This is a genomic window from Lacinutrix sp. WUR7 (assembly GCF_016864015.1).
GTDB lineage: Bacteria > Bacteroidota > Bacteroidia > Flavobacteriales > Flavobacteriaceae > Oceanihabitans.
This window is the reverse complement of record NZ_CP045067.1, coordinates 1,419,114-1,880,486: the sequence shown is the minus strand read 5'-3', so window position 1 is coordinate 1,880,486 and position 461,373 is coordinate 1,419,114. Positions and strand designations below refer to the sequence as shown.

The 461,373-nt window shown below is 32.7% G+C and carries 397 protein-coding genes and 6 tRNA genes (2 of these 403 running past the window's edge); 234 read left to right on the top strand and 169 right to left on the bottom strand.

The genetic code is table 11. The features are described 5' to 3' along the window. The 16 genes from argH to FG167_RS08180 all read right to left on the bottom strand — a co-directional run. Positions 1-889: the 5' portion of an argininosuccinate lyase gene (argH, locus tag FG167_RS08255; RefSeq protein ID WP_203460933.1), read on the bottom strand. It extends 386 nt beyond the left edge of the window; only the first 889 of its 1,275 coding nucleotides appear in the window; its start codon is at positions 887-889; its stop codon lies off the left edge, out of view. 115 nt (positions 890-1,004) lie between these two features. Continuing rightward, the gene (locus tag FG167_RS08250) at positions 1,005-2,066 is read right to left on the bottom strand and encodes a M20 family metallo-hydrolase (protein ID WP_203460932.1); all 1,062 of its coding nucleotides are present in this window, start codon (positions 2,064-2,066) and stop codon (positions 1,005-1,007) included. Beyond that, positions 2,063-2,839 carry an acetylglutamate kinase gene (gene argB / locus FG167_RS08245; protein WP_203460931.1) on the bottom strand — a complete coding sequence of 259 codons (777 nt, stop codon included), beginning with the start codon at positions 2,837-2,839 and terminating at the stop codon, positions 2,063-2,065. The genes FG167_RS08250 and argB overlap by 4 nt, the downstream gene beginning before the upstream one ends. Positions 2,840-2,912: 73 nt before the next feature. Then, positions 2,913-3,848, bottom strand: a complete 936-nt coding sequence (locus FG167_RS08240; RefSeq protein WP_203460930.1) for an N-acetylornithine carbamoyltransferase — start codon at positions 3,846-3,848, stop codon at positions 2,913-2,915. A gap of 66 nt (positions 3,849-3,914) precedes the next feature. Continuing rightward, a complete protein-coding gene (locus FG167_RS08235) occupies positions 3,915-5,054 on the bottom strand; it encodes an aspartate aminotransferase family protein (RefSeq protein WP_203460929.1) in 1,140 nt (379 codons plus the stop codon). Positions 5,055-5,152: 98 nt separating this feature from the next. After that, complete coding sequence (gene proC / locus FG167_RS08230) at positions 5,153-5,953, bottom strand: pyrroline-5-carboxylate reductase (RefSeq protein ID WP_203460928.1); 801 nt, start codon at positions 5,951-5,953, stop codon at positions 5,153-5,155. 251 nt (positions 5,954-6,204) lie between these two features. After that, a complete protein-coding gene (gene argC, locus FG167_RS08225; RefSeq protein ID WP_203460927.1) occupies positions 6,205-7,188 on the bottom strand; it encodes an N-acetyl-gamma-glutamyl-phosphate reductase in 984 nt (327 codons plus the stop codon). A gap of 82 nt (positions 7,189-7,270) precedes the next feature. Beyond that, positions 7,271-8,452: an argininosuccinate synthase gene (locus FG167_RS08220; protein WP_203460926.1), complete on the bottom strand. Its 1,182-nt coding sequence runs from the start codon at positions 8,450-8,452 to the stop codon at positions 7,271-7,273. Continuing rightward, positions 8,445-9,074, bottom strand: coding sequence for a GNAT family N-acetyltransferase (locus tag FG167_RS08215; protein ID WP_203460925.1), 630 nt, complete (start codon positions 9,072-9,074; stop codon positions 8,445-8,447). Before FG167_RS08215 ends, FG167_RS08220 begins: the two co-directional genes overlap by 8 nt. Before the next feature lie 431 nt (positions 9,075-9,505). Continuing rightward, positions 9,506-11,083 (bottom strand): NADP-dependent glyceraldehyde-3-phosphate dehydrogenase, encoded by a 1,578-nt coding sequence (locus FG167_RS08210; RefSeq protein ID WP_203460924.1) that lies wholly within the window; start codon positions 11,081-11,083, stop codon positions 9,506-9,508. Positions 11,084-11,096: 13 nt separating this feature from the next. Further along, a complete protein-coding gene (ilvA, locus tag FG167_RS08205) occupies positions 11,097-12,365 on the bottom strand; it encodes a threonine ammonia-lyase (protein ID WP_203460923.1) in 1,269 nt (422 codons plus the stop codon). A gap of 81 nt (positions 12,366-12,446) precedes the next feature. Continuing rightward, positions 12,447-13,949 carry a ketol-acid reductoisomerase gene (ilvC, locus tag FG167_RS08200; protein WP_203460922.1) on the bottom strand — a complete coding sequence of 501 codons (1,503 nt, stop codon included), beginning with the start codon at positions 13,947-13,949 and terminating at the stop codon, positions 12,447-12,449. A gap of 111 nt (positions 13,950-14,060) precedes the next feature. Next, complete coding sequence (ilvN, locus tag FG167_RS08195) at positions 14,061-14,591, bottom strand: acetolactate synthase small subunit (protein ID WP_055443650.1); 531 nt, start codon at positions 14,589-14,591, stop codon at positions 14,061-14,063. A gap of 1 nt (position 14,592) precedes the next feature. Further along, positions 14,593-16,326 (bottom strand): biosynthetic-type acetolactate synthase large subunit, encoded by a 1,734-nt coding sequence (gene ilvB / locus FG167_RS08190; protein ID WP_203460921.1) that lies wholly within the window; start codon positions 16,324-16,326, stop codon positions 14,593-14,595. Positions 16,327-16,401: 75 nt separating this feature from the next. Next, complete coding sequence (gene ilvD, locus FG167_RS08185; RefSeq protein ID WP_203460920.1) at positions 16,402-18,081, bottom strand: dihydroxy-acid dehydratase; 1,680 nt, start codon at positions 18,079-18,081, stop codon at positions 16,402-16,404. A gap of 495 nt (positions 18,082-18,576) precedes the next feature. Further along, positions 18,577-19,752 (bottom strand): alanine--glyoxylate aminotransferase family protein, encoded by a 1,176-nt coding sequence (locus FG167_RS08180; RefSeq protein ID WP_203460919.1) that lies wholly within the window; start codon positions 19,750-19,752, stop codon positions 18,577-18,579. 496 nt (positions 19,753-20,248) lie between these two features. On the opposite strand from FG167_RS08180, the gene metK reads away from it, so the two are divergent. The 10 genes from metK to FG167_RS08130 all read left to right on the top strand — a co-directional run bounded on the left by metK (position 20,249) and on the right by FG167_RS08130 (position 30,731). Next, a complete protein-coding gene (metK, locus tag FG167_RS08175) occupies positions 20,249-21,505 on the top strand; it encodes a methionine adenosyltransferase (RefSeq protein WP_203460918.1) in 1,257 nt (418 codons plus the stop codon). Between the two features lie 211 nt (positions 21,506-21,716). Next, a tRNA-Tyr gene (locus tag FG167_RS08170) sits at positions 21,717-21,798 on the top strand. A 376-nt stretch (positions 21,799-22,174) separates the two neighbouring features. Further along, positions 22,175-23,707, top strand: a complete 1,533-nt coding sequence (locus FG167_RS08165; RefSeq protein WP_203460917.1) for a M20/M25/M40 family metallo-hydrolase — start codon at positions 22,175-22,177, stop codon at positions 23,705-23,707. A 66-nt stretch (positions 23,708-23,773) separates the two neighbouring features. Then, entirely contained in the window at positions 23,774-24,181 is a 408-nt protein-coding gene (locus tag FG167_RS08160; RefSeq protein ID WP_203460916.1) for a nuclear transport factor 2 family protein, read from the top strand. A gap of 138 nt (positions 24,182-24,319) precedes the next feature. Continuing rightward, complete coding sequence (locus FG167_RS08155; RefSeq protein ID WP_203460915.1) at positions 24,320-24,754, top strand: universal stress protein; 435 nt, start codon at positions 24,320-24,322, stop codon at positions 24,752-24,754. A 177-nt stretch (positions 24,755-24,931) separates the two neighbouring features. Then, the gene (locus FG167_RS08150) at positions 24,932-25,555 is read left to right on the top strand and encodes an outer membrane beta-barrel protein (protein ID WP_203460914.1); all 624 of its coding nucleotides are present in this window, start codon (positions 24,932-24,934) and stop codon (positions 25,553-25,555) included. 269 nt (positions 25,556-25,824) lie between these two features. Next, on the top strand, positions 25,825-26,379 hold the full coding sequence (locus FG167_RS08145) for a GNAT family N-acetyltransferase (RefSeq protein WP_203460913.1): 555 nt from the start codon (positions 25,825-25,827) through the stop codon (positions 26,377-26,379). 1,310 nt (positions 26,380-27,689) lie between these two features. Further along, complete coding sequence (locus FG167_RS08140; RefSeq protein WP_203460912.1) at positions 27,690-28,463, top strand: hypothetical protein; 774 nt, start codon at positions 27,690-27,692, stop codon at positions 28,461-28,463. Beyond that, positions 28,463-28,723: a hypothetical protein gene (locus tag FG167_RS08135; RefSeq protein ID WP_203460911.1), complete on the top strand. Its 261-nt coding sequence runs from the start codon at positions 28,463-28,465 to the stop codon at positions 28,721-28,723. The genes FG167_RS08140 and FG167_RS08135 overlap by 1 nt, the downstream gene beginning before the upstream one ends. A 256-nt stretch (positions 28,724-28,979) precedes the next feature. Continuing rightward, a complete protein-coding gene (locus tag FG167_RS08130) occupies positions 28,980-30,731 on the top strand; it encodes a DUF262 domain-containing protein (protein ID WP_203460910.1) in 1,752 nt (583 codons plus the stop codon). 318 nt (positions 30,732-31,049) lie between these two features. Here FG167_RS08130 and FG167_RS08125 read toward each other — a convergent pair whose 3' ends face one another. The 3 genes from FG167_RS08125 to FG167_RS08115 form a co-directional block, all read right to left on the bottom strand. Further along, the gene (locus FG167_RS08125) at positions 31,050-33,746 is read right to left on the bottom strand and encodes a TonB-dependent receptor (RefSeq protein WP_203460909.1); all 2,697 of its coding nucleotides are present in this window, start codon (positions 33,744-33,746) and stop codon (positions 31,050-31,052) included. Between the two features lie 42 nt (positions 33,747-33,788). Next, entirely contained in the window at positions 33,789-34,679 is an 891-nt protein-coding gene (locus FG167_RS08120; protein WP_203460908.1) for a GLPGLI family protein, read from the bottom strand. Between the two features lie 109 nt (positions 34,680-34,788). After that, a complete protein-coding gene (locus tag FG167_RS08115; RefSeq protein ID WP_203460907.1) occupies positions 34,789-35,595 on the bottom strand; it encodes a GLPGLI family protein in 807 nt (268 codons plus the stop codon). 122 nt (positions 35,596-35,717) lie between these two features. On the opposite strand from FG167_RS08115, the gene FG167_RS08110 reads away from it, so the two are divergent. The 6 genes from FG167_RS08110 (at position 35,718) to FG167_RS08085 (ending at position 40,543) form a co-directional block, all read left to right on the top strand. Further along, the gene (locus FG167_RS08110) at positions 35,718-37,187 is read left to right on the top strand and encodes a sensor histidine kinase KdpD (protein WP_203460906.1); all 1,470 of its coding nucleotides are present in this window, start codon (positions 35,718-35,720) and stop codon (positions 37,185-37,187) included. After that, a complete protein-coding gene (locus tag FG167_RS08105) occupies positions 37,180-37,863 on the top strand; it encodes a response regulator transcription factor (protein WP_203460905.1) in 684 nt (227 codons plus the stop codon). The genes FG167_RS08110 and FG167_RS08105 overlap by 8 nt, the downstream gene beginning before the upstream one ends. A gap of 33 nt (positions 37,864-37,896) precedes the next feature. Next, complete coding sequence (locus tag FG167_RS08100) at positions 37,897-38,676, top strand: hypothetical protein (protein WP_203460904.1); 780 nt, start codon at positions 37,897-37,899, stop codon at positions 38,674-38,676. 3 nt (positions 38,677-38,679) lie between these two features. After that, positions 38,680-39,294: a deoxynucleoside kinase gene (locus FG167_RS08095; protein WP_203460903.1), complete on the top strand. Its 615-nt coding sequence runs from the start codon at positions 38,680-38,682 to the stop codon at positions 39,292-39,294. A 601-nt stretch (positions 39,295-39,895) separates the two neighbouring features. Next, entirely contained in the window at positions 39,896-40,093 is a 198-nt protein-coding gene (locus tag FG167_RS08090; protein WP_203460902.1) for a hypothetical protein, read from the top strand. 24 nt (positions 40,094-40,117) lie between these two features. Beyond that, positions 40,118-40,543 carry a hypothetical protein gene (locus FG167_RS08085; protein WP_203460901.1) on the top strand — a complete coding sequence of 142 codons (426 nt, stop codon included), beginning with the start codon at positions 40,118-40,120 and terminating at the stop codon, positions 40,541-40,543. A gap of 33 nt (positions 40,544-40,576) precedes the next feature. Here FG167_RS08085 and FG167_RS08080 read toward each other — a convergent pair whose 3' ends face one another. The 3 genes from FG167_RS08080 to FG167_RS08070 all read right to left on the bottom strand — a co-directional run bounded on the left by FG167_RS08080 (position 40,577) and on the right by FG167_RS08070 (position 44,864). Further along, on the bottom strand, positions 40,577-41,581 hold the full coding sequence (locus FG167_RS08080) for an App1 family protein (protein WP_203460900.1): 1,005 nt from the start codon (positions 41,579-41,581) through the stop codon (positions 40,577-40,579). 76 nt (positions 41,582-41,657) lie between these two features. Continuing rightward, positions 41,658-44,075: a sodium-translocating pyrophosphatase gene (locus FG167_RS08075; protein WP_203460899.1), complete on the bottom strand. Its 2,418-nt coding sequence runs from the start codon at positions 44,073-44,075 to the stop codon at positions 41,658-41,660. A 261-nt stretch (positions 44,076-44,336) separates the two neighbouring features. Then, on the bottom strand, positions 44,337-44,864 hold the full coding sequence (locus FG167_RS08070) for an inorganic diphosphatase (protein WP_203460898.1): 528 nt from the start codon (positions 44,862-44,864) through the stop codon (positions 44,337-44,339). A 171-nt stretch (positions 44,865-45,035) separates the two neighbouring features. Here FG167_RS08070 and FG167_RS08065 point away from each other — a divergent pair, with 171 nt between their 5' ends. After that, complete coding sequence (locus FG167_RS08065) at positions 45,036-45,449, top strand: hypothetical protein (protein WP_203460897.1); 414 nt, start codon at positions 45,036-45,038, stop codon at positions 45,447-45,449. A 10-nt stretch (positions 45,450-45,459) separates the two neighbouring features. Here FG167_RS08065 and FG167_RS08060 read toward each other — a convergent pair whose 3' ends face one another. The 12 genes from FG167_RS08060 to FG167_RS08005 all read right to left on the bottom strand — a co-directional run bounded on the left by FG167_RS08060 (position 45,460) and on the right by FG167_RS08005 (position 59,143). Continuing rightward, the gene (locus FG167_RS08060; protein ID WP_203460896.1) at positions 45,460-46,461 is read right to left on the bottom strand and encodes an NAD(P)H-dependent glycerol-3-phosphate dehydrogenase; all 1,002 of its coding nucleotides are present in this window, start codon (positions 46,459-46,461) and stop codon (positions 45,460-45,462) included. A gap of 9 nt (positions 46,462-46,470) precedes the next feature. Then, the gene (locus FG167_RS08055) at positions 46,471-49,701 is read right to left on the bottom strand and encodes an HAD-IB family hydrolase (protein WP_203460895.1); all 3,231 of its coding nucleotides are present in this window, start codon (positions 49,699-49,701) and stop codon (positions 46,471-46,473) included. A 6-nt stretch (positions 49,702-49,707) separates the two neighbouring features. Further along, a complete protein-coding gene (locus FG167_RS08050; RefSeq protein ID WP_203460894.1) occupies positions 49,708-50,889 on the bottom strand; it encodes an alpha/beta fold hydrolase in 1,182 nt (393 codons plus the stop codon). A gap of 10 nt (positions 50,890-50,899) precedes the next feature. Beyond that, entirely contained in the window at positions 50,900-51,829 is a 930-nt protein-coding gene (locus FG167_RS08045; protein WP_203460893.1) for an alpha/beta fold hydrolase, read from the bottom strand. A gap of 3 nt (positions 51,830-51,832) precedes the next feature. Next, positions 51,833-53,677: a wax ester/triacylglycerol synthase family O-acyltransferase gene (locus FG167_RS08040; RefSeq protein ID WP_203460892.1), complete on the bottom strand. Its 1,845-nt coding sequence runs from the start codon at positions 53,675-53,677 to the stop codon at positions 51,833-51,835. Positions 53,678-53,871: 194 nt separating this feature from the next. Further along, on the bottom strand, positions 53,872-55,182 hold the full coding sequence (locus tag FG167_RS08035; protein ID WP_203460891.1) for an AarF/ABC1/UbiB kinase family protein: 1,311 nt from the start codon (positions 55,180-55,182) through the stop codon (positions 53,872-53,874). Positions 55,183-55,255: 73 nt separating this feature from the next. Next, complete coding sequence (locus tag FG167_RS08030; protein ID WP_203460890.1) at positions 55,256-55,906, bottom strand: TetR family transcriptional regulator C-terminal domain-containing protein; 651 nt, start codon at positions 55,904-55,906, stop codon at positions 55,256-55,258. Between the two features lie 129 nt (positions 55,907-56,035). Further along, entirely contained in the window at positions 56,036-56,323 is a 288-nt protein-coding gene (locus tag FG167_RS08025; protein WP_203460889.1) for a hypothetical protein, read from the bottom strand. 28 nt (positions 56,324-56,351) lie between these two features. Continuing rightward, positions 56,352-57,224: a hypothetical protein gene (locus FG167_RS08020; RefSeq protein ID WP_203460888.1), complete on the bottom strand. Its 873-nt coding sequence runs from the start codon at positions 57,222-57,224 to the stop codon at positions 56,352-56,354. Between the two features lie 106 nt (positions 57,225-57,330). Beyond that, on the bottom strand, positions 57,331-57,594 hold the full coding sequence (locus tag FG167_RS08015; protein WP_203460887.1) for a hypothetical protein: 264 nt from the start codon (positions 57,592-57,594) through the stop codon (positions 57,331-57,333). A gap of 172 nt (positions 57,595-57,766) precedes the next feature. Further along, a complete protein-coding gene (locus FG167_RS08010; protein WP_203460886.1) occupies positions 57,767-58,567 on the bottom strand; it encodes a bacterial transcriptional activator domain-containing protein in 801 nt (266 codons plus the stop codon). Positions 58,568-58,576: 9 nt separating this feature from the next. Then, complete coding sequence (locus FG167_RS08005) at positions 58,577-59,143, bottom strand: hypothetical protein (RefSeq protein ID WP_203460885.1); 567 nt, start codon at positions 59,141-59,143, stop codon at positions 58,577-58,579. A gap of 161 nt (positions 59,144-59,304) precedes the next feature. Here FG167_RS08005 and glpK point away from each other — a divergent pair, with 161 nt between their 5' ends. Together glpK and FG167_RS07995 are read left to right on the top strand one after the other, a co-directional pair. After that, positions 59,305-60,798, top strand: a complete 1,494-nt coding sequence (gene glpK, locus FG167_RS08000; RefSeq protein WP_203460884.1) for a glycerol kinase GlpK — start codon at positions 59,305-59,307, stop codon at positions 60,796-60,798. Between the two features lie 188 nt (positions 60,799-60,986). Beyond that, positions 60,987-62,660: a glycerol-3-phosphate dehydrogenase/oxidase gene (locus FG167_RS07995; RefSeq protein WP_203460883.1), complete on the top strand. Its 1,674-nt coding sequence runs from the start codon at positions 60,987-60,989 to the stop codon at positions 62,658-62,660. 5 nt (positions 62,661-62,665) lie between these two features. Here the strand turns inward: FG167_RS07995 and FG167_RS07990 are convergent, their stop codons facing one another. Both FG167_RS07990 and FG167_RS07985 read right to left on the bottom strand, forming a co-directional pair. Further along, on the bottom strand, positions 62,666-65,173 hold the full coding sequence (locus tag FG167_RS07990; RefSeq protein ID WP_203460882.1) for a DUF5686 family protein: 2,508 nt from the start codon (positions 65,171-65,173) through the stop codon (positions 62,666-62,668). A gap of 82 nt (positions 65,174-65,255) precedes the next feature. After that, a complete protein-coding gene (locus tag FG167_RS07985) occupies positions 65,256-66,233 on the bottom strand; it encodes a pyruvate dehydrogenase complex E1 component subunit beta (protein ID WP_203460881.1) in 978 nt (325 codons plus the stop codon). Positions 66,234-66,456: 223 nt separating this feature from the next. Between FG167_RS07985 and FG167_RS07980 the strand changes: the two genes are divergently transcribed. The 8 genes from FG167_RS07980 (at position 66,457) to FG167_RS07945 (ending at position 73,617) form a co-directional block, all read left to right on the top strand. Continuing rightward, a complete protein-coding gene (locus FG167_RS07980; RefSeq protein ID WP_203460880.1) occupies positions 66,457-67,203 on the top strand; it encodes an electron transfer flavoprotein subunit beta/FixA family protein in 747 nt (248 codons plus the stop codon). A 103-nt stretch (positions 67,204-67,306) separates the two neighbouring features. Beyond that, a complete protein-coding gene (locus FG167_RS07975; RefSeq protein ID WP_203460879.1) occupies positions 67,307-68,266 on the top strand; it encodes an electron transfer flavoprotein subunit alpha/FixB family protein in 960 nt (319 codons plus the stop codon). An 85-nt stretch (positions 68,267-68,351) separates the two neighbouring features. Then, entirely contained in the window at positions 68,352-68,966 is a 615-nt protein-coding gene (locus FG167_RS07970) for a bifunctional nuclease family protein (RefSeq protein WP_203460878.1), read from the top strand. A gap of 103 nt (positions 68,967-69,069) precedes the next feature. Further along, positions 69,070-70,776, top strand: coding sequence for a NupC/NupG family nucleoside CNT transporter (locus FG167_RS07965; RefSeq protein ID WP_203460877.1), 1,707 nt, complete (start codon positions 69,070-69,072; stop codon positions 70,774-70,776). 194 nt (positions 70,777-70,970) lie between these two features. Beyond that, on the top strand, positions 70,971-71,795 hold the full coding sequence (locus FG167_RS07960) for a thymidylate synthase (protein WP_203460876.1): 825 nt from the start codon (positions 70,971-70,973) through the stop codon (positions 71,793-71,795). 15 nt (positions 71,796-71,810) lie between these two features. Then, positions 71,811-72,329 carry an energy transducer TonB gene (locus FG167_RS07955; RefSeq protein WP_203460875.1) on the top strand — a complete coding sequence of 173 codons (519 nt, stop codon included), beginning with the start codon at positions 71,811-71,813 and terminating at the stop codon, positions 72,327-72,329. A gap of 542 nt (positions 72,330-72,871) precedes the next feature. Further along, on the top strand, positions 72,872-73,192 hold the full coding sequence (locus FG167_RS07950; RefSeq protein ID WP_203460874.1) for an energy transducer TonB: 321 nt from the start codon (positions 72,872-72,874) through the stop codon (positions 73,190-73,192). Positions 73,193-73,200: 8 nt separating this feature from the next. Beyond that, positions 73,201-73,617 (top strand): hypothetical protein, encoded by a 417-nt coding sequence (locus tag FG167_RS07945; RefSeq protein ID WP_203460873.1) that lies wholly within the window; start codon positions 73,201-73,203, stop codon positions 73,615-73,617. A gap of 88 nt (positions 73,618-73,705) precedes the next feature. On the opposite strand, the gene FG167_RS07940 is transcribed toward FG167_RS07945, so the two are convergent. Continuing rightward, positions 73,706-74,002, bottom strand: coding sequence for an isoamylase early set domain-containing protein (locus tag FG167_RS07940; protein ID WP_203460872.1), 297 nt, complete (start codon positions 74,000-74,002; stop codon positions 73,706-73,708). 252 nt (positions 74,003-74,254) lie between these two features. Between FG167_RS07940 and FG167_RS07935 the strand changes: the two genes are divergently transcribed. The 8 genes from FG167_RS07935 to lspA all read left to right on the top strand — a co-directional run bounded on the left by FG167_RS07935 (position 74,255) and on the right by lspA (position 81,120). After that, entirely contained in the window at positions 74,255-75,163 is a 909-nt protein-coding gene (locus FG167_RS07935) for a dihydrofolate reductase (RefSeq protein WP_203460871.1), read from the top strand. Beyond that, complete coding sequence (locus FG167_RS07930) at positions 75,163-75,651, top strand: DUF5763 domain-containing protein (protein WP_203460870.1); 489 nt, start codon at positions 75,163-75,165, stop codon at positions 75,649-75,651. The genes FG167_RS07935 and FG167_RS07930 overlap by 1 nt, the downstream gene beginning before the upstream one ends. A 58-nt stretch (positions 75,652-75,709) precedes the next feature. Further along, entirely contained in the window at positions 75,710-76,312 is a 603-nt protein-coding gene (locus FG167_RS07925; protein ID WP_203460869.1) for a TetR/AcrR family transcriptional regulator, read from the top strand. A gap of 51 nt (positions 76,313-76,363) precedes the next feature. Beyond that, entirely contained in the window at positions 76,364-77,164 is an 801-nt protein-coding gene (locus tag FG167_RS07920) for a haloacid dehalogenase type II (protein WP_203460868.1), read from the top strand. A 22-nt stretch (positions 77,165-77,186) separates the two neighbouring features. Next, positions 77,187-77,921 (top strand): SDR family oxidoreductase, encoded by a 735-nt coding sequence (locus FG167_RS07915; protein WP_203460867.1) that lies wholly within the window; start codon positions 77,187-77,189, stop codon positions 77,919-77,921. Positions 77,922-77,976: 55 nt separating this feature from the next. Next, a complete protein-coding gene (locus FG167_RS07910; protein ID WP_203460866.1) occupies positions 77,977-79,533 on the top strand; it encodes an NAD(P)/FAD-dependent oxidoreductase in 1,557 nt (518 codons plus the stop codon). A gap of 214 nt (positions 79,534-79,747) precedes the next feature. After that, a complete protein-coding gene (fabD, locus tag FG167_RS07905; protein WP_203460865.1) occupies positions 79,748-80,641 on the top strand; it encodes an ACP S-malonyltransferase in 894 nt (297 codons plus the stop codon). Beyond that, entirely contained in the window at positions 80,641-81,120 is a 480-nt protein-coding gene (gene lspA, locus FG167_RS07900) for a signal peptidase II (protein ID WP_203460864.1), read from the top strand. The genes fabD and lspA overlap by 1 nt, the downstream gene beginning before the upstream one ends. Before the next feature lie 38 nt (positions 81,121-81,158). Here the strand turns inward: lspA and FG167_RS07895 are convergent, their stop codons facing one another. The 3 genes from FG167_RS07895 to FG167_RS07885 all read right to left on the bottom strand — a co-directional run bounded on the left by FG167_RS07895 (position 81,159) and on the right by FG167_RS07885 (position 83,776). After that, positions 81,159-81,350 carry a hypothetical protein gene (locus FG167_RS07895; RefSeq protein ID WP_203460863.1) on the bottom strand — a complete coding sequence of 64 codons (192 nt, stop codon included), beginning with the start codon at positions 81,348-81,350 and terminating at the stop codon, positions 81,159-81,161. Positions 81,351-81,512: 162 nt separating this feature from the next. Next, entirely contained in the window at positions 81,513-82,532 is a 1,020-nt protein-coding gene (gene galE / locus FG167_RS07890; protein ID WP_203460862.1) for a UDP-glucose 4-epimerase GalE, read from the bottom strand. 101 nt (positions 82,533-82,633) lie between these two features. Beyond that, on the bottom strand, positions 82,634-83,776 hold the full coding sequence (locus FG167_RS07885; protein ID WP_203461079.1) for a DegT/DnrJ/EryC1/StrS aminotransferase family protein: 1,143 nt from the start codon (positions 83,774-83,776) through the stop codon (positions 82,634-82,636). Between the two features lie 184 nt (positions 83,777-83,960). On the opposite strand from FG167_RS07885, the gene FG167_RS07880 reads away from it, so the two are divergent. Both FG167_RS07880 and FG167_RS17415 read left to right on the top strand, forming a co-directional pair. Next, positions 83,961-85,196, top strand: coding sequence for a 3-deoxy-D-manno-octulosonic acid transferase (locus tag FG167_RS07880; protein WP_203460861.1), 1,236 nt, complete (start codon positions 83,961-83,963; stop codon positions 85,194-85,196). A 115-nt stretch (positions 85,197-85,311) separates the two neighbouring features. Next, complete coding sequence (locus FG167_RS17415) at positions 85,312-85,731, top strand: hypothetical protein (RefSeq protein WP_239004463.1); 420 nt, start codon at positions 85,312-85,314, stop codon at positions 85,729-85,731. A gap of 599 nt (positions 85,732-86,330) precedes the next feature. On the opposite strand, the gene FG167_RS07870 is transcribed toward FG167_RS17415, so the two are convergent. From FG167_RS07870 to mutS, 3 genes are all read right to left on the bottom strand, one after another. After that, positions 86,331-86,414: transfer RNA gene (locus FG167_RS07870), tRNA-Leu, on the bottom strand. A 50-nt stretch (positions 86,415-86,464) separates the two neighbouring features. After that, positions 86,465-86,536 (bottom strand) — tRNA-Gly (locus tag FG167_RS07865). Between the two features lie 99 nt (positions 86,537-86,635). Then, positions 86,636-89,248: a DNA mismatch repair protein MutS gene (mutS, locus tag FG167_RS07860; RefSeq protein WP_203460860.1), complete on the bottom strand. Its 2,613-nt coding sequence runs from the start codon at positions 89,246-89,248 to the stop codon at positions 86,636-86,638. Between the two features lie 155 nt (positions 89,249-89,403). On the opposite strand from mutS, the gene FG167_RS07855 reads away from it, so the two are divergent. After that, complete coding sequence (locus tag FG167_RS07855) at positions 89,404-89,847, top strand: DUF1573 domain-containing protein (protein WP_203460859.1); 444 nt, start codon at positions 89,404-89,406, stop codon at positions 89,845-89,847. Between the two features lie 68 nt (positions 89,848-89,915). After that, positions 89,916-90,449, top strand: a complete 534-nt coding sequence (locus FG167_RS07850) for an RNA methyltransferase (RefSeq protein WP_203460858.1) — start codon at positions 89,916-89,918, stop codon at positions 90,447-90,449. Positions 90,450-90,552: 103 nt separating this feature from the next. Here FG167_RS07850 and FG167_RS07845 read toward each other — a convergent pair whose 3' ends face one another. Together FG167_RS07845 and folK are read right to left on the bottom strand one after the other, a co-directional pair. Next, positions 90,553-92,886 carry a hypothetical protein gene (locus FG167_RS07845; protein ID WP_203460857.1) on the bottom strand — a complete coding sequence of 778 codons (2,334 nt, stop codon included), beginning with the start codon at positions 92,884-92,886 and terminating at the stop codon, positions 90,553-90,555. Positions 92,887-92,917: 31 nt separating this feature from the next. Then, the gene (gene folK / locus FG167_RS07840) at positions 92,918-94,045 is read right to left on the bottom strand and encodes a 2-amino-4-hydroxy-6-hydroxymethyldihydropteridine diphosphokinase (protein WP_203460856.1); all 1,128 of its coding nucleotides are present in this window, start codon (positions 94,043-94,045) and stop codon (positions 92,918-92,920) included. A 250-nt stretch (positions 94,046-94,295) separates the two neighbouring features. Between folK and FG167_RS07835 the strand changes: the two genes are divergently transcribed. From FG167_RS07835 to rpsU, 3 genes are all read left to right on the top strand, one after another. Beyond that, positions 94,296-95,000 (top strand): queuosine precursor transporter, encoded by a 705-nt coding sequence (locus tag FG167_RS07835; RefSeq protein WP_203460855.1) that lies wholly within the window; start codon positions 94,296-94,298, stop codon positions 94,998-95,000. Between the two features lie 89 nt (positions 95,001-95,089). Beyond that, positions 95,090-97,807, top strand: a complete 2,718-nt coding sequence (locus FG167_RS07830) for an AsmA-like C-terminal region-containing protein (protein ID WP_203460854.1) — start codon at positions 95,090-95,092, stop codon at positions 97,805-97,807. Between the two features lie 81 nt (positions 97,808-97,888). Further along, the gene (gene rpsU, locus FG167_RS07825) at positions 97,889-98,083 is read left to right on the top strand and encodes a 30S ribosomal protein S21 (protein WP_055443717.1); all 195 of its coding nucleotides are present in this window, start codon (positions 97,889-97,891) and stop codon (positions 98,081-98,083) included. Positions 98,084-98,150: 67 nt separating this feature from the next. Here rpsU and FG167_RS07820 read toward each other — a convergent pair whose 3' ends face one another. Beyond that, entirely contained in the window at positions 98,151-98,945 is a 795-nt protein-coding gene (locus FG167_RS07820; protein WP_203460853.1) for a DUF2797 domain-containing protein, read from the bottom strand. Positions 98,946-98,988: 43 nt separating this feature from the next. Here FG167_RS07820 and FG167_RS07815 point away from each other — a divergent pair, with 43 nt between their 5' ends. Next, positions 98,989-100,503, top strand: coding sequence for a GH3 auxin-responsive promoter family protein (locus tag FG167_RS07815; RefSeq protein ID WP_203460852.1), 1,515 nt, complete (start codon positions 98,989-98,991; stop codon positions 100,501-100,503). A gap of 177 nt (positions 100,504-100,680) precedes the next feature. Here the strand turns inward: FG167_RS07815 and FG167_RS07810 are convergent, their stop codons facing one another. Further along, positions 100,681-101,559, bottom strand: coding sequence for a MerR family transcriptional regulator (locus FG167_RS07810; protein WP_203460851.1), 879 nt, complete (start codon positions 101,557-101,559; stop codon positions 100,681-100,683). A 152-nt stretch (positions 101,560-101,711) separates the two neighbouring features. Here FG167_RS07810 and FG167_RS07805 point away from each other — a divergent pair, with 152 nt between their 5' ends. From FG167_RS07805 to FG167_RS07785, 5 genes are all read left to right on the top strand, one after another. Beyond that, positions 101,712-103,127, top strand: a complete 1,416-nt coding sequence (locus FG167_RS07805) for a fasciclin domain-containing protein (RefSeq protein ID WP_203460850.1) — start codon at positions 101,712-101,714, stop codon at positions 103,125-103,127. A gap of 84 nt (positions 103,128-103,211) precedes the next feature. Then, the gene (locus tag FG167_RS07800; RefSeq protein WP_203460849.1) at positions 103,212-104,678 is read left to right on the top strand and encodes an NAD(P)/FAD-dependent oxidoreductase; all 1,467 of its coding nucleotides are present in this window, start codon (positions 103,212-103,214) and stop codon (positions 104,676-104,678) included. Positions 104,679-104,680: 2 nt separating this feature from the next. After that, positions 104,681-105,517 (top strand): squalene/phytoene synthase family protein, encoded by an 837-nt coding sequence (locus FG167_RS07795; RefSeq protein WP_203460848.1) that lies wholly within the window; start codon positions 104,681-104,683, stop codon positions 105,515-105,517. 33 nt (positions 105,518-105,550) lie between these two features. Then, positions 105,551-106,009 (top strand): sterol desaturase family protein, encoded by a 459-nt coding sequence (locus FG167_RS07790; protein ID WP_203460847.1) that lies wholly within the window; start codon positions 105,551-105,553, stop codon positions 106,007-106,009. A gap of 1 nt (position 106,010) precedes the next feature. Further along, on the top strand, positions 106,011-106,709 hold the full coding sequence (locus FG167_RS07785) for a lycopene cyclase domain-containing protein (protein WP_203460846.1): 699 nt from the start codon (positions 106,011-106,013) through the stop codon (positions 106,707-106,709). Positions 106,710-106,830: 121 nt separating this feature from the next. Here the strand turns inward: FG167_RS07785 and FG167_RS07780 are convergent, their stop codons facing one another. The 7 genes from FG167_RS07780 to FG167_RS07750 all read right to left on the bottom strand — a co-directional run bounded on the left by FG167_RS07780 (position 106,831) and on the right by FG167_RS07750 (position 112,879). After that, positions 106,831-107,211 carry a GNAT family N-acetyltransferase gene (locus FG167_RS07780; protein WP_239004462.1) on the bottom strand — a complete coding sequence of 127 codons (381 nt, stop codon included), beginning with the start codon at positions 107,209-107,211 and terminating at the stop codon, positions 106,831-106,833. 73 nt (positions 107,212-107,284) lie between these two features. Then, positions 107,285-108,517 (bottom strand): ATP-dependent Clp protease ATP-binding subunit ClpX, encoded by a 1,233-nt coding sequence (gene clpX / locus FG167_RS07775; RefSeq protein WP_203460845.1) that lies wholly within the window; start codon positions 108,515-108,517, stop codon positions 107,285-107,287. 133 nt (positions 108,518-108,650) lie between these two features. Continuing rightward, on the bottom strand, positions 108,651-109,325 hold the full coding sequence (clpP, locus tag FG167_RS07770; protein WP_055443725.1) for an ATP-dependent Clp endopeptidase proteolytic subunit ClpP: 675 nt from the start codon (positions 109,323-109,325) through the stop codon (positions 108,651-108,653). 129 nt (positions 109,326-109,454) lie between these two features. Beyond that, positions 109,455-110,783 (bottom strand): trigger factor, encoded by a 1,329-nt coding sequence (gene tig / locus FG167_RS07765; RefSeq protein WP_203460844.1) that lies wholly within the window; start codon positions 110,781-110,783, stop codon positions 109,455-109,457. Between the two features lie 168 nt (positions 110,784-110,951). Further along, the gene (locus tag FG167_RS07760; protein WP_203460843.1) at positions 110,952-111,293 is read right to left on the bottom strand and encodes a phage holin family protein; all 342 of its coding nucleotides are present in this window, start codon (positions 111,291-111,293) and stop codon (positions 110,952-110,954) included. 47 nt (positions 111,294-111,340) lie between these two features. Continuing rightward, positions 111,341-112,117 (bottom strand): alpha/beta fold hydrolase, encoded by a 777-nt coding sequence (locus FG167_RS07755; protein ID WP_203460842.1) that lies wholly within the window; start codon positions 112,115-112,117, stop codon positions 111,341-111,343. Positions 112,118-112,165: 48 nt separating this feature from the next. Continuing rightward, positions 112,166-112,879: a pyridoxine 5'-phosphate synthase gene (locus tag FG167_RS07750; protein WP_203460841.1), complete on the bottom strand. Its 714-nt coding sequence runs from the start codon at positions 112,877-112,879 to the stop codon at positions 112,166-112,168. 91 nt (positions 112,880-112,970) lie between these two features. Here FG167_RS07750 and FG167_RS07745 point away from each other — a divergent pair, with 91 nt between their 5' ends. The 8 genes from FG167_RS07745 to murI all read left to right on the top strand — a co-directional run bounded on the left by FG167_RS07745 (position 112,971) and on the right by murI (position 121,344). Beyond that, a complete protein-coding gene (locus FG167_RS07745) occupies positions 112,971-113,630 on the top strand; it encodes an acetoin utilization protein acuB (RefSeq protein ID WP_203460840.1) in 660 nt (219 codons plus the stop codon). 1 nt (position 113,631) lies between these two features. Then, the gene (locus FG167_RS07740; RefSeq protein WP_203460839.1) at positions 113,632-114,504 is read left to right on the top strand and encodes an NAD kinase; all 873 of its coding nucleotides are present in this window, start codon (positions 113,632-113,634) and stop codon (positions 114,502-114,504) included. A gap of 98 nt (positions 114,505-114,602) precedes the next feature. Next, the gene (locus FG167_RS07735) at positions 114,603-115,295 is read left to right on the top strand and encodes a DUF6089 family protein (RefSeq protein ID WP_203460838.1); all 693 of its coding nucleotides are present in this window, start codon (positions 114,603-114,605) and stop codon (positions 115,293-115,295) included. Beyond that, a complete protein-coding gene (locus FG167_RS07730; RefSeq protein ID WP_203460837.1) occupies positions 115,296-116,036 on the top strand; it encodes an isoprenyl transferase in 741 nt (246 codons plus the stop codon). Beyond that, positions 116,008-118,626, top strand: coding sequence for an outer membrane protein assembly factor BamA (gene bamA, locus FG167_RS07725; protein ID WP_203460836.1), 2,619 nt, complete (start codon positions 116,008-116,010; stop codon positions 118,624-118,626). The genes FG167_RS07730 and bamA overlap by 29 nt, the downstream gene beginning before the upstream one ends. Before the next feature lie 252 nt (positions 118,627-118,878). Continuing rightward, on the top strand, positions 118,879-119,907 hold the full coding sequence (locus FG167_RS07720; RefSeq protein ID WP_203460835.1) for an OmpH family outer membrane protein: 1,029 nt from the start codon (positions 118,879-118,881) through the stop codon (positions 119,905-119,907). 30 nt (positions 119,908-119,937) lie between these two features. Next, on the top strand, positions 119,938-120,447 hold the full coding sequence (locus FG167_RS07715) for an OmpH family outer membrane protein (protein WP_203460834.1): 510 nt from the start codon (positions 119,938-119,940) through the stop codon (positions 120,445-120,447). 117 nt (positions 120,448-120,564) lie between these two features. Beyond that, positions 120,565-121,344 carry a glutamate racemase gene (murI, locus tag FG167_RS07710; protein WP_203460833.1) on the top strand — a complete coding sequence of 260 codons (780 nt, stop codon included), beginning with the start codon at positions 120,565-120,567 and terminating at the stop codon, positions 121,342-121,344. Between the two features lie 163 nt (positions 121,345-121,507). On the opposite strand, the gene FG167_RS07705 is transcribed toward murI, so the two are convergent. From FG167_RS07705 to FG167_RS07695, 3 genes are all read right to left on the bottom strand, one after another. Next, positions 121,508-122,023, bottom strand: coding sequence for a gamma carbonic anhydrase family protein (locus FG167_RS07705; protein WP_203460832.1), 516 nt, complete (start codon positions 122,021-122,023; stop codon positions 121,508-121,510). A 170-nt stretch (positions 122,024-122,193) separates the two neighbouring features. Then, positions 122,194-122,928, bottom strand: a complete 735-nt coding sequence (locus FG167_RS07700) for a LytTR family DNA-binding domain-containing protein (RefSeq protein ID WP_203460831.1) — start codon at positions 122,926-122,928, stop codon at positions 122,194-122,196. A 117-nt stretch (positions 122,929-123,045) separates the two neighbouring features. After that, a complete protein-coding gene (locus FG167_RS07695) occupies positions 123,046-125,217 on the bottom strand; it encodes a histidine kinase (RefSeq protein ID WP_203460830.1) in 2,172 nt (723 codons plus the stop codon). Between the two features lie 208 nt (positions 125,218-125,425). On the opposite strand from FG167_RS07695, the gene FG167_RS07690 reads away from it, so the two are divergent. Further along, on the top strand, positions 125,426-126,583 hold the full coding sequence (locus tag FG167_RS07690; RefSeq protein ID WP_203460829.1) for a VWA domain-containing protein: 1,158 nt from the start codon (positions 125,426-125,428) through the stop codon (positions 126,581-126,583). Positions 126,584-126,692: 109 nt separating this feature from the next. Here FG167_RS07690 and FG167_RS07685 read toward each other — a convergent pair whose 3' ends face one another. Next, the gene (locus FG167_RS07685; RefSeq protein ID WP_203460828.1) at positions 126,693-127,694 is read right to left on the bottom strand and encodes a type IX secretion system membrane protein PorP/SprF; all 1,002 of its coding nucleotides are present in this window, start codon (positions 127,692-127,694) and stop codon (positions 126,693-126,695) included. A 244-nt stretch (positions 127,695-127,938) separates the two neighbouring features. Between FG167_RS07685 and FG167_RS07680 the strand changes: the two genes are divergently transcribed. The 4 genes from FG167_RS07680 (at position 127,939) to FG167_RS07665 (ending at position 130,566) form a co-directional block, all read left to right on the top strand. Then, positions 127,939-128,841, top strand: coding sequence for a NifU family protein (locus tag FG167_RS07680; RefSeq protein WP_055443741.1), 903 nt, complete (start codon positions 127,939-127,941; stop codon positions 128,839-128,841). Between the two features lie 128 nt (positions 128,842-128,969). Beyond that, positions 128,970-129,170, top strand: a complete 201-nt coding sequence (locus tag FG167_RS07675) for a dodecin family protein (RefSeq protein ID WP_055443742.1) — start codon at positions 128,970-128,972, stop codon at positions 129,168-129,170. Positions 129,171-129,275: 105 nt separating this feature from the next. Further along, positions 129,276-129,635 (top strand): DUF1304 domain-containing protein, encoded by a 360-nt coding sequence (locus FG167_RS07670; RefSeq protein ID WP_203460827.1) that lies wholly within the window; start codon positions 129,276-129,278, stop codon positions 129,633-129,635. A 121-nt stretch (positions 129,636-129,756) separates the two neighbouring features. Then, complete coding sequence (locus tag FG167_RS07665; protein WP_203460826.1) at positions 129,757-130,566, top strand: mechanosensitive ion channel family protein; 810 nt, start codon at positions 129,757-129,759, stop codon at positions 130,564-130,566. A gap of 82 nt (positions 130,567-130,648) precedes the next feature. Here FG167_RS07665 and tsaB read toward each other — a convergent pair whose 3' ends face one another. The 38 genes from tsaB to FG167_RS07475 form a co-directional block, all read right to left on the bottom strand. Then, positions 130,649-131,326 carry a tRNA (adenosine(37)-N6)-threonylcarbamoyltransferase complex dimerization subunit type 1 TsaB gene (gene tsaB / locus FG167_RS07660; protein WP_203460825.1) on the bottom strand — a complete coding sequence of 226 codons (678 nt, stop codon included), beginning with the start codon at positions 131,324-131,326 and terminating at the stop codon, positions 130,649-130,651. Positions 131,327-131,334: 8 nt separating this feature from the next. Then, on the bottom strand, positions 131,335-132,627 hold the full coding sequence (locus FG167_RS07655) for an efflux RND transporter periplasmic adaptor subunit (RefSeq protein WP_203460824.1): 1,293 nt from the start codon (positions 132,625-132,627) through the stop codon (positions 131,335-131,337). A 5-nt stretch (positions 132,628-132,632) separates the two neighbouring features. Continuing rightward, positions 132,633-134,075 carry a TolC family protein gene (locus FG167_RS07650; RefSeq protein ID WP_203460823.1) on the bottom strand — a complete coding sequence of 481 codons (1,443 nt, stop codon included), beginning with the start codon at positions 134,073-134,075 and terminating at the stop codon, positions 132,633-132,635. A 90-nt stretch (positions 134,076-134,165) separates the two neighbouring features. After that, the gene (locus FG167_RS07645) at positions 134,166-135,329 is read right to left on the bottom strand and encodes an efflux RND transporter periplasmic adaptor subunit (protein WP_203460822.1); all 1,164 of its coding nucleotides are present in this window, start codon (positions 135,327-135,329) and stop codon (positions 134,166-134,168) included. A gap of 107 nt (positions 135,330-135,436) precedes the next feature. Further along, positions 135,437-136,693, bottom strand: coding sequence for an ABC transporter permease (locus tag FG167_RS07640; RefSeq protein WP_203460821.1), 1,257 nt, complete (start codon positions 136,691-136,693; stop codon positions 135,437-135,439). A 1-nt stretch (position 136,694) separates the two neighbouring features. Next, positions 136,695-137,939 (bottom strand): ABC transporter permease, encoded by a 1,245-nt coding sequence (locus FG167_RS07635; RefSeq protein ID WP_203460820.1) that lies wholly within the window; start codon positions 137,937-137,939, stop codon positions 136,695-136,697. Further along, the gene (locus FG167_RS07630) at positions 137,932-138,633 is read right to left on the bottom strand and encodes an ABC transporter ATP-binding protein (RefSeq protein ID WP_203460819.1); all 702 of its coding nucleotides are present in this window, start codon (positions 138,631-138,633) and stop codon (positions 137,932-137,934) included. Before FG167_RS07630 ends, FG167_RS07635 begins: the two co-directional genes overlap by 8 nt. Before the next feature lie 136 nt (positions 138,634-138,769). Next, the gene (locus FG167_RS07625; RefSeq protein ID WP_370568417.1) at positions 138,770-138,922 is read right to left on the bottom strand and encodes a hypothetical protein; all 153 of its coding nucleotides are present in this window, start codon (positions 138,920-138,922) and stop codon (positions 138,770-138,772) included. A gap of 117 nt (positions 138,923-139,039) precedes the next feature. Then, a complete protein-coding gene (locus FG167_RS07620; protein ID WP_203460817.1) occupies positions 139,040-139,576 on the bottom strand; it encodes a DUF420 domain-containing protein in 537 nt (178 codons plus the stop codon). An 83-nt stretch (positions 139,577-139,659) separates the two neighbouring features. Then, a complete protein-coding gene (locus tag FG167_RS07615) occupies positions 139,660-140,409 on the bottom strand; it encodes an SCO family protein (protein ID WP_203460816.1) in 750 nt (249 codons plus the stop codon). A gap of 59 nt (positions 140,410-140,468) precedes the next feature. Continuing rightward, a complete protein-coding gene (locus FG167_RS07610) occupies positions 140,469-141,185 on the bottom strand; it encodes a hypothetical protein (RefSeq protein ID WP_203460815.1) in 717 nt (238 codons plus the stop codon). A 68-nt stretch (positions 141,186-141,253) separates the two neighbouring features. Beyond that, positions 141,254-141,634, bottom strand: a complete 381-nt coding sequence (locus FG167_RS07605; RefSeq protein ID WP_055443755.1) for a cytochrome C oxidase subunit IV family protein — start codon at positions 141,632-141,634, stop codon at positions 141,254-141,256. Between the two features lie 57 nt (positions 141,635-141,691). After that, a complete protein-coding gene (locus FG167_RS07600) occupies positions 141,692-142,669 on the bottom strand; it encodes a cytochrome c oxidase subunit 3 (RefSeq protein WP_203460814.1) in 978 nt (325 codons plus the stop codon). A gap of 138 nt (positions 142,670-142,807) precedes the next feature. Further along, positions 142,808-143,389 carry a heme-copper oxidase subunit III gene (locus FG167_RS07595; RefSeq protein WP_203460813.1) on the bottom strand — a complete coding sequence of 194 codons (582 nt, stop codon included), beginning with the start codon at positions 143,387-143,389 and terminating at the stop codon, positions 142,808-142,810. 2 nt (positions 143,390-143,391) lie between these two features. Beyond that, positions 143,392-144,285 (bottom strand): heme o synthase, encoded by an 894-nt coding sequence (gene cyoE, locus FG167_RS07590; RefSeq protein ID WP_203460812.1) that lies wholly within the window; start codon positions 144,283-144,285, stop codon positions 143,392-143,394. Positions 144,286-144,449: 164 nt separating this feature from the next. Next, on the bottom strand, positions 144,450-146,552 hold the full coding sequence (locus tag FG167_RS07585; protein WP_203460811.1) for a gliding motility protein RemB: 2,103 nt from the start codon (positions 146,550-146,552) through the stop codon (positions 144,450-144,452). Between the two features lie 125 nt (positions 146,553-146,677). Continuing rightward, positions 146,678-147,472, bottom strand: a complete 795-nt coding sequence (locus tag FG167_RS07580; RefSeq protein WP_203460810.1) for an energy transducer TonB — start codon at positions 147,470-147,472, stop codon at positions 146,678-146,680. A gap of 116 nt (positions 147,473-147,588) precedes the next feature. Next, on the bottom strand, positions 147,589-148,317 hold the full coding sequence (locus FG167_RS07575) for an energy transducer TonB (protein ID WP_203460809.1): 729 nt from the start codon (positions 148,315-148,317) through the stop codon (positions 147,589-147,591). Positions 148,318-148,378: 61 nt separating this feature from the next. Next, positions 148,379-148,753: a VanZ family protein gene (locus FG167_RS07570; RefSeq protein WP_203460808.1), complete on the bottom strand. Its 375-nt coding sequence runs from the start codon at positions 148,751-148,753 to the stop codon at positions 148,379-148,381. Then, complete coding sequence (gcvH, locus tag FG167_RS07565; RefSeq protein WP_203460807.1) at positions 148,746-149,126, bottom strand: glycine cleavage system protein GcvH; 381 nt, start codon at positions 149,124-149,126, stop codon at positions 148,746-148,748. Before gcvH ends, FG167_RS07570 begins: the two co-directional genes overlap by 8 nt. Before the next feature lie 60 nt (positions 149,127-149,186). Next, positions 149,187-156,449, bottom strand: a complete 7,263-nt coding sequence (gene sprA, locus FG167_RS07560) for a cell surface protein SprA (RefSeq protein ID WP_239004461.1) — start codon at positions 156,447-156,449, stop codon at positions 149,187-149,189. Between the two features lie 6 nt (positions 156,450-156,455). Then, on the bottom strand, positions 156,456-157,037 hold the full coding sequence (gene ruvA, locus FG167_RS07555) for a Holliday junction branch migration protein RuvA (protein WP_055443763.1): 582 nt from the start codon (positions 157,035-157,037) through the stop codon (positions 156,456-156,458). Between the two features lie 101 nt (positions 157,038-157,138). After that, positions 157,139-159,445 (bottom strand): NADP-dependent malic enzyme, encoded by a 2,307-nt coding sequence (locus tag FG167_RS07550; protein WP_203460806.1) that lies wholly within the window; start codon positions 159,443-159,445, stop codon positions 157,139-157,141. A gap of 197 nt (positions 159,446-159,642) precedes the next feature. Further along, positions 159,643-160,548, bottom strand: a complete 906-nt coding sequence (locus FG167_RS07545) for a hypothetical protein (protein WP_203460805.1) — start codon at positions 160,546-160,548, stop codon at positions 159,643-159,645. A 173-nt stretch (positions 160,549-160,721) separates the two neighbouring features. Then, entirely contained in the window at positions 160,722-161,885 is a 1,164-nt protein-coding gene (locus FG167_RS07540) for a hypothetical protein (protein WP_203460804.1), read from the bottom strand. A 1-nt stretch (position 161,886) separates the two neighbouring features. After that, positions 161,887-162,327 (bottom strand): hypothetical protein, encoded by a 441-nt coding sequence (locus FG167_RS07535; protein ID WP_203460803.1) that lies wholly within the window; start codon positions 162,325-162,327, stop codon positions 161,887-161,889. A gap of 246 nt (positions 162,328-162,573) precedes the next feature. Then, entirely contained in the window at positions 162,574-163,293 is a 720-nt protein-coding gene (locus tag FG167_RS07530) for a hypothetical protein (RefSeq protein ID WP_203460802.1), read from the bottom strand. Between the two features lie 329 nt (positions 163,294-163,622). Continuing rightward, positions 163,623-164,549, bottom strand: a complete 927-nt coding sequence (queG, locus tag FG167_RS07525; protein WP_203460801.1) for a tRNA epoxyqueuosine(34) reductase QueG — start codon at positions 164,547-164,549, stop codon at positions 163,623-163,625. Continuing rightward, on the bottom strand, positions 164,549-165,877 hold the full coding sequence (locus tag FG167_RS07520) for a cytochrome P450 (RefSeq protein ID WP_203460800.1): 1,329 nt from the start codon (positions 165,875-165,877) through the stop codon (positions 164,549-164,551). Before FG167_RS07520 ends, queG begins: the two co-directional genes overlap by 1 nt. A 103-nt stretch (positions 165,878-165,980) precedes the next feature. Beyond that, positions 165,981-167,003, bottom strand: a complete 1,023-nt coding sequence (gene ruvB, locus FG167_RS07515) for a Holliday junction branch migration DNA helicase RuvB (protein WP_203460799.1) — start codon at positions 167,001-167,003, stop codon at positions 165,981-165,983. A gap of 162 nt (positions 167,004-167,165) precedes the next feature. After that, positions 167,166-168,959 (bottom strand): cbb3-type cytochrome c oxidase subunit I, encoded by a 1,794-nt coding sequence (locus FG167_RS07510; RefSeq protein ID WP_203460798.1) that lies wholly within the window; start codon positions 168,957-168,959, stop codon positions 167,166-167,168. Between the two features lie 28 nt (positions 168,960-168,987). After that, the gene (locus FG167_RS07505; protein ID WP_203460797.1) at positions 168,988-170,055 is read right to left on the bottom strand and encodes a cytochrome c oxidase subunit II; all 1,068 of its coding nucleotides are present in this window, start codon (positions 170,053-170,055) and stop codon (positions 168,988-168,990) included. 29 nt (positions 170,056-170,084) lie between these two features. Then, a complete protein-coding gene (locus tag FG167_RS07500; RefSeq protein ID WP_203460796.1) occupies positions 170,085-171,464 on the bottom strand; it encodes a quinol:cytochrome C oxidoreductase in 1,380 nt (459 codons plus the stop codon). Positions 171,465-171,489: 25 nt separating this feature from the next. After that, positions 171,490-172,047 (bottom strand): cytochrome c, encoded by a 558-nt coding sequence (locus FG167_RS07495; RefSeq protein WP_203460795.1) that lies wholly within the window; start codon positions 172,045-172,047, stop codon positions 171,490-171,492. Position 172,048: 1 nt separating this feature from the next. Beyond that, the gene (locus FG167_RS07490) at positions 172,049-172,585 is read right to left on the bottom strand and encodes a DUF3341 domain-containing protein (protein WP_203460794.1); all 537 of its coding nucleotides are present in this window, start codon (positions 172,583-172,585) and stop codon (positions 172,049-172,051) included. 9 nt (positions 172,586-172,594) lie between these two features. Then, the gene (gene nrfD, locus FG167_RS07485) at positions 172,595-174,340 is read right to left on the bottom strand and encodes an NrfD/PsrC family molybdoenzyme membrane anchor subunit (protein ID WP_203460793.1); all 1,746 of its coding nucleotides are present in this window, start codon (positions 174,338-174,340) and stop codon (positions 172,595-172,597) included. Between the two features lie 30 nt (positions 174,341-174,370). Continuing rightward, positions 174,371-177,634 (bottom strand): TAT-variant-translocated molybdopterin oxidoreductase, encoded by a 3,264-nt coding sequence (locus FG167_RS07480; protein ID WP_203460792.1) that lies wholly within the window; start codon positions 177,632-177,634, stop codon positions 174,371-174,373. A 93-nt stretch (positions 177,635-177,727) separates the two neighbouring features. Beyond that, the gene (locus FG167_RS07475) at positions 177,728-179,020 is read right to left on the bottom strand and encodes a c-type cytochrome (protein ID WP_203461077.1); all 1,293 of its coding nucleotides are present in this window, start codon (positions 179,018-179,020) and stop codon (positions 177,728-177,730) included. 213 nt (positions 179,021-179,233) lie between these two features. Here FG167_RS07475 and FG167_RS07470 point away from each other — a divergent pair, with 213 nt between their 5' ends. Beyond that, the gene (locus FG167_RS07470) at positions 179,234-179,632 is read left to right on the top strand and encodes an SPOR domain-containing protein (protein ID WP_203460791.1); all 399 of its coding nucleotides are present in this window, start codon (positions 179,234-179,236) and stop codon (positions 179,630-179,632) included. Between the two features lie 34 nt (positions 179,633-179,666). Here the strand turns inward: FG167_RS07470 and FG167_RS17505 are convergent, their stop codons facing one another. The 4 genes from FG167_RS17505 to rimP form a co-directional block, all read right to left on the bottom strand. Beyond that, on the bottom strand, positions 179,667-179,930 hold the full coding sequence (locus FG167_RS17505) for a T9SS type A sorting domain-containing protein (protein WP_203461076.1): 264 nt from the start codon (positions 179,928-179,930) through the stop codon (positions 179,667-179,669). Positions 179,931-180,613: 683 nt separating this feature from the next. After that, complete coding sequence (gene infB, locus FG167_RS07460) at positions 180,614-183,469, bottom strand: translation initiation factor IF-2 (RefSeq protein WP_203460790.1); 2,856 nt, start codon at positions 183,467-183,469, stop codon at positions 180,614-180,616. Between the two features lie 31 nt (positions 183,470-183,500). Beyond that, on the bottom strand, positions 183,501-184,733 hold the full coding sequence (nusA, locus tag FG167_RS07455) for a transcription termination factor NusA (protein WP_055443783.1): 1,233 nt from the start codon (positions 184,731-184,733) through the stop codon (positions 183,501-183,503). Positions 184,734-184,745: 12 nt separating this feature from the next. Next, the gene (rimP, locus tag FG167_RS07450) at positions 184,746-185,207 is read right to left on the bottom strand and encodes a ribosome assembly cofactor RimP (protein WP_203460789.1); all 462 of its coding nucleotides are present in this window, start codon (positions 185,205-185,207) and stop codon (positions 184,746-184,748) included. A 503-nt stretch (positions 185,208-185,710) separates the two neighbouring features. Here rimP and FG167_RS07445 point away from each other — a divergent pair. Next, positions 185,711-186,541 (top strand): universal stress protein, encoded by an 831-nt coding sequence (locus tag FG167_RS07445; RefSeq protein ID WP_203460788.1) that lies wholly within the window; start codon positions 185,711-185,713, stop codon positions 186,539-186,541. Positions 186,542-187,248: 707 nt separating this feature from the next. Here FG167_RS07445 and FG167_RS07440 read toward each other — a convergent pair. Further along, positions 187,249-187,321, bottom strand: a tRNA-Gln gene (locus tag FG167_RS07440). 223 nt (positions 187,322-187,544) lie between these two features. On the opposite strand from FG167_RS07440, the gene FG167_RS07435 reads away from it, so the two are divergent. Together FG167_RS07435 and FG167_RS07430 are read left to right on the top strand one after the other, a co-directional pair. Further along, positions 187,545-190,973 carry a DUF2723 domain-containing protein gene (locus FG167_RS07435; protein ID WP_203460787.1) on the top strand — a complete coding sequence of 1,143 codons (3,429 nt, stop codon included), beginning with the start codon at positions 187,545-187,547 and terminating at the stop codon, positions 190,971-190,973. A 12-nt stretch (positions 190,974-190,985) separates the two neighbouring features. Beyond that, positions 190,986-191,624, top strand: coding sequence for a polysaccharide deacetylase family protein (locus FG167_RS07430; RefSeq protein ID WP_203460786.1), 639 nt, complete (start codon positions 190,986-190,988; stop codon positions 191,622-191,624). On the opposite strand, the gene FG167_RS07425 is transcribed toward FG167_RS07430, so the two are convergent. Together FG167_RS07425 and FG167_RS07420 are read right to left on the bottom strand one after the other, a co-directional pair. Continuing rightward, complete coding sequence (locus FG167_RS07425; protein WP_055443788.1) at positions 191,625-191,918, bottom strand: co-chaperone YbbN; 294 nt, start codon at positions 191,916-191,918, stop codon at positions 191,625-191,627. A gap of 117 nt (positions 191,919-192,035) precedes the next feature. Continuing rightward, the gene (locus FG167_RS07420) at positions 192,036-193,268 is read right to left on the bottom strand and encodes a metallophosphoesterase (RefSeq protein WP_203460785.1); all 1,233 of its coding nucleotides are present in this window, start codon (positions 193,266-193,268) and stop codon (positions 192,036-192,038) included. 117 nt (positions 193,269-193,385) lie between these two features. On the opposite strand from FG167_RS07420, the gene FG167_RS07415 reads away from it, so the two are divergent. Together FG167_RS07415 and FG167_RS07410 are read left to right on the top strand one after the other, a co-directional pair. Continuing rightward, positions 193,386-195,050 carry an MFS transporter gene (locus tag FG167_RS07415; RefSeq protein WP_203460784.1) on the top strand — a complete coding sequence of 555 codons (1,665 nt, stop codon included), beginning with the start codon at positions 193,386-193,388 and terminating at the stop codon, positions 195,048-195,050. 131 nt (positions 195,051-195,181) lie between these two features. Then, entirely contained in the window at positions 195,182-197,356 is a 2,175-nt protein-coding gene (locus tag FG167_RS07410; protein ID WP_203460783.1) for a T9SS type A sorting domain-containing protein, read from the top strand. Positions 197,357-197,420: 64 nt separating this feature from the next. Here FG167_RS07410 and FG167_RS07405 read toward each other — a convergent pair whose 3' ends face one another. Both FG167_RS07405 and cphA read right to left on the bottom strand, forming a co-directional pair. Beyond that, complete coding sequence (locus tag FG167_RS07405; protein WP_203460782.1) at positions 197,421-198,830, bottom strand: aldehyde dehydrogenase family protein; 1,410 nt, start codon at positions 198,828-198,830, stop codon at positions 197,421-197,423. 165 nt (positions 198,831-198,995) lie between these two features. Continuing rightward, positions 198,996-201,638, bottom strand: a complete 2,643-nt coding sequence (gene cphA / locus FG167_RS07400; protein WP_203460781.1) for a cyanophycin synthetase — start codon at positions 201,636-201,638, stop codon at positions 198,996-198,998. A gap of 104 nt (positions 201,639-201,742) precedes the next feature. On the opposite strand from cphA, the gene FG167_RS07395 reads away from it, so the two are divergent. Both FG167_RS07395 and FG167_RS07390 read left to right on the top strand, forming a co-directional pair. After that, the gene (locus tag FG167_RS07395) at positions 201,743-202,603 is read left to right on the top strand and encodes a cyanophycinase (protein WP_203460780.1); all 861 of its coding nucleotides are present in this window, start codon (positions 201,743-201,745) and stop codon (positions 202,601-202,603) included. A 1,017-nt stretch (positions 202,604-203,620) separates the two neighbouring features. After that, positions 203,621-203,917, top strand: coding sequence for a GIY-YIG nuclease family protein (locus tag FG167_RS07390; protein WP_203460779.1), 297 nt, complete (start codon positions 203,621-203,623; stop codon positions 203,915-203,917). Between the two features lie 356 nt (positions 203,918-204,273). On the opposite strand, the gene FG167_RS07385 is transcribed toward FG167_RS07390, so the two are convergent. Beyond that, positions 204,274-205,203: an isoaspartyl peptidase/L-asparaginase family protein gene (locus FG167_RS07385; protein ID WP_203460778.1), complete on the bottom strand. Its 930-nt coding sequence runs from the start codon at positions 205,201-205,203 to the stop codon at positions 204,274-204,276. A 219-nt stretch (positions 205,204-205,422) separates the two neighbouring features. Between FG167_RS07385 and polA the strand changes: the two genes are divergently transcribed. From polA to FG167_RS07360, 5 genes are all read left to right on the top strand, one after another. Next, the gene (gene polA, locus FG167_RS07380; protein ID WP_203460777.1) at positions 205,423-208,269 is read left to right on the top strand and encodes a DNA polymerase I; all 2,847 of its coding nucleotides are present in this window, start codon (positions 205,423-205,425) and stop codon (positions 208,267-208,269) included. Between the two features lie 143 nt (positions 208,270-208,412). Further along, positions 208,413-209,384 (top strand): thymidylate synthase, encoded by a 972-nt coding sequence (locus FG167_RS07375; RefSeq protein ID WP_203460776.1) that lies wholly within the window; start codon positions 208,413-208,415, stop codon positions 209,382-209,384. Then, positions 209,385-210,179, top strand: a complete 795-nt coding sequence (locus tag FG167_RS07370; RefSeq protein ID WP_203460775.1) for a hypothetical protein — start codon at positions 209,385-209,387, stop codon at positions 210,177-210,179. Next, positions 210,176-211,087: a hypothetical protein gene (locus FG167_RS07365; protein WP_203460774.1), complete on the top strand. Its 912-nt coding sequence runs from the start codon at positions 210,176-210,178 to the stop codon at positions 211,085-211,087. The genes FG167_RS07370 and FG167_RS07365 overlap by 4 nt, the downstream gene beginning before the upstream one ends. A gap of 2 nt (positions 211,088-211,089) precedes the next feature. Further along, positions 211,090-211,836, top strand: a complete 747-nt coding sequence (locus FG167_RS07360) for a restriction endonuclease (protein WP_203460773.1) — start codon at positions 211,090-211,092, stop codon at positions 211,834-211,836. Positions 211,837-211,844: 8 nt separating this feature from the next. Here FG167_RS07360 and FG167_RS07355 read toward each other — a convergent pair whose 3' ends face one another. The 3 genes from FG167_RS07355 to FG167_RS07345 all read right to left on the bottom strand — a co-directional run bounded on the left by FG167_RS07355 (position 211,845) and on the right by FG167_RS07345 (position 214,360). Further along, positions 211,845-212,930 carry an ImmA/IrrE family metallo-endopeptidase gene (locus FG167_RS07355; protein ID WP_203460772.1) on the bottom strand — a complete coding sequence of 362 codons (1,086 nt, stop codon included), beginning with the start codon at positions 212,928-212,930 and terminating at the stop codon, positions 211,845-211,847. Next, on the bottom strand, positions 212,930-213,259 hold the full coding sequence (locus FG167_RS07350; protein WP_203460771.1) for a hypothetical protein: 330 nt from the start codon (positions 213,257-213,259) through the stop codon (positions 212,930-212,932). Before FG167_RS07350 ends, FG167_RS07355 begins: the two co-directional genes overlap by 1 nt. A gap of 300 nt (positions 213,260-213,559) precedes the next feature. Next, positions 213,560-214,360 carry a tryptophan-rich sensory protein gene (locus FG167_RS07345; protein ID WP_203460770.1) on the bottom strand — a complete coding sequence of 267 codons (801 nt, stop codon included), beginning with the start codon at positions 214,358-214,360 and terminating at the stop codon, positions 213,560-213,562. A gap of 416 nt (positions 214,361-214,776) precedes the next feature. On the opposite strand from FG167_RS07345, the gene FG167_RS07340 reads away from it, so the two are divergent. From FG167_RS07340 to FG167_RS07325, 4 genes are all read left to right on the top strand, one after another. Next, positions 214,777-215,667, top strand: a complete 891-nt coding sequence (locus FG167_RS07340) for a YitT family protein (RefSeq protein WP_203460769.1) — start codon at positions 214,777-214,779, stop codon at positions 215,665-215,667. Beyond that, a complete protein-coding gene (locus FG167_RS07335; RefSeq protein WP_203460768.1) occupies positions 215,667-216,248 on the top strand; it encodes an HD domain-containing protein in 582 nt (193 codons plus the stop codon). The genes FG167_RS07340 and FG167_RS07335 overlap by 1 nt, the downstream gene beginning before the upstream one ends. A 213-nt stretch (positions 216,249-216,461) precedes the next feature. After that, positions 216,462-216,956 carry a hypothetical protein gene (locus FG167_RS07330; RefSeq protein ID WP_203460767.1) on the top strand — a complete coding sequence of 165 codons (495 nt, stop codon included), beginning with the start codon at positions 216,462-216,464 and terminating at the stop codon, positions 216,954-216,956. Between the two features lie 81 nt (positions 216,957-217,037). Beyond that, on the top strand, positions 217,038-218,900 hold the full coding sequence (locus FG167_RS07325; RefSeq protein ID WP_203460766.1) for an adenylate/guanylate cyclase domain-containing protein: 1,863 nt from the start codon (positions 217,038-217,040) through the stop codon (positions 218,898-218,900). Positions 218,901-219,226: 326 nt separating this feature from the next. Here the strand turns inward: FG167_RS07325 and FG167_RS07320 are convergent, their stop codons facing one another. Beyond that, complete coding sequence (locus FG167_RS07320) at positions 219,227-220,294, bottom strand: methyltransferase (RefSeq protein WP_203460765.1); 1,068 nt, start codon at positions 220,292-220,294, stop codon at positions 219,227-219,229. Between the two features lie 349 nt (positions 220,295-220,643). Here FG167_RS07320 and FG167_RS07315 point away from each other — a divergent pair, with 349 nt between their 5' ends. The 6 genes from FG167_RS07315 to FG167_RS07290 are packed head-to-tail and all read left to right on the top strand — an operon-like array spanning position 220,644 to position 227,015. After that, positions 220,644-221,549 (top strand): nucleotidyltransferase domain-containing protein, encoded by a 906-nt coding sequence (locus FG167_RS07315; RefSeq protein WP_203460764.1) that lies wholly within the window; start codon positions 220,644-220,646, stop codon positions 221,547-221,549. Further along, the gene (locus tag FG167_RS07310; protein WP_203460763.1) at positions 221,542-222,984 is read left to right on the top strand and encodes a radical SAM protein; all 1,443 of its coding nucleotides are present in this window, start codon (positions 221,542-221,544) and stop codon (positions 222,982-222,984) included. Before FG167_RS07315 ends, FG167_RS07310 begins: the two co-directional genes overlap by 8 nt. Beyond that, positions 222,977-223,759, top strand: coding sequence for a bifunctional 2-polyprenyl-6-hydroxyphenol methylase/3-demethylubiquinol 3-O-methyltransferase UbiG (locus FG167_RS07305; protein ID WP_203460762.1), 783 nt, complete (start codon positions 222,977-222,979; stop codon positions 223,757-223,759). Before FG167_RS07310 ends, FG167_RS07305 begins: the two co-directional genes overlap by 8 nt. Positions 223,760-223,775: 16 nt before the next feature. Beyond that, on the top strand, positions 223,776-225,158 hold the full coding sequence (locus tag FG167_RS07300; RefSeq protein WP_203460761.1) for a B12-binding domain-containing radical SAM protein: 1,383 nt from the start codon (positions 223,776-223,778) through the stop codon (positions 225,156-225,158). Further along, entirely contained in the window at positions 225,155-226,279 is a 1,125-nt protein-coding gene (locus tag FG167_RS07295) for a hypothetical protein (protein ID WP_203460760.1), read from the top strand. The genes FG167_RS07300 and FG167_RS07295 overlap by 4 nt, the downstream gene beginning before the upstream one ends. After that, positions 226,269-227,015, top strand: coding sequence for a glycosyltransferase family 2 protein (locus FG167_RS07290; protein ID WP_203460759.1), 747 nt, complete (start codon positions 226,269-226,271; stop codon positions 227,013-227,015). The genes FG167_RS07295 and FG167_RS07290 overlap by 11 nt, the downstream gene beginning before the upstream one ends. Positions 227,016-227,038: 23 nt before the next feature. Here the strand turns inward: FG167_RS07290 and FG167_RS07285 are convergent, their stop codons facing one another. Next, entirely contained in the window at positions 227,039-227,812 is a 774-nt protein-coding gene (locus FG167_RS07285) for a putative capsular polysaccharide synthesis family protein (protein WP_203460758.1), read from the bottom strand. Positions 227,813-227,865: 53 nt separating this feature from the next. Further along, on the bottom strand, positions 227,866-229,464 hold the full coding sequence (locus FG167_RS07280; RefSeq protein ID WP_203460757.1) for a glycosyltransferase family 87 protein: 1,599 nt from the start codon (positions 229,462-229,464) through the stop codon (positions 227,866-227,868). A 335-nt stretch (positions 229,465-229,799) separates the two neighbouring features. Here FG167_RS07280 and FG167_RS07275 point away from each other — a divergent pair, with 335 nt between their 5' ends. The 4 genes from FG167_RS07275 (at position 229,800) to FG167_RS07260 (ending at position 234,238) form a co-directional block, all read left to right on the top strand. Further along, positions 229,800-230,732: a hypothetical protein gene (locus FG167_RS07275; RefSeq protein ID WP_203460756.1), complete on the top strand. Its 933-nt coding sequence runs from the start codon at positions 229,800-229,802 to the stop codon at positions 230,730-230,732. Positions 230,733-230,920: 188 nt separating this feature from the next. After that, on the top strand, positions 230,921-232,441 hold the full coding sequence (locus FG167_RS07270; protein ID WP_203460755.1) for a radical SAM protein: 1,521 nt from the start codon (positions 230,921-230,923) through the stop codon (positions 232,439-232,441). Next, positions 232,438-233,103 carry a methyltransferase gene (locus FG167_RS07265; RefSeq protein ID WP_203460754.1) on the top strand — a complete coding sequence of 222 codons (666 nt, stop codon included), beginning with the start codon at positions 232,438-232,440 and terminating at the stop codon, positions 233,101-233,103. The genes FG167_RS07270 and FG167_RS07265 overlap by 4 nt, the downstream gene beginning before the upstream one ends. Then, positions 233,093-234,238, top strand: coding sequence for an SGNH/GDSL hydrolase family protein (locus FG167_RS07260; RefSeq protein ID WP_203460753.1), 1,146 nt, complete (start codon positions 233,093-233,095; stop codon positions 234,236-234,238). Before FG167_RS07265 ends, FG167_RS07260 begins: the two co-directional genes overlap by 11 nt. Here the strand turns inward: FG167_RS07260 and FG167_RS07255 are convergent. The 6 genes from FG167_RS07255 to FG167_RS07230 form a co-directional block, all read right to left on the bottom strand. Further along, positions 234,230-234,391, bottom strand: a complete 162-nt coding sequence (locus FG167_RS07255; RefSeq protein ID WP_203460752.1) for a DUF5989 family protein — start codon at positions 234,389-234,391, stop codon at positions 234,230-234,232. The genes FG167_RS07260 and FG167_RS07255 overlap by 9 nt on opposite strands. Further along, entirely contained in the window at positions 234,392-234,799 is a 408-nt protein-coding gene (locus FG167_RS07250) for an SxtJ family membrane protein (protein WP_203460751.1), read from the bottom strand. After that, entirely contained in the window at positions 234,786-236,543 is a 1,758-nt protein-coding gene (locus FG167_RS07245) for a carbamoyltransferase (RefSeq protein WP_203460750.1), read from the bottom strand. Before FG167_RS07245 ends, FG167_RS07250 begins: the two co-directional genes overlap by 14 nt. Positions 236,544-236,627: 84 nt before the next feature. After that, positions 236,628-238,592 carry a YgiQ family radical SAM protein gene (locus FG167_RS07240; RefSeq protein ID WP_203460749.1) on the bottom strand — a complete coding sequence of 655 codons (1,965 nt, stop codon included), beginning with the start codon at positions 238,590-238,592 and terminating at the stop codon, positions 236,628-236,630. A 112-nt stretch (positions 238,593-238,704) separates the two neighbouring features. Next, positions 238,705-239,874, bottom strand: coding sequence for a hypothetical protein (locus FG167_RS07235; protein WP_203460748.1), 1,170 nt, complete (start codon positions 239,872-239,874; stop codon positions 238,705-238,707). 101 nt (positions 239,875-239,975) lie between these two features. Continuing rightward, positions 239,976-241,607 (bottom strand): ABC-F family ATP-binding cassette domain-containing protein, encoded by a 1,632-nt coding sequence (locus FG167_RS07230; RefSeq protein ID WP_203460747.1) that lies wholly within the window; start codon positions 241,605-241,607, stop codon positions 239,976-239,978. A gap of 245 nt (positions 241,608-241,852) precedes the next feature. Here FG167_RS07230 and rplM point away from each other — a divergent pair, with 245 nt between their 5' ends. The 12 genes from rplM (at position 241,853) to FG167_RS07170 (ending at position 254,889) form a co-directional block, all read left to right on the top strand. Next, on the top strand, positions 241,853-242,308 hold the full coding sequence (gene rplM, locus FG167_RS07225; RefSeq protein WP_203460746.1) for a 50S ribosomal protein L13: 456 nt from the start codon (positions 241,853-241,855) through the stop codon (positions 242,306-242,308). Position 242,309: 1 nt separating this feature from the next. Beyond that, positions 242,310-242,696, top strand: a complete 387-nt coding sequence (rpsI, locus tag FG167_RS07220) for a 30S ribosomal protein S9 (protein ID WP_055443832.1) — start codon at positions 242,310-242,312, stop codon at positions 242,694-242,696. A gap of 198 nt (positions 242,697-242,894) precedes the next feature. After that, positions 242,895-243,668 carry a 30S ribosomal protein S2 gene (gene rpsB, locus FG167_RS07215; protein WP_203460745.1) on the top strand — a complete coding sequence of 258 codons (774 nt, stop codon included), beginning with the start codon at positions 242,895-242,897 and terminating at the stop codon, positions 243,666-243,668. Between the two features lie 95 nt (positions 243,669-243,763). Next, positions 243,764-244,726 (top strand): translation elongation factor Ts, encoded by a 963-nt coding sequence (gene tsf / locus FG167_RS07210; protein WP_370568416.1) that lies wholly within the window; start codon positions 243,764-243,766, stop codon positions 244,724-244,726. Between the two features lie 180 nt (positions 244,727-244,906). Further along, positions 244,907-245,614, top strand: a complete 708-nt coding sequence (pyrH, locus tag FG167_RS07205) for a UMP kinase (RefSeq protein WP_055444350.1) — start codon at positions 244,907-244,909, stop codon at positions 245,612-245,614. A 114-nt stretch (positions 245,615-245,728) separates the two neighbouring features. After that, positions 245,729-246,286, top strand: a complete 558-nt coding sequence (gene frr / locus FG167_RS07200) for a ribosome recycling factor (protein WP_203460743.1) — start codon at positions 245,729-245,731, stop codon at positions 246,284-246,286. A 60-nt stretch (positions 246,287-246,346) separates the two neighbouring features. Beyond that, positions 246,347-247,090: a peroxiredoxin gene (locus FG167_RS07195; protein ID WP_203460742.1), complete on the top strand. Its 744-nt coding sequence runs from the start codon at positions 246,347-246,349 to the stop codon at positions 247,088-247,090. 6 nt (positions 247,091-247,096) lie between these two features. Next, positions 247,097-248,374 (top strand): hypothetical protein, encoded by a 1,278-nt coding sequence (locus FG167_RS07190; protein WP_203460741.1) that lies wholly within the window; start codon positions 247,097-247,099, stop codon positions 248,372-248,374. A gap of 118 nt (positions 248,375-248,492) precedes the next feature. After that, a complete protein-coding gene (locus tag FG167_RS07185) occupies positions 248,493-250,904 on the top strand; it encodes an RND family transporter (RefSeq protein ID WP_203460740.1) in 2,412 nt (803 codons plus the stop codon). A 71-nt stretch (positions 250,905-250,975) separates the two neighbouring features. After that, on the top strand, positions 250,976-252,409 hold the full coding sequence (gene asnS / locus FG167_RS07180; RefSeq protein WP_203460739.1) for an asparagine--tRNA ligase: 1,434 nt from the start codon (positions 250,976-250,978) through the stop codon (positions 252,407-252,409). A 411-nt stretch (positions 252,410-252,820) separates the two neighbouring features. Next, entirely contained in the window at positions 252,821-254,281 is a 1,461-nt protein-coding gene (gene rpoN, locus FG167_RS07175) for an RNA polymerase factor sigma-54 (protein WP_203460738.1), read from the top strand. Further along, complete coding sequence (locus FG167_RS07170; protein ID WP_203460737.1) at positions 254,281-254,889, top strand: hypothetical protein; 609 nt, start codon at positions 254,281-254,283, stop codon at positions 254,887-254,889. The genes rpoN and FG167_RS07170 overlap by 1 nt, the downstream gene beginning before the upstream one ends. On the opposite strand, the gene FG167_RS07165 is transcribed toward FG167_RS07170, so the two are convergent. From FG167_RS07165 to FG167_RS07130, 8 genes are all read right to left on the bottom strand, one after another. Continuing rightward, complete coding sequence (locus tag FG167_RS07165) at positions 254,886-255,584, bottom strand: porin family protein (RefSeq protein ID WP_203460736.1); 699 nt, start codon at positions 255,582-255,584, stop codon at positions 254,886-254,888. The two genes, FG167_RS07170 and FG167_RS07165, sit on opposite strands and share 4 nt — an antisense overlap. Positions 255,585-255,648: 64 nt before the next feature. Further along, positions 255,649-256,134, bottom strand: coding sequence for a biopolymer transporter ExbD (locus tag FG167_RS07160; RefSeq protein WP_203460735.1), 486 nt, complete (start codon positions 256,132-256,134; stop codon positions 255,649-255,651). Between the two features lie 14 nt (positions 256,135-256,148). Further along, positions 256,149-256,784, bottom strand: coding sequence for a biopolymer transporter ExbD (locus tag FG167_RS07155; RefSeq protein WP_203460734.1), 636 nt, complete (start codon positions 256,782-256,784; stop codon positions 256,149-256,151). Positions 256,785-256,790: 6 nt separating this feature from the next. Continuing rightward, positions 256,791-257,228 carry a hypothetical protein gene (locus tag FG167_RS07150; RefSeq protein WP_239004459.1) on the bottom strand — a complete coding sequence of 146 codons (438 nt, stop codon included), beginning with the start codon at positions 257,226-257,228 and terminating at the stop codon, positions 256,791-256,793. A 29-nt stretch (positions 257,229-257,257) separates the two neighbouring features. Then, the gene (locus FG167_RS07145; RefSeq protein WP_203460733.1) at positions 257,258-258,028 is read right to left on the bottom strand and encodes a MotA/TolQ/ExbB proton channel family protein; all 771 of its coding nucleotides are present in this window, start codon (positions 258,026-258,028) and stop codon (positions 257,258-257,260) included. 161 nt (positions 258,029-258,189) lie between these two features. Continuing rightward, positions 258,190-258,277 (bottom strand) — tRNA-Ser (locus FG167_RS07140). A 75-nt stretch (positions 258,278-258,352) separates the two neighbouring features. Beyond that, entirely contained in the window at positions 258,353-259,384 is a 1,032-nt protein-coding gene (locus FG167_RS07135) for an asparaginase (RefSeq protein ID WP_203460732.1), read from the bottom strand. A 4-nt stretch (positions 259,385-259,388) separates the two neighbouring features. Continuing rightward, positions 259,389-260,156, bottom strand: coding sequence for a TatD family hydrolase (locus FG167_RS07130; RefSeq protein WP_203460731.1), 768 nt, complete (start codon positions 260,154-260,156; stop codon positions 259,389-259,391). A 71-nt stretch (positions 260,157-260,227) separates the two neighbouring features. Between FG167_RS07130 and FG167_RS07125 the strand changes: the two genes are divergently transcribed. Both FG167_RS07125 and FG167_RS07120 read left to right on the top strand, forming a co-directional pair. Beyond that, entirely contained in the window at positions 260,228-260,671 is a 444-nt protein-coding gene (locus tag FG167_RS07125; RefSeq protein WP_203460730.1) for a retropepsin-like aspartic protease, read from the top strand. Positions 260,672-260,731: 60 nt separating this feature from the next. Beyond that, the gene (locus FG167_RS07120) at positions 260,732-261,364 is read left to right on the top strand and encodes a response regulator transcription factor (protein ID WP_203460729.1); all 633 of its coding nucleotides are present in this window, start codon (positions 260,732-260,734) and stop codon (positions 261,362-261,364) included. A gap of 1,234 nt (positions 261,365-262,598) precedes the next feature. Here the strand turns inward: FG167_RS07120 and odhB are convergent. Both odhB and FG167_RS07110 read right to left on the bottom strand, forming a co-directional pair. After that, on the bottom strand, positions 262,599-263,810 hold the full coding sequence (gene odhB, locus FG167_RS07115; RefSeq protein ID WP_203460728.1) for a 2-oxoglutarate dehydrogenase complex dihydrolipoyllysine-residue succinyltransferase: 1,212 nt from the start codon (positions 263,808-263,810) through the stop codon (positions 262,599-262,601). A 21-nt stretch (positions 263,811-263,831) separates the two neighbouring features. Next, positions 263,832-266,588: a 2-oxoglutarate dehydrogenase E1 component gene (locus FG167_RS07110; RefSeq protein ID WP_203460727.1), complete on the bottom strand. Its 2,757-nt coding sequence runs from the start codon at positions 266,586-266,588 to the stop codon at positions 263,832-263,834. 209 nt (positions 266,589-266,797) lie between these two features. Between FG167_RS07110 and FG167_RS07105 the strand changes: the two genes are divergently transcribed. After that, the gene (locus FG167_RS07105) at positions 266,798-267,244 is read left to right on the top strand and encodes an alpha-ketoglutarate decarboxylase (protein ID WP_203460726.1); all 447 of its coding nucleotides are present in this window, start codon (positions 266,798-266,800) and stop codon (positions 267,242-267,244) included. Positions 267,245-267,268: 24 nt separating this feature from the next. Here FG167_RS07105 and FG167_RS07100 read toward each other — a convergent pair whose 3' ends face one another. Continuing rightward, positions 267,269-267,619 carry a hypothetical protein gene (locus FG167_RS07100; RefSeq protein WP_203460725.1) on the bottom strand — a complete coding sequence of 117 codons (351 nt, stop codon included), beginning with the start codon at positions 267,617-267,619 and terminating at the stop codon, positions 267,269-267,271. A 39-nt stretch (positions 267,620-267,658) separates the two neighbouring features. Beyond that, positions 267,659-268,633 (bottom strand): polyprenyl synthetase family protein, encoded by a 975-nt coding sequence (locus FG167_RS07095; protein WP_203460724.1) that lies wholly within the window; start codon positions 268,631-268,633, stop codon positions 267,659-267,661. Positions 268,634-268,757: 124 nt separating this feature from the next. Between FG167_RS07095 and FG167_RS07090 the strand changes: the two genes are divergently transcribed. The 4 genes from FG167_RS07090 to FG167_RS07075 are packed head-to-tail and all read left to right on the top strand — an operon-like array spanning position 268,758 to position 275,408. After that, a complete protein-coding gene (locus tag FG167_RS07090) occupies positions 268,758-269,363 on the top strand; it encodes a TetR/AcrR family transcriptional regulator (protein WP_203460723.1) in 606 nt (201 codons plus the stop codon). Positions 269,364-269,370: 7 nt separating this feature from the next. Then, positions 269,371-270,714 (top strand): TolC family protein, encoded by a 1,344-nt coding sequence (locus FG167_RS07085; protein WP_203460722.1) that lies wholly within the window; start codon positions 269,371-269,373, stop codon positions 270,712-270,714. Positions 270,715-270,736: 22 nt separating this feature from the next. Next, positions 270,737-271,909 (top strand): efflux RND transporter periplasmic adaptor subunit, encoded by a 1,173-nt coding sequence (locus FG167_RS07080; protein WP_203460721.1) that lies wholly within the window; start codon positions 270,737-270,739, stop codon positions 271,907-271,909. A 10-nt stretch (positions 271,910-271,919) separates the two neighbouring features. Beyond that, the gene (locus FG167_RS07075; RefSeq protein WP_203460720.1) at positions 271,920-275,408 is read left to right on the top strand and encodes an efflux RND transporter permease subunit; all 3,489 of its coding nucleotides are present in this window, start codon (positions 271,920-271,922) and stop codon (positions 275,406-275,408) included. Between the two features lie 74 nt (positions 275,409-275,482). Here FG167_RS07075 and FG167_RS07070 read toward each other — a convergent pair whose 3' ends face one another. The 3 genes from FG167_RS07070 to FG167_RS07060 all read right to left on the bottom strand — a co-directional run bounded on the left by FG167_RS07070 (position 275,483) and on the right by FG167_RS07060 (position 282,006). Beyond that, a complete protein-coding gene (locus FG167_RS07070) occupies positions 275,483-276,304 on the bottom strand; it encodes a hypothetical protein (RefSeq protein ID WP_203460719.1) in 822 nt (273 codons plus the stop codon). Positions 276,305-276,310: 6 nt separating this feature from the next. Then, complete coding sequence (locus tag FG167_RS07065) at positions 276,311-279,187, bottom strand: TonB-dependent receptor domain-containing protein (RefSeq protein ID WP_203460718.1); 2,877 nt, start codon at positions 279,185-279,187, stop codon at positions 276,311-276,313. A gap of 212 nt (positions 279,188-279,399) precedes the next feature. Continuing rightward, positions 279,400-282,006: a TonB-dependent receptor gene (locus FG167_RS07060; protein ID WP_239004458.1), complete on the bottom strand. Its 2,607-nt coding sequence runs from the start codon at positions 282,004-282,006 to the stop codon at positions 279,400-279,402. A 208-nt stretch (positions 282,007-282,214) separates the two neighbouring features. On the opposite strand from FG167_RS07060, the gene aspS reads away from it, so the two are divergent. From aspS to FG167_RS07040, 4 genes are all read left to right on the top strand, one after another. Beyond that, positions 282,215-283,969, top strand: a complete 1,755-nt coding sequence (gene aspS, locus FG167_RS07055; protein WP_203460716.1) for an aspartate--tRNA ligase — start codon at positions 282,215-282,217, stop codon at positions 283,967-283,969. Between the two features lie 42 nt (positions 283,970-284,011). Then, positions 284,012-285,805, top strand: coding sequence for a chloride channel protein (locus tag FG167_RS07050; RefSeq protein ID WP_203460715.1), 1,794 nt, complete (start codon positions 284,012-284,014; stop codon positions 285,803-285,805). 227 nt (positions 285,806-286,032) lie between these two features. Continuing rightward, a complete protein-coding gene (locus FG167_RS07045; protein ID WP_203460714.1) occupies positions 286,033-287,817 on the top strand; it encodes a chloride channel protein in 1,785 nt (594 codons plus the stop codon). A gap of 82 nt (positions 287,818-287,899) precedes the next feature. Then, the gene (locus tag FG167_RS07040) at positions 287,900-288,139 is read left to right on the top strand and encodes a hypothetical protein (RefSeq protein ID WP_203460713.1); all 240 of its coding nucleotides are present in this window, start codon (positions 287,900-287,902) and stop codon (positions 288,137-288,139) included. 219 nt (positions 288,140-288,358) lie between these two features. Here the strand turns inward: FG167_RS07040 and FG167_RS07035 are convergent, their stop codons facing one another. Beyond that, positions 288,359-288,808 (bottom strand): nucleoside deaminase, encoded by a 450-nt coding sequence (locus FG167_RS07035; RefSeq protein WP_203461074.1) that lies wholly within the window; start codon positions 288,806-288,808, stop codon positions 288,359-288,361. Between the two features lie 93 nt (positions 288,809-288,901). Here FG167_RS07035 and dxs point away from each other — a divergent pair, with 93 nt between their 5' ends. Next, positions 288,902-290,668, top strand: a complete 1,767-nt coding sequence (gene dxs / locus FG167_RS07030; RefSeq protein ID WP_203460712.1) for a 1-deoxy-D-xylulose-5-phosphate synthase — start codon at positions 288,902-288,904, stop codon at positions 290,666-290,668. Between the two features lie 357 nt (positions 290,669-291,025). On the opposite strand, the gene FG167_RS07025 is transcribed toward dxs, so the two are convergent. The 4 genes from FG167_RS07025 to FG167_RS07010 form a co-directional block, all read right to left on the bottom strand. Then, positions 291,026-291,253, bottom strand: a complete 228-nt coding sequence (locus FG167_RS07025) for a T9SS type A sorting domain-containing protein (RefSeq protein ID WP_255564255.1) — start codon at positions 291,251-291,253, stop codon at positions 291,026-291,028. Between the two features lie 21 nt (positions 291,254-291,274). Further along, positions 291,275-291,706, bottom strand: a complete 432-nt coding sequence (locus tag FG167_RS07020) for a hypothetical protein (RefSeq protein ID WP_203460710.1) — start codon at positions 291,704-291,706, stop codon at positions 291,275-291,277. 47 nt (positions 291,707-291,753) lie between these two features. Beyond that, the gene (locus FG167_RS07015; protein ID WP_203460709.1) at positions 291,754-294,483 is read right to left on the bottom strand and encodes a T9SS-dependent M36 family metallopeptidase; all 2,730 of its coding nucleotides are present in this window, start codon (positions 294,481-294,483) and stop codon (positions 291,754-291,756) included. A 79-nt stretch (positions 294,484-294,562) separates the two neighbouring features. Beyond that, the gene (locus FG167_RS07010; protein WP_203461073.1) at positions 294,563-295,909 is read right to left on the bottom strand and encodes a deoxyguanosinetriphosphate triphosphohydrolase; all 1,347 of its coding nucleotides are present in this window, start codon (positions 295,907-295,909) and stop codon (positions 294,563-294,565) included. A gap of 202 nt (positions 295,910-296,111) precedes the next feature. Here FG167_RS07010 and FG167_RS07005 point away from each other — a divergent pair, with 202 nt between their 5' ends. Continuing rightward, positions 296,112-297,392: a hypothetical protein gene (locus FG167_RS07005; protein ID WP_203460708.1), complete on the top strand. Its 1,281-nt coding sequence runs from the start codon at positions 296,112-296,114 to the stop codon at positions 297,390-297,392. A 132-nt stretch (positions 297,393-297,524) separates the two neighbouring features. After that, complete coding sequence (locus tag FG167_RS07000) at positions 297,525-300,371, top strand: TonB-dependent receptor (protein ID WP_203460707.1); 2,847 nt, start codon at positions 297,525-297,527, stop codon at positions 300,369-300,371. Positions 300,372-300,441: 70 nt separating this feature from the next. Here the strand turns inward: FG167_RS07000 and FG167_RS06995 are convergent, their stop codons facing one another. Further along, positions 300,442-300,798 carry a toxin-antitoxin system YwqK family antitoxin gene (locus FG167_RS06995; RefSeq protein WP_203460706.1) on the bottom strand — a complete coding sequence of 119 codons (357 nt, stop codon included), beginning with the start codon at positions 300,796-300,798 and terminating at the stop codon, positions 300,442-300,444. Between the two features lie 391 nt (positions 300,799-301,189). On the opposite strand from FG167_RS06995, the gene FG167_RS06990 reads away from it, so the two are divergent. Both FG167_RS06990 and FG167_RS06985 read left to right on the top strand, forming a co-directional pair. Further along, a complete protein-coding gene (locus FG167_RS06990; RefSeq protein WP_203460705.1) occupies positions 301,190-302,374 on the top strand; it encodes a porin in 1,185 nt (394 codons plus the stop codon). 69 nt (positions 302,375-302,443) lie between these two features. After that, positions 302,444-304,753 (top strand): inorganic phosphate transporter, encoded by a 2,310-nt coding sequence (locus FG167_RS06985; RefSeq protein ID WP_203460704.1) that lies wholly within the window; start codon positions 302,444-302,446, stop codon positions 304,751-304,753. Positions 304,754-304,829: 76 nt separating this feature from the next. Here FG167_RS06985 and FG167_RS06980 read toward each other — a convergent pair whose 3' ends face one another. The 3 genes from FG167_RS06980 to FG167_RS06970 form a co-directional block, all read right to left on the bottom strand. Continuing rightward, positions 304,830-305,783 carry a hypothetical protein gene (locus tag FG167_RS06980; protein WP_203460703.1) on the bottom strand — a complete coding sequence of 318 codons (954 nt, stop codon included), beginning with the start codon at positions 305,781-305,783 and terminating at the stop codon, positions 304,830-304,832. Between the two features lie 457 nt (positions 305,784-306,240). Next, complete coding sequence (locus tag FG167_RS06975; RefSeq protein WP_203460702.1) at positions 306,241-308,034, bottom strand: ribonucleoside-diphosphate reductase subunit alpha; 1,794 nt, start codon at positions 308,032-308,034, stop codon at positions 306,241-306,243. A gap of 1 nt (position 308,035) precedes the next feature. Next, positions 308,036-309,310 carry a ribonucleotide-diphosphate reductase subunit beta gene (locus tag FG167_RS06970; RefSeq protein ID WP_203460701.1) on the bottom strand — a complete coding sequence of 425 codons (1,275 nt, stop codon included), beginning with the start codon at positions 309,308-309,310 and terminating at the stop codon, positions 308,036-308,038. 742 nt (positions 309,311-310,052) lie between these two features. Between FG167_RS06970 and FG167_RS06965 the strand changes: the two genes are divergently transcribed. Both FG167_RS06965 and FG167_RS06960 read left to right on the top strand, forming a co-directional pair. Next, complete coding sequence (locus FG167_RS06965) at positions 310,053-310,793, top strand: LytTR family DNA-binding domain-containing protein (RefSeq protein WP_203460700.1); 741 nt, start codon at positions 310,053-310,055, stop codon at positions 310,791-310,793. A 3-nt stretch (positions 310,794-310,796) separates the two neighbouring features. Further along, complete coding sequence (locus FG167_RS06960) at positions 310,797-312,764, top strand: tetratricopeptide repeat protein (RefSeq protein ID WP_203460699.1); 1,968 nt, start codon at positions 310,797-310,799, stop codon at positions 312,762-312,764. Here FG167_RS06960 and FG167_RS06955 read toward each other — a convergent pair whose 3' ends face one another. Beyond that, positions 312,765-313,334 carry a DUF3109 family protein gene (locus FG167_RS06955; RefSeq protein WP_203460698.1) on the bottom strand — a complete coding sequence of 190 codons (570 nt, stop codon included), beginning with the start codon at positions 313,332-313,334 and terminating at the stop codon, positions 312,765-312,767. 127 nt (positions 313,335-313,461) lie between these two features. Between FG167_RS06955 and FG167_RS06950 the strand changes: the two genes are divergently transcribed. The 3 genes from FG167_RS06950 to FG167_RS06940 are packed head-to-tail and all read left to right on the top strand — an operon-like array spanning position 313,462 to position 314,861. Further along, positions 313,462-314,046 (top strand): MarC family protein, encoded by a 585-nt coding sequence (locus FG167_RS06950; RefSeq protein WP_055443881.1) that lies wholly within the window; start codon positions 313,462-313,464, stop codon positions 314,044-314,046. A 9-nt stretch (positions 314,047-314,055) separates the two neighbouring features. Further along, positions 314,056-314,259 carry a hypothetical protein gene (locus FG167_RS06945; RefSeq protein WP_203460697.1) on the top strand — a complete coding sequence of 68 codons (204 nt, stop codon included), beginning with the start codon at positions 314,056-314,058 and terminating at the stop codon, positions 314,257-314,259. Next, on the top strand, positions 314,259-314,861 hold the full coding sequence (locus FG167_RS06940; RefSeq protein ID WP_203460696.1) for an FAD-dependent oxidoreductase: 603 nt from the start codon (positions 314,259-314,261) through the stop codon (positions 314,859-314,861). Before FG167_RS06945 ends, FG167_RS06940 begins: the two co-directional genes overlap by 1 nt. Positions 314,862-315,062: 201 nt before the next feature. Here FG167_RS06940 and FG167_RS06935 read toward each other — a convergent pair whose 3' ends face one another. From FG167_RS06935 to FG167_RS06920, 4 genes are all read right to left on the bottom strand, one after another. Then, a complete protein-coding gene (locus FG167_RS06935) occupies positions 315,063-316,652 on the bottom strand; it encodes a S41 family peptidase (protein WP_203460695.1) in 1,590 nt (529 codons plus the stop codon). Then, positions 316,652-317,083, bottom strand: a complete 432-nt coding sequence (locus FG167_RS06930) for a dCMP deaminase family protein (protein WP_203460694.1) — start codon at positions 317,081-317,083, stop codon at positions 316,652-316,654. Before FG167_RS06930 ends, FG167_RS06935 begins: the two co-directional genes overlap by 1 nt. Before the next feature lie 125 nt (positions 317,084-317,208). After that, positions 317,209-317,799 carry a HupE/UreJ family protein gene (locus FG167_RS06925; protein ID WP_203460693.1) on the bottom strand — a complete coding sequence of 197 codons (591 nt, stop codon included), beginning with the start codon at positions 317,797-317,799 and terminating at the stop codon, positions 317,209-317,211. A 73-nt stretch (positions 317,800-317,872) separates the two neighbouring features. Then, positions 317,873-317,952 (bottom strand) — tRNA-Leu (locus FG167_RS06920). Between the two features lie 144 nt (positions 317,953-318,096). On the opposite strand from FG167_RS06920, the gene FG167_RS06915 reads away from it, so the two are divergent. From FG167_RS06915 to pth, 3 genes are all read left to right on the top strand, one after another. Then, positions 318,097-319,038: a ribose-phosphate pyrophosphokinase gene (locus FG167_RS06915; protein ID WP_203460692.1), complete on the top strand. Its 942-nt coding sequence runs from the start codon at positions 318,097-318,099 to the stop codon at positions 319,036-319,038. 26 nt (positions 319,039-319,064) lie between these two features. After that, the gene (locus FG167_RS06910) at positions 319,065-319,685 is read left to right on the top strand and encodes a 50S ribosomal protein L25/general stress protein Ctc (RefSeq protein ID WP_203460691.1); all 621 of its coding nucleotides are present in this window, start codon (positions 319,065-319,067) and stop codon (positions 319,683-319,685) included. A gap of 85 nt (positions 319,686-319,770) precedes the next feature. Next, positions 319,771-320,406, top strand: a complete 636-nt coding sequence (pth, locus tag FG167_RS06905) for an aminoacyl-tRNA hydrolase (protein ID WP_203460690.1) — start codon at positions 319,771-319,773, stop codon at positions 320,404-320,406. A gap of 49 nt (positions 320,407-320,455) precedes the next feature. Here the strand turns inward: pth and FG167_RS06900 are convergent, their stop codons facing one another. Next, a complete protein-coding gene (locus FG167_RS06900; RefSeq protein WP_203460689.1) occupies positions 320,456-323,200 on the bottom strand; it encodes a T9SS type A sorting domain-containing protein in 2,745 nt (914 codons plus the stop codon). A 252-nt stretch (positions 323,201-323,452) separates the two neighbouring features. On the opposite strand from FG167_RS06900, the gene FG167_RS06895 reads away from it, so the two are divergent. The 16 genes from FG167_RS06895 (at position 323,453) to FG167_RS06820 (ending at position 339,637) form a co-directional block, all read left to right on the top strand. After that, on the top strand, positions 323,453-326,332 hold the full coding sequence (locus tag FG167_RS06895) for a T9SS type A sorting domain-containing protein (protein WP_203460688.1): 2,880 nt from the start codon (positions 323,453-323,455) through the stop codon (positions 326,330-326,332). 82 nt (positions 326,333-326,414) lie between these two features. Next, positions 326,415-327,353, top strand: coding sequence for a bifunctional riboflavin kinase/FAD synthetase (locus FG167_RS06890; protein WP_203460687.1), 939 nt, complete (start codon positions 326,415-326,417; stop codon positions 327,351-327,353). Further along, on the top strand, positions 327,343-328,659 hold the full coding sequence (locus tag FG167_RS06885; RefSeq protein WP_203461072.1) for an HTTM domain-containing protein: 1,317 nt from the start codon (positions 327,343-327,345) through the stop codon (positions 328,657-328,659). Before FG167_RS06890 ends, FG167_RS06885 begins: the two co-directional genes overlap by 11 nt. An 88-nt stretch (positions 328,660-328,747) precedes the next feature. Continuing rightward, positions 328,748-330,019: a serine--tRNA ligase gene (serS, locus tag FG167_RS06880; RefSeq protein WP_203460686.1), complete on the top strand. Its 1,272-nt coding sequence runs from the start codon at positions 328,748-328,750 to the stop codon at positions 330,017-330,019. Positions 330,020-330,426: 407 nt separating this feature from the next. Further along, complete coding sequence (locus FG167_RS06875; RefSeq protein ID WP_203460685.1) at positions 330,427-332,196, top strand: tetratricopeptide repeat protein; 1,770 nt, start codon at positions 330,427-330,429, stop codon at positions 332,194-332,196. Positions 332,197-332,297: 101 nt separating this feature from the next. Continuing rightward, positions 332,298-332,810, top strand: coding sequence for a GNAT family N-acetyltransferase (locus tag FG167_RS06870; RefSeq protein WP_203460684.1), 513 nt, complete (start codon positions 332,298-332,300; stop codon positions 332,808-332,810). A 3-nt stretch (positions 332,811-332,813) separates the two neighbouring features. After that, positions 332,814-333,149, top strand: a complete 336-nt coding sequence (locus FG167_RS06865; RefSeq protein WP_203460683.1) for a DUF4286 family protein — start codon at positions 332,814-332,816, stop codon at positions 333,147-333,149. Between the two features lie 55 nt (positions 333,150-333,204). After that, on the top strand, positions 333,205-333,999 hold the full coding sequence (gene rsmA, locus FG167_RS06860; RefSeq protein ID WP_203460682.1) for a 16S rRNA (adenine(1518)-N(6)/adenine(1519)-N(6))-dimethyltransferase RsmA: 795 nt from the start codon (positions 333,205-333,207) through the stop codon (positions 333,997-333,999). 11 nt (positions 334,000-334,010) lie between these two features. Beyond that, positions 334,011-335,384, top strand: a complete 1,374-nt coding sequence (gene mgtE / locus FG167_RS06855) for a magnesium transporter (protein ID WP_203460681.1) — start codon at positions 334,011-334,013, stop codon at positions 335,382-335,384. 218 nt (positions 335,385-335,602) lie between these two features. Next, the gene (locus FG167_RS06850) at positions 335,603-336,544 is read left to right on the top strand and encodes a 2-hydroxyacid dehydrogenase (protein ID WP_203460680.1); all 942 of its coding nucleotides are present in this window, start codon (positions 335,603-335,605) and stop codon (positions 336,542-336,544) included. Positions 336,545-336,602: 58 nt separating this feature from the next. Then, on the top strand, positions 336,603-337,028 hold the full coding sequence (locus FG167_RS06845) for a hypothetical protein (protein WP_203460679.1): 426 nt from the start codon (positions 336,603-336,605) through the stop codon (positions 337,026-337,028). After that, the gene (locus FG167_RS06840; protein ID WP_203460678.1) at positions 337,018-337,473 is read left to right on the top strand and encodes a DUF1801 domain-containing protein; all 456 of its coding nucleotides are present in this window, start codon (positions 337,018-337,020) and stop codon (positions 337,471-337,473) included. The genes FG167_RS06845 and FG167_RS06840 overlap by 11 nt, the downstream gene beginning before the upstream one ends. A gap of 130 nt (positions 337,474-337,603) precedes the next feature. After that, positions 337,604-337,990, top strand: a complete 387-nt coding sequence (locus FG167_RS06835; RefSeq protein ID WP_203460677.1) for a VOC family protein — start codon at positions 337,604-337,606, stop codon at positions 337,988-337,990. Between the two features lie 54 nt (positions 337,991-338,044). Beyond that, entirely contained in the window at positions 338,045-338,620 is a 576-nt protein-coding gene (locus FG167_RS06830) for a hypothetical protein (protein ID WP_203460676.1), read from the top strand. A gap of 92 nt (positions 338,621-338,712) precedes the next feature. Then, on the top strand, positions 338,713-339,204 hold the full coding sequence (locus FG167_RS06825) for a DUF4870 domain-containing protein (RefSeq protein WP_203460675.1): 492 nt from the start codon (positions 338,713-338,715) through the stop codon (positions 339,202-339,204). Between the two features lie 103 nt (positions 339,205-339,307). Then, complete coding sequence (locus tag FG167_RS06820; protein WP_055443905.1) at positions 339,308-339,637, top strand: helix-turn-helix transcriptional regulator; 330 nt, start codon at positions 339,308-339,310, stop codon at positions 339,635-339,637. A gap of 78 nt (positions 339,638-339,715) precedes the next feature. Here the strand turns inward: FG167_RS06820 and FG167_RS06815 are convergent, their stop codons facing one another. The 3 genes from FG167_RS06815 to FG167_RS06805 all read right to left on the bottom strand — a co-directional run bounded on the left by FG167_RS06815 (position 339,716) and on the right by FG167_RS06805 (position 343,342). Beyond that, complete coding sequence (locus tag FG167_RS06815; RefSeq protein WP_203460674.1) at positions 339,716-341,539, bottom strand: lysophospholipid acyltransferase family protein; 1,824 nt, start codon at positions 341,537-341,539, stop codon at positions 339,716-339,718. Positions 341,540-341,615: 76 nt separating this feature from the next. Next, positions 341,616-342,866: an aspartate kinase gene (locus FG167_RS06810; RefSeq protein WP_203460673.1), complete on the bottom strand. Its 1,251-nt coding sequence runs from the start codon at positions 342,864-342,866 to the stop codon at positions 341,616-341,618. After that, on the bottom strand, positions 342,863-343,342 hold the full coding sequence (locus FG167_RS06805; RefSeq protein ID WP_203460672.1) for a GNAT family N-acetyltransferase: 480 nt from the start codon (positions 343,340-343,342) through the stop codon (positions 342,863-342,865). The genes FG167_RS06810 and FG167_RS06805 overlap by 4 nt, the downstream gene beginning before the upstream one ends. A 119-nt stretch (positions 343,343-343,461) precedes the next feature. Here FG167_RS06805 and fbp point away from each other — a divergent pair, with 119 nt between their 5' ends. The 5 genes from fbp to FG167_RS06780 all read left to right on the top strand — a co-directional run bounded on the left by fbp (position 343,462) and on the right by FG167_RS06780 (position 347,742). Next, the gene (gene fbp, locus FG167_RS06800) at positions 343,462-344,466 is read left to right on the top strand and encodes a class 1 fructose-bisphosphatase (protein WP_203460671.1); all 1,005 of its coding nucleotides are present in this window, start codon (positions 343,462-343,464) and stop codon (positions 344,464-344,466) included. Between the two features lie 72 nt (positions 344,467-344,538). After that, positions 344,539-344,901 carry a fructose 1,6-bisphosphatase gene (locus FG167_RS06795; protein ID WP_203460670.1) on the top strand — a complete coding sequence of 121 codons (363 nt, stop codon included), beginning with the start codon at positions 344,539-344,541 and terminating at the stop codon, positions 344,899-344,901. A gap of 18 nt (positions 344,902-344,919) precedes the next feature. Further along, positions 344,920-345,738 carry a cell envelope biogenesis protein OmpA gene (locus tag FG167_RS06790; protein WP_203460669.1) on the top strand — a complete coding sequence of 273 codons (819 nt, stop codon included), beginning with the start codon at positions 344,920-344,922 and terminating at the stop codon, positions 345,736-345,738. Next, positions 345,725-346,216 carry a Rab family GTPase gene (locus FG167_RS06785; RefSeq protein ID WP_203460668.1) on the top strand — a complete coding sequence of 164 codons (492 nt, stop codon included), beginning with the start codon at positions 345,725-345,727 and terminating at the stop codon, positions 346,214-346,216. Before FG167_RS06790 ends, FG167_RS06785 begins: the two co-directional genes overlap by 14 nt. 11 nt (positions 346,217-346,227) lie before the next feature. Beyond that, positions 346,228-347,742 (top strand): ATP-binding protein, encoded by a 1,515-nt coding sequence (locus tag FG167_RS06780; RefSeq protein ID WP_203460667.1) that lies wholly within the window; start codon positions 346,228-346,230, stop codon positions 347,740-347,742. Between the two features lie 55 nt (positions 347,743-347,797). On the opposite strand, the gene FG167_RS06775 is transcribed toward FG167_RS06780, so the two are convergent. After that, the gene (locus FG167_RS06775) at positions 347,798-348,229 is read right to left on the bottom strand and encodes a TerB family tellurite resistance protein (RefSeq protein ID WP_203460666.1); all 432 of its coding nucleotides are present in this window, start codon (positions 348,227-348,229) and stop codon (positions 347,798-347,800) included. 516 nt (positions 348,230-348,745) lie between these two features. Between FG167_RS06775 and mfd the strand changes: the two genes are divergently transcribed. From mfd to FG167_RS06755, 4 genes are all read left to right on the top strand, one after another. Next, positions 348,746-352,084, top strand: a complete 3,339-nt coding sequence (mfd, locus tag FG167_RS06770) for a transcription-repair coupling factor (RefSeq protein ID WP_203460665.1) — start codon at positions 348,746-348,748, stop codon at positions 352,082-352,084. A gap of 31 nt (positions 352,085-352,115) precedes the next feature. Then, complete coding sequence (locus FG167_RS06765; RefSeq protein WP_203460664.1) at positions 352,116-353,483, top strand: TlpA disulfide reductase family protein; 1,368 nt, start codon at positions 352,116-352,118, stop codon at positions 353,481-353,483. A gap of 82 nt (positions 353,484-353,565) precedes the next feature. Next, entirely contained in the window at positions 353,566-354,159 is a 594-nt protein-coding gene (locus FG167_RS06760) for a hypothetical protein (RefSeq protein ID WP_203460663.1), read from the top strand. A gap of 134 nt (positions 354,160-354,293) precedes the next feature. Next, complete coding sequence (locus FG167_RS06755; protein ID WP_203460662.1) at positions 354,294-354,563, top strand: hypothetical protein; 270 nt, start codon at positions 354,294-354,296, stop codon at positions 354,561-354,563. A gap of 186 nt (positions 354,564-354,749) precedes the next feature. On the opposite strand, the gene FG167_RS06750 is transcribed toward FG167_RS06755, so the two are convergent. Next, positions 354,750-355,094 carry a DUF983 domain-containing protein gene (locus FG167_RS06750; RefSeq protein WP_203460661.1) on the bottom strand — a complete coding sequence of 115 codons (345 nt, stop codon included), beginning with the start codon at positions 355,092-355,094 and terminating at the stop codon, positions 354,750-354,752. Between the two features lie 95 nt (positions 355,095-355,189). Here FG167_RS06750 and FG167_RS06745 point away from each other — a divergent pair, with 95 nt between their 5' ends. Then, positions 355,190-356,065 carry an AraC family transcriptional regulator gene (locus FG167_RS06745; protein WP_203460660.1) on the top strand — a complete coding sequence of 292 codons (876 nt, stop codon included), beginning with the start codon at positions 355,190-355,192 and terminating at the stop codon, positions 356,063-356,065. A gap of 41 nt (positions 356,066-356,106) precedes the next feature. Here the strand turns inward: FG167_RS06745 and FG167_RS06740 are convergent, their stop codons facing one another. After that, a complete protein-coding gene (locus FG167_RS06740) occupies positions 356,107-356,781 on the bottom strand; it encodes a class I SAM-dependent methyltransferase (protein ID WP_203460659.1) in 675 nt (224 codons plus the stop codon). A gap of 175 nt (positions 356,782-356,956) precedes the next feature. Between FG167_RS06740 and FG167_RS06735 the strand changes: the two genes are divergently transcribed. The 7 genes from FG167_RS06735 to FG167_RS06705 all read left to right on the top strand — a co-directional run bounded on the left by FG167_RS06735 (position 356,957) and on the right by FG167_RS06705 (position 361,739). Then, the gene (locus tag FG167_RS06735) at positions 356,957-357,520 is read left to right on the top strand and encodes a TetR/AcrR family transcriptional regulator (RefSeq protein WP_203460658.1); all 564 of its coding nucleotides are present in this window, start codon (positions 356,957-356,959) and stop codon (positions 357,518-357,520) included. 75 nt (positions 357,521-357,595) lie between these two features. Continuing rightward, the gene (locus FG167_RS06730) at positions 357,596-358,144 is read left to right on the top strand and encodes a carboxymuconolactone decarboxylase family protein (RefSeq protein ID WP_203460657.1); all 549 of its coding nucleotides are present in this window, start codon (positions 357,596-357,598) and stop codon (positions 358,142-358,144) included. A gap of 87 nt (positions 358,145-358,231) precedes the next feature. Then, a complete protein-coding gene (locus FG167_RS06725) occupies positions 358,232-358,546 on the top strand; it encodes an EthD family reductase (RefSeq protein ID WP_203460656.1) in 315 nt (104 codons plus the stop codon). Between the two features lie 2 nt (positions 358,547-358,548). Next, positions 358,549-359,205 (top strand): DsbA family oxidoreductase, encoded by a 657-nt coding sequence (locus tag FG167_RS06720; RefSeq protein ID WP_203460655.1) that lies wholly within the window; start codon positions 358,549-358,551, stop codon positions 359,203-359,205. A gap of 27 nt (positions 359,206-359,232) precedes the next feature. Continuing rightward, complete coding sequence (locus FG167_RS06715; RefSeq protein ID WP_203460654.1) at positions 359,233-359,898, top strand: peroxiredoxin-like family protein; 666 nt, start codon at positions 359,233-359,235, stop codon at positions 359,896-359,898. Between the two features lie 27 nt (positions 359,899-359,925). Next, the gene (locus tag FG167_RS06710; protein WP_203460653.1) at positions 359,926-361,002 is read left to right on the top strand and encodes an L-dopachrome tautomerase-related protein; all 1,077 of its coding nucleotides are present in this window, start codon (positions 359,926-359,928) and stop codon (positions 361,000-361,002) included. 53 nt (positions 361,003-361,055) lie between these two features. Further along, the gene (locus FG167_RS06705) at positions 361,056-361,739 is read left to right on the top strand and encodes a haloacid dehalogenase type II (protein ID WP_203460652.1); all 684 of its coding nucleotides are present in this window, start codon (positions 361,056-361,058) and stop codon (positions 361,737-361,739) included. A 46-nt stretch (positions 361,740-361,785) separates the two neighbouring features. On the opposite strand, the gene FG167_RS06700 is transcribed toward FG167_RS06705, so the two are convergent. Both FG167_RS06700 and FG167_RS06695 read right to left on the bottom strand, forming a co-directional pair. Next, positions 361,786-362,145 carry a YraN family protein gene (locus tag FG167_RS06700; protein ID WP_203460651.1) on the bottom strand — a complete coding sequence of 120 codons (360 nt, stop codon included), beginning with the start codon at positions 362,143-362,145 and terminating at the stop codon, positions 361,786-361,788. A gap of 236 nt (positions 362,146-362,381) precedes the next feature. Continuing rightward, on the bottom strand, positions 362,382-363,413 hold the full coding sequence (locus FG167_RS06695; protein WP_370568415.1) for an LD-carboxypeptidase: 1,032 nt from the start codon (positions 363,411-363,413) through the stop codon (positions 362,382-362,384). Positions 363,414-363,471: 58 nt separating this feature from the next. On the opposite strand from FG167_RS06695, the gene metG reads away from it, so the two are divergent. The 6 genes from metG to FG167_RS06665 all read left to right on the top strand — a co-directional run bounded on the left by metG (position 363,472) and on the right by FG167_RS06665 (position 370,513). Continuing rightward, a complete protein-coding gene (gene metG / locus FG167_RS06690) occupies positions 363,472-365,532 on the top strand; it encodes a methionine--tRNA ligase (protein ID WP_203460650.1) in 2,061 nt (686 codons plus the stop codon). 1 nt (position 365,533) lies between these two features. Continuing rightward, positions 365,534-366,001: a hypothetical protein gene (locus tag FG167_RS06685; protein ID WP_203460649.1), complete on the top strand. Its 468-nt coding sequence runs from the start codon at positions 365,534-365,536 to the stop codon at positions 365,999-366,001. A gap of 399 nt (positions 366,002-366,400) precedes the next feature. Continuing rightward, positions 366,401-366,871: a lipocalin family protein gene (locus FG167_RS06680; protein ID WP_203460648.1), complete on the top strand. Its 471-nt coding sequence runs from the start codon at positions 366,401-366,403 to the stop codon at positions 366,869-366,871. Positions 366,872-366,877: 6 nt separating this feature from the next. Next, the gene (locus FG167_RS06675; protein ID WP_203460647.1) at positions 366,878-367,582 is read left to right on the top strand and encodes an OmpA family protein; all 705 of its coding nucleotides are present in this window, start codon (positions 366,878-366,880) and stop codon (positions 367,580-367,582) included. Positions 367,583-367,669: 87 nt separating this feature from the next. Next, on the top strand, positions 367,670-369,796 hold the full coding sequence (locus FG167_RS06670) for a Tex family protein (RefSeq protein WP_203460646.1): 2,127 nt from the start codon (positions 367,670-367,672) through the stop codon (positions 369,794-369,796). Between the two features lie 249 nt (positions 369,797-370,045). Beyond that, the gene (locus FG167_RS06665; RefSeq protein ID WP_055443924.1) at positions 370,046-370,513 is read left to right on the top strand and encodes a hypothetical protein; all 468 of its coding nucleotides are present in this window, start codon (positions 370,046-370,048) and stop codon (positions 370,511-370,513) included. A 197-nt stretch (positions 370,514-370,710) separates the two neighbouring features. On the opposite strand, the gene FG167_RS06660 is transcribed toward FG167_RS06665, so the two are convergent. After that, entirely contained in the window at positions 370,711-371,379 is a 669-nt protein-coding gene (locus FG167_RS06660; protein WP_203460645.1) for a TIGR02594 family protein, read from the bottom strand. A gap of 195 nt (positions 371,380-371,574) precedes the next feature. On the opposite strand from FG167_RS06660, the gene FG167_RS06655 reads away from it, so the two are divergent. The 21 genes from FG167_RS06655 (at position 371,575) to FG167_RS06555 (ending at position 396,921) form a co-directional block, all read left to right on the top strand. Then, the gene (locus FG167_RS06655) at positions 371,575-372,504 is read left to right on the top strand and encodes a polysaccharide lyase family 7 protein (RefSeq protein ID WP_203460644.1); all 930 of its coding nucleotides are present in this window, start codon (positions 371,575-371,577) and stop codon (positions 372,502-372,504) included. A gap of 76 nt (positions 372,505-372,580) precedes the next feature. After that, on the top strand, positions 372,581-374,890 hold the full coding sequence (locus FG167_RS06650) for a chondroitinase-B domain-containing protein (RefSeq protein ID WP_203460643.1): 2,310 nt from the start codon (positions 372,581-372,583) through the stop codon (positions 374,888-374,890). 51 nt (positions 374,891-374,941) lie between these two features. Beyond that, positions 374,942-375,961, top strand: coding sequence for a polysaccharide lyase family 7 protein (locus tag FG167_RS06645; RefSeq protein ID WP_203460642.1), 1,020 nt, complete (start codon positions 374,942-374,944; stop codon positions 375,959-375,961). Positions 375,962-375,973: 12 nt separating this feature from the next. Continuing rightward, complete coding sequence (locus FG167_RS06640; protein ID WP_370568414.1) at positions 375,974-376,465, top strand: gluconokinase; 492 nt, start codon at positions 375,974-375,976, stop codon at positions 376,463-376,465. After that, entirely contained in the window at positions 376,458-377,858 is a 1,401-nt protein-coding gene (gene gndA / locus FG167_RS06635) for an NADP-dependent phosphogluconate dehydrogenase (RefSeq protein WP_203460641.1), read from the top strand. Before FG167_RS06640 ends, gndA begins: the two co-directional genes overlap by 8 nt. 27 nt (positions 377,859-377,885) lie before the next feature. Then, a complete protein-coding gene (locus FG167_RS06630; protein ID WP_203460640.1) occupies positions 377,886-379,160 on the top strand; it encodes an Nramp family divalent metal transporter in 1,275 nt (424 codons plus the stop codon). Positions 379,161-379,203: 43 nt separating this feature from the next. Further along, positions 379,204-380,307, top strand: coding sequence for a polysaccharide lyase family 7 protein (locus FG167_RS06625; RefSeq protein WP_203460639.1), 1,104 nt, complete (start codon positions 379,204-379,206; stop codon positions 380,305-380,307). Between the two features lie 12 nt (positions 380,308-380,319). Continuing rightward, a complete protein-coding gene (locus FG167_RS06620) occupies positions 380,320-381,087 on the top strand; it encodes an SDR family NAD(P)-dependent oxidoreductase (RefSeq protein WP_055443929.1) in 768 nt (255 codons plus the stop codon). 37 nt (positions 381,088-381,124) lie between these two features. Then, positions 381,125-383,398 (top strand): alginate lyase family protein, encoded by a 2,274-nt coding sequence (locus FG167_RS06615; protein WP_203460638.1) that lies wholly within the window; start codon positions 381,125-381,127, stop codon positions 383,396-383,398. A gap of 107 nt (positions 383,399-383,505) precedes the next feature. Continuing rightward, positions 383,506-383,880, top strand: coding sequence for a cupin domain-containing protein (locus tag FG167_RS06610; RefSeq protein ID WP_203460637.1), 375 nt, complete (start codon positions 383,506-383,508; stop codon positions 383,878-383,880). Positions 383,881-384,366: 486 nt separating this feature from the next. Continuing rightward, complete coding sequence (locus tag FG167_RS06605; protein ID WP_203460636.1) at positions 384,367-387,453, top strand: TonB-dependent receptor; 3,087 nt, start codon at positions 384,367-384,369, stop codon at positions 387,451-387,453. Positions 387,454-387,464: 11 nt separating this feature from the next. Continuing rightward, positions 387,465-388,907 (top strand): RagB/SusD family nutrient uptake outer membrane protein, encoded by a 1,443-nt coding sequence (locus tag FG167_RS06600; RefSeq protein ID WP_203460635.1) that lies wholly within the window; start codon positions 387,465-387,467, stop codon positions 388,905-388,907. 14 nt (positions 388,908-388,921) lie between these two features. Then, a complete protein-coding gene (locus FG167_RS06595) occupies positions 388,922-389,818 on the top strand; it encodes a PKD domain-containing protein (RefSeq protein ID WP_203460634.1) in 897 nt (298 codons plus the stop codon). A 27-nt stretch (positions 389,819-389,845) separates the two neighbouring features. Further along, positions 389,846-390,751, top strand: a complete 906-nt coding sequence (locus tag FG167_RS06590) for a polysaccharide lyase family 7 protein (protein ID WP_203460633.1) — start codon at positions 389,846-389,848, stop codon at positions 390,749-390,751. A gap of 144 nt (positions 390,752-390,895) precedes the next feature. Beyond that, positions 390,896-391,597 (top strand): FadR/GntR family transcriptional regulator, encoded by a 702-nt coding sequence (locus FG167_RS06585; protein ID WP_203460632.1) that lies wholly within the window; start codon positions 390,896-390,898, stop codon positions 391,595-391,597. Positions 391,598-391,625: 28 nt separating this feature from the next. Then, positions 391,626-392,927 (top strand): MFS transporter, encoded by a 1,302-nt coding sequence (locus FG167_RS06580; protein WP_203460631.1) that lies wholly within the window; start codon positions 391,626-391,628, stop codon positions 392,925-392,927. 49 nt (positions 392,928-392,976) lie between these two features. Further along, complete coding sequence (locus FG167_RS06575; RefSeq protein WP_203460630.1) at positions 392,977-393,741, top strand: SDR family NAD(P)-dependent oxidoreductase; 765 nt, start codon at positions 392,977-392,979, stop codon at positions 393,739-393,741. A gap of 86 nt (positions 393,742-393,827) precedes the next feature. After that, the gene (locus FG167_RS06570; RefSeq protein ID WP_203460629.1) at positions 393,828-394,850 is read left to right on the top strand and encodes a sugar kinase; all 1,023 of its coding nucleotides are present in this window, start codon (positions 393,828-393,830) and stop codon (positions 394,848-394,850) included. A 10-nt stretch (positions 394,851-394,860) separates the two neighbouring features. Beyond that, entirely contained in the window at positions 394,861-395,529 is a 669-nt protein-coding gene (locus tag FG167_RS06565) for a bifunctional 4-hydroxy-2-oxoglutarate aldolase/2-dehydro-3-deoxy-phosphogluconate aldolase (protein ID WP_203460628.1), read from the top strand. Between the two features lie 6 nt (positions 395,530-395,535). Then, positions 395,536-396,063, top strand: coding sequence for a LacI family DNA-binding transcriptional regulator (locus tag FG167_RS06560; protein ID WP_239004457.1), 528 nt, complete (start codon positions 395,536-395,538; stop codon positions 396,061-396,063). Between the two features lie 18 nt (positions 396,064-396,081). Beyond that, on the top strand, positions 396,082-396,921 hold the full coding sequence (locus tag FG167_RS06555) for a DMT family transporter (RefSeq protein WP_239004456.1): 840 nt from the start codon (positions 396,082-396,084) through the stop codon (positions 396,919-396,921). Positions 396,922-396,984: 63 nt separating this feature from the next. Here the strand turns inward: FG167_RS06555 and FG167_RS06550 are convergent, their stop codons facing one another. Next, complete coding sequence (locus tag FG167_RS06550) at positions 396,985-397,317, bottom strand: single-stranded DNA-binding protein (protein WP_055443941.1); 333 nt, start codon at positions 397,315-397,317, stop codon at positions 396,985-396,987. A 169-nt stretch (positions 397,318-397,486) separates the two neighbouring features. On the opposite strand from FG167_RS06550, the gene FG167_RS06545 reads away from it, so the two are divergent. Genes FG167_RS06545 through FG167_RS06535 form a run of 3 tightly spaced genes read left to right on the top strand, consistent with a single transcriptional unit; the run spans position 397,487 to position 398,871 of the window. Then, on the top strand, positions 397,487-397,987 hold the full coding sequence (locus FG167_RS06545; protein ID WP_203460627.1) for a DUF6265 family protein: 501 nt from the start codon (positions 397,487-397,489) through the stop codon (positions 397,985-397,987). Further along, positions 397,988-398,518 carry a GNAT family N-acetyltransferase gene (locus tag FG167_RS06540; RefSeq protein WP_203460626.1) on the top strand — a complete coding sequence of 177 codons (531 nt, stop codon included), beginning with the start codon at positions 397,988-397,990 and terminating at the stop codon, positions 398,516-398,518. It abuts the gene before it with no gap. A 2-nt stretch (positions 398,519-398,520) separates the two neighbouring features. Further along, complete coding sequence (locus FG167_RS06535; protein WP_055444356.1) at positions 398,521-398,871, top strand: hypothetical protein; 351 nt, start codon at positions 398,521-398,523, stop codon at positions 398,869-398,871. Positions 398,872-398,875: 4 nt separating this feature from the next. Here FG167_RS06535 and FG167_RS06530 read toward each other — a convergent pair whose 3' ends face one another. Then, positions 398,876-399,340 carry a CBS domain-containing protein gene (locus FG167_RS06530; RefSeq protein ID WP_055443944.1) on the bottom strand — a complete coding sequence of 155 codons (465 nt, stop codon included), beginning with the start codon at positions 399,338-399,340 and terminating at the stop codon, positions 398,876-398,878. A gap of 111 nt (positions 399,341-399,451) precedes the next feature. On the opposite strand from FG167_RS06530, the gene FG167_RS06525 reads away from it, so the two are divergent. After that, on the top strand, positions 399,452-401,755 hold the full coding sequence (locus FG167_RS06525; protein WP_203460625.1) for a M28 family peptidase: 2,304 nt from the start codon (positions 399,452-399,454) through the stop codon (positions 401,753-401,755). A 62-nt stretch (positions 401,756-401,817) separates the two neighbouring features. After that, a complete protein-coding gene (locus tag FG167_RS06520) occupies positions 401,818-402,516 on the top strand; it encodes a hypothetical protein (RefSeq protein ID WP_203460624.1) in 699 nt (232 codons plus the stop codon). Positions 402,517-402,664: 148 nt separating this feature from the next. On the opposite strand, the gene FG167_RS06515 is transcribed toward FG167_RS06520, so the two are convergent. The 3 genes from FG167_RS06515 to FG167_RS06505 form a co-directional block, all read right to left on the bottom strand. Next, positions 402,665-404,755 carry a M13 family metallopeptidase gene (locus tag FG167_RS06515; RefSeq protein WP_203460623.1) on the bottom strand — a complete coding sequence of 697 codons (2,091 nt, stop codon included), beginning with the start codon at positions 404,753-404,755 and terminating at the stop codon, positions 402,665-402,667. Positions 404,756-404,900: 145 nt separating this feature from the next. Then, entirely contained in the window at positions 404,901-405,431 is a 531-nt protein-coding gene (locus FG167_RS06510; RefSeq protein WP_203460622.1) for a nuclear transport factor 2 family protein, read from the bottom strand. A gap of 1 nt (position 405,432) precedes the next feature. Then, positions 405,433-405,948 carry a hypothetical protein gene (locus FG167_RS06505; protein ID WP_203460621.1) on the bottom strand — a complete coding sequence of 172 codons (516 nt, stop codon included), beginning with the start codon at positions 405,946-405,948 and terminating at the stop codon, positions 405,433-405,435. A 144-nt stretch (positions 405,949-406,092) separates the two neighbouring features. On the opposite strand from FG167_RS06505, the gene FG167_RS06500 reads away from it, so the two are divergent. From FG167_RS06500 to FG167_RS06485, 4 genes are all read left to right on the top strand, one after another. Further along, complete coding sequence (locus tag FG167_RS06500) at positions 406,093-407,037, top strand: NAD-dependent epimerase/dehydratase family protein (RefSeq protein WP_203460620.1); 945 nt, start codon at positions 406,093-406,095, stop codon at positions 407,035-407,037. Positions 407,038-407,098: 61 nt separating this feature from the next. Continuing rightward, positions 407,099-408,073 (top strand): hypothetical protein, encoded by a 975-nt coding sequence (locus FG167_RS06495; RefSeq protein WP_203460619.1) that lies wholly within the window; start codon positions 407,099-407,101, stop codon positions 408,071-408,073. A 36-nt stretch (positions 408,074-408,109) separates the two neighbouring features. After that, positions 408,110-408,712 carry a hypothetical protein gene (locus tag FG167_RS06490; protein ID WP_203460617.1) on the top strand — a complete coding sequence of 201 codons (603 nt, stop codon included), beginning with the start codon at positions 408,110-408,112 and terminating at the stop codon, positions 408,710-408,712. A 109-nt stretch (positions 408,713-408,821) separates the two neighbouring features. Beyond that, positions 408,822-410,438, top strand: a complete 1,617-nt coding sequence (locus FG167_RS06485) for a hypothetical protein (protein ID WP_203460616.1) — start codon at positions 408,822-408,824, stop codon at positions 410,436-410,438. A gap of 31 nt (positions 410,439-410,469) precedes the next feature. On the opposite strand, the gene FG167_RS06480 is transcribed toward FG167_RS06485, so the two are convergent. Further along, positions 410,470-411,726, bottom strand: a complete 1,257-nt coding sequence (locus FG167_RS06480) for an NAD(P)/FAD-dependent oxidoreductase (RefSeq protein WP_203460614.1) — start codon at positions 411,724-411,726, stop codon at positions 410,470-410,472. 111 nt (positions 411,727-411,837) lie between these two features. Here FG167_RS06480 and hutH point away from each other — a divergent pair, with 111 nt between their 5' ends. The 37 genes from hutH to FG167_RS06295 all read left to right on the top strand — a co-directional run bounded on the left by hutH (position 411,838) and on the right by FG167_RS06295 (position 448,497). Continuing rightward, positions 411,838-413,367, top strand: a complete 1,530-nt coding sequence (gene hutH / locus FG167_RS06475; RefSeq protein ID WP_203460613.1) for a histidine ammonia-lyase — start codon at positions 411,838-411,840, stop codon at positions 413,365-413,367. 66 nt (positions 413,368-413,433) lie between these two features. Beyond that, positions 413,434-414,594: a WG repeat-containing protein gene (locus FG167_RS06470; protein WP_239004455.1), complete on the top strand. Its 1,161-nt coding sequence runs from the start codon at positions 413,434-413,436 to the stop codon at positions 414,592-414,594. A 28-nt stretch (positions 414,595-414,622) separates the two neighbouring features. After that, the gene (fabG, locus tag FG167_RS06465; protein ID WP_203460611.1) at positions 414,623-415,354 is read left to right on the top strand and encodes a 3-oxoacyl-ACP reductase FabG; all 732 of its coding nucleotides are present in this window, start codon (positions 414,623-414,625) and stop codon (positions 415,352-415,354) included. 18 nt (positions 415,355-415,372) lie between these two features. Next, a complete protein-coding gene (locus FG167_RS06460; RefSeq protein WP_203460610.1) occupies positions 415,373-416,590 on the top strand; it encodes a beta-ketoacyl synthase in 1,218 nt (405 codons plus the stop codon). Between the two features lie 6 nt (positions 416,591-416,596). Next, positions 416,597-416,839, top strand: coding sequence for a phosphopantetheine-binding protein (locus tag FG167_RS06455; protein ID WP_203460608.1), 243 nt, complete (start codon positions 416,597-416,599; stop codon positions 416,837-416,839). Between the two features lie 20 nt (positions 416,840-416,859). Continuing rightward, complete coding sequence (locus tag FG167_RS06450; RefSeq protein ID WP_203460607.1) at positions 416,860-417,750, top strand: lipid A biosynthesis acyltransferase; 891 nt, start codon at positions 416,860-416,862, stop codon at positions 417,748-417,750. A 113-nt stretch (positions 417,751-417,863) separates the two neighbouring features. Then, the gene (locus tag FG167_RS06445) at positions 417,864-418,787 is read left to right on the top strand and encodes a dialkylrecorsinol condensing enzyme DarA (protein ID WP_203460605.1); all 924 of its coding nucleotides are present in this window, start codon (positions 417,864-417,866) and stop codon (positions 418,785-418,787) included. A gap of 9 nt (positions 418,788-418,796) precedes the next feature. Further along, entirely contained in the window at positions 418,797-419,930 is a 1,134-nt protein-coding gene (locus tag FG167_RS06440; protein ID WP_203460604.1) for a beta-ketoacyl-ACP synthase III, read from the top strand. After that, complete coding sequence (locus tag FG167_RS06435; RefSeq protein WP_203460602.1) at positions 419,931-420,353, top strand: hypothetical protein; 423 nt, start codon at positions 419,931-419,933, stop codon at positions 420,351-420,353. Beyond that, positions 420,353-420,817, top strand: coding sequence for an ABC transporter permease (locus FG167_RS06430; RefSeq protein WP_203460600.1), 465 nt, complete (start codon positions 420,353-420,355; stop codon positions 420,815-420,817). Before FG167_RS06435 ends, FG167_RS06430 begins: the two co-directional genes overlap by 1 nt. 5 nt (positions 420,818-420,822) lie before the next feature. Continuing rightward, on the top strand, positions 420,823-421,230 hold the full coding sequence (locus FG167_RS06425) for a hypothetical protein (RefSeq protein ID WP_203460599.1): 408 nt from the start codon (positions 420,823-420,825) through the stop codon (positions 421,228-421,230). Next, entirely contained in the window at positions 421,220-422,215 is a 996-nt protein-coding gene (locus FG167_RS06420; RefSeq protein WP_203460598.1) for a BtrH N-terminal domain-containing protein, read from the top strand. Before FG167_RS06425 ends, FG167_RS06420 begins: the two co-directional genes overlap by 11 nt. A 1-nt stretch (position 422,216) precedes the next feature. Further along, positions 422,217-422,960, top strand: coding sequence for an ABC transporter ATP-binding protein (locus tag FG167_RS06415; protein WP_203460596.1), 744 nt, complete (start codon positions 422,217-422,219; stop codon positions 422,958-422,960). Further along, the gene (locus tag FG167_RS06410; protein ID WP_203460595.1) at positions 422,953-424,218 is read left to right on the top strand and encodes an ABC transporter permease; all 1,266 of its coding nucleotides are present in this window, start codon (positions 422,953-422,955) and stop codon (positions 424,216-424,218) included. The genes FG167_RS06415 and FG167_RS06410 overlap by 8 nt, the downstream gene beginning before the upstream one ends. Next, entirely contained in the window at positions 424,196-424,648 is a 453-nt protein-coding gene (locus FG167_RS06405; protein WP_203460594.1) for a thioesterase family protein, read from the top strand. The genes FG167_RS06410 and FG167_RS06405 overlap by 23 nt, the downstream gene beginning before the upstream one ends. Beyond that, positions 424,641-425,786: a beta-ketoacyl synthase gene (locus FG167_RS06400; protein ID WP_203460593.1), complete on the top strand. Its 1,146-nt coding sequence runs from the start codon at positions 424,641-424,643 to the stop codon at positions 425,784-425,786. Before FG167_RS06405 ends, FG167_RS06400 begins: the two co-directional genes overlap by 8 nt. Positions 425,787-425,788: 2 nt before the next feature. Continuing rightward, complete coding sequence (locus FG167_RS06395) at positions 425,789-426,850, top strand: methyltransferase (protein WP_203460592.1); 1,062 nt, start codon at positions 425,789-425,791, stop codon at positions 426,848-426,850. 3 nt (positions 426,851-426,853) lie between these two features. Beyond that, positions 426,854-427,474 carry a 3-oxoacyl-ACP synthase gene (locus FG167_RS06390; protein WP_203460591.1) on the top strand — a complete coding sequence of 207 codons (621 nt, stop codon included), beginning with the start codon at positions 426,854-426,856 and terminating at the stop codon, positions 427,472-427,474. A 1-nt stretch (position 427,475) separates the two neighbouring features. Beyond that, complete coding sequence (locus FG167_RS06385; RefSeq protein WP_203460590.1) at positions 427,476-427,733, top strand: phosphopantetheine-binding protein; 258 nt, start codon at positions 427,476-427,478, stop codon at positions 427,731-427,733. 191 nt (positions 427,734-427,924) lie between these two features. Then, positions 427,925-429,127: a beta-ketoacyl synthase gene (locus FG167_RS06380; RefSeq protein WP_203460589.1), complete on the top strand. Its 1,203-nt coding sequence runs from the start codon at positions 427,925-427,927 to the stop codon at positions 429,125-429,127. 2 nt (positions 429,128-429,129) lie between these two features. Then, the gene (locus FG167_RS06375) at positions 429,130-430,191 is read left to right on the top strand and encodes a beta-ketoacyl synthase N-terminal-like domain-containing protein (protein ID WP_203460588.1); all 1,062 of its coding nucleotides are present in this window, start codon (positions 429,130-429,132) and stop codon (positions 430,189-430,191) included. Continuing rightward, positions 430,185-430,961, top strand: coding sequence for a polysaccharide deacetylase family protein (locus FG167_RS06370; protein WP_203460587.1), 777 nt, complete (start codon positions 430,185-430,187; stop codon positions 430,959-430,961). The genes FG167_RS06375 and FG167_RS06370 overlap by 7 nt, the downstream gene beginning before the upstream one ends. Next, positions 430,954-431,571: an outer membrane lipoprotein carrier protein LolA gene (locus FG167_RS06365; RefSeq protein WP_203460586.1), complete on the top strand. Its 618-nt coding sequence runs from the start codon at positions 430,954-430,956 to the stop codon at positions 431,569-431,571. Before FG167_RS06370 ends, FG167_RS06365 begins: the two co-directional genes overlap by 8 nt. Continuing rightward, positions 431,552-432,157 (top strand): hypothetical protein, encoded by a 606-nt coding sequence (locus FG167_RS06360; RefSeq protein WP_203460585.1) that lies wholly within the window; start codon positions 431,552-431,554, stop codon positions 432,155-432,157. Before FG167_RS06365 ends, FG167_RS06360 begins: the two co-directional genes overlap by 20 nt. Continuing rightward, positions 432,154-434,055: a transglutaminase family protein gene (locus FG167_RS06355; RefSeq protein WP_203460584.1), complete on the top strand. Its 1,902-nt coding sequence runs from the start codon at positions 432,154-432,156 to the stop codon at positions 434,053-434,055. Before FG167_RS06360 ends, FG167_RS06355 begins: the two co-directional genes overlap by 4 nt. Next, positions 434,055-436,229, top strand: a complete 2,175-nt coding sequence (locus FG167_RS06350) for a hypothetical protein (RefSeq protein WP_203460583.1) — start codon at positions 434,055-434,057, stop codon at positions 436,227-436,229. Before FG167_RS06355 ends, FG167_RS06350 begins: the two co-directional genes overlap by 1 nt. 47 nt (positions 436,230-436,276) lie before the next feature. Continuing rightward, complete coding sequence (locus FG167_RS06345; protein ID WP_203460582.1) at positions 436,277-436,903, top strand: porin family protein; 627 nt, start codon at positions 436,277-436,279, stop codon at positions 436,901-436,903. Between the two features lie 5 nt (positions 436,904-436,908). Next, a complete protein-coding gene (locus FG167_RS06340) occupies positions 436,909-437,274 on the top strand; it encodes a 3-hydroxyacyl-ACP dehydratase (protein ID WP_203460581.1) in 366 nt (121 codons plus the stop codon). Between the two features lie 43 nt (positions 437,275-437,317). Then, positions 437,318-437,806, top strand: coding sequence for a hypothetical protein (locus FG167_RS06335; RefSeq protein WP_203460580.1), 489 nt, complete (start codon positions 437,318-437,320; stop codon positions 437,804-437,806). Further along, positions 437,784-438,455: a hypothetical protein gene (locus tag FG167_RS06330; RefSeq protein ID WP_203460578.1), complete on the top strand. Its 672-nt coding sequence runs from the start codon at positions 437,784-437,786 to the stop codon at positions 438,453-438,455. Before FG167_RS06335 ends, FG167_RS06330 begins: the two co-directional genes overlap by 23 nt. 92 nt (positions 438,456-438,547) lie before the next feature. Continuing rightward, positions 438,548-439,744, top strand: coding sequence for a DUF2062 domain-containing protein (locus FG167_RS06325; RefSeq protein ID WP_203460576.1), 1,197 nt, complete (start codon positions 438,548-438,550; stop codon positions 439,742-439,744). Continuing rightward, positions 439,737-443,414, top strand: a complete 3,678-nt coding sequence (locus FG167_RS06320) for an MMPL family transporter (RefSeq protein WP_203460575.1) — start codon at positions 439,737-439,739, stop codon at positions 443,412-443,414. The genes FG167_RS06325 and FG167_RS06320 overlap by 8 nt, the downstream gene beginning before the upstream one ends. Positions 443,415-443,418: 4 nt before the next feature. Further along, complete coding sequence (locus FG167_RS06315) at positions 443,419-444,957, top strand: NAD(P)/FAD-dependent oxidoreductase (RefSeq protein WP_203460573.1); 1,539 nt, start codon at positions 443,419-443,421, stop codon at positions 444,955-444,957. Then, positions 444,947-446,623, top strand: a complete 1,677-nt coding sequence (locus FG167_RS06310; RefSeq protein WP_203460571.1) for a C45 family peptidase — start codon at positions 444,947-444,949, stop codon at positions 446,621-446,623. The genes FG167_RS06315 and FG167_RS06310 overlap by 11 nt, the downstream gene beginning before the upstream one ends. A 62-nt stretch (positions 446,624-446,685) precedes the next feature. Continuing rightward, on the top strand, positions 446,686-446,904 hold the full coding sequence (locus FG167_RS06305) for a hypothetical protein (protein WP_203460570.1): 219 nt from the start codon (positions 446,686-446,688) through the stop codon (positions 446,902-446,904). 1 nt (position 446,905) lies between these two features. Continuing rightward, positions 446,906-447,211: a type II toxin-antitoxin system RelE/ParE family toxin gene (locus tag FG167_RS06300; protein ID WP_203460568.1), complete on the top strand. Its 306-nt coding sequence runs from the start codon at positions 446,906-446,908 to the stop codon at positions 447,209-447,211. Beyond that, entirely contained in the window at positions 447,208-448,497 is a 1,290-nt protein-coding gene (locus FG167_RS06295; RefSeq protein WP_203460566.1) for a phenylacetate--CoA ligase family protein, read from the top strand. The genes FG167_RS06300 and FG167_RS06295 overlap by 4 nt, the downstream gene beginning before the upstream one ends. Positions 448,498-448,509: 12 nt before the next feature. Here FG167_RS06295 and FG167_RS06290 read toward each other — a convergent pair whose 3' ends face one another. The 3 genes from FG167_RS06290 to FG167_RS06280 are packed head-to-tail and all read right to left on the bottom strand — an operon-like array spanning position 448,510 to position 451,221. Beyond that, entirely contained in the window at positions 448,510-449,511 is a 1,002-nt protein-coding gene (locus tag FG167_RS06290) for a type I phosphomannose isomerase catalytic subunit (RefSeq protein ID WP_203460565.1), read from the bottom strand. A 12-nt stretch (positions 449,512-449,523) separates the two neighbouring features. Further along, entirely contained in the window at positions 449,524-450,009 is a 486-nt protein-coding gene (locus FG167_RS06285; RefSeq protein WP_203460564.1) for a family 2 glycosyl transferase, read from the bottom strand. 27 nt (positions 450,010-450,036) lie between these two features. Then, positions 450,037-451,221 carry a response regulator gene (locus tag FG167_RS06280; protein WP_203460562.1) on the bottom strand — a complete coding sequence of 395 codons (1,185 nt, stop codon included), beginning with the start codon at positions 451,219-451,221 and terminating at the stop codon, positions 450,037-450,039. A gap of 270 nt (positions 451,222-451,491) precedes the next feature. On the opposite strand from FG167_RS06280, the gene FG167_RS06275 reads away from it, so the two are divergent. From FG167_RS06275 to FG167_RS06265, 3 genes are read left to right on the top strand one after another with little or no spacing between them, the layout of a single operon-like run. Further along, positions 451,492-454,581: a hypothetical protein gene (locus FG167_RS06275; RefSeq protein WP_203460561.1), complete on the top strand. Its 3,090-nt coding sequence runs from the start codon at positions 451,492-451,494 to the stop codon at positions 454,579-454,581. Beyond that, the gene (locus tag FG167_RS06270) at positions 454,581-455,798 is read left to right on the top strand and encodes a hypothetical protein (protein ID WP_203460559.1); all 1,218 of its coding nucleotides are present in this window, start codon (positions 454,581-454,583) and stop codon (positions 455,796-455,798) included. The genes FG167_RS06275 and FG167_RS06270 overlap by 1 nt, the downstream gene beginning before the upstream one ends. After that, complete coding sequence (locus tag FG167_RS06265) at positions 455,792-457,306, top strand: cellulase family glycosylhydrolase (protein ID WP_203460558.1); 1,515 nt, start codon at positions 455,792-455,794, stop codon at positions 457,304-457,306. The genes FG167_RS06270 and FG167_RS06265 overlap by 7 nt, the downstream gene beginning before the upstream one ends. Positions 457,307-457,462: 156 nt before the next feature. Here the strand turns inward: FG167_RS06265 and FG167_RS06260 are convergent, their stop codons facing one another. The 3 genes from FG167_RS06260 to FG167_RS06250 all read right to left on the bottom strand — a co-directional run bounded on the left by FG167_RS06260 (position 457,463) and on the right by FG167_RS06250 (position 460,727). Beyond that, positions 457,463-458,683 carry a glycosyltransferase gene (locus FG167_RS06260; protein ID WP_203460556.1) on the bottom strand — a complete coding sequence of 407 codons (1,221 nt, stop codon included), beginning with the start codon at positions 458,681-458,683 and terminating at the stop codon, positions 457,463-457,465. 492 nt (positions 458,684-459,175) lie between these two features. Next, positions 459,176-460,420 (bottom strand): oligosaccharide flippase family protein, encoded by a 1,245-nt coding sequence (locus FG167_RS06255; RefSeq protein WP_203460554.1) that lies wholly within the window; start codon positions 460,418-460,420, stop codon positions 459,176-459,178. A 28-nt stretch (positions 460,421-460,448) separates the two neighbouring features. Continuing rightward, positions 460,449-460,727: a lipid asymmetry maintenance protein MlaB gene (locus FG167_RS06250; RefSeq protein WP_203460553.1), complete on the bottom strand. Its 279-nt coding sequence runs from the start codon at positions 460,725-460,727 to the stop codon at positions 460,449-460,451. A gap of 152 nt (positions 460,728-460,879) precedes the next feature. Here FG167_RS06250 and FG167_RS06245 point away from each other — a divergent pair, with 152 nt between their 5' ends. Further along, positions 460,880-461,373 carry the beginning of a tetratricopeptide repeat protein gene (locus FG167_RS06245; protein ID WP_203460551.1) on the top strand. It continues 1,567 nt past the right edge of the window, so only the first 494 of its 2,061 coding nucleotides appear in the window; the start codon lies at positions 460,880-460,882; the stop codon falls past the right edge of the window.

The following is a 461,373-nucleotide window of genomic DNA, read 5'->3' as shown; positions in this document are numbered from 1 at the left end:
TTGCTTTTCCACGGATTAATTCAAACACATCTGGATTCTTTTTATGTGGCATAATACTACTTCCTGTAGTTAATTCATCTGGAAAAGCGATGAAGCCAAAATTCTGACTATTATACACACAAATATCCATTGCAAAACGCGCCAAGGTATTACACAAACTACCTAAAGCTAAAGCAATGGTACGCTCGCTTTTTCCTCTACTCATTTGTGCTGCAACCACATTATATTTTAAAGTCGAAAAACCCAATTCCCGTGTAGTTAAATCTCTATCAATAGGAAAAGAACTTCCGTAACCAGCCGCAGAACCTAACGGATTTTGATCTACAGTTTTTAAGGCCGCATTTAGCAAATACACATCATCAATCAAAACCTCAGCATAAGCAGAAAACCATAACCCGAAGGAGGATGGCATAGCCACTTGTAAATGCGTGTAACCAGGAAGCAAAGCTTCTTTATGCGTTTCTGCTAAACCTAAAAGTGTTTCAAAAAACGTTTTTGTTTTCGCGTTAATTTCTTTTAAATTCTCTTTATAGTACAATTGAAGCGCTACTAAAACCTGATCGTTTCTAGAACGTGCGGTGTGGATTTTCTTTCCAACGTCACCTAAGGTTTTAGTCAGTTCATATTCAATTTTAGAATGCACATCTTCAAACGATTCTTCAATAACGAAGGTTCCGTTTTCTATGGTTTCCGCAATAGCGTGTAAACCATTTTTAAGTTGTTGTAATTCTTCCGAAGAAATGATTCCAATGGACTCCAACATTATTGCATGCGCTAAGGATGCCTGAACATCGTACTTCGCAATATGCATGTCAATTTCTCTATCGTTTCCAACGGTAAATTGTTCTATTTTCTTATCGATACTTATTCCTTTGTCCCAGAGTTTCATTTTATTCCTGCGAAAGCAGGAATCTCTGCTTTCTTTTTTAGTTAAACATTCTCATTCCTGCCAATACAGAAACCTATTTTTTGGACTCCGCATCCAGTGCGGAATGACAGTACAATTAAAGTACTTTTTCTAATAATTCAATATAAATCTTAATACCTTCTTCAATTTCATGCACGTAAATAAACTCATCGGCAGAATGCGATCTTGTACTATCTCCTGGTCCTAATTTTAAAGACGGACAAGTTAAAACTGCTTGATCGGACAAGGTTGGCGAACCATAGGTACTTCTTCCAATTTCTATTCCTGCAATTACCAATGGATGATCGATTGGAATAGAGGACGAATTTAATTTTATACTTCTCGGAATAATACTATCACAAGGCGCTTCCTTTTGTAAAATATCGACAATCTCTTGATTGGAATATTTATCGTTTACACGAACATCCACTACTAACTTCACATCTGCTGGAACTGCATTATGCTGTTTTCCTGCGCTAATTTGAGTAACCGTTAATTTCACTTCCCCTAAAGCTTCCGAGGTTTTATCGAAGGTGTAATTTTTAAACCATTCTAATACCGAAATTGTATTATAAATGGCATTATCGGCATTTGGATGTGCAGCATGACTTGGGGTTCCTTTTACGATTGCATCAAAAACCACCAAACCTTTTTCGGCAACAGCCAAATTCATCAAGGTAGGCTCTCCAACAATAGCGACATCTACTTTTGGAATCACAGACAGCATACTATTTAATCCGTCAGGACCACTACTCTCTTCTTCCGCAGAAGCGACAATCACCAAATTAAAATTCAGGTTTTCTCTGTTATAAAAATACGCAAAGGTTGCCAGCAAACTTACCAAACAACCTCCAGCATCATTACTACCTAAACCATATAATTTACCATCCTCAACAATCGCTTTAAAAGGATCTTTGGTATAGCCATTATTTGGTTTTACCGTATCGTGATGCGAGTTTAACAATAGCGTTGGTTTGCTATCGTCAAAATGTTTATTCGTTGCCCAAACGTTATGTTTCGTTCTTTTAAAAGGAATATCCTGTTGTACAAACCATTGCTCAATATGTGCTGCAGTTTGATCTTCTTCCGAAGAAAAGGACTGCGTTTCTATGAGTGTTTTTAACAGCTGAATTGCTCTTGTTGTTAGTTTTTCTATCATTTGGTAATGGTTGTGTGTTTATTATTTTTGTGGAAAAGCATTTCGGATTTACCAATACAAACTTTTTGTACCTGATGGTTTATCGCATGAAAACAGTTGTTTAATTTTGGAAGCATGCCTTCATAAATAATTCCGTTTTCGATTAGTGACGGATAGCTTTTTGTGTTGATATTTTCGATAACAGAATCGTCATTATCGACATCTTCTAAAACACCATTTTTCTCGAAACAATAATATAATTCGGTGTTATAAATGGAAGCGAATCCTATTGCTAATTCGGAAGCAATCGTATCTGCATTGGTATTTAATAATTGTCCGTTTTCATCATGCGTTATCGCACAAAACACAGGAGTCACATTATTATTTAAAAGGATTTCTAAAGTTTCGGTATTTACTTTTACAACATCTCCAGCAAAACCATAATCGATAGGTTTTGATGGTCTTAAATCTGAAACAATCGTGTTTCCATCTGCTCCAGAAAAACCAATCGCATTGCAATTATTAGCTTGCAATTGCGCAACCACATTTTTATTAATTTTTCCAGCATACATCATGGTGATAATATCTAAAGTTTCTTGATCTGTGATACGTCTTCCATCCACCATTTTAACTTCCACTTGCATTTGTTGTGCTAGTTTTGTTGCTAATTTTCCACCTCCATGCACTAAGATTTTAGGAGCATCTATAGTTGCAAATTCTTTTAGAAACTGTTGTAAAGCAGCATCGTTATCGATAATGTTCCCTCCTATTTTTATGACTTTTAGTGTTTTCATACTTAAATTTTCTGTCTCCTCGAGCGCAGTCGAGAGGTTATTTAGGTCTCGACTGCGCTCGACCAGACAAATTTTACAATGCTTCCAAAATCTGCTTCAGCACCATTTGCGCTGCAAAAGTTCTATTATTAGCCTGCTGCATCACCACGGAATTTTCACCATCTAAAACAGCATCTTCCACCACTACATTTCTTCTAACTGGCAAACAATGCATGAATTTTGCGTTTCCTAGTTTTTCTTTGGTCATCATCCAATTTTCATCTTGACTTAACACTTTTCCATAGTCGTTATAACTACTCCAGTTCTTCACATACACAAAATCGGCATCTTTTAAAGCTTCTTCTTGATTGTAATTTATGGTTGTGTTCTTGGTAATTTCTTCACTTAACGCATAGCCTTCCGGATGTGTAATAATTAAATCGACATCCATATTTTGCATCATTTCTACAAACGAATTCGCAACTGCTTGCGGCAATGCTTTTGGATGTGGCGCCCAAGACAAGACTACTTTTGGTTTTGGTTTCTCAGATAATTCGGTAATAGTAATTGCATCTGCCAAGGCTTGTAAAGGATGCGCTGTTGCGCTTTCCATATTTACTATTGGTACTGTTGCGTATTTCACAAAGCTATTCATCACAAATTCACTTTCGTCTTTTTGCTTATCCGTTAAACTTGGGAATGCTCTAACAGCAATAATATCGGCATATTGCGATATTACTTGTGCAGCTTCCTTGATATGCTCTGAGGTATTCGCATTCATGATGGTGCCATCCTCGAATTCTAGATTCCAGGCATCATTCACATTTAGAATCATGACTTCCATTCCTAAGTTTTTTGCCGCTTTTTCGGTACTTAATCGCGTTCGTAAACTGGCATTAAAAAACAACATCACCAAGGTTTTGTTTTTCCCTAAATCTTGGAATTCAAAAGGATTCATTTTTAATAAAATAGCTTCCCTAATGGTATCTTGAAGATTGGATATGTCTTTTATGTTGGTGTACTTTTTCATGTATAATAGGTCTCGACTGCGCTCGACCAGACAGTATGAATGTCTCCTCGAGCGCAGTCGAGAGGTTTAAGTTGTTATCTTTTGTAATTCACTTTGTAAAGCCTCAAAAAACAAATCCACATGTTCTTTTTGGATAGTTAAAGGCGGAAGAATTCGCAATAAATTAGGATTCTTTGCGCTTCCTGTAAATATTTTATGATCAAAAATGAGCTTTTTCCGAAGTGCTGCAATTGGAAAATCGAATTCCAATCCCAGCATCAAACCACGTCCTTTAATATTTTTTATTTCAGAAATAGCTTTCGCTTTCTCTATAAAATAAGCAGAAACCTCTTTTGTATTCTGCATCAATTTTTCTTCTTCAATAACTTCTAAAACGGTTAAAGAAGCGATACATGCCAAGTGATTTCCTCCAAAAGTGGTTCCTAATAAACCAAAGGACGCTTTAATATCTGGATGAATTAAAATCCCGCCAATCGGGAAACCATTCCCCATGCCTTTGGCAATAGAAATAATATCTGGAGTCACGTTATATTGTTGAAATGCAAAAAAATCACCAGTTCTTCCAAAACCAGATTGTACCTCATCTGCAATAAAACAAGTATTGTATTTTTTGCACAATGCATCTACACCTTCGTAGAACACCGCGGTACTTTCGTCCAATCCGCCAACACCTTGAATACATTCAATAATTACAGCACAAACATCGTTTTTAGCTAATGCTTTTTCCACTCCTTCTAAATCGCCTAATGCTAAAATCTCGACCTCTTGTTGCGCATTAATTGGTGCAATAATCTTCGCATTATCGGTTGCTGCAACTGCTGCTGATGTACGACCATGAAATCCGTTTTTAAAAGCAACCATCTTTTTCTTTCCGTTATGAAAAGATGCTAACTTTAATGCGTTTTCGTTCGCTTCCGCTCCAGAATTACACAAAAACAATTCATAGTTTTTACAACCGGATAATTGCTCTAATTTATTTGCCAATTGCACTTGTAACGGATTCTGAATCGAATTACTATAAAAACCCAATTTAGCAACTTGCTCTGAAATTGCAGCCACATATTTTGGATGCGAATGTCCGATAGAAATCACAGCATGTCCGCCATATAAATCTAAATATTTGGTGTTGTTTTCATCATAAACAAAAACATCTTCAGCCTTTACAGGTGTGATATCGAATAGTGGATATACATTAAATAAACTCATACTATTATTGTTTTTCCTGCAAGGTCTTCAAAAACCTTGTAGGTATCATTTTATTTTTAAGCTCAAACCTACAAGGCATTAAAGACCTTGCAGGAGTTTTACATCTGCTCTTTTTTAATGTTGCTAATTTTGTTAAACGAAGCAATCATTCCTTGTATTAAAGAAGAACTCAATCCTTTATGTTCCATTTCATTTAAACCTTCAATCGTACAACCTTTTGGCGTAGTTACTCTGTCGATTTCTTCCTCCGGATGATTCCCATTGGTAATCAATAAACTTGCAGCTCCTTCACTAGTATACATGGCTAATTCTTGTGCTTCTTTGGCATCAAAACCTAACTGAATAGCTGCTTGCGTGGTTGCTCTAATTAAACGCATCCAAAAGGCAACACCACTTGCACATACTACGGTTGCTGCTTGCATCTGACTTTCAGGAATACTCAACGAATGTCCTAATCGGTTAAAAATAGCTTCGGCAATTTTAAGACGTTTTGCACCTTGCTCATTACTACATAAACAGGTCATCGATTTACCTACCGCAATTGCTGTATTTGGCATAGCTCGAATGATAAATTTATCTGCACCAACTATCTCTTCCATCTTAGGAATTAAGAAACCAGTAATGGTTGAAATTAAAACATGCTTTTCTGTTAAATCATCTTTTATATCCTTTAAAATTCCTTCAAAATGTGCTGGTTGCACAGCAAAAATTAAGATATCCGATTTTGCAACAGCTTCCGCATTATCTGTAGTTAAATACACATTTTTATACCCATCAAATTCTTGAATGTCTTCTAGATTTCTTTTCGTTAGATACAAAGTAGTAATCGCATTGTTGGTTATCAATCCTTTTGCGATGGATTTCCCTAAGTTTCCTGTTCCTATAATTGCTATTTTCATGCTTGATCTTTTTGTTTTCATTTCCGCGAAGACGGAAATCTTTTTAATTAAACTTTCTCTTTACTAAGACCTTTCGACTGTACTCAAGGTGACATATTTATTTGTTTTTTTGGCGTTACCATAAGGGTCGCGCTTTCCACTATATCTTTTTTGTCTTGTTCTCGATACAAATTTGCTCATGCTTCACAAATTCACTCGAACTGACACCAAAAAAGGATGTCGTTCCAATCGCTAACGCAGCAGCAGTACTTTTAAAAGTAATTCGCCTTCAATTTTAAACCTTCTGTTTCTTCAAAACCAAACATTAAGTTCATATTTTGAATGGCTTGTCCCGAAGCTCCTTTTAATAAATTATCAATGATACTTGTCACCAATAATTTATCGTCATGTTTATGTAAATGAAGGATGCACTTATTGGTATTAACTACTTGTTTTAAATGAATCTCATCATCGGAAACCACAGTAAATGCAGCATCTTTATAAAATGCGTTATACAATGCTTTTGCGTCTTCCAAGCTTCCATTGTACTTTGTGTACATGGTTGCGAAAATTCCTCTAGAAAAATCACCGCGATTTGGCATAAAGTTGATCTCCGAACTAAAATCAGATTGCAATATTTTTACCGACTGATTAATCTCTCCTAAATGCTGATGCGTAAATGCTTTATAATGTGAGAAATTATTATCTCGCCACGTAAAATGCGTGGTAGCGGATAAGGACGTCCCTGCTCCTGTTGCTCCTGTAACCGCATTCACATGTACATCGCTTTGTAAAACTTCGACTTTCGCTAAAGGCAATAATGCTAACTGAATCGCGGTTGCAAAACAACCTGGATTCGCAATGTAATTCGCTTTTTTAATCGCTTCCTTATTCAATTCCGGCAATCCATAAACAAAAGTCTTACCTTCAAAAACGGCATCGTTTGTTAATCTAAAATCATTACTTAAATCAATGATTTTAGTTTCCGCAGAAAAGGTGTTTTCCTCTAAAAACGCTTTAGAATTACCATGACCCAAACACAAAAACAACACATCTATTTTTGGATTAATTGCATTGGTAAATACCAAATCTGTACTACCAATTAAATCTTGGTGTACTTTAGCTATTTTGTTGCCAGCATTAGAAGTACTGTAAATAAAATTGATATTTACTTTGGAATGATTTAACAACAATCTAATCAATTCTCCTGCTGTGTAACCTGCTCCTCCAATGATTCCTATTTCTAATTTTTTCATATCTATTTCCCACGAAAGTGGGAATCTTTTTAATTCAACTTACTTCAGACCAGCAAGGTTTTAAAAACCTTCAAGATCCTATTTAGCTATTTACTTGTTGATATATTTTGTTTTGGTTACCAACTATTTTGATAAAACCTTTAGCTTCTTCCGCAGTCCAACCTTTATTTTCTTCGCCATAACTTCCAAACTTTGCATGCATTAAATCGTGCTTAGAAGAAATTCCGTCTACAGTAAAGTGATAAGGTTTTAGCGTTACAAAAACATCTCCCGAAACTTTATCTTGACTACTTTGTAAAAAAGCTTCCATGTCACGCATTACAGGATCTAAATATTGTCCTTCATGCAAATGCATGCCGTAGAAATTAGACATATAATCCTTGTGTTGTAATTGCCATTTGGTCAAGGTGTGCTTTTCTAATAAATGGTGAGCTTTTATAATCACCAAAGCAGCTGCAGCTTCAAAACCAACACGTCCTTTTATACCTACAATAGTATCTCCTACATGAATATCTCTACCAATAGCGTAGGCAGAAGCCAGATTATTTAGGACTTCAATATTGATTTCCGGATTGTTTTTAATTCCGTTTACAGCAACCAATTCCCCTTTTAAAAAAGTTAATGTCACCTTTTCTTCTTCCGCATGTTTTAATTGCGAAGGATAAGCGGTTTCAGGTAATGGCTTGTCTGATGTTAATGTTTCTTCACCACCAACACTGGTTCCCCAAAGCCCTTTATTAACAGAATACTTTGCCTTTTCCCAAGATGCTTCAATACCGTTTTCCTTAAGATAATCAATCTCTTGTTGCCTAGTTAAACTTCCATCTCTAATTGGCGTGATAATTTCAATATGTGGTGCTAAGGTTTGAAAAATCATATCAAAACGTACTTGATCATTTCCTGCTCCTGTGCTTCCGTGTGCGATATATTCGGCATCAATACTTTTTGCATATTCAATAATTTCGATGGCTTGAATAATTCGTTCTGCGCTTACAGACAAAGGATAAGTATTGTTTTTAAGTACATTTCCGAAGATTAAATACTTAATCACTTTATCATAATACGATGCAATAGCGTCGATGTTTTTATAGGTAGAAACGCCCATTTTGTAGGCATTGGCTTCAATGGTTTTTATTTCTTCTTCCGAAAAACCACCAGTATTTACACTAACCGCATGTACATCATATCCTGCTTTACTTAAACTTACTGCGCAATAGGATGTATCTAATCCACCACTATATGCTATGACTAATTTTTTACTCATCTTTCTTTTCTTTTTTAAGGAACATGGATTGCTTAATATTTTTCAATCTGGTCCATACTTTTTTATCGTGATTATTAGCTGCCGATTTTGTTGCTTGCTTTTTTGAAGGATCATACAACATACCTGTACACAAGCACATTTTCTGTTCGGTTCTTGTTAACACATCAAAATTTTTGCAGGTCTGACAACCATTCCAAAAGGATTGATCATCTGTTAATTCGGAAAACGTAACCGGTTTATACCCTAAATCACTATTCATTTTCATCACCGCTAAACCTGTAGTAATACTAAACACTTTTGCGTCTGGAAACTTGGTTCTAGAATGTTCGAATATTTTCTGTTTAATCTTTTTAGCTAATCCTATATTTCTAAAATCTGGGTGTACAATTAACCCAGAATTGGCTACAAACTTGCCATGTCCCCATTGTTCGATATAGCAAAAACCTGCAAAATTTTCGTCCTCTAAAGCGATTACAGCATTACCATTCTCCATTTTGGTAATGATGTATTCTGGTTTTCGTTTTGCAATACCAGTCCCTCTAACTTGGGCCGCATCTGCAATAGTGTTACAAATAATATCTGCATAGATACTATGTGATTTATTCGCAATAACAATTTCCATTGTAATTGATTTTAAATTATAAATAGGTTGATTTTGTTTTTCTCTGAAAGTAGAACCGGACTCACCTTAGTTCTATAAATAGAAGTACACCCTAAGGGCGACGACGAAAAATTGGACGTATGTCTAATCTGTTATTATTTCTAATAACTGGATTTAAAAAAGTAAATATTTGTGATGGATTGTTCAAAGTAAAAAAAATAAAAAACGGTTAACTAAATAACTTGAAGTATACGTATTAGCGACGTCGTCTGCGCATTGGCAAACTTGTGGGTCTTTCGTTTTTATTTATTGTATTAAACATAATGTAAAGCTATAAATTAATTTGATACGAACTAACAAAATATTCATTTTATCTGAATTATTATGAAATCATTATTTTGAAGCCTAATAATTATACAAATCTCATTATTAGGCTTTACCGCTTTAAAAAATTATAAAATATAATCTGTACTCACAAAATTAGAAGCTCTAGAATCTAACAATTCTTTTAAAATAGCATTGTTATACTCGTTGTCTTTAGAAGCTACAAAAGTTCGTATAGAAAAAGATCGTAATGCATCATGCACACTTAACGTTGCAACTGCAGAATCTTTACGTCCTGTAAACGGATATACGTCTGGTCCACGCTGACAAGAACTGTTTAAATTAACACGACACACTAAGTTTACTAAGGTATCTATTAAAGGCGCCAAAGTTTTTACATCCTGACCAAACAAACTTACTTGTTGTCCGTAATTGGAAGCAGCCATATCATCCAAAGGCTCTTCAATATCACTAAAAGGAACCACTGGAATTACTGGTCCGAATTGCTCTTCTTGAAAAACACGCATGTCTTTTGACACTGGATATAAAACTGCTGGAAAAATATAATTATCGGTAGTTTCTCCTCCTTTTGCATTAATGATTTTTGCTCCTTTTGCAGTAGCATCATCAATCAATTCTTGAATATACGCTGGTTTACCTGGTTCTGGTAATGGTGTTAATTTAGCGCCATCTTCCCAAGGATTACCAAATTTAAGCGCATCAACTTTTGCTGAGAATCGCTTATTGAATTCTTCCACAATATCTTCATGCACATATAAAACTTTTAATGCCGTACAACGTTGTCCGTTAAAGGAAGTTGCACCTGCAATACATTCGTCTATTGCTAAATCTAAATCGGCATCTTTTAAAACGATTGCTGGGTTTTTAGCTTCTAAACCTAAAACCAAACGAAGTCTATTACTTTTTGGATGCTGATTTTGTAATGCATTTGCCGATTTACTATTTCCTATCAAAGCCAGAACATCAACTTTACCAGATTGCATGATTGGCGTTGCAACGGTTCTTCCTCTTCCATAAATAATATTAACAACCCCTTTTGGAAAGCTAGTTTGAAAAGCCTCCAATAATGGTGAAATTAATAAAACCCCGTGTTTTGCTGGTTTAAAAATGGCTGTATTCCCCATAATTAAAGCAGGAATTAACAAGGCAAACGTTTCATTTAAAGGATAATTATATGGTCCTAAACACAAAACTACACCTAAAGGTCCACGACGAATATGCGCGTTGACACCTGCATTTTTTTCAAACTTCGCGCTATCGCGATCCATTTGTTTATAATCTTCAATAGTATCGTAAATGTATTCTACGGTTCTATCAAATTCCTTTTGAGAATCTGGTAAGTTTTTACCAATCTCCCACATTAGTAACTTCACGATTTCTTCTCGCTTGGTTTTCATTTGAGCGACAAACTTTTCCATGCAAGCAATACGATCTACCACTTTCATGGTTGGCCATAAACCTTGTCCTTTATTATACGCAACGCAAGCTGCATCTAGAGCTTCCAAGGCTTCTTTTTCGCCTAAAGTAGGAATACTTCCTAGCAAAGTAGGTTTGTAATCTTCTGTGGAAGAAATGGTAGAAAACACCTGTGATGTTTCTCCTTTCCATGGTTTCAATTCTCCTGCTACTAAATAGGTTTTTTGGTTTAAAACTTCTTGTATTTGATACGCTTTTGGAATGCTCATTATGTGTTTTTATTTAAACTAAGAATTGAAATAAATCTGGTTTATCATTTAGGTAATCTCCATAGAAATTATGAAGTTTCATTTTGGTAATTAAAGGTTCCAAATCGGAATGTGATTTTAGCTCCAATCCTACCACAGCGACGTCATTTTCACGGTTTGCTTTTTTAGTGTATTCAAAATGGGTAATATCATCGTTTGGACCAAGAATGTCTACTACAAAATCTCTTAAAGCTCCCGAACGTTGTGGAAACTTCACAATAAAATAATGTTTTAGATTAGCATATAATAATGCACGTTCCTTAATTTCGGCAGTACGTGTGATATCGTTATTACTTCCGCTAATTACGCAGACTACATTTTTTCCTTTTATTTCTTCGGAAAACTGCTCTAAAGCAGAAAGGCTTAAAGCCCCTGCAGGTTCTACAATAATAGCATCTTTATTATATAAATCTAAAATAGTTTGACACACTTTACCTTCATCTACGGTAACCACGCGATGCAAGGTTTCTTTACATATTGCGAAATTTAAATCACCAACACGTTTCACCGCTGCACCATCGACAAAACTATCTATAGTCTTTAATTCGGTATTTCTATTATTTCTAATAGAAGTCAACATTGCTGGCGCGCCTTTTGGTTCTACACTAATAATTTTTGTTTGTGGAGATAGAATTTTAAAAACAGAAGATAAACCTGCTGCTAATCCGCCACCACCAACCGGTACAAAAACATAATGAATTGGATGCTCTTTGGCTTGATCGATAATTTCTAAACCAACTGTTGCCTGCCCTTCAATCACTTTTTCATCATTAAAAGGATGAATAAACGTTTTATTTAGCGCTTCGCATTGTTTCATTGCAGCATGATAAGCATCGTCAAAAGTATCGCCAACTAAAACAACATCTACATAGTCTTCTCCAAACATTTTAACCTGTTCCACCTTTTGATTTGGTGTAGGAGAAGGCATAAATATGGTTCCTTTAATCTTTAGAAGTTTACACGAAATAGCCACACCTTGTGCATGATTTCCGGCACTTGCACATACAATTTCATTCTCTATTTGCGTAGCACTCAAAGAAGAGATTTTATTATAAGACCCACGAATTTTGTACGAGCGTACTTCTTGTAAATCCTCTCTTTTAAAAAAAATATTAGCTCCGAAATGCTTAGAATAACGTGCGTTTTTAATTAAAGGTGTCACTGTTGCGATGCCTTTTAATTTTATAGCAGCAGCTTCTATAGCTTCTAGAGTTGGCCTGTATGTTGTTTTGGTTTCTTCCATGTTTACTTCCCACGAGCGTGGGAATCTTATTTTTTAATACCTACAAGGTTTTTGAAACCTTGCAGGATATTTATCTCTTTCTTATGCTAAAACAGAATCTTCCGTTTTTACATCTGATTTTATTATTTTCATTGCAGTCATTGCCGCTCTTAAACGTTTTCCAACTGCTTCGATTGGATGATTTCTAATCGCATCATTCACTGCAATTAATTCAATATTATCCACTCCTGTTGTTGCAGAAAAGCTTTTCCCGATAATATCGGTATCTACCGTTTTCATGAAATCTGTTAATAACGGTTTACAGGCATGGTCAAATAAATAACAACCATATTCTGCAGTATCTGAAATCACTCGGTTCATTTCAAATAATTTCTTTCTAGCGATGGTATTTGCTATTAATGGTAATTCGTGTAACGATTCGTAGTATGCAGAATCTGCAATAATCCCTGCACTCACCATAGTTTCGTAAGCTAATTCCACACCTGATTTTACAAATGCTACTAATAACGTACCATGATCAAAATATTCTTGCTCCGAAATATGATCTGGTGTTAATACTGTTTTTTCAAAAGCAGTTTCACCTGTTGCAGCTCTCCATTTTAAAAGGTTTACATCATCATTTGCCCAATCTTCCATCATGGTTTTTGAGAAATGACCCGAAATAATATCGTCCATATGCTTTTCAAATAGCGGACGCATGATATCTTTTAATTCTTCCGATAATTGGTATGCTTTTATTTTTGCTGGATTCGATAAACGATCCATCATATTGGTAATTCCACCATGCTTTAAAGCTTCGGTAATGGTTTCCCAACCAAACTGAATTAATTTCCCAGCATAACCAGGCTCTACACCTTCTGCCACCATTTTATCAAAAGATAAAATCGCACCTGTTTGTAACAAACCACATAAAATAGTTTGCTCTCCCATTAAATCACTTTTCACTTCCGCAATAAAAGACGATTGTAATACTCCTGCACGATGACCACCAGTTGCAGCAGCATACGCTTTTGCTTGTGCCCAACCTTTATTTTCCGGATCATTTTCTGGGTGCACAGCAATTAATGTTGGCACACCAAATCCACGTTTATATTCTTCTCTCACCTCTGTACCTGGACACTTTGGAGCGACCATAATAACTGTGATATCTTCTCTTACCTGTGTACCTTCTTCTACAATATTAAATCCGTGAGAATAGCTTAATGTTGCTCCTTTTTTCATTAAAGGCATTATCGCTTTTACCACGTTGGTATGTTGCTTATCTGGTGTTAAGTTTAAAACTAAATCGGCAGTCGGAATTAACTCTTGGTACGTACCTACTGTAAATCCGTTACCTGATGCATTTTTAAAAGAATCTCTTTGCTCATCAATTGCAACTTGTCTTAAGGCGTAGGAAATATCCAAACCAGAATCTCTCATGTTTAATCCTTGGTTTAAACCTTGTGCTCCGCAACCAACAATTACAATTTTCTTTCCTTTCAATGCATTTACACCATCTTCAAACTCTGAAGCATCCATGAATCTACATTTACCTAATTGATCTAATTGATTTCTAAATGATAATGTGTTAAAGTAATTTGACATTGTTTTTGTTTTTTGAGAAAATAGAAGAAAGAAAAAAGATAAAAGACACCATCAAAATGCATCCTTACGTTTTCTATTTTCTTTAGTCTACTCTCTAATTTCTTTTTAGTTTTAATGTTGGAATGCTTGTAGCATTGTTGATATTTTCATTTCGTCTTTAGTAACTGCAATACGTCCTGAACGCGTAAATTGCATGATCCCAAAAACACTTAATTCTCTATGTAATAATTCGATTTCTTCTTTACGACCTGATTTTTCAATCACAAAGAAGTCGCGATTTACGGTTACAATTCTAGCGTTGCTTTCTTTAATGATATTCTGAATTTGGCGTTCATCAAACAATAAACCCGATCTCATTTTAAAGATGCAAGACTCTTGATAAATAATGTCGTCTTCGGTATGGTAATATGCTTTAATAACCTCGACTTGTTTTTCTATCTGACCAATAATTTTTTTGATATTATCTTCAGACATATTTACTACAATAGTAAATCTAGAAACGCCATCAATTTCTGAAGGAGACGTATTTAAACTCTCTATATTTATATGTCTTCTTTGGAATATTGCTGAAATTCTATTCAACAATCCTATATTGTTTTCCGTATAAATGGAAACTGTAAATAATTGTTTTTCTGTGCTCATATTACTCTAATCTTACTTCGGAAACGGACGCTCCTGTTGGTATCATAGGAAATACATTTCCTTCTTTTTCTACACAAACCTCTAAAAAATAAGGTCCGTCTGTGTTTATCATTTTTGCTACTGCATCCTTAAGCTCTTCACGTTTTGTTACTTTTTGAGCTTCTATAGAATAACCTTTTGCAATAGCAACAAAATCTGGGTTTGTCATTTCGGTAGACGCATATCGCTTTTCAAAAAACAATTGCTGCCACTGTCTAACCATACCTAAAAACTCATTATTTAATACTACAATTTTAACGGGTACTTTTTGCTGAAAAATGGTTCCTAATTCTTGAATAGTCATTTGGTAACCACCATCCCCAGAAATTGAAATCACTTCTCGTTCTGGAGCTGCCATTTTTGCTCCAATTGCAGCAGGAAGACCAAAGCCCATAGTACCTAATCCACCAGACGTAATATTACTTCTCGTTTTGTTGAAATTAGCATAACGACAAGCGATCATTTGATGCTGACCAACATCACTAACAATAGCAGCATCCCCTTTGGTTTGGATATTAATTTCTTTTAACACCTCCGCCATGGTTAATCCTTCCTTGGTAGGATGTAAATCGTCTTTTATTACTTTTTCATATTCAATAGCATATAAATCCTTAAATTTTTGATGCCATTCTGGATGTGTTTTTTCTTCTAAAAGCGGTAATAAGGCAGCTAAACTTTCTTTTGCATCCCCTAAAACTGCTACTTCCGTTTTTACGTTTTTATCTATTTCGGCTGGATCAATTTCAAAATGAATCACTTTTGCCTGTTTTGCATATGTCGATAAACTTCCTGTTACACGATCGTCAAAACGCATACCGATGGCAATTAACACATCACAATCATTGGTTAAAACATTTGGCGCATAATTACCATGCATACCGACCATACCAATATTTAAAGGATGCGATGTTGGAATAGCTCCGGCACCTAAAATAGTCCAAGCGGAAGGAATTCCTGCTTTTTCAACTACTGCTTTAAATTGCGCTTCTGCCTGACCTAAAGAAACACCTTGTCCCCAAACTATCATTGGTTTTTTAGCTGCATTAATAAGTTTTGCAGCAGCTGCAACCGAAGTTGGATCTAATTTAGGAATCGGATTATAACTTCTTACGCCTTTACATTTTTCATATTTAAAATCGAATTCTTCAAACTGCGCATCTTTAGTAATATCTACTAAAACGGGACCTGGACGACCACTTTTTGCAATATAAAAAGCTTTAGCCATCGCTTCCGGAATTTGTGAAGCTTTGGTTATTTGACAATTCCATTTGGTAACTGGTGTAGAAATACCAACAATATCTGTTTCCTGAAAAGCATCACTTCCCAATAAATGCGAAGACACTTGCCCAGTAATACAAACCATTGGTGTACTGTCTATTTGGGCATCTGCAATACCAGTAATTAAATTGGTAGCTCCTGGTCCTGAGGTTGCAATGGCAACTCCCACTTTTCCAGATATACGTGCATACCCTTGTGCAGCGTGTGTTGCTCCTTGTTCATGACGTGTTAATACGTGATGAATTTGATCTTGGTATTTATAAAGCTCGTCGTAAACCGGCATTATAGCTCCTCCTGGATAACCATAAAGGATATCTACACCTTCTGCTAACAAACATTTTATGATGGCTTCACTACCAGAAATACGTTCTGTAGTTTGCGTGTTGCTAACTTCTTTTTTTATTGTTTTTGTATCCATATTAATCTTGTTAGGATTATTATATTTCTTGTGAGACCTCTCGGCTATGCTTGAGGTGACATTTGTTTTAACTTTTTAGAACTCATCTGTCACACATCCTTTGGATGCAGACGATACTGTTTTAGCATATTTATAAAGAACACCACGTTCAAATTTTAAATCTGGTGCTTTCCATGTTTTTCTTCTTTCTTGTAATTCTACTTCAGAGACTTCTAAAACAATACTATTTGTTTCTGCATCAATAGTAATTACATCGCCATCTTTTACAAGCGCTAGGTTTCCACCTTCTTGTGCTTCTGGAGTAATGTGACCAACTACAAAACCGTGTGTCCCTCCAGAGAAACGACCATCTGTAATTAATGCAACATCTTTACCTAAACCTGCTCCCATAATTGCAGCAGTTGGTTTTAGCATTTCTGGCATTCCCGGTCCTCCTTTTGGTCCTTCGTATCTAATAACGACTACATCTCCTTTACCTACTTTACCATCTCTTATTCCATCATTAGCGGCATACTCTCCTTCAAATACTTTTGCTTTTCCTTGAAATTTCAAACCTTCTTTCCCTGTTATTTTTGCTACAGAACCTTCGGTTGCTAAGTTTCCATACAACATTCTTAAGTGTCCAGAAATCTTAATAGGATTTTCAATAGGTTTGATAACGTCTTGTCCTTCGGTTAAATCGGCAACATCTAATAAATTCTCCGCTATTGTTTTTCCGGTAACGGTTAAACAATCCCCATGAATTAATCCTTTTTTCAAAAGATATTTTAGTACTGCAGGAATTCCGCCAACAGCGTGAACGTCTTCCATTAAATATTTCCCACTAGGTTTTAAATCCGCTAAAAACGGCGTAGTATCACTTATTTTCTGAAAATCTTTTAGTGTAAAATCTATTTGAGCAGCTCTTGCAATCGCTAAAAAGTGTAATACTGCGTTTGTAGAACCTCCTAAGATAGTCACTAATCGCACAGCATTTTCTAGTGATTTTCTAGTAATTATATCGGAAGGCTTTATATCTTTCTCTAATAACAATCTTAAGGCTTCACCAGCTTTTACCGATTCTTCTTGTTTCGCATCACTTAATGCAGGATTGGAAGAATTAAAAGGCAAGGTCATCCCTAAAGCTTCAATAGCAGAAGCCATGGTATTTGCGGTATACATTCCACCACAAGCTCCAGCTCCTGGACATGCTTTTTCAACAATGCTTTGGTATTCTGTTTCATCCATAGTACCAGCAACTTTACTTCCCCATGCTTCGAATGCAGAAACGACATCTAGTTTTTTTCCGTTATGGCAACCAGAATCGATAGTTCCTCCATACACCAAAATAGATGGTCTATCTAAACGAATCATTGCGATTAATGCACCAGGCATATTTTTATCACAACCTACAACGGTAACTAAACCATCATAACTCATTGCTTGCACAACGGTTTCCATAGAATCTGCAATAATATCACGAGAAGGCAAAGAATAACGCATCCCTGGAGTTCCCATAGAAATACCATCACTAACACCAATGGTGTTAAAAATTAGTCCGATGACATCTTCATTTTTGGTTCCTTGTTTCACCAGTTTTGCAAGATCATTTAAGTGCATATTACAAGGATTACCTTCGTAACCTGTACTTGCTATTCCTACAATAGGTTTAAAAAAATCTTCTTTTGTTAACCCAATTGCGTGCAACATTGCTTGTGCAGCCGGTTGTGTTGGGTCTTGTGTAACTGTTTTACTGTATTTGTTTAATTGACTCATATTTTAAGGCAAATTGTATTTGCTAGAACTAAATTAGTGGTTTAGCGGGCTTTTTTTAATATCATTCGTTTTATCCGGCTAAACCCAATGTTAAAAATTAATAGTTAATTTATTGATTATCAATTACTTATATTCGTATAAATATGACACTCAAATGTTTATTTTTTTTATTATTTCTCGCTGTATTCGGTGCTACTTTCTTGTTTGAAAAGAAATTAAAATTACCCAAGCTTTACACTTGAAGATTACAGCATATCCTAATTTACTTTATAGGCATAAAAAAAGCCTTCCGATTACGGAAGGCTTAAAATATATTTTTATGTATAATTATTTATAGCATTCCGTGGCTTCGTGAAATAATCACGATGCGAATAATGGAAATACTATTTACTAATTGTTTTTTCATAGGATGGTATAAATGTATAAAACTCTTTTTAATATCCTACCCTTTATTTTTAAAAAGCACTATTTATTTTTGAATTAGGCATTCCGTTTTTATTCTATCTCTTTATTAAGAATCTTTTGAAAAGTACTTAATCCAATTCCGGATTCGAATGTAAAACCACACTTTACTAATGCAAATTCTATAGCACTCAAGGTACTAATAATATCAATAGAAGTAACTGCTCCCATGTGGCCGACTCTAAAATATTTCGTTTTTAATTCCGGTAATAATCCACCAGCAACAATAACATCTAATTTGGAAAGTTGCTTTAAAAACTCCCCAGCCTCTACTCCAGATGGATAATAAATTGCCGTTAAGGTATTTGCTGCATCTTCCTTTTTTGAAGGTAAAATATTTAAACCTAAAGCGGTTATAGCTTCCCGAAAAGCATTTGCTAATTGTTGGTGTTTTTGGACTCTTATTGCAATGCCTTCTTCATGAATTATTTTTAAACTAGTTTCTAAAGCCATGATTAAATTCACAGGCGGTGTTCCAAAATAAGAAGGTTTTCTCCCTTGGTATGCTTTCATAATTGGCAACCAGTTTTTCCAATCGGCATAATAATTAGGCACTAGTGTTTTTCTATGCTCCCAAGTTTGCATCGCTTTTGATGAAGCCACTAACAATGCTAATCCTGGAGGCACGCCAACGGCTTTTTGAGAAGCCGTTAACACCACATCGATTCCCCATTCCTCTTGTTTTATTTCTTCACCTGCAACCGAACAAACACCATCTAAAATACTTAAAGCGTTATACTTTTTTGCTAGTGCAGCAATTTCTTTCGGACGGACCAAAACTCCAGTAGATGTATCTACATGTGTCATGGTTACTAATTTATATGCTTTGCTTTTTAATGCATTTTCTATACTTTCCAAACTAGGAATCTCTCCAACAGGAGCATCCAAAAAAGTCACATTCGTTTGATAACGTTCTAGAATATCTTGATACCGTTTCCCAAAATAACCTGTAGAAACCACCAACACATTATCGCCAGTTTCCACCAAATTGGCAACCGCCATATCCATAGCTAAAGTACCACTTCCTGCTACTACAAAAGGTTGCCCGTTTGGAGCTAACCAAACCTTTTGCATAAGATCTAATGCATTACCAAAACTATTAATAAAACTTGGCGCTACGTGACTTGTAGTCACTGCACTCATTGCCCTTAAAACTTCTGGTTCGAATTCTATTGGTCCTGGAATCATTAAAAGCTTTCTACCTTTCATATCTCGAATTTTACTTTAACACCTTATTATTTAGGCTCTAAGTTAGTTTAATTTCTCTTTATATTTTTTCCGATACAGGATACAAAATTAAACTCATTTCAAAACATACCTGTTCAACGTGTTGATTATCAATATTTTAATAGAGTTATTTTTTCGATGTTCAAATCTTCAAAAACAGAAAAACTATTTCTATTGTAACATCATGGTTATTCCTTTGAACAGCACAGAACATAGGAGTTAATAAGACTTATAAAGTAATAGTTCCTTAAAAAAAGTTAAATTGATACCCATTCCGTTTTATTTTTCTACTTTTGCAGTAATAAAATTAAGAGGAAAAATTTGTCTGATTGCAACCTCTTCAAATTAATTCAGGTATCTATAACAAGATCTCAAATTAAATTTGGAATAAAATGCTAAAGCAGTAAGTTATCCACTTCTCTAGCGACCAAGCAATCCAACAAATTTATAATTAAACTATAATTAAAAATTAGGATTTATGCCATATTTATTTACTTCAGAAAGTGTTTCAGAAGGACATCCAGATAAAGTAGCAGACCAAATAAGCGATGCTTTAATTGATCATTTTTTAGCCTTTGATTCCGAATCAAAAGTTGCATGTGAAACCTTAGTAACTACCGGACAAGTTGTACTTGCTGGTGAAGTAAAATCGAACACCTATTTGGACGTACAAAAAATTGCTCGTGATACCATTAACAAGATTGGTTACACGAAAAGCGAATATATGTTTGACGGAAATTCTTGCGGTGTTTTCTCTGCCATTCACGAACAGTCGGAAGACATCAATCGTGGTGTAGACAGAGCTAGCAAAGAAGAGCAAGGAGCAGGAGATCAAGGAATGATGTTTGGTTACGCAACCAATGAGACCGAAAACTATATGCCTTTAGCTTTAGATCTTTCGCATAAAATATTAATTGAGCTTGCTGCCTTACGAAGAGAAAACAAAGACATTACCTATTTAAGACCAGATTCTAAAAGTCAGGTTACTATTGAATATAGTGATGATAATGTACCACAACGTATTGACGCTATTGTAGTTTCTACACAGCATGATGATTTTGATGTCGATGACGATACGATGTTAGCGAAAATCAGAAAAGATATTGTAGATATATTAATCCCGAGAGTAGTTGCAAAATTACCTGAGAATTTACAAGGGCTTTTTAATGACGATATCAAATACCATATTAACCCAACAGGGAAGTTTGTAATTGGAGGACCTCATGGAGATACCGGACTTACAGGAAGAAAAATTATTGTAGATACGTACGGAGGAAAAGGTGCACATGGTGGTGGTGCTTTTTCAGGAAAAGATCCAAGTAAAGTAGACAGAAGTGCTGCCTATGCGACAAGACATATTGCTAAAAACCTAGTTGCTGCAGGAATTTGTGACGAAGTTTTAGTACAAGTAAGTTATGCTATTGGTGTTGTAGAGCCAATGGGAATTTTTGTAGATACGTACGGAACTTGTCCGTTTAACATGACCGACGGTGAAATTGCTAAAAAGATTTCTGAAATTTTTGACATGCGACCATCTGCTATTGAAACTCGTTTAAAATTAAGAAACCCAATCTATAGCGAAACAGCTGCTTACGGACATATGGGAAGAATTAGTGAAACGGTAACTAAAACTTTTTCGCAACCAAATGGAGATGATTTAACGGTAGACGTGGAATTATTTACTTGGGAAAAATTAGATTACGTAGATAAAGTGAAAGCTGCCTTTGGGTTGTAATAACTACTAACATACCATTTTTAAAACCGTTACTATTTTTAGTAGCGGTTTTTTTATTGCCAAATCTCAGACACTTTTCTTTGTAAACAATTAAATAACAAAGACATAGCAATCGTTACTTTTTGGCGAAAAAAATTATTCATAAATTTTAAAAAAAGTGCAAAAAATATAGTTGTAAAACAGTAAAACTTAAATATATTTGCACTCGCTCGGGGAGATACTCAAGCGGCCAACGAGGACAGACTGTAACTCTGTTGTTTTTAACTTCGTAGGTTCGAATCCTACTCTCCCCACATTTATACGAAAAGCCTTCTTACATTTAAGAAGGCTTTTTTGTTTCTAAAAAACAGCTACATTCCTTCCTACTCTTATCCTTTAATCACGAACAAAAAATACTTTTACAGATTAAAAATCAGGTATTTACACGCTAAAACACTTTTTGAAGTTATTGTATTTTTAAACATTGAAATGTTCCATTTTATAAAGCCATGTATTATAAAAAACATAACATATTCCATATATGGAGCAGGAGTTTCTGGTCTTTATACCACTTAAAGATTGCTAAAAAGATAAAAACGAACTAGCGAACCAATGAAAAAAACCTCTATTTTAGAGAAGGTTTTTTTTAAACACTGGATATAAAATCAAGTAATTCAATAACTTATAATTATGAAACTAAAAACGAGTATTGTCTTATTCCTTTTTATAGGACTTTCTATAAACAGTTATTCGCAAGTAACAAGTGCCAAAAATATCTTATCTGAAATTCGTAATGCAGGATTTAAAAATTCGGAAGCTATGTATAGGATAAGTACGTTTACCGACATTTACGGACAAAGACTTACCGGAAGTAGAGAATATTATAAAGCAGCGAACTGGATTTCTGATGAAATGAAAAAAGTAGGATTGGAAAACGTTCATTTTGAAAATTACTGTTCCAATTGTCGCGGGTGGAGTATCCAATCTTTTAATGTAGAAATGATTGCTCCAAACTACATGCATATTTCTGCCTACCCTTTGGCAATGTCTAAAAGCACAAATGGTATTGTTTCCGGTGAAATAATAAGCATAGAGCGTTTTTCGGATATGACTAAAGTGCAAAAAGAATGGTCCGGAAAACTAAAGGGAAAAATAATCCTTTTAGGAAAAGAACCAAAAAAGAAATCCCTATTAGACACCATTGAATTCCGATATTCCGATAAGAAATTAAAACAATTAGAGCAGCAAGTAACTGCTAAAGTAAAAACAGCCCTGTTACCAGAACTATTTGATAAATGGGAAATTGAAGATAAAATAAACGAACCCTTCCTTAGATTTTTAGAAACAGAAGGAGCTTTAGCGATATTAAATACAGAATCTACATATTTAGGTATTTTACACCCTAAAGAAATTTATTATTATAAGGATAGTGACCTAAAACCTTTACCTTATTTTACTATTATGCCGGAACATTTTGGTAGGTTATACCGAATGGCAAAATTAAACACACCAGCAACCGTACGTATTAATTTACAAACTGAATTTTACAATGAACCCGAAAACAATGTAAACATCATTGGTGAAATCACTGGTAATGACGCGAAATTAAAGTCGGAAAGCATCCTACTAGGAGCACATTTTGATTCTTGGCATGCAGCAACAGGAGCAACAGATAATGGCGCAAACTGTATTGTTTTAATCGAAGCATTACGCATTCTAAAGCAAATAGGATACACACCCAAAAGAACGATTAAGATTGGTCTTTGGGGAGGAGAAGAGCAAGCATTTTTAGGATCGGCTGCGTATGCTAAAAAACATTTTGGTGCTTTAGGTGAAAAACCAAACACAGCATCTACAAAAGTATCTGCTTATTTAAATTTAGATAATGGCGCAGGATTAATAAGAGGGATTCATCTGCAAAACAATGAATTGGCAAGACCTGTATTTGAAGAAATATTTGCACCAATTTCTAATATAAGCGAAGGTGCCATACATATAGACAACACACTTTCTACAGATCACGAAACCTTTGATCATTACAATATCCCTTCTTTTCAATTTATACAAGACGCTTTGGCCTACAATACTGCTACGCATCATACCAATTTGGACTTTTTAGAATACGTACATGAAGATGATGTTATGAAAAATGCGGCGATTTTAGCTTGGACCATTTACGTCTTAGATAACAGGAAAGAAAAAATTCCTAGAAAGCAAAAGTAATACGTAGCTATAAAATCATGTCCTACTAGGTATTAAAAAAACAGACATCTAATTAAAATAAAAATCATGAAGACAAAACAAAACATGCAAGTCATTGACACGTTGTATAACGCTTTTGCAACGGGTGATATGCCCACCGTTCTAGGATTGATGCATCCTAAAATGGCATGGAACGAAGCCGAAAGCAATTCCCTTGCAGATGGCAACCCTTATGTTGGTCCAGATGCTATTCTAGAAGGCGTTTTTGCACGTCTTGGCACCAACCACGATCACTTTGAATTACAAGATGTAAAAGTGTACGGCATGCAAAACAACATGGTATTAGCTACACTCCGCTATGATGCTAAAGTAAAAGCAACCGGAAAGAGTTATAATGCACAAGCCGCACATCTATGGACGCTTAATGACGAAGGAGACATTATTCATTTTCAACAGTATGTGGATACGAAGAAGTTGGCGGATGCTGAAGAATAGTTTAGGAATGCATTGCTTCATGTGTAAATAAAGAATAAATTCAATAACTTTAGCTATCCATTTCTTACCAAATTCAAGTCCAACAAATACATTAGTACTAGATGTATTTAAAAGAGGTGTGTAATAAAAATTAGAGATATGAAAAACATTTTAGTTACCGTAGACTTTCATGACAATGAACAATTACTAATAGATAAAGCATTGCAACTGGCTGAAAAATTTGACTCCAAAATATGGTTCATACATATTGCTGCTCCGGATCCCGATTTTGTAGGTTACGATGTTGGCCCACAATACATACGAGATAACCGTGCCACAGAATTGAGAACAGAACACAAACAACTTGAAGCATACGCAGAAATGTTTAAGAAAAAAGGAGTGGATGCCGATGGTTTACTGGTACAAGGAGCAACCATAGAAATGATCATGGAGGAAGCTAAGAAATTACATATAGATTTAATTATAACTGGCCACCAGGAACATAGTTTTCTTTATAAAGCATTTTTTGGAAGCGTCTCTAGACAAATTGTAAAAAAATCTAAAACACCAGTACTTATTGTTCCTTTAGCATAAAGGAAAAACGAATACGGCATAATACATCGTGTATCCTAAATGACACAAAGCTTTCTCTTTTAGAGGTGCTTTTTTTGTGTATAAAAAATACGTAGAAGTACGTATTTTATTTAGCTTTTGGAAGTTGTAGATTTGTTTACAACGACTTGTGCAACATGAACAAAAAAACGAAAATTAATGAAAAAAGCGAATTACATTTTACTACTTACTTTCATTTTGACCTTTAATTTGACACAGGCTCAAGATGAAAAAAAATCAAAGTTTGATCTTATTGGTTATGGAGGAATTGGGTACGGAATTGTGGAAAACGATAACGAACCAAATTATAATCTGAGTAGCAACAGCGGAGAATTACTTTTGAATTATAACCTAAATCAAAAATTCGGAATCGCTACTGGAATTGGAATGAATGAATTGTCAGGTAATGGATTTAATTCTGTTGGCAACTTCTACCACGAAAGAACATTACTAAAAGTTCCGTTATTATTTACTGTTGGTTCTAAATTATCGGAAAAATTTAGAGTATTTGGGAATTTAGGATTTTACGGACAAACCATCCTTAAAGATGAATATCGTTTTCTAAATGACACTCAAAAAGACATTTATGACGGTTGGAATTTTGGTGCACAAATTGGAATTGGTTTTGTATTTGATATGTTCGACAATTTTAGCGCAGGAATTAATTATAATGGACAATCAGATTTTAGTCAATTTGAGTCAAATAATAATTCTGGAATAAATGACAATCAGAAAATGAAAAACCTAAACTCCATCGGAATTATATTAATGATTGCATTATAAAAACGTTGCACATATAAAAAAATCACACTAAAGCTTAGCCTGTAGGGGAAACCGTAAGGTTCTTGATAAGAATAAAATTACATTTGAATTGATAAACAAACCAAAAATACGCAGAAGTACGTATTTTATTTAGTTTAGGGAATTTGTAGGCTTGTTTACAACGATGATACAGGATATATAATAGTACATCTACTATAACCAGATTTACTTACTGGGTATTATTAATAAAAGTTATTATATAAGTAGTTGTAGCCAATAACACCAACCATATGAAAAAATCAATAATTATTCTGACAACAATTATTTTATTTGTGCTTCCACAAATAGTTATCTCTCAAAGCAACTCATTTGTACCTGCGGATTTTAAAGTCCCTGATACACTTGAGAATCAACAATTCAGAATTAGAATGCTGACAGTTAATGACGTTGTAAAAGATTATGACGCGGTTATGACAAGTCTTAGCCATTTACAAGAAATGTTCCTTCCAGTATGGAACTGGCCAACAGAGGATTTATCATTCGAACAGGATTTGATTGATTTGGGATGGCATCAAAAAGAGTTCCAAATGCGAAGTTCGTTTGCGTATACTGTTGTAAGCCTTGATGAAAGTCAAGTGCTTGGCTGCTTATATATTGAACCTTCTAAAAAGGCTGATTTTGATGCTGAAATTTATATGTGGGTACGACGAAGTGAGGTTGCAAACGGACTTGACTCAATTCTGTTTAGCACAGTAAAGAAATGGATTGACAACGAATGGACTTTTAAGAATCCTGCATATCCCATTAGGGAAATAAGTTTAGAGAAATGGACGTCCATGAAATAAATAATTACTGGCTATAATTCATTGTGGTTTTGTGCCACACCAAAATAAAAGTATAAATCAACGGCTGATTTCTCAGCGGAATAGTCCTGCGGATGATTCCACAACGAAATCATAGCCGAGACCGTTAGTAATAATAAAACAAACAAGATGACAAAAATAATTACTAAGAATAATAGCACCGTTAAAAGCTTATCATTAATAACAAATTCAAAAATTTACAATACAGTTAATTTTGAAAATTAAGCAACCATACCTTTTATGGTTTTTAAAAATAAACGTAACAGCAACAATATTAATATGGTTTATTTCAAGGTTTAATCTTTTTTTAATAAGTAAAAAAATAGGAAGTCTAATTTATTTAATTCCTAGTGCATTAATTTATAGTATAATTATTTTGACTATAGCATATTTGTTAAGGAATAAAAAAAGATTAAACACATTGATTTACGGAATTATAGTTTCAATTTATGCAATAACATTAGGCCTATTATTCAATATAATATTTCCTCTTTGTAATGGAAATCTAGACATGCAAATTGGACATACCATTATGTTCTTTGTAATAATTCTTTTATTAACTTTTTTTGTTATAAAACTTAATATGAAATTAAAAAAGAGTTATAAATGGCTTATTACATTTATGCTTTTTGGGATAATTCATTTCTTAATAATATCAATGACTTATCATTTAAATTATATTAATTTTTATGAATATATTTTTAATAGTATATTCTGAAAAAAATGCGTAGTCTACCCAAGTATATAAAAAATAGCAGTTAAGAGTTAAACTTTAAGTTTGTTTCTTTTCTGCTATCTTCGTTTTAAACCGAAAAACAGCATATATAAATCTGCTGCTTTCCAAGAACTGTGTTAAAAAACAAGTAATTATTAATTTAAATTATTTAAAACACTTCTATAGTTTCCATCATATTTCATCCCCGATTTAGCTAAGGCAAACGCCTGTTTTAAAAGCTTGTTACATACAGCGCCCCTTACAAAACACACAAATTTCTGATACACAAAACCTTAGCACACATAAAAAAATCACACTAAAACTTAGCCTGTACGGGAAACCGTAAGTTTCTTGATAAGAATAAAATTACATTTGAAATATTAAACCAAACCAAAAATACGTAGAAGTACGTATTTCATTTAGTTTTTGGAAGTTGTAGGTTTGTTTAGCACGACTTTATAGGATATAAGCAACGGTAAACTAACTATAATATGTTTTATTTATTGGATATTATTAATAAAAGTTACTATATAAAGAGTTGTGGGTAATTTTAAAAAAAAACGAAAAACTAACATAAATGAAGAAAAAATACTTTTTATTGATAATTCCTTTATTGGTTGGTTATCTCGCAGGTTTATACTTTCCGATTACAATACTACAACCTCACTATTCAGATACAGAAGTTTTAAATAAGTCGGAATATTATAGATTTATAATTTCTATAATTTCTGCAGTAATCACATTTTGTGCTGTAATGGTAGCACTTTTCAAAGACGATTTGAGAGAATATTGGAAAAGACCAAAACTATCTTTCACAGAACCATCACAAATGACAGTTGAAGATTTGTTATCAAATTCACAATCTGGTTCGTCTAATGATAATCTACTTGCCAATAGATATATTTCAAGAATTGAGATAAAGAACGATGGGAATTTACCAGCAATCAACACAGAAATATTTTTAGAAAAATTAGAATTTAAAGAAAAAGGCTCAACTATAGTTCAACCAATAGAATGTTATGGAAAACCATTTGAATGGAATGGAACTGAATCAACATCTATGGTTTTACCAGTTGGTTCAAAAAAGCTTATTGATTTGATTATAATAACCGCACCAGAAAAAGTATCCACACCAGACTCTCAAACTATTAAAACACCTTCAAAAATTATAATTGGAGAAATAGAAAGCAATAAAGAACAACTAAAAGGAATTTGGTACGCTACTTTTGGGCTATATGCACAAAATCATAAACCAATTTCTTTTAAAATTGAGATGGAGTGGACAGGCATTTGGAAACCACGACTAACTGAATTTAAAACACAGTATCAAATTAAAAAAGTTGTAGCGTAATGAAAACATATCTAATACAATATAACGAATCGGACAGGTCTATTTTTGAAAATAGAGTTAAAGTAATTGGAGAATGGGTAAAATATTTCTCTGATAATTGGATTATTACGACAGATTTGACACCTAAACAAATTTATGATAAGTTGACAGAAGGATATGAAAACAAAAGTATTCTTATCATTGAAATTAGTAATACAAATTATTATGGAAGAATGAACACTAAAGTCTGGGATTATCTCAAAGACAGTCGAAAAAAATAAAAAACCACCCACAACAATGTACATAAAACATAGCTATCATAGGCTTTCCGAGAGGTTTGTGTGAATTTGCAAAGACCGCCAAATTTTTAAATTTGACTTTTAGCAAAATAAAGATAAAAAGAAAAATTTAAAAATTCGGCTCGTGTATAATCCGAAACGAAAGCGTCTTTTTATACGCTACGTTTCATATACGGAGACGTTAGGTGCAATATGAGAAACCGTATATCAATCAACATTAAAGGAAGACAAAAAAGTTATGAATATAAAACCTAAAGACAGAAGTATAAAATCATTATTAATATCAGGAAGTCAATTTTCAATACCAAGATTTCAAAGAGAATATTCTTGGGATAAAAAAAACTATCAAGAATTTATTGACGACATGTTAAATTGTTTAGTACTAAAAGATGAGAAATTGGAATCCAAAAGCTATTTTTTAGGAACAATGCTTTTTATTGGTGATTATTCTGAGACAGGTGATAAAGATCAATATATTTATGTTGTGGATGGACAACAAAGAATAACAACTATTACAATTTTATTCTCGGCTCTTTCTGACAGGTTTCGTAGTATCAATGAAGATGTCCTTAGCGAACAAGTTTTTAGATACATAATGACTCAAAATGATGATGGAGATGATATTAGAATCTTAGAAAGTAAAACACATTACCCATACTTTTCATTCTACATACAAGATAGAATAAAGAATGATGCACAAGAAACATCTACTGAAGAAGAGGAATGTATTAAAGATTCTTTTAATTATCTATACAATAGATTAGAAGAGAAGAACCTTAGAGCATATTTAAAGAAAAAGATAGGAAGTGAACAAGTTGATCAGTTGAAATATGTTGATATACTAAAAGTAATTAGAGATCAAGTTTTAGGAACAACCTTTATTTCTATTTCAACACCAGACAAAGAAAATGCCAACATGATATTTGAAATCCTAAATGCAAAAGGAAAAAAATTATCACATGTCGACTTGATTAAGAACAAAATATTTGAAATTGTTGATGAAAAAGGTTCTGCAGACTATGCAGAAGTAAAATGGGCAGAAATAAAGAAAATTTTAATATCTCGGAAAGAATCTGTTGGTTTAGCTACATATTACAGACATTTCTGGGTATCAACATATAAAAAATCTTCTGGAACAAAATTATATGATGATTTCTTAAAAGAAGTAAAACCAAAAACAAAAGATAGATATAAACAATTTCTGTTAGAGATTGAAGACAATGCAAACGATTATATAAAAATTGTAAACCCTAGAAGAGAAGATTATGATAACCGAAAAGAATACTTTTGGTTAGTTCAAAGTTTAAATGTTTTAATGAATTATTTTAATATAGTTCAAGTTAGAATTGCTTTACTTGCTTTATTTAAAGTAAAAGAAAAAGGATTTATTTCTACTAAAAAATTTAAAGAAACAATAATCTTCTTAGAAAACTTCCACTATGCTTATAATGCGATTACTTCAGGAAGAGCAAGTCGTTTCGAATCAATTTATGCTAAATTCTCAATTAACTTAAGGAAATGTGCAAGTAAAACTGAAGCACAAAATAAGATTGATGAACTACTAATTGAACCTTTAAATAAATTATTTCCCGACTTTGAACAATTCTCTAAAGGTTTTACTTCCTTAACATTTACTAAAAAAGCAAAGCCAAGTAATGTTAAGACAAAATATACTATACAAAAGCTAAATTCTTTTTTTGAGAATGAAGAAGTTTTTTCTGATCTAGGAAGTATTGAGCATATTGTTTCTGAATCTACAGGAGGAAATACTTTCAATATTGGTAATTTAATATTATTAGAAGAGAAACTAAATGGTAAAGCAGGAAACCTAAGCTATCTTGAGAAAAAAAGCATCTATAAAAAGTCTTCTTTTACTTGGATGAATCAATTTGTAAATGACAATGAAACATGGGAAAATGATCAAATTGAAACTAGAGCTGATCAATTAGCCAAGAGATATTACAAAGACATTCTTGGCAAGGAAATATAAATAAAAAACGCAACCTAACATCCGTATATAATCAATAAATATTTACCCACTAAAATTCCGTTAAACAAACAAAAAAAGCCTTCTCTATTAAAGAAGGCCTTTTTTTTGCGTTAAGGATGGAAGTGGTATCCTTTTGTTTTTACAAAAGATTTAACGTACAGCCTGACGCTACGTAGCTTTTCAGCGAAGTAGGGTAACGCCCGAATCACAATAGAGATTTTGGTTCTTTTGTGAGATTACTTTGTTGCTCCGCTTCTCGTAATGACAGATACTGTTCATAATTACGGATGCTTCATGAGATTTCCACCTGCGCAGGAATTAAAGATTGTACTTCACACTAAAAACAACATAACGTGGTTGTATGTAATATTCTCTATTACTCACCGAAATGTTTCCTGTGTTACTCTGACTTAAACTTTGGGTGTCTAATAAGTTAGTTGCCCCCACTACGTATTCCCAAGAACTATCAGTTTTTTGATAGGTTAATGAAGCGTCTAAAAAGCTATATTTATTTAGAGAAATTTCTTTATTTCTAAAATCGTAATAACTGTATTCGGTAACAAAACTAAAGTCTTTTAAAATCAAGGCATCCAGGTTTATAAATGGTCTGTGCGTGTAAAACTGCGTGTTATTGTTTCCTTGATCATTATCATTGATGGTTAAGTCATACCCTAATTCTACGTTTGGTGCATTCTTAAAAAAGGTACTTACTCGAGAACCATAGGTTTGTGTAAAGCTTTTATTTTTACTTAAATTCCCGCCTACAAACTGACTAAAGGTTGCCCAACTCCAAGATCCAGAAAGGTTTGCTTTTATTTTTCCGAAACGGCGTTCAAAACGTCCACGAGCAGAAAAAGTTTCGTCTGCGAAATCGGAATTAAATGGTGTGGAAGTAGCAATCACACTTTCAAAATCGGTGCTATTTCTTATTCCATCGATATTTTTAGAATAGTTTAAAAACCCGAATACGTTGGTATAATTAAACATATTAAAACTAAAATACGATAGGTTTAAATTATGTGACAACGAGTTTTCTAATTCGCGATTTCCAGAAAACAACGAACTGTAATTATTCATAATTAAACCTTCTGCCAATTGTGTAACATCTGTAAAATTGGTTTGCATAGAATAACTCAGGTTTAGATTTTCGCTCTTTTTAAGTTGTAAACGAATAGTTGCATCTGGTAATATTCTAGCAAAACTGTTAGAATTTGTAGATCCGAATTGCGTATCCTTAGTATTGTAAGCATGTGCCGAAAAACCAGGTGTTAATGTAAACTTTCCTGCTTTTAAGTTATAATGCACGCCTACATAAGCATCACTAAACGTATAATCTACATCGTTGGTATTAGTACCATCAATTGGTGTTGGATTATATTGAGAACCATCATCTAAAATTTGAAAGATCTCCGAATTGAACTTCTGGTTGCTATATACCAAACCTACGGTATAATTAAGATTACTCTTTTGGTTAAGTACATTCCAGTAATTTAATTTGGCATCTAATTTATTGGACTTTACACGTTTGTTTTGTGCAGCATCATAAGCGGTTTGTGCGTTATCATATCCTAAAGCACTTGCCGTGTTAGAATAGGTTGCTTTGTCTTCAATAAAGGCATTGTAAAAAGGATCTTCGTCTTGTAGTAAATGTTGTGCTTCTAAAGAGAAAATATTGTTTTCGTTTAAGGTATAGTAGTAATTTAAATTCTGATTAATACTATAAGGTGTTTGCTCTTCTATTTGATCTACTTGTCCTAAAACAGAAGAATTGAAAAAACGATTTTGTGTTTGCTTAGACAGCCTTCCGAAGATATCATAATCCAATTGATTATTTGCATCTGGCTTATATACTGCACTTAATTTTAGTAAACCTAAATTACTTTCTTGCTGTGTGTAATCGGTAGTAGACTCGTTTGGAATATTCAGTTCATCATCGGTATAGGTAACTTCATTATTCTCACGAATTGCGGTTTTGGTTCCGGAGAAAATCCCGAATCCGCTAAACGTTAATGCTTTATTTGGCGCATGGCTAAAGTTTGCTGCAGCGAATTTAGTATCGATACTTTCGGCTTTATTATTGGTTGTATTTAAAAAACCTAAACTATTATCCCCTAAGCTAATATTGGTTCCACTACTCTGACTTAGGTTTCTAAATCCTCCAGTAAAATTAAAATAGTCTCTACGTGTAAAGGCTATTTCTCCTGTATTATTTAAATCTCCAATAAAATTGATACTTGTTTTCGGACTGTAGAAAAAGAGTTTGGGTTGCACTTTGTACAATCCGTCATCACTTGCAATTCCTGCTCCAACCGTAATATCTCCAAACCAGAATTTATCTTTTCCTTCTTTTAACTTTAGGTTAATAGCAATATTATCTTGGTTGTTGGTTACGCTACTTAATTGTCCAACTTCGCTAAAGTTTTTAAGTACTTGTACTTTATCAATAGCATTCGATGGAATATTTTTTGCCGCTAATTTGGTGTCTCCGTCAAAGAAATCTTTACCATCGACCATGATTTTAGTAACCTTCTTTCCTTCTACTTCAATCTCACCATCGTCGTTGATTTCTACTCCTGGAAGTTTCTTTAAAACATCTTCTAGTTTTCTTTCGGTTCCTGTTTTAAAAGAATCTGCGTTATATACAATGGTATCTCCTTTCACGGTTACCGGCATTTCATAGACTAGTTCTACTTCGTCTAAGGTATTATCATCTTGTAATGTATAATTTCTAGTAAGGTCTTCTTCTTTGGTACTAAAAAGGTCTTCGGTAGTTTTCATACCAATATAACTCACTTGAATTTGGTAACTAGCATTCTTCTCTAAAGACAATTTATAACGTCCGGCATCATTGGTAATTCCGTAAGAATCTAATGCTTTTGTTTCTTGATTTATGGCAACAACATTGGCAAGTTCTAAAGGGTTACCAATACTATCTTTCACTATCCCTTCTATTCTAACTTGGGCAAAAGTGGTGCTTGCTACTAAACAGATTAGTAGCGTTAAAAGGTTTTTCATTTTTAAAATTTAAGGTTGGTTTAAATGGAATATTTTACTGGATTAACGACCTCTTCCTGTACGTCCGCCTCCACGACCACCGTACATTTCGCGCATTTCTTCCATTTTCTTAGTAACAATTTCTGTGTATTCATCTTTGGTAACTTCTTTACCTTTAGATGGTGCGTTGATGCTTTCTTTTTCTGTAGGATTTAAAACAATTTTAGTACATAAAACAGTCGTTCTATCTGCGCTAACTTCTAGTATTAAACCTGGAAGTCCCCAATATTCTCCCGGACCTTGGTTTACTGGAATTTGCATGGTGTACCAAGCAGTAACTTCAATTTCTTTTGGCACTTCTTTTTCTTCCACTGGCTTGTCTACCTTGGTAGAATCGCCTTTTTTATCTGCTGTTTCTTTATCACCACCTCTTGGTCCTGGTCTAAAACTTGCAAAACTCATTTTATCTACAGGTTTCATTGCTGTAGCTTTCATAGCCATATACTGACCAATTTGCTTGGTTTCGCCAGTCATTTTCCATTTTAATTTTGGTAAGGAATCTACTATTAAAAACTGCTTTCCAAAAAACTCTTGTTCTTGTAATAACTGATTGTTTTGTACATTTTTATATTGCACACCTGCAACAAAACTAGCGCCAAAACCTCCAAAACCTCTACCTTGAGATCCTCCTGGAGCAGCTAATTGTTCTTCTTCTTTATAAATAGATTCCGTTTTATTAAACGTAAGAGTGTATGATTTTTCAAGAAAGCTTTTCATACGATCCATCATTTGCTTTTTTCTGTCTGGCGACATGTCTGGACGACCAAAGTTGTCCATATCTACAGTAGTTTTAGATGCGTAATACGCTTTCCCTTGAAAATCTTGTTGCGCATAGGTTGCTGCTACAGAGAAAAACAGGATGCAGATAATAGATAGTTTTTTATACGTTTTCATTATGGAATTATTTGTAGTTTTTGTTTTATAAAATTAGGTTTAATAATGACAGTAAGACTTTAAAAACAGAAAAACGTTTAATCCGCAAATGTTAAAGTATTCTTAAAGGTTATCCCCCAATAATGATAACATTACTTCCATCCTTTTTTCTAGACTGCATACGATCCATCATTTCCTTGTTTTTCTTCTTCATGATTGCATCAAACTTTTCTTGGGAAACCACTTTTCCTTTTTTAGGCTCTTTAATTTCAAGACTTTCTTTAGGATTCATTATAATTTTAGAACATATTAAAGTGAGGGTACCATCATTAATTTCTAGTATCAACCCTGGTAAACCATGAAAATCTTGTGGCCCATTATTCACTGGGATTTGTGGTGTGTACCAGGCTGTTGTAATTCGTTCTTCTTTCACCGTTTCTAAACTTCCATCTATAAAAGATTTCTTTTCTACTTCTTCCGAAATCGTCGCTTTATAACAGGTATATTCGCCAATACTTTTGGTTTCATTCACTAATTTCCAATTGTAATTCTTTAGACTGTCTTTTACCAAAAACTGCTTATCAAAAATATCAGATTCTTCTACATACCTATTCGCTTTCATGTTTTTATACAGCACATCCAAACTCGATTCTACCGTAATTTTAATTCCGCCAGAAGAAGGTGCAGGAGTAGCAAGTTTTTCATTTTCTTTATAGATAGATTCGTTTCTAGTAAAGGTTAACGTGTACGCTCTTTGCATTTGTTTTTGAAGCTGTTCCTGAATTTGTTTTTGCACGGCATCACTCTGGTTATCATTAGATTGTAAATCTATTTTTCGGTAGGATTTATAGGTTGCTATGCCCTTAAAATCTTGCGCTAATACGGATTTTGAAAATACCATAAGCAGAAAAAGAATGCATGTGTTTCTAAATGTCATAACTTGTGTTTTTTGATTAATACGCCACAAATATGAAACTATAAATACCTTTTAATAGTTAACGAGTGTTAACTAGTGTTAAGCGATTGGTTTTATAGGGTTTTTACTTATACATTTGAAATATGAATACAAAAAAATACCATTGGATTCTATATTTAATCCTAACTACTATTGTGCTAACCATAGCGGTACAATGCTATTGGAATTACAAAAACTATCTTCAAAACAAGCAGCATTTTAGTAATAATGTACAAACGAGCTTAGACAATGCTTTAGATGCATATTATGCAGATTTAGCAAAATCGAATAAACGTATCACCTTTTTTGACAGTGAAACTAGCAACATTAATATTGACACAGAACCACATAAAAATGCAGATTCCCTATTTCTTGTGCTTGAAAAAGAATACAAAGAAAAATTAGGAGAAGACATTACTGGGTTTACGCAATTACAAGATTCTAGTAGTGGATATACCTTTTTAAAAGAAGGCAATACCACCAAACAGATAAAAGTAATTTGGGATAAAAAAGAAGCCGACAGTTTAGAATTCACGAAAAATATTTCTTCCATTTACATATCTATACTTGAAGACACCTTAAACTTCTCGAAACTAAACCCTTTAATTACAAAAGAGTTACAACGAAAAGAAATAACAATTCCGTTTACGTTAAAACATTTTAAAAATGACAGCATTGTTAACACGTCTAGTAAAGCTATTGTTCCTATTGATTATTTAACTACTACCTCGAAATCCAAGTTTTTAAAACCGAATGAAAAAATCACGATGGCATATCCAAATGCCACAAGTATTATTTTAAAAGAAGGATTATTAGGTATGTTATTATCCTTCGTATTAGCCTTATCAATCATTTCAAGCTTGTTCTATTTATTAAAAATCATTAAACATCAAAAGCAACTAGCAGAAGTAAAAAACGATTTAATAAGTAATATCACCCACGAATTTAAAACGCCAATTGCCACTATTAGTGTTGCCTTAGAAAGTATTAAAAATTTCAATGCCAAAGAAGACAAGGAGAAAACTTCTAATTATTTAGATATTTCTACCAACCAATTAGCCAAGCTAAATACCATGGTGGAAAAATTGTTGGAAACAGCCACGTTAGATAGCGACAATTTACAATTGGTAAAAGAGAATCAAAATATTAAAGATTTATTGCAATCTATAGTAGATAAACACCAATTGCATCTAGATAATAAAACCATTAATTTTGATGCTAACACAGAAAACATCTTCGCATATATTGATGTTTTCCATTTTGAAAATGCCATTAATAACATAATAGATAATGCGATTAAATACGGCGGCGATAAAATCACAATACAATTAGAGCAAAACGCACAATCCTTTATTATTCGTGTATCCGACAACGGAAACACCTTAACGAAAGCCTATAAAGAAAAAATATTTGAACAGTTTTATCGCGTTCCAAAAGGGAATATTCACAATGTAAAAGGCTTCGGAATCGGTTTGTATTACACCAAGAAAATTATAGAAAAACATGAAGGAACGATTCAATTAGACTTAGAAAATAAACAAACAACCTTTAAAATAACACTACCTAATGCATAAACCAATCACCATATTACTGGCGGAAGACGAACCTGCTTTAGGACAAATCATTAAAGAAAGTTTAGAAACTAGAAACTTCAAAGTATTGCTTTGCGATAATGGCGAAACCGCCTATTCTACCTATAAAAAAGAACAACCTGAAATATTGGTTTTAGACGTTATGATGCCCAAAAAAGACGGCTTCACTTTAGCAAAAGAAATTAGAACAGAAGACGATACCATTCCTATTATCTTTCTAACCGCAAAATCACAAACACAAGATGTGGTAGATGGATTTACAATTGGCGGTAATGATTATCTAAAAAAGCCATTTAGCATGGAAGAACTTATTGTTAGAATTCATAATTTAATCGATAGAACAAAAGTTCAGAAAACAGCCCAAATACTTCCTATTGGCGATTTTACATTCCACTTTCCAAAACAAACACTTCAATATAAATCGGAAGCAACGGTGCAGCTTACACATAGAGAAGCTCATTTACTATTTCATCTTATAAAAAACAAAAACCAAGTACTCGATAGATCCTTAATACTAAATAAGCTTTGGGGAAGTGACGATTTTTTTAACGCAAGAAGTATGGATGTTTTTATTAGCAAACTCCGAAAAAAACTAAAACAAGACAAATCGTTACAAATATTAAATGTTAGAGGTTTTGGCTATAAATTAATTTGTTAAAAAGTGGTTCAATTTTTGTACTTTTCAAGTCCTATGAAATATATACTCCTTTTTCTGTGTTTAACTGTTATTTCTGTTCGTGCCCAAAACACGATACCAACTACATTTATAAAAGATACCACGTTAACCAAACAGCAAATTGTAGATATTGATAATTTTGGAACGCAATATTACATTCAACAAAACGTATTTTATAAAAAGAGCAACACCAAGTCTAGCAATTACAGCAATGTACAATTAGGAGAAATTACCTCAGCAAATGCATTTAATCCCTTAAAAATAAATGTGTTTTATAAAGATTTTAATACGGCTATTATTTTAGATAATCGCTTAGCCGAAATTTTCAAAATAGATTTCAATACCACAAAACCATATAAAAGTGTCTCGCATATTTCGACAGGAAACGATAATACGCTCTGGATTTTTAATCAAGATACCCAACAATTAGAGCTGTATGATTATAAAGCCAATAACACAAGAGCCACAACATTACCTGTACAATCTGCTATTTTAGACCTAAAAAGCAACTTTAATTTCTGCTGGCTTTTAACCGAAAACTACATCTACAAATACAATTATTTTGGCAGCCTAACGCAAAAGATTAAAAACGAAGGCTTTACTGCCATTGAAGAAGATAACGGAAACCTGGTATTAAAAAAAGAAAATGCACTTTACTTTTTAAAGAAAAACACCGACGAAATACAAGAAATTAAAATACCAAATTTGTTAATAAATCAGTTTTTACTAACCAATGAAACCTTGTATATTTGCCAATTGGAAATCTTATCTAAATTTCAACTAAAAACTAAATAATATATGCACGTTGCTATAGCAGGAAATATTGGTGCTGGTAAAACCACGCTTACAAAATTACTAGCCAAACATTATAAATGGGAAGCCCAGTTAGAAGACGTAGTAGATAATCCTTATTTAGACGATTTTTACAATCAAATGGAACGTTGGAGTTTCAACTTACAAGTTTACTTTTTAAATAGTAGGTTTCGTCAAGTTTCCGATATTCGTGAAAGCGGTAGAGACATCATTCAAGACAGAACCATTTACGAAGACGCACATATTTTTGCACCAAACTTGCACGCTATGGGCTTGATGACCAATCGTGATTTTGAAAACTACAAATCGCTTTTCGATCTTATGGAAAGTTTTGTAGAAGGTCCAGATTTACTTATTTATTTACGTAGTTCTATTTCTAACCTTGTATCGCAAATTCACAAACGTGGTCGCGATTATGAAAACTCGATAAGCATCGATTATTTAAGTAGATTAAATGAGCGTTATGAAGCTTGGATTACGGGATACAACAAAGGAAACCTTTTAATTATTGATGTAGATAATCTGGATTTTGTAGATAACCCAGAAGATTTAGGATTTATCTTAAATAAAATTGACGCAGAAATAAACGGATTATTTTAATCTAGAAATTATTTCTAGATTAACCAATCAAAGTATAAACGAATGCTTGGTTAGCCAACCGAAGCTTTAGCGAAGGTTGGGCGTTACCACAAGGGTCCGCTATTCACTGTACCTGCCTGCCGGCAGGCAGGTCTTTTTTACTTGTTCTCGATACTATTTGCTCATGCTTCACAAATCACTCGAACTGACATAAAAAGGATGCCGTTGCTATCGCTAACGCAGCAGGATTATACATAAAAAGAGCTACGCCTTTTATAACAAACCATCCGCTTTTTTGTTACAACAAAAAACCACCTTCCTTTAGCTAAAGGAAGGAGCTGGAAATATTACTAATTTCAGCAAACCTTTACTCCATCCTTTTTTTCTTGTTTTTACATTACGCAAATAAATAACTTTTATTCACGAAGGAAACTGCACTGCTATTTTCATACAAATATGCCGATCAGGAACATTACTATCCTTAATTAAAATGAAAGGTAAACCGCTTCATGCCGACCTACTATCCGACAATAAAAACCATAAAAATTATAGGATTACTATAGATTATAAATGGTTATGTTTAAAAACCAACACTTCTAATCCATAGAATTACAGAAAACGTATGACCTCCATAACCTACTTATTCTTAGGATTTATTACAGCCATAATTGGCGCACTACCATTAGGAACCACTAATGTTGCGGTTATTAATACCACCATAAAAGAAAACATTCAAAGTGCTTTAAAAATTATCTACACAGCAGCTTTAGCCGAAATCATTTTAGTAATAATAGCCCTTCAATTTAATCTGCAAATTTAAAACTTTATTAGCAATAACATTTGGATGCAATTTGCTATTGCATTACTATTATTAGTCGTTGGAATTATTCTTCTTTTAGGAAGAAAGGAATGTATTAAAGATGAAAATGATGAGTGTATTATTATAAAAAAACGATTTAACCTTTCGAAACAAATGCTAGGTTTCATCTTAGGTTTAGTGAATCCAACCGTGTTGATTTATTGGATTTTGGTTATTTCTTTTTTAAACAAAAAAATGCTCTATTTAGATATAAGCATGGCATACGTATTATTGATTCCGTTCCTCTTTGGTATTTTTTCCGGAAAAGTAATTACCTTATTTGGCTATGGAAAGTTTAGTCATAGACTAAAAATTAAAATGAAAAACACCACCACAAAAATCAATCGAATAATTGGGGTTTTATTAATAGCTGCTTCTCTTTTTCAGTTTGCTAAATTATTTTATTCTTAAGGTACAGGTACCAAAATCGCAATCAACGTTCGCTTATTTTATAAACTCATTTTCACGAGCATGTTTAATGGCTTGCGCACTACTTTCTACTAATAAAGCAGGCGTTGTTTTATAATTCTCCAGCAATCCTTTTACTCGAATCATTTTCTTTTTGTGCTTTACACTGCGTAAATAAATCGCTTTTATTCGTCCAGGAAACAACTCGGCTATTTCCATATAAATATCGGGATCATGCTCACCACTATCGCCAATTAAAATAAAAGGCAAGTCTGGATACGTTTTTAATAAGTTTAAAATTTCCTTTTGCTTCTCTGGTTTATCATTGGCTTTTTTGCGTTTCAAAATATCTTTAAAACTTCGTAATAAGATAGGACCTTTAGGGAAGTTGTTTTGCTTCAAAAACAATTCTAAATAGCGATATAAATTCCACGGACTATGGCTAACATAAAATATGGGATTGGCATTTGCTCCAGATTTCCCACGATGTAATAAATGATAAAAATCTGCAGTACCTTCCAAAGGCAAACGCATTTTTGCAGATTTAAAAAGGGTGTTATAAAGTACACGCCATTTTAAAGTAGATACTACTCCGGTATGTAAAATAGTATCATCAATATCACTAGCAACACCAAAATCTACTTGACTGGAAGGTATAAGTATTTCGGCAGGAAACCGATTATCCTTTTGTATGTTATGTTTCATCCCAATAGGATTAAAAGCAACTTCACAATGCAACCAACCTTCGACATTAGCCATAGCTCTTAAACCTACCACATCAGCTTTTACTTTAAAATAACCATGATTATCACTAGTGGTTTCTAAAACAGTTCCATTTGGTAAGGTGATACTAATGGCTACATGTTTTATTTCGTCGCTTTCTAAACGTTTCCAACTGTTGGCTAACAAACTACAAAAACCCTGTTGTTCTAGATCTATAGATTCATCTTGCAAAGCTCTTCCACGTAAATAAAAGTGCGTATCCGTTCCGTAGCTTTGAAAAGCTATAATTTGAACCGGGTCTCTTTTAAATAATTTCATACCTATTATATTACCTCAAAATAACAAAAAACCACGCATAAAGCGTGGTTTCATAAACAAAAATAATCGTAATTATTTATTCTAAAAATTTTATTTTAATATCGCCACCTAAAGCTTCTACTTGCTTGGTAACTTCCTCCATAGAACCTTCGAAAACCTGTGTTACCACTTCTTCAACTCCATTGGTAACCGTTACTATTTTCACTGTAGCTTTAGCGTTACCGTTTTCCATTCTTTCAATAGCAGCCTTTTTAAAAATCTCAATATTATCTGCGACTATTACTTCTTTATAAATTTCTGTTGTTTTAGCCATACCTTCTTCGGTATGTCCGCCTAAAATTGGAGCAATTACTAATCCAATTAAACAAGTCAGTTTAATTAAGATATTCATTGATGGTCCAGAAGTATCTTTAAAAGGATCACCAACCGTATCCCCAGTAACTGCAGCTTTATGCGCATCAGAACCTTTATAGGTCATTTCTCCATTGATCTCTACTCCAGCTTCAAAAGATTTCTTAGCATTATCCCAAGCACCTCCAGCGTTATTCTGAAAGATTGCCCAAAGTACACCTGAAACAGTAACCCCAGCCATATAACCACCTAACATTTCGGCAATAGCCAGATTATTCATTCCAAAAATCATAGGAACAAAAGCAATAACTAAAGGAAATCCGATAGTTAATAAACCAGGTAGCATCATTTCTTTTAACGATGCTTTTGTAGAAATAGCCACACATTTATCGTATTCTGGTTTCCCAGTACCTTCCATAATTCCAGGAATATCTCTAAACTGACGTCTCACTTCTTCTACCATTTCCATGGCAGCTTTACCTACTGCATTCATTGCTAACGCAGAAAATACTACAGGCACCATTCCACCAACAAATAACATAGCTAAAACTGGTGCTTTAAAAATGTTAATTCCGTCAATTCCTGTAAAGGTTACATAGGCAGCAAAAAGTGCTAAGGAAGTTAATGCAGCAGAAGCGATTGCGAAACCTTTTCCTGTTGCAGCTGTTGTGTTACCAACAGAGTCTAAAATATCCGTACGCTCTCTTACAATTGGTTCTTGTTCGCTCATTTCTGCAATCCCACCAGCATTATCGGATATTGGTCCGAAAGCATCAATAGCCAATTGCATAGCGGTTGTAGCCATCATTGCAGAAGCAGCCAAAGAAACTCCGTAAAACCCTGCAAATGCATACGATGCCCATATAGCAGCAGCAAATAATAAAACAGAAGGGAATGTAGAAATCATTCCAGTTGCTAAACCAGCAATAATATTGGTTCCTGCTCCTGTACTAGATTGTTGTACAATTTTTAAGATCGGTTTTTTACCTAATCCGGTATAATATTCGGTAACCGAAGAAATAACTGCTCCAACTACTAAACCTACTAAGGTTGCATAAAACACACGCATAGAAGAAATTTCTTGTAAGCCTTCACCAAAGAAATTCATTTGCATGGTTTCTGGTAACATCCAAGTTACTAATCCAAAACAAGCAGCAGCAACTAAAACAATAGAGGTCCAGTTTCCAACATTTAAAGCACTCATTACTTGTGCTTCTTTAGCGTCGTTACTTTTAATTTTAACCAGCATGGTACCAATAATAGAAATAATAATTCCTACACCAGCAATTGCCATTGGCAATAATATTGGTCCAATACCTCCAAAGGCATCTGCAATATTTCCACCCATATCTTTAATCACATAATTTCCTAATACCATTGCAGCCAATACGGTTGCCACATACGAACCAAATAAATCGGCTCCCATTCCTGCTACATCACCAACATTATCACCAACGTTATCTGCAATAGTTGCAGGATTTCTTGGATCATCTTCTGGAATCCCAGCTTCTACTTTACCAACTAAATCGGCTCCAACATCTGCAGCTTTAGTATAAATACCGCCACCAACACGAGCAAATAATGCAATAGATTCTGCTCCAAGAGAGAAACCAGCTAGCGTTTCAAGAACAATAGTCATGTCCATGGTGTTTGTCCAAACTCCTCCCATAAAATAATGAAAGAAAAATATAAAGAAAAAGGTTAAACCTAGTACTGCTAAACCAGCAACACCAAGTCCCATAACAGTACCACCACCAAAAGATATTTTTAATGCATTTGGTAAACTAGTACGCGCAGCTTGTGTAGTTCTTACGTTTGTTTTGGTTGCTATTTTCATCCCTATATTTCCTGCAAATGCAGAAAACACAGCACCACAAATAAAAGCGATAACAATTAACCAGTGTGTTGTTGGTACCACAAAAGATACAATGGCAAGTAACACACTTACAATAACAACAAAGATTGCGAGTAAACGATATTCGGCATTTAAGAAAGCAAGTGCTCCTTCGTAGATATGATCTGAAATCTCTTTCATTTTACCATCTCCGGCGTCTTGTTTCATTACCCAAGATTTTTTTACAACCATGTAAATTAATCCTAAAATTGCCAATACAATTGGCATATAAATCATCATTGATTCCATATTATTTTATAGTTTGATTAGTTTTTAACGATTGCTAAAGTAATAAAATCAATCAGAAGTAAAAAATATTTTAAAATGACAATTTTTTAACATAAAAATTATCATTTTACTATTTGATTTCCTAAAATACAACAAGCAAAACAATGGCTATTTATATATAAAGAGAGAAAAAGAACTACAACTAATTGCATTTCAGTATTTTAAAACAAAAAACCCTTCCATTTAAAATGAAAGGGTTTCCGTTTTGTACTCTAAAAGGTCTTATATAGTAAAGTTACCTTTTGCTTTATGTTCACTATCTTCATAGCGCTCTACACATTTATTTAAAATTTCATAAGCTTCTTTTGCATCTCCCCAACCACCTACGTCTACTTTTTTCTTTTCTAAATCTTTATATACTTGAAAGAAATGTGTTATTTCTTTTATTCTATGTGGATTTAAGTCATTAATATCATTGCAACTATTCCAGATAGGATCTGTAACTGGTACACATATTAATTTTTCATCTGGTCCTTTTTCATCCGCCATGTGAAATACTCCAATTGGCTTTACTTCCATTACACACATTGGAAAAGTTGGTTCAGTACCCATTACTAATACGTCTAATGGATCACCATCAAGCGCTAAAGTTTCTGGAATAAATCCATAATCTCCTGGGTACATCATGGAAGAAAATAACATTCTGTCGAAACGGATTTTATGTAAATCAAAATCATATTCGTATTTATTTCTACTTCCTTTTGGAATCTCTATTAAAACATCAAATGTTTCTTTTCCTTTTGGGCTCATGTATTATTTTATTTATTATTTCTGCGTAAGCAAAAAAATTATTGTTATTAAAGTCTAAAAAAATTGGAGTGCAAAAATACGGAAACATTTAGCTTCTAGCAACTAAAACACATTCCATTTAATTAAAAAACAGTATATTGTTATACGTTTGCTATTAATTTTCTTATTTAAATGTCTTTATTTAAAAATTATCTTCTATTTTTTTTGCTATTAATCCCATTTTCAAACTTTGCGCAAAGTTTAGAATGCTGCTCTTCTGATAAAGAAATTGAGGAAGCCATTACTGGGTATTGGAAAATTAAAAATGACGATTCTAAAAGCATTTATCATTATTGGTTTGAAAATGGAAGAGGAAATGTGGAAAATGTGGAAATATCGGAAACTATTGGAGAATACAAGCCTGTTGAAAAATCACATTCGCACATTTATATAAAAAAGGAAGCAGATACTCTGAAACTAGAATACATTTATAGATATGGCAATTGGACCTCTGTAATTAAAAAACTAGATAAAAGCAATCTGACATTAGAAACAAATGGAGAATCTACAGAATACCATAAAGTGAATTTAAAAAAAACACTATAAAAACAGTCTATTATCCTGGTTCTTTTTCTGAGCCGCTTTCAATTTTAAGCAAACCTTTAAAAGCATCATTAACAGTATTCCCTTCGTAAAGCACTTTGTAAACCTCTCTAGATATTGGCATATCGACCTTATAATCTTTAGCTAATTCCATAACTACTTTTGCCGTTTTTACACCTTCGGCAACTTCATCCATTTCTTCAATTATTTGATCTAAACTTTTCCCTTGTCCGATTTGAAATCCAACATGATGGTTTCTACTTTTAGAACTGGAACAGGTAGCTACTAAATCTCCCATTCCTGCTAGTCCAGCAAACGTGCGTCGTTTTCCTCCCATGGCAATTCCCAACCTAGTTAATTCAGATAAGCCTCTGGTGATTAACGCAGCTCTTGTATTATCCCCTGCATCTGCACCATCCCCCATTCCTGTGGCAATTGCCATAATATTTTTAAGAGCTCCACCAAGTTCGCAACCTATCACATCATTATTGGTATATACACGAAATAACCCTGTGCTAAATACTTGTTGTAATTCTTTAGCAATCGTTTTATCTACCATCGCAATTACTGCTGCCGCTGCTTGCCCAGCATGTATTTCTTTCGCTAAGTTAGGTCCTGTAAGAACTCCAGCTGGATGCCCAGGAAGTTCTTCTTCAATAATTTGCGTCATGCGCATTTTTGTGTCCAATTCTAAACCTTTAGCTAAACTCACAATAGGAACCCAAGGTCTAATAAAAGGTTTTGCAGCACGCAACACTTCTCTAAAATGCTGCGAAGGAATTCCCATGACAATCACATCTGCATTTTTAACCGTTTCTTCAATAGAAGTAGAAGCTTTTAAATTCTTATTTAATTTTGCTCCTGGTAAATACTTAGAATTGCTATGTTCTTCATTAATTTCTCGAATAGTCTTTTCATTTCTTGCCCATAAAATAGTATCATTATTTTTTGCAGTTAATGATGCTACTGTGGTTCCCCAAGAACCACCTCCTAAAATCCCTACGTTTAGTTTCATAACTTAAAATTAATTTTCTAATTCATTAATATACAAATCTCGAACTTCTTCAATATGCTTATTGATATTTTTTCGTTTCCAAAGGGAAGTATCAACAGGATCTAAAACAACCACTTCTATATGTGTTGGTTTAAACATACTCGTTCCTTTAGGCATGGCCATATATGCATTTTTAATCACGATTGGAATAATTGGTACTCCAGCTTGCATGGCTAAGTGAAACGCACCTTTTTTAAAGGTTCCTAAGGTTTTACTTCCACTCCTCGTTCCCTCTGGCGCGATAGCAACAGAAATACCATTCTTTAAAGCTTCTACAGCTGGTTGCATGGCTTCAATGGCTTTTTCTTTATTAGCACGATCTACATAAATAGCACCTAACGCTTTAAATATAGGACCGAAAGGCGTTCTTTCTAATTCCTTTTTAGCAATTCCTGTAAAATCATGACGAATCAATTTCATGACGATAAAGAAATCGGCAGCACTTTGATGATTAAAACAAAAAACTGCGGGACGTATTTCTTCTAAATTATGCTTTCCTTTTACTGCAATTTCTAATCCTGCCATTTTGGATCCTAAATCGCCAATACTAGAAAAGGTAGTATTTGCGGCTTCTTGCCTAGACATCGTCATTGCTCCTTTTACAATTCCTTTTAAAGCGGAAGGATAAATACTTGCCGCCGCTAATCCAGTTCTAAACCCATTAACCAAAGGTTTTCCTACTGGCTCTTCAAATCTTAAGATAGGCCAATTATTTTCGAATGCTATTTGTGATAAGCGTTGATCAGGATTGGTAGCAACTGGTTTTCCTACAATTTTTAATAATGGATAATCATCAAAGCTATCGGTATAAAAATAACTTTTAGATAAATCGGTATTGTTCTTTTTCGCAAATTTTCTTGCCGCTCTTGCTTTACCTTCTCCCCAACACATTTCGGAAACACGACCAGTAAACTTACCGTTGCGTAATTCCATTTCGGTGGCATAAATATCTTTAATCCCTAAGGCTTTCGCTATGGGTTCTATTTGATAGGTAGTAGCAGCAGATATAATAACGACTTTATGACCTTTCTCTAAATGTTTCTCTATTAACTCCCGCGATTCTGGGTAAATAGTTTCTTCTAGATAATCGGTAAAAACTTGTTCTCCTAATTCTGTAAATGCAGATTCTGCAATCCCTTTTACACCAAGTGCAGCGATTTTGGTAAGCACTTCAAAATCTCTATTTCCTAAAGCAAATACTGCTGCTGTAGCAAACTGTGTGAGATATTCTTTTGCCGTTGTTTTTCCACTAAACAAACGTGTTGTCATGAATTTTTTTGCAGAAAAATCATTGATTAGCGTTCTATCCATATCAAAAAACGCTGTAATATGCGCTCCTTCTTCGATTTCCTCTTCTTGATGTACTTCATCACTACCAGAATCTGGAACTATAATTTGTTCTTGTGGTTCTTCTTTTAATCCTCTTTCATCTTGTACATTTTCTATTTGCTTTAAGTAAAATAATCTTTCAGATAAATCTTCTAACTGATTTTTCCAGCTTTCTAAAGCATCATAATCTATGGTTCTATCTACCGGAATTAAATTTGCATTCTTAGCAAAACGAAGTGCATTAATTAAAAAGGGTTTAGAAACACTATCTAAGCGTGTTATTTTAGATTGCCAATGCAATTCTTTTCCTTTAAACATAGACAATTCGATGAATTCTTTATCTGTAAATTCATCATCTGTATCCCAACTATTCAAGGTATGACAAACCACTTTATCGGCTTCTAAATACGATAAAAGAATTGCTCTAGAAACGAATAAATCTTGCTTTTTTAATAACGCAGAAATATCTCCTTTTGGATTTGCTAAAATGGCTCTCCAGTTTTTATCGAATCGGAATAATTCGGTTTCAATTTCACTGCTAAATTTCGGCTTATTGGTGTAGAAAAATTCAAACTTAAATAAATTACGAAGCTCCATAATTTCTTCCCAGAAGTTCGTGATTCGATTCGCAGATGTATCGTCTTTTATTTTCACCAAAGCCATTTCAATAAAAGCTTGGTGGTATAAATGGCCCGAAGCCATATTTGCATAATACGTCGCTGGTAAATACTCAGTAGCAACCAAACTATATTGTGCCTTTTGTCCTGCCCTACTTTTTTGAATTATTCTAGCTGCCTTTAATAAATTTAGTGCGGTTTGAATGGTAACTCCAATCTTTTTACCACGATCTATAAGTACATCTTCTTTTTTCTGACCAATGTATCCCATCAATCTATTCACCTTGAATTCGATTTCTTTTTTGGTTAAAGCGAAATCATTTAGCAATACATGGCAAATTAAGGAAACTGTAGTTACTGGTGTAATCGCGTTGGTTTTGTGAATCAACTCAAAAGCAAAACGTGGTAGTGTATTTTTATCGGCATAACTATCTTCTTCCATGTCTGGAATGATGGCTTGCTGGTCTTCTTCCATTTCTACAGGGTCTCCAAATCGGATTGCTGCACGACCATAATCATTTCCTAATTTCTTAATATAACTGACAGTCTCTTTTATGTTTTCCGACTTTTTTTCTTGCCCTTTTCCTTCCTCTGTCATTTGTTTGACATCTGGAATGAGATCATAAACAATAGAAACGGGAACATATTTAATATTTCTTGTACTCTGTGCTTCCCCTTCCTTTATATATTTTAAGATTCCCATTTTTGGGTAAATAATTTTTCCGGTTCTAGATCGTGTTCCTTCAATATTCCAAGTTAAATGATCCCCTTTATCTATAATGGAAGCGATATAATGACGTAAAGCTGCTTTATAAATTAAGTCGTCTTTAAAACTGCGACGAATAAAAATGAGTCCTGCATTGTTTCCTAATTGTTTCATTCCTGGAAATGCCAAATTACTTCCACCGAAAGAATATGGAATTGGCATACCATAACGTGCCAATGTTGAAATTAGCACCAAAGTATCGAGATAGGTTTTGTGTGTCATAATGAATGCTACAGAGTTTTTCTGCATCAATTTCATCAGCTTTTTTATCCCTTTTGGATCTACATCAATTTTATCATTATACGCTCTAGAAAGAATATAATCAAAGCTTTTTACGGACATTAATTTTGCAATAGGATGCTGTTGTGCATACAACTCCTTAATACAGTTTGCGCCTTGCTTTTTTACATCTTCAAGATCTAACTTTAGCTCTATAGCAATTTGCTTTAAAGCGTCTTGAAATTTATGATGGGCAATAATATGATCCATATCTTATTATTTTATTACTGGTACAATTGGCTTTTTGGTTTTGAACGTTTTTATAGCTTTTTTCCAGAAATTAGGATATAAATAACGTTCAATATTAGAGCCAACATCTCTTATTTTTTTGCCTTGTATATTCGCGCTAAGCATATTGGCTGTGACGAGTAAAACACTTGCATTGGCGCCCATTCCGGTATGACTACCAAAGACTTCAATATTTTTAATATTCTTTCTATATGTCGCTGCTTCCATACAATGTTTCCAAGGCACTAGACCATCGGTTTTTGTATAAATACAGGTTACTGGAACTATTGGTATTGGTTCTAATTCGGCTAAAAATCTTTCGTTACGTTCCTTTAAAGACTTTCCTCTAAAAAATTCTAGCAAACCGTAAAGCGGTGTTTTCATATCCATAACGCCCCAAATGGGAGAGCCAATAGTTAAAATTTGTTCCACTTGATTCGGGTGTCTATTTGCCATGATTTTGGCAAAAATACCACCGCCACTCCAACCAACAATACTTACTTTTTCTTGGTGTTCCTGATAAATATCTGCTAGTTTTTCTTCTAACCTAGGAATATAATGGGATTTCACCATATTAAATCCTAATTCCCATTTGTAGGTTGTAAACCCCAGAGATTTTAAATATTTCCTTACAAAGGAAGTTGAAAAGTCATCCCCTAAATATGGCGGAATTAATAATACAGGCTTGCCTTTTCCTTTAATACGTTTTGGGATAAAAGGATATAAGCAATAAATGGATGACCATTCGATTAACGACCTACTTTCCATCATCATATTAAATAATGGCGGCAATGGGATTTTTTTATTGATTGCCTTTATTTTTTTCTGAAATCTATCTAGAATGGAATTGGTGTATTTGTATTCGTTTTGATCGTGCCCTTCGGAAATAGAAACGCCTATATTTTTTAATATTTTTATTAGCGTTATATAATCTCTATTTGGACCTAACTCATCACAAACCAAAATAGTTTTTTCTAATAATTGTTCAATAATTTCGTGTTCATCTTTTTTAATGGCACTAATGAGCACTTTGATTTCTTTTTGAAAAAGATGCTCCTTGAATTGTAGATTCGTAAGCTTTTTCGCTTCTTTTAGACTCAAGCCATTTAGCGTTCCCAAAGCAACAGCTAAGCGTGTGAAAATCTTATATATAATTTGGGTTTCTTCCATTTTTTTATTCTTACATACGTGCATTTAGCCAAGCAATAACTTCTTGCTTCACTGCCTCGGCATTCGTTTCTTTTAACATTTCGTGTCTTCCTCCTTCATATAAATTAAAGGTAAAATCATGTATTCCACTTTTCTCAAATTGTTTGGCAACGCGCTTTACGCCTTTCCCCATTTCACCAACGGGATCTTTATCGCCAGAAAACATCAAAATTGGTAAATCTTTTGGTGTTGCTTTAAAGGCTTCCGATTTATTGATTGTTTTCGAGTTTTTAATAATATCTAAAAACACACCCAATGAAAAATCTTCTATTCGATAAGGATCTTTAGCAAAAACATCGACTTGTTTTTCATCGCGACTTAGCCAATCAAACTTGGTTCTATTGGGTTTGAACTTTTTATTGAATTCGCCAAAAAAGACCGATTTTAAAAATTCATTTCCTCTTGCTCTTCCGCGAAAAGCGGTTACTGTAGACGCTGCCACGAGTCCGACATTCCCTAACCCCTTCATAAAACTTGCGGTTCCAGATAAGATTAAAGCATCTAATTCTTCACCATATTTAGTTACGTACATTCTACTAAAAAGGGATCCCATACTGTGTCCAAATAATATAAATTTAGCTTTTGGGTTTTCGGCTTTCATTAGATTGGACAACACGTGCATATCTTCTATACAATCGTCAAAATACGCGTCACCATCATAAAAGCCAAACAAGCGTTTCATCTCGGCGGTTTTACCGTGAGCACGATGATCATTAGCATAAATCGAATAGCCTTCGTCTTGTAAAAGATGTGCCATATCATCATATCTACCAGCATGTTCTCCTAATCCGTGTGCAATTTGTACAAGACCTTTAAAAGGCACTTTGGGGTTTGCTTCCCATTTATAATAACAAATGGATTCGCCATCTGTCGATTTCAATATATGTGTATTATAATGCATTAATTATCGTTCTAGAAATGCTATAAGTAACTTTATAAATTTTGTTTTACTTGCTGCTGTTCCTGTTATTTTAATTCGCCCTTGAATTTTTAATTCCTCTAAAAGCAACTTGCCTTTATACAAAGCAAATAGGTTTTCATCTTCAATTTCTATTAAAACTTTAGGGTCTAAATTTTTCTTTTTCTTAATAACGGCTACTGTTTTTGTAAAATCTAGTTCCCAGCTATCTGTCCTATCTCCTAAATCTAATTGCATGTGATATAAACCCTTTGCCGATTTCACTTCTTTAGGATTTTCTTTTACATATTTTTTTAAAGCCGTAAAAAACGGGCCACTTTTACTTTTAACTTGTTGTACTGTTTTACTAGCTGATTTATCTTTTCCTAGATTTTTAATTTGTTCTTCCAACTCGTTAGCAGATTCTCTAATATATCTAGAAAACACATCCGCATCTGGCATTGTTTTAGAATCTGATGTGGTAGTAATACTTACTTGACCATTATAACTAAATGCAGCAATAATTAGTCCAAAACCATCTAAAACAGGCGTTAAACCAAAAATAGAAACTACTTTATGTCCGTTTAAATACAATAAACCTCTTGGTCCTGGAACATTAGTAATGGTAACATTAAAAGGAGGCCTATGTAAATCTTTAATATTGTATTTACTATATAGTCCAGCAGCTAAATTTGCTAAACCAAAAGGAACCACATCTGCCATTTTAGCCAACGTTTTTGCTCCCATAGTATTGTGCCTTGACTTCCCTAACATGGTTTGTTCTTGAATATATTCTAGACGTTCTAAAGGATCTTCAATATGTGTTGCTAATTGAATCATCATATTAGCAATTTGATTATTCATAGTATGGTCGCTATTTTCTGTACGAATAGAAATTGGCACATTGGCGACCAATGGGTGTAATGGTAATTTTTCTTTTTCTACTAAATATCGACGAAGCGCTCCTGCACAAATAGCAAGAATAACATCGTTAATACTTCCACCCATTGTTTTACGAAGCGCATTGATACGCTCGAAAGATAAAATGGCTGTTCCCCAAGTTCTTTTGGCAGAAATAGTACCATTAAAAATGGTGATTGGAACTGGAAACTTTGTGGAACTAAATTCTCTTTGAATACTTAGTTTCTTGGCGGCTTTACTTTTAATAAAACTGTAAGCCGTTTCTGCAACTGTTCTTGGAATTCTAAACGGATTTTTTAAAAACCCATACCCACTTTTTAACAGTAAACTAAGTTCGTCTGGTAATGGCTCTGGATTAAAAGGCTTTGGTTTAGAACGTTTTTTTTGCTTGCCATCTGCATCACTATCATACAAAACACCCATAATACCAACTCCAGAACTACCATCAATCATTACGTGATGTACTTTTGTAACTATAGCAACAGAGCCTTTAGGCACTTGCGCAATTTCATCTATTCCTTCAATAAAATGCACCGACCATAATGGTCTACGTAAATCTAAAGGTGCAGAAAACAAAGTGGATGTCAAATCTCTTAACGTTTTCCAATTCGATGGATCTGGTAATTTAATACGATTTAAATGCAAGTCGATATCAAAATTTGGATCGTCTACCCAATACGGATAATCTAAATCCATAGGAACACTTAATAAGCGCTGTCTAAACTTTGGTACTAAATGTAATTTAGACGCGACAATCTCTTTAAAATCTTCAAACTTTAAAGAACCTTCCACAATATTCAAGGTTGCAATATGCATCGGACTTGTTGGTGATTCGGCATATAGAAATGCTGCATCAGAACCTGAAATTTGGTGGATTGAAGTATCGAATGCATCTTGCACAATATCCTTCAAATCAATTTTTTTTGCCATTATAAATTACTTGTATTAATGCTATTCTTTTAAGAAACTTGCTAATTCTATAAATTTAATGTGAAAATTTAATGATTTTATCAAAATAAACCACAAAATAAATGGTCTTTTTTACAATATACGATATTTACACAAAATACTATGCGTGCATAATATTTCAAATGCCTTAAAATTATTCGCACTACCGTTTCCAACTATATATTTTGATAGTTATTGATCTTAATGTTTGTCGCTTTTAAATCAAACATTAAATTAAACAATCCGAAAAACGTTCTATTCAAATAAATAAAATGCTTAGAACCTCTATTGGCGTTCATTTTATTAGATCTCGTACTTTTAAAATAACGTTCCCCAATAGCTGCTATTTTCTCAAAAAATGCAGGATCTGAAAAATCAAAAGTTTCTTCTCTAAAAGGCTGTGTAAAAAAGCTTAGTACATCATGAAACATATTGGTAAAGAATACTATTTCTTCTTCGGAATCGTCTTTTCTTAAAATCTCCAATTTCAATAATTGCTTATGAAACCGTTTAGAATCATCCAGTATTTCTTTATTAAATAATTCGAAATAAGGAATGTAAAAATCTTCCGGAATGATTTTCATACAACCAAAATCGATGGCAATTAATTTTCCTTTTTCGGAAACTAAAAAATTACCAGGATGCGGATCGGCATGTACTTTTTTAAGTATATGCATTTGATATAAATAGAAATCCCATAAAGCTTGTCCTAGTTGACTTGCAAGCTCAGCGTTGGTATTTATTTTAGCAAATTCGGAAAGATGCATTCCTTCCATCCAATCCATTGTAATGATTTGTTGTGAAGAGAAACCTTCATAATATCTAGGGAATTCTAAATTTGGAATATGCGCACACGCAGCAACGACTTCTTTGCTTTGTGCTATCTCTAATAAATAGTTTGTTTCTTCTAATAGCTTCCCTTCTACTTCTTTAAAATACACATCGGAATGTTCTCCTTTTATATTAAACATCTTCATAGCAATTGGCTTCACCATTGCTAAGTCGGACAAAATACTATCTGCAACTCCAGGATACTGAATTTTCACAGCCAAGGTTTTCCCATCTTTTTCTGCTTTATGTACTTGTCCGATACTCGCTGCATTTATTGCTTCTGGATTAAAAGCATCAAAAATTTCACTTGGGAATTTACCAAAAGACTTTTTAAAGGTTTTCAAAACTAAAGGAGCAGATAATGGAGGTACTGAAAATTGCGACAACGAGAATTTCTCCACATAGGCTCGCGGTAAAATATTTTTCTCCATGCTTAGCATTTGCGCTAATTTTAAAGCAGAACCTTTTAGGTCTTTTAAACTATCATAAATATCTGTGGCGTTAGATTCATCTAAACGTTCTTTGGCTTCTTCTTCGGAATGCACCATTTTATCGCCATAATATTTCAGATAATTTACGCCAACTTTCGCTCCCGTTTGCACCAATTTGGATGCGCGTTGAATTTTAGAAATCGGTATGTTTTTAAGTGTTTTCATACTCCTGCCCGTGAAAACGGGTATCTTTTTTTAATTTATAGACCTACACCGTTTTAAAAACCCCGCAGGTCTACTATTTCACTTTCTCTTTATATAAAAACTTCGCCAAATCAATTATATTATTCAAAGACTTGGTATTTAACAATTCGAAACTCGTGTTTAGTGATTTCTCAATAAAAATATCTGTTTTTTCAAAAGCTTCCGAAGTATCATCGAGCCAAAATTTCATGGTAAACAAGAACTGAATCCAGAAAGATTCTTTAATGGTTTTCTTTTGAATATTTTCGATAGTATCTACATTCAGACTAATTGTTTCTAAATCTAAATCTTCTACAAATGCCTTAAATCCACGTTTTAATCTGGAAAAGGTAGAAAATGCTTTCAGCTGATTTTCGAAACCTTTCAGATTGATTTTTATAAATTCTTGATTGAGCGACAGGTTTTCAAAAAAGGTATAATACAAACTTAGCATCTTGTCTTTTTTAGTAAACGAAATATACTCTGGCGTTTGCTTTAAAATAGCCACTGAATTTTCAAAAAGCAGTAAATAAATATCCTTTTCTACATCTTTAAAAGAGGTGAAATGGGTGTAAAAAACTTCTTCATCTAAAGCATGTATTTCAGTAAAACTGGTTACCGATTCTGGCTTACTATGGTGTTCTACCACATAATCCATGTACATGGTAAGTATATCTGAAGCTGCAACTTTCTTTTTCTTGGCCATTAATCAATTGTTTGCTATAAAAGTACGAAACGTTTTGACCAAAACGAAGATCTATAAAACAAAAAAAAGGTTGCCTCTACAGACAACCTTTTCAACTAACCAACTTAATAATAAACAAAAAATTTAATACTATGCCATAAGCTTAGTAAATCTTTTTTTGCTAAGTTTTACGTGTTTTTTCATACCTGTTAAAGCAGTAAAAACTAAATCTTGATTTGTTGCAGCTATTTTCAAACTGTCTTTTATTGCTTTGTTAGCAACCGTTTGCCATTGCTCTGCAACAACTATCGTTTCACTAACAACATCTTCTGTGGTATGTAGCGCATAATCGTTAGCCGATTCTGCAACTTTTCTTGTTTTATTTAATGCTTTAAAAACCATGTTTTTTGGAGCATCTAATATTGATTTTGTAAGCATATCAAATTACTTTTTATAAGTTATGGTATTATTTTGTTGCTTCTGTTTTAACTTCAGCAACTTTTGCAGCTACTTCTGTTTTAACCTCAGCTACTTTTGCTGTCGTTTCTTTTTTCACTGCTGTTGCTTTTTTAGCTACAGTAGCTTTTGCTTTAGGAGCAGCTTTTGTTACCGCTTTCTTAGTTGTAGTTGTTTTTTTAGCTACTGGTTTTTTAACTACCGCTTTTTTAGGTGCTGCTTTTGCTACTACCTTAGTTGCTTTAGTAACTTTTGCCGTTGCTTTTTTAGCAACCGTTTTTTTAGCTACTGCTTTTTTAGCTACTGTTGTTTTAGCTTTAACCACTTTCTTCGTTACTTTCGCTTTAGGTGTTTCTTTCGCTTCTTCAATAATAGCTTCTCCTTTGTCAAGAATTTTTGAAGCTTGTTCTAGAACATCTCCCTTAAGTTCTTTAAACTTAGCCATTCCCATGCTTTTAATGTCTTCGGAAACTTTTTCTGCTTTTTGAACCATTGGGTTTTCAGAAACTTTCTCTGTAATATCTTCAACAATATCCAATACTTTTTTAGCTACTGGATTGCGCATTGCCATATCTTTAGCTTTCTCAACCATAGTTGCATCGTAACCAACTAAATCTTTCATTTTATCCGATCCTGTTACAAACTGTCCTTTTACAGCTTCCGCAGTATCAAAAATCATATTGATTTGTTGCTCTCTTATTTTTTCTGACTTCTTCATTAACTTAGAAGCTAATTTTTGCCATTTCTCACCATTATCTACAACCGTATTAATTGTAGCTATAGATGCGTTCACTAATTCTGTATTAATTTTCTTTACAACGTTAGTATCGTTCTTTACTTTACTTGTTGCTTTTTTTGCTACTTTTTTAGTTTTAGTTGCCATAATATATTGTTGTTATTGTGTTGTTATATTTAATTCTGGTACAAACATACAATCAGCGAGTTACAAATGAGTTGCACTTGTGTATGCGTTCCTTTTATTTTTGAAATTATTTAGATTTTGCGATAAACTTTACCGCTTTTCCTTTTACTGTTTCTAAAGTATTAAAAACCATATCTTGGTTTTTAGCAGATGCTTTTAAACCTTTCTTTAGTAGTTTTGCAGAAAGACCTAATCCTTTTTCAGTACATGCAATAGATTTTGTGAATACTTTTTCTGTAGTGTTTAAAGCGAAATCATTTGCTTTCGTAGTTAATCCTAATACTTTATTTGTAGTACTGTTGATTAATGTTGCTTTTGTTTTAGTAGCCATAATATATTGTTTAAATGTGTTATATCTTATTTTATGGTACAAACGTACAATCAGGTAGTTACAACTGAGTTGCAAAAACGATGCTTAGCGATTTTTTATAAGAAGGAAGAATAAAAACTTGAGTAAAAACAAGGGTTTACAGCGGATAATTATTTTTTAAAATATTTTACAATTAAATATTTTCAATTTCTTTTAGAAGATTTTTTGTGGTTGGAAGTGGTTCAATACCATATTCCTTTTCTAGCACATCGGCACATTTTTGATAGGCTTTGATGGCTTGTGGTCTATTTCCTTTTTTAATGTACGCTTGCATTTGAAGTCGGTATGCATCTTCCCAAGTATTATCTATTGCAATTGCACATTGTGCTAAACGAATACTTTCTAACGGGTTTTCATTTAATAAAATTTCAGCAAGTATTACATAAGCGCCTAAAATTAGGATTTGAATTTTCTCGCGTTCTTCGGAAGACCAATCTTCAAAAACCCGATTAGGCAAATATACACCTCGATATAAGGCAATAGCTTCTTTATAGGCTTCTTTAGCAATTCCTTGATCTTCGCCAAAAGCTTCGTTACCTATAATAATATATTGTTCTAAAGCTTCGACATCAATCCAAACTTTTTCTAAATCTAATTGATAACTAATTCCTTGTCGAATCACAAAACTAGGTTCGGTTCTAGAAGGTCTTTCGGGTTCTAAAACTTTATTAACTCCGTGTAATGCGACTTTAAAATCCCTGTCGTCTCCATCTTCCCAAAGATGATCCATGATTTTTTCTTTATGAAGGGCATGCCGTTGTCTATTAGAAATTAAATACTGTAGTAATTGCACGGTTTTATCTCTTCCCCATTTCTTAGAATCTACTTTCTCATTATGTATCCATAGATGAAACTGTCCCAAAGTCTGAATACGAATAATCGCATCCTTTTGAAACTGTTTTAATTCTATTAATCTATCTGGAAGTGGATTCATGTATAAGGCTTACTTCTTTTTAGTAGCTCGTGTAGTTTTAGCTGTTTTCGTAGTTTTAGTAGTTTTGGTTGCTTTAGTTGGAGTGCTAATAGCATCTACTTTAGCATTTAATTTTTTAATCTCATCTGCTAAACTGCTAATAGAATCTTTTATAGTATTAAAATCAGATCGAGAAGCATTTCGCCATTGATCGATATGTACTTTATCCATTAAGTCTTCGCCTAAATAACTAATTTGATCTTGTATGTTTGCGACTTGCTTTCTAGGATCTTTGATGGTTTCTAGGATTACTTTCGGACCTTCCTTAGAAATGGTTTTCCAAAGCGAAAAACTCTTTTTCAATAGAGAATCCTGCACTTCTGGAGTTTCATGTTTTGTAGCTTCCAAAGTTAAATCGGCTAATTTGGACTGTATAAAAGCTACAGCTTCTTTAAAATCTGAAAAACTCTTATCCTCACCACCTTGTACATGCGATACTTTTCCGCGCCATTGTACTTTTGATTCCCCATCTTCTTCAAAAATAATTTGGTTAAACCGAACCATAAAGGATGCTGTTTGGTCTGCTTTTTTAGCCATAATCTTAAAATTTTATCCGTTACAAATTACAATTCTTTTTTGAGAAATGAATTGCTCCGGAAACGGAATACCATATTTAACTTACAAAATAATTCTTATGCACGCATAGTATATTAAAATAATTTCGGTACTTTATGTTTTAATTTCTGAAAAAGTTGTTCATGCAAAAAAAATACGTAATCGCTTTTGATCAAGGTACAACCAGTACCAGGACCATTATTTTTGATGAAAAAGGTACTATTGTAGGTATTTCGCAAAAAGAACTCACACAACATTATCCAGAATCTGGCTGGGTAGAACACGACCCTATCGAAATATACAACGACCAAAAAGAAACTTTTGAAACCGTTTTAAAAGACACCGGAATTCTTCCAGAAGAAATTGCAGCTATAGGAATTACCAACCAAAGAGAAACTACTGTGGTTTGGGATAAAGAAACGGGAGAACCTATCTACAATGCCATTGTTTGGCTAGACAACAGAACCAAAGACATTTGTAAGACTTTAAAAAAAGATGGCTTAGGAACTTATGTTCGAGAGCATACAGGATTAGTTATTGACGCTTACTTTTCGGGAACCAAATTAAAATGGATTTTAGATAACGTACCTGAAGCGCGTATAAAAGCCGGAGCGGGACAACTACTTTTTGGAACTATAGATAGTTGGTTGATTTATAAATTTACCAACGGAAAGCAGCACATTACCGATCATACCAATGCATCCCGAACCATGCTGTATAATATTAAAGATTTAAAGTGGGATGCTACGTTGTTGGCTGCTTTAGATATTCCAAAATCGATGTTACCAGAAGTAAAAACCTCATCCTCTAATTTTGGTGCTGTAACACATAACGGAATATCTATTCCTATTTATGGTGTTGCTGGCGACCAACAGGCAGCTTTGTTCGGACAAGGAGGTTCGGAAGCAGGAATTGCAAAAAACACTTATGGTACGGGTTGCTTCCTATTGCTTAATAACGGAAAAGATTATGTAGCTTCTAAAAACGGACTCATCACCACACTAACTTGCAGCTTACCCAACGAACCTGTCAACTACGCATTAGAAGGCAGTATTTTTATTGGTGGTGCATCTATACAATGGTTACGCGATAAGTTGTTATTCATTAAAGAGGCAAAAGAAACCGAGGCTATTTGTAAAAGTATTCCGCCATTAAAAGATGTATATGTGGTTCCCGCTTTTGCCGGATTAGGAGCACCTTATTGGGATGCGAATGCCAAAGGCGCTATCTACGGAATTACGCTAGATATTGGAAAAAACGAAATCATTAAAGCAACCATTGAAGCCTTAGCCTATCAAACCAAAGATGTTATAAAAGCAATGGAAGAAGATAGCGGAAAAACACTAACTTCCTTAAAAGTCGATGGTGGTGCAAGTGCAAATAATTACCTGATGCAATTTCAATCAGACATGCTTGATGTTATTGTTGAAAGACCAAAAATGCTTGAAATTACCGCTCTTGGAGCTGCCATGTTAGCAGGATTAAAAGCTGGAATATGGACAAGAAAAGACATGGAATCCATTCGAGAAATAGATCAAGTTTTCACTCCAAAAATGGATAACAAAACGAGAACACAAAAATACGCAGGCTGGTTGTCGGCTATTAAAAGAACCAAAACCTTTAATGACGAGGAGTAAATATTGCATTATAAAAACACAAACAATTAATTTATTTCCTGCAAGGTCTCCTTTTGTACCTTGTAGGTATTATACCTAAACAAACAATACCTACAAGGTTTTCAAAACCTTGCAGGACAACCAATGACAACGAATTTTCCATTGGTATTAAATATAAATTTGGTTTTAAAGGAACCTAGCAAACATATATGAAAGCAAAACCATTTTCTATTCTACATAGAGCCGAAGATCTTAAAACCGTAAGCACCCAAAAATTTGACCTTGTTATTATTGGCGGTGGTGTTACAGGAGCAGGAATTGCTTTAGATGCTGCATCACGAGGACTGAAAACTTGTTTGATTGAAAAAAATGATTTTGCCTCTGGAACGAGTAATAAATCCACAAAACTAATTCATGGCGGTTTGCGTTATTTAAAGCAATTGGAAATTGGTCTAGTGAGAGAATCTGGTCGAGAACGTGCTATTGTACATAAGCTAGCGCCACATTTAGTGATTCCAGAAAAGATGCTTTTACCGCTTGTTGAAGATGGTACTTATGGTAAAATGATGACGTCTATCGGATTAAAAGTATATGATTTTTTAGCCGATGTGGAAGGGGATGATCGTAGGAGAATGCTAGATAAAGCCGAAACTTTAAAAAAAGAACCATTGCTTGATGCCGAGACGATTCTTGGTAGTGGTTATTATTCGGAATACAGAACAGATGATGCGCGACTTACCATTGAGTTACTAAAAAAGGCTTCCGAATTTGGAGCAACCATTCTTAATTATTGTGAGATGGATACTTTTGTTTACAATACCAAAAAGGAAATAAAGAGTATTCAATGTATCGATCATAATTCGGGAGAAACCTTTACCATTAGATCTCGGAATTTCGTTTCCGCTACTGGTCCGTGGGTAGATAAGTTAAGAGAAAAAGATGCTTCCAAAAACAATAAACATTTACATCTAACAAAAGGGGTACATATTGTTTTTCCTATTGAAAAATTCCCATTACAACAATCGGTTTATTTTGATGTCGCAGACGGACGTATGATATTCGCAATCCCGAGAGGACGAGCAACCTATGTTGGCACTACAGATACCGATTATTTTGGAAACTTAGATCGCGTAGTTACTACAAAAGCAGATATTCATTATTTGCTAGATGCTGTAAATGATGCATTTCCGGATATCCATTTAAAGGAAGAAGATATTGAATCGAATTGGGCTGGGTTACGACCATTAATACATGAAGAAGAAAAAGATCCTTCCGAATTATCTAGAAAAGATGAAATATTTGTTTCTAAAAGTGGCCTAATTTCTATTGCTGGTGGAAAATTAACAGGCTACAGAAAAATGGCACAACGGGTTATGGATGCGGTTTTAAAAACGATGACTGACAAGCAAGAATCTAAATTAAAAGATTCATATACCGAAAAAATTACGCTTACCACAGATGCTATGACTTCGTCTAAAGAAGTAAAAAAATATCAAAAAGAATTGCAATTAAAGCTTCAAGAAGTCGGAATAGAAAACGATTATTTTGCTTGGTATTTAACTTCCCATTATGGTAAACAAGCGAATGATATACTAGAAAAAATGCAATCCTTTACCGATGAAAATCCGGAATCTAAACTCATTAGAGCCGAGTTATGGTATGGTATACATTATGAAATGATTAATAGCCTTGCTGATTTCTTTATACGACGAACCGGTAGACTGTATTTTAATATTTCTAGCGTTGCAAAATATGAAACGTTAATTACGAAAGACTGCACACAATACTTAAACTGGGATGCTGCTCGAATTACTAAAGAAAAAGAAACATTAAGCATTCTGGTAAAAGATGCTACTCACTTTTATGATGCAGAATTGGTATAAGCTTCCTAAAAATTAAACCCGAAACTACCTGTAATACCAAATTTTCTGGCATCTGGATAATTGGTTTCGTCCAAATAATTTCCTCTAAAATTAAAATCGATTCTAAAGACTTTAAAGATATTATCTATACCAAAACTGTATTCGTAGTACGCTTTATTCGTTGGTGCTTTATAGACTAAACCAGATGCGTTAAGTGCTCTGTTCTCTTTGGATATTTCACCAACAACAGCTCTAAACCCAACTATTTCTCTCCAGTTTAACTTACGTAGAAAAGGAATTCGCGAAAAGAAACGACCATTAAAATTATGTTGTATATGCATAGATGCATACGTATCTGTTACAAACTCGTAATAATCTAGGTTAGAAAAGGTGTTATATATAGAGAAATAACTCTGATTTCCAGGAACGACACTTAATAGTCCTAACGGAACTTCTCCAAATGTTTTTCCTACCTCTAGTGTAGTATATAACCTTCCTAAACCACCAACCGACCAAGGTTGCAAGTAGGATAATTGTACTTTAGTATAATCAAAATCACTTTTAAACATGTTTTGATTACCATTGGTTACTTGCGCAAAAATTCTTGCAAAACCATCGTTTGCTTCTCTACGTTCTACACCATAACCTGTCATTTTTCTTTTTGGAAAATACGAAACAGATAAAGCACTTTCAAATTGCTTGATTTCCGATTCTGTGGTTGTATGTGTTTGGTCTGTATAATAATCTAAACTAAACGTTTTAGATGCCGACTCTAAAGTTCTGTAGTTTCCGCTTAGTCTAAAAACCACATTTCTAACCGGTTCCATTTCAACGGCAAGACTGGTAAGATTAATAGATGTCAATTTATCATTTGTTCCGGTTCCTATAACAGATGACGACGCTAAACTACGTCCTAAAACATCTGTAGATGTAGTTAAACTTGCTCCTATTTGCTCTACATCTCTTCGGTTTCCTCCAGATATAATGAACCTATTTTTTTTGTCTAGAAGTACTTTTCCTGAGATTCCGTATTTAAACTTATCGTCTTTAAAACCATAAGCACCAAAACCTTCAATACGCCAAAGATCATTTTGTCCAAAATAGGTTCTTCCTCCAGCTCTTAAACGCAATCCTTCTACATCATTAAAACCAAATGTGGAAAAAATTGGACCATAATCTAAATTCAAACTTGGCATTTCTATATATCCGGATGCAAGAATACTTCCTACATTATAAAGACGCTTAAACTTTTTAACGGTTTTTAAAGTGTCTAGCATTTTGTAAACCCCTTTTTCGTCTTTACTTAAAGCTTCCATTCGGTTATCTTCCCAAAAGTCGTCTTCTCTATTATAAATATCCTTATCGTAATTATACACTTCCTGACTGTAGAATTTTTCATCTTTTGGAATATCAAAAGCATAATTATCATACAAAGTAGTACGCTTACCGTAAACACCACGAGCTTCTTCCTTTTTATTAAAAGAAAAATCAGACATAAAATAATCTCTTTTTAATAACAATAAAGAGTCATTAAGGACTTCAAATTCCTGCTCTATATAAATCTCTTTTACCCAGTTTATATTGGCACTTTTAGAAGCTTGCATGTTAATTTCCTTAATGGCATAAGTAGTATCTGCAACCCAAAAATCACCTTTAAATGTAAGTTCGTTTTTACGTCTAGGATAATATATAATATTGTAACACCATTTATTATCGCGATAAGTACTATCTGATAAAACGTAATTGTAAGTATTTATTCCCGTTCTAGAAATCGGACTAACAAAACTCTTATCGAAAAACTTTAGGTAGTTATCATAAATATCAAACTCGGAATACAGATCATTTACAAAATCAATTATGACTTGATTATCACTAAAACCAGAGTTTTTATTACCTAATAAATCTTGTTTTTCTTTATTAATAAGGTTGTCTCCATAAATTTTAGAAACCGCTTCATTAATAAATATAGGTAAGTATGTTTTTCCTGTAACACGAGAAGTATCTACCTTGTCAAATACAAACTCCATACCTTTAAACAGCTTACTTTTAATAAGGGAACTATCAATGGTATTTAGATCGAATTCAACTTTTTCGTATTTATCGTATTCGTATTGTTTGAATTGTTTTAAGCCATTTTGACGTTTGTGTTCCCAAACTTTTTTAAGAATAGCAATTGCAGGATTTTCAGATTCTTTTTTGGATTGCTTTCCGGTAACAATTACTACTTCATCTAACGATCCTTCTTCTTCTTTTAGAATAAATTTAAGATCGTAATTAACTCGTTTTTCCAGAGGAACATTTAAAGTAGCAAAACCAATAAAGGAAACAAAAACAGTATCCCAATTGGCATCAGATTCTAAATAAAAAGTTCCATTTTCATCTGTTATTGTACCTTCGGAAGAACCTTTAAAGATAACATTAGCAAAGGCTACTGGCTCATTAAATTCATCGTATACTTTACCGCTAACTTTGGTTTGTGCTACAACGGAAACGATTCCGAAAAAAAACAATAAGAGAATTAATTTAAACTTCATTTAGTCCATCTGATTTCATTATACAAAAAAACTTCATCAACAATGTTGCCAATGAAGTTTATATAACGAAAGAAATTAGTTTTTATTTATACATTACTTTTTTCACCGCTTTAACAACATCGTCACTATTTGGCAACCATTCTGCTAATAAAACTGGTGAGTAAGGTGCAGGTGTATCTGCAGTATTTATTTTTACAATTGGTGCATCTAAATAATCGAAAGCTTGCGCTTGCACTTGGTATGTAATTTCTGTAGAAACATTTCCAAATGGCCAAGCTTCTTCTAAAATAACCAATCTATTTGTTTTTTTAACCGACGTTAAAATAGTATTGATATCTAAAGGTCTTACGGTACGTAAATCAATAACTTCACAAGAAATACCTTCTTCAGCTAATTGGTCTGCTGCTTTGTAAGCATCTTTAATAATTTTACCAAAAGATACTATAGTTACATCTGTTCCTTCTCTTTTCACTTCTGCAACTCCAATAGGAATTACATATTCTCCTTCTGGCACTTCTCCTTTATCCCCATACATTTGTTCACTTTCCATAAAAATTACTGGATCGTCATCACGTATAGCCGCTTTTAATAAACCTTTTGCATCATAAGGATTAGAAGGTACAATTACTTTTAAACCTGGAGTGTTTGCAAACCAGCTTTCAAAAGCTTGCGAGTGTGTTGCTCCTAATTGTCCTGCAGATCCAGTTGGACCACGAAAAACAATAGGACATTTAAATTGTCCGCCAGACATTTGTCTAATCTTAGCTGCATTATTTATAATTTGGTCAATACCAACTAAAGCGAAGTTAAAAGTCATAAACTCTACAATTGGTCTATTTCCTGTCATGGTAGAACCAACAGCAATACCAGAAAATCCAAGTTCTGCAATTGGTGTGTCTATAACACGTTTTGCACCAAACTCGTCTAACATACCTTTACTTGCTTTATATGCTCCGTTGTATTCTGCTACTTCTTCTCCCATTAAGTAAATGCTTTCATCTCTGCGCATTTCTTCACTCATGGCTTCACAAACTGCTTCTCTAAATTGTATAGTCTTCATCTATTATAAATATTAATGGGAACAAAAATAGCAATAAAAGAAAAACTATCTTAGAAAGATTTGTTTAAAATTTACTATGCATGCATAGTAAATAATCAAAATATTATAATTAACTTCGTAGCCTAGAAAATAAAGCTTAGAATTTTAACAACTAAAATGTTTTACGATATCGTTATAGTTCTAGCCTTTACAAAAAATAAAATTTTAATTAAATTATATAATTATGAAAATTTTAGTGTGTATCAGTCACGTTCCTGACACGACATCAAAAATTAATTTTACAGAAGGAGACACAAAATTTGACACCAATGGTGTTCAATTTGTAATTAACCCAAATGATGAGTTTGGTTTAACTCGTGCCATGTGGTTTAAAGAAAAACAAGGTGCTAGTGTAACTGTTGTTAATGTTGGAGGTCCAGAAACAGAACCTACTTTACGTAAAGCTTTAGCTATTGGAGCAGATGAAGCAATTAGAGTAAACACAGAAGCTATAGATGGTTTTGCCGTTGCAAAACAATTATCGAAAGTAATAGAAGATGGAGGTTATGACTTAGTAATTGCTGGTCGTGAATCTATTGATTATAATGGAGGAATGGTTCCAGGAATGATAGCAGGTCTTACCAATGCAAATTTTGTAAATAACTGTATTAGCCTAGAAGTAGAAGGAACAAATGCAACTGCGATCAGAGAAATTGATGGTGGTAAAGAAACAGTTACTACATCCTTACCTTTAGTAATAGGAGGTCAGAAAGGATTAGTAGAAGAAAGCGATTTACGTATTCCAAACATGAGAGGAATCATGATGGCTCGTAAAAAACCTTTACAAGTTGTAGAACCTATTGCTACAGAAGCAGAAACTTCTTCTATTAAATTTGAAAAACCAGCTCCTAAAGGTGCTGTAACACTTGTTTCTCCAGATAATTTAGACGAATTGGTAAACTTACTTCATAACGAAGCAAAGGTAATTTAGTTGTAAACTAAATGTTTCCAAACTGGATTTGGGATCTTTAAAAGTTTACGAAATCATTAATGATATTTCTGCTTAGGTGGAAATAAAAAATAAAGAATATATTATGTCAGTTTTAGTATATACAGAATCAGAACAAGGAAAATTTAAAAAAGTAGCTTTAGAAGTAGCTTCTTACGCAAAAGCAGTTGCTAACCAATTAGGTACAACAGTAACAGCAGTAACCATTAATGCTAGTGATGCAAGTATTTTAGGAAACTATGGTGTGGACAAAGTATTAAATGTTACTAATGAACAGCTAGACGCTTTTAATGCAAAAGCGTATGCAGATGTTATTAAACAAGCAGCTGAAAAAGAAGATGCTAAAGTTGTTATTGTAAGCTCTAGTGCAGACAGTAAATATTTAGCACCCTTATTAGCCGTTGGCTTACACGCAGGATATGCTACTAATGTTATTGAAGCACCATCAAGTACTTCTCCTTTTACAGTAAAACGTACCGCTTTCACCAATAAAGCATTTAATATAACCACTATTAATACCGATGTAAAATTAGTGGCAGTATCTAATAATTCTTTCGGATTAGTAGAAAATTCAGGAAGCGCTTCCGCGGAAGACTTTGCTCCTGCTATTCCAGAATTTGGAGTACATGTACAATCTGTAGACAAAGCAAGTGATAAAGTTAGTATTGCAGATGCCGAAATAGTAGTTTCTGCTGGTCGTGGATTAAAAGGTCCTGAAAACTGGGGAATGATAGAAGAATTAGCAGATGTACTTGGTGCAGCTACTGCTTGTTCTAAACCCGTAAGTGACTTAGGATGGCGACCACATAGCGAACACGTAGGGCAAACAGGAAAGCCTGTTGCAGCAAACTTATACATAGCAATTGGTATTTCTGGTGCAATACAGCACTTAGCAGGAATTAATGCTAGTAAGGTAAAAGTAGTAATAAACACAGACCCTGAAGCTCCTTTTTTTAAAGCTGCAGATTATGGTGTTGTAGGCGATGCTTTTGAAGTTGTTCCTGCTTTAATCGAAAAATTAAAAGCCTTTAAGGCGCAACAATAAATATTTTTTTATAAATTGTATTGTTAAAAAGGACTGTTTAAATTTTGTTTTGTCCTAATTTAAACAGTCTTTTGCGTTTTAAATTATGAGCTTAGTCAAGTTAAACATAAAAGGTATTTCGTATAGCCAAACTCAAAATGGCGCTTATGCCTTGATTTTAAATGAAGTGGATGGAGATAGAAAACTCCCAATAGTTATTGGTGCTTTCGAGGCTCAATCTATTGCTATTGCTTTAGAAAAAGAAATTCGTCCGCCAAGACCACTCACCCACGATTTATTCAAAAATTTTGCAGATCGATTTGATATTGTTGTAAAACAAGTAATCATTCATAAACTAGTAGATGGGGTTTTCTATTCTAGTTTAATTTGCGAACGCGATAAAATTGAAGAAATTATTGACGCTAGAACCAGTGATGCTATTGCCTTAGCTTTACGTTTTCAAGCACCAATTTTTACCTATAAAAATATTTTGGACAAAGCAGGGATTTATTTAAAAGTAAATCCGGAAAAAGAAGACGAAAACCTAGGAGACGATATTCTTTTAGATGCTTTAGTTACGGAAGAATTAGAAACAGAATCACCAAACAACACCTTTGCTAGTAAAACTATTGAAGAATTACACAATATGTTAGAGGAAGCAGTTGCTAATGAAGATTATGAAAAAGCAGCGCATATAAGAGATGAGATCTCTAAACGATAACCAAACACCACCAAATGAAACGAGCATGCTAAAAAGTTTTTCATCCAAGAAAATCATTAATAGCGAACAGCATGTGACGAATAAAAAAAATAAAAATAAGCACATGAAAAATTTTGTATTAGCTATTGTAGCTGTTTTTTTTGGATTTTCTACAACTGTTGCACAAGACCTAGAAAAAAAATGGATAGCAAATAACCAGAACAATAGTTTTGAAACCTTAGAACTACATCAAGGTGAATTTAATACTACAAATGCTTCCGGTGATTACATACATCAAAACAACTTATTGGTTTTTTACTACAACCAACCAAACGATACCATAAGACGGTACAAAATTAAAGAACACACAGATTCTACTTTAGTTTTTTCAGAAAAAAATACAGAATTTCATTTTACAGCATTCAAAGAAAAAGAAGTTGCTGGGGTTATAAATACTACAGATTCAAACAACACCATTATAGACAGTCAAGGGTTTTCTCTACAAAGTTTATGGAGAGGAATCTTAGGTATGGTTTCCCTATTAGTTTTAGCATTTTTATTCAGTAAAAACAGAAAAGGTATCAACTGGAAAACTGTTGGAATTGGTTTAGTATTTCAACTAATAATTGCAGTAGGCGTACTAAAAGTAGACTTTATAAAATCAGTCTTTGAAGTCGTGGGAAAAGGATTCATTTCCATTCTTGGCTTTACACAAGCTGGTAGCGAATTTCTATTTGGAGGCATGCTAGACATTACTTCTTTCGGGTTTATTTTCGCATTTCAAGTATTACCAACAATCATATTCTTTTCCGCACTTACTTCTGTGCTTTTCTACTTAGGTATCATTCAAAAAGTAGTAAAAGGAATGGGTTTATTACTTACTAAAGTTCTTGGTATCTCTGGAGCAGAAAGCTTAAGTGTAGCTGGAAATATTTTTCTGGGACAAACAGAAGCTCCTTTATTAATCAAGGCATATCTAGAAAAAATGAACAAATCAGAAATGCTTCTGGTTATGATTGGTGGAATGGCAACAGTAGCAGGAGCTGTTCTTGCTGCTTATATTGGCTTTTTAGGAGGTGATGATGAATTACTACAATTATTTTATGCGAAACATTTATTAGCTGCATCTGTAATGGCTGCTCCTGGAGCCATAGTAATATCAAAAATTCTTTATCCACAAACCGAAGAAATAAACACCGATGTACACGTTTCTTCAGAAAAAATAGGTTCTAACTTTTTAGATGCTATTGCAAATGGGACAACTGAAGGTTTAAAACTTGCTGTAAATGTTGGTGCTATGCTTTTAGTATTTGTTGCATTTATTGCAATGATAAATGGAATTCTAGGAGGAATGGCTGGTTTTGACGGATTTACAATAGAAGCTTTAAATATCAATTGGCATTTCACTTCTTTAAATGATATCATTGCCAATAACACACCATATCAAAGTCTTTCGCTAGAGTTTATTCTTGGTTACCTCTTTGCCCCTTTAATGTGGTTAATTGGTGTTGCTACAGAAGACATGGCCTTAATGGGACAACTTTTAGGAATCAAACTTGCCGCAAGTGAATTTGTAGGGTACATACAACTAGCAGATTTAAAAAATGCTGCAAATGCAACACACTTAACTTATAACAAGTCCATAATCATGGCAACCTATATGCTATGTGGTTTTGCAAACTTTGCTTCTATTGGTATTCAAATTGGAGGTATTGGTTCTCTTGCACCAGGACAACGTAAAACATTATCCGAATTTGGTATAAAAGCCTTAATTGGTGGTACTATTGCATCACTAATGTCGGCAACTATTGCTGGTATGATAATTGGTTAATAGCGAATCGTCACAGATAAATTATTAATTTCTGTTCGCGAAAATCGTTAATAACTTTATAATAATATAGTAAAGCATCAAGCATCAAATCTTGGTGCTTTTTTTTATTTTAGCTTTTAGTGTCGTGCTGTATTTATTTTCAGCATCTTCCGTATAATTAAAAAGAGATTTCCGCTTTCGCGGAAAAAGTAAACATGAAACAATATTTAGACCTAGTACAACACGTTTTAGACAACGGAAACCAAAAAGGAGATAGAACAGGAACAGGAACAAAAAGTGTTTTTGGTCACCAAATGCGTTTTGATTTAAGTGAAGGTTTCCCAATGGTAACCACTAAAAAATTACACTTAAAATCTATTATTTACGAATTGCTTTGGTTTTTAAAAGGAGATACAAACATTAATTACCTTACCGAAAACGGCGTAAAAATATGGAATAGTTGGGCAGACGAAAATGGCGACTTAGGCCCTGTTTATGGACACCAATGGCGAAACTGGAATGATGATGAAATTGATCAAATAAAAGAAGTAATTCACGCTTTAAAAACCAATCCGAATAGTAGAAGAATGTTAGTTTCTGCCTGGAATCCTTCGGTTTTACCAGATACTTCAAAATCTTTTAGCCAGAATGTTGCTAATGGTAAAGCAGCGCTTCCTCCTTGTCACGCTTTCTTTCAGTTTTATGTAGCTGACGGCAAATTATCTTGCCAACTATACCAACGTAGTGCAGATATCTTTTTAGGTGTACCGTTTAACATTGCATCTTATGCATTGTTTACCATGATGATGGCTCAAGTTTGTGGTTACCAAGCAGGAGATTTTATCCACACTTTTGGGGATGCACATATTTATAGCAACCATATCGAGCAATTAGAATTACAATTATCTCGCGAAACGAGAGCACTTCCTAAAATGAAAATCAATCCAGATGTAAAAGATATTTTCGACTTTACTTTTGATGATTTCACACTAGAAGATTACAATCCGCATCCACATATTAAAGGAGCAGTTGCTGTTTAATTTTTAAAAAACCAAATGAAATATTTATACCTTTTTGTATGCTTTCTATTTACTGTACCCTCTTTTTCTCAAGACCATCTTAAAACGATAAATAAAGTCACAGAAGATACTGCCGAAGTTTCTTTTTCTATAATTGAAAAAGTACCCGTTTACTCTGGTTGTGATGAAAACATGGGAAATCAAGCACTTAAACAATGTATGGGTTCTCAAATAGCGACTTTTGTTGGTAAAAACTTTAACACAAAACTAGTAAAATCACTAAACCTTCCTGCCGGAAAGCATAGAATTAGTGTGCAATTTAAAGTAGATAAAGAAGGTAATATCGTAGGTGTTAGAGCAAGAGCTCCACATCCAGTATTAGAAAAAGAAGCCATTCGTGTAGTTCGACTAATTCCTAAAATGGATAAACCAGGAATTCAAAAAGGAAAACCAGTTATTGTACCTTATGGATTCCCTATAAGCTTTACAGTAGAAGCACCTAAACCTTTATCTAAAAAGGAATTACGAAAATTAAAAAAGAAAAACAAATCTTAAAACTATTAATAAAAAACATATTCCTAGTTATTGTCTGTTTTAGTGGTTTATTACTATTATCTCAAGAGGAAGAAATTGATTTTAAGAATTGTAACACCAATGAAACTGACAAAAACTGTTTTAAAGAAAACTTATACAACTACTTACTGCAAAATCTGGATTTAGAAACGTTAGAAGCTGCTTCAAAAGAAACAAAAACAGACACTTTATATATTTCATCAAGAATAAATTTTAATCAAGAAGGAAAGGTTTTAATTAATCGCTCACAAATTTCATCAAGTAATAAAATAATACAAGATAAATTATCCCCATTAATTAATGATTTCCCAAGTGTAAAAGTAGTAGTCGATTTTAACGCTCACGATTTAAACATTAGTAAATATGAAATTTTTTACTTTCTATTAAATAAAGAAACCCGAATATTAACACAGCTAAAAGATGTTAACTATGAGGATTTTCAATTTAGAAACTCTGGTTCATTTCAATCACCTGTATACAAAGGTTGTAACAAAAAAGATGGTAACATAGAGTTAAAAAAATGTATGAGCATAAAAATTGCCAAACATGTTAGTGAAAATTTTAATAAAAAATTAGCTCGAACTATAGGTTTAGAAGGAAAAGTAAAAATTTTAGTCCAATTCATAGTAGATAAAGAAGGAAAGATTTTTGGTGTAAAAACGAGATCATCTTATGCTATTTTATCCAATGAAGCTAAACGAGTAATTGAAGAAATTCCCGATTTAGAAAGTCCGGGATATCTGGATGGAAAACCCATTCTTATCCCTTATGGTTTTCCTATAAGTTTTGAAATAGAAAACTCAAAAAAAGAGCGTAAACGACTTAAAAACAAAAATAAATCTTAAAATTATTCATGAATAACACTTTCTTTCTTATAGCCTTCTTTTTAGGTTTATCCCCTTTTTCTCAAACAGAAAAAATCAATAAAATAGACAGCTATCCTATATACAGAAGTTGTAGTGAAAAGTTAGATTATCAAGGCACAAAAATTTGTACTAAGGAAAAAATAATAGACTTTATTAAACTTAGTTTTAATTATGAATTAGCAGACAAGCTCTTTCCGCTAGACAAGTCGACACAGTTTTTAGTAGAATTTACCATTGATGAAAAAGGAAAGACTAAAAACATTACCGCTAAAGCACATAAAAAAGAAATTGCTGCCGAAGCGATTAAGCTTGTAAAACGGCTTCCAAAAATGAAAAAGCCTGGTTATTTAAATGGCAAGCCTGTAGAAGTTCCATTTCGAATTTTAATGACTATTTATTTTTAATAACTTCCCTTTTTCATAAAAGACATAAAACAAAAAAAGGTGTATTCTAATTAAAGAATACACCTTTTTTTGTTTTACTAGTCGCGTATTACAAATTTATCACACTATTGTCTGAAGCTGCAAACTCATTCCAAACAAAAGCATCTGCTTGTTCCTCGTTTTGCCATTGCCCGTCAACAACATATTTAAATTCGTAAGAATTGCCACTTTCTAAGTTAACTGTTCCTTTAAATGTTCCGTTTTTTAATTTTTGTAAAGGTTCTGCTTTTGCATCCCAATTGTTCCAATTCCCTACTACTAAAACTTCTTTTGCTTCTTTAGCAGGAACTGTAAATGTTACTTTACAAACTGGCTTACTTTTTAAAAATTGTTTCTTAATTGCCATAATATTATTGATTTAAGCTAGTTCAAATTAAATAAGAAAGTTAGAGGTATCAAAAAAATAAATACCTAATTTTGAATTATTATTTTATTATTATAAATCCCATAGTAAAAGTATTGATTCACTATAAAACAGATTCATAAATAAAGAATACAATAATTACAAAAACAACATAAAACACTGAAAACCAAACTATATCGTTTTAGTGAAAGACAAAAAGGAATTCAGTAACTTTACATAAGAAACCTATTAAATATGTTCGGTAAAAAGAAAAATAAACCACAAATAGACCAAGAGCAATTACAACTTATACAAAATGCACAACGTAGAATAAAACAGAAAAAACGTTTTTATTCTCATGCTATCGTATTTGCAATTTTTGGTTTAATACTATATACTTTTAATGTTGGATTACAATTAGCAGATGAGTTTACCATAGCAACACTTCCTTGGTCGGTAGTAATAATTGCTATTTGGTTTGTGCTATTATTCTGGCATTTTTTAAATGTGTTTTTGTTTCAAACCTTTATGGGAAAAGATTGGGAGCAAAAACAACTAGAAAAACTAGTCGCAAAGCAACAAGCTAGAATTGAAAAGTTAAAAACGAATCTAAAAAAGGAGGCGCCTCATATTGCAAAAACAGAAGTGTACAACGAAGAAGTTTCTGCAAAAAAACAAACCTTAACCATTATTGTTGCTGCTGGAGAAAACGATGCTATTGGTAAAGACAATAAACTTATCTGGCATTTACGTGATGATTTAGTACGCTTTAAAGCATTAACCTCTGGTCATCATATCATCATGGGAAGAAAAACATTTGAAAGTTTCCCAAAACCATTACCAAACAGAACACATGTGGTTATTTCGAGACAAGAAAACTACCAAGTTCCTGAAGGAGTAATTGTGGTAAATTCTCTAGAAAAAGCGATTGCAATTGCTAAAAACGATATACAACCTTTTATTATTGGTGGTGGCGAAATTTATAAACAAGCCATGCCTTTAGCAGATAAGATTGAAATTACTCGTGTGCATGAAGAGTTTGAAGCAGATACCTTTTTTCCAAAAATAGATACTTCTATCTGGAAAAAAACCAACGATAAATACCATCAAAAAGATGAAAATCATAAATTTGATTTTTCATTTTTGACTTATTTACGCAAATAATGATTACTACAAACTGTAAATTAAAACACAGTATAATTGTGTTAATTCTATTTATGGTTTTTACCAAAATCAACGCGCAAGCACTTTACAAAACACCATCTGGTAAAAAGTATCATTTAAGCAGTTGCAGAATGGTCGAAAATGTTTCTAAGAAACTTTCAGATATAGATATATCTAAATATGGTTTAACTCCTTGCAAAATTTGCAAACCACCTATTCAAACAAATATCACAAATAGTTTCTCGAATACCAATAAAGCGGTTGGGACATCTAAAACAGTGCAATGCAAAGGAAAAACTAAAAAAGGCACTAGGTGTAAACATAAAACAAGTTTGGCTAACGGTTATTGCTATCAACATACAAGTCAAAATAGTAATTCCTATAATACCACAAATCAAACTACAAGTTCCACCTGTGGTGCAAGAACAAAATCTGGAGGTTTCTGTAAACGAAAAGTAAAAAATGGAGCTCGATGTTATCAACATTAGCTCCATTATTGTTAAATAAAAACATACCAACTAGTATTTTTTCACATATCTTTGTAGCATGCAACAAGATTTAAAATCAGAAATCACGAAACAAACCATTCTAAACGAATCGTTTAAACTGTTTTATGAAAATGGTTTTAAAACGACGAGTGTAGATAAAATAATGAAGGCTACTAAACTCACTAAAGGTGCATTTTATCATCATTACAAAAACAAAAAGGAATTAGGCCTTGCTGTAATTAGCTTAAAACTGGAAAAAAGAGTTTGTGAAGGAATGATTCTTCCATTATACAAATCAGGCAATACCTTAGAAATTTTAGAAGCCACTTTTTTAGAACGCTTAAAATCTTTTCCTATATACGATAAGCAACATGGTTGCCCAATGAATAACTTTATTAACGAGATTGGCGATCTTGAAATTGCCTATCAAATAGCATTGCGAAATATTATTGAAGATTGGAAGGCAGCTTTAACCCTTTTAATAGAAAGAGGAAAAAGCGAAAACACAATAAACAAAAACATTTCTAGTAAAGCAGTTGCTGTATATCTTATTAGTGCTTTTGAAGGCATTCGAGGTATTAGAAAACTATATGATAATGATGACATTCTAGAGGAATATATTGCAGGCCTTTCGCTATACTTAAAACAACTTAAAGCTTAGTTTTTTTTTAAGCTAAAACATACTACTTGGTATGTTTATAAATAATAACACATGACAAAAGAAAGAAACAACAGAAGAGATTTTATTAAGAAAACAGCAATGATAGGTTTGACCGCGCCTCATTTAGCATTTAGCTCTTCCTTAGAACAACCCACTAAAACAGAAAATATGAACACTAGACCAAAAGTATTATTTTTTGACGTAAATGAAACATTACTAGATCTTACCGCAATGAAAGAAAGTGTTGGTAAAGCGCTAGGAAACAGAAGTGATTTATTACCATTATGGTTTACAACCATGTTACAATATTCGTTAGTTACTACAGTAGGAAGAAAATATAACGATTTCGGAATTATAGGTGCAGCTGCATTACAAATGGTAGCTTCTAACTACGGAATCACCATATCTGAAACAGATGCAAGAGAAGCTATTTTAGGTCCTATTAGATCTTTACCTGCACATCCAGAAGTAAAAGCTGCGCTTCAAAAATTAAGAGACGCTGGATATAAACTAGTATCTTTTACTAACTCTTCTAACAAAGGCGTGCAAACCCAATTTGAAAATGCCGGATTAATCGAGTTTTTTGATGCACGTTTAAGTATCGAAGATATAGGGAAATTCAAACCTCATACTGATGCTTACGATTGGGCTGCCAGAAAGATGGGAGTTTCATCCAACGAATGTTTATTAGTTGCAGCTCATGGTTGGGATATTACAGGTGCGCTTTGGGCAAATTGGAGAGGTGCTTTTGTTAGCAGACCAGGAGCACAAATGTATCCTTTAGCAGAAAAACCAGAAATAGTTGCATCCAATTTAACCGAGATTGCCGATCAACTAATTGCTTTAAAATAAGTAAAACTCAAACCATACACACATGAAACTAGAAAATAAAGTAATTATAGTAACTGGTTCTTCTAAAGGAATTGGTAGAGAAATAGCTACGCTTTTGGCTAAAAACGGAGCAAAAATAATTGTAAACCATTCCAATAGTCAAGAGGAAGCCAACGCCACTTTAAACACGATTGAAACACAAGGCGGAACTGCTATTGTTGTAAAAGCAGATGTAAGTAAAAAAGACGAAGTTACTGCCTTATTTGACCAAGCTATCGCTGCTTTTGGAAAAGTAGATGTATTAATAAACAATGCTGGTATTATGATTTCGAAAGAATTAAAAGATAATACGGAAGCCGATTTCACTAAACAATTTAATGTAAACGTAAAAGGTGTTTTTAACACACTACAAGAAGCTAGCAGTAAATTAGCAGATAACGGAAACATTATCAATATATCCTCAAGTACTGTAAAATTAATGTTTCCTACTTACGCACTATATTCCGCAACAAAAGCTGCAGTAGAACAAATGACACGCGTATTCTCAAAAGAAATTGGAAGAGGAATCTCTGTAAATGCATTGGCTCCTGGAGCAACAGAAACCGAATTGTTTTTAAATGGAAAATCCCAAGAATTTATAGATAAACTAAGCAGTATGAATGCTTTCAACCGACTTGCCAAACCAATAGATATTGCAAAAGTGGCTTTATTTTTAGCTAGTGACGATTCCAAATGGATTTCAGGACAAGTAATTGGAGCTAATGGTGCGTTAGTATAATTCGAAACTCATAAAATCTTTAATCCGCTATCGCAATTTTTCATAAATTCGCAATATGATTAAAGACATCCAACTTCGTGTTTCCTTAAAGGAAGAAGAAATACCAAATATCCTATTAAAGAAAGCTTCCAAAAACTTAGGCATTCCTTATGGCGATATTTCAGGAATTAAAGTATTACGTAAATCCATTGATGCACGTAAAGCTAAAATCATCTTTAATTATAAAGTTGCTGTTTTTATAAACGAGCCTGTTCCGCAAACTTCCGATTACACCTTTGAATACAAAGATGTTTCTAATGCAAAACCGATTCATATTATTGGTTTTGGTCCTGCAGGAATGTATGCTGCACTGCGTTGTATCGAGCTAGGTTTTAAGCCTATTGTTTTAGAACGCGGAAAAAATGTGCAAGACAGACGTCGGGATTTAAAAGCCATCAATCAAGATCATTTTGTAAACGAAGATTCTAATTATTGCTTTGGTGAAGGTGGTGCAGGAACCTATAGCGACGGTAAATTATACACACGTAGTTTAAAGCGTGGTGATGTGCGTCGTATTTTTGAAAACCTTGTATTTCACGGAGCAACAGATCAAATTTTGGTAGATGCCCATCCACATATTGGAACCAATAAATTACCAAAAGTGGTTTCTAATATTAGAGAAACCATTTTAAAATTTGGTGGCGAAATTCATTTTGAATCTCGTGTCACCGATTTTGTCATCAAAAACAATGCGATTCAAGCATTACAATTGCAAAATGGTACAGAGCTAACGGCAAATCGGGTTATTTTGGCTACTGGTCATTCTGCTCGTGATATTTATTATTTACTACATAAAAAAAAGATTGCGCTACAAGCAAAATCTTTTGCAATGGGAGTTCGTGTAGAGCACCCACAACATATTATAGATGCTATTCAATACCATTGTGATGGGAATCGTAGCGAACTACTTCCTGCTGCTGCATACAGTTTAGTGCACCAAGTTAACGATCGAGGCGTGTACTCTTTTTGCATGTGTCCTGGTGGTTTTATTGTTCCTGCTGCTACTGCAAATGGTGAAGTAGTTGTAAATGGGATGTCCCCTTCTAAACGAAATAACGAATTCGCAAATTCTGGTATTGTTGTTGAAATTAATGTCGATAAAGATTTAGCTAAATATGAAAAATTTGGCGTTTTAAAAGGATTAGAATATCAAAAGGATTTTGAAAAACTAGCATTTAATGCTGGCGGAAGAAGTCAGACTGCACCAGCACAACGACTAACCGATTTTGTAGATGGTAATTTATCCTCTAGCTTAAATCCTACCTCATACCAACCAGGATTACAATCGGCACCACTACATTCTTTATTTCCTAAATTTATAGGAAGCAGATTACGTCAAGGTTTTAAAGCTTTCGGTTCTAAAATGAGAGGTTTTCACACCGAAGAAGCCAATATAATTGGTGTAGAATCTAGAACATCTTCTCCTGTAAATATTCCAAGAAATGAAAATTTAGAACATCCAGAAATTATCGGACTTTTCCCTTGTGGTGAAGGTGGTGGTTATGCTGGCGGAATTATTAGTGCTGCCATGGATGGGGAACGTTGTGCAGAATCTGCAATTGTTGGGTTATAAAAAATAGGATAGAGGTTTATTGCTAACAGCATTTAAAATGTTGAGAAATCTCATTTAAACATTTATTTTTTTGATTTTTTTTTAAGAATAATTAAGACGACTGGCTGTTTATTATCAAAAGAAACAAGTCTATATTCTTGATTCTTTAGGCGAAGCGATCTTTTCTCTTTATAAATATTTTATTACTATTTTTGCAACTCAAAATTTAAAACAAATGAAAGCATATATATTTCCAGGTCAAGGCGCACAATTCTCAGGAATGGGTTTAGACTTATACGAAAAATCACCTGAAGCACAACATTTATTTGAAGATGCTAATGCCATTTTAGGATTCAACATTACAGACATTATGTTTGAAGGTACTGCGGAAGCTTTAAAAGAAACCAAAGTAACACAACCTGCTATCTTTTTACACTCTGTAATTTTAGCAAAAACTTTAGGAGATCGTTTTACACCGGATATGGTTGCGGGTCATTCTTTAGGTGAATTTTCTGCATTAGTTGCAAATGGTGCTTTAACTTTTGAAGATGGTTTACGTTTAGTTTCTCAACGTGCTTTGGCAATGCAAAAAGCATGTGAACTACAACCAAGTACCATGGCTGCTGTTTTAGGTCTAGAAGATAAAATTGTTGAAGATATTTGTGCACAAACCGAAGGAATTGTAGTTGCTGCAAATTATAACTGTCCGGGGCAATTAGTAATCTCTGGTGAAATTGATGCAATTAATCGTGCCTGTGAAGCGATGAAAGAAGCTGGAGCAAGACGTGCTTTAGTACTTCCTGTTGGTGGTGCTTTTCACTCGCCAATGATGGAACCAGCTAGAGAAGAGTTAGCTGCTGCTATAGAAAACACTCTGTTTAGCAAACCTAATTGTCCGATTTATCAAAATGTTACTGCAAGTGCGGTTTTAGATGAAGCAGAAATAAAAAAGAACTTAATCTCACAACTTACTGCTCCTGTACGTTGGACGCAATCTGTACAACAAATGATTGCAGATGGTGCCACTTTATTTACAGAAGTTGGACCAGGAAAAGTTTTACAAGGCTTGGTTAAAAAAATAAATAGAGAAGCTCAAACAGCTACTGCAACTATAGAAACGGAAGTATAATGAAACGTTCCTTATTTATCTCGTTTGTAATTATTTTCAATATTGTTATTGATCAGGTTTCTAAAATTTGGACACGTGCCTATGTTGTTCCTGGTAGTAAGTCAGAAATTATTGGAGACTACTTGACCTTACATAATGTAGAGAATTCCGGAGCCTTTCTAGGTATGGGAAGTGATTTAAGTCCGACCATGCGCGTCCTGTTTTTACTTATTGTTCCTGTTGCGGTAATGGCCTATGTTTTATTTCTAGTTTTTAAAAACAAAGACTTAGACACCTTTTCATTAATAGGTTTTTGCTGTATTTTAGGTGGCGGAATGGCTAATATTTACGACCGTTTTATGTATGGTTCTGTAACCGATATGTTTTACATAAACCTTGGCGGTGTTTTTAGAACTGGAATTTTTAACGTTGCAGATATGTCTGTAATGGTAGGATTAGGATTGCTTATTCTTGGCAATTTTAAAAAGAAAGAAGCATAAAAAAAAGCCTCGAAATAATTTCGAGGCTTTTTTTTTTATTATTTACTTAGTACACAATCTTCACAGTCTTTTACTTTTCCATAATAGGTTTCTCTGTATTTGTGTAGTGTTTTAATAGGAATACCAAGTACTTGTTTTTTAATATACGTTACTTTGGCATTAACACGTCCCATGTTGGGTGCGAATCTGTTTTCTTGTCTTGTCTGACGTTTTACTGTAATCCATTTCATTGTTTTCTCATTTTCATTAGCTACAAAGAAAACAAGAATATAAACCAATCCCCAATTAAGAACATTAAAATATTGTTAATCAACATATTAATAGGAATTACATAAGTCCGTTTAGAATATGTTGCGCATTTGATAATGAGACACCAAATACCTAATCATATACTAAAGGGAATTTAGGCTATTTTGCCATTTCCAAGCAGATAGTACCGCATCTTCTAAACTGTATTGTGCTTTCCAACCTAAAACCTCATTTGCTTTTGAGGTATCTGCGTAAGCAGAAATAACATCACCAGGACGTCTATTTACTATTTTATAGTTGAGTTTATTATTTGCTACTTTTTCAAAAGCTTGAATAACCTCTAAAACAGAACTCCCAGTTCCAGTACCTAGATTAAACGTTTCATTATTAGATGTATTTTTATTTTCTAATAATCTTTTTAAAGCAATAACATGTGCTTTTGCAACATCTACCACATGAATATAATCTCTTATGCAGGTTCCATCTGTTGTTGGATAATCGTCACCATAAACAGAGAGTTGCTCGCGAATTCCTGCACCTGTTTGCATGATGTACGGGATTAAATTTTGTGGCACACCAATTGGTAATTCTCCAATTTTAGTACTTTCATGCGCTCCTATCGGATTAAAATACCGTAAGGATATAGCTTGTATGTTACTATTTACCTTACACGTATCTTGTATGATTTCTTCGCCAATTTGTTTGGTATTTCCGTAAGGAGATTCTGCAAATTGTATGGGTGCATTTTCTGTTATCGGCATGGTTTTGGCTTGACCATATACTGTACACGAGGAACTAAAAATAAAATTAGCTGTTGGTAGTTTCTCTAATTCTTGTAACACATAAACCAATGTATTGATATTGTTTTCATAATACATTAAAGGATTTTGCACACTCTCACCTACTGCTTTACTAGCCGCAAAATGGATGACTCCATGAATATCTTGATGTTGCTTAAAGAATTTTTGAACTTTCGCTTTGTCTTTTAAATCTAGCTTTTCAAAAACTGGCGTTATTCCTGTAATGGAAACAATACCTTGTAAAACCTCTAAAGAGGAATTAGATAGGTTATCTATAATCACCACTTGGTATCCTTCTTTTTGAAGTTCTACAACCGTGTGCGAACCTATAAAACCTAAACCTCCTGTGACTAATACTTTCATTGGCTAATGTGTGCGTTAAGGATGGAAGCGGTATCCTTTTTTTGCTTGCCTATATGGCAAAAAAAGATTTAAGTGTACAGCCTGACCCTTGCGGTAACGCTCTAATTATTTGTTATAAACTCTTTAATCTTATCGGTGATAAACTGTATTTGCTCATCGTCTAACTCGGTGTGCATTGGTAAAGAAATGACTTCTTTTACCAATTGGTTAGTAACCGGAAAATCTGCTTCGTTATATCTGGTATCTTGATACGCTTTTTGGTTGTGTAACGGAATTGGATAGTACACACCACATGGAATATCATGGCTATTTAAAAACTTTACTAAGCCATCTCTATCTACATTATTTAGCTTTAACGTGTATTGATGAAAAACGTGACAATCACAATCTTCGCAAATTGCACCACATGTTTTAGAAACCTGCGGTGTTGTAATACTAGCGATCCCTTCTAGAGCTTTACTGTATTTTCTTGCGGCAGATTGTCTCGCCTTATTATACGTATCTAAATGTGGTAATTTAGCATTTAACACAGCTGCTTGAATAGAATCTAACCTTGAATTCACTCCCACGACATCATGATGATAACGTTCGTACATGCCGTGATTTACAATTCCTCTAATGGTATGTGCCAAAGCATCATCATTAGTAAAAATTGCTCCTCCATCACCATAACCGCCTAAGTTCTTGGAAGGAAAAAAGGAAGTAGAAGCAATATGCCCCATAGTTCCTGCTTTAGCCTTTTTGCCATCACTATAGGTATATGTAGCACCAATTGCTTGTGCATTATCTTCTATAACGTATAAATTATGTTCTTCGGCAAGTTTCATGATTGCTTCCATATTGGCACATTGTCCAAATAAATGCACAGGAACTATCGCTTTTGTTTTTGGTGTTATTGCTTTTTTAATCGCATCTACACTAATATTAAAGTCGTTTGGATCTACATCTACTAAAACTGGAGTTAATTGCAATAATGCGATTACTTCAACAGTTGCAGCGAATGTAAAGTCGGCTGTAATAACTTCATCTCCTGGTTTTAAACCTAAACCCATCATTGCTATTTGCAATGCATCTGTACCATTGGCACAAGGGATAACGTGTTTTACACCTAAATATTCTTCTAAGTTTTTCTGAAATTCATGAACTTTTGGTCCATTAATAAATGATGCGTTATCTATTATTTCTTGAATAGTTGGATTAACTATATCTTTTATACCTGCATATTGACCTTTAAGGTCAACCATTTGAATTTTTTTCACCTTCTTAAATTTTGAAACCTAAACATAACATTTAGGGGCATTATATCTCACGAATTTACAAAAAACCATACTGTTTAACAATGAAGATTACTGAATAATAAATAATTTATTAAATACTAGATATGTATATAATTTAAAAGAAATGTATTTTAGCAATAAACAAAAACTATTGGGTTTCATTTATAACATACTTATTTCTTTAACTTCTCTTGTTTTAAAAGGAGTAGCCCTATTTAACACCAAAATTAATAAAGGTGTCCAAGGAAGAAAACAAACATTCGCAGTTTTAAAAAACAATATTTTAAAAACGGATACTTGTATCTGGTTTCATTGTGCCTCCTTGGGAGAATACGAACAAGGACTTCCCGTTTTTAAAGAAATTAGAAAGCTTTATCCGAATCATAAAATTGTGCTTACTTTTTTTTCGCCTTCTGGTTATGAAATAAGAAAAGACACAGAAATAGCAGATATTGTTGTCTACCTTCCTTTAGACACTAAGAAAAATGCTAAAAATTTCATGGATCTTGTAAATCCGGATTTAACCGTATTTGTAAAGTATGATATTTGGCCAAATTTTTTAAAGGAAATAAAAAAACGTCAATTAAAAGCCATTTTAATAGCTGCGCTTTTTAGACCTAATCATTCTTTTTTCAAATTCTACGGAAAAGAACAACGAAATGCGTTATTTGCTTTCGATCATATTTTCACGCAAAATGAAACTTCCAAAACCCTATTGCACACCATAGGCTATAATAAGGTTACCGTTTCTGGAGATACCCGTTTTGATCGTGTTTATAGTCAGTTATCACAAAACAACACCTTAGCTTTTATTGAAGATTTCAAACAAGATAGTTTATGCATTGTTGCAGGAAGCACTTGGCCGGAAGACGAAAATATCTTAATAGATTATATCAATAAAAACGCTTCCGAAAAACTTAAATTCATTATTGCACCTCATAATATTAAAAGTGCACAAATTGATCGTTTTATTAAACAACTGCAAGTACCAAGCATTAAGTATTCTGAAAAAGAAAACCAAGACATCTCTAAATCCATGGTTTTTATAATGGATACTATTGGTTTATTGTCTAAAACCTACAGCTATGCAGATATTGCTTATGTTGGAGGTGCAATGGGCAATACAGGTTTACACAACACATTAGAACCTGCTGTTTTTGGTATACCTGTACTAATTGGCAAAAATTACAAAAAATTCCCTGAAGCTTATGCCATGTTAGAAGAAGGAGGTATATTTTCGGTAAAAAACAAAGAAGAACTAGCCTTAACTTTAGACGAATTGATTAAAAATAAAGAAAAGAGAGAGCGATCTGGAGCCCAAAACTTTAATTATATTAAAAAAAATAAGGAGGCAGTCATCCAAATCATTCGTTATATACGTAAATAGACTAATAAATTTACCTGAATAACGATTATGTTAAAAATTTTAACAAACTAGTGCGAATTTTAACAGGAAGTTGTTACTTTCGTAATATTGAAAATTAACACTAAAACTATTACTAATGAAAAAATTATTATTTAGCGCTGCTTTATTATTAGCATTAAGCGTATCGTTTACATCTTGTAGAGAAGTAAAAGAAAAAACTGACGCGGCTGGAGATGCTGTAGAAAACGCTGCTGAAGCTACTGGTGATGCACTAGAAAATGCTGCTGACGCAACAGGTGAAGCTTTAGAAGATGCTGGAGACGCTGTTGAAGGTGCTGCTGATTCTGCTGTTGACGCTGCAGGTAATGCTGTTGATGCTGCTGGAAATGCAATTGAAGACGCTGCTGACTCTGCAAAAGATGCTGCTGGAAATGCTGTAGACGCTGTTGAAAAAGCTGCTGGTGACGCAAAAGATGCTGCTGGAAACGCTGTAGACAAAGCTGCTGATGCAGTTTCTGACAAAGCAAAAGATTTAAAAGCTAAAGCTGGTCACTAATTATCAGACTTAAATTTAAAAAGCCTTCATATCTATGAAGGCTTTTTTTTGTGCTTATATTTAAAATTGAAATACCGGAAAACACAAAAGCCTTACAGAAATGTAAGGCTTTTGTGTTGAAAACGGGAATTGACTGCGTCCAGTCCCTTATCCTAGCTTAGAGAAGAGCTAATCCATAAAACAGGATTACTCTTTTACTTAAAGAATACTCTTGAAATTAAAAATCAAATGAATTTTTATAACAAAAAATCCTTACGTTTCTCTAAGGCTTTTTTGTTTATGACGGGAATTGACTGCGTCGAGTCCCTTATCCTAGCTTAGAGAAGAACTAATCCATAAAACAGGATTGCTCTTTTACTTAAAGAATACTCTTGAAATTAAATTTTACTTAAATTTTTAAAACACAAAAGCTTTACAGAAAAGAAAGGCTTTTGTATGAAAACGGGAATTGACTGCGTCGAGTCCCTGTTTCAACATGTTGAGAAAAGCCAATCCAAAAGATTGGATTGATTTTTTGTTTTAAAAATATACTTGAAAGCAAGCTTTCCGTAGATTTTTAAAACAAAAAAGCCGAAACTTTCGTTTCGGCTTTTCATCTGTACTGAAGACGGGACTTGAACCCGTACGTCCTAATGGACATTGGATTTTAAGTCCAACGTGTCTACCAATTCCACCACTTCAGCAGGAAACGATATTTTAAATATCGCTTGGTATATTATAATGAAAGTCTCAGAGCGAAAGACGGGATTTGAACCCGCGACCCCCACCTTGGCAAGGTGATGCTCTACCCCTGAGCTACTTTCGCAGTCTTTTGTAAGAACGTGCAATATTGCTATTGCGGTTGCAAATTTAAAATAAATCTATGAATTGCAAAGCTTTTTTTGAAAAAATATTATTTTTTTTTTCAGACCTCCTTTTTCTTCACCAACATTCGTTTTATTTCGTTAAGTTTCATCAACGCTTCTACAGGCGTAAGTGTATCAATATCAATATCTAAAATCTCTTCTTTAATTTCTTCTAGCAATGGATCGTCTAAATTAAAGAAACTCAATTGCATTTCATCTTTTAACGATTTTACTTTATCGGTAAGTTCTTCGCTAGAATGTGATTTTTCTAATTTCTTTAATATTTTATTAGCACGATGTATTACCTGCTGTGGCATTCCAGCCATTTTAGCTACGTGAATTCCAAAACTATGCTCACTTCCGCCAGGAACGAGCTTACGCAAGAACAAAACATTATCTTTTAGTTCTTTTACAGAAACATTGTAGTTTTTTATTCTAGTAAATGTTTCGGTCATTTCATTTAACTCATGATAATGTGTCGCAAAAAGTGTTTTTGGCTTTGCAGGATGCTCATGCAAATACTCGCTAATTGCCCAAGCTATAGAAATACCATCGTAGGTACTTGTTCCTCTTCCTATTTCATCTAACAAGACTAAACTTCGATTACTAATATTATTCAAAATAGAAGCGGTCTCATTCATTTCTACCATAAATGTAGATTCTCCCATCGAAATATTATCACTCGCTCCTACTCTAGTAAATATTTTATCTACTAAACCAATTCTAGCGGCTTTTGCAGGAACAAAACTTCCCATTTGAGCCAAGAGTACTATTAATGCGGTTTGACGCAAAATAGCCGACTTACCAGACATATTTGGACCAGTAATCATAATCATCTGTTGTGCATCTCTATCTAAAAACACATCATTCGCAATATAAGGCTCACCAATTGGTAATTGTTTTTCAATTACTGGGTGACGACCATCTTTTATTTCCAAATCATGAGAATCATCAATAACCGGATAGATGTACTTATTATCTTTTGCTAATTGTGCAAAACCAGCCAAGCAATCTAACTGACCAATTAAATACGCATTTTGTTGTACCGGTTTTATGTATTGATTCATCCAAGTAACCAATTCAGCAAACAACTTTTGTTCTATGGCTAGAATTTTTTCTTCGGCACCTAAAATTTTAGTTTCGTATTCTTTAAGTTCTTCCGTAATATACCTTTCTGCATTTACTAAGGTTTGCTTTCTAACCCATTCTTCTGGGACTTTATCTTTATGCGTATTTCGTACTTCTATATAATAACCAAATACATTGTTAGATGCTATTTTAAGCGAAGTGATTCCGGTACGCTCACTTTCACGTTGTAACATCTTATTCAAATAATCTTTACCAGAAGTAGACAAGGCACGAAGCTCATCTAATTCTTCAGAAAATCCTAACGCAATAGTGCTTCCTTTTAAAACATTAACAGGAGCTTCTTCATTAAGCATCGTTTTAATCTTCTCACGAAGTATATCACAGCTTTGTAATTTGTCACCAATAATCTTGAGAGATTCATTATCGCAATTAGACGATAATACTTTTATTGGCAATATTGCTTCCAAAGAATTCTTAAGCTGAATAACCTCTCTAGGATTTACCTTTGCAGTTGCCACCTTAGAGATTAATCTTTCTATATCCCCAATATGCTTGATGTGATTCTGTATTTTCTGAAGCGTCGTTTTATCTTTAGTAAAGAAATCTACCACTTCATGACGCTGTTTTATTTTCTCAACATTCTTTAATGGTAAGGCCAACCAGCGCTTTAATAAACGTCCTCCCATTGGAGAAATGGTTTTATCAATAACATTTAAAAGTGTCACTGCATTATTGTTGGTCGAGTTATACAGTTCTAAATTTCGAATGGTAAATCGGTCCATCCAAACATAATCGTCTTCTGCAATTCTAGAAACAGAAGTAATATGTTGTAATTTATTATGCTGTGTTTCGCTTAAATAATGCAAAATCGAACCAGAAGCTATAATTCCTTCATGCAAATCGGCAATACCAAAACCTTTTAATGTTTTTGTATTAAAATGCTTAATTAAAGTTTCGTTTGCATAATCGGTTTGATATACCCAATCTTCCAAATAAAAAGTATGGAGGTCGGCACCAAAAGTTTCATTAAATAGCGTTCTCTTCTGTTTGGACACTAATACTTCACTCGGACTAAAATTTTGAAGTAACTTATCTATATATTCTGCATTTCCTTGTGAAGTTAAAAACTCACCAGTAGATACATCTAAAAGGGAAATTCCTATTTTACTTTTTTCAAAATAAACCGAACATAAAAAGTTATTCGATTTAGAGACTAAAACCTCATCATTAAGCGCAACTCCAGGAGTTACAAGTTCGGTAACACCTCTTTTTACAATATTTTTGGTTAGCTTAGGATCTTCTAATTGGTCGCAAATAGCAACACGCTCACCAGCTTTTACTAATTTTGGTAAATAGGTATTTAAAGAATGATGCGGAAAGCCTGCAAGTTCAATTTCGCTTTCGCTTCCTGCGCCTCGTTTGGTTAAAATAATTCCTAAAATACCTGCGGTTTTAATAGCATCTGCACCAAAGGTTTCATAAAAATCACCAACACGAAATAATAATAAAGCATCTGGATGCTTCACTTTTATAGCATTATACTGCTTCATTAAAGGGGTTACTTTCTTTTCTTTTTTTGCCAAGGGTAGATGTTATTTTTAGTAAAAATTCATTTCATTGCGAATTTAGTCAAATTAATAGTTGTTATAAAATAAAGTTAAAAACTAAATTGTAGCACTAGAAATATAATGTTTTACTAAATTTGGTATACATATTTTAAATCAAACCATTATAAATTATGAAAAAAGCAATTTTATTAAGTTTTGCTATGCTAGCAATGACAACAGTAGGAATGGCTCAAAACACCACAAAAGCTAGTGAAGCAAAAACAGTAGCTAATGAAGATGGCGCAAAAATTGAGTTTGAATCAGAAACCATAGATTATGGTACTATTGAAAACAGCTCGGATGGAAATAGGGAGTTTACCTTTACAAATACAGGTACGACACCTCTAGTAATAACAAATGCGAAAGGTTCTTGCGGATGCACAGTCCCAACATGGCCAAAACAAGCTATTGCTCCTGGTGAATCTTCTGTTATTGGCGTACGTTATGCAACAGACAGAACTGGATCTTTTTCTAAAAGTATCACACTAACTTCTAACGCTGTAAATGCTCCTAAAAAAGTAATACACATTAAAGGAAAGGTGAAACCAAAACCAATAGAAGACAAGAATATTTAATTTCTTTTTTTTTGATAACTTTAAAACTTCCTTTTTTATAAGGAAGTTTTTTTTTGAATATTTGCAATATGAGAAAACTAAAAAATAACGAACTAGATCGATTAAGTGTTGAAGATTTTAAAACTTCGGCAAAGACACCTATTAGTATCATTTTAGATAATATTAGAAGCTTAAACAATATTGGCTCTGTATTTAGAACTAGTGATGCTTTTTTAGTTGAAAAAATTTATCTCTGCGGAATTACCGCTACGCCACCACATAAAGACATACACAAAACAGCTTTAGGAAGCACAGACACTGTTGCTTGGGAATATGCGGAAAACACTTTAGATGTTGTTGAAAAGCTAAAAAACGAAAACGTAAAAATATGCGCGATTGAACAAGCGGAAAACGCAACGATGCTAAACGATTTTACACCGGAAGCTAACCATAAATACGCGCTAGTTTTTGGCAATGAAGTTAAAGGTGTTGCACAAGATGTAGTTTCAAAAAGTGATGTGGTTATTGAAATCCCTCAATTTGGAACCAAGCATTCCCTTAATATTTCGGTGAGTTGTGGTGTTGTGGTTTGGGATGTTTTTAGTAAGCTTCAGAAGATATAAAGCTATCCTTCCGAAAGGAATTAAGAGCAATAAAAATCATTACTCACAAATCCTATCTATCAACCAAAGGTAGTCTGCTCTGTATTGACAATCATCTGTTTTCTTATTCAAAACTAATTATTTCATTAATTAGCTCACCGTTTTCTGTAAACCCTTGAATATAAAAAGAATAATCTTGTTGTTGTTTTTTAATTCTTATTTGAGTTTCGCCTAATTCGTTTGTTTTCACTATTGGCTTCCAATCTATTTCTTGGGTTTCCCTTAAAATATTAAAATCTTGAATTGGTGTATAGTATTTTTTAGATCGATTAAAACCTTGGGTAAAGAAATGCTTTTTATATAATTCTTTTATACCTTTTTTGTAATTATCTGTAGTAACTACTAAAATATAAGGAAATCCCCTTTTTATGTGTTTAGACTGAAAAGCAATTACCTCAATATCATTCATGTTAATAGATAAAGCTGAAGGTAATGATAAACCTTCATTTATTGGTGTTATTTCTTTTCCATCAATAGACAATCCATAACCTTCGCTTGAAGCTACTAAGTAATAATTACCGCCAGTATTTCTTTTTTCTAATCCTTTTTCACTTCTTAAAAAACCTCCTAAATTATCGTCGTTTATTAAATACCATTCAGGAACATCTAATTTATAGTACCCACCAATATGAAAATCATATTTTCTATATTTATCATTAAATTTTTTGTCTGTTAAAAATTGTTTGCTTCGTATTCTATTTTTAAGATTTACGGTGTCTAATTCAGTAATGGCCTGACAGTAAATATCGGTTTGATTAATACTTTCTAGTAATGCTTCTTTTTTTACAGTTTTAAAAAAACCACTTGTTTTTGAAACATTATTTATTAATTCTTGCTTTTTTACCTTCAAAGTATCAAAATAAATATTTCTCGGTTTTACAATTTCTTGATTTGGTTTAATAAATGAAACCTTTATAGAATCGCCTTTGTAAACAACAAGGTTTTTGAAGCTGAATTCTGTTTTTCCATTCAAAAATAATCTAACTGCTATTTGGTTGGCGTTATTAATTAACACCATGTTATTAGAGACTAAAGGGCTTACTTTTCCTGACAATTTAAATCCTATTTCAAAATCATATTTGTATTTTGGATTTACAGTATCTATATATTCTGAAATATTATATTGCGTCCAACCCTGTGTTAACAATAACAAGTCTAAATACTTATACCTCTTACTGTTTCCTTCATTAAAATAATACGAAGGATTTTCTATAAAACCATTTATGTAAGGTGTTAATAAAAAGGCAGATTCAATATTGGTGTTTTCTTGATAATCTATTTGATTTGACAAAATTGAAACACTTAAATTAGCCTTGCTTACTGCATGTAAATTATAAACTATAGAGTCTTTTTCTTTTAGTTGTTCTTCAATTTTTATAGCTATTTTATTATTGACTTTTTGAACAAAAAACTTCCGTTCCAATATTGGGATGCTATTTTTAAAAACTGTTACTGTATTTACACCATTAAAAAAGCCTTCCTTCTGTATCTTTAATTCTGTTGTTAATGTATCTTTAAGTGTAACATCTACACGATCAATAAGCTTATTATTCTGATGAAATAAAATACTGAAATTGTCATTTAAATTATTAAGTGTGTTTTTGTTTGTTTGAAGTTCAATATTTAACATATTGATATCTGTATTTAATATTTTTAACCTCAAACCTGTAGGCTTTGCTTTTGGAACATCTAGCTTTAAAATGGTGTCGTTTATTTTTATAATAGCTTTATATTTTTCAGATGCTTTATAATAAAATTCGCAGGTACTCATACCCAAATATTCGTTGTTAAACTGAACTATTTCATTGTTTTTAGAATCCATTATTTTACCCGAATAACTAGATCCTTTTCCGTTTACTAAAACTTTAATTGCAACTACATTTTTTACATCTTCTAGCAAATAACCTCCTTCCGGAAAGAGTTGTATATCAAATAAGTCGTTACTTCTATTACGCATTATTTTTACAACATTGCCAATTTTAACTTTAGTAACAAATGTATTTTCATTACCAAAATTTCTCATATAATTGGTATTTGCTTGAATATAATAATCTCCAGATTTTAAAGCACCAAACAATTCAAATTGCCCTATTCCAACTCCTTCATTAATTAAAATATTTTGAGTTTCTATTAAATCTCCTGTCGCAGAAAACAAACTAACATAAAGCAATGTTGTTTTTAATGAAGGTTTATTCTCGTTTGAAGTAACATAAGCCTTAAACCAAATAGTATCTTCATTATTATATTCACTTTTATTGGTATGAATAAATACTTTTTCGAAAAACAATTGGTCTTTTTGTAAAGCAGTAATCACAGAATCTACAGATTTGTTTTGTGCAATTATTATTGTAGTAAAAAAACTAAGAAATGAAAATAGTAAATAACTGGTAAGCTTCATAAATTACAGATATCTAGAAAAATACAAATAATCACTCACAAATCCTATCTAACAACCAAAGGTAGTCTGCTCTGTTTTTCACAAAGTCTTTATTTGAAATATCAATGATTTTAATATTCAATTCGGTTTGTTCTTTTAAAAATTCTAAATATCCCGAATTGATTTTGTCCAGATAATCGTTTTCGATATCTTTCTCGTAATTCCTACCTCTTTTCTTGATATTTGCCTGAAGTCTTTCGGTATTTTGATATAAATACACATATAAATCTGGCTTTGCTATATCTTTATATACTTGATAAAAGAGTTTTCTATACAATTTAAACTCGTCTTCTGGCAAGGTGATTTTAGAGAATATTAACGACTTAAAAACATCATAATCGCTAACAATAAAATCCTTAAATAAATCTAATTGCGATAAATCGTCACTAATTTGTTGGTAACGATCTGCAAGAAAGGACATCTCTAAAGTAAACGCATAACGCTTAGGTTCTTTATAAAATTTGGGTAAAAACGGATTGTCAGCAAAGCGTTCTAAAATAAGTTTTGCATTAAAATCGTGCGCCATTTTATTGGTTAAACTCGTTTTCCCTGCACCAATATTTCCTTCAATTGCAATAAAATTATACTTAGAAAAGTCATATTGCTTACTTGGGTTTTTCAACCAAATATTTACGGGTTCTAAAACACTAGTATCTTCACATGCTTCTAACAAAACACTAACTTCCTTCCCTAGAACGGGGTGCTTCATTTGCGAAGTTATATTATGTAAAGGCTGCAATACAAACTTACGCTTATGCATTTCTGGATGCGGAATTTGCAACGATTTCGTATCTATAACTTCATCCGCATAAAAAATAATATCTAAATCTATAATTCTAGATTCATACCCTTCCTTTTTAGAGCGAACTCTTCCTAATTGCTTTTCAATATCTAATAGAATCTTTAAAAGCTTACTTGCTTTAAATTCGGTTTCTAGAATTAAGCAAGTGTTATAAAACGCCTCGCCTTCAAAACCAAAAGCTGGTGTTTTATAGACCTTAGAAATAATTTTAATATTACCAACTTGTTCGTGAATACAATCAATAGCGTTTTGCAAATTTTTAAATTTGTCGCCTTGGTTGCTTCCTAAAGAAATGTATGCTTTTTTTGGTTGGCTCATAAGTTATTTAACGAATCTCCTCTTTTTTGTTCCTATGAAATGACTAAAACAAAAAGTGAAGATGCGTTCGTGCAAAATAAGTAAAACAATTTTTAATGCTTTATATTTATCTTAGCTATTTATTCACAATTTAATCTAAAAAGTTTTTGAGCGGAAACTTGTCTAATCTGAATTCATTAAATACGACAGATAGAATATGAAACTAATAAACATTAACAAAATTTAGATTCCTGCCAACATTGGAAACATTATGACATTAAAAGATAAACTTGCTGCACAACGTATTTACCTGTTTTTAGGTGCTCTATTTATAACTTCGTTAGTGGTTTCTAATTTAATATTTCAAAAATTTTTTTATTGGTACCCTGTAAATGTAGAAATTTTTGGATCGAAGTTATTTGAGATTTCAGTAGGTATTTTACCATACCCTATTACTTTTTTAGTAACCGATTTAATAAGTGAAATTTACGGAAAAAAGCGAGCCAACGATATTGTTATCGCTGGAATTTTCGCTTCCTTTTTTTCCATGCTAATTGTTTATGTCGCCAATGCAGCACCAGCTACAAGTTGGTCGCCAGTAGACAACAAATTATTCACCACTGTTTTTGGAAGCACAGCAATTGCTGTTTTTGCTAGTATGATGGCTTACTTATTTGCACAATTAATAGATATTCAGATTTACCATTTCTGGAAAAGAGTCACCAAAGGAAAACATTTATGGTTGCGAAATAACTTCTCCACCTTTTTCTCTCAGTTTGTAGATACTTTTACCATTTTAATATTACTATGCTCTTTTCATATTATAGCTTGGGATAAATTTGCGGGATTGTTAGCTGCAGGATTTATTTTTAAAGTGCTCATCGCTATTTTTGACACGCCTTTTTTATACTTAGGCGTCTATCTTTTTAGAAAACGTTTTAATTTAAAAACTAACGAAGAAATAGATTTACTTTAAATGCTAAACTTATACTAAAGCCTATCTTTGCAACATCTAAACATTGTATTATTACGTAAATACTTGCACAAACTAATTTGTATTTTTTTATGAAGAAAGCCTTAAAAATTATTGGTATTACTTTACTTATTATTGTGGCACTTTTAGTTGCCATTCCTTTTATGTTTAAATCGCAAATTAAGGATATGGTAAAACGTTTTATAAACGAAAACATGAATGCTAAAGTAGAATTTAGCGATGTAAACCTTAGCTTTTTAAGCAGTTTTCCGCAAGCGCATGTTAGTGTAGACGATTTAGTAATTACTAATTTCGCTCCTTTTAAAGACGAAACTTTTGCCACAGCGAAGTCCATTACTTTTAATATGTCTATAAAAGAATTATTTAAAACTGCAGACGAAGGACCTATAATTATAAACGCCATAAATGTAAATGAAGCATTACTGACTTTAAAAACAAACAAACTTGGCGATGTAAATTATGATATTGTAAAGCAAAAAGAAAACCAAAATACAGAAGCTTCTGCAGATGAAAAAGGATTTACCTTAGACATAGAAGATTACGCTATAAACAATAGTGCTTTCACCTATTTAGACGAAAAATCGAACGTTACTTTTTATATCACAGAATTGAATCATTCTGGAAAAGGAACTTTTTCTGGTGATGTTTCTCAGTTAGATACCAATACAGAAGCTAGAGTCAGTTTAAAACTAGACAGCACACAATATTTAAACAACAACACTATTAAATTAGATGCCTTAATTGGTCTAGATTTAGAAAATAGCAAATACACTTTTAAAGAAAATAAAGCGATTATCAATCAGCTACCGCTAGCTTTTCAAGGATATGTGCAAATGGTAGATGAAGGTCAGGATATTGATATTTCTTTTGAAAATACGGGTTCCGATTTCAAAGACTTCCTAGCCATTGTTCCTGAAGCATATTCAAAAAACATAGAAGATGTAGCAACTACAGGAACCTTTAAAGTAAAAGGAATTATAAAAGGACTAAGTAGCGATACCACCATTCCGCATTTAGATATTAAGGTGACCTCTAATAATGCTTCGTTTAAATATCCGGACTTACCAAAAAGTGTAGAAAACATCATCATAAATGCATCGGTAAAAAACGATGACGGAAACGTAGACAATACCTATGTGGATATAAAAGCTTTAAACTTTAAAATAGACGAAGACATCTTTAAGTCATCTGCAACTCTAAAAAACATCACTAAAAACATGTTTGTAAACGCCGACATTGATGGTGTTTTAAATCTAGCAAACATCACCAAAGCGTATCCTGTAACTTTAGAAAAAGAATTAAGCGGAATTTTAAAAGCAAAGTTAAATACTTCTTTTGACATGAATGCTATAGAAACAAACACATACCAACGTATTAAAAATAATGGTACAGTAGGTATTACTGATTTCATCTTTTCTGGAGAAGATATTGTAAATCCGATTCATATTAGTAAAGCAGATATTACTTTTCATCCTGGAACCGTTTCCCTAAACAGTTTTGATGCACGAACAGGAACTAGTGACATAAACGCAACAGGAACCATTAACAACCTATTAGGTTTTTTACTTAGTGACGGTAAATTAAAAGGAAACTTTAATGTAAAGTCGAATACTTTTGCGGTAAACGACTTTATGGTTGCTGAAACAGAAACAGCTACCAAAAACAAAACAACTACAGAGGAAGCATCTCTTAAAATTCCAGCATTTTTAGATTGCAGTATTCAAGCGGATGCAAAAACAGTTTTATATGATAACCTAACCCTTAAAAACGTAAAAGGGTCTCTTAAAATAAAAAACGAACAAGCCAATTTAGAAAATCTAACAACCAATATTTTTGATGGTGATTTAGCCATCTCTGGTTTGGTGGACACAAAAAACAAGACACCACTTTTTAATATGAATCTTGGTATTGCTAATTTTGACATCTCGCAATCTTTTAAAGAATTAGAATTACTACAAAGTTTAGCGCCTATTGCAAAAATTTTACAAGGAAAACTAAACACAACCATTAATCTTTCTGGTGCCTTAGATGAAGAATTTTCACCAGATTTAGCTTCGGTTTCTGGAAATGCAATTGCAGAGTTATTAACTACAAATATTTCTTCCGAAAATGCTCCTTTATTAAGTAAACTAAATGGTGCATTTAGCTTTATCGATTTTGATAAACTAGATTTAAAAGACCTTAAAACAAAATTAGATTTTAAAGACGGAAAAGTAAACGTAAAACCTTTTGATATCAAATACAAAGATATCAATATTACTGTAGATGGATCTCATGGTTTTGATAAAAGCATGGCTTACAATGCCGTTTTACAAGTTCCTGCTAAATACCTAGGAAGTGAAGTCAATCAACTTATTGGTAAAATAAACGATCCTGCCGTAGATAAGATAACTATTCCTGTAACAGCAACAATTGGTGGTACTTTTACTGCTCCAACCGTTAAAACAGATTTAACTAGCGGTGTTACCAATTTAACAAAACAGCTTATTGAGATACAAAAGCAAAAACTTTTAAATCAAGGGACACAACAATTGCAAGATTTAATTGGAGATGCTTTAGGTGGAACCAAACCTAAAAACGATTCCACAAAAACACAAACCAATAATCCAATTAAAGATGTACTTGGAGGTATTATAGGAGGAAACAGTACAAACACTAATACCGCCGATACGACAAACACAGAAACAGCCCCTAAAAAACCTACTGTTGAAGATGGTGTAAAAGACATTTTAGGCGGACTTTTTGGAGGGAAAAAGAAGAAAGAAACTACAAAAGATTCGATTAAGTAAAAAAGAAGAAAAAAAAAGTGAATAAATATTATAAAATATGAATATTTAATTTACTTTTGCATCCACAATTAAAGATTCATTATGTTAAGAATAGAAATAAAAGAAGGAGAAAATATAGAACGTGCTTTAAAACGTTACAAGCGTAAACACAGAAATGTGAAAGTTATGCAAAACTTAAGAGAAAACCAGTTTTTCACTAAGCCATCTGTAAAACGTAGAAGACAAGTACAAAAAGCATCTTACATCCAAGGATTAAGAGACGCTGAAGATATTTAGTAGTTACTTCTTTTTTAATATATACAAAAAACACGCTTTTAATAAAAAGCGTGTTTTTTCGTTTGTTTTAATCTACGCCAATCTCTACAACTAAACCTTCATTAGATCTTATATTAAAAACGGTTTGATCTTCAAAAATGAGGTATTGTCCTTTTATACCTACAAGCTTCCCAGAATAACTTCCTTGTTTTTTAATATTTAAACTTTTAGGTTTTAATGGATATTGCAACACCGGAAACTCGATATTTGTTTCGGCATTATCTTCTATAAAATACTGTTGCGCCTCATCTGGTATATATTGTTTTAAGCGTTCTCGCCAAACCACTAAATCTTCATCTGCAATTTCATTTTTTAACATGGTTCGCCAATTGGTCTTGTCTGCAACATGATCTTTTAAAGCCATCTCCGTAATTCCTGCTAAATACCTATTTGGCACTTCTACAATTTCAATAGCTTCATGAGCACCTTGATCTATCCAACGTGTTGGCACTTGTCCTTTTCTGGTAACACCAACTTTTACATTACTAGAATTAGCCAAGTAAACAATATGTGGTTGTAACTGTACCTTCTTTTCGTATGCTAAATCTCGATCTTCCTCATCTAAATGTGCCTTACTTAACTCTGGACGTATAATCCAATCTGCAGCTTGCGGAATATCAAAAAAACAGCTCTTACAAAATCCTTGTCTGTAAATCTCCTTATTTAAACCACAGTGTAAACATTGGTATTTCACAAACTTTATATGTAACGTTTTGCCCAACAACTGGTTCATATTCAAGAAATCACTTTCAAATACTAAATAATATTGAATAGGCTGCGTAAATTCGGTTATCATTTTTGTTAAAACACCTTGGTAGAACATAAAAAAAAGTCTTATTTTTAAACTTCTTAAAGATAATATAAATATGGCAATTCCTATAGTCAATTCTATTGCTTCCTGGTTTTTAAAAAAACGATTTCATCAAATCGAATTGTTTTTAAAATACCCCAACGAAGTACAGACCGAATTACTATTAGATCTTATAGATACAGCAAAAGATACCGAAATTGGTAAGCAATACGATTTTGCTTCTATAAAAAATTACAGACAATTCGCAGAACGTGTTCCTGTTTCTACTTACGAAGACTTTCAACCAAGTATTGAGCGTTCTAGAAATGGAGAAAACAATATTTTTTGGCCAACACCAATTAAATGGTTTGCCAAGTCTAGCGGAACCACAAATGCAAAAAGTAAATTTATTCCGGTGAGCACCGACTCTTTAGAAGACTGTCACTATGCAGCAAGTAAAGATTTACTTTGTATGTATTTAAATAACAATGAAGACTCACAACTCTTTACAGGAAAAAGTTTACGTCTTGGTGGCAGCAAAGAACTTTATAAAGAAAACGGAACTGCTTTTGGTGATTTAAGCGCAATTTTGATTGATAACATGCCTTTCTGGGCAGAATTTAGTAGCACGCCAAGCAACAAAGTTTCGCTCATGAGTGATTGGGAACATAAAATGCAAGCCATTGTAGACGAAACCATTAACGAAAACGTAACCAGTCTTGCTGGTGTACCTTCTTGGATGTTAGTTTTATTAAACAATGTTTTAGAAACTACAGGCAAAAATAACTTACATGAAGTTTGGCCAAACCTAGAAGTTTATTTTCATGGTGGTGTAAGTTTCACACCTTACCAAGAGCAATACAAAAATATTTTACCTAAAAGCAATTTTAAGTATTATGAAATCTATAATGCTTCGGAAGGATTTTTTGCAATCCAAGATCAAAACAATTCTAGTGAGCTGCTATTAATGTTAGATTACGGTATTTTTTACGAATTCATTCCTATGGATACTTATGGAAGTACTAGTGAAAAAATCATTCCGCTTGCCGAAGTTGAAATTGGAAAAAACTACGCGATTCTTATTACTACTAATGCTGGATTATGGCGCTATAAAATTGGGGATACCGTTCGTTTTACTTCTACCAAACCATATAGAATAAAGGTTTCCGGACGAACAAAACATCATATTAATGTTTTTGGTGAAGAGCTAATTATTGAAAATGCCGAAGACGCATTAAAAACGGTTTGTAAAAAAACTAGGGCTGAAATTATAGATTATACAGCAGCTCCCGTTTTTATGCAAGGTAGAGAAAAAGGTGCGCATGAATGGCTAATAGAATTTAAAACACCTCCTAAAGACATTCACATGTTTAACGAATTGTTTGACAATGCTTTAAAATCTTTAAATTCGGATTATGAAGCGAAACGTTACAATAACTTAACACTCAACAAACCAACCGTTCACGTTGCTAGAGAAAAACTATTTTACGATTGGTTAAAGCAGAACAACAAACTTGGTGGGCAACACAAAATACCTAGACTTTCTAATACTAGAGATTATATAGAAGAGTTGCTAAAGTTGAATGTATAGTTGTAGTTAATCGAAGAAAAAAACAATCTATTTTCTTACAACGAGTATAAGTTATACTTTGTCTAAAACAGCTAATTATTAAATAAATTAGAACTACTTTAGCCTTGCTATTAATCGATATCCATATACTAATAATGTAGTATTAATTATCGTCCATAAATAAAAACCCAAGTAAATTTACTTGGGTTTTTTATTTTTTAATATTTGGATTAGTTCGTCGGGATGTGATAAGTATTGCACCCTTTTATTTTCCATAACACCCTCTAAACCAATTGGATTTCCAGAAACTAGAAGCGGAACATCTCCTTGTTTTAATATAGCATCTATTTTACTGGAAACAGATGCTTCCGTTGGTGTTATAAACATAGACAACATTAATTCTGGTTTTACTTCTTCAATAACTTGCTTAATATTTTCAATAGGTACATTTTGACCTAAATAATATACTTTCCAGCCCATCTCTCTTGCTATATAATACGCAAGTAAAAGTCCAATTTCATGGTGTTCCTCTTCTGTTAAAAACATCAGTATATTAGGAGCCCCTTGGTGAGGATAAGGAAGCAAATCTATAGAAGCAAACATCTTTTTCTTAATTAAATTAGAAATAAAATGCTCTTGCGCTGGCAATACTTTATTAATTCCCCAAAGTACTCCCACCCGATTTAAAAATGGATAAATAAGTTCTGTAGTGGTAGCTAAAAGTCCTTTTTTAACAATTTGCGTTCTCAATATTTCATTAAATGCTTCTTCATCCAAATCCAGCATACTAATAACTAGCGCACTTATTTCATCTTCATAATTCCCTTTTATAATGCTCTCTGCAATGATTTCATGAATTTCCACATCCGACATTTTATCAATTTTAGAAATCCGATATCCATTTCTAGTCAACACACTGATATTCAATAACTTTTTCAATTGACTATCTGAATAATACCTAATATTAGTATCCGTCCGCTCTGGATCTAAAAAACTATATCTAGTCTCCCATTTCCGTAAGGTATGCGCTTTTATTCCTGTTAAAGTCACAATTTGTGCCATTGTGTATTTACTCATTGTCTAATTATTTATAAGTCAAAGTTAAACAAAAAAAGTTAAATTAAAGAATGACGTAAATTTATTTTGTCCAACTTTTATTTAAATTTATTTGACAACTATAAATTTATTCATATATTTGTCTAAGTTATAAACAATTAAATTAGACAATTATGAAAACGAAACTTTTTTTTATCGCAATTTTTAGTCTATCATTATTAACAACATCTTGTAGTAATGACGATGACAATTCAAGCAACGCAACACCTACTCCAAACATAGTAGAACTAGCGCAAGCAACGCCAGACTTAAGCTCTTTAGTCGCCGCCCTTACTAGAGCAGATGGAAACTTAACGACTGTTTTAAGCGGAAACGGACCATTTACAGTTTTAGCACCAACAAATGCTGCTTTCGCATCATTCTTATCTGCAAACGGATTTGCATCTCTTGAGGATGTACCAACAGATATATTATCTCAAGTACTTCTAAATCATGTAATCATGACCGATGTTGCTTCTAGTGATTTAGTAGCTATGGGTTCTGGTTACACATCAGGAAGCGCAAGTGGAGCAGATGGATTAAATATTAGCATCTATTTTGATGCATCTGGAAGTGTGATGTTTAATAACGTTGCAACAGTAACTACCGCAGATGCAGATGCTTCTAACGGAACAGTACATATCATAGATGCTGTACTAGGATTACCAAGTGTAGTAGATCATGCAGTTGCAAATCCAGCTTTCTCCAATTTAGTTGCTGCTTTAGGAGCTGCTGATGGTGACCTAGTAAATGTACTTAGTGGTACTGGACCATTTACTGTTTTAGCGCCAGATGATGCTGCATTTAGCACCTTTTTAGATGGTACTCCTTTAGCTAATGTAGATACTGCTGTACTTTCTCAAATATTATTGAATCATGTAATAATTGGTTCTACAAATACTTCCACTGCTTTAGTAGATGCCGGAGCTGGATATGCAAACACAGGTGCTAGTGGTCCTGGAGGGAATGCTTTAAGTTTATATTATAATACTTCAAATGGCGTAATGTTTAATGGCATATCTACAGTAACCCAAGCAGATGTTGTGGGTACTAACGGAATTATTCATGCAGTAGATACTGTAATTGACATACCTACTGTAGTTACTTTTGCTTTAGCAGATTCAACTTTTTCTACACTTGTTACTGCTTTAACAACTTTAACTCCTGCAACAGATTTTGCTAGCATATTATCGAGAACAGCAACTGGAAACGCAGACACTATAGATCCTAATTTTACGGTATTTGCACCAACAAATGATGCTTTTGATGCTTTAGCTGCAATTCCTGCAGAAGGACCTTTAACGCAAGTATTATTACACCACGTAATTAAAGAAGCTAACATCACCTCTAGTATGTTAAATAATCCTGGTGATACTACTGCGGCTACATTAGAAGGAGATAACATCACGATTACACTACCTGGTTCTGGAACCAATATTGCAGACATTACAGATGGCTCTGGAGCAACAGATATAGGTATTATAGCAGTAGATGTGCAAGCTGGAAACGGTGTAATACACGTTATTAATAAAGTAATGATTAACAACTAAAATAAACCAATCGCCCTATAATTGGTTGAATTAATAAACCGACAACGCAATTATGTTGTCGGTTTATTAAATTAAAAACACAAAATGAGTTCAAAAAAAATTATAATTGTTGGTTCTGGGTTTTCATCCTTATCTGCTTCCTGTTATTTAGCAAGTAAAGGGTTTGATGTAACTATTTTAGAGAAAAACAAAACGGTTGGCGGAAGAGCAAGGCAATTAAAAAAAGATGGTTTTATTTTTGACATTGGACCAACCTTTTATTGGATGCCAGACGTTTTTGAACGTTTTTTTAACGATTTCAACACCTCGACAAAAGACTATTATAAACTCAACAAATTAAGCCCAGCGTATCAAATTTATTTTGGTGAAAAAGATTCGATTAGTATTTCTGATAACTTTGAAGATATTAAAAATACCTTCGAAAATATTGAAAAAGGAAGTGGAAATAAGTTACAACAATTTATTGACAAGGCGGAAAAAAACTACAATATTGCCATTAAGGATTTAGTGTACAAACCAGGAGTACATGTTTTTGAAATAATAAATAGTAAAACCATTTTAAAGCTATCGGAATTTATTTCAACCATAAAAAAACAAGTAACAGGTTATGTAAAAAACAAAAAACTACAAAAAATATTAGAATTCCCTGTGCTGTTTCTTGGTGCAAAACCAAGTAATACGCCTTCTTTTTACAATTTTATGAATTATGCCGATTTCAAATTGGGTACTTGGCATCCAGAAGGTGGTATGTACGAAGTTGTTAAAGCGATGACATTACTATCTGAAAGTCTTGGTGTAAAAACAATAACAGATTGCGCTGTTGACAACATAAACATCGAAAATAAAAAAGTAGTAAGCGTTAGTACTAAACAAGGCGTAATGCCATGTGATATACTATTAAGTGGTGCAGATTACCATCATACAGAAACCTTACTTCCAAAAGAACTAAGACAATATTCCGAAAGTTATTGGAACAAGAAAACCTTTGCGCCTTCTGCATTATTATTTTATGTAGGTTTTAATAAAAAACTAAAAGACGTTTCACATCATACCTTATTTTTTGATACCGATTTTGATGTACACGCCAAAACGATATACGACACTAAAGAATGGGCCGAGAAACCTTTGTTTTATGCAAGTTTTCCAAGTATTACAGATGCTTCCACTGCTCCTGATGGAAAAGAAGCTGGTATCTTTTTAATTCCTATTGCTCCAGATGTAGAAGACACGCCAGAAATAAGAGAACATTATTTTAAGCAACTTATAGAAAGAATAGAAAAGATCACGGGAGAAGATCTTAAAAACAACATTTTATTTAAAGAATCCTATTGTGTAAAAGACTTTAAAGAAGATTACAATTCCTATAAAGGAAACGCTTATGGTTTAGCAAACACGCTAACACAAACGCATGTACTAAGACCTAAACTAAAAAGTAAAAAAGTGGATAACCTGTATTTCTGCGGACAACTAACCGTTCCTGGACCAGGTGTTCCTCCTTCCTTAATTTCGGGTAAAATAGTAAGTGACTTAATTTTAAAAAACATAGCATAATCATGAAAGCATTATTTGATACATCCAGTCTAAAATGTAGCAAGATTGTTACTAATTGTTACAGCACATCCTTTTCGTTAGGCATTAAATTATTTGCTCCTTCCATACGTCCTTCTATTTATGCGATATATGGCTTTGTACGTTATGCCGATGAAATTGTGGACTCTTTTGAAGATTACGAGCAAGAAGAATTATTCCATGATTTTGTTCAAGATTACAAAAAATCATTAGATAGAAAAATTAGTTTAAATCCTATTATTAATTCCTTTCAAGAAGTCGCTCTCAAGTATCATCTTCAAAGCTATGCTGAAGATTTTTTAAAGCGTATGGAAGCCGATTTACAAGTAACAGAATACAACACTAAAGAAGATTACGAAAACTACATATATGGATCAGCAGATGTTGTTGGTTTAATGTGCTTAAGAGTTTTTGTGAATAATGATGATAAAAAATTTGAAGCACTAAAAGCGTCCGCAACTCGTTTGGGTTCTGCTTTTCAAAAAGTAAATTTTTTAAGAGATTTTAAAGAGGATACAGAAAACCTAGGACGTTCTTACTTTCCTAATTTGAATAGCCATTCATTGAATAACGCAAATAAAGAGGAAATAATAAAAGATATTGAGGAAGATTTTAACGAAGCATATAAAGGCATTATACAATTACCTATAGAAAGCAGACTTGGCGTTTATATAGCCTATCGATATTATTTAAAATTACTAAAGAAACTAAAAAAAGCAGATTCTGAAAAAATAAGGAACGGAAGAATTAGAATCTCAAACCAATTAAAATTAGTAATACTTACAAAATCGTATATACGATATAAGTTAAATGCTTTTTAATTTTTTAATAGTTTAAGTAACTTACAATTCCACATGAATATATTACTATACATACTAATAACTATAGCTACATTTACTTCCATGGAAGTAATAACTTGGCTTACCCATAAATATGTAATGCATGGTTTTTTATGGTATTTACACGAAGATCATCACCAACCAAAATATCCACATGCCTTTGAAAAGAACGATGCATTTTTTGTGATTTTTGCCATTCCAAGTATTTTACTTTTATACTATGGCCTTATTCCGTCTTTAAATTACCTATTTTTTATTGGTTTAGGTATTTTTTTTTATGGTGCTAGTTACTTTTTAATTCATGATGTACTTATTCATCAACGTTTTAAATGGTTTAAAAACACGAAAAACAAATATCTTATTGGCTTAAGAAAAGCACACAAAGTACACCATAAACATCTAGACAAACAGGAAGGAGAATGTTTTGGAATGTTATTTGTTCCGAAAAAGTATCATAACACTTTTAAAAAATAATATGCAATCATACACCTATCTTTTTATAGATTTAGCTTGTATCTCGATTCCTCTTTTAGCAAGTTTTTATAAAAAACATGCCTTTTACAAAGAGTGGAAATCTTTTTTTAAAGCGAATATAATGGTTGCAATTCTTTTTATTATTTGGGATTCTATCTTTACAAATATTGGTGTTTGGGGATTTAACACAGATTATTTAACAGGAATTCATTTAGGTAATTTACCAATAGAAGAAATATTATTTTTTATCTGTATTCCGTATTGCTGTGTCTTTACCTATTTCGCCTTACAACATATTATTAACCATAATCCTATAGAGAAAACAGCCTCGGTTTTAAGTTCTTTCTTTATAATTATCCTTTTTGTTGTTGGTCTTTTTCATTTTGAAAAACTCTATACTTTTATTACTTTTTTAAGTACAGCTGTTTTTCTAATCTATTTAAAAATTAAGAAAGTGAATCTTTCCTACCATTACTTGACGTATTTCTTAATTCTACCTTTCTTCTTTATTAGCAACGGAATTCTGACCGGAAGCCTTTTGGTGAAGCAACCTATAGTTTGGTATAATAATACGGAAAACTTAGGAATTAGAATGAGTAACATTCCTGTGGAAGATTCCATTTATGGAATGCTTCTAATTTTTATGAATATAGAATTGTATCGTTATTTTAAAAATAAAAAAACTAAAGCTTTACGCTGAAAATAAGATTATCTGGAAACCCTTCATCGACTCTATCTTGTACCTTTTTAAAATTATTCTTTTCTAACAAAGCGATAGAACCTTTATTGTGTTTACTTGTAAATGCCTCTATTGTTTCTAATTATAATGTATTAAAACCGCAATGCAAAACCTTTTTTAAAGCCTCATGCATGATTCCTTTATTGTGGTATTCTGGTAATAAATCATAACCAACCTCAGCAGTTTTTCGGTCTTTGCTAAAATTCCACAAACAAATGCTTCCTATTTTTATATTTTCAGCATTTAGATAGATTATCCAAGAAATGGATTCGTTGTTATCTATATATTTTACTATCTCTTGTGTTTTTTCTTCCGCTTCAGCAAAATTAAGAGGTTCTCGTGCGATATATTGTATCACTTCAACATTAGAACGAAGTGCAAAAACAATTGCTACATCCGTCATATTTAAAACACGTAATGTTAATCTTTCGGTTTGTATTTTTGGAGTGTCTTTAAATTCCATTCTTAAAGATATAAAAAAAAGCCATTTGTAGTTTTTTACAAATGGCTTTTATAGGTATAACAACAAATAAAAATTAAGAAACTGCTTTCAATTTTTTTATCGTTGTTTTAGTCAATTTTTCTTCTGTGTAAGCTTGTGTTACATTTAACTTCTTCTCTTTGCTGCCTGGCAATTCAAACATAGCATCGGTTAAAATTTCTTCACATAACGAACGCAAACCACGAGCTCCTAACTTATACTCTATTGCTTTACCGACAATAAAATCTAAAGCACCATCTGTAATGGTAAACTCGATATCATCCATCTCAAACAATTTCTTGTATTGTTTAATGATTGCATTTTTAGGCTCCGTTAAAATAGCTCTTAACGTTTTAGCATCTAAAGGATCCATGTATGTTAATACAGGAAGACGACCAATAATCTCAGGAATTAAACCAAAGTCTTTTAAATCTTTAGGAATAATATACTGTAATAAGTGGTTTTGATCTACAACATTATCACTCATAGAAGCAGAGTAACCAACAGCTTGCATGTTTAATCTTTTAGAGATTACACGATCAATACCATCAAATGCTCCTCCAGCTATGAATAAAATATTTTCTGTATTTACTTCTATAAATTTCTGGTCTGGATGCTTACGTCCTCCTTTTGGCGGCACATTTACAACAGTACCTTCAAGCAACTTTAATAATGCTTGTTGTACACCTTCACCAGAAACATCACGAGTAATAGATGGATTATCACTCTTACGCGCAATTTTATCTATTTCGTCAATAAAAACAATACCCTTTTCTGCTTTTTCCAAATTGTAATCAGCAGCCTGAAGTAATCTTGTTAAAATACTTTCTACATCTTCACCAACATAACCAGCTTCTGTTAAAACAGTTGCATCTACAATAGCTAAAGGCACATTAAGCATTTTAGCAATAGTTTTAGCCATTAAAGTTTTACCAGTTCCCGTTTGCCCAACCATAATGATATTTGATTTTTGAATCTCAATATCATCATCACTTGGTGGTTGTAATAATCTTTTATAGTGGTTATATACCGCAACAGACATTACTTTTTTAGTAGCTTCTTGTCCGATGATATATTCGTCTAAAAAACCTTTAATTTTTTTTGGTTTGCGCAATACTAATTCAGCAGAAAGGTCGCTGTTATCGGTTTGTTTTGATTCTTCAATAACAATACCATGTGCTTGCTCAATACAGCGATCACAAATGTGTGCATCTAATCCTGCAATTAATAAGTTGGTTTCTGGCTTTTTACGTCCACAAAACGAACATTCTAAATCTTCTTTTGCCATTATTTAAGTTTAAAAGTATAAAGCTTAAAAGTTTTCACTAGTTCTTCTAAGCTTTACCTTAATTCTTCTATATAATAAAATGGAGCTATTTCGACAACGCCGTAATAGGACATTCCATTTTAATTTATTCGTTTTAGCTTCTCACTAAAATCTCATCAATCATTCCGTATTCTTTCGCTTTATCAGATTTCATCCAGTAATCACGATCTGAATCGTTGTATACTTTGTCGTAATCTTGACCAGAATGCTTACTAATAATATTGTAAAGTTCTTCTTTTAAGATTAAGATTTCACGCGCAGTAATTTCTATATCACTAGCTTGTCCTTGTGCGCCACCTAAAGGTTGGTGAATCATAACACGAGAATGCGTTAAACCACTACGTTTTCCTTTTGTTCCTGCACATAATAAAACAGCTCCCATAGATGCTGCCATTCCTGTACAAATAGTTGCTACGTCTGGTTTAATAAATTGCATGGTATCATAAATACCCAGTCCAGCATATACACTTCCTCCTGGAGAATTGATGTAAATTTGAATGTCTTTATTAGCATCTGTACTTTCTAAGAACAGTAATTGTGCTTGAATAATATTAGCAACTTGATCGTTAATCCCTGTTCCTAAGAAGATGATTCTATCCATCATTAAACGTGAAAACACATCGAATATAGCGATGTTCATTTGACGTTCCTCAATAATATTTGGCGTCAAGTTTGTAGGATACATACTACTAATTATCTTATTGTAATAAGTACTACTAATCCCTTGGTCTTTAATTGCGAATTTTTCGAATTCTTTTCCGTAATCCATATGTTGATATAAAAATTATAGTTATTAAAAAGGCGTTAAAACCGAAAAGTTTCAACGCCTAAATATAAGGATTTATTCTTTAAAATTATGTTAACACTTACATAAGCTAAGTGCAACTAATTTTGCTTATTATTTATCTCCGTAAACTTCTTTTACAAAGTCTTCGTACGTTAATTCTTTAACCTTAACATTTGCCTTTTCTTTATAGATATCTAATAAGCGTTGGCTAACGATTTGTTCTGATATTTTACGAGCTTCTTCTTGGTTAGATAAAACACGAGCAGCAATATCGTCTAGTTCTTTTTCTGAAGGATTCATTTGTCCGAACTGCGCCATTTGTGCTTTAATCATGTTTTTAGCATGTCCTTGAATATCTTCTAAGGTTACTTGAATTTTGTTATCCGTGATTAATTTCCCTTCAATTAATTGGTAACGTAAGCTCTTTTCAGATTTTTCATATTCGTCTTTAGCTTGGTCTTCACTTAATTGTTGTTCACCTGCAGTTTGCATCCATTTTTGTAAAAATGCTGCTGGTAAATCAAATTTAGTATTCGCTACTAAATATTCTGTAACATCATTTAAAAGTTTTTGATCTCCTTGTTGCACGAATTGTTTTTCGGCATCTTCTTTAATCTTTTCTTTTAATTCGGAAACAGAAGTTACACTACCATCTGCAAATAATTTAGAAAATAACTCTTGGTCTAAATCTGCAAGCTCACGCTTATTAATTTCTGTAACCGTAAAAGTTACTTCAATTTCTAAACCGTGTGCATCCTCATGTTGCACTTTTAATGCATGCATTAAATCATGATCATCACTATATAACCCTTTTGTTTTTAAAGTAATTACATCACCAACTTTAGCTCCAATAAATTTCTTTGCGTTTGCAGCTCCTTTAAGTTTATCTAAAGTTAAGGTTACTGTATTTTCAATTTCTTTTTCTTCGTTCTTAAAAGTTCCAGTTATTTCACTGTCTTTTTCGATTGCAGTTTGTGGAATTAATGTACCATATTGTTTTTGGATGTTTATGATTTGATCATCAATCATTTTATCTCCTGCAACAATATTATAGTGTGTTATTGCTTTTTTGCTTTTTAAGTCTACATTAAATTCTGGTGCTAAACCTAATTCGAATTCAAAAGAAAAGCTTTCCGCATCCCAGTTAATTTCGTCTTGTACTTTAGGTAATGGTTGCCCTAAAACATCTAACTTTTCTTCGGTTAAATATTTATTTAAACCTTCTTGTAAAAGTTTGTTAACTTCGTCTACTAAAACGGCTTTACCATATTGTTTCTTAACCATTCCCATTGGCACGTGCCCTTTTCTAAATCCAGGAATGTTAGCAGTTTTTCTATAATCAACTAAGATTTTTTCAATTTTGTCGCTATAATCTTCTTTCGCGATTTCTACTTTTACTACTGCATTTAATGCATCAATGTTTTCTCTTGTAATATTCATTATAAATGATATAAAACCCTAAAAGGGCATTTAACACTAGTTTAGATTTCCGTTTTACGAGAAATAAAATTTAAAAGAAACTTCAAATAATTTCTTTTAAAGGAGTGCAAAAATACTACTTTTTTACACTAGAACAAAGTTTTTAACGTATTGAAAATTAGCCCACTTTTAATCTTGTTTCAAAAAAGATTGTAAGATAGATTGTAAGATGCTTAATAGCACACTAAAAAGCATTGCTGTCCAGAAGCTACTAACCGTAAAGCCATCTATAAAATTATCTGCTAAAAGTATAATGCAAGCATTAATAACAAACATAAATAAGCCTAGTGTTATAATGGTTATTGGCAAGGTTAGAATTACTAAAATAGGTTTTACTATAAGGTTTAAAAGAGAAAGTACAATGGCTACAATAATTGCCGTTTGATAACCATCTACTTGTACACCACTTAAAATATTAGCTAAAGCGAATACGGCTATAGCATTTAATAGAAGTCTTAAAATTAAGTTCATCGTTTTTGTTTATTTAATTAGTATATAGTAACTACAATTCGTTTAGTCTAATTTACAAAATCTATAACAGCTTGATAAAAATCTTCGGGATTTTCTGCATGCAACCAATGTCCTGCATTTGCAATAGTTATAATTTTTGCTAAAGGAAAATGTCTAGTAATTATCGCTTCGTCTTGTAGCGAAATGTATTCACTTTTGTCTCCACGAAGAAACAAAGTGTCTTTATCAAATTTTGCATGCATTGGTAATGCTTCGCCTACTTCACTTACATTTTCTTTTAAAACATCTAAATTTATACGGAGTGCTAGTTTTCCTTTTTCTATCCAATATAGATTTTTAAGTAAAAACTGCCTTGTACCAAAATCGGAAACATAATTAGATAACACTTTATCTGCAGCTCCTCTTGTTTTTAATTCTTCAAAATTCAAATTACTTAATCCTTCTAAAATAGCATCGTGATGTACTGGATAAAATCTTGGTGAAATATCTGCGATTATTAATTTAGAAACTAATTCTGGATATTCTGTAGCAAACAACATCGCTGTTTTCCCTCCCATAGAATGACCAAGTAATACAATATCTTCTAAATGATGTGCTTCACAATAGTTTTTTAAGTCTTCTACTAAAACTTCATAATTAAAAAGATCACTATGAAAACTTCTTCCATGATTACGTTGATCTACAAGATGTACTTGAAAACCAGCTTCGCTAAACTGATTACCAAGGGTTTTCCAGTTATCGCTCATACCTAAAAAACCATGAAGAATTACAAATGGTCTTCCTTCACCTATTATATTTGAATGTAATATTTCTTTATCTCCCACGAACGCTCGAATGTTTTTAACTATTGATTCTTTGGTTATTTTTTACTACTACTTCAGTCGTTGTAAATACATTTGTATTACATTTTCTACACCAAGATAAAGGCTTTCAGAAATTAATGCATGACCAATAGAGACTTCTAATAGGCCAGGAATATTTTCTTTAAAAAACTTCAAATTATCTAAAGACAAATCGTGTCCTGCGTTTATTCCTAAACCTAATGTATTACATAATTCTGCACATGCGGTATATGGCTTAATAGCGTCGTGATTACCTAAACTGTATTGGTGTGCAAATGCTTCGGTGTACAACTCAATTCTATCTGTTCCTGTAGCTTTTGCGCCTTCCATTTGATTTAAATCTGGATCCACAAAAATGGAGGTTCGTATTCCGTTAGCTTGAAACTCTTTAATGACTTCCACTAAAAAACCTTTATGCTTAATAGTGTCCCAACCAGCGTTACTAGTAATGGCATCTACACTATCTGGAACCAAAGTAACTTGGGTTGGTTTTATGGCTAAAACCATATCTATAAATTTCGGAATTGGATTTCCTTCTATATTGTATTCTGTGTATACTTCTGGTTTTAGATCATAAGCATCTTGATAGCGAATATGTCTTTCATCTGGTCTTGGATGAATCGTTACACCTTCTGCTCCAAAACGCTGAACATCTTTTGCAAACTGTACTACATTTGGCAAATCTCCACCTCGAGAATTTCGTAAAGTTGCTATCTTATTAATATTTACACTTAGTTTTGTCATTATATAAAGTATTATAGTACAAAAATACAAACTAGAACAAGCTTATTGTACTATTTTTTTGATTAATTTGCAGAAGTAAAAATGAAGAAAAATGAATCTTTCTAATTATTTAATAAACGACATTAAACCACTTACACTAACAGATAGTGTTCGTGACTTACAAGTACTGTTTAACCAACTTACCTATTCCCATATTCCTATAAAAAGTAAGGAAGGTGTCTATTTAGGTTGTATTTCTGAAACAGACGTACATTGTTTTGAGGCTACAAAACTAGTAAGTGAAATCACGTATTCTGTGGAAGGTTTTTTTGTTAGAGAAGATACAAACTGGTTAGACACATTAGAAGCTTTTGCGCAGAATTCGACGAACATTATGCCTGTTTTAAATAAAAACAATATTTACTTAGGGTATTATGAACTTAAAGATGTTATCGGTTTATTTAATGAAACTCCTTTTTTCTCTGAAGCTGGAGGTATTTTAATAGTAGAGAAAGGCTTAAATGACTATTCCTTTAGCGAAATAAGCCAAATTGTAGAATCTAATGACGGAAAATTATTAGGTGCTTTTATTTCTAAAATGGAAAACGATGTGGTACAAATAACTTTAAAAGTAGGAAACACAGGATTGAATGACATTATGCAAACTTTTAGACGTTATAGCTATAATGTAGTTTCTGGCCATGAAGAAGACAGTTATCTTGAAAGTTTAAAAGAACGATCGGACTATCTTAACAAATATCTAAATATATAAGATGAAGATAGCTATTTATAGTCAGTACTATTCTGAAAAAACCGTGGATGCCTTTCAAATTTTACTTCGCGTACTTTTAAAGGAAGAAGTCGAAATATGCATAGAAAAAGAGTTTTTAAATCATATAAAATCTTCAATAAAAAACGCATTTATTACCACTTTCACAGAATTAAATAGAAGTTTTGATTTATTAATAAGCATTGGTGGAGACGGCACCATTTTACGAGCAATAACCTATGTAAAAGATTTAGACATTCCAATTGTTGGAATAAACACTGGACGTTTAGGTTTTTTAGCAACGATACAAACAGACGATATCGAGGACGCTTTTAAAAATATTTTAAATAAAAATTATAAAATATCAGAACGCAGTTTATTAAGTATTGAAACATTTCCTGAGAATAAGGATATTAAAGATATAAACTTTGCCTTAAATGAAATTGCAGTAAGTAGAAAAAACACCACTTCTATGATTACTGTAGACACCAAATTGAATGGTGAGTATTTAACGTCGTACTGGAGTGATGGCTTGATAGTATCTACGCCAACGGGATCTACAGGATATTCGCTAAGTTGCGGCGGACCAGTAATAACGCCAGACACCAATAGTTTTGTACTAACACCAATTGCACCTCATAATCTAAGCGCAAGACCATTAGTAATACCAGACTCTACAGAAATAGAATTAAAAGTAGATGGTAGAGAAGACCAGCATTTAGTTTCTTTAGATTCTAGAATAGCCACACTAAATAATAACACCATAATAAAGATTAAAAAAGCAGATTTTACAGTAAAAATGCTAGAATTAATAGAAGAAAGCTTCTTAGACACACTCAGAAAAAAACTACTTTGGGGTGAGGATAAACGGAATTAAACAATATTTTAACCGAAATACTGTTTTATTCCCATACAATTTGTCTCAAATTGTTATTGGCTAATCTTATTTATTATATTTGCAAACTTTAATCGTATATGAGGTATTTTATTATTTTTTTAATAAGCGCTTTAACTTTTCAGCTATCGCAAGCACAAACCTATGAAATAGGTGTGTTCGCTGGTGGCAGTAATTTTATTGGTGATGTTGGTGCAACAAAATACATTTCGCCAAACCAACCAGCAATTGGTGGTGTCTTTAAATGGAATAGAAGTGCTAGACATTCTTTTCGTTTTTCATTAATATACTCAGAACTAGAAGCAGACGATAGTAAATCTAAAGATCCAAGAAGGAAAGAAAGAGATTACAAGTTTACCAATCCAATAATTGAAGCTTCATTAGGTATAGAATTTACTTTCCTTGATTTTAACTTACACAGTAGAAAAACAAACTCTACACCATATTTATATACAGGAATAACCGTTGCCACACACGATAATTTTCATTTCAATTTCCAGGGAGAACTAGTAGACGATGAAACGTCCAGCGTTGCTTTTGGAATACCAATGGTTTTAGGATACAAGCATCAAATAGCACAAAACTTAATACTTGCAGGAGAAGTTGGAGCACGTTACACCTTCACAGACGAAATTGATGGAAGTGTACCAGATGCAGTAGAAGCTTATGATAGATTTGCTTTTGGAAATTTAAATAATAATGACTGGTACGTATTTACTGGTTTTATACTAACCTATACTTTTGGTGAAACGCCTTGTTATTGTTCCTTCTAAATGGATTTAAAAGAAAATATAAATATCAACAAATTACCAAAACATCTAGCTATTATAATGGATGGGAACGGTAGATGGGCAAAACAGAAAGGTATGCTTCGTGCTTTTGGTCATGAAAATGGCACAAAATCTGTTCGGGAAACCGTGGAAGCAACGGCAGAACTAGGTATTGAAAACCTAACGCTATATGCTTTTTCTACAGAAAACTGGAACAGACCAAAGCTAGAGGTACAAACATTAATGAAACTTTTAGTTTCTGCACTAAAGAAAGAAATAAAAACACTTCAAAAAAACAATATTAAATTATCTGCTATTGGTAATTTATCCGATTTACCTGCAAAAGCACATCGTGAACTTCTTGAAGTTATAGATAAAACAAAAACGAATAATAGAATGACTCTTACCTTAGCTTTAAGCTATGGTTCCAGAGAGGAAATACTAAATACCGTTAAAAAAATAGCAATTAAAGTTAAAAATAATATAATTTCGCCCGAAAATATTGATGAATCATTTATTAATGAGCATCTTTACACGCAAAATTTACCAGATGTAGATTTGCTGATTAGAACTAGTGGCGAACAACGTATTAGTAACTTTCTGCTCTGGCAAATTGCCTATGCAGAATTGTATTTTACGGAAACATTATGGCCTGATTTTACGAAGCAAAATTTATACGAAGCCATAATAGAATATCAAAAAAGAGAAAGAAGATTTGGGAAAACAAGTGAACAACTTAGCTAAGCTAAAGTATTTAAAAAGAAGTACTAAACATTTTTTAGCAGTAATAGTAACCATATTTAGTTTAAGCACTTATGCTCAAGAAACTACATTTACAAAAGGTAACAAATACACTATTGCAGAAATTACAGTAAATGGTAACACATCATTTAGTGAGCAAACCATTATTACCTATTCTGGGTTAAGAAAAGGAAGCGAGATACAGATCCCTGGTGAGGACATTAGTGCTGCCATTAAAAAACTTTGGAACTCCAATCTTTTTAATGATATCGACATCTATCTATTAAAAGTAGAAGATAACACTGCATTCTTAGAAATTAGATTATCTGATTTACCAGAACTTAATGCTCTTAAAATTACAGGAGTTAAAAAAGGTAAAAAAGAAACTATAACAAAAGAAAACAAACTTGAAAAAGGAGTAAAGGTTACAGAAAACTTAGTAACCACAACAAAAAACTACTTACAAAACAAGTACAAAAAAGATGGTTTTTATAATACGAAAGTTAATATAAACACCATAGAAGTTATAGATACTTTAAATAAAGCTAAAGTCAATATGGTTTTAGCAATAGATAGAGGGAAAAAAGTAAAAGTAAAAGACATTGTATTTACTGGTAATTCTGTTTTAACAGATAAAAAGCTACGTGGTACAATGAAGAATACTAAAAAAAGAATCTACCCAAGAGTTTGGAAGCGTTCTAAATATATTGAAGAAGACTATAAAACAGACTTAACTAGTTTAATAAACAAGTATAAAGAAAACGGTTATAGAGATGCTAGAATATTATCTGACAGCTTAATAAAAAACAATGATAACACCGTTTCTTTAAAAATTAATCTAGAAGAAGGAGAGAAATATAGTTTTGGAGATATTTCATTTATTGGTAACACAGTATATTCAGACGAGCAATTAAAAAGAGTGCTACGTGTTAATAAAGGTGAAACCTACAATGGTGTTTTATTACAAGAAAGAATTGCAGACAACACGAAACCGGATGCAGCAGATTTAACCAATTTATATCAAAATAATGGTTATTTATTTTCTACTATAAACCCAGTAGAAGTTAATGCTGAAGGTAATGTTATTGATATGGAAATTAGAATTTCTGAAGGAAAACCTACCTATTTCAATAGCGTAACTGTACATGGTAATGATGTTACAAACGATAAAGTAATTTACCGTGAACTTCGTACCAGACCAGGACAATTATATAGTAAAGCAAATGTAGTTCGTACTATTAGAGAATTAAGTCAATTAGGATTCTTTGATGCAGAACAAATATCTACAGACTTTAAAAATCCAAACCCTAATGAAGGTACTATCGATTTACAATATGGTGTTGTAGAAACGGGTTCTAGCCAAATAGAACTACAAGGTGGTTATGGTGGAGGTGGTTTTATTGGAACTCTAGGTTTATCCTTTAATAACTTTTCTATTAAAAACATTTTAAACAAAAAAGCATACAAACCTGTACCTCGTGGTGATGGTCAAAAACTAGCACTTCGTTTACAAGCAAGTAAATTTTACCAAACCTATAGTTTCTCATTTACAGAACCATGGTTAGGTGGTAAAAAACCAGTACAATTTTCTACGTCTGTTTCGCACTCTAAGCAGTTTTTATACGATTCAAGTACTGGAAATGCAGATAAAGACAAGCGTTTTAATATTACAGGTCTATCTGTTGGTTTAGCAAAAAGACTTTCGGTACCTGATGATTACTTTACACTTTCTCAAGCGGTAAGTTTCCAACACTATGATTTAAAAAATTATAACACTGGACTATTTACTTTTGGTGATGGTTATTCAAATAACTTAGCATATACCATTGGATTAAGTAGAAACAACACATTTAACGACCCTGTTTTCCCAACTGGAGGTTCTAACTTCAACGTAAGTGCAAAATTATCTTTACCATATTCTTTATTTAATAATGTAGATTATGGTGAATTAGCAGACGAAAGAGCAGAACTAATGGAAACCACGAATGGTAATGACGATGCTTTTAATAGAATATCAGAAATAGATCAAGAGCGTTTTAAAATGTTAGAGTTTTACAAAATAAAATTCAAAGCAGATTGGTATACTAAAGTGGTAGGTAAATTAGTTTTACGTCCAAGTTTAGAATTTGGTTTCTTAGGAGCGTATAATAATGATAGAGGTGTTATTCCTTTTGAGCGTTTCTTCGTAGGTGGAGATGGTTTAGGTAGCTATAGTTTAGATGGTAGAGAATCTATTGCTTTACGTGGTTATGAAAACCAATCTATACAACCAGTAGATGAAGATGGATTTGTAACCAGTGATGGTGGTTCTATATATAACAAGTTCTCTTTAGAATTACGTTACCCAATTACATTAAAACCATCTGCAAAAATTTATATGTTAGGTTTTCTAGAAGGTGGTATTGCTTATAATAACTTTAAAGACTACAATCCTTTTGATCTTAAAAGATCTTCTGGTCTAGGTCTACGTTTATTCATGCCTGCTTTCGGATTATTAGGAATTGATTTTGGTTATGGATTTGATAATATTCCTGGGCAACCAAATCAAATAAGTGGATGGCAAACGCACTTTATTATTGGACAACAATTCTAGAAAATATTGCATTTCAATGCTATAGGTATTGATAACAAATTTTCTTATTTTTCTAACCAAAATAAGAATCTAAAAAAATTTGGCACGATATTTTCTATAAACATTTTGATTATTTAAAAGAAGAATTAAAATTTTTAAAGTTAAAATTCGTTAATTTTGAAAAGCTTAATTCCAAAAATGACAAAAAGCTATAAATAATCGTTTGTCCTTTTTAGAGTTTATAAAGCCAATAATTTATAAAATATAAAACAGATGAAATTAAAAGTTCTTTTTTTACTGGCAATTGTATTCATGCTTAGCATATCTACTACTCAAGCACAACGTGGTGTAAGAATAGGTTATATTGATACAGAGTACATTTTAGAAAACATACCGGAATACCAAGAAGCAACAACGCAGCTGGAAAGCAAAGTTCAAAAATGGAAATCTGAAATTGACTCTCGTTTAGGTGTAATAGAACAAAAACGAAAAGACTTAAGTAACGAAAAAACGCTTTTAACTAGTGAACTTGTTAAGGAACGTGAAGAAGATCTTGATTTTGAAGAACTTGAAATATTAGAATACCAACAAAATAGATTTGGTCCTACTGGTGATTTAATGATTCAAAAAAGACAATTAATCCAACCTATACAAGATCAAATATTTGCAGCAGTACAAGATATTGCTTCTACAAAAAAGTATGATTTTATATTCGATAAATCTGCAGACGTAGTAATGCTTTATTCCGCAGATAGATTTGATATAAGTGAACAAGTAATAAGAGCTATTGTACGTACTTCTAAAAGGGATCAAGCAAATTCTAAAAAAGAAAGAAAAAATGCTAAAGAAGAAGAAGTTGTTCCTGAAGTAAACGAAACATTAGATGCTAGAAAACAAGCATTAGAAGATAAAAAAGCAACCCGTGCAGCAGAAGCAGAACAACGCAGAAAAGAAATTCTAGAAGCACGTGAAGCTAAAAAAGAAGCAGCACAGAACAGAAGAGATAGTATTGTTCAGGCGAGAAAACAATTAAAAGAAGGTGCACTTGATGCAAAAAATAATACCGAAGACCAAAAAGAAGTAAGTGCAGCCTCAGGAGATGAAAAGGATTCTAAAACAACAGAAGGTAAAGAACCTACCACTAGAGAAGAAGCAGCAGCAAAAAAATTAAGAGATAGAGAAGCACGCAAACAAGAGCTAGAAGAAAGAAAAGCGAAAATATTAGAAGAGCGTAGAAAAGCAAAAGAAGAACGCGAAAACAATAATGCCGAAGAAGAAGAAGAAGAAGGCGAAGATAATTAACAATTTATAACACACATTAAACTATTAAAAATGAAACAAATTAAAACTTTATTATTAGCAGCAACATTATTTATTGCAGGAACTAGCTTTATGCAAGCACAAACTAAAGTTGCGCATATAAACACACAAGATCTTATTGCTGCAATGCCTGCAATGAAAACGGCACAAGCAGAAATGGACAAACTAGGTAAAACCTACGAAGCGGACATTAAAGCAATGGTTACTGAGTACCAAAACAAAATGAAGTTATACGATGCAGAAGCTGCTACTAAAACAGCAGAAGAAAATCAAAAACGTATGGTAGAAGTACAAACAATGCAACAAAACATTCAATCCTACCAAGGTCAAGCACAACAAGACATGCAAAAGAAAGAAGTAGACTTACTTAAGCCTATTACTGAAAAAGCAAAAGCTGCAATTTTAAAAGTAGCAAAAGCACAAGGTTTTGACTATGTTTTAGATTCTACTCAAGGTGGTGGAGTTATCATGGCAGATGGTAAAGATTTACTTGCTGATGTTAAAAAAGAATTAGGTTTCTAATTAACATTTACACGAAACAATTAAAAAGCTGTCTTTTAAAAAGACAGCTTTTTTTATGCCATAAACTTTAAAACTATTTAAAAGGAATTATTTACTTTTATAAGCAATAAACAAAACATGAGCAAACAAGCTATTGGTATTTTTGATTCTGGTGTTGGTGGCACTTCTATATGGAGAGAACTTAACGCTTTACTTCCGCATGAAAACACAATTTATTTAGCGGATAGCAAATATGCTCCTTATGGTAATAAAAGTAAAGAAGAAATAATTGCATTAAGTAAAAAGAATACAGAACTATTATTAGACAAAGGCAGTAAACTCATTGTCGTAGCTTGTAATACAGCAACTACTAATGCAGTACAACATTTACGCGAAAACTATAATGTGCCATTTATAGGCATCGAGCCAGCGATTAAACCTGCAGCTTTAAATACAAAAACAAAAACCATTGGTATTCTTGCTACAAAAGGAACCCTTTCTAGTGAGTTGTTTCATAAAACAACCGATTTATTTACTAATGATATCCAAGTTATAGAGCAAGTAGGCGAAGGTATTGTGCCTTTAATTGAAAATGGTAATGTGGATAGCAAAGAAATGAAAGCGCTTCTACAAGTATACTTAAAACCGATGCTGGATGCTAATATAGATTATCTAGTTTTGGGCTGCACACACTACCCGTATTTAATTCCGCAGTTATTAGAAATACTACCAAGTCATGTGAAAATAATAGATTCTGGTGAAGCGGTTGCTAAACAAACCAAAGCGGTTCTAAGACAACATGAACTTTTAAACAACACTACCAATAAACCAAAACTACAATTCTATTCTAATGGAAACCCAAAAGTGATGTCGCAACTTTTAGGGGAAGGCTTTGATGTGGATTATTTAGATTTTTAAATATTCTATTTTACTATTGAAGTTCTATTTGCAGTGACATACTTTTTCACGTCAGTTCGAGTGATACACTAAAGGAGCATTGTATCGAGAACACGAAAAAAAGATACAACGGAAAGCGCGCCCCCTGTGGTAACCTGCCTGCCAGCAGGCAGGCGCCAAAAAATTACTCCTTAAACCAACTAGAATATTTTACATAGTTTTCGGCAATGCGATTAATCTCCCCATGAATTAATTCTTTGCTAATATCTTTTACTTTCTTAGCTGGAACTCCTGCGTAAATAGTACCTGCTTCTACTCTAGTGTTTGCGGTAACTACTGCTCCCGCTGCTACAATACTATTACTTTCTATCACACAATCGTCCATAACAATACTTCCCATTCCTATTAAAACATTATCGTGAATCGTGCAACCATGCACGATGGCATTATGACCAATAGAAACGTTATTCCCAATGGTTGTTGGGGACTTTTGATAAGTGGCATGTATTACTGCTCCATCTTGAACATTGACTTTGTTGCCCATTTTTATAAAATGAACATCGCCACGAATGACTGCGTTAAACCACACGCTACATTGGCTTCCAAAACTTACTTCGCCAACTATGGTTGCGTTTTCTGCTACGAAGCAGTCTTCTGGTATTTGTGGATGTTTATTGTTTACTGGTAGTATTACTGGCATCTTTAATTGCTTTATGTTAGTTTTAATTTATTCTTAGAGATTTCTCGACATGCTCGAAATGACAATAGCTGTATTATATAAATTCTTGCTTCGCTCGAATATTTTAGACCTTCTTAATCTGTTACAGCATCATTCTTATTAATTAGATTTCTGCCTAACGCAGGAATGCATTACTTAAAATACGAAAGTAAATCGGCTTTTCGAGATGCAGAAACTAATATTTCTTTTCCGCTACTTAAAACAACGTGTCCTCCTTTTCCTTTTACGTATTTGGTGATTTCGTTAACGTTTATCAAATAGCTTTTATGTACTCGTGCAAAGCCGGAACCATTTAAAGCTTCTTCAAAATATTTTAGCGTCTTGCTTACTAGTTTCTTTTTATTGTTATTTAAATATATTTCGGTGTAATTATCATCTGCCTTGCAATACAAGATATTCGCAGTTTCTAAAACTTCAAAACCATCTTGTTGCGGAATGGTTATTTTTCCGTTTACGGTATTTGTTTTTGGCACTAACACTTCATCTTGTAATGCGTCTTCTTTGGTTTTAATTTCTACAACATAATCTACTGCTTTTATAAGTTCGTCTATAGAAATTGGTTTCATTAAATAATAGCTCGCGTGTGCATTTAAAGCATCTATTGCATAATAATTGTAAGCGGTTACAAAAACGGTTTCGAAGGTTCTGTCACCAACTTTATCAAGCAAATCGAAGGCATTACCATACGGCATTTCTACATCTAGAAAAACCAGGTCTAAATCGTTATTCCGAATTAATACCAAAGCTTCTTCTACATTTGCAGCTTCGCCTAGAATATTGACATTAGGACAGTATTTAGCGAGATAGTTTTTTAAAATATCTCTGCTTGTTTTTTCGTCTTCTACTATGATGGCGTTTAGTTTCATGGTCACTTCCTGCGAAGGCAGGAATCTTATTAAGGTTATTACTTATGTTTTTTTAGATACGGAATCCATTTAAGAATGATAAATATTGTTGCATCAACAATCGCAAATCTTCAATCGTTAATCCTTTTTCAGCGTTACTACCACTCTAGTTCCTTTATCTCCTTCCAGTTTATAATCATCAATAAAAACATCTACTTTATCTTTATACATTTCGTTTAAAATGGCAACACGTTTTTTAATGTTGTTCATCCCTTGCGAATTTTGTTTTTTCTGGTTTTCGGTTTTTAGGCTTTTCGACTTTTCCCTTCCTATTCCATCATCTATAATAGCAATGGTAATTTCATCTGCACTCTTTTGGCTTATATTTATTTCTAGTTTTCCTTTTTCCTCTTTATAGCGTAAGCCATGCCAAACCGCATTTTCGATATATGGTTGTAGTAACATTGGCGGAATTTGAAATTCATTAATAGCCACATTATCCTCTACGGTAATGCTATAATCAAACTTATCTTTAAATCTAAAATGTTCTAATTGTGTATAAAGTTCTAATAGATCGACTTCTTTTTGTAATGGAATAAAGTCTTGTTCGCTATTTTCTAAAACGGCTCGCATGAGTTGGGAAAAATCGGAAAGATATCTATTTGCCGTTCGCTCATCATTGGATGCTATAAAACTATTTACCGAGTTTAATGCATTGAAAATAAAATGTGGATTCATTTGGCTTCGTAGCGATTTTAAAGCCAAAAGATTGTTTGCTAGTTTTTGTTGTTTGATATATTTATACATTAAATATGCTGCAATTAGCAATAAAAGCATACCTCCAAAAAGGGAATAAATAATCAGTTTTTGTCTTTTACTTTGTTCTATAGAAAGTTGGTAATTACTCAGACTTAATGCTCGATCACTTTCTAAGCTGGAAATTCTGTTTTGCTTTTCGGCAATACTTTTGTTAAATCTTCTTGCTTGCGTAATTTCCTGATCCATTTTAGCGTACAAAGTATCTACTGCTTCTTGGTAAGCGATGTAGGTTTCTAGTGCTTTGTTATAATCTCCTGCATCTCTATGGGTTTCAGAGAGCTTACGGATAGCATCTTTTTTCACTAAAAAATCTTCTCTACTTTCTGCTTCGGCAATACTTTTCTCTAAATAAGGAACCGCATTTACATAATCTTTTTGTTGGTAATAGGCGTTTCCAATCTTATAGTTTTGCTTTTGTAAGGTTAAAGCACTTTCGTTATCTATTAAGGTATCGGACTCTAGTTCTGAAATTTCTTCAATGGCTTCTTTACGTAACTGAATTTCATCGTCGTAAGCCATATTATCATTCTGAAAATCGGCAACCTTCACCTTCTCTTCTACTGCTCTTTTTTTGTTTTCTTGCGACGCTAAGTCTAACGCATTTTCAAAATAGTTATTTGCTTCCTTTAATTCTCCGCTTGCATTATATGCTTCACCAATTTTAGAATTCAAGTCTGTGATTTTTGGTTTAATAAGATGTTTTTCGGCAATAGCCAGTCCTTTTTTGTAGTTGGAAATTGCGGTATCTAGTTGTACAATTTTCTTGTACACATCTCCTAAACCTTCATAATAAACCGTTTTTTGATAGTTAGAAAGACTAGCTAGATTTATGTTTTGATAGGTTTGTAAGCTTTCTTGGTAATCTTTATTTTTATAATATGCTTTTGCTAATTTTAAAACGACTTCATTTAAAGTATTGTTTTGAAGGCTAATTTTATAGTTTGAAATTGCTAAATCATATTGTTTCCAATGTAAATATACATCTGCAAGAACCTCATACGCTTCCGCATTTTGTTTGGTAGCGTTGCTTTGTGATAATGCTTCGGTTATAAACTGAATACTTTTTCCGGCATCTTTTTTTAAATATACTTCCGCAGAATCGATGATACTATTAAATGGTTTAACTGCTATTTTTCGCTTATATAAAGCGCCTTCTTCTGATTCTGGATGTACTTGAACAACGATTCTTTCGTCATTTTTAATCGTATAATTAACAGTAATAAAATCTTTATGACTAATTATTAACTTATCTCCTTTTTTAACTTCAATTCTAAAATCTCCAGTAAGATTAGTAGTTGTATAAGCGCCTCCATTTACAGAAACTTCTACATGAGAAATTGGTTTATGAGTTTCCACTTCATTTACAGAACCTCGAACCACAAAACTTGTTTCTTGTTTCTCTACAACACTTTCATCCTTTTGTTGCGAAAACAAAAAGTGACTTAAAAACAAAAAGCTGAAGAGGATACTATATTTTTTTATGTCTTTCATTTATTATAGTTACAAAGTATAAACTTACACACTTTAATTAACACTTAAAAACATCAATCCTTGTCTTTTGTTCTTTTTTAAGTATTAAAAGGCCTGTTAACTAATTATAAAAGTTACTTGACGCACTCATTTGCCTGTTTTACTAATTGTTGCTTTTAATTGAAAAACTTTGGTCATAGGTTTACTAGGAATTAAAAAAACAACACCTATGAAAACAGTATTTAAAATGAGTGTACTATCCTTATTTTTTGTTAGCCTCACAGCATGTCAAGCCAAAGAAAAGAATCAAAACACGGCTTTAGTGATTCACGAAACCAAAACTATTGAACCTAGCAAGCAGTTTATAAAAGTGGCTTTGTTACTAGACACGAGTAATAGCATGGACGGATTAATAGACCAAGCAAAAGCACAACTTTGGGAAATTGTAAACGAGCTTTCGTATGCCAAATGTGAAGATGCAAAACCAAATCTTCAAATCGCTTTATACGAATATGGTAATGACAATTTAAATGGCGACGAAGGTTACATCAGACAAGTATTAGCGTTTAGTCAAGATTTAGATGATATCTCTAAAGAATTATTTTCTCTAACTACAAGAGGCGGAAATGAATTTTGTGGCTATGTTATAAAAACGTCCATAGATCAATTAAAATGGGGAACCAATCCAGACGACCTTAAATTAATATTCATCGCAGGAAATGAGCCTTTTACACAAGGAAGCGTTAGTTATAAAGACGCTAGTACATTAGCAAACAGCAAAGATGTTACCGTAAACACTATTTTTTGTGGAGATTACAACCAAGGTATTTCTAGCTATTGGAAAGATGGTGCCGATTTAACACATGGTAATTATATGGCAATAAACCATAATCGAGCAACCGTACATGTAGCTTCTCCTTATGATGATTCTATTTTGCAACTAAACAGAAAGCTTAACAAAACCTATGTTGCTTATGGAAGCAATGGAAATAAAAAAATGGAAAATCAAGCAGAGCAAGATGATAACGCACAAGGTTATAGTGAAGCAAATGCGGTGAGTAGAGCTGTGAGTAAAAGTTCGCATTTATATAAAAATGCTTCTTGGGATTTAATTGATGCTAGTGAAGACGAATCCTTTGCGTATGAAACATTAAAAGATAGCGAATTACCAGAAGAACTAAAAGGGAAAGAGGAAGCAGAAATAAAATCCTATTTAGATACCAAACGAAAAGAGCGTGAAGCCATACAAACGCAAATTCAAGATTTAAACATAAAGCGTAAGCAACATCTTGCAAAACAACAAAAAGGGGATAGTGACAATCTAGAAAACGCAATGCTTGGTGCAATAAAAACACAAGCCAAAAAGAAAAACTATACCTGGGAGTAATTTTTAAAAACTACAAGTTTATTAATAAGAACTCGTTTTAGAATTTAAAATAAAAGCAATAAAAAAGCCTTCATAAATTATGAAGGCTTTTTTTATATTTTGGAATTCCTTAGTTAACTGCAGGACAGTTACAGTGGTATTTCTCTTTTCTACAATTAAAGTTTAAACCAAGTGTTATTTGATGAAAACCTGCATTATTAAATACTACAGAGTTGGCTTGATATGCATACGTATATGCAACCATAAAGTTATTATAATCTAATCCTAGTATTGGCGAAATGTATTGTAATTTCTGACTATTAATACTAGTACCATCAATATATTCTGCACCATCTAAACTACGTCTGTAAGATAACCCTCCCCAAAGTTTACCAAACTCCATTTTCTTGTACGCTTTTAGGTTAATATCAAAAGAAGCTTCTTTTGTTCCATCTTTATATTGAAACAATATAGAAGGCTCATAAGACCAATCGCTACCAAACTTACCAAAACCATAACCAGCAGAAAGTAAATAACGTCTTAGGTTACTTGTAACATGTATGTCGTTATTAATCCCTTTATTGTTTAGCACATTCTTTACTGTTGCATGCGCATAAAAATTATATAAGTTATAAGAAAAACCAAAGTCCATATTAAAGTTGGTAGAGCTTTGCTCTATTCCTGCAATAATAGGATCAAAAGGCTCATTTAAAAAAGCAGTCTCATCTAATTTATATTGTATCATTCCTATACTTAATCCAAAAGAAAGTTGATTTAAATCAATTTCATTTCTAGAAAACATTAAATGATGCGCGTAGGTTAAATAAATTCCATTTTGAGAATGATATCCATTTTTGTCTGAATATACAATAGCTCCAATACCAGATTGTGTTTCACCAATTCTGCTATTAACACTTACTGTTGCTAGTTGTGGTGCATCTTCTTGACCAAACCATTGTTGTCTTCCTGTTACTCTTAGCTTTGCACAAGTTGCAGCTCCAGCCATTGATGGGTGGATCAAATAGTAATTATCGGTTAAATAATCGGTATAAATTGGGAGTCCTTCTTGAGCGTTTACAAACTGTGTACAAAATATAACAACAGCTAAAAGGGATAACTTTTTTAAATTCATAGTTTTATTTTTCAAGGCAAATTGGTAGAAATGCACTTTCTTTCATGTGTTACAACTTAATATTTCCTATTAAATTATATTATCAGTCACCAAATATATAAAATTTAGTCTTTATAAATAATGATATAAAAGTTAAAGATTTGAGTTCTTTGTCGTAAATCCATAATAACACACATAAGAAAAGCTAAATATATAGATAACTGTTGAGTTCTTTTAGTATTTTTGCAAAAAAAATTGATAGACAATGAATACGTTTAAAGTCTCTATACAAGAAACCAACAATCCTACTATAATTAAGTTTGAGTTAAACCAATTTGTAACCAAACACCAAAGCTTTGAGTTTAACAACATTGACGAAGCAAAAAACTCTCCTTTAGCACAACAATTATTCTATCTTCCTTTTGTAAAGAAGGTATATATAACTAGTAATTTTATCGCTGTAGAACGTTTTAACATTGTAGAATGGAAAGATGTACAAGCTGAAGTTGCAGAACAAATAGAAAGTTATTTAAATAATGATGGTATTGTTGTTGAAGAAGAAGCAACGCCAAAAAAAGTTCCAGTAACGGTTTATGCAGAAAGTACACCTAATCCTTCTGTAATAAAATTTGTAGCGAACAAAAAATTAGTTGCTGCTACTTTTGAGTTTACTTCTATTGATGAAGCAAAAGCTTCTCCTCTAGCTTCCGAATTATTTCACTTTCCTTTTGTAAAAAGTGTCTTTTTAGATGAAAACTACGTTTCTATTACTAAATATGAAGTAGCAGATTGGAATGATATCACGATGGAACTTCGTGAATTTATTAGAACATTTATAGAAAACGGAAAAGAAGTAGTAATAGCAAATGCACCAGAAGTAGTAAAAAAATCTACGGAAGCATTAGACAAGACCTATGAAAACCTAGACGATACCTCTAAAGAAATAATAAATATTTTAGAAGAATATGTAAAACCAGCTGTAGCTAGTGATGGAGGAAACATTCAATTTGAATCGTATGATCCTACTACCAAAACAGTGAAAGTAATTTTACAAGGTGCATGTAGTGGTTGTCCTTCTTCAACATATACTTTAAAAAGCGGTATTGAAAACATGCTTAGAGAAATGATGAAAGGTAGAGTAGAGATTGTGGAAGCGATAAACGGATAAACCTCCTTTTAACAGCGAAAAAGGCTTTTTATCTAATAGTTCGATCCGTATTAATTACATTTCACTTTTGCATTAATTATTCGTAAATTTAGGTTTCAAACAAAGTTTAACTTAAATAAATACATATTATGGCAATAATGAAAGTAATTGAAGTACTTGCTAATTCGGACAAAAGTTGGGAAGATGCAACAAAAAAAGCAGTAAAACATGCTTCAAAAAGTGTGAAAAATATTAAATCTGTTTTTGTACAATCGCAAAGTGCAGTTGTTAATGATGATGAAGTTACAGAGTTTAGAGTAAACTTAAAACTAACTTTTGAAGTAAAATAATTTCAAAAGTATATAATCTTATAAGCGTTCTATGCATAGAGCGCTTTTTTTTTGCTTTAATTTAGCTAACTTTGGCTATAACCTTTTATAAAAACTTTTATAGATATGACCATATTAGCAACCGTATTAGTAGCCTTTGTAGCTTTTGAACATTTTTACTTTTTAGTACTAGAAATGTTTTTATGGACTACACCTAAAGCAATTAAAGCCTTTGGTATTGAAAGTACAGATTTTGCGGAAAAAACAAAAGTATTAGCAGCAAACCAAGGATTATACAATGGTTTTTTAGCCGCAGGATTAGTTTTTGGGGTACTCTTTAATAATACCAATATGATAGTCTTTTTATTAAGTTGTATTATCGTTGCTGGTATTTACGGCGCATATTCTACTAAAAAAATTAAATTGTTTTACTTTCAATCTGTTCCTGCAATACTAGCATTAGTATCTGTGTTATTCTTTTTCTAATTACACCGATGAAATAAGAATTTCAAAGAATAGCTTTTTAAATAGTACTTGTTTAACACTACTCTTTAATTAAGTACTTATTTTTGCAAAATAAATTATTAATTAATCACAAAATAAAATTATGGAAATACAAAAATGGACAGACATGGGCATCGAGTTCTTAAATACTTATGGTATTAAAGTTCTTGGAGCGATTGCAATATGGATTATTGGTTCTTGGGTTATTAAAAAAATAATAAAAGCTACTAGTAAAATAATGGATAAAAGAGACTATGATGAAAGTCTTAAAAAATTTCTATTAAACCTAATTGGCTGGATTTTAAAAATACTTTTAGTAATAACTATTCTTGGAAAATTAGGAGTAGAAACTACTTCTTTTGCTGCACTTTTAGCTGCTGCTGGTTTAGCAATAGGTATGGCTTTACAAGGATCTCTTGGTAATTTTGCAGGAGGTGTTTTACTTATGATTTTTAAACCAATTAAAATTGGTGATTTAATTGAAGCACAAGGTGAAGTTGGTGTTGTAAAAGAAATTGAAATTTTTACTACGAAATTAACAGGACTTTCTAATCGTGAAATTATTATTCCTAATGGATCTTTATCTAACGGAAATATTATTAATTACAGTACAGAAGGTACACGTCGTGTAGATTTAACTTTCGGAGTTGGTTATGATTCAGATATCAAAAAAACCAAAGAAGTTTTAATGCAAGTTTTAACTGCTAATCCAAAAGTACTTAAAGATCCTGCTCCTACTGTAAATGTTTCCGAATTGGCAGATAGTTCAATTAATTTTGCGGTAAGACCTTGGTGTAAAGCAGAGCACTATTGGGATGTTTACTTTGAAACTACAGAAAATGTTAAAGAAGCTCTTGATGCTGCTGGAATAGAAATTCCGTATCCACATCACGTAGAAATACATAAAGAATAATTAAGCTTTTGTTTTCTAAAAAGAAAAACCTTTCTACTTTAAAAGTGGAAAGGTTTTTTTATGTTTTATACATATTTATATTTTATACTTTAGGTTTGGGCTTTAAAGCCACAAAGTCTTTTAAATAATAGGGTTCAAAATAAGCAACATCTTCTATGTCATTATTTTTGTACTTATGAAAAGCTATTACAGACATTTCATTTGCCGATGGCAATTTATCATCTATAAAAACGGCATTTTCATGGGTGATAAGGGTTTTAGTTTTCTCTACACCGTTACCAATAAAATATACTTTTCCCTTATCTAAATAACTAGCAAAAGACTGCTCCTCCAAAATCTGTGCTTCAATCTTTCTAACGGTATTGTAATTCGCATCAAAAATAGCAGAATAGACCTCCATACGTCTTGCATCCAACATTGGTACAATAAGACCTTCTTCTACTTTAACCTGTCTTGCTAACGCTTCTAAGGTAGAAATAGATATTAATGGCTTGTCTAACGCAAAACACAATCCTTTTGCTGCAGACACACCAATACGTAATCCGGTGTAAGAACCAGGACCTTTACTAACCGCAATGGCATCCAGTTCTGTGGGTTTTATGTTATTTTGTTGTAACAAGTCATCTATATACACATGCAAACGTTCTGCATGCGAGTATTGCTTACTATTATCTTCTTGTAAAGCAAAAGTCTCTCCTTCTTTAGAAAGAGAGACTGAGCAGTTTGTTGTTGCTGTTTCTATGTTAAGTATTATTGCCAAAATATGTATTAATCGTCTTGGTTTTTATCTTTCGTTTTTTCGACTTTCTTAATTTCTACATCATCCCCGTTTTTCAACGATTTTGTTACTGTATTATATGGTCCAGTAATAATCTCTTCATCTTCTTGTAAGCCTTCAATAATTTCAATATTAGAATTATCTTGCACTCCTGTTTTTACTACTCGAAGTTTTGCCTTACTACCATCTTTAATAAAAACGCATTCAAATTTTTCTTCGTTTTCACTTTTAATAGCATCTTTTTTTCTAGTTTGTTTAGTGGAAGATGTATCCGTTTTAATAACAATGGCACTAATTGGTACACCAACTACATTTTCACGTTTATTGGTAATAATATCTACTGTAGCTGTCATTCCTGGTCTAAAAGGGGAATAACTTTCGTCTTTACCTTCTAATAAATCTTTGTAAGATTCTTCAAGAATTCTAACTTTTACTTTAAAATTTGTTACTTGATCTGCTGTTAAAACACCATCTGCAGAGTTTGCAATTTCTGTAACTAATCCTTTAAATTCTTTCTTTAAATATGCATCTACTTCCACAATTGTAGAATCACCAATGTTTACTTTAACAATATCATTTTCGTTAACATCTACCTCTACTTCCATGTTGGTTAAGTTTGCAACACGCATAATTTCTGTTCCAGCCATTTGCTGTGTACCAACTACACGTTCTCCAAGTTCCACATCTAATTTAGAAATGGTTCCACTCATTGGCGCATAAATATTGGTTCTATTTAAGTTATCTCTAGCTTCATTTACTGTTGCTGCAGAACTTTGCACACTGTAATATGCCGATTGTTTGCTTGCTTGTGCAATTTCGTAAGAAGATACTACTTTGTCCCAATCTGCTTTAGAGATAATTCCTTTATCATATAATTGTTGGTTTCTGTCGTAGTTAGACTTTGCCTCTTTAAGGGAAGCTTCCGCTTGATTTAAACCAGAACGAACATTTTGTAAAGATGCTTGCGAACGGTTTAAACTAGACTGATAAATATCTGGGTTTACACGTGCTAATAAGTCTCCTTTTTTCACCTGTTGCCCTTCCACAATTGGAAGTTCAATAACTTCCCCAGAAACTTCACTAGAAAGTTTTACTTCTATTTCTGGTTGAATTTTCCCAGTAGCAGAAACGGTTTCAATAATATCAATTCTAGCAATTTTTTTGGTTTCTACTTCCTTAAAATTACCTTGTTTACCAAACCATCCTGCTTTTTTTCCTCCTATTAATAGGGCTAGTACTGCAATTACTGCAATAACAAGAATAGTTACTGTTTTCTTACTCATGGTTGTTAGTTTAGGTCTGTAATAGGAATTCCGAAATAGAATTCTAATACTTTAAGTTTAAATATATAATCGTATTTGGTTCTTACTACTTCGCTTTCCGCGTTTTCAAGTCTGTTTTTAGATTGGCTAAAATCGAAAGCATTTAGCATACCAACATTATATCTTTCTTGCGAATAATTAAATGCTTCTCTTCTTGCTGCTTCCGTTTTTAAAGCAGCTTCATATGCTTTTAAAGTTCCTTTTGCATCATTATATGCTTGATATACATTCGTTTCTAAATCTAGATTTGCTTGTTGTAATTGATACTTTGTACTCTCTAAATTTATTTTACTTCTGCTAATATTATTTTTAACTGCAAAGCCATTAAAGATAGGAATACTTAATTGTACTCCAAAATTATGACCATCATTAGCGCTAAATTGATCAAAGATTGGATCTGGACCTCCCAAAATTGGATTAAGATTAGGAGAAGTATTAAATACAGATTGCCCTGTACCTTCTACAACACCAATTTGAGTCGTTGTTGTAGGATTACTTGAATCTACACTAAAACCAGTTATCTGATCACTATAGGATGCTCTAGTACTATAACTATAGAACCCTGAAAGTGTTGGCTGTAAAGCTCCTTTTGCTATTTTAAGATTATATGCTGCAATTTCACTATTGTTTTCCGCAATTTTAATCTCATAACGTGCTTCTTTAGCTTTTGCTATAATAGTCTTAGGAGACTCGTTTAAAATATTAGTTGGAGGTACTTGGTACTCATTATCAACAATATCAAAAGTTTCATAATCCTCTAATAAAAGTAATTGTGCTAAACTTATTTTAGATAATGAAATTGCATTTTCAGCAACTACAACTTGTTGTTCTTGTGTTGCAATGGTTGCTTGAATTTCTAACAAATCTCCTCTTGGTAAGGACCCAGCTTCTACTAAGTCATTAGTACGTTGCAATTCTTGTTGAGTAATTTCTTGTTGCGCTTGTAATACTTTTAGTTGTTCCTTATTAAATAATATTTGAAGAAAAGCATTTGCTATGTTTAGCGACATGTTATCTTTTATATTATCTAATTGGTATTGACCCGCTAATATTTCTAGATTAGAACGTCTTAATTGATTGAAGTTTCTTAAACCTTTATAAATATCCACACTAGAATTTAATCCTAACGAGCTAAATTGGGTCGTTTGATTTTCAAGTAAACCAGTTGTAATATTCTGGTTTAATCCAATATTCCAAGAATGCGATCCAGAAGCATTAAGACTAGGTAAAAAATTACCAAAGGCATCTTTTTTATTAAGTTCTGCATTTTGTAAATCTAACTCACTTTGTTTTACAGAGATATTGTTATCTAATGCATAGTTTACGCACTCTTGAAGCGTCCACTTTTTATCTTGGGCTTGCGTTGTAATGCTTAAAAAAGCAAACAGTATAAAAATTATTTTTTTCATGTTTCAATTCTTATTGTTATTCACGTTTACATGCTCGTTTCAAAATTAAAATATAAGTCTATATAAATGTAAATGTGTTACAGTTATTTATTAATTCTTTTTTGCGTATTCAGGAACTCCTTGAACTTGGTTCCAAACCTTAATCTTATCTTCTTTAGAAATACCACTTTTAATTTCTACAAAAATACCATCACTAATACCAAGTTCGACATCTTTTCTCTCAAATTTTTGATCACCCGTTTCTAATTCTACAAAAGGCTTTTTTGTTTCTTCATCATATTGTACTAAAGCTTCTTTAATCGCTAGAACTTTATCTGCTTTATCTAAAATAATAGATGCATTTGCGCTTAATCCAGCTCTAATAAAAATAGAATCTATTTTTTGAAGTGTTCCTTTTATTTCAAATTGAATGGCTCCATTTTCGGCAACACCTTTTGGTGCTATATAATCTAAAACAGCGTCAAATTTTGTATCTTCAATGGCCCCAACGGTGATTTCTAATGGTAAACCTTCTTTTATTTTACCAACCTCACTTTCATCGACTTTCCCTTCAAAAATCATTTTTTTCACATCTGCTAAGGATGCAATAGAAGTACCTTCGTTAAAGTTATTCGCTTCAATTACTTGGTTTCCTTCTTTTACTGGAACATCTAAAACCATTCCTGAAACCGTTGCTCTTACTTGTGTTTGCGCAATATTACCTACACCACTTGTAGTTCCTGTTTTTACAATATCATAGTTTTGTCTAGCGGTATTCACATTTATTTTTGCTTGAGTAACACTTTGTTTTGCTTGTAAATACGTGTTATTAATAGCTTCAAAATCATTTGCTGAAATTACGCCTTTATCAAATAATGCTTTTTGACGATCATAACTTACTTGTTGCGTTTGCAGATTAATATTAGCCGTTTGTAATGCGGTTTGATTACTAGCGATACTTCCTTTTGCATTTGTTAAAGAAGACACATTAGGAATTACTCTAATTTTAGCAATTAAATCTCCAGCGGTTACATACTCTCCTGCTTCCACAAAAATTTCTTCTACTACTCCAGAAATATTTGATTTAATTAAAACTTCATCTTTTGGCACAATACTTCCTGTTGCTACCGTTTTTACGATTATCGTTTGTTCACTAGCAGTATCTGTGGTATAACTAACTGGATCTTCTTGATTTTTTTGCCATAAGTAATATAGCGATCCACCAAAAACAGCAATAATAATTGCTAGTACGATTAGGGTTTTGGTTCTTTTCATGAGTTTGAATTTATTGTTTTTTGATTGTAACGTATAACATCCTTCGTATGCATTCGGGATGGTTTATTAATTATTTGATTTCTTTTTTTTCTTTACGGAATACCTTCTTACTCCATACGTAAAGCGTCTACTGGCTTCATCTTTGTTGCACTATTTGCCGGAATTAATCCTGCTAATAAACCAGAGATTACTAATATAAATAGGGCAATAAATATTACCGACATACTTACACTTGGGTTTGCAAAATTATCTACTGGACCACTCTTATCTAAAATGTAATTTAAAATGAAAATCACAAATGCAGCAAAAGATATCCCTACCATTCCTGAAATAATAGTTAGCAATAAACTTTCCTGTAATACCTGTGATTTGATAGTCCAAGGCGAAGCACCTAAAGCACGTCTTACTCCAATTTCTCTGGTACGTTCTTTCACTACAATAAGCATGATGTTACTAATACCAATGATTCCAGACATTAGTACCAAAGCACCTACAAAATAACCAACAACTCCAAGTATAGAAAACAGACCATTTACACGGCCAAATGCTTCCGATAAATCGAAATTACCAATAGCACGTTCATCATCTGGATGCACTTTGTGGCTTGCTCGCATTAATTCTAAAATCTTAGCTTTTACCGAAGTTACGCTAGTACCATCTTTAGCAGTAATAGCCATCCAACCTACACTATCTCCTCTATTAAAAGCTTGTCCGAAAGTAGTAAAAGGCATAAAAATAGTATTTGCATCTTCTTCTTCATCACCACTATTGGAAGCTTTAAAAGTTCCTATAACTAAAAAGTTTACGCCATTAATTTTAATATAAGTACCAAGCGCATCTTCGTCTTTATCATACATAGCCTTCACTACATCCTGGCCAATAACACAAACTTTACGTTTACTATCGATATCGGAATAACTTATAAAACGTCCTTGAAGAATATCCATAGGTTGTTGTTTGATAAATTCCGGATAATCTCCATAAATGGAAAACGCGCCAGTTTTTGTTCCTCTTATCACATTATTTGCGCCATTAAAACCACCTAATTGATGTCTAGGAGAAACATATCGCAATTCTGGTATCTCACGTTTAAGTGTTTCTACATCATCCAATTTAAAATTAAAACGTCTTCCTTTTGGTAAACCTTTGTATGCTTTTGTGGTTCCTTGCGTCCACATAAACATAGAGTTTGTAGCAAAGTTTCCAAAATCTGCGGTTACCCCATTTCTTAAACCATTTGTTAATGCAAGAAGTAGCACTAGAATGGTAATTCCCCAAAACACACCAAAAGCAGTCAAAAAAGTTCTAAACTTATTTGCTGTAAGTGCTTGTAATATTTCGTCCCAACGATCTCTGCTAAACATATTATTCGTCTCTAAGTGCTACAATTGGTCTAATTTTAGCGGCTCTATATGCTGGAATAAATCCTGCTAAAGCACCTGCAAATACTAAAATAAAAACGGTTGTTATTGCGGTATTAAAATCTACTTGTGGATATTTTATAAAATCACTTTCTATGAGTGGACCAACGAGTTCTAGTAAACCTAAACCAAGAATAAGTCCGAATAAGCCAGAAAACATAGTTACAAAAACAGATTCCTGTAAAATCATCCCTACAATAGACCAAGGTTGTGCACCAAGTGCTTTACGTATTCCAATTTCTTTGGTACGTTCTTTTACTATAATAAGCATAATGTTACCAACACCAACTACTCCAGCTATAATAGTACCTATACCTACAAACCAAAAAACAGCGGCTATGGTGTCTACTAAAGAATATATTTTTGTTGCCTGTTCCAGTGTGTTATTCACTCGTATAGCATTGGTATCATCTGGAGCAACGGTTTGTCTTAACTTTATTTCATTTTCTATCGCAGCAGCGATCGCTTGAGATTCTGCAACTGCTTGATCAAAATCGTCTGCCATTTTTAACGTAAACATCATGTTACGAATATTATCTGCTCCATTAAAAGCTAATTGCGCTGTTGGTAATGGCAAGAATACCTTACTTTCATCTCGTTCTCCTCCTGGATCATAAAAAACACCTACTACTTTAAAGCTAATACCATAAAGTGTGATGTATTTATCTATAGGATCTTCTCCTTTAAACAAGTCTTCTGCTACTTTATTACCAATTACTGCTACTTTTTTAATGTTATCAATATCTGAAATATTGATAAAGCGTCCTTGGCTTACATCTGCATTTTCAATGAATTGATTTCCTGGTAAAATTCCTTGAATTCTATAATTTCCAGATTCATTTTTGTAGTTTACTAATCCGCCCCAAATAGTATAGAAAGAAGATTCATGTTCAATATTATCCGCATATTTATTAGATACCGCATTAAAATCATCATTTTTAAGCTGGATACGTCTTCCTGGGTTTAGTCCTTTATATTCTTTAGTAGTTGTTCCAGCCCAAATACTCACCAAATTGGTTGCGTCTCTTTGAAACTGAGACTTAACACCATTTTGAATTCCGGTACTAAAACCTAAAAGGATTACTAATATAAAAATACCAGAAGCTACAGAAAGCCCTGTTAAAAAAGTACGAAGCTTATTTTTACTTAAGGTATCAAATATTTCTTGCCAACGTTCTAGATCAAACATGTGCTGAAGCTCTTATTTGTTCTACTTTACTATCGTCTATAATTAAACCATCTTTTAAGTTTACAATACGTTTTGTCATTTGCGCAATATCTGGCTCATGTGTAACGATAAGTATTGTTTTCCCTTCGTCATTAATCCCTTGAATAAGATCCATAACTTCATAAGAGGTTTTCGTATCTAATGCACCTGTTGGTTCATCTGCTAATAAAACTTTAGGATCACTTGCTAATGCTCTTGCTATTGCAACACGTTGTTTTTGACCACCAGAAAGTTCGCTTGGTAAATGGTGAGACCATTCTGCCAAACCTACTTTTTCTAAATAGTGCATTGCTTTATCTGCACGCTCTTTTCGTTTTACACCTTGGTAGTATAATGGTAAGGCAACATTGTCTAATGCCGATTTGTAGTTGATTAAGTTGAAGGATTGAAAGATGAATCCTAAAAACTTATTTCTATAGTTTGCTGCTATTTTTTCGTTAAGATTTTTAATGGGAACGTTTCCTAGCGTATATGAACCTGAGTCTGCTTCGTCCAACATACCCAAAATATTAAGTAAGGTGGATTTTCCAGATCCGGAAGAACCCATTATAGACACAAGCTCTCCTTCTTCCACATTAAAATTAATACCTTTTAACACGTGAAGAGAATTATTCCCCATGTGATAAGATTTGTGTAAATCTTTGATTTCTATCATGATGATTGATTGATGATTGATTAGCATTGCAATATTACATAAACCTTGAAATGATTTATGCTAACAAACTGTTAAGAAATTTTAACACTATAGTAGTAAGACTGTTTTTATGTAGAAATGTTACAGAAAAATGAAATTATTCTGCATTAGCTTTAGAAAACTTTTTATAAATGAAGAATGCAATTCCACCAACTAGAATATAAGGCAAGGCCATTAAATATATAATACCATCATTAACACCGGCTGCTGTAGCTTGGCCATCTTCACTTTCTAAGACTGCTCTACACATGGCGCATTGCGCGTTAGTCTCTATGAAAAAGAGGAAAGAGAAAATAAAAAACAATATTTTTTGTTTCATAACTATTGAAATAAAAGTTGCTTCGACTAGCGTAGCATGATAACCAATTTAAACATAATAAGGTGCAATCATAATATACACAATAACTCCTGTAACTGCAACATATAACCATAACGGGAAAGTGATGCGCGCTATTTTTTTATGTCTTTCAAAATTTTCGGTAATAGCTCTTACATACGTAATTAACACAAATGGTATAATTATTATAGAAAGTAAAATATGTGTTATTAAGATAAAGTAATAAACATATTTAATAGCACCTTCTCCTCCAAATTTAGTAGAATCACTAGTCATGTGGTACGCGACATAGAGTACTAAAAACACAGCAGAACAAAGTACAGCTGTAGTCATGAGGTTTTCATGAAGGACAATATTCTTCTTTTTAATGGCAACAAATGCAATCACTAAAAAAAGTGCAGTGAACCCGTTTATGGTAGCATAAATAGGAGGCAAAAAAGATAAAGGTGCTACATTTGGTATTCTAACGCCAAATAAAATAGCTACAACAATAGGAACAGCTATAGATAAAATAACAATCCATTTATTATACTTTTTTTCTGCCTGTAATTTTTCTTCTTGATTCATATTTTAACCCTTCCGTATTTTGTTTTTTTTTAAAAACAAAATGCACCTTCCCTTAAATTAGACAAGGCGTTTAATTATTAATGCTACTCGTTTAGTAATTTATTGATATCTTCTTTAAGCATGGTTATTTGCTGTTCTTGACCTTCATCATCTACTTGTTCTTCTTCCGAGATCATTCCGTTGTAATAAATAACTAGATTTCCGTTTACCATTCTAGAACGTATAAAACCATTTTTATCTATTAGCGCAAAGTTTCCAGAATGTTCAAAACCTCCTTCAGCTTCTGCTTCTACTGCTGTATATAAATTAAAACCTTGATTCGCCAGTTTATAGATGGCTTCTTCATCTCCTGTCATTAGATTCCAATTCGGATTTGTAATTCCATATTTTTCTGCATAAGCCTTTAATACTTCCGGAGTATCATGTGTAGGATTTATAGTAAATGAGGCAACACCAAAGTTTCTATTATCTGGAAATGTATTTTGAATCTCTACCAAGTTACTACTCATTCTAGGACAAATTGTAGGACATGTTGTAAAGAAAAATTCTATAACGTAAACCTTTCCAAGATAATCTTTATCTGTTATGGTTCTACCATCTTGGTTTGTAAAACTAAAGCTAGGTACTTTTTTTGCTTCGCCATTAATTTCAAGAAAAGCTAAATCGGAAGTTCGCATCGTTCTATCTTCATTAGACACACTAACACTTCTACTCTCTTCTCTTGTAATATCATTGCTTGTAACTCTATCTACTATTCTAGGAATAAAAATAATTCCGAATACTAAAACGGTTAATGCGATACCTATATATGAATAATTGGCTTTTTTGCTCATAACTTATATTTTAAACGAATGTATTTTATAGATTTCTCGACAAGCTCGAAATGACAAATTTATTCGGTTACGTTTTTTAAATCGTTGGCTCTTCTGGTTTCGGAGTTAAAGTTTCCTTTTCGTTTTTGTCTGTATTCTGTAAAAAGGATTCTTACATCTTCACTCATTTTATTTTTCAATTCGGCAACCTCAATACAATCATACGATTTCATTTGATATGCTGGCTTGTTCTTTTGCTTTTCGCTGTCGGATCTATCGTCTATCCTTCCTCTTAAGTTTAATTCTTTATCAATAATAACCACATCATTAGTTGCAAGATTTGCATCCAAATCTTTAATTAAATGCAAACTTCTATATAGTTTTTGAATTTCTTCATCGGAAGCCGAAACGTATTTCCAATATTCTAAATACTCGTATTTACTTAGTTCGGTTTTTAGTTGTTCCACTTCCGCTTTAGCGCTATCTGGAAACACCATAACAATCTGAAACTTTTTAAAACCTTTAAACTTATCATACATCAACTCCTTTAAGTTAGACATTGCAGTAAGCTTATCTAAGGGATTATTTCCTAGAAATCCTAAAATAGTTATATGATCTTTAAGTAAGATGCTTTCGTTTTCTGTGGAAGTAAAAGAAGCAATGTCTAATACATTTTCTTCTAAAATATCTAAAGCAATATAATTGTGTTTTGCAGGATATAAAAACAAGAGAAATACTACTGGAAGGAAGAATAAAATTCCAAGAATTACATTTCTTTTAATCAGTTTTTTGTTCATAGTACAAAAATAAAAAAAGACGGTTTAATAACCGCCTTTTATATATAATTTAACTGAAAAATTATGTTTTAAAAATCATTTTTAATAAAACCTGAAGCATATACAGATTCTATATAACCTCCTTCTTGTAAAAGAATAAATACAAGGTATAATATTAAGAACACTGCTGTCCATACTACCATACGTCTTAAAGCTTTTACTTCATCACGCATGTGCATGAAATCCCAAGTAATGTAATATGCTTTTACAATGGTTAAGATGATAAATATCCAGTTTAAGATTTTCATCCCTAAAAACTTACCCATTAAAGCTTCTGGTTTAGCAATACCCAATGCTACTTCAATTATTGTAACAAAAGTTAAGAATGCTAAAACACCCCAGATTTTTGCTGTATTGGATTTAAATTTAACTAAACCTCTAAATATTTCTAATTTATGTTCGTGTGCCATTCTATGTGTTTTTTAGATTTCCTTCTTCCAGGAAATGAAAAATAAATTTTTAATTAATTAAACTAGGTAGAAGAAAGTAAATACAAATACCCAAACTAAATCTACAAAGTGCCAGTAAAGACCAACTTTCTCAACCATTTCGTAGCTTTTACGTCTTTCATAAGTTCCTAAAATAACATTAAAGAATATAATGATATTAAGTACCACCCCAGAAAATACGTGAAAACCGTGAAAACCTGTGATAAAGAAAAAGAAGTCCGCAAACAATGGAGAACCGTATTCATTTACATGAAGGTTTGCTCCTTGCACAAATAATCTTCCATTTTCTTTTAGTTGTTTAATAGACTCTTCTCTAGATAAGACCGTCTTTTCACCTTCTGCGTTAATAATTTGAGTTCTTACTAACACATCTGGATGTGCAGCTAAACCATTATTTATTTCCGCCATTGTATATGTTGGTAAAGCACCTTCATCTACAAACCATAAACCGTTTTTGCTTTCGTGTTGTGTTCTTGTTCCTGTTTCCACTTTTGCGAAATCTGCTACAGCAACACGGTGTCCTTCTGCATCCACAAACTGTAAAATGTTTCCACCTTTAGTTTGTACCGCTCCAAACTCCCCTTTAATAAAAGTATTCCATTCCCAAGCTTGAGAACCAACGAATATAATACCACCAATTACAGTTAAAAACATGTAAATAGTAACTTTTGCTTTATTCATATGGTGACCTGCATCTACGGCAAGTACCATGGTTACAGACGACATAATAAGTACAAATGTCATAAATGCAACATAATACATTGGTGCTTCTACACCATGTAAGAAAGGAAAGTGAGTAAACACTTCATCGGCAATTGGCCAAGAATCAATAAATTTAAATCTTGAGAAGCCATAGGCTGCTAAAAACGCTGAGAAGGTTAATGCATCGGAAACGATGAAAAACCACATCATCATCTTTCCATAACTTGCTGTTAGAGGTTTATTCCCTCCACCCCAAGTTTTACCTTCTGTTCCAGTAGCTACTGTAGTATTCATATAATTGGTTTAGTTATTAAAAGTTGCACAAAAATAATCATTTTATTTTTCTAACGAAACATCCAACCCTAAATTTTAAAAGACTCTAAGTAAGCTTTAGCTAATACGCTAAAAAAGAACCTTAAAAAAGCGTTAAAATTATCTCACGAAATATAAAAACAAAAAGAGATATACCCAAAGTATATCAATAAAATGCCAAAAGGTTGCAGCTAGCTCGAAGCCTAGCATATTTGCAGCATTATACTTTTGTTTAAAATGATTATAAATTACCACCAACAAGCAAAACAAGCCAACAATAACGTGCAAAATATGCACCATTGCGATTAAATAGATATAAGACATGGTTACATTACTAGTTGGACCAGTGAAGTTATACCCTAAATCTATGATTTGCTGAAAGCCTTGAAATTGATTAATTATGAAAACAACACCTAAAACTAAAGTGGTTAATAACCATATAGTAGTTTGTTGTCTGTTATTGTTTTTTAAAGCACGTTTTGCTAAAATAAATGTGATGCTACTTAGTATAATTACAATGGTACTAACTATAAAAGCATTAGGTAATACAAAATCTTTTAACCAATCTGGTCTAGCACTACTTACTACAAAAGCACTTGTCCATCCTGCAAAAGACATCACTAATGAAATTATACCAAACCAAAGCATCATCTTTTTTGCTCTGCCATGTTTTTCTTGTAAAGTACCTTGAGTTAAATCCATGATTAACGTATAAATTTATCTAATACATATACTATTTGTAGCAATGTAATATAAGAAACACTAGCAATCATTAATGTTTTTGCTGCTTGTGTTGTCATTTTTTTAAATAATTGTAAAGCAAAATAAAGCAATCCTAAACCTAAAAGTCCAACAATAATTGCCGAAATTGGGGTTAGGTATAATTTTCCTGTAAAACCAAATGCTGGAATTAGCGAAGCTAAAACCGTCCATACCGTATATACAATAGTTTGTACTGCTGTACCTTTATCTTTTTTTCTAGTAGGTAACATAAAGAAACCTCCCTTTTTATAATCGTCGTATAAAAACCAGCCAATAGCCCAGAAATGAGGGAATTGCCAGAAAAACTGTATAGCAAATAAGGTCCCTGATTCGATACCAAAATCATTAGTAGCAGCAACCCAACCTAACATAAATGGAATTGCTCCTGGAATAGCACCTACAAACACAGATAATGGTGTTTTTGTTTTTAATGGTGTATACACACAAGCATATAAAAATATAGAAATCGCTCCAAACATGGCTGTTTGCGGATTTATTATATATAAAATAACGATTCCTAAAACGGTAAAAATAGAAGCAATGGCAAAGGCCGTATTTACAGACATACGTCCTGCAGCAACTGGCCTGTCTTTGGTTCTATCCATTAAAGCATCTAGATCTTTCTCTATAATTTGATTGAACGCATTAGATGCACCAACCATAAAATAACCTCCAAAGGCTAATAGAATAAGGGTTTTATAATCTACCGTATCTACACCTAATAAGTAACCAGCAAGCGAAGAAAACACGACACTTAATGCCAAGCGCATTTTGGTAATTTCTTTAAAATCTGAAATTATGCTATGTTGTACTGTAGATGTGGCTGTTGTACTCAAATAAAACGCTTTGTTTTGCGAGTGCAAAGATAGATTATAAAAGCATATTTAAAAAGAAAAAAACCACAAGGTTTTTACTTGTAGTTTTTAGAGTTACTGGATGTTGTTTAAATTATCTGTTTTTGAAAGTGTATTCTATAGATTCCTTCTTTCGAAGGAATTGTCTACAAATCAAAATACCAGTTAAACAAGTCGGTTCTAATTCCAAAATTAAACCAAACGGTATTATTTTTAAAGGTAGTGGCTGTTTGTGCTTCCGGATTAAAATCTCTAACACTTATATCTGCAAATATTTTTAGATTGGTTGCAGGATTAATTAGGTAACCAGCTTGCAGGTTGGAATAGAATGTTTTAGTCTTGTTTCCTTGTCCTACTGTAATTCCTGTATCTCCTGGTCTATCGTTATAACTTTGGTAAATATTATTTCCATAACTAACATTATTATCAAAATCTAAACCTCTAACTCCTAGATTTATTTTTGCATTTGCAAACCAGCGTTTATAGTGGTAACGACCAATTAAAACCAACTCACTAAAATTGGCTCCCCAAAGATGTGCCATCGATTGGTTGTTATGTCCGTAATTTAAAAAAGTACTGTTGTGCGAGTAGGTATATGGTCGTACTCTATTATATTCTGCTTGTAACATCAGGTTGTCCACTTTAAAAGCATTGTAATACTTTACACCTAATTGATATCCAAATTTGTTTTTCCAGCTTTGTTCTCCTCCTGTAATATCGCTTAATGAAAATTCATCTAGCACAAACTGACTGTATGCATTGATGTTATCGTTAATTTTATATTTAGCAGATAAACCCATTATTGCATTTCCTGCATCTTGCCCAGTTTCAAACTCGATAGCACGATAAAATATAATTGGGTTGATGTAATTTATATCAAAACCTCTGTTTTGCGATTTTGCCCAAACAATGGATTCGAAAAAACCAACATTTAAACGTTTTGTGGCATTCCAACTTAAAAAGTGCGTTGCCATGTATTTACTTAAATAAGCACCTTCTGCATCTGTTCCTGCTGGTGTAACATCTTTTAACCACATCCAAGTATTGGTGTACTTTATCTTCCAGAATTTAGTGTTAATCTTTAAAAACGGGGAAGGACTAGCAACATCACTTACAAACAGTGAACGATACCCATCTCCAATAAAGTTTTTACCATGACCAAATTGTACGTTTAAAAAATCGGTAGGTGAATACGATAAATATGCTTCAGCAACAGGATAATCATAAGAATCATCTTTAAATCGTTTTGCAATTCCTCTACCCGGAATTATAGCAACTTCATCGGAAGCTTTTATAGATTCCGCATATTGGTTATAATATTGTGCAAAGCGTCCTTGACTTTCAAAAACCGAAGCATAGAAACTAAACTTCTCCCCTAATCCTCCTTGAATATTAATTCCTCTTGTATTATTATAGGTAGAACTAAAATCGGCGTCGGTATCTTTACCAACTTCAAAATCAAAAATAGGATCTATAGTAAACCAGTAGTTTTCTGCCTGATAACGCACAAGATGTTCGTTCCATAATTTTCTAGAGACTAAGGTTTCCTTTCCTTTTGTTAATGCTTCTTTTTCTGCTTTAAAATCGTAATATTTAGAAACGTCTTCATATACAAATGGCTTAGATGCAGTATGGCTATTTGTACCAACTAGATTAATATTTCTATCAAATTTAGCATATCCACTATGTGTAAAAGGTATATTTAACTGACTCGTATATTCTTTATTCGTGTATGGAACCAGCTTTTTATTAACGCTATCATATTCGGTTTTAATAGCTTCTTCAATAGACATTTTCTCTTCTTCCTTTTCAAGATTTTTAGATGCAAGACTCTTGGTTGCAACCGCTTGGTTTACAATAGGAATCTGAATAGGAATAGAATATTGTTTAAACGTTGGTTTCCCATTATAGGTTCCTGGTTTAATTTTTGGTAATGCATCAAAAACACGCGTTGCTTCGTCTTTTAGTTCATCATACATGGCATCAACGTATATAACACGAAAAGCACCTTCCTTATCTACTTCAAAAAGCACAACTACTTCTCCTACATACTTTTCTTCGGAAACGACTTCCGGTGTTTTAAATGTATTGAAAATATGATTTAACACGTTCGCATCAAAACAATTTTGAAGGCTTTCTATTTCTGAAGCTTCGCAATTTGGAAAAACGGGAGGCTTTTCGAAAAAAGAATCTTCTTGTGAAAAGGTAACGTATGGAATAAGAAGAAGTAAAAAGATGAATTTCTTCATAGTGTGTTTGCTGTTTTTAATAAAGTGGTAAGATACTATTTTTTTACAATCCGTTAAATTAAAAAAAAGTCGTTAATAATAACTTATTAACGACTTTGATTTAAAAACTAATATGATTACCCCTATTAATTTACATTAAAAATAATAGGTTGTGAATAGACAACAGAAACATTTTTATTATGTTGTTTACCAGGAATCATTTTTGGTAATTTACCTATTACATCTTCTGCCTCTAATTTTAATTCTTTGTGTTTTGTAATTGCAGTAACTTCTGTTATATCTCCATTTTGGTCAATCTTAAAAGCTACATTAATTCTTTGTCTTCCAGATAAACCTAATTCACTAGCAATATCTGTGTCAAACTTTTTCTGAATGTGTCTTGCTATTTTTTTAGACATACATGCTTTACGTTCTGCATTGGTTGTTGCTTTTTCACAACCTGGAAACACAGGGGTCACTTCCACCTTAGCATAAGGAAGAGTTACTTCTTCTGGAACTTTTTCTAAACCTCTAAAATCTGGCTCGCTTGGCACTACATTTGTTATTTCAGGTTCTGTGATGATTCCTGCTGTTTCTTTGGCAATAGTATCATCATCATCAACAACTTTTACTTTATCTACAAATTTAGGCTCCTCCTTCTTTGGCGTTTCTTTTACCTCTTTAACGGGTTCCTCATAAACCTTAAAGGTATCTGGAACATAATCTACTGGTAAATCATCTACCCAAGCTACTGCGGTCGTGTACGTTTTGCTAGCAAACTCCATTTCTAAAAGTCCGTAGCTAAATAGTAAACATACAATTAAACCTATTTGAAAGTAAATAGTAGTGTTTTTTTGTAAATTTACATCATGCTTTTGTGATTTTTTTACGCTTTCCTCTTTTTGGTCATTGAGGTCGTAAGAATTCTTTAGATTTCTCATAATATTAAAGGTTTTAATGTTAATATTTTGATAAAATCACAATAAGCATACCAAAAAAGAAATCCCGTTACATTATTTGTAACGGGATTTTAATATAATTTAAAAAGAAATTCTTTTTAGTCTTGTACTTGGAATGAGATTGGGAAACCGTAAGGTACTGTTACCGCTTTACCACGTTGCATACCTGGCTTCATTTTAGGTAATTGACTTACCACTTTTACAGCTTCTTGCTCTAATTTTGGATGTGGAGCTCTTGCTCTTACACCAACAACATTTCCATTTTTATCTACTTTAAATTGAATGCTAATTCTGTGCTTACCTGCATTTAATCCTAAATCTTGTGCTAAGTCTGTGTTGAATTTTTTATTTACAAACTTGCTGATTTTTTCAGACATACATTTTTTTCTTGCATTGTTGTTCGCTTCCTTTTCGCATCCTGGAAAAACAGGAACGTTTTCAATAACCGCAAAAGGAACTTCAATATCTTCTTCTACTTCTTCGATTTCTTCTACTTCTTCAACCTCAACAATTTCTTCTTCTTGATCTGTTTCTGTAGACTCTATAACTGTTTCCTCAACTTCTACCTCATCTTCAACAACCTCAATAACTTCTGGTGCTGCTGGTGGTGGTGGTGGTGGTGGTGGTGTTTGTATTTGCTCTGTAATAGGCACTTCTTCGTCTAAATCTTCACCTAAATCTAATTGTCCGATATCTATAACAGACTTATCGTATGTTTTATAATTAATTGCAAAATTTGTTAAAAATAACATTAGCGCTAAACCTATTAAAAAGTATAGACCACTATTTCTACCAACGTTTGCTTTTGGATTTTTCTTAAGTTCCATGATTATATGTTTTTACTTGTTGCTAAAATAACCATTTATTTGGCAAATAAGCAAGGGTTTATTATTTTTTAACTAGACTTTTTTTAAATAGCAATAAAAGAATAATAGTTAAGCTTACCCCTAAAGTGTTCGCTAAAATATCATTATTATCTGCTACTCTTGTATTAGTAAACATACTTTGCATAACCTCAATAAGTATACCAAAAATAACAGAAACAATTGCTGAAACTAGCAATCCTTTATTAAAAGACCATTTAAATTTACTATAAAATACTTGAAACCAAAACCACGTTAAAGCACTATACGCTATAAAGTGAAATATTTTATCTGTATTGGAATAATTGATTTCTGGTAAACCTGAAACGTTGATAAGACTTACTATTGTTAAAGCAATAGTATAGCACAAAGTAACAAATAATACATATTTTTTAAGCACCTATTAGTGATTTATAATCTTCTGCAGACATCAAGTTTTCTACTTGTGATAAATCAGAACATTTCATTTTTATCATCCAACCATCTCCATAAGGGTCTGCATTTACCTTTTCTGGTTCATCTTCTAAAGCTTCGTTAAAAGCTGTAATTTCTCCAGATAATGGTAAAAACAAGTCTGAAACGGTCTTTACAGCTTCCACGGTACCAAAAATTTCTTCTGCTTCTAGTGTTTCGTCTACAGTTTCTACTTCCACATAAACAATATCACCTAATTCGCTTTGCGCGAAATCTGTAATACCTACTGTTGCTACATCACCTTCTATTTTGATCCACTCGTGATCTTTAGTATATTTTAATTCTGTTGGAATATTCATTTTATTTTTTAAATTATTGTTATTCGCAAATGTATTTAATTGTCTTTTAATTTTAAACTTTTAATTACCAAAATTATATCTTAATGTTAAACCAGATCTAATTGTGGTTTGTGGAAACGCTGTAGATATTGCATATTCTGAAAACGTATAATCAAAATAGAAAATCCCTGTTAAGTTTTTACTAAATGCATAATCGGCTGTAAACTTACCACTCCATAGCGATTGACCCGATGTTATTTGATTGTTTTCTAAATCTAAATATCTAATTATTGTTTTATTATCTCTAAAAGAAACATCTGCCTTAAGGTTGATGTCACTAATTATGGTTTTAGTTGGCCCTGCAAGTTTAGATTTCATTCTTACATCTTTAATTCGGTACCCTAAACCTACTACGTATTCTTTACCTTGAATTTCTGTCATTAAATTATTATCGAAACTTAAGGATAGCATTCTATCTTTTTTCATTTCTAAAAGTACTTTTATAGCACTTTTAGATTCAAAATCTATACGAAATAATGGACTAAACATTTCTGTTAAGTTAATATTACTGTATAATTTTTCATTTTTAAAATCCCCATTTTGGTCTAATGCTTCTGTTGGTTGGCTAGCATAGTCTACGCCTGGAACTGGAGCCTCATTATCATCTGGATCTAAATTTAAATCTAGGTTTGTTCTAAACTGATTAATAGTATATGCAGAGCGATACCCATGTGATAAAGAAAAACGCTTAAATCGTTTTTTAAACCATTTTAATTTCATGAAACCTGTATACTTTAAATCCCAATTAGGAATTGGTATATTTCTTAAAGCACTAGTTTTTGTCTTGCTAGCATCTTGACCTTGGTATGCAGATACAAAGGAAGGTAATAATACGGCTTGACTAGATTTACCAAATCCTTCTGGATAACCATCTGCATCTCTATTAAAAGTTGCATTACCATAAAATTTATTCGCTAATCGATTTGCAATTACTAATCTATTTGTTCTAAAAACATCAAAAGTTTTAGATTCATTTTCATCACTTTTATTAAATGCTGTTTTAATTAAAGCTGTTGAAATTGTAAAGTTACCGTATGTATTTGGTGTTTGGTGCACATATTCGTAATCACTATTTACGTTATAGTTTTCGGTTAAATTCTCAGCATATATTCTATTACCAACAATATCTAGTTTCAAATCGTTAAACGGCTCTACATTAATCGCGTAATCAAATTGCTTAGAATGTGTTTCTGTATACTGTTGATTAAATTCTGGGTATTGCGTTAACCATCCATTTCGTGCAGCTAAATCTCTAATATCACGTTGACTACCAAAAGTATAACCAACAGTAGGTTTTAATGTACCTGCAAATCCTGGTGATTGTTTATAACCTGGAAGATACGTACCATTAGCTTCGTTATAATTTAACTGAATACGTTTTACACTTGTCAATAAGCCTATTCCGAAATTTGCTAGTTTTCCTGTTTTCTTAGCTTGTTTCGGTTTTTTTGTTTTATCCTCTGCACCAGGAGGTGTTGCTCTTTGCGGTCTACTAATTTTACTACTGGTTCTAGATTTTTTTTGCGATATCCCAATATATTTATACAACTTTTTCATATCTAAAGATGTATTAATATTATGCTGACTTGCATTAGAAATAGAATTTCCTAAATCATACGTTCCAGACAATCCTCCACCACTGGCATCTACATACTCTATATCCCCATATAAATCAGATCCTTTTTGCCATTGAAACTCACCACTATAAGTATATGTTGCATCAATAAAGCTAAAGGTTGGTATTTTATTTATAGGCAATTGGTAGTTTACGCCAAGTTTTTGGTATAATCTGTTTGGGTCTCCAAAATCGAAAAAGCCATCCCAAACGGTTAATTCTGGATCTTGTCTTCCGTTTAACTCATCATCAATATAATAGTTTCTTACAATTTTATCACTTGAAGAAGTAAAGTCTAAACTTAATGATTTTGTTAGATTGAAATTTAATGTATATTGAAAATCGTAGGTGTAATTTCTTTTATATAATTCTTCTAAACCTATATTAGAACCTCCTAAATCTATGTCTCTAAATTTCTGTTTATTAAACTGTCTGTTAAAATTAGAATTAACGGTAAAGCTTGAAGGTAAAGGGTTGATATTAAAATCTTTTAATATTTTCCAGTATTTTCCAGTAAATAAAGAATCGTTCTTTTTAAATGGTTCTATAGAAAATGGCGCAAAACTATAAGCATAAGTTGCTCCTGTTCGCACTTGTTGGTCTAGAGAGCGTTCTATTTCAAAATCACGATGCTCTACTTTGTTATAAGAGTAACTTAATGTTAAGTTTTCTACATCATAGAATTGCGGTTTTTTGTCTGTAGTTCTATTTTTTCTTACACCAATAAAATTGATACTCTTTCTTTTAGTATAAGTTTCAGATTGCTCTCTAATAGTTTCTTTTTCCTCGTTAGTTGTTGCCGCATCTATTCTTGTTTGCAACTCAATATCTTCGTAAAGTTGATCGTATTTAGGAGTAATACTTTCCTCTCCTTGGCCATAATTAAATGGGATTTGAATTCCCCATTTTTTTGGTAACAACTGCCCTGCGTTTATATTGGTAACTACATCATATTGTTGCACATCTTCTAGACTACGCTCTTGAGGTCCTTGTTCTATAGAACCAAAACCAGAAGTGCTATATCTACCTGTTGCGCTAACATTTGCAAAATCTGCAATGTTTGCATCTGCACTTACTACAGTTGCCCAACCACCTTCATTATCCATTTCTGCAAGACGAAGCTCATTAAACCAAATTTCCCCACATTTTTCTGTCGTACTAGCGTTTTTAACACCAACCATTAAACTTCTTATGTCTCCAAAATTAGGATTACCAAATATTGCTACACGTTGTTGTCCAACTACATAATCTGAAAATTCTGCAACCGCATTCTCACTTAAGTTTCCGTCTATAACATCATAAAAGGTAGCTTCTGTTGCACTAAAATTATCTGAAATAGCTTTTGCTTTCATTTCTTGTAAAAGCGCTAATTCAATATTTAACTCATTAGCTTCAGGCCAAAGATCTGTTCTAGATCTACCTGTTGATACTACAAGAGGTACTTCAATTTGGTAATAGTTTTGTGAAAGGTCATTACCCATTCTTATAAAACCAACTAATTCTCCGTCGGATAAAGAAGAAAAATCTTCTCCTGCTTCTGCATGCATAAACATTTTAAGTTGTTTATACTGCCTCATATCTACATTTATATTTTTGTAAACAGCCCTTGCATCTTCTTCTTCCAAATCGCAAACATTAACCACTAAGGATTGTTCGTTTTGTCTAATTACGGTATTGTTGTTATATAATTCTTCTGGATCTACTCCTGGAGGAGAATCATAATCCCCATCATTTTCTAAAGTACTAATTACACCAATACTAAAATTAGTATCATCATCTGTAGGATCTACATCATCTAAATCTAAGGTTTGCGAGTACCTTCTCCATTCACTACGTACTAAATCTAAAGAACCAAATCTAAAAAATGTAGGCTCTGTAAACTCTTTAACATACATACGTGCAAAACGCATAGAACGAATATCACCTCCTTGATCTGTTGTAGGTTCTGAAATAGGAACCCTAAATTGATACCAATTTACGGTTTGTGATGTTCCGTTTGGCATATTTCTAGATGCTACTTTAGAATCTACAATTAACGGATTACTATCTACATTTAACGTTGCACGAGTAATATCTAGCTCATATTCAAAATAACCATCAATGGTATTCATTGTGTTATCTCTATTAATATCTTCAACATCTGGTTGTGTAGAGCTTCCTCTGTTGGTATCACTAAAGGTATCTGGTGAATTACCATCTACTCCATTATAACGTTTATATCTTTCAAAAACATCTCCATCTGTATTTAAAAAGTAAGAGTAGTTATCATTTGAAGGATCATCCAACCCTCTAAAAGGACGATAAATATCATCTAATACTGGATCATCTATAAAATTTGGAGGAAGAACAGCTTCTTCACTATCATCAAGCCCATCATAACCAACATCTTGATTGGTACGTTCCTGCCCTGTGGTATCAAAGGCATAAATTAAAGATTGATTTTGTGGTACAACGGTTCCCCAACTTGTACTTGTAGTTCCTAAAGCAATATTACCATCTTGTGGTAAACCATTTTCATATATTTTTCTACCATCTTTAATAATATCTTCTGAAATATTACCAAGATTAAACACTAATTTACCTCCTGGATTGGTAGTGTTTTCCTGAAAAGGATCTTGTAACCAAAACTCAATATATTCTACATTTGCTTGCTCAAAATCTGTAGAAGTAAGTTGTCGTGAAATTCCTGCCCAAGAATTTTGAGGTGTATTTAAAGTACCACTTTGAGCTCCTAGTTCAAAGTTATAAGGACCACGTTCTTCCGGATAGTAAGCCAAGTCTAACGTATTTAAAACGGTTGTTTGTCCTTGTGCTATATCTTGTTGCGGGAAAAGTTCATTAATAAATACTCTTGAAGAATATAAACCAGACATATCATCATCACTAATCCCATCTGGTCTACTGCTACTATAAAAAATTGGATCTACATGATACCAGTTTAACATTGCTCTACCAAAACCATTTTGAATTACATTATCTTCTGAAGAACCTGGTGATGTTAATCCTTTTGGTCTACTAGATAAGTACCAAGAACTAGCCGATTTTAAATCTATTGCACTTTGTGACCCTTCAAAATCATCTATATAAGAAGTTGCTTCTCCATCAAAATCTGTTCCGCTAGGCGATCCTGGTTTTAATGCAGCAACTTCTCCTCTTATGGAAAAGTTAGAAGGTGCATCGGTATCAATATTTGGTAGTTTATTTACTAATCTAGTTAGAAAAGGAACTTCTGTAGAGTAGTTTACATTTAAACCATAAATTTGATTGTTTATTGGCTCACTATTGTAGTTTGCTTTTTGGGTTACCGGCCTTTCTTTTAACCCTATATAAGTTGCACCAATAACAAAATTTTCATTAAACTTATGCTCTACATTTAATCCGAAAAAACGCTTTGATGTTTGTCCGAAAATAGAATTATTCTCTGTAGATACTTGAATTGGTGTATTGGATGCTTTTAGCGCTTCGTCTAAAATTTGCACGGTACCTAATTGATAGTTTACGGTATAATCGATACCTTCTACTAAAACACGCCCTCCAGCTGTAACAACCACAGAACCTCTTGGCACATTAAACGCACCAATGGAAATACCTCCTCCACTACCAGAGGATGTATAACGCCCATTAATTTGGAATTTATTTTTCTCTACTTCCTCTAAAGCAGCGGTTTTGGTTTCTTTATATAGGATATCATATACAAATTTTGCCTGATTAGGATTATATGACGTTGACATTTCATAATCTTCTGTTCCTAAAGAAAGTTTATCAAATATATACTCACCAAAAGGCTCCACTTTTGTAAATACAATTTTTCCGTTTTGCGGAATTACGGTAATCCCAGAAACAAAATCGAAGAAACCATCTCCACCAACTTGCGGATCATTATTGTAGTTCAATTTGTCTAAATGAAACAGACGAAGTAAAGGATTATTTTCTATTAAATCTTCTGAAGGTGTACTTGCAGTTATAATACTCCCATTAATATCTACACCAAAAGTTCCGCCTTCTGGCGTAATAAAGTTTACTGGAGAACCTTCGTTATAAAAAATATTTAATTTAAAATCTTCTTGACTTAATTGATACGCTCCTGTATCATAAATATTTTTCATCATTAAATCCCAAATTGGTTGGGAAGTAGATGTAATTGGACTTTTTATTAATTTTAAAACTAAGTTGTTATTGGTAACCGATGTAACGTTTCCGTCCACATCTGTAGTAACTCCAGTAGCATCTACACCATCATTTGCAAATTCACCAACTTGATATACTACTCCTGCCACGGTAAATTGAAAGGCAACGGCTAATACTTCATCATTATTTAAACGTTGGTTTAAAGAAATATAACCTAATTGCGTATTTAACACATACTCTTGCCCTTCTAATAGTTTTCTTGCGTTTTCTAGTTTTGCATAATCTGCTCCTTCAGAAACACCTGGAACTGTAATACCATTTTGTACAGTAGCAATATCTCTAATTAGATCATTAAGCTGAGATCCTCCTCCGCCAATGTTTGTTGGATCGAAAGCATTATTATCATTATCTGGATATGCATTTGGATTCGGATCTAGGATATTTACAGTAGAACCTATATTATTTGGATTGGATTCTCCTAAATCTTGTAATGCAACAATATTTCTTACGTTTTCTGTTCTGTTACTTCTATTTGTAATCCAAGCTTCTATTCTAGTAATTTGTACTTGGGAGTTTATAAAAGGATAGTTATTTAAGGCATTATCATAATTATCTCTAAAATAATGTGCTAAAAAGAAGTGTCTGTTTTCATCATAGTCTCTAGCATAAAAGTCGAACTCTTCCAATGTTCCTCCTCCTTGAGCAACTACGGTTTTAGTATCTGATTTTTGTTCAGAATAAACGGCTGTAATGGTAGTTTTACCAAATTGCAATTGTGTTTTTACACCAAATAAACTTTGTGCTCCCGTAATTAAAGAACTATTAAGTGGCATACTTACGTTACCTACTTCTATTTTTTGAATAATATCATCTTCCGTTGGTGTGTATTCTAACTTTACTAAATTTTGAAAATCGAAAGTAGATTCTGTATCATAGTTTGCTGTTACTTGCAAACGCGTTCCTACTTTTCCTAATAAACTTAAGCTAATACGTTGATCAAAATCAAAAGTAAAATTACTTCTATTTCTAGGAGAAAATGAAGGATTATCTTGTTTGGTGAATAGCACTCCTAAATCCATTTCTACAGATCCTTGTGGCACCACTTCAATGGTATTACTTCCAAAAATAGTTTCAAAAAGCCCGGAGTTTACATAAAATTCTGGCAATAGGTTTTTTTGTTCCTCTTCACTTCCTTCTTTTTTACCATCAAAAGCATCTATTTTTTGTTTGTAGTAGCTTCTTTGATTTTCTTTTGCAACTAGACTTTGAAATTCTTTTGGAGTTAAAATTACCGGATAGTTAATATTGAATGTTCCTACAGATTCTGTATAAATATATCTATCTGTAACAGGGTCATAGGTGTATTGCGAAACAATACTGGTAGGATTAGGCATTTGCAAATTACCTAAACTGTACCCTGTGCTTGTAGAATCTTGCGGTGTTGGTTCTTGTGACCAAGCTACAAAAGACAATAAAATTGCAGCTATAGTAAAAAGTTGCGTTTTAATTTCGATTGCGGACTTATAGTTAGTTGTATTCAAATCTTATTATAAATTTTTTAAAGCTTGTTTTATAATTACTTCTACGGTAGCATCTGGCTGGATAGCAATAACTTTATCCACCACACGCTCTGCCTGCTTTTTATTAAAACCAAGAACTTCTAAAGCAGATAACGCTTCATCTTTACTTGTATTGTTTTGAGATACTGAAACTTCATCAATATCATAAATCTTTAAAACCTTGTCTTTTAAATCTAATATAACACGTTGTGCTGTTTTTGCTCCAATTCCTTTTATAGATTGAATTAAAGCTACATCTCCAATTGCTATTCCTTCTCTAACCTGTTTTGGCGTTAATGAAGAAAGCATAGTACGTGCAATACTTGCACCAATACCACTTACAGATATTAGCAATTTAAACATTTCTCTTTCTGCTAATGAAGAAAACCCAAATAAAGTATGCGAATCTTCTTTCACTTGAAGATGCGTATACAATTTTAGGTTTTCTTGATCTGGTATTTGAGAATATGTATGTAAAGAAATATTAAGCATATAACCTACTCCATTGCAGTCTATAACAACATCTGTTGGATTTTTCTCTACTAATTTTCCTTGTATGTGTGTAATCATGTAAAAGTTCGCATTAAACTCTCAAATGTAATAAAATTATTGTGCAATACCATTGTGATATGTTAAATCACAATAAAATGTTAATTTAATCGGTAAAATACTTACATGTTACTTAACTTTTTCTTCTGTTTTAATTTCCATTTTTCTTTTTCTTGTGCATCAATAACAGCAATTGCAGTCATGTTTACAATTTCGTCTACACTTGCACCAAGCTGAAGAATATGAACAGGCTTGCGCATTCCCATCATTATTGGCCCAATAGAATCTGCTTTATTAAGCACTTTTAATAATTTGTACGTAATATTTGCTGCATCTAGATTAGGAAAAATCAACGTATTTACTTTTTTTCCAGCTAATTTAGAAAAAGGAAAAACTTCTTTAATTTTTTCACTATTTAAAGCAAAATCGGTTTGCAATTCACCATCTACTGCCATTTCTGGGTATGCTTTATGAAGTATAGTAACTGCATCTCTTACTTTGGAAGCTTTCTCATTTGTGGAAGAACCAAAGTTAGAATAACTAGTCATTGCCATCACAGGATCCATACCAAACATTTTTACTGTTCTAGCAGTCATTTGCGCAATAATCGCTAGATCTTTTGCTGTTGGATCAATATTAATTGCGGTATCACTTAAAAATAAAGGTCCGCGTTTGGTCATCATTAAATTGGTAGTAGCAACACGCGTTGTTCCGTGTGCCATCCCAATAAGTTCTAACATTGGTTTTACTACCGAAGGATAACTTCTAGAATAACCAGAAATAAGTGCATCTGCATCGCCTTCATTCACCATCATGGCTGCAAAATAGTTACGCTCACGCATAATTTTTTGCGAAGAATACAATGTAATTCCTCTACGTTTACGTTGTTGCCAATAGGCATCTGCATATCTGTTTTTACGTTCTAATTCTTCGTCCGATTTAGGATCGATAATTAACACATCTGCATCAAACTCTATTTCTTCTTTTAGTCTTTCAATTTCATCTCTTCTTCCTAAAAGAATTGGATGTGCAATCCCTTCTTCATATACAATTTGTGCCGCTTTTAAAACATCTAATTGATCTGCTTCAGCAAATACTACACGCTTTGGGTTTGTTTTGGCTCTATTTAATAAAAGCCTAACTATTTTATTATCACTACCAAGACGATCTAATAATTCGTCTTCATATTTTTGCCAATCTTCTATTGGTTCTTTTGCTACACCACTTTCCATAGCTGCTTTTGCTACAGCTGGAGGAACCGTTGTTATTAAACGAGGATCAAAAGGTTTTGGGATAATATACTCTTTACTAAATGTTAATCTAGTTTCGCCGTAAGCAATATTTACTTGTTCAGGAACGGCTTCTTTTGCTAATTCTGCTAGCGCTTTAACTGCTGCCATTTTCATAGCTTCGTTAATTGCAGTAGCTCGAACATCTAAAGCACCTCTAAAAATAAATGGAAATCCTAGTACATTATTCACTTGATTAGGATGGTCACTTCTACCTGTTGCCATAATAATATCATCTCTAGTATCTACTGCTAGTTGATAGCTTATTTCTGGATCTGGATTAGCCATTGCAAAAACTATTGGGTTTTTGGCCATGACTTTTAACATGCTTGGTGTTACCACATCTGCCCTTGACAAACCAATAAACACATCTGCATCTTCCATTGCTTGGTCTAAGGTGTCAATTTTTCTATGGGTTGCAAATTCTGCTTTTTGTGAGGTTAGATTATCTCTATCATCACGAATCACACCTTTACTATCTACCATGACAATATTTTCGCGTTTTGCACCAAAGGCTTGATACAATCGCGTACATGAAATTGCCGCGGCTCCAGCACCACTAACCACTATTCTAGCATTTTCAATCTTTTTTTCTGAAAGTTCTAATGCATTTAATAATGCTGCCGCGGAAATGATTGCTGTACCATGTTGGTCGTCATGCATTACCGGAATATCTAACTCTTCTTTTAAGCGTCTTTCAATTTCGAAAGCTTCGGGAGCTTTGATATCTTCTAGATTAATTCCTCCAAAAGTTGGCGCTATATTTTTAACAGTAGCTATAAATTCTTCAACATTTTCGGTGTCTACTTCAATATCAAAAACATCTATTCCTGCAAATATTTTAAACAGAAGTCCTTTTCCTTCCATCACTGGTTTGGATGCTTCCGGACCAATATTACCTAATCCTAAAACTGCTGTTCCGTTAGATATTACCGCTACAAGATTACCTTTTGCGGTATACTTATAAGCGTTTTCTTTATCTTTTTCTATTTCTAAACAAGGCTCTGCTACACCTGGCGAATACGCTAAAGACAAGTCTCTTTGTGTTGTATATTTTTTTGTAGGTACTACTTCTATCTTTCCTGGAGTTGGCTTTGCGTGATATACTAAAGCTTCTCTTCTTTTGCTTTGTTTACTCATAATTACTATCGTTTTATGGAACTAGCAAATATAAACTATTAGTAGAACAGAGCATAGAAAAAAGCAAACAGAAATAGTATAATAACGGATGTAATAAACCCCTTCATATGGAAGCAAATAAAACCTGTTAAAAACAAAAAGCCTTAGTAATCACAGGAGGATTACTAAGGCTTTTATTATACTATTCGTTATTAAAACTAATTCTTTAACACTTTTGCTCCTTCTGGTTTAGAAAAGAAATTCTCTTCTACAGTTGGAGAAAAACTAAGATCACTAACACTTATTTTAGTGATATATTCCCCTAGTCCATCTTTATCATTAGTTGACCAATAGGTTTTAAACCCGGTTGCAAAAACAATTCCGTCTACAGTAGTCGTTCCTTGTGTAACCGTAATTTTTTCTGGTGCGTGCCCTCCATTTGGAAAGTACTTTGGATAAGAAACAATATATTTAAAGGCGTCTACCAAATTCGTCTTTGTATTTATATACAGAATATAATAATCATCTGGAGCAGAACCTACACCTGCATCATAAGTCGCTTTTATTACCTTTTGCATAGTTCCTTGAAATTCCTGTTCTGGTAATAATTCTAGATTCACACCTTCACCATCCAAGACAAATGGATGCCCTGAAAAATACAATGGTGTTAAAGCCCAAAATTTAGTATCATAGGCAAACGATGTGCTATCTTTTGCTTTTATCCAAGCTTCTTGACCATCCCAACCAAAAATAGATGTTGTGTCTGTAATACTATTATGTCTTGCCTTATTACTCCAAGTGTCTATCGTTTGATAAGAATCTCTAATTCCTTTACCATCTACTGGTTCATAATTAAAACGCATAGAAAAATAACCATTCCCATACCATTTATCTAATCCTCCATGTGCTTCCATAGCACTCCATAACACTTTACCTGCTTCTGTAGCATTTAGTCTTTTATTTGCTTTTGCAACTCTTTCTTGCACCCAAGAATCTGGAATATTATATTCAGCTTCCGTTATTTTCACTTCCGTACTAGTAGCTGTTTCTTTTTTTGTAGTTTCTTTACATGCTACAAGATTTAGTACTAAAAACAAACCTAAAAGGTTATGTGCTATTTTCATTTTTTATTTTCTTTTTTTAATTAATCGATAGTAGTCGAGAAAATTCTTCAGACATTTCAAAATTAACTAATTTTATTTTGATGTCGTATGTTACTCTTATCTACAACCTAATGTTTCTATCGTTACATACCTAATATTTGATTCCGTAGTTTTTCCTATGTGAAATAAAGAAACTAATCGTATTCATTAATTCCGTAGAGGACTTGTTTCATTTTACTTCCATTAATTTCAACAGGTTTGTAAGCCGTATTAAACTTATCAATACTGATTTTAATATTTTCTTTTAAGGTTTTATACTCTGCAGGTATTTTTGAAGCACATTGCTTTTCATTTTCATAACTATTAAGCATAATACCAAACTTTTCATAGAATTTTGCACCTTGATTTATATGCGAATTATATTGGGTAATAAATTGCAATAACCTATCTATAGGAAACTCTAGATTTATTTGCATTTTATGCGCTTTATAGCGTTGTGCCTCGTCACTGATCACTTTATTTAATTCTTCTAAAAACCCATTAAGATTTTCTCTAACAGCGTCCCAATCGTCTGCATTTCTGCATTCCTTTAAAGGTGTTTTATACTGAATAGGTTTTGTAAAATCTACAAATAACTGTTCTAACTCTATAATAATATTATCATTACTCTTTTGCAAAAAAGCAGTTTCAAAATAGATGGTATTTAAATCATTATGCATACGCAACGTAAAATCTAAAATACATTCGACATCTTTTAAATCTGTTTCTTTTTCTATCTGACTAGAACTAGAATTTGTAAATAAGGATACTATGGAATGCACGACAGAAGTATATATATTATCTCCTAAAATGCTAGATAAGTTAAATCCTGTTTTTTTATCTTGCTTACTACTAATTACGTCTTTCATCTTAGCAAACTCTGGATAGTTGTTAGGATTGCTCAAATTATTAATTTCATTAAAAGTAGCCACGGTTGCAAAATGATGATCTAAACTCAAGGTTTTTTCATATAGTATTTTAATAATCTGCAAGCCTTTTAAATAGCGTATTTTACTAATATCACTGGCTTCGGATAAAGCGCTTAAATTTAATTCTTCCTTTAATTTGTCTTTTTTTACAAGAAGTGCAACTTGCTTGGTTGTATTATTTGTTGTTGCGAGTTTTGTGTTTATAACGATAAGTCTTTGCTGTAAACTAGTGTTTTTCAAATCATAATGTGAAGTTACAGCTTTTGTTTCTTGTTCTAATTCGTTTAAAACAATAGCTATATCATTTTCTGGTTTTACATGTGCAAAACCAGAATAGGATATAAAGAACAAGAGTATAATTGCTATTAAATGTTTTACAAATTGTACCATATTATTCTAGTCTTAAAGTTATAGTAAACGTCTCTTTTGTAATTACTACTGGATAATTCCCCTTTGCTATTTTGGTTAGATGGTTTGCTGTTTTCAAACCTGTTTTGGTTTCTGCTTCTAGCGTTAAATCCTCCTCCATTATAAAGGTTAATTCATTTACTTTAGAGGTTGCGGTTAGGTGCTGCCCAACAATTTTATATTCTTCCTCTTTTGTAATTTTAGTTCTATCTATAATTAAAGTTATGGTGTTCTCTTTATTATAGGTTATTTGTGTGTTTGCTTGAGCTTTGTTTGTGCTACTTATATAACACAAACCATTACTACCATTACACCTTTTCCCTTCCCAACTTGTATTTACAAAAATAGTTTGTCTTACTGTTTTCTCTTGAGAAAAGGCAATAGTGGTTAGGCACAGCATTGCTATGTGTATTATTTTTTTCATTTGAAAATCTATAGAAAAGAAGAGAAGCATGCTTCTCTTCTTTATATTGAACTACTTTTTCAATTTCTTATTTAAGTAAAAAATCAAAACACCTGCTAGTGTGCCACAAATTAAGCTAGAAATAATTGCTTTTTTTTCTAAAAGTTCAAAGCAAATATTCATGAATAGCATTAAAAAAATAAAAGATAATACAGAAACTGATAGTTTTTGATAATTGTTCATAAGAAATATTTTAATAAGTTAAATTTAAGATTGGTTTATATATGCATTAACAGAACAAATTACTGCTGTACCAACAGCTCCACCTGGACCAGCCCATAATCCAGCAAACGAACCTACAAAATCACATGCTGCTATTTTCCAATAATCATCTGGATCAACTTTATAATTGCTATTTACTGCACCAAATCCTTTGTGGGTTGTAATCGCATCCATTTGTTTAGAAGACCACAATTCTAATGACCCTTTAAATAAAGATATTGATCGTTTTAAATTTTTTGATTCAACTTCATTCAACTTTGAATACGTGTTTTTATCAGTTAATATTTTATCTAAAACACTAACAATTTCAGCTTTTTTAAGCCCTTCAGTTTTATTTAAAATACTCCTCATTGAACCAAACATGTTTGCAGAAATATTCTTTTCACATTCATTAAGTAATAAATATGGACTAGATAGAGTTTTAGAGTCTAAGTTTTTGACAATTTGTGCGGAATATTTTTTTGCAACATACTCATTTATTATTTGTTGATTTTTTGAAAATGAATTTTTACCAGAGACTCCTGAATATTCCATTATATCTAAACACATCTCATTGTGTTGTCTAGAAATATCATCAGGAATAGTTGAATTCCCTGGATCTAAAATAATCGGTCCCGTTTTTTTATTCTGCGCATTAACATTAAATGAAACCAACATCACCATAGTCAAAGTAATAACCGACACTACATTTTTAAAATTTTTCATATTTATATATTTTAAATAAGATCACCTACTCTATACGTTTTTCGGTATGCACGGCTTTTTAAAGTGTGTAAGCTTTACACTCTTCAAAACAAACTTGCTTTTATCTTATTTAATTTTTTTGTATCTTTATAGAAGATAAACACTGTTTATTTTGGTTTTAGCGAACCTATGAGAGCCTTTACCTAGTAGAGGCTTTCTCTTTTTTAGTTATTTCCTTTCTGTTTCGTATTCTACTTTTATGATTAACAATAACTAAATATAGAAAATTTTCTATACAAAACAAAATGTTTTTGTTCTAAAACATTAATTATTAGACGATAAGATGAATTTTATTCTTTAAGGAATTGAATATTTCGCGTTAACCCAGAGAACTTGGTACGCTTTACTGCAGATTTTTGAAACACTTTACTAAAGGTTTCTTGCGTAATTTCTTCCCAGTCTTTTTTTGTCATTGCTAACAATTCTGGATGCGGATTAAAAAGTGGCTCCTTATGCGGTTTTGAGAATTTATTCCACGGACAAACATCTTGGCAAACATCACAACCAAACATCCAATCGTCAAAAGCACCTTTCATGCTGTTTGGTAGTTGCTCTTTTAACTCGATAGTAAAGTAGGAAATACATTTACTGCCATCTACTACATACGGTTCTGTAATGGCTTGTGTAGGACAAGCATCAATGCAAGCAGTACATGTCCCGCAATGGTCTGTGGTAATGGAATCGTATTCTAAGTCTAAATCTACAATAAGTTCGGCTATAAAATAAAAGGATCCTGTTTGTTGCGTGAGTAGGTTGCTGTGTTTGCCTATCCACCCTAAACCAGATTTTGCAGCCCACGCTTTGTCTAAAACTGGAGCAGAATCCACAAAGGCACGTCCCGAAACTTCCCCAATTTCCTCTTGAATGTATTGTAAAAGATGTTTGAGTTTATCTTTTATTACGAAATGATAATCGGTACCATATGCGTATTTCGACAGTTTATAACTGTCTTGATTTTGTACTTCTGAAGGATAGTAATTTAGTAATAACGAAATCACAGATTTAGAATCGCCCACCAATTTTGTAGGGTCCAACCGTTTATCAAAATGATTTTCCATGTATTGCATTTCGCCATGCATGTTTTGATTTAACCAATTTTCCAATCTTGGTGCTTCGGTTTCTAAAAATGTAGCTTTACTAATACCACAAGACAAAAAATCGAGGCGTTTGGCTTCGTCTTTTATCATTTTTGTGTATTTCGCTTTATTATCTATCATTATGCTCTTATCTCAAACTTTAGAAACGCATTTTTGGGTTTTAATGTGATTAATGGCGTAATTTCTATTGCTTCAAATTGGGCTTGAATTTTAAAACTCTTCACTAGTTCTTTAACTGCCAAAATCATTTCAAACATAGCAAAGTTATTTCCTATACATTTTCTTGGTCCAGCTCCAAATGGAAAATACTGGGAGGAGAATTTCCTGCTTCCTTCCCCAAATCGCTCTGGCATAAACTGTTCTGGTTGCTCCCATAAATCAGGATGGCGATGTATTTCGTAAACAGAAAATAATAAATTAGAACCTGCTTCTAAATCTAAACCGTTAAAACTATCAGATTGCACATTTACACGATCTATAAAATAAGCTGGAGGATACAATCGCATGCCCTCTTCTATTACTTGTTGCGTTACTTTTGAAGACATAATCTGCGTCATTAAATCATCGGTTTCTGCATCCACTTTAACTATTTCTTCATGAATTTTTTCTTGCCATTCTGGATGTTTTGCTAACAATTGAAATATAAAGGTTAGCGCATTAGATGTGGTTTCATGTCCTGCTGTAAAAAGAATTAGAATTTCATCAATGAGTTGCTCCTCTTCCATGGCTTGACCATCTTCATATCTAGCATCTAAAAGCATATCTAATAAATCGTTATGTTTTTCAGCGGAAGCTTTGCGTTCATTAACAATACGGCGTAATATATTTCGTGCTTCTTGTGTTAAATCCAATTCATGCTTTAATTTCCCGCTTAACTGAAACCACCATCCTAAATAAGGTTGTCGCAATTCTTTAACCAACATTTTTTGTCCAGATTCTGTGATATGTTGTAATCTGTTAATCTCTTCCTGATTTACGGCACTACTAAATAGCGATTTAACCACCGTTTGAAATGCTAAATCATTGCATATAGGAAAAATATCTATAGTTTGGTGCAGTGTAATTTTTCCGTATTCGGAAAGAATAGCATCACGAATACTATCTAATAGATTATTTAATTGGTTTTTATGAAAAGCTGGCTGAATCAGTTTACGTTGTTTTCGCCAATGCTCTCCTTCCGAAGTTAGCAAACCCTTACCAACATACTTTACTAAATCTTCTGTTTGAATTTTTGACTTAATATAATTCTTTTGGTTTTTCTGAAGTGCATATTCTGCCAATGCTGCATCTCGACTAAAAACAACTTTAGATTTAAAACCTATTTTTAAACAAAAAACATCTCCTAATTTTTCAAAATATTTATGATGAAAAGGAAGTGGGTTTTTAAGGATTTCTAAGGAATGCTTAACGAAACTAAAAAGAGAAACTTCTGGTATTTTATTATTCATTTATATATTATATAAATATTTTATACTCCTCTAAGTTACGCATTTACTAAATCCTTTTAGGATTCATAGTTGGATAATAAAATACTTTTCAATCGGTTATAAATTAAAACAAACCGCCTTGCGTAGGACCTTTAACTCTTCCTAAATGTTTATAAGCAAGTTCTGTTACTTCTCTTCCACGAGGTGTTCGCATAATAAATCCTTGTTGAATAAGAAAAGGCTCATAAACTTCTTCAATAGTTTCGGAGTTTTCACTTACCGCTGTTGCCAATGTGGTGATACCTACTGGTCCTCCTTTAAACTTATCGATTAAAGTGGTTAGAATTTTATTATCCATTTCATCCAAACCATGTGCATCTACATGCAGTGCTTCTAATGCATACCGGGCAATTTTAATATCTATGCTACCGTTTCCTTTTATTTGCGCAAAATCACGAACGCGACGCAGTAATGCATTGGCTATTCTAGGTGTTCCTCTACTTCGTCCTGCAATTTCTATAGCAGATTCCATAGAAATGGGTACATCTAATATTTCGGCACTACGTTGTACTATGGTAGTTAGTAATTCGGTTTTATAATATTGGAGTCTACTTTGAATTCCAAAACGCGCACGCATTGGTGCTGTTAATAATCCAGAACGAGTGGTTGCTCCTATTAGTGTAAATGGATTTAAATTGATTTGAACCGTTCTTGCGTTGGGTCCGGTTTCAATCATAATATCTATTTTGTAGTCTTCCATTGCAGAATATAAATACTCTTCCACAATTGGACTTAATCGATGTATTTCATCTATAAATAGCACATCTCTTTCTTCAAGATTGGTAAGTAATCCTGCGAGGTCTCCTGGTTTATCTAAAACAGGCCCTGAAGTAATTTTAATTCCGACTTCTAACTCATTTGCAAGAATATGTGCCAAGGTTGTTTTACCTAAACCTGGAGGACCATGAAAAAGCGTATGATCTAAAGCTTCCCCTCTACCATTTGCTGCTTGCACAAAGATTTGAAGATTTTCTAATACTTGATCTTGACCAGTAAAATCGTCAAAAGATAGTGGTCTTAACTGTTTTTCGACATCAAATTCTTCAGGTGAAAAATTCTCGTCGGTTGGATTTAGGTTTTCGTTCATGTTTACTTCCCACGAAAGTGGGAATCTCTTTTAATTTATCTAATACAAAGTTGAAGTGCATTCAGCTCAAAACAAATATAATGAAAAAGACCTTTGGAATATTATATATATCCAAAGGTCTTTTCGTAATTGTTATGATGTTCCTGTTAATACAGGTATATCTTAATGTTGAAGTTCTTCTTCACCTTCTTTTAAAGGAACGTTTTGAGGAACGAAATCTACATCATGTCCTGGTTTAGAATAGTCATAAGACCATCGGTATACGTGAGGAATATCTCCTGCCCAGTTACCATGTATGTGTTTAACTTCTGTTGTCCATTCAAGAGTCGTTGCTCTCCAAGGGTTTTTCTCTGCTTTCTTACCAAAGAACATACTGCTAAAGAAGTTATATAAGTAAATCAATTGTACTGCTCCACCAACTAAAGCAAAAACGGTAATGATTACGTTTGTATTTGCTAAATCGTCAAATAATGGAAAGTTTGAGTTTGTATAATAACGTCTTGGTAAACCTGCCATTCCAATAAAGTGCATTGGGAAGAAAACACCGTAAGCACATATTGCAGTAATCCAGAAGTGAATATAACCAAGGTTTTTATTTAACATTCTTCCGAACATTTTTGGATACCAATGGTAGATACCTGCAAACATTCCGTAAAGAGCAGATATACCCATTACTAAGTGGAAGTGTGCAATTACAAAGTACGTATCGTGTACATTAATATCTAATGCAGAATCTCCAAGAATAATACCCGTTAAACCTCCTGTAATGAAAGTAGAAACAAATCCAATAGAAAACAGCATGGCTGGATTCATTTGAATGTTTCCTTTCCAAATCGTGGTTATCCAGTTAAAAGCTTTTACTGCGGAAGGAATTGCAATCAATAAGGTTGTGAATGTAAATACAGATCCTAAGAAAGGATTCATACCTGAAATAAACATATGGTGACCCCAAACGATTGTTGAAAGGAAAGCAATTGCTAAAATAGAAGCAATCATTGCACGGTAACCAAAAATAGGTTTACGGGAATTGGTTGCCATAATTTCGGATACTAGACCCATTGCAGGTAAAATTACAATATATACTTCTGGATGCCCAAGGAACCAGAATAAGTGTTCGAATAATACTGGTGAACCACCTTGATAATGTAAAACTTCACCTTGAATAAATATGTCAGACAAGAAGAAGGATGTACCGAAACTTCTATCCATTATTAATAATAAACATGCCGATAATAAAACAGGGAATGATACTACACCAATAACAGCTGTAATAAAGAATGCCCAAATAGTTAAAGGTAGTCTAGTCATAGACATTCCTTTAGTACGTAAGTTAATTACGGTAACTATATAATTTAAAGATCCTAATAAAGAAGAAGCAATAAATATAGCCATAGAAACTAGCCATAACGTCATCCCCATACCAGAACCACCGGATGCCATTGGCAATGCAGATAATGGCGGATAGATTGTCCATCCTGCTGCTGCTGGTCCTGCTTCCACAAAAATGGAACCTAACATAATCACACAAGAGATGAAAAATAACCAATAGGATACCATATTTAAGAACCCGGAAGCCATATCTCGTGCACCAATTTGCAACGGAATTAATAAGTTACTAAAGGTACCACTTAATCCTGCTGTTAATACAAAGAATACCATGATGGTACCATGAATAGTTACCAATGCAAGATAAATATCTGCATCCATAACTCCTCCTGGAGCCCATTTACCTAATAATGCTTCAAAAATTACATTTGGCTCTTCTGGCCATGCAATTTGCATACGAAACATAAGAGACATGATTACTCCAATAACTCCCATGATTGTACCAGTAACTAAATACTGTTTTGCAATCATTTTGTGATCTTGGCTAAATATATATTTAGTTACAAAAGTTTCTTTATGGTGATGCTCTTCGTGTGCTTCGTGATCGTGTGTATCTGCGTGTGCTGACATAATTTAATATTCTTTTGTCTTATTAAATTTAGTTAATTAGTGAGTTTTTGAAAGCTTTTTGTTCTTTCATCCAAGCGTCATACTCTTCTTGAGTTTCTACAATAATTTTCATTTGCATGTTGTAATGTGATTTTCCACAAATCTTATTACATAATAACAAATAATCAAAATCATATCTTTCTAGAGCTTCTTCTCCTTTAGCAATTAATTTCTTGCTTTTTTCTACTCTAATACTGTTAATATTAGCCACCTTATCTACCATGTCTGGGTTTTGGCGCATATCTGCAGTAGTAACTGTTGGTGTAAATCCAAATTGTGTTATCATACCAGGAACACAGTTCATTTGTGCTCTAAAGTGAGGCATGTATGCAGAGTGTAATACATCTTGTGAACGCATTTTAAATAATACAGTACGACCAACTGGTAAATGCAACTCAGAAGTAATTACATCATCTTGTGCATTTGGATCCGCTTCGTCTAGACCTAAAATATTAGCTCTATCGATATCGATTAAACGAACATTTGCTTTTCCTAAAGTATTATCTGCTCCACCATATCTAGCTTTCCAGTTAAACTGTTGTGCATATAATTCAACTACTAAAGGATCATCATCTTCATTTACATTCATTATATCTGACCAAGTGAACAATCCGTAGATTATTAAACCTGCTAATACAATAACTGGAATGATTGTCCAGATAAACTCTAATGTGTTATTGTCTGCAAAGAATAATGCTTTCTTACCTTTTTCTCCTTTGTATTTAAAAGCGAAATAATGTAAAAGAAATTGTGTAATGGTTTGCACTATAAAAATAAGTGCCATGGAGATAATCATTAAATTATCTACTTCAGGACCATGTGCTGATGCCGAATTAGACATTAAAGGTAAATCACCTAATTCTACAACACTCCAAATAGTTATTAAATAAATGAAGGCTAAGAAACCTATCATTAAATAACCGTTTAAGGTATTATCTTTATCTGTTGCAACTTGGCTATTTGATGTACCTACTTGAGCTAAATCAAATATTTTAACCATCTGCCAAATGGCAATTGCTATAAATACTAAAACTAAAATTGTTAATAAAGCAGTCATTGTTGTCTATCGTCTTTATTTATATCTTATTAATAATGGAAATGTTCACTTTCTTTTACAAAAGGATTACGTTTTGCTAATAACGGTGCTTTTGTTAAAGCATTAAATACTACATATATGAATAATCCTGCGAATAAAAATACTGCGCTTATTTCAGGAATTCCTATAAACCATCTATCTCCTACTGTTGCTGGCATAATCATATTGAAAACATCTACATAGTGCCCTATTAAGATTACAATACCTGCCATAACTACAAACCAAGGAATACGTTTATAATCACTATTCATTAATACTAAGAATGGGAATACTAAATTAAGTACTAACATTCCAAAGAATGGTAATCTATAATCTTCAATTCTAGTTACAAAGTATGTTACTTCTTCAGGAATATTAGCATACCAAATTAACATGAATTGTGAGAACCATAAGTAAGCCCAGAAAATACTAAACCCAAACATATATTTAGCTAAATCATGTAAATGACTATCATTTACTAGTTCTAAATACCCTCTAGATTTTAAGTATAGTGAAATAAATGCAATTACAGTAATACCGCAAACCATCATTCCTGCTAATACATACCATCCAAATAAGGTAGAGAACCAGTGTGGATCCACACTCATAATCCAATCCCAAGACATCATTGATTCAGTGTATAAAAAGAACACTAAGAATGCTGCTGAAATACGGAAAGTCTTTTTAAAGTTTTTGTCATCTGTTGCATTATCCTGAGCAATAGAGAATTTACGAGAAAATTGTCTATATAAAACCCAACCACCTGTAAAGACTAAACCTCTAACAATAAACCAGCCAATATTTAACCAGCTAGATTTTCCTTGTATTAATTTATCATGTGCAACTACTTCAGGATCCATCCAAACAAATATATTGTTGTGACCAATAAAGTGGGATGCTGCTGCAACACCTATAACTATTAAAGCACCAGGAAGTAAATATGCTGTGATACCTTCCATTACTCTAAATAAAACAGGAGACCAACCAGATTGGGAAGCCCATTGTACTGCATAAAAAGCTAAAACTCCAAGTGCAATCATCATAAAGAAGAATGCCGCTACATATAATGCAGCCCAAGGTCTATTTGCAATTTGATGTTGTACATGTTCTACATGTTTTTTGTGTTCGTCTACATGTGCACCAGCTTCCGTTCCATGCGAATCCTCTGCATGTGCATTTTCTGTTGCATGTGTATCATGTGCGTTTTCTGTTACTGCAGCATGTGCAGCTTCTTCGCCATGACCACCTCCATGATGTGCTTCTTCCGCTAATATGGCTTCCACGTCTTCAAAGGATTTATGAGATGTCATAAAACCATATCCAACTCCTAATAACCCTAAAATCATTAGTGCGAAAGAAAATGTCTTTAATTTATTTGAGAATGTGTACATATCTATATATAAACTTTATCTAATCTTATTTTTCTAAATCAGCTTTCAACGTTAAAACATAAGCAACTACTTGCCAACGTTCTTCTTCGTTAAGTTGGTTTGCGTAAGAACCCATTGCATTTTTACCATAATAAATAGTATGGTAAATACTTCCTGCATTAATAGCTCTTCCTGCATCGTCATAACTTGGTATACCTAGTATTTTTTCACGTTTCACTAAGTTTCCTTGTCCGTTACCTTTATTACCATGGCAAATACCACAATAAATATTGTATAAGTCTTTCGCCTTATCTTCGTCATATTGACCAGCTGCCAATGGACTTACTAAATTTGCTTTAGCTTCTTCGTAACCTGCTGTAGTATTTGCTATTTCAAAAGGAGTAAATCCTCTTGGTATAGTTCCTTCTACTGGTAATTGTGCTTCTACTCCATTTGCAAATGCAGTAGACTCGCCATACGCCTCATAAGGTACAGGTTCATACATGTTAGGCATGAATTGATAGTTAGGTCTCGAATCTTTTTTACAAGATACTATTGAACTTACTACAAGTACGAATACAAATATTTTTATTAAATGCTTCATATTAATGTTCATCTTCTTTATCAATAATATTTACTTCTACAGCACCTGTTTTGTTTAACAGTGTTGTTAGTTCATTTTCATTACCATGAACAGCAATTTCCATTAAAAAATGATCATCTGTTGTTCTAGGATCTGGATTTTCTGCTTTTTTAAAGGGCCACATTCTACTACGTAAATAAAATGTAATAACCATTAAGTGTGCAGCAAAGAATACCGTTAACTCAAACATAATTGGCACAAATGCCGGCATGTTCTCGATATAACTAAAACTAGGTTTACCACCAATATTTTGTGGCCAGTCTTCAATCATAATGAAATTCATCATTAAGGTTGCTACTGCTAAACCAACACATCCATACATAAAGGATGCAATTGCTATTCTTGTTGGAGCTAATCCCATTGCCTTGTCTAGTCCGTGAACTGGAAAAGGGGTATATATTTCTTCAATGTGATACTTTTCGGCTTTTACGGCCTTAACAGCATTCATTAACACATCGTCGTCTGTATAAATAGCGTGAATTACTTTTGAAGCTTCCATATGCTACTTTTAGTTTATTAGTTGTTTAGCTTGTCCTGCCCAATCGTCACGTTCTGCTCTTCCTGGGAATGATTCTGTAATAGAATCTAACAAGTCGTATTCATTTTTAGTCATCTTACTTACTTGTAAGAAAGTATAAATACCAATGCTATTTAATACTTCTTCCATTTTTGGTCCAACACCATTAATCTTTTTAAGATTATCTGCTGTTTGTGTATTGGGATCAAAAGTTCCTATAGTTCCTAAAAGGTTTGTTACTCTATTAGAAGTATCTTCCTTAGGAGCCGCTGTTACTTTATCCGCTTTAGGTTTAGAAGCTGTAACTGGTTTTTCAGATGTTCTAGAATCTGCTCCTGTTCCAACTAGGCTATCTCCTCTTTCTCTAATTTTCTTATAACGTTCACCAGAAGATTTTAAAATGGTCTTAACCTCTGCTTGTGCAATTACTGGAAAAGTTCTAGAGTATAATAAGAATAATACAAAGAAGAACCCTATGGTACCAATAAATATTCCTATATCTACAAATGTAGGAGAGAACATTGTCCATGATGATGGTAAGTAATCTCTATGTAATGATGTTACAATAATTACGAAACGTTCGAACCACATACCTATGTTTACCACAATAGATATAAAGAATGAGAACATAATACTTGTTCTTAATTTTTTAAACCACATGAACTGCGGAGAAATAACATTACATGTCATCATTGACCAATATGCCCACCAGTAAGGTCCTGTTGCTCTATTTAAGAATGCGAATTGTTCATATTCTACACCAGAATACCAAGCAATAAATAACTCTGTGATATATGCTACACCAACTATAGAACCCGTAATCATAATTACAATGTTCATTAACTCGATGTGTTGTACTGTAATATAATCTTCAAGGTTACACACTTTTCTCATAATAATAAGAAGTGTATTTACCATTGCAAATCCTGAGAATACTGCACCTGCAACAAAGTAAGGAGGGAATATGGTAGTATGCCAACCTGGAATAACAGATGTTGCGAAATCAAAAGATACAATCGTGTGTACAGAAAGTACTAAAGGAGTTGCTAAACCAGCAAGTACTAAAGATACTTCTTCAAAACGTTGCCAATCTTTAGCACGTCCAGACCAACCAAAACTTAATAAGGCATATATTTTCTTTTGAAAAGGTCTTGTTGCTCTATCTCTAATCATTGCGAAATCTGGTAATAAACCTGTCCACCAGAAAACTAATGATACCGATAAATACGTAGAAATCGCAAATACATCCCAAAGTAATGGGGAGTTAAAGTTTACCCAAAGAGATCCAAATTGATTTGGTATTGGTAATACCCAATATCCTAACCATGGTCTTCCCATGTGTATAATTGGAAATAAACCTGCTTGAACTACTGAGAAAATTGTCATTGCTTCTGCAGAACGGTTAATTGCCATTCTCCATTTTTGACGGAAAAGTAGAAGTACTGCAGAAATAAGTGTTCCTGCGTGACCGATACCTACCCACCAAACAAAGTTAGTAATATCCCAAGCCCAACCAACGGTCTTGTTTAGACCCCAAGTTCCAATACCTGTAGATACGGTGTAAAGTATACATCCAATTCCCCATAGAAAAGCGACTAATGCAATAGAAAATACTATCCACCATTGCTTATTTGCTGTACCTTCTATAGGTCTTGCCACATCCACAGTAACATCGTGGTATGATTTTTCACCTGTAACTAAAGGTCTTCTAATAGGTGCTTCGTAATGAGACGCCATAATGCTTTATAATTGATTCTTAATTAATTTTTATGCTTCGGTTGTATTTCTCACTTTAGTATGGTACTGCACGTTAGGCTTAGTTCCAACACTCTCTAATAAGTGATACATACGGTTATCTTCTAAAAGTTCTGCAACTTTAGATTCTTTATCGTTGATATCTCCAAATACCATTGCTCCACTACTACATGCAGCTGAACAAGCGGTTTGGAATTCACCATCTTTAATCTCACGTCCATCACGTTTTGCGTCTAAAATGGTTTTTTGTGTTTTTTGAATACACATAGAACATTTTTCCATCACACCACGAGAACGAACAACAACATCTGGGTTTAATACCATACGTCCTAAATCATCATTCATGTGGTAGTCAAACTCATCATTCCCATTATATAGGAACCAGTTAAAACGACGCACTTTATACGGACAGTTGTTTGCACAATATCTTGTACCTACACAACGGTTATATGCCATGTGATTTTGACCTTGACGACCATGCGATGTTGCAGCAACTGGACAAACAGTTTCACAAGGTGCGTGATTACAATGTTGACACATTACTGGTTGAAAAGCTACCTGAGGATTATCTGACGCATGCTCCAATTCACCAAATTCACTTAATGAACTACTTAATCCAGATATATTATCTTTCTTTTCGTTATCTCCTGCAAAAGTAGTTTCTGAAGAATAATATCTATCAATACGCAACCAGTGCATATCACGACTACGTCTTATTTCTTCTTTACCTACAACAGGCACATTGTTTTCTGCATGACATGCAATAACACATGCTCCACAACCTGTACAAGCATTTAAATCAATAGATAAGTTAAAGTGATGTCCGATAGAACGATCAAACTCATCCCAAAGATCTGCATCTTTTGAGGTTACTGGAATTTCATCGTGATTATATGAAACTACAGGAATTGCATTCCAATGTTTTTTATCTTTCGTATTAAATACTTCTAAAGTTGTTTCCTTTATAATATCTCCACGACCCATTAATGTGTTGTGTAATTGAACACAAGCAAATTCATGCTCACCAGGTACAAGTTTTACAGATACATCATTTTGCACTGTATTAAAGTCTTGGTAAAAAGGGAATGCATTCTTACCCGTTTGCATTTCTTCTTTTAATCCGTTTTTACGTCCAAAACCAAAAGACATTCCTAAAGATCCAACAGCTTGACCTGGTTGAATAATTACTGGAAGAACTTCTGTAATACCATTAACGGTTAATTCTACTAAACTAGAGTTTAAACCACCTGTTGCAACATGCCAGTTTCTAACACCAAATTTCTCGGCATCTTTAGCAGACATTGTTAAGTAGTTATCCCAAGTTGTTCTTGTAATAGGATCTGGAAATTCTTGTAACCATGGGTTATTGGCTTGTTGACCATCTCCCATTCCTGTTTTAGAATATAAGGTTAACTCTAATGGAGATGTTTTCGCTGAAGCTACTAAAGCTCTTGCTGCATCACCACCAGATTTAGCAGATATTCCGGCTACAGAACCACCGTTTGATGTTGTAGTAGAAGATGTAGTAGTTGTATATGTATCTTTATCTTCTTCTTTTATTCCAACTCCAACAGCAGCATCATGAATGACACCACCAACCCAAGTTCTATCTTTTTTATCGTTTAATTCTGTAGAAGTACTATGCACAGTATTAGATGAAGCACCATTTGCTCCTCCTAGAGTAGATCCAGTTACAAAAACACCATCATGTAATGCTTTGTTAAAAGAACCGCCACTTACGACACTAGACTTCCAATTTTGTTTAATATAATCATGAAATGATACTTCACTTCCCGTCCACTTTAATAAAGTGTCTTGAAATTGTCTTGTATCAAACAATGGACGAATTGTTGGTTGCATTAAAGCGAATTGTCCTTTTTTCATTTCTACATCTCCCCAAGATTCTAAATAATGAGGTGCTGCCGCAATATATGTTGCAGCTGTAGCTGTTTCATCTGCTTTCATTGAAAAACAAACAGAAACTAAATCTTTATTATTTAATCCTTCAGCAAAATCTGAAGCATTTGGTAAGGTATATAATGGATTTACTCCACTCATAATTAAAGCACCAACTTTACCTGCTTTCATATCAGCAACTAAAGCATTTACTGCTTTATCATTTCCTTGTCTTGTTTGTATTGGCGAAGTAGTATCGAAGGCTTTAGAGTTTAAAGCTTCGTTTATTTCTAAAACTACTGTTTGCGCATCTACATCTTGTAAACCAGTTACAACAACTCCGTTTCTTCCTGCTTTTTTAAGCTGAGAAGCTGCTTGACGAATTGCTTTATCCGTTGCTTCTGGTAACGTTCCTGAAACAGAACCACCAACCACATAAGAATATAGTTTAGCTAACGCTACTTTTTGTAAACTTGGTGTTAAAGGAATACGTTTATCTGCATTTGCTCCAGATAAAGACATATTAGACTCTATTTGAATATGGCGAGACATTTTTCCATGTGTTGGAATTTTGTTCTTCGCATATCCAGAATCAAAACCTCCACCTTGCCAATCTCCTAAAAAGTCAGCACCAACAGAAACTATGGTCATTGCTTTAGAGAAATCATAATTTGCTAAAGCACGTTCACCGTACTTCGCTTGGTAAGCATCTAATGCAGCAGATTCTGAAATAGCATCATAAACTACATGACGAACATTACCATACTTTGATGTAAACTCTGAAATTAATTTTGAAGTTGATGGACTAGCAAAAGTTTGTGTTAATAAAACAATGTCTTTACCAGAACCTTTAACAGCTTCTAGTTTCTGCATCATTGTGTTATCAAGTTCTGTCCATGAAATAGCGTTTTCGCCTTGCATTGGACCTTGAACTCTTAAACTATCATACAATCCTAAAACCGAAGCATTCACTCTAGCATTAGCACTTCCATTAGAAGGAGCCATGGTATTGTTTTCGATTTTAATAGGACGACCTTCGCGAGTTTTAACTAAAACAGATGCAAAATCAAATCCATTTGCAATGGTAGTTGCATAGTAGTTTGCTACTCCAGGAATAATTTCTTCTGGTTGCACTACATAAGGAATCGATTTAATAACTGGTCCTTCACAGGCAGCAAGAGATGCTGCTGCTGTACTAAAACCAACATATTTTAAGAAATCACGACGTGTAGTTGAAGAAGACTCTAAAGTGTCTTTATCTCCTAAAAATTCGTCTGTAGGAATTTCTTCAACAAATTCGTTTTGTTTTAGCGTCTCAACAATAGAGCTATTTTCGTTTAGCTCCTCAACACTTTTCCAGTATTTCTTGTTTGATGACATATTATATAATTGAATTACTTCTTATTAATTATTTTTAAATAAAATCTCTTTTTAGGGAGACTACCGCTTTCGCGGAAATACTAAAACGTTGTTTTAGTAGTGACATTTACCACATTCTAATCCACCCATTTGCGCTGCAGTTAACTGCTCAACACCATATTTCTTAGATAATTCTTCGTGAATTTTTGTATAGTATGCATTGTCTTTTACTTTCACATTAGTTTCTCTGTGACAGTTAATACACCAACCCATTGTTAGAGGAGCAAATTGGCTAACAATTTCCATTTCTTCAACAGGACCATGACATGTTTGACATTCTAACCCTGCAACCGTTACGTGTTGTGAGTGATTAAAGTATGCGAAATCAGGTAAATTATGAATACGTATCCATTTTACTGGTTGCGGATTTCCTGAATATTTTTGATCTGCATCATTCCAACCTGCTGCTGCATATAATTTCTGGATTTCTCCATCGTAAAACTCTTTAGTATATTCTGCAGATGTTTCTCCAGTATATTCATAAACCGATTTATGACAGTTCATACAAACATTTAAAGAAGGTATTCCTGATGTTTTACTAACTCTTGCAGAAGAGTGACAGTATTTACAATCGATACCGTTATCTCCAGCATGAATTTTATGTGAAAAATGTATTGGTTGTACTGGTTGGTATCCTTGATCTACACCTACTTGCATAAAAAAACCATAAACAAAATAGCCACTAGCTAATAAAAAGAAAATAGCAGTAACCAATACTAAGAATTGATTTTGAGCAAAAGCTTTCCATAAAGGCACACTTTTATCGCTTGAAACATCTACTCCTTTAGCATCGGCAAATCTGCGAAGCGTTTTATTTACTAAAACTAATGCTAATGCTAAAAGACCAAACAATACAGCTAGGGCTCCTAGAATTAACTTATTAGAAACAGTATCTCCACTTCCTGAAGCTGGAGTCATTCCTACTTGCGTAGATGCTCCTTGCGCTGGCGCTTTTGCTTCTTCAGCAGTATATGCTAAAACATTATCAATATCTTCATCTGACAATTGAGGGAAGGCAGTCATTGCAGCTCCTCCAAACTCATTGTAAATCTTGTTTGCGTATGCATCTCCAGACTTAATTACTCCTGAACTATTACGAATCCATGCAGCAAGCCATGCTTTATCTAAACCTTCATCATCTGACAAACGTTGCTCTACATTACGTAAAGCTGGCCCGGTCATTTTCTTGTCTAACTTATGACAAGCAGCACAATTTGCATTAAATAAAGATTTACCCTTTGCTGGATCACCTTCTTGAGCAGAAAGCGCCATGGAAAACGTTAGTAAGATAATTAAGCTTAAACGAAGAATAGTTGCACTTAATTTACGGTGAATCACCTGTTTCATATTATTTGTTGAATTAACTTCTAAACTTTGGTCTGGTTTTTTCATTTACTAAAAGAAAAAATACAGTTATAAAATCTCAAGCAAAAGTAATATTAAAAGTCGATTTTAGAAATGTTAGGGAAGTGTTAATTGCTAATTTAGAGAAATTCTAAATAATAAAACAGCTAACTATTTAGTTTAGAACATTTACATTTGCATTAAACAGGACAAAAAATGAAATTATTAAAAATAAAAGAAACCATTCTTTCCGTATTTATAACATTTGCATTAACAGGTATTTGTAGTGCACAGCAAGGTACTGTAATTGTTAATCAGGATCCGGAAATCACGGAATTATTAGCGCTCAAAAAAGAAATAAACACCAATGAAGACGCTAGTGACCGATATAAAATACAGATTTATTCTGGACGAAGAAGTACCGCAGAAAGCAACCAAACCGATTTTAAAGGTAATTATTCGCAATGGTCTAGTAAATTAGTTTACGAAACACCAAACTATAAGGTATGGATTGGTAGTTTTAGATCTAGATTAGAAGCAGAAAGAGCTTTATTGAAAGTGAAAAAGAAATTTCCGAATGCTTTTCTTTTTAAACCCAAAAAGAAGAAAGAGTAATAATTCAATAATAATTAATTAAAAATCGACTTCGTTAGTTAAAACTAATGAAGTCGATTTTTTTTATATAATGGTATAAATAATATTCATTAACAATTTTCTTTACTACTTCTCTATCACCTATTCTTAAAGCTACAAAGTAATGTCCAGAATTAAATTCTGAAACCTCTATAGTACTTGAATGATTTGTACTAAGCACGCTTTTGCCTAAAACATCATATAGCAAAACATTATCTATATTACTATGGACAGACTTAATATGAAGTGTGTTATTTACTAGATTAGGATATAGACATATCTCATTTTATAGTTGTACATCTGCTACACTTAAATTCATGTCTTAAACATCTCCCATCAAACTATTAATTAGTCCCTAAAGTGATTGTGTTACTTAGGTATCTTACTCCCAAATACCAAAAGTTAAACTTGGAGGACTTGGCAATGATGCTTCGGCATTATAATACAAAACAGAGGAGTTTAAAAAGGTGACGTTTCCATCATTTGCAACGACTTACTCACATAGATTAGTTGCATTCCAATTAATATAAAATTTGGAATTTCTTATTTTACCATAAGACATATTTTCATCTAATGGATTCGCTTCAAAAGTATTTCTTCGTGTTACAACTAATATTTCAAATTCAAATGCATAGTCTGCTATTTCTATTAGTGAATGCCAATTATTAATTACAATTTATTTGAGAGAAAAAATTTGAATAAACCATTTATGAAATCCTTATTAAACCTTTTTTGTTTGATATAACACATTCTAATTTAGTGAAGAACAAAACCTGTAAGGTTATGATAAATGGCACCGTTTGATACATTTGGATTTTAATTTTACTAACATAATTATCTTATGCATTTATTGTATTACTATAAACTAAGGATCTTCTTAACCCTAAAATTGACAATTAGCTTTCCAATGAAAACAAAAAAAAGCGACCAATTGGTCGCTTTTTAAATTTTATATAATAGAAATTACTTCAATTTCTTTTTTACTTCTACTTCATGGAATGCTTCAATAATATCTCCTTCTTTAATATCGTTATAGTTCTTGATTTGTGTACCAAAATCATAACCTTTAGCAACTTCTTTCACATCGTCTTTAAAACGTTTTAATGAAGTTAACTCTCCAGTGTAAATTACTACACCATCACGTATTAAACGTATTCCTGAGTTTCTAAATATTTTACCCGTTAATGCCATACAACCTGCAATGCTTCCAATTTTAGAAACTTTAAAGATTTCTCTAATTTCTGCAGTACCTGTAATTTCTTCTTTAAGCTCTGGAGATAACATACCTTCCATAGCGTCTTTAAGATCATTAATAGCATCATAAATAATCGAGTACATTCTGATATCGATTTCTTCGTTATCTGCTATTTGACGTGCATTACCCATTGGACGAACATTAAATCCTATAATAATAGCATCTGAAGCAGTTGCTAATAATACATCACTTTCTGTTATTGGTCCAACACCTTTATGAATAATATTTATTTGAATTTCTTCCGTTGATAATTTTTGGAAAGAATCTGTTAATGCCTCTACAGAACCATCTACATCTCCTTTTAAGATGATGTTTAATTCTTGGAAATCACCAAGTGCGATACGACGACCAATTTCATCTAATGTAATATGACGTTGTGTACGTACAGATTGTTCACGTTGTAATTGTGTACGCTTAGTAGCAATTTGTTTTGCTTCACGTTCGTCTTCAAATACATTGAATTTATCTCCTGCTTGTGGTGCTCCATCTAAACCTAGAATAGATACTGGTGTTGATGGTCCAGCTTCTTTAACCTCATTACCACGCTCATCTTGCATTGCTTTTATCTTTCCACTGTTTTTACCAGCTAAAACATAATCTCCAATACGTAAAGTACCTGCCTGTACTAATATAGTAGATACATATCCACGACCTTTATCTAAGAATGCTTCTACAACCGTACCTTGTGCTAATTTATCAGGGTTTGCTTTTAACTCTAATAATTCCGCTTCTAATAATACTTTTTCTAATAGTTCTTTTACACCTGTTCCTACTTTAGCAGAAATATCATGAGATTGAATTTTCCCACCCCAATCTTCTACTAATAGGTTCATTTGTGCTAAACCACTTTTAATATTTTCTGGTTTTGCGTCTGGCTTATCAATTTTATTAATTGCAAATACTATTGGCACTCCAGCTGCTTGCGCATGTGAAATAGCCTCTTTAGTTTGCGGCATGATATCATCATCTGCTGCGGCAACAATAATTGCTATATCTGTTACTTGAGCTCCACGAGCACGCATTGCTGTAAAGGCTTCGTGACCTGGAGTATCTAGAAATGCAATTTTTTGTCCGTTATCTAAAGTCACACCATATGCACCAATGTGTTGTGTAATTCCTCCAGACTCTCCTGCAATCACATTCTCTTTACGAATATAATCTAGAAGGGATGTTTTACCATGATCTACGTGACCCATTACCGTTACAATTGGCGCACGAGGTTTTAAATCTTCTGGTTTATCTACAACCTCTTCAATAGACTCTTCTATATCTGCTGTTATAAATTCTACTTGATATCCAAACTCATCTGCAACAATTGAAAGTGTTTCTGCATCTAAACGTTGGTTCATCGTTACCATCATACCAAGTGACATACATGCCGATATAATTTGGGTAACTTGAACGTTCATCATAGTAGCAACTTCGTTTGCTGTAACAAATTCTGTAACTTTAAGAATTTTGTTTTCTGCTGCTTCTATTTGCTGATCAATTTCAGTTTGTTCTCTGTGTTGATCTCTTTTGTCTCTTCTATACTTAGCACCTTTTCCTTTATTAGACTTCCCTTGAAGTTTTTCTAAAGTTTCACGTACTTGTTTTTTAACATCTTCTTCACTAGGCTCTTCTTTTACAATGGCTTTTCTACCTCTTCCTCCTTGGCCTGGTTTTCCTTTAAATCTACTGTTACCTCCAGTATTTCCTCCTGGTCTATTATCTCCTGGTTTAGAAATTCTACGACGTTTACGTTTATTATCTGAAGATTTATCGTCTTTCTTAGCGTCTTCTTTTTTCTTTTTAGGTTTGTTAAATTGGCTTAAATCAATTTTAGTACCTGCAATTTTCGGACCTGTAAGTTTCTGATATTTTGTTTCTACTCTTTCTTCTACATTAGGCTGACCTTCTACTTTAGTAGCTTCTTCTTTTTTAGTAGATACTTCTTTTTTAGCAGCGATTGGTGTTTCCGTTTTTACAACTTTTTCAACCTTCTCTACCTTTTCTACTTTTTCCGTTTTAACCGGTTTTTCCGTTTTCTCAACTTTCTCTACCTTTACTGGTACTTCAGGTTTTTCAACTTTAACTGGTTTTACTACTTCCGGTTTTGGTGCTTCTTTAGTTTTTGGAGCTACCTCTTCTTTAACCGTTTTTTCTTGCTTAACTTCTTCGGTTTTAGGTTTTGGTTCCTCTTTCGCTTTTTTAGCCTTCGGATTTAAGTCTATTTTACCAACTTGTTTTGGTCCAGACAGCGTAGATTTCGCTTTAACAATTTCTTGTTGTTTTGCTTCTTCTCTTTTCGCTTCAGCCTTTAGCTTTTCCTCTTGTTCTTTCTCACGTTGTTCACGCAAAGCCTCTTTTTCTTTGAGTTTTGCTTCACTAACTTCTTGAGACGCCATCCTTTTGGAAGCATCTGTTTGAAATTCATTTGAAAGGATTTGATAAACTTCTTCTGAAATTTTTGTAGTAGGACGCTTCTCTATTTCGATGCCCTTAGATTCTAGAAAATCCACTGCACGATCGATAGAGATGTTAAGCTCGCGTAATACTTTATTTAATCTTACTGTTCCAGCCATAAATTGCTTTGTAATATAACCTAAAAATGTGTTAGTCTTCGAATTCTGCTTTAAGAATTCTAACGACTTCGTTTATTGTTTCTTCTTCTAAATCGGTACGTTTTACTAAATCTGCAACTTCTTGTTCTAGTACACTTTTTGCGGTGTCTAGTCCAGCTTTGCTAAATTCAGCAATAATCCACGCTTCGATTTCGTCAGAGAATTCGCGTAACTCTACGTCTTCTTCTGCTCCTTCTCTAAATACATCAATTTCATAACCTGTTAGTTTTCCTGCTAAACGTATGTTGTGTCCTCCACGACCAATAGCTTTACTTACTTCTTCTGGTTTTAAAATTGCTTCTGCTCTTTTATTCTCTTCATCAATTTTAATAGATGTTACACGAGCAGGACTTAATGCTCTTGTAATATACAATTGTAAATTGTTTGTGTAATTAATTACATCTATATTTTCGTTTCCTAATTCACGAACAATACCGTGAATTCTAGATCCTTTCATACCTACACATGCTCCTACCGGATCAATTCTATCATCATACGAATCTACAGCTACTTTTGCTTTTTCACCAGGAATTCGCACAACATTTTTAATAGTAATTAAACCATCAAAAACTTCAGGGATTTCCTGCTCAAATAATTTTTCTAAAAACAATGGTGATGTTCTAGACATAATTATTGCTGGCTTGTTTCCTTTTAGCTCTGCACTTTCAATAATTCCTTTTACATTATCTCCTTTACGGAAAAAATCTGAAGGAATCTGTTTGTCTTTTGGCAAGATGATTTCATTTCCTTCATCATCTAAAAGTATTACCGCTCTGTGACGAATATGGTGTACTTCTGCTGTATAAATCTCTCCAACTAACTCTTGAAATTGCTTGTATATATTCGTGTTATCGTGTTCGTGAATTTTAGATATTAAGTTTTGCCTTAATGCTAATATAGAACGACGACCAAGGTCTATTAATTTTACCTCTTCGGATACATCTTCACCAACTTCAAAATCTGGCTCTATTTTTTGTGCTTCTGTTAACGATATTTCTTGATTTGGCTCTTCTACTTCACCATCTGCTACTACTATTCTATTTCTCCAAATTTCTAAATCCCCTTTATCTGGATTGATAATAATATCAAAATTATCATCATCACCAAATTTCTTTTTTAAAGCGTTTCTAAAAACATCTTCTAAAATAGCCATTAAGGTTACACGATCTATTAATTTGTCGTCTTTAAATTCTGAAAAAGAATCAATTAATGCAAGATTTTCCATAACTCCTTTAAATTAAAATTTAATCATAACTTTTGCTTCTACAATATTTTCGTAGGCAATATCTGCCTGTTTTTGGACTGTAACTTTACCTTTACCTACTGGCTTAGGCTCTCTGCTTTTCCACTGCAAAGTAATTTCATTTTCAGTAGCTTCTATTAAAGTACCTTCCATGTTTTCTGTTTTTGTTTTAACTTCTAAAAGCCTACCTATATTTTTAATATATTGACGTTTATGTGTTAACGGAGATGTTGCTCCAGCAGACGCTACTTCTAATGAAAAATCTACTTCTTCTCTATCTAGATTATTCTCTATAGCTCTACTAATAAATATGCAATCTTCTACAGTTACACCATTATCACCATCTAAAATAACTTTTATCGCGTTATCTGTTGCTATAGATAATTCTATAAGGAATAGATTTTGCTTTTCTTCAAGCGCTGTTTCTAATAAGTCTTTTACTGTATTCTTAAACATTTTTTGGTATAAAAAGAGGGGACTTTTCGTCCCCTCATCTTTTTCTTTTTCGTTTCAACGCTGCAAATATACAATTTTTATATTGATTTGCAAAAGTTGTTGAAACACAATAGTTAGAATACGCTTAATTTATAGTATTTGAAGGAATAATAACTTCTTTATATAACAAACTGCTATCTTCATTAATACTATTCATTATAATACTCAAACAGCCATTACCCTCTTTAACTTCTCAATAAAATCATCTTTAATTGGCGCTTTCGTAAACTCTAGTATGCAACAAATTACTAATCTTTATACATCTTAGTAGCTAACCACTAAACAAAAGCAACCTGTTGCTAAGCTTTCTAGACAACTAAAAATAAAAGAAAATAAGGTAAGTTCTTTCATAAAATAGACTAGGTTTCCAAATAAATATATGAAAATTCATACAAAACAAAAAATTGTCATTTTTATTTCTTAAATTTAAGAAGCTATTGTTCCTAATTAAATCTTTAAATGATATGAAAAAAATACTTGTACCAACAGACTTTTCAGAACAAGCAAATTACGCTCTAGAAGTAGCCGCCCAACTTGCAAAAAGATACGATGGAGAAATCTACTTACTACATATGTTAGATTTACCATTAAATCAAATACCGGAACTTGGAGGAGATACCGTAGGTAATATCCCCGAGGCTATGTTTTTCATGAAATTAGCGCATAACAAGTTTGAAGAAATTTTAAGTCAAGATTTTTTAAAAGGAATTACTATCCACGAAACCGTTGATTTTCATCAAACTTTTCAAGGCATAAAAAACACTTGCAAAGAGCATGATGTAGACATGGTTATCATGGGCTCACATGGCGCAAGCGGTTTAAAAGAAATGTTTATTGGCTCTAATACCGAAAAAGTAGTACGCTCTGCTGAAGTTCCAGTACTTGTTATTAAAAACAACCATGAAAATTTCACGATTAATGATTTTGTATTTGCTTCTGACTTTAAAAACGATAGCAGAGAAACCTATAAACAAGCAACAGAACTAGCACAAACTTTTGAAGCTAAAATTCATTTATTATTTGTAAACACACCTAATAGATTTACAACTACAGCAACAGCCAACGCCAGAATATTAGACTTCATTAAGGATTCTGATTTTAGCAACTATGAGATTCATATTTTTAATGACGAATCTGTAGAAAATGGAATTTTGAACTTTTCACACATTATTGGAGCAGATTTAATTGGCATTAGTACACATGGCAGACAAGGAATAGCTCACTTTTTTAATGGAAGCATTAGCGAAGACCTCGTAAATCACGCTAAAAGACCAGTAATTACTTTTAAAATATAATTCACCAAAGTATAGGAATTAAAAAAGTCTTCCCGAAAAGGAAGACTTTTTTTTTGGCCCACTAAGGCTCACTTCGACTGCGCTCAGTATAAACTTCTCGCCAAACAAATTATAAAACAAAAAATCCCTACTTCATTAAAGTAAGGATTAATTTGATTAATGTTGGCCCACTAGGGCTCACTTCGACTGCGCTCAGTATAAACTTCTCGCCAAACAAATTATAAAACAAAAAATCCCTACTTCATTAAAGTAAGGATTAATTTGATTAATGTTGACCCACTAGGGCTCACTTCGACTGCGCTCAGTATAAACTTCTCGCCAAACAAATTATAAAACAAAAAATCCCTACTTTATTAAAGTAAGGATTAATTTGATTAATGTTGGCCCACTAGGGCTCACTTCGACTGCGCTCAGTATAAACTTCTCGCCAAACAAATTATAAAACAAAAAATCCCTACTTTATTAAAGTAAGGATTAATTTGATTAATGTTGGCCCACTAGGGCTCACTTCGACTGCGCTCAGTATAAACTTCTCGCCAAACAAATTATAAAACAAAAAATCCCTACTTTATTAAAGTAAGGATTAATTTGATTAATGTTGGCCCACTAGGGCTCACTTCGACTGCGCTCAGTATAAACTTCTCGCCAAACAAATTATAAAACAAAAAATCCCTACTTTATTAAAGTAAGGATTAATTTGATTAATGTTGGCCCACTAGGGCTCGAACCTAGACTCTTCTGCACCAAAAACAGACGTGTTGCCAGTTACACCATGGGCCAATATCTCAAAACGAGAGTGCAAATCTAACACAAAGTTTTATTTGCACAAACTTTTTTGAAGAAAAAAAAATAAAATTTTAATCTTTCTTTAAAAACAACAGTAAATCAGATATTTGAATCCAGGCAACAAGCTCACATTTATATCATTTTAGTTATGAAAACCTTAAAATCTATGCGCATTACATATTTATTATTAAATTCGCCATGTTAACAAGATAGATACATGACACAATTTAATTTTAAAAAATGGAACACCATTTTAGGCTGGTTTTCTTTTTTAATAGCTTTAATCACTTATAGCTTAACTGTTGAGCCTACAGTAAGTTTTTGGGATGCTGGTGAATATATTTTAACCGCTTCAAAATTACAAGTAGGACATCCACCTGGAGCTCCTCTTTTTCAAATGCTTGGTGCTTTTTTCTCCATATTTGCTTTAGAACCCTCACAAATTGGGTTATTAATGAATATGATGAGTGCTGTTTCTAGTGCTTTTACCATATTATTTATGTTTTGGACTATTAGTCTTTTACTTAAAAAGGTAGTTGTTAACGATTCAGAATTAAATCAAAATCAATCTATAGCTATTTTAGGTTCTGCCTTAGTTGGTAGTTTAGCTTTTACTTTTACAGATTCATTTTGGTTTAATGCTGTAGAAACAGAAGTGTATGCCATGGCAACTTTAATTATGTCTGTTCTATTCTGGCTTGGATTACGCTGGGAACAGGAAATGGATGCGCCTAGAGGGAACCGTTGGCTAATTTTAATAGCCTTTGTTATTGGTCTTTCTTTTGGAGTCCACTTTATGGGTTTACTTACTATTCCTGCTATCGGATTGATTTATTATTTCAAAAATTATAAAGAAATCACTGTAAAGAATTTTATAATTGCAAATGTGGCTACCGTTGCTATTCTTCTTTTTATATTTAAACTTCTTGCTCCTAATATTCTAAGATTCTTTAGTGTTTTAGAAATGTTCTTTGTGAACTCTATTGGCCTTCCTTTTAATTCAGGATCTATAATTGCTGGTATACTTTTAATTGGACTTATTTATTTTGGACTACAATACACCAGAAAGAAAAACTACGTACACTTAAATACAGCAGTACTTTGCTTAACCTTTATTATTATAGGTTTTTCTTCATGGACCATGCTTCCTATTCGTGCTAACGCTAATGTGGTTATTAATGAAAACAACCCTTCTAGTGCTAGAGAATTATTAGCATACTATAATTTAGAACAATATCCTGAAACACACTTGTTTTACGGACCACAATTTACAGATCAATATTCTGGTTTAGATGACATTGAACCTTATGTAGACGACAAACCTAAATACGAAAAAGACTTAGTAAAAGGAGAATATGTTATTGTAAACGATTATAAAAACGCGAAGCAAAACTACAATCATAAACACGCTTCTATTCTTCCAAGAATGTGGAGCGCTGAAAATGCCGAAAACTATTTAATGTTTACTGGTATTTTAGATTTTAAACTAAAACCAGAAGTCTCTTTAGATCACGAACAACGCTCTAATATTTCTGAAATTATTGGACGTTATCAATCCGGAGAGATATCGGAAAGTGATTATGAAAACTTTATTACTTCGAATAGAGGATTAATTTCTGCATATTTTAAAGAAACAGAACTTAAAAAAACGATTAGTGATTTTAAATCGGATGTATCTCAAGGACTAATTGATTATGAAGATTACAATAATTTTTTAAAGCAGTTTGGACAATACATAGATATTGAAAAACCTTCTTTAATGAGTAACATTGTTTACATGTTTGAATACCAATTAGGCTACATGTATTGGCGTTATTTTATGTGGAATTTCACAGGAAAACAAGATGATATTCAAGGTAAATACGACAATCATGGAAACTGGATTAGCGGTATTAACTTTATCGATTCTTGGCACTTAGGTCAATCACAAAAAAATCTTCCTGGGGATGTAAAAAACAATAAAGCTAGAAACACCTATTATTTCTTACCATTAATTCTTGGGCTAATTGGCTTGTTCTTTTTATTCCATAAAGACAAAAAATTATTCTGGACAATGCTTGTTTTTTTCCTATTTACAGGAATAGCAATTCAAGTATACACTAACGTAAGGCCTTTTGAACCTCGTGAAAGAGATTACTCTGTTGTTGGTTCGTTTTATGTATTTGCATTATGGATTGGCTTTGGTGTTTACGCCATTTATGATAGCCTTAAGAAACATACATCTTCAAAAATGCTGGCTCCAGGAATCACATTAGTTTGTCTAATATTAGTTCCAGGGATTTTAGCCGCAAACAATTGGGATGATCATGATAGATCTGGAAAATACACAGCAGAAGCAATGGCTAAAATGTATCTAGACTCCTGTGACGAAAATGCCATTCTATTTTCTATTGGAGATAACGACACCTTTGCGCTTTGGTATGCCCAAGAAATTGAAGGATACAGAACAGATGTTCGTGTAGTAAACACTAGTCTTTTTCAAACCGATTGGTATATAGACCAGATGAAGCGTAAAGCTTATGAGAGCGACCCAATCCCTTCTCAATTTACCCATGACCAATACAAACATGGAACACGAGATTATATTATGAAAAGAGCAATCTCTAAAGACACCATGTTAATTAAAGATTTCTTAGATTTTGTAGGAAGTGAAAATCCTAAAACAAAATTCAAATATATTATTGAACAACAAGGTGACAATCCTAATGATTACCCTAATCAATATATGAATTCTAATTATTTCCCTGTGGAAGACGTGGTAATTCCTGTTAATAAAGAAAATGCTTTAAAATACGGGATTGTAGATGCGAAAGATGCAGATAAAATTGAAGATCATATTCAGATTAAAATTACAGATGGTGTATTATACAAGAATCGCCTTCTTATGTTAGATATTGTTGCTAATAATGATTGGAAAAGACCTATTTATTTTACAGGTGGTGCTTTCGCTGAAGACGATTATATCTGGATGAAAGATTACCTTCAATTAGATGGTATGTGTTATAAATTAACTCCTATTAAAACGCCTGTAGATAGAGCAAACCCTTTTGATATGGGAAGAGTAGATAGCGAGAAAATGTATAACATTGTTAAAAAATGGGATTGGGGAAATAGTAACAGTCCAGACATTTATCACGATATAGAAACCAGAACAAACTCGATTACTTACAGAGGAAATCTTGCGCGTTTAATGGAGCAATTTATCAATGAAGACCAACCAAAAAAGGCTGAAGAAATTGCAGATTTAGCAATGGATAAAATGCCTGTAGACTATTTTGGCTACTATACCTTACTAGAACCATACATAAGTGGTTATTATGAAGTTGGCGCTAAAGAAAAAGCACGTAAACTTTTTAAAGATGTAAGTATTAAATATCAAGAAAACCTAACCTATTACAGTACGCTAGACCAAAGAAAACAGCGTGAATTAGGCGAACAAATAATTACAGATATAGAACGCTACAAAGCACTTGTAGATGTTGTTTTAGATTATGACGATGAACTAGCAAAAACCGAAGCTAAAACCTTTACTAACTTCTTACAGTTATTCGATCATTTTAATGCTGGCATTTCTAAGGAAGCACCTAGAACGCAAGAAAAAGATATCGATTTAATTCAAAAAGACACGGTTATTGCACCAGAATAAAATCTGGAAAACATGAATTTAACACCAGTAAAAACACCTTTAGTTGTACAGAAGATATTCCCAAATTATACTTGGGAAGTATCTTCTAATACGAAAGAGATTTACTTGACTTTTGATGATGGCCCAACGCCAGAAATCACCAATTGGGTTTTAGAGTTATTAAAACAATACAACGCAAATGCTACTTTTTTCTGTATTGGAAATAATATTGAAAAGCATCCAGAGATCTTTCAAAATATTATAACGGAAGGTCACGCCATAGGAAACCACACGCAAAATCATATTAAAGGTTGGAAAACTTCGGTTGCAGATTATTTAGAAAACGTAAAACAAACGCACAACTTAGTACTAAATAAGAATCAAATCAAGCTGAACTTATTTCGTCCTCCTTACGGACAAATAACTCCAAAACAAGGCACTGAAATCATAAAACTTGGTTATAGAATAATTATGTGGAGTGTACTTTCTATAGATTGGGACGACTTTGTTTCCAGAAAAATCTGTTTAAACAATGTAATTACAAAGGCGAATTCTGGAAGTATTATTGTTTTTCACGATAGCATAAAAGCTTCAAAAAATATGCAATATGCGCTACCTAAGGTGTTAGAACATTTTAGTAATAAAGGCTATACTTTTAAAAGTATTACGTAGTTACACATACTCTTGAATCAATCCAATAAGCGTATCCGAATCCTGCTCACCGGTTTGCCTCCATTTCATTTCTCCATTTTTATAGATAATTAAAGTCGGCACATTTTTAACTCGCAAAGCTTCAGCTAATTCTTTATTTTTATCTACATCAATTTTAATCACTTTTGCTTTATCGCCAAGAGCAGCAGCAACATCTCTTAGTATGGCATGCATATTACTAGATTTCTCATCTACTGCAAAAAAGTCTAACAGTACAGGAATCTCTACGTCTATAAGTTCTCCAAATTTTGACATATACTATAGTTTTTTAATCCAACACGTATCTACTTAAAATCCAAATACCTAATAACGGAATTGCGTGTTATTTATAAAAATAAGCATTTTCATATTAAAAATAACATTTCTTAGAAATTATGTGTTGCTAGAACCTCTTTTAAGCTCTATTACCGTTACTTCAGGCCAAATCCCAACTCTCCCAGGAAAAGCATGATAGCCAAAACCTCTATTTACATTAATAAAACGCCCAAATTCATTATATAAACCAGCCCATTGTTTATACACATATTGCGAAGGACTCCATCTAAAAAAACCAGGAATCTCTATTCCCATTTGTAATCCGTGCGTATGCCCACTTAAGGATAAGTGATAATTGAAATCATGATTTTTCACTTTATATTCCCAATGCGAAGGATCGTGTGTCATCAAGATTTTAAAATCGTCTTTATCAATTCCTTCCGAAGCTTTTTCTAAATCCCCAGCTTGGTTAAAACCTTTACCCCAATTTTCTACACCTACTAATGCTATTTTTTGTCCGTCTTTTTCAATGTACCTGTTTTCATTCAGCAATAAATCAAAACCTATTTTTGGGTGAATATCTTTTACATCTTGAAAGTTCTGAATCTTATCTTCTGGTTTTTCCCATTCTACATAATCTCCATAATCATGATTTCCAAGTACCGAATATTTTCCCATTGGCGCTTCTAGTGTTTTAAAAACGTCAATCCAATCGTTCATTTCATCTGCTTTATTATTTACAATGTCTCCTGTAAATAAAATAATATCCGATTGCTGATCATTAATCATTTTTACACCATATTCAATTTTCTCCTTATTGGTAAAACTACCAGAATGAATATCGGATATTTGTGTAATTTTCAACCCATCAAAAGCTTCTGGTAAATCATTAAACGTTAATTGGTATTTAAGTACTTTATAGTTGTAACGCCCTTGAATTATTCCATATAAAAAAGAGGCAAAAGGTATTGCTGCCAATCCCAATGCTATTTTAGAAATAAACGCACGTCTTCCTGCTATAGATTGTGTTTCACCACTTGAAAAAACAGATATTAGTTTTTGAAAACCTCTAAAAATATCTTCTCCAAACATCACTGCTAAAATCAATATTTTAGGAATCAAAAACGTAAGTAAAAACCCTGTCGCTAATTGAAACCCGTTGGTTTGTCCTGCACTTCTAGGTGTTGTAAAAACAATATAAAATAAATGGGTATAAATGGCTACTGCAATAAGAATCCAAATCCATCTTATTATTTTGTTATTTGTAATTGTTTTTAAAGCCTGAAAGGCATAAAACTCTACAAAAAATAAGACTAAGGAAACTATTACAAGGGTGATGACAAATCTCATTTAATGAATTTTCATCAAATGTAATTCTTTAAAGCTCATTTTAACATTCCATATTTATATTTAACTATACCTTAAGATTTATTATATTACAATTCGTAAAATAATAAAACCACCTAAATGAACAATCAAAATAACAAATCAGCACTAACTACTTTAGTTACTGTTTTCTTTTTTTGGGGATTTATAGCGGCGTCTAATGGCGTGTTTATTCCTTTTTGTAAAACCTACTTTAACATCGATCAATTTCAATCCCAATTAGTCGATTTTGCATTTTACGGTGCATATTATCTAGGTGCTTTATTATTATTTGTTTTATCTAGTTCTATAAAAAAAGACATCCTAAATTCTTGGGGGTATAAAAACGGAATTGTTTACGGTTTGCTACTTTCTGCCATTGGTGCATTTGTTATGTATCCAGCAACTATGGGAGCAGAACAAGGACAAACACAAGTTTTCTACTTTGTTTTAATCGCCCTTTTCATAGTCGGCTTAGGGTTTTCGCTACAACAAACCGCAGCCAATCCTTTTACCATTGCTCTTGGTGATCCAGAAACGGGATCACACCGACTAAATTTAGCAGGAGGAATAAACTCTTTTGGAACCACTATTGGACCAATAGTAGTTGCATTTATCATTTTTGGTTCTGCGCCTTTATCTGGTGAAGAACTAACCACCATGATTAAAAACAATGAAATAAAACTAACCACCATTCAAGCACTATATATTGGTGTTGGTTTATTATTTTTGGTAGCTGCAGCATTATTTCATTTTTCAAAAAAACTACCAGCTTTAAAATCGGAAACAGCTTTTGAGCCTGCTAATAAAGCAAAAAACACGCTACTCGTTTTAACGGTAATTATTATCGCTTGTTTCGGGTATATTTTTAGCACCTATTCTAGCGGAGAAATATCTTCGGAAGCATTAGAACACAAAAGATTGATCTTATTATTAATTGCTTTAGTAGCAGTCATTGGAAGTCTTATTTTTGCGTATTCTAGTTCTTCTAAAAAAGCCGAAGGTTGGGGAGCTATGAGATACCCACAACTTGTTCTAGGTATGTTGGCCATCTTCACCTATGTTGGTGTAGAGGTTACTATTGGTAGTAATTTAGGCGAATTATTAAAACAAGCTGTAAACGGAACAAACTTAAACGCATTAGGTTTAGCAACATTAAATGACGGACAATTAGCACCATACATTTCGCTATATTGGGGAGGTTTAATGGTTGGTCGTTGGGTTGGAGCAATAACGGTTTTCAATCCTAGTAAAGGACTTAAAAAAGCATTATTAATTATAGTACCATACCTTGCGTTTGGCGTTATTTTACTAGTCAATTTTGGTAAATACTCATCAGATCAAATACTCTTTTTCGGAATTTGTGTAGCAGTACAGATCTTTGGTTTCTTTTTAGCGAAAGACAACCCTGTAAAAACTTTAAAAATATTTAGTCTCTTCGGTGTTTTAGCTATGCTAATTGGTTTATTTTCTTCTGGAAATGTGGCTTTATTTGCATTCTTATCTGGAGGATTATTCTGCTCTATTATGTGGCCATGTATTTTTACTCTAAGTATTGCTGGTCTAGGAAAATATACCTCTCAAGGTTCTGCTTTTTTAATTATGATGATTCTTGGTGGTGCAATTATTCCACCACTTCAAGGAAAATTAGCAGATGTTTTTAATATTCAATCGTCGTACTGGATTGCTGTTTTATGTTTTGCCTATTTATTATTCTATGCCTTTAGAACAAAAACGGTATTAGACAGACAAGGCGTAAAATACTAGTAAGTCTTTTGTTTATTTTTCAAGAAAAGAAACCATCTATACAGAAAACAGAACCAACTATACAATAAGAAAGTAAGCGCTTACATTTTATAGCTAATTGATTTATATTTAACACTTTAAAAATATAAATTATGAAAAAAAGATACTTTTTTATTCTCATACTAATTTTAACGCAATTTACATTTGCGCAACCTGCAAATGACGATTGTTCTTCTGCAGCATTAATAACGGTTACAAATACAGCCACTAATTTCACTTTTGATATTAATACTGCTTTAGTAAACAACCAAACCATTTGTTCCTCCACAGAAGATTTTGCAGACGTTTGGTACGAATTCTCCATGCCTTATGATGGGAATATTCATGTCGATGGGAGTTTATTCTGGAATGGTTTTGCCCTCTACGACTCTTGTGGTGGTGCAGAAATAGATTGTGGTAGCTCCAGTACACTTTTTACGAATCTATTATCAGGAAACACCTATTTTCTTCGTATTTATAGAACCGCTGCAACAGCATCCAATACCACCTATCAAAATTTTAGTATTAAAGCTTTTCCAACAGCAACAAATGACGATTGCACTTCGTCTACAAACATTGCAATTTCTACCGCTTCAACCACAGTAAATTTCGAAATTGGAGGAGCATCTATTAATAATGAAATTGGATGCAACGGCACAACAGCATTCGATTATGTAGACATTTGGTATGATTTTAACATGCCTGTAAATGGCAATGTATATATTGATGCTGGTATCAACTGGAACAACATAGCACTTTATGATACATGTGCTGGAACAGAAATTCAATGTGGTTCTAGTAATGAACTCATAACAGGGCTTACCGCTGGGACTAATTATAAATTGCGAATTTTCAGAACGACTCCAAATGTAAACAAGACCTATTTAAGCTTTAATATAACCGCGTATGAAGAAGCAACAAATGAGGATTGTATTTCTTCCGAAAACATAACCGTTTCTACAACGATAGCAACTATTAATTTTGATATTGCAGGAGCATCTATAAACAATGAAATTGGTTGTAGCGGAACTACGACCCAAGATTACACCGATATTTGGTACGATTTCACCATGCCTGTAAACGGAAACTTATTTATTAACGGAGCGATTAATTGGAATAATTTTGCGCTATACGATGCTTGCGGCGGAACAGAAATACAATGTGGCGCAGCAAATGAACTTATTGAAAATTTAACCTCCGGAACCAATTATAAACTAAGAGTATTTAGAACTTTAGCACGAACACCAGAAAACGGTTATAGAAGCTTCACTATTCAAGCATTTGAAAATGCAACTAACGACAATTGTGTTTCTTCCGAAAACATAAACGTTTCCACAACCGAAGCAACTATTAATTTTGACATTGCAGGAGCATCCATAAACAATGAAGTTGGTTGTAGCGGAACAACACCTTCCGATTACACAGATATTTGGTACGATTTCACCATGCCTGTAAACGGAAACTTATTTGTAAACGGAGCGATAAACTGGAATAATTTTGCGCTTTACGATGCTTGCGGTGGAACAGAGATACAATGTGGCGCAACCAATGAACTTATTGAGAATTTAACCTCTGGAACCAATTATAAACTAAGAGTGTTTAGAACTTTACCGCGAACAACAGAAAACGGCTATAGAAGCTTTACTATTCAAGCGTTTGAAATCATAAATAACGACGATTGTACCTCAGCAGAAAACATTACAGTTACTAATACACCAACAACCGTAAACTTCGGGATTGCTGGAGCCTCCATTAATAACGAAGTAGGTTGCTCCGGAACAACCGCAGAGGATTATGCAGATATTTGGTATGATTTCACGATGCCAATTGATGGATATATCGTTATTGATGGATCTTTAAGTTGGAATAATTTTTCGCTCTATGACGCTTGCAGTGGCAATGAATTAGGTTGTTTTTCTAGTCAAGGTAATATTGCTGGTTTAACAAGCGGAACAACATATAAACTTCGTGTATTTAGAACTTTAGCACTTGCAAATAATGATGGATATAAAAGTTTTACCATTCATAGCACGGAAACCTTGAGCACTAACAACACAGCTTTAGAAGACAATATTCATGTGTATCCAAATCCAGCAGATGCTATTCTAAATATTGCTAGTTCTAAAAACCAAACGATTTCTTCTATTAGCTTATTCAATATATTAGGGAAAAAAGTTCTGACAACAAAAGCAGAAACAATGGATATTAGCTCCTATCCATCCGGAATTTATCTTTTGAAAATTGCTACTGAAAAAGGGGAAGTCACCAAAAAAATTGTCATTCAATAAAACATAAAGACGCTATTAGTCTAAAAAGGGAGAAATTAAGTAATCTTAATAATCCCTTTTTTTATTAAAACCACTTGATAGTTAAGTCTACCAATTTCTGTTTAAAATTAGTATAAGGCGGAAACAAAAATTCAATAGATCCTACGGTATGTTGCTTCAATACAGAACGCATGTTCGAGAATTCCTGAAAACCAAAAATACCATGTGATTTACCAATCCCGCTATTATTACTTCCTCCAAATGGCAGATTATGATTGGTATATTGCAATACGTTATTGTTAATTGCCGTACTTCCTGCTCTAGTATTTTTTATAACCGTATTTATATTCCTTTTACTCTTAGAATATACATAAAGCGCCAAAGGTTTTTCTTTAGCATTAATATAAGTAATAGCTTCTTCAAGTGTCTTATATGTTTTTATTGGAAGAATAGGTCCAAAAATCTCGTCTTGTAAAAGCGAAGCACTTTCTGGTACGTTAGAAATTACGGTTGGTTCTATAAAGTTATCTTCGGAAGCTGTTTTACCTCCAATTTCAATCGTGGCATTATTGGATTTCGCATCTTCTAAATGCGCTACTAAACGCTCATAATGTTTTGCATTCACTACACGTGAAAGGGAATCGGAAGCCGAAGCATCGGCCGTATAAAAGGTTTTCAACTGTTCTCTTAATTCTGTAACAAAAGCATCTTTCACCGCATCTTTTACCAAAATATAATCTGGAGCAATACAGGTTTGTCCGCTATTTAAAAACTTTCCCCAAGCAATCTTTTTAGCTGCAGCTTTTAAGTTCGCCGTTTCGTCAATAATGGTCGGTGATTTCCCACCAAGCTCTAAAGTCACCGAAGTTAAATGCTTAGAAGCGGCTTGCATTACAATTTTTCCAACTTGTGGAGATCCAGTAAAAAAGATGTGATTAAAAGGAAGTTTTAATAATTCTTGCGATACTTCTACTTCCCCTTCTACTAAAGCAATTTCGTTTTCATCAAACAAATCGACAACAATCTCTGCCATCACTTTAGAAATGTGTGGCGTCATTTCACTAGGTTTAATAATCACCGTATTTCCTGCTGCAATTGCAGAAACTAATGGTCCGAAAGTTAAGTTTAAAGGAAAATTCCAAGGAGAAATAAGCAAACAAACGCCTTTTGGTTCGTTAATATAATACGAAGACGACCCTAGTAAAGACATTGGTGTGTCTACAATTTGACGTTTCAGCCAGGATTTTAAGTGACTTTTAGCGAATTTAATTTCACCAATAACCGGATAAATTTCTGTTAAATCCGTTTCTGTAAAAGGCTTTTTAAAATCATCAAACAATGCTTGACGGATTTTATCCTTATACGTAAACTCCACCGCTTTTTTTAAGGCATTCAGTTTTGCAATACGCTGTTTATAGGTCGTGTTTCCTATGTGGTATTGGTTTGCTTTTTGGGTATTAAATAAAGTAGCGTATTTATTATCGGAGTAATTCATAGTTAACTAAATATTATTTAAAATCAACGAGAAGCTGACTACAAGGTTTATAATCAAAAAATGTCATATTAAACGCAGTCCAAATACTTTAAAAGATAAAACATTAAGGTTTCCGACTGCGCTCAAACTGACATTATATATTATTTTCGAAAGCTTTATTTTTAATTAATCCGCGTAATTCAATTCACCATTCGCTTCTTGTTCTTTAAACTTTTTCACTAGTTCTAAAGCATCTGGAATCACATCACTACACAAAATAATCAACGAACCTTTCACCGCGTTTTTAACTGCAAATTTAATGGCTTCTTTTTCCGATGGAATAATGGTTGTTTTCTTATTCGGATCTTTCATTTTAATACCATCATTCAGCATTTTAATAAGCTCCTCTTCGGTTTTTCCGCGTAAGCGTTTGTCTTGCCTAATAATAATTTCATCAAACATTTCGGCAGCAATACTACCCATTTCATTATTATCTTCCACACGTCTATCACCAATTCCTGCAATAATTCCCACTTTCACCGTAGCATCTAATTCCTCCACAAAATTTTGAAGGGCACGCATTCCTGCTGGATTATGTGCATAATCTAAAAGAATGGAAAAGTTATTAAATTCGAATAAATTTAAACGACCAGGAGTTTGTGTTGCCGAAGGAATAAAAGTTTCTAAAGCGGCTTTCATATCTTCAATACTAATCCCTTGCACATGTGCAGCAAGCACCGCACCAAGTACATTTTGAATCATGAATTTTGCTTTTCCTCCATAGGTTAGCGGAATATTCACCGCTTCCATAATACGCATTTTCCATTCGCCTCTACAAATAGTAACCCAACCGTTTTCGTACACAGCAGTGATACCATTAAGACGTTGTAATGCTTTTATATGCGGATTGTTTTCATCCATAGAAAATAGGGCAACGTTACAATCTAAATTACGACGCATATCATACACCAAATCATCGTCTGCATTTAAAATAGCATAACCATCTGGTAAAACCGTTTCTGGAACAACCGCTTTCACTTTTGCTAATTGTTCTACGGTATGAATTCCTTTTAAGCCTAAATGATCTGCTGCAACATTTGTTACCACAGCGACATCACATTTTTTAAAACCTAATCCAGCACGAAGCAATCCACCTCTTGCACATTCTAAAACTGCAAAGTTTACGGTAGGATCTTTCAGTACAAATTCGGCACTTGCCGGACCTGTACAATCACCCGTCATTAGTAATCTATTTTGTATATAAACACCATCACTTGTGGTGTAACCAACACGATGGCCATTCATTTTTGCAATATGTGCAATAAGTCTTGTTGTGGTTGTTTTTCCATTCGTTCCAGAAATAGCTACTATAGGAATACGTCCTGTTTCGCCTTTTACTGGAAATAACTTATCAATTACTGGAGCAGCGACATTACGTGGTAATCCAGTAGTTGGTGCTAAGTGCATTCTAAATCCTGGACCAGCATTTACTTCTAAAACAGCACCACCAGTTTCGGATAGTGGTTTAGAAATATCGGTGGTCATGATATCAATTCCGCAGATATCTAAATCTATAATTTTAGAAATACGTTCTGCCATAGCAATATTTGCAGGATGAATAATATCTGTAATATCTTCTGCAGTTCCTCCTGTACTCAGATTTGCAGTATCTTTTAATATCAGTCTTTCATCTGCTGCTAAAACCGACTCTAAAGTATAACCAGCATCTTTAATTATGGTTTGCGTTAACTCGTTGGTAGTAATTTTGGTCAGTACATTTTCATGTCCAAAACCACGACGAGGATCGCTATTCACTTTATCTATTAATTCTTGTATTGTAGATTTTCCGTCACCAATAACATGTGCAGGAGTTCTAATGGCTCCAGCCACTAACCTATTATTAATTACTAGAAGTCTATAATCTTGACCAGTAATAAATTTCTCTACAATAATAGCACCGCTACGAGAGCTTTCTTTTGCATGATGAAAAGCAGCTAAAGCATCTTCATAATTATTAATATCTACGGTAATTCCTCTTCCATGATTGCCATCTACAGGTTTAATCACTAAAGGATAACCAACATAACGACATGCTTCCTCTAGACTACGTTCGCGTCTAATAATATCACCACGAGGCACTTCTACTTCTGCTTGTTCTAACAAGTATTTGGTATCTTCTTTATCACACGCTAATTCTACACCAATACTGCTTGTTTCACTAGTAACTGTTGCTTGAATACGTTTTTGATTTGCGCCATAACCCAATTGGCAAAGCGAATATTTATTTAAACGAATCCAAGGAATTCCTCTAGATTCGGCTTCTTCAATAATAGATCCTGTACTCGGACCTAATCGATCCGATTCGCGAAGTTCTCGCATTTCTTGAATATCATCGGTTAAATCATAGTCTTCGCCAGCAATTAAAGCTTCGCAAATTCGGACTGCAGATTTTGCTGCAAAGCGACCAACAGATTCTTCCATATAAGAAAAAACAACGCTATACACGCCATGTTCTCCATAGCCTCTGGTTCTTCCAAAACCAGTATCCATTCCAGCCAATGTTTGAATTTCTAAAGCAATATGCTCTATAATATGTCCCATCCAAGTACCTTCATCCACGCGCATAAAAAAACCACCTTCGCAACCTTCTGAACATCGATGCGAATACATCGTAGGAAACATTGCTTTTAATCTTTCTGGAAATCCATCAATTTTATTCGATGGTAATTCTTCCATTTCTTCCAGATCAAGAACCATTACTATTAGTTTGTGACGTCTTATAGACCAGTAGTTTGGCCCTCTCATGGCATTTATTTCGCGTATCTTCATGCAGATTTTGGTTTAATTAGTTAGTGTGAAAGATTATAAATATATACAATTTCTGTAAAAAAATTAGCCTATTTTTGCACATTATAATTTTAAGTGATAAATAGATGCATAGATTTAACGGAACGTTAATTCCTATAGGAGGAAATGAAGACAAAGGAATTGAAGAAAGTGAACAATACACGCTAGAGTTTATAAGCGAAGGTATTTTGTTTCATGTAGTTGAAGAAGCTGGAGGTATAGACTCGAATATTGTGGTGATACCTACCGCATCTAGTATTCCTGTAGAAGTTGGTGAAAATTACATGGAAGCATTTACTACCTTAGGTTGTAAAAACGTTACTATTCTAGACATTAGAAGTAAAGAAGACTCTGAAAAACAAGCAGCTATAGATTTAATAAAAGGTGCAGATTGTGTCATGTTCTCTGGTGGAGATCAATCTAAAATCTCCGATAAAATTGGAGGTACTACCATTCACACTATTTTGGTAGACCGCTATAAAAACGAAGAAGGTTTTGTTATTGCAGGTACCAGTGCTGGTGCTATGATGATGTCTCAAGAAATGATTGCTGGAGGATCTGCTTCAGAAGCATTTATAAAAGGAGCAGTTACTATGTATAAAGGATTAGCTTTAATCCCGGAATTAATTATAGACACGCACTTTATTAAAAGAGGTCGTTTCGGACGCATATCGGAAGCGGTTGCACAATTCCCAAAGCTTGTCGGACTTGGCTTAGCAGAAGACACCGGACTTATCATTAAAAATGGTTCCCTAGAAGTTATAGGTTCTGGAATGGTAATTATTTTTGATGGAAGAAAACTAAAACACAACAACCACAAAGTTTTAAAAGAAGGCACACCAATGTCTCTAACCAATTTAAGAACGCATATTCTATCTAATGGAGACCGTTTTAATATTAAAAATAAGGAAGTAGAAGTATTACCTATCGAAGCTCCTTTTATCTGAACTCCTAAATTCCTGCGCAGACAGGAATCTCATACCTATTAATATATTTATTTTTTGGTTAGCCAACCGAAGTTTTAACATGGGTTGGGCGTTACCTTTTGCTCCTACCTACAAGGTTAACAAAAACCTCGCAGGATCGCAAAACGTCAGGCTTTCCGCTATATCTTTTAATTGTCACTTCGAGTGATTTGTGAAGCATGAACAAATTGTATCGAGAAGTCAACACGATAGTTCTCGATACAATGCTCCTTTGGTCGCATCACTCGAACTGACAATGAAATCCAATTAAAATACTACTTGTCACTTCGAGTGGTTTTCGAGGCATGAGAAAATTGTATCGAGAAGCAAACACAAATAGTTCTAGACACAATACTCCTTTGGTCGCATCACTCGAACTGACAATGAACTTCAATCAAAAAAATACTGCTTGTCACTTCGAGTGGTTTTTGAGGCACGAGAAAATTGTATCGAGAAGTCAACACGATAGTTCTCGATACAATGCTCCTTTGGTCGCATCACTCGAACTGACCATGAAATCCAATCAAATACTACTTGTCACTTCGAGTGATTTGTGAAGCATGAGCAAATTGTATCGAGAAGCAAACACAAATAGTTCTCAATACAATGCTCCTTTGGTCGCATCACTCGAACTGACAATTAACTTCAATCAAAAAATATAGCTTTTGTCACTTCGAGTGATTTTTGAGGCACGATAAAATTGTATCGAGAAGTCAACACGATAGTTCTCGATACAATGCTCCTTTGGTCGCATCACTCGAACTGACAATAAAGATCAATCAAAAAATATAGCTTTTGTCACTTCGAGTGATTTGTGAAGCATGAACAAATTGTATCGAGAAGCAAACACAAATAGTTCTCGATACAACACTCCTAGCGTCGCATCACTCGAACTGACAATGAACTTCAATCAAAAAAATACTGCTTATCACTTCGAGTGGTTTTTGAGGCACGAGAAAATTGTATCGAGAAGCAAACATTTTTTTACTAACTTTAAACATGAAAACATATTACGTTTACATATTAGAGTGTTCCGATAAAAGTTACTACACCGGATTTAGTTCTAGATTAAATATTAGAATTATAGAGCATAAAACAGGTAAATACCCAGACTGTTACACCTTTAAAAGAAGACCAATTACGCTAGTTTTTCATACTACATTTTCAAATCCAAATCATGCTATTGCTTGTGAAAAGCAGATTAAGAAATGGTCTAGAGCGAAAAAGGAAGCTTTAATAAATAATACATTCGAAAAACTACCTAATCTCTCAAAGAAGAAGTTTGATAATAGATAGGTTCTCGATACAATTTCGATAAAAAATCGAAATCACTCGAACTGACAATACAACCAACTTGTCACTTCGAGTGGTTTTCGAGGCACGATAAAATTGTATCGAGAAGCAAACACAAATAGTTCTCGATACAATGCTCCTTTGGTCGCATCACTCGAACTGACAATGAAATCCAATTAAAATACTACTTGTCACTTCGAGTGGTTTGTGAAGCATGAACAAATTGTATCGAGAAGCAAACACAAATAGTTCTCGATACAATACTCCTAGCGTCGCATCACTCGAACTGACAATACAACCAACTTGTCACTTCGAGTGATTTTCGAGGCACGAGAAAATTGTATCGAGAAGCCTTTTTTTTATTTATAAATAGAAACCTCTTCCATTCCAGTGGAAGATTTACTAGCGCGATACATACCCTCGGTATTAAAAGGCATTGCGATATTTCCTTTGGTATCAATAGCAATTAATCCGCCATCACCTCCTATTTCTAGTATACGTTTATTTATTACTTCGTTAGCTGCAGCTTCTAAAGACATTTCTTTATGCTCGATCAAACAAGCAACATCATAAGCAACCACACCACGAATAAAAAACTCGCCACTTCCTGTACATGAAATAGCACAAGTTTTATTATTGGCATAGTTTCCGGCACCAATCATCGGACTATCTCCTACGCGTCCCCATTTTTTATTGGTCATTCCTCCTGTAGAAGTTGCAGCAGCAATATTACCGTCTTTATCACAAGCAACAGCGCCAACGGTTCCAAATTTAGAATCCTTCTTTTTGGCATGATCCAACTGAAAACTATCCGTGTCTTTTATTTCTAACCACTGATTATGTCTTAATGCATCGTAAAAATACGATGCGTCTTCTAAGGTATAACCTAACTCTTTAGCAAACTGCATAGCACCTTCGCCTGCAAGAAAAACATGTTCGCTTTTTTCCATCACATCCCGAGCCAAACTAACTGGGTTTTTAATTCCGGTAATTAAACTAACCGCTCCTGCATTCAATGTTTTTCCATCCATAATAGAAGCATCCATTTCATGAGATTCGGTTGCAGTAAAAACGCTTCCTTTTCCCGCGTTGAATAATGGAGAATCCTCCAAAACAACTACTGCTTTCTCCACTGCTTCGGTTGCGGTTCCATTATTCTCTAGCACTTTATAACCTTCGTCTAATGCTAATTGCAAAGCAGCTTTATACTTCGCTTCTAACTCCGGAGTCATCATTCCTTTTACTAAAGTTCCTGCACCACCATGTATGGCAATTGAAAATGTATTCATCTATAAATATTTTCAGCAAAAATACGTAGCAATTTTTTAATAACTTTATTAATAATGAGGTTCTTTAGTTTTTAAAGAAATTGTAATTTGCAGTCGGACTGATTTCTAATTTAGAATCGTCATTCTTTTGTCTCTTCGAGCGCAGTCGAGAGGTTAATACCACCCAAAAGAGAGTTCTCGACTGCGCTCGAACAGACAAACACTTATACTCAAAATCAAATGTCAGATAACAAACGTGTATTTCTAGTTGATGCTTTCGCATTAATTTTTCGTGGCTACTATGCCTTTATAAAAAATCCGAGAATCAATTCTAAAGGCGAAGATACCTCAGCTATTATGGGTTTTATGAATTCGCTTTTAGACGTTATTAAGCGTGAAAGACCAGATCATTTAGCGGTATGTTTTGATAAAGGCGGATCTGCAGATCGTGTAGAAATGTTTGAAGCCTATAAAGCGAATAGAGACGAAACGCCGGAAGGTATAAAAACTGCCATTCCGTATATCATGGAGATTTTAAAAGCCATGCATATTCCAATTGTAGTAAAAGCAGGTTTTGAAGCCGATGATATTATTGGAACCTTAGCAAAACAAGCAGAAAAAGAAGGCTACCAAACGTTTATGGTTACTCCGGATAAGGATTTTGCGCAGTTAGTAAGTGAAAACATATTTATGTACCGACCAATGTTTGGTGGTGGTTATGAAACTTGGGGAATCCCAGAAGTACAAAAGAAATTTGAAGTTACCGATCCGTTACAAGTGATTGACTTTTTAGGAATGATGGGCGATGCTTCGGATAATATTCCTGGGCTTCCTGGTGTTGGAGAAAAAACAGCCAAGAAGTTTTTAGCTGCTTACGGAAGTATGGAAAATCTTTTTGCAAACACCCACGAGCTGAAAGGTAAAATGAAAGAAAAAATAGAAGCCAATCAAGAACTTGGTTTACTTTCTAAAAAACTAGCAACGATTATGCTAGATGTTCCGGTGACTTTTGATGCTAAAGATTTTGAACTAGACCAACCAGATGTTCCTAAAGTAGTAGAAATTTTTCAGGAATTAGAATTTAGACGATTAATAGATAATTTCACCAAAACATTTTCCGTGGAAGCACAAGCTACTGCTACCGAAAAACCTTCCGTTAAAGCAGAAATAAAAGTAACACCAAAGGAAGCGGAAAGTGCTGGAGCAGGGCAATTTAATTTGTTTGGAGGCGAAACCAATTCCGCGGAAGCGACAACACAAGACCCATTCGCCAGAAAAACCATAGCCACCTATTCGCATTTCTACCAAAGTGTAGCGCCAGGAATGGCAACCAAGTTATTCATTAAAAACTTAACGAACCAAACTAGTGTGTGTTTTGATACCGAAACCACAGGCTTAAATCCGTTGACCGCAGAATTGGTTGGGATTTCATTTTCTTGGGAAATTGGCAAAGGATTCTATTTACCGTTTCCAGAAGATCAAGAAGAAGCACAGACTATCATCGAAGCATTACGATGCTTTTTTGAAGCAGAAAACATTCAGAAGATTGGTCAGAATTTAAAATACGACATTAAAGTATTAGCAAAATATAACCTGCAAGTTAAAGGTCCGTTGTTTGACACCATGATTGCGCATTATTTGATCAATCCAGACATGCGACACAACATGGATATATTGGCAGAAACCTACTTAAACTACACGCCAGTTTCTATTGTAGAATTGATTGGTAAAAAAGGTAAAAACCAATTATCGATGCGTGATGTTCCGTTAGAAAAACAAACCGAATATGCAGTTGAAGATGCAGATATCACCTTGCAATTAAAAGAACATTTTGAAAAAGAATTAGGCGAAGCAAACACCAAAAAATTATTTGAAGATATTGAAGTGCCGTTGTTACGCGTGCTAGCTGCCATGGAATTAGAAGGAATAAAATTAGATGTTCCGTTTTTAAATGGCTTAGCCGAAGACTTAAACAAAGACATTGAAACTTTGGTCGCTAAAATTTATGAAGTTGCAGGTGAAGAGTTCAATATCGCATCACCAAAGCAATTAGGAATTATCTTATTTGAAAAACTCAAATTAGTAGACAAACCGAAAAAGACAAAAACCGGGCAATATAAAACTGGGGAAGATATTTTATCTGCTTTAGCAAAAGAGCACGAGATCATTAGAGATATTTTAGAATATCGCGGATTGGCAAAACTAAAAAGCACCTATGTGGATGCCTTACCATTGCAAGTGGAAGAAGCAACCGGACGTGTACACACCGATTATATGCAAACCGTTGCTGCTACGGGAAGACTGAGTAGTAACAACCCGAATTTACAGAATATCCCTATCCGTACCGAACGTGGACGACAAGTGCGAAAAGCGTTTATTCCGCGAAATGACGAGTATATTTTACTTGCTGCCGATTACAGTCAGATAGAACTGCGAATCATTGCTGCTTTAAGTAAAGAAGAAACCATGATTGAAGCCTTTAAAAACGGCGAAGATATTCACGCTTCTACTGCTGCAAAAGTATTTGGTGTTCCGCTAGCCGAAGTAACCAGAGCGCAACGTAGTAATGCCAAAACGGTAAACTTTGGAATTGTGTATGGTGTTTCTGCTTTTGGACTGAGTAACCAAACCGATTTATCGCGTGGGGAAGCCAAAGAGCTTATTGATACCTATTACGAAACCTACCCAAAACTGAAACAATACATGAGCGAACAGGTAGATTTTGCTCGGGATCATGGCTATGTAAAAACGGTTTTAGACAGACGTCGTTATTTAAAAGATATTAATAGTGCCAATGCCATTGTGCGTGGTGCTGCAGAACGTAATGCGGTAAATGCGCCTATTCAAGGTTCCGCTGCAGATATTATTAAAATCGCCATGATTAATATTTACAACAAACTGGAAGCTGGTAATTATAAAACCAAAATGCTGCTACAGGTACATGATGAATTGGTTTTTGATGTCTATAAACCGGAACTAGAAGAAATGAAAACGTTGATTAAAACAGAAATGGAGAGTGCTTTTGTTATGGATGTGCCGCTTGATGTGGAAATGGATGTTGGCGTTAATTGGTTGGAGGCGCATTAGGAAACCTGTTTGTTAAAATATTATAGCGTAATTGAGGATACCCGTAAAATAAAACAAAAGCATTAATTTACTTTTATTATTTAAAATAAATAGGCTTTTCATTTACTTGTTTACAAAATCACTAATTTGATAAAAATCCATCAATGCATATAATAGAAAAAACTTTAGATGATATTCTAAATAGAGTTTTTACCGAACTACTAAAACTACCATTTGATGTAATCCCGACAAAAGGAGCTAGTTCTGAAATATTCGGTTGTTTGATAGAATTAAAAAACCCAAGAGCAAGGTTAAGTATTACTGAAACAAAAGGTAAAGCTTTTAGTTCCCTAGGCGAACTCTTCTGGTATTTAAGCAAAACGAATGCATTAAAATATATCAAGTATTACATACCTCAATATGTAAAATCTTCTGATGATAATGAAACAATTTATGGAGGCTATGGACCAAGATTATTTAAAAAGGATGGTCATATAAACCAAGTTAATAATGTTATTGAAATTTTAAGAAAAAAACCAAATTCTAGAAGAGCTGTAATTCAACTATTTGATGCAAAAGATTTGATTGAGCAACACAAAGATATTCCATGTACAACAACATTACAGTTTACTGTTAGGAATGGAAAACTAATTATGATGACATCTATGAGATCTAATGACGCTTTTCTTGGACTGCCTCATGATATTTTTTGTTTTACTATGTTACAAGAAATAATAGCGGTTTCACTCGGTATTGAAATAGGTTCTTATCATCATGCTATTGGTAGTTTACATTTATATAAAAAAAACAAACTAAATGCTGAAAAATATTTAAGCGAAGGGACACAATCAACAAACTACCAAATGCCGAAAATGCCAATAGCAAATCCATGGGATTCTTTACAAAAAATTATTTCTGCGGAGAGATTAATACGAAAAGAAAAATTCGACCAGACAAATACTAATGAGCTTGATCCTTACTGGCAAGATTTAACATCTTTATTAAAAATTCACACGCTATTAAAGAAAAAAAAATATATTAAAATTGAAGAAGTGAAAAAAGAAATCAACAATACACTTTACCATAGTTTTATTGACCAAAGAGTTAAAACAAATCAAAAAATCAAAAGACATTAGATGAAGCAAAAAATTCTTGAAGTAATAAATAATACTTTAACAGATGCAGATATAAAATATGCAGATGTTATACCTTGGAGTACACCAATATACTCTTTTGGTAATATTTCTAATTCGAAAATTGCTACTCTTGGTATTAATCCTAGCAATAGAGAATTTGAAGATTTAAATGGTGTTGAATTAAACGGAAACAATAGACGGTTTCATACTCTAAAGTCTTTAAAAATAAATAGTTGGACCGAAATTGATAGTGCCAAAACAAATTATATAAAGACTCTTTGTGATGAGTACTTTAGTAGAAATCCTTACGACCAATGGTTTAAAAAGTTAGATTATTTAATTTCTGGTTCATCATATTCATATTACTTTCCGTCAACTGAAGCATGCCATTTAGACTTAATACCTTATGCTACATCAAAAAAATGGTCAGACCTAAGACCTAATCAAAAACATTTTTTACTAGATAAATCATCTTTATTATTAGGTCACCTTTTAAAAAACTCAAGTATTAATTATTTAATATTAAATGGAAGTACTGTTATTAAAACCTTCGAACAAATTAGCGATGTTACATTCAGAAAAGAACTTCAAACAGATTGGGTCTTAAATAGAAAAAACGGTAAAAACGTAAATGGATATTCATTTGAAGGTGATGTAAATAAAATAGGTGGAATTAAATTAAAACAAGCTATTAAAGTCTTTGGTTTTAACCATAATATTCAAAGTAGTTTTGGTGTAACAAGTATTGTCCAAAAATCTATTAGAAATTGGCTTTCAAATAAAATTAAAGTATGAGAATAAAAGACAAAGCATTATACAACGATTTAGACAAAAAACTGACTGAATTTATAAAAATTCATAGCATGCCTGGAATAAGTGATTCTTCGGATAAAGAATGTTTAATTCATCAAATAATTGATAGTGATAGAAGAATTAAAATTGCTCAAATTTTTAAATCAAAGAGTTATAGCAGTATCGTTTGTGATCCAAGTAAAACCACTTTTAACCCATTAAAAGCTGCATGTTACCATTTTCAAAATGGGGACATCGACGAAGCGTTTTGGTTAGTCTTTTTAGCTATACATTATGGTAAACACAGAGAGCATGGATGGAATTTAGTAAGGTTTACCTATAATGGATTAGGCACTTCAATAGTTTGGGATTGGCAAACCATATCTAATGACCCTACATTATTTAGATCATGGCTAAGAAGAAATCATCAAAATTTAAAACAAAAAGGAACATTCAGTAATCACAGAAAATATGTAAGTATAAAAGATAAAGGTACAGGAGCTACATTTGAAAGTTATGTTAATTGGATAGGACCAGGTAAAAGTCATGAAAAGTTTATTCAAGATTTAATTGATACTGTAGGTTCTGATCCTAAAATTTTATTCAACAAACTTTATAATTCTATGAGCTCAGTGAAATATTTTGGTAGACTTGGGAAATTTGATTATTTGACAATGATTGGGAAGCTTGGAATTGTTAATATAGAACCTGACTCTACTTATTTAAATGAATCCACAGGACCATATGAAGGAGCTAAAAAACTTTTTAACGACACTTCAAAAAGAAGTCTAAATTTTAAACTTAACGCCTTAGAAGCTCATTTAGGTTTAAATTTTGGAATGCAAATAATTGAAGACTCAATATGCAATTGGCAAAAAAGCCCAAGTAATTATATTCACTTTAGAGGATAATTATGAAGATTTTTAACATACAACCAAAAACGTGGCAAGAACTTCAAATTAAATGTGCCAAAATTATAGAAGATATTGGTTTTGAAACTGAAGTTGAGAAAAACATAAATACCGTTAGAGGTGTTGTAAATATTGATGTATTTGCCATAGATAAAGAAAACTATTCGAATCAAACTATCTTAATTGAATGTAAAAACTGGAAAACTAAAGTTCCAAAAAGTGTTGTACATTCTTTTAGGAGTGTTGTTTCTGATTTTGGAGCAAACTCTGGATATATAGTTTCAAAAGTTGGATTTCAATCTGGCTCCTTTGAAGCTGTAAAAAACACCAATGTATATTTGATGGAATTCGATGAATTTCAAGAACATTTTAAACTGAGATATTTAAATCATATTACATCTAAATTACAGAAAATAGGATACCCTTTGAGAAAGTACTCAGATTGGTTCAAAGGAACTTGGCACTCAGAAGTTAAAAAACTAACTTATGAAGAACAGAAAACCCATCAACAACTTAGTGCTAAGTATGATACAATTTCTATTGCTTCAATAATCATCAATTACAAAAATGTTATGACTGGAGAACTTGAACTTGAATACTTAGATGATGTCATAAAAATGCAGTCAAAAAAATTCCCAAAAGATGTAAAAATTAATAGTTATTCAGAATATTTTGATTGGTTGATTAATTTCTGTGAAACTGGAGTTCAAGAATTTGATACACTCTTTGGTAAAAAATTAAGGAAATAAAAATTTAATTAAGACAGCTTCAAGCTTTCTAATGTTTCATTTATATCCGACCAATCATATCTTCTTTTGTAACCATTTAAATATTCAAACCTAATAATCTTTAAGTGTTGTAACTGACCTATTACTATACCTGGAGATACACCAGCTTTAATTGAAAAACCAACTATTTTCTTTTTATTACCTCTGATTTTCATCATCTCTTCTTTCAAATAGTAAGGAATTAGAACTTCTTGAGCAAAATCATTTGCTTCTTTTTCCTTTTCATCAATTACTTTCTTATCAATTTCTAAAATAGGATTTTCTGGATTATGTAAAATTAAATGTCCTGCCTCATGAAAGAAAGTAAACCAGAACTGATCATCTGATAAGTACCTAAAACTCATTTGTATCAAAGCTCTATTACCTATAAACTTAACTACTCCACTAACTGGGCAATTTTTAGGAGTAGGAACTATTGCAAGTACAACTCCGCAATCAGAACAAATAGAAATTAATTTAGGTAAGAATTTTTTTGGATTTTTCTCTCTGGTTAAAGTCTTAATCTCATCTAAAGAATCTAAAAACTTTTGTTTATTCCATTCATTTAAAGGATACTTATTAGAAAGTAATTCTCCACGTCTTATCCAACTAAAAATAGATGCTAAATCAGATTTATAAGTCTCTGTTTTTCTAAAAGATAATGTATTTGTATTAGTATACTTAGTATACCACGCATAAACATCGCTGACACCAAAATAATTCAAACATTCTTTTTCTAAATTATTAGAATCTTTAATCCAGCCAAACTTAATCATATCCTTAATAGGTAGCGAACTGATCCAATTAGACATAACTTTTGGTTGATTAACTTTCAATAAACTTCTATAATGCTCTTCTCGATTAATCCAGAATGAACGAGAAGTACCTAATTCATTTGACAACTTAGATGCCAACTCATTATTTATTTTGATAGAACCTTCAATAAGCTTGATCACTAAATCAGTAGATTCATCAATTTTTTTAGCAAAAACGGGCACTTCAATACTTCTATTTTTTAAAATATCATTTATTGTATTTCCTGGTGATGAAGTCCAATTTGGCTGAAAATTTATCATTATATCTTTTTATTAATTGAAGTAATTTTTATCCTTGTAATTGCTGACCAATCTATACCATTTTCTAAATTAAAATCTTCTAAATCGGTATGATTAGGGACTAATTCCAATACATAATTCTCATTAAGCTCTAATTGAAAGCAAATAAGATCATTCAATCTTATTTCTTTTAAATTCCCTACTAAAACATCTAAAATACTTTCAGCTGCAAATAAATCTAAAAGTCTATTCTGTAATTGAATAGTTGCTTCTTCACCATATATAAGAATACATTTACCCTCATCTTCACATAAATCCCTTAAATTCCTATCTTTAAATGCAACAATCAAAAATTACTTATTTTAAATATTCTTTATGGATTCTAGTAAAAAATTTATTAGCTAATTTATAAACAAAAGTTGAGATTAAATACTAACTTAACAATAAAGGTATAATTTTATTAAGTTAAAGGGTAAATCTCAATTTATTTAAACGATGCATTGTAATTAAAAACATATTTAGTTTACAACACAAAAACTACTAAACACCATCCAACTCCAGAAGCTCTTCAACTTCTTCAGCACGCCAATTTTGATCTCGTTTTATTTTAGGCTATTTCAAATGTATTTTATAATTTAAAAAACTACTTACTACCTCCCCCTAAAATACTCCAAACACTTAACAGCAGGATTTGTTTCCCGATTTATAAAAGCATGCGCAAAACTGCTAAGCATTAAAATAGCAGCAGCAATTACAGCAGCATACGCTACGGTAGTATTCCCATCGTTGTTGGCAACATAAATAGCAATTAAAGCCCAAGCACCAACAAGTGCAAACTCGCGCATGTTGCGTGTCCAGGTAATCATTAGGTTTATTACCATGGCGATACCAATAAGTAAAACGGTCCAAACGGTTGGCGAGAGTCCAAAGCCATCCCAGTTGTATTTCACTAAAACTGCGGAGACATTTGCTATACTAGCCACGGTAATCCAACCACTATAAATCACAAAAGGCCACCATAAAAAAAGAATAACAGAAATGGGCTCGTCTACCAATTCCATATTATTTTTAAGTACAATTTTTATTAAGGAGAATAGCAGTATAAAAATAAATATAGAAGATAGTAATGTGTAGCTATAAATCCACGTTATAATCCACAAACAATTAGCCACGCAAGACAGTAAAAACCACCAACCTGTTTTTAATACAAAAGCATCGTCTCTTACGTGTACAAAAAGACTTCGTCCTTGGTAAATAACAAAACCTAATGCGAGTACATAGATAAGTCCCCAAATGGAAAAGGCATAACCTGCCGGTGTAAATAAGGTATTGTATTGCTTAGAAACTTCTCCTATGGTGGTATTGTTTAATAATCCGGTGTTGGATAAATAATTCATTACAATAACACAAACAAATGCAATACCGTTAATTATTTGTAGTCGTTTTTTCATAGTAGTAATATAATTAAAAATGGAATGCTTAGAAAATGGTTTTCCAAAAAATTAGGATTTCCTTTTTAATTCGTACTATAATATCTCAAACAAGAAAGCTATGTGTAGGTCTAAGCACCTACCAACTCCCAAAGGGCTACTTCTTCCTCTGCACGCCAATTCTGGTCGCGTTTGGTTTTTTCTAAGGCACCTTTCACTTTTCGTTTTAGGCAGTTTTCTAATTTAAAACGTTAACCTTCTATTAGTTCTTTTATATTGCATGTCTTTCTGTAGCATTCGTTATTTCTGCCAAATTATCAATGGCATAATAACTAATCACAACACCCAACTTAAACACTCATAATCAAACAGATATAAAAATAATTGCTTAAATTAGATAGGTAAAGATTACAACGCTATTAATCCACCTTCCACCAATGAGCAAAAGCAATTTAAACACCTTAGACCTAAGTTCTGTTTTTTCCTTTAAATCCATACTATTAAAAATAATTGGCGTCTCCTGCACGGTTATAGCTATTAAAGGATTTATGATTCCCAATCTTTTTTTAGATGGTGGCCTTTTGGGTATTTCCATTCTTATTCATGAGTTTTATCATATCGATGTTTCTATTCCGTTAATACTTCTCAACTTACCTTTTGTATATATTGGCTATAAAAAATTTGGAAAGAATTTTGCCGCACACACCTTTCTATCGCTAATATTTCTTGGTTTATTTTTAAGCCTATTACCCGTTCCTACCGTAACCCAAGATCATTTTTTAGTCGCTGTTTTCGGCGGTGTTTTTGTTGGACTCGGCATTGGTTTAATCATTAGAGGTGGCGGTGTTATTGATGGATTAGAAATCATTGCCGCTTACACCAATACCCGATTTGGTATATCTACCACCGAAATTATTATGGCCATAAACACCACCATTTTCTTAATTATTGCCTTCTTCTTAGGTTTGGAAAAAGCAATGTATTCGATTATTACTTTTTTTACGGCTTTAAAGATTTCGGATTATGTAGTGGATGGCTTTGAAAAATTAATTTCGTTAACTATTATCTCGCCTAACGACCAAGTGATTAAAGAACTGATTGTGAATCAATTCAACAAACCCATAACCATCTATAAAGGCGAACGTGGCAACTTGCCTGGAAGCTATGATATAAAACATGATTGTGAAGTTATTGTAACCGTTGTTACACGATTAGAAGTACATAAAATGAGAAAAGCAATTGCGAAAGCAGATCCAAAAGCATTTATGTTTATTCAAAACATAAAAGAAGTAGATGGTGGTGTGATTAGCAGAAAATCTGGTCACTGATGAAACCGAGTATTAATGAAATACAGAAAGATGTTGTACGTTTTTTAAACGAAAACCTACCGAAACATTTTACCTACCATAATATCAAACATACTTTGTATGTATATGAAAAGGCAATACATATTGCGAATAAAGAAAAGGTAAACAGCCAAGATATCGCCTTACTAAAAATAGCTGCTTTGTATCATGATATTGGTTTTACAAAATCGCATCTAGAACACGAAAAAGCAAGTTGCGAAATTGCTAAAAAGCAGTTGAAAAACTATGGCTATTCTAAGGAAGATATTCATACTATTTGCGGAATGATTATGGCGACAAAGATTCCGCAAAGTCCGAAAAACCTACTGGAACAAATTTTAGCCGATGCCGATTTAGAATATTTAGCGACTTCCAAATACCTAAAAACCAGCACTTCTTTGTATCAAGAGTTATTGCATTTTAATCCGGATTTAAGTGAAGACGATTGGATTGATATTCAAATTAAATTTATAAAAAACCACAGGTATCATACCTCCTATTGCAAACGCTATAAAACCTTCAGAAAAAATAAAAACTTAGCGCTTTTGGAGTCTACGACTTAACAACTACAACAGCACTAACGTATTCCGTTTTAAGACGATAAACCCTACAAGATTCATTTACAAATAATTATTCACTATATTTATTAGCCTTTAGCAATCGCTTCAAATCACACCAAAACATATACTACTTATACGTGTGAACGCTATACGGTTTTCAAATTATTCAGTTAGTTTGAATGTCGTTATAATTAATCAATTCTAACTTATTCACTAATGAAAACGTCTAAACGATTATTTCAAGTACTTCTTGTTGCGCTATTTTTTAATATTGCAACAACCTTTGCACAAGACACTTATTACGTTACCATTCATGTAGAAACCGACAAAATCACAAGCCGCAATAAATTGGAGGTTTGTTATTTTACATGGGAAAAGCCAAACGGAGAAATAACAAAATCTGTTGGTAATATTGAAGATTTTAACATTGAAGTAAACCCGGAAGATTTAATCGTATGGAATGGTGTTTCTACCACCAATCCACAAATAGATATTGTTAACGTGACCTCCATAAATCACCATGGTGGTTATAATGTTTTTGGAAGAAATGTCTTAAGGGGAAACGGCCAAACTCCCGAAGTTGTTATTGGTAAAGTTAACCCCAACACCAAAGGACGCATTCAAAAATACACCATTAAAATTACCGTGTATTTAGGTGGTAGAAAACGCGGAAACTTTAGTATTGATCCAAAAATCACGGTGAAGCTTTAATAATATTTCAAATTATTTTATCCTAAAATGAAATTCCATTCCGCATTTCCTTTCGTAACAACAATAAAGACCTGTTTTCTTATGGGCTTATTTTGCATATCTACTATTTGCTTTAGTCAGGAAAAATCAGAATCCCTCCTTTTAGAACATAGGTATACCAATAATAACTATTCTAAAAGTGAAAAACTGACGCTATTAAACGAATTGGCACAAAACCATCCAGATCCACAGAAAAAACTACACTATAGTTTAGAATTAATTAAAAATGCCAAATTACTAGATTCTAGTAAACTCCTCTTTCAAGGTTATATGCACAAAGGTGTTTCCCTTCGATTAAAAAGCGATTTCACACAAGCATTAGAAAGCTATTTTGAGGCAGCAAATATAGCTTCCAAAATTAAAAACCAACGGGATTTAGGATTGGTTAATATTTCTATTGCAGATGTTTACTCCATTACGAGTAATCATAAAAATGCAGTGAAATATTATAAAATAGGAATGGATATATTAAAAAAAGAAAATGATCTTGAAAATTATGCGAATGGTTTATCCAATTTAGGGGACGAGTATTTTAATAAAAAGGAATATGACTTAGCCATGGAATGTTTTATGGAATCTGGTTTAATATTCCGAAAAATTAACTCTTTAGAAGGGAATGCTTTTGTTTTAGGAAACATGGGAATGGTCTATGCAGAAAAGGGAAAAGATGACTTAGCGGAAGCCAACATAAATGAAGCCATCCGCATCATGGAAAATCTAGAATTGTATTATCCTATTTCGGTTTACCTTAGGTATATGTCAGATATATATGCATCTAAAAACAATAGAAAAGCAGCAATTGCATATTCCAAAAGAAGCTTAGATTTGGCCACAAAATATGGTTTAAAAGAACAAATAAGTGATGCTAATTTACAACTTTCAGACTTATACGAACAAAATGGTAGTTATAAAAAATCGTTAAGTCATTTTAAGAATCATTCCACCTTTAAAGACAGTATTGCTAATATTGAAAAAGTCCAGAAAATGGCAGATCTGCGTACCGAATTTGAAGTTTCCAAAAAACAAACCGAAGTCGACTTATTAACGCAACAGCAAAAAACGCAAAACATTCAAGTTGCATTATTAAACCAACAAAATAAAAACAAACAGAATGTAGTGATAGCAACCATTATCGCTTTGTTTTTAATTGTAATGCTTGCCTTCGGATTATATAGACGTAACAAATACATCAGTAAAACAAAATTAATAATTGAAGAAGAAAAGAGCAGATCAGATAATCTGTTACTAAATATTTTACCTGAAGAAACAGCACAAGAGCTGAAACAAAATGGCAAAGTGGAAGCAAAACGATTTGATTCTGTAACCGTTTTATTTACCGATTTTAAAAGTTTTACCAGTTATTCCGAAAAGCTAACTCCAGAGAAATTGGTAAAAAGTGTGGATTATTATTTTTCGAAGTTTGATACTATCATCGAAAAATACAAACTCGAAAAAATAAAAACGGCAGGAGATTCTTATATGTGTGCAGGAGGATTACCATTTCCAACGAAAGATCATGCAATTAAAATGACACTGGCAGCATTTGAAATTACACAATTTGTAGAAGATTCTAAAAACTTAAACAATCCGGAAATAGCACATTTTGATATTCGTATTGGTATAAATACAGGCCCAGTTGTAGCCGGAGTTGTAGGTACAAAAAAGTTCGCTTATGATATTTGGGGAGACACTGTTAATGTAGCTTCCAGAATGGAATCTAATTCTATAGCAGGAAAAATTAATATTGCAGAAAACACCTACCAATTAATTAAAGATGCTTTTGCATGTGAGTATAGAGGTGAAATAGATGTAAAAAACAAAGGTGCCCTGAAAATGTATTTTGCAAAAAGCATCCATGAAAAAACCTTTTATGCTTTTATGAATGAACAAAAAGAAGGGGTTTAAAAAACACCCCTAAGATCCCCTCAAGGGGACAGGCTAAAGCGATGAACTTTATCAATACTTATCTAAATATAGTAACAACCGTAAACCAATACCCCCTTGAGGGCTATCGAAATGAAAATACATTTTCATTGAAGATACTGAGCGTCGCTCATAGGGGTGTACAAAAAACTTTATGAAATCCGCTTAATAAAAACTCTAAAAAACACCCCTAAGGTCCCCTCAAGAGGACAATCTTAAGCGAGAAACTTTCTCGTTAATTTTCTAAATGTAGTAACGAACGTAAACAAATATCCCCTTGAGGGGATTATAAGTTGTACAAAAAAGTATTAAACGCCTGTCAACTCCCAAAGCTCCACCATTTCTTCTCCACGCCAATTTTGATCGCGTTTGGTTTTATCGGAAGCTCCTTTTACTTTTCGTTTTAGGCAGTTTACTAATTTAAAACGCCCGCCTTCCGCAAGTTCTTTTTCTATTGGATGTGTTTCTGTAGCATTTGTTATTTCGGCTAAATTGGAGAATATAATAACCAACTTACCTTCTGGTAATAATCGCTTTTTAGCTTCTGCAAAAAACTCTGGAAACAGGTTCTCGTTATAATAAATAGCTTCGTCATTGGTATCCATTTCTTGGGATGCTGGTAACCAAGGCGGATTAAAAACTATCAATTCTGTTTGCTTTTCAAACTTCCCAAAAAGAGGTGCAAAATCAAGATCTATTTTTCTAGATAACTTTGTATCGCCTAAGGTTTCTGTAAGTCCGACAATAGCATTAGGATTCGTATCTGTACCAAATACTTTTTGAAAACCATGTTTCACCATTTGAAAAGACAAAACACCAGAGCCAATTCCAACATCGATTGCCGATTTTTTTGGTCCTTCATAACGCTTCAGCCAATTATCGAATAAGATTAAATGATCAAATCGCGTTGGGAAATACACACCATAATACGGATGAATTTTGTTTCGTAATACAGGAAGCGTAATTCCGTTAAGGTTCCATTGCCAAGCACTATTTAGTCCTTGCACTTTAGTAAACGGTAATAAAAAACTCTTATTTTCAGGATACAACTTTTCTAACCAACCAATAGAAGGTGCTTTTTTTACATTTAATTGATGATCTACAATTTTAATATAAATAAGACTAGACAACTCTCTAAACGCCGAACGATATGCACGTTGCTCTGTAAAAGAATCTCCTGGGAATTTCTCTTTAAGATGCATTTGCAACTCTTTAAGCAACTGTAATCCGTTACTATAAAATTCTGTAATCATTATAGGTTTACCAGCTTCCAAACCTCTAATAGTACGTTTAACATTTATAGATCTGTTAAATTGCGGCAAAGGTTGTTCTGGTAAAAAAGGTTCTGGTTTATTTATAGTTATTTCAGAAATCATAGTTTGTATCGTGTTAAAGTGAATTGCTCACCAGTATTTTATTAATTACTGAAATGCTTTATAAAAAGACTTCAAATTCCGCTGAAAAAGGGCGAAAACACAATTAATTACAACTGATAAATAATACGGCACAAAGGTACTTTTTAAAATCGACTATATAGGCAACACCATAATGATTTCTATGAGGTATTAAACGGAAAACGGTATTGCTTGCCCCTTCAAAAAACACAAAAAACGTAGATTAACGACAAACATAACTGACTTAATACAAATCTTAAACAAAGAAAAAGCCATAACTTTACACTTTATTAGACCTATTAAAACCTAATAAAGCACAAAAAATACACTTTTGGAAAGTTTAAAGGCCATATTATATTTTTCTATTTTTAATTATCCGCTGAAAAAAGACGAGATTTTTAAATTTTCTAAAACGGAAAAAACGGAAAATCTAGAAGCAGAATTACAAGAACTAGCATTTAAAAAAGTAATTAAAAATGTTGATGGTTTTTACATTTACAAAGACACAGATTCTATTGTAAAAAGAAGACTAAACGGAAACGAACACGCCAAACAAGTGCTCCCAAAAGCTTTTAAAAGAGCAAAATTTATTGCGAAGTTCCCTTATGTAGAAAGCGTGAGTCTATCTGGAGGACTTTCTAAAGGGTATTATGATGATGATGGGGATTTCGATTTCTTTATTATCACCAAAACAAAAAGACTATGGATTGCTAGAACGCTTTTAATACTCTATAAAAAAGTGTTTTTACGAAACAACAAAAAACACTTTTGTGTCAACTACTTTATAAGTGATCAGCATTTAGAAATTCACGAAAAGAATATTTTTACAGCTACCGAATTAATGACCTTGATTCCTATCACTGGAAAGGCTATTTTTCAAAAGTTTATGCTACAAAATACGTGGCCAAAAAACTACTTACCTAATGTAACGATTAACAATTCCGAAGGCATTATAGAAGTTAAAAAACCTGTATTAACTAAGATAATTGAAGCGATCTGCAATTCTAAACTAGGAAATATGCTAGAAGCTTTTTTTAGAAAAGTAACCTTAAACAAGTGGAAAAATAAATTTACAACACTCAGTAAAAAAGAGCTGGATATTGCTATGAAATCTACAACAGATGTATCGAAACATCATCCGCAGAATTTTCAGAAAAAAGTAATTAATGCTTTAAATAAAAAGTATCTTGAAGTAAAAGAACAACACGAAATAATGCTAGAACCAGAACATGACTGATATTGTATTTTCACATTCGTATTATTATAAATTTGATGCCAAGCAATGGAAAAACCAAACCCCTTTTCCGCCGTTAGGTACTATTTATGCTGCTTCTTATTTAAGAGAAAATGGATATACGGTTAGTCTTTTTGATGCGAACCTTTTAGAAGATCCAAAAACGATAAAACCATTTCTAGAAAAACACCAACCAAAAACATTTGTAATTTACGATGATGGCTTTAATTATCTAACAAAAATGTGCTTGACCAAAATGCGTGAAGCTGCTTTTGAAATGATTCAAATTGCAAAAAAGTTAAATTGTAAGGTTATTGTTTGTAGTTCGGATGCTACAGATCATTATGAAAAATATCTAGAAGCTGGAGCAGATTTTATTATTCAAGGAGAAGGAGAAGTTAGCTTAAAAGAATTGTTAGATGCACTCACTAAAAACGACGATACTTCCATTATAAACGGTCTTGTTTACCAACAAGATGGAGAAATTATAAAAACTAAAAAACGAATAGTAACCAAAGACTTAGATGAGTTTCCGCTTCCTGCTTGGGATTTGGTAGATATGGAAGCGTACAAAGCGATATGGAAACAAAGCGGAAGTGATTTTACCTTAAATATTGCCACCACAAGAGGTTGCCCTTACAAATGCAATTGGTGTGCAAAGCCTATTTATGGCAATCGTTATAATTCGCATTCGCCAGAATACATCACCAAACATATTAAACACCTCAGCGAAACGTATGACGTACAACGCTTTTGGATATGTGATGATATTTTTGGACTGAAACCAAATTGGGTACAACATTTTAATACATCGCTTAAAAAAGAAAAGCTTTCCATTTCTTATTACATACAAAGTCGTGTCGATTTATTATTAAAAGAAGACACTATTGATGCGCTAGCAGAAAGCGGATTAGAAGAAGTTTGGGTTGGTGCAGAAAGTGGTTCTCAGGCTATTTTAGATGCCATGGATAAAGACACCAAAGTCGAGCAGATCTATGAAGCAACAAAATTACTAAAGGCGAAAAATATTCGTGTCGCATTCTTTATTCAGTTTGGCTATTTAGGAGAAACCAAAGAAGATATTGCTAAAACCATTAGCATGATTAAAGAACTTGTTCCAGATAATATTGGTGTTTCGGTTTCCTATCCTTTGCCAGGAACCAAGTTTTATGATCTAGTAAAAGACGATTTAAAGTTAAAGGCAAATTGGACAGATTCTGATGATCTTGCCATGCTTTTTAAAGGCACGTATAGCTCTGCTTTTTACAAAAAACTGCAACGCTATGTACATAAAGAATATAGAATTAGCCAAGGCTTGGAGAATCTAAAGCATTTTAATACGAATCATATAAAATCGATACTAAAACTAGTGTATTATGTGCCTTCTGCTTTTGTAGATAAATTGCAATTAAAAAAAATGAAACCTTCAAATGCATAACGATTTTGACAATGCGTCTAAACAGTATGACGATACGTTTACATTTTCGAACATTGGAAAAGCGCAACGAAAGCGTGTATTTACGTATGTCAATCCGTTATTAAATACAGAAAAAAAGCTTCGTGTTTTAGAACTCAATTGCGGTACAGGAGAAGATGCCATTCATTTTTCAAAATTAGGACATTCTGTTATTGCTACCGATATTTCGGAAGGAATGATTAAAGTTGCCAAAGCAAAAAATAATGCAGACAAGGTAACTTTTCGAGTGCAAGATATCAACCTTTTAAGTACTGCTTCGTTTGACCAAAAGTTCGATCTTATTTTTTCCAATTTTGGTGGTTTAAACTGTTTAGCTAAAACGCAACTGGAGCAATTCCTGAAAACAGCGAACCAGCTACTTGCACCAAATGGAAAGCTCATCTTAGTTATTATGCCTAAAAAATGCCTTTGGGAAAAAATTTACTTTTCGGCAAAAGGCCAATTTAAAAAAGCGAATAGAAGAAATACCGACCAAAGCTTAGCCGTACCTGTGGATGGCGTTACTGTAAAAACGTGGTATTACAATCCTAAAGAAATCTTATCTTTAACAAAAAAAGGATTTACGGTAAACAAGATAAAACCTATTGGTTTGGCTATTCCGCCTTCGTATCTTGAAAATTCCATTTTGGCAAAAAAACCGTTATTATCTATTTTTAAAGGAATAGACACTATTGTAACAGGTGCTTTTTGGGCAAAATATGCAGATCATTTTTTAATAGAGTTAACCAAAAAATAAAATACAGAATACCATAATGAGTATCGTACTTACACATGCCTATTACATATTCGAAGACCCAAAAGAGCAGCTTATCATGAAGCCTTATGCTCCGCTTGGCTTGTTATATATTTCTGCATTTTTAAACGAAAACAACACTACCAATCACTTATACGATTCTACATTTTATACCAAAGAAAAACAACTTGCTTTTATAGAAGAGAAACAACCAAAGGCCGTTGCTATTTATACGAATTTAATGACAAAAATTAATGTTATTAAACTGGTTAAAACATTAAAAACAGAAGAAAAATATGGCTTTCCAAAAATTATTTTAGGAGGTCCAGATATTACCTATAACTGCAATAACTATTTAAAGACAGGAGCAGATTTTTTAATTATTGGCGAAGGAGAGCAAACTACTTTAGAGCTTTATAATGCCATTATTGAAAACAAGCCATATACCGAAATTACCGGAATTGCATATCTAGAAGCTGGTGTTGTTAAAAAAACACCACCAAGAGTAAAAATGAAGAGTCTACAAGACTTGCCTTTACCTAACAGAGCGGCAATTCCTATAGATAAATATTTAGAAACTTGGAAAACGCACCATCAAAAAAGCTCGATGACGGTAAGCACACAACGTGGTTGTCCGTATACCTGCAAATGGTGTAGCACAGCTGTTTACGGACAAAGCTATAGAAGGCGTCCAGCAGAAATGGTTGCTGCAGAGTTAAAAATATTGAAAGACACCTATAATCCGGATAGCATTTGGTTTGTAGATGACGTGTTTACGGTGAGTCATAAATGGATTAAAGAATTTCATGAAGAAGTACTAAAACAAGATGCTATTATTCCTTTTGAATGCATTACCAGAGCAGAACGTTTAAACGACGAAGTCTTACAACTTTTAAAAGAAGCAGGTTGTTATAGAATTTGGATTGGTGCAGAAAGTGGATCGCAAAAAATCATTGATGCCATGGACAGACGTGTCGATGTGCATGTGGTTAAAGAAGCCATTCAAAAAACCAACGCTTTAGGCATAGAAACCGGCACTTTTATTATGGTTGGCTACCCTGGAGAAACTTTAGAAGATATTCAAGCTACAACCATTTATTTAAAAGAAGCAAATCCGACACATTTTACAATTACAAAGGCATATCCCATAAAAGGAACATCCCTATATAATGAAGTGGAAGCCAAAATTACCGTGCAACCAAATTGGGAAACATCTACAGATAGAGATATAGATTTTACCAGAACGTATCCATCTAAATTTTACGATTATGCTATTAAACACATAGTTAATGAAGTAAACTATAACAAAGAAAGATTAAAACCAAAAGCAAATAAACGGAAGCTATTTAAACTAAAAGCAAAATCTTTTACTGCTTTCAAAATAATGAAATTAAACCAATGAGAACAACGATACTTCTACTAATAACTTGCCTTTTGGTCTCTTGTAAAAGTCCGTATACAGAAGACATCGAGGTGACTTTTTTAAAGATAAAATGGAATAAATCTTATGAAGAAGATACTATAGATAAAGCGGTTATTGGTCTAGAATGGGCTTTATCTTATGTTGGCGCAAACACACCTTGCAATGCTTCTAAAAACATGCAAGTTTCTGAAAACACAATTACTTTGCAAACACAAAACATAGGTTTCAGTCCTACTGCAAACAAAGTATTTGAGAAACTGATATTAAAAATAAAAAAAACGGAAGCATACCGAAAAAACAAAACAATAGATCTAGGTCGCTTTATCACATTACTTCTTGCGAGTCCGGAGCATTATTACGCACTTATAGAAACGCCAAAAACTTTAAAACAGTTAAAGGAAAATTATACGCTTAATCCGCAAAAAGGATACATCAATAATTCTAGTATTGGTCTCCAAGATCGCGTAATTTATTTTTCGGAAGCATCCGAATTTAATCAACTTTGGATTTCGGAAGAAATAGATTCGATCACTAAAATCATTTATGAGTTTGAAACTATTGAATTACTAAAAAATGGACAATTACGATTTGGGATTTACGACGAAAAAGGAATCCGAAAAAATGTTGCCGATAAGAAACATACCAAAGCTGGAAAACCAGGAAAATGTATTTGGTGTCACGAATCTAACCTAAACCAATTATTTAGAGACCAAAAAGATGTAAATGGATTTTTAACTACGGAAGCATTACAACAAAAAATGATTGCTGCTAGAGATACTTTTCATGCGAATAAAAAACAGTTAAAATACAATGTAGACTATTCCAAAAAGCAACAACATACACTCACCGAATTATTATATATCTCTTTTCTAGAACCTTCTTCGCAACGATTAAGTTTAGAATGGCAAATGGAAGAAAGGGAAGTAAAAAAGAAGTTGAAAGGTTTAAAAACACATCAACATCATGAATTTCCGTTTTTAGGAGATTTATACCATCGAATAGATGTGGCGCCCTTTTCGCCATTAAAAGCAATAGCAGTTTCTGGGGATGTTAGAGAGCATTCCACCCAAGAAGTAAATCATTTAACTAGTGATAAATAATAAGAAAATAGTTGTGGTAATGCCTGCATATAATGCGGCAAAAACCATCGAACAAACCTATAAGGAAATTCCTTTAGATATTGTGGATGATGTTATTCTTACCGATGATTTTAGTTCTGATAATACGGTAGAAATAGCAAAATTACTGGGTATAAAACACGTTATTACGCACCATAAAAACATAGGTTATGGCGGCAATCAAAAAACTTGTTATAATAAAGCGTTAGAACTACATGCAGATATTATAATTATGCTACACCCAGACTATCAATACACGCCAAAATTAATACCAGCCATGTGTAGTTTAGTCGCTAATAATGTGCATGATGTTGTTTTGGGTTCCAGAATTTTGAGTGAAGGCGCTGTTAAAAATGGCATGCCGCTATACAAGTATATTTCGAATCGGTTTTTAACGCTTTTTCAAAATATTTTGATGTCTCAAAAACTATCCGAATACCATACTGGTTATCGTTGTTTTAATGTAGAAATACTTAAGAAAATCGATTATAATTCGAATTCCAACGACTTTGTTTTCGATAATGAAATTTTAGCCCAATGCTGTTTCTTAAAAGCAAGGATTGGTGAAATTTCCTGTCCGGCAAAATATTTTGAAGAAGCTTCGTCTATAAACTTTAAAAGAAGTGATATTTATGGTTTTGGCGTGCTTAGCGTTTCGATAAAATACGTTCTTGAAAAGAACAAATTATTTCGTTTTCCATTGTTTCCCTCGCAATAAAGGGATTTCTTTAAACGATAGATTTACTCTTTTTTTGTCCATTTTTCTATTGCGACATTTCTTTGCTTTTCCGAAAAGAAATGCATCGCATATTTTGAAGTATACATGTCTTGTATATATTCCTCTGGAAATTGCATATAATTTTTAAATGCTATATATAAATCGGAAGATGCACTTGCTGCTCTCACATTGGTATTTGTTAATTGGAAATTGGAAACAGCACAAAACGTTTTTATTAATTTTTCCTTTTCAGCATCGGCTAAATCACAATGCATTAGAAGCATTTCATTTTGCTCTTGTTTTATAATTTGAAACCCTGCTTCTGCATCAAAATCCTGGGTATACACATCAAAATCTAGATCTTTTAACATATAATCCTCATACCATTGTAATGGATAGGCATGTGGCAATTGTTGAAAAAACAACTTTTCTAAGGTCTTCAAATCTCCTTGATATCCTTCTGGAGAAACACCAACATAAATTTGAAAAGCATCAAAAAAAGCAGAAATATTTCGTTCAATAGGATCTCTAAACAAAGTGATGACTTTAAAAGGCCTTTGCTTTTTCAATATATATTTATCTATTAAAAAAACAGGACTTCTACTTCCTGGATACACACCATTTTCAAAGCAAAATAAAACATCTTTTTTTACTTCCTTTACATTTAAATTATGGGTGTGAAATATTGGCGTTGTAGCTAAACTTCTTTTTAAAGAGGTATAAACACTTAACGACCCTACTTTACCCATGGTATGAATTATTATGGGCTTTTTGGTTTTTGAAAAACGAAGTTGCATTGTTTTTTTGAACAAAACAATTCGATCTTTAAGATAATATTTCAGAAATGCTTTCAATCTTTTATGTTTAGATGCAATTTTTTTAAAGTAAATGCACCTCTTCGCGACTTAGAATCGGTAAGATAATACACTTCACTATTATTTATTAAAACAGGTTTTTTCTTTAAAGAAGGATCGTTTGTAATTGGTTTTCCGTGGTATAAAATTTGATTATTTTCAATGGTGCAAGCTGTCTTATCAAAAGTATAAATTGGAATTTCCGTTTGTATGATTTCCTTCCCTGATTTTCCAAGCGCAGCGTATGTTAATACGTTTCCGCTTTTGGAAAAATCATAAATCATAAAATACTTTTGCTCCTCTAAAACATACTTCGAAGCATCTATTTTTTGTTCCTGAAACATATCCAAATGAAGTGGTAATAATAAAACGAATAAAGCGCCAATGCACCATAAAGGTTTACACTTAACCATATTTGAAAATAATAGAATAGCTAAAAGAAGCGAGAGCCACATTCTAGAAAAACGCAATAAAACCGGTAGATCTTCTAATAGTGACATTGGGACATTACACATTACAAATAGAAGGAGAAAGAAACTTACTTTTTTCACTTTATTCCAGTTCGCATTAAAGACGTAGAACGCCGGAATAATCCACAAAATCTGCGCATAAGTAGCAGTTCTAGATTGCACTAGAAACAAAGTAACAATCCATATAGAAAGCAAGGTTAAAATCTCTTTCTTCGCTTTAAAACTCATTGAAATGGCGAATCCTAGGATGACGGACTTAGTGATCCATTTTGCTAGAAAATATAATCTTTCACTATTAAAAAGCACATTGGGATTGTAATAAGCATCTTGCACAAAAAGCGTTTTATAAAACACGTCTAAAGATTGCGCATTGAATTGAAAATTCACAGTACTTTTATTTGCAATCACATTTGGTATGACTTCCAAAAAGTAAACCTGCCAAAGCGGTGTTCCTGTTATCCATATTCCAAAAAACAACAAAACGAATCCACTAATAAAAGCAAAAACAATAGCCTTTCTATTCGTATTAAAAACTAATATTATTCCATAAAACACAGGAAATACTTTAAGTAAAGCTGCTAAAGTTAATAATAAACCACCCGTTTTATTTCTTGCTTTTTCTAGCCTTAAAAAACTAAAAACAATTAGCGCAAAAACTAAGAAATAAGTTTGACCAAATAGCATTTGATTTCTTAGTGGTGTATAAAACAAAAACGGTAATACATAGAGTAATAAAGACGACTTCTCTCCATACCTTTTATACAATGCAACTATAGAAAAAACAAAAAGCAGCATACTAATACTATTAAAAACAGCTTTGGCTATATATGCGTTTTCAATAAAAACAAAAGGATAAAAAGCGATAACATTAAACGGAGAATTGATATAAAAATCGGCTAATACTTCTGGGTAACCTACATTCCATATGTAATTATTGTACGCATAGATATCAAATAAAATGGTATCTGGATGACTAGCATTTGCTACAATATATGCTGGAAAATAACTATTTGCAAAGTCGTGTAGCGGAAAGGATAATGATTTATAAAAAAAATAACCCAAAAACAAGAGTATAGGCAAAAGCGAAACGAATGTAGTACGATACTTTGTAAACAGGTTTTTCATTGTTAAGCCAAAAATAACATTAATCACTAATATATCTATAAATGCTTTAGAAATAACTTAAATTGCTAATCTTGTTTTACAAGTTTTTCTAAATGGCAAAAAAACAACTTAAAAAACTCACAATTCGTTTATTACCTATACTAATTAATGGTTTTAGGAGTGTTTTAAATCCTATATTTTCCATTTCTTTTTCCTTTATAATCGTTAATTATTTCTCTAAGAACCTTTGGGGGAATTTTGTAGAATATTTGTTGTTTTTTCTAATTGCCACGGTTATTAGTGGCTGGGGAAATAAGAACTATTTACTTAGAGTTTTTAGTGAAAACCCCAAGGAAATGACTAGCAATTGGCAACAGCTTTTTCTAGCAAGATTACCAATCTGCATACTGTTTATTATAGCACTATATTTCTTGTATCCAAAACACTTGTTTTTATACTTAATATTATGGTTATTTGGTGCATTCCTTCATAATTCCTTTTTATCCATAATCTATTATAATCGAGATTATATAAAATCTATTAGCATTGAGGCTATTGGTTTTATTGCTCTTATTACGCAACTACTTTTACTAAAAAACGAATTAGACCTAACACTTTTAATAAAGAGTTATGCCATTAGCATTGGTATAAAGGCTATGGTATCTATTATTTATTATCATTCCTTTTTGAAGTTTGAAAAAATCAGTTTCCAACTTCATATGCTATTGTTAAGTTTTCCATTTTTTATTTTAGGCGTTTCCGGATTTTTACAATCGAAGATAGATGTATATGCTTACAGTTTTTTCTACGATGGCAAGCCTTTAGGCGAATATCAAATTATTTCCGGTTTCTATATTTTCGCACAATCCTTGGTAACGCTATTATCCTTTCCTTTTGTAAAAAATTTTTATCGACTAAAAGGGGAAAGTATTAAGAATTTAAAAACCTTAATAATTAAATATGGTATAATTATTAACCTTATTATGGTTGGTATTATTTACGCAACGCTTTGGTATGGTTATAAAATAAAACTAAGTCTTTTGCAAATATGTATTGGCTATTTTATAAGTTTCCCTTCCTATGTATACACGACACATATTTACAATTTAATAAGGAATAAAAAGGAATCTATTGTGGCGAGAATATGTGTTTTTAGTTTTATCATCAACCTCCTATTGTCATTATTATTTCTATATTTAGATTATAATGTAACCGGTGTAATGTTAGCCAATGCAATTTCACAATTGTTTTGCATGTTTTATGCTCTAAAGTATAAAATTGATGAATAAAACAAAGATTTTTCTTTTTAATAGCTTTCCACGTACTAATTTTTATGACTCCAGATGGTTTTTAATAAAAGGATGACGCTACGGATTATTTAAACTTATGAAGTGTTAAATTTGCTCAAGAATCAAAGAAAGATTCGAGCTATAACATTATGAATAAAACCCTAATTACTTAATTCAAAAATAATAATTTGTCTAACAAAATAATATTATTCAACCCAAAAAGTGCAAACGGTAAGCATAGAATTCCAAATTCTATTTTACAGGTTGGAGCTGCTATACACGGAAAACACGACTACGTTTTTGTAGATGGTAATCTAGAAAAAGATCCATGGGAAACCATAAATAATTATTTTAAAACTGGCGACTACAAATACTTTTGCAGTACAGTAATGCCAGGACCACAACTAAAACAAGCCATTCCTTTTTCAAAAAAAATAAAAGAAATATACCCAAATACAATCACCATATGGGGAGGATATTTCCCAGCAAACCAATACAAATCTTGTTTAAATTCAGGGTATGTAGATTATATTGTTAATGGCCCAGGAGATAATACATTTCCGCAATTAATTGAGGCTTTAGAAAACGAACAAGTAGACCAGATTCCAAAAATTAAAAATCTAATTTATCAAGATAAGCAAGGAGCGAATCATAAAACAGCTGTCGAAGCATTGCTAAATCAAGACACGTTAGCAAAATTTCCATACGTGTATTTAAATAGTTTCTATCCGGTAAAGAACTATTTAGCAAAAACATTTATGGGGCAAAAAACACTGTCTTACCACTCCAGCATGGGTTGCCCTTTTACCTGTTCTTTTTGCGCTGTAGTGCCCATTTACAATGCAAAATGGAAAGGCATGTCTGCCAATAGAATTTACGAAGATGTTACTTACTTTAAAGAAAAACATAATATTGACGCGATAGAGTTTCACGATAACAACTTTTTTACTTCTAAAAAACGAGTACTTGAATTTTCTAATCTGGTATTGAATGATAACATCGAATGGTGGGGAGAAGGTAGAATTGACACCTTAAATAAATATTCGGATGCAGATTTACATCTCATGCGAAAAGCGGGTTGTAAAATGATGTTTTTAGGAGCGGAAACCGGGAATGACGAAGTTTTAAAACAAATGAATAAAGGAGGCACACAGTCTGGTCAAATGATTAAGGATTTTGTAAAACGCATGAAAGATGTAGACATTATTCCAGAATTATCTTTTGTTTTAGGAATGCCCGCAAAAACAGAAAAGGAGGTGTACGATCAAATCCTTTGGGATATTAATTTTATAAAAGAAATTAAAACGATTAATCCAAATGCCGAAATTATCATCTACTTATACAGTCCGGTTCCAACCGAAGGTTCAGAATTATACCAACAAATTTTAGATGCCGGATTTTCATTTCCGGAAACATTAGAAGAATGGATAGCTCCTAGTTGGGAAAATTTTGACCTAAGAAAAAATCCGTTAACTCCTTGGCTAAAACCCTATATGATTGACACTATCAAGAATTTTGAAACGGTTTTAAATGGCTATTACCCTACGGTTTCCGATTTTAGAATTCGCGGTTATAAAAAAACAATCTTAAAAGGGATTTCTAAATTAAGATACCATTCTGGATTTTATAAATATCCTTATGAAATTAAGGTATTGCATAAAATTTGGAAATACCGCCAACCAGAAATAGAAGGTTTTTATTCCGAATGATACGCAAATTCATAAAACATATCACCCATCCTTTTTTTAAATTTTTAACAGAAAGCTATTTTTCTAAAACAAGGAACTATTCGTATAAAGGCATTACCGTTAAAGTGGTTCCTAGTGTATTTCCACCGCATCATACTATTAGTACAAAAATATTATTAGACTATATTGCTCACTTAGATTTAAAAAATAAAACGTTTTTAGAATTAGGCTGTGGCTCTGGTATTATTTCGTTATTCGCAGCTTCTAAAGGAGCGATTGTTACTGCTTCAGACATTAATAAAAAAGCATTAAAAGCCTTAGATACTGCTGCAGAAGCAAATAACTTGTTAGTAAAAACAACATATTCCGATTTATTTGAGGCATTAGATGTCGCTCCTTTTGATTGGATTATTATCAATCCTCCATACTATCCCAAAACACCAAAATCTATGAAGGAAAAAGCTTGGTTTTGTGGTGCAGATTTCGAATACTTTAAAAAAGCATTTCAGCAAGTATCAAAAAGAAATGACGCTTCTATTTTAATGATTTTATCGCAAGATTGCAATATTGAAAAAATCAATAATATAGCTACAATGCATCACTTGAAACTAACATCTGTTTTTGAAAAAAAAGTGCTAGCAGAAAAAAATTATATTTTTAAAATAGAAACAAATGCAAAGTAAATTAAAGGATATTTGGATTGTACTTAGGAATATAGGAATTCTATTAATCCTATTAGAATGCATACTTGCCGCCATGTATACTTATAACGATGCAAAAAAATACGAGCATAAAATTGCTGGTAAAATAGAAGCTAAAGTGCATGACAATATGAGCGCAACGGATACAAAGACAATGTATCAGGAATACAATGCAATAGAAATGCAATGGACGCCTTACTTGCATTATTCGCATAAACCATTTCAAGGAAAATTTAATACCATTAATAATTTAGGACAACGTAAAACAACACAACATAAAGTTAACGATACATTAGCTCCCATAAAAATATTTTGCTTTGGAGGTTCTACCATGTATGGCATAGGAACTACAGACGAAACAACCATACCTTCTATACTATCTAACCTTTTGATTAAAGCGTTTCCAGATACCAATTTTGAGATTACAAATTTTGGTGTTCAAGGCTATCAAAGAGATATGGAAGCGATACAGTTAAGCCAAGAAGTATTAAAAAACAACATTCCAGATATAGCGATATTTCTTGATGGCGTTAATGAGGTTTTAGCTGCATTTAACAATAATGATGCTGGAATCCCAACAAATGCATTTAATAGAAATATGGAATTTAATACCATAAGAAGCTATTCTAAAAGAACGCAATTGTTCCTTAAATCTAGTTATACGTATAGGTTCGTACAATATCTACGTAAAAAAATAGCTACTCCTAAAAAAAGTATAGATGTAACATCGCTATCCAAAAAAATTGCAGCAAATTACCGCAATCATATTATTTATTCAGACCCTATTAGCGCTAACTACAATTTTAAAGTATTTAACTTTTTTCAGCCAACTATTTTTACAAAACATATACTAACTGATTTTGAGAAAACAGAGAAAGAAAACGCTAGTTTTAAGGAAGCTCTTTATGAGGAAACCTATAAAATTATCCTTGAAGATTCTATATTAAAAAACACAGATTCTTTTATAGATCTACACTTAGCCTTTGATAACAATAGCAATACGCTGTTTACAGACTTTTGTCATACCGAAGAAAAAGGAAATACAATACTAGCCCAAGAAATGGTTAATGTTATTAAAATGGAAATCCTAAATAGAAAGAATACACCACTAAAATAAGGTATAAACAAATGGTGATAATACCGAATTCTCTGTAAATAAAACCAATGCCATTAACAGTATTAAAACAACAATAATAGGTATTAACCAATATTTCTTTTGCTCCATTAAGAATTTCATAAACTCTAAGAAGATTGCTGATTTACTGCTCATCTATGATAATTTTTTATAATCCATGGTAGTTTGCTTAGTAATCCAACCACTACTATATTCTTTTTTGTTTTTTATTCTCAAAAAGAAAGTAATTGGGGTAATAAAACAATAATACAAAATTCCTAGAATAATAAACGAAGTAATCTCTCCTAACACAGCACCAATACATAGCCATATTACTAAAAGAGGATAAAATATTTTTGGCACTAAAAAAGTTATTAACCCAATAATAACCAAACTAGATGCCAACCATAACTGTTTTCTATCTAGTAAAAAACCATTCTTATAAAAGGAAACCATTAAAAGAACAACCATAATTACAAGCAGCAACAGTCCAAACTGTTTTTGTTTTTTTATTTGAATACTATTCTGATGTACCTCGTCATATATGTTTTTAATCCAACGCATATTCTTTAATTTCTGTTAACGCAGTATCTATATTAGTAGCATTTTCGCTTTTTAATATAATAAAATTCCCTAAAACTAAAACATCCATATCGGTTTGAAAAAAACATTTCAAAGCATCTTCAGGAATAGCAACTATAGGTTCTCCTCTTACATTAAAAGAGGTGTTTATTAAAACTGGACATTGTGTTTTCTTATCAAATTTAGAAATAAGCTGATGCAATAACGGGTTGTCTTCTTTTTCTAAAGTTTGCACTCTTGCCGTATTATCTTCATGAATACAAGAAGGAATTTTAGAATACATATCACTTTTAAAGGTAAAAAGCATGTACTTAGATTGCTTGCAATTAATAAACCAATCTTTTGCTTTTTCTTGTAACACGATGGGTGCAAACGGCCTAAAACCTTCCCTTTTTTTGATGCGCATATTTACATGACTTTTCATGTCTTCATACAAAGGGTTTGCCAAAATACTTCGATTGCCTAAAGCTCTAGGACCAAATTCCATGCTACCTTGAAACCATCCTATTATCCTTTTATTTTCTAAATGCGTAGAAATAGTATCGCATAAAACGTCGTTATTTTGGTAATCATACTGGATTGCATATTTACGCAGTAGCGTTTCTATTTCTTCATCTGTAAACGAAGGTCCTAAATACACTTGATCTTGTAACGCATTATTTACTACTTCTCGCTTATTACCTAAATAATGATACCAACCAATATATGCAGCTCCAATTGCGGTTCCGCTATCTCCAGATGCTGGCTGCACCCAAATATTTTTAAAAATATCTTCTTTTAATAATAATTCTCCATTTGCCTTACAATTTAATGCAACGCCACCAGACATACATAAAGCATCTAAACCAGTAATTTCTTTAGCATAATTTGCTAGCGTACTAATAAAATCTTCGGTTACTGCTTGAATAGAACTAGCAACATCTTTATAAAAAGCATCTAATTCTTCATCTGGTAATCTCGCAGGACGCTTAAAAACGTTACAAAACTCGTTATTAATTGTGGTATTTCCTTTTTCGAAGGAAAAATATTTAAGGTTTAATATTACTTCTCCTTTTTTCGTAATTGTAACAAAGTTTTCTAAGATTAAATCTTTGTAAACAGGCTTTCCGTAAGGCGCTAAACCCATTAGCTTATACTCACCAGAATTCACTTTAAAACCACAATATTGCGTGAATGCACTATATAAAAGTCCGAAAGAATGCGGATAATGTTGTTCCTTTAAAATAGTAACTTTACTACCTTCTCCAACGCCAATTGTGGTACATGCTTTTTCTCCAACCCCATCTATCGTAATAATGGCACTTTTGGTATATGGTGATGTAAAAAAACTTCCGGCAGCATGTGCTTCATGGTGCTCAGAAAAAATAATTTCTTTGTGGTAATTAAGCTCTTTTTTTATTACAACTGGTATCCATAATTTTGTTTTCGTCCACGACTTTATTACTTTTCTAAAATGGTTAAAAGCAAATGGTGTTGTCTTTTGAATGCTATTAATTATACGATCAAATTTTAAAAAAGGCTTCTCGTAAAAAACGATTAAATCTATTTTCGAAATATCAATATGCGCTTCTTTTAAGCAAAAATGAATTGCCTGTATCGGAAATTGTTGATCATGTTTTATTCTGGAAAACCTTTCCTCTTGCCCTGCGGCAACTATTTTACCATTTTTTAATAAGCATGCAGCTGCATCATGATAAAATGCAGATATCCCTAGAATATAGCTCATCCATTATTGTTGATTAATAGTTTTTCTTAAAATTAACTCCTAAAAATTCAAAGAAATACGTAGCGTAATAGCATTTTTAAAAAATTATCTTCTCTTCTTCTTCTTCCCTTTATACTTCACCTTATTCTTACGTTGGTTAAAAGGAATAGGAGCCACGGCATCATTAAACGTATTTTTAGCCTCACCTGAAGGTTTGTTTTTACGCCACTTTTCATCTTTTTCAGGAAGTAATACTTTCAGTAAATCTTCACGTCCTAACCTATTTAAAGTCTTTTTTATCCACGCTTTATTTTCGTCTTTATACCAAAAGAAAAAACGATGTTGTTCATCTTTCTCTTTTCGTGTAATTGGCGTATTTACTTTTTTAAGGGTATATGGATGGTAACCAGAATAATAAATTACCGTTGCTACTGTCATTGGGGTTGGTGTAAAACCTTGTACTTGTTCTAGCTGAAAACCCATATCTTTGGTTTCGGCAGCTAGATTTGCCATATCTTCTACTTCACAAGCAGGATGATTCGATATAAAATAGGGTATCAGCTGAAGCTTTAAATTCTTCGCTACATTAATCTTATCAAAACGCTCTTTAAACTTATGAAAGTATTTAAACGAAGGCTTACGCATCAGTTTTAAAACTGGATCACTAGTATGCTCTGGCGCTACTTTTAGTCGGCCAGAAACATGCTTCGTCATCACTTCTTCGGTATATGCATCTAGCTCTTTTGGATCTGCATTTTTGTTGAATTCTGGCACTAACATATCGTGTCTAATTCCAGAACCAATAAAGGATTTTTTTACTTTTGGATGACTATCTACTGCTTGATATAATTCGGTTAAAGGCTTATGTGACGTATCTAAATTACTACATATTACTGGCGAAATACAACTAGGCGCAACACATTTATCGCAAATAGATTGTACTTTCCCTTTCATTTGATACATGTTAGCACTTGGGCCTCCAATATCACTCAAATAACCTTTAAAGTCAGGCATATTTGCAACCGTATCTACTTCTTTTAAAATAGATTCTTTACTACGTGACGCAATAAATTTTCCTTGATGTGCCGAAATGGTACAAAAGCTACAACCACCAAAACATCCTCTGTGAATGTTGATGGAAAACTTAATCATTTCGAACGCAGGAATTGGTCCACGTTTATTATATTTTGGATGTGGTAATCTTGTATATGGTAAATCGAAAGAAGCATCAATTTCAGCTTCTGTCATGGTAGGATATGGCGGATTGATCATCAACGTCTTATCCCCTATTTTTTGAAAAATTCGTCTTGCAGCTAATTTATTCGATTCCTGCTCGATGACTTTAAAATTGGATGCGTATTTTTTCTTATCCTTTAAACAAACTTCATGAGACTGTATTTCAATATCTTCCCAGTTACTGTTTTTCGGAATTTTTTCATCTTTATTCATTAATACAGCAGTTTGATTCACCGTATTAATACTATTAAAAGGAACTCCTTTTTCTAATAAACGCACTACTTCACGCAAGGGTTGTTCCCCCATTCCGTACACTAACATATCGGCTTTAGAAGTTTCTAAAATAGAAGGCATTAGTTGATCACTCCAATAATCGTAATGGGTAACACGACGTAAAGACGCTTCAATACCACCAATTAAAACTGGGGTATCTGGCCATTTTTCTTTTAATATTTTGGAGTAGACAGAAGTAGCATAATCTGGACGAAAACCAATATCACCATTTGGCGTATAGGCATCTTTATCTCTTCGTTTTTTATTTGCATTATAATTGCTAATCATAGGATCCATACAACCACCGGTAACACCAAAAAATAATTTTGGAGCACCAAGTTTTACAAAATCCTGAAGATTATCGTTCACATTAGGTTGCGGAACAATAGCTACACGCAAGCCAAAACTTTCTAACATACGTCCAATAACCGCTGGACCAAACGTTGGATGATCTACATAGGCATCACCACTAAAAAGTATGACGTCCAGTTCTTGCCAACCGCGTATTTTCACCTCTTTGTTTGTGGTAGGTAACCAATCTGAAAGTTTTAATTCTTGCATATTGCTGCAAAAATAGTCAAAAAAAGACTCTTAACCATTATTATAAAAGGGTTTAGCATATATTTATGAAGACGAAACACGCTAGCTATGGATTAATAAGGTATTGTATAATTTACAAATCACTTACCAAATACGTGCTCTCTAAACGGTTATATATTGAAGTATTCCACTTTTTAAGCACAGCAACATAGTAGTTATATGGCTTATGCTGAAAGAATTTAGACTCTTTTTTATACCATTTTCCGTTGGCATCTTGTTCTAAGTCTTTTAGTGCATCCTCTTCTAAATTGGAAATAACGACTGCTACTTTTGGATACGTAAATATTGGAAGTTCTTTTAGTGTTCCTGTTGGATAATAATTAATATCCGCGACAAATGCAGGCATTTCAATTTTTCCGAATTTCAACCCTAGAATCTTATTAATTAAAGAGTTGCTTCCTTTTACATACCCTGTAAGCCCTCTTTCAAACAAACGAATAAAAGCATCTTGACCGATCTTTTTTGCATTAAATTCTTTTTTTCCGAAAAGCCATCCTCCTATTTTTTCTTTAGTAACCAGTTTTTCTTCTTCATAATTAAAAGGCATATATGGCACAGGATCTTCTTTATTTATGATGGAATAACTGGTTCCCTTATCACTAAATCGCGTATTGTATTCTTCCGCAAATTCTTTATTCCCAGACATGGGTTGCGCATAAGCATAGGTTTTATAGGTGTTCTTTTTAGATAATTCACCTTTTGGTAAATGCTCTAAATATGCTCTAGTCATTGTTGCTAAAGCACCACCTTGACTATGACCAGTTATGATAATTTGGTAGATTCCTTTTTTATTTAAGGCTTTTATTTGTTCTTTTATTTCTTCGGAAAGCATCACTACTGTTAATCCGTAACCCGCATGAACCGCTGCTTTTTCTTCGGAAGCAAAAGCATAATCATGCGCTTCTCCATCTATAACAATAGTCCCTTTTGCAGGAATCATGGCAGAGTAGCAATTTTCTACCCAACTAATCATTTTATCTGTAGAACCTCTATAGTTAATTACGCCAATGTTTTCGTTTTCATAGACTTCAAACTTATTATCCATACTCAGGATATCTGAAGAATAATGCAAATTAAAATGCTCTGGAATTATAGTTTCACTAGTCCCAAATTGTTCTATAAAATTAAAACTATTACACATGGCAATAGTAGAAGTCACTTCGTGCACATTAAAACCTGGCTTTAATTGTGCAAAAGGACTTAGAGAACTAAACAAAAATACGATGGCTAATACTACTCTCATAAGGACATAACTAATGGCTACATTAAATATTGTGCATTATGACGATTCCAAAAACGATTCCAAAAATGAAAACGTTTTAAAAGTACTATAAAAATAAATTCCTATAAATCAATAGCTTTTAGGCTTTCCATTCTATTTCTAACTAAGAAATCATCTACGGTTTCAAAGTGCTCAATCACACGTTTATCTTTAAACTCGAATACTTTGTTAGATAATCCTTGTAGAAAATCTCTATCATGCGATACTAATATTAAAGTACCATCAAAATCTAGTAGCGCTTCCTTTAATACATCTTTAGATTTTAAATCTAAATGGTTTGTAGGCTCATCTAAAATCAACAAGTTTACAGGTTCTAATAAAAGTTTCACCATTGCCAATCTTGTTTTTTCACCACCAGAAAGCACACTTACCTTTTTATCAATGTCTTCGCCTTTAAACATAAAGCGACCCAAAATATTTTTTATTTGGGTACGCACATCTCCTTTTGCAACTTCGTCTACGGTTTGAAAAACAGTTAACCCTTCATCTAACAAAGCGGCTTGATTTTGTGCAAAATATCCAACTTTCACGTTATGCCCTAAAGCGCATTGCCCTTCGACATCTATTTCACCTAGAATAGCTTTAATCATGGTAGATTTCCCTTCTCCATTTCTTCCTACAAAACACACCTTTTCACCACGAGAAATAGACATATTAGCATTATTAAATACCACGTGTTGATCATAGGATTTAGAAACATCTTTTACAGTTACCGGATAATCACCAGAACGCTGTGTTTTAGGAAAACGAAGTTTTAATGCAGAAGTATCCACATCATCCACTTCTATAATTTCTAGTTTTTCTAACATACGCTCTCGAGAAGTAACTTGATTGGTTTTAGAAAAAGTTCCTTTAAACCTATCAATAAAAGCTTGATTATCTGCAATAAATCGTTGTTGCTCTTGGAATGCTTTAATTTGGTGCAAACGTCTATCTTCACGCAATTGTAAATAATGACTGTAGTTTGCTTTATAATCGTAAATACGACCCATAGTAACTTCAATGGTACGATTGGTAATATTATCGATAAATGCTTTATCATGCGAAATCACCACTACGGCATTCGCTTTATTGACTAAAAAGTCTTCTAACCAAATTACCGATTCGATATCAATATGATTGGTTGGCTCATCTAATAATATAAGATCTGGTTTTTTTAATAAAATTTTAGCCAGCTCTATTCGCATGCGCCATCCACCACTAAATTCATTGGTTAGTCTTGTAAAATCTTGTTGTTTAAACCCTAGACCTTTTAAAGCTTTTTCAACTTCGGAATCATAATTCACATCTTCTAATGCATAGTATTTCTCCCCTAAGTCGGATACACGTTCAATGATTTTCATGTATTCATCCGATTCATAATCGGTACGTGTTTCCAACTGCTTATTTAAAGCATCCATCTCATCACGCATGGTATACACATGACTAAAAGCTTTAGAAGCTTCGTCAAAAACAGTAGTATTATCTTCTGTCAATAAATGCTGTGGCAAATAAGCAATCACTGCTTCTTTTGGATAACGTACATGTCCGCGAGTTCCATTTTGCACACCAGCAATAATCTTCATCATTGTAGATTTTCCTGCGCCATTTTTACCCATTAAGGCAATCTTATCATTTTCATTAATAGTAAAAGACACATCACTAAATAAGGTGTGACCACTAAATTCAACTGCCAAAGCATCTACTGAAATCATATGTATATATTTTTTAAAAATGCAAAGCTAATAAAAGAGACCATTAGATAGTATAAATGCCTTCAAAAATCTAATAGAAAACATCTCAGTTACTTCCAGATCTTTAACCTATTGAAAATCACCGAAAAAATAAGTTACCGCAGTATTTGGTATTCAAATATATAATCGTAAATTTGCAAACTCTTTTTTAAGAGAGGAATGTTTAATCTACCTAGTCAAAGACAGGTAAAAAAATTATTAATAACGTGGATACATTAAGCTACAAAACGATTTCAGCCAACAAAGCTACTGTGGATAAGCAGTGGGTATTAGTTGATGCTGAAGGTCAAACTTTGGGTCGTTTATCTTCTAAAGTTGCAAAACTTTTAAGAGGAAAACATAAACCTAGCTTCACACCACATGTTGATTGTGGAGATAACGTAATTGTTATCAATGCAGAAAAAATCAACTTAACTGGAAAAAAATGGACGGACAAAACTTATATCCGTCACACAGGTTATCCAGGTGGTCAAAGAAGTTTAACTGCTACAGAATTGTTTGGAAAAGATCCAACAAGATTAGTGGAAAAATCAGTAAAAGGAATGCTTCCTAAAAACAAATTAGGTGCAGCATTATTCCGTAATTTAACCGTTGTTGTTGGTACAGCTCATACACATGAAGCTCAAAAACCAAAAACAATTAACTTAGAAGAATTCAAATAACATGGATGTAATTCACAAAATTGGTCGTAGAAAAACGGCTGTTGCACGTGTATATCTTGCCGCAGGAACTGGTAAGATAACAGTAAATAAAAAAGACATGACAGATTACTTTCCTACTGCAACATTGCAGTACAAAGTAAATCAACCTTTAGTTATGACTAACAACGATGGCAACTTTGATATTACAGTAAATGTATTCGGAGGAGGTATTACAGGTCAAGCAGAAGCAATCCGTTTAGGTTTATCTCGTGCAATGTGCGAAATAGATGCAGAAAACAGATTAATTCTTAAACCAGAAGGTTTATTAACAAGAGATCCAAGAATGGTGGAGCGTAAGAAATTCGGTCAGAAGAAAGCGCGTAAGAAATTCCAATTCTCTAAACGTTAATTTATCCTCAACTCGATTGAGGATCTGTTTCTCAGTTATCTCGATCTTGTTGAAAATAAAACAAAATTTAAACAGTTATTGTTGTCCTAGCGTAAAAGCAGGATTTAGTTAAGCATCTAAATGAAGCCAGAAGCTATTAGTTATATACTAAAAGCCTATTGGAACATTGCTAATCAACAGAACGTAAACTATTACAAAATGGCAGTAGAAGTAAAAGAATTACTTGAAGCAGGTGTACACTTTGGTCACCTAACACGTAAGTGGGATCCAAACATGGCTCCTTACGTATATATGGAGCGTAATGGCATCCATATAATCAACCTTTATAAAACGGCAGCTAAGATGGACGAAGCTGGAGATGCACTTGCTAAAATTGCAGCTTCAGGACGTAAAATCTTATTTGTTGCTACAAAAAAACAAGCAAAAGACATCGTATCAGAAAAAGCAGGAGCAGTAAACATGCCTTACATTACTGAGCGTTGGCCTGGTGGAATGTTAACCAACTTTGTTACTATTAGAAAAGCTGTTAAAAAAATGGCTACTATTGATAGAATGAAGAAAGATGGTACATTCATGACACTTTCTAAAAAAGAAAGATTACAAGTAGATCGTTTAAGAGCGAAGTTAGAAAAAAACTTAGGTTCTATTAACGACATGACTCGTTTACCAGGAGCTTTATTTGTTGTAGATATTAAGCGTGAGCATATTGCAATTAAAGAAGCACAAAAATTAAACATTCCTATCTTTGCAATGGTAGATACTAACTCTGATCCACGTCAAGTAGATTACGTTATACCAGCAAATGATGATGCTTCTAAATCAATTGACAAGATTTTAACGCATGTTACTAATGCAATTGCAGGTGGTTTATCTGAGCGCAAAGCGGAAAAAGATGCTCCAAAAACAGAAAAGAAAGCAGCTCCAGCTAAAAAAGCTGAAAAAGCAGAAGTAGCAAAAGACGAGGAAGAATAAAACAAGTAAACACAACATAAAAAAAGTCGTTTCGTTTTTTTTCTCTTTAGAAATCTGATGGACGACTTTTTTAATTAAAAAACTATATGGAAGCTATGGTAAAAATAACAGCAGCAGAAGTAAACAAATTAAGACAAGCTACAGGAGCTGGTATGATGGATTGCAAAAAAGCTTTAGTAGAAGCGGAAGGTGATTTTGATAAAGCAATTGAAGTATTACGTAAAAAAGGACAAAAAGTAGCAGCAAAAAGAGCAGATCGTGATTCTAGCGAAGGTGCAGCAGTTTCTAAAATTAATGCAGATAACACTGTTGGTGTTACTATCGTATTAGGATGTGAAACGGATTTTGTTGGTAAAAATGAATCTTTCTTAGCGTTAGCTAACCAATTTGCAGATATAGCAATCAACTTTGACAACAAAGAAGATTTCTTAGCAGCAGATTTTGGAGGGATGACAGTTGCCGAAAAATTAATCGAACAAACAGGTGTTGTTGGAGAGAAATTAGAAATCAACGCTTTTGAAAAATTAGAAGCACCTTATATTGGTACCTATGTACACATTAACAAAATTGGCGCTTTAGTTGGTTTATCTGAAAAAACAGATGACGCTGAAACAGTTGCAAAAGACGTAGCAATGCAAGTAGCATCTATGGGAGCATCTTCTTTATCTTATAAAGATTTTGATCCAGCATTTGTAGCATCAGAAACGGAAGCTAGAATTGCAGTTATAGAAAAAGATAATATCGAGTTAGGTAGATTAGGTAAAACACTTAAAAATGTACCTAAATATATTTCTATGGCACAATTAACTCCAGAAGTTTTAGCGCAAGCAGAAGAAGATGCTAAAGCAGAATTAAAAGCAGAAGGAAAACCAGAACAAATTTGGGATAGAATTCTTCCTGGAAAAATGGAGCGTTTTATTAGCGATAACACAACTTTAGATCAAGAACAATGTTTATTAGATCAAAAGTTTATTAAAGATGAAAAAATGACTGTTGCAGAATATGTAGCATCAAAAAATCTTACCGTTACTGCATTTAAACGTGTATCTTTAGGATAGACTTGTCATTCTGTACTTGATACGGAATCTCACAATACTAAAAACCACTACTCTTTTTTAAAAAGACGTAGTGGTTTTTTTATTTCTAACATTCTGCTTTCTTAAAAAAAGATATTGATTATATTTGCTAAACCCTAAATTCCTGCACAAGCAGGAATCTGTAAAAAAGCTAAACAAAAAATGAAATACAAAAGAATTCTTTTAAAATTATCTGGTGAAGCATTAATGGGAAACCGCCAATATGGTATAGATCCAGAACGTTTAGCAGAATACGCCAAAGACATTAAAGAAATTACAGAACTAGGTGTAGAAGTTGCCATTGTAATTGGTGGAGGAAACATTTTTAGAGGTGTTGCTGGAGCCATGAATGGAATGGATCGCGTACAAGGAGATCACATGGGAATGCTTGCAACCGTAATTAACGGTTTAGCTTTACAAAACGCCTTAGAAGATGCAGATGTTAAAACCCGTTTGCAAACCGCCATAAAAATTAATGAAGTAGCAGAGCCTTTCATTCGTAGAAAAGCAATGAGTCATTTACGTAAAGGGCGTGTTGTAATTTTTGGTGGAGGAACAGGAAATCCTTATTTCACGACAGATTCTGCAGCCGTTTTACGTGCTATAGAAATTGAAGCAGATGTGATTTTAAAAGGAACTCGTGTAGATGGTATTTATGATGTAGATCCAGAAAAAGATAGTAATGCCATTAAATTTGAACATATCACTTTTGATGATGTATTACGTAAAGGTCTTAAAGTTATGGACACTACAGCATTTACATTAAGTCAGGAAAATAAATTACCTATCATTGTTTTTGATATGAACAAAAAAGGAAACCTAATGAAAGTAGTTTCTGGAGAAAATATAGGAACAAAAGTAAACTTGTAAATTTCGTAACAAGTAATTAACTTGTTGCAACCAAAATGATAACTCTCTTAAAAAGAGAACATAAACTTTGGCTTAGTTTTTGAAAACTAAACTAGTATATTAAAATTTTTAAAAATGAACGAAGAAATTCAATTTATAATAGACGGAACAAAAGAAGCAATGGCAAATGCTATGAAGCATCTAGAAAAACAACTAACCAATATTAGAGCTGGTAAGGCTAGTCCTGCAATGCTTGGTAGTGTTATGGTAGATTATTATGGTTCTCAAACACCATTAGCGCAAGTTGCAAATGTAAACACTCCGGATGGTAGAACGATTACTGTACAACCATGGGAAAAAAACATGTTACAAGAAATTGAACGTGGTATTATGTATGCAAATCTTGGTTTTAATCCAATGAACAATGGAGATACAATTATTATTAACGTTCCACCTTTAACCGAAGAACGCAGACGCGAATTATCTAAACAAGCTAAAGCAGAGGCGGAAGACGCTAAAGTTGGAATTAGAAATGCCAGAAAAGAAGCGAACAACGATATTAAAAAAGCAGATGGCATCTCTGAAGATCATCAAAAAAATGCAGAGCAAGATGTACAAGTCCTAACAGACAACTATATCAAAAAAATTGATGAAGTCTTTGCTGTTAAAGAAAAAGAAATCATGACAGTATAATTAAAAGCGACAATAGCGTCGCTTTTTTTATACCAATAACATATATTTTTCGTTTATCTAATGATGCAAAAAACACGGTACTTTTTTCTATTAATATGCATACTACAGTATGCACTTGTTGTTGCGCAAAATAAATATCCATTTATTCCTAGTAATCAGCATGCATTAACAGATACGGAAATAGCTAGCACACCAATTAATATTACTCCAGACGTATTATTGTTTAATGAGCAAGGAAAATTACTTCCTATGTCTAGTTTGTCTTTAATGACAAATACAGAATTCAAACCTGTTTTTTTTGCGAACGATAAAGGGAAAGTTAAAAGTCTCGTCTTTATTAAAAAAAGTAATCAACCCATTTTAATAAGAAAAAATCCAGAAGCTGAATTTTCTCCTGGAGAAAAAGCTTTAGATTTTATTGCAAAAGATGTGCATGGTAAATCCTACAAGCTTTCCGAATTAAAAGGAAAGGTAGTTGTGCTTAACTTTTGGTTTACAAAATGTGGACCTTGCATTACAGAAATGCCACAACTAAATGCATTAGCTTCTAATTTTAAAGGTAAAAATGTTGTGTTTTTAGCGCTAACTTTTAACAAAAAAGCAGTGGTAAATCAATTCTTGGAAAACAATACTTTTCAATATAACATTCTAGCAGATGCTAATCATGTAATAAAAATGTATGGTGTAAATAGTTACCCTACAAGTATTGTAATTAATAAGAAAGGCGAAATTGTTCTTAAAGAACTAGGTTATAGAACAAACATCAAAGAAGTGTTGGCTACTTCAATTAATGCATCATTATAAACATTAATGAAAAAATACTGTTTCACCCTTATCTTTTGTTTATCCTTCTTTTTAAGTAAAGCACAAACCCCAAACCCAACAGATTCTACTAAAATTGTAAAAAAAGACTCTATTAAAAGAAAAATCTTCTTACAACAATTAGGGAACGGCTATTTCCCAACAAAATATTTTGATATAGACCTAAGATATTTAGTGAAATACAATCAATATGAAGGCTCTAGAAACGGACTTGGCGGACAAACCAACAATGCTTTTTCAGAAAAAATAAGATTCAACACCTACGTTGTTTATGGTTTTAGAGATGATGCTTTTAAATATAGTTTTGGTTCTGGAATTAAATTAAACCAAAAAACGAACACATGGTTAAACTTTTCGTACACAGATGACTTAAGCGAAACCGGAAGTTCTACTTTTTTAACAGATAGCAGATTTTTTCAACTTTTTGAACCAAGGCTTTTAAACATTAATTTATTTTATAAGCACATTACAAAAACAATTTCTTTAGAGCATCAATTATCTCCAAGTTTAATTGGTGAAACCGAGTTTGCAATTAGTAAAATAAACACCACTTATGATTATACTTTTGAAGCAAACAATACCATTTACAATCAAATACGTTTAAGCACTTCTAAAACAGCAGTACAATGGAGTCCTTTTAGTTCTTTTGAAACGGTAGATAATAAATTTAAAATATTAAAAGAAGGGTATCCCAAGTTCACATTACAATACACAAAAAGTTTTAGTGATGTTTTTAAAGGAGATCTTAATTTTTCGAAACTAGATTTTAGAACCATCTTTAAAAAAGAATATGGCAATAAAGCATTTTCCTTACTAACGGTAACTGCAGGATTGGCAAGCGGAAAAACACCGTTATCCCATTTATATCATGCCTATCCTAATAATATAAATAAGGAAACGGTTATGCAACGATTTTCTGTTGCTGGAGTAACTAGTTTTGAAACCATGTTTTTTAACGAATTTTTCTCAGATAGGATTACAACATTACAATTTAAACACCACTTAAGTCCTTTTAAAATTAGTAAACGTTTTAAACCGGAATTGGTCTTAATTTCTAGGTTTGCTATTGGTAATATGAGCAATACAGATAGGCATCAACAAATAACATTTAATACCCTGGAAAAAGGGTTTACGGAATCTGGATTAGAAATCAATAAACTCCTATTTGGTTTCGGTTTAAGTTTCACGTATAGATACGGTGCTTATCATTTACCTAAGCTAGAAGATAATATGGCATTAAAATTCACTTTTAACGTTACTTTATAACAATTTAAGACTTTGTTATACCTAGCTTTTTCCTACCTTTGCACTCCAATTTAACTACGTAATCTCGCCAAAATTAAAAGCTATTTCATGTAATTAAATGGTTTTTTTTAATCATACTATGTTCAAACTATTTACAAAAAGTTTTTGGGATGTTGTTGCAAGACTAATACTACGTAATAAGATTGCCATTATTCTTGGTATATTACTAGCTACAGGCTTACTTGCTACACAATGGAAATACATGCGTTTTACGTATACCGAAGCTAATTTATTACCCGATGATCACGAAGTAAACATAAAGTATAATAACTTTCTTGATATTTTTGGTGAAGAAGGAAACCTTATTGTTTTAGGTGTAAAAGATACTACCCTTTTTACTGTCGAAAAACTAAACGAATGGAACAAACTTTCCGAAAGCTTTAAAAACATTGACGAAATAGAAACTGTTGTTTCAATTAGCGATCTTCAAAAGCTTATAAAAGACACCAAAAACGAAAAATTTACGCTAGAACCTTTTATAAAAGACTCTATCACTTCTATAGAACAAATAGATCTTCTGCAAGAAGAACTGTTTGAGAAATATCCTTTTTACGATAACTTTCTGTTTAATAAAAACACAAAAACAGTACGTACAGCAATTTACATGAACAAGGAAATTGTAAATACTGCTGCACGAAAAGACTTTGTTTTTGATAACCTAATACCAAAAATTGCTGCTTTTGAAAAGGAAACCAATCTAGATGTTAGAGTATCTGGAATGCCTTATATAAGAACTCTGAATGCCCAAAATATTGTAGATGAAATTGGTACTTTTATTGGTCTTGCCCTTCTAGTTACTTCGCTAATTTTCTTTTTGTTCTTCCGATCTTTTAGAGCCACCTTTATTGCGCTTATTGTTGTCTGCTTTGGTGTAATGTGGACCTTTGGTATTATTGGTTTACTTAAATATGAAATCACAGTTTTAACTGCGTTAATTCCGCCATTAATTATTGTAATTGGAATACCTAACTGTATTTTCTTAATTAATAAATACCAACTGGAAGTAAAGTTACATGGTAACAAAGTAAGATCTTTACAACGAGTTATTACCAAGGTTGGTAATGCTACATTAATGACCAATGTTACTACTGCTTCTGGTTTTGCTACATTTATTTTAACCGAAAGTCAGCTTTTAAAAGAATTTGGTATTGTTGCATCCTTAAGCATTTTAGCCATTTTCATGTTGTGCTTATTAATCATTCCTATTATATATACCTTTCTTCCCTATCCAAAAGATAGACATTTAGAACACCTAAATAAAAAATGGATTGGTGGTTTTGTAGATTGGGTAGAGCGTATGGTAAAACAAAAACGAATTACCATTTACATTACATCAGTTGTATTATTAACGTTAAGTATCATTGGTATTTTTCAGATTAAAATTTCTGGTAGTTTAATAGAAGACATGTCTAAAAAGTCTGGCTTCTTTCAAGATATTCGTTTTTTCGAAAAAGAATTCAATGGTATTATGCCTTTAGAAATTCTAGTCGACACCAAACGTAAAAAGGGAGTGATGAAGCTTTCTACCTTAAAGCGAATGGATCAGCTAGAAGAAGTTATTCTAGAAACGCCAGAACTTTCGAAGCCAATTTCTGTAGTAAGTTTAGTAAAATACTCTAAACAAGCATACTATAATGGTAATCCGAAATACTATCAATTGCCAACAAGTCAAGAAAATAGTTTTATCATGTCTTATGCAAAAAACTCTTCTTCGGATGTAGACTTGCTGAAAAACTTTGTAGACAGCACCGGACAATATGCACGTATCACCACTTTTATGAAAGATATTGGTACAGACAAAATGGAACGTATTGAAGAAAACCTACAAACTAAAATAGATAAGGTTTTTCCTGCTGAAAACTTTGATATTACCATGACTGGAAAAGCTTTAGTTTTTCAAAAAGGGACAAAATATTTAGTTAAAAATTTAGCTATTTCATTATCGCTTGCTATTTTATTAATAGCATTATTTATGGCATATATGTTTCGATCGTTTAGGATGATTATTGTTTCCTTAATTCCTAATCTATTGCCACTACTAATAACTGCTGGATTAATGGGGTATTTAGGCGTACCTATAAAACCGTCTACCATATTAGTTTTTAGTATTGCATTTGGTATTTCTGTAGATGACACTATTCACTTTTTAGCAAAATACAGACAAGAATTAATTGCTAATCACTGGAAAATAAAAAAATCCGTTTACGCAGCATTACGAGAAACAGGAGTAAGTATGTTTTACACCTCTATCGTATTATTTTTCGGGTTTTTAGTGTTTACATTCTCTAGTTTTGGAGGTACAGTAGCATTAGGAGCTTTAGTATCTGCAACGCTATTATTTGCCATGCTTTCTAACTTATTACTTTTACCATCTTTATTACTTTCGTTAGAAAGAAGTATTGCTAACAAAGAAGTATTAAAAGAACCAGCAATAAATATTATTCCTGAAGATAATGACGAAGATGAAAATCTAAATCTTTCCGAAGAATAAATACAACAATAAATTATATTTGCATACATATACATCGAAGCCTTGGCATAGATGACAAAAATTAAAAGACAATGAACACTAATACAGTTTCACAATTATTAGCTAAAGACCAATTTGGTCTAGAAATAGAAATAAAAGGTTGGGTAAGAACATTTCGTGCGAAACGTTTTATTGCCTTAAATGATGGATCTACCATTAACAATATACAATGTGTTGTAGATTTTGAAAACACAGATGAAGATACACTGAAGCGCATAACAACAGGAGCTGCAGTACATATAAAAGGAGAATTAGTAGAAAGTCAAGGTAAAGGTCAAAAAGTAGAAATTGTTGTAAAAAGCATAGAAATTCTTGGAGATTCAGATCCAGAAACCTACCCAATTCAACCTAAAAAGCACTCTTTCGAATTCTTACGTGAAAACGCACATTTACGTACACGTACCAATACTTTTAGTGCGGTAATGCGTTTACGTTCTAGCTTATCTTTTGCGGTACATAAATACTTTAATGAAAGTGGCTTTTACTACATGCACACACCTATTATAACAGGTAGTGATGCCGAAGGTGCTGGAGAAATGTTTAGAGTAACTAATTTAGATGCTAAAAATCCGCCATTAACAGAGGATGGCAAAGTAGATTTTAAAGAAGATTTCTTTGGAAAGGAAACTAATTTAACGGTTTCCGGACAATTAGAAGCAGAAAGCTACGCTATGTCTCTTGGAAAAGTTTATACTTTCGGACCAACATTTAGAGCAGAAAACTCCAATACTTCACGTCATTTATCTGAATTTTGGATGATTGAACCTGAAGTTGCCTTTATGGATTTAGCTGGAAATATGGATTTGGCGGAAGACTTTATGAAATCGGTAATAAACTATATTTTAGAAAACAATCGTGAAGATTTAGAATTTTTAGAAAGTCGTTTGTTAGACGAAGAAAAGACAAAACCACAAGCAGAACGAAGCGAAATGAGTTTAATTGAAAAATTAAAATTTGTTGCAGATAATAACTTCAAACGTGTTAGTTATACCGAAGCAATCGATATTTTAAGAAACTCAAAACCAAATAAAAAGAAGAAATTTAATTATATCATTGAAGAATGGGGTGCAGATTTACAAAGTGAGCACGAACGTTTTTTAGTAGAAAAGCACTTTAAATGTCCGGTAATCTTATTTGATTATCCAGCAAACATTAAAGCATTTTACATGCGTTTAAATGAAGATGGTAAAACGGTTCGCGCAATGGATATCCTTTTCCCTGGAATTGGAGAAATGGTTGGTGGAAGTCAACGTGAAGAACGTTTAGAAGTTTTAAAAGAAAAAATGGCTGCACTAGATATGCCAGAAGAAGACCTTTGGTGGTATTTAGATTTACGTAAATATGGTACTGCTGTACACTCTGGTTTTGGTTTGGGTTTTGAGCGTTTGGTAATGTTTGCTACAGGAATGACAAACATTCGCGACGTTATACCTTACCCAAGAACACCTCAAAACGCAGAGTTTTAAAAAGTTAGTTTTGTCATTTCGGGCTTACCAAGAAACCTCTTATATAAAAAAGGTTTCTCTACATTGGTCGAAAAGACAAAATAGATTACTTTGATACCATAGAAATTAATAAGGAACCAAAGAATTATGAAAGGAAAATTATCATTAATAATAGGAGTATTAGCTATAGCAAACGTAGTATATAGTTTTTTCAGTAATGTAAAACACTCTTCTATTTTTGGAATGGAATTAAATATTTGGGTGTATAGATTAATTTGGAGTTTTCTTGCTATTAGTATTCTTTATAAATATTTCAAGGATAACAAAGCCACGGAATAACCACAGATCATAAAAATATTTTAATTAAAACAATCTAGATTAGTTATAATCTAGATTGTTTTTTTTATTTTTAGCTTAAATCAAAATTCAACAATGCTTAAACAATATTTACAGTTCAAATTATCTCAAAAATTGTCGCCACAACAAATTCAATTAATGAAATTGATACAGTTGCCTACACAAGCTTTTGAACAACGTTTAAAGCAAGAACTTGAAGAAAATCCTGCATTAGAGGGTGGTAAAGAGGATAACGATAGTGATTATGATGATGACCTAGACAACACCAAAGACGAGTATGATGATAACGAAACCATTGATGCTGGAGATATTAATATAGATGAGTATTTAAGCGATGATGAAGTACCAGAATATAGAACACAAGTAAATAATTACAGTGCTGATGATGAAGAAAAAACGATGCCTTATGCTGCAGGAACTTCATTTACCCAACATTTAATAAACCAATTAAACACTTATAGACTAAGCGACGAAGAACGCGATATAGCAGAATTTTTGGTTGGTAGTGTAGACGAAAGCGGTTATATACGTAGAGAATTGTCTGATATTATGGATGATTTAGCATTTACGCAAAATGTTTTTACTTCCGAAGAAAAAATTGAAAAGGTATTAAAAATTGTTCATCAATTAGATCCAGCAGGAGTTGGTGCTAGAAATTTACAAGAGTGTTTATCTATACAATTACACCGAAAAGAACAGCATCCTGACGTAGCATTAGCAACTAATATAATTGATAAGGCTTTCGAGCAGTTTACTAAAAAACACTATAAAAAACTCTTACAAAAATTTGACATAAGTGAGTTGCAACTTAAAGACGCCATCCACGAAATAGAACGATTAAATCCTAAACCAGGTGGAAGCTATGCGGGAAATAACCGAAGAGTAGAACATGTAGTTCCAGATTTTGCAATAAAAATTGTAAATGGAGAATTAGAACTTACATTAAACGGAAGAAACGCACCAGAACTTCACGTATCCAGAGAGTATAACAACATGCTTAAAGGGTATAAAGACACCAAGAAAAAAAGCAAGTCGCAAAAAGATGCTGTCATGTTTATTAAACAAAAGCTAGATGCAGCAAAATGGTTTATTGAAGCTATAAAACAAAGGCAGCAAACCCTTTTTGTAACTATGAGCTCTATTATGCATTATCAAGAAAAATACTTTTTAACAGGTGATGAGCGTAATCTGAAACCTATGATTTTAAAAGATATTGCAGACGAAATTGAAATGGATGTTTCCACGGTTTCGCGTGTTGCAAATAGTAAATATGTAGATACTCCTTATGGTACTAAATTAATTAAAGAGTTCTTTAGTGAGTCGATGACTAATGATAAAGGGGAAGAAGTTTCTACTAGAGAAATTAAAAAAATACTAGAAACCGTTATTGAAGAAGAAAGCAAGAAAAAACCATTAACCGATGAAGCCTTAGCAAAAATATTAAAGGAAAAAGGGTATCCAATTGCTAGACGTACCGTTGCTAAATATAGAGAACAATTAGATATTCCTGTGGCTCGTTTACGTAAAAAGATTTAATGCATTACATCTTAAAAAGCATATCGTTTATTTTCCATCCTTTAATCATGCCATTACTTGGTGTGATTTTTTACTTTTCAAAATCGCCAAGATTTATTCCTAAAGAAATAATACTAGCAAAGCTTATTTCTATTTCCATATTGACCGTAATATTACCAATACTTATTTATTACCTATTAAAAACAATAGGCAAAACACATAGTATTTATTTAAAAACGGCAAAAGAGCGTATTTTACCTTTAGGACTTAATTGTATTATTATTTACTTAATTGTGAAGCGTGTTTTTCCTCCTAGTGAGATTATAGAGCTTTATTATTTTTTTATAGGCATATTACTATCTAATATTACTTGCTTTATTCTTGCTATACTAAAATTCAAAGCAAGCATACACATGATAGCTATTTCTGGTGTATTTATGTTTTATATAGCATTAAGCCTACACTTTGGAATAAATATTAATGGAACATTAGCTCTAATGGCAATAATTACAGGAGCAATAGCGACCTCTAGATTGCACTTAAAAGCACATAATAACGTGGAGTTAATTGCTGGTTTTTGTATTGGTTTTCTACCACAATTTACATTATTAAATTACTGGTTAACTTAAAGAAGATAAAGCATTAAACCAATTTTAACAGCATGCATATCTAGACTTGTATTATCCAATTGTGCGTCTTTTTCAAAAACCGTATTTAACCCATAATAAAGATGAATATTCCAGGTATTATAACCTGCACTTATAGTAAAACCATATTGCATTTTATCGAAGTCTGAAATACTACTATGTTTAATAGTAGAATCTCCAACAAACTTTGAGGAATTTGCGATTACATAGCTTAATTTAAAGCCCGTATATATCCTCCAAAATTTATACTCTGTTGCTGTAGAAGTTCTCCATCTAAACTCAATAGGAGCTTCTATCATATACGTAGTAAACTTGTTTTTACTATAGGAGGTTTCGTTATCGTCTAAAACCGAATAAGTATAATCGCTATTGTTATCTTTATCAATTAACATATTTTGGTTAAAAGAATTACTAGAAATCCCCAAGCCTACACCAATAGCCATATTACGTTTTACGTTAATTGGCATGTCTTTTATATAACCTAAGTGAAATCCGCTAGAAAAACCACTTTGTGAAACTCCTTTAGGTCTTTTAACCAATAAATTATAGGTAACCCCAATATAAAATTGATCTTCTTTATATAAAGAATCTACTACTTGCTCCACATTCTTTTCTTCTTGCGAAAAAGCATCTGAAAAACTAAATATGCACAATAAAATTAAAAGAATATTTTTCATTTGTTATATAAAAAAAGGCGTTATGATTTCTCAAAACGCCTTTTAATAAAATTAAGATTTATAATTATTTCTTTAAACCTTCTAAGGCATCCCCTTTTCTAGTTGTATAATTAATTTTTAATGCGTTTACCTTACGCAATTCTTGTTTGATATCTGTTACCAATCCCATGTTTGCTTTACTATCTACTTTTAAAGCAGTAGTAAGAAAAGGTACTTCTTCTTCTCTTTTAGATGCTCTTTCAGCAGCTATAAAAGCGGCAATATCCTTAACATCAGCAAACTTATCATTTAACTGTATTCTAGCCTCACTACCGTATTGACTTTTATAATTTGTGCTTGGTTTACCAGCATAAATATACATTACTAAACTCTTTTTATCTAGTTTTTCAACTTGATCTGCTTGAGGTAATTTATTCTCAATCATTAAAGTGTTTTGTCTCATAACAGTAGCTACCATGAAAAAGAATAATAACATAAATACAATATCTGGTAAGGATGCAGTATTCACTGCTGGCATTTCGCCTCCTTTTTTCTTTTTAAATTTAGACATATTTAAGTTTTTTTCTAATTAGACTTTTTTGGTTCCGCTTCAGAGAATATTTGAGGTACTCTTTCTTTAATTTCTTGCAATTTCTCCTTTAGTTTTGCTTTTGTTGCTGGAGGTGTTCTAGCATCTGAATATGCATTACTAGCTTCCACAAAACTCATATCTAAACTTGGATTTGCTTTTCTAAATTCTCTATTTCTTAACTCATTATAAGCAGCAATAATTTCATTCTGTACTGCTATATAAGTATCATAATGCGTTGCTCTGTCATTCTGTAAAGAAATAATAGCCTTTTGAAAATTATCAGATGATCTAGGGTTCTTTTCTCCTTGACAGTATTGGCAAGCATTATCTCCTGTTCCTCCTCCATTATCTAAAAAAGAAACTGCAGCTTTACGCAAATCTTTAATTTCAATAGTTTTCTCTTCTCCTCCAGTTTTTAAGAACAATTGATTTTGTCTATTAACTTCTAATTGGAAAATGTTTTTTTCTTTAATAATAACATCGTCTTCCGACTCTTCCATTGGAGGCAGTTTTCTGTTTAAACCAGAATCTGTTTCAATAGTTGTTGTTACTAAGAAGAAAATGAGAAGCAAGAAAGCGATATCAGCCATCGATCCTGCATTTACTTCTGGTGCTGCTCTTTTTGCCATCTTATTTTATTTAATCATTTTTTTAATTCCAGAGAACAACATAGATCCTATTGCTATAATAGCAAGTGCATAGAACATGTATAATCCAGCTCCTATTAATTTAGAATCACCAGCAGAAAGTACTTCACCTTCTTTCAATGGTGTTTCTACTCCTGTTGCTAGAAAATAACAAATTAAAGCTACTACTAAAAACGCTCCTACAGCCATTAAAGTTCTCTTTAATGTTGCAGCGTTAGAAAATATATTTTTCAATGTAAATAGCACCACTAGAACTAGTATTAGAGCTAATATAGCATAAGCAATATACATAAAGGTATTTACTATCCCGCTAGACTCGCCAGCTTTAATAGCTTCATCACCTACTCCAATAATTCTAATTAGGAAGAACATGGCAATAACGCCAATTACTCCTGCTATTATGGTAATTATTTTTTGTGAATTCATAATATTTTTTAAAATTAGAATTGTTACTATTACTTCTTATATCTTGATAACATATCCATTAAGTTGATAGAAGAATCTTCCATGTCATTAACGATACTGTCAATTTTTGAAATGATATAATTATAAAAGATCTGTAAAATAATTGCTACTACAAGTCCAAATACTGTTGTTAAAAGTGCTACTTTAATACCACCTGCAACAAGTGAAGGTTGCATATCTCCTGCAGCTTCAATTCTATCGAAGGCTTGAATCATACCAATTACCGTTCCCATGAACCCTAACATTGGTGCTAATGCAATAAATAAAGAAATCCAAGATACGTTTTTCTCTAATTGACCCATTTGAACCCCACCATAAGCAACAACAGCTTTTTCAGCAGCTTCTAAGTCTCCGTCTGCTCTATCTAATCCTTGATAGAAAATAGAAGCAACTGGTCCTTTTGTGTTTCTACATACTTCTTTAGCAGCCTCTAAACCACCAGATTGTAATGCGTCTTCCACATTTTGTGTTAATTTCTTTGTGTTTGTAGTAGATAAGTTTAAAAAGATAATTCTTTCGATAGCAATTGCTAATCCAAGAATTAAACATAATAATACGATTCCCATGAATCCTGGTCCACCTTCGATAAATCGTCTTTTAAGTTCTTGGTGAAATCCTTCTGATTCAACTGTTGTTGCATCTGCTGCATCATCTTGAGTTGTAACAACTGTAGTTGCAATAGTGCTTGCATTAGTTGTTGCATTTGCTGTTCCGAAAGCCATAAAACATACTATGGCTAGAATTGAAAATAATCTTTTCATTGGTTCTTGATCTTAATTTTATTAGTTAAAGTGTTAAAGATATAAAAAAAATGCAATTAAAAAATAAAAATACGGCTTATACATATGGAAAAAATTATTATTAATTGTTCCTATTATATAAACAACAAAAGAATTTTTAGTTTGTTAATAAAAATCTTTTGCAGAGAGGAAGGGATTCGAACCCTCGATACGCTATTAACATATACACGCTTTCCAAGCGTGCGCCTTAAGCCACTCGGCCACCTCTCTATAGTTTTTAATCATTAATTACAGTAGAGCAAATAACAAAAAAAAGTTTAGTTGATAAAATTTTGAAGGTTAATTTTAACTCATTTCTCCACGTAAAGGAGTTTCAAAGGTGATTTTGAACGTTTTAGCCATTATTTTTTGCCCTAATAAATACATTAATTTACAAATAGCGGCTTCTGTTGTTATGTCTTTTCCTGAAATTACCCCTATTTTCTTAAGTTTTTCGCTAGTTTCATACTGTCCCATGGCAACACTTCCACCAGAACACTGTGTTACATTAATAATATGTATCCCTTTTTGTATCACATTTTCTAGTAAATCTGTAAACCATTTTTCTGTTGTACAGTTTCCTGCGCCGTATGTTTCTAAAATAATTCCTTTTAGATTTGGAGTAGCAAAAATAGATTCTAAAAGTGCTTTTGAGATTCCTGGAAACAGTTTTACCAACGCAATATTTTCATTAAAATTTTTAAAAACTTTTAGCTTACTCGCTTTTTTAGGTTTTAATAAATACTCCTGATATACTTTTAAATGTACTCCAGATTCTACTAAATCTGGATAATTTAAGGATGCAAAAGCTTCAAAATGTTCTGCATTTATTTTAGTGGTTCTATTGGCTCTATATAATTTGTATTCAAAATATAAACCGACTTCTTGAATAACGGGTTTCTTGTTTTTTTGCAAAGATGCTATTTGTATAGAGGTTATTAAATTTTCTTTTGCATCTGTACGTAAATCCCCTATTGGTAATTGCGACCCGGTAAATATTACTGGTTTGCTTAAATTTTCTAACATAAAACTTAAAGCAGATGCGGTATAACTCATCGTGTCACTACCATGTAAAACTACAAATCCATCAAACTGATTATAGTTATCTTCAATAATTGTAGCGATTTGCGACCAATATTTCGGATTCATATTACTAGAATCTATGGGTTCGCTAAAGGAAATAGCTTCAATAGTACAATCTAATAAATTAAGTTCTGGAATTTTATCGGATAGATTTTTAAAATCAAAAGCCCTTAAAGCTCCTGTTTTAGAATCTTTAATCATTCCTATAGTTCCTCCTGTATACACTAACAGTATGTTTGGCTGATTATTAGACATATTTTTATAGACTAAATATTTCTTTTGAATTTTCTGTGGTAATAGCTGCAACTTCTTCTTCAGTAACCTCGTAGATGGCGGCAATTTTTTCTAACACCTTTACTATATAACTACTTTCGTTACGTTTTCCTCGATATGGTTTTGGTGCTAAATATGGCGAATCGGTTTCTAAAACAATATGTTTTAAATCTATTTGATTGAGGAACTGATCTATTTTTCCGTTTTTAAAAGTAACTACACCTCCAATACCAAGTTTCATATTATAGGAAATTGCTTGATGCGCTTGCTCTAAAGTTCCTGTGAAGCAATGAAAAATTCCGAAAAGGGTATCGTCCTTTTCCTCTTCTAAAATTTCAAAAATTTCATTAAAGGCATCTCTACAATGAATAACTATAGGAAGCTTATACTTTTTAGCCAATTTAATTTGATGTCTAAAAGCGTCTTGTTGAATACCTAAAGTAGTTTTGTCCCAATACAAATCTATACCGATTTCTCCAATAGCTACAAATTTTCTTTTGGCTAGCATTTCTTCTACATGTGCAAGTTCTTCTTTATAGTTTTCTTTTACGTGTGTTGGATGCAACCCCATCATTAAATGTACATTTTCTGGGAAATCTTCCTCTAGTTGCAACATAGACTCCGTATATGTAGAATCTATTGCTGGAATAAAAAAACGAGTAACATTAGCTGCTATAGCACGTTCTATTGTTTCGTGTCTATCTTCATCAAAGGCTTCACTATATAAATGTGTATGTGTATCTGTAATTATCATTTTGCAAAAATAATTGTTTTTATATTTATACCACTTGCCATTTAAATTATCTTTGTGTAAAAGAAAAATTAATGAAAACTTTACAAGAGTTTTTAGGGAAACAAGAGTATTTAAAAATAAAGCTCAAGCTTACTAAAACAAATCATTTTGAAATAAAAGCCTCCATAAATGGAATAAAAGGGCTTTTTATTTTAGACACTGGTGCGTCTAGCTCCTGTGTTGGTTTTGAAGCTATAGAAACTTTTGGCCTTAAGGTGAAAGATTCTAAAATTAAAGCTGCTGGTGCTGGTGCTACAAATATGTTAACGCAAATTTCTAAAAAAAACAAATTAAAAATAGGTCGTTGGAAAAACGAAAAAACAGCACTTATACTATTTAACCTTACACATGTTAATACTGCGCTTACTAATCATAATGCAAAACCAGTAGATGGTATTATTGGTGCAGATATATTAAAAAAGGGAAAAGCGATAATAGATTACGAAAAGAAATATTTGTACTTGAAAAAACCTTAAATAACAAAACAATTTTCTTACATTTACGTGTAATAGCAACTATTACTCCCTATTGAATTAATGAACACTTCTATAATAATAGCAGACGATCATCCTTTAATGCTTCGTGGCATTCAAGATTTTTTAACCTCTAAGGGTTTTAATATCTTAGGAAGTGCTCCAGATGGACAGGCAGCCTACAATCTTATTGTCAAAGAAAAACCAGACATTGCTCTTTTAGACATTCGAATGCCTTACATGACAGGTTTAGAAGTAGCTGAAAAATGCAAAAAAAACAATATTGAAACCAAAATAATCTTAATCACTTTTGATAAAGAAGAGGAGATTTTTGATAAAGCCAAATCACTTGGTATTTATGGTTATATATTAAAAGAGTTCGCTATTGAAGAAATTGAAACATGTATAGCACATGTAGAAATGGACGAGCCTTACTTTAGCGAAGAGATTGCAGACTACCTTAACAAATCGGAATCTACTATAGACACAACTGCACTTGAAAAACTTACTAAATCGGAAAGAAGAGTTGTGCTATTTATAGCAGAAAACATGACTAGCCAGCAAATAGCAGATAAACTTTTTATTTCGGTTAGAACTATTGAGAAACATCGCTCTAATATAGTAGCGAAGTTAAACCTTGATAATAAACCAACAGCGCTATCTATTTGGGCAAACCTAAATAAAGACAACTTTTAAAAAATACGTAGAACTACGTATTTTTTATATCCTAAACATAACATATCTTTACAGAGCTATTAATTCAGTTCTTAGGGAGAATTGTTAAAGGCTCTAGTTTTATATAAACTAGAGCCTTTTATTTTTTCACAATATTTTGTTTCTTAAAAAATACGTAGAACTACGTATTTCATATGTCATAAACATAATATATCTTTACAATGCTATTAATCAGTTCTTAGGGAGAATTGTTAAAGGCTCTAGTTTTATATAAGCTAGAGCCTTTTATTTTTTTATAATGTTTTGTTTCTTAAAAAATACGTAGAACTACGTATTTCATATGTCATAAACATAATATATCTTTACAATGCTATTAATCGGTTCTTATAGGGAGAATTGTAAAAGGCTCTAGTTTAATTTAAACCAGAGCCTTTTTTATTTTACATCCTATTATTTGATAAAAAATACGTAGAACTACGTATTTCATATATCATAAACATAATATATCTTTACAATGCTATTAATCGGTTCTTTAAAAAGAATTGTTAAAGGCTCTAGTTTTAAAAAGCTAGAGCCTTTTATTTTTTACAAGGTATTATTTCCTGAAAAATACGTAGAACTACGTATTTTTTATATCAACAACATAACATATCTTTACAGTATGCTATTAATTAGTTTTTAGGGAAAATTATTTTTGCATGAAAACTCTACATTATTACAATGTGGAGTTTTCGCTTTTTATAGATATAGCATTTACTTAATTATTATAGTTTCTCAAATTAATATAGCTTCTTTTCAGGTCTTCTTATTATATGCATAAAAATAAAAATTTTTGCATTTTTCACCAAAAACACACTTAACCGAAACAGAAACAACACGTTACCGTGTTTTTGTAAGAAAAAAACACAAAAAGGCGTTTTTAAAAATACGTAGTTATACGTATTTTTTTTATGGTTTATGTGTTCTATATTTACAGAGCTATTAATCAATTACTTATAAAGAGGAAACTCAACACTCTGTAGACTTACACACTATAGGGTTTAAATTAGAAAGGTATGGAAAACACACTAGAAATGGAAAATAATCTAAATTTTACACACAAACTTCTTATTGCTGGTTTAGTTGTATTAGTTATTACAATAATACTAGTTAACATTTATGTAAATTTCTTTTAGTTTTAGTATAGTTATTTAAACCAAAAAAAGCGCGATTTTAGGGATATCGCGCTTTTTTTACTTTTTATACTTAAAAATTTCTACATTTCTAAAGCCTTCTTAATATCGTTATTCATTAATAACTCTATAGGGTTTTCTAGTGCTTCTTTAATAGCTACTAAGAAACCTACAGATTCTTTACCATCAATAATTCTATGATCATAAGATAATGCTAAATACATCATTGGATGTATTTCTACTTTTCCATCTACAGCAATTGGTCTTTCAATGATATTATGCATTCCTAAAATTCCACTTTGTGGTGGATTTATAATAGGTGTAGATAACATACTTCCAAAAACACCTCCATTGGTAATTGTAAATGTACCACCTGTCATTTCATCTACAGTAATTTGACCGTCTCTTGCACGAAGGGCTAAACGTTTTACTTCAGACTCAATACCTCTGAACGATAAATTTTCTGCATTTCTAATAACTGGAACCATAAGTCCTTTTGGTCCAGAAACTGCTATAGAGATATCTACAAAATCATAGGTTAGCATTTCTTTTCCGTCAATCATTGAATTTACTGCAGGATACATTTTTAATGCTCTTACAACTGCAAGTGAAAAGAAACTCATAAAACCTAAACCAACGCCGTGTTTTGCTTTAAAGTCTTCTTTATATTGATTACGTAACCCAAAAATTGGAGTCATATTAACTTCGTTAAACGTAGTTAACATTGCAGTAGTGTTTTTTACTTCTACTAAACGTTCTGCTACTTTACGACGTAGCATAGACATTTTACTTCTAGAAGAACCTCTATTTGCACCAGTTGGTGTTCCCATAGCAGGAACTGCTTGCACAGCATCTTCTTTAGTTACTCTACCATCTTTACCTGTTCCAGTAACCGCAGATGCTTGTATACCTTTTTCTGCTAAAATCTTTTTTGCAGCAGGACTTGCTGTTCCTGTTGCATAAGTATCCGCTTTAGGCGTTTCCACTTTTGGCGCTTCTGCTTTAGGAGCTTCTGCTTTTGTTTCTGCTTTTGGTGCAGCTCCACCTTCTGGTTTTGCAGCACTTGTATCTATTAAACATACTACTGCTCCAACAGCGACAGCATCTCCTTCTTCCGCTTTAAAAGTAATTGTTCCGCTAGCTTCAGCAGGCAATTCTAAGGTTGCTTTGTCACTATCTACTTCTGCAATAGCTTGGTCTTTTTCTACATAATCACCTTCTTCAACTAACCATGTTGCTATTTCTACTTCTGTAATAGATTCTCCTGGTGAAGGAACTTTCATTTCTAAAATCATGCGCTATAATTTTATTTTATATTATCGTTGATTATTTTTTGTTTTATCAAACACGAAATCAATTACTTCTTGATGACGTTTTTTAGATCGTACAGAACTACCAGCTGCTGGTGCTCCATAAGGTCTTCTGCTTGCTGCTCTAAAAGTCATAGCCTCGTCTAAATGCATTAACATGTGACTATAAGCTCCCATATTTCTTGGTTCTTCTTGTGCCCAAACGATATCGTCTGCATTTTTATATTTGCCTAATACTTTACGAATATCTTCTACTGGTAATGGGAATAATTGCTCTATACGTACTAAAGCGATATCTTCTCTTCCTAAATTTCCTTGTTCTTCTAATAAATCATAATAGAACTTTCCGGTAACAAAAACCAACGTTTTTACTAGGTCTGCTTTTGCTTTTGCATCATCTATTAGCATTTGGAAACTTCCGTTTGCCATTTCATCTACACTAGATACTACAAGTGGATGACGTAATAAACTTTTTGGTGTAAATACAATTAATGGTTTTCTGAAATTTGCTTTCATTTGCTTACGTAACAAATGGTACATATTTGCAGGTGTAGTACAATCTACTACAAACATATTGTCTTTTGCACACATTTGAAGGTAACGTTCCATACGTGCCGAAGAGTGTTCTGCTCCTTGACCTTCGTAACCATGTGGCAACAACATTACTAAACCGTTTTGCAACTTCCACTTATCTTCTGCTGCGGTTATGTATTGGTCTAACATAATTTGTGCTCCATTACTAAAGTCTCCAAATTGTGCTTCCCATATGGTTAAGGTTTGTGGACTTGCCATGGCATAACCATAATCGAAACCTACAACACCATATTCAGATAGTAGTGAGTTGTATATAAAAAAGCGTCCTTGTGTATCGCTTAAATTATTGTGTAATATAATTTCTTCTTCACTGTCTTCTACTTTTACAACGGCATGTCTATGAGAGAAAGTTCCTCTTTCTACATCTTGACCAGAAATTCTAACGTCGTAACCTTCTTCTAAAAGAGTTCCATACGCTAAATGTTCTGCCATTGCCCAATCTAATCTGTTTTCGTCAAACATCGTTTGTCTTGATTCGATTAGTCTAGAAATTTTACGAATAAACTTTTTATCCTTTGGAAGATTGGATAGTACTTTCGTGATTTTAGCTAATCCTTCTTTAGCATAAGAAGTATCTACTGGCTGCATCATTTCATCTTCTTGTGCAGGAGAATAATTCACCCATTCATTACTCATAAATGGTGTAATCTCTGTATTCTTTATTTTACGAGAATCTTCTAATTTTTCCTCTAAAGAATTTTTATAGTCTGCTTCTAATTTAGAAACGTACGTATTATCTATAATACCTTCTGCAATTAATTTTTCAGCATAAAGATCTCTAGGATTTCTATGTTTTGAAATTGCTTTGTATAATAAAGGTTGTGTAAACTTCGGTTCATCTCCTTCGTTATGTCCATATTTTCTATAACCTAATAGGTCGATAAAAACATCACGCTTAAATTTCATTCTAAAATGAAGTGCAAATAATACAGCATGCACTACAGCTTCTGCATCGTCTGCATTCACATGAAGTACAGGAGATAAGGTTACTTTAGCAACATCGGTACAGTACGTACTAGATCTTGCGTCTAAGTAATTAGTTGTAAAACCAATTTGATTATTTACTACAATATGAATAGTTCCGTTAGTTTTGTAACCATCTAACTGTGCCATTTGAACAATTTCGTACACCAAACCTTGTCCTGCAATTGCAGCATCACCATGTACTACAATTGGTAATACTTGTGATGGGTTATCTGGATACTTATCGTCTTGTTTTGCTCTTGTTATTCCTTCTACTACTGCTCCAACCGTTTCTAAATGCGAAGGGTTTGGCGCTATATTTAGGTTTATCTTTTTTCCTGCATCTGTAACTCTATCGCTAGTCCAACCTAAATGATATTTTACATCGCCATCAAAAACTTCTTGTTCATAATCTTTACCATCAAACTCACTAAAGATGTCTTTTGCAGATTTTCCAAAAATATTTGTAAGTGTACTTAAACGACCACGATGTGCCATTCCCATTACAAATTCTTTTACATCATATTCAGATGCTTTTTCAATTAAAGCATCAAGCGCTGGAATTAAAGATTCTCCTCCTTCTAAAGAAAAACGTTTTTGACCAACGTATTTGGTATGCAAAAAGCTTTCAAAAGAAACGGCTTCGTTTAGTTTTTTAAGTATATGTTTTTTTTCATCGGCAGAAAAATTTGGCTGATTGTCATTAACATTTAACTTATTTTGAATCCATTGCATACGCTCCGGATTTCTAATATACATATACTCTATACCTATAGAGTTACAATAAATTGCTTCTAAATGTTTACGTATTTCACGAAGTGATTGCACGCCAATACCTAGAATTTCTCCTGCATTAAAAACGGTATCTAAATCAGATTCTGATAATCCGAAATTTTCAATTTCTAAGGTTGGTGCGTACTTTCGTCTTGCACGAACGGGATTGGTTGCTGTAAAAAGGTGACCTCTGGTTCTGTAACCATCGATTAACTTTACTACCTGAAACTCTTTTTGAAGGTTCTCGGGAATTTGTGTTGAAACTGCTTCCACAGTTCCCCCTTCTGCTCCAAAAGATTCAGAACCAAAATCGTAACCTTGAAAAAAGGCTCTCCAACTAGGCTCAACAGAGTCTGGGTTTTTTAAATATTGGTCGTAAAGATCAGCAAAGTATGCTGTATGTGCTGCGTTTAAAAAGGAATATTTATCCATTATATTTTTTGAGAGAATCTAGCTTCAACAAAATTTCTTCAAAAATACAACTTTTACTAAAATTAGATGCAGTTTTATTATATTTATAACATTCTAATTTAACTTTTTATACAATTATGACTTTATTCCATCCTTTCTCCAAAAAAATTATTGTTTTTTTAGTGTTTTCCTGTTTTGTTGTTACTTCTGCAAAAGCGCAGGAGGATAATATGAAGCAAAAAAGTGTATTTTGGCAAAAAGTCCGATTTGGAGGCGGAATTGGATTAAGTACTGGAAATAAAACTTTTAGCGCAACATTAGCGCCAAGTGCTATTTATCAATTTGATAATGCTTTTGCTTTAGGTATTGGCTTAAGTGGCTCTTATTTTAGCAGGAAAGACGCTTTTAAATCTACTATTATAGGCGGAAGCTTAATTGGCTTGTACAATCCTTTAAACGAAATACAACTTTCTGCAGAATTGGAACAAAATAATGTGAGTCGGAATTTTGATAGCACCCTATTAAAAGATGATAATTACTGGTCGCCTGCCCTTTTTGTAGGTGCTGGTTATAGAACACAAAACGTCACTATTGGTATAAAATATGATTTACTTTATAAGGAAGATAAAAGTGTTTATGCAAGTTCTTGGGCTCCTTTTGTGAGAGTGTATTTTTAAACACAACCTAAAAATCAAGGAGGTTTAACTATACTTATTTTTAAACCACACTTTTTGCCATTCGCGTTTTAAAATTAAAAACGAAACCTCTTCTGCTAGTTGCACGGTATCGTTTCCGTTTAATGCTTTCACTTGTTTTTCTGGCACATCTATGATGTACAATAGATTTAAATACTCTGCAAATTTCTCTTGTATGAGTCTGTAAACGGTTTCATGAAGCATTAGTTTTAAACTTGTTGGAAGAATGTCTTCTTCAAAATCTAAGTCAATATTAGCAAACAGAAAATCTTTATTAAGCTGTTTTATAAGTTTTTTATAGAGCTGAAGGCCGTTAGCTTCTTCAATTAAATCATTAAAAGTGGTAGGTAGATTCATAAAACAGATTTCCATCTTCGTGGAAACATAAAAATTTAATTATACACTTCTATTCATTAATTGTTTACCAAACTGTATTAATTCGTTTTTGCTTTCTTCGGAAATATGTAAAGTTTCTAAAACGGAAAACGCTTTGTTAGTATACTCTTCAATGGCTTGTTTTGTAGCTTCAGCAGAACCACTAGTTATAAAAATTTCTTTTGTTGCTTCAATTTTATCAGAAGAATCCGATGGATTTATACTAAACAAATGCTGAAGTTGCACTTGATCTTCTTCCGAAGAGAACTCTAAAGCCTTTAAATACAAGTATGTTTTTTTGTTCTCAATAATATCACCTCCAACTTGTTTTCCAAAAGTCTTAGGATCACCAAAAGCATCTAAATAATCGTCTTGTAATTGAAATGCTATTCCTAAGTTTTTACCAAATTGGTAAATTATAGCTTGATCTTCTTCTGTTGCTTCGGCTACAATGGCTCCCATTTGCATTGCTGCACCAACCAAAACTGCGGTTTTGTACTCTATCATTTTTAAATACTCTACAATGGCAACATCATCTCGAGTTTCAAAATCAATATCATATTGTTGTCCTTCGCAAACCTCTAACGCTGTTTTACTAAATAATTTTGCAAGTGACTGAAAGGTCTTTGGATCATAGTTTTCAAAAAGTTGATATGCTAAAATAAGCATGGCATCTCCAGATAGAATCCCTGTGTTTATATTCCATTTTTCATGCACCGTTTCTTTTCCTCTACGTAAAGGAGCATCATCCATAATATCATCATGAACCAATGAAAAATTATGAAACACCTCAATACTTAAGGCAGCATCTAAAGCCTTTTTATGATCGCCATTAAAAATCTCTGCAGTCATTAATGTTAATACTGGACGTAATCTTTTACCTCCTAATTGTAATATATAATGAATAGGATCATATAGTGATTCTGGTTCTCGCTTAGAAACAAATTTCTCTAAATAGGTAACGAATGCTTCTTGATAAAATAGAATGTTTTGCATCCCGCAAAAATAAGTGAATTAAAAAAAAATAAAGCCATTCTTTTAAGTAAAAGTTAAAAAATGATTAAAACTATGGAAACTATTTTTGTTTTTAAAGTTTCCTGATGTACATTTGCATCCAATTATGAGAGAAAAAATTATACATAAATCCGGCGAATTATTCTTAACCTTAGGTTTTAAGAGTGTTACCATGGATGATATAGCTAACGCGTTAGGTATATCTAAAAAAACTATTTATCAAAATTTTGATAATAAAACCAAACTAATTGAAGCTACTACATTAAATATGTTTGAAAACATTTGTGGTGGAATAGATTGCATTTGTAATGCATCGCATAATCCTATTGAGGAATTATACGACATAAAAATGTACGTGATGAATTATTTAAAAAACGAAAAAACATCGCCTCAGTTTCAATTAAAAAAGTATTATCCTCAAATTTTTCGAAGTTTACAAATGAAACAATTTGAGAAAATGTATGTCTCTGTAAAAGACAGTATACAAAAAGGTGTAGATACCGGCTTATTTAGAGAAAACATAGATGTAGATTTTATTTCTAGAATGTACTTTAATGGTATGACTGGAATTAAGGATGAAAATATTTTCCCTTCGGATAGATTCACCATGGATTACCTCATGGAGAGCTACCTAGAATATCACTTAAGAGCTATTTGTAATGAGAATGGGCTATTAACATTAAACAAATTTATTAAAACCAATCAATCTTAACAATCGAATGAAAAAAAGTATCACACTTCTATTATTCTTAATAACTACTGCTATTTTTTCGCAAGAAACCACGACAAAATTCAGCTTACAAGAAGCAATAGATTATGCTTTAGAAAATAATAGAACAGCAAAAAACGCAGTTCGAGATATTAGAGCAGCAGAATTACAAAAATGGGAAACCACAGCAACAGGCTTACCACAGTTAAGCGCATCTGTAGATTACCAAAACTGGTTAAAACAACAAGTTACACTCCTTCCTGCCGAACTCACTGGAGGAGCACCTGGAACATTTGTTCCTGTTACCTTTAGCACAAAACAAAACACAGCAGCAACAGCTACTTTAACACAAAAACTATTTGATGGTTCTTATTTAGTAGGTCTACAATCTGCTAAAGTATATTTAGAAATTTCTAAAAACGCTAAAGAAAAAACAGATTTAGAAGTCCGTAAAGCGGTGATTAACGCCTACGGAAATGTATTATTAGCAGAAGAAAGCATTGCCGTTTTAACAAGAAACATTACTGTTTTAGAGAAAAACATTTTTGAAATAACTAAAATATTTGAAAACGGTTTAGAGGAAGAAGAAAGTGTAGAGCAATTACAAATTACCCTTTCGGGAGTTGAAAGTCAGTTAAAAAATACCGAAAGACTTAAAAAACTAGCATACCAAATGTTTAACATCACACTTGGACTAGATGTGAATACAGATTCTATATTAACCCAAAACCTAGAAGGATTAGCAAACTACAATTCAGTTTTAAGCTTATTAGATGTGGAAGAAAATGTAGAAAACACCATAGATTTTAAAATTGCAGCAAACGACAAAGTTTCTAAAGAGTTATTACTTAAGCTAGAGAAAAGCAAGTCTTTACCAACACTGGATGCATTTATAAATGGTGGATACACAGCATATAATGAAAAATTTCATTTTGCCAACACAAACCAAAAATGGTTTGGTTCATCTTTATTTGGTGTAAGCTTAAATATCCCACTATTTAGTTCTGGAATGCGAAGCGCTTCTACACAAAGAGCTAAAGTAAATCTTGAAAAAGCGCAAGATGACTTAACAGAAACACAACAACAATTAAAACTACAAATAGCATCTGCAAAAAGCGATTACCAATTTGCAATGGAAGATTATACCAACAAAAAAGATAATTTAAACCTAGCAGAGCGCATTGAACAAAAAAACCAAATCAAATTTTTTGAAGGTATTTCATCTAGTTTCGATTTACGTCAAGCACAAACACAATTATATACAGCACAGCAAGAATTATTACAAGCGATGTTAAATGTAATTAACACCAAAGCAGAACTAGAAACTGTTTTAAATGAAATACCAAAAAACTAAATCAACCAGAAAACACTTTATAATGAAAAATATATATCCCCTAATAATTCTTACGCTCTTATTAGTCTCTTGTGGAGGTGAAAAAAAGAAAAACTCGGTAGAAAATATTTTAGCTACTGAAAATTTAGAAAAAATAAGAAATAAAAGAACAGAACTAGTTGATGACCAAAAAGTAATTCATGATAAAATCACAATCTTAGACGAAGCTATTTCTAAATTAGATACGGTTAAAAAAATACCATTAATAACCACTTTTACGGCAAAACATGAAGTGTTTAAACATGTATTAGAAATTCAAGGTAATGTAACTACAAAAAATCTAATTGTAATATATCCTGAATACAACGGTATACTTACTAAGGTATATGTAAAAGAAGGACAGAAAGTAACTAAAGGACAATTACTTGCTAAAATTGATGATGGTGGATTAAGCCAACAAGTAGCACAATTACAAATTCAAGCAGATTTAGCAAAAACTACTTTTGAGCGTCAAGAAAGACTGTGGAAACAAAAAATTGGAAGTGAAATTCAGTATTTGCAAGCCAAATCTAACTATGATGCACAAACCCAAGCAGTGAATCAATTACAACAACAGTTAGGTAAAACAAATGTAAAAGCACCTTTTTCTGGAACAATAGACGATGTTATTACAGAACAAGGAAGTGTTGTTGCAGCAGGCCAATCGCAATTAATTAGAATTATTAATCTGGACGACATGTATATTGAAACCGATGTTCCAGAAGCATACATTGCAAACGTTGTAAAAGGTAAAGATGTGACTGCAGAATTTCCAATTTTAGGGAAAACTGTAGAAACTACCATACGTCAAGCTGGAGATTTTATCAATCCATCTAATCGTACGTTTAAAATAGAAGTTGCTATTCCTAATAAAGACAAAACAATAAAACCTAATTTAACTGCAAAGCTTAAAATTAACGACTACACTAACGAAGAAGCGTTATTAATTCCGCAAAGTATCATTTCTGAAAACGCAGAAGGAGAACAATACGTTTATGTAGTAAACAATAAAAACGCCAACAAAGAAGGTGTTGCTAAGAAAATTATTATAAAAACAGGGAGAACTCAAGGTGATGTGATTGAAGTTTTGGAAGGTATTGAAAATGATGCAGAACTTATTAAAGAGGGAGCACGAAGTGTAAAAGATGGTCAAACTGTTAAAGTAATAAATTACTAAACCAAAGACAATGACAAAAAAGAAAAAAAAGATAGAGAAGGAATTTGGTTTATCCTCTTGGGCAATTAACAATAAGACTACCATGTATGTGCTTATTGCTGTTATTTTTTACATTGGTATCACTGCTTTTTTTAGCATGCCAAGAGAAAATTTCCCAGAAGTTAATGAAACTAAAATATATGTTAGCTCTGTGTTTCCTGGAAATACTGCCGAAGATATAGAGAAACTGATCACAGACCCTCTAGAAGATCGATTAAAATCGGTTAGTAATGTGGTTGAAATTACCTCCACATCACAGGAAGATTACTCGATGGTAGTGGTAGAGTTTGATGAAGACATTACTGTAGAGCAAGCAAAACAAAAAGTTAAAGACGAAATAGACACCGAAACTTCTGGTGAAGATTGGCCTACTTTTAATGATGCTAAAGTAGAACCGGATGTTTTTGATTTAAGTCTTTCGGAAGAAATGCCAATTCTTAACATTAATATTTCTGGTGATTATCCTGTTGAAAAATTAAAAGATTTTGCAGAATACCTTCAAGATGAAATTGAAGATATTCAAGAAATTAAAAAAGCAGATATTCGTGGTGCACAAGAAAAAGAAGTAGAAGTTGCTGTAGACATTTATAAAATGATGGCTGCGGATGTAACTTTTAATGATGTTATTGGTGCTATAAAAAACGGGAATATTACTATGTCTGCAGGTAATTTAATAACTAGCGGACAACGTCGTACAATTAGAATAATAGGTGAAATAGAAAAACCTTCTGAATTGAACAATTTTGTTGTAAAAGCAGAAAATGGTAACGCCATCTATCTTAAAGATATTGGAACGGTTACCTTTAAAGAAGAAGACAAAAACACATTTGCAAGAGAGTTTGAAAAGCCTGTTGTAATGCTGGACGTAAAAAAACGTGCAGGTAAAAACATGGTAGCGGCTGCAGAACAAGTACAGTTAATTGTTCAAGAAGCTAAAGACAATATATTTCCTCAAGATTTAGAAGTAACCATTACTAATGATCAATCTCCTAAAACCATTGGTCAAGTTGATGATTTGGTAAACAATATTATTTTCGGAATTATCTTAGTAGTTACCGTTTTAATGTTCTTTTTAGGATTTAAAAACGCCATTTTTGTTGGGTTTGCAATTCCTATGTCTATGTTCATGTCGTTAATGATATTAAACCTCCTAGGTCACAGTTTAAATACTATGGTTCTTTTTGGGTTAATCATGGGACTTGGTATGCTGGTAGATAACGGGATTGTAGTTGTTGAAAATGTATACAGGCTTATGGATGAAGAAGGCATGGGTAGAATTGAAGCGGCTAAAAAAGGAATTAGCGAGATTGCCTTTCCTATTATTATATCTACAGCGACTACGGTTGCGGCTTTTATCCCATTAGGTTTATGGCCAGGAATTATGGGTGATTTCATGATGATCTTACCAATTACACTTTCTGTAGTTTTAGGATCTTCTCTATTTGTTGCTATTTTCTTTAACTCTGTTTTAGTTTCTCAATTCATGAGTATTGAAGACAAAGACATGCCATTAAAGCAAATTATTAAAACCACAAGTATTATTGCAATCATAGGTGTACTCATTTTACTTTTTGGTGGCGCTTATAGAGGACTAGGAACATTAATGATTTTTACTGCTATCATGCTTTGGTTTTACAGATGGTTTATACGTAAATGGGCTAATAATTTTCAAATAAAAACGTTGGTTAGACTCGAACGTTGGTATGAGAAAAAATTACGTTGGGCGCTTTCTGGTTGGAAACCCTATGTATTAACGTTTGGTACTTTTGCTTTATTAATACTTGCTTTTGTAGCCTTTGGAGCTTCATTAAGTTCACAACGAACTAAAGTAGAGTTCTTTCCAGATAATAAACCGAATCAAATTATTGTTTATATAGAATATCCGGAAGGTACAGCAATTGAAAAAACAAATACAATAACTAAAGAAATAGAAAAACACGTTGTAACTGTTTTAAACAGCTCGCAATACATGGACAATGGTTATAACTTTATGGTGGAAAGTGCTGTATCACAAGTTGGTGCTGGTGCTGGAAATGCTCAGACAGATATGGGATCTGCAGCAGAAACGCCACATAAAGCAAAGATTACAGCTTCTATGCGAGAATATAAATTCCGTAGAGGAGAAGATAGTGAGCTGCTAAGACAAAAAGTGCAATCTTCATTAGTAGGGATTTATCCTGGTGTTTTAATTTCTGTGGAAAAAGATGTTAACGGTCCACCAGCTGGATCGCCAATTAACATTGAGATTGAAGGAGATGATTATAATGAGTTAATTGCTGTAGCAGAAAACATGCGTGAGTTTATTAATACGAAAAACATTCCTGGTATTGATGAGCTTAAAATTAACGTAAACAAAGACAAGCCAACCATGCGTGTTACAGTTGATCGTGAAAAAGCAGGAGAACTAGGTGTTAGCGCATTACAGGTTGGACAACAATTACGTAATTCTATTTTTGGTTCTAAGGCTGGAATCTATAAAGAAGATGGTGATGATTTTGATATTTATGTTCGTTTTAATGAAGACATTAGATATAACAAAAGTGCACTATTTAATCAGAATATCACTTTTAGAGATAATACTGGTCAGTTAAAAAGCGTACCTGTTTCTGCGGTAACAAAATATGAAAACAATTCTGGTTTCAACGCTATTAAGCATAAAGACACCAAGCGTGTCGTTACTGTTTACTCTGCACTTTCTCCTGGATTTACTGATGCTGGAGTTATTGTTGCACAAGTGCAAAATGAAATGAAAAACTATGAAGGTTTACCAAAAAATGTTAGAATTGATTATACTGGGCAAATTGAAGAACAAAACAAACAAATGACTTTCTTAGTTGGTGCGTTCTTTACTGGATTAGGATTAATTTTCTTTATTCTAATTTTTCAATTTAACTCCATTTCAAAACCAACGATTATTATGTTGGCTATTTTCTTGAGTTTCATTGGTGTATTTGGAGGTATTGTTATCACAGGAAGTGCCTTTGTTATTATGATGACTATGGTTGGTATTATATCGCTAGCAGGAATTGTAGTAAATAATGGTGTAGTACTACTCGATTATGCACAACTTCTAATTGATAGAAAAAAGCATGATTTAAATCTTGAGAAAGAGGACTACTTAGAAGAAGATGACCTATTTGAAAGTATTGTTAAAGCAGGAAAAGCACGTTTACGTCCTGTATTATTAACAGCAATTACTACTATACTAGGTCTAATTCCTTTAGCTATTGGTTTAAACATTAACTTCTTTACTTTATTCAGTGAGTTTAACCCACATATTTATATGGGAGGAGACAACGTGGTATTTTGGGGTCCATTAGCTTGGACAGTAATTTACGGTTTATTCATTGCTACTTTCTTAACACTAATTGTAGTCCCTATTTTATTCTACTTAGTTACAAAGTTTAAAATGTGGTTACGAAATAGAGCTAATACAACAGTTGCTATTACCGAAGAATAGAAAACCTACAATAGAAGAAATAAAAAATCCGAAGCACATGCTTCGGATTTTTTTTTATTAATAAATACTTTTTTTTATAAAACTTCATATACAAAAGTAACTCCAGAATCAGTTTGTGTTCCTTGTACTTTAAAAGCCCATTTATCCATATCCATTACAATCGTAAAATCGGTACTAGTTCCACCTTGCACGGCAACCGTTAAAGTAACATCTACACTTGCATTATCGTTATAAAAATCTTCAAGATATAAGTATGTATCTCCTACTAAATCTGTAGATAAAATGGTAACCGATTCAAAATTAGAAATACCTCCACTATAACCTAAAGCATTCAAATCAGGGGATGTACCATTAGTATACACATCATTCATGGTTAAATCTATTCCGTCCATATAAAACATATCATAATCATAAAAAGGATCATCCCATACCATGGAAAAAGTAACTGTTGGCACTACTTTAAAAATAAGTTTTGAAGGCGTATTATCAAGACTAGAGCCGTCATTACCAGCAATAGAAACCTCAAAATCTCCTAAATTTAAAAAGGTAATACTCCCAGTACCATCTTGTGATCCCGAAGTAATCACTCCATCATTAACCATATAGTCTACACCTTCAGTAGCAGTAGTTCCATCTTGATACATTACATCAAAAACCACATTAGTATCTGCAGATAAGGCAGTTAGTGTCCCTACGGTAAGATCGTTAGGTATATCTGTTCCTGTAAAGATATTTGCAGATGCTGTATCGTTATTAAAGAAAAGATCATTACTAACATCTAAACCGCTGTCAATACCAGAAACAACATCATTAACGTCATCACTATCATCACAACTTACTACAAACACAACTGCAAGTAGTAAGAATAATTTATAAATTGATTTTTTATTTTTCATAATTTTTTATTTTAAAGTGAAGGTTAATCTACCAAATACATAACGACCATTAAATCCGAATTGAGAAGTTCTACGAGAGAAGATAAATTGATCTCCATATTGAGATCCTTCAAAAGGTACTTCGTCTGGATATATATCAAATAGATTGTTAGCACCAGCGGTAATTCTTAAATTATCGAATAAGTCATAAGAAGCCGTTAAGTCGGTTACAATTTTGGCACCATATTCTACTGGTGTTGCTGTACCTCTAAAATCTGGATCATTTACAGCACCAAAGTATACATTACGAAGCATAGCACTCCATTTTTCACGTTTATAGGTATTTGTTAAATTTATTTTTGCTCTTGGCATAGCATCTTCAATATACCCTTTTAAGGTTTCGTCCAAAATCTCTTCACCAAGAATTTCTTTTACATTCTTTACTTCCACTTTTCTAAAAGTAGCAGAAAGGTTATTGGTTAATTTTGCTTCACCTAAAGACATACTATGTGCAACTACTACATCAACACCATAGGTATCTACATCAAATCCATTAGTGAAAAACTTAGCTGCTGTTGCAGCTGCAGCATCAAATATCTCTTGAGATTCTGCATCAATTGGTCCAAAACTTTTAGTTAAACCTACTCTATCTTCTACGTTTACTATATAACCATCCACGGTGAATTTTAAACCCAAATCTGGTAATTTAGCGGTAAAACCTAAACTAAAGTTTCTAGAAGTTTCTTCTTTTAATTGCTCTATACCTAAAATCTGTGCTAACCTACTATTATTTGCGAAAGTTCCTTGTTCTATTGGTATACCTCCAACAAATTGTGTTGCAGTTGCATTAAAATAAATTTGGTGTAAATCTGGCGCTCTAAACCCTGTACTTACTGCAGCTCTTAAAGCTAAATTATCAGAAAACTTATATTTAGAAGCTAACTTCCAGTTAAAGGTATCCCCAAAATCATTATAATTTTCATATCTAAAAGCGGTACTTACTAAAAATGCTTCCGTAATATCTGCTTCTAAATCCAAATAACCAGCATAACTATTTCTGTTTTGATTTACCTCATTTTCTGGTCTATATCCTGGAAAAACTTGTGCTCCACCCGGAACAACACTTCCAAAATAACTAGTTACTAAATCCCCATTTGGTGTAGCTCCTGTTACTATTTGACCATTAACATCGTAGCTAGCCCAAGAAGCCTCTTCACCTGCTATTTCTTGATAATTTTCTACTCTATACTCTGCTCCAAAAGCAACGTTAAATCCTGCAAAAGTATCTTCATAAAATTTAGAAATATCCAAGTTAGTAGTGTTTTGTGCAAAAGAAAAACCTCCTGCTTCAAATTCTCTAGGAGAAGACGTCCCTAAAGTTGCATTAACGGTATTTTCGATAGTAAAATCGAAACTATTGGTACCATAGGTATTAGAAAAGTCTACATCCCAATCGCCAATCTTACCTTTTATTCCTGCTGCAAAAGACTTATCTATAATTTTAGATGCTATATGTGGTAAAAAACCATTTGGCAATGCTTCTTGATTACCTCTTCCATCTGTATACGCAGGTCTTCTATAGAACCCAGCCCCTAAACCATCTCTAAAACTAATACCTCCAAAAGAATAAAAGGAAGAACCATTATCGTCTAATGGTAACTCCATATTCATCATGAATTTTCCTCCACGAAGTTTAGACTGTCCAACTTTCATTCTAAAATCATCACGAGATAAACCACGTTGCGCTAATTCATATTCTGAAATTGGAGCAGGATTGGATGTGTCACCACCAAAAGTGGCACCATCCGATGCAATGATATCTAAATAAGAATCTCCATTAGCAACACCTGCATCATAAACTGCTTGTAAAGTTGGATCTAAGCCAGCAACATAACTTGCTAAGGCACCAGGATTCATATTATATGCGGTATCGTAACCTAAGTTTCTAGCTGCAATATCAAACATCGTGTATATTGGTTGTCCCATAGCATCACTTCTATTGGTTGCTCCTCTATTTTCTAAAGAACCAGTAAAATTAATATAACCACCGTTTTTACCTAAATCTACACCATAGTTCGCATCAATTTGAAATTTCTCACCATCAATACCACCTTCGTCATATTGCTCAGAATGTTGACTAATATTTGCACCACTATTCACATTTAAAGTCAACTCATTAGTCGCTTTTTTTAATACAATATTAATTACACCTGCAATAGCATCCGATCCATATTGTGCAGCAGCACCATCTCGTAATACTTCTATTTTAGAAATAGCAGCAGAAGGTATAGAATTCATATCGGTACCTACTGTTCCAGTACCAACGGTACCATTCACATTAACTAAAGAAGATTTATGACGCCTTTTCCCATTAATTAAAACTAATACTTGATCAGGACCTAACCCTCTTAATGAAGCTGGATCAACGTGATCTGTTCCATCAGAAACCGTTTGTGCATTAGATGTAAATGAAGGCGCAACATAATTTAAAATTTCATTTACTGTTGTTTGTGCTCCTAACGACGCTATTTCTTTAACATCTATAACATCTATAGGTACAGGAGAATCTAAAACAGTCCTTCCTGCTCTTCTGGATCCAACTAACACAACTTCATCTAAAGCAACTCCTGAGACTAAAGTCACATTCATTACCTTTCCAGTTACAATTACTTCTTTTTCATCATAACCAACATAAGAAAACATTAATGTATCCCCATTGTTAGCTTCAATGGTGTAATTACCATCAAAATCTGTTGTGGTTCCTGTTGTAGTTCCTTTAACAATCACAGAAGCTCCTGGTATTGGACCAGAATCATCCGAAACATTTCCGGTAATTTGCTGTTGTGCAATGATTTGAGAAGCTCCAAAGAAAAGCATCATTGCCACTAGGTAGTTTTTAATCATAATTTTTGTTTTTTTATTAGTTACTACTAAATAACAACAAAAATTACTAATTATTTATATAATATTCAACTTTTAAACATAAAAAAAACATTAACCATAATAAAAATACTAAAAAATTACAAATAAACCAGTCGAAATATATTCAAACAAAAAAGCCAGAAAGGGCTACCTCTCTGGCTTTTTTTATTGTTTTAAAAAAATATTAACTTCTTTTAAAATTTAAAATTCAATCCTCCACTAATAGTTGTTCCGTTAGTACCAAATTGATTTACTTCCCAAGGATATTTAAATCTACCTCCAAGATCTGTAACTACGTCACCTCCTGTTTCTATTTCATCTGGATACACATCTAATAAGTTGGTAACAGATAAGGATGCCGAAAGACGATCACTAAATGCATAACCAAAAATCAAATCTGTAATAACTTTTCCTGCAAACGTCTGGTCTTTACTTGCATCTGTAGCATGTTGCCAAGTTACTTCTCCAAAATAAGTATTATTTAAGGCAAAGTTCCATTTGTTTAGTTCATAGTCAAAACCTAATAATACTTTTGTTTTAGGTCTAGAAGAAAGAATTCTAGCTTGTTCTTTTCTATTAAATATATCATATCCATTAGCCTCAAGTAAAGCTGGCGTATCAATCTTACCATCAATATCTGTATTATTAAAATTCGCTGCTAATGTTGCTCCCAATTTTCCACTTCCTAATTCTATATTTCTATAATTAGCAACTAAATCTACTCCTGTAGTATTAGTATTTACTGCATTAACAAAGAATTTTAAACTTGTAATAGAGTTGTCTATCAATATCTGTTCTACAGGATTGGTATCACTTGCAATGTCATCAAAACCAATTTCATTTGTAAATAATACTCTATTATCTACTTTTACATTGTAAAAATCTAGAGATAGTGATAAATTATTTACCGGTTTGAATGTGATTCCAGCAGAAATATTTTTAGAAGTTTCTGCTGTTAATTGCGGTACACCTAAACCATCTCTAATTATAGGATCTACATTATTAAAAGTCCCTTGATTAGAGATAGAACCTCCAGAAACTAGCGTTTGTACATTACTTAAATAAATTTGATGTAATGAAGGCGCTCTAAATCCTGTTCCATACGATGCTCTTATAGCTCCTTTTTCTCCTAATGAATAACGACCATTTACTTTCCAAGAGGTATTGTCTCCAAAATCACTAAAATCTTCATAACGAACAGCACCACCTATTAATAATTTTTCTGTTGGCTCCCAGTCCAAAGCTCCATAAACACCGTAATTATCTCTAGTTGCACTTACAGCATTACTAGGCTGTAATCCTGGAAAAGATTGTGCTCCTCCAGATCCTGATGGGTTATAATAAGAAGCCCACTCTCCTGCTTTAGCAGTAAAACGTTCTCCACGTACTTCCCCTCCAAAAGAAACTACAAACTTTCCAATTTCTTTGCTTAAGTCAAGATTAGCAAGTGTATTACTAAAAGTATATGCACCAACATCAAAAGAGGTTGGGCTATTTGCTCCTAAGTCTATATTTAAGGTATTACCTACCTCATAATTCACTGCATTTCTTCCATAAGTACCACTTAAATCGACTTTAAATCCTAGTAAATCCCATTTAAAACCTGCTGTCATATTATTATCTCTAACATCTGTTTCAAATGTTGGCTGAAAACCTTGATATTCTGTTCCCGCTTCATGTAATAAATTATGAGGATCTGTAACCCAGTAAGGTGTACGGTATAATGCAAAACTCTTACCTGTTCTGTATGTCAATCCACCAAACGTATAAAATTCGGCTCCTTTATTACCAATAGGCACTCCTGCATTTACAAAAACATCCATTATTTTCATTTCTGGTTGTCCAATGGTCATTCCTAAATCTGAATTTTCTGCTAACCAATCTCCAAAAGTTGCGTCATCAGCTTGCACTCCAAATAAATCGTCTTTCCCAGGAGTTCCTGCACGATTAGTTTTTTCTTGTTGGTAATAACCAAGAGTGAAATTTAAATAACTTCCCTCTTTACCTAAGCCAATAGAAGTATTTAAATCTGCTCCAAAATTAAAGCCATCTCCTTCAGTAGTTACTCCTGCTTTTGTACTAACGGTGGTAAACTCTACTCCTTTTTTTAATACCATGTTTATTACTCCCGCAATGGCATCAGAACCATATTGTGCAGAAGCTCCATCTCTTAAAACCTCTATACGTTCTATTGCTGCAGCTGGTACACTTTTTAAATCTACACCAACTTCTCCTTTACCAGGTGTATCGTTAATATACACTAAAGCACTTTGATTTTTACGTTTCCCATTCACTAACACCAAGGTTCTACTTGGACCTAATCCACGTAAATCTGCTGGATCAAAATGAGCCGTTCCATCAGAGATAGATTGCGTTGTAGAGTTAAAAGATGGCACCATATACGTTAACATCTTATCTACTGTTGGCTGCCCCGTATTCTTTAATTCTTCAACACCAATATTATCTATTGGAACTGGTGAATCTAGAATAGATCTTGGTTTTGCTCTGTTACCTACCAGGATAACTTCATCTAACGAAACTCCAGATTGTAGTACTATATTCATTACGCTACCACTAACTGTAGCCTCTTGTTCTTCATATCCAACATATGAATATATCAAAACATCACCAGTATTGGCATCAATGGTATAATTTCCATCAAAATCTGTAGTTGTACCATTGGTGGTTCCCTTTACAATAACAGAGGCTCCTGGTATTGGTCCAGAATCGTCAGAAACGCTCCCTGTTACTTGTTGTGCACTCATAAAATGTGAAGTCCCTAATAATAGAAACAGCACCATAAAGAAGTTTTTTACCATAACTTTTGATTTATATTGTTTAAACAAAAAAACAACAAAATTGTTAAATATTTAAATTTTAATCACTTTTTATGATTATATAATAATAAAAACACACTATAATCCCCGATACACACTATTAAAATTAGTTTTTACAATACCAATTAAAGTCACAATATAAATGTTAAATTTGCACTTTAAATAAAAATTTATGTACAGAAGTCATAATTGTGGTGAGTTAAATGCATCACATATAAATACAGAAGTAACTCTTGCAGGTTGGGTTCAAAAATCGAGAGATAAAGGATTTATTGTTTGGATAGATTTACGAGATAGATACGGAATAACACAATTAGTGTTTGATGAAGAGCGTACTTCTAAAACGATGCTAGAACAAGCTCAAAAATTAGGTCGTGAATTTGTAATTCAAGTCAAAGGAACTGTCATTGAGCGTGCATCTAAAAACCCTAAGATGACTACTGGAGACATTGAAATCTTAGTTTCTGAATTAAATATTTTAAACGAAGCATTAGTTCCTCCTTTCACTATTGAAGATGAAACCGATGGAGGTGAAGAATTACGTATGAAATATCGTTACTTAGATATTAGACGTAATCCAGTTAAAGACAATTTAATCTTTAGAGCAAAAGTAACACAAGAGGTAAGAAACTACTTGTCTAACGATGGTTTTATAGAGGTAGAAACGCCTTATTTAATTAAATCTACTCCAGAAGGAGCTCGTGATTTTGTTGTGCCATCCAGAATGAATGCAGGACAATTTTACGCACTTCCACAATCGCCACAAACATTCAAACAACTACTTATGGTTGGTGGAATGGATAAGTATTTTCAAATTGTAAAATGCTTTAGAGACGAAGACTTACGTGCAGACAGACAGCCAGAATTTACACAAATTGACTGTGAAATGGCTTTTATAGAGCAAGAAGATATCTTAAATGCTTTTGAAGGATTGACACGTCATTTATTAAAAGAAATAAATGGTGTTGAAGTAGAGAAATTCCCGAGAATGCTTTATGATGACGCGATGCGTTTATACGGAAACGACAAACCAGATATTCGTTTCGGAATGGAATTTGGAGAACTTAATGCCGTAACACAACACAAAGAATTTGGTGTTTTTAATAATGCAGAATTAGTTGTTGGTATTGCTGTTCCTGGCGGAAACACATATACAAGAAAAGAAATAGATAAAATAATTGATTGGGTGAAGCGTCCGCAAGTTGGTGCTTTAGGAATGATTTATTCTAGATGTAACGATGATGGTACTTTTAAATCGTCTGTAGATAAATTTTACGATCAAGAAGATTTAGAAAAATGGGCCGAAATTACAGGAGCAAAACCTGGCGACCTAGTTTGTGTATTATCTGGAGACACTAATAAAGTAAGAGCACAATTAAGTGCATTACGTATGGAGTTAGCAACACGATTAGGTTTACGTGACCCAAAAGTATTTGCACCTCTTTGGGTAATCGATTTCCCTTTATTAGAATTAGATGAAGAAACCGGACATTACCATGCCATGCATCATCCATTTACATCACCAAAACCAGGACAAATAGAATTATTAGATACCAATCCTGGAGATGTGAAAGCCAATGCCTATGATTTGGTTTTAAACGGAAACGAAATAGGTGGAGGATCGATTAGAATTCACGATAAAAAAACACAAGCAATCATGTTAAAACATTTAGGTTTTAGCGAAGAAGAAGCTAAAGCACAATTTGGCTTTTTAATGGATGCTTTTGAATATGGAGCACCACCGCATGGTGGACTTGCTTTCGGACTAGATAGATTGGTTTCTATTTTAGGCGGACAAGAAACCATTAGAGATTTTATAGCATTCCCAAAAAACAATTCTGGCCGTGACGTCATGATAGACGCTCCTGCTCCAATTGATGATGAACAGTTAACCGAGTTAAGCTTAAAACTTAATTTAAAATCATAATTTTAAAATCCTGCTTTTGCAGGATTTTTTAGTCCTATAATAATGCCAAAAAAAACCCTTTTAAAACAAATTCTTATTTGGAGAGCCAAGCATATTTCCAAACGGCAATTTGTTTACATACTTAGTATCCTTATTGGTTTTGCTTCAGGGATGGGCGCAGTGATATTAAAAAATTTAACGCATTTTATTCAACACTTATTAGAAACTAAATTAATAAAAGATTACCATCACGCATTTTACTTTTTGTTTCCAATATTAGGATTAACGCTCGTTTATTTCAGTATTAAATACATCATAAGAAACAAAGTAAGCCACGGAATTCCATCTACGCTTTATGCCATTTCCAAACGTAAAGGCATCATGAAACGCTACCAAATGTTCGGTTCTATATTAACCGCTCCTCTAACGGTAGGTTTTGGTGGTTCGGTTGGACTAGAAGGCCCAACAGTAGCAACAGGAGCAGCATTAGGCTCCAACATTTCTAGAATGTTTCACATGAATCAAACTACTAGAACTTTACTTATTGGTTGTGCTGCAGCTGGTGCCATGAGTTCTATTTTTAAAGCACCCATTGCAGCTATTATTTTTGCTATTGAAGTGTTTAGTTTAGATTTAACCATTGCTTCGATGTTGCCTTTATTATTAGCATCGCTTTCGGCTATTTTAACCTCTCGATTCTTTTTTGGAAGCGATGTATTATTACCTTTTAGCATTGAAGATAAATTCTATCTTTCTGATGCACCTTTTTATATACTTTTAGGAATCGTTGCCGCTTTTATATCCATATATTTCACCGAAGTTTACGACCGTATTCAGAAGCTTTTCGACAAACTAAACAGTCCGATTAAAAAACTGCTTGTTGGTGGTATTGGTATTGGTATTCTTGTTTATTTAATTCCGCCACTTTATGGGGAAGGCTTCGATGTTATTAATAATTTAATTGTCGGAAATCCAGAGAAAGCATTGACAAACAATCTATTTGATATGGATTTAACCAACATTTGGACGGTTGTTTTTCTTTTAATCGGGCTGATGCTTTTTAAAATTATTGCAAGCGCACTTACTTTTGGAGCTGGTGGTGTTGGTGGTATTTTTGCTCCAACCCTTTTTATGGGAAGTATTATGGGTTTTACCATGTCGAAAATTATTAATCATTGCGGATTATTTAAAACACCCATTTCCGAAAGTAATTTTACTTTAGTAGGTATGGCAGGTCTACTTGCAGGTGTTCTGCATGCACCGCTAACCGCCATTTTCTTAATAGCAGAACTCACTGGAGGCTATGAACTTTTTATACCACTGATGCTTACTGCAACTATTTCCTATAGTATTACCAAGTATTTTAAACCACATTCCGTATACAACATGGAACTTGGAAGAAAAGGCGAATTAATTACCCACGACAAAGACCACGCGGTTTTAACCTTAATGGATATTGATAAAGTTATTGAAACAAACTTCATTAAACTTAGCCCCAACATGACTTTAGAAGAAATAATCCAAAAAGCAGTCATCCAATCGAAACGTAATATTTATCCAGTTATAAACAAAGAAAGTCAAAGGTTAGAAGGCATTATTCTCTTAGATGATTTACGTCCTATCATGTTTGATCAATCCTTATATCATCATGTTATTGCATCCGATTTAATGCAGAAACCACCAGAAGTCATTAACTTAGACAAAGATAAAATGACGGATATTATGAAAAAATTTCAAGATAGTAGCGCTTGGAATTTACCGGTAAAAAAAGATGGAAAATACTACGGATTCATATCTAAATCAAAACTATTAACAGCCTATCGACGTCAGCTAATAAACCTACAAGGCGAGTCGTAACACAAGACATTTAAAAGCACAATTCTGCAAACACAACCTATTACACCCTAGTGTTTTAATACTATATTCGATTATTTTATTCGGAAAGTTCTAACTTTGTGAAATTATAACCTGTTTTACCAAAAAAAATATTGAAATTAGTATATCTTATAAGTTACTAGTAGCAAAAAAATAAGAAGCTACTAACAACAGCAAACCGGAAAAAGAAAATTTAGTCCTTTAAAAACATGCCATTAACTACCAAAAATCTATTACGCAGATTCTTAATTTGGAAATACAAGCACATTTCCGAAAGTCAGTTTGTGTATATTCTTAGTATTTTAGTTGGTTTTCTTGCAGGAATGGGTACTGTGGTTTTAAAAAATTTAACGCATTATATTCGCTTGCTTTTTGAGTTAAGCTTTTTCCGAAATAACCACCATGCCCTTTATTTTATATTCCCAATAATAGGTTTATTACTAGTTTATATCATTAAACAAATATGGTTAAAAAAACATATTGGTCATGGTATATCATCTACCTTATACGCCATATCGAAACTCAACGGAATAATTCCAAAGTATAATATTTACGCATCTTTAATCACCGCACCACTTACCGCTGGTTTTGGGGGTTCGGTAGGATTACAAGGACCTGCTGTTAGCGTAGGAGCAGCATTAGGTTCAAATGTTGCACGATTATTTAATATGAGCACAAAAACAAGACTGCTACTCATAGGTTGTGCGGCTGCAGGCGCTATGGCATCCATGTTTAAAGCTCCCATTGCAGCCATCGTTTTTGCATTAGAAATTTTTAGTCTGGATATTGCTTTTACCTCTTTAGTCCCTCTATTATTGGCTTCCGTTTCGGCGGTATTAACATCGTATATGTTTTTAGGAACCGACGTATTACTTCGTTTTGAATTAACCGATAAATTTGAAGTAAACGACATTGGTTTTTATCTAGTTTTAGGTGTCGTAACAGCATTAGCTTCAGTCTATTTTTCAAAAGTATTTTTCGCAATAACCAATTTTTTTAAACAGTTTGAAAGTCGAGCAATTAGACTATTAATAGGTGGTTTAGCCATAGGCACCATTCTTTATTTTATTCCACCACTTTATGGTGAAGGTTACGGAATAATGAATAACCTTTTAAAAGGAGATCATCTTTCTGCAATAGGAAAAACGCCTTTAGATTTAGATTTATCCAATATCTGGATCGTTATTGGTCTTTTAATAGGCATTGCCGTTTTTAAAGCTATTGCTATGACAGCAACTTTTGGAGCAGGAGGTGTAGGAGGTGTTTTTATTCCAACACTTATTATGGGAAGCGCCATAGGTAATGCATTTGCTAAAATTATCAATAATATCGGATTAGGTTTTCATGTATCCGAATCTAATTTCACCCTTATTGGAATGACTGGATTAATGGCTGGAGTGCTTCATGCGCCATTAACAGCCATTTTCTTGATTGCAGAAATCACTAGTGGTTATGAACTTTTTGTACCCTTGATGACGGTATCTGCCATTTCGTTTGCCATCACAAAATATTATGTATCCCATTCCATTTACACTTTAAAACTGGCACAACGTGGCGAATTGATGACACACGATAAAGACAAAAACGTTTTAATGGTTTTAGATATTAATAAAGTTATTGAAACCAATTTCATCCTTTTAAAACCAGAAATGAAACTGGGAGAGGTACTCAAAAATGCAGTGGCTAAATCTTCTAGAAATCATTTTCCAGTAGTAAATGATAAGCATGAATTTTTAGGCGTTATTCGCTTGGACGATATTAGACACATGATGTTCAATACAGAACTTTACGACACTGTAGATGTCGCTAGCCTCATGCATGCCGATGCTGGCATCATTAATTATGAAGAAGACAGAATGCATGTTATTATGGATAAATTCAAGTCTAGCGGCGCATGGAATTTACCAGTTATTAAAGATGGAAAATATTATGGCTATATTTCAAGATCCAAACTATTAACCGCATACAGACAGCAATTAATAAATTTCACATAGTAGTCAACCATGAAATCTACATACGAATGTAAGATTACAGGTATATGTATGCTACTTTACCCATTAAAAAAAATAAAGACACATGAAATACCTCATTCTTATTATATCTATAGCAACTCTTACAAGTATTATTTTAGGCTTTACTTTAGACGTAGATTATTCCCAAAAATTAATTGGTTTTGGCGTGTTAGGCCTTTTCTTTATTACCTTTCCTTTGTTTTCTTATCATAGATGGAAAGACAAAAAGGTAGAAGACTATATGCTAAATAAAGAAAACTTAGACAAAATGCGAAAACGAGAAGGAGATACCCGAAAATTATAATTTGAGCATTACCCTTTTCGCAAAAGCTACAAAGCGTCGCGCTATCCACTATATCTTTTCTGCGAAGCCGTCTCAAACTCAATTTGAGATCTCTTTAGACTTTAGAAAAGCTTAAAAATTTATAACTTATTATTCAAAGCTTCTTGAAAAGGATGCCGTTTCTATCGCTAATGCACGTGTCAAAAAAGTTTCGTTTTAAAGAAAAAGCAATAGAATGCTTTAATTTAAATTCCGTTTCTCAATAAAAAAACGTTTCATAATTGCAGAAGCTTCTTCCGCTAAAACACCACCTTCTATTTTTGTTTTAGGGTGCAGTTTTGTTCCCATAACACCACAACCTCGATGCGCATCTGTAGCACCATACACAATTTTTGAAATCTGACTCCAATACAAAGCACCTGCGCACATTTGACAAGGCTCTAACGTTACATATAAGGTACAGTTTTTAAGATACTTTCCTCCTAAAAAATTAGCCGCTGCTGTAATAGCCTGCATTTCGGCATGAGCAGTAACATCATTTAATAATTCTGTTAAATTATGTGCTCTTGCAATAATTCTGTCTTCTACAACAATAACAGCACCAACAGGAACCTCCCCTTTTTCTAAAGCAGCTTCCGCTTCTTGAAGTGCTTTTTTCATAAAATACGTGTCATCAAAAGGTGTAATCATAGCGGTAACTTCAAGGATTAATAATTCTTGTAAAAGTACAATTTCAAATGATATTAGTAATAGTATCATTTTCAAATATTACATTTGCAGTAGATGAACACCATGCTGGACCATATTAATTACCCAAAAGATTTACGCCTTTTAAAACAAGAGCAATTACCTGCACTTGCCAAAGAACTGCGTGCCTTTATAATTAATATCGTTGCCACTAAAGAAGGGCATTTAGGCGCAAGTCTTGGTGTTGTAGAACTAACTATTGCTTTACATTATGTTTTTAATACACCCGAAGATTTATTAGTTTGGGATGTTGGTCACCAAGCCTATGTGCATAAACTACTTACGGGTAGAAAGGCTGATTTCCATACCAACAGACAACTTGGAGGCATTTCTGGTTTTCCAAAACGAGAAGAAAGTGTATATGATACTTTTGGCGTTGGGCATTCTTCCACTTCTATTTCAGCAGCTTTAGGAATGGCTTTAGTTTCCCAATTAAAAGGAGAAGTAAACAAACAACATATTGCAGTAATTGGCGATGCTTCTATTGCAAGCGGAATGGCTTTTGAAGGACTAAACCATGCCGGAGTAACAAACGCTAACCTATTGGTTATTTTAAACGATAATGCTATTGGAATAGACCCTAGTGTTGGTGCTTTAAAACAATATTTAACCAATGTTAAAAAAGGCACACAAAAACAAGACAATATTTTTGAAGCTTTAAATTTTAATTATTCGGGGCCAATAGATGGTCATGATTTACCTGCTCTAGTTTTAGAATTGGAACGTCTTAAAGAAGTTAAAGGTCCAAAGTTCTTACATATCATAACCACAAAAGGAAAAGGTTTAAAACAAGCTGAAGAAAACCAAGTAACCTATCATGCTCCGGGAAAATTTAACGCAGCCACAGGAGATTTATATGAGAAAACCACCCAAATACAGCCTCCAAAATTTCAAGATGTTTTTGGTCATACTATTGTAGAACTTGCTAGAAAAAATGATAAAATAATTGGTATTACTCCCGCAATGCCAACTGGAAGTTCTTTAAAATACATGATGCAAGAATTCCCCGATCGCGCTTTAGATGTTGGTATTGCCGAACAGCATGCGGTAACCTTAGCAGCAGGAATGGCAACACAAGGTTATATTCCTTTTTGCAATATTTACTCTACTTTTTTACAACGTGCTTACGACCAAGTAATACACGATGTCGCTTTGCAAAAACTACCAGTAATATTTTGTTTAGATAGAGCAGGTTTAGTTGGTGAGGATGGAGCCACACATCATGGTGTTTTTGATTTAGCCTATTTAAGATGTATACCAAACCTCATCCTGTTTGCTCCAAGAAACGAAATAGAATTGCGCAATATCATGTATACAGCACAGCTTGGTTTAGATATGCCCATTGCTATTCGTTATCCAAGAGGAAGAGGAGAAATAATAGATTGGAAAAAATCTTTTACCACTATAGAAATTGGCAAAGGAGTCTGCTTAAAAGAAGGAAAAGACGTAGCTATTTTAAGTATTGGTACCACAGCAAGCAATGTAACAGATGCAATAGAGCTTGTTAACAATGGAATGAATGTTGCGCATTACGACATGCGATTTATAAAACCTCTGGATGAAACTTTATTGCACATAATATGTAATAGATATAAAAGTATTATTACTATTGAAGATGGCACTATTAAAGGTGGTTTTGGAAGTGCTATTCTAGAATTTGCAGCCAAAAACAATTATAAAAAAGATATAATCGTTTTAGGAGTTCCAGATAACTTTATAGAACAAGGAAGCACATTAGAATTACAAAACTTACTAGAATTAAACCCAGTAAGTATCGCTAAAAAAATAGAAGCGTTAAGTTAATCAGTCCGTAACGTAATACTGATCGTTTTCCACATCAGAATCCTGATTATTTGACACTTCGTTAATAACCAATAAACACGCAAAAGTCACAAAGAATATAACAATTGCTCCTAGTAGGTTTTTTTTCATGATTTAGATTTTAATATTGTTTCAAGAAACAATTTTATTAAACATCCGTACTCTTGGAACTCAAACTTAATAAAAATATCGATTAAAAGCAATTTTAATCCGTAAAATACCTTATTTTTAAGCAATCACACATTAACCGTAGGATTAATATGACTTAATAGCCAATTTATTACCTGAAAAAAATGTCACTTAAAAAGTGGCATTTTTGCATATAATAGTATCTTATAATTACTTCTTGATAACTAACTTTTCGGAATGAGAGAAATTAAATCCTTGAATTTTTAACACAGACATACTTGTAGCTAAATGATTCGCTTCAATTGTAGATTGTTGGTTTAAAGATAATTCTGTTGAAATCACTTTTCTAAAATTCATTTCAAAAATTGCTGCAACAGCCTTCCCGTAATTTTCGGATGTTTTAATATGTATTGTACCATTGGATGGATTAGGATTGATGCTAAATGCATTCTCTGTATTTTAATCAATACTTAAAGAATCTGGAGTAAACTGTCCAGAGAAAATATCACAACCACGGGTAGCAACAAATACTAGATTATCATCTCTTAAATCAAGATCTAATATGCTTACATTACTCATATCGTTATAAGCTTGTGTCCAAGTAGGAGATGCATCAGAAAAATTGGTAGTACACCAAGCACTTAACTCGGTACCAATAAGTATTTCTTCTAAAATTAAAGGGTTTTGTAAAATTGCTTTCACTGATAAATCTGGTAAGTTACCATCTTTTTGTTCCCAGTTAGTTACAGCATCACAGGGATACCAAATGTTATTTATACCATAATTATGTACAGTAATAAAAATTACATTTTCAGATTGTCCGTATTCTATATAAGATCTACTACCAACAATTACTCTATTATCTAAATGGACCTTAGTTAATAAAAACAAAAAAGGCAACTAAATAAATAGTTGCCTTTTTAAAAAAAATATTAAAATTAATTTTTAATAATCTTATTATTAGCATTAATAGATGCTCCTTTAATATTTAAAATATAAAGACCAGATTGTAATTTACTAATGTTTAATTGTACCTCATTAAACAAATCTGCTTTTTGGGTAAGTACAAGTCTACCGTTAATATCTGTTAAAGTAAGTGTTACCTTTCCAAAGCTTTTATTCGTTTTAATATTTAAAGTATTATTTGTTGGATTTGGATAAATTTTATAATCGTTTTTATCAAAATCATCTACACTTAAAGATGTACAGTTTGCTAGTGATGCAATTCCATTTCTTGGCATTGAATAATCTGCTGTTTGATCATTAATATCAAATGCTGAACCTTGATTTGCGTTTACACCTAAACCTCTAGCTGCAAAAACCTCCCAAATCAAACATTGATCCTCACCTCCATTATCTGTATCTGCCTGTAAAAGAGCATCTCTACCTTGTACAAAGCCTACACCACAAGGTTGGTTTTTTAAACCATCTATTACTAATTGCATAACTTTATTGTTTCCACCAGTACCATTATAAATATCGGTATCAAATCCATATTTATCTATATATGCCCAAGTTAAATCCCAAAGCATAGTAGCCCAAACAAATCCAATATTATGAGTTATACTATTCCAATATACTGGATCGCCATCTGCATTGTTCCCTAAAAATGTATTATCATTTGTAGCTTCATAAGTAAAATCATTAATTGCTAAATCCGTGCTATAATGTACTGGTCTAATTCCAACACCATTAACAGTTTCTCCATTAGAATAAGTAGCAATACCTCTCCCATCTGCACCTAAATCTTCAGGTTTCATAGTAAGCATTAAGGCAAACCAATCAGACCATCCTTCTCCCATTGCTTCACTATTATATAAGCAACCAGAATTACCTGCACCACCTGTTAATCTGGTTGATATACCATGACCATATTCATGTGCAACAATTACATTATCTAAACTACCATCTAATTGGTAAGTTTGGTAATCTTGTAAAGTAGCACTAATCGTTTCACCATTTTCAATAGCTGTAAAAATTGCTTCCCCATCTACATTATTAATAAAGACTGCAGGAATATTTATTGTTGTTGTTACACCTGCCATGCTTACATATTCTACATAAGCAGGATCGTTTGTAGGATTATTATGATTAAACATAATAACACCAACTGCTCCAGCATCCTGAGCTCTTTGAATTTTATCTACAAAAGCACAAGTTCCTCTACGGATTAAAGCTATTTTACCAGTAAGGTTTGTAGCTGTAGTATAATCATCACAAGAATCATTTACATCTTCAGACACTGTGTCATTATTTGTATTTGCATTGTCATCATAAGGTATAGCTAATTCTGCTGTCAAAGGTATTGCAGTCGCACCAGGTAAATTATTAGGAGCTACTGTAGATGGATTAACCGAAGCAAACTCACCAGCTAAAGAACCATTATTTAATGTAACCAACTGTTTTAAAGTTGGCTCATTCCATAAATACATTTGCATTAAAGGTTTTGAACCATCTGGTGGTGTTGCAAAATTAGCATTATTAATACCGCTTCCATCTTGACCTTCGGCATTTACATAATCGTTTCCAACACCTCCATTTCCATAATTATTATGTTGAAAATTCCCACTCACTTCATCAAAACCATATTGGTACCATACATCGTGCATAATATTGTTCATATAAAACAAATTAGTTAGTGATGCATTTTGGTTATTTATTGGTGCTTGATTTAAGTTTAAAGGATAATCAAAGTTTAAACTAGTAGAATTAGGTGAAGATCCGATACCATCGTCTCCATTAACATCTTCTTTTGCCCATACATTGTTTCCACGTGTCAACATGTATTCTGCTCCTGAGGCACCATCAATATCATGCCATCCATAAGGAGATGCAATAGCGTTTGCTGGATCACTTATTAAAGATCTACCACCATCAATTGGGCTTTCGTTTGGAATACCTACAACGTTATATTGGGAACCATCTGAAATTAAATAATTTGGTTTAAATAAGCTAAAGGTGTTTTCTTTTTCAACAACCTTAGTATTATGACTGTGATTTTCGTGATTTGCATCACCAAAATTACAGGTTAAAATCCAATTATTTTTTTCTACTATTTCACCATTCATAGCATCTATACGTACACTCCACCAATCTTTCCCATTGGTAGTATGAATACTTAAATCCCATGATAATTTTAAACTACCATCTTCTGTAGGAGTATAAACCAAACTAACAGGAATTTCAACTTTAGAAATACCACCATTAGTAAACACATAATCGTTACCGTTAGCGCTTGTTATTTCTAATCCAGAAATATTTCCTAAGTTAAAATACGTAGCTGCTTTTTCAATAGCAATTGCTGCGTTTAAACTTGGAGTAATACTGTTTATTTTACTGGAAATATTAGAAATAAAACTATTTGCGAAATAAGAAACTTTCCCGCCTTTAATAGAAATACTAGAAATTGCATTATGAATTTTCACACCTCTATATGCCTGGTTGACATAAACATGCGTAATTTTAGAGTTTTTAGAAAAATATTCATTGGTAACAAATAAATCCTGAACATCACTTTCTGTTAAGTTATAAGCATTCTTTTCGGTATTTAAAAAAGATTTAATAAGTTGCCCATTTGGCGATTCCTGTAATGCCTTTTGTGCAAACCCAATCTGGACCACAAATAGGAATACCATAACAGAGCATACTTTAAAGTAGTTATTTTTCATAGTTTTTTTAAATATAATTGATTATAATTTCTTTTTTAAGTTAACAAATATAAAGAAAGTGTTCCTATAAAAAAAAATCTTATATGTTAAAGCTTAATCCTTTAATTTTCTTATAAACCATAATGGCTTTGCTATCTGAAAGCAAGGAAACATAATTACAAATACTCAATAATCTTAAGTATAAATTATCTTCATTTAAATTAATCACTTTAGGCAATCGCTTAAGTACAAGTGTATCGTAATTAGTAGGAGTTCCATTATAATTATTATTAATGGCTTTTGTGTAAACACTCAATAAGGTATTTAAAACTTGATAGCCTGAAATCTCTTTATCTACCACTTCTATAGATTGATATACATTATCGACACTTATTTTAATGATATCGTTTATTTGCGCTTCATATTTACTTTTATCTAACAAAGCGATTTTAAATTCATCATTCAGTATCGCTTCTTCATTGGCAATAAAAATAGCAACAGCTTCATTAATAAGTGTATTAATAGCCAATGCTCTTAAATAGCTAATTCGATCTTGCGTATTACTTAATTGGTGGTACTTTTTGGTGTTTATGGTTTCTCTAACTAGATTAATTAAATACTCTAAAGCGTACTCCTCTTGAATAAGCCCTAAATTAATTCCGTCTTCAAAATCAATAATAGTGTAACAAATATCATCTGCAGCTTCTACAAGAAAAGCTAAAGGATGACGCGAAAAACTAACATCTGTTTTACTTCTACTAATTAAACCAAGCTCATTTGCTACATCTAAAAAGGCTTCTTTTTCACTTTGAAAAAAGCCGTATTTTTTATCTGCAATATGTTTTGTTGGTTTTTTAGGCAAAGATTCTTTTGGGTATTTCATAAAAGCACCAAGGGTTGCATAACTTAAACGCAAACCACCTTGTCGTCCTTCTCTATTTTCTGTAACTATTTTAAAACCGTTTGCATTACCTTCAAAATCACATAAATCTTGATATTCTTTTGCGGTAAGGCTTTCTTTATACTGTTTCCCTGCTCCTGTTTTAAAAAACTCCCCAATAGCCTTCTCTCCCGAATGTCCAAAAGGCGGATTTCCAATATCATGTGCTAATGCTGCAGAGGCTACTATGGCTCCAAAATCATTTGCTTGGTATCCGTGAATATTTTGTAAGTGCGGATATTTCTCTAGTAATTTTCTTCCTACTTGTCTTCCTAAGGATCTTGCAACAACACTAACTTCTAAACTATGTGTTAAGCGCGTGTGAACAAAATCGGTTTGCGAAAGCGGTATTACTTGTGTTTTATCTTGAAGGCTTCTAAATTCTGAAGAAAAGATTATACGATCGTAATCTACCTCAAAACCCAAACGGGTTTCGTCTTGTTCCTTTCTTAATCTTTTGTTGGTATCGCCAAAGCGCTTTAAAGAGAGTAGTTGTTCCCAGTTCATCATATCAATTTTATCTTTTGCAAGATACATTTTTAGTGTTAAGAAATTATTTCCAAATAAAAATAATATGTAAATCTCATAACATTAAGCTAACGGTTTTATTACGCTTCTTTAACCTGTAGTTAACACCAACTTTACACAGTTGGAGTTTCTTTGCTAAAAAATATTTAACTCAAAAAATTACAATTTAAAACAAATTCTAATGAAAAAATTATTCGTATCTGCTTTAGCAGTATTGGCTTTAGGTTTCACTTCTTGTATAGAAGATGACGACACTCCTATTGTAATTGAAGAAGTAACTAACAATTACAACAATAATGGTGGTGATGATAATGACGATGCCTGTATAGTAAAATCAGGAGGTATTGCTGTAAATGAAACTTGGACTGCAGACAAATGCTATATATTAGATAGAAAAGTAGTAGTTCAAGAAGGAGTTACTTTAACTATTGAGCCAGGAACAATTATTAAAGGTCGTGCAGGTACAGGATCTTTATCTTCTGCTTTAATTGTAGCTAGAGGAGGAATGCTTATTGCTGAAGGAACAACTTCTCAGCCTATTATTTTTACTTCAGAAGCAGACAACATTGCTATTGGAGAAACTGCTGGAACAAACTTAGACGAAAACAACATTGGACTTTGGGGAGGAATCATTGTATTAGGAAATGCTACTTCTTCACTTTCTGGTGATGTAACTGAAAAACAAATTGAAGGTATTCCTGCTAGTGATACATTTGGATTATATGGCCCTGGAGATGGAGGCGCTATCGATGATCAAAACTCAGGAATAATTAGATATGTTTCTATTCGTCATGGAGGTTCTTTATTAGGAGAAGGAAATGAAATTAACGGATTAACACTTGGTGGTGTTGGTTCTGGTACTACTTTAGATCACATTGAAGTTATTGCTAACAAAGATGACGGTATTGAATTTTTTGGTGGTACCGTAAGCGCTTCTAACTTATTAGTATGGGCACAAGGTGATGATGGTATTGATATCGATGAAGCATATTCTGGTACTATCACCAATGCTATTGTTGCTTTAGGAGTAAATTCAGATCACGCATTAGAAATTGATGGTCCTGCTGGTTCTATTAATGGTGCTTGTGTAATACAAGACTTAACATTAATTGGAAATGGTTCTTTAAACTCGGAATATGCAGATTACAGAGACAATGCGCAAATAGCATCTAACAATATATACGCTTATGGTTTTGGAGATGAATCGGATGTAGAATTAGACAACGATGGTGTTGCTACAAACTATAATAGCGGTCTTATTTCTTTTAGCGATTGGGAAATAGTACTTCCTACTGCAGTTACTGCTGTTGAAGATATTTTTGTTAACAAAGCAACTACGGTAACTGTTACTGGTTTTGGTTCAGAAGCTACAGCAGTTTCTTCTGGCGCTAATACTGTTGGTGCAGATGCATCTGTATTAAGCTGGACATTCGCTATTTCTACTGGTGGAATAAGTCTATAATCACAGTATTATTAATTAGTAATGACTAAGAATATTTAGTTGTTTCTCTTAAACAAAAACTTGTTTTAATTAATTAAAAACATAAATCTAGCAACTGCTCTTTCTCGAGCAGTTGCTCTTATAGAAAACTAAATGAAAAACTCAAAATATCTTATCAGCATACTAATCCTATTTATATCTTGCATTGCTTTTGCGCAAACTGGTAAAGTAGCTGGTATTGTAATGGATGGCGATTTTTCCGAACCTCTTGCATTTGCAAATATTTTAGTAAAAGGAACAACTACTGGTACTGCTTCAGATTTTGATGGTAAGTATGATTTGGATTTAAGCGAAGGAACGCACACTTTAATCTTTTCTTTTGTAGGGTATAATACCCAAGAAATTACAGATGTTGTGATTAGCGCTGACGAAGTAGTAACACTAGATGTCACTCTGTCTGCCAATACTTTAGAAATGGTTGTTGTATCCACATCGATTAAAAGAAATACCGAAAATGCAGTATTAAATTTTCAAAAAAAATCTGCCAACTTATTAGATGGTCTTTCTGCGCAAACTATTAAAAAAACGGGTGCAAGTAATATTGCTTCTGCAGTAAAAAGCGTACCTGGAGTTTCTGTAGAAGGCGGTAAATATGTTTATGTTCGTGGTCTTGGTGATCGTTATACTAAATCTATTTTAAATGGCGTAGATATTCCTGGTTTAGATCCAGATAGAAATACAATTCCAATGGATATTTTTCCAACAAACATTATCGATAATGTTATTGTAATTAAATCTGCAGCAGCAGAATATCCAGCAGATTTTACAGGTGGTATTGTTAATGTGGTTACTAAAGATTTTCCAACAAAAGAAGAATACTCTGTTTCTCTTGGCGCTTCTTACAACCCTAACATGCACTTAAAAGATAGTTATTTAAACTATAATGGTAGTAAATCGGATTTCTTAGGATACGACAATGGAGCACGTAATAGACCTATTAATAGATACCAACCAATTCCTGGAACATTTGAAAACAAGCAACTTTTAACATCTCTTACCAGTAGATTTGATTCTCAATTGGGAGCAGAGGCTGAAAATAGTGGCGTGAATTATGACTTTGGTTTCACATTAGGAAATCAATATGAAGTTGGTGACAACAATAAAATTGGATACCAAGCATCCCTATCTTATAAAAACAAAACCACGCTTTACGAAGACACCAAAGATGGTTCTTACACAAGACATTCTGAAAACACCTTTAATGGTTTGGTTATAGATCGTACAGTCGAAGGAACTATTGGTCAAAACGAAGTGTTATTAAATGGTTTAGTTGGTTTAGCGTATAAAACCGATAAATCAAAATACAAACTAACTGCTTTACATATTCAAAACGGAGAATCTACTGCTGGTAAATTTGACCAAGTAATTAGTGAAGCTCAAAATGGTTCTGGTTTATTAGATGGTACTAATGATGTACTTCTATATACCGAAAGATCGATTACAAACTTTGCAGTTGCAGGTGATCATTCTTTAGATGCTAATTCCGATATAAAATTAGACTGGGTATTTTCTCCTTCTTTTTCTAGAGTATTAGATAAAGATCATAGAACTACTCCTTTAAGAATATTAGAAAATGCAGGTAATACCGAATACCAAATTGATGCAAGTTCTGTTGGAAGCCCGTTAAGAGTTTGGAGAACTTTATCTGAAGAAAGTTGGGTAGGAAACGTAAATCTAAGTAAGAAATACGAATTATTTAATAGACCTGCTAAATTAAAAGTTGGTGGTGGATACACGTTTAAATATCGTGATTTTAGCACCGACCAATACATCTTTGATGTAACCAATCAAACCGTTTTAAACGGAGATGTAAATACGCTTTTAGCGGAAGAAAACTTATGGACGCCAGCATCTCAAGAAGGTACTTTTTTAGATCCTAACAATGCATTTGACGCTAAAAATGCTTACGAAGGAGAATACAATGTTGGTTCTTTATATATTTCAAACGAATTTAACCCGACAGAGAAATTAAAAGCGATTATAGGTTTAAGAACTGAAAAATTTGACCTCTATTACACAGGTGTTACCAATGCAGGTGCTGTAGTTGGTGAAAACACCATTGATGCTTTTGATTTTTTCCCATCTGCAAACTTAATATATGCAGTTTCCGATAAAACAAACTTTAGAGGTTCTTACTCACGAACTACTGCAAGACCTTCTTTTAAAGAAGCATCTACTGCACAAGTTTATGATCCTACTACCAATAGATTTTTTATTGGAGGATTAGATAACAATACCTTCGATAATGTAAAACCTTCCTATATCAATAATTTCGATTTACGTTATGAGGTTTTCAGAGAAAAAGGACAAATGATCGCGGTAAGTGGTTTCTATAAAGATTTTAAAGATCCTATCGAATTAGTATCTTTTCCACAGGCATCTAACCAAATAACGGTTACAAATACAGGTGATGCTCGCGTATTGGGAGCAGAAGTTGAATTTAGACAAGCATTAGGTTTTATTGCTAATGCTTTAGAACATTTACGTTTTAATGCGAATGTATCTGTAATCGATTCTAAGTTAAAAATGACCGACAAAGAGTACGGTACAAGATTAGCTGCCGCTAGAGCTGGTGAAAACATTAAGGACACGAGAAACATGCAAGGGCAATCTCCGTTATTAATTAATGTTGGTTTAGACTACGGTAATGACGAGAAAGCTTTTAGAGCTGGATTATATTATAATGTACAAGGAAAAACATTAGAGGTTGTAGGTAATGGTTATGTAACCGATGTTTACACAAAACCATTTCATAGTTTAAACTTTACGCTTAACAAAGCATTTGGTAAAGACAAAAACTCGGCAATCGATTTTAAAGTATCTAACCTTTTAGGTTCAGACAGAGAAAGTGTTTATGAATCTTATAAAGCTGCAGATCAAATTTATCAATTACGTTCTCCTGGAACAGAAATATCTTTAGGCTATTCTTATAAATTCTAAGTCTATTTAAACGCATAAAAAAAGCATCCTTAAAATTAAGGATGCTTTTTTTATTTTATAATACTGCGAATTAATCTGTAATTGCTAGCGTAGATTTATTAGACCATTCATTAACGCTAGTAATGGCGTTATTACTATAATCTACTTCATTTAAAGTATTATCATTCCAAAAAAACCATTTCCCTTCTTTATCACCATTATTGTAATTAGCAGAAGCGGTTTTTACTCCTTTCGAATCAAAACTTAACCATTCCCCTTGAAGTTTACCATCTGCTGTAAAAAAACCAGTCTGGCTAACTATTCCGTTATCATGAAAATATGTTGCTTCAAATAAATTAGTGTCTTCGTTAAATTTTATACTTTTTCCATTTTGAGCAAAACTTACCATTGTAAATAATAATATTGCTACAGTTAATATCTTTTTCATTTGTATATCTTTTTAATTAATGATTCTGTATCAAATATAAAACATTTTTTACAATTACGAAACTATTTGGTAACATTAAATTAACATTGAAGCAGTAAACGACTGAACAGCATCATGTTAAACATATTCAAAACATCCATGTTTATTAATAATTACTTAATATTTACATTACATTAAAATCATTTTTGTATTAGATATTTGCTTGTATTTTAAAATACAAAAGTTAGTATTTCATATAATCTATTAGTTTTTGTCGACTATATTATCATGAATTCTACAGGCTGCTTTGGCCAAAGCAGCCTTTTTTTGTTTGTTAAATTTAATGATTTAGAAACATTTAGTTAACATTAGTATTAGTTCTTTGTAGCGACAAAAACTAATAAGTAACTTAATGAAGCTTAACTCTTTATTAATTGCAATACTACTATTTGCAATTACCTCCATACGTGGGCAAGAAAACCAATCTCCCAAATTTGGGAAAGGATTATTCAACCTAGTAGGAAAGGATAGCACATTCACCATGAAAATTGGAGCTAGAATGCAATTTCTTGCTATCTCCAACTGGGAAGATGGTGAAGCAAACGAATCTAATTTTTTAGTCCGTCGTGCCAGATTAAAGTTCGATGGTTTTGCATATAGTCCAAAACTAAAATATAAACTAGAACTAGGTTTATCGAATAGAGATATTTCTGGAGCTTCCGAATACACCAGCAATGCACCAAGATATATTTTGGATGCTGTTATAAAATGGAACTTTCATGAAAACTTCGTGCTTTGGTTTGGTCAAACCAAACTACCAGGAAACAGAGAGCGTGTTATTTCTTCAGCCAACCTGCAACAAGTAGATCGTTCTTTATTAAATAGCAAATTTAATATTGATCGCGATTTAGGGATTCAATTAAGACATCACATTAACATTACAGACACCTTTATTATTAAAGAAGCACTTGCTATTTCGCAAGGCGAAGGAAGAAACATCACTTCTGGTAACCTTGGAGGTCATCAATACACAGGTCGTATAGAATTTTTACCGTTTGGAAACTTTGCAAGTCAAGGAGATTATAAAGGAAGTGATTTAAAACGCGAACCAACTCCAAAGTTAGCTTTAGGTGTTAGTTATGATTTTAATAACAACGCCGTAAAAACGAGAAGTAACCAAGGAGATTACATGGTAAATGAAGAAGGTGTTTTTCATGAAACTAATATTTCTACTTTATTTGTGGATGCTATGTTTAAATACAAAGGCATTTCTTTTATGACAGAATATGCAGATAGAAATGCAGACGATGTATTCTTTACTAATGAAGAAGGCGACATAGACGCTGTTCAAATAGGTAGTGCTATCAACCTACAAGCAGGATATTTATTAAAAAAAGACTGGGAAGTTTCTGGAAGATACACCAACATAGATTGGGATAAATTAACAGGAAATACCAATCAGAGTCAGTATACCGTAGGTCTTTCAAAATATTTTGTAGGTCATAAACTAAAAGTACAAACAGACATTAGCCATTTAGAAGTAACTAATGGAAATAATGAATTAATGTACCGATTACAATTTGACATTCATTTTTAAAACATAACAATTAGGTAACATATTAATCAAGAAGACTAAAGATATTTGCAAACATTTTTAAATTAAATTATGGAAAATATATATTTATATATGATTATTGCTCTTGCTATTTTGGCGGTTGCCGATTTAGTGGTGGGAGTAAGTAATGATGCTGTAAACTTTTTAAATTCAGCAATCGGTTCTAAGGCAATTTCATTCAAAACTATTATGATAGTAGCGAGTTTAGGAGTTGCAGTTGGTGCTGTTTTTTCAAGCGGAATGATGGAAGTTGCGCGTAAAGGAATTTTCAACCCTGGAGAATTCATGTTTAATGAAATCATGATTATTTTCATGGCAGTAATGATTACAGATATTCTACTCTTAGATTTCTTTAATACTATTGGTATGCCAACCTCAACTACAGTATCCATTGTATTTGAGTTATTAGGAGCTGCCGTTGCCATGGCTTTAATAAAAATTGGTCATGATGGTGGAAATTTTGATGATGTAGTAAACTATATTAACACTTCTAAAGCATCTCAAATAATATTCGGAATTATACTCTCCGTCGTCGTCGCATTTTCCATTGGTGCGATAGTGCAATGGTTTTCAAGACTACTATTATCTTATAATTTTGAAAAGAAAGCAAATTGGGTAGGCGCATTATTTGGCGGATTAGCACTTACTGCAATCACCTACTTTATTTTCATGAAAGGTTTAAAAGGTACTTCGTATGCCAACCAACCATTTGATCTTTTAGGTGGAGACACAATGAAAGACTTCTTAGAGCATCAAGTATTTTATATTATAATTGTAAGTTCTATAATTTGGTCTTTATTAGCTTTTGCTGCCATTACCTTATTTAAAACAAACATTTATAAGCTAATTATTATTGTAGGTACTTTTGCATTAGCACTTGCTTTTGCAGGAAATGATTTAGTAAATTTTATTGGTGTACCAATTGCTGCTTATAATGCATTTACAGAATGGACTGCTTCTGGTTTAGCTGCAAATGCTTTCCCTATGGATGTGTTAGCAGAAAAAGTACCAACAAATAACTTGTTGCTTTTTATAGCTGGTATAATCATGGTATTAACCATCTGGTTTTCAACAAAAGCAAAAAACGTTGTAAAAACATCTTTAGACTTATCTAGCCAAAGCGAAACTAAAGAACGTTTTCAACCTAACTTTTTATCTCGAGGATTTGTAAGAGTAGCAATAGGGATGTCTCAAATGTCTTCTTATATACTACCAGAAGCATGGCAAGCAAAAATTGATAAACAATTTGAAGTACCAGTAATAAAAATATCTAAAGATAAGGTGCATGAATTACCTGCTTTCGATATGGTTCGTGCTGCTGTAAATTTAATGGTTGCCGCGGTATTAATATCTTTAGCAACTTCTTACAAATTACCACTTTCTACAACATACGTAACTTTTATGGTTGCTATGGGTACTTCTTTAGCAGATAGAGCTTGGGGAGCAGAAAGCGCAGTATATAGAGTAGCTGGTGTTTTAAATGTAATTGGAGGTTGGTTCTTTACCGCTTTTAGTGCTTTTGTTGCTGCTGCTTTAGTTGCCTACTTACTAAACTTAAACCTACAAGTAATGTTTCCTTTATTATTGGTAGCTGCTTTTGGTTTATTATTAAGAAACTATATAGCACACAATAAAAAGAGCAAAGAAGAAAAAGCAGAAGACACCTTAACTAAAGCAGAAAGTAGTTCTGTACAAGGAGTAATTCACGAAAGTGCAAGTAATATTGCAAGTGTTGTAAAACGTGGAAACAGAATATATACCAATGCGGTTAAAGGTCTAGCAAAACAAGATTTAGCATTACTTAAAAAGAATAAGAAACAAGTTATTAAGCTTTCTGATGAAGTAGATGAACTTAGAGATAACATCTTCTATTTTATTAAAAACTTAGACGAATCTAGTATTGGAGCAAGTAACTTTTACATAAACATTTTAGGTTATTTACAAGATATGACGCAGTCTTTAGAATACATTTCTAGAGTAAGTCATAAACACATTAATAACAATCATAAGAAACTTAAATTCAATCAAATTAAAGAATTGAAACAAGTAGATGATAAAGTAGAAGTTTTATTTAATGATATTAAAGATGCTTTCGATTCTGGTTCTTTTGAAAAAATTGGAGCGATTCTAAATGAGAAGACCGAAGTATACGATTTAGTAAAACAAAAGATTCAAGCGCAAGTTGCTAGAACACGTACGGAAGAATCTAGTCCGAAAAACACAACGCTTTATTTCGGATTGTTATTAGAAACAAAAGATCTACTAAACGCTACTATGAATTTATTAGAAGAATATCACGGTGCACATGATAGTAGTATAAAACCTGCTGTAATTGCCGAAGAAGACACAGAACAGGAATAAATTTAAACGTATTATATATCACAAAAAAACCATCTCGATTGAGATGGTTTTTTTTATTATTAAAAGGTTTAAAATTTTAAGCAGCGTCATCAAGATCTAAAGAGTTAAAACCTAATATCTGGTTAATCAAAACTAAAGACACTTCAATCATAGAATTATAAGTTGGCTCCCCATCCACATATTCTAATTGATTATTGATATCTATAATAGATCTCATTCTACTTCTATCCTTTAGATAAAAGGTTTTGGTAGCTCCTTCTTTATTAATCACAAATGAGATGTCATCAACATCGTATCTATTCATAAAATGTATTTTATCATGTGTATTTAACTTTGAAAAGAAAAGGTTGTATAACTCTTCCTTAAAAATAGAATTATCACTTCCACTCTTAAAATTAAGCTCTCTTATATCCTTATCATTACAAGTAATATCAACTTCATTCCATAATGTTAATTGAATATCCATCTTAAGAATATTCTGAATTAAACGCACTTTTTTAAGCATACCACTATTAATGAAATTAGATAAATAGTTATAATTTAAAGCAGGAGTTAATACAACTCTATAATCCTCATAACCTGAAGCTTTCAAGAATGCTTGAAATTGTCTTTCAAACAGAACTTTAACACCATGCTTTGATTTATTTTCAAAAACTACAAATCCATATTTTGAATTTTTAGGGATATGACATAAAGAAAATAATTTTCTTGTAATGAGCTCAGTACTACTAACCTTGTAATTTAAAGTATTAGTATCTCCGTTTCTTATTTCGGGTTCATCACCTGTATAAGCAGAATCAAAATGAGTGATTAACGTCCTTTCTTTTCTTAAAAAATCGATTTCAGAACTAATAGAAAAAACTCTTTTATTTCCCTGACTGTCAAAATAGTCAGTCTTATTCTTTCTTAAGAAAGAATAGTATTGATTGTATAATTCTAACAAATCATTTTCACCATTGAAACGGTTTAAGACTTGTTCTTCTTTGGCTTTGTTAATGAGTGCCACTCGATAAATAATAAATGTTACCATTATGTTTCTCTTGTTTTCAGTTCTTGAATTCTTTTATTAACAAGAACCTGTTGATAATTAATTAGCCTAAAAACCCGTATTAACACTAAGTTTTTATGACCAATCTTTTTTTTAGAAATTTTTATCTTGGCAAGAAGAAACTAATGTTGTTTCTTTGAAGAAGAAAGTAAGAGATTTTAATCTCATATTATTTTTTACAAAAAATTAGGGTCGCAATCCAATTATTGTATAAAAAGCCAAGAAGGGACACGTTTCATTACTGTCCCTTTTTCAGTACTTATCTCCAGCTTACTTCGCTATATATTCATAATTATTTTTTTAATTTAAACACGTAAAAATCTAAACACCAACTACTTACTAGTTTAATTGTGTTTTAAATTTTGCACTAAAAAAAGCACCTTGAATTGTCTTTATCAAGGCACTTCTTTAATTAACACTTATATATAAAGAATACTAATTACCCTTCGCAACTAGCACATTCTTTCTTTTGCTTAAACTGTTGTGCAGCATTGATACTGTGTTGGTAGTATAGAGACTTAACACCTAACTTCCAAGCAGTAACATATAGTTTATTGATGTCTTTTACTGGCATATCTGGATGCACCATGATATTTAAAGACTGTCCTTGATCGATATGGTTTTGTCTGTTTGCCGCTTGGTATATAATACTCATTTGGTCAATTTCAGAGTAGGTTTTAAACACCTCTTTTTCATGTTCTGTAAGTCCTTCTAAATGTTGTACCGAACCATCATAATCACGAATGCTATTCCAAATTTCTTTTGTATTCATTCCTTTTTCCTCTAAAAGAGTTACTAAGAATGGATTTTTAATCGTCGTTTTAATTTTCGCAATATCCTTTACATAGATGTTAGACCAAATTGGCTCAATACCTTGAGATACTTGTCCTAAAATAAATGCTGAAGATGTTGTTGGAGCTACCGCGTTTAAAGTTGTATTACGTCTTCCGTATCCTTTTAATACTTCTGGCTCACCAAAAACTCTTGCTAATTCTTCAGATGCACTTTTAGATTTATCGTTAATCGTTTTAAATATTTCACTATTTAAATTGAAAGCTTCTGTACTATCAAAAGCTACATTTTTAGATTGTAATAAAGAATGCCATCCTAAAGCACCTAAACCTAAAGCTCTATTCTCTTTTGCGAAATTATAAGCTTTTTCCATGAACATGAATGTTTGCCTATCGTCTCTACTCTCTGAGTCTCTGTATACATCTAATTTAGTAATAAACTCTTCCAATACAGCATCTAAAAAGTACACCATAGTTTCTACAGCATCGGTATCTTTCCACTTATCATAATGCAATAAGTTTATAGAAGAAAGTACACATACAAAAGACCATCTATCATTGGTTGGCAACATGATTTCTGTACACAAATTACTTGCATAAATTTCATGGTTTTTATCTTTATAAACATCTGCAGCATTATTATTTGCATTATCTCTAAAGAAAATATAAGGATACCCTATCTCACCTCTACGTTGTAATACTTTAGCCCAGATTGCTCTTTTGTCTACATCACCATCAATCATTTCTTGCATCCACTCATCACCAACAGTTACACCATGTGTTAACTCTTGAATAGGATTCCCTTCGGTACCAATCTCTAAAAACTCGTTAATATCACTGTGATCTATTGGCAAATAAGGAGAAAAACGACCTCTTCTTACCGAACCTTGACTTACAACATCTACCATTTTTTCAAAAAGCTGCATGATATGTACCGCTCCAGAAGATTCTCCGTTATTTTTTACAGGAGCACCACGATGACGTAGTTTACCAAAGTAACCAGAAGTACCACCTCCTAATTTAGACATCATTCCTACTTCCGACTGCGTATATAGGATATCTCCCATATCATCATCTATATGCGAGCCAAAACAACTAATAGGTAAACCTCTTTTCTTACCAAAGTTAGACCAAACTGGTGAAGCTAATGAGTAATAACCTTCTGCCATATACCCATAGAACTTGTCTGCAAAACCATCCATTTTAAGAATGTCTTCAGCTCTTTCTGCTATTTCTCTAATTCTTTCTTCTGGTGTGGTATCTCCTGTTAAGTAACCTGAAGATAAAAACTTACGACTATTTTCGGTTAACCATTTAATCTCTGGTTGTTTTGTGGCTTCTTTTCTGGCCTCTTTTCTAGCGTTAATTAATTCGTCATAATTAGAAGTTTTTGCTTCTTGACTTAAATTTGCCTCGGTGTTTTGTTTTGTTTGGTTGCTCATCTTAAAATAGGTCGTCGCTAGTTATACTTTTTGTTCTTTTACTATAGTTTATAGATCTTTTCACGAAGAAATCTCCATGTTTTGTTCCTATAATTTCGTCATCAAACCATTCGGTTTGTGCTACTAATTTTTCGTTTACTTCAAATACTTTTTCAATTCCAATACTTTCTAAAGAGTTGTTAAAACGATTTTTAATAAACTCGTTAATAACCGCTTTTGGTAAGAAATCTAATTCGCCTGCTTCAAAAATCCAGTCAATAATTTTACTTTCACTTTCAAATGCTTCTCTACATAATTCTTGTACGGAAGCTGCATGTGCTTCATCAAACCACGTTGGGTTTTCTTCTTTTATAATTCTAATAATATCAATTCCGAAATCCCCATGAATTTGTTCTTCTTTAGAGGTTGCTTCTACAACATTCGAAACTCCTTTAAGCATATTTTTATGCTTATTGAATGCCATGATTATTAAAAACTGAGAGAATAGAGATACGTGTTCTATAAATAGAGAGAATAATAAAATAGACTCTGCATATTCTTTATTGTCTTCACTTTTAGAATTTTTCAAAGCCATTTCTAAATAATGCACACGACGCATAATTACAGGCTTTTTCTTTATGTTTTTAAACTCGTTGTTAAGTCCTAAAATTTCTAATAAATGCGAATAAGCATCTTGGTGGCGCACTTCACTTTCTGCAAAGGTTGCTCCTACAGATCCTATTTCTGGTTTTGGCATTTTATTATAAATCTCTCCCCAAAAATTCTTTACTGCAACTTCAATTTGAGAAATAGCAAGCATGGTATTTTTAATCGCATTTTGCTCTACAACGGTAAGTCTTGTTTTAAAATCCTGAATATCACTTGTAAAGTTAAATTCAGAATGTATCCAATACGAATGTCTAATCGCATCTACATAATCGTTAAGCGCAGGATATTCGTATGGCTTAAGGTTGATACGCTTTTCAAAAATATTTGTTTTTCTACTTCTTGTTTGCTCATCTCTATATAAAATATATGCTTTAGCAACATCAGGAAACTGACTTCCCATTAATTTTTCTTCTACAAGATCTTGTACTTGCTCTACCGTTGGAATATATTTAAAGTCTTTTTCTTTTCTATCTAACAACGTTTTTAAAACGCTTACAGAAATGGTATTCGCATCTTCTTTAGAACCATTTCCTACGGAAAGCATTGCTTTCTCAATGGCATTAGAAATTTTATTTAAAACAAAAGGGCTTGTTTCATAATCTCTTTTAATAATCTGCGTAATCTCCATAATCTTTTAATTAAATAGCTAGTTTGTTATTTGGAATGATTTCTACCATTCAAAAACTTAATAATAAATCTGTAAAAACGTGTTATAATTTTCCTTTTATAGGTATCAAAAAGGAAGCATTCTTCAAAAAAAAATGGATTTCCTATCGCTTTTTTTAATAAAAAATATAGAAAATCTATTTCGTTTTTTGGCTTGAACAAAGATTGACAATTGTAGTTAAAAAAGAAAGGGTATTTTGTAAACGTTGTCAACAAGTTTTTAACAACTGAGTATTTACCTTGTTTTTCAACGGATTTGACCTGTTTATGCTAAGTTATTGATTATCAATATTTTAAAATATTAAAGTTTTGTTAACACTAGTAAAATAAGGGGTTTGTTAATTTTATAAAACAAAAAAAACGAGCGCCTATAGCACTCGTTTTTCTCCCTAAAATAACTAACTGAAATAACTAAAAAAAATCAATCAATATAAATACATAATCTTAGTTTTTAAAAATCATGCAAGTCGATTAATAGCAAATTAATATTGATTGTTTTTAACAATTAATAGCAATGCTAATATCATAATTTTACACAAAACTCACATACACAAATGTATAGTTGGTAAGAAATTTTGTATAGTTGGTAAGAAAAACAACTATAATATCTAACAAAACATAAAACCACGCTTATTATACAAAAAAAGCAACCAGTTACACATTATAAAGTAATAGCCTCATTTTATATTATTATATTTGATATTATGATAAAAGCAGTAATTGTAGATGATGAACCAAAAGCAATCCAAAGTCTAACTTGGGAGCTTAACCATTTCAGTAAAGACATAGAGGTTATTGAAACATTTTCTAGCCCAGAAATGGCAATTTCATTTTTAAACAAAACTTCAAATACTCCAGACTGTCTGTTTTTAGATATACAAATGCCAACTATGGATGGCTTCCAGTTTTTAGAAAAACTAACCAATAAAGATTTTGCTGTTGTTATTACAACTGCTTATGATGAATACGCTATTAAAGCTATAAAACATGAGGCTATAGATTATTTATTAAAACCTATAGATTCGGACGACTTAAGTAGCACTATTAATAAGCTAAAAAACCTAACTACTAAAAATATTAATTACGACAAGCTAGAAGAATTATTTTATAAATTTAATGAAGAAAACAGCAGGCAAAAAATCACAATAAATACCGATGGAAAACTCATTTTCTTAAATGTAGACGACATTATTTTTATAGAGTCTGATGGCAACTATAGCACACTTATTTTAAAAGACAACCAAAAACTAGTAGTAACCAAAAAACTAAAAGAGGTCGATGCGTTATTACCAGACAAAATGTTTTTTAGAATACACAACTCGTATATTATAAACTTAAACAAAGTAAAAGAGTTTATTAAAACCGAAGGCTATGTTGTTATGCAATCTAACCATAAAATCCCTGTTGCTAGACAGCGAAAATTAGATTTTCTAGACAGACTTTAAAAAATGCAAAGACTAAAACACATACCGGTACAATATTTTATACTAATTACAATTATGTTGTTAGTAACTAGCTTGCATGCACAAGATCCAGTAATTTCTGATTTTAAAACACAAGTAGAAAGAATTATAGCCCAAAAACCTAATAATTACCAAGATTTGTATTCGCTTTTTAATAAGGTAAGCAATGACACCTTAAAAATGCAGTACCTTTCTTCAAAAAGTAAAGAAGCAGAATACCTAGAAGGAGAAAGTTACGCTTTAAATATGCTGGGTATTTATTATAGAAACTCATCAAAATACAACGAAGCTATAGCGTTTCATAAACAAGCACAAGAACTAGCACTAAAGGCTAACAATTTAGAATTACAAGTAATAAGTCTCAACATGCTTGGTGTAGTAAACAGAAGGTTAGACCTTATCCGGTATGCCTTAGACTTCCACAAACAAGCTTTAGATCTTGCCGAAACAGCAAAAAATCCCTCACTAAATTTAAAACGAAGCATTGCTGTTTCTCGAAATAGTATGGGAAACATTTATTTAGCACTAAAGCAATATGATTTAGCTTTTATACAATTCAACTATTCTTTAGAAATTGAAAGAGAGTTAGACAATAAACTAGGACTAGCAATTAACTATCAAAACATTGGTTATGTTAAAGAAAGTAAAGGCTTACTAGAAGATGCACTTGAAGACTACAGAACCTCTTTAGACTACAACAACCAAATAAACTCTAATATAGGTCGCGTAATATGCAACAATAGTATTGCTGTAATTTACATTAAACAAGGAAAATATAAAGAAGCACAAACCACACTTAACAATGCTTTACAGAAAGCTTTGCTATTAAGTGACCAATACCACATTATTCCTGTTTATATTAATCTAGGATGGCTACAATTAAAACAAAATAAATTTGAAGAATCAGAAATAAACTTAAAAAAAGGATTACAAAAATCTAATGATTTAAATCTAGTGACTTCAAAAATTGACGCGTACAAATACCTTTCTGAATTATATAAACTAAAAGGAGATTACAAAAAATCTTACGAATACTACACAGCACACGTAGCTTTAGATCAAACAGTAACTAACCAAAGAAATTTACAATATGTAAATGACCTGATTATTAAATATGAAAGTGAAAAGAAAAGCAATCAGATAAAAGAGTTAGCTAGTGAAAACGAAATTGTAAAACTACGATTAGCACAAAACAAAAGAATACTACTACTAAGCGTATTTGGCGCACTATTAACTTTAGGGATTCTATATGTTTTAAACCGACAAAAAAGTTTAAAAAGCGAAAAGCAAATTATCATGCTAGAGCAAGACATGTTGCGTAATCAAATGAATCCGCATTTTATATTCAACACGCTAAATTCTATCAAGCTATACATTATTAATAATGAAAAGGAAAATGCCGTTTATTATTTAAACAAGTTCTCTAAACTTATTCGAAAAATTTTAGTCGCATCTACAGAAAAAGAAATCTCTTTAGCCGAAGAAGTAGAAACCATGACACTTTACATGAATATTGAAAACATACGTTTTGATAATGAAATAAAATACAAAATAGAAATTGATGAAAATGTAAATGCCGAAAATATAAAAGTACCATCCCTTATTTTACAACCCTTTTTAGAAAATGCTTTATGGCATGGTTTGTCTTCAAAATTAAAAAACAAAGAGATTCATGTACATATTGAAAAATCAAAACACCATGCGGTTTCTATTTATATAACAGATAATGGTATTGGTAGAGTGGCTTCAGAAAAAATTAATAAGCAAAAAACACTAAAGCGAAAATCTGTAGGTATTTCTATTACTAAAGAGCGATTAGATAATTTTTCTAAACAATTTACAAACGATTATAAATTAGAAATAATCGATTTATATGATGCTAATAATCTCGCCTGCGGAACAAAGGTAATTATCGAAATTCCTACCCAAGAAATAAAATTAAGAACTGCTTAATTATTTATTCATTTTATCAGCAACCTTTTCTAATTCGGTATACCAATCTTCACCAAACTTTCTAACTAAAGCTTGCTTTACAAATTTATAAACAGGAACCTGAAGCTCTTTACCAAGCGTACAAGCATCATCACAAATCTCCCATTTATCATAATTTACAGCAGAAAACTCAGAGTATTCTTTAATTCTAATAGGATATAAATGACACGAAACTGGTTTTTTCCAATCTATATCTCCCTGATTATATGCTTCTTCAATAGCACAAAGTGCCGTTTTTTTATCGTCAAAAATCACATAAGCACAATCTGCACCATTAATTAATGGGGTTTCTAAATCACCAAAATCGGTAACAATAGAAGTGCCTTGCGCTTCAATAGCAGCGATACCTTCTTTACGTAAATAAGGCTTTACTTTTGGGTAAATATCCTCTAATATTTTAACTTCCTCTTTATCTAAAGGAGCTCCAGCATCTCCATCTATACAACAAGCACCTTTGCATGCAGATAAGTTACACACAAAATCTTTTTGAATAATATCTTCTGAAACTATTGTTTTTCCTAGTTGAAACATATTGCAAATATACTAGATATTGAAACACAAAAGCTAACAATTTTTGCACATAAAATTTACGATTATTTAATGTTAGGAATCCTTTTATTATAACGACATTTGCACCGAAAATTAAAAGTTAAAAATCATGCAACTTAATTTTAAAGAAATACTTACCGCTTTTATGATACTATTTGCTGTAATCGATATTATAGGAAATATCCCTATTATTATCGACTTACGAAAAAAAGTAGGTCATATACAAAGTGAAAAAGCTTCTATTATTGCTGGTATTATTATGATTGTTTTTTTGTTTTTAGGACAAAGTTTACTTTCTCTAATTGGTATTGATGTAAATAGTTTTGCCGTTGCAGGTTCTTTTATTTTGTTTTTTATTGCATTAGAAATGATATTAGGAATCACCTTATATAAAGATGACGAAGGCAGTAGCGCAATAACCGCTTCGGTATTCCCGCTAGCATTTCCATTAATTGCAGGACCAGGAAGCTTAACTACCTTACTTTCTTTACGTGCAGAATTTAGAATAGAAAATATAATAATTGCAGTTTTGCTTAACGTTTTAATTATCTTTATTGTTTTAAAGACATCTGCAAAAATAGAAAAGCTTATTGGTCAAAATGGTATTAGTATTATCCGAAAAGTTTTTGGTGTAATCCTCTTAGCCATTGCAGTAAAGTTATTTGCACACAACATTAAAGCACTTTTTATATAAATAAAACACATGAAAATATTTACCATCGTATTTACCGTTATAGCTGCTATTTTGATAATTTTTAATGTCACACAAGTAGATTTTAATAATCTTTTTGAAGGAAAAAGCGTAGTTGCACTAATTACTATTTTTACTTCTTTATGTGGTATAGCTTTATTACAAGTTTTAAGACTTTCTAAAAAAGTAAACAAACAACTTAAAAATAGTAAATAATGTTTGATGCTCTTATTATTGGTGGTGGAGCAGCAGGAATGTCTTGCGCATTGGTTTTAGGTTCTGCCCAAAACAAGGACTTTGCTAAAAACAAACGTATTGGTATTATCATGCACCAAAAAGCATCGCATTTACAAAATGCTTTATTTAATAATGTATTAGGTTTACCACCAGGAACTACTGGAGCAACTATTTTAGAAGAAGGTAAAAAGCAACTTGCCACACAATATCCTCATATTGTACAAATAGAAAATGAGAAGGTTTGTGAAATAATTAAAACCAAATCCGGATTTACTGTTATTACAAACAAAGAAACCTACCAAACCAAATATGCAGTAATTGCTGTTGGATACACCAATTTAATAGCAATAAAAGGTTTAGAAAACTATATAGAACCGCATCCTAGAGCTGTAAAAGAAAAAGATAGAATTTGGTTAAAAAACACAGACCATAAAATAGAAGAAGGTTTATATGTTGCAGGAACTTTAGCTGGCTGGAGAAGTCAATTCGCAATAGCTTCTGGAAGTGGTGCGCAAGTAGCGACAGATATTTTAACCCTGTGGAATAATGGCGTGCATACCAAAGTTCATGATAAAGTGTAGTTAGTGAGCTTCACTTAACTTAAACCGGTTAGCACGGATTTGTAATCCGTGACTGTTATGAATCTAATCGAATTCTCGTTGTAAATATCTACAGGCTTTCTTAAAATATTCTGCCATTGTTCCCTTATGTTTTGTAGACTATAGGATTCGCGGATTGCAAATCCGCGCTATCGGCATACCAAAGTTAATGATAAAGTATAGTTAGTGAGCTTCACTTAACTTAACTACCTCTTCAATCATAATATCCTGCTGATTGATTACTTCTTGATAGGTACCTTCACCAAACAATTGTTCTCCTAAAGCCGCTTTAATAAGCAGTTTAATTTCTTCTTTAAAGGTTAAAAAAGTAAGATTTCTCTTTAAACGATCTCTTAAAAACTCCTGAAAATCCTGTACAACATCGTCTGTGATTATAAAATCCTTTACAAAATCTTCTCGTGTTAAATTATCATAAGCTTCTCTTTGCTTATCTAATTGCTCGAAAACAAAATAATTTAAAAACCCTGTTTGTTGCAGATAGTTAAAGGTTTCATTTTGCATACTTAAATCTAAAGGCACAAATACATCTGGAATAATTCCGCCTCCACCATACACTACTTTACCTTTTGGAGTTGTAAATTTTAGAGAGTCGGCAACTTCTATTTTATCAGAGTCTAGTAATTCGCCACTATCTAAACGCGAAAAATACTCATCGTAATAATCTTTGTTTCCATTTTTATAAGAACGCTGTATCGATCTTCCTGTTGGTGTATAATAACGGGAAACAGTTAATCGCACAGCACTTCCATCTCCAAGTTGCATTTCGCGTTGCACCAAACCTTTTCCATAAGAACGTCTACCAACAATGGTTCCTTTATCATTGTCTTGTAAAGCTCCTGCAACGATCTCACTTGCGGATGCAGAATTTTCGTCTATAAGCACAAAAACATCTGCTTTTTCGAAGTCTCCTTTTTTGGTTGCAAAGCTTTTTTCTATGGTTCCTCTTTTGTTTTTGGTAAATAGAATAAGAGTATCATCTTCTAAAAACTCATCTACAATCTGTTCGGCAATATTTAAAAACCCACCAGGATTGCTTCTTAAATCTAAAGCTATTTGTGTTGCACCAAGCTTTTTAAGTTTATTTAATTCCGTTTTAAATTCTTTAAAAGTAGATTCTGCAAAACGATTTATTTTCACATAACCTAAAGTATTTGTTAGCATATAGGACGCATCCACACTAGTAATTGGCACGTGATCTCTGGTAACTTTAAAATCAAGTAATTCCTCTTCCCCTTTTCTGTAGATTTTTAAATTTACTTCCGTATCTATTTTTCCCTTTAACTTAACAACAATTTCTTTATTAGAAAAGTTATTTCCAAATAGCGTATCATCATTCGCAAAAAGAATTCTATCTCCTCCTTGAATACCAATTTTCTCACTCGGACCTCCTTTTACAGCTCTTATTACTGCAATAGAATCTTTATAAGGATAAAAGCTAACACCAATACCAACAAAATCTCCTTTCATGCTTTCGCTAACGCGTTGCATGTCTTCTTTTGGAATATATACTGAGTGCGGATCTAGATTTTCTAGAATTCCGTTTACGGTTACATCTACAATACTATCTGTATTTACATCGTCTACATACTCGTAATCTATATAATCAATAAGTCTGTTGAGTTTATCCTTTTTGCTGTTCGCTGTAAATAATTTATCTGAAGAATCTGTAAAATTTAATTTTCCGCCAATAAAAATACCAGCTGCAATTGCAACTCCAAGAATTAGAGGTAAGTATTTTTTTTTGATATTCATTATGCGGTTACTGCTTCAATTAATTGTAATTCTATTCCTGCTTTTTCTAAAAAACGCAGACCAGAATCGTCTTTATATGTTTGGTTATAAACTACTCTTACAATTCCTGCTTGGTGTATTAACTTACTACATTCTTTACAAGGCGACAATGTAATATATAAGGTTGCACCTTTACAAGATTGTGTTGAAGATGCTACTTTTAAAATAGCATTAGCTTCGGCATGTAATACATACCATTTGGTATATCCTTCGTCATCTTCACAATAGTTTTCAAAACCTGTTGGTGTACCATTAAAACCATCAGAAATAATCATTCTGTCTTTTACTATTAACGCTCCAACTTGTTTACGTTCGCAAGCAGATAGTTTTCCCCATTCTGTTGCTATTCTTAAATACGCTTTATCATATTTAAGCTTCTTTTTTTCTGACATATTATATTTTGCAGTTAAATCAGTTTTGTATTATAAACATTTCATACCAAGAGGTATAACGAAGATACTTGCTTCGTATTTTAATTACAACACTTGTAAGTTAAAGTTTTACCAAACTTTGGTTCCTAGAAAAGTATATTACTATTTATTATCATTGGTATCACTAAACCAATTACAATAGCAGAAACTACCATAACCCAATCCCGTTTAGAAAATCTAAAAATAGTTTGCATTAAAAAACCTAAAAACAATACCACAAAAACAATAATAATTTGCGCTAACTCAATACCTAATGCAAACTCTAAAAGAGTTATTAATTTGTTTTCTGTTTTACCAACCATGAGTTTAAATTCTCTTGCAAAACCAAGGCCATGTACTAAACCAAAAAAGAGTGTAGAAAAAAACAAAACGCCAACTTTATCACTCTTAGCCGTTTTACCAGCTGTAAATACATTAAAAATAGCCATGACTAAAATAGTAATAGGAATTAAAAACTCTACCAACTTACCATTTACGGAAACCACACCATAGGCTGCTAATACTAAAGACAATGTATGCCCAAGAGTAAAAATAGATACTAACATTAAAATACGTTTCCAGTCTTTAAAGATATAAGGAACAGCAAGAACTATTAAAAAAAGTACGTGATCATAAGCGTTAATGTCTAACACATGGTTAATACCATATTGTACGTTAAACCAGAATTCTTCTAGCATAGGTTTAGATATTTGGGTTGCGTGTAAATATACAATTTAAAATAAAAAACCTTAACATTTCTGTTAAGGTTTGTACTCAAGGCGGGAATCGAACCCGCACTCCGAAGAATCGGATTTTGAATCCGACGCGTCTACCAATTCCGCCACTTGAGCAATTGTATTCTGCAAAACTAATTTATTTTTCTATATATCCTTTAAAAATCGCATAGAAATGCTGTATAGAATGAAAAAAAACTCTAAATTTGCACCTCATTAAAAAACAGGCTATATAAAAGCCTAATTAATAATAGATTAATCATGTCAAACACCATTACTGAAGCAAAGATTTTTTCTTGTATGCAAAGTAAAGTTTTAGCAAAAAATATTGCTGATGCCTATGGTACACATCTAGGTAATGTAATTACATCTACTTATAGCGATGGAGAATTTCAACCATCTTATGAAGAATCTATTCGTGGAACCCGCGTTTTTATTATTGGTTCTACAAATCCTGGTCCAGAAAATTTAATGGAAATGTTGTTAATGTTGGATGCCGCTAAAAGAGCATCTGCAAGACATATTACAGCAGTAATACCTTATTTTGGTTGGGCAAGACAAGACAGAAAAGACAAACCTAGAGTTCCTATTGCTGCAAAATTAGTAGCAAAAATGCTAGAAACAGCTGGAGCAACTAGAATAATAACTATGGATTTGCATGCAGATCAAATACAGGGTTTCTTTGAAAAGCCTGTAGATCATTTGTTTGCTTCCACTATATTTTTACCGTATCTAAAAGAATTAAATTTAGAAAATTTAACTATTGCTTCGCCAGATATGGGAGGTTCTAAAAGAGCATATGCATATTCTAAAGCGTTAGGTAGTGATGTTGTAATATGTTACAAGCAACGCGCAAAAGCAAATGTAATTTCTCACATGGAACTTATTGGAGATGTTACTGGTAAAAACGTAGTATTAGTAGATGATATGGTAGATACTGCCGGAACATTAACTAAGGCTGCAGATTTAATGATGGAAAGAGGTGCTTTAAGTGTTAGAGCTATTTGTACCCATCCTATTTTATCTGGAAATGCTTATGAAAGAATTGAAGAATCTAAACTAGAAGAATTAATAGTAACAGACTCTATTCCTCTTCAAAAAGAATGTTCAAAAATCAAAGTATTAAGTAGTGCTGATTTATTTGCTGAAGTGATGCAAAATGTACATCACAACAAATCTATTAGCTCAAAATTTTTAATGTAATTAATAATTAATATAAAAACAAAACAATGAAATCAATTACAATCAACGGATCTCAAAGAGAAATCGTAGGCAAAAAAGCAACAAAAGCCTTACGAAATGCTGGTCAGGTTCCTTGCGTATTATACGGAGGAGACAAACCAGTGCATTTCTCTGCACCAGAATTAGCTTTCTCTAAACTTGTATACACTCCTAATGCGCATACAGTTGTTATTGAACTTGCTAACGGAACAACATTTAATGCAGTACTTCAAGACATTCAATTTCACCCAGTAACAGACAGAATTTTACACGTAGATTTCTACCAGTTATTTGATGATAAAGAAATTGCATTAAATATTCCTGTAGAATTAGTAGGAAACTCTAAAGGGGTTAAAAATGGTGGTGTTTTAAGAAAAAACAACCGTAAATTACGTGTGAAAGCATTACCTGCTAACTTACCAGATTTAATAGAAATAGATATTACTAATTTAAAAATTGGAGATAAAGTATCTGTAGCAGATTTAAATCAAGAAAAGTACACTTTATTACACTCAGCAAATACAGTAGTTTGTCAAATTAAGACATCTAGAACTGCAGTTGTTGATGATGAAGATGAAGAAGAAGGTGCAGAAGGAGAAGCTCCTGCAGCTGAAGGTACTCAAGAATAAATTTATTTATTTATTTACACAATTACAAAAGCATTCTGTTTATTCAGGATGCTTTTTTTATTTTTACAAAAAACAAAAACCTTCCATGTGTAAATTCTTAACATCGCTTTTCAAAAAAAAGAAAGTACTACACAAAACAGAAGAAATAGATCCTATGAAAAAATATCTTATTGTTGGTCTTGGAAATATTGGTGAAAAATACACACATACCAGACATAATATTGGCTTTAAAATATTAGACCATTTTGCGGAAAAAGAAGGCCTTACTTTTGAAACCCAAAAATTAGGAGACCTAACTACTTATAAATTTAAAGGAAGAACCTTTATTCTACTTAAGCCAAGTACGTATATGAATTTAAGCGGAAAAGCAATTCTATATTGGCTAACTAAAGAAAAAATTCCTTTAGAAAATTTATTGGTTATCACAGATGATTTAAACTTGCCTTTTGGAAGCATTAGAATTAAAACCAAAGGAAGTGACGGAGGTCATAACGGATTAAAAGACACACAAGACAAATTAAACACTACAAAATACAATAGGTTTAGATTTGGTATTAGTGATGCTTTTAGCAAAGGAAGACAAGTGGATTATGTCTTAGGAGAATGGACAGAAGAAGAGGAAAGCAAACTACCAGAAAGATTAGATAAAGCTTCAGAAATAATAAGATCTTTTGGCACAGCAGGTATAAATAACACCATGAATACCTTTAACGGAAAATAAAAAAAGGAAGCCAATTGGCTTCCTTTTTTTATTAAACACTATTTTAGTATTACTCAATAAGAATCTTTTTAATAGTTTCTTTCTCTCCATCACTAACTTTTACTAAGTACATTCCAGATTGCACATTACTTAAGTTAATTTCCTGATTGAAATCTGTAGTATTTACATACGAATTATTAAATACAGAACGACCTCTAATATCATATACCTCAACATGAATATCTTTATTAGAAGACGAGTTTAAATTAATGGTAAATACTCCTTTATTCGGATTAGGGAATAAAGAAAAGGTGTTAAAACTATTTTCATTAATAGAAGCTGTAGGGCTACTGCAAATTTCAATAGACCAATTGTTTAAAGTTCCTACATCGCCAACATACCAATCGCGAATAGATATGGTCCATTCTCCTGCACTATTTAACCCAGAAAAAGCACTTAAAGGATTATCTGGATTATACACACCAGTGGTAGGTTCTGCACAAACAATAGCGTCAGCCCCATCGGAAAAAGTTATATCTAAATCATTTTCACCAACGCAATTTTGATCATACAGCAATACAGAATCTGTACCATTAGGATGAATAACAGTAATTTCTAAATCCCTAATAAAGGTATGTGAAATATTCACTTGCACTTTAACATCACCAATAACTACATCTGAAGCCGCAGGCACAGTGATAACATGTGTCACAGCAGCACCAGGTGTAAAAACTCCTGTCCCATCTACAATGCCAAGCCCTAAGCTGGCAACAGAACTAGTTGTTTCACAAGAAGGACATGCCGTTCCAGAAACCACTGAAATATAATCATTCATGGTAATAGAATTTGTGCCATAAGAATTCGTTGCTACTAAGGCAACATCATATGTACCATCTGCTGCATAGGTAACCGTTGGGTTTTGTTCTGTAGAGGTAGCAGGTGAACCACCTTCAAAAGTCCAAGCCCATGAAGTTGCATTTGGTACTGTTTCATCCATAAAATTTATCATGTTATTTGTATCTAAACAAATAGTTTCATTATCTGCGCTAATAGCAGCGACTGGTGGACCAGGTAATGCAGGTAATGAATAACCACAAGCCGTTAATCCAGAATGAATTGCATTAAGCTGTGTGTTAGTATAACTCAAATTAATAGCAGCTTGATATACTGCATTTGCAGCATCATCTTGACTAGAAGCACCATTAGTCATTCCAAGACCTTCATAAAAAATCTTATCCATTTCTTGTTGCCCAATTTGATCCCATACTGTCATTAAACAGCTAGCCCAAATTTGTCCATCAGTATGTATTTGTCCTACTAATCCTCCAGGGTAAGTTGCTCCATAAGCTGTAGTTCTTCCTCCCCAACATTCATTATGACCATCCCAGTTAAAAACATAATTATAAGCAGGGTCAGCTGCTGTCCAATACCCATTAGCATTATTAACACCTCTATTATAAGATTGTGCTACATAATCACCACATCCTTCACTTAAACCATTTACTTGAGATAAACCTCCAGAAGTAACCCAATCATGTAACCCATGACCAAGTTCATGATGTATTACATCAGAATCTTCACCATCATCTACACAACCTTCTCCAAATCTTAGCTGCCCTGTACCACTACTAAAAGAAGATTGATCTTGCCCACTCCATCCATGAGGATCAAATTGAACCCCTCCTGTATATTGATAAGGCATAACATCACATCCTAATGTATTATTAATATAATCCATCAAAAAATCTATATGATAATATATGTTTACAGCTTCAAAACCATCCTCTTCTCTAGTAAAATTAAATACAGAGGAATTCTGTGTGAATAACCCAGTATTTGGCGTATCAAAATCTACAATTTCGGCTCTAGGTCCTACAAGAGAGTAGGTACTTCCTGTTAAGGTTATATCATTTAAGGTTACACTCATTCTAGCAGCATTCAATTCGGCCGAAGCCACGTCATTATTGTCTACATAACCACCACCATATGCAACCATATTTGAAGTTAATGGATCTGGATTAAAAATCATACCTGTTCCACTTACTCTTCTTCTATCTTCTGAAATTTTAGTAGAAGCATGCAAACAACCTGCATTATGTTTATGCTTTTCATCCGAATAGTATTGATTTAAATCAATAACCTTAAATATTTCTTCTGTCTGTGCATCTACAAATACATGCCATTCTCCAGCAGGGTTATTAGTTAGTATGGTTACTTCGTTTGCCAAACGTGTCATCTTAGGGTTATTATAAACCATTAATCTATTGGCTTTAAATAAAACGTCACTTGACACATTTAAATAATTATATGCTAACGTATATGCTAGGTCTTCAGAAACACTTGGTGTACTATTAAAAGATTTAATAGATTGATAACTATTCATTACATAAACCACTTTGTTTTCTGGTGAAATAGATATGGTCACCTCTGCTTTATTTACAGGATACCCATCAGCATGTTGTCTAAAACGAACAACAGACCCTGCATCTGTAGTTCTTGTAGCATGGTGTTTTAGATTCTGAATTTCCTCTTTAGAAAATCCTAGCGTCTTAGATTCATGCTCTAAATAATAAAGCGCCATACTTTCGGGCGAACCTTGAGGAACTTCGTAATTTAAACCATAAAGAGCAACAGGCACTCCTGTTTCTACATTAACTCTCTGGTTGTTTTTAATGACTGTCTGTACTGCTTCATCTTTTTCTAAACGTATCTCAAAAGAACGTTTTTCTACAGGTTTTTGGGCTAACATGTTCAATGAAAACAAAATTGCTAACCATGTAAAACAAGCGAATTTGTAATGCGTAATTTTTTCCATAATATTGGTTTTTAGTCAGTTAAACTTTGTACTAAATATACAAATAAATTAAGGATGCTGTTATTTTTTTTCACCTAAGGAATAACAAACAATACTTCAATCAATATGTTACGTATTAAAAACCATTAATAAGGAGTTAACACTGACAAAAGTAAGTGTTAAAATTTACTCTTTATTCTCTTCCAATACTTCGTATAAACATATATTCATTACTTTTAGGGCTACAAATCCAATTATTTTAAATTAATAAAAATGAAAAAAATTACTTTTAGTCTTTTTATTTTTCTGTTAGTATCTCAGGTCACTGTATATGCTCAAGAACAATCAAAAAGCATAGGATCAAATGCATCTTCAAAGGTGTTTGAACCTACTCCAGCTACTTTAGAGTCTATAAACCAAACAGGTTTTGCAAGATGTTTAACTGTAGAAAATGAAGCTATATTAAAGCAAAAATACCCGGAACGTTTATCTTCTGATGAATTTGAAGCATGGTTAGCTCCTAAAGTGGAACAGGTAAAAGCAAACAGAGCAACGAATAGAACTGTTTATAATATACCAGTAGTTATACATATTATTCATGATGGTGATGCACTTGGAACCGGAGAAAACATAACCGACGCACAAGCAATTTCTCAAATCACTGTAATGAATGAAGATTACAGAAAACTTACAGGTACTCGTGGTGGTGCTAATACAACCGGTGCTGCTGTAGATACTGAAATTAATTTTTGTTTAGCAAATACGGATGTAAATGGTGCTGCTACAACTGGTGTTGTAAGACATGTTATCGCACCATATTCTAATAATGTTGCAAATGACATTACCACTCAACCAGATTGGGAAACGACTGCAGATGTTGAATCCATGAAAACTGCAACACAATGGGATCCTACAAAATACTTAAATATGTGGGTAATACGTCCTGGAGGTCTACCTTTAAACCAAGGAGGATTAAGTGGTCTTTTAGGTTATGCACAATTCCCTAGTAACTCTGGATTAAACGGAGCTCCTGCTGGAGGTGCTGCCAGTACCGATGGTGTTGTTGCAGGATATAATGCAATGGGAACAAAAGATCTAGATGATGGAACTTTTATTCTAAACAATTCTTACGAATATGGTAGAACAATGACGCATGAAGTTGGACACTGGTTAGGACTTCGCCATATTTGGGGTGACGGACCTGAATCTGGTAGTTGTGGTTATGATGATTATTGTGATGACACACCAAATGCAGAACAGCCAAACTATAATTGTGGGTCTGTAACAAGTTGTGGGTCTGCTGATCAATATCAAAACTACATGGACTACTCTTATGATACTTGTATGGATACATTCACACAAGATCAAATGGATAGAATACAAACAGTAATGACTAACTCTCCACGTAGAATGGAGTTAAATTCATCTACTGCTTGTTCTACATCACCAACTATTTATTTTGAATCATCACCTTCAGGAGATTTAGACGAAGGAAGTGACTGTGATTATATAGACTACACAATTAGCTTTGCGCTTACTGATGGTGGTTCTGCTAATTCAACAGTATCATTAATAGCATCTGGAACAGCTACAGAAAATGAAGATTTCGAATTACTTAATAATTCTGTAACTTTTGCTTCAGGAGCTACTACAGCAAGTAACTCTATCACTTTAAGAATACACCAAGATAGTTTTGTAGAAACGGATGAGACCTTAGAACTTTCTATAAATCTTTCTACAACTGGAGATGCTGAAGCTACCGCTTCAACAAAATCTATTACCATAATTAATGATGATACTGCCGCATCAGCTTCTGGTTCTGCAGTAATCTTTGAAGATGGCTTTGAAAGTTATACCGATTTTGACTTTGCTCCTATTGGAGATTGGACGATGTTAGATGTGGATGGAAATTCAACATTCGGATCAAATTCAGCAACATGGACAAACACCGGATATACTGGAACATTTATGGTATTTAACCCTAGTCAAACAACTCCTTCTTTAGCAGGAACTATTTGGGATCCGCACACTGGATCTAAAGGTTACTATTGTTTTGATGCTACTAATAACCCTAATGGTACTGCTCTTAATGACGATTATATTTTCACTCCTCAAATGCAAAATTTTGGAGCAAATGGAGAGTTAAAATTATGGGCCAAATCATTAACAGATCAATATGGTTTAGAACGTTTTAAAGTAGGTGTTTCTACAACAGATACAAATCCTGCTAGCTTTACCTATTTTACAGCTTCTTATGCAGAAGCTCCTATAGATTGGACAGAGTACACCTATGACTTATCTGCTTATCAAGGAGAAGACATTTACATAACAATATATGTAGAATCTTCAGATGCTTTTACATTTATGCTAGATGATATTTCTGTTACAGCAGATGTTACAACTGTTATTCAAGAAACAATAAACACTGCTACTGCAGACCAATTAAACATAACTGGTCCTGGTGAAGCTTTTGCTTTTGATGCTACTTCCAAAAACTTAATGTTATCCATAGATAACTTTGGAGGTTTTGCTTATGAATGTACAAATGTTAATGTTTCAAGAGATGTAGCAACAGTTGGTGCAGCTTCCACTATGTATAGTGCAAATACAGACCCTTCTAGTTTTGTTAGTGCTAAAACATTTGATATCACAACAACTATACAAAATACTGCTGATGCTTCTACTTTAAGCTTTTACTTTACAGAAGCAGAATTAGCAGGTTGGGAATCTGAAACTGGTAATTCTAGAACCAGCTTATATGTTAAAAAAGAAGGAACAAATGAAGTGGTTCCAGTAACTGTAACAGCATTTGGTGCAGATCTTGAATTAACAGCAAGCTTTACAACAGGATTAGAAGGTACTTATGTGTTTGGTGTACAAACTGCATTATCTACTACTAACGCACTAACTCTAGATACAGGTGTTTCAATATACCCTAACCCTTCAAGTAGTGCATTAAACATTAAGACAAGTGATAATAATTTACCAGATACGTATGTAATTTATAACATGCTTGGTCAAGTTATGAGTAATAAAACTATTTCTAATAATTCTGATTTATCTATAAATACTTCAGCATTAAGTAATGGTATGTACTTTATTAAAATATCTAAAGAAGGAAACACCGTTTCTTTACCTTTTGTAAAAAAATAATACAGTAATACGCTAATTATTGAAAGAGGATTGATACTATATCAATCCTCTTTTTTTATTTTTGCCTAAAACATAAATACAATTGGAAGTAATTCAATCTTTTCAAAATCTAAATGCGCATAAAACCATTGTTACCATTGGCACTTTTGACGGCGTACATATTGGCCATCAAAAAATAATTGAGCGCTTAGTGAATACTGCTAAACAAGAAAATTTGAAATCGGTTGTGTTAACCTTTTTTCCACACCCTAGAATGGTATTACAAAAAGATGCAAACATTAAGCTTATTAATACCATTGAAGAAAGATCGCATATATTAGACCAACTAGGTATTGATTATTTATGCATAAAAACATTTACCAAAGAATTCTCAAGACTATCTGCTGAAGAATTTGTGGTAGAAATTTTAGTAAAACAACTTAATATTAAAAAAATAATTATTGGATATGATCATCACTTTGGCAGAAATAGATCTGCCAATATTAATGATTTAAAAAGATTTGGCGAAACGTATAATTTTGAAGTGGAAGAAATTTCTGCGCAAGATATAAATGATGTATCCGTAAGTTCTACAAAAATTAGAACAGCCTTAACGGAAGGAGATATAAAAATCGCAAATACTTATTTAGGTTATAATTTTATGCTAAACGGAAAAGTAACCAAAGGCAAAGGTTTAGGAAAAACCATTAACTTTCCAACAGCTAATATACATATCACCGAAGATTATAAACTAATACCAAAGCAAGGCGTTTATGTGGTTCGTTCTAAATACAAAAGCCAAACTCTATTTGGTATGATGAATATTGGTAACAACCCAACCATTAGTGATAATACAAAACAAACTATTGAAGTACATTTCTTTAGTTTTAATGAAAATATTTACGACGAAATTTTAACCGTAGAAATTTTAAACAGAATTAGAGACGAACAAAAATTTGAGTCTCTCGAAGCATTAAAAAAACAAATAGAGCAAGACCAATTAATTGCAAAACAATATATAACACAAAACAATATTGAATAAGTTTTTATTTAAACATATAGATAATAGTCCGTTAATAGTTTTTAGAATTATTTTTGGATTACTATGCTTATTAGAGTCTGTAGGCGCCATTTTTACTGGTTGGGTAACTAGGGTTTTTGTAGAGCCTAAATTCACCTTTACATTTATTGGGTTCGAGTGGTTACAACCACTACCCGGAAATGGCATGTACTTCTATTATCTAATAATGGGTGTTTTTGGTTTCTTAATCATGATTGGTTATAAATACAGATTTAGTACCATTATGTTTACATTAATGTGGACAACCACATACCTAATGCAAAAAGCTTCCTATAACAATCATTATTATTTATTGATATTATTAAGTGCTATTATGGCATTTCTACCAGCAAATAAATACTATTCTGTAGACGCCAAATTAAACCCAAAAATAAAAAGCAACTCCATGCCTCAATGGTGTAGCTGGGTTTTTATTTTACAAATGTTTATTGTATACACTTATGGTTCTCTTGCAAAAATATATCCAGATTGGCTAGACACTACGGTTATGAAACTGTTTATGTTAAGCAAAAAACATTACCTCATTATTGGTGACTTTTTACAACAAGAATGGTTGCATTATTTTCTTGCTTATGGTGGTATTTTATATGATGGATTAGTCGTTCCGTTTTTACTTTTCAAGCCTACTCGAAAAATTGCTTTTTTTGGCTCTATATTTTTCCACCTATTTAATTCTATTGTATTTCAAGTTGGTATTTTCCCATACTTAGCTTTAGGATTTAGCTTATTCTTTTTTAGCCCTAGAACTATTAAAAATATCTTTTTTAAGAAAAAAGAATTTTATAACGATGCAGAAATAATAGAACCAAAATTTAAAAAACCGTTAGTAGCCCTATTTGCTATTTATTTTATAATTCAAATTGCATTGCCAATACGCCATCATTTTATAAAAGACAATGTGCTTTGGACAGAAGAAGGGCATAAAATGTCATGGCGCATGATGCTTAGATCTAAAACAGCACACATATCCTTTAAAGTCAAAGACAAAAAAGTAAAGCAAATCATATTTGTTAAACTAGATGATTATTTAAGCAAAAAGCAAAAACGCTTAATAAGCACACATCCAGACGTTATGTGGCAATTTGCCCAAAGATTAAAAAAAGAATATGCTAAAAAAGGGAAAGATATTAGTGTTTTTATAAGCTGTAATATCAGTGTTAACAGAAGACCTTATGAGAAGTATATAAATTCTGAAGTAGACATCGCTTCCATTCCGTGGAGTGCTTTTAAACACAGCGAGTGGATTTTACCTTCAAAACTAGATTAATACCAAATAAACATAACGCGCAATCTAAACTATTTCTTATTTTTGTGTTTCCCTTACGGAATACATTTCAGAACATAAAAAACAAAACATGTTACAAGTACCATTTATTAGAGAAAACAAAGACTTAGTAATTACTCGTTTAGCAAAAAGAAATTTTGATGCTACACAAATAATTGAAGAAGTAATTACTTTTGATGAAGAACGTAAACAAATTCAAACAGAATTAGATAATACGCTTGCAGAATCCAACGCGATCTCTAAAGAAATTGGTGCTTTATATAAATCTGGTCAAGCCGAAAAAGCAAATGGTTTAAAAGCGAAAACTTCAGAATTAAAAGAAGCTTCAAAAGCATTAAGCGAGAATTTAAACGCTAAAACAGAAGCTTTAACTAACTTGTTATACAAAATTCCGAATGTACCACATGAGTCGGTACCAAAAGGAAATTCAGAAGAAGACAACGAAGAAATTCTTAAAGAAGGAGAGATTCCAACTTTACATGATGGCGCTTTACCGCATTGGGAACTTGCTAAAAAATATGACATAATCGATTTCGAGCTTGGTAACAAAATTACTGGTGCTGGATTTCCTGTTTATAAAGGTAAAGGAGCAAGATTACAACGTGCTTTAATCGCCTATTTCTTAGATAAAAATACTGACGCTGGTTATACCGAATACCAATTACCTCTTTTAGTAAACGAAGCGTCTTGTTATGGTACTGGACAATTACCAGACAAAGAAGGACAAATGTATCATGATTCTCGCGATGATTTATACTTAATTCCTACTGCTGAAGTTCCTGGAACAAACATTTTTAGAGATGTTATTTTAAACGAAAGTGAATTACCAATCGGTATTACTGGTTATACGCCTTGTTTCAGAAGAGAAGCAGGAAGCTATGGTGCACACGTAAGAGGATTAAATAGACTACACCAATTTGACAAAGTAGAAATTATTCGTGTAGAACATCCAGACAACTCTTATAATGCATTTAACGGCATGATAGAGCACGTACAAGGCATCTTAAGAGAACTTAATCTTCCATATAGAATATTAAGACTTTGTGGTGGAGATACTGGTTTTCCTTCTGCTATGACTTATGATTTTGAAGTGTTTTCTACAGCACAAGATAGATGGTTAGAAATCTCTAGTGTATCTAACTTTGAAAACTACCAAGCAAACCGTTTAAAATTACGTTTTAAGAATAGTGAAGGTAAAAATGAACTTGCACATACGCTTAACGGAAGCTCTTTAGCATTACCAAGAGTATTGGCTGGAATTCTTGAAAATTACCAAACCGAAGACGGAATTGTTATTCCAGAAGCATTAGTTCCTTACACAGGGTTTAAAATAATCAACTAAAACCGTGTTGTAAAAACGCACAAGATGTAGTAAATTCTCTCAATTTTATCGATAAAAGGTTAAAATATTGCGTTGTTTAACGAATTTATGCTTTTACGTATGGTAAATTGAAAAAAAAAACTGAATTTTATAAACCAAGTACTTAAACACTTTTTAAAACGAAAAGCTCCTACTTCTCTTCTTTTTACTGTTTAATGCATTTGTAAAAAATATAAAGGAATAATAAGAACTATATAATAATGCCCCGATCAAGTATTTGAATCATGTTAAATTGACATCGATTAATAGCACAATTATTTAGATTGGTTAATGCCTGAAATAACATTTCAGGCATTTTTTTAACCTATTATTTACAATATCTACTAGTTACATTTCTTATATTTACCCAAAGTACTTGCTATAACCTTATGAAATTTTTATATATAATTTGTTTCCTTTTTAGTTTCCATGCGTTTTCTCAAGACGAGATTTTGGCTAAAGAATACTTTAAAAACGGAGCGTTTGAAAAAGCACAAATCCTTTATAAAAAAATACACGAAAAAAATCCAGCACATTACGTTTTCCTAATACAATTAGTAAAAACGCACCAACAACTGGAGCAATTAGAGGAAGCACAAGAATTATTAGAGAATTCTATACTAAAAAACCCCGCTTTATTAGTAGAGCTTGGGTATAATTATCAATTAAAAAACGATATAGAAAACGCAAATACATATTACAACAAAGCTATTGAAAGTGTAGATATAGATGTTAGCGCAGCCTATTATGTTGCTCGTGCTTTTGAAGAACACTCCCTTTTAGATCAAGCAATTATTACCTACAAAAAAGCAATGCTACTTAAGCCAGAATATAATTTTAATGTGCAATTGGCACGAATTTATGGGGAGCAAGGCAACGTAGAAAAAATGTTTTATAGTTATGTGAATTTTATTCAGTCTAACGAAAACTATGTAAACACCATAAAACGTGCTTTTAGTGAGTTTATAAGCGAAGACAAAAACAATCCGAACAATATTATCCTAAAAAAAATCTTATTAAAAAAGATTCAAGAAACTCCAGACTTACTTTTTAATAACTTATTAAGCTGGTTGTTCCTTCAGCAAAAGGAATATTACAAAGCATTTACACAAGAAAAAGCCATTTTTAAAAGAAATCCCGAAAGCCTAAATCGAATAGAGAATGTAGCTACCATTGCAGCCAACGAAAACCAAGATGCTATTGCAATAGAAATTTTTGAATACATTGTAAAAATTGCTCAAGACCCTGAAATTACACTAAAAGCAGAAAACAACATTTTACAAATTGAAACTAAAAATGCAGCACCAAAAGACTATGCAGATTTAAACAAAAAATACACCACCTTGTTAGAAACCTATGGCAAACATCCTGGTACTATAGATTTACAAGTCGCTTATGCACATTTTTTAGCTTTTAATTTAAAAGACACAGAACAAGCAACCACCTTTTTAAAAGAAAGCTTAAAACTAAGATTAACCACATATCAAGCTTCTAAAGTAAAACTAGAACTAGCAGATATTTTAGTATTTCAAGAAAAATTCAACGAGGCTTTAATCTATTATACACAAATTCAGCGTAGCCTAAAAAACAGTACCATTTCACAAGAAGCACGTTTTAAAGTTGCTAAAACAAGTTATTATAAAGGCGATTTTAAATGGGCAGAATCCCAATTAAAAATATTAAAATCTTCCACATCACAACTTATAGCAAATGATGCTTTAGATTTAAAATTGCTAATTTCAGATAACAAATACGAAGACTCTACACAAGCCGCTTTAAAACTATATGCTAAAGCAGATTTGTTAGCTTTTCAAAATAGAACACAAGAAGCAATTAGCATACTAGACAAAATTATGGAAGCGCATAAAACCGAAACCATAATAGATCAAGCCTTATACAAACAAGCACAACTTTTTGAAAGTAAAAAACAATATCAAAAAGCTGCCGACAACTACCAACAAATAATAAAAGATTATAAAGAAGAAATTCTTGCAGACGATGCGCTTTTCTATCTCGCAAAATTATATAACGATCATTTAGCGCAACCAGAAAAAGCAAAAGAACTGTACGAAGAAATTATCTTTAACTATCAAGACAGTATTTACTTTATTGAAGCTAGAAAAAATTATAGAATGCTTCGTGGTGATGCTATAAATTGATGACTGATGACTGATGACTGATGACTGAAACATATGTCATTTCGAGCCTTCCTATTCGGCAGGCGGGCTTGTCGAGAAATCTTATTTAAAAACCAAGAATCATGGTAGCAGAAACAGAACGACTAACCTTATCTAAATTCACACTAGAAGACGCGCCCTTTTTTTTAGAACTGGTAAACACACCACATTGGCTTAAATATATTGGCGACAGAAATGTTAAATCTATAGAAGATGCTCAAAATCGTATTACCCAAAGTCATCTAAAAAGCTATAGCACCCACGGTTTTGGCTTTTATGTACTTAGGCTAAAAGAAAAAGATAACAAACCAATTGGTACTTGCGGACTTATTAAAAGGGACACTTTAGAAGATGTCGAGATTGGCTTTGCTATGCTACCAGAAAACGAAGGAAAAGGGTATGGTCACGAATCTTCTCTTGCCGTTTTAAAATTAGCCAAAGAATCCTTTAAACTTAAAAAAGTAATAGCAATAACATTACCAACAAACACAGCATCCATTAAACTAATAGAAAAATTAGGGCTATCTTATCAAAAAAGAGTAAAACCCTTTGAAGATGATAAAGAACTTCTGTTATTTGCAAAAACTTTAAATTAACACATGCAACAAGAAAAATACATATATAACGTTACAGTCAATTTTGAAGAAGAAATTCATGACGAATGGCTAATCTGGATAAAAGAACATATTCCACAAGTATTAGGAACTGGTAAATTTGAAAAAGCCACACTAACCAAAGTACTTGTAGAAGACAAAATAGAAGGACACACCTACTCTATTCAATACACCAGTTATTCTAGAGAAGCTTTAGACGCATACTATAAAGAAGACGCAGATCGACTAAGAGCAGAAGTAACTAAAAAGTTTGCAAACAAAATACTATCCTTTAGAACAGAACTTCAAATTGTAAACGAATACCATGTTACTTTTAAATAGTCTAATTTTGCAATTATAAGTATCGTACAATCTCATTTCAATAAAAACCAATTTCGTGGCATATAACCATCAAGTAAAAGCAAAAAAACATTTAGGTCAGCATTTTTTAAACGATGAAACCATCGCACAAAAAATTGCAGATTCGCTAACACTTAAAAACTACAACACCGTTTTAGAGATTGGTCCAGGAATGGGTGTGTTAACCAAGTATCTATTGAAAAAAGACGTTACCACGCATGTCATAGAAATAGATACAGAATCTGTTGAGTACCTAAAAAATAACTATCTCAATCTTGCAGATAGAGTTATAGAAAAAGATTTTTTAAAATATGATTTAAACGAGGTTTTTAAAGGCGAACCTTTTGCTATTATTGGAAACTTCCCATATAACATTTCTACCCAAATCGTTTTTAAAACAATTGAAATGCGAGACCAGATTCCAGAATTTTCCGGAATGTTTCAAAAAGAAGTAGCACAACGTATTTGCTCTAAAGAAGGATCTAAAGTCTACGGAATTCTTTCGGTATTAGCACAAGCATTTTATGATGCCGAATACTTATTTACCGTTCCTCCAGAAGTTTTCAATCCGCCACCAAGAGTAGAATCCGGAGTACTTCGACTTACAAGAAAAGAGAATTACGCGTTAGCTTGTGATGAAAAAATGCTATTCAAAGTAGTAAAAACAGCATTTCAGCAACGTAGAAAAACACTTCGTAATAGTTTAAAAACGCTACAACTATCCGATAGTTTAAGAGAAGATGTTATCTTTGGCAAACGTCCAGAACAATTAAGTGTAGAAGCCTTTATTGACCTAACCTTAAAAATTGAAAAAGACACCCAAAATCTTTAATACTTTGTAGCTTGGTAGAAGAAAAAGAAAACATACAATTTGAGCTAACCAAAGAACTCATTATACAAGTAGAGCAGCTTATCGAAAGTAACAACGATAAGGAGCTTCGTAAATTGTTAAATGAATTTCACCACGCAGATATAGCCGAAATTCTAAACGAAGTAAATCTAGAACAAGCAACCTATGTTATAAAACTTCTAGATTCAGAGACTACTTCAGATATCCTAATGGATCTGGATGAAGATATTCGTGAAAAAGTTTTAGAAAATCTTTCAGCAAAAGAAATTGCAGAAGAAATTCAAGAACTAGATACCGATGATGCTGCCGATATTATTGCCGAACTTCCTGAAGGACGGCAGCAAGAAGTAATCAATAAAATTGAAGACTTAGAGCATAAAGATGAAATCACAGAACTTTTAGCCTATGATGAGGATTCCGCTGGTGGACTCATGGCAAAAGAACTAGTAAAAGTCTATGAAACTTGGACGGTTGCAGGATGCATGCGTAGAATTCGCGGACAAGCAAAAGATGTGAGTAGAGTGCACTCCATTTACGTAGTAGATAAAACCAATAAACTTATTGGCCGTCTTTCTTTAAAAGATTTAATCACCGCAAAAAGCGAACAAAAAATAGCCGAAATCTCGAACCCAAATGTAGATTACGTATTTGTAGATGAACATGTAGAAGACGTAGCAAAAGTGATGCAAAAATACGATTTAGAGGCCATTCCTGTTGTAAACAAAGAACGAACCTTATTAGGTCGCATTACCATTGATGACATTGTAGATGTCATGAAAGAAGTAGCCGAAAAAGATTACCAACTAGCAGCAGGTATTACCAGTGATGTAGAAGCAGATGATAGCATCATGAAATTAACCATAGCAAGACTACCTTGGCTATTAATTGGTATGTTTGGTGGTTTAGGTGCCGCAAGCATCATAGAACATTTTAACCAAGACATGGGCAGTTTTATCGTGCTACTAAGTTTTGTGCCTTTAATACAAGCAACCGCAGGAAACGTAGGCGTACAATCTTCTGCAATTGTAGTGCAAGGACTAGCAAATAACAGCATAGATGGCAACATTTTAAAACGCCTTTTTAAAGAATTTATATTAGGTTTAGTAAACGGAATAGCCATTGCTATTATCGGTTTACTAATTACGCATTTTGTGTTTGGCACACCTTACAATGTCTCTATAACCATAGCAATTGCATTAATCGTCGTAATTGTAATGGCCGCTTTAATTGGTACATTTATTCCAATATTTCTAGACAAAAGAGGTATCGATCCAGCAGTTGCAACAGGACCATTTATCACCACAAGTAACGACGTTTTTGGTATTTTACTCTATTTTACAATCGCAAAACTTATACTAGGTTTTTAATTTTCATGGCGTTACCACAAGGGTCGCGCTTTCACTACTCGCTTTTTTTTGGAGAAAAACAAAAAGAGCTCAAACATGCCGTTCAATCCCTAACGCAAAACAACAAAATATCTCCCTCCCTTTTTTAAAAGGAAGGGCATTCCATTCCAAAAAAGAAACCAAAGGTAGAAGGCTAGAAAAAAGATTGTATTTTTACTTTCTAAACAAATGCATTTGTCATGAAAATCCTTCACCTAGATTCCAATCATCCCCTATTAATAGATCAGTTAAACGATTTAGGATGCACTAATCATGAAGATTATACGTCTTCCAAAGAAGACATTCTTAATAAAATACAGGAATACGATGGTTTTATAATTAGAAGTCGTTTTTCTATAGACAAACCATTTCTAGATGCTGCCACAAACCTAAAATTTATAGGTCGTGTTGGCGCAGGATTAGAAAACATAGATTGCGAATATGCAGAAAGCAAAGGCATTCATTTAATTTCGGCACCAGAAGGAAACCGAAATGCAGTAGGTGAACATAGTTTAGCCATGCTACTTAGTTTATTTAATAAACTTAATAAAGCAGATAAAGAAGTACGATCTGGAAAATGGCTACGCGAAGAAAATCGCGGTATAGAACTAGACGGAAATACTGTTGGTTTAATTGGATATGGAAACATGGGAAAAGCATTCGCTAAAAAACTTCGAGGTTTTGAAGTAGATGTTTTATGCTATGATATTAAACCCAATGTTGGAGATAAAAATGCAGAACAAGTACCATTAGAAATTCTATTTCAAGAGGCAGATGTTTTAAGTTTACACTCTCCAGAAACACCATTAACCACGAATATGGTGGACGAAAATTTTATTAATCAATTTGCTAAACCCTTCTGGTTAATAAACACAGCAAGAGGAAAAAGTGTGGTTACTGCAGATTTAGTTTCCGCATTACAATCTGGTAAAATCCTTGGAGCAGGACTCGATGTTTTAGAATACGAAAAAGCATCCTTCGAAAACTTATTTTCTTCCAACATGCCAGAAGCTTTTCAGTATTTAATACAAGCAGAAAACGTTATACTTTCTCCGCATGTTGCCGGTTGGACTAAGGAAAGTAAAGAAAAGTTAGCACAAACCATTGTAGATAAAATCAAAGATATTTTCAAGCTTAGCTAAAGTCTAGCGAAGTATAAAAATAAATTCCCTATTTTGAAGTCTCTAAAAACAAAAAAATATGCATCCTATTCTTAGAAATATTTTAGCTGTAATCCTTGGTTGGTTTGCAGGAAGCGTAGTGAATATGTCACTCGTTCAATTGGGTAATAAATTATTTCCTATAGAAGGTGTAGACCCAAATAACATGCAGGCATTGGCAGAAGTAATGCCAACATTAGATGCACAACACTTTATTTTTCCGTTTCTGGCACATGCATTAGGTACTATTATTGGAGCAATGGTTGCTGGTTTTATTGCCTTTAATCATAAAATGAAATTCGCCTTAGCTATTGGTGTTCTTTTCTTATTAGGAGGAATAGCAGTAAACTATATGTTACCAGGTCCAACTTGGTTTGCAGTTGCAGATATTGTTATAGCCTACATTCCTATGGCTTGGCTTGGTGGTAAAATAGCCATTAATAAATCGAAGCAAAATGCAGTATAAGGCGGACACACCCGAAGCGTATATAAATCAAGTACCAGAAGAAAGACAAGCGGTTCTAAAAAAATTACGCAAAACCATTAAAGATAACTTGCCAAAAGGATTTCAAGAAGCAATTACTTATGGCATGATTAGTTACGTAGTACCGCATTCTATATATCCAGATGGGTATCATTGTAATCCGAAAACACCTTTGCCTTTTATGAGTTTTGCATCCCAAAAAAATTCAGTAAATTTATATCATAGTGGTATTTATGCAAAACCAGAAATACACGATTGGTTTGTTGCCCAATACCCTAAACATTGCAAGCGCAAATTAGATATGGGAAAAAGCTGTATTCGTTTTAAAAAGACAAAAGAAATTCCTTTCGATTTAATTGCGGAACTATGCACAAAATTAACTGTAGAAGAGTGGATTGCTATTTACGAGAAAGCACTAGAGAAATAGATAATTTGGAGGTAATTGGAGAGAGATAAATTATCGTCCTGCAAGGTTATAAAAACTTTGTAGGTATTACAACATAAAAGGAATAATAACAAGATTCCCTTCTTCAAGGGAATGAAAATAATAATTTTCAATGAAAAAACGAGTTACAGGAATTGGAGGTTTGTTCTTTAAAACAAAAGACCCAAAAGCAGCTAAAGATTGGTATAAAAAACATTTAGGATTTAATACAGACGATTATGGCTGTACGTTTAAATGGAAAGATACAGAAGGTAACGATTGTACCACACAATGGAGTCCATTTGCCGAAGACAGCAAACACTTCGAACCTTCAAAAAAAGACTTTATGTTTAACTATCGTGTAGAAAATTTACACGAACTAATAGCTGCCCTTAAAGAAGAAGGAGTAACTGTTGTAGGAGAAATTGAAGAATATGAATACGGAAAATTTGGTTGGGTTTTAGATAACGACGGTAACAAAATTGAACTTTGGGAACCAATAGATAAGCCTTTTTTATAAATAAAAATAAATATAGAAGCTTTAACCCAAAATAACATTTTAAAAAGGAACACGATGAACGAAGAAAATAAAGATTTAGAAGACAAAATTAAGGATACAGAAGGTACTATAGATAGTTCTATGGATGCTATTGCTGATAAAGCAGATGATATAAAAGGAAATGCTAACGAATCACTAGATAACGCAAAAGATAAAGCAAGTGCATTAGCTGGTGAAGCTGGAGAAAAATTAGGGGATTTAGCTGAAGATGCTAAAGAAGCCTTTTCCAATGCCAAAGAGAAAGCTACAGAATTTATAGAAGGAGATGCTAAAGAAACTATAGATGCTGCCAAAGCAAAAGCAGGTGAATTAGCAGAAGACGCTAAGGAAGCTTTTACAAATGCTAAAGAAAAAGCAAACGAATTTATAGAAGGAGATGCTAAAGAAACCATAGATGCTGCCAAAGTAAAAGCGAATGAGTTAGCAGAAGATGCAAAAGAAGTGCTAGGCAATGTAGCAGAAAAAACAACAGAGTTTGCTAGTGAAGCTAGTGAAAAACTGGAAGACTTAGCAGAAGATGCTCAAGAAGTTATAGAAGAAGCTACTAAAAAAACAAAAGGTTTTTTTCAAAGACTTTTTGGGTCCAAGTAAACAATCTTCAACGAATTAAATTTAAGAAGCTAGATGAAAATCTAGCTTTTTTTCATTAAATTAGAAGGCAACTAATTAAAAAACAAAAAACTATGGCAGATGATAAAAATTTAAGCGACGACCTCGATGATATGATTGGTGATGTAAAAGAAGGAGCAAAAAAAGCAGCAGATAAAGCTGCAGACTTCGCCGATGATGCTAAAGAAAAAGCTACAGACTTTGCCGAAGATGCAAAAGAAGCAGCCAAAGACTTTGCAAATGATGCTAAAGAAGTATTAAGCGATGGAAAAAATGTTGCCATTATTGCACATATTTGGTGGATTGGATGGGTTATAGCTTTAGTGATGAATAATGGTGAAAAGAAATCGGAATATGGTTCTTTTTATATTAGACAAATGTTAGGTTTATTAATACTATCACTTGCCAGTTATGTTTTAAATTTCATTTCCCTATTTATTAGTGGAATCTTTGGCTTGGTTTTATTAGTTCTATGGATTATGAGTTTAATTGGGGCCTTAAGTGGAGAAAAGAAACCTACTCCAATTGTTGGACCCATGTTTCAAGATTGGTTTAAATCTTTATAAATTAAATAAAGCCAAAACATTCGTTTTGGCTTTATTATTAGAACGACTATTGTAATATTGCAATATTACTATTATATTAGTGTTTTAATTTAAAATTACAATTATGGGATCTACTAAATTAAACATTCATGATGCAGAAAATAATTACTTAGCTAAAGTGGCTAAAGTTTTTAGTCATCCTGCTAGAGTTGCCATTATAAAATATATTAGTAGCTCCGATTCTGGCTGTATTTGTAATGATATTGTAAAAGAAATTGGATTAGCACAGCCAACCATTTCGCAACACCTAAGCGAAATAAAAAAAATTGGCTTATTAGACCAATCTGCAAGTGGTAAAAGTTTAAGCTATTCTATTAATACAGATAAACTAAATGCGTGTAGAAGACTTATTAATGACTTTTTTGTAAAAACGCAGGTGAATGCAAGTTCTTAAAGTATACTAAATTATTTACTCTTTGTTTTAAAAATAAAGTATACCATAAATGTTTTCATTAAAGTGAATTTAAGAAATTTACTCACTCTCGGTATTTTCACCATTAGTAAACTTGCGTTCTAATTCTGCTTGAAATTCTTCCATTACAGGACGAACAGTACTTTCTGGTAAGTCGGCAATTTTGATATACATTAAACCATCTACCGCATTATTAAATAAAGGATCTACATTAAATGCTACCAGTTTGGCATTCTGTTTAATATACTTTTTAAGCAACACAGGAAGACGTAATGCACCTGGTTCTACCTCATCAATAATTTTATCAAACTTGTTTAAATCTGCTTCTGCAGCATCAAAAACAAAGTCTTTATCTGCATCTTTTAAAACGACTTTAAATTCTTTTTTAGGATGCACATATTGCGCAACGTAAGGATCGTAGTAATTCGATTTCATAAACTCTATCATTAAAGATTTTGAGAAATTTGAAAACTGATTACTAATACTTACACCACCAATTAAAAATTTATGTTCCGGATAACGTAATGTAGTATGTACAATTCCTTTCCAAAGCAAAAATAAAGGCATTGGTTTTTGTTGGTAGCTTTTAATAATGAAGGCTCTTCCCATCTCAATAGATTGGCCCATCATTTTATATAATTCTGGCTCAAATCGAAACAAGTCTTGAAGATAAAAACCATCAATACCATATTTAGCAAATATTTGAGAACCTAGCCCCATTCTGTATGCTCCTGCTAATTTATTGGTTACGTTATCCCAAAGAAACATGTGATGGTAATAGTTATCAAAATCATCTAAATCGATAGCTTCATTAGTACCTTCACCAACTTCTCTAAATGTAATTTCGCGTAAACGACCAATTTCATGAAGGATATTAGGAATTTTGTTTGCTGGCGTTAAAAAGACTTCATAATTTTTACTTTGTAACAACCTTAAATCATCTTGTCTTAAAGCTTCCACTTCTTCTATCATAGACTCCATACTTACTGGAGTTACAATACGTTTTGGCGGTTTTGCAGGCGTTTTTAAGGTATTAGAAAGATTCTCTAAAATTTTAGGTTCGTCTTCAAAAGCATGCGATAACATGTAGGTTTTCTTTCTTAAAAACTCCGAAAGACTTTCAATCGTTTCATGCTCACTTTGATCTTTTACACTAATTGGTTTCCCAATTCGAACTTTAATAGTTCTACGTTTTTGTGTTAAAACTTCGGATGGCAATTTTGCAGTTCTAAACGTATCGCTAATTTTGGATAGCTTATAAAACAATTTAGAATTTTTTGCATGAAAATAAATAGGTACTACAGGAACTTCAGCTTTTTTAATAAGCTTGATTGCTGTTTCTTCCCAAGGCTTATCTACCACCAATTTACCATCTCTATAGGTAGAAACTTCTCCTGCAGGAAACACACCAAGTGGATGTCCGTCACGTAAATGCAAAATAGAATTTTTAAAACCTGCAATACTCGACTTTACATCTTTTCTGTCCTCAAAAGGATTTACAGGCATAATATAAGGCTTCATTGGTTCAATACGATGCAGTAAGAAGTTAGCGATTATTTTAAAGTCCTTTCTTTGCTCTAACATCAACTTTAAAAGCAAAACACCATCGATACCACCAAGCGGATGGTTAGATACTGTTATATATGCGCCATCTTTTGGTAATCGTTTTAAATCTTCTTCGGGAATTTCGAATTTTATCTGGAATTCATCTAAAATAGCTTCTAAAAAAGGCAAACCTTCTAAATGCTTGTTTCTATTGTACACTCTATTTATGGTCGATATTTTCAAAACCTTCATTAAAAGCCAACCAAAGAATGTACCAAGAAAACCATACTTATCTACATGTATGGCTTTTGCTACTTCCTTTGGTGTTACTAGACTCATGTTTGTTTTATTATACTAATTAATCCTATTATTTGCTTAACAAAAAAAGATAAGCAATCGCAAATGTAATAAATGTTTACTTAGTAACTAATTGCGTAGTAACTTGTGTTAATTGTTTTAAAAGTACCGTTTTTCCTTTCTCTATTTCTTTAACTACCTGATCATTACTATGTCTTATCGTATACAAAGAAACATTTTCATTATAAATTACTCTAAATTTCGCCTTTAAATGTTGTAATAATTTATCTAAATTATTGTAATTATTCTCTATACATACCGAAAAACTAATTGCCGAATTTTGAATAACATCTACTTTCATTTTATATAAATGTAGCAAACTAAATATTTCGCTAATGTTCTCTTCTACGATATATGAGAAATCTAAAGAGGAAAGGGAAATTAAAACCTGATTCTTTTTAACAATGAAACACGGGATTTCTGGGTCTAAATCGACACCTTTGCTCACCTTAGTTCCATCTGCTTCGGGATTTAAAAAAGATTTTACATATAACGGAATCTCCTTTCTTTGTAATGGCTGTAACGTTTTTGGATGTATTACAGAAGCCCCATAAAACGCTAATTCAATGGCTTCTCTATACGATATTTTGCATAACAATTGTGCGTTTTCAAAATATCGCGGATCGGCATTTAAAACTCCCGGAACATCTTTCCAGATAGTTACACTTTCAGCATTTAAACAATATGCAAAAATTGCTGCGGTGTAATCACTTCCTTCTCTTCCTAAGGTGGTTGTAAAATTATTAGCGTCACTACCAATAAAACCCTGTGTAATATTTAACGTATTGGTATTGAAATTAGCAGTAATTTGCTCTTGGGTCACCTCCCAATTTACATTTGCTCTTCTATAGTAGTTATCTGTCTTTATAAATTCTCTTACATCTAACCAAATATTCTTTAAACCTACTTCATTAAAATACGCACTAATAATGGTAGTAGAAACTAACTCTCCATAACAAATAGTTTGATCATACACATAATTGTAATCTGGTGATTTATTGGTTTTAAAAAACGAATCTAATGCATCTAACAAACTACTTACTTTAGTAAAAACAACATGATTTTCATTAGGAAATAAATCTAATAAAATTTCATTATGAAACTTTTTCACTTCTTGAATGGCACTTTGTAATGCTGCTTTATCATTATAATATTTATCTATAACTTTTTCTAAGGCATTCGTCATTTTACCCATCGCAGAGACCACAATCAAAGTATTATCATAACCTACCGTTTGCAATGTTTCTACTAATTTTTTTACGCCATCTGCATCTTTAATAGATGCACCCCCAAATTTAAAAACCCTCATATTTTCGATAAATAGTTTTTTATTCCTTCTTCATCCAATTGCACTACATCCCAATCTCGAAGTACTTTTGCTCCTTTTTGTTCGTAAAAACGAATTGCAGGTTCATTCCAATCAATAACTTCCCAATTTATTCTTTTAGCACCTAGTGCATTTCCATAAATAACTACTTGATTTAATAGTAAAGTACCAAGACCTTTACCTCTATATTTCTGACTTACAATAAGATCTTCCAAATGTATTATTCTGCCTTTCCATGTAGAATATCTATTGTAAACCACAGCAATTCCTGCAATTTCATTGTTGTATTCTGCGACAAAACATTTAAAAACAGGATTACTACCAAATCCATCTTTTTCTAAATCCTTTATAGTTACTTCTACTGCATCAGGTTCCTTTTCAAAAACTGCCAATTCTACAATTAAGTCTAAGATTTGTTTTGCGTCGTTTATTGTTGCTTCTCTAATTATAAAGTCCATCTGCTAATTTTATTCTCAAATATAGTTTAAAGGCATTAATTTTTATGCATTAAAGTAAAACGATAACGTTATAATTTGTTAAAAAAAACGATATTTGTAAAAACCATTAAAAAGCTATTATGTCTAGAACAAAACAAACATTAGGAGAATTTATTATAGAAAACCAAACATCTTTTAAATATACTTCTGGCGAGTTATCTAGACTTATTAACTCCATTCGTTTGGCAGCAAAAGTGGTAAACCATGAAGTAAACAAAGCCGGTTTAGTAGATATTATTGGTGCAGCAGGAGACACAAACATTCAAGGTGAAGACCAACAAAAACTAGATGTTTATGCAAATGAGAAGTTTATTCAAACACTTACAAAACGTAACATAGTATGTGGTATTGCTAGTGAAGAAGAAGACGATTTTATTGCTATTAACAGTCAAGACGAAAACAACCAAAACAAATATATTGTTTTAATAGATCCTTTAGATGGATCCTCTAACATTGATGTAAACGTTTCTGTAGGTACTATTTTTTCCATATACAGACGAGTAACACCAGTAGGAACTCCTGTTACTTTAGAAGATTTTTTACAAAAAGGAGACCAACAAGTAGCTGCCGGATATATTGTTTATGGAACATCAACAATGATTGTTTACACAACTGGAGATGGTGTTAATGGTTTTACACTTAATCCAGCAATTGGTACATTTTATTTATCGCATCCAGACATGCAGTTTCCCGTTGATGGCAAAATCTATTCTGTAAATGAAGGGAACTATGCACAATTTCCACAAGGGGTTAAAAACTACATTAAATATTGCCAAGAGGAAGAAGGTGACAGACCCTATACAAGCAGATATATTGGATCATTAGTTTCCGATTTTCATAGAAATATGATAAAAGGAGGTGTGTATATGTACCCAAAAAGTTCTAAAAACCCACAAGGTAAATTACGTTTGTTATATGAATGTAACCCAATGGCCTTTTTAGCAGAACAAGCTAACGGAAAAGCAAGTGATGGTTACACTAGAATTATGGAAATTGACCCTACAGAATTACACCAAAGAGTGCCGTTTTTGTGTGGAAGTAAAAATATGGTCGAAAAAGCAGAAGAATTTATGCAAAAGGCTTAATATTTACTAGATTAAGTCATTACTTTTTCATTATTTTTGTACATTACTTTTTTAAACAAAAGCTAAACGATAATGGCTAAAGAAAAACTTACAAATAACAACACCGAATCACATAATTCCAATGTAGAAGCTTCTACAAAAATTGATGCTATAAAACAGCTTATTTTTGGAGAAAACATGCAAGCTTACGATATTGAGTTTGAAGCGGTAAAAAATGACATCCTTAACAAAAAGCAAGAATTAGAAAACTTGGTCGATGATGTTAGAAAAGAATTACTTCAAAATATTGATAATTTAAGCACTGACATTAACATAAGAATTACAGATCTTGAAAATTCTTTTAATGACAAAGCAGATACCCTTGACGAAAAAAAATTAGACAGAAAATTGTTAGGCGACTTGTTAATGAATCTTGGTGAAAAAATAAGCAAGTAACACAAATTACTAGCAATCATGAATCAAGAAGATAAACTTAAAATTCTTAAAGACATCTTACTAACAGATGAAAGAGAATATGCTTTATCGATTCATGAAAAAATCAAAATCCTTGAGGAAACAATAAATCAAAAAACAAATTTATCGGAAAAGGTAGATCCAATTATTGATGATAAATTAAATAAATTTGTTCTCGAAATACCAAACACTTTAGGTCCAACTATTACAGAAGCATTAAAAACGGAAATAAAAAATTCTCAGGATGCCGTAGTTGAAGCATTGTACCCAATTCTAGGTAGAATGATAAAGAAGTACATTCAAAATGAATTCAAACTTTTATCCGAAAAAATAAACCAACAAATAGACAACACCTTTTCTTTTAAAGGCTTTAAACGAAAATTTAAAGCTAAAACTTCTGGAGTTAGTGAGGCCGATTTAATTTTACAAAACCAATTCGCTCCAAAATTAAACCAGTTTATGGTTATTGAAAAAGGATCGGGTTTACTTATTTCAAAATACTCTAAAACAGATGATATAGATGAAGATATGGTTGCGGGTATGTTAACTGCAATTAAAAGCTTTGTTGAAGATGCTTTTAAAAAAAATGACCAAAACCTAGAACTCATTGAATATGAAACGTATAGTATATATATTCAAAATTTTTCATCCTATTATATTGCAGTAGTAATTTCTGGCATATTTAATGCTAGTCATAAAACAGAATTAGAAGACAAACTATTAGATTTTGCTCAAAACATTATTAATGAAACAGATCTAAAAAATAAAGAGTCTTTAACTAAAAAATTAAAAGCATATTTTGCTAATGAATATCTCTAAAAAAATAGTTTTACTTGGTCACTTTGGTGTTGGTAAATCTTCGCTTATTAGACGTTTTGTCGAAGACACTTTTACCGACAACTACAAAGTAACCATAGGTGTACATATATTAAAAAAAGAAGTAGTAATTTCTCCAAAGGAAACCGTTTCTTTAATTATTTGGGATCTAGAAGGTAATGACGATATTACAAACACAAGAGCCTCTTATATGTTAGGTACTAGTGGTATGATATACGTATTCGACCTTACTAGACCTGCAACCTACCAGCAATTAGAAAGCGATTTAAATTTTATAAAAACAAACTATCCAAACATCCCAATAAAAGTAGTAGGAAACAAAAAAGATTTAGTTACCAAAGACTTTATTAAGCAGAACAGCGATGTTTTTGGGTCGTTCACCGATTTTTATACTAGCGCAAAAGCAAATACGAAAGTTAATGATCTATTCTCTACATTAGCTAAACAACTAATTTCATAAACTACAGAATAATGCTCGCAGAACATAGAATAGCACATGAAAAGGCTATTATTCAATATCTAATTATAGATAAAAAAGGTGTTATCCTAGAGTCTGACGACGCTTTCTATTCAAATGTTGCCAAGCAAAGTATAACTAGTTTACATCCTTTTTTTGAAAGTATTACAACCTTATTAGATACCGAGGAAAACCAAGAATATCTATTCTCATGTATTCATTTAGAAACAGACAATAGAAATATAATAGCAGATATTACGCTTAAAACGTTTTCTAAAAAACACGCGCTACTAATCATTCAAGACTTAACAACGCATTACGACAATTATCAATTAACTGCGCAAAAGAGAAACGAATCGGTTATAGACTCCCAAATTCTTGAATTAAAAAATAAATACTTATTAGAAAAAGAAGAATTTAAAAACACCTTCATCGCTAACTTTAGCCATGAAATTAGAGAACCTCTTTCTGGGATAATTACTTTTGTAGATATTTTAGGTAAAACCAATCTAGACTCCGAACAAAAAGATTACCTAAATATTATTAACACCTCTTCCAATCATTTAAAACACATGATTGAAGACATTTTAGATATTTCTAAAATAGAAGTTGGTAAACTTAATTTGATTGAAGACTCTTTCAACCTACCCGAGTTTTTAGAAGAATTTGTTTTCACTTATAAAATAAAAGCCGAAGAAAAAGGATTAACTTTTCTTAGTACTATTGGAGAAAAATTACCAACACATATTATTGGTGATCCTTATAGATTAAAGCAAATACTTGGCAATCTAATAGACAATGCAATTAAATACACCACAAAAGGGAGTATCACTTTAAATGTTTCTTTAAATCAAGTAAGAGCTAATAAAGCAAGTATTCATTTTCAAATTATAGACACAGGAATTGGTATAGAAGAAGAAAACCTAGATAAAGTTTTTACAAGCTTCACCCAAGTAGACAAAACCCAAAGAAACAAAGGCACAGGATTAGGATTAGCCATTGTAAAAAACTTGGTTTCGTTAATGGATGGTAACATCTCTATTGACAGTGAATTTAATGAAGGAACCTCTTTCGCTTTAAATTTAAGTTTTAAATTAGATACAAAAACAAAACATAAAAAAGTAGAAGTTGCTACTGTAGAAAAACTAGGAAAAGATAAATACCATATTCTTTTAGTAGAAAACTCAGAAATAACGCAACTCTCCGTACTTAAAATATTAGCAGCACAAGGAAAGTTTTATTTAGATATCGTTACCAATCCAGATACGCTAATAGAAACCATCCAAAACCAAAAGCCAGATATTATTTTAATGGACATCAATCTACCAAATACCACTGGAGATAAACTTGCCATAGAAATTAGACAACTACCAGAAAAAGATCTTAAAAAAATACCAATCTTAGCATTAACAGGAAAAGTATTCCCTGAAGACTTAAAACGCTACAAAAAAGCAAAAATAAACGATGTGATTAGTAAACCTTTTGATGAGAAAAGCTTACTGAAAACCATTCACAAATACTTAAAATAAAAAAAGGCGAACTATGATAGTTCGCCTTTTTTATATACTAAATAATATAAAAATATTACTTATTCATTGTTTTTATTTCTTCCATAAAAGTGTCTAAATCCACTTTATTACTTACCAAAGCAAGTGCTTTATCCACAACATACTTTACATTTTCAGGTTTAAAACCTAATCCAACAGCAATCTTACGTAAAACATGTTCTTCATCATCGCCTTTAATATGATCTACATAAACCATTCTAGATAAATCATACAAACGCTCTAAACGATTATCGTAAGAAGTTGGAGGGTTAATATGATGAGAAGCATAATCCTTTAAAATTATTGCATAATCCCCTTCGCTAATATCTAAATTTCTAGCTAAACGATCTAAAAACGCCTTTTCTTCATCTGTAATAACCCCATCTTCCATTGCAACTCTAACAATTGAAGCAAAATGGTCTTCATTACGCTTTTTAAATCCACTATCAAATAAATCTGAAATTGACATATATTCTTTTTTTTAAGTGGCACAAAGATAATTAAACAAAACACGATTTAAAACATTATTATTAGCTTTTTTTAGGTCTAACAAAACAAACTAAACTTGCATCATTTGGGCATTACACCACTGCGCAAAAGCTTCGTAGTGTCGCGCTATTCGTTATATCTTTTTTGCACACAAAAAAGGATGCCACTGCTATCGCTAATGCAAAAACAAGTTCCATTAAAAATCATAAATCTGCGTGTCAGACTTATCATATCCTAGAAATTCTTTTTTATTTTAAAAGTGGTTTGCTTTAGCCTTAGTAAAACCTGTAATTTATTGTTACTAAGAAGATATGCTTAGTAAAACGGATTTTCATATAAAACCATTACAGCATATCATCAAGAATTCAGAAAATGAGCTACAAAAAAGACTAACAGATAAAAGGCTAGCATGAATTAAATAAAAATACTAAAAAAACATCCGTGTATTCGTGGCTAAAAACATTGTAAATTTTATCTTTACCTAAAATTAAAATACGTGAGTAAAACACTTCTCTCGCAAACCTACGCACAGTCTTTGCAATCGCAAAAACTGCAAACTGCTATTGCCAAAACCGAAACAAAAACACATATTAAAGGACTTGTTGGTTCTTCCCTTTCGTTTATCATTTCTCAAAATTTTAAACAAGCCGAAAAACCATTCCTTCTTATTTTTAACGATAAAGAAGAAGCTGCCTTTTACCTCAACGATTTAGAACAATTACTAAACAGTAAAGACGTTCTCTTTTATCCTGGAAGCTATAGAAGACCTTACCAAATAGAAGAAACAGACAATGCTAATGTGCTACTACGATCGGAAGTCTTAAACCGAATAAATTCTCGTAAAAAGCCAGCAATAATTGTTACCTATCCAGATGCCCTTTTTGAAAAAGTAGTAACGCGTCGAGAACTGGAAAAAAACACGTTGAAAATCTCTGTTCAGGATGATTTATCTATAGATTTTGTTAACGAAGTATTATTCGAATACAAATTTAAACGGGTAGATTTTGTTACCGAACCTGGAGAATTTTCCGTTCGTGGAGGAATTGTAGATGTATTCTCCTTTAGCCATGACGAACCATATAGAATTGAGTTTTTTGGTGACGAAGTAGATAGCATTCGTACCTTCGATGTAGAAACACAACTCTCTACAGAGCAAATTAAAAAAATAAGCATCATACCTAATGTTGCCAATAAGTTTTTAGAAGAAAGCCGACAAAGTTTCTTAAAATACATTGCGCAAAAAACGGTTGTTTTTACAAAAAATGCCGACTTAACTTTCGCTAGAGTAGATTCCCTTTTTGAAAAAGCAGTGGAAGCTTTTGGTAACCTTTCCAAAGATATAAAACATGCAGAACCAGAAGAATTATTCTGTAATGCTACCTTACTAAAAAAGCAACTTTTAGAGTTTTCTGTTGTAGAGTTTGGAAGCACATCTGTCATGTCCAGCACAACGACTATAGAGTTTAACACAACGCCACAACCTGCTTTCAATAAAAATTTCGACTTACTTATTGATAATCTAAACAGCAACCACAACAAGGGTTTTACCAATTATATTGCTTGTGTAAGTGAGCAACAAGCAAAACGTTTTCATGATATTTTTGAAGACGTAGAACAAGAAGTGCATTATAAAACCATCGTGCTTTCGCTTTTTCAAGGTTTTGTAGATAACGACAATAAAATCATCTGCTATACAGACCATCAAATATTTGAGCGTTATCATAAATTCCACTTAAAAAATGGTTACGCTAAAAAGCAATCCATAACCTTAAAAGAACTTACAAACCTAGACATTGGCGATTATGTTACACATATAGATCATGGTATTGGTAAGTTTGGCGGACTGCAAAAAATAGATGTCGAAGGCAAAAAACAAGAAGCTATTAAATTGGTATATGGCGAACGTGACATACTCTATTTAAGTATTCACTCGCTACATAAAATCACCAAGTTTAACGGTAAAGATGGTAAACCACCAAAAGTATATAAACTTGGTAGTAAAGCTTGGAAAGTTTTAAAACAAAAAACAAAATCTAGAGTTAAAGAAATTGCATTCAACCTTATTAAAGTATATGCAAAACGAAAGCTAGAAAAAGGCTACCAATACAATCCGGATTCCTACTTGCAACACGAGTTGGAAGCCTCCTTTATTTACGAAGACACACCAGACCAAACCACAGCTACTGCAGATATTAAAGCAGATATGGAAAGTGAGAGACCAATGGACCGACTAATTTGTGGTGATGTTGGCTTTGGTAAAACAGAAGTTGCTATTCGTGCAGCTTTTAAAGCTGTAGATAATGGCAAACAAGTTGCCGTTCTGGTTCCTACAACCATTTTAGCATACCAACATTCTAGATCTTTTGCAGAACGTTTAAAAGAATTCCCGGTAACTGTAGATTATCTAAACCGATTTAGAACCGCGAAAGAAAAACGCGAAACGCTAGAAAAACTAGAAAAAGGACATGTAGATATTATTATTGGCACACACCAACTAGTAAATAAAAAAGTAAAATTTAAAGATTTAGGACTACTCATTGTAGACGAGGAACAAAAATTTGGTGTCGCTGTAAAAGAAAAACTAAAAACATTAAAAGACAATGTAGATGTATTAACCTTAACAGCAACTCCAATACCAAGAACGCTTCAGTTTAGTTTAATGGCCGCAAGAGACATGTCGGTAATTACAACAGCACCTCCAAATCGCTATCCTATAGAAAGTAATGTAATCCGCTTTAGCGAAGAAAGAATTCGTGATGCTATTAGCTATGAAATTCAACGTGGCGGACAAGTTTTCTTCATTCATAATAGAATAGAAAACATTAAGGAAGTTGCAGGCTTAATACAACGTTTGGTCCCAGATGCTAAAATTGGTATTGGTCATGGGCAAATGGAAGGTAAAAAGCTAGAACAATTGATGCTCGCTTTTATGAATGGCGATTTTGATGTTTTAGTGAGTACAACCATCGTAGAAAGTGGTCTAGATGTACCAAATGCAAATACCATTTTTATTAATAATGCGAATAATTTCGGACTTAGTGATTTGCACCAAATGCGTGGTCGTGTTGGTAGATCAAATAAAAAAGCATTCTGTTATTTTATAACGCCAGAATATTCGGCAATGACAACCGATGCCAGAAAACGTATTACTGCTCTAGAGCAATTTACAGAACTTGGTAGCGGATTTAACATTGCCATGAAAGATTTAGAAATTCGTGGTGCAGGAGATTTACTTGGTGGCGAACAAAGTGGTTTCATCAATGATATTGGTTTTGATACCTATCAGAAAATATTAAACGAAGCCATTGAAGAGCTTAAAGAAAACGAGTTTAAAGATTTATATCCAGACGACGGAAAAGAAAAAGAGTTTGTAAAAGACATTACTATTGACAGTGATTTCTCTCTCCTTTTTCCAGACGATTATGTCAACAATATTACCGAAAGATTAAACCTTTACACGCAATTAAATAATATTAAAACAGAAGAAGAACTTACCGTTTTTGAAACCCATCTTATCGATAGGTTTGGCGAGCTACCAACGCAGGTTGTAGACTTATTAAATTCGGTTAGAATAAAATGGATTGCCACCAAATTAGGTTTAGAGAAAATCATTATGAAAAAAGGCAAGCTTGTTGGTTATTTTATTAACGACCAACAAAGCGCTTTTTACCAAAGCTCAGGGTTTAGTAAAGTCTTGCAATACATTCAAACAAATCCGCAAGCATGTAAAATGAAAGAAAAACAGACCAGAGCAGGTTTAAGATTATTGCTTACTTTTGATAGAATAAACACTGTAGATAAAGCATTAAACGCTTTAAAACCTATTTTGGCATAACCTTTGAAATAGTATAAGAAAACCAATTACAATGACTAAAAAATTACTTTTTTTAATCGCTTTTTTACCAAGCATTTTATTAGCACAACACACTATTAAAGGAACTTTCACTCCTGCAGACGAATTTAAATTCGCCATACTTTACAAAGTTACACCAACGACTTCGCTTTATGTAAATAATGCAGAAATAGATAGCATTGGTAATTTTCAATTCAAATTGGATACAACAGTTACCAAAGGGATGTACCGAATCGTGTATGCTTTGCCGCAAGATGAGTATAATTTCGATTTTATATACAATGCAAAAGAAGATATAGAACTTACTTTTAATTTAGACGAAGGTGTAAAATACATAGCATCTCAAGAAAACAAATTATTAGGCGCTTATACAGAAAGTTTACAAGCAGTTAGCAAGAACATAAACGCATATTATTCTAACAATAAAGAAAGTAAAAAAGAATTTCGAAAGGCTTTTAATGTATTAGCTGAAACACAAAATGAATTTGAAAAAGCTTCCGAAGGTATGCTAGCTTCTCATTTTATTAAAGCAAGTAAGCCATATATTCCAACAGAAATGGAAGATGCACAGACGTTTTCAAAAAACTTAAAAGCGAATTATTTTAACAATATAGATTTTAGCAATGCGACCTTACAAAGCTCTAGCTTTTTAATTGAAACCGTTTTAAACTATGTGTTTACGTTTACAAATCCAACAGATGAAAATATTGGATATATAAACAATGTCGATACGGTTATTACAGCAATTGGAGAGAATACTACTATTAAGGAAATTATAGCAGAAGTGCTTTTCAACCAATTTGCAGATGGTAAAAAAGAGGAAGTTGCTAACCATATTGCAGAGACGTATTTATTGCCAATAGCAAAAGTAAAAAGGGATAATACATTAATTGAAAAACTAACTGTTTATAAAAACACTTCAATTGGTGCCCTTGCTCCTAACTTTACTTTAGAAATCCCTAAAGACAAACAAGTAGACCTTGTAAAACTTTACGATTTTAAAGAGGCCGCACAATATGTAGTCGTTTTTTGGAGTAGTACTTGTTCACATTGTTTAGAAGAATTACCAAAACTTCATGAATACACAAAAAACTTAGAAACGGGCAAACTAAAAGTAATTGCTGTTGCTTTAGAGAATGATATTTACAGATGGAAAGATAAAACATACGACTTTCCAGTATTTAATCATGTGTATGGGGAAGGAAAATGGGACAACCCGATTGGCAACGCTTACGGTGTTTCGGCAACACCAACTTATTTTATTCTAGATGCCGACAAAAACATCATAGATAAACCAGATGATTTTTCTGCTTTAGAAGCTTTTTACAAAGCACATCCTATTGTTATAGAGAAAAAGGAAAAGAAAGAGTTAGAAGATTAGCGTTTTTTTCACTTAGTCGTTCTAATAAAAAAACACTCTGAAATGTGTTGCTTTTAAATGCAATAAAGAAAAACACCAAATTATGAAAAATCTATTTCTACTCGTTATTTCTCTATTTTTCATTTCCAAATTAACTGCGCAAAATAAAATTTCGGTAACCTTAAAAGACGGAAGTAGTATCCACGGATTGGGAAGAATTATAGAGGATGGAAAAATTCTTTTAAAAAAAACAAAAGGTGCAACTAAAGAAATTTATGATTACAAGACAGTAGAAAAACTGACTATATATAATGACGATGGTGTAGAACAAAATTATAAACACAAAATAATTGAAGGCTCTGCAGGGTTTGGAAGCGTTAAACTTTTAGAAGTAGTTATAGTTGGAGAAGTAACTTTATATCAAGATTATTCAAGTGGAGCAGCTTATGGTCCAAATATGATGGGTGGAGGATACGGATTTACAAACCACCCAAAAACAACTTATTACATAGCAAAAAAAGGAAGTGATATAGTCACTAATTTAAAACTAGCAAATACATATTCTAAGAAATTTATTAAACTCACCAAAAAATATTTTGGGGATTGTAATGAATTAATAAGCAAAATCAAAGCAAAGGATTTTAAGCGTTATGGCATTGAAGATGTAGTGAAATATTATAACAATAATTGTAATTAAGAACGACTAGTAAAACGTCTAAAACAGATCACTAGTTTAAAGTTACTTACAGGTATCCTTACCTATTTTATATTCTGTTTATTTTTGTTAAATTGACACTTTAAACACTTAGCAAATCGTTAATAACTTCAAAAATGAAAAACAAAAAATTATACTTAAGAATATTTGCAGTATTAATTGTATCCTTTTACTCTTGTGATTCAGACCCTTGTGATGATGGTTACACTGAAGTTACAGAAAACGGATCTACTTTTTGTCTTCCAGATTACGTTGCAGGAATTGAAAAACAAACCGAATACGGAAATAGGTTTTACCATAATGAATATGGAATTATTGCATTTGATAATGGGAAATGGACCAATCCATTTGGAGAAAATCTGAAAAACATAGAACACAACGAATAAATAGTCTATTTACACCCTAACTATTACTAGTATAGAAAGAAGAATAACAAAGCTATGGTTTAATTACTGTAGCTTTTTGTTTTAGAGAAGTATTTAATTAGAACTACTTGGTTAGCAAAGAGATTTCCCATTTCTGTTTACTCTCAATACACAATGAAACCTCCAACAAAAACCCAAAAACCAATCTTAATAAAACAGATAAATCCAAATAGATCTTGAAACTCTATAATTAACTGCTCCTAGCAACAGGGCTATTAAAGTAATAATTAAAAAGACTCTTAAAGGAGATAAATCAATAAAATACCAAAATACAATAAGGCTTGCTATCATTTGTGCTACTGCAAGCGCATAACTAACAAACATTGCCCCAAAAAAGAATCCTGGTTCTCTTTCAAACTTAAAATCACATTCCTTACACCTAGCACTCATTTTAGGAATCTTGAACAACAACAAACTACCTCTATTATTAAAAATATTTCCTTTTTTACAATTAGGACATTTACAACTTAATGCATTAACAACTACGCTCATAATCTATGAATTAATGGTACCACAAAACTAGAACAATAAAACCCTAATAATCCTATAGAATATTCGCCATTTTTTGTACTTTTAAGACATTTACTATGAAGATACCTGTTTTAAAAATTGATCAGTTTCAAAAATCGAAACCTCTAAAAGATTTGTATATCAATTCTTTTTCTAACCACATAGCACGCAACAAGGACTTAATTAGCAAACCACACAGTCATAATTTCTATCTCTGTGTTCTCTTTACGGAAGGAACTGGAACCCATGAAATTGATTTTAATTCTTATACTATAAACCCTGGAAAAGTTTTCTTTTTAAAACCAGGGCAAACCCATTTTTGGAAATTTGACACCAAACCGGAAGGCTATATCTTTTTCCATTCACAAGAATTCTATGAGATGAAATTTTTAGACCATACACTACATTCATTTCCGTTTTTTTATTCCTATCAAAATCCGCCTTTATTAGAAGTACCACAAGAAAAAAGAAACGAATTACAATTAAAATTCCAAGAGGCCTATGCAGAATATCAGCAAGACCATCTTTTAAAAGAACTAAAAATAACAAACCTTATAAACAGCATTTATATAGAATTAACACGTGCATACACTGCAGATATAAACATAGAGAAATTGGTATCTCCAAGCTATTCTATAATATTAGAAAACTTAGAAAATGCCATAAACACGCATTTTTATAAAGAGAAACTACCAAAATTTTATGCCAACCAATTACATATAACCACAAAGCATCTCAATAGAGTAGTAAAGCAAACTTTAAATAAAACTACGAGTCAGCTAATCTCAGAAAGAATATTATTAGAATCTAAAAGACTAATAGTACATTCTAATAATAATTTAGCCAATGTTGCAAATACGTTAGAATTTTCGGATTACGCTTATTTTTCAAAATTTTTCAAAGCTAAAACCGGAGAAACACCAATACATTTCAGGAAGAAGTATTTTCATTAAATCTGAACTATTTATACCTTTCTCCTTTACTAAAGTAGATTCTAAACGGTATAAAGTGATGTTACAATTACGCCTTTCCCATCCTTTAAAGGAATGGATAATAACTGTTTTTCTTCTTGTACCTTAAAATAAAAAGGAGCAACTAACACATCTAAACCACTTTTCTTTTTTAGTCTAATTCCTTGTCCCGAAATAATAGCTGCATTCGGTACAAAATGACCTTCCGGTACATGCTCGGTTATAATGATATATTTAAAATCTGCTAATTTATTCAGTATATTTTGTACCTCAGCATTCGAGAGATGCTGTAATACTTGTCGTAATAAAACACAGTCGCCAGAAGGCAAATTGTCTACTGCAATATCCAAACATTGAAATTCTAAATTTTCAGCTTTAAAAGTTCTTTTATTATGTGCAATAAGATTAGAAACAATATCGACCCCAATATATCTTTTAGTATGCTTGACCAATTCTTTACCCACATTAAAATCTCCACAGCCTAAATCGCAAACTACTAGCTTATTTTTAAAAGAATTCAAAAAGGAAATAATGCAATCTAAATATGGAGAAACCAATTCTGGGTCATGCGATCCTTCTCCAGAATAAAATGCAGCACTATTACTACCCCAAAGTTTCCTTTCATAAACTTGTTCCATGGCATCTTTAGTTGGCCAAGGCTTCTTTATCTCTTTAGATGTTTTTTTCTTTTGCTTCATGAATTCGCTATGAATAAGTGCCCATATAAAAGCATTTTAATATATATTTTCCAGTAAAATTAAAATAATCCTTTGCAACCAAACTATAAATAAAAGTTAAAACGTTTTTTTATTACTAAACGATTAGTTAGTTTTGTCCTGTAATTAGAATATTCCGTTTTCACGGAAAGCAAATATGGCTAGAAAGAAACAATATAACGAACAAGAAGTAGTAGAAAAAGCGATGCACCTTTTTTGGAAAAATGGCTATGAAACTACCTCTATGCAAATGCTTGAAAAAGAAATGGGCATTAACAAGTTCTCTATATATTCTAGTTTTGGCAACAAACACGGATTATTTCTAGAAAGCTTAAATCTTTATAAGTCTAAAGTAAACGCTTATTTACAAAAGCTAAAAAACGGAACAAATGGTGTTGCAGACATTAAACAATTCTTTTACGATTCTGTAAGTTCCAATTTTAAAACCGACGAAATAAAAGGTTGTTTTGTAACCAATACGTATAATGAATTTTCTGAAAAAGAAGATGTATGCATCCAAACACAAATGAATTCATTTATGGATAATTTAAAATCCATCATTATAGAAAAATTACAAATGGATGCTACAAAAGATGCGCAAACGATAGCAAAACAAGCTAATTATTTATTATTAGCAAAACATGGTTTAGCAGCTGCAGCAAGAGTTAATACCAAACAAGAAATAGAAGATTATATAGAAATGACCTTCCAAAATTTATAAAACATTTTTTTTACACAATAACTAAACGAACGTTTAGATAAAATTAACATACATATTAAACTAAAAAGAAAAATTATGACAACATTAAAAATTCACAACATTGAAACTGCTCCTGAAGCAAGCAAACCTTTATTAGAAAACTCTCAAAAAGCTTATGGAATGATTCCTGGTTTACACGGTGTATTAGCTGCGTCACCTCAATTATTAACCGCATACCAAACCTTACACGAATTATTTACACAAACCTCATTTAACGAAGAAGAATTGACTGTCGTTTGGCAAACAATCAACGTAGAACACGCATGTCATTACTGTGTTCCTGCACATACAGGAATTGCAAAAATGATGAAAGTAGATGATGCTATTACTGAAGCTTTACGTAACGAAACACCTTTAGAAAACGCTAAATTAGAAGCTTTACGTACAATGACTTTATCTGTTGTTAGAAATCGTGGTAACGTATCACAAGCAGATTTAGATGCTTTTTACGCAGCTGGATATGGAGAACAACAAGTATTAGAAATCATTTTAGGATTATCTCAAAAAGTAATTAGCAATTATACAAACCATATTGCAAATACACCTGTGGATGCTGGTTTTCAAAAATTTGCTTGGAAAAAATAAAATTGTAGTCCTAAAACTACAGATTAATAGCTGTAAACCTTCCTCTTTTTTTGAGGAAGGTTTATTAATTTTATAAAAAAAAATATCATGATAAAAGTATCTGTAATGTATCCAAACGGCAAAGATGTACAGTTTGATGCAGCATATTATAAAACAAAACATTTACCAATGATCGTAGATGCTCTTGGTAGTGCTTTAAAAGGTTTAGAATTAGATTTAGGATTGGCTAGCAGAGTTCCTGGTGAACCGGCGCCTTATGTAGCCATCGCACATTTGAAATTTGATAGTGTAGCGTCTTTTCAAGAGTCTTTTGGACCTCATGCCGAAACCTTTGCTGCAGATATAAAAAACTATAGCAATGTAAAAGGAGAACTTCAAATTAGTGAACTAATAACTTTTTAATGATGTCAAAAAAACTTAAAATAGATATCGTTTCAGACGTTGTGTGTCCGTGGTGTACCATTGGATACAAGCGTTTGGAAAAAGCAATCCAAGAACTTGGTATTCAAGATCAAATTGAAATAGAATGGCAACCATTTGAGTTAAACCCAAATATGCCAGCCGAAGGTCAAAATGTAAACGAGCATATTACAGAAAAATATGGTTCTACGACAGAGCAACAAAACCAATCGAAGCAAATGATGACAGAAGCTGGTGCGGAATTAGGTTTTACCTTCGATTATTTTGATGAAATGCGTATGGTGAACACTTTTGATGCTCACGTTTTATTAGAATATGCTAAAGACTTCGGAAAGCAAACCGAACTAAAAATGGCATTGACTAAAGCGTTTTTTAGCGATAGAAAAGATGTGTCTAAAAAAGATGTTTTAAAAGAAGTACTTTTAAGTGTTGGTCTTCCTGCAGACGAAGCTTTAACTAAATTAGATAATGAAGAAGCACGTAAAGAAGTAAGAACGAAACAAGACTATTGGAAAAACATGGGTGTAAACTCTGTACCAACTATTGTTTTTAATCGTAAAAGCGCCGTTACAGGAGCGCAACCTGTAGAAACTTTTAAACAAGTTTTAACCGAATTAATTAAAGAACAACAATCGGTTTAATGTAACCCATTGTTTAATACACAACCCATGGACAACAATAAAAACACTGGAGAATTAGACGTTTTATTAGATAAAGTACGTCAAGCAGGTGCCGCGAAATTTACAGACGAAAAGAAACAAATATATGCCGACGGCATTGCTAGTGTTGCTAAATCTGGCGTACTAGATACTGCCTTAAATGTTGGTGACAAAGCACCCAATTTCACTTTAAAAAATGCCTTAAACGAAGCGATTACGTTAAACGATGTACTTAAAAACGGACCTGTAGTTTTAACATGGTATCGAGGTGGTTGGTGTCCGTATTGCAATATCACATTGCATGCTTTACAAGAAAAATTACCTGAATTTAAGAACGAAGGCGCTACACTTTTAGCTTTAACACCAGAATTACCGGATAACTCTTTGAGTACTTCCGAAAAAAACAATTTAGAATTTGCCGTTTTAAGTGATGTAGGAAACACTATTGCAAAAGAATATGGTGTTGTTTACACGTTAACAGACGACGTCGCTTCTATGTATAACGCTGGTTTTGGTTTAAATAAGGTAAATGGAGATACTAGTAACACCTTACCTTTAGCTGCCACTTATATTATTAATACCAACGGAATTATCACGTATGCATTTTTAGATGCAGATTACACAGCACGTGCAGAACCTTCAGAAATAGTATCTGCTTTACACAAGTTAAAATAATGTATTTTTATTAAGAAAAACATATCAATGAAAAATTTCAGCTACATCCTTATCCTTTCTGTTTTACTGCTTTCTTGTAAAGAAAAAACAGAAAACAAAGTGGAAACTAAACCTGTTACGGCACAAACCGAAACACCAAAAATAACGCAAATAGCATCCTTTAAAGGGCAACAAGTAACTGGGGTTTCCGTGAGTAATGCAGGTCGTGTTTTTGTAAACTTTCCAAGGTGGAGAAAAGGAGTTAAGAATGCTGTAGCAGAAATTACAAATGGAACAAACGCTGCTTTTCCAAATGAAGCATGGAACTCTTGGGAAATAGGAGAAAAAACAGAAACTAATAAATTTGTTGGGGTACAATCTGTGGTGGTTTACGACGATCTGATTTACATTTTAGATACCAGAAGTGCACTTTTTCAAGAAGTTGTAGATGCACCTAGAATTTTTGTTTTTGATATAAACACCAAAAATTTAGAGCATACTTATATTTTGAATGAAGATGCTTATCATCCTAATTCTTATATAAACGATTTACGTCTTGACAAAAAGAATAACAAAATCTACTTCACAGATTCTGGTAATTCTGGTTTAGTCATTTTAGATTTAAAAACGGAAAAGTTCACTAGAGTTTTAGATAATCATCCTTCGACAGCAGCAGAATTAGATTTTTTAACTTTTGAAAATAAGAAATGGACAAATGCTGTACATTCCGATGGAATTGCTTTAGATTCCAAGAATAACAAATTATACTACCATGCTCTTTCGGGTTATAGTTTATTCAGCATACCAACAAAAGCACTAATTTTGGATGATGAAAAAGAGATTGAAAACGCAGTAACTTTTGAAGCTAAAACTTCTGCACCAGATGGAATGATTTTTGACGAAAACGGAAACTTATATTACGCAGATTTAGAACATAACAAAATCAAGTATCGCAAACCAGATGGTAGTATACATACTTTAGTGGAAGGTAATGCCATAAAATGGGCAGATACCTTTAGCATATACGATGGTTATTTATATTTCACAAACTCTAGGATTCATGAGGTTACTGCAGATATTTCTGAAATGGAATTTACCATTAATAAAATTGCCTTAGCAAATTAGTTTTTGATGCTTCTAGAGTAAACCGAAAGTAAAACATTACATATCTTCATAAAATGAAAACCAAACCTAAAGTATTATTCTTTGATGTAAACGAAACCCTTTTAGATCTAACCGCTATGAAAAAACGGATTGGAGCCGCTTTAGGCGGAAAAGAAGATTTACTATCCTTATGGTTTACAACAATGTTACAATATTCGTTAGTGGTTTCTGCAAGCGGACAATACAAACCGTTTGGTCATATTGGTGCTGCCGCTCTGCAAATGGTTGCTGCAAATAATGATATTCTAATTTCTGAAGATGAAGCAAGAAAAATTGTTGCAAGTGCCATGCAGAATTTACCACCGCATCCAGAAGTTAAGGATGCCTTAGCAGTATTAAAAAAGGAAGGATATACTTTGGTAGCACTTACTAACTCAGACACAGAAAGCTTAAAAAACAAATTTAAAAACGTAGGTTTAACACCTTATTTTGATGCGTTATTAAGTATTGAGTCTGTTGGTAAATTCAAGCCTTTTACCGATGTTTATCATTGGGCAGCCAATAAAATGAACGTTAAACCACAAGACTGTATGCTTATTGCTGCACATGGTTGGGATGTTGCTGGCGCACTTTGGGCTGGTTGGAGAGCTGCATTTATTAGCAGACCCGGACAACAAGTATTTCCTTTAGCTCCTAAGACTGAAATTAATGAAAGTGATTTGCAAAAAGTTGCCAATATCCTTATTTCTTATACCTAAAGGATAAAAAGAAGTTTCAAATAATGCAATGTTATTTTCGTAGTATTTAGAAATGATAAAAAGCATTTTCTAAATGCTCTATTTCAAAGGTTTTTCCCGTTTTAACGATGGCAATAATATCAAAACGTACTTCCACATCTAGTTTATTCGTGGTTACATAATGGTCTACTGCTTTTACTATGCGTTGAATTTGCTTCGGTTTTAAAAAGTCTTGCGGATTCCCAAAATCGATAGTAGATCTGGTTTTCACTTCTACAATAGCAAGAGTATCTTTTAGTTTAGCAATAATATCCACTTCGGCTTTTTGAAATCGGTAATTGCGTTCCATAATTGCATACCCCTTTTGCAATAGAAAATCTACTGCTAACTCTTCTCCCTTTTCACCTAGTTCATTATGTTGTGCCATGTTCACTTCCCACGAAAGTGGGAATCTCTTCTAATTTATTATTATACAGGCAGGAATCTCTTCAAGCCAGCTAAATTTAATTTCACGAAAGTGGGAATCTCTTTTGTTTTATTATAATAAAGGCAGGAATCTCATCCTACTTCTTATTCCTATTATTTCATTGTTCTGTCATTCCGCACTAGATGCGAAATCTATATTAAAAAGGCATCCTAAACCCAATTCCGTATAACAAGTTTTTACTCTTCAAAAACAACGGTACTTTTATCCTTTCCAACAGTTATCGTAGCATTTCTACCAAGTATCAAAGCACGGTTATCTTTTTCATGACCAGCAGGAACATTAAAAACGATAGGGAAATCATATTCCGCTAAAACATCTAAAATAAGTTGCTCTACCGAAGTTCCCCAAGGTGTTGTATTTTTTCGCATCTTACTCATGTCTCCAACCATAAGACCCTTGCAGTTTTCAAAATAACCAGCACGCTTTAAACTTTGAAGCATTCTATCAATATGATATTTATACTCGCCTATTTCTTCAATAAATAAAATTTTATTAGAAGTATCGATGCTGGTATTAGAACCCAACATGGTGTGCAAAATGGTTAAGTTTCCACCAACCACAGGAGCGGTTACTTCTCCTACTCTATTATACTCTGATCCTTTTAAAGTATATGCAATTGGCCTTCCAAAAAGGGCATCTTTAAAAGTTGCTATACTTTCTTCTATTTCACTTAAATCCTTAGTCAAACTTACACACATTAAAGCGTGTAAAGATTGAAACCCTTCGTTATGTACTTGATTATGCAATGCCGTAATATCACTATAGCCAATAATCCATTTTGGATGCTTTTTAAATTGCGTATAATCTAATTTATCTAAAATTCTAACCGTTCCATAACCACCTCTAGCAGACCAAATAGCGCTAATTTTTGGATCGTCTAATGCTTGCTGAAAATCTTCACAACGCTGTGCATCTGTTCCTGCAAAGTGATTGTCTTTACTAAAAACATGCTTTCCTACAACGACATTTAAACCCCAACTTTTAAGTAAAGATTTCGCTTGTTCCACTTCTCCTTTTCTGTTTTTAAGTATTCCGGAAGGAGCAACAATAGCAACAGTATCTCCTGATTTTAAATAATCTGGTTGTATCAAATTCGTAGTATTTTTAGTACTATTATCTTGTGCAGTAAGTGTCATAATTCCGAAGAAAAAAAACACACAAAACAATTGTAAAAAGTTTCCTTTTTTAGTCATAATGTAAATGTACATTTTTTTTCTAAATCCCTCTTAAAAAGCGTACTTTTGTGGCTTCAAAAAGAAATTTACAATGTCAAAAAGATATACTATTACTGCTGCGTTACCATATACTAACGGTCCAATTCATATTGGTCATTTAGCCGGTGTTTATGTGCCAGCAGATATTTACGCTCGTTTTATGCGTTTAACAGGAAACGATGTTGCCTTTATTTGTGGAAGTGATGAGCATGGTGTTCCAATCACTATTAAAGCGAAAAAAGAAGGGGTAACGCCGCAAGACATTGTAGATAAATATCACGCAATTATTAAGCAATCTTTTGAAGACTTCGGAATTACTTTCGATAACTACTCGCGTACTTCTGCGAAGATTCATCACGATACAGCTTCTGAGTTTTTTACAACTTTGTACGATAAAAACGAATTTGTTGAAGAAATTACAGAGCAATTATATGACGAAGAAGCAAATCAGTTTTTAGCAGATCGTTTTGTAGTTGGTACTTGCCCTAAATGTGGATTTGAAGAAAGTTATGGTGACCAATGTGAAAACTGCGGAACAAGTCATAACGCAACCGATTTAATAAACCCAAAATCGGCTATCACAGGAAATGTACCAACATTAAAACAAACCAAACACTGGTTTTTACCTTTAAATAAACACGAAGAATTTCTAAAAGAATGGATTCTAAAAGGTCATAAAAAGGATTGGAAACCGAATGTTTACGGACAAGTAAAATCATGGATTGATGATGGTTTACGTCCGCGTGCAGTAACCAGAGATTTAGATTGGGGAATTCCTGTACCACTTGAAGGAGCCGAAGGAAAAGTACTTTACGTTTGGTTTGATGCACCAATTGGCTATATCTCTTCTACTAAAGAATGGGCAGCGCGTGTTGGAAAAGATTGGGAACCATATTGGAAAGACAAAGACACCAAACTAGTACATTTTATTGGTAAAGATAATATTGTGTTTCACTGTATTATTTTCCCAGCAATGCTAAAAGCAGAAGGTTCTTATATTCTTCCAGATAATGTGCCAGCAAACGAGTTTTTAAATCTAGAAGGTAAAAAACTTTCTACTTCAAAAAACTGGGCTGTTTGGTTACCTGAATATTTAGAAGATTTCCCAAACCAACAAGATGTATTGCGTTATGCATTAACAGCAAATGCACCAGAAAGTAAGGATAACGATTTTACTTGGAAAGATTTTCAAGCAAGAAACAACAACGAATTAGTAGCCATTTTTGGTAACTTTATTAATCGTGTAGTTGTTTTAACAAATAAATATTACGAAGGAATTATTCCGGAACCAACCGATTTTTCAGAAATAGACCAAGAAACTCTTGCTGCAATTAAAGCATATCCAAATGTAATTTCTAGCTCTATTGAAAGATACCGTTTTAGAGAAGCTGGTCAAGAATTAATGAATCTTGCTCGATTAGGAAATAAATATTTAGCAGACGAAGAACCTTGGAAGGTTATTAAAGTAGACGAAGCACGTACAAAAACCATTATGTATGTTGCACTGCAAATCGCTTCCGCTTTGGCAACATTAAGCGAACCGTTTTTACCGTTCACTTCAGACAAACTAAAAGGAATTCTTAATAGCAAATCTAGTGAAAACCAAACGTCTTGGGATGAAGTTTCTACCAAAGAAATCTTACTTCCAGCTGGACATAAAATAGGAAAAGCAGAATTACTTTTCTCCAAAATTGAAGATGAAGAAATTCAGAAACAATTAGACAAATTAGAAGCTAGCAAAAAAGCTAACGAAATAGCAAATGCAGTAGTAGAACCACAAAAAGAAACGATAGCTTTTGAAGATTTTACAAAATTAGATATTCGTGTTGGTACTATTTTAGAAGCCGAAAAAATGCCAAAAGCAAAAAAGCTTTTAGTACTTAAAGTAGACACAGGAATTGACGTAAGAACCATTGTTTCTGGTATTGCAGAAAGCTTTACTGCAGAAGAAGTAGTTGGTAAAAAAGTAACTGTTTTAGTAAACCTTGCTCCTAGAGCATTACGTGGAGTAGAAAGTCAAGGGATGATTTTAATGACCGAAACGCCAGATGGTAAATTGGTATTTGTAAATCCCGATGATGCTAATGTTAGTAATGGATTGCATATTAGTTAAGATGAAAAAAGGAATACGCTTATTTATTCTTTTAATTGTTATATCCTGTAAAACTGCAACACCTAAAAAAAAGGTAGCAACGTTTAGTCTTTCCGATAGTTGGTTACTCACAAAAGTATCTTTTGTAGAACCCAATATGTATGACAAGACAATTCTTTTTAATGATGCAACAAACCTCTGTTTTAAAGATAGTCGTTGGTATTTTAATTCAAAAGAATCGGTTGGTACCTATGCAATAAATGACCTTTATTGCACTATTGGCAAGCGTAAAATTTCGTATCGATTCCTTAAAACCGAAGAAAAAACAGGGTATTCTCATATCGTTTTAAATGCAGAGAATAAAGCTGGAAAAACGCAAGATTACAGAATTAAAATAACAGAGCTTTCCAACGATTCGATGCAATGGAATTACGTTGTGTATGTTAAAAAAAAACGATATACAGTTAATATGCAATTTCAAAAAGCGTAGTAAACCCATATTAATGAAAACCTCGTAGTATAAAACTTCGAGGTTTTCATTATTATACATTTTCTACCATTTAATCCCGAACCAAATTTCTATAAAACAAATTATTACTATCTAATCCAAGAGCGCTGCATCCTTCAAAAAAGTCAACTCTTATTTAATACCTGCATCTACAAATACTTACTCCAGAACAGCTGTATTACTGTTTGTTTTACTACAGACTTATATACACGTTTATTTTTGTTAAAATTTAGCTAAACCTAAGGGTCCAAAAATCTATTTTCATCCAGTTTCACGTACATTTACTAGTACTAAAATTATGGTATGCGTTATCATTTTATTGGATAATGTCATTCTCCATCTAGTATAAAATTTATATTGAAAAAAACTTAAAACTAATTTATGAAACATTTAATACTATGCTTATTGACCGTTTGCCTCCTTTCTTGTGGCACAACTAAAACGGTTAGACAATCCAAAAAAGTAATCAAAGGTGATTGGGTAATAGACAATATTACGTACAGCGAAGCAGGAACTTACAATGTACAACTATTGGGCGACGCTTCAAAAGAATGCTTTGAAGGTAGTACATGGAATTTTATTCCAAATAACAATACAGGAACCTACACTGTAAATAATACCGAGTGCACAGATGGTGTTCGAAACTTTGTGTTTACTATTAAAGAAATTGATGAACTAACTGGTTTATATGATTTCTTACTAAAACCTACAAACGAAAAAAACAAATCGGAAACAAATACTGGCTTCCGATTAAATCTTGCTGCTTTGTCTGACACGCAAATGCAATGGAAACAAACGGTGGATCTAGAAGGAAAACCGTTTACAATAACTATTAACTTTTCAAAACTTTAAAACCCTATGAAAAATACTATAAAAAAGACTGGAATTATACTTTTTACAATGCTTTTAGCAATTAACTTAAGTAACTGTAAATCGGTTGAAAATGCAAACAACAAACAAAAAGGTGCTGTTATTGGTGCTACAGGTGGTGCTATTTTAGGTGCCATTCTTGGAAACAACATAGGAAAAGGAGGCAATGGCGAACTAGGTGCGGTTATTGGCGGTGTTGTTGGTGGTGGCGCTGGTGTTCTTATTGGAAACAAAATGGATAAGCAAGCCCAAAAAATTGAAGAAGAAATCCCAGGAGCCACAGTAGAACGTATTGATGATGGTATTGTTGTTACTTTTGATGAAAACAGCGGTGTATATTTTGCAACAGAAAAGTACAATATCAACAATGCTTCCCAAGAAACTTTAAATAAATTAGTCGGTGTTTTTAAAGAGTATCCTAACACAAACATATTAGTTGTTGGTCACACAGATAGTTCTGGTAATGAAGACTACAACATGACGCTTTCTAAAAACAGAGCTAATGCAGTGACTAATTACTTAACGAGTCAAGGTTTAAGTTATGGTCGTTTTACAACCAACTGGTTTGGAGAGTCACAACCAATGTACGACAATACAACTGCGGAAGGTAGAGCAAAAAACAGACGTGTAAATATTGCTATTTTACCTAATCAAGCAATGATTGATGAAGCCAATCAACAAACTGGTAATTAAAATTTTATTTACATTTGTATATATCTCGTTTTCATTGTTATTTTGAAAACGAGATTTTTTATATCCACTTAATTTTCAGCACAACCAATGAGCAACTTATTACGTTTTATAATTTCCAAAACCCAATTAGCAGAAACTTCAGTAAAAAACACCGTTGCACTTTTAAACGAAGACTGCACTATTCCTTTTATTTCTAGATACCGAAAAGAAGCTACTGGAAATTTAGACGAAGTACAAATTGGAGATATTGTAAAATACAAAGAAGAATTTGAAGCTTTAGAAAAACGAAAAACAGCTATTTTAAAAGCCTTGGAAGAACAAGAGGTTTTAACTTCAGAATTAGAAGCAAAAATTAAAGGCTGTACCGATTTAACGACACTTGAAGATCTATACTTACCATATAAGAAGAAGCGGAAAACCAAAGCAGAAACTGCTAGAAAAAACGGATTAGAACCTTTGGCAAAGATTATTATGAGCCAAAATGCTAACGATATAGAATCCATCGCTTATACCTATGTAAAAGGAGAAATCACTTCTACTGAAGATGCTTTAGAAGGCGCGAGACATATTATTGCCGAATGGATTAACGAGCGTACAGATGTTAGAAATAACATTAGAAAACAGTTGGAACGTTACGCAATCATTTCCACGAAAGTGATAAAAACAAAAAAAGAAGACGAAAAGGCACAAAAATTTAGAGATTACTTTGCATGGGAAGAATCTTTAAATAGAATTCCTTCGCATCGATTACTTGCTATTTTAAGAGCCGAAGCCGAAGGATTTATCCGTGTAAAAATAGAGATCGACAATGAAAGTGCTTTACATAAAATAGAAAACAAAATCATACGCTCTCAAAACGCATGTGCAGATCAAATAGAATTAGCAATAGCCGATGCATACAAACGTTTACTTTTCCCTTCATTATCTAATGAAGCGCTACAAATTGCAAAAGACAAAGCAGATGCGTCTGCAATTAGCGTATTTGCCAATAATTTAAAACAACTCTTATTAGGTTCTCCTTTAGGTGAAAAAAGAGTTCTTGCCATAGATCCCGGATTTAGATCTGGATGTAAAGTGGTTTGTCTAGACGCACAAGGACAACTCCAACACAATGAAAATATTTATCCGCATGCGCCAAAAAACGATAGCATTGGAGCCATGAACACGATTAGCGCTTTGGCAGATACTTACAAGATTGAAGCCATTGCCATTGGGAATGGGACAGCTTCCCGAGAAACAGAAGCTTTAATTCGGGAAATTCATTTTAAAAAGGATGTTCAAGTATTTGTGGTTAGTGAAGCTGGAGCAAGTATTTATTCGGCATCCAAAATTGCTCGTGAAGAATTTCCAGATTACGATGTAACGGTAAGAGGTTCGGTTTCCATTGGAAGACGTTTGCAAGATCCTTTAGCAGAACTCGTGAAAATTGATGCTAAATCTATTGGTGTTGGACAGTACCAACATGATGTGGACCAAAGCAAGCTTCAAAAACAGCTAGATATTGTAGTAGAAAATTGTGTAAATAGTGTTGGCGTAAATATCAATACTGCTAGTAAAAGTTTATTGAGTTATGTTTCTGGTATCGGACCAAAACTAGCCGAAAATATTTTTAATTACAGAAATGAAAACGGCGTATTTACTTCAAGAAACGAAATAAAAAAAGTGCCAAGATTAGGAGGAAAAGCTTTTGAGCAAGGTGCTGCTTTCTTAAGAATAAAAGAGGCTAAAAATCCGTTAGATAATTCCGCAGTACATCCTGAAAGTTATAAGATTGTACAAAAAATGGCAAAGGACTTAAAGGTATCTGTAGAAGATTTAATAGGAAATACGGTATTACTTCAGAAAATAAATTTAAAGAATTACAGTTCGGAAACAGTAGGATTATTAACCTTGGAAGACATTCTAAAAGAGTTAGAAAAACCAGGCTTAGATATTAGAGAAGAAGCCATAGCATTCTCCTTTAATCAAAATATTAAAACGATTAACGACTTGGAAGAAGGGCAATTATTACCAGGGATTGTAAATAATATTACCAATTTTGGGTGTTTTGTAGATGTTGGTATTAAAGAAAGTGGATTGATACATGTTTCTAATCTTTCCGACTCTTTTGTTAAAGACGTAAATGACCATGTACATTTACACCAACAAATCATTGTAAAAGTTCTTGAAATAGATGCAGTTAGAAAGCGTATTCAGTTAAAATTGCACAAATAGTTGTAAAAAATCGTAAAAAAACCACTTAATTTTTGGAAAAATGACCGTTAATGTGCTATATTCGTACTTTGTCGATGAAATCATTGTCAAAATACCCTAAAAACCCTAACAATAGCATGGAAATGTTTAATGAAGATTGCTTTTCATTAAACATTTTTAAAAACATTATTTAGAAGACGGAATTACCAAGAAAGGGGACTGGTTTTTCAAGAATCTTAATCATGTAATGCTAACAACATTAATAGCAAAATGATTAAAAAATTAGTATTTATCCCCTTAGCATGTATTCTATTATTTTCTTTTAAATCATCTAATGATGTTTCTTCAGAAAGAATCTTAAAAGACTTCTGGTTACTTAATAAAGTATCTTATGTAGAACCAGATATGTATGAAAGAATCACACTTTTTAATGATGTAACCAATTTTTGTTTTGAACAAAGCCTTTGGAGGTTTAGTCCATCAAACAATACCGGTAGTTATGCTATAAATGATCTTTATTGTTCTTACGGAAAAAGAGATATCTCTTTTGATGTTTCTAAATCTTCGAAAAAAAATGGTTTATATGATGTTATATTAAAACATCAAAATGAAAATGGGGAAACGGATAAATTCAAAATAAAAATTACTGAAATTACGGATAAATCCATGCAATGGAACTACACTACTTGGGTAAATAAAAAACCGTATACTATTAAAATGAGCTTTCTTAAAAAATAACATTTTAATTAGTACGCTAAATTTCAAAGACTAATAAATAATTTCCTAACATAACTAATTAACTTAAAAGCGTATGCTACAAATTTGTAGCATACGCTTTTTATATTTGTTTATAGCAAACGATAAAACGAATAGAACATCATATTTATTAGATAAAAAATTACTGCAATCTTTGCTGAGCAAGCATCCTTTTAGCTTTATCCATTTAAAATTCTTTCTAGAGTCTCTCTAGATTGATTACCATAAATACCATCTACTGTAATAGAATTAGCTTCTTGAAAGGCTTTAAGTGCCGCGTATGTTTTTGGTCCAAAAACACCATCAGCGCTACCCGTTAAATAATTCAATTTAATAAGTATCTTTTGCAATAGTTTTACATTTCCATTACTCTCTGTGATGCGTAAATATCCTGTAGGAATTTCTAAGTCCTCTTCCAAATCATCTGTCAAGCTTCTAAATTCAATAATCCTATCTAGTGTAAATGTTTGAATATTTACTTGATCATCTTGATTTCCACCAAGACAATAAATAGATTTTCCGCTTTTGGTGTAACCCAAAAAGAATCCAACATGACCAAAAAGGCTATTAATATCTGTACGCCAAAACACAACGATATCTCCTGGTTGTGGCCAATCGGTTTTTTTACCCACCTTTAGCCAGCTTCTAGCCATTGCACTATTAGACATTTCTAAATTAGCTTGTAGAGCTACCCAATTAGCAAAAATACTGCACCAAGCAACCTCATCATTACCAAAATCTAAACCTGTCATTTCTTGGTATTTTAAAATACGCTCGTTGTGTGCCGAACCACTAATTTCTTTTTGGCCTAGTTCGCCAAAAGCAATCTTCAAAGTATCACCTAACATAATAGTTAAATTAAAGAATTAATATGATGCCATTAAAATTTAGGGAAAGAATTACTATTAATAAATTTAATAAAAAAAAGCGTTATAAATTGCTTTTTATCAAATTATTTTAACAAAAACTTGCGAATTAAATAAATATCGCTATTTTTGGTAAACCAATCTGGTTAACCAATTTGTAATGTTTAATAAAAACTGATGAAAACAATCACTAAAAAACAACTACTACAAGTACTCACAATCTGTATTGTGTTTATGACATTTAGCTGTTCTAGTACGGATAATTCTTCAGATAATATGGAAATCATAGAAGTAGATATTGATGATTCGGAAGAAGAAGAAATAATCGCATATGCAGATATCAATTTTTCGAATTGGAAAGTAACTTTACCTGTTGATGAGAATAATAATGGTGGACCAGATGAATACCAACCTTCGGAATTAATAAATTTAGGATATCAAACTTTAGAACCTGTACAACCCTATATGTATGATGACGAAACAGATGCTTCTTTGCTATTTTATACCTTTCCAGATATTTCTACAACAAACAGTTCGTATTCTAGAACCGAATTAAGAGAGCTTATAAACCCAAATAGTTCTAGCGACAACTGGAGCTTATTAGAAGGAGGAGAAATGACAGGACGTTTAAAAGTAGATGCTGTTTCAGAAAACACACAATCTAGTGATGATTATCATAAAGTGATAGTGATGCAAATTCATGGCATTATTTCTCCGGAAGATATGAATACACATGGTTTTTCATCTAATAATGGTCCTCCTTTAATAAAGATTTATTGGAAAGACGGTTATGTTTGGTCACACAAAAAATCATTAATAGATGATTCCACAGATGGAGACGATTTATTAGAGACTTCTAACAGTACATGGACAGACATTAAAGTCAATCTTGGTTATGTTGGTAATGATGCATTCGATTTCAGAATAACGGCAAGTGACGCTAAAATAGAAATACAACTTAATACAAATACACCTTATGCTTATGAAGATATTAGTCTAGACAAATGGCCTTACGAAAACTACTTTAAAGCAGGTAATTATTTAACAACTACGGATGCAGACGCATTTTCGTATGTAAAGTATTACAGCTTAAGTGTCACACATTAAGTAAAACAATTTTAAAGCCTTCTAAACCGAAAGGCTTTTTGTATTTTATAAACAACAACCTATTAATAATTCATTTATGAAAAAAATAGCTTCCATTTTAATCCTTTCCTTGTTTCTAGTCGCTTGTGGAAACACAGAAACTACTAGCTTAAATACAGTATCCAATATCGAAGAATTAAACACTGCGATTAAAAATAGTAAACCTGGAGACAACATTGTTTTAGCAAATGGAGTTTGGAAAGATGTTGAAATAAAATTCACAGGAAAAGGAACTAAAGACAAGCCTATAACCATTAAAGCAGAAACCGAAGGTCAAGTTTTTATTGAAGGAATTTCTAACCTAGCTTTTGGTGGTGAATATTTAGAAGTAAGTGGTTTACATTTTAGAAATGGATATTCTCCATCTGAAAATGTAATCGCTTTCCGATTAGACAAAAATACCATAGCAAATAACTGCAAAGTTACAAACTGTGTTATTGTAGATTTCAATAAACTACAACGCGATAATGATGATCTTTGGGTGCAGTTCTACGGAAGACATAACGAGTTAAGCAATTGTTATCTTGCCGGAAAAACAAACGGTGGACCAACAGTAAGAGTGGATTTAAAAGGGGTTCAAAGTATTAAGAATTATCATAAAATTGTCAATAACCATTTTGGACCTCGACCTAGAAAAGGTGGAGCAAGAGGAGAAACAATTCAATTAGGAAGTAGCTTTACTTCCATGAGTCCAAGTAATACAACCATTGCAAATAATTTATTTGAGGAGTGTAATGGCGAAGTAGAAATTATTTCAAGTAAAACCAACTTCAACGAAATTAGAAATAATGTATTTTATAAAAGTGAAGGTTCTGTAGTTACTCGTCATGGAAATTACGTGACCATTGATGGTAACTATTTTATTGGTGATGGCGTAAATGAACAATATGGTGGAATTCGAATTATAAACACAGGACATTGGGTTACTAATAATTACTTTTTCAACTTAAAAGGAAAAAGCTTTAGAAGTCCGTTGGCTGTTATGAATGGTATTCCAAAATCACCTTTAAACCGTTACAATCAAGTAACAGATGTGGTGGTTGCTTATAACACCTACGTAAACTGTAGTGCTCCTTGGCAATTTGGCGTAGGTACCAACATTGCACAAGCAGATGTATTACCAAAATCGGAAATCCGTTCTGCAAGAGCTATTAGAACTACGGTTGCTAATAATGTGGTGTATAATGAAAAAGGCCTGAAAAGCATTGTTGTTGAAAATGACAAAGCAGATGGCGTAACTTTCAAAAATAACGTCGTAGATAATCAAGGTGTGAAATTCAAGGACTTTGATGGCGGAATAATTCCTGCCTCTCTAAAGTTGCAAAAAGTATCTGATTATATTTTACTTCCAACAGGAATTCCTAGTGACGTAGAACCTTATAATGGATTTGATTTTGAAACCATCGAAAAAGACTTATCTGGTAACTCTAGAAAAAATAGCAATAGTATTGGTGCCGTTGTAGGTGTCGATTTTACGAATCCTAATATTCTAGATAAATCCAAATATGGTGCTTCATGGTATTCTAACGAAATGAAAGCTGCAACTCCAGTAACGCACACCGTAACTAAAGCAGAAGAATTACAAACCAAAATAAATGCTGCTAATACTGGTGATATTATCGCTGTCGCGGAAGGTGTTTATGCTATTTCAAAATCTTTAGTAATCAATAAAACACTTACTATACAATCAGAAGGAAAAGCGCAACTTGTTTTTTCTGGTGTAGCAAATACCCCATTATTTTCTTTACAACCTAAAGGGAAACTGACAGTAAACAACATGATCTTAAAAGGAAACGCTTCCAATTATGCGTTTGCTAGTTTAAAAGAGAATATGTCGAATCATTTCGGGCTAACCGTTTCCAATACAGAAATAAGTAATTTCAACTATGTTTTAAAAGCATACAAACAATCCTTTTCAGAACGTGTAACTTTTGAAAACACTGCCATTTCAGATTGTGAAAACGGCATAGAATTATCGGAAGAAACAAACGATAGAGGAGATTATAATACCGAATATTTAACCATTAACAACTGTCAATTCAACAACGTAAAACAAAATGTTGTGGATTATTACAGAGGTGGTTATGATGAGTCTACTATTGGAGGAAACCTTTTAATATCTAACAGCACATTTACGAATTGTGGTGCAAAAGAAAAAAACAAAAGGTTACTAAACCACAATGGTATTGTGAATGTAAATATTACTAAAAACACATTTAAAAACAATCCAGTACAATTTGTATCTATTCTTTGGGGAGCAAAAAACAATGTGGAATCTGAAAATACAGTAACTAATTCCGGACAAATTAAGACGGAAGAAAATTTAGTGATGACACTGATGTACTAATTGATTCCTGCGCAGGCAGCAATCTCATAAAATGCAATAAAAAAGCTTAAAATGAAAAAATTACTATTTGCAATTTTTACACTTTTACTAATCGTTGGATGTAAAAATAATACTAAAACAACTGCTGAAGCAACGGTGGAAAAGGAAACAAAAAAGGTAACAAAATTTCCAAGTGATGTCATTCCATTTATGGACCAATGGAAAATTCTTTTAGGTGACGGAACCTACGTAGATGACTTAGTAAACTACCAAAAAGACGATTTCTTTTATGTAGAAAATGATGGTAATACAGATTGGGTAGTCTATAAAACACCAAACTCTGGTATCACTTCTAGAACATCAAGTAACACAAGAACAGAGCTTGGTCAAAAAGCACATTGGATTCCAGAAACTGGAGGAAAACTAACTGGAACATTAAAAGTACAACATGTTTCTACAACAGGAAATGCAGATGTTTCGTCTTCGTACGCTGTGGTTGTTGGGCAAATTCATAGCGATGAAGGACATGAAAACGAACCACTAAAAATATTCTATAAAAAATTCCCAGGACACACAAAAGGTTCTGTTTTTTGGAACTATGAAATAAATACAAAGGGAGACAATTCTGGTAGATGGGATTTTTCTACAGCAGTTTGGGGATATGATTTTTCGGTGGTTGGAGAAAATGCGACTACAAGTCCTGCAGAACCAGAAGATGGTATTGCATTAGGCGAAGAATTTAGCTACGAGGTAAATATTTATAATGGCATTATGTATTTAACCTTTACAAGTGAAGGACACGAGACTAAAACCTTTACCAAAAATTTATTGATGTCCGATTTTGGGACAAAATCAAAAATCCCACAGCAGATCATGGATGTGTATGCATCTAGACGAACAGTAGGTGTAGAAAGAGAAATTGCTTATGCTGGCGAAATTAATTATTTCAAACAAGGTGCTTATAACCAGGCAAACGGAAAATCTACCAAGTCTGAGACTTATGGTGGTGATATAGAAAAGCAATATGCAAATGGAAGTTATGCAGAGGTTTGGTTTAAAGCAGCAACTGTAGGCAAAAGTACGGCCCAATAAAAAATAAAAATATTGAAAAAAGTAATATATATAATGGGAGTTTCAGGTTGTGGAAAAAGTACTATCGGAAAACTACTCGCTCAAGAATTAGATATTCCTTTTTTTGATGGTGACGATTTCCATTCCAAAGCGAACATTAAAAAGATGTCTAATGGAAAACCTTTAAATGACGAAGATAGACAAGGTTGGCTAGAGACATTAAATGATTTAGCGAAAAAGCAATTGACCAAAAACAGTTGCGTCATCGTATGTTCTGCTTTAAAGCAAAAGTATCGAGACACTTTAAGTTTAGATCTGGAAGCCCAAACAAGATGGGTGTATTTAAGTGGTGATTTTAATCAAATTTTCAATAGAGTGAATAAAAGACGAAATCACTTTATGCCTTCCGAATTATTAAAATCTCAGTTTGAAACTTTAGAAGAACCTAAAGATGCTTTGAAAATCGATATTAGCCTAACACCAGAAAACATTATAAAAACGATAAAAATACAAATTAATGGATAAATCAGCATTTGGATTATTTGGTTTAGGTGTCATGGGAAAAAGCCTATGCCGTAATTTGGCTAAAAACGGGTTTAAAATCGCCATGTTTAATAGACACGTAGATGGTGTTGAAGTAGATGTTGCTAAAAATTTTAAGGCAAACTATTCCGAGTTATCTGATGCATCCGCTTTTGATGATATTTCTGCTTTTGTGAATGCTTTACAAACACCAAGAAAAATAATGCTCATGGTGAATGCTGGAAAAACAATAGATTATGTCATTGAAGATCTGCTTCCGCATTTATCAAAAAACGATATTTTAATCGATGGTGGAAACTCTAATTATTTAAAAACAAAAGAACGTGGTGACTACTTAAAATCTAAAGGCATTCATTTTATAGGAACTGGTGTTTCAGGAGGGGAAGAAGGAGCATTAAACGGACCGTCTATAATGCCAAGTGGCGATGTAGAAGCGTATAATAACGTAAAGCCTTTTCTAGATAAAATTGCAGCAAAAGACAAAAACAATTTACCATGTTGCACCTATGTTGGACCAGAAGGAAGTGGTCATTTTATAAAAATGGTACACAATGGTGTGGAATATGTAGAAATGCAATTGCTTGCTGAGGTTTGTACTATTTTAGAAGCTTCCGGACAAAATCTAGACGAGATTGCAAACACTTTAGAAACTTGGAAAAGCACAACAGATAGTTACTTACTAGGAATAACCATAGACATTCTAAGAAAAAAGGAAGGCAACGATTGGCTAGTAAAAAAAATTCTAGATAAAGCAGGAAATAAAGGTACCGGAAACTGGACAACTATTGCTTCTGCAGAACTTGGTGTACCAAGTACATTAATCGCTTCTGCCCTATTCTCTCGCTATACTTCGTTTTACAAAGAAGAACGTATACAATTAAATGAAAACTTTAAAACGGAAACGACTTCATCTGTAAATAGTACGTCCACAGAAGTTTTAGAAGCCTATCAATTTGCAAGAATTATAAACCACTATCAAGGTTTTAAACTCATTGCGGAAGCTTCCAATAAATTCTCATGGGGTTTAAATTTAAGCGAGATTGCTAGAATTTGGACGAACGGCTGTATCATAAGATCTACTTTAATGGAAGAATTGGTTATAGTCTTTAAAGAGACGACAAACATATTAACCAATACGCAACTTATAGCTTCGATAAAACAATACAGACCTTCAGCAAAAAAGGTAGTGTCACAATGTATTCTTAATGATATTACGGCGCCTTGTTTAGGAGAATCTATTCCGTTTTTTAACGGAATTACAACAGCAAATTCTTCCGCAAATATCCTACAAGCACAACGCGATTATTTTGGAGCACACACGTATAAAAGAACAGATGATGATGGTGTAAAAAGCCACCATACCATCTGGAAATAACACAAACGAATCAAACCAACACATACTATGGAAGTAACACAACCTAAAAAATCCTTTCTTAAAAAAATTATCGCATTAATATTGGGATTTGGTCCTGGTATTTTCGCAATTGGTTATACTATTGGAACAGGAAGTGTCACCTCTATGATTGTTGCAGGAAGTAAATTTAACATGCAACTACTCTGGGTACTTTTATTAAGTTGTTTGTTTTCTGGTATTTTAATGTTTGCTTATGGTAATTACGCCTTATTAACTGGCGAAACTGCGCTGTACGGATTTAAAAAACACTTTAAATACGGAAAAATATTAGCCATATTAATTATAGTTGGTATTACGTTTGGGCAATGGAATTCCTTAATGGGAATTTTAGGAATTTCTTCTAATATTATTTTTGAAATCTTATCTGTGAACTTTGAAGGTTTAGCTGCCTATAAATATGAAACGGTTTTAATAACAGCCATTGTAATTATCGTTACGTTTTATCTTTTAATGTTAGTTGGTAAGTACACTTTCTTCGAAAAAATACTTGTCATTTTTGTAACCTTAATGGGAATATCGTTTGTACTTTCTTTATGCTTTGTACAACCACTTCCAATAGATGTTGTAAAAGGATTAATACCAACAATTCCAGATGTGGTTGGTGGTAAAATGTTGGTTGCTGCTTTTGTTGGTACCACTATGGCTTCGGCTACATTTTTATCTAGACCTCTTTTTGTAAAAGGAAAAGGATGGACTATTAAAAACTTAGATCAACAAAAAAAGGACGCGATTACAGCTGCCATTTTAATTTTTGTAATTAGTGGTGTTATCATGGCTGTTGCTGCAGGTGCTTTGTTTTATCAAGGCAAAGAAGTAACACATGTATTAGATATGGCAAATACTTTAGAGCCTGTTGCTGGTAAATGGGCCGTTACTATTTTCTTTTTCGGAGCATTAAGTGCTGGTTTATCCTCTATTTTCCCATGTTTATTAATCGCACCTTTATTAGTTGCAGATTATCAGTCGGGAGAATTAGATACCAACTCACGTCAGTTTAGAATAATTACAGCAGTTGCTTGTTTAGTAGCACTAATTGGCCCTGCATTTGGAGCAAATCCTATTGAGATTCAAATACTTTCGCAAGTGTTTAATGTGTTTGTTTTACCACTAGTAATCCTTGGGATTATAATGATAGTAAATAACACAAAAATCATGAAAGGATATAAGACTGGTATTTTTGTTAATGTTGGCTTATCTGCAGCTTTACTATTTTCTTTAATTATTTCGTATAACGGAATTATAGCCTTAACAGAATATTTCTAATCCGTATTTAAGACCATAAAAAATGAAACTAAAAAATATAAAAATGAATAAAAAAACCACCACAATAGCACTTTGTATTTTATGTGCAATTTTCACCCTGAATAGCTGTAAGAATACAGATAAAAAAGGAGAGGTAAAAACCGAAGAAAAAGAGATTGAAAAAACAGTATATGCAAGTGATGTTATTCCGTTTTTCGATGATTGGAAATTAGTTTTAGGAAATGGAGTTAATGTTGGAATTGCAAATAATTTTGAAGACAAAGACTTCTTTTACACTGCAAACGACAGTGATGGGGATTGGGTAGTTTTCAAAGCACCAAATGCAGGAAGCACCCACGGAACTTCAAATAATACAAGAACCGAATTGGCACAAACCAAAAAATGGTATCCAGAAACGGCAAATGACAAATTAACCGCAACACTTAAAGTGATGAATGTATCTGCAACTGGAGATGCAAGAGTAGCTGCTTCCCATGCTGTAGTTGTTGGTCAAATTCATAGTGCAGATAAACATGAAAACGAACCGCTTAAAATATTTTACAAAAAATTCCCAGGACACACCAAAGGTTCTGTTTTTTGGCATTATGAAATAAATACGGAAGGCGATGATAATTCTGGAAGATGGGATTATTCTTCCGCTGTTTGGGGTGATGATTTTTCTGTAGTTGGTGAAACCGCAGATACGTATCCTGAAGAGCCTAAAGATGGTATTGCTCTTGGCGAAACATTCAGCTATGAAGTACTAGTTAAAGACGGTATCATGACCTTAAATTTCACAAGTGAAGGACATGAAACAAAAACGTTTACAAAAAACTTATTAGTATCTGAATACACAACAAAAGCAGATATCCCAGAACAAACACAAAAATTATTTATACCAATTGGTCAAGATGGTGTGGAGCGAAAAGATGCTTACGCTGGTGAAGGTTGTTTTTTCAAATTAGGTGCGTATAACCAAACCAACGGAAAATCTCCAGAGGTAAATAAAAACTGGTGTTCTGGTGCAGAAACACATGGTGGCGATATTGCAAAACAATATGCAGACGGAAACTATGCGGAAGTATGGTTTAAAACAGGAAGTATTTCGGTAAGTGAAAATGCGGTATCTAACGATGGCTATTTCAATAAAAATGACAAAGTAAAATAAATTATAATTACGATGACAAATAATAAATTAACAGGAAAAAACATACTAATCACAGCAGGTGCTCAAGGAATTGGAGAATCTATCACTAGACATTTTATAGATAGTGGTTCTAATGTTGCTATCCACTATTTTTCTAGTGCAGATACTGCGAATGAATTAGTAGCGTACGCCCATAGTAAAGGTGTAAAAGCAGTTGCTATATCTGGTGACTTAACAAAAGAAGCCGATGCAAATGCCATGGTAGAAAAGACAGTAGAAGCATTTGGAGGTTTAGACATCCTTATCAATAACGCAGGTTCTTTGGTTGCACGAAAAATGCTAAACGAAATGGAAACGGAATTCTGGCATAAAGTAATGGACATTAACCTTACTTCGATGATGTTTGTTACACGAGCAGCAGCTCCGTATTTAGCAAAGCAGGATAATAGTAGCATTGTTAATTTAGCATCCCTTGCAGGACGTAAAGGTGGTCATCCAGGATCTTTAGTGTACTCCACGAGTAAAGGTGCCATCTTAACATTCACACGTGCGTTGTCTACAGAATTAGGTGCACAAGGTACTCGAGTGAACGCGGTTTCTCCAGGTCTTATTCTTGGAACATCCTTTCACAATACACATACCACAAAAGAATCTGCAGCTGCAACAACTGCAGGGATACCAATACAACGAGCAGGTAATGCTGCCGATGTAGCTCGAGCGGTTTTATATTTAGCCTCAGAATACGATGGCTTTATTACAGGAGCTACACTTGATATTAATGGTGGTGTATATAATATGTAGTTTTATTATATTAACAACACAATAGATCTTTTTTAATATGAAAAATCAATTCTCTTTTTACTTTGTTTTAGCCTTTGTTTTATGCTTGTCGTTTTCATGCAAGAAAGAGAACACGTCTGTATCCAATGCGGAAACAACAATACCTAGTGCAGAAGCACATCCAAATCTAATTTTAACTGCACAAGGCGTTACAGACATTAGAGCGCAACTGGGTAATATTCCAATTTTTGACAATACGCTAAAAGCAGTTCAAGAGGAAATAGATGCAGAAATTGCATTAGGAATAGAAACACCAATACCAGTAGATTATTCTGGTGGTTACACACATGTACGCCATAAACGCAACATGATTGTTTTGCAAAAAGCAGGTGTTTTGTATCAAATTTTAGACGACGAAAAATATGCTAAATACGTAAAAGACATGTTGATGGAATACGAAGCGATGTACAAAACATTACCATTGCATCCAAAAACAAGATCGTATGCAAGAGGTAAATTATTCTGGCAATGTCTAAATGATGCTAATTGGTTGGTATATGTAAGTCAGGCTTACGATTGTATTTATAATTATTTATCTGAAGAAGAACGCAACAAATTAGAAACCAATTTATTTAAACCATTTGCAGATCACATTTCTATAGACAGTCCGCAATTTTACCAAAGAGTACACAACCATAGTACTTGGGGAAATGCAGCTGTTGGCATGATTGGTTTAGTAATGAACGACCAAGAATTAATTGATCGTGCTTTATACGGAATTAAAGATTTAAAACTAAATACGAATGAAAAAGATGACGATGGTGGTTTTTTAAATAAAGATGGAAAAGCTGGCTTTCTAGCGAATATTGAAGAACCTTTTTCTCCAGATGGTTATTATAACGAAGGACCATATTACCAACGTTATGCGATGTATCCTTTTTTAATTTTTGCGGAAGGCTTACATAACATGAAACCAGAATTGAAGATTTTTGAATATAAAGATGGAGTATTACTAAAATCGATACATGCTTTATTGAATCTATCGGATGCAGATGGTGATTTTTTCCCACTTAACGATGGTCAAAAAGGAATGTCCTATTATAACGATGCTTTGGTTACTGCTGTAGATATTTCTTATCATTTCGGAACACAAGATCCAGGATTATTAAGTATCGCAACAGAGCAAAACAAAGTATTATTAGACGATTCTGGTTTGGCAGTAGCACTTGGTATCAAAAACGGGAAAGCAAAACCATTCGATAAAAAATCAATTAATTTATCTGATGGACCAAATGGAACACAAGGCGGAGTTGCTATTTTAAGAAATGAAGATATCGAATTGGTCTTTAAGTATGCTGCGCAAGGCTCTAGTCATGGTCATTATGATAAGTTGTCGTATTCTTTATACGAAAAAGGCGAAGAAATTCTTCAAGATTACGGTTTAGCGCGTTTTGTAAATATCGAACAAAAAGGCGGTGGAAATTACCTAAAGGAAAACAAGACTTGGGCAAAACAAACCATTGCACATAATACGGTAACACAAAATGAAACTTCTCATTTTAATGCGAAGTATGAAATAGGAAGTAAACATCATTCGGTACTAAACTATTTTTCTTCAGAAAATGAAAACGTACAAGTAGCAAGTGCCAAGGAAAGTAATGCATATCCTGGAACAGAGATGCTTCGTACCATGGCAATTATAAAAGATGAAGATTTTGAAAAGCCATATATGTTAGATATCATGAAGGTGACTTCAGATAAAGCAAATCAATATGATTTTCCGTATTACTTTTTAGGACAAGTAATTCAAACAAATTTTGACTACAAAACACCTAAGACATTAAATCCTTTAGGAACAAAAAATGGATATCAACATCTATTTGTAGAAGGAACAGCAAAAGCGTCTAGTGACAATAGCAAACTATCCTGGTTAAACAAAGGGAAGTTTTACACCTTAACGTCTGTAACCAATACTACCGATGAGTTACTATTTACAAGAATTGGAGCAAACGATCCTGAATTTAATTTAAGACGAGAAGCAGCTTTCATGCTAAGACGAAAAAATGCTAAAAACACTATTTTTGTATCGGCAATTGAATCCCATGGAAGTTACAGTCCGGTGACAGAATCTGCAGTAAACTCCAACAGTAGCATCGCAGCATTAAAAGTGGTTTTAGATACAGAAGCGTATACCGCAATACAAATCACCAATATAAAAGGGAACACCAAACTGTTTATAACAGCAAACACAAATGCTTCAAAAGAAGTGAAACATAAAGTAAAAATTAACGATAAGAATTACGAGTGGTCAGGTTCTTATTATTTCAAATAAAACAAAACAATTAAAATTATGAACCTTCCATATCGGTAACTTAATACGCAAGAGAACGATTATATGGAAGCAACATATGACCTTTTAAAAACAATAAAAATAAACATATGAAAAGATTTAGCGAAAAGTATGTCATCACAAAAGACATGGAATGGGAAGTACTAGGTGGCGGAGTATCTAGAAAATTTTTAGGTTACGATAACCAAATCATGATGGTAAGAGTGAAGTTTGATGCAGGTGCATTAGGTGCTCCACATCAACATTTTCACACACAAGCTACCTATTGTGTTTCTGGGAAATTTGAATTTGAAATTGATGGAGAGAAGCAAATTGTAGAAGCAGGAGATGGTGTGTATATTGAACCTAACTTATTGCATAGCGCTGTTTGCTTAGAAGAAGGAGAGTTAATTGATACTTTTAGTCCAGTGAGAGAAGATTTCTTAAGTGGCGATGCAGTATCTTATTTTTCAGATAAGGCTTAAGTCAAAAAATTGTTAGCCATCTCGAAAGCTTAAAACAATTTTATTGGATTACAGAGATTCTGAATACATTATACCTCACAAATTACAAGGAACAACTTGCAGTAAAGAAGGAATCTCAACAAATACCTTTAGTCCTATTCTTGAGGACTTTATGAAATCGTAGTAAAATACATATAGAAATAGAGGATGTTTGCTATTTTAACCCAAACATCTTCTATTTTGATATATAAAATTCACGAAAACGTTGTATTTAACAAAATTTTATATATATTTGGTAAACCAATCTGGTAAACCAATTATTTTACTGGATTAAAACCAAAAAAAAAGGACAAGTAAAAAACCTATCCTTTTTATAAAATACTTCTTCGTCGGGAAGTAATTATGTAACAAAACATAATATTACAAAAGTAACAAACATATTGATACTTGCCTAATAATTGTGTTTTTAGTAAAACAAATTAATTAACTAAAATTTAAAAATTAATTATGAATTTAAAAGCTAAATCGGCATTATTTGCAATACTCTTTATGTGCATTTCTGCCTTTGCCCAAGAAAAACTAACAGTAAAAGGGCTAGTGGTAGATGCTAATGACAATATGCCTTTACCGAGTGTAAATGTAATTATTGTAGGCACTAGTACAGGAACAAGTACTGATTTTGATGGTAATTACCAACTACAAGTAAAAAAAGGCGATGTTATTCAGTTTTCTTATATTGGTTACATCTCTCAAACAGTAATTATTGAAAATCAAAATACAATCGATATGTCTTTAGCGGCAGACGCTAATAATTTAGATGAGGTTGTAGTAATTGGTTATGGTACACAAAAGAAAAGTCACTTAACTGGATCTATATCTAAAGTAGTAAACGAAGATTTAGATCAAATAGCAGTATCTCGTGTAGATGATGCTTTAGTAGGTCAAGTATCTGGTGTAAACATTCAAGCAACAGAAGGTGAAGCGGGTTCTGCACCAACAATTACCATTCGTGGTGCTGGTTCTATTACAGGTAACTCTACACCTTTAATTGTTGTAGATGGTCTAGTGGTAGACAGTGATTATTTAGGATCTCTAGATATGAATGATGTAAAATCTTTTGAAGTATTAAAAGATGCTGCATCTTCTTCCATTTATGGATCTCGTGGTGCTAACGGTATCATCATGATTACTACAAAAGATGGTAAAGAAGGAGAGACTAAATTTAGTTATAATACTTTCACAGGATTTAAAGAAGCTAAACATAGTGATGCATACACATTCACGGTAAAAGAAACTGCTGAAAAAGAATTTGCTGCTACTGGAATGCTTTCAGATAAAACTAAATACAAGCAACTATTAGGAGATAATACAAACTGGCAAGATGTAATTTTTGATGGTGGTGTTATTACTAGTCACTCTTTCGCTGCTAGAGGTGGAAGCAAGAGAACTAACTTTAGTACAGCTATAAATTATGTACATGATGAAGGTGTATTATTAACAGATGATTACAAAAAATATGCTGTTAAATTAAAAGTAAACACACAATTAACAGATAAATTATCTTTTGGTGTAAACTTATCTCCATCTATAACTAACAGACGTCGTTTTGATGGATCTACACATGACATCTTACGTCAACCATCTTGGTTACCAGTATATGTTACTGCCGATAACATTCAATATGTAAACCGCTTAAGAGATGGTGGGAAATATGCAGATGTGCAAATTGGTGATTATGCACAACAACGTATGTTTGATGATTACGATTTAGATGGTGGATTTCCAGTATCAAGTGGTGGTACAGATATTAGTAACACATCTAATACAAATCCAGCTGCTAAAATATTAGAACGTGACCGTACAGACGATAAGTTTAAACTTTTTGGAAGTATCTATGGTAAATATGATATTACAGATGCATTAAGCTTTAAAGCAACTATTGGTGGTGATTATCAAAGTACAAAAAGCCGTAGATGGCAAGGTGTTTTATCTAATAGAAATGGAGCTTCTGCTGCACAATTGGATTTATTTAATGAAAGAAAAACACATATGTCTACAGACAACTACTTTTCTTATGATAAAAACTTTGGAAAGCATGATGTTTCTGCTATCGCTGGTTTTGCTGCAGAGCAATGGCAATATGATAATGATGCAGTATCTGGAAATGGATATACATCGGATAAATTACAAACTATTTCTGCCGCTACAACGGTAATAGCATTTGAGTCTGAAGAATATGAAAACACATTAATGTCGGTTTTTGCTAGAGCAAATTACGCATTCGATAATAAGTATCTTCTTTCAGCAAGTATTAGACGAGATGGTAGTTCTAGGTTTAGTGAAAATAACAAATACGGAAACTTCCCTGCTTTTTCTGCTGGTTGGATACTTAGTAATGAAAGCTTTTTAGAAGAGAGTAATTTTGTTAGTAAATTAAAATTACGTGCTAGTTACGGTTTCACAGGGAATGATGTTCTAGACACAAGTAACAACCAAATAGATAACTACCCATCATATTCTTTATTTGAAACATCTACTGGAGTTATTAATGGTAACGTTACAAATGGTTATAACCAATTGAATATTGCTAACGAAGATTTAAAATGGGAACGTTTAAAAGAATTTAACCCAGGTATTGACTTTGGTTTCTTTAACAACGTAATTTCTGGTTCTTATGACTATTATGAAAGAACAAGTGACCAGTTATTATTATACAACCCTATCCCTTCTACAACTGGATTTACTGATGCTTTAGTAAATAGAGGAGAAGTTAGAAATAGTGGTCATGAATTAGAGTTACGTTCACGTAACTATTCAAGAGAGAATTTTTCTTGGAACACTACTTTAATAGCTTCTAAAAACACAAACGAATTAATGGATTTTGCTGATTCAAACGGGCAAATTCAAAGTGTTGATTCTAAACGTGCAGCAGAATGGATTAATTTAGAAGGTAACCCTATTTCTTCTTTTTACGGTTGGGTTGTAGATGAAGAAATTCCTTTAGAATATATATCTAATCCATACCATCCAATTGGAGCAAGTGCTCAAGATGTATATGTAAAAGATTTAAATGGTGATGGTAAAATTGATGATGATGATAAAACTATTTTAGGAGATCCATATCCAGATTTAGTTTGGAGTATAACCAATGATTTTAAAGTGTATAACTTTGATTTATCATTCATGTTTCAAGGTAGTCATGGTGCAGAAGTTCGTAATATGGCAGACCAATACATCTTTAATCATTTTAATTCTGCTCAAGATTACACTGCAGCAACACCTAATCAAGAATTTATTAAAGAAAAAATATTTACAAACTCTATCATACAAGATGCATCTTATGTAGCCTTAAGAACTGTAAATATTGGATACACATTACCAAAAAGCTTAACATCTAAATTAAAGATTGAAAAACTTAGACTGTATGCTTCTGGTCAAAATCTACTGTATTTTACTGCAGATAATTATACTGGTTTCAACCCAGAATCTGTTTATCATACATCAGGTACGCAATTAGCTACAACGTATGGGTACCAAAGAGGTGGTTCTCCAATAAACCAAACAATCTCTCTAGGCTTAAATGTTCAATTTTAATAAAAATGAAAATGAAAAACATAACAAAACACATTACAAAGCTTAATTTAATAATTGTTGCGCTAACATTATTTTCTTGTGGCGATGATTTTTTAAGCCCGACCCCTACTTCCGTTCTTTATAATGAAACTTATTTTGAATCCGAAGCAGATTTAGAATCCGCACTTGTTAACATGTACGATGGGATACAAGGTGTAAACTCAACAAGCTCAAATGATAATCACGCTTTGCAAGTAGAGTTTTATATTACAGAAATGCGTAGTGATAATACTCGAACCAAAAGTAGTGAGGGTGAAGCTGCTCAATTTGAGAACTTTACTATACAAGCAACAAATGGAATTGTCGATGATTATTACAGAAGTTATTACAATGTAATATTTAGAGCAAATACCGTTTTAGCACATTTAGATATTGCAACAGATGCAAACCGTGCAAAAATTGAAGGAGAAGCAAAATTTGTTCGTGCTTATGCATATTTTAATCTAGTACGTTTATACGGAGACATTCCTTTGATAGACAAAATTATTGAGATTACAGATCCAGATTACAAAACATTAGCATTTACAAGAGTAGCAAAAGCTACTGTTTACGAATTAATTGAAAGTGATTTATTAGCTGCAATTGATGGTTTAGACAATGCTTATAAAACAAGAGGATCAAAAGCTGCAGCACAAGCTTTACTAGCTAAAATGTATTTAACTCTTAACACAAATTATTTACAAGCACAACTTTTATGTGAAGCAGTTATGGGAAGCGGTTTTATGTTAGAACCTAACTTTAAAGATGTGTTTTTCTCAGAGTTAAACAATGAAATTATATTTGCTATTGGTTACCAAAGTGATGGAGAAGATAGTCAAAACTTCTCTGCAGAATGGTTAAATGCTGTTGGTAGAACCAGTGGTGTAAACTATACTACAGCAGATGTAAGAGATGCATTAGACAATTTAGGAGGAAATAGAACACCATATTCTTACCGTCAAGATTCTGAACAACCAACACAATTTCAAGTTGTAAAATATTTACCAGAAGAAGATACTACATTAGGTATACCTGAAACAGCGACAGATAGAACAAAAGCTGGAAATGACTGGATTATTTTACGTTATGCAGATGTACTTTTAATGCATGTGGAAGCTATTATGGCTGGAAACAATAGTACTTCTGTACAAGCTGCATTAGATTCTTTCGAGCTTGTAAGGTTAAGAGCAGGTTTACTAGGCGATGATGATAATGATATTACCAAACAAGAATTACTAGATGAAAGACGTGTAGAATTAGCCTTCGAAAACCATAGATTATTCGATTTAATTCGTTTTAACGAAGCACAGACTGTATTATCAGCATTTTCTGCTGTTACCGCTGGAAGCTATAGTGCATCCGATCTTTTATTACCTATACCACAAAGAGAAATTAACTTAAGTAACGGTTTGTTATCACAAAACCCAGGTTACTAATAAAAAATATAACAATGAAAAAACAATTAAAAAATAGTTTTTTGGCTATACTAGCAATCACAACTATAAGCCTGTTTAATAGCTGTGATGATTTCGAACAATTTGAGCCTATTGGAGCAAATTCTATTGAAGATGCCACACCCCCAAATGCTGATTTCACAGCAATTCAAGGGTTTGGAGACTCTTGGAATGTTTACACTTTTGCCAATGCTTCTACAAGTGCAACTAATTACTCTTGGGATTTTGGTGATGGAAACATGCACATATATACAGAAGCAGATGATAATATTGATGCTGAAAACAGCTATCCAGGTGAAGGAACATACACCGTTACTTTAACCGCTTCAGATGCATTAGGAGTTTCAGACACATATACTATAGATATTGTGATTGTTGAACCTCAATTACCAGATGTAGATATTCCTGTAATTCTTGAAGGAGGATTTGATAATGGAGATAGTGGGGATGCACCAACAAATATCGACAGTAGAACACCATGGAAAAATTCAAATTTAGGTGGTACTATTCAAATAACCTCATCTAATGGATATTACGTAGGAAATTACGGAGGAAAGTTACCAGATTCAGCAGATAGAATTGGCTATCAAGAAGTTTCAACCTTTACTCCAAATACAGATTACGTTTTAACATTTAAATATAGAATGAAAAATGATGTAGATGCAGAAAATGGACTTCTTAATGTTTTAATGATGATTCCAACTAATGACCCAACTGAGGTTACTGCTAATACTATTGCATCTGTAACTTATTCTGAAGATGTTGCAGGAACATCTGAATTATTATCTGGAACACTATCCTTTAATTCAGGAGCAAATACTTCATTAGCAATTTATTTTTATAATGAATTAGATGAAGCTTATATCGATGCTTTATATATAGATGCTGAATAATAAAACAAAATTTAAAGACTGAATCAAATGCGTATAAAACTTAAACTCATAGCATTATTTGTATTTGCTTCAGTCTTAAATGCTAACTGCCAATCTAATAAGGCAGTTACAGAAACCAAAGTGGAATCTAAAAAAAAGAAGAAGAAAAAAAAGAAAAAATACAAACTTCCAGAAATAGATTTAACCCATTGGTCTTTAACAATTCCGGAAGGAGAAAATGAAAAAGCAAAAAGTTTTAAAGGAAAAGACGTTGTTGTTAATTATGCAACAAACGAAGAAATAAAACCTTATATGTACAATGACTCTACAAAAGGAGCATTAGTATTTTATGCTTATCCTAGTAAAGCAACAACAGCTAATACCAAATTTTCAAGATCAGAGCTCAGAGAACAAATGATTCCTGGAAATAATGATGTTAACTGGACCTTTAAACAAGGTGGCTATATGAAAGGTACATTGGCAATAGATGAGGTAACCAAAGATAATGAAGGTAAATACCATAGAGTAATTATCATGCAAATACATGGAAGACTTACTGACAAGCAAAGAGATTTAATTGGTCAAAAGGATAATAATGCACCTCCAATGTTAAAAATATATTGGGATAAAGGTAAAGTTAGAGTAAAAACGAAAGTACTTAAAAATTTAAACGCTACCGAAGAAGAAATGCTACATGAAGATGCTTGGGGAGATGATGATGGTTTTAATTTTGAACAAGAAGTAGGATTTAAAAAATTCACTCTAGAAGTAGAAGTATCGGATGGAAAAATGGTTATCATTTTAAACAAAAACGAATACAAAGTATATGAAAATATACACATGAAAAAATGGGGAATATTTGAAAACTATTTTAAAGCAGGAAACTATTTTCAAAGTAGAGACCAAGGTGCTTTTGCAAAAGTTAGATATTACAAATTAGAAGTCACACATTAAAAATATTTTGATTAGTCTTATTGTGATTTAGTTAGGCTTAAAGGCCTTGTATTAGGCCTTAAAGTTTAACTTACTTTTTAAAAAAACTTCTATCAGTTTTTTAGTAAATTTAACCCATTAAGAATAGTAATTAAACACTAATTTATGAAAGTAGAAATACTAGGCAAAACGGAAAAATTTGATGTTCAAAAACATATCATTGCTAACATCCGAGATTTAATAAACTTAAAAAATCTGGAACCTGGAGATAAATTACCTGCAGAGCGCGTACTAGCCGAAAAATTTGAAGTGTCTAGAAGTAATGTTAGAGAAGCTATTCAAAAATTAGAATTATATGGTTTATTAAAATCTATTCCGCAAAGCGGAACATTTATAGCAAACATAGGTGTAATTGCAATGAATGGGATGATTAAAGATATCTTAAGACTGGAAGATCCAGATTTTAAATCCTTAGTAGAAACCCGAATATTATTAGAATTAAAAACAGTACGATTAGCAGCTTTAAGAAGAACAGATGAAGATTTAAAAAAACTGAAAGCAACAATAGATGCATATTCCAAAAAGGTTTTAAATGGCAAAGATGCTGTTCAAGAAGATTTACTATTTCATCTAGCTATAGCTAAAGCAAGTGGTAATAGCTCTATGAATACTTTTATGTTAATTATTACACCTCAAATTATTACCAACTTTGAGAAATATCATGTTTGTGATAAAAATTTAGCACAAAAAGGTATTGAAGAACACCAAGCTATTTACGATGCGATTGAAATGAAAGACCCGCAATTAGCAAAACAAAAAATGAAAGATCACTTTAGTGAATTATATCAATATTGCTATAAGGATTAAAAATATTAACTAACTAGACGAAACAAGCATGAAAGTAAAAGGACTAAGATGGTGGGTAGTAGGGCTTGTGGCTTTGGCTGCAGTTATAAATTACATAGATAGACAAGCTTTTGGAGCGCTATGGCCAGACATTGCTAATGATTTATTCCCAGAAATGGATAAGGATGGACATAAAGCAATATACGGTACCATTTCAACAGTATTCATACTTTCGTATGCTGGAGGTCAAGCACTTTTCGGTAAAATTTTCGATTGGATAGGAACCCGAATTGGTTTCGCAATTTCGATTGGTGTATGGTCTATCGCGACACTAATGCATGCATTTGCTCAAGGAATGCTAAGTTTTTCCATTTTCAGGTCTATATTAGGAATTGCAGAAGCAGGAAACTGGCCTGGTGCCGCTAAAGCTAATGCAGAGTGGTTTCCAACTAAAGAGCGAGCACTTGCTCAAGGAATCTTTAATTCTGGAGCAGCTATAGGAGGTATTGTAGCGTATCCAGTGATTGGGTTATTGTCTGTTTATTTCGATTGGAAAGCAATATTTATAGTGGTTGCTGCTCTTGGGTTTTTATGGTTACTACCTTGGTTATACGTAGTAAAGGGAGCCCCAAAATCACACCCTTGGTTGACTGATGATGAAAAAAAATATATTCTATCCGGACAAAGAAATCAAGATATTGATGAAGATGGTAATTATGATGAAGGTTATACGCCAGACACTGGTCAATTACTAAAACATAAAGAGAGTTGGGGAGTAATAATAGCTTCCGCAGCAATTGATCCTATTTGGTGGCTTTTTATAGTTTGGATACCAATCTATCTTTCCGAAGTTTTTGGAATGGATGTTAAACAAATTGCCTTCTCGGCGTGGGTACCTTATGTTGGAGCAATGGTTGGAGCTATCTTTGGTGGTTTACTTGCTAAAAATAGAATTACAGCAGGATGGTCTGTGGATAAAACACGAAAAATGACAATCACTTTAGGTTGTTTAATTATGATTCCATGTTTCTTCCTATTAAAAGCACCAGCATCTGCTATGAACGCAGTAATTATTATGGCAGTTTTACTTTTCGGATTTCAAGTAGCAATCGGTAACATACAAACTTTGCCAAGTGATCTTTTTAGCGGAAAAATAGTCGGTACATTATCTGGTTTTGCCGGTATGGCAGCAAAACTTGGTGCAGCTGGACTTACTATCTTAGTTACATTCATAACGACAGGCGGAAACTATACACCTGCTTTTATAATAGGTGGTGCTTTAGCTATAATAGCACTTTTAGCTGTTTGGGTATTATGTCCAAAAATAGAGCCTTTAAAACCTAAAGTATAATTAGAGTAAATAAAAAATAAAATATTAAAGAATTATAAAAATTATAAAAATGAGTAAAAATACAGGTAAAGTAGCAATAGTAACAGGAGCAACAGGAGGTATTGGATTTGCAGTTGCAGAAAGATTAGGTAAAGATGGATATACCGTTATATTAAATGGTATAGATGATAAAGCTGGAGCTGAAAAGCTTAAAGCTCTTACAGACGAAGGAATTACTGCAGAATATTACGGTTTTGATGTTACTAATGAAGAGCAAGTAACTGCTAACATCACTAAAATTGGTGAAAAATATGGTAGAATTGATGTACTTGTAAATAACGCAGGTGGTTTAGGTGGAAGATCTAGATTCGAAGAAATGACAACAGATTTTTACAGATTTGTAATGGCATTAAACTTAGATTCTGTATTTTTTGCTTCAAGAGCAGCGATACCATTTCTTAAAAAAGGAGAACATCCTTCTATAATTAACTATACCTCTAACGCAGCATGGACTGCAGGTGGACCTGGAGCAGGAATCTATGGTACATCTAAAGCAGGAGTTAATGCAATAACTAGAGCATTAGCAAAAGATTTAGCAGAATATGGTATACGAGTGAATGCAGTGTCTCCAGGTACTATTGATACACCATTTCACTCACAAATTAAAGCAACAAAACCAGAAGTTTTTGCTTCTTGGGCTAACAACATTATGTTAGGAAGATTAGGTCAGCCAGAAGATGTAGCTGGAGTAATTTCTTTCTTAGCTAGTAAAGATGCGTCTTTCATAACTGCAGAAACTATCCAAATTGGTGGTGGACAAGCATTAGGAATCTAGAATTGTAGATTTAAAAGCCAAATAGCATTATTATGAAATAAAACTATTTGGCTTTTCAATTAAAGTAAAATAATTAAATTCAAGAAATGAGTAAGATTGTCACATTTGGTGAAATTATGTTAAGACTCTCCACAGAGCGTCATTTAAGATTTTCGCAAGCAAAAAAGTTTGCTGCATCTTATGGTGGTGGAGAATTTAATGTAGCAGTATCCCTAGCAAATTATGGTATTCCTGCCGAATTTGTTACCAGATTACCAAAAAATGAAATGGGAAATTGCGCATTAATAGAGATGCGTAAATTTAATGTAGAGTCTAAAAATGTTATTTATGGCGGAGACAGACTTGGTATCTATTACTTAGAAACTGGTGCTGGAACTCGTGGTAGTAATGTAGTTTATGATAGAGCAAACAGTTCTATGGCAACTATTGAAAAAGGTTCCATAGATTGGGAATCGGTTTTAAAAGATGCTACTTGGTTTCATTGGAGTGGTATTACTCCTGCTATTTCTCAATCTGCTGCAGACGAATGTTTAGAAGCAATTAAAGTAGCACATAAATTAGGGATTACTATTTCTTCCGATTTAAACTATAGATCTAAATTATGGCAATACGGAAAAGAACCAAACGAAGTAATGCCAGAGCTTTTAAAGTATAGTAATATTATTTTAGGAGATATTGATACGGCATTTTTCATGTTAGGAAAAGACAAAGCAAATCCGAACTATCAAGACGAAAAGTCGCTGCCTTATCTATACGATCAAATATTTAAATCATGTCCTAATTTACATACTGCGGCAACAACGCTAAGGTATTCTGTTAGTGCATCACATCAACGAATTGGAGGTATATTATACGATGGTAAAACCATTTACAATGCCGATGTTAAGGAAGTAACTCCTGTTGTAGATAGAGTTGGTAGTGGAGATGCATTTATGGGTGGATTAATTTACGGATTAGTAAACAATGCAACCAATAAACAAAAAGCATTAAATATAGCAGTAGCAGCTTGTTGCTTAAAACATACCATTTCTGGCGATTGTAATTTAATTACACTAGATGAAATTGAAAAATTATTAAATGGTGATGCCTCAGGAAAGGTTTCCAGATAAAAAAAATAAAATGGCACAATACTCAAGAATTGAAGTTGCAACAGTAATGCAAAACACAGGCTTAGTTCCTTTGTTTTATAATGAAGATATAGAAGTAAGCAAAAAAATAATAAAAGCATGTTATGATGGTGGAGCTCGCCTTTTAGAATTCACAAGCCGAGGTGATTTCGCTTTTGAAGTTTTTGCTGCACTTAACAAATACGTAATAGCAGAATTACCTGGAATGATAATGGGGGTTGGCTCGGTTACAGATGCAGCTGCTGCTTCCCTATATATGCAGTTAGGTGCAAACTTTATTGTAACACCTGTTTTAAGAGAAGACATTGCTATGGTATGTAACAGAAGAAAAGTATTATGGTCTCCTGGTTGCGCAACATTAACAGAAATAGTTAAAGCAGAAGAACTTGGTTGTGAAATAGTAAAATTATTTCCTGGAAATGCATATGATCCTAGTTATGTTAAAGCAATAAAAGGACCACAACCTTGGACAAGCATTATGCCAACTGGTGGTGTAGAACCAACTCAAGAAAGCTTAGAATCTTGGTTTAATGCTGGTGTTACTTGCGTAGGAATAGGTTCTAAACTTATTGCCAAAACAAAAGATGGTAATTATGATCTTGAAAAGATTAAAACAATTACAAAAACAGCAATTGATATCATTCAAAAGCTAAAAAACTAACTGTTAATGTATCAATCTACAATAACACTTAAAAGTATTTCTATTTTAACCGGATTCTCTGTTTCTACAGTTTCGAAGGCTTTAAATGATAAAGCAGACATAAGCACTAAAACGAGAACCTTAATAAAAACGATTGCCCAAAAACACAATTATGTGCCAAACTTTACTGCTTTATCTTTAAGGAAGCAGCAAACGAAAACACTAGCGATAATTGTTCCGGAAATAGCAGATTCTTTTTATGGTTGTATCATTTCAGAAATACAAAAATTTTCTTTTAAACATGGGTATAGACTGCTCGTGTTTCAATCTTTCTCTTCTCAAAAAAAAGAAGAACAATGCTTAAAAAATATAAATGATGGTAGTGTAGATGCTGCCATTATGGTCTCCAATTTCAAACAAGATAATTCTTCCATTTTTGTTAATAACCAATTACCAATTGAGTATATTGAAATTTCTAATACAACAAATAGAAAAAAACTTAAAGAAGAGGTAATTGTCAGTTTTAAAGCATCTCTTAAACGATTAATTAGTTAGCGCAATATCATTTAGTTCATGCACAAAAAAGCTATAATTTATATGTCTATTAGTGCTTTAGCCTTTGCACTATTAAACGTTTTTGTTAAAAAATTAGGCGATTTTAATGTCTATCAAATCGTTTTTTTTAGATCTATTGGCTCCTTAATTTTCACCATTCCTTACCTTATAAAAAACAAAATTTCCTTTCTTGGTAATAAAAAAGCTCTTCTTGTTGCAAGAGGACTTGTTGGTTTTGCTGGTATGACCTTATTTTTCATGGCAATAAAACATATGTCCATGGGATCTGCAGTTTCTATTCGATATATATCACCAATTTTTGCTGCTCTATTTGCTCTTCTTTTACTTAAAGAAAAAATAAAACCTATACAATGGTTCTGTTTTGGTATCGCTTTTTTAGGGGTTGTTCTTTTAAAAGGATTTGATAATCAAATTAACAATATTGGCCTAACGCTTGCTGTAATTTCGGCTATATTTACAGGTCTAGTCCCTATTATAATTCGAAAAATAGGAACAAAGGATCACCCAATAGTTATCGTTAATTATTTTATGATTATATCTGCTCTTATTGGAGGTCTACTAGCAATAAATAACTGGAAAAACCCAATAGGTATAGAATGGTTATTACTACTAAGTCTTGGTGTTTTTGGTTACTTCGGACAAGTATATATGACCAAAGCATTACAAAGCAGTGAAATCAATCAAATAGCACCGTTAAAGTACATTGAAGTCATTTTTACCATGATCATTGGTGCTATATGGTTACAAGAAAGCTATAGCTTACTAAGTTTATTTGCTATTCTTTTAATTATTATAGGATTGGTTTTAAATGTCATGGTAAAACAATCTAAAAGATAAATAGATATAATAAAAAAGACCCACAATTACTTGCGAGCCTTTTTTTCAATCCGTAATTAAATACTATTTTCCTAGCATCAACAATTCATTACAAACCACTTCTGTGGTGTAACGCTTTACACCTTCTTTATCTTCCCAACTTCTGGTGGTAAGCTTCCCTTCTATTGCAATTTCTTTTCCTTTGGTAACATACTTCTCTACAATCTCGGCAGTTTTACCCCAAGCTACAATATTGTGCCATTGCGTATCTGTTATTTTTTCGCCTTTTGCGTTTTTATAGCTTTCATTGGTTGCTATAGAAAACTTGGCTAACATTTTACCCGTTTCTAAATTAATGATTTCTGGATCGTTTCCTAAGTTTCCAATTAACTGTACTTTGTTTCTTAACGTATTCATAAGATAAGGTTTTTATTATATTGAATTTCATTAGTTCCATTCAACACTGCAAAGATGAAACAACATGCAAATATTAGTCGGTTGTTACACATTTAAAATCGTTTGTAAATGTTTGTAGTCGTTTGTAAACGGAAATAAATTCACTATATTAGCTTGTAAATCAATACTTATGAAACACTTCGCATCCGTTTTCGCAATTCTATTTTTTATTGCAATAAATTGTTCGGCACAAGAAAATACCTTAAAATTTATAGATGGAAGCACATCACCTAGCGCTACTTTGCAAGAGGCTTCTTGGATTTCAGGTTCCTGGAAAGGGGAAGCTTTTGGCGGAATTACCGAAGAAATTTGGAGTCCACCTCTTGGAGATTCCATGATGTTTTCCTTTAAACTTGTTGCTGATAATAAAGTTGTTTTTTATGAACTTGGTGGCATCCGACAAGTAGACGACACCTTAATTTTTCAGCTAAAACATTTTGGAAATGATTTTAAAGGCTGGGAAGAAAAAGACGAAACTATAGACGCTAAACTCGTTAAAATAGAAGAAAATCGTATTTATTTTGACCAGTTCACTTTCGAAAAAATAAACGAAAATGAGATTAATATATACGTCGTTGTAGAAGATAACGGTAAAGCCGAAGAAATAAAATTCACTTATAAAAGAGATTAAATGAAATTCCATATCGAAACAGAAAGACTTCTTTTAAGAGAGCTTAGGTTAACAGACCTTGAAGGAATGTTTGCTTTAGATTCAGATCCAGATGTGCATAAATATTTAGGTAATAAACCCGTAAAATCTATAAATGAATCTAAAAAAATACTAGAAAGTGTATTAACGCAATACAAAGAAAGAGGTATTGGTAGATTTGCTGTTATAGAAAAAAGCACAGGAGATTTTGTTGGCTGGTCTGGTTTGCGTTTAAACACAGAATACAACATGAATGGTTTTACCGAATATTATGATGTTGGTTACCGACTTATAAAACGTTTTTGGGGAAAAGGATATGCAACAGAATCTGGAAAAGCATCGGTAGATTATGCTTTTAATGTTTTAAAACTTCCTGAAATTTATGCTACCACAGAAATTGGAAATGAAGCTTCACATAATGCATTAATAAAAATAGGATTACATTATGTGGAAGATTTTTATTTTGAACAAGAGCAAATGAACTTACGTTGGTATAAACTAGAAAACAAATAACTATGCAAAAAAAATGTCCGGAATGTGGTGATAAAATTGTTGGTAGAATAGACAAGAAATTTTGCAGTGATGCCTGCAGAAATGCATACAACAATAGTGTAAATAAAGACAGTAAAAATTTAATACGCAACACCAATAATAGATTGCGAAAAAACTATAGAATTCTCGAAGCACTGAACCCGGATAAAAAAACAAAAAGTTCTAGAGCAAAACTTATCGAAAAAGGCTTCGACTTTAATTACTTCACAAGCATTTACACCACAAAAGCAGGAACGGTGTACTACTTTGTGTATGACCAAGGCTATTTGCCTTTAGAAGGCGATTATTACGCTCTGGTAAAGCGAGAGAGCTAATACGTTACTTCCAGGTATGTCCTTTTAATTGCAAAGCAGCTTTAAGAATATCCTTTTGGCTAATTTGCCCTACTAATTTACCATTTTCTAATATTGGGAAACGTCTATGTTTAGATTCTAAAAACATATTGGCAGCATCAAAAATATTCATATTACCATCCATAGTATCCACATTTTTAACCATGCGTTTCTCTACATTGTCTTGTGCCATTGGCATATTATAATATCTACTTTCGCTAATTTGCTTTAAACAATCTCCTTCACTTATAATGCCAACCAATTCATTGTTTGCATTTACAACTGGTCCTCCAGAAATTTTATTGGTAATAAGAGCTTCTATAACTTCATCCACAGATTGCTCTGGTCTAAAAGTGATTAAATTCTTGGTCATATAATCACTTACTCTTAATTGCGTTTGGTCTACAGCGTTCTGCTGCTTCCTTGCTCCTTGAAAACTTTTAATACCCATAATAATAGCGTTTGATTCACTTAAATATACTGATTATAAACGATTTATCCTAAACCAAAAAATGCTAATTATTATTTCCTATTTTTATAGGTAAATAATACATCCTAAACCATGTTTAAAAAAATTATTGCAATCCTTATTATTTGCCTAGCTATCTATTGTAGTTTTGATGCTTTACTGCCAAATACCATTTCGACAATAGATGCACCTGAAACTTCTTTTTCTACCCAACGTGCATTAATTCAACTGAAAGAAATTTCTAAAAAACCTCATTTCCTTGGTAACCAAGCACATCAAGAGGTTAGAGATTATATTGTAAAAGAGCTTGAAAAGCTTGGTTTAGAAACCCAAATACAAGAGGATTATTCCATGAGTCAATGGGGAAATCTATCGAAGCCTAAAAACATTTTAGCAAGAATAAAAGGAAGTGACAACAGTAAAGCTTTACTCCTTCTTTCGCATTATGACAGCAATCCGCATTCCTCCTTTGGAGCTAGTGATGCTGGTTCTGGAGTGGTAACTATTTTAGAAGGTGTTCGCGCTTTTTTAGCGGAAAATAAAACACCTAAAAACGACATTATTATTCTAATTTCTGATGGTGAAGAACTAGGATTAAATGGTGCAGATATTTTTGTAAACAAGCATCCTTGGTCTAAAGATGTTGGTTTGGTTTTAAATTTTGAAGCTCGAGGTTCTGGCGGACCAAGTTATATGCTTATTGAAACCAACCAAGGAAATGCGAACCTTATGAAAGCCTTTGTAAAGGCGAACCCAGAATACCCTGTAGCAAACTCTTTAGCATATAGTATTTATAAAATGCTTCCTAATGATACAGATTTAACGCGTTTTAGAGCAGATAAAGATATTGATGGTTTTAATTTTGCTTTTATTGATGACCATTTTGATTACCATACCGCTTTAGACACCTATGAAAGATTAGATAGAAATACTTTAGAACATCAAGGTTCTTACCTCATGCCACTACTCCATCATTTTAGTAATGCCAACCTCAACAATGTAAAAAGTACCGAGGATTATATTTACTTTAATGTTCCATTATTTAAAACGATTATCTATCCTTTTTCATGGATTTGGCCCATGTTAATTATAGCACTTATTGGTTTTATTGCTTTACTTATTTACGGATTTAAAAAGAAATCGTTAAACATAAAAGACATATTAAAAGGATTTATTCCATTTTCTATAAGTCTTGTCGTTGGTGGTTTATTTACCTTTTTCGGGTGGGAAACTTTAAAATTTCTGTATCCGCAGTATCAAGAAATGCTTCATGGCTTTACCTATAATGGTCATACTTACATTGCAGCATTCACCTGTTTAACATTAGCGATCTGTTTTTATAGTTATCATGTATTTAAAGGCTCCAAAAAAACCGTGAACCTACTCATTGCACCAATAGTTTTCTGGTTGCTTATTTGTGTTATTGTTGCTTTAAAACTAGAAGGTGCTAGCTTTTTTATTATTCCGGTTTACTTTGGTTTATTAAGTTTATTTTTAATGATAAGACAGCAAAAACCGAGTTTAATTCTATTAGCTTTATTAGCGATTCCAGTGTTGTTTATCATCTCACCTCTTGTAAAAATGTTTCCGGTTGGTTTGGGTTTAAAAATCTTATTTGCTTCCGCCATATTTGTAGTATTGATTTTTGGGTTATTAGTTTCCGTTTTCGGATTTTTAAAACATAAAAAACGTTGGTCTTATTTGTTTTTAGTCTTCGGAATTGGTTTTCTTATAACGGCACATTTTCAATCTAAATTCACCAAAGACACACCAAAACCAAACAGTCTTTTATATGTTTTAGACACCAATGAAAATACTGCGCTTTGGGCAACCTATGATGATATATTAGACACTTGGACCGAAAGTTTTTTAACCAACAATCCCGATCGTGCTACAGCGCTTTCTAAAAACACCATTGGTAGTAAGTATAAGTCTAGTTTTACGTTTACAAAAAATGCCGCAGTAAAAGATATTGCCATACCTAAGATTGAAATATCACACGATACGATTATTAATGGAGAACGTAAAGTTGCTATTTGTGTAACCTCGCGAAGAAATGCTGCACGTTTTGAAATATTTTCAGATAGTACTAATGTTTTTAATTCTTTTATAATCAATGGCGTTTCTGCTAAAAAAGACGAAGCCACTGGAACCGTTTTTAAGGAAAGATTAAACAATCGTTTGTTTAGTTATTACGTAGCAGACAACGAACCTTTAGACATGATTTTCACCATTCCTGTTTCGCAAAAAACAAGCATACAAGTGTATGAAGCTACTTATGATTTATTAAAAAACGAAGCTTTTACTATTTCACCAAGAGAAGAAAATATGATTCCGAAACCATTTATTTTAAACGATGCTGTAGTTACTAAAACAAAGATTACACTAAACAATTAGTATAGTTTTAAGAGTATAACTGCATATTTTTTTTAGTTTTAGCCTCAGAAAAAAGAAAACAAATGAAAAAATTGCTATTTATCACATTATTATCTGCTAGTTATTCTTTAAGTGCGCAGAACAATTCTGAATTAAAAAAACACTACGAAGCATACTATAAACAGATGCGAACGCAAGGCGATGTCCAAGGTGTTATAAATAGTCTAACGCATTTAAACATTATTGATCCATCTGTCGCTAGAAAAGATACTTTAGCATACATATACATGAGTGAAAACAAATACATACAAGCTTTAAATACTATTGGTGTAGATGTTGTTCCTACAGATTCGGATATGGCTTTAGAAGTAAAAGCTATTTCTTTAAAATCTATTAATCAGCCAGAATTTGCCATAAAACATTTTGAAGAAATCTTTAAGCGCAATCCTAATGTAAATATTGCTTACGAATTAGCAGAACTTAATTTATCTACTCAAAAATTTAACGAAGTAAACAAGTATATAACCTATGGTATAACAAATGCTACGGCAGAAATGCAACATGCATATTACGAAACAAAAACACCTTATCAAGTTTCTATAAAAGCTGCTTTTTTATATTTAAAAGCGATGCTGAAATTTAATGAAAATAAGGCTACAAATATAGATGCTGCTGTTGCTATTTTAGATGAAGCTATTGCTTTAAATCCTAATTTCAACTTAGCACTAATAAGTAAAAACGCTTTATTCTCTCAAAAAGCGCAAGAGGATAAAAAGAATTAATTTTAATTAATAACGTAAAAAAAGGCAACTCATGGAGTTGCCTTTTTTATTATCCTTTTGACTAAAGTGAAGAAATCTATTTTTGATAATCTCTACAATTTTTCGACCACCTTCAAAATGACAGCATTTTAAATATTACTATTCTATCTTACCAGATTCTAACTCTATCTTCTGGAGCGATATACATTTTATCTCCTTCTTGAATTCCAAACGCTTCATAAAAAGCATCTACATTTAATAAAGGTTGTACTGCTCTATTCATTCCTGGAGAATGTGGATCTGTTTTAATTCTAGTTTTTAAAGCATCTTCACGCATTTTTGTTCTCCAAACGGTTGCCCAAGACATAAAGAAACGTTGTTCTGCGGTATAACCATCAATATCTGCTGGTCTGTTTCCTTCAAAACTCATTTGTAAAGCATCATAAGCTGCAAGAACACCACCTAAATCACCAATGTTTTCTCCTAAAGTAAATTCACCATTAATGTTGGTTTCTGGTAACACTTCAATAGCACTATATTGATCTGCTAATGCTTTTCCTAATCCTTCAAATTGTTTTAAATCTTCGTCTGTCCACCAGTTATTCAAGTTTCCATCTTTATCATATCTAGAACCAGAATCATCAAAACTATGCGAAATTTCATGACCAATAACAGCTCCAATTCCACCATAATTCACAGCATCATCTGCAGTAAAGTTATAAAAAGGGGCTTGTAAAATAGCCGCAGGAAAAACAATTTCGTTGTATGCAGGATTAAAATATGCATTCACCACTTGTGGCGCCATATACCATTCACTTTTATCTACTGGCTTCCCTAATTTATCAATACTTTTCTTAAAGTTCCATGCACTAGCATTTAAAGAATTTTGAAGATAAGTACCACCATCTTCTACACTATTAACCTCTAATGCAGAATAATCTTTCCATACATCTGGATATGCAATTTTCACTTTCGTTGCTTGAAGTTTTTCAATCGCTTTTTCCTTTGTTTCTGGACTCATCCATTCCAGTTTATTAATTCTGTGTTCGAAAGCTAAAATTACGTTTTTAATCATTTTTTCTGCTTTCACTTTCGCTTCTGGTGGGAATTTTTTATCTACATATAATTTCCCTAAAGCTTCACCAATTGTTCCATTTAAAGATCCTAAAGCACGTTCATCTCTTGCTCTTTGTGCTTTAGCTCCATTAAGTTCTTTTCCGTAAAACTCCCAATTAGCAGTTTCTATATCTGTACTTAAGTATCCAGCTGCTCCTCTAAAAGTATCCCATTTTAAATATGCTTTCCAATCACTAACATTAGCATCTGCTAATACTTCTTGTAATCTATTAAAGTATCCTAAGTCGCCAATAATTACGGTATCTAATTCTTTTACACCAATACCAGATAAAAAGTTTTTCCAGTTTACTGCAGGAACCATTTTTTGAACATCAGAAATAGAACGAGGGTTGTAACGTTTACGTGCATCACGACGATCTACTTTATCCATTTTAGCTTCTTCTAATCTAGTTTCGAAAGCTAAAATCTGGTCTGCTTGTGCATTTGCATCCGCTTCGCTATCTCCTAAATATTGAAACATTCTAGTAATATGTGCTACATACTTTTCTCTCTTTTCTTTAGAATCTGCATCCTCTTTTACATAGTAATCTCTATCTGGTAATCCAGTACTTCCCCCTCCTAAATAGGCAACATTTCTGTTACTATCTTTCGGGTCACTACCAACACCAAACCCATATAAACCAGCTCCTCCTTTTGGTTCCATTTCAATCATGAAAGCTTGTAAGTCATCTACATTCTTAATTGCTTCAATTTTTGCTAAATATGGTTTTATTGGATCAATACCTGCTTTATTTCTGCTAATAGTATCCATTATGGTTTGGTAATAAAACACTGCTTTTTCTTGATCAGAACCAGGAAGTACTTGAATATTTCCTAAGTCTTGATTGTTAGAAATTGCAGATTTTAAAATAGCCAAAGCATCTTCATCTGTTTTTTTACGTAGTTCTTGGAAACTTCCCCAAGTGGATTGGTCGTCTGGGATTTCGTTGTTTTCTAGCCATTTTCCGTTAACGTGTTTAAAGAAATCTTCGCTAGCAGATATGCTAGTATCCATATAATCTAAATTGATTCCTGGAGTTGTTTCTACTACTGCTACTTCCTTTTTAGCCTCTTCTTTACAAGATACTAAACCTATAAAAGCGACTGCACTAAGTAGTGATAGTTTTTTAAAGTTGGTTTTCATTTTTAATTAGGGTTTTGTTTTTGGTTTACAATTTAATGTTAAATAGACTGCTAAAGATTAATCTAGTTACATCTTTAACAAAATATTAATAAAAAAAGCCTCACTAAAAATAGTAAGGCTTTTGCTTTTATAAAACGTAATAAAACTAATTGGTAGCTTTCTCTAATAATTTTTTAGTGTACACATTATCCCAATCTTTCTTAATAGCAATTACTTCATTTACATTTTCATTAGGTATGGCAATAGATAAAACATAGTGTGCAATTTTCCATGTATTATCTTCCAATTTCATAACGCCAGATCCTCTACAAATCTTCATCTGTGTGTCTAGTAATTCGTCAAACCAAACAAGGTTTTTGTCATCAGACAGATAAATATTTCTTTCTATTGCTGTAAAACTCCATGCTTTGCCTTGATCAAAATAAGGTTTTGAAAAAGTTTTAAAAGCTTCTTTTTGCCAGTTTTCAGAAGCATCTGTACCTATAAAAACACCATCCTTAGTCATTAAATTAAAATACGCATCAAAATTGGCATTAGCAGCAGCTTTATGCCAAGCGTCTAAATTGGTATTAATTTCTTTTTTAATTTCTGAAGCAGAAACTACCAGTTTCCCTTTAACTTTTACACAACAAGAACTAATTGTTATTACTAAAAGGAATACGCACAGTTGTTTCATGTTAATATGGTTTTACAATATTTTGAGATTCTTTTTCAATCTTTTTATTTATTTGAAGATTAAGATTTGAAAACGCAGTTAAAAAATCTTTAACGACTAAAAGCACCTCTTTTTTCTCAGGATTAGACAAGTTGACTACACCTTCTAGTTTTAGCATTTGGGTTTCTAAAGCGAGTAATCTTGCATTAATAAGTGGCGTATTAATCTCTTCAGGTATGGTTTCTATTAGGTCTTTAATAAAAGCTATTAAGACTTCGTGGTTTTCTTTAAAAAAAGATAAATCTGCTTGATTCACTCGTAAAACAACGTCATCTAATTCGGCATATTTTTGCCAAAATTCTTGAGAATTTCTCGTTTTAGAATCTAAAAGGAACTGTGCATATTTAAGGTTAGCGATGTCGCTTTTGGTTATTTGTGAAGAAATAACTTCTTTTTCTATTTCTAGTTCTTGTGTCTTATCTGTTTCTTTACAAGAAAAAACACAAAAAAATAAGGTAATGTATAGTAATGCTTTCATTTTTAATTAACTATTATGTTTACAAATATATTGTATTCTTTACTTTTATTATTAAATACTTTACACGGTTGTAATTTTAATAATATTTTACATTTTCTTCTTTAAAATCTTATTATTTTTGAACACCTTAAATTACATGGATTAATGACTTCAAAAATTTTAATTATTGGTGCTTGCGGACAAATTGGTTCTGAGCTTACATATAAACTTAGAGAAATTCACGGTGTAGATAATGTTATTGCAAGTGACATTAACACTAGAAAGTTAGAGTTAGTAAACGCTGGCCCTTTTGTAATTCTAGATGCTAAAAACTTTAATGCTATTAAAGATTGTTGTATCAATCATAATGTAAAGACCATTTATTTAATGGCTGCATTACTTAGTGCAACTGGCGAAAAATATCCGATGGAGGCTTGGGATTTAAACATGAATTCACTTTTTCATGTATTAAACTTAGCCAAAGTAAAACAAATAGATCATGTGTTTTGGCCTTCAAGTATTGCCGTCTTTGGACCTACAACTCCAAAAGAAGACACTGCGCAACATACTATTATGGAACCTTCAACCGTTTATGGAATCACCAAACAAGTTGGTGAACGTTGGTGTGAATATTATCATGAAAAATATGGCGTAGATGTAAGAAGTATTCGCTATCCTGGAATTATTAGTTGGAAAACGTTACCAGGAGGAGGAACCACAGATTATGCTGTAGAGATTTATCATGAAGCACTTAAAAACAAAGCATACGAATGCTTTTTAAGTGAAGACACAGAACTTCCAATGATGTTTATGGATGATGCTATAAAAGCAACCGTAGACATTATGCAAGCAGATGCAGATACTATTAAAATAAGATCTTCTTATAATTTAGCTGCTATTAGTTTTACACCTAAAGAAATTGCGAATTCTATTCAAGAGCATATTCCAGATTTTAAAATTACCTATAAACCAGATTTCAGACAAGCTATTGCAGATTCTTGGCCAAAAAGCATAGATGATACCACTGCAAAAAAAGACTGGAACTGGGAACATGCTTTTTCTTTAAAGGATATTACCAAAGAAATGCTTTTGCAATTAGGTGAAAAGTAAAAAATTAGGTCAAAGTTTGACATAATATTAGTTATTTTAGCGGGAATCTAAATTTATAAAAATGAAGAAATACTTCTCACTTATTCTAGTTTTACTCTTTACTACATTTATTTTTGATACTGCAATTGCTCAAGGGAGTATTGGGAGTAGTGTATCTCCAACAAACTTATATGTTACTAAAATAAAAGAAAGCGAGTTTGATTATCTTAAAAATACCACAACGTATTTTATAGTGCCCAAAGTATTAGATTATGATAAAATCAAAGATCTTATTTCAAGTATCTGGACCTTTAATGATATGGTGTTTATTCCACAAGAGGATTATAACGAAGATGTATATATGGTTGCTAACAATTCCATCATCAAAATAGATGAAACAAGATATTCTCTTCAGAAAAGTTCCACAGGAAGCACAGTAAATAGTTGGTTTGCTTATAAATTTGAGATGATATCTTACCCAAGTGTTCGAATTACTAAAAAAGGAAAAAAAGACGAAGAAATTTTTAGAGTTGCCGATATCTTTTTTACCGAAAGTCTTCTTAAGAAATATAAAAGCAGCATGTTTTATAGTAAGAGCAAAGTCAAATTCTTTGGTGATGAGCCTGATTATTACAATTTTGACTATGGCTACATTAAAAACTACTTTCAAATCCTCAATGACAAATTGAATAAAAAGGAAATGTTGAATGTTAGGGATGGCATTGAAAATACTGAAAAATTAAAAAAACTAAAAGACCAGAAATTATATGTACCAGAATGGATGATCAATGTTATAACAGGTTTAAATAAACCCAGAGAACATAACGACATTCTTACTAAATATGAACATCCTTATGAATTAATCTCATCCAAATCTTTAAATGATAAAATCTTAAGTGGTGAAAAATTTTATTATTTGATGTATAGTCAGTTTAATGAGTATAAATTATTATCTGTAACAGATAGTGCAACTGGAGAAATGATTTACTTGGTTGAACACAAAGGCTACAAAATAAAAAAATCGGACATAAAAGATTTAAATAAACTTATTAAATAATATTAGCTATTTTAGCGGGAATCTAAATTTATAAAAATGAAAAAACAATTATCTCTTATTCTAGTTTTATTCTGTTCAACAATCATGTTGGCGCAAAAAGCAAACGTTCAAAAAGGCGATTGGGAAGATCTTAAAGACATTACGGCATACAATGTTGTATTTGATTATTCTGATTTAGAAATCCCTAAATACGATAATGAGGAAGAATTCTTAAAAGACAAAATGGCGAAACGTGATGAAAAAAAACCTGGTACAGGAGAGGAATTCAAAAAGTCTTGGTTTTCGGATAGAGAAGAGTTTTATGAGCCAAGATTTATTGAAACTTTTAATACAAAAATAAAAAATGGAATGGCTAAAGTAGGTAAAGATATAGATGCAGAATACACTATGAAAATCCATACTACTTTTATATATCCAGGATATAATGTTGGTATTGTTAGAAAAAACTCTAAAGTAGAACTTACTTTATCTGTTTATAAAACTGATACCCCATCTGACGTTATATTCTCTGTAGATTACACAAAAATTGAAGGACAAGGTAATGGTGGTTATGATTTTAATTCTGGTCAACGAATTGCCGATGCTTATATCATTTTTGGAAGAGCATTTGCTAAACACCTTTACAAGTACACTAAATAGTGCACACTTACTATTAATAATAAAAAAGCGAACCTATTGGTTCGCTTTTTTTTTGTTTCTACTCTTTTTTCAATCAAAATTAGTTACGTTTATATTTAAATACTTTTTTATGTTAAAACACCTTTCTTTTACATGCTTATTCTTATTTGTTACTTTTTGTTATTCGCAAAAAAACTATAACTATTCCGTAAATAAACCATATAATAGTTTTGAATCTTATAATCGGTATTATTTTAATGATGATGAAGATATTCTTATAGTAAAAGCCAAAAAAGAATCTGTAGTAATTCAAAAATTTAATGCAGAAACTTTAGTTTTAATTTCAGAAAATAAATATGAGGAGCCTTCTCTAAATTATGATATTGAAAATGTAGTAAAAGTTGAAAATAAAATTTACTTCTTTTATTCTTTATGGACAGGTCGCGAAACGCATTTAGCACAATTATACTTTCGAGAAATAGATATTAATAGTGGAACATTTATAACAAAACCAAAACTACTTATTGAAGTTGATAATAAAATAACAAAATCTCCAAGATCGAATTATATAGATGATAAAGACAACTTTAAAACTAGCGTAATTACTGGTTTTAGATTTGATATTGAAGTTTCTTCAAAAAACAATGAAATCTTCATTATATATAGAAATTATAGAGAACATAAAAAAGACACAGAAAGTTGGGACACGTTAGTTCTTAATTCTTTTGATGTAAACCTAAAGAGGAACTTTGTAAATACATTTAAAATGCCCTATTCGGAACGTAAAATGAAAACTTTAAACTACAATGTACATTCCAATGGAAATTTACAGATTTTAGCTAAAGTGTTTACAGATGATTCTGGCAAAGAAATTAAAGAATCAGATGCAACTCAAGCTAATTACTATCTAGAACTATTAACTTTTATTAAAGATTCAGATGTGATTCAGAAAAGTCAAATAGCGTTTCCTAATACATTTATAAATTCAGCTACTCTATTCGAATTGTCTAATGGTAATTTATTATGTGCTGGTTATTATAATAATGGTTCCTCTAGAAAATATTTAAACCATTCGGATGGTATGTTTGTTGCCAAAACAACGCCGCTTGGAGAAATTATCCATGCATCAGAATATAACTTTCCAAAAAACATTTTAGAGCAAAACGAAAAACATAATAAAAAAAAGGAATTCGAAGATATTGTTGTTAAAAGCTTCCAAGAAAACGAGGATGGAAGCTTATTATTAATTGCAGAACAATCCAGAAAATACAATGTTGAAAATTCTATTGCTTTTGAATACAATGATATTTACTTAACTAAAATAAATAGTGAAACGCAATTATTATGGATGCAAAAAATCCCGAAAGGCCAAGTTGGCTTTGTTTACAAAAGTGATAACAATCCTTTTAATCTATTATTAGGTGAAATGTCATACCATTATTTTAAACTAAAAGAAGATCATTGTTTCCTTTTTTTAGACCACCTAAAAAACTTAAAAATAGATGCTACAGATAAACCTAAAGTGTTTAAAAATGGTAAAAGCGGCTATTTTACTTACTATAAAATTAATGACATAAGTGGTGAAGCATCTAAACATAATCTATTTAGCACAGAAGATGTACATGGAGAATACGACGTTAAAGACTTTAGTACGAATAGACTGATAACCGTTTATGATAATCAATTTATAATGGAAGTAAACAAAAAGAAAAAAGAAGACGTTTTAATTAAAGTAGAAATCAAATAAGTCTTCCCTAATGAAAAGCAAAAAAGCGAACCTATTGGTTCGCTTTTTCTTTTTCTTGTACTTCCATATCTATTAAATACGCTAGATTTTTCACTAATCTATCGTGCTTTTTAACAAAAGGATTGGTATCATCCCAAACATAACCCGCTAAAACGGCACAAATTTGCTTTTTGATATCTGGATTCTCTGGTCTGTGAAAAAACAAGGTTTGTAAGTTTCCGGTATACCATTCTTTCACATAAGTAGCAAAAACGCTAACACCTTTCATTATATAACCTGTATATTCTTCTTCCCAATCTACGGTTTCATCATTCAGTTCTCTAGTAATTAATTTTGCAGCTTTTAGAGCAGATTCTGTCGCAAAAGTAACTCCAGATGAAAAAACAGGATCTAAAAACTCTGCACTATTTCCTGTTAAAGCATATCCTTTTCCGTAAAGCTGTGTCACCGATTTCGCATAGTTTTTAATACTAACTGGTGGGAATTTAAAATCTAATCCTTCAAAACGCTTATAGTAATATTTAGATAGCTTCAGCATTTGCTGCATTCTTTCCGTAGTATCTCCTTCAAAAGAATCAATAAAATCGGTTAACCCAACAAAACCAATACTGGTATCTCCATTAGAAAAAGGAATTACCCAAAACCAAGTGTCTTTATCTAAAACATCAAAAGTAATCATGGTTCCTTCTTTTCCTTCTGGTCTTTTTAAATCTTTTACATGTGTAAAAATAGAAGAATGTTCTGGTATAGAAGACGGTTTGTCTAATCCAAGCATTCTTGGCAAAACACGACCATAACCACTAGAATCTATAATATGTTTTGCGTGTACTTTATACACGTCTCCATTTTCATCTTTTATGCTAGTAACAGAAGCGCCATCTGCTGCAAACACAACATCTACCACTTCATTATTAAAGGCAATATCTACACCTCTATTTACTAATTCGGTTGCAAGCACATTATCAAAATCTGCACGAGACACTTGCCAAGTCCAATCCCAACCTTCGGTATGCTTTTTACTAAAATCAAAATCACAAACGACATCCCCTTTTAAAAAACGAGCGCCATGTTTTTTTTCAAATCCAAAATCTTTTAATACGTCTAAAAGGCCAACTTCTTCAAAATGATCCATGCATCTTGGTAACAGGCTCTCTCCTATTACAAACCTAGGAAAAGAACTCTTTTCAACAACTTTAAGTTGTTTTCCTTGATTATGCAGGTATGAAGCAGCAACGCAACCAGAAGGTCCTGCTCCTATAATTAAAACATCTACATGTATTTCATTCATAATCATTATAGTATTTAACCTTAATTATATTAAATTAGCGCACACAAAAATAACTACTTTACTTGGAGTTATTAAATTTAATATTAAAAATAGTCAGAATAAAATATATAGATGCTAACATTTAACGGAGAACTAGGATTAGAAGATTTTTACAAAATTATAATAGAGAACAGCAACATCAAGGTAGATGACTCGGTTTTTGAAACCGTAGAACAGAGTTTTAACTTTCTTAAAAAATTCTCAGAAAACAAAGTGATTTATGGTGTTAATACAGGTTTCGGACCAATGGCACAATATAAAATTAAAGATTCTGAGCGTATTCAATTACAGTACAATTTAATTCGTAGTCATGCATCTGGAACAGGAAATCCAATTGCTCCACAATATGTAAAAGCAGCAATGCTTGCTAGATTAAACACCTTGTCTTTAGGTAATTCTGGCGTGCATGTTTCTGTAATTAAATTAATGACAGAGCTTATAAATAGAGATATTACTCCTTTAATTTACGAACATGGTGGTGTTGGTGCTAGTGGAGATTTAGTACAACTTGCACATTTAGCATTAGTTTTAATTGGTGAAGGTGAAGTGTTTTATAATGGCGAAAGATTAGCTACTAAAGACGTTTTTGAAAAAGAGAATTTAACGCCTATTTCTGTAGAGCTTCGTGAAGGTTTAGCGCTAATGAATGGTACTTCGGTAATGACCGGAATTGGTATTGTAAACACCATGTACACCAGACGTCTATTAAACTGGATGATCTCTTGTTCTGCTGCAATTAATGAAATTGTTGAAGCGTATGACGATCATTTATCGGAAGAATTAAACAATTCTAAAAAACATAAAGGACAACAAAATATTGCTAAAAGCATGCGTGCCCATTTAGCAGATAGTAAACTTACTAGAAAAAGAGAACACCATTTATACGAGGCAAACAATGATGATGTTTCTGTTTTTCAAGATAAAGTACAAGAGTATTATTCGTTACGTTGTGTACCGCAAATTTTAGGTCCTGTATTAGATACTTTAAGTAGCGTAGAAAATATTTTAATAGAAGAAGTAAACTCTGCAAACGATAACCCAATTGTAAATGTTGAAAAACGACACGTATATCACGGTGGAAACTTTCATGGAGATTATGTATCTCTAGAAATGGATAAGCTTAAAATAGTCGTTACTAAAATGAGTATGCTTGCAGAAAGACAGCTCAACTATTTATTAAACCCTAGCCTAAATAATATACTTCCAGCATTTGTAAATCTTGGAAAACTAGGATTAAACTTTGGTATGCAAGGTGTACAATTTACTGCAACTTCTACAACTGCCGAAAACCAAACATTGTCTAACCCAATGTATGTGCATTCTATCCCTAACAATAACGACAATCAAGATATTGTTAGTATGGGAACAAACGCTGCTTTAATAACTAAAAAAGTTATTGAAAATGCATTCGAGGTTATGGCTATCGAATTAATTACAGTAGTGCAAGCTATAGAATATTTAAAAGCACAAGATAAAGTCTCATCAAAAACTAAAAAAATGTATGAGGAGATACGAGAAATAGTTCCTGCATTTAAAGATGACGTTATTATGTATCCTTATGTTAACCTTGTTAAAGACTTTATTATTAATAATAAAGCATAACGTATGCATTATTAATTATCAAGCATCTATTTTAGATAAACATTTCCTTAACCAAGAAATGAACAAATGTCTAAAACAATAGATAAAAAAAACAAACACATGAAAACAAAATCGCTATTAATCGTATTAGTATTTTTAAGCACAATAGTTGGTGCTCAAGAACTTGCACTTGCAAAGGATGAAGTAAAATTTGGATACATAAACAAATCAGGAGAATGGGCAATTCAACCAGAATTTAAAGGAGCTAAATCCTTTTCAGAAGACTTAGCCGAGGCTATGAATGATAAGAAGGAATGGGGATTCATTAACCGAAAAGGAGAATGGGTGATACCACCTACCTACGATAAAACAAAAGCATTCAACTCCGGTATTGCCGTTGTTTTAAGTAATAAAGAATGGTTTTATATCAATACCAAAGGCGAGAAAGTACTAACAGATGTTGCTACTGATAAAATTTATGATTTCACGGAAGGTCTTGCTCAAATACGACAAGGTGATAATGTAGGTTTCATAAATACTTCTGGAACTGTAGTTATCGAACCTAAATTTAATAAAGCTTTCGATTTTGAAAATGGATATGCAAAAGTTAGAGAAGGAGAAAAATGGGGATTAGTTGACAAAACAGGAAACTATTTTGTGGAAACCAAATATGATGGTGTAAGCAATGCTTACAATGGAAATGTAGTAGCAACGCTTGGCGAAAGCCATGGACTAATCATTAATGGTAAATTTAAAAAAGTAGATGGTGCTCAAAAAATCTGGGACTTTTCTGTTAATGGAGACATTACCTATGCTAAGAAAAACGACAAAATTGGCTTCATCAACAAAACCGGAGAATGGATTATTGAACCAACTTATGATAAGGTTAGAGCTTTTGTAAACGGTCTTGCGCCAGTTTCAATAGACAAACAATGGGGCTATATAAATACTTCTGGAAAAGTTGTAATCCCTATACAATATCGAGATGCAGAAATTTTTAGTTCAGACGGATTAGCTCCTATAAAAAAGGATAAACTTTGGGGTTTTATCAATACTGCTGGAGAACAAGTAATAGAAGATAAATATGAAATTACTGCTGGAGGATTTTCCATTTTCAAAAAAAACAATGAAAAAGGTTTTGTTAATGGACTAGCTAGAGTAAAAGATAAAAAATCATGGGTTTATATCGATACAAAAGGTAAAGTATTGAAAAATATGGAGTTTAAAAACCTCGAATTATTTAATTAATCCGAAATCAAAAAATAAAAACTTACAAATGAAATGTGCCCTAATAACAGGTGGTTCCAGAGGAATTGGTAAAGCCATTTGCTCACAACTAGCAATAGATACAGACTATCACATATTAATAAACTATAACAGTAACGAAGCAGCTGCAAAGGAGACGTTAAAAGCAGTACTAGCAGCAGGAAATACTGGAGAAATTATTGGTTTTAACGTTACAGATGCCGACCAAGTAAAATCGAAACTAGATGCTTGGCAAGAAGCAAATCCCGATGCGTTAATAGAAGTGATTGTCAACAATGCCGGAATTACAAAAGATGGTTTATTCATGTGGATGCCTAAAGAGGATTGGCAAAATGTAATTGACACTTCTTTACACGGTTTCTTTAATGTTACCAATTATGCTATTCAAAAAATGCTACGTAATCGTTATGGTCGCATTGTAAACATCGCTTCGGTTTCTGGTGTAAAAGGAACTCCTGGGCAAACAAACTATTCTGCTGCAAAAGGTGCAATTATTGCTGCTACCAAAGCACTAGCTCAAGAAGTTGCTAAACGTAAAATAACGGTAAATGCCGTAGCTCCTGGTTTTATAAATTCGGACATGACTGCAGAATTAGATGAAAAAGAACTTAAAAAAATGATTCCCGCAAATCGTTTTGGTGAAGCGCAAGAAGTAGCAGATTTAGTTTCCTTTTTAGTTTCCAAAAAGTCTTCTTATATTACTGGTGAAGTAATAAATATTAATGGAGGAATTTATTCTTAAAATAATTTTGTTGTAAATATGAAGCGTGTTGTTATAACAGGAATGGGAATTTATTCCTGCATCGGAAAAAACTTAGAAGAAGTAAAGGATTCATTATATAATGGAAAGTCTGGAATTATCTATGACCAAGAACGCAAAGATTTTGGGTATCGTTCTCCATTAACAGGAATGGTAGAAAAACCAAACCTAAAAAAACAACTTACCAGAAGAGAACGTATTAGTCTCGGCGACGAAGGTGCTTATGCATATGTAGCAACCATCGAAGCTTTAGAAAATGCTAAAATAGATATCGATTTCTTAAAGAAAAACGAAGTTGGTATTCTTTATGGTAATGATAGTACTGCAAAGGCTGTTGTAGATTCTGTAGATAAAATTAGAGAAAAAAAAGACACCACACTTGTTGGTTCTGGCGCTATTTTTCAAGCTATGAATTCTACAGTTACCATGAATCTTTCTACACTTTTTAATCTTACCGGCGTAAACTTTACAATAAGTGCCGCTTGTGCTAGTGGATCTCATGCTATTGGTATGGCTTTCCAACTTATAAAAAGTGGTTTACAAGATTGTATTATTTGTGGTGGAGCACAAGAAATAAATAAATATGCCATGGGAAGTTTTGATGGTCTTGGTGTTTTTGCCATGAACCTAGAAAACCCTGAAAAAGCATCTAGACCTTTCGATAAAAACAGAGATGGTTTAGTACCTAGTGGTGGCGCAGCAACCTTAGTTGTAGAAAGCTACGAGTCTGCTGTAAAACGTGGAGCACCAATTTTAGCCGAAATTATTGGCTATGGTTTCTCGTCGAATGGCGAACACATTTCTACGCCAAACGTAGATGGTCCATCAAGAGCAATGGCTAAAGCTATTGAACAATCTAATTTAAAACCATCAGAAATAGAGTATGTTAACGCCCACGCAACTTCAACTCCTGTAGGAGATACCAATGAAGCCAAAGCTATTGTTAAAGTTTTTGGAGAAAATGGTCCTTATGTAAGTTCTACAAAATCGATGACAGGACATGAATGTTGGATGGCTGGAGCAAGTGAAGTAGTATATTCTATGCTCATGATGCAAAATAATTTTATTGCGCCAAACATTAATTTGGAAGAACCGGATGAAGACGCAAAAAAATTAAATCTAGTAAGTAAAACGCTAGATAAAAAATTTGATGTATTTTTGTCGAATTCGTTTGGATTTGGTGGAACAAATTCAGCATTAATAATAAAAAAATTATAATACAATATGACTAAAGAGGTTATTATTGATAAGATAAACGATTTTCTTATAGATGAGTTTGAAGTGGAATCAGATGACATAGCTCCTGAAGCAAACTTAAAAGACACTCTAGAATTAGATAGTTTAGACTTTGTCGACCTTGTGGTTGCTGTTGAGTCTAACTTCAGCGTAAAATTAGTTGGAGAAGATTTTGTGAATGTAGAATCACTTCAAGACTTCTATGATCTAATTGAAAAAAAATTAGACTAAACACTTTACTTTAAATATTTATGGCTGCTGAATGGCAAGGAAAGTCCAGAGGAACTGTTTTTGGATACAAGATTTTTGTGTTTTGTATGAAGACTTTCGGAATTGGTTCTGCATACTTCATTCTGTATTTTGTTGCCCTATACTTTTGTTTTTTTGCGGGAGACAGCACAAAAGCCAGTTACTATTATTTCCATAAAAGACGTAAAAACTCGAAACTTAAAAGCTTTATAAATATCTATAAAAGCTATTATGTTTTCGGACAAACCATTATAGATAAAATAGCGATATCTTCGGGATTACGAGATAAATTCACCTACCATTTTGATGGTTACGAACTTATTGACAAAGCCTTAAAACAAAAAAAAGGAGGTATTCTAATAAGTGCACACGTGGGCAATTTTGAAATTGCCGAACATTTTTTTGGTGAGCTTGAGGAAAATACTTCCATTAGTATTTTAACTACCGACGCCGAACATTCTAACATCAAAGCATACCTAGAAAGTGTTACAGAAAAACCGAAAGTAAAGATTATTTTAATTCAAGAAGACTTAGGTCATATTTTTGAAATTAATGCCGCACTTGCAAGAAATGAACTCGTTGTTATAACTGGAGATAGATATATAAAAGGATCGAAACACTTAACACAAGATTTACTAGGTCAAGTAGCAAAATTCCCTGCAGGACCATTTATGCTAGCATCTCGTTTAAAAGTCCCCGTTCTTTTTGTGTATGTAATGAAAGAAACAAACAAGCATTACCACCTTTATACCAGAAAAGCAGAAGCAAAACATAGAGATGCACAAGCACTTTTAAAAGAATATACCGAAAGTGTCTCGTGGATGTTGAATAAATATCCCTTACAATGGTTTAACTATTTTGATTTTTGGGGAACTTTTGATAAAAAAAACTAAGAACACTCCTTTTTTTTTATCGTTTTCGCAAAAGTTAATAAGTTCTACTATTTACAAAGAATGAAACTTCTATATCTAGACTTTTATTCGGAAATTACCAAAAAATATTTCTTTTGAAAAACGTTTTAGTCATACACTATTCTCAATCTGGACAATTAACAGAAATTGTAAAGAATATAGTTGCTCCTTTAGCCAATGATACTATACAAATAGATTATCATGATATAAAAATGGAAACTCCTTTTCCTTTCCCATGGAAAGCAGATGCGTTTTATGGTGCTTTTCCAGAGACCTTTCAACAAGTTCCTGAAAAAGTAAAACCTGTTTCTCCAGAAATTCTTAACAAAAAATACGACCTCATCATTTTAGGATATCAAGTTTGGTACTTAACACCTTCTATTCCTATAAATTCATTTTTAAGCACACCTGATGCGAAGCAACTCCTAAAGAACACACCAGTAATTACAGTGATTGGTTGCCGAAACATGTGGATAATGGCGCAGGAAAAAATGAAGAAAAAACTTAAAGCATTAGAAGCCAATTTAGTTGGTAATATTGTTTTAGTAGATAGACATATCAATCACATAAGCGTTATTACTATTGAAAAATGGTTAATGTCTGGAAAAAAAGAAAAATATCTTGGTGTGTTTCCAAAACCAGGAGTTTCTCAAAAAGACATCGATGAGGCTGTAAAGTTTGGTCCGATAATATTAAAACATTTAAAAGAAAACAATTTTAACAATTTACAAGACAACCTTTTAAAAGAAGGTGCAATCCTAATTAAACCCTTTTTAGTAATTACAGATAGACGTGCAAACGTTATTTTCTCTAAATGGTCTAAATTAATTCAATCTAAAGGCGATAAAAACAGTCCTAAACGTAGTTTTTGGGTGAAATTTTTTAGTTATTACTTATTATTTGCTATTTGGATTCTTGCACCAATTGTTTTTATCTTATTTTTGTTGACTTATGTGTTTTCAATACATAAAATAAAAAAAGACAAATTATACTATTCGTCTGTAAATTATATAGAGTAAGGCATTAATATGAAGGAAGTTTACATCAACAAAATTTCAAAATTTTTACCAAATCGTCCAATTTCAAATGACGAAATGGAAGATAAATTAGGTACCATAAACGGTAAAACTTCAAAAGGAAGACGTATTGTTTTGCGTAACAATCAAATAAAAACAAGATATTATGCTATTGATGATAATGGCAATATCACACACAATAATGCACAACTTACAAAAGAAGCAATAGTTGCCTTATGTGATGCAGATTTTAAAGCAGAAGATATTGAATTGCTTTCTTGTGGTACATCTAGTCCAGATCAAATTTTACCATCACACGCAGCCATGGTTCATGGTTTTCTAAAAAACGGAAACCTTGAAATCAATTCACCTTCTGGCGCATGTGTTTCTGGGATGAATGCCCTTAAGTATGGCTACATGTCTGTAAAATCTGGTGAAACTAAAAATGCGGTTTGTACTGGCTCAGAACGTACATCTTCTTGGATGATGTCGGATACTTTTGAAGAAGAAGTAAAACATTTAGAAACATTAGAAGACAACCCAATATTAGCCTTTAATAAAGATTTTTTACGTTGGATGTTATCGGATGGTGCTGGAGCATTTTTACTAGAAAGTGAACCAAAAGGAAACCAACCATTAAAAATTGACTGGATGGAAGGCTACTCATACGCTCATGAAATTGAAGCATGTATGTATGCAGGAAGTGACAAATTAGAAGATGGGTTTTTAAAACCTTGGAGTGAATATCCTTCAGACCAATGGAGCAAAAAATCATTGTTTGCCATGAAGCAAGATGTAAAACTTCTAAGTGAAAATATACTAGTAAAAGGTGTGGATAGTCTAAAAATGGCTATGGCAAAACACGACCTAAAACCAGAAGATGTAGATTATTATTTACCGCACGTTTCTTCGTATTACTTTAAAGACAGTTTATATAAAGAAATGGTAGCGCAAGGTGTTGAAATCCCTTGGGAAAACTGGTTTATGAACCTAAGCAAAGTTGGTAATGTAGGAGCAGGTTCTATCTACATCATGTTAGAAGAATTAGCAAACTCAGGAAAACTTAAAAAAGGAGATAAAATATTACTTTCTGTTCCAGAAAGTGCTCGTTTTGCTTACGCTTATGCACTTTTAACCGTTTGCTAAATGGGTTTACCAATAACAGACATATCGCATTTAATACCTCAAAAAACACCATTTGTAATGGTAGATACTTTGTTGGATTTCACTGCAGATAAAATTGTGTCTAGTTTCACTATTCTAGACACCAACCTTTTTGTAAAAGATAATTACTTTTTAGAATCTGGTCTCATAGAAAACTTAGCACAAACCGTTGCTTTACATACTGGTTATGACTTTTTTTTAAAAGGCGAACAAGCGCCAACAGGCTATATTGGTTCTATAAAAAAGGTAGAGGTTAAAAAGCTTCCAAAATTGAATGAAACCATCACCACCGAAGCATCCATACTTCATGAATTTATGGGAGTTACTATGGTAGAAGTGAAAGCCTTTAATCAAGATAAAGAGGAAATTGCCTTTGCACAAATGAAAACCGTTATTGCTAGCTAATGAATAAATTTCAGTCACTAGATATCACAAAATTTTTACCACATCGCGCACCATTTTTAATGGTTGATCATGTTATATCTATTGATGATGAACACGTAACCACTTCGTTTGAAATAAAAGAAGATTGCATTTTTATAGATGAAGACATGCAATTTAATGAAGTAGGATTAATTGAAAACGCAGCACAGACCTGCTCTTCTATTGTTGGTAAAAGTTACTTTGAAGAAGACGATCTTGAAGGAGAAGGAACAAAACTTATTGGTTTTATTTCTGCAATAAAAAAAGTAACCATATTTGCTACTCCTTGCATAGGAGACATTATAATATCTAATGCAAATTTAAAATCTAGGTTTGATACAGATCATTATAGCATTTGCACTTTAGCTTGTACTATTGCTACTTCAAACAAAGAATTATTATCTTGTGAATTGAATTTGTTTATTCAGGAAACACCTAAAAACTAAAGGTTATGAAAAAGAGCGAAGTACCTCAGGATAAAAGTAATTTAGAGTCTGCAAATTTTAGAGAACTTTGCTATGCTGTAGATGAGAATGGAGAATATACAACGGCACACACTACTGGTTGGGACCCAAAAACCATCGCTTTAGACAATGCTATTGAAGATATCAATCAACGTGTTCAAGATGCGAAAGACAGAGTAAAAAATAACCAAACCAGTCCGATAGAATATTATATGGAATTCCATAAAATGGATCTTCCAATTTTAGCCAGCTATGTTGGTATTTGGCAATGGCGTGTAAAACGTCATTTTAAACCAAAAGTATTTCAAAAATTATCTAATAAAACCCTTCAAAAATATGCAGATGTTTTTGAAATTACCATAGAGCAACTTAAAAACCTAAAACATGCAAATTAATTTTACACATCATCAATCTGCGCATTGCGAAAATGGTGTGGTTTCTAATTTAATGAAACATCATGGCTTTAACGTAAGTGAGCCAATGGTTTTTGGTATTGGTTCGGGATTACTATTTTGTTATATCCCGTTTTTAAAGGTGAATCATGCTCCAGCAATTACGTACAGAGCAATGCCTGGTTTTATATTTAAACGTTTTGCAAAACGTGTTGGAATAAAAATAGAACGCGAAAAATTTAAAGATCCTAAAAAAGCGAAAGCTGTTTTAGACGAGAACTTAAACAACAATAATCCTGTTGGCTTACAAGTTGGTGTTTATAATTTAACTTATTTTCCAGATGAATATCGTTTTCATTTTAACGCACACAATTTAGTCGTTTACGGAAAAACAGAAGACACCTATTTGATAAGTGATCCGGTTATGGAAACAGTAACCACTTTAACAGATAAAGAGCTTGAAAAAGTTAGATTTGCTAAAGGAGCTTTACCTCCAAAAGGACATATTTATTACCCAACGAATTTCCCAAAAGAGCTGGATTTAGAGAAAGCAATACGAAAAGGAATTAAACATACTTGTAGAGATATGCTAGCTCCAATGCCTGTTCTTGGTGTTAAAGGAATTCGTTTTACAGCAAAGCAAATAAGAAAATGGCCTAAGAAATTAGGTGTAAAAAAAGCGAACCATTACTTAGGACAAATAGTAAGAATGCAAGAAGAAATAGGAACTGGTGGCGGAGGCTTCCGTTATATTTTTGCAGCATTTTTACAAGAATCTAGTAAGATTTTAAACAACCCCAAACTTGCAAATCTTTCTAAAGAAATGACACAAATTGGCGATTTATGGCGTGATTTTGCTGTAGATGCTTCTCGAATTTATAAAAATAGAGGTGCAAAAGCAGATGGTTATAATGAAGTAGCTTCACAATTAGAAGCTATTGCAGACAAAGAAGAAGTGTTTTTTAAAGCTTTAAAAAAAGCTATATAATATGATTAACATTGAGCATATATCTAAAAAGTATAAAACTGCCGATGATTTTTCGGTAGTAGATTTTGATTTGTTCATTGAAGACAAAGAAATTTTCGGACTTCTTGGTCCGAATGGTGCGGGAAAAACCACGCTAATTTCGATACTTTGCTCCCTTATAAAACCAACTTCTGGTTCTTTTACCATTAATGGTTTAACCTATCAATCCAATAAAAATGAGCTAAAACAACTTATTGGTATTGTACCACAAGAGTATGCCCTTTACCCTACACTTACCGCTTTCGAAAACTTAAAATACTTTGGAAGTATGTATGGTTTACATGGAAAACATCTAAAAAATAAAATTGAGGAATATCTTAAAATATTAGGATTATCGCAATTTGCTCATAAAAAAATAGATACTTTTTCTGGAGGAATGAAACGTCGTATAAACCTTATAGCAAGTATTTTACACGAACCAAAGGTTTTATTTTTAGATGAACCAACCGTTGGTGTTGATGTACAATCTAAAAATGTAATCATTGAATTTCTTCAAGATTTAAATAAAAAAGGAACGACTATCATTTATACTTCGCATCACTTAAATGAAGCGGAATCTTTTTGTTCTAGAGTTGCCATTATAGATCATGGTAAACTAATAATAACAGGAAAACCAGCAACACTAATAAGCAACCATCAAGGTGCTCATAATTTAGAAGATGTATTTTTAAGTTTAACAGGAAAAGCCTTAAGAGATCATGCGTAAACTTTGGGCTTCGGCATATAAAGAGTATTTACTTCTAATTAAAGATTTTGGAGGTCTTGTGGTATTATTTGTAATGCCATTGGTACTTATAATTACCATCACCATTATTCAAGACAGCACATTTAAAACAATTAGCGATGCTAAAATCCCTGTTTTAATTGTAGATAACGACAAAGGTACCGTTGCACAAACCATACAAGACGGATTAGCAACTTCTAATACTTTTCAAGTAATTGTAAAAGAAAACGAAAACGTTGCTAGAGATTTAGTTTTTTCTGGAAAGTATCAACTCGCGATCATTATTCCAGAAAATCTTTCTTCCGATTTAGAGAAAAAAGTAACCCAAAACGTTGATGGTATTCTGTCTAAATTTGGTTTAGATGAAGAAGATGAAACGGAAGCAATTGTCATTCCGAAAAAAGAAGTAAAACTCTATTTTGATCCGGCAACACAGCTTACCTTTAAGTCTTCGGTGAAAAACGGCATAGATAAAATGATTTCAAAAATTGAAACACAATCAATCTATAAGGCCTTTCAGCAACAAATAACAGACGACCCAACAGAGGCTATTTTTGAGACCGATAATTTCATCAGTTTTAAAGAAATTCTGCCAATAAAAAACGATGAAGAAATCATACCAAACTCGGTACAGCATAACGTACCAGCTTGGACATTATTTGCCATTTTTTTCATCATTGTACCTTTATCCATCAATATTGTTAAAGAAAAAAGTCAAGGTACTTTTGTGCGCTTACGTACCAATCCGGTTTCTTATGCCACCGTTTTAGGAGGTAAAACGTTGGTGTATCTTTGTGTTTGTATTATTCAGTTTATGTTAATGCTTGCTATTGGTGTATATCTTTTCCCAGTAATGGGCTTACCAACGTTAGATATTTCCGGACGTTTACCACTCCTTTTCGTTGTTGCTATATTCTCTGGATTGGCAGCAATTGGATTAGGCTTATTACTAGGTACTATTGCAAAAACGCAAGAACAATCTGCTCCTTTTGGCGCTACATTTGTTGTTATTTTAGCAGCACTTGGTGGTGTTTGGGTTCCTGTTTTTATTATGCCTAAGTTTATGCAAACTTTATCTAATATTTCTCCAATGAATTGGGGATTAAATGCATTTTACGATGTATTTTTACGAAATACAGGGCTTGTGAAAATTCTACCAGAGATAGGTTTGTTATTTTTATTTTTTATAGTCACTACATTAATTGCTATTGTTTATAATGAAAAGAAAAATGCAGTCTAAAACAAAACTAGTGGAACATACCAATCAAGTACGTGTGCGCTTTGTGGAAACAGACCCTCTAGGTATTGTTTGGCATGGCAATTATATTCAATACTTTGAAGATGGTCGCGAATCCTTTGGTAGAAAACATGGCATATCTTATTTAGATCAAAAAGAACATGGTTACGCAACACCAATTGTAAAATCTAGTACAGACCATAAACACCCTTTACGTTATGGTGATGTTGCAACCATAAAAACAATTTATGTAGATAATCCTGCTGCTAAAATGATATTTCGTTACGAAATTTATAACCAAAAAGAGCAATTAGTATGCAAAGGGGAAACCGTTCAAGTATTTGTAGATAAAATTGGTGAAGGTGATTTATCATTAACAATTCCAGAGTTTTTTATGGAATGGAAAAAAAATGTAGGCTTATTAGATGAGTAAAGTGTACGTTTCACATAATAATATTATTTCGTCATTAGGTTTTTCTAGTGAAGCTGTTGTTGAAAAAATAAGCAATGAAGTTTCTGGTTTACAACGTATAGATGACAAGTCGGTTTTACCAGAACCTTTTTACACTTCGTTAATTCCTACGGAAACCTTACAAGAAAACTTTAACACCTTAAATCCTAAAGGAGATTATACGCGTTTAGAGCAAATGATGATTACTTCTTTAAGTAACGTTATAGATGCTTCAAACATAGAAATTAATGATCGTGTAGGATTAATTATTTCTACTACAAAAGGAAACGTAGATGCGTTAGATGCCAATAATCCTTTTCATAAAGACAGAGCATATTTAAGTGAACTTGGTAATCAAATTAAAGATTTTTTCCATTTTAAAAACGATGCTATTGTAGTTTCTAATGCTTGCGTTTCTGGTATTCTAGCAGTTGCAATAGCTAAAAGATATATACAACAAGGCACTTACGATCACGTATTTATTACTAGTGGTGATGTCATTACAGAGTTTATTTTATCTGGATTCAATTCTTTTCAAGCTTTAAGCAGTGAACCTTGTAAACCGTATGATGCAAACCGAACAGGAATAAATATTGGCGAAGTTGCTGCAAGTGTTTTAGTAACCAATGATGCAGATGCTTTAGCAAAAGAAGCAGTAACCATTTTAGGAGAAGGTTCTTGTAATGATGCCAATCATATTTCTGGTCCTTCCAGAACTGGAGAAGGTTTATATAGAAGTATGCAATCTGCATTTACCCAAGCAAATATTACTGCAGCAGAAGTAGATTTTATTTCTGCCCACGGCACTGCAACCATGTTTAATGACGAAATGGAAGCTATTGCTTTTAACAGAATGCAGTTAAGTACTGTTCCTTTAAATAGTTTAAAAGGCTATTTTGGTCATAGTTTAGGCGCTTCTGGTTTAGTAGAAACCATTGTTGGTATGCATTCCTTAAAAAACAACACCTTATATAGATCGTTAGGTTTTGAAACTTTAGGAGTAACACAACCCATAAACGTAATCACAAAAACAACCGAAAAAAAAATAAATAGATTCTTAAAAACTGCTTCTGGATTTGGAGGCTGTAATACAGCAATCTTATTTCAAAAAAATAATTAAATATGTCAAACCAATCTATAAAAGCTATAGACGCAATTCAAGAAGCACAAAAAATTGCTATGGCGCCTTTTGTGTTTCAAGCAACAGTATCTTTAAGAAAACTTGGTATTTTCGATCTTATTTTCGAGAAAAGAAAAAAAGGAGGAATTACTTTAGAAGCTATTGCTGAAGAATTAAAACTTAGCACATATGGTGTTGGTGTATTATTAGAAATTGCTGAAAGTTCGGATATTGTTTCAAAAAACGATTCCGAACAATATGAACTTACTACTATTGGTTATTTTTTAGCATATAATGAAACCGTTAACGTAAATCTTAATTTTACCAATGAGGTTTGCTATAAAGGATTATTTCATTTAGACGAAGCCATTAAAACAGGGAAACCTACAGGTTTAAAAGAACTTGGTGATTGGCCTACTGTTTACGAAGGCCTATCAAAACTTACACCGCTACAACAAAAATCTTGGTTTGATTTTGACCATCATTATTCCGACGATATTTTTACCGAAGCTTTAGAATTATTATTCAAAAAGGATCGTAAAAAAATATTCGACATTGGTGCAAACACAGGGAAATTCACGGTAAAATGCTGTACTTATAATAGCGATGTTAATATCACTATGATTGATCTTCCTGGTCAATTAAACAAAGCAAAAGCAAATGTGGAAAAAGCAGGTTTTCAAGACAGAGTAAAAGGTCATGAAATTGATTGGCTTTCTGACAACCCAACAATACCTAGTGATGCGGAAACCATTTGGATGAGTCAATTTTTAGATTGTTTTTCTAAAAAAGAAATTCTAAAAGTGCTAAAGACATGTGTACATTCTATGAATGAAAATTCAGAATTAATCATCATTGAAACTTTTACCGACAGACAAAAATTTGATAACGCTAAATTTATTTTAGAAGCTACATCGCTTTATTTTACAGTAATTGCCAATGGTAATTCAAAAATGTATAAAGCAACAGAGTTTAAAGACATTGCAAAAGAAGCTGGATTACAGCTTAATGAAGATATAGAAATTGGGGAATACCACACCATGTTCACTTTTAGTAAAGCGTAAAACATGGATACCAATTACCACATAAAATCCTATTGCAGTATAAAGAACAATCAAGTTTCTTTAAACGGCTCTGTGGTATATAAAGACAAAGAAGATTCGTTTGTAACCTTTATAAAAGCAGCATACAAAGACCAAAGCACGAAATATCCAAAGTTTTTTAAAATGGATAATTTAAGTAAACTTGCTTTTTTGGCTGCAGATGTTTTATTGAAAAACGAAAACCTAAACCCAGAAGAAGAAAATAATATAGCTATTGTGTTTTCTAACAAAGCCTCTAGTTTAGATACGGACCGAAAACATCAAGAATCCATTCAAAATAAAGAAAGCTACTTCCCTAGTCCTGCCGTTTTTGTATACACATTACCAAATATTTGTATTGGTGAGATAAGTATAAAATATAAGCTGTATTCTGAAAATAGTTTTTTTATCTTTGAAAACTTAAATGCGGAACATTTGTTAACCTACTCAAATAGTTTATTATCAAGCAACAAAGCAGAACAAGTACTTTGTGGTTGGGTAGAATTTAATGGTGATGACAACTACGAAGCATTTTTATATTTAGTGTCAACAGAAGGCGCAAACAAACATAATAAACAAGACATAATAAAATTATATAACACATAGTATGGACGCATTAAAAAAAGAATTAAAAGAAAACCTTATTGAGCAATTAAACTTAGAAGATATGACTATTGCAGATATTGCAGATGATGATATGCTTTTTGGTGATGGTTTAGGTTTAGACTCTATTGATGCTTTAGAGCTAATTGTAATGTTAGATAAAAGTTATGGTATTAAATTAACAGACCCAAAAGAAGGACGTTCTATTTTTGAGTCTATTAATACAATGGCTGCATACATCACAGAAAACAGATCTAAGTAACATAGCATTCCTGCGAAGGAAGGAATCTCTATCTAGAGCGAATAATTATAAACTCTAGTGACAGAACAAAGCCAAATACTTGCGTATAATTTATTGAAAATTATTCGTAAATCTGTCTACAAGTAAATAGGTTCGTGGCAAAAAAAATAACAATATTTAAAAAACAATTCCTGCTTTTACAGGAAATTAATATGAGTAAAGGAGTTGCTATAACAGGAATGGGAATTATATCTGCCATTGGAAACAATGTTGCAGAAAATTACCAATCACTTATTCATGGTAAAAAAGGAATCTCTCGAGTTTCTAAAATTAAAACCAATCATGTGAATGATATTATGGTTGGTGAGATTGATTTCACTAATGAAAATTTAGAGCAACAACTTGGTTTAACTTCAGATAATAATTATTCTAGAACCGCACTTCTTGGTTCAGTAGCTGCAAAACAAGCTATCCAAGATGCTGGAATTACAGATATAAACGCATACAAAACAGGATTAATTTCGGCAACAAGTGTTGGTGGAATGGATATGACAGAGCGTTATTATTACGAATATCTCGAAAATAAGGCTAGTCGAAAATATATAGACGGACATCATGCTGGAGATTCCACACAGAAAATTGCAGAACAATTAGGCATAGAAAAAAGCTTAGTTACTACAATCAGTACTGCGTGTTCTTCTGCGGCAAACTCCATAATGCTTGGCGCTCGATTAATAAAATCTGGGCAACTAGATCGGGTTATTGTTGGCGGAACAGACTGCTTATCTAAATTTACTATCAACGGTTTTAAAACCTTGATGATTTTATCAGACACATACAACACGCCATTTGATGAAAACCGAAAAGGTTTAAATCTTGGTGAAGCTGCTGCTTTTTTAGTCTTAGAATCCGACAAAGTAGTACAAGCAGAAAACAAAAAAGTACTTGCTTACGTAAAAGGTTATGGTAATGCGAATGATGCATACCACCAAACGGCTTCTTCCGAAAACGGAGATGGAGCAACCCTAGCTATGCAAAAAGCTTTAGATATTGCGGGTTACAAAGCCGAAGATATCGATTACGTGAATGCACACGGAACTGCCACTGGTAATAATGATTTATCAGAAGGAAGAGCTATTATAAGAATATTTGGTGAAAAGGTTCCCGACTTTAGTTCTACAAAGGCTTTCACCGGGCATACCTTGGCTGCTGCTGGTGCCATTGAAGCCGTATATTCGGTTTTAGCATTACAAAACAATATCATTTACCCAAATCTGAATTTTAAAACACAGATGAAGGAATTTAATATAACACCTCAATTAGAATTAAAAGAAAAGCAATTACAATCTGTAATGTCTAATTCCTTTGGTTTTGGTGGAAATTGTTCTACCGTAATATTTTCAAAAGAGCAATAATTATGAAGAAGGTTTATATAAATAGCGTCGCTTCCATATCTGCTCAAAAAACATTTGATAATACTTCATTTTTGAATGAAATAGAAGATTATGAAGCCAATGTAATCGACGTAATTAATCCTAATTATAAAGAATACATTCCACCTGCTGCCGCAAGACGTATGGCAAAAGGTATTAAAATGGGAGTTGTAGCTTCTAAAATCGCAGTACAAGAATCTGGTTTAGAAAATGTTGATGCCATTATTACAGGAACAGGAATGGGTTGTGTTCGCGATTCTGAAAAGTTTGTAAGTGCAATTATAGATAATGATGAGCAATACCTTACTCCTACTTCTTTTATTCAATCGACACACAATACGGTTGGCGGACAAATAGCTTTAGAGCTGCAATGTAAAGGTTATAATTTTACGTATGTACACGCTAGTAATTCTTTTGAATCTGCTTTGTTAGATGCCAAATTACAATTAGAACTAGACGAAGAAAAGAACATTTTAATTGGTGGTGTAGATGAATTAGGAGACCATACCACAAAGATTCACAAAATTGTTAATCATATTAAAACGGAAGCTGTTAAAACTTCCGAAGTTTTAGATTCTAAAACACAAGGAGCAGTTTTTGGTGAAGGCGCTAATTTCTTTGTGCTTTCTAACGAAAAGCAAGCTTCTACCTATGCCGAAATAGCTTCTATTAAAACCTATAATACTTTAGCCGAAACAGAAGTTTTACAAGAAGCAATCGCCTTTTTAAATGCTAATAATCTAAATATCGAAGATGTCGATGTTTTAATTCTTGGAAACAATGGTGATGTAGATTTTGATACGTATTACCATACTCTTTCTAAAGGTTTTCAAAATACACAACAAGCCAATTACAAACATGTATCTGGTGAGTTTAATACGGCCTCTTCTTTTGGGTTTTGGTTAGCTTCCAAAATAGTAAAAACACAAACACTTCCTGAGGTTGTTAAAGGCAATAATACAAATACAACATCCTTTAAAACCATCTTGTTATACAATCAGTATCGTGGAGAAAATCATAGTTTCACGCTATTAAAACAATGCTAAATTTTAAATCTGTAAATATAATTTCAAGCCTTATTCTTATTGGTTTGTTCATTGCTTACAGCTTTTATAATTTTTCGTTTTGGTTTATTATTTTATTCCTATTTACTTGGTTTCTAATTACTATTGCAGGTTCATCATTAATAGGTTGGAATTATCATTTTACCTCTTTAATCTCAAATCCATCCATCGATAAAAATCAAGTTTCTATTACTTTTGATGATGGTCCAAACCCAGAATACACACCAAAAGTTTTAGCACTTCTTAAAAAATATAATGCAAAAGCTACCTTTTTCTGTATTGGAAAAAACATAGAAATGCATCCGGAAATCTTCAAAAGTATTATAGAACAAGGCCATACTATAGGAAATCACACCTATTCACATAGTACTCGTTTTGGGTTCTTTTCTACGGAAGAAGTCCTTGAAGAATTACAACAAACCAATTCCATAATTACCCAGCAAATTGGTTTAGAACCGAAACTTTACAGACCCACTTTTGGAGTTACTAATCCAAGAATAAAACGCGCTTTAAAAGTAACAAAGCTACAGCCAGTTGGTTGGAACAAACGCTCACTAGACACCAGAAATATCACAGAAAAAAGAATTTTTAATAGAGTAACCAAAAACCTAAAAAAAGGCGATGTTATTCTATTACACGATACTAGCGATAAAACAATTGCTGTTTTGGAACAGTTATTGTTATTTTTACAAGAACAAAAGATAACGTCTGTTACTATAGATAACCTATTTCATATAAAAGCGTATGCGTAAACTAGTATATATATTTTTTTTTACCATTTTTGCGACACAAGCACAAACCCAAATGAGTACGCAGGAAGCAACGGCATTAAAAACAAAAGTAAAAGCACTGGCAAGCACTACGCAAACCATTTCTAGCGATTTTATACAATACAAACATTTAGACTTTTTAGATAATGACATTGAAACCTCTGGAAAACTAGCTTTTAAAGCACCAGATGTTGTTAAATGGGAATATATCCATCCTTTTAAGTATGCTGTTTTATTTAAAGATGAAACCCTTTTCATAAATGATGAAGGCAACAAAAGCAATGTGGATATTGGAAGCAACAAAATGTTTAAACAGCTAAACAAACTTATTATTAGCAGTGTAAAAGGTGATATGTTTGATGAAGCAGAATTTACTATAGAATACTTCCATAAAGACCAAAATAGCTTGGTTTATTTTAGCCCGAGAGACAAAAAATTCGCCAAATACATCAATGCATTCCATATTACATTCAACACAAAAGGAGATGTTATTGAAGTAAAAATGATAGAACCTTCACAAGATTATACCAAAATAGTATTCAGCAATAAAGTACTAAACCAAACTTTAGATAATGCGATATTTACTAATTAGTATATGCTTTATCTTTTTTGGCTGTGCATCGTTTCCTAAAAAAAACAACTTTGTAGCAACTACTGTAACTAGCAATATTAGCAATCCGTATTTTGCCAACCCCAATCAAGATTATATTTACAAAGCCAATATAGAAGTCTATGATAATGCTTTTGGTGGTATTTTTATTGTCAAAAAAATTGGAGACCAACACCATAGAATTGTTTTTACCACAGAAATGGGTAACAAGCTTTTCGATTTTAGTTTCAATAAAGACGCGTTTACCGTAAATTACATTCTAGACGATCTCAATAAAAAGATACTAATCAATGTATTAAAAAAAGATTTTAAAGTCTTAATTACGGAGCATTTAATAGCTGAAGAGACCTATACTATTACTGATGAAATCATAAAAAAAACGCGCTTAGACAATAAGACATACTATTACTTTGAATCCCCAGAAATCCGCAAAATCATTAGAGCAAATAGCCATAAAGAAAAAGTAAGATTTCTGTTTACCGATTTAAATGATAATATTGCACAACATATAGAGATCATTCACTCTAATATTAAGTTGAAAATCAACCTCAAATCTATTACAAAATGAAAAAAATAGTTTTCATCATTTTGCTGCTTCCGTTTATTGGTTACTGTCAGAAAAAAATGGACCCAACGCCAGAAGATATTTCAAAAGCAAAAGAACTAAGAAGTCTTTATGACGAAGAAGATATTGTTTTGTTAGAAAGTGATAACCTAATTACTTTTTCTATAGAAGACAATAAAGTTGCTGTAAACAATTACACCACAGAGCATTTAATGAATATCAACTCTCGATCTGATATTCAAAAACCTGTTTTTTATGATGGCGAATCCGAAATTCAAAAATTTCAATTCTATTATAGAAACAAAAAGGAAGCACGTCTTCTTAGTAAGGATATTTCCTATACAGATAACGATTTATTCCATAATGATGCTCGTGTAAAATTTGCTAATGTCGATTTCCCAACACAAGGTTACACGTATTTTTTCGAATCGATAAAACACACCAAAGACATTAAATATTTTACAAGTGTTTATTTCACTAGCGAATATCCTAGTGTAAGTAGAAAGATTGTTGTTGAAATTCCAGATTGGTTAAACATAGAATTATTTGAAAAGAATTTTGAGAATTTCGACATTCAAAAAACGGAAGAGCAAGTCGGTGACAAAAAAATCATCACCTATACAACAGCAAATATAGAAGCTTATTATGATGAAAAAGGTTCTCCAGGACCAAGTTATATTTATCCGCATATACTATTACTAGCGAAAGATTTCACATCGAAAGGCGAAAAACAAATCCTTTTTAACAAAACTAAAGATTTATATACTTGGTATAAGTCTTTAACCAAAGATATAAGTCACGAAAGTGAAGTGTTAAATGAAAAAGTAACCGAGTTAACTAAAGATGCTACTTCAGACGAAGAGAAAATTAAAAACATCTACTATTGGATTCAAGACAATATTAGATACATTGCTTTTGAAGATGGCATTGCTGGTTTTAAACCAGAAACTGCAGAAAATGTATTAACAAAAAGATATGGAGACTGTAAAGGAATGGCAAATTTAGCCAAAGAAATGCTGGTTATTGCTGGTTTTGACGCGAGATTAACGTGGATTGGTACCAAACGAATTGCATACAATTACAGTACGCCATCGTTAGCTGTAGATAATCACATGATTTGTACCTTGTTTAAAGATGGGAAAAAAATATTTTTAGATCCTACCGAAAAATTTAGTGCTTTTGGCGAATATGCCGAAAGAATTCAAGGAAAACAGAGCATGATAGAAAACAACGATTCCTTTTTGTTAGAAGAAGTACCAACCAGTACCTCTAAAAAAAACAAGGAGTATTTTTTATTTAATGCAAGTATTGTAAACGAAGAAATAGAAGGACTAGCTAGCAGAAAGTATCAAGGAGAAAGTAGAGCAGATTTTTTATACAACTTCAATAATTTAGAAAGTAACAAAAAACAAGAAGCCTTAAAAGACTACCTGGCTAGCTACAACAGAAACGTTTTGGTTAGTGACATAGAAACTTCTAATCTGGAGAACAGAGAAGCAGAAATTGATGTAAAATACGCTTTAAAGCACAATAAAGCAGTTTCGTCATTCGACAATGAAATGTATATTGATTTAGATTTTTATAAAGAATTTGACAACTATGCTTTTGAAGAAAGACAAACCAATTACAACTTTGCCTACAAGAAAGATGTTATTACAGAAATGCGTTTAAAAATTCCAGTATCGTATAGCGTTTCTACATTACCAGAATCTTTTAGTATAGATAATGCTAATTTTAAAATAGCTGTTTCTTTACAAAAAGAAGCAGATTACATTGTGTATAAAAAGGAATTCGAAATAAAAAACGCAACGATTACTACTAGCGATTTTGAAGCATGGAACGATGCTATAACAAAATTAAACGCTATTTACAACGAGCAAATAATATTAACCAAGTCTTAATGAATATGAATAAAGCATTACTTATAATACTAGTATTTTTAATGAGCGCACCTACTTTCGCACAAAAAAAATCGAAAGAGCATTTAAAAAAAGAAGCTAGTGTCAAAGCATACATTTGGAGCGAGAAAACAGATTTCAATAGCATTACTATACCAAGTGATTTAGAAGATCAATCTGCAGTTATATTATATAGAGAAGTAAAATATATCTACAACAGACCACATAATAGTATAGAATACACAAAAATAGAACACGAGCAAATTAAGTTGTTAGACCAAGTTGCTGTTAAGGATTTTTCCGAATTTAAATTTCAAAAAACCAAGCACATCGAAGGTTTATTAAACACATTTATACTAGGTGTTAAAATTATTAAACCAAGTGGTGAAGAAATAGAAATTGATGTAGACAACGAAGCAATCAAAGAAGAAGACGAAAACAAACTAGCAATTCCGAACCTGGAAAAAGGAGATGTTTTAGATTATTACTTCTACTCCAATATTATTGTAAGTGAAAACGATTTGTATCAATTTGATGATGTAGAAGATATTGTTGGAGAACATTATCCTATTTTAGATTTTAAATTTTCTTTAGAAACCGAAAAAGATTTCTTTGTTAGTTTAAACACTTATAATAATGCACCAGAATTAGAAACCTACAAAGCACTTTCTAAAGAAAGCAAAACCAGACTTTATGGTTTTACCATGCAAAATGTAGCTTCTAATGATTTTCCTAGATGGTTTTATCCATTAGTAGAACTTCCTGCTTATAAATTTCAAGTCTTATTTGCTCGAACAAGAAAGCATGAAAAAAAAGCAGATGCTTTTATGCCTAAAGAAGTTACTACCATAAAAACGAATATTAAAAAAGAAGAAATTTTTAATCTATACGAAGACAAATTTCGTCCTTTTGGAAATCTTGGAGACCTAGAAAGATTCTTAAAAGACAAAGATTTTACAAGTGAAGAAGAAAAGGTAAAAGAAGCCTTTTATTTTATTCGTCATAAATACTTCACCAATTATGTAGAAGCCTTTGTGGTAGACGAAAGCAAGATTATGTATCCTTATGGATATTACAAAAACCCGATAATTTTTAATTCTGACGAGCAGTTCATCAAGTTCTTTGCAGCCTTTTTAAAAGACAATAAAATAGATTACGAAATCTTAATTGGTACCAAAAGATACAACGGACCAATTAAAGATTTATTAATAGAAGATAACGTAGATTTTGTACTAAAGATTCTAACCGAAAACCCTTTATATATAGAACATTTTAATCAGTTTTCAACAGTGAATCAAATAGCTCCTTTACTTGAAAACTCTAAAGCATATGCACTAAAAGTAGTAGACAGAAAACATATTGAAGATATTCAATTAACAGATTTACCAGCTTCCAATCATAAAATAAATAACACTACAGAATCTATTGCTATTACACTACAAGAAGATTTTTCTGGTATGCAAATAAAAAGAGTATCTGCAACAACAGGACATAACAAAATAGATGCACAAAAGGATCGATTAAATTTTTATGATTATATCTATAAAGACCATGAAAAATATGGAACCAAACCTGTTTTAGACAAAGTTAAAAAGGAAAAAGACAGACTACGTTACAAGAAAGAATACAAGAGTTTAATAGACAAACAAAAGGAAAAACAACTAGAAGAATTAGAAAAACAAACGGCTAGCGAATACGATCTAGAAATTGAGGATTACACTTTTAACGTACTAAACAATGGTCGTTTTGGTGTGGAAGATCCTTTAGAATTTGAAGAAGCATTCACCTTAAAAGAGGATCTTATTAGAAAAGCTGGTAAAAATTATATCTTATTAATTGGAAAACTTATTGGCGGACAAGCACATATAGATGAAGAACACAAACAACGTGACAACAATATCTATATGACCTATCCAAGATCCTATACCAATAATATATCGCTAATCATTCCGGAAGGATATTCGGTGCAAGGCTTAGAAAAATTGAATAAAAACGTAGAAAATCAAACGGGCGGATTTAGTAGTGAAGCTGTTGTTACCGATAACGTTTTAACTATTAAAACCAATAAGTATTATAAAAACTATTTTGAGCCAGCTGCCAACTGGCCAGACATGGTTGCCTTTTTAGATGAAGCATATTCATTCTATGATGATAAAATTCTTCTTAAAAAGAACTAAAAGTTATACTTTACAAACCTCAAATTAACACCTAAAACAACAAATAAATGAAAAAAATTATTTTAAGCTTAGCACTTATTATTGCTAGCACAACAGCGTTTTCGCAAGTAACTGTAAGTCCTGGTGTAAAAGCAGGATTCAACTTAGCAAACCTTTCTAATGTTGATGAATCAACTACTAAATTAGGTCTTCAAGGAGGTTTATTTGTAAACCTTCATCTTTCAAGTTTTTACGAATTACAAATAGAAACAGCTTATTCTAGTCAGGGTGCAACTTTTGAATATAAAGAATATGATTTTTTCACTGATAATTATCGTACCGTAAAAGAGGATTTAGATTTAGATTACATCAGTTTAAATATTGCAAACAAATTTTTTCCTATAAAAGACATTGGTCTTAATTTAATTGTTGGACCAAGTTTAGATATTTTAGTAAATTCTGATCATTATAACGATGCTACACCTATAGACTTTTCATTATTTGGAGGTATTGGTTATGAGTTCCCTTTTGGTTTAGGATTAGAAGTAAGATACAAACAAGGTTTAATCGATGTTAGAGAAGACTATTACGATTATTATGATGAAGATGATGACGATTTCTATAATGGAGATAATGCATTAAATGGTGTTATTCAGTTTGGCGTAACTTACAAGTTTGATTTTAGTAAAATGTAAACAATATGCAATTAAAAGATTTTTATACCGTAAATAATGTAGCAGTTGCCGATAAATTGGCAACTGCAAACATTACCATTAACAAAGATCACGAGATCTTTAAAGGACATTTTCCAGGAAACCCAGTAACTCCAGGAGTTTGCATGATGCAAATTATTAAAGAGTTAACAGAAGGTGTCGTTGGTAAAAAACTAATCATGCAATCCTCAAGCAACATCAAGTTTATGGCAATTATTAATCCGGAAAAAACACCAGATCTAGTACTTACACTAGACATTAGTGAAACCGAAGATGGTTTTAAAGTAAAAAACACTACCAAGTTTGATGAAACTGTGGCATTAAAATTGACTAGTAACTTTATAGAGAAATAACTTGCAAGCTTTTAAGGGCCTTGTAGGTTTCTAAAAACTAAAAATGAAACTAATAATTTTACTAATAACGGCAGTAAGCTTAAATCTACAGTCTATAAATTTAGAAGCTGTAAGAGATGCCTACAAATTAGCAGCACAAGACAAGACTAAAACGGAAGCTTTTAATGCCTCTTTAGCAACAGTTACTAAAAAAGATAAGATAGAACTTGTAGCATACAAAGGAGCTGCAATGGCATTAGTTGCCAAACATGCTAAAACATTAAAAGATAAAAAGGAAGATTTTATAGAAGGTGTTACTTTAGTAGAATATGCCATTAGCAAAGCACCCAACAATATAGAAGTTCGTTTTATACGATTAGGTATTCAAGAAAACACACCAAAGCTTTTAAAATACAAAGGCAACATAGAAGAAGACAAACTCTTTATCTTAAAACAATTTAGTAACATAAAATATTCTGCACTAAAAAAACACATAAAAGACTATATTTTACAGTCTAAAGCCTTTACAGATGAAGAAAAATCCAACTTATAATATGAAACATATCTCTACTTTACTTATCTTTTTAATGGCCTTAAATGCATTTTCGCAAGATATTATTACCACAAATAATGGAGAAGAAATTGAAGCTAAAGTAGAAGAAGTAGGAACTGAAAAAATTAAATATAAAAAGCAAGAAAACTTAGATGGTCCAGATTATTTTATTGAAAAAAATAAAGTAAGCAAAATTGTATTTAATAATGGAAGTGTAGATACGTTTAGTAATTTGGAAATACCGGAATATTCCTTAGAAAAAACCAAAGAAATTATCTTAGAGTATATTAACAAATATGGTTTTGAAGAAGATAATTTTAAACAACGCTACATAGCAACTTTTGAAGGAGATTATTTAAGATTAATTTTCACAAACAGAAAAGGCACAAAACCTGCAAACAATGGTTTTTTATATGATTTCTCTAACGTTTATAGGTTTGATAAAATATCTAAAAGATCCGATAAGCTTTCGTACATTAATATATGGACCTCTATAATGGTGAATGAAAAAAAGAAAAAATGGGACAAGCATAAATTAATTATGCGTGTGGAAAGTTATCAAAATGGTCAAACCATTTTAAATGCCTTAAAACATTACAACAAACTCTTACTGGATAAAGGAGAGGAATCTTTTAAGAAATTATTTTAATTTATCAGAATACTACATTTTACTACTTATTGCTTTTAGTGGTGAAGAAAAAACATTAATTTTAGACTCGTAAAAAGAAAACACTTTCTTAAGTGAATAACGAGCTATTATTTAATAAAATAAACAATCTGAAAATCTGTGTGTTAATTCCAACATACAACAACGAACGCACCTTAAGACGTGTGATCGATGGTGTTTTGCAATACACAAAAAACATTATTATTATTAATGATGGGGCTACAGATAGCACTTCTCAAATCTTAGAAAACTATACCCAATTACAACATATTTTGGTACCACAAAACCAAGGTAAAGGGAATGCTTTACGACAAGGTTTTATAAAAGCTACAACTTTAGGTTACGATTATGCAATAACTATAGATTCTGACGGACAACATTTTCCGGAAGACATACCCATTTTTGTGGAAGCTTTAGAACAAGCCGAAAATAAAAACCTATTACTTATTGGTGCAAGAAACATGGAACAAGAAGGCGTTCCTGGAAAAAGTAGCTTTGGTAATAAATTTTCTAATTTTTGGTTTTGGTTTGAAACCGGAATAAAACTCACAGATACCCAATCTGGTTTTAGAATGTATCCGTTAAAAGCTTTAGAAAAATTAAAGTTTTACACGAAGAAATTCGAATTTGAAATTGAAGTCATCGTTAAATCTGCATGGAATGATGTAGAAGTAAAAAACATTCCTATAAAAGTATTGTATGATGAAAATGAACGTGTTTCACACTTCAGGCCTTTTAAAGATTTTACCAGAATTAGCATTTTAAATACTTGCTTAATTTTCATTCTAGCATTTTATATAAAGCCAAGAAATTTATTTCGGAATTTAAAAAAAAAAGGAATTAAACGATTCTTTGTCGAAGACTTTTTAGGACATCAAGATTCGCCTTTAAAAAAATCGACCTCTGTTGCACTAGGCGTATTTATTGGCATATCTCCGCTTTGGGGATTTCAAACCTTACTTGTAATTTCACTAGCCATACTATTTAAACTAAATAAAGTGATTGCTTTTGGTTTTTCTAACGTGAGCTTACCTCCTTTTATTCCGTTTATATTATACGGAAGCGTTAAAGTAGGACAAGCCATTTTAGGTGTAGATTACAATTATACTTTAGATATGTTTAAAAATAGTTTCGATATTACAGAACATCTAAAAACATACATCATTGGTAGTTTTACATTAGCTACTATTACTGCTATCTTATTTGGCATCATTAGCTTTATACTCTTTTCCTTTTTTAACAAAAAGAACATAACACTACAAAATGGATAGGCTGTTTTACAATATATACAAGCGTATTGCCGCTCAAAAACCATTGAGCATTGGTGTTATGCTAGCGTTAATTATTGGCTTGTTTTTTCTAGCTTCTAATATTGAATTTGAAGAAGATATTACCAAACTTATTCCGCAAAGCGAAAAATCTTCCGAAGCACAAAAAGTATTAAAACAGGTTAACTTTGCCGATAAGATAATTGTCAATATTCAGCGTAAAGAAAACGGAAACACTGACGATTTAACGCAATATGCATCCGCATTTATTGATAGTATTTCTAATACTTCCGAAGCATATATAAAAGACATTCAAGGACAAGTTGCAGATGAAGATGTCATGAACACCTTAGATTTTGTCTACAAAAATCTACCACTATTTTTAGATAAAAACGATTATCAAACCATTCAGCAAAAGCTAGAAAAAGATAGCATCCAAAAGACTACAAATGCCAATTATAAAACCCTGATTTCACCTTCTGGTTTTGTAGCAAAAGAAACCATATTAAAAGATCCTTTGGGTTTATCTTTTATCGCTTTAAAGAAATTACAAGAACTCAGTTTTGGGGACGATTTCACCTTACACAACGGATTTATAATTAGCAAAGACAAAAACAACGTACTGCTTTTTATTACGCCAACTTTCGCCTCTAGTGAAACTGCAGAAAATGCAACTTTTGCAGATAACTTATATGCTTTACAAGAACAGCTTAACACTACTTTTCAAGACAAAGTAACTGGAGAATATTTTGGTGGAGCACTAATTGCTGTCGCAAACGCCAAGCAAATAAAAAGAGATATTCAGCTTACCGTTGGTATTGCAATTACGGTATTATTGCTGATTCTAATTCTGTTTTATAAAAAACTTAGTGTGCCTATAATCCTATTTACACCAACCGTTTTAGGTGCCCTTTTAGCAGTTAGTTTACTATATTTAATTCGTGGTAAAATCTCTGCTATTTCCTTAGGAATTGGTTCTGTACTTCTTGGGGTTACTTTAGATTACGCATTGCATATTCTTACACATATTCGCAGTAATAACAATGTAAAACAGTTATATACAGAAATCACAAAACCTATTTTAATGAGTAGCTTAACGACTGCTCTAGCCTTTTTATGTCTGCTTTTTATAGAGTCGCAAGCATTACAAGATTTGGGGATTTTTGCTGCAATTAGCGTTTTAGGTGCTTCGGTATTTGCGCTGCTTTTTATTCCGCAAGTGTATCGTACAAAAGCTGAAACAACGGACAAAAAAAACATTATAGATCGGGTTGCATCGTATCCTTTACATAAAAACAAATGGGTTTTAATTGCTTTGGCCATTCTGATAAGTATTAGTGCTTTTACCTATAATAAAGTGACTTTTAATAAAGATTTAAATACCCTTAATTTTGAGCCTCAAGCCTTAATAGATGCGCAAAAAAGACTGGATGCGCTGACTAATATCTCTTCCAAATCGGTGTATTTGGCTGCTTACGGAAAAACAGAACAAGAAGCATTACAAGTGAATGATGCTATTTTTCCAATATTAAAAGGATTGCAACAAAAGAATAATATTATCCAGTTTAGCTCTATTGGTTCTTTGGTGCAATCGGAAGTCATCCAAAATGAAAAAATTAACGCATGGAATCATTTTTGGACTACCCAAAACATACAAAACACAAAAGAAAACTTAATTGAAAGCGGAAAAACTCTAGGGTTTAAGCCAACTACTTTTAAAGCTTTTTATGCACATTTAGAAAATAGATTTAAACCACTTTCTGTTGCAGATTTTAAAGCTTTAAAAACCATTTCTACGGAAGATTATATTACAACCAAAGACGATTTCTCTACCGTTACCACCTTAGTCAAAGTACAAGATGAAAACACGCAAAACTTAGTAGATACTTTTAAAGATTTTAAACAAACCATTGTTGTAGATAGAAAACACATGAATGAAACCTTTTTAGGGAATCTTAAAACGGACTTTAATCGTTTGGTTTTATATTCTTCTATTGTAGTTTTACTATTGTTGTTACTCTTTTATCGAAGCATTTCTTTAACATTAGTGACAGCAATACCAATTGCGCTTACTTGGTTGGCAACGCTTGGTGTGATGGGATTATTTGGTATTCAATTTAATATTTTCAATATCATTATTTCTACCTTTATTTTTGGTTTAGGAATTGACTATTGCATCTTTATCACCAACGGTTTATTGCACGAATATAAGACTGGAGAAGCAGCTTTACCAACACATAAAACCTCTATTATCCTGTCGGTTATAACTACTATTTTAGGAGTCGGCGTTTTAATTTTCGCAAAGCATCCAGCCTTACATTCTATCTCTTTGGTTTCTATCATTGGTATTTTGTCTGCGTTGCTCATTTCGTTTAGTGTACAACCATTACTTTTTAAATTATTTATTGGTAGCAAAACCAAAAGACCAATTACCTTTCATTTATTATTACATGCACTTTTTTCTTTTGGGTATTATGGTATTGGTGGATTTGTTTTAGGAATAATAGCTGCAATAGTATTTCCACTTATTCCGCTTTCCAAAAAAATTAAAATGCCATGGTTTCATCAAGTGCTTTCTAAGTTTATGCGATCTGTATTTTTTACCAATCCATTTGTTAAAGTAAAAACACTAAATCTAAATAACGAAACCTTTAAAAAGCAGGCAATAATCATCGCTAACCATACTTCTTTTCTAGATATTCTAGCAATTGGTATGCAGTCTCCAAAAATTATTTTCTTGGTAAACGATTGGGTATACAACTCGCCTGTTTTTGGTAGAACTGTAAAAATGGCTGGTTTCTATCCAGTTTCTAACGGTATTGATGGCGGTGTTTCCCATTTAAAAACCAAATTAGAACAAGGCTATTCTTTAATGGCTTTTCCAGAAGGAACACGTTCCTATACCAACAAGATAAAACGCTTTCATAAAGGTGCTTTTTTCTTAGCCGAAGAATTAAATCTAGATATTCTTCCTATACTTATTCATGGGAATTCAGAAGTCCTACCAAAAGGAAGTTTCATCATAAAAAGAGAGCACCTTACTATAAAAATATTAGATAGAATTCCTGCGGAAGACTTAAGTTTCGGTACAACCTCTAGAGAAAAAACAAAAAGCATTAGTGCGTATTTTAAGAAGGAATTTAACCTGCTTCGTGAAGAACTAGAACACGAAACCTATTTCCATCGCATTGTTTTAGAAGATTTTAGATATAAAGGGGATGCGCTTTATCATAAAGTAAAAGCCGACTTAAAGACCAACGCAAAAAATTACAGAGCGGTTTTAAATACTTTAGACGAAAAAGCTAGTATTATTCATTTCTCTAAAGATTCCGGACAACTAGATTTCTTATTGGCTTTAGATCATCCAGACAGGAAAATTTTCACTTTTATTCAAGATGAAAATGAAAGAGCAATCGTTAAAAACAGCTATATACCAAATACACATTATAAAATTTCGGTTTGTAATTCTATAGAAGAAACATTACAAAACAAGGCTAATGTTGCTATACTTAATCTAGAAGGTATTTCAGAAAATGAAATAAAAAACATAGCAAATACTGTAAATCTTTTTGTATTATTAAAAGACAGCCGAAATTTATATCTTGAAACTTTAAAATCCTTAGGTTTTAAAGTAGAAATAGAAAACGATACTCTTAGTATCTTAAAAAAATAAAATATTGAAGTACAAAGAACATTATGATGTTGTAATAGTTGGAAGTGGTCTTGCAGGAATGGTTTCTGCAATCATTCTTGCTAAAGAAGGAAAGAGTGTTTGTGTTTTAGAAAAGAACAATCAATACGGTGGAAACCTACAAACCTTTGTACGTAACAAAACCATTTTTGATACAGGAGTGCATTATATTGGTGGTTTAAGCAAAGGGCAAAACCTACACCAATACTTTAAATATATTGATATCTTAGACGGCATACAGCTTCATAAAATGGATGAAGATGGTTTTGATATTATCTCTTTTGATGGTGATCCAAAAGAATATAAACATGCGCAAGGCTATGATAACTTCATAAAAAACTTATTAGAAGATTTTCCTGAAGAGGAAAAAGGCATTAGAATGTATTGTGATAAACTACAAGCTACGTGTCAGAAATTCCCTTTATATTCTCTTGAAAAAGGAAAACCTTATTATGATGATGCAGAGATTTTTCAGCTTCCAGCAAAAGAATATATTAATTCCTTTACAAGTAATAAAAAGCTTCAAGCCGTTTTAGCTGGCTCTAATTATTTGTATGCTGGTGACCAAAATAAGACACCATTTTTTGTACATGCCTTATCTACAAACTCGTATATCCAGAGTTCGTATCGTTGTGTAAATGGTGGAAGTCAGATTACCAAAGTACTTGTTAAACGCTTAAAAGCGGAAGGTGGAGAAGTATACAAACATCATGAAGTTTCTACATTTGGCTTTGAGGACGGTTTAATTACTTCGGCAACCACCACCAAAGGAATTGAAATTAAAGGCGATTTATTTATCTCAAATATAGAACCGAAACTTACCGTAAAAATGGTAGGTGAAAATAAGTTTAGAAAATCGTATACCAACAGAATTGAAAAAATTGAAAGCACCATTGCTGCTTTCACGTTATATCTGGTTTTAAAACCGAATAGTTTTAAGTACCAAAACAAAAATTTCTACCATTTTAAAGATTCTAGCAAGGTTTGGGATTCGCACAACTACACACAAGAAAGTTGGCCAGAAGGTTATATGATGTCCATGGGAATTAAGAAAAATTCTAATGGTTATGGCGATAGTATTGCGGTAATGACCTATATGAATTATGACGAAGTAAAACCTTGGGAAGACACGCATAATACCGTTGCTAATAAAAACGAAAGAGGGCAAACCTACGAGCAGTTTAAAACCCAAAAAGCAGAAACATTGATTGATGAGTTGGTGAAGAAATTCCCTGATTTAAGAGATTGTATTGAAGAATATTACACCTCAACACCATTATCCTACAGAGATTATATTGGTAGTAATCGTGGTTCTATGTATGCGTATGTAAAAGATGTAAACAAACCTTTACACTCGCATTTATCGCCTAAAACGAAAATAAAAAATCTATTTTTCACAGGACAAAGTTTAAACATGCATGGTATTTTAGGAGTAACTATAAGTGCTATTATTACCTGTTCCGAAATTCTTGGTAAAGATTATTTATTAGATAAGATTTTAGAATCTAACAGCCATGAAGATTAAAAATTTTAATAGTTATCCTTCGTTTTTAGTTGTTGTACTTTTTGCTGTACTCACTTCTTGTGGTATCTCCAAGTCTATTCATGATGTACCAGATGTTAGCGGTTATGATGCTACAATTTCTGAAAAAATAACGATTAACGATTCTACATTCACTTCTGGAAACAACAGTTTTGCAAAAAATGAATATGGTTCTTATGAACTTTTTGTGGAAGGAAATGCCTATCAAATTGGTTTAAATACAGGTTTGCTAACCGAAGATTTATTCAAAATACAAGAGAATGCTTTTTTAAGTAAGATTGACGATTTAGTACCTTCTAAATTCAAGCAATATTTACTGCGTAAGGTTTTGGCATTCTATAACCGAAAAATGTATTTACATATTCCGGAAGCATATAAGTCGGAGATTCTCGGACTCTCCAAATACGCGTCCAACGATTACAATCATATTGCCGAAAACTATTTAAGAGTCATGTATCTGCATGGTGCGCACGATATTGGTCACGCCATGCAAGACTTAATGCTGGTTGGCTGTTCCTCTTTTGCAGCTTGGGGAGATAAAACCGAAGACGGACAATTATTAATTGGAAGAAATCTCGATTTCTACGCTGGCGATGATTTCGCAAAAAACAAAATCATAGCGTTTGTAAATCCTACCGAAGGCTACAAATTTATGTCGGTAACTTGGCCAGGAATGATTGGTGTGGTTTCGGGAATGAATGAACACGGACTAACAGTTACTATAAATGCTGGGAAATCTAAAATTCCGTGGATTGCCAAAACACCGATTTCTATTTTAAATCGTGAAATTTTACAGTATGCAACCAATCTGGAAGAAGCGGTAGCTATTGCTAAAAAACGACAAGTTTTTGTGTCTGAATCTATTTTTGTTGGTAGTGCAAAAGACAAAAAAGCCGTTACTATAGAAGTTTCGCCAAAGAATTTTGGGGTTTACGAAGTAGCAAATACCAACCAACTTATTTGTACCAACCATTTTCAAAGTGACGCTTACGCGGAAGACAAGAATAACTTAAAAGCGATTGCAGAAAGCCATTCGCAATATCGTTACGAGCGTTTGGAAGAACTTTTAGGTGCTACCGAAAAATTAAACGTTCAAGATGCTGTAGACATTTTAAGAAACAAAGAAGGTTTGCACGACAAAGCTATTGGTTATGGTAATGAAAAAGCCTTAAATCAGTTATTAGCACATCATGGTATTGTTTTTAAACCTGAAGAACATCAAGTTTGGGTTTCTTCCAATCCGTATCAATTAGGCGCATTTGTAGCTTACGATTTAGATGAAGTTTTCAGTACGGATTCTGCAGCCAAGTTAAATCTTTCGAAACCCGAATTAACAATAGAAGCAGATGCTTTTCAGTTTACCGAAGCATATAGAAATTATGAAGCATATCGTATTTCTAGTAAAGAATTACAACATGCTATTGGTGACGATGCACATATTCCTATAGAAAAACTTACCGAAACCATCCAACTAAACCCAGAATATTGGGAAGTATATTATCTTGTCGGTAAATACTATTACGAAAAAGGGTTTTATACAGCAGCTTTACACGCTTTTGAAACTGCACAAACTAAAGAGATTACAACGGTTCCAGATCAAGAGGAATTAGAAAAATATATTAAGAAAATAAAGAGAAAACTTAAATAGAAAATACGAAGCAAACTAATTAAGAAAAAGAATTCTTATTTTTGTTTATAATACGCTATAAGATGGACATTCAAGCTGAAAAAATAGAATTAGTAAAATTGTTATTAAATACTGATAACCCTAAAATTATTGAATCCATAAAGCAAATTTTCAAAAAAGAAAAAAATGACTTTTGGGATGATCTTTCAGCAGAACAACAATCTGAAATTGAATTAGGGTTACATCAAATAAATGAAGGCAAAGTTACTGACTATGAAACTATCATGAAAAAACATAGATAGTATGTCAAGAGTTGTTAAGTTTTCGGACATCGCAAATGAAAAACTTCAAGAATTATTTGAATACCTAACCGAAAACTGGTCTTTAAAAGTAAAATCTAATTTCATAAAAAAACTAGACAAATCAATACCCATTTTACAGGATAATCCAGAAATATTTCCTTTATCTAAAAATAAAAAATCTCTTCATAAATGTGTAATAACTAAACATACTACATTATATTACACATTTACAAGTAATGATGTATTTGTCGTTACGCTTTTTGACACAAGACAAGATCCAAAAAAATTAAAGAAGGACTTAACATGATTCCTAAAATAGAACAAGCATCTACACAAGAAATAAAAGCTTTTCAAGAAGAAAAGTTAGCCGAATTATTAGCGTATTTAAATGAAAACTCTACGTATTACAAACGTGTGTTTTCAGAAAACAATATTGCTTTAGATGCGATACAATCTATTGAAGATTTATCTAAAATTCCGGTGACAACAAAAGATCAACTACAACAACATAATGATGATTTTTTATGTGTACCTAAAAGTAAAATCATTGATTACGTCACTACTTCTGGGACTTTAGGAGATCCTGTAACTTTTGCTTTAACCGATAATGACTTAGAGCGTTTAGCATACAACGAAGCCATTTCTTTTGCTTGTGCAGGAGTTGGTAAGGAAGATGTTGTACAATTGATGACCACCATAGACAGACGTTTTATGGCTGGGTTGGCGTACTTTCTTGGTGTTCGTAAACTTGGTGCAGGAATCATTCGTGTAGGCGCTGGAATTCCGGAATTACAATGGGATTCTATTTTAAAGTTTCATCCAACGTATCTAATTGCAGTTCCTTCCTTTTTATTAAAACTAATAGAATACGCAGAACAGCATAATATTGATGTAAATGCATCTGGAGTAAAAGGTGCTATTTGTATTGGTGAGCCATTACGCGAACAAGATTTTAGTTTGAATACCTTATCGCAAAAAATTACAGAAAAATGGGATATTGAATTGTTTTCTACCTATGCTTCTACCGAAATGAACACTGCTTTTACCGAGTGTGAACACCAACAAGGCGGACATCAACATCCGGAATTAATCATTGTTGAAATTTTAGACGATAAAGATAATATAGTAGCCGAAGGAGAAGTTGGTGAACTAACCATTACAACGCTTGGTATAGAAGGCATGCCTTTGTTACGTTTTAAAACCGGTGACATGGTAAAAGCAAATAAAGAAGCTTGTGCTTGTGGTAGAAATACGATGCGTTTAGGACCAGTTGTTGGTCGAAGAAAACAAATGATAAAATATAAAGGAACCACTTTGTATCCGCCAGCAATGGATAATATTTTAAACGATTTTAATGACGTAGAAGCCTATGTTATTGAACTTTCGCATAATGAAATTGGTACCGATGAAATCTTAATTAAGATCGCTGCAACAAATCCTTCCGAAAAATTATTGCTTCATATAAAAGATCACTTTAGAGCCAAACTTCGTGTGGCACCAAGAATTGCTTTTCATGATAAAAAGGAAATTATTAAATTACAATTTCCTGCGATGAGTAGAAAGCCTATTATGGTGATTGATAAGCGGGTGTAAATGTTTTGCTTCTTAAGAAGCTTGTTGCATGTTTTGCACGATTCCTTTATCGACATAAACTTCTAATAATTTTGCATTAGTAGCACTAAACACCACTTCTTCTGTATTGGCAGGAATTAAAATAGTTTCTCCCATTTTTACAGTTTCGGTATGCAAACCTGCAGTTATTTCTGCTTCCCCCTCCACACACATATAGATCACAAACGAATCTAAGTTGTTATAATCTTTCACTTGATGATTGGTTATGTCTAAAATGTTGGTTGTAAAATATTCACAATCTACTAAGCTTGCACTAGCGTTTGGTTGTAAATCATATACTGCTTTTCCGTTAGAATCAAACTGCTTCGTAGCTTGTTCTGCTAATTGGGTATGCAATTCTCTTTTTTGTCCTGAATCATCGGTTCTATCCCAATCGTAAACACGATACGTAATATCTGATGTTTGTTGAATTTCAGCAGCTAAAACTCCTGCTCCAATAGCATGAATTTTTCCCGCTGGAATAAAAAAACTATCTCCCTTCTTTACTTCTTCTCTATTAAAAACAGCATCTACATTATTTGCGTTAATGTGATTTAATAATTCTGGATTTGTTGTTTTATCCTTTAAACCTAAAACAATATCTGCATTAGCATCACTATCCATAATGTACCACATTTCTGTTTTTCCAAAAGAATTATGGTGCTTTTTAGCCATTACATTATCTGGATGTACTTGAACAGATAAGTCTGTTTTTGCATCTAAAAATTTAATTAATAAAGGAAAGTTATAACCAAAATTTGCAAAGTTCTCTGCTCCTAAAAGAGTGGCTTCATGTACTTCAATAAGCTCTTTTAAATTTGCTCCTTTATATGCACCATTACTAACTTCTGAAATGTTTCCGTTTACATCCGAAATCTCCCAGCTTTCCCCTACATTTTCTTTATCTGTATCTTTTCCTAAAAGGTTTCCTAGTTTGTTTCCTCCCCAGATTTTCTCTTTTAATATTGGATTGAATTTTATTGGATATACTTTCATAACTGTTATTTTTTAAAGGTTTCTTTGATACTGAAGTTGGATAAAGGGATTCTCTATTTCAATGTTTTTTAAGTAATCGATAACAGAGAATAAACTCTGAAATAAGGTTTGTTTCTTTTTTAAAGGATTGCCATTATAATTAATAATAACGTCTTGATTTTCGGCGATTATTTTAATTAAACTATTTATCCCATAGTATTTAGTGTTTAACATATTTATAGAAACGTAACCTATATTTTTTAGTTGAAACGCACTTTGCATGAATCTCGCTCCCGCTTTTACTGCTGCAACATCCGATTTAAACTTTCGAACATTTAATACAGATACATTATCACAAGCGTCTTTTATTTCATGTAACAAATCGCATGTACTGTCTTTACTATCATTGTTTACTAAACACAATTCTAAATTGGACGTTTGCTTTATTTGTTCTATAAAAAAAGAAGGGTCCATTGCATTCTCATTATTATGAAAGACGATGATGATTCCTGTTTTCATGATTTGGGACGTTTTAACGATTAGTAATTAGGCTACGTGTAGATTAGTGGAAACTGCTGTTTTCACGTTTTGTTTTTTGTTTCTATACACCCACGCTATTTGTCCTAATTGTCCAACAATTTTTATAGAATCTTTCATCGATAATTTAGAACCATCAGCATGAATCCATCTTTTTAATGGTTGCTCACAAAGCATTGCTTTCGCTTCTTTTAATCCGAAATGAATACGCATTCTTTTAAATATTTCTACATCAAAAATCCATTGGGTAACAAACTTTTCACCAAAAGCGATTTGAATTACATCTTTACGAAAGATTTTAGCACCACATTGTGTGTCTTTAAAATCCATTTTTAAGATCTTTCTAATAATAAAATTGATGGTTAAACTAATTATTTTTCTTGCAGATTCTTTAGTAATATCCGCTCCCATTCTTGCTATTCTAGAACCACTTACAATTTTAAAATCGGAAGTTTCAATCGTCTTCACCAAATCATCAAAATCTGCTAAGTCTGTAGATAAATCGGCATCTAAAAAACCGATATAATCTAAATCTTCTTTTTTAGCCATGTGTAACATTCCCAAACGAACAGCTTCTGCTTTTCCTCCGTTTTTCTCACAGTCGTATACTGTAATAAAATCTTCTCTTCCTTTTTGTAAATTTTTTAAAACTTCTAGAGTTTTATCCTTACTACCATCGTTTACAAAACATAAATGGTAGCCAGAATTTTTATCGATATAGTTAATAAATTCATCACTTAATAAACGTTCTTCTTCATTATAACAAGGAATAACAACACCAACACAACGCTCTTGAATCATTACATCACTTTTAGTAACTGCATTTTGTACTTCAGGAGCTCCAATTAACCTTTTTACACGAGCACTAATCTCGTTTAAGCTTAATGGTTTTTTCATATAATCGTTAATCCCTAAATCGAAACCTTCTGTAATCGTTTCATCTTTTGTATCTCCAGATAAAACCATGATTGGTGTTTGCGAATTTTTAGTAACACGAATATGTTTTACAACATCTAAACCAGAAACGAAAGGCATATTAATATCTACAATTACTAAATCTGGATTAAAAGATTCATATAATTTTAATCCTTTAGTTGCATCGGTTTCAATTTTCACTTCATAACCTAATTCTACTAATCTCTTTTGTAAAGGAAGTAATACTAATTGTTGGTCATCTATGGCTAAAACTTTCATAATAAGTTGATTTTATTTGTTGTTGATGGTACAAATGTACAGGAGAAGACAGCCCTAAAATTGTTATTTAGTTTAACCTATAGCTAAGTGTCGACGAATGGTAGATTGCTATAGATAATTAAAAATGAAAGCACTATTATATTTATTTATCTTTACCATATTATTAGAACTTAGGCTTTAAATGAAATATCCCTATATATTAATAGGACTAGTAAACACATGGTTATGGATATTACAACTGACCTATAAATGAATAATAAAAATTAACCGTTGAAAGAAACCTCAAATAAATACTTAATCGTTGCCATCCTTTTAGGATTAGCATTTCATGGTAGTGCCATATTTTTCACTTTGGAAACTACTTATGATGCGTTAATACACCTGTTTTTCGCAGATCATTATGCAAATAGCTGGTTTGAACCTTGGAATTATGAATGGTACACTGGTTTTACAGTACAGAGTTATCCGCCGTTAGTACACCAATCTATTGGACTCTTGTCTATGATTGGCGGTTTAAAATTTGGAATGTTTAGTGTTGCCCTAATTGCAATTGTTCTATTTATCACAGGAGCTTATCGTTTTTCTTTAATGATGACGGGTAACAAAACAGTTGCTGGTTATGCTGCTATTTTAGCAGTGTTTAGTTCTTCTTTTGTAGAAACACTTCATATTTTCGGACAATTACCAAGTATAATAGGTGTATCTGTTTTAATGCATGCCTTACCAGAAATCTATTTGTGGCTAAAAACAGGTAAGAAATGGTACTTAGCAACCTCCTTATCTTTAATTGCTGTTACCGTGACTTCACATCATGTAACTCCCATTTTCGGGATGATCTTTTTTATCTTTCCTTTAATAGGAATGGTTATTATGGATGTTTCTAGAGAGCAAGTAAACACCATGAAAGAAGTCACCTTCAAAATATTTTTGAATAGCTTTTTTAAGTTGTTTAAACGTATTGTAAGCTTCGGAATGTTATCCTTAGTTTTAATTATAGGATGCATTTTTCCGTATTGGCTCAACTCGAAAGCCAACCCAATTACCCAAGTTCCCATTCCGCATGGTTCTCGAGATAATTTTTTGGAAATCACCTCCTCCGGATTGGTATTCTTTTTAATTCCTTGGGGAATATTACTCGTATTATTACCGTATATATTCTACAGATATTATAGCAAACGATACTTGTTTTTCGGACTATCCATAACCATTTGTACCATTTTAGGAACTGGAGGAACCACTCCTGTACCTTTAAAAATGTTAGGGGAAACGGCATTTAATATTTTAACGCTTGACCGATTTACACTTTGGGCTTCTATATTGTCCATACCTATGTTAGGTGAATTCACCTATCGTTTTGTGGAAGGCGATTTAAAAGAATTAATTCAGAACAAATTTGGTGCTATTTACCATCGTATTATTGGCGGCATACTAGCAGGACTCATGGTATTTATGGTTGTGTTTACTATGAGTTTAAACTATTTTAGACCATCGCAACCACAGAAAATTAAGATGTTACCTATAGTGAATTTCTTAAATCAAGATGACCACGATAAATGGCGATTTTTAACTCTTGGTTTTGGCGATCAAATGGCTTGGTTAAGTGCACAAACGAATGCGATGACAGTGGATGGTAACTACCATTCTGCAAGACGATTACCAGAGTTAACCACTAGGCCTATCGAGCGTTTAGAAAACTCCAAATTTAAAGGGGTTGCCGGAATTGGTTCGCTTCAGCAGTTTTTAACTACTCCAGAAAAATACAATCTTAAATATATATTTTCTAACGATAAATTTTACGATCCCATTCTCTACTTCTGTGGTTGGCAACGATTACGACAATTAGAAAATGGCATCATGGTTTGGGAACGACTAAACATTCCGCCAGTTTCATCTATTTTACCAAAAGAAGATGTTGCTAAATGGGTAAAATTAATGTGGGGAATTATTCCGTTTTTAACCGTTTTAATTGCCTTTGTTTTAAACATACAAATGCTTTGGGTTAATGCTTTAAAAACGCGAATTAAACCCATTCCTGACTATTTAAAGTTTCCAACGACTTACAATAAATTCCCGCGAACTGTTTTACGTATTACGCACATTTGGTCTTTAATATTAGCCGTTGCCGTATTTTATGGTATTTATTTATTCTACCTAAAAAACGATTCGCAACGCAGTCCGGAAAATGCCATTATTGCCTATTATGACGCTTTAGATTTTAAAGAATTTGAAAAAGCACATAGTTTAATCGATCCTGAAAATCAGTTACCAATTGCACAATACATGTTAGAGATTTCGGTAACCGATGGTTTACTAAGTAGCTATGCAAAAATGGATGCTATTGCAACCGAAATCACCAAACATAACGACAGTACCGTTTCGGCAAAAGTGACTAGCCAATGGATTACGCCTTTAGAGAAAATTGAAAAAGTGGATTATAAATCGCTATCCAAACGAAAAGGAAAATGGTATTTACAACCAGACGATTTAAACAACGATTTACCGCCAGACCAACTCTATTCTGCTAATGCAACCAAGTATTTCAACCAAGGTAGACGACGTATTACCACCCAACAAACCCATCATGAAGACATTTTAAAACAACCTGTTTTAGAAGTAGTCTCTGCTAAATTGGTACAGTATGATGGCAGTTATGCTATTATTGGGGAAGTACAAAATATAGACAATGTGCCTGCAGATGTTATTTTAAAAGGAACCTTGTACAACGATGCCAACAAACAATTAGCAACATATAATGCGAAGTATCATGTGAAGCATAAATTAATGCCGAAAGAATCAAGTAGTTTCCGTATTAATTTTGAAGGTATTGCCTGGTCTAGAACGCAAGATTCTATTCCAGATACGTTTAATCCAGACGAATTTACGCCTATCGAATTTGAAGAACAACCCACTAAATTCAACTTACAAATTGCAGGAAATGTATCTGGATCTGACTTGTATAAAAACGTCGTGCTAAGCGCCATTACTATTCAAGAAGGCACCATCAACGGAAACTTATTTAATAGTGGCATCCAAGAAATTACCATACCTCAGCTTTTAGTGACTTATTATGACCAAAATAAAGAGATGGTTTGGGTAGATCATCTATTTGTAAAAGAAGGCGTGCGACAACAACGCAAGCAAGATTTTGAATACGAAATACTGAAAGATGGTGCAGTGAAAATCATAAATACAGACATGCAAAACATTTTTGTAAATGGTTTACCAAACGATGCTATTGCTGGAAAAATAGTGCCAAACAGAATAGAAAATCATAGTGATGCACAATTACAAAAAATTGACCATCCCGATTTTAGTTATATTAAAATAGAAATTAATACATATATAGGAAGTCCGAATTAATGCAACTTAAACGTACATACATATTTCTTTTAGGCTTGATTTTATTATCATCGTTTGCTGTTGTGCAAAACAACGAAGCGACTAATCCTATCCAATTACTAACCACACAAACAGATTATGAAGTTGGAAATGCTGTGGTTTTAAAATTTACGGCTTCCGAAGGCGAAAAACCTCTACTCTATTGTTCGAATAGTTATGGTTCTACTCTAGTTTCTGCAACCTTAAAAGACAATGCACTTCAATATATAATTCCGAAAAACATCACCAGAAAAATTGGTGTTATTAACTGGAAGTTATTAGATGAAAACACATCTATTTCTGGTCAATTCTATATGCATCCAAAAGCAGAAGTGGCAACCATGGAAACCTATATTGGTCCGCCAAGTATAGAAGCCGGAGGAACAGATTATACCATGTTGGTTGTTATTCCAACCGATTCTTTAGATAATCCTGTACCAACAAATACGAAGGTAAATGCGAAGTTTCAGTTTTTAACTTCCGAAGAAAATGATGCTGTTTTCACCAAGAACTTAATTGCTTATCGAAATATTAATTCGAAAAGAGAAAGCGGACGCATGTTAGTATCTTCGGAAAGTTTAGGTATCAATTCTAAAGAATTCACTATTAATGTATGGGCTGCAATTCCTACAGATTTTACTATTGCAGCAAAACGACCACATAATTATGCCGACGGCAATCAGGTGACTACGTTTAATACTTCTGTACTAAAAGACAAGCAAGATAATGTGGTTAGTGATGGTACATTTGTCACCTTTTTTATTACGAATGCAAGTGGAAACATTTTAAAAACTACAGGAACGACTATTGATGGTGTTGCACACTCTAAAATTATTCATCCCGATTTTAAAGATAGTTGGAGCATTAAAGCCTATATAGATGGTATGGCAGAAAGCAATACGATTACCTTAGACTATCAAAGTGTTATCGACGATTTTGACGTTGCCTTTACTAACAAAAACCGTGAAATATTAGTTGGTCCTTTACAAAGTTTTATGGAGCAAATGATTCCGGATGGTTTACACGTCAAACTTTTAATTTACAAAGACAACACGCTTGTGGACACCATTACAAAAACATCTTTTAATGGCTATGTTACCTTTTATTTGAAGCCAGCTGTTTACGAAAATGACACGTATAATTTCCGTGTAGAAACTGCAGGAATAGACAAAACATTTAATAACAAAAAACTATGGTAGGTCTTAATAAAAACATACTACGTACCATATTAATAATCTCATATATTATGATTGTAGCCTTGATTATTTCTGGTATTAGTGCGCTTTTTAGCTACCTAAATACTGGAGCAGATAGAAGTACCATGCTGCATACCGAAATACAAAAAGTAGAACAATACGCTCCGAAATTAATTTGGGAACCTTTAACTAATGAAGGTAGACTAATGGATACCGAAAATCTAAATGCCTTACAAAATGATTATTTAGATGCTTGGTATGTAAAACAAGTGGCTTATAGAACAAATAAAACTGCGGGTATAAAAGATTATTACACCGATAGTGCCAGAGAAAATTTATATGCTTTTATTGACTTAAACAAAGCCGAAAATACCACTATTGAAGCTACCACATTAAACCACAATCCAACTTTAGAATTTTTTAGTGAAGACGGGCAACTTGCTGTGATTACAGATAGAGATGTTGTAGAATATAAACGGGTTTTTAAAGCAGAAAAATTAGTACTAGAAACAACCGAAACATCCACTTACAAAATGGTGTTTTTGTTAGAAGATGGCTTTTGGCGAATTAGACATTTGGTAAAAGAAAGCAGTAATCCTTTTGAAGCAAAAACAGCAAAAATAGACACCGATAGTTTAATTATTAAAGGTATTAATTATTATCCGAAAGCAACGCCTTGGAATATGTTTGGAGACGCTTTTGCGAAAGACATTATTGCTAACGACTTTAAAATTATAAAAGATGCCGGTTTGAATTCGGTTCGAATTTTTGTGCAATATGACGATTTTGGAAAAGCAGATGTAAATCCTAAAAAGCTAGAAAAACTAAAACAAACTTTAGATGCTGCAGAAGAGAACAACCTAAAAGTCGTGTTGACTTTATTTGATTTCTATGGCGATTATTCTGTGATGAGTTGGACCTTAAATCAGCGTCACGCAGCAACCATAGTCTCCACTTTTAAAGACCACAACGCTATTATTGCTTGGGATATTAAAAACGAACCAAACCTTGATTTTGAATCTAGAGGAAAAGATATGGTTATCGCTTGGTTGGATAACATGATCGATTTAGTAAAATCTGTAGATGCAGAACATCCCGTAACTATTGGTTGGTCTAACACACAAAGCGCTCCCATTTTAAAAGACAAAGTGGATATTGTTTCGTTTCATTATTATGAAGGTTTAAGCGAGTTGGATGCTGCTATAAAAACGATGCGTAAAGACATTCCTAACAAACCATTGGTATTACAAGAATTTGGAATCTCTTCTTATAGCGGTTTCTGGAAACCTCTTGGTTCTTCCACTGAGGATCAAGCAAATTACCACAAAAAAATCCAAGAGATTATTGCTGCGAATAGCTTGCAATTTATGTCTTGGACTTTATATGATTTTGTAGATGTGCCAAAAGCTGTTGTAGGTAGCAGACCTTGGCGTCGAAATACCCAAAAACATTTTGGATTTATCGATAAAAATGGGGCAAAAAAGGCATCGTTTAAATACATTACCAATTAATGTATTTGTCTTTGTGTTTTGTTATTCAGAACGAAAGCGAAGCATCTAAGTTAAAATAGGTAGTTTTAGCTTAAATACTTCAGTAACACTTTCTTCTAAATAACATTTGATATATTCATTGTTTGGGACAAAAAAAGGTATCGTTTACTAATAATTCTATGCCGTAGCAGGTTGTAATACTGTTGGTCTTTGTAGTGTTTTCTGAGATATAATTCTATCAAAATTATTTAAATACATATTTGCGATTTTCCCCATTGGATATGCAGTTGCAGCTTGATAATTAGCTTTTCCTAAAGTAATTCTGTGTGCTTCGTTAGTTACAATAGCTTCAATTGAAGTTGCTAAACTATCTACAGATGTTGGATCAAAAAACTCTCCTTTATAACCTTCATCTTTTACTAATAAAGCAAGATCTCCTAAATCTGGCATCACTACGGCATTACCGTAACTTCCCGCTTGGTGTAAAACTCCTGAACTTCCTGTTGTTGATGTATATGGAAATACAACTACTGCACTTTCTTTAAATAAGGTTGGCACTTCATATTCTTCTACATATCCAGTAAAACGCACTTGTGGCACATGCTTATAATCTTCTTGCACTTTTGCTAAATAACCTGGCACATTTGGGTTGTCGGTTCCTGCAATTACAACTTCAAGATCTAATCCCGTAGACGCTCTTACTTTCTCAACTGCTTCAATCATACCTTCTACTTTTTTGTATGTACCAAATTTACCAAAAGTCATTATTTGTAAAGGTCCTTGTGGCAAGCTGTATTCTGGTTTTTCTTCAGAAATTTCGAAAGTTCCGTGAGGTATTAAAGTCACATTTTTAGCATTATATTTTGTCTCTAAAATGTCAACATATTTTTGCATGGTTACTGCAACCGTATCTGCTTGTAAAATTAACTTTGTTAAACTAGTTCCTATAAAGCCGTATGCTTTTTGCATGATTTTATTACTTGTAAATCCCGCTGATCCTAAATCTACTTCTTCTAATATGTTATGCAATAAAACAATATTAGGAATCTTTTTTAGTTTACAAACCAATGGTAACATTAACCCTAAAGCTGCTGCTACTTTTTTATCCCCAAACTTCATAAATTGTAAGTTGAATAATACTGCATCTGGTTGTGTATTATTAATGGCTTTAGTAACATTTATAATGTTTGCATAGCTATTAAACTCCCAACATTCTTTTACTGTAACCTTGCAACCATCTTCTGTAAAATCGATGTCTTTTGCTCCTTCGGTTTTATCTGTTAATAAAACAATTTCAGTAACATTATCTTTTTGTCTAAAGTGCTTTACTAAATGGTAAGCATACTCATTTAATGTTACTTTACTTGGAGGATATGCTGTTACGATTGCTAGTTTCATAATATAAATTTTAATGTGTTTTTTCTTAATTACACTACAAATTTGCGTTATAAAAATCAGTAAAATAGGGGGTTTTAGATGGGTTACATGTTGCTATAGACGAATGGAAAGAAGGTGTCGTTTTGCCATTTTTAATACTCTCATTTAGAAGAATAAAAACAAGAACGAATTAAAAATTTCTGTGTATTAATTATCTTCTATTATTAAGATTCTTAACTGTACTCTTAGGAATAAAACAACTCTAAAAATATAAATAAACTGATGCTGTCCTTTAGAAGGAAGCATGACTAAATAATCAAAACTCAAAAATGTTATTTGATTTATGTAAGATTCTTCGGTGTCTATTCTAATGCGAATGCTCTGAATGATAAACCCCCTCTAAACGAAAGAATGCCTCGAAACAGATACATATTATAAAACAGAAAAAGCTGTAGTATAAAACCACAGCCCTTTCCTTTATATCGACTAATAATATAAAATTCTTTTTCTTTCTTATTTCTTACGTTTCGTATTCAAAATGAAGAATAAAATCTGCACCACTAACAAGAAGATCATTGCTACAATTTGCATGTGTACTACTTGTTCTAAACTATCGTGAAAAAAGATAACTAATCCCATTTGAAGCATTCCGAAGACTCCAGAAATTACTACAGGAACAAACTGGTCTAAGGATAAATAGTAATACGCAAAGATGTTGGATATGGCAAACAAGCCAGTTGCTAAAGCGTATTTCCATAACAATGGAGCCATGGCTAAATAGCTATCTCCAAATAATATGGTAATTGCAGTTTCTGGAAACAATGCACAACCAATTACGATTGCTGTTGCAATTGCTGCGATGTAACCAACATATTTAAATAAAATTGGCGCGGTTTCTTTTCCTTCTTTTTTAAGCTGAACGACTGTTGGTAATAACAACATGACAAACATCCAAGCTACGAAGTAAACAATACGACCTATTAAGGCTAATGAAGCATATAATCCTGCGTCGTACGCATCAAAGTAATGTTTCACTAATAAGATGTCACTATTGTTAATTATAATCTGTGTGAACTCGTAAAACGCTGTAATGATAAAAAAGCTTCTTACTTGTTTCGACTGGCTTGCTTCTATAGCAATCGTCTTTTTAAAGTTTAAATTTTTAAATTTAAAAGGCACTAATCCAAATCCGAAAGAGATTAAAATACCAATTGCAATCACCACCGAAGATTGTATATCAAACAAGAAGATTAAGGCTAAAGTGATTATTAATCTGCTTAACATTTCGGCTTGATAGGTAATCGATAAAGATTTAAATTCTTTTTTTCCTTGAAACACACCTCGATTCACACTCATTAAAAAGTATAAAGGCACTCCAATTCCAAAAATAGTAAACATGCTAGAAGACGATGTATTAAAAAGGCCTTGTAGTTGGTTTGCAAATACAATGATTAACGCTCCTAATCCTAATCCAACTATCGTTGCATTTTTATAAATCTTGGAGACGAAATTTTTAAACGTATCGTTTTCAAAAACCACTGAAAATTTTGCAGTTACTAATTGAAAGGTCATCGCTACAAAAGATAATACTAATAAAAAGGTAATTAACACTGCTGCATCTGCAAATTGTGCTGGACCTAATACACGACCTAAAATAAGATTGTACAAATAATTTCCTCCATTTACAGCTAATACACTTAGCATAAACACTTGTTCTGGAGTTATTTTTTTCGATTTTAGTATAGATAAAGCTTGCATCTTTTTCTGCTGTTTTTGTTAGAATTAATTAGGCTACGTTTGGGTATTTAAAATCTTCGTAAACATCTTTACAACCATAACCAACTACAAAAAACATATTGTTACTTTGTATTGCATTGGTATACATTTCTTTTAATGTGTTCATTCCAGATGCATCAATTTCGGTAACCTTATCAATATCTAAAGTCACTTCTTTATTCGTATTTAAAAAAACACGGAAGTGATTTTTAAAACTACTTAATGTGTTTATATTTAATACTCCTTCTAATATAATGGTGTTGTCTTGTTGTGTAATTGTTAGTGCCATAATTGTTATTTTTGTTTTGTTTGTGTCTGATTTCTGATGCAAAGATGCAATGGAAAGCTATGAGATTCCATTGAATTTCGACGAGTGGACCATTGCTGTAGATGAATGAATGAAAAGGAATGCCTAACTTGCAAATGATTAAAAACCAGAACATGAAACTTAAATTTTTTGCCCTACTCACCTTATTATTAACTGCCTTTTTTAGCCATGCGCAAGACATGCAAGAAGGCTTTACCTATTTAGAAACTGGCAAGTACGCTAAAGCGGAAACGTTTTTTCAAAATATATTAAAAGAACATCCAGACAATAAAACGGCAAGACTATGTTATGGTCGTGCTATTGGATTAAACGGAAAACCAGAAGCAGCGAATACCCTTTTTACAAACCTATTAGCAGATTACCCAACCGATTTTGAGGTGAAACTAAATTATGGAGAGTCTTTATTATGGAATAGCAATTTCCCAAAAGCCAAAACCTATTTTAAAGGTTTAATCGATGAAGATCCTAAAAGCTTTCCTGCATTATTAAGTTATGCCAATACACTTTCTAATTTAAAAGAATATGAAGATGCTTTAAAATATGTAGATAAAGCTTTAGAGGTTTTACCAGGAAATCCAAATGCATTAACCTCTAAAAAATATATGTA

Bases quoted from the DNA above. Each gene is read 5' to 3' on its own strand.
- FG167_RS07790 (WP_203460847.1), top strand. From the start codon at position 105,551: ATGAATATATTACTATACATACTAATAACTATAGCTACATTTACTTCC.
- FG167_RS06760 (WP_203460663.1), top strand. From the start codon at position 353,566: ATGAAAAATCTATTTCTACTCGTTATTTCTCTATTTTTCATTTCCAAA.
- FG167_RS06575 (WP_203460630.1), top strand. From the start codon at position 392,977: ATGAGTAAAAATACAGGTAAAGTAGCAATAGTAACAGGAGCAACAGGA.
- FG167_RS06490 (WP_203460617.1), top strand. From the start codon at position 408,110: ATGAAAAAACAATTATCTCTTATTCTAGTTTTATTCTGTTCAACAATC.
- gcvH (WP_203460807.1), bottom strand. From the start codon at position 149,126: ATGAATATTCCAACAGAATTAAAATATACTAAAGATCACGAGTGGATC.
- FG167_RS07835 (WP_203460855.1), top strand. From the start codon at position 94,296: ATGACATTAAAAGATAAACTTGCTGCACAACGTATTTACCTGTTTTTA.
- FG167_RS06940 (WP_203460696.1), top strand. From the start codon at position 314,259: ATGTTTGATGCTCTTATTATTGGTGGTGGAGCAGCAGGAATGTCTTGC.
- clpP (WP_055443725.1), bottom strand. From the start codon at position 109,325: ATGGATTACGGAAAAGAATTCGAAAAATTCGCAATTAAAGACCAAGGG.
- gndA (WP_203460641.1), top strand. From the start codon at position 376,458: ATGGATAAATCAGCATTTGGATTATTTGGTTTAGGTGTCATGGGAAAA.
- ilvD (WP_203460920.1), bottom strand. From the start codon at position 18,081: ATGAGTCAATTAAACAAATACAGTAAAACAGTTACACAAGACCCAACA.
- dxs (WP_203460712.1), top strand. From the start codon at position 288,902: ATGAACACCATGCTGGACCATATTAATTACCCAAAAGATTTACGCCTT.
- FG167_RS07160 (WP_203460735.1), bottom strand. From the start codon at position 256,134: ATGTCTAAATTTAAAAAGAAAAAAGGAGGCGAAATGCCAGCAGTGAAT.
- FG167_RS06945 (WP_203460697.1), top strand. From the start codon at position 314,056: ATGAAAATATTTACCATCGTATTTACCGTTATAGCTGCTATTTTGATA.
- FG167_RS07895 (WP_203460863.1), bottom strand. From the start codon at position 81,350: ATGAAATGGATTACAGTAAAACGTCAGACAAGACAAGAAAACAGATTC.
- proC (WP_203460928.1), bottom strand. From the start codon at position 5,953: ATGAAAATAGCAATTATAGGAACAGGAAACTTAGGGAAATCCATCGCA.
- FG167_RS06655 (WP_203460644.1), top strand. From the start codon at position 371,575: ATGAAAACAATCACTAAAAAACAACTACTACAAGTACTCACAATCTGT.
- FG167_RS07795 (WP_203460848.1), top strand. From the start codon at position 104,681: ATGAAAGCATTATTTGATACATCCAGTCTAAAATGTAGCAAGATTGTT.
- rpsB (WP_203460745.1), top strand. From the start codon at position 242,895: ATGGCAGTAGAAGTAAAAGAATTACTTGAAGCAGGTGTACACTTTGGT.
- FG167_RS07550 (WP_203460806.1), bottom strand. From the start codon at position 159,445: ATGAGTAAACAAAGCAAAAGAAGAGAAGCTTTAGTATATCACGCAAAG.
- FG167_RS07935 (WP_203460871.1), top strand. From the start codon at position 74,255: ATGTTCGGTAAAAAGAAAAATAAACCACAAATAGACCAAGAGCAATTA.
- FG167_RS08220 (WP_203460926.1), bottom strand. From the start codon at position 8,452: ATGAGTAAAAAATTAGTCATAGCATATAGTGGTGGATTAGATACATCC.
- FG167_RS07105 (WP_203460726.1), top strand. From the start codon at position 266,798: ATGAAGCAAAAAAGTGTATTTTGGCAAAAAGTCCGATTTGGAGGCGGA.
- FG167_RS06500 (WP_203460620.1), top strand. From the start codon at position 406,093: ATGACTTCAAAAATTTTAATTATTGGTGCTTGCGGACAAATTGGTTCT.
- FG167_RS06970 (WP_203460701.1), bottom strand. From the start codon at position 309,310: ATGGAGATTACGCAGATTATTAAAAGAGATTATGAAACAAGCCCTTTT.
- FG167_RS06360 (WP_203460585.1), top strand. From the start codon at position 431,552: ATGCGATATTTACTAATTAGTATATGCTTTATCTTTTTTGGCTGTGCA.
- FG167_RS17415 (WP_239004463.1), top strand. From the start codon at position 85,312: ATGAAAAAATTATTATTTAGCGCTGCTTTATTATTAGCATTAAGCGTA.
- FG167_RS06630 (WP_203460640.1), top strand. From the start codon at position 377,886: ATGGAAGTAACACAACCTAAAAAATCCTTTCTTAAAAAAATTATCGCA.
- FG167_RS07190 (WP_203460741.1), top strand. From the start codon at position 247,097: ATGAAAAAATACTGTTTCACCCTTATCTTTTGTTTATCCTTCTTTTTA.
- murI (WP_203460833.1), top strand. From the start codon at position 120,565: ATGAGCAAACAAGCTATTGGTATTTTTGATTCTGGTGTTGGTGGCACT.
- FG167_RS08125 (WP_203460909.1), bottom strand. From the start codon at position 33,746: ATGAAAAACCTTTTAACGCTACTAATCTGTTTAGTAGCAAGCACCACT.
- FG167_RS07365 (WP_203460774.1), top strand. From the start codon at position 210,176: ATGAGAATAAAAGACAAAGCATTATACAACGATTTAGACAAAAAACTG.
- FG167_RS06725 (WP_203460656.1), top strand. From the start codon at position 358,232: ATGATAAAAGTATCTGTAATGTATCCAAACGGCAAAGATGTACAGTTT.
- FG167_RS06790 (WP_203460669.1), top strand. From the start codon at position 344,920: ATGAATCAAGAAGATAAACTTAAAATTCTTAAAGACATCTTACTAACA.
- FG167_RS07500 (WP_203460796.1), bottom strand. From the start codon at position 171,464: ATGTACACATTCTCAAATAAATTAAAGACATTTTCTTTCGCACTAATG.
- FG167_RS06845 (WP_203460679.1), top strand. From the start codon at position 336,603: ATGCATCCTATTCTTAGAAATATTTTAGCTGTAATCCTTGGTTGGTTT.
- FG167_RS06775 (WP_203460666.1), bottom strand. From the start codon at position 348,229: ATGTCAATTTCAGATTTATTTGATAGTGGATTTAAAAAGCGTAATGAA.
- FG167_RS07635 (WP_203460820.1), bottom strand. From the start codon at position 137,939: ATGTTTGATCTAGAACGTTGGCAAGAAATATTTGATACCTTAAGTAAA.
- FG167_RS08060 (WP_203460896.1), bottom strand. From the start codon at position 46,461: ATGAAACTAAACGTAGGGATTTTAGGAGGTGGTTCTTGGGGAACCACA.
- FG167_RS06545 (WP_203460627.1), top strand. From the start codon at position 397,487: ATGAAACACTTCGCATCCGTTTTCGCAATTCTATTTTTTATTGCAATA.
- FG167_RS06390 (WP_203460591.1), top strand. From the start codon at position 426,854: ATGGATACCAATTACCACATAAAATCCTATTGCAGTATAAAGAACAAT.
- fbp (WP_203460671.1), top strand. From the start codon at position 343,462: ATGTCTAGAACAAAACAAACATTAGGAGAATTTATTATAGAAAACCAA.
- FG167_RS08180 (WP_203460919.1), bottom strand. From the start codon at position 19,752: ATGAAAGGTAGAAAGCTTTTAATGATTCCAGGACCAATAGAATTCGAA.
- FG167_RS06900 (WP_203460689.1), bottom strand. From the start codon at position 323,200: ATGGAAAAAATTACGCATTACAAATTCGCTTGTTTTACATGGTTAGCA.
- FG167_RS08050 (WP_203460894.1), bottom strand. From the start codon at position 50,889: ATGGAAGAAACCCAAATTATATATAAGATTTTCACACGCTTAGCTGTT.
- FG167_RS08110 (WP_203460906.1), top strand. From the start codon at position 35,718: ATGAATACAAAAAAATACCATTGGATTCTATATTTAATCCTAACTACT.
- FG167_RS07195 (WP_203460742.1), top strand. From the start codon at position 246,347: ATGATGCAAAAAACACGGTACTTTTTTCTATTAATATGCATACTACAG.
- FG167_RS07780 (WP_239004462.1), bottom strand. From the start codon at position 107,211: ATGGAATTTAAAGACACTCCAAAAATACAAACCGAAAGATTAACATTA.
- FG167_RS06700 (WP_203460651.1), bottom strand. From the start codon at position 362,145: ATGGCACAACATAATGAACTAGGTGAAAAGGGAGAAGAGTTAGCAGTA.
- FG167_RS06280 (WP_203460562.1), bottom strand. From the start codon at position 451,221: ATGAAAGTTTTAGCCATAGATGACCAACAATTAGTATTACTTCCTTTA.
- galE (WP_203460862.1), bottom strand. From the start codon at position 82,532: ATGAAAGTATTAGTCACAGGAGGTTTAGGTTTTATAGGTTCGCACACG.
- FG167_RS07355 (WP_203460772.1), bottom strand. From the start codon at position 212,930: ATGATAAATTTTCAGCCAAATTGGACTTCATCACCAGGAAATACAATA.
- FG167_RS06990 (WP_203460705.1), top strand. From the start codon at position 301,190: ATGAAGCTTAACTCTTTATTAATTGCAATACTACTATTTGCAATTACC.
- FG167_RS07990 (WP_203460882.1), bottom strand. From the start codon at position 65,173: ATGAAGTTTAAATTAATTCTCTTATTGTTTTTTTTCGGAATCGTTTCC.
- rpsU (WP_055443717.1), top strand. From the start codon at position 97,889: ATGTTAAGAATAGAAATAAAAGAAGGAGAAAATATAGAACGTGCTTTA.
- FG167_RS08145 (WP_203460913.1), top strand. From the start codon at position 25,825: ATGAAAAAATCAATAATTATTCTGACAACAATTATTTTATTTGTGCTT.
- FG167_RS07575 (WP_203460809.1), bottom strand. From the start codon at position 148,317: ATGGAACTTAAGAAAAATCCAAAAGCAAACGTTGGTAGAAATAGTGGT.
- FG167_RS07390 (WP_203460779.1), top strand. From the start codon at position 203,621: ATGAAAACATATTACGTTTACATATTAGAGTGTTCCGATAAAAGTTAC.
- FG167_RS07705 (WP_203460832.1), bottom strand. From the start codon at position 122,023: ATGCCAGTAATACTACCAGTAAACAATAAACATCCACAAATACCAGAA.
- FG167_RS06955 (WP_203460698.1), bottom strand. From the start codon at position 313,334: ATGTTTCAACTAGGAAAAACAATAGTTTCAGAAGATATTATTCAAAAA.
- FG167_RS06310 (WP_203460571.1), top strand. From the start codon at position 444,947: ATGAAGATTAAAAATTTTAATAGTTATCCTTCGTTTTTAGTTGTTGTA.
- FG167_RS06980 (WP_203460703.1), bottom strand. From the start codon at position 305,783: ATGGTAACATTTATTATTTATCGAGTGGCACTCATTAACAAAGCCAAA.
- FG167_RS08140 (WP_203460912.1), top strand. From the start codon at position 27,690: ATGAAGAAAAAATACTTTTTATTGATAATTCCTTTATTGGTTGGTTAT.
- FG167_RS07760 (WP_203460843.1), bottom strand. From the start codon at position 111,293: ATGAACTTAATTTTAAGACTTCTATTAAATGCTATAGCCGTATTCGCT.
- FG167_RS07980 (WP_203460880.1), top strand. From the start codon at position 66,457: ATGAAAATTTTAGTGTGTATCAGTCACGTTCCTGACACGACATCAAAA.
- FG167_RS07665 (WP_203460826.1), top strand. From the start codon at position 129,757: ATGGAAATACAAAAATGGACAGACATGGGCATCGAGTTCTTAAATACT.
- FG167_RS07975 (WP_203460879.1), top strand. From the start codon at position 67,307: ATGTCAGTTTTAGTATATACAGAATCAGAACAAGGAAAATTTAAAAAA.
- FG167_RS07345 (WP_203460770.1), bottom strand. From the start codon at position 214,360: ATGAAAAAACGACTACAAATAATTAACGGTATTGCATTTGTTTGTGTT.
- FG167_RS06450 (WP_203460607.1), top strand. From the start codon at position 416,860: ATGGCTGCTGAATGGCAAGGAAAGTCCAGAGGAACTGTTTTTGGATAC.
- FG167_RS08030 (WP_203460890.1), bottom strand. From the start codon at position 55,906: ATGGCCAAGAAAAAGAAAGTTGCAGCTTCAGATATACTTACCATGTAC.
- FG167_RS06535 (WP_055444356.1), top strand. From the start codon at position 398,521: ATGCAAAAAAAATGTCCGGAATGTGGTGATAAAATTGTTGGTAGAATA.
- FG167_RS06950 (WP_055443881.1), top strand. From the start codon at position 313,462: ATGCAACTTAATTTTAAAGAAATACTTACCGCTTTTATGATACTATTT.
- FG167_RS07130 (WP_203460731.1), bottom strand. From the start codon at position 260,156: ATGATAATTACAGATACACATACACATTTATATAGTGAAGCCTTTGAT.
- FG167_RS08115 (WP_203460907.1), bottom strand. From the start codon at position 35,595: ATGACATTTAGAAACACATGCATTCTTTTTCTGCTTATGGTATTTTCA.
- FG167_RS06270 (WP_203460559.1), top strand. From the start codon at position 454,581: ATGCAACTTAAACGTACATACATATTTCTTTTAGGCTTGATTTTATTA.
- FG167_RS07155 (WP_203460734.1), bottom strand. From the start codon at position 256,784: ATGGCAAAAAGAGCAGCACCAGAAGTAAATGCAGGATCGATGGCTGAT.
- FG167_RS07125 (WP_203460730.1), top strand. From the start codon at position 260,228: ATGAAAACTTTACAAGAGTTTTTAGGGAAACAAGAGTATTTAAAAATA.
- FG167_RS06540 (WP_203460626.1), top strand. From the start codon at position 397,988: ATGAAATTCCATATCGAAACAGAAAGACTTCTTTTAAGAGAGCTTAGG.
- rpoN (WP_203460738.1), top strand. From the start codon at position 252,821: ATGCTTAAACAATATTTACAGTTCAAATTATCTCAAAAATTGTCGCCA.
- FG167_RS07510 (WP_203460798.1), bottom strand. From the start codon at position 168,959: ATGTCAGCACACGCAGATACACACGATCACGAAGCACACGAAGAGCAT.
- FG167_RS07295 (WP_203460760.1), top strand. From the start codon at position 225,155: ATGAGAACAACGATACTTCTACTAATAACTTGCCTTTTGGTCTCTTGT.
- FG167_RS08105 (WP_203460905.1), top strand. From the start codon at position 37,180: ATGCATAAACCAATCACCATATTACTGGCGGAAGACGAACCTGCTTTA.
- FG167_RS07700 (WP_203460831.1), bottom strand. From the start codon at position 122,928: ATGAAACTAAACGCCATCATAGTAGAAGACGAAAAAACAAGCAGAGAT.
- FG167_RS07670 (WP_203460827.1), top strand. From the start codon at position 129,276: ATGACCATATTAGCAACCGTATTAGTAGCCTTTGTAGCTTTTGAACAT.
- FG167_RS06435 (WP_203460602.1), top strand. From the start codon at position 419,931: ATGGGTTTACCAATAACAGACATATCGCATTTAATACCTCAAAAAACA.
- FG167_RS07925 (WP_203460869.1), top strand. From the start codon at position 75,710: ATGCAACAAGATTTAAAATCAGAAATCACGAAACAAACCATTCTAAAC.
- FG167_RS08160 (WP_203460916.1), top strand. From the start codon at position 23,774: ATGAAGACAAAACAAAACATGCAAGTCATTGACACGTTGTATAACGCT.
- FG167_RS06675 (WP_203460647.1), top strand. From the start codon at position 366,878: ATGAAAAATACTATAAAAAAGACTGGAATTATACTTTTTACAATGCTT.
- FG167_RS07940 (WP_203460872.1), bottom strand. From the start codon at position 74,002: ATGGCAATTAAGAAACAATTTTTAAAAAGTAAGCCAGTTTGTAAAGTA.
- FG167_RS07240 (WP_203460749.1), bottom strand. From the start codon at position 238,592: ATGCAAGAATTAAAACTTTCAGATTGGTTACCTACCACAAACAAAGAG.
- FG167_RS07000 (WP_203460707.1), top strand. From the start codon at position 297,525: ATGAAAAACTCAAAATATCTTATCAGCATACTAATCCTATTTATATCT.
- FG167_RS07950 (WP_203460874.1), top strand. From the start codon at position 72,872: ATGAGCATAAAAATTGCCAAACATGTTAGTGAAAATTTTAATAAAAAA.
- FG167_RS07255 (WP_203460752.1), bottom strand. From the start codon at position 234,391: ATGAGCAGTAAATCAGCAATCTTCTTAGAGTTTATGAAATTCTTAATG.
- FG167_RS06735 (WP_203460658.1), top strand. From the start codon at position 356,957: ATGGCTAGAAAGAAACAATATAACGAACAAGAAGTAGTAGAAAAAGCG.
- FG167_RS06605 (WP_203460636.1), top strand. From the start codon at position 384,367: ATGAATTTAAAAGCTAAATCGGCATTATTTGCAATACTCTTTATGTGC.
- FG167_RS07690 (WP_203460829.1), top strand. From the start codon at position 125,426: ATGAAAACAGTATTTAAAATGAGTGTACTATCCTTATTTTTTGTTAGC.
- hutH (WP_203460613.1), top strand. From the start codon at position 411,838: ATGCTAACATTTAACGGAGAACTAGGATTAGAAGATTTTTACAAAATT.
- cphA (WP_203460781.1), bottom strand. From the start codon at position 201,638: ATGAAGATACGCGAAATAAATGCCATGAGAGGGCCAAACTACTGGTCT.
- FG167_RS07535 (WP_203460803.1), bottom strand. From the start codon at position 162,327: ATGAAAAAAATAATACACATAGCAATGCTGTGCCTAACCACTATTGCC.
- FG167_RS07540 (WP_203460804.1), bottom strand. From the start codon at position 161,885: ATGGTACAATTTGTAAAACATTTAATAGCAATTATACTCTTGTTCTTT.
- queG (WP_203460801.1), bottom strand. From the start codon at position 164,549: ATGATAGATAATAAAGCGAAATACACAAAAATGATAAAAGACGAAGCC.
- FG167_RS08085 (WP_203460901.1), top strand. From the start codon at position 40,118: ATGCAATTTGCTATTGCATTACTATTATTAGTCGTTGGAATTATTCTT.
- FG167_RS07280 (WP_203460757.1), bottom strand. From the start codon at position 229,464: ATGAAAAACCTGTTTACAAAGTATCGTACTACATTCGTTTCGCTTTTG.
- FG167_RS06870 (WP_203460684.1), top strand. From the start codon at position 332,298: ATGGTAGCAGAAACAGAACGACTAACCTTATCTAAATTCACACTAGAA.
- FG167_RS08090 (WP_203460902.1), top strand. From the start codon at position 39,896: ATGACCTCCATAACCTACTTATTCTTAGGATTTATTACAGCCATAATT.
- FG167_RS07335 (WP_203460768.1), top strand. From the start codon at position 215,667: ATGAAACCGAGTATTAATGAAATACAGAAAGATGTTGTACGTTTTTTA.
- FG167_RS06620 (WP_055443929.1), top strand. From the start codon at position 380,320: ATGACAAATAATAAATTAACAGGAAAAAACATACTAATCACAGCAGGT.
- FG167_RS07060 (WP_239004458.1), bottom strand. From the start codon at position 282,006: ATGGTGCTGTTTCTATTATTAGGGACTTCACATTTTATGAGTGCACAA.
- FG167_RS06580 (WP_203460631.1), top strand. From the start codon at position 391,626: ATGAAAGTAAAAGGACTAAGATGGTGGGTAGTAGGGCTTGTGGCTTTG.
- FG167_RS07965 (WP_203460877.1), top strand. From the start codon at position 69,070: ATGAAAAATTTTGTATTAGCTATTGTAGCTGTTTTTTTTGGATTTTCT.
- FG167_RS08015 (WP_203460887.1), bottom strand. From the start codon at position 57,594: ATGGCTACTAAAACAAAAGCAACATTAATCAACAGTACTACAAATAAA.
- FG167_RS07470 (WP_203460791.1), top strand. From the start codon at position 179,234: ATGAAATTATTAAAAATAAAAGAAACCATTCTTTCCGTATTTATAACA.
- FG167_RS06565 (WP_203460628.1), top strand. From the start codon at position 394,861: ATGGCACAATACTCAAGAATTGAAGTTGCAACAGTAATGCAAAACACA.
- FG167_RS06840 (WP_203460678.1), top strand. From the start codon at position 337,018: ATGCAGTATAAGGCGGACACACCCGAAGCGTATATAAATCAAGTACCA.
- FG167_RS07360 (WP_203460773.1), top strand. From the start codon at position 211,090: ATGAAGATTTTTAACATACAACCAAAAACGTGGCAAGAACTTCAAATT.
- FG167_RS08035 (WP_203460891.1), bottom strand. From the start codon at position 55,182: ATGAAAACACTTAAAAACATACCGATTTCTAAAATTCAACGCGCATCC.
- FG167_RS06930 (WP_203460694.1), bottom strand. From the start codon at position 317,083: ATGTCAGAAAAAAAGAAGCTTAAATATGATAAAGCGTATTTAAGAATA.
- FG167_RS06440 (WP_203460604.1), top strand. From the start codon at position 418,797: ATGAAGGAAGTTTACATCAACAAAATTTCAAAATTTTTACCAAATCGT.
- FG167_RS08240 (WP_203460930.1), bottom strand. From the start codon at position 3,848: ATGAAAAAGTACACCAACATAAAAGACATATCCAATCTTCAAGATACC.
- FG167_RS07145 (WP_203460733.1), bottom strand. From the start codon at position 258,028: ATGAAAAGATTATTTTCAATTCTAGCCATAGTATGTTTTATGGCTTTC.
- FG167_RS06350 (WP_203460583.1), top strand. From the start codon at position 434,055: ATGAATATGAATAAAGCATTACTTATAATACTAGTATTTTTAATGAGC.
- FG167_RS06555 (WP_239004456.1), top strand. From the start codon at position 396,082: ATGCACAAAAAAGCTATAATTTATATGTCTATTAGTGCTTTAGCCTTT.
- infB (WP_203460790.1), bottom strand. From the start codon at position 183,469: ATGGCTGGAACAGTAAGATTAAATAAAGTATTACGCGAGCTTAACATC.
- FG167_RS06520 (WP_203460624.1), top strand. From the start codon at position 401,818: ATGAAAAAATTGCTATTTATCACATTATTATCTGCTAGTTATTCTTTA.
- FG167_RS07845 (WP_203460857.1), bottom strand. From the start codon at position 92,886: ATGAAGCTTACCAGTTATTTACTATTTTCATTTCTTAGTTTTTTTACT.
- FG167_RS07885 (WP_203461079.1), bottom strand. From the start codon at position 83,776: ATGGTTGACCTTAAAGGTCAATATGCAGGTATAAAAGATATAGTTAAT.
- argB (WP_203460931.1), bottom strand. From the start codon at position 2,839: ATGAAAACACTAAAAGTCATAAAAATAGGAGGGAACATTATCGATAAC.
- rpsI (WP_055443832.1), top strand. From the start codon at position 242,310: ATGGATGTAATTCACAAAATTGGTCGTAGAAAAACGGCTGTTGCACGT.
- FG167_RS06645 (WP_203460642.1), top strand. From the start codon at position 374,942: ATGAAAAAATTACTATTTGCAATTTTTACACTTTTACTAATCGTTGGA.
- odhB (WP_203460728.1), bottom strand. From the start codon at position 263,810: ATGATTTTAGAAATGAAAGTTCCTTCACCAGGAGAATCTATTACAGAA.
- clpX (WP_203460845.1), bottom strand. From the start codon at position 108,517: ATGGCAAAAGAAGATTTAGAATGTTCGTTTTGTGGACGTAAAAAGCCA.
- FG167_RS06660 (WP_203460645.1), bottom strand. From the start codon at position 371,379: ATGTTAGGTGATACTTTGAAGATTGCTTTTGGCGAACTAGGCCAAAAA.
- FG167_RS07165 (WP_203460736.1), bottom strand. From the start codon at position 255,584: ATGAAAAATATTCTTTTAATTTTATTGTGCATATTTAGTTTTTCAGAT.
- FG167_RS06510 (WP_203460622.1), bottom strand. From the start codon at position 405,431: ATGAAACAACTGTGCGTATTCCTTTTAGTAATAACAATTAGTTCTTGT.
- tsf (WP_370568416.1), top strand. From the start codon at position 243,764: ATGGTAAAAATAACAGCAGCAGAAGTAAACAAATTAAGACAAGCTACA.
- FG167_RS07420 (WP_203460785.1), bottom strand. From the start codon at position 193,268: ATGAGATTTGTCATCACCCTTGTAATAGTTTCCTTAGTCTTATTTTTT.
- FG167_RS07995 (WP_203460883.1), top strand. From the start codon at position 60,987: ATGAAAGCAAAACCATTTTCTATTCTACATAGAGCCGAAGATCTTAAA.
- FG167_RS07945 (WP_203460873.1), top strand. From the start codon at position 73,201: ATGAATAACACTTTCTTTCTTATAGCCTTCTTTTTAGGTTTATCCCCT.
- FG167_RS06740 (WP_203460659.1), bottom strand. From the start codon at position 356,781: ATGAAGCAAAAGAAAAAAACATCTAAAGAGATAAAGAAGCCTTGGCCA.
- FG167_RS07530 (WP_203460802.1), bottom strand. From the start codon at position 163,293: ATGAAAAATTTTAAAAATGTAGTGTCGGTTATTACTTTGACTATGGTG.
- FG167_RS07800 (WP_203460849.1), top strand. From the start codon at position 103,212: ATGAGTTCAAAAAAAATTATAATTGTTGGTTCTGGGTTTTCATCCTTA.
- FG167_RS07850 (WP_203460858.1), top strand. From the start codon at position 89,916: ATGAGAAAACTAAAAAATAACGAACTAGATCGATTAAGTGTTGAAGAT.
- FG167_RS06460 (WP_203460610.1), top strand. From the start codon at position 415,373: ATGAAGCGTGTTGTTATAACAGGAATGGGAATTTATTCCTGCATCGGA.
- FG167_RS07230 (WP_203460747.1), bottom strand. From the start codon at position 241,607: ATGATTTCAGTAGATGCTTTGGCAGTTGAATTTAGTGGTCACACCTTA.
- FG167_RS06935 (WP_203460695.1), bottom strand. From the start codon at position 316,652: ATGAATATCAAAAAAAAATACTTACCTCTAATTCTTGGAGTTGCAATT.
- FG167_RS07045 (WP_203460714.1), top strand. From the start codon at position 286,033: ATGCCATTAACTACCAAAAATCTATTACGCAGATTCTTAATTTGGAAA.
- FG167_RS08250 (WP_203460932.1), bottom strand. From the start codon at position 2,066: ATGATAGAAAAACTAACAACAAGAGCAATTCAGCTGTTAAAAACACTC.
- FG167_RS06765 (WP_203460664.1), top strand. From the start codon at position 352,116: ATGACTAAAAAATTACTTTTTTTAATCGCTTTTTTACCAAGCATTTTA.
- ruvA (WP_055443763.1), bottom strand. From the start codon at position 157,037: ATGATTACACACATACAAGGAAAATTAGTAGAGAAAAATCCAACAGAT.
- FG167_RS06625 (WP_203460639.1), top strand. From the start codon at position 379,204: ATGAATAAAAAAACCACCACAATAGCACTTTGTATTTTATGTGCAATT.
- FG167_RS07730 (WP_203460837.1), top strand. From the start codon at position 115,296: ATGGATTTAAAAGAAAATATAAATATCAACAAATTACCAAAACATCTA.
- FG167_RS07435 (WP_203460787.1), top strand. From the start codon at position 187,545: ATGACACAATTTAATTTTAAAAAATGGAACACCATTTTAGGCTGGTTT.
- FG167_RS06610 (WP_203460637.1), top strand. From the start codon at position 383,506: ATGAAAAGATTTAGCGAAAAGTATGTCATCACAAAAGACATGGAATGG.
- FG167_RS08130 (WP_203460910.1), top strand. From the start codon at position 28,980: ATGAATATAAAACCTAAAGACAGAAGTATAAAATCATTATTAATATCA.
- FG167_RS08020 (WP_203460888.1), bottom strand. From the start codon at position 57,224: ATGGCAACTAAAACTAAAAAAGTAGCAAAAAAAGCAACAAGTAAAGTA.
- FG167_RS07715 (WP_203460834.1), top strand. From the start codon at position 119,938: ATGAAACAAATTAAAACTTTATTATTAGCAGCAACATTATTTATTGCA.
- FG167_RS06260 (WP_203460556.1), bottom strand. From the start codon at position 458,683: ATGAAACTAGCAATCGTAACAGCATATCCTCCAAGTAAAGTAACATTA.
- FG167_RS06255 (WP_203460554.1), bottom strand. From the start codon at position 460,420: ATGCAAGCTTTATCTATACTAAAATCGAAAAAAATAACTCCAGAACAA.
- FG167_RS07855 (WP_203460859.1), top strand. From the start codon at position 89,404: ATGAAAAAAGCAATTTTATTAAGTTTTGCTATGCTAGCAATGACAACA.
- FG167_RS06525 (WP_203460625.1), top strand. From the start codon at position 399,452: ATGTTTAAAAAAATTATTGCAATCCTTATTATTTGCCTAGCTATCTAT.
- FG167_RS06250 (WP_203460553.1), bottom strand. From the start codon at position 460,727: ATGGCACTAACAATTACACAACAAGACAACACCATTATATTAGAAGGA.
- FG167_RS06355 (WP_203460584.1), top strand. From the start codon at position 432,154: ATGAAAAAAATAGTTTTCATCATTTTGCTGCTTCCGTTTATTGGTTAC.
- FG167_RS07675 (WP_055443742.1), top strand. From the start codon at position 128,970: ATGGCAATAATGAAAGTAATTGAAGTACTTGCTAATTCGGACAAAAGT.
- FG167_RS07430 (WP_203460786.1), top strand. From the start codon at position 190,986: ATGAATTTAACACCAGTAAAAACACCTTTAGTTGTACAGAAGATATTC.
- FG167_RS06335 (WP_203460580.1), top strand. From the start codon at position 437,318: ATGAAACTAATAATTTTACTAATAACGGCAGTAAGCTTAAATCTACAG.
- FG167_RS07010 (WP_203461073.1), bottom strand. From the start codon at position 295,909: ATGAACTGGGAACAACTACTCTCTTTAAAGCGCTTTGGCGATACCAAC.
- ilvA (WP_203460923.1), bottom strand. From the start codon at position 12,365: ATGGAAGAAACCAAAACAACATACAGGCCAACTCTAGAAGCTATAGAA.
- FG167_RS06420 (WP_203460598.1), top strand. From the start codon at position 421,220: ATGCAAATTAATTTTACACATCATCAATCTGCGCATTGCGAAAATGGT.
- FG167_RS07385 (WP_203460778.1), bottom strand. From the start codon at position 205,203: ATGAATACATTTTCAATTGCCATACATGGTGGTGCAGGAACTTTAGTA.
- FG167_RS06915 (WP_203460692.1), top strand. From the start codon at position 318,097: ATGTCAAACACCATTACTGAAGCAAAGATTTTTTCTTGTATGCAAAGT.
- FG167_RS08120 (WP_203460908.1), bottom strand. From the start codon at position 34,679: ATGAAAACGTATAAAAAACTATCTATTATCTGCATCCTGTTTTTCTCT.
- ilvC (WP_203460922.1), bottom strand. From the start codon at position 13,949: ATGTCAAATTACTTTAACACATTATCATTTAGAAATCAATTAGATCAA.
- FG167_RS08040 (WP_203460892.1), bottom strand. From the start codon at position 53,677: ATGGCAAAAAAAATTGATTTGAAGGATATTGTGCAAGATGCATTCGAT.
- FG167_RS07480 (WP_203460792.1), bottom strand. From the start codon at position 177,634: ATGTCATCAAACAAGAAATACTGGAAAAGTGTTGAGGAGCTAAACGAA.
- FG167_RS07505 (WP_203460797.1), bottom strand. From the start codon at position 170,055: ATGACTGCTTTATTAACAATTTTAGTTTTAGTATTTATAGCAATTGCC.
- FG167_RS07375 (WP_203460776.1), top strand. From the start codon at position 208,413: ATGCATATAATAGAAAAAACTTTAGATGATATTCTAAATAGAGTTTTT.
- FG167_RS07370 (WP_203460775.1), top strand. From the start codon at position 209,385: ATGAAGCAAAAAATTCTTGAAGTAATAAATAATACTTTAACAGATGCA.
- FG167_RS07495 (WP_203460795.1), bottom strand. From the start codon at position 172,047: ATGAAGCATTTAATAAAAATATTTGTATTCGTACTTGTAGTAAGTTCA.
- FG167_RS07915 (WP_203460867.1), top strand. From the start codon at position 77,187: ATGAAACTAGAAAATAAAGTAATTATAGTAACTGGTTCTTCTAAAGGA.
- FG167_RS06550 (WP_055443941.1), bottom strand. From the start codon at position 397,317: ATGAATACGTTAAGAAACAAAGTACAGTTAATTGGAAACTTAGGAAAC.
- FG167_RS08025 (WP_203460889.1), bottom strand. From the start codon at position 56,323: ATGCTTACAAAATCAATATTAGATGCTCCAAAAAACATGGTTTTTAAA.
- FG167_RS07070 (WP_203460719.1), bottom strand. From the start codon at position 276,304: ATGAAAAATAAAAAATCAATTTATAAATTATTCTTACTACTTGCAGTT.
- FG167_RS06670 (WP_203460646.1), top strand. From the start codon at position 367,670: ATGAGCAACTTATTACGTTTTATAATTTCCAAAACCCAATTAGCAGAA.
- FG167_RS07445 (WP_203460788.1), top strand. From the start codon at position 185,711: ATGAAAAAAATACTTGTACCAACAGACTTTTCAGAACAAGCAAATTAC.
- FG167_RS07830 (WP_203460854.1), top strand. From the start codon at position 95,090: ATGAAGAAAGCCTTAAAAATTATTGGTATTACTTTACTTATTATTGTG.
- FG167_RS07185 (WP_203460740.1), top strand. From the start codon at position 248,493: ATGTTCAAACTATTTACAAAAAGTTTTTGGGATGTTGTTGCAAGACTA.
- FG167_RS07595 (WP_203460813.1), bottom strand. From the start codon at position 143,389: ATGGATTTAACTCAAGGTACTTTACAAGAAAAACATGGCAGAGCAAAA.
- FG167_RS06785 (WP_203460668.1), top strand. From the start codon at position 345,725: ATGAATATCTCTAAAAAAATAGTTTTACTTGGTCACTTTGGTGTTGGT.
- folK (WP_203460856.1), bottom strand. From the start codon at position 94,045: ATGAGCCAACCAAAAAAAGCATACATTTCTTTAGGAAGCAACCAAGGC.
- FG167_RS06265 (WP_203460558.1), top strand. From the start codon at position 455,792: ATGGTAGGTCTTAATAAAAACATACTACGTACCATATTAATAATCTCA.
- FG167_RS07930 (WP_203460870.1), top strand. From the start codon at position 75,163: ATGATTACTACAAACTGTAAATTAAAACACAGTATAATTGTGTTAATT.
- FG167_RS07580 (WP_203460810.1), bottom strand. From the start codon at position 147,472: ATGAGAAATCTAAAGAATTCTTACGACCTCAATGACCAAAAAGAGGAA.
- FG167_RS06810 (WP_203460673.1), bottom strand. From the start codon at position 342,866: ATGAGGGTTTTTAAATTTGGGGGTGCATCTATTAAAGATGCAGATGGC.
- FG167_RS07745 (WP_203460840.1), top strand. From the start codon at position 112,971: ATGAATCTTTCTAATTATTTAATAAACGACATTAAACCACTTACACTA.
- FG167_RS07625 (WP_370568417.1), bottom strand. From the start codon at position 138,922: ATGTGTAGAGCAGTCTTAGAAAGTGAAGATGGCCAAGCTACAGCAGCC.
- FG167_RS06780 (WP_203460667.1), top strand. From the start codon at position 346,228: ATGCTCGCAGAACATAGAATAGCACATGAAAAGGCTATTATTCAATAT.
- FG167_RS06895 (WP_203460688.1), top strand. From the start codon at position 323,453: ATGAAAAAAATTACTTTTAGTCTTTTTATTTTTCTGTTAGTATCTCAG.
- fabG (WP_203460611.1), top strand. From the start codon at position 414,623: ATGAAATGTGCCCTAATAACAGGTGGTTCCAGAGGAATTGGTAAAGCC.
- FG167_RS06995 (WP_203460706.1), bottom strand. From the start codon at position 300,798: ATGAAAAAGATATTAACTGTAGCAATATTATTATTTACAATGGTAAGT.
- FG167_RS07320 (WP_203460765.1), bottom strand. From the start codon at position 220,294: ATGATTTCTGAAATAACTATAAATAAACCAGAACCTTTTTTACCAGAA.
- FG167_RS06850 (WP_203460680.1), top strand. From the start codon at position 335,603: ATGAAAATCCTTCACCTAGATTCCAATCATCCCCTATTAATAGATCAG.
- FG167_RS07620 (WP_203460817.1), bottom strand. From the start codon at position 139,576: ATGAATCAAGAAGAAAAATTACAGGCAGAAAAAAAGTATAATAAATGG.
- FG167_RS07610 (WP_203460815.1), bottom strand. From the start codon at position 141,185: ATGAACAAAAAACTGATTAAAAGAAATGTAATTCTTGGAATTTTATTC.
- FG167_RS06965 (WP_203460700.1), top strand. From the start codon at position 310,053: ATGATAAAAGCAGTAATTGTAGATGATGAACCAAAAGCAATCCAAAGT.
- FG167_RS07050 (WP_203460715.1), top strand. From the start codon at position 284,012: ATGCCAAAAAAAACCCTTTTAAAACAAATTCTTATTTGGAGAGCCAAG.
- rimP (WP_203460789.1), bottom strand. From the start codon at position 185,207: ATGTTTAAGAATACAGTAAAAGACTTATTAGAAACAGCGCTTGAAGAA.
- FG167_RS07810 (WP_203460851.1), bottom strand. From the start codon at position 101,559: ATGAGTAAATACACAATGGCACAAATTGTGACTTTAACAGGAATAAAA.
- FG167_RS07960 (WP_203460876.1), top strand. From the start codon at position 70,971: ATGAAACAATATTTAGACCTAGTACAACACGTTTTAGACAACGGAAAC.
- FG167_RS07285 (WP_203460758.1), bottom strand. From the start codon at position 227,812: ATGCAACTTCGTTTTTCAAAAACCAAAAAGCCCATAATAATTCATACC.
- FG167_RS06925 (WP_203460693.1), bottom strand. From the start codon at position 317,799: ATGCTAGAAGAATTCTGGTTTAACGTACAATATGGTATTAACCATGTG.
- FG167_RS07740 (WP_203460839.1), top strand. From the start codon at position 113,632: ATGAAGATAGCTATTTATAGTCAGTACTATTCTGAAAAAACCGTGGAT.
- FG167_RS06975 (WP_203460702.1), bottom strand. From the start codon at position 308,034: ATGAGCAACCAAACAAAACAAAACACCGAGGCAAATTTAAGTCAAGAA.
- FG167_RS06830 (WP_203460676.1), top strand. From the start codon at position 338,045: ATGAACGAAGAAAATAAAGATTTAGAAGACAAAATTAAGGATACAGAA.
- FG167_RS06985 (WP_203460704.1), top strand. From the start codon at position 302,444: ATGGAAAATATATATTTATATATGATTATTGCTCTTGCTATTTTGGCG.
- FG167_RS07015 (WP_203460709.1), bottom strand. From the start codon at position 294,483: ATGAAAAATAACTACTTTAAAGTATGCTCTGTTATGGTATTCCTATTT.
- nusA (WP_055443783.1), bottom strand. From the start codon at position 184,733: ATGGAAAATCTTGCATTAATTGATTCTTTTTCAGAATTTAAAGACGAC.
- FG167_RS07655 (WP_203460824.1), bottom strand. From the start codon at position 132,627: ATGAGTAAGAAAACAGTAACTATTCTTGTTATTGCAGTAATTGCAGTA.
- FG167_RS07260 (WP_203460753.1), top strand. From the start codon at position 233,093: ATGCAAAGTAAATTAAAGGATATTTGGATTGTACTTAGGAATATAGGA.
- frr (WP_203460743.1), top strand. From the start codon at position 245,729: ATGAACGAAGAAATTCAATTTATAATAGACGGAACAAAAGAAGCAATG.
- FG167_RS07955 (WP_203460875.1), top strand. From the start codon at position 71,811: ATGAAATATTTATACCTTTTTGTATGCTTTCTATTTACTGTACCCTCT.
- FG167_RS08080 (WP_203460900.1), bottom strand. From the start codon at position 41,581: ATGAAATTATTTAAAAGAGACCCGGTTCAAATTATAGCTTTTCAAAGC.
- FG167_RS06455 (WP_203460608.1), top strand. From the start codon at position 416,597: ATGACTAAAGAGGTTATTATTGATAAGATAAACGATTTTCTTATAGAT.
- FG167_RS07785 (WP_203460846.1), top strand. From the start codon at position 106,011: ATGCAATCATACACCTATCTTTTTATAGATTTAGCTTGTATCTCGATT.
- FG167_RS07680 (WP_055443741.1), top strand. From the start codon at position 127,939: ATGAATACGTTTAAAGTCTCTATACAAGAAACCAACAATCCTACTATA.
- FG167_RS06365 (WP_203460586.1), top strand. From the start codon at position 430,954: ATGCGTAAACTAGTATATATATTTTTTTTTACCATTTTTGCGACACAA.
- polA (WP_203460777.1), top strand. From the start codon at position 205,423: ATGTCAGATAACAAACGTGTATTTCTAGTTGATGCTTTCGCATTAATT.
- FG167_RS08055 (WP_203460895.1), bottom strand. From the start codon at position 49,701: ATGGATCATATTATTGCCCATCATAAATTTCAAGACGCTTTAAAGCAA.
- FG167_RS06320 (WP_203460575.1), top strand. From the start codon at position 439,737: ATGGATAGGCTGTTTTACAATATATACAAGCGTATTGCCGCTCAAAAA.
- FG167_RS06820 (WP_055443905.1), top strand. From the start codon at position 339,308: ATGGGATCTACTAAATTAAACATTCATGATGCAGAAAATAATTACTTA.
- FG167_RS06295 (WP_203460566.1), top strand. From the start codon at position 447,208: ATGATTCCTAAAATAGAACAAGCATCTACACAAGAAATAAAAGCTTTT.
- FG167_RS06430 (WP_203460600.1), top strand. From the start codon at position 420,353: ATGAATAAATTTCAGTCACTAGATATCACAAAATTTTTACCACATCGC.
- FG167_RS06330 (WP_203460578.1), top strand. From the start codon at position 437,784: ATGAAGAAAAATCCAACTTATAATATGAAACATATCTCTACTTTACTT.
- FG167_RS07325 (WP_203460766.1), top strand. From the start codon at position 217,038: ATGGGCTTATTTTGCATATCTACTATTTGCTTTAGTCAGGAAAAATCA.
- FG167_RS06665 (WP_055443924.1), top strand. From the start codon at position 370,046: ATGATTAAAAAATTAGTATTTATCCCCTTAGCATGTATTCTATTATTT.
- FG167_RS06695 (WP_370568415.1), bottom strand. From the start codon at position 363,413: ATGTACATTTACATTATGACTAAAAAAGGAAACTTTTTACAATTGTTT.
- FG167_RS06530 (WP_055443944.1), bottom strand. From the start codon at position 399,340: ATGGGTATTAAAAGTTTTCAAGGAGCAAGGAAGCAGCAGAACGCTGTA.
- FG167_RS07085 (WP_203460722.1), top strand. From the start codon at position 269,371: ATGAAAAAAAGTATCACACTTCTATTATTCTTAATAACTACTGCTATT.
- FG167_RS07585 (WP_203460811.1), bottom strand. From the start codon at position 146,552: ATGAAGAAATTCATCTTTTTACTTCTTCTTATTCCATACGTTACCTTT.
- fabD (WP_203460865.1), top strand. From the start codon at position 79,748: ATGAAAGCATATATATTTCCAGGTCAAGGCGCACAATTCTCAGGAATG.
- FG167_RS06570 (WP_203460629.1), top strand. From the start codon at position 393,828: ATGAGTAAGATTGTCACATTTGGTGAAATTATGTTAAGACTCTCCACA.
- FG167_RS06685 (WP_203460649.1), top strand. From the start codon at position 365,534: ATGAAAAAAGGAATACGCTTATTTATTCTTTTAATTGTTATATCCTGT.
- FG167_RS06650 (WP_203460643.1), top strand. From the start codon at position 372,581: ATGAAAAAAATAGCTTCCATTTTAATCCTTTCCTTGTTTCTAGTCGCT.
- FG167_RS07100 (WP_203460725.1), bottom strand. From the start codon at position 267,619: ATGAATCTACCTACCACTTTTAATGATTTAATTGAAGAAGCTAACGGC.
- ilvB (WP_203460921.1), bottom strand. From the start codon at position 16,326: ATGGATACAAAAACAATAAAAAAAGAAGTTAGCAACACGCAAACTACA.
- FG167_RS07820 (WP_203460853.1), bottom strand. From the start codon at position 98,945: ATGTTCTACCAAGGTGTTTTAACAAAAATGATAACCGAATTTACGCAG.
- FG167_RS07475 (WP_203461077.1), bottom strand. From the start codon at position 179,020: ATGAAACAGGTGATTCACCGTAAATTAAGTGCAACTATTCTTCGTTTA.
- aspS (WP_203460716.1), top strand. From the start codon at position 282,215: ATGTACAGAAGTCATAATTGTGGTGAGTTAAATGCATCACATATAAAT.
- FG167_RS06345 (WP_203460582.1), top strand. From the start codon at position 436,277: ATGAAAAAAATTATTTTAAGCTTAGCACTTATTATTGCTAGCACAACA.
- FG167_RS06710 (WP_203460653.1), top strand. From the start codon at position 359,926: ATGAAAAATTTCAGCTACATCCTTATCCTTTCTGTTTTACTGCTTTCT.
- argC (WP_203460927.1), bottom strand. From the start codon at position 7,188: ATGAAAAAATTAGAAATAGGAATCATTGGAGGAGCAGGTTACACAGCA.
- FG167_RS07300 (WP_203460761.1), top strand. From the start codon at position 223,776: ATGAGTATCGTACTTACACATGCCTATTACATATTCGAAGACCCAAAA.
- FG167_RS08165 (WP_203460917.1), top strand. From the start codon at position 22,175: ATGAAACTAAAAACGAGTATTGTCTTATTCCTTTTTATAGGACTTTCT.
- FG167_RS06755 (WP_203460662.1), top strand. From the start codon at position 354,294: ATGAAAAACAAAAAATTATACTTAAGAATATTTGCAGTATTAATTGTA.
- FG167_RS07640 (WP_203460821.1), bottom strand. From the start codon at position 136,693: ATGTTTAGCAGAGATCGTTGGGACGAAATATTACAAGCACTTACAGCA.
- FG167_RS06485 (WP_203460616.1), top strand. From the start codon at position 408,822: ATGTTAAAACACCTTTCTTTTACATGCTTATTCTTATTTGTTACTTTT.
- FG167_RS06715 (WP_203460654.1), top strand. From the start codon at position 359,233: ATGGACAACAATAAAAACACTGGAGAATTAGACGTTTTATTAGATAAA.
- FG167_RS08075 (WP_203460899.1), bottom strand. From the start codon at position 44,075: ATGGAATCAATGATGATTTATATGCCAATTGTATTGGCAATTTTAGGA.
- FG167_RS06300 (WP_203460568.1), top strand. From the start codon at position 446,906: ATGTCAAGAGTTGTTAAGTTTTCGGACATCGCAAATGAAAAACTTCAA.
- FG167_RS07075 (WP_203460720.1), top strand. From the start codon at position 271,920: ATGACAAAAAAGAAAAAAAAGATAGAGAAGGAATTTGGTTTATCCTCT.
- FG167_RS06590 (WP_203460633.1), top strand. From the start codon at position 389,846: ATGCGTATAAAACTTAAACTCATAGCATTATTTGTATTTGCTTCAGTC.
- FG167_RS07245 (WP_203460750.1), bottom strand. From the start codon at position 236,543: ATGAGCTATATTCTAGGGATATCTGCATTTTATCATGATGCAGCTGCA.
- FG167_RS07035 (WP_203461074.1), bottom strand. From the start codon at position 288,808: ATGATTACACCTTTTGATGACACGTATTTTATGAAAAAAGCACTTCAA.
- FG167_RS07135 (WP_203460732.1), bottom strand. From the start codon at position 259,384: ATGTCTAATAATCAGCCAAACATACTGTTAGTGTATACAGGAGGAACT.
- FG167_RS06750 (WP_203460661.1), bottom strand. From the start codon at position 355,094: ATGAGCGTAGTTGTTAATGCATTAAGTTGTAAATGTCCTAATTGTAAA.
- FG167_RS07645 (WP_203460822.1), bottom strand. From the start codon at position 135,329: ATGAAAAGAACCAAAACCCTAATCGTACTAGCAATTATTATTGCTGTT.
- FG167_RS06615 (WP_203460638.1), top strand. From the start codon at position 381,125: ATGAAAAATCAATTCTCTTTTTACTTTGTTTTAGCCTTTGTTTTATGC.
- FG167_RS08065 (WP_203460897.1), top strand. From the start codon at position 45,036: ATGTCTTTATTTAAAAATTATCTTCTATTTTTTTTGCTATTAATCCCA.
- FG167_RS08010 (WP_203460886.1), bottom strand. From the start codon at position 58,567: ATGAATCCACTTCCAGATAGATTAATAGAATTAAAACAGTTTCAAAAG.
- FG167_RS08210 (WP_203460924.1), bottom strand. From the start codon at position 11,083: ATGAGCATTCCAAAAGCGTATCAAATACAAGAAGTTTTAAACCAAAAA.
- FG167_RS06585 (WP_203460632.1), top strand. From the start codon at position 390,896: ATGAAAGTAGAAATACTAGGCAAAACGGAAAAATTTGATGTTCAAAAA.
- FG167_RS07150 (WP_239004459.1), bottom strand. From the start codon at position 257,228: ATGAATTCACAAAAAATAATTACCATAATAGCAGGAGTAATTGGCGTT.
- serS (WP_203460686.1), top strand. From the start codon at position 328,748: ATGTTACAAGTACCATTTATTAGAGAAAACAAAGACTTAGTAATTACT.
- FG167_RS07405 (WP_203460782.1), bottom strand. From the start codon at position 198,830: ATGAATTACTCCGATAATAAATACGCTACTTTATTTAATACCCAAAAA.
- FG167_RS07490 (WP_203460794.1), bottom strand. From the start codon at position 172,585: ATGGAAGCTTCAAAAGTAATTCACGCTATTTATACAGACGACGATGTG.
- FG167_RS06515 (WP_203460623.1), bottom strand. From the start codon at position 404,755: ATGAAAACCAACTTTAAAAAACTATCACTACTTAGTGCAGTCGCTTTT.
- FG167_RS07815 (WP_203460852.1), top strand. From the start codon at position 98,989: ATGGCAATTCCTATAGTCAATTCTATTGCTTCCTGGTTTTTAAAAAAA.
- FG167_RS07410 (WP_203460783.1), top strand. From the start codon at position 195,182: ATGAAAAAAAGATACTTTTTTATTCTCATACTAATTTTAACGCAATTT.
- FG167_RS07685 (WP_203460828.1), bottom strand. From the start codon at position 127,694: ATGAATTTAAAAAAGTTATCCCTTTTAGCTGTTGTTATATTTTGTACA.
- ilvN (WP_055443650.1), bottom strand. From the start codon at position 14,591: ATGAGCACAGAAAAACAATTATTTACAGTTTCCATTTATACGGAAAAC.
- FG167_RS06410 (WP_203460595.1), top strand. From the start codon at position 422,953: ATGCGTAAACTTTGGGCTTCGGCATATAAAGAGTATTTACTTCTAATT.
- FG167_RS08005 (WP_203460885.1), bottom strand. From the start codon at position 59,143: ATGGCTAAAAAAGCAGACCAAACAGCATCCTTTATGGTTCGGTTTAAC.
- FG167_RS07090 (WP_203460723.1), top strand. From the start codon at position 268,758: ATGAGAGAAAAAATTATACATAAATCCGGCGAATTATTCTTAACCTTA.
- FG167_RS08215 (WP_203460925.1), bottom strand. From the start codon at position 9,074: ATGGAAATTGTTATTGCGAATAAATCACATAGTATCTATGCAGATATT.
- FG167_RS07615 (WP_203460816.1), bottom strand. From the start codon at position 140,409: ATGAGCAAAAAAGCCAATTATTCATATATAGGTATCGCATTAACCGTT.
- pyrH (WP_055444350.1), top strand. From the start codon at position 244,907: ATGAAATACAAAAGAATTCTTTTAAAATTATCTGGTGAAGCATTAATG.
- FG167_RS08135 (WP_203460911.1), top strand. From the start codon at position 28,463: ATGAAAACATATCTAATACAATATAACGAATCGGACAGGTCTATTTTT.
- metG (WP_203460650.1), top strand. From the start codon at position 363,472: ATGTCAAAAAGATATACTATTACTGCTGCGTTACCATATACTAACGGT.
- FG167_RS08155 (WP_203460915.1), top strand. From the start codon at position 24,320: ATGAAAAACATTTTAGTTACCGTAGACTTTCATGACAATGAACAATTA.
- metK (WP_203460918.1), top strand. From the start codon at position 20,249: ATGCCATATTTATTTACTTCAGAAAGTGTTTCAGAAGGACATCCAGAT.
- pth (WP_203460690.1), top strand. From the start codon at position 319,771: ATGTGTAAATTCTTAACATCGCTTTTCAAAAAAAAGAAAGTACTACAC.
- FG167_RS07065 (WP_203460718.1), bottom strand. From the start codon at position 279,187: ATGATTAAAAACTACCTAGTGGCAATGATGCTTTTCTTTGGAGCTTCT.
- FG167_RS06425 (WP_203460599.1), top strand. From the start codon at position 420,823: ATGAAAAAGAGCGAAGTACCTCAGGATAAAAGTAATTTAGAGTCTGCA.
- FG167_RS07110 (WP_203460727.1), bottom strand. From the start codon at position 266,588: ATGGATAAATATTCCTTTTTAAACGCAGCACATACAGCATACTTTGCT.
- FG167_RS06415 (WP_203460596.1), top strand. From the start codon at position 422,217: ATGATTAACATTGAGCATATATCTAAAAAGTATAAAACTGCCGATGAT.
- tig (WP_203460844.1), bottom strand. From the start codon at position 110,783: ATGAATATTACAAGAGAAAACATTGATGCATTAAATGCAGTAGTAAAA.
- FG167_RS06480 (WP_203460614.1), bottom strand. From the start codon at position 411,726: ATGAATGAAATACATGTAGATGTTTTAATTATAGGAGCAGGACCTTCT.
- FG167_RS06505 (WP_203460621.1), bottom strand. From the start codon at position 405,948: ATGAAAGCATTACTATACATTACCTTATTTTTTTGTGTTTTTTCTTGT.
- FG167_RS06380 (WP_203460589.1), top strand. From the start codon at position 427,925: ATGAGTAAAGGAGTTGCTATAACAGGAATGGGAATTATATCTGCCATT.
- FG167_RS07040 (WP_203460713.1), top strand. From the start codon at position 287,900: ATGAAATACCTCATTCTTATTATATCTATAGCAACTCTTACAAGTATT.
- FG167_RS06835 (WP_203460677.1), top strand. From the start codon at position 337,604: ATGAAAAAACGAGTTACAGGAATTGGAGGTTTGTTCTTTAAAACAAAA.
- FG167_RS07735 (WP_203460838.1), top strand. From the start codon at position 114,603: ATGAGGTATTTTATTATTTTTTTAATAAGCGCTTTAACTTTTCAGCTA.
- FG167_RS08045 (WP_203460893.1), bottom strand. From the start codon at position 51,829: ATGCATTATAATACACATATATTGAAATCGACAGATGGCGAATCCATT.
- FG167_RS06875 (WP_203460685.1), top strand. From the start codon at position 330,427: ATGAAATTTTTATATATAATTTGTTTCCTTTTTAGTTTCCATGCGTTT.
- FG167_RS06600 (WP_203460635.1), top strand. From the start codon at position 387,465: ATGAAAAACATAACAAAACACATTACAAAGCTTAATTTAATAATTGTT.
- FG167_RS06400 (WP_203460593.1), top strand. From the start codon at position 424,641: ATGAGTAAAGTGTACGTTTCACATAATAATATTATTTCGTCATTAGGT.
- FG167_RS07005 (WP_203460708.1), top strand. From the start codon at position 296,112: ATGAAAAAATTATTCGTATCTGCTTTAGCAGTATTGGCTTTAGGTTTC.
- FG167_RS07080 (WP_203460721.1), top strand. From the start codon at position 270,737: ATGAAAAATATATATCCCCTAATAATTCTTACGCTCTTATTAGTCTCT.
- FG167_RS06385 (WP_203460590.1), top strand. From the start codon at position 427,476: ATGGACGCATTAAAAAAAGAATTAAAAGAAAACCTTATTGAGCAATTA.
- FG167_RS08095 (WP_203460903.1), top strand. From the start codon at position 38,680: ATGCACGTTGCTATAGCAGGAAATATTGGTGCTGGTAAAACCACGCTT.
- nrfD (WP_203460793.1), bottom strand. From the start codon at position 174,340: ATGGCGTCTCATTACGAAGCACCTATTAGAAGACCTTTAGTTACAGGT.
- FG167_RS07170 (WP_203460737.1), top strand. From the start codon at position 254,281: ATGCATTACATCTTAAAAAGCATATCGTTTATTTTCCATCCTTTAATC.
- FG167_RS07605 (WP_055443755.1), bottom strand. From the start codon at position 141,634: ATGGCACACGAACATAAATTAGAAATATTTAGAGGTTTAGTTAAATTT.
- FG167_RS06470 (WP_239004455.1), top strand. From the start codon at position 413,434: ATGTCTAAAACAATAGATAAAAAAAACAAACACATGAAAACAAAATCG.
- FG167_RS07415 (WP_203460784.1), top strand. From the start codon at position 193,386: ATGAACAATCAAAATAACAAATCAGCACTAACTACTTTAGTTACTGTT.
- FG167_RS06730 (WP_203460657.1), top strand. From the start codon at position 357,596: ATGACAACATTAAAAATTCACAACATTGAAACTGCTCCTGAAGCAAGC.
- FG167_RS06370 (WP_203460587.1), top strand. From the start codon at position 430,185: ATGCTAAATTTTAAATCTGTAAATATAATTTCAAGCCTTATTCTTATT.
- FG167_RS07695 (WP_203460830.1), bottom strand. From the start codon at position 125,217: ATGAAAGACATAAAAAAATATAGTATCCTCTTCAGCTTTTTGTTTTTA.
- FG167_RS06705 (WP_203460652.1), top strand. From the start codon at position 361,056: ATGAAAACCAAACCTAAAGTATTATTCTTTGATGTAAACGAAACCCTT.
- FG167_RS07095 (WP_203460724.1), bottom strand. From the start codon at position 268,633: ATGCAAAACATTCTATTTTATCAAGAAGCATTCGTTACCTATTTAGAG.
- FG167_RS06405 (WP_203460594.1), top strand. From the start codon at position 424,196: ATGAAAAGAAAAATGCAGTCTAAAACAAAACTAGTGGAACATACCAAT.
- FG167_RS07600 (WP_203460814.1), bottom strand. From the start codon at position 142,669: ATGAATACTACAGTAGCTACTGGAACAGAAGGTAAAACTTGGGGTGGA.
- FG167_RS06560 (WP_239004457.1), top strand. From the start codon at position 395,536: ATGTATCAATCTACAATAACACTTAAAAGTATTTCTATTTTAACCGGA.
- FG167_RS08070 (WP_203460898.1), bottom strand. From the start codon at position 44,864: ATGAGCCCAAAAGGAAAAGAAACATTTGATGTTTTAATAGAGATTCCA.
- FG167_RS06960 (WP_203460699.1), top strand. From the start codon at position 310,797: ATGCAAAGACTAAAACACATACCGGTACAATATTTTATACTAATTACA.
- asnS (WP_203460739.1), top strand. From the start codon at position 250,976: ATGAACACTAATACAGTTTCACAATTATTAGCTAAAGACCAATTTGGT.
- FG167_RS07920 (WP_203460868.1), top strand. From the start codon at position 76,364: ATGACAAAAGAAAGAAACAACAGAAGAGATTTTATTAAGAAAACAGCA.
- FG167_RS07520 (WP_203460800.1), bottom strand. From the start codon at position 165,877: ATGAATAATAAAATACCAGAAGTTTCTCTTTTTAGTTTCGTTAAGCAT.
- FG167_RS06825 (WP_203460675.1), top strand. From the start codon at position 338,713: ATGGCAGATGATAAAAATTTAAGCGACGACCTCGATGATATGATTGGT.
- FG167_RS06865 (WP_203460683.1), top strand. From the start codon at position 332,814: ATGCAACAAGAAAAATACATATATAACGTTACAGTCAATTTTGAAGAA.
- FG167_RS07305 (WP_203460762.1), top strand. From the start codon at position 222,977: ATGCATAACGATTTTGACAATGCGTCTAAACAGTATGACGATACGTTT.
- FG167_RS06680 (WP_203460648.1), top strand. From the start codon at position 366,401: ATGAAACATTTAATACTATGCTTATTGACCGTTTGCCTCCTTTCTTGT.
- lspA (WP_203460864.1), top strand. From the start codon at position 80,641: ATGAAACGTTCCTTATTTATCTCGTTTGTAATTATTTTCAATATTGTT.
- FG167_RS06795 (WP_203460670.1), top strand. From the start codon at position 344,539: ATGGCTAAAGAAAAACTTACAAATAACAACACCGAATCACATAATTCC.
- FG167_RS07545 (WP_203460805.1), bottom strand. From the start codon at position 160,548: ATGAAAATAGCACATAACCTTTTAGGTTTGTTTTTAGTACTAAATCTT.
- FG167_RS06285 (WP_203460564.1), bottom strand. From the start codon at position 450,009: ATGAAAACAGGAATCATCATCGTCTTTCATAATAATGAGAATGCAATG.
- FG167_RS07425 (WP_055443788.1), bottom strand. From the start codon at position 191,918: ATGTCAAAATTTGGAGAACTTATAGACGTAGAGATTCCTGTACTGTTA.
- FG167_RS06495 (WP_203460619.1), top strand. From the start codon at position 407,099: ATGAAGAAATACTTCTCACTTATTCTAGTTTTACTCTTTACTACATTT.
- FG167_RS06815 (WP_203460674.1), bottom strand. From the start codon at position 341,539: ATGAGTCTAGTAACACCAAAGGAAGTAGCAAAAGCCATACATGTAGAT.
- FG167_RS07630 (WP_203460819.1), bottom strand. From the start codon at position 138,633: ATGATAGAAATCAAAGATTTACACAAATCTTATCACATGGGGAATAAT.
- FG167_RS06720 (WP_203460655.1), top strand. From the start codon at position 358,549: ATGTCAAAAAAACTTAAAATAGATATCGTTTCAGACGTTGTGTGTCCG.
- FG167_RS06910 (WP_203460691.1), top strand. From the start codon at position 319,065: ATGAAATCAATTACAATCAACGGATCTCAAAGAGAAATCGTAGGCAAA.
- FG167_RS07720 (WP_203460835.1), top strand. From the start codon at position 118,879: ATGAAATTAAAAGTTCTTTTTTTACTGGCAATTGTATTCATGCTTAGC.
- FG167_RS07805 (WP_203460850.1), top strand. From the start codon at position 101,712: ATGAAAACGAAACTTTTTTTTATCGCAATTTTTAGTCTATCATTATTA.
- FG167_RS07120 (WP_203460729.1), top strand. From the start codon at position 260,732: ATGAACACTTCTATAATAATAGCAGACGATCATCCTTTAATGCTTCGT.
- FG167_RS07650 (WP_203460823.1), bottom strand. From the start codon at position 134,075: ATGAAAAAAATAATTTTTATACTGTTTGCTTTTTTAAGCATTACAACG.
- FG167_RS07340 (WP_203460769.1), top strand. From the start codon at position 214,777: ATGAGCAAAAGCAATTTAAACACCTTAGACCTAAGTTCTGTTTTTTCC.
- FG167_RS08150 (WP_203460914.1), top strand. From the start codon at position 24,932: ATGAAAAAAGCGAATTACATTTTACTACTTACTTTCATTTTGACCTTT.
- FG167_RS06340 (WP_203460581.1), top strand. From the start codon at position 436,909: ATGCAATTAAAAGATTTTTATACCGTAAATAATGTAGCAGTTGCCGAT.
- FG167_RS06805 (WP_203460672.1), bottom strand. From the start codon at position 343,342: ATGGACTTTATAATTAGAGAAGCAACAATAAACGACGCAAAACAAATC.
- glpK (WP_203460884.1), top strand. From the start codon at position 59,305: ATGCAAAAAAAATACGTAATCGCTTTTGATCAAGGTACAACCAGTACC.
- FG167_RS06375 (WP_203460588.1), top strand. From the start codon at position 429,130: ATGAAGAAGGTTTATATAAATAGCGTCGCTTCCATATCTGCTCAAAAA.
- FG167_RS07970 (WP_203460878.1), top strand. From the start codon at position 68,352: ATGAGCTTAGTCAAGTTAAACATAAAAGGTATTTCGTATAGCCAAACT.
- FG167_RS08100 (WP_203460904.1), top strand. From the start codon at position 37,897: ATGAAATATATACTCCTTTTTCTGTGTTTAACTGTTATTTCTGTTCGT.
- FG167_RS07275 (WP_203460756.1), top strand. From the start codon at position 229,800: ATGACTAGCAATTGGCAACAGCTTTTTCTAGCAAGATTACCAATCTGC.
- FG167_RS06290 (WP_203460565.1), bottom strand. From the start codon at position 449,511: ATGAAAGTATATCCAATAAAATTCAATCCAATATTAAAAGAGAAAATC.
- FG167_RS07265 (WP_203460754.1), top strand. From the start codon at position 232,438: ATGATACGCAAATTCATAAAACATATCACCCATCCTTTTTTTAAATTT.
- FG167_RS06395 (WP_203460592.1), top strand. From the start codon at position 425,789: ATGTCAAACCAATCTATAAAAGCTATAGACGCAATTCAAGAAGCACAA.
- FG167_RS06305 (WP_203460570.1), top strand. From the start codon at position 446,686: ATGGACATTCAAGCTGAAAAAATAGAATTAGTAAAATTGTTATTAAAT.
- FG167_RS07985 (WP_203460881.1), bottom strand. From the start codon at position 66,233: ATGAAGACTATACAATTTAGAGAAGCAGTTTGTGAAGCCATGAGTGAA.
- FG167_RS07395 (WP_203460780.1), top strand. From the start codon at position 201,743: ATGCATAGATTTAACGGAACGTTAATTCCTATAGGAGGAAATGAAGAC.
- FG167_RS07750 (WP_203460841.1), bottom strand. From the start codon at position 112,879: ATGACAAAACTAAGTGTAAATATTAATAAGATAGCAACTTTACGAAAT.
- FG167_RS06745 (WP_203460660.1), top strand. From the start codon at position 355,190: ATGAAGATACCTGTTTTAAAAATTGATCAGTTTCAAAAATCGAAACCT.
- ruvB (WP_203460799.1), bottom strand. From the start codon at position 167,003: ATGAACGAAAACCTAAATCCAACCGACGAGAATTTTTCACCTGAAGAA.
- FG167_RS07235 (WP_203460748.1), bottom strand. From the start codon at position 239,874: ATGAGAGTAGTATTAGCCATCGTATTTTTGTTTAGTTCTCTAAGTCCT.
- FG167_RS07310 (WP_203460763.1), top strand. From the start codon at position 221,542: ATGACTGATATTGTATTTTCACATTCGTATTATTATAAATTTGATGCC.
- FG167_RS07910 (WP_203460866.1), top strand. From the start codon at position 77,977: ATGATTAAAGACATCCAACTTCGTGTTTCCTTAAAGGAAGAAGAAATA.
- FG167_RS07250 (WP_203460751.1), bottom strand. From the start codon at position 234,799: ATGCGTTGGATTAAAAACATATATGACGAGGTACATCAGAATAGTATT.
- FG167_RS08235 (WP_203460929.1), bottom strand. From the start codon at position 5,054: ATGAGTTTATTTAATGTATATCCACTATTCGATATCACACCTGTAAAG.
- FG167_RS06595 (WP_203460634.1), top strand. From the start codon at position 388,922: ATGAAAAAACAATTAAAAAATAGTTTTTTGGCTATACTAGCAATCACA.
- FG167_RS07330 (WP_203460767.1), top strand. From the start codon at position 216,462: ATGAAAACGTCTAAACGATTATTTCAAGTACTTCTTGTTGCGCTATTT.